Origin of the sequence: Hydrogenophaga sp. NH-16 (assembly GCF_004006415.1) — a bacterium.
GTDB classification, from domain to species: domain Bacteria; phylum Pseudomonadota; class Gammaproteobacteria; order Burkholderiales; family Burkholderiaceae_C; genus Hydrogenophaga; species Hydrogenophaga pseudoflava.
In genome coordinates this window covers 165,419-613,894 of sequence record NZ_CP029344.1, presented here as the reverse complement: position 1 = coordinate 613,894, position 448,476 = coordinate 165,419, and the positions used below count along the sequence as shown (strand labels likewise).

The window sequence follows — 448,476 nt, the reverse complement described above, 5'->3', positions numbered from 1 at the left end:
CCAGCGCGATCTGGCCGCCCTTCTCTCGCGGTGCCACGCCGTCCCAGACGAAACGCCCGGCGCTGTCGTGGCGGCTGTTGTAGACCGTGACCGGAAACACGCCGCGCCAGCGCACCTCGGTGGTGAGGCGGCTGCGTGTGTCCATGGTTTGAGGAAACACCGTCGCCACGCGGTGTTCCTTGACCGTCTCTTCGCGCTCGATGTTGCGCGCCACGTCGACCACCACCTTGCGGGAGAATGTCTCGGTGTAGGGCACGTGCAGCACGGGGCCGGTGAGGGTCTGTGTGCCGGCGTGGGCTCGGGCCACCTCGCGCGTGGCCTGTTCGCGGTTCTGGGTGCGCTCGGTGACCAGGTCGCTGACCATGGCCAGGGGAATCAGCAGCAGGACCATCAGAAAGCCGATCACGGCGGTCTTGCTCAGCAGGGGAAACCGGTTCACTTCTCGCTCCTTGTGTTGGGACGGAGCGATTCTTCAAAGCCGCTGTGCGGCGCCCACGCAGCCTGTGTGAAGCGAATGTGAAACGGATCAGGCCTTCTCGACGCCCCAAGGAGTGAGGCGAACGAAGACCACGGAGCTGAGGCCGTACACCGCCATGCCCGCCGACAGCAGCGCGAAGATGGTCCAGGTGGGCATCTGCCACAGCGCCAGCAGCAGGCCGCCGCCGGCCACCATCACCAGCCGCAGCGTGCCTGCCAGCACCGGACCAATCGCCTTGCCCGCGCCCAGCGACGAGAAGTACAGCGACAGGCCCAGGCCGAACAGGCCGTAGACCGGGCCGGCCCAGCGGAAGTAGCCCGCGGCGGCGTCCAGCACCGCCGGGTCCTGCGAGAACAGGCCGGTCCAGAGGTCGGGCGCCAGCGTCACGATCAGGCCCAGCCCGCCGAGGATGGCGGTGGCCAGCCCCGCCGCCGTCCAGGCCGCGCGCCGCGCCCGGGCCACCTGGCCGGCGCCGATCGCCATGCCCACCAGCGGCACCGATGCCACGCCCACTGCGAACGCGACCGGCACCAGCAGGAATTCGAGCCGCGTGCCGATGCCGTAGCCGGCCAGCGCGTCGGTGCCGAACTGCGCCACCAGCCGCGTGAGGATGAGGATGGTCAGCACGGTCTGCAGCGGCGAGATGCAGGCCACCGCGCCGACGCGCAGGATGTCGGCGAACAGCGCGCGCTCGAAACGAGTTCCGCGCATGTTCAGCGATATGCGCGCCCGGCCCGAAGCGAGAGTCCACCACAACCAGGCCGCGCCCGCCCCGTAGGCGACCACACCACCCGCCGCGACGCCCGCCATGCCCAGCGGCGGGAACGGCCCCCAGCCCAGCCCGAGCACTCCACCCAGCACCACCTGCAACAGCGCCACGGCAAACAGCGTCACCGAGGGCGCGGCCATGTTTCCGGCGCCGCGGATCACCGACGCCAGGGTGTTCACCAGCCAGACGAACACCGAGCCCAGAAAGGCCACGTTGCCATAGGCCATGGCCTGCGCCAGCGCCTCGCCCTGCCCGCCCAGCGCCGCCAGCAGGGCTTCGCCCAGCGTGAGCATGGCCACCGTGTACACGACACCGGCCGCCAGCGCGATCCACACCGCGTGCACCGCCAGCGCGTTGGCCCGCGCGGCATCGCCTGCGCCCAGCGCCCGGCTCACCGCCGACGAGACGCCGCCGCCCATGGCACCGGCCGACAGCATCATCTGGAACATCACGAAGGGGAACACCAGCGCCATGCCGGCCAGCGCGGGCGAGCCGAAGCGGCCGACGTAGGCGGTCTCGGCGATCGCCGCCAGCGCGGTTGCCAGCATGGCCACCATGTTGGGCAGCGCGAACTTCAGCAGCAGCGGCAGGATGGGCGCGGTCAGCAGGGGGTTGGGCGCGCTGGCCCCGGGCTCACTCATCGCCCTCGCCCCCGGCCGCCACGGGAGCGAGCTTGTCCATCGACGCGTCGATCAGCGCGTGCAGCGCCACCACCTGGTCCTCGCCGAGCAGGCGGTTGATGCCCAGTTGCGCCACCTTCCAGCGCCGCTTGGCCTCGGCGCGCTTCTCGCGGCCGGCGGGCGTGAGGCTCACCAGGCGGCTGCGCGCGTCCTCGCCCGCCGCGACCACGACCCAGCCGGCATCGACCAGCGGCCGCAGGTTGCGCGTGAGCGTGGACGCGTCCATCTTCAGTCCCTCGGCCAGCTCGCCGGGACGCACCGGCCCCAGTTTGTCGACATAGGACAGCAGCGAGTACTGCGTGGTCTTGAGCCCCACCTGCGCCATCTCGGCGTCGTAGAACTGGCTCACGCGGCGCATGAACTGGCGCAGCTTGAGGTTGGTGCAACCTTGCGGCAGGGATTTGGGGGTGGTGCTTGCGGCCATGAGTTGATTGTATCTACAATCATTGCATATGCAACTGTTTTGAGGACACACCATGGATACTGAGAACATCCGCCTGCGCTGGGAACAGGAAGAAGCCGCCGTGCGGCAGCGCATTGAGGCCGGCGGCGGCCGGGCCGGCGTTTCAACGCCGGAACAGATCGCCGGCAAGACAGGGCTGGAGATCATGCAAGCGATGCTGCGCGGCGAGCTGCCCTACCCGCCCATCAGCGAGACCCTGGGCTTCTACCTGATCGAAGTGGGCGACGGTCACGCGGTGTTCCAGGGTGAACCGCAGTTCAAACACTACAACCCGCTGGGCACGGTGCACGGCGGCTGGTACGCCACCCTGCTGGACTCGGCGCTGGGCTGCGCAGTGCAGACCAGGCTGCCCGCCGGCACCGGCTACACCACCGCCGAGCTCGGCCTGAACATCGTGCGCGCCGCGAGCGACAGGACGGGGCCGCTGCGCGCCATCGGCAAGGTGATCCACAGCGGCCGGCAGATGGCCACCGCCGAGGCGCGCATCGTCGGCCCCGACGGCAAGCTCTACGCCCACGCCACCACCACCTGCTTCATCTTCGACGCGACCGCGCGGGCCGGCCGCTGAGGCACGGGGGCGCGGCGCGTCAGGCTGGCAGCGTCCAGCTCGCGCGGCAGCCGCGCGGGTCGGTCACGTTGTCAATGTGCAGCGTGCCGCCGTGCAGCTCGCTGACCTCCTTCACGAGGCACAGCCCCAGGCCCGAACTTTTCTCCTGCGTGTCGGCGCGCGGCAGCGAATAGAAGCGGTCGAAGATCCTGTCGGCCGCGTAGTCGGGCACGCCCGGCCCCTCGTCGCGCACCGACCACTCCACCAGCCCGTCCAGGCGCCTGGCGGCCACCGTCAGTGCGCCGCCCTGCGGTGAAAAGTCGATGGCGTTGTCCAGCAGGTTCTGCAGCGCCTGCGCGATCAGGAAGCGGTCACCCCGCACCGTGGCGCCCTCGTCCAGCGTGGTCTGAACCCGCAGACCCTTGCGCCGCAGCCTCGGCTCGGCCGTGTGCAGCAGTTCGCGCGTGAGCGCCGCCAGGTCCACCGGCTCCACCGTGCGCAGCTGGCGCAGCTGCTCCACATCGGCCAGCGCCAGCAGCCGGTCGATCAGCTGCTGCAGGCGCTCGGTCTGGCGCTGGATGTTGCCGGCAAAGCGCTCGCGGTCGGCCTCGGGCATGGGCTCCTGCAGCAGCTCGGCCGCGCCGCGGATCGCTGCCAGCGGGCTCTTGAGCTCGTGCGTCAGCGTGTGCACATAGTTCTCGACATAGGCCTTGTCTTCGAGCCTGAGGCGCATGCGCTCGACCGCCTGCGCGAGGTCGGCGAACTCGGTGTTGCCCGAGAGCCGGCCCATGCGCGGCAGCTCGGCCCGCTCGCCGCGCGCCACCGCGTTCGCATAGCCGCGCAGGCGCGAGAGCGAGCTGGCGATCCACCAGGTGAACAGCAGGCCGATTGCCAGCGACAGCCCCAGCAGCACCCACGACCAGTTGAGGATGCGGTCGCGGCTGCGCTGGATGTAGGGCTCCAGCGTCTGGTTCGGGCGCGAGACGGTGAGCACGCCGATGATGCGCTGGCCGTCCTTCACAGGCGCCGCCACATGCATCACGGTGCGGTCGGCGTCGTATTCGCTCTCGCCGCTGGAGCGCGCGCCGTACTCGCCGCGCAGCGTGCGCAGCACGTCGTTCCACTGCGAATGGTCCTTGCCCACGTCCTGTCCGCGGCTGTCGAACACGACGATGCCGCGCGCATCGGTCACGGTGACGCGGTAGTCGATGCGCGACTTGCGAAAGCCCCAGATCGTCGCGCCCGGGTCGACCGTCGGCAGCTTCGACAGGGCCTGCGCGAAAGGGCCACTGGCGATGCTGCCGGCCTTCAGGTCCGGCGCCGCCACCAGCGCCAGCGCGTTCGCCGCGTCCACCAGGCTGTCCTCCATCGCCAGCCGCGTGCCGGGCTTGACCTCTTCCACGAACACGCGCAGCACGACGAACAGCGACAGGCCGAGCACCAGGAAGAAGGCGAGCAGCAGACGCAGGCCGATGCGCATGGATTCAGGCCGACAGCGTGAGGGAGTAGCCCATGTTCCGGTGCGTCTGGATCAGGTCGGGCGAGAGGCCGCGCTCGCGCAGCTTGGCGCGCAGCAGCTTGATGTGGGCGTCGACCGTGCGGTCCAGCGTGTCGGGCGCGTCGGCCCAGACCAGGTCCATCAGTTCGGCGCGCGAGAAGATGCGTCCGGGCCGGCGCAGCAGCGTCGCCAGCAGCAGGTACTCGTAGCGCGTGAGCGCGAGGTAGCCGCCACCGCAGGCGATGCGCTGCGCGGCTTCATCCAGCCGCAGCGAGGCAGAGCCGGCCATCGACAGCGCGGCGCCCTGCTCAGCCGCCTTGCCGTTGGCCGTGCGCCGCAGGATCGCCTTGACCCGCGCGCAGACCTCGCGCGGCGAAAACGGCTTGCTCACGTAGTCGTCCGCGCCCAGCTCCAGCCCGAGCACGCGGTCGATCTCCTCGCTGCGCGCGGTGAGGAAGACGATGGGCAGCTCGCTGGTCTTGCGGATGGCGCGGCAGACGTCGAAGCCATTGCCGTCGGGCACGCCGACATCGAGGATCGCGAGGTCGGGAGGCTGCTGCGAAAACGCCGCGAGCGCGTCGCGCGCGAGGGTGACGTGGGTGACCTCGAAGCCTTCGCTGCGCAGTGCGTAGAGCAGCGTGTCGGCGATGGCGGGTTCGTCTTCGAGGAGAAGGATCTGGGGCATTGCATGCAGGGGCGTTGAAGCAGGCGGCTACTCTGCCACACCCAGCGCCCGCTCCAGCTCCCGCCGCATCACCCCCCGGTCCACATCCACCCCGCTCCAGAGCCGGATCGCCACCGAGCCCTGGTTCACCAGCATGCCCAGGCCGTCGAGCACGGTGCAGCCGGCGGCTTCGGCGGTGCGGATGAGGTGGGTGCGCGGCGGGTTGGGGATGGCGTCGGCCACCACCATGCCGGGGCGCAGGGTGCTCCAGTCGATGTCGAGCTGGTCGTCCACATTCGGGAACAAGCCGATGGAGGTGGCGTTGACCACGATGCCGGTGCCCGTGGGAATCTGCATGGTCGGCTGCCAGTGCAGGTATTCGGCGGTGGCGCCGGTCCTGGCCGCGATCAGGTCGGCCAGCTCCTGGCCGCGCAGCCGGCCCCGGTTGACCACGGTGATGTGGGCCGCGCCGGCCAGCGCCAGTTCCACCGCCACCGCGCGCGCCGCGCCACCGGCGCCGAACAGCAGCACGCGTTGGCCTTCGATGGTGCAGACCGGGCGCAGCGCCTCGACGAAGCCCTGGCCGTCGGTGTTCTCGCCCACCAGCAAGCCGTCCCGCAGCACCACGGTGTTGACCGCGCCAATGATCTGCGCCGAGGGCGCCAGGCCGTCGAGGTGCTCGATCACGGTCACCTTGTGCGGCAGCGAGCAGTTGAAACCCACCCAGCCCATGGCGCGAGCACCGCGCACCGCGTCGGCCAGCTTCTCGGGCGGCACTTCGCAGTTGACATAGCGCCATTCCATGCCGTGGTGGCGGTAGGCGGCCTCGATCATGGCGACCGTCGGGTTCTCGGCGGCGGGCTGGGCGAAGGAGCCGGTGAGCGTGTGGAGGAAGTTCATGGCGTGTCCCTGCGGAGCCTGGGCTCGTGAAAAGAGGCCCATGAAAACAAAAAAGCCGGTCTGGGGCAAGACCGGCTTCCGGGTGCGGGCCTGCAGCAGGCCGCGGATTCAGATCACTTGCGCGCCGCCGCGACGGCGGCCTGGGTGTCCTTCCACAGCGCTTCGCCCACGTTGGCGGCGATGCTGGCGTTGACGGCGCCCAGCTTCTCGCGCATGCGGTTCGCTTCGGCCGGGCTGAGTTCGTTGACCTGCATGCCCTTGGCCTTGAGGTCGCCCAGGGCCTTGGCGGCTTCGGCGCGGGTGTCCTGGCGCTCGAAGTCGCGGCTCTTCTTCGCGGCGTCGGCCAGCACCTTCTGCTCGTCCTTGGAGAGGCCGTCCCACCACTTCTTGCTCACGGTGACGATCCAGGGGCTGTAGACGTGGTTGGTCACGGTCAGGTACTTCTGCACCTCGTAGAACTTGCTCGACAGGATGGTGTTGTAGGGGTTCTCCTGGCCGTCGACGGTCTTGGTCTCCAGCGCGGTAAACAGCTCGGAGAACGGCAGCGGGATGGCGTTGGCGCCCAGGGTCTTGAAGCTGTTGAGGAACACGTCGTTCTGCATCACGCGCAGCTTGATGCCGTTCAGGTCTTCCAGCTTGGCCACCGGCTGCTTGTTGTTGGTGAGGTTGCGGAAGCCGTTCTCCCAGTACACCAGCCCGACCAGGCCTTTCTCCTGCAGCTTGTCCATCACCTTCTGGCCCACCGGGCCGTCGAGCACGGTGTCGGCTTCCTTGGCGTTGTTGAACAGGAAGGGCGTGTCCCAGATCGCCATTTCCTTGGTGATGCCGACCAGGGTGGCGGTGGAGCCGACCATCATTTCCTGCGCGCCGCCGATCAGGGCCTGCTGCATCTGCACGTCGGAGCCGAGCGCGGCGGCGCCGATGGCGCGCACCTTCATCTTGCCGCCCGAGGCCTTCTCGACTTCCTGAGCGAACAGCTTGACGGCGCGGCCCTGGTTGGAGTCTTCGTTGAGGCCGTAGCCGAAGCGGATCAGGCGCGGCTTGATGTCCTGCGCGAAGCTGGCGAACGGGGCGGTGAAGGCGGCCACGGCGGTGGCGGCGATCAGGGTGCGGCGGAAGATGGACATGACAGTCTCCTTGGGTGAAAAAGCAAACGAACGGAAATCAGCGCATCCACGCCACGGGGGCGGTGACGATCTGCGGGAACAACACGAACAGGGCCAGCACCAGCGTGTAGCTGAGCAGGAAGGGGTTCACGCCCTTGATGACCTGGTGCATGGGCAGGCGGCCCACGCCGGCCACCACGTTGAGCACGGTGCCCACGGGCGGCGTGATGAGGCCGATGGCGCCGTTGAGCACGAACATCAGGCCGAAGTACACCGGGTCGATGCCGGCCTTGACGGCGATCGGCAGCATCACCGGCGCAAAGATCAGGATGGTGGGCGTGAGGTCCAGTGCGGTGCCGATCAGCACCAGCACGATCATCATCACGGCCATCAGCAGGCGCGGGTTCTCCACCAGCGGGCCCAACCAGCCGCCCAGCACACCGGGCAGGTCGGCCAGGGTGATCATGTAGCTGGCCACCTGGGCACCGGCGCAGAGGAACATCACCACCGCGGTGGTGCGCGCAGCGCGCACCAGCACCCCGTGCAGCTGGCCGATCTTCATCTCGCGGTGGATGAACAGCGACACCACCAGCGCGTAGAACGCGGCCACCACGGCGGCCTCGGTGGGCGTGAACACACCGGTCTTCATGCCGCCGATGATGATCAGCGGCATCAGCAGCGCCCAGAACGCGCGGGCTGTGGCGCGCAGCCGGCCGGCCATCGGCACCGGCGGGTTGTCCTGCAGATTCATGCCCTTGAGCACGATCTTCCAGGTGACGATGAGCGCGGCGCCCATCATCAGACCCGGCACGATGCCCGAGAGGAACAGCGCCGAGATGGAGGTGTTGGTGGTGACGCCGTAGATGATGAACGGCATGGACGGCGGGATGATGGGCGCGATGATGCCGCCCGAGGCGATCAGCCCGGCCGAGCGGTGCATGGGGTAGCCGTGCTCGCGCATCATGGGCAGCAGGATGGTGGCCAGCGCCGCGGTGTCGGCCAGGGCCGAGCCGCTCATGGACGCCATCAGCACCGCCGCGCCGATGGCCACGAAACCCAGACCGCCGCGGATGTGGCCGACCCAGGTCTGCGCCATTTCGATGATGCGCCGGCTGATGCCGCCACTGTTCATCAGCTCGCCGGCCAGGATGAAGAAGGGCACGGCCAGCAGCGGGAAGCTGTCCACACCGGCCACCATGTTCTGCGCCAGCAGCTGGGTGTCGAAGAAGTCCATCACCCAGGCCATGGCGGCGCCGGTGAGCAGCAGGGCGAACGCCATGTTCATGCCGATGCCCATGAGCACCAGCATGCCGAGGACGAAGACGATGAAGGCTTGTGCTTCGAGGCTCATCGCGTCACTCCACGTCCACGCCGTGGCCGAGGTCCAGCGGCTTGGCCTTGATGATTTCCCACACCACCATCGCGCCGATGGCAATGGCGCACAGCAACGCCGGCAGCGGCAGCAGCGCGGCCGGCGCCTTGAGCACCACCGAGTGGCTGTCCATGCCCACCACCACCTGCTGCCAGGCGCCCCGACCCAGCAGCACGCAGGCCAGCAGCACCAGCAGGCGGATCAGCAGCGTGGCGGCCTTGAAAGCCAGCGGACGGCGGCGCAGCAGACCCACCAGGCTGGTGAAGGCCATGTGCTCGCCGGCCGGGTAGGCCGCGGCGGCGCCGAGGAACACCATCCAGACGAACAGCAGGCGCGAGAGTTCCTCGCTGGCGGCCACGCCGCTGCCGAAGCCGTAGCGCAGCACCACGTTGAGGAAGACGGAACAGGCCATGACGGCCAGGCACACGGCCATCAGGGTCTGGGCCGCGCGCTGCAGGGGATGCGCCTTGGGTTGGTCGGGCGTGTTCATGCGGCCTCCTGGCTGGGGGACGGGGCGGCGGCCCAGGCGGCGGCCTGGTCCAGCAGTTGCGGCAGGGGCTCGGCCGCGTCGACGCGCAGCACGCCGGGCTCACCCACGGGGGATTCCAGCGTGGCGAACTGGCTGTCCACCAGCGCGGTGTTGAAGAAGTGCGCCGAGCGCGCGGCCACGCGTTCGCTGGCCAGTGCCGGGGTGATGTCGATGAAGACGAAGCGCAGGCCCGGGGCCGCGGCGCGCAGCTGGTCGCGGTAGGCACGCCGCAGGGCCGAGCAGGTCAGCACCACGCCGCCGGGCGAGCGGGCCAGCAGGCCGGCCAGCGTCGCCAGCCAGCCGGCGCGGTCGGCGTCGGTCAGGGCGATGCCTTCGCGCATCTTCTGCCGGCTGGCGGGGCTGTGGTGGTCGTCGCCTTCGATCAGCGGCAGCCCGAGGCGTTGTGCCAGACCGGCGCCCAGGCTGGACTTGCCGCAACCGGCCACGCCCATCACCACCAGCGACGCATTTTGAACCATGTTCATGCTTGAGATAGCGCTATCTTTTGTCGGTAGAAAAAACGGCCTGTGGGCAGGCCGGGCGTGGGGCAGATCGGGTTTTCGAGGGGGTCTGCCGTCTTGAGATAGCGCTATCTTAAGGCTATGATTCCTAGCCGACACCCGTAAAAACCCTGATGCCCCCCCCACCCCCTTCCCGCCCCCGCGCCACCGGCCGGGTGACCCTGGCCGACGTCGCGGCGCTGGCGGGCGTGAGCCCGATCACCGTCTCGCGCGCCCTGCGCGGCGAGCGCACCGTGGACCCGGTGCTGGCGGCGCGGGTCAAGGAAGCGGCGCAGCAGCTGCGCTACGTGCCCGACCCGGCGGCGCGCGCCCTCGCCTCGCGCCACGGCTCGCACGTGGCGGTGCTGATTCCGATGCTGTCCAACGCCCTGTTCGTGGACCTGCTGGAGGCGGTGCAGCGCACCCTGCGCCCGGCCGGCTACCAGACGCTCATCGGCATCACCCACTACAGCCCGGACGAAGAAGAACAGCTGCTGCGCGAGCAGCTGCAGCACCGGCCCGCCGGCCTGCTGGTGACCGGCATCGACCAGAACGCCGCCACGCGCGAGCTGATGGCGCACAGCGGCGTGCCCTGCGTGCACCTGATGGAGCTGTCCACCGACCCGGCGCTGTACTGCGTGGGCTTCTCGCAGCGCGACGCGGGCGAGGCCATCACCCGCCACCTGCTGGCGCGTGGCCGCCGGCGCATCGCGTTCGCCGCCGCCCAGCTCGACCCGCGCACCCTGCAGCGCGCCGAGGGCTACCGCCGCGCGCTGCAGAGTGCGGGCCTGTACGACCCGGCGCTGGAATGGCTGGACCCGCGGCCCTCGTCGATGGCCTTGGGCGGCGAGCTGCTGGAGCGGCTGCTGCGCGAGCAGCCCGGCTGCGACGCCGTCTTCTTCTGCAACGACGACCTGGCCCAGGGCGGGTTGCTGGCCGCACTGCGCCTGGGCGTGGCCGTGCCGCAGCGGCTGGCGGTGGCGGGCTTCAACGACCTCTCGGGCAGCGACCAGATGCTGCCGCCGCTGACCACCGTGGCCACGCCGCGCGGCGCCATCGGCGAGGCCAGCGCCCAGATGCTGCTGAGCCTGATGCGCGGCGACACGCCCGCCCGGCACTCGGTGGACCTGGGTTTCGAGTTGCGGCTGCGCGCCTCCACCTGAGCAGAACCGATACCTTGCTGCACCCGCGAAGTACCGCTTTGCAGGTCGCACATACTTTTTGCCGGCACCTAGGGTTAATCCCAGCCTGATAACGCAAGTAAGTACATATCTGGCCGATTTGCGTACAAACCGCGGGTCAGAAGGTGCCCAGAATCCGGTCCACGGTTTCAGACACCGTTGAACCTGGACGAACGCCACCACCCACCTCAGGAGACACCCTGTGAAATTCCGCCTTGCCACCGTGTTCGCCGCCGGCCTGCTGGCCGCCGCGGGCGCCAACGCCGCCACCGAACTCGTGATCGCGACCGTGAACAACGGCCACATGATCGAGATGCAGAAGCTCTCGAAGAACTTCGAGGCCGCCAACCCCGACATCAAGCTCAAGTGGGTCACGCTGGAAGAAGGCGTGCTGCGCCAGCGCGTGACGACCGACATCGCCACCAAGGGCGGCCAGTTCGACATCATGACCATCGGCATGTACGAAGCGCCGATCTGGGGCAAGAAGGGCTGGCTCACCGAGCTCAAGACCGACGCCGCCTACGACGTGAACGACCTGCTGCCCGCGGTGCGCGGCGGCCTGACGGTGGACGGCAAGCTGTTCGCCGCCCCGTTCTACGGCGAATCGTCCATGCTGATGTACCGCAAGGACCTGGCCGACAAGGCCGGCATCAAGGTCGCCGACAACCCGACCTGGACCGACATCAAGGCCCTGGCCGCCAAGATCCACAACCCGCCCAACACCTACGGCATCTGCCTGCGCGGCAAGCCGGGCTGGGGCGACAACATGGCCTTCCTGTCCACCCTGGTCAACACCCACGGCGGCCAGTGGTTCGACATGAGCTGGAAGCCCCAGCTGGAGAGCAAGCCCTGGAAGGACGCCATCACCTTCTACGTCGACCTGCTAAAGAACTACGGCCCGCCCGGCTCGTCGAACAACAGCTTCAACGAGATCCTGGCGCTGACCAACTCGGGCAAGTGCGGCATGTGGATCGACGCCACCATCGCCGCCTCCTTCGTGAGCGACCCCAAGCAGTCGAAGGTGGCCGACCAGATGGCCTTCGCCCAGGCCCCCACCGCCGTGACGCCCAAGGGCGCGAACTGGCTGTGGTCCTGGAACCTGGCCATCCCCGCCGGTTCGAAGAAGGTCGACGCCGCCCAGAAGTTCGTGACCTGGGCCACCAGCAAGGAATACATCCAGCTGGTCGCAAAGACCAACGGCTGGGCCAACGTGCCCACCGGCACCCGCAAGAGCACCTACGCCTCGCCGGAGTTCCAGAAGGCTGCCCGCTTCGCCGCGGCCGAGCTCAAGGCCATCGAATCGGCCAACCCGACCGACTCGACCCTGCCCAAGAGCCCGTATGTCGGCGTGCAGTTCGCCGCCATTCCGGAGTTCCAGTCCATCGGCATCGCCGTGGGCCAGCAGATGAGCGCCGCGCTCGCCGGCAAGACCAGCGTGGACGACGCGCTCAAGGCCTCGCAGGTCGCCGCCGAACGCGAGATGAAGAAGGCCGGCTACTACAAGTAAGCCACCGCAGGCCCCACCCGGTCTGACCGCCCCCTCCCCCGCCCGCGGGGGAGGGGTTTTCCCCTCTCACGTCCATGGCCATGAACCGCCCCACATCGCGCACCCTGCCGCGTCTGCTGCTGACGCCCGCGGTGGCCACGCTCTTCCTGTGGATGATCGTGCCGCTGGTGATGACGATCTATTTCTCCGTCATCCGCTACAACCTGATGCAGCCCGACCAGAGCGGCTTCGTCGGGCTGGAGAACTTCGAATACTTCGTGACCGATCCGTCGTTCACGACCTCGGTGATCAACACCATCCTGCTGCTGGGCAGCGTGATCCTGATCACCGTGATCCTGGGCGTGGCCATCGCCCTGCTGATCAACGAGCCCTTCGCCGGCCGCGGCATCGTGCGCGTGCTGCTGATCTCGCCCTTCTTCGTCATGCCCACGGTCAACGCGCTGATGTGGAAGAACATGATGATGAACCCGATCTACGGCGTGCTGGCCCAGGTCTGGGCCTTCTTCGGCGCCGCGCCGGTGGACTGGCTCACCGACCACCCGCTGTCCTCGGTGATCGTGATGGTGAGCTGGCAGTGGCTGCCGTTTGCCACGCTGATCTTCATGACCGCGCTGCAGAGCATGGACCGCGAGCAGCTGGAAGCCGCGCGCATGGACGGCGCCACCTACGGCCAGCAGCTGCGCTACCTCTACATCCCGCACCTGGGCCGCTCGGTGGCCGTGGTCGTGATGATCGAGCTGATCTTCCTGCTCAGCGTCTTCGCCGAGATCTACACCACCACCGGTGGCGGCCCGGGCGACGCCAGCACCAACGTGGCCTTCCTGATCTTCAAGCAGGCGCTGCTGAACTTCGACGCCGGTGTGGCCTCGGCCGGTGCCCTGTTCGCCGTCGTGCTGGCCAACATCGCCGCGATCTTCCTGATCCGCATGGTCGGCAAGAACCTCGACAAATAAGGCCCATCCCATGGCACGTCAATCCACCTTCACCCCCGCCTACGCGGTGCGCACCGTGGCCGCCTGGGCCGTGGCCCTGCTGCTGTTCTTCCCGCTGGGCTGGCTGCTGCTGACAGCGTTCAAGACCGAGCTGCAGGCCATCGCGGTGCCGCCCGAGCTGTTCTTCTCGCCCACACTGGAAAACTTCCACGAGGTGCAGGAACGCAGCGACTACCTGCACTACGCCTGGAACTCGGTGGTCACCAGCGTGGTATCCACCCTGCTGGGCCTGGCCATCGCCGCCCCCGCGGCCTACGCCATGGCCTTCCACAAGGGCCAGCGCGACAAGGACATCCTGATGTGGATGCTCTCCACCAAGATGATGCCGGCGGTGGGCGCCCTGGTGCCCATCTACGTGATGGCGCAGAAGAGCCAGCTGCTGGACACGCAGCTGGGCCTGATCATCGTGTTCACGTTGTCCAACCTACCCATCATGGTCTGGATGCTGTACTCCTCGTTCAAGGAGATCCCGCACGAGATCCTGGAGGCCGCGCGCATGGACGGCGCCACCCTCTGGCAGGAGGCCACCAAGGTGCTGCTGCCGCTGGGCATGGGCGGCCTGGCCTCCACCGGCCTGCTGTGCCTGGTGCTGAGCTGGAACGAGGCCTTCTGGTCGCTCAACCTCAGCTCGGCCAAGGCCGGCACGCTGGCCACGCTGATCGCCAGCTACTCCAGCCCCGAAGGCCTGTTCTGGGCCAAGCTGTCCGCCGCCTCGCTCATGGCCATTGCCCCCATCGTGGTCTTTGGCTGGTTCAGCCAGAAGCAGCTCGTCCAGGGCCTCACGTTCGGCGCTGTGAAGTAACCCCATTCAAGAGAGACAAGAGACCACCATGGCCTACCTGCAACTCCAAGGCATTGAAAAGTTCTTCGGCGAGAACCGCGCCATCAAGGGCATCGACCTGTCCATCGAAAAGGGCGAGTTCATCGTTTTCGTCGGGCCGTCCGGCTGCGGCAAGTCCACGCTGCTGCGCCTGATCGCCGGGCTCGAACACATCGACGGCGGCAGTCTGGTGCTCGACGGCAAGGACATCACGCACGCCCCCTCCTCCAAGCGCGACCTGGCGATGGTGTTCCAGAGCTACGCGCTGTACCCGCACATGAGCGTCTACGAGAACATGTGCTTCGCGCTCAAGCTGGCCAAGGTCGACCCCAAGGTGATCGACGAGAAGGTGCAGAACGCCGCGCGCATCCTCAACCTCACGCAGTACCTGCAGCGCACGCCCAAGGAACTCTCGGGCGGCCAGCGCCAGCGCGTGGCCATCGGCCGCGCCATCGTGCGCTCGCCCAAGGTCTTCCTGTTCGACGAGCCGCTGTCCAACCTGGACGCCGCGCTGCGCGGCCAGACCCGGGTGGAGATCGCCAAGCTGCACCGCGACCTGGGCGCCACCACCATCTACGTGACGCACGACCAGGTGGAGGCCATGACGCTGGCCGACAAGGTGGTCGTGCTGCGCGACGGCGTCATCGAACAGGTGGGCACGCCGCTGGAGTTGTACGACCGGCCCGCCAACCAGTTCGTGGCCCAGTTCATCGGCACGCCGCAGATGAACGTGGTGCCGCTGCAGCAGGTGCCCGCCGTGGTGGCCCAGCAGGCCCCCGCCGGCGCCGTGGGTGGCGCCATCGGCCTGCGGCCGGAGAACGTGAGCGTGCGCAGCAACGGCAGCACGCCGGTGAGCGGCCAGGTGGACCTGATCGAGGCGCTGGGCGCCGAGACCCTGATCTACGTGAGCACGCCCAACGGCGCGCAGTTCGTGGCGCGCCAGAACGAGCGCACCGGCCTGCACGCGGGTGATGCCGTCAGCCTGGACATCGACGCCTCGCAGGCCCACTGGTTCGACACCGCCGGCCGCGTGGTCGCCGCCCGCGCCGCCTGACGCCATGAGCCCATCGTTTCCCTTGCAAGGCAAGACCGCCGCCGTCACCGGCGCGGCCTCGGGCATCGGTTTCGCCAGCGCGAAGGCCATGGCCGACGCCGGCGCTCGCGTGCTGCTGATCGACCGCGACGCCGTCGCGCTGGCCAAGGCCTGCGCCGCCATCGGCGACCACGCCCTGCCGCTGGTGCTGGACCTGCTGGACCCGGCGCAGTGCAACAGCCTGCTGGACCGCACGCTGACACTGACCGGTCAGCTGGACATCTTCCACGCCAACGCGGGCCTCTACGTCGGTGGCGACCTGCTGGACACCACGCCCGAAGCCATCGACCGCATGTTGAACCTCAACGTGAACGTGGTGATGAAGAACGTGCACAACGTGCTGCCGCACATGGTCGGCCGCGGCACGGGCGACATCCTCGTCACCAGCTCGCTGGCCGCGCACTTCCCCACACCCTGGGAGCCGGTCTACGCCTCGTCCAAGTGGGCCATCGACTGCTTCGTGCAGACCGTGCGGCGGCAGATGTTCAAACACGGCATCCGCGTCGGCTCGGTCTCGCCGGGACCGGTCATCACCTCGCTGCTGTCCGACTGGCCGGCAGAAAAACTCGCCGAGGCCAAGGCCAGCGGCAGCCTGATCGAAGCGGCCGAGGTGGCCGAGGTGCTGCTGTTCATGCTGACCCGCCCGCGCGGCATGACCATCCGCGACGTCGTGCTGATGCCCACGAATTTCGACCTCTGACCCGCTCCCTTTTCACCGACGCACCATGAACTTCATCCTGCACCTGGGCCTGGGCTCGTTCCACCGCGCCCACCAGGCCGTCTACATCCACCAGCTGCGCCAGCAAGGCGACCTGCGCTGGGCCATCGCCGGCGGCAACCTGCGCCCCGACATGGCCGAGACCATCGCCGCCCTGCAGGCCCAGGGCGGCCGCTACACGCTGGAGACCGTCACGCCCCAGGGCGAGCGCAGCTACACGCGCATCGAATCGATCCAGCGCGTGATCCCCTACCAGGACGACCTGGCGCCGCTGATCGCCACCGGCACCGACCCGGCCACGCGCATCATCAGCTTCACCGTCACCGAAGCCGGTTACTACCTCGACGCGAAGAACCGGCTCGACTGGGCCACCTTCCCCGACCTGCGCGCCGACCTGGAGGCCGTGAAGGCGGGCCAGGCCGGCCACACCATCTACGGCGGCCTGGTCAGCATCCTGCGCGCGCGCATGAAGGCGGGCGGTGGCGCCGTCACGCTGATGAACTGCGACAACCTGCGCCACAACGGCGAACGCTCGCGCGGCGGCCTGCTGCAGTTCATCGACGCGCTGGGCGACACCGCCCTCAAGGCCTGGGTGCAGGAACACACCCGCAGCCCCAACGCCATGGTCGACCGCATCACGCCGCGCCCCACGCCCGACGTGGCCGAACGCGTCAAGGCCGCCACCGGCTGGGACGACAAGGCCGCCCTCATGGGCGAGAGCTTCATCCAGTGGGTGATCGAGGACAACTTCATCGCCGGCCGCCCCGAGTGGGAAAAGGTCGGGGTCGAGATGGTGAACTCGGTGCAGGCCCATGAAGAAGCCAAGATCCGCCTGCTCAACGCCACGCACAGCTGCATCGCCTGGGGCGGCACGCTGGCGGGCTACCTCTACATCCACGAAGGCACGCACGACGCCGCCATCCGGAAGATGGCCTACGACTACGTGACCGACGACGCCATCCCGGTTCTGCTGCCCTGCCCGATCAACCTGGAGCAGTACCGCGACGTGGTGCTCGACCGATTCGGCAACCCCGCCATCGCCGACACCAACCAGCGCGTGGCCATGGACGCCTTCTCCAAGATCCCCGGCATGATCGCGCCCACCATCCGCGACAAGCTGACCCGCGGCGGCAGCTTCGACAGCGTGGCCCTGCTGCCCGCACTGTTCCTGGCCTACCTGCAGCGCTGGCACACCGGGCAGATTCCCTACACCTACCAGGACCAGGCCATGGACCCGGCCGTGGCCCACGCCATCTGCGAGGCCGCCGACCCGGTGGCGGCCTACGCCGCCGACACCACGCTCTGGGGCGAAATGGCCGGCCACCCGCAGCTGGTCGAGACCCTGCGCAAGGCCTTTGCCCGCGTGCAGGCCTTCGTGGCGGAACGCGCCAAGGCCTGAACCGGTGTAACTTAGGTGCCACCGCCGCCGGAGCCCGCCATGACCGTGAAAGTGCCCACCGCCCCGCGCCAGCTCAAGCCCGAGCTGGAACACGAGTTCGTGCGCTCGCCCGACCTGGGCTACGAGCTGTCGTCGGATGTCGGCTTCGTGCGCTGTCTCTCCCACGGCTTCCCGACGCCGCTGGCGCGCTGGCACTACCACGACGAGTACGAGCTGCACCTGATCACCAGCACCAGCGGCAAGGTGTTCGTGGGCGACTGGATCGGCCCCTTCCAGGCCGGCCAGCTGGTGCTCACCGGCCCGCGCCTGCCGCACAACTGGGTCACCATGGACATGCCCGAAGGCGGCGTGGCGCAGCGCGACCTGGTGATCCAGTTCACCCACGAGCCCCTGACCCGCGCCGCAGAAACCATCCCCGAGCTGCGCGAGGTGCTGCCCCTGCTGGAGCGCGCCAAACACGGCATCGAGTTCTTCGGCCTGTCCGAGGCGGCCGAGCGGCACTGGCACCGCGTCAAGAACGCGCGCGGCCTGCGCCGGCTCACCGCCTTCTGCGACTACTTGGCCGACCTCACGGCCTGCACCGACTACCGGCTGCTCTCCAGCGTGCAGCTGCAGAGCGACGACGACGATGCCTCCATCGACCAGATCCACGCCGTGGTCAGCCGCATCACCGACCACCTGGCCGACGACCACTCGGCCGGCGCGCTGGCGGCCGAGCTGGGCATGAGCGAGAGCCGCTTCAGCCGCTTCTTCCGCAAGGCCACCGGCAACACCTTCACCGACTTCGTCAACCGCGTGCGCATCAGCCGCGCCTGCCAGCTGCTGATGGACACCGACCAGCAGGTCACCCACATCTGCTACGAGGTCGGCTTCAACAACGTGGCCAACTTCAACCGGCGCTTTCTAGAAATCAAGGGCATGACGCCCACCGAGTTCCGGCGCCAGAGCCTCACGCGCTTCAAGGGCGCGGCGTGACCGGGCAGGCCCGGCCCTGGGTGCCATCCAGATAGGGCATGAGGCCCGGCCCCATCGACGTCAGGATCTGCACCGGCAGCCCCGAGGTGAAGCGGTACTTCGCGGCATCCGGCCCCACCACATAGGCGGTGAGGCTGCCGAAGTAGCGCGGTCCGAGGTGGAAGACGAAGGTGGCGGTGCGGTTGAGCGCCAGCGTGGCGCGCCCGCGCACCACCACGCGGTTGTCGCCCGTGCCGGTCTTGCCGCCCGGCGACAGGTCCTCGCCACCCTCGGTTCTGAAGCTGCCGGACAGGCGGCGCGCGGTGCCCCGCTCCACCACCTCGGACAGGGCCTTGCGCAGCGCCCGCGCCACCTCCGGTGCCATCACGCGCTCGCCCTGCGTCGCCGTGCGGCCCAGCGACGTCTCCCAGGGCGTGTCAGCGGCCAGGTGCAGGCCGGTGATGTGGCGGGTGGGCAGGCGCACCCCGTCGTTGACGATGATGCCCATCAGCTCGGCCAGGGCCGCCGGCCGGTCGCCCGAGCTGCCCAGCGCGGTCGCCAGCGAGGGCACCAGGTGGCCGAAGGGGTAGCCCAGCCGCGCCCAGCGGCTGTGGATGTCGAGGAAGGCTTCCACTTCCAGCAGCGTGTAGATGCGGGTGTCCTGCGCACTCTTGACCCGGGTGCGGAACAGCCAGCCGTAGACCGCCTGCCGCTCGTCGGCGCTCGCCTCCAGCGCCTGCGCCAGTCTGGCGCCGGGGTGCTGCAGCCGGTAGGCCACCAGCCAGAGTTCGAGCGGGTGCACGCCGGCCACGTAGCCACGGTCGGGCAGGTCCAGCGCGCCGGGCGCGAAGCGCTCGTGCAGGCGCGCCACGCGCGCCGCGTCGGGCGCCTTCTCGCCCAGGCGCTCGCGCAGGAAGGTCCCGAGCGCCTCCGCCGGTGCCTCTGGCTCCAGATAGCGGAACACCGCGGCCAGCCGCTCGGGCGTGGGGCGCAGGCCGTCCAGCAGCAGGGCGCGCAACTCGGCCGGGTTGCGCTGGTCGGTCTTGCGCCAGAAGCGGCGCAGGAAAGTCTGGCCCTCGCGGTCGGCAAAGCGCGCCAGGTAGGCGCTGCGCCGCGGGTCCTGGTCGTCTTCGAGCAGGCGTGCGGTGCTGCCCGGCACCTGGTACATGGTGTGGCGCACCACCTCGCGCATCACCCGCACGAACGGCAGGTTGATCGAGGCCTGCATGGCCTCGCGCACCGTCGGCGAGCGGGTGTTGTCGTCGGCGCTGAAGTTGCTGAAGCTGTGCAGGCCGCCACCGGTGAAGAAGCGCTCGCCCGGATCGGCCGAGAACCGGCGCTCCAGCGCCGCCTCCAGCATGGCGTCCAGACTGCGGTCGGGGCTGTTGGTGAGGTGCTGCACGGCCCAGCGGGTGAGCGTGTCCTGCCGGTCGAAGGCGATGCTGCCCAGGGTCCTGGGCTCCTGCGGCGCCAGGCGGGCGTGCAGTTCGGCAACAAGTTCCAGGTAGATCGCCAGCACCCGCAGCTTGGCGGTGGAGCCCAGTTCGAGCTTGCTGCCTTCGTTGATGTCCAGCGGCTGGTTGGTGGTGTCGGTCTGCACGCGCACCTGGTTGCCCTCGGGTGTGCGTTCGAGCAGGGTGAAGCTGTAGCGCACCGCGCCCAGCGTGCCGGGCTGCAGCAGGCGCTCGCCGATCAGGCCCTGGCTGCGCGCGAACGCGGGGTCGCCCAGGCGCCCGAGGTAGCCGCTCACCGCGTCCTGCAGGGGGGCGTTGATCGTGGTGTCGAGGCGGACGTCGAGCCGGTCGAGGTTGTAGAGCGAGGTGCCCAGCCAGCCGGCCAGGCGGCTGCGCGCGGCGGTCGTGCCCTTGCCCGGGCTGGCGGGCAGCTTCGGCGGCTGGCGGGTCATGTCGCGGAACACCAGCCGCTGCCGCAGGGCGGCGTCGCGCCAGCCGGTGTCGATGAGGCCTTCGGCGGCCAGCAGCCGCAGGTAGGCGTCGGTGGTCCGGTCGAGCTCCTCGCGGCCCTCTGCCAGGTACCAGGACGGCCGCCGGTGCGCCACCATGAGTGCCACCACCTGCCGCAGCACCTGGGCCCGCTCGGCCGGGTCGGCCGCGAGCCCCTGGGCGGGCGTCAGCAGCGTCCGCGCGCGCTCGAAGTCGGTCCCGAACCACACCCACAGGCCGTCGCCCAGCCCGTGCACCTCGCCATGGCGAGGCGCCGCCGACAGCGGCACGGAGTTCAGGTAGTCCAGCAGGATCTGGCGCCGCACCGGCAGCGTGTCGGCACCCTGCCGGTAGGCGCGCACCGAGGCCGACGCCATCTGGCGCAGCTTTTCGCGGGCATCCTGCGTGAAGCCATCGGGCGAGTGGCGGTACTTTTCGATCTGGGTGGCCAGGGTGCTGCCGCCGGGGCTGTCCATGTCAGCGTCGATGCGGCTGGCCAGCTGGCCCAGCACCGCGCGGGTGAAGCGCACCCAGTCGACCGCCGGGTTCATCTGCGGCCGGTCGGGGTCGAGCAGGTCGCGGTTCTCGATGAACATCAGGGCCTGGGTCACCAGCGGCGGCACCTGCTCGAAGCGCTCGAATGTCCGGTACGGGTAGCGGAAGCTGTAGACCGGCTCGCGGTGGCAGTCCAGCACGGTCAGGCCGGTCCTGATCTTTTCGGTAAATGGGGCGTACAGACCGCGGTCCAGATAGGCCTGCAGCTCCGGGCTCTGACGCGCCTGTTCGGTGACCACGAAACCGCGCGGCGCCAGCCGGGACACCACATCCGGGATGGCGGTGTAGCCCAGCCGCTGGTCGAACGGGCCGTGGGTCGGAAAACGCATCTGGGCACTTGCGCCCGGGGCGGTCTGGTGCGCCAGACCGGCGGCGTAACGGCTGAGGAACCGGGCCTGCAGGCGGGACGTCTGGGCCTCGTACACCGCCAGCCCGCCCACCGCCGCGCCCGCCAGCAGCAGCGCCGCACCGATCCACACCAGGCGCCGGGACGGGCGCCATCCGCGCCGCGGCAGGGTGGCCACGAGGCCGGTTTCTTCGGGCAAGGGGGGCTCCATCTGCTGTATCGCAACAATTGTGGGCCATCAGGTGCGGGACCGGGATGAACCGTGGGTCGAAGGCACATTCAGTTACGTGCCATTCACCTGTGCCGCACACGCCGACCGGATAATTCGCGCCCATGTCTTTGCGTCTCTCGCGCCGCCTCCTTCTGGGACTGGCCCTCGCCGCCCCTGCCCCGCTGCTGCTGACCGCGCCACCAGCCCATGCGTCCACGTTCGACCTGCCGCCCATCGACAGGATCGTCCACTACCAGCCCAAGCTGCCGCTGCAGGTGTTCACCGCCGACGGCGTGGAGCTGGCGCAGTTCGGCGCCGAGCGGCGCGAATACGTGCCGCTGTCCAAGACCCCCAAGCTGCTGCAGGACGCGGTGCTGGCGGTCGAGGACGCGCGCTTCCGCGAGCACTCCGGCGTCGACCCCAAGGGCATGGCACGCGCGGCCCTGGCCCTGATCACCGGTGGCCGCAAGCAGGGGGCCAGCACCATCACCCAGCAGCTCGTGCGCACCATGCTGCTCACGCGCGAACTGACGGTGGAGCGCAAGGCCAAGGAAATCCTGCTGGCCTTCAAGGTCGAGGAGGCGCTGTCCAAGGACCGCATCCTGGAGATCTACCTCAACGAGATCTTCCTGGGCCAGCGGGCCTACGGCTTCGCCGCCGCCGCGCAGACCTACTTCGGCAAGGCCATGGACCAGCTGACGATCGCCGAAACTGCGATGCTCGCCGGCCTGCCGCAGAACCCGTACTACGCCAACCCGGTGGCCAACATGGGCCGTGCCACAGCGCGCCAGCGCGTGGTGCTGCAGCGCATGCACACGGTCGGCGTGATCAACGACGCCCAGCTCGCCGCCGCCCGCGCCGAGAAGATCACCCTGCGCTCCCCCGGTGTGCGCGATGTGGACGCCGCCCACGTGGCCGAGATGGCCCGGCGGGTGGTGTTCGAGCGTTTCGGCGAATCCGCCTACTCGCGCGGCATCCGCGTCACCACCTCCCTGCGCGCGGCCGACCAGCGCGCCGCCTACGCCGCGGTGCAGCGCGGCGTGCTGGCGCAGGACCGCCGCAACCCCTGGCGCGGCCCCGAGGCACGGGAAGACCTGCCCGCGGCCAACGACCCCGAGCTCGAACGCGCCGCCGCCGAGGCACTGAAGGACCACCGCGACGACGACACGCTGCGCGCCGCCATCGTGCTCGCTGTCACGCCCAAGGAAGTACGGGTGCAGCTGGCCAGCGGCGAACAGGTGCGCATCAAGGGCGAAGGCCTGCGCTGGGCCCAGCCGGGCCTGTCGGCCAAGGCCAAGGACGCGCTGCGCATCCAGCGGGGCTCGGTGCTGCGCGTGGTCAAAAATGGCAAGGACTGGTCGATCACGCAATGGCCCGAGGCCGAGGCCGCGCTGGTCGCGCTGGACACGCGCACCGGCCGCGTGCGGGCCCTGGTCGGCGGCTTCGACTTCGCGCGCCAGCCGTTCAACCACGTGACCCAGGGCTGGCGCCAGCCCGGCTCCACCATCAAGCCGCTGCTATATTCGGCCGCGCTCGAAGAGCGCGTCATGCCCTCGACCCTGGTCGACGACGGTCCGTTCACCGCACCCAACGGCTGGTCACCCGGCAACAGCGGCAACGCCACCGGCGAACCGCTGACCGTGCGCACCGCGCTGACCAAGTCCAGCAACCTGGTGAGCGTGCGTGTGCTGCAGCACACCGGCACGCAGCGCGCGCGCGACTGGCTGGGGCGCTTCGGCCTCGATGTCGCCAAGCAGCCCGACAACCTCACGCTGGCGCTGGGCACCGGGCAGGTGACGCCGCTGCAGATGGCCCGCGCCTACGCCACGCTGGCCAACGGCGGCTGGTCGGTCGAGCCGGTGGTGATCGAGAAGATCACCGATGCCCAGGGCAAGGTGCTGTTCGAGGCGCCCACCGCGCCCGTGCTGACCGAGGAGAACCGCGCGATCCCTGCCCGAAACGCCTATGTGATGGGCAGCATGCTCAACGACGTGACCAGCGTCGGCACCGCCGCCCGCGCCCAGGCCCGGCTCAAGCGCAGCGACATCTACGGCAAGACCGGCACCACCAACGACGTGCTCGACGCCTGGTTCGCCGGCTACCAGCCCGGGCTGGCGGCGGTGGTCTGGATGGGCTACGACAAACCCCGCAGCCTGGGCGACCACGAGTCGGGCGGCCGGCTGGCGCTGCCCATCTGGACCGACTACATGGCCGCCGCACTCAAGGGTGTGCCGGTCGCCGCACCGGGCGATGCACCGGCGGGGCTGACCCGCATGAACGACGACTGGATTTACGCCGAATGGGCCAACGGCGGCGCCGTCGCCACCATCGAGGATGCGGCGGGTGCGCAGTACGCCGGACCGCCGACGATCCTCGACGCGATCCGGGAACTGTTCAAGAACTGAGCGGGGCGGGCGCGCTCAGCCCGCGCAGATGCGCGCCTTGGCCTCGGCGTATTCGCGCCGGAAGCGCGCCACCAGATCGGCCGCCGGCACCACCTCGCGGATGGCGCCGATGCCCTGGCCGCAACCCCAGATGTCCTTCCAGGCCTTGGCGGCGTTGGCGCCTTCGCCGGTGCTGAAGTTCATCTTGCTCGGGTCGCTCTCCGGCAGGTGGTCCGGGTCCATGCCGGCGTTGCGGATGCTGCCCTTGAGGTAGTTGCCGTGCACACCGGTGTAGAAGTTGCTGTAGACGATGTCGTCCGAGTTGCTCTCGGTGATCATCTGCTTGTAGCCCTCGACCGCACGGGCTTCGTCGGTGGCGATGAAGGCCGAGCCGATGTAGGCGAAGTCGGCGCCCATGGCCTGCGCCGCCAGGATGGCGCCACCCGAGGCAATGGAGCCCGACAGCGCCACCGGGCCGTCGAACCACTCGCGGATCTCCTGCACCATGGCGAAGGGGCTCTTGACGCTGGCGTGGCCGCCGGCACCGGCCGCCACCGGGATAAGGCCGTCCGCGCCCTTCTCGATCGCCTTGTGCGCGAACACGTTGTTGATGACGTCGTGCAGCACCACGCCGCCCCAGCTGTGCACGGCCTGGTTCACGTCTTCGCGGGCACCCAGGCTGGTGATGATCACCGGCACCTTGTACTTGGCGCAGAGCTCCAAGTCGTGCTCCAGCCGGTCGTTGCTCTTGTGCACGATCTGGTTGATCGCGAACGGCGCGGCCTTGTTGTCGGGGTTCGCCTTGTCGTGGGCGGCCAGCGCCTCGGTGATCTCGGCCAGCCACTCGTCCAGCTGCGAGGCCGGGCGCGCATTGAGCGCAGGCATGGAGCCCACCACCCCCGCCTTGCACTGGGCGATGACCAGCTTGGGGTTGCTGATGATGAACAGCGGCGAGCCGATCACCGGGAACGGCAGGTTCTGCAGCACCGGGGGCAGGTAGCGTTGGCGTTGGGTCATGGGGTCTCCAGTCTTGTCGGTGTCGGTTGTCAGAAGGCCTCGGCCGGCAGTGCGGTCACGGCCTCGGCACCTTCCACGATCGCATCGCGCACGCCCGGGGCGCGGCTGAGGATGTGGTCGGCGTAGAAGCGGGCGGTGGTGATCTTGGCCTGCATGAAAGGCACGTCCTGTCCCTTGGCGGACAGGTCTTCGGCCACCAGCAGCGCGCGCGCCAGCTGCCAGCCCGCCATCAGGTTGCCGGCCAGCATGAGGTAGGGCACGCTGCCCGCGAAGGCCGCGTTAGGATTGCTCTTGGTGTTGGCGGCGATGAACTCGACCACATCCACGAACGCCTGGCGCGCGGCACCCAGGCGCTTGGCCACCGCCAGCGCGTTGGCACTGCCACGGGCCTTCAGTTCGGCCTCGGTCTTCTCGATCTGGGCCGCGATGGCTTTGGCCGAGGTGCCGCCGTCGCGCGCGGTCTTGCGGCCCACCAGGTCGTTGGCCTGAATGGCCGTCGTGCCTTCGTAGATGGTCAGGATCTTGGCGTCGCGGTAGTACTGGGCCGCGCCGGTCTCTTCGATGAAGCCCATGCCGCCATGCACCTGCACGCCGAGGCTGGTGACCTCCAGGCTCATCTCGGTGCTGTAGCCCTTGACCAGCGGCACCAGGAATTCGTAGAAGGTCGCGTTCTGCTTGCGCACCTCGGCGTCCGGGTGGTGGTGGGCCGCGTCGTAGGCGGCGGCGGCCACGCTGGCCATGGCGCGGCAGCCCTCGGTGGCGGCGCGCATGGTCATGAGCATGCGCTTGACGTCGGCGTGGTGGATGATGGGCGCGGCGGTGGTGAAGCTGCCGTCCACCGGGCGGCTCTGCACGCGGTCCTTGGCGTACTGCACGGCCTTCTGGTAGGCGCGCTCGGAGACGCTGATGCCCTGCACGCCCACCGCATAGCGGGCGGCGTTCATCATGATGAACATGTATTCGAGGCCGCGGTTCTCTTCGCCGACCAGGTAGCCGATGGCGCCGCCGTGGTCACCGTACTGGAGCACGGCGGTAGGCGAGGCCTTGATGCCCATCTTGTGCTCGATGGACACGCAGTGCACATCGTTGCGTGCGCCCAGCGTTCCATCGGCGTTGACCAGGAACTTGGGCACGACGAACAGGCTGATGCCCTTCACGCCCTCGGGCGCGCCGGTCACACGGGCCAGCACCAGATGGACGATGTTCTCGGCCATGTCGTGCTCACCGTAGGTGATGAAGATCTTGGTGCCGAAGACCTTGTAGGTGCCATCGGGCTGCGGCTCGGCGCGGCTGCGCACGGCGGCCAGGTCGGAACCGGCCTGCGGCTCGGTCAGGTTCATGGTGCCCGTCCACTGGCCGCTGACCAGCTTCTCCAGGTAGGTGGCCTTGAGCTGGTCGGAGCCGGCGGTCAGCAGGGCCTCGATGGCGCCGTCGGTCAGCAGCGGGCACAGCGCGAAGCTCATGTTGGCGCTGTTGAGGATTTCGCCACAGGCCGCGCCGATGGTCTTGGGCAGGCCCTGACCGCCGAAGTCCACCGGGTGCTGCAGGCCCTGCCAGCCGCCTTCGGCGTACTGCCTGAAGGCCTCCTTGAAACCGGGCGTGGTGGTGACCTGGCCGTCCTTGAAGAAGGACGGGTTCTTGTCACCCTCGAAGTTCAGCGGCGCGATCACGCCTTCGTTGAGCTTGGCGCACTCCTCCAGCACGGCCTGTGCGGTCTCCAGACCAGCGTCTTCGAAGCCGGGCAGCTGCGCCACCTGGTCGATGCTCGCCAGGTGCTCGATGTTGAACAGCATGTCCTTGAGGGGGGCGGTGTAGCTCATGAAAGTCTCCGTGGATCGAATGCGGGTGCAAAAAAAGGGCATCGCACGCGATGCCCTTGTGGGTGCCGTCGGCTTACAGCTTCGACACCAGTTCCGGCACAGCCGTGAACAGGTCGGCTTCCAGACCGTAGTCGGCCACGCTGAAGATCGGGGCCTCGGGGTCCTTGTTGATCGCCACGATCACCTTCGAATCCTTCATGCCGGCCAGATGCTGGATCGCACCCGAGATGCCGGCCGCGATGTACAGCTGCGGCGCGACGATCTTGCCGGTCTGTCCCACCTGCAGGTCGTTCGGTGCATAGCCTGCATCGACGGCGGCACGCGAGGCACCGATGGCAGCGCCCAGTTTGTCGGCCAGCGGGGTCATCACTTCGCTGAACTTCTCGCTGCTGCCCAGCGCCCGGCCACCGGAGACGATGATCTTGGCGGCCGTCAGTTCCGGGCGGTCGTTCTTGGCAATTTCGCTGCCCAGGTAGGCGCTCTTGCCGTTGCCCGAGGCAGCGGCGACGGTTTCCACCGCCGCCGAGCCGCCCTGGCCCGCGGCGTCGAAGCCGGTGGTGCGCACGGTGATGACCTTGGTGGCGTCCGCGCTCTGCACAGTGGCAATCGCATTGCCGGCGTAGATCGGGCGCTCGAAGGTGTCGGCACTCACCACCTTGGTGATGTCGCTGATCTGGGCCACGTCCAGCTTGGCGGCCACGCGCGGGGCCACGTTCTTGCCGCTGGCGGTGGCGGGGAACAGGATGTGGCTGTAGTTGCTGGCGATGGCCAGCACCTGGGCGGCGATGTTCTCGGCCAGGCCGTGGGCGAAGCCTTCGCCGTCGGCGTGGATCACCTTGCTGACGCCGGCGATCTGCGCGGCAGCCGCGGCGGCGGCACCGGCGTTGTGGCCGGCGACGAGGACGTGGACATCACCACCGCAGGCAGCGGCGGCGGTGACGGTGTTGAGGGTGGCGCCCTTGATGGAAGCGTTGTCGTGTTCGGCAATGACGAGTGCGGTCATGTTCGGTATTCCTCTGGATCGTTGGGTTCAGCGGTCTTCAGATGACCTTGGCTTCGTTTTTCAGCTTGTCGACCAGCGTGGCCACATCCGGCACCTTGACGCCAGCGCCGCGCTTGGCCGGCTCGGCCACCTTCAGCGTCTTCAGGCGCGGGCTCACATCCACGCCCAGATCCGCGGGCTTGACGGTCTCCAGCGGCTTCTTCTTGGCCTTCATGATGTTGGGCAGCGTCACGTAGCGCGGCTCGTTCAGGCGCAGGTCGGTGGTCACAACCGCGGGCAGGCTCACTTCCAGGGTCTCCAGACCACCATCGATTTCGCGGGTGACCTTGGCCTTGTCACCGGCCACTTCCACTTTGGAAGCGAAGGTGGCTTGCGGCAGATCGGCCAGCGCGGCGAGCATCTGGCCGGTCTGGTTGGCGTCGTCGTCGATCGCCTGCTTGCCCAGGATCACCAGGCCGGGCTGTTCCTTGTCCACCAAGGCCTTGAGCAGCTTGGCCACGGCCAGCGGCTGCAGTTCCACGTCGGTCTCGACCAGGATGGCGCGGTCGGCGCCGATGGCCATGGCCGTGCGCAGCGTTTCCTGGCACTGGGCCACGCCGCAGGAGACGGCGATCACTTCGGTGGCCGCGCCCTTTTCTTTCAGGCGCACGGCTTCTTCCACAGCGATCTCGTCAAACGGGTTCATGCTCATCTTGACGTTGGCGATGTCCACGCCGGTGCCGTCGCTCTTGACGCGCACCTTGACGTTGTAGTCCACCACGCGTTTGACGGGGACGATGACCTTCATGTTCGGTTGCTCCTGATGAATGGAAAAGGCGGGTTGAAACGGGTGCTCGAATTGACGTGCACGTCAATTCGGATTGTAGGCGTCTGACGAGCAACGCGACATTTCTGGCCAGACTTTTGCTGCACGGCCACAAAATAGAACGATCGTGCTTTTTTTGGATTATAGAAGAAGAATCGCGATGATCGCGAATGCCCCCAGGCGCGTCTGCCGCCACAACGACAAAGCAAGGGAAATCCCTATTAACCGACCAGTCGGTCGGCCAATTCGGGTAATTCACTAGGGGGCCGGCAAGGGGATTCGCCTATAGTGAATCAGGGTATTTTGTTTATCTTTCGTAACGATCCAACCCACTCCCAGGAGACAACACATGAAGTTCCGCCTTGCCGCCACCGCGGCGCTCACCGCCACCTTGTTCGCGGGCGCCGGCGCCCAGGCCCAGACCGTGTTCACAGCCTCGACCTGGGTACCGCCCACGCACACGCTGAGCGTGGCGCAAAAGGAATGGTGCGATGCGCTGGAGAAGGAAAGCGCTGGACGCATGAAGTGCAACATCCTGCCCAAGTCCGTGTCGGCCCCTCCCGGCACTTTTGATGCCGTGCGCGACGGCCTGGCGGACATCTCCTTCACCGTGGACGGATACACCCCGGGCCGCTTCGTGAACACCCAGATGGCCGAGTTCCCCTTCCTGGGCGACAACTCCATGGCCACCTCGGTCGCCTACCAGCGCATCTACAGCAAGTACTTCGCCCCGCTGGGCGAGCACAAGGGCGTGAAGGTGCTGGGAGTGTTCACCCACGGGCCCGGCACCATCTTCAACAGCAAGAAACCGGTCAACAGCCTTGCCGACGGTGCCACGCTCAAGTGGCGCATCGGTGGCGGCAACATCAACGAGCTGACCAAGCTGATGGGCTGGAACACCACCCTCAAGCCTGCCACCGAAGCGTTTGAACTCCTGTCCACAGGCGTCATGGACGGCACACTGTTCCCCGACGAGTCGATCGCCTCTTTCAAGCTGAGCATGATCAAGCACGCCACCACCCTGCCGGGCGGCCTGTACAACACGAGCTTCGTGTTCATGATGAACCCGGCCAAGTACGACGCCCTCTCCGCGCAGGACAAGGCAGTGGTCGACAAGCTTTCGGGCGAATACGCGGCCCGCCTGTTCGGCGCCGGTTGGGACAAGGTGGACGACGCCTCGGTCAACGGCGCGCAGAAAGCACAGGGTGTTCAGCGCATCAAGGCCTCCGATGCGTTCGTGAACGAGATCAAGGCCAAGCAGGCCCCGCTGGAAGACAAGTGGGCTGCGGCGGCCGAAGCCAAGGGCCTGAAGAACGCCAAGGCGGTGCTGGCCGAGTTCCGCGCCGAAATCGCGAAGGTCAAGTAAGCCTGGTGCCAGCCAGGCACCGTCTGATAACCGGCGGGGTGGCCGCATTGGCTGCCCCGCCGGTTTGTCTTGTCTGACACCCATCATGCTCCAGACCCCCGAGAAGTTTCTGCGCTGGTCCAGCGGCCTGATCGCATCCATGGCGCTGTTCGCCATCATGTGGCTCACCCTCATCGACGTGACGGGCCGCAAGTTCTTCAACCATTCCGTGCCCGGCGGGCTGGAGCTGACGGAGATCCTCATGGTCATCGTCATCTTCGGCGCGCTGCCGCTGGTTTCATGGCGCAGCGAACATGTGGTGTTCGACTCGCTGGACGCCGTCGTCCCGGCCTGGCTCAAGGGCATTCAGGCGCGGCTGGTGCACCTGGTCTGTGCCGGCACCTTCGGCCTGCTGGCCTGGCTCATGACCACGCGCGCCCAGCGCTTTGCCGAATACGGCGACACCACGGTTCACCTGCAGCTGGCCATATCCCCTGTCGCCTGGCTGATGGCGGCGCTGCTGCTGCTGACCGCGCTGGTGCATGCCCTCTTCGTGTTCTCGCCACCCATTCCGGTGGCCCACGGGGAGACCACGCCATGACCGCCGCACTGCTGGGTTTCCTGGTGGTGTTCGCGCTGGCCTTCCTGCGTGTGCCCCTGGCTGTGGCCATGACCATTGCCGGCCTGGGGGGACTGGGCCTGATGCGCGGCTGGCAGCCGGCCTTTGCCAGCACCAGCCAGGTGATCTTCGAGACCGGCTTTCACTACGTGCTATCGGTGATTCCGCTGTTCGTGCTGATGGGGAATCTGGTGGCGCGCGCGGGCATGGCCAAGGAACTGTTCACCGCCGCCAACGCCTTCGTGGGGCACCGCCGCGGCGGGCTGGCCATGGCCAGCATCATCGCCTCGGGCGGCTTCGGCTCCATCTGCGGCTCCTCCATCGCCACCGCCGCCACCATGTCGCGCGTGGCCTATCCCGAGATGAAGGCCCACGGTTACAAGGACACGCTGGCCACCGGATCGATCGCCTCGGGCGGTACGCTGGGCATCCTCATCCCGCCGTCAACCATCCTGGTCATCTACGGGATCATCACCGAGACCGACATCGGCAAGCTGTTCATTGCCGGCATCCTGCCCGGCATCGTGGCCATCGTCTGCCTGTGCATGGCGGTGGTGTTCGTCACCTGGCGCGACCCCGCAGCGGGCCCGCCGGCCGAACGCTTCACATGGCCGCAGCGTCTGGCCGCCATCCGCGGCATCTGGAGCGTTGCCCTGCTGTTCGCACTGGTCATTGGTGGCATCTACGGTGGCGTGTTCACCGCCACCGAGGGTGCTGGGGTGGGCGCGGCGGGCGCCTTCCTGTTTGCACTGGCCCGCCGCACGCTCACGCCGCGCGTGGTCATGGACATCCTGCAGGAGAGCGCGCGCACCACGGCCATGCTGTTCACCATCCTCATCGGAGCCATGGTGTTCACCAGCTTCATCAACTTCACCAGCATGCCCGGCGACCTGCGCGACTTCGTGCTGCAGTTCAGCCCCAACCCCATCATGGTGGTCATCGTGATGATGGGTATCTACCTCGCTCTGGGCATGGTGATGGAGGAACTGGCCATCGTGTTGCTGACCATTCCCGTGTTCTTCCCGGTCATCACCGGCCTGGGCTTCGATCCCGTGTGGTTCGGCATCCTGATTGTCACCATCGTGGAAATCGGCATGATCTCGCCCCCGGTGGGTCTGAACCTCTTCGTGCTCAACTCGCTGCTGCCCGCAGTCAAGCTCACCACGCTCTACCGCGGTGTCTGGCCCTTTGTGATGGCCGACATCGTGCGCCTGGGCATCCTGATCGCTTTCCCCATCATCTCGCTCTGGTTGCCCGGTTTCATGGCCCGCTGAGGGCCTGCACCGCTCAGCTGGTGGGGCGCATGTGCACCACGCGCTGCGGATAAGGAATCTCGATGCCGTGCATGCGCAGCGCGGCCAGCACCGCCAGGTTGATGTCGGAGCGCAGGTTCAGCTGACCATTCTCCGGATCGGCGATCCAGTACCCCAGCGTGAACTCCAGCCCGTCCGCCCCAAAGGCCGACAGCGCAGCACTCGGCGCCGGCTCGCGCAGCACGCGCGGCTGCGCCAGCGCGGCCTCCACCAGCAGGCGCCGCACCGCGTCCACATCGCTGTCGTAGCCCACCGACACCACTGTGGACTGCCACACCTTCGGATCGGCCAGCGACAGGTTCTCCACCCGGTTGGTGATGAGCATCTCGTTGGGCACGATGGACTCGCGCCCCGCCGCCGAGCGGATCAGGGTGTAGCGGGTGGTGATGTCGGTGATGCGCCCTTCGAAGTTGTCGACGCGCACGTTGTCGCCGATGCGCATGCTGCGCTCGGCCAGGATCACGAAGCCGCTGACGTAGTTGGCCGCCAGCTTCTGCAGGCCGAAGCCGATGCCCACACCCACCGCGCCGCCGAGCACGGACAGCGCCGTCAGGTCGATGCCCACCGCGGACAACGCGACGATCAGGCCCAGGAACATCAGGATGGCGCGGGTCGCATTGCTCAGCGCCTTGCGCAGCGACAGGTCGCCGCCGATCGCCGACTTGAGCAGGCGCGCTTCGAGCGCCGCAGAAATCCAGAGTGTCACGATGAGCATGGCGCCCGCAGTCAGCGCCCCTTCGATCAGGGTGCGCAGACTCACCGTGCTGGCGCCCATCTTCCAGGTGATCTGCTCCATCTCTTCCAGCACGATGGGCAGCAGGCCGCTGACCCACAGCACCATGAATCCCCAGGCCAACCAGGAGATGGTGCGCTCCATCACCCGTACCCAGGGCGCCGACGAGAACGCCGCCTGCAGCACTTTCACTCCGAACCGGATCACCACCAGGGACACCAGCACCGGAATGGCGACCTTGAACACCGCCAGTGGCACCTGCTGGGCCAACGCACTGCGCGCCACATAGGCCAGGGTCAGCAGAAGCACGGGAAACAGCACGCCGTCGATCACCTGCCGGCCGAACAGGATCGACGACCCTTCCTGCTGCATGTTGAGCGCGCGCCGCAGCAGGGCACCCAGCCCCCAGGCCATGCCGACGCACAGCGTCAGCACGCCGAGTTCGATCCACACGGTGGTCTGCTGGAATCCGGAAAGCCAGGCGTCGAAGTCCTGAATGGGCGGTGGTGCAGCTGTGTTCTTGCTCACCATCGGGGAGCCCTCTTCTCGATGAAGGCCTGCACACCCTCCTGCGCCACCTCGTGCACCATGTTGCAGGCCATGGTCTGGCCGGCCAGCTGGTACGCCGATTCCATGCCGGTTTCCAGCTGCCGGTAGAACAGCGCCTTGCCCATCGCGAGCGCCTCGCGCGGCTTGCCCAGAATGCGGTCGACCAACGCGGCCACTTCGGCGTCCAGGGCGTCGGCCGCCACCACACGGTTGACCAGCCCGCGGGCCTTCGCCTCGTCGGCCGAGATGAAGTCACCGGTCAGCAGCATCTCCATGGCCTGCTTGGGCAGCATGTTGCGCGACAACGCCACGCTGGGCGTCGCGCAGAACAGGCCAACGTTGATGCCGTTGACGCCGAAGCTCGCCTCTTCCACGGCCACCGCCAGGTCGCACTGGGCGACGAGCTGGCAGCCGGCGGCGGTGGCCAGGCCATGGACGCGTGCGATCACCGGCACTTCCAGTTTGCGGATCGACAGCATCAGCTTCGAGCAGGTCGCAAACAGGGACTGGTAGTAGGCCAGCTCGGGACGTGCCTTCATCTCCTTGAGATCGTGTCCCGCGCAGAAGGCGCGGCCCTCGGCGGCGATCACCACAGCGCGCGCCGAGGGGTCGGCGGCCACGTCGTCCAGCGCCCGCTGGAACGCGGCCATCATGGCCTCGGACAGGACGTTGAAAGCCCTGGGGTTGTTCAGTGTGAGGGTGTGCACGCCGCGGTCGTCGCGGGTGTGCTTCAGGACAAGGTCATTCATTGCGTATCAGGGACAGATGCCAGGGGCGGCGGATAAGAACTGGTGGCGGCAAGATCCTGCGCCACATCGCGCCAGGAGAAGGCCGGGTCCGCGGGACCGACCTTCTCCACCACGATCTCCGAGTGGCCGTACAGGTTGTTCACCGGCTGATCCAGCAGGTAGCCCTGGCTTCCTTTGGCGAAGCGGCCGACGATGGGGCTTGAGAGACCGCTGTCGATCACCCGGAAACCCAGCCTCGGGTGAAACAGCTGCTCCAGCGCGCGGCTGTTGAACTGGAAGAAGTGCCACGGCGCTTCGTGTTCCGAGAAGGAAAAATGGGTTTCGATGAACGCCTTGCCCCCCGGGCGCAGCACCTTCGAAATCTCTTCCACTACCAGCCACGGGCACACAAGATGCTCGAAGACCGCACAGGAGAAGACGAAGTCGAACTGTCGGCCGGTGAGGTACTGAGAGAGGCGGTGGGCGTCGCCCACCACGTCCACATTGGGGCCCGGCAGGTAGTCGAACCCGGTGTACTGCACATCGGGCAGGTACTCCTTCCAGAGGGCGCGTGCCACCACCAGACGCGATCCGATTTCCAGCACCTCCAGCCCTGGCCGGTTGATGTGCTCCTGCAACCAGGGCCAGACGACGCTGTGCCCGCAGAAGGCCGGCGCTCGCGAACCAGCTTCCGGCACCAGGATGTCGTCCAGATCAGAGCTGGCCCCGCACAACTGCAGTCGACCGATCATGTCACGGGCCTGCTGCAGCTCCCCTTGCAACCGCAAGCGCTCTTCATGTGCCCTTTGCTCGCGTTCCTGACCCGCCTGCACCTGCAGGCGCAGATCCGTCAGCTCCTGGGCCAGGCCTCTCAGACCTGGCATCCTTTTCAGTACTTTCTTCAGCATCTCAGTTCAAAACCCGTTCGGCCTCACAGGGCGTCTCTCGTTCCAGTCAAAGCCCTGCCAGCACACGCAGATGCGCCTCGACACTCCGCGCCAGGGCGCTGAGGTCGTAGCCGCCTTCGAGGCAGCTCACGATGCGGCCCTGGGCGTGGCGCTTCGCGACTTCCTTGATGCGTTCGGTGATCCAGGCGTAGTCGTTCTCCACCAGCCCCATCTGGCCCATGTCGTCTTCGCGGTGGGCGTCGAAGCCGGCGCTGATGAAGATCATCTGCGGCCGGTGGGCATCGAGCCGGGGCAGCCACATCATGTCGATCAGTTCCCTCACATCCATGCCCTTGGTGTACGCCGGCACCGGAAGGTTCACCAGGTTGGGTGCGGTCGAGTGGTTCCAGGGTGGGTAGAAAGGGTGCTGGTAGAAGCTGCACATGAGGATGCGCTCGTCGCCCGCGACGATGTCCTCGGTGCCGTTGCCGTGGTGCACGTCGAAGTCGATGATGGCCACGCGCTGCAGGCCGTGGCGTTCCAGGGCGTACTTGGCCGCCACCGCCACGTTGTTGACGAAGCAGAAGCCCATGGCCTGGTTGCGCGTGGCGTGGTGACCCGGCGGACGCACCGCACAGAAGGCGTTGGCCAGCTCGCCGGCCATGACCGCGTCGGTGGCGTCGATGGCGGCGCCCGCGGCCATCAGGATCGCATCCCAGCTGTGCACGTTGATCGAGGTGTCGGGGTCGATCTGCGCATGGTCCGGGCCGCCGGCAGCGATGTCGTCGCGCAGCTGGTCCGACAGGCCCCGCAGCGCCGCCAGGTGCATGCGCCCATGGGCCAGTTCAAGGTCGGCCAGGGCGGCCGCCGTGGCCTCGCGTTTGTCCAAGGCAATGTCCAGACCGGAAGCGAGCAATCGGTCCTGGATGGCGTCCAGGCGGGCGGGGCATTCGGGGTGCCCCGGCCCCATTTCGTGCCGCCAGCAGTCCCTGTGGGTGAAAAAACCGGTGGACTGGCTCATCACTTTTTTACGGTAAGGTTCGCGGCATGCATGCCGACACAACAATCAGACAGCTTCTGGACCAGCTTAACACGGTCATCGTAGGCAAATCGGCCCAGGTTTCAGACTGTGTCGGCTGTCTTCTGGCCGGTGGACACCTGCTGATCGAGGACGTTCCCGGGGTCGGCAAAACCACCCTCGCCCATGCGCTGTCGCGGTCTTTCGGACTGCAGTTTGCGCGCGTGCAGTTCACCGCCGACCTGATGCCCAGCGACCTGGTCGGCATCTCCATCTACGAACGCGGCCGCGAGGGTTTCGTGTTCCACCCCGGTCCGGTGTTCGCGCAGGTGCTGCTGGCCGACGAAATCAACCGCGCCAGCCCCAAGACCCAGAGCGCGCTGCTCGAAGCGATGGAGGAAAAGCAGGTCACTGTCGAGGGTCAGACCCGGGCCCTGCCGGTGCCCTTCTTCGTGATCGCCACCCAGAACCCGTTCGACCAGCTCGGCACCTACGCACTGCCCGAATCGCAGCTGGACCGTTTCCACATGCGCATCTCGCTGGGCTATCCGGACCGCGCCGCCGAGCGCGAGCTGCTGCGCGGCGCCGACCGGCGCGAGCTGATCGAACAGCTGCCGGCCGTGCTCTCGCCGGCCGACCTCGCACGGCTGCAGGCCGAGGTGCTGGCGGTGCACGCGGCCGAGCCGGTGCTGGAGTACCTGCAGGACCTGGTGGCCGCCACACGCTCGGGCCGCTGGTTCGCACAGGGGCTCTCGCCCCGGGCCGCACTGGCGGTGGTGCGGGCCGCCAAGGCGCAGGCCTTTCTGCAAGGGCGCAATTACGTGGCGCCGGACGACATCGCCGCCATCCTGCCGCAGACCGCCGCACACCGCCTGGTGCCAGTCAGCGACGCCGGCCGCGGTGCGATGGAGCAGGTGCGGGCCATGATCGACGCCACGCCCATCCCGTGAACCTGCTGGCCCCGCTGCACGCCCTGCGCCAACGGCTGCGACAGTGGTTCCATGCGCGGCTGCCGCGCAGCGACACCCTGCTGCTGACCCAGCGCAACGTCTACATCCTGCCCACCCGCGCCGGCTGGATGCTGGCGCTGACCCTGCTCCTGCTGCTGGTGGGCAGCATCAACTACCAGCTGAACCTGGGCTATCTGCTGACCTTCCTGCTGGCCGGCAGTGCACTGACCGGCATGCATAGCTGCCACGCCAACCTGCGCGGCCTCACTCTGCACCTGAGCCCACCCGCACCAGTGCATGCCGGTCATGCGGCGGCGCTGGACATCCGGCTGGCCAACGAACAGGGCAAGGCGCGCCACGGCATCGGCATTGGCGTGATCGGTGATGCATCCGCTGGCGACACACACCTGGCCTGGACCGATGTGCCGGCCCAGGGCAGCACGCGCCTGCAGGTCGCAGCGGTGTTTACCCGGCGCGGCCTGCACGCGCTGGCGCCGCTGACTGCGGTCACGCTGTTTCCCATGGGCACCTTCCGCGTCTGGACCGTGTGGCGCCCCGCGGCCCAGGTGCTGGTCTACCCCGCACCCGAGACCCACCCGCCGCCCCTGCCGCCCGGTGAGCCGCAGCCCGGGTTCGCCGGCAGCGCGAGCGTGCAGACCACCGGCGAGTTCGACGGCGTGCGCGCCTACCGGCGGGGCGACCCGCAGAAATCCATCGTCTGGAAGAAGGCGGCTCAGACCTTTGCCGCCGGTCGCGACGACCTGGTCAGCCGGGATGCCCTGTCCACGCAGCGCCAGCAGCTCTGGCTGGACCACACCCGCTGCGGCGCCCCCGACCTGGAATCCCGCCTGTCGCGTCTCACCGCCTGGGTGCTGATGGCCGAGCGCATGGGGCTGGACTACGGCCTGCGCATTCCTGGCCGCGAACTGGCCCCCGACCAGGGGCCGACCCATCGCGCCCGCTGCCTGGAGGCGATGGCTCTGTGCTGACCAAGACACGCCGCAACAGCGAAAAGGGTTTCGCCGACGGGCCGCCCCAAGGCGAAACGCGCCCCCCCGGGGGGCAGCGACCCGCGCAGCGGTGGAGCGTGGGGGCCACGACATTGCCCAGGGACACGCGCGACACCCTGTTCCTGCTGGCCGTCATCGCCTGGGTGGTGATGATGCAGGTCCCGCACATCCCGTGGTGGTGCTCGGCGCTCACCGCTTGCGTGCTGGTCTGGCGCGCCTCGCTCACCCTGCGGGGCCGGCCGCTGCCCGGATGGCGCTGGCGCATCGGCCTGCTGCTGGTCACACTCGCCGCCACCTGGTGGACCCACAAGACCCTGCTCGGCCGCGACGCAGGGGTCACGCTGATCGTCGTGCTGCTGGCGCTCAAGACCCTCGAACTGCGGGCCCGCCGCGATGCCTTCGTGGTGTTTTTCCTCGGCTTCTTCACGCTGCTGACCCATTTCTTCTATTCCCAGTCGCTGCTGACGGCCGCCGGCATCCTGGTCGCGCTGCTGGGGCTGCTGACCGCCGTCGTGAATGCCCACATGCCGGTGGGGCATCCGCCGCTGCGGCAGACCGCTGGCATTGCGGCGCGGCTGGCCCTGCTGGGCGCGCCGATCATGGTGGTGGCCTTCATGCTGTTCCCCCGCCTCTCGCCGCTGTGGGGCGTGCCGGGCGACGGCATGGACGGCCGCTCGGGTCTGTCCGGAAAAATGCGGGTCGGCCAGATCGCCGAGCTGGTGCTGGACGACCGCATTGCGCTGCGTGTGCGCTTTGACGGTCCGGTGCCGCCGCAGCGCGAGCTGTATTTCCGCGGACCGGTGCTCACCGATTTCGACGGCGTCGAATGGAAGCCGCTGCGCTCGGCCTTTCCGCCCCACATGGAACTGCAGGCCAACCTGGCCTTTGCGGGTGAGCCGATCCGTTACGAAGTCACCATGGAGCCGAACCACCGCCCCTGGGTGTTCGTGCTCGAAGCGGCCACCCAGGCGCCCGAGCTGCAGGGCCTCAAGGCATTCATGACGCCGGAGCTGCAGTGGTTCGTGCGGCGGCCGGTGACGGAGCTGGTGCGCTACCGCGCCGAGAGCCACACCCGCTTCCGCCACGGTCCGCTGGAGCCGGTGCTGGCGCTGCAGGACCAGATCGCGCTGCCCCCCGGCTTCAACCCGCGCACCCTGGCCTTCGCCCAGGAACTGCGGCGCGAGCATGGGTCGGGGCCGCAGTCCGCGCCGGCGCTGGTCGAGGCGGCGCTCAACCGCCTGCGCACTGGCGGCTACACCTACACGCTCGACCCCGGGGTCTATGGCCAGCATACGGCCGACGAGTTCTGGTTCGACCGCAAGGAAGGCTTTTGCGAACACATCGCGTCCAGCTTCGTGATCCTGATGCGCGCGCTCGACATCCCGGCCCGCATCGTCACCGGCTACCAGGGCGGCGAGCTCAACGCCGTCGACGGCTACTGGACCGTGCGCCAGCGCGATGCCCACGCCTGGGCCGAGGTCTGGCTGCAGGGCCAGGGCTGGGTGCGCGTGGACCCCACGAGCGCGGTGTCGCCGTCCCGCATCGGTTCGTTCGAGCGATTGGTGGCGCCCCAGGGTGCCATTGGTGCCGCCCTGGGCACGCTGAATCCCACCCTTGCGCAGCAACTGCGCGACGCCTGGGAAGCGGTGAACAACGGCTGGAACCAGTGGGTGCTGAACTACACGCAGGGCAGCCAGCTGGACCTGCTGAAGAATCTGGGCTTCGAGTCGCCGAGCTGGACCGATCTGGCCTATGTGCTGATCGGCGTGGTCGTGCTGGTCAGCCTCGCGGGCGCCGCCTGGGCCCTGTGGGAACGCCAGCAGCACGACCCCTGGCTGCGCACGCTGGCGCGCGTGCGGCGCCGCCTGGCCGCACTTGGCATTGAAGCCGGCGAACACGCCACGCCGCGCGAGCTGGCGCGCGTCGCATCGGCGCAGCTCGGTGACGAGCTTTTCACGCAGCAGCTGAGTGCCTGGCTGCTGCGCCTCGAAGCGCTGCGCTACGCGCCCCACAGCCCGGATACGCTGGCCGCGCTGCAGAAACAGTTTCAACAGATGTCCTGGCCCGAACGGCGGGCAACCCCATGAGCACACGATCCCGCTCCGCCCTGGTGTCCGCACTGCTGCCCCTGTCTCTCGCCTGGGCGGCCGCGCAGGCCCAGACACAGACGCCGGTGGAAACCACACCTGTCGCACCCACCCTGGTACCGGCCACCCCGCTGCCCGCGGCTGAGCCGGCTGGCGAGCCTCTGGCGGCCGAGCCCCGGCCTGCTGCACCACCGCCTGTTGCGCCCGCGCCCACAGCACCTGCAGCGGAGATCACGGTGTACGCCGAGTCGCCGGCGGCCATGGCGTTTGCCGACGACCTGGCCCAGCGCCGCGGTCTCGACCCCCAATGGGTGCGTGAGCAGATCGGCGCCGCCCGCCGCCAGCCCACCGCGATCCGGCTGTCGCTGCCGGCGCCCCGCGCCGCCTACAAGAACTGGGCCGCCTACCGCGCGCGCTTCATCGAACCGGTGCGGCTGCGCGCCGGGCAGCGCTTCTGGGACACCCACCGCGCAGCCCTGGAACGCGCCGAGCGCGAGTACGGCGTGCCCGCCAGCCTGATCGTCGGCGTGATCGGGGTCGAAACCCTGTACGGCCAGCACACCGGCAACTTCCGCGTGATCGACGCGCTGGCCACGCTGGCCTTCGACTTCCCGGCCAGCCACCCGCGCGCCGAAGCCCGGGCCGAGTTCTTCCGCAGCGAGCTGGAACAGTTCCTGAGCCTGACCCACCGCACCGGCATGGACCCGCAGGCCCTGCGCGGCAGCTACGCCGGCGCCATGGGCTGGCCGCAGTTCATGCCCAGCAGCTGGGCGCGCTTCGCGATCGACTTCGATGGCGACAGCAAGATCGACCTGTTCAACAGCCCGGTCGACGCCATCGGATCGGTGGCCAACTACTTCAAGGCCTACGGCTGGCAGCCTGGCCAGCCCACGCACTACCCGGTGAGCTTCGACCTGAACACGCTGGACAAGGACGCCCTGCTCGCCCCCGACATCCTGCCCAGCTTCAGCGCAGAGAGCTTTGCCGCCAAGGGCGCCGTGCTGGAAGCCGAAGCGAAGAAACACATCGGCAAGCTGGCGCTGATCGAACTGCAGAACGGCGACCCGGCCAACGGCGGGTCGGCCCCCACCTACCTCGCCGGCACGGACAACTTCTACGTGGTCACGCGCTACAACTGGAGCAGCTACTACGCACTGGCAGTGATCGAACTGGGCCAGACCGTCGAGGCCCTGGTCAAGCGGCCCTGACCAGCGCGCTCACGCAAGTGAGATCCGCACGTCCACCGACATGTCCTCCTCGCCCCCACCTCGCCGCAGCCCCTTGACCGGCGTGCAGGCGCTGTAGTCGGTGGCAGCCGCGAGGCGGATGTGGCGTTCGTCGGTCGGGCAGCGGTGGGTCACGTCCAGGCTGAGCCAGCGGCGGTTCGCCGGGTCCACGCACACGTCCACCCAGGCGTGGCTGGCCAGATCGGGTTCGTTGGCGGCGTAGAAATACCCGCTGACGTAGCGCGCCGGCAGGCCGATGCTGCGGCACACCGCCACCATCACATGCGCCTGGTCCTGGCACACGCCCAGCCCCCAGTCGAAGGCCTCGAGCGCGGTGGTTTCCACCCCCGTGCTGCCCTTGCGGTACTGCACCTTGTCGGCCACGGCGCCGGCCAGGGCCACCAGGTCGGCGGCGCTCGGCCGTTCACCCCGCGCACGCGCGACCATGAGACCGGGCACCGCCTGCAAGGCCCACATGGCCATGCGCGGGTGCGGCTCTGCCAGCGGGGTCGAGCGCAGGTAGAAGCCGGGCGGCGGCAGGCCAGGCGAGTCGGTGAAATCGGAGACGCCATGGGTCACGACCGTGCCCCGGGCGGTGACGCTGTTCTCGCGCAGGTTCTTCTCGGGCCGCGCGGAGAGCGAGAAGCTGTGCACGCGGTTGCCCTCAATGTCGGGCTGGCTGCACAGGGTGCCGGGCACGCGCAATTCCCAGTGCTCGACGCTCTGGCAGGCACTGCTGACCGGCCACAGGTGCAGCGACTGCACCGTGTAGAGCAGCGGCTGGCTGTAGCGGAAGCGGGTGTGGTGGTGGATGACGAGTTTCATGCGGGCTCCGGTTCGCGCCGGGGACCCGCATGGTACCCGTCCGGATCAGTGACTCGGCACCAGGAAGTCCTGGCTGATGCGACCGCCGAGTTCGTTTACCCGGTCCAGGAACTGGGTCAGGAAAGCGTGCAGGCCGGTCGAGAGGATCTCGTCGATGCGCGCGTACTGCAGGTCGGCCTTGAGCTTGCCGGCGCGGCGCTGGGTTTCGGCCGATATCTCGTTGGCCACCACGCTCAGGTTGGCCACCACCTCGTTCATGCTGGCTGCCAGGCTGCGCGGCATGTCCGGGCGCAGGATCAGCAGCTCGGCCACGCGCTCGGGCGTGATCACGTCTCGGTAGACCTTGCGGTACACCTCGAAGCCGGAGACGGAGCGCAGGATCGCGCTCCAGTGATAGAAGTCGTACTCTTGGTCCTGCTCGCTGGCGGCACCGAAGAAGTCGCTGTGCACCGCGTGGAACTTCACATCCAGCAGCCGCGCCGTGTTATCGGCGCGTTCCAGGAAGGAACCCATGCGGTAGAAGTGGAAGGCCTCGTCCTGCAGCATGGTGCCCACCGCCACACCACGCGACAGGTGCGAGCGGTGCTTGACCCATTCGAAGAAGGCGCCCGGGTCGCGCTCGAAGTCCCTGGACTTGAGGTATCCCGCCAGCTTGAGCCAGGTGGCGTTCTGCGTCTCCCACAGCTCGGTGGTCAGCGCGCCGCGCACCGCCCGCGCGTTCTCGCGCGCCGCGCGCAGGCAGGACACGATGGACGACGGGTTGGACTCGTCGCGCACCATGAAGTCCATGACGTTGCGCGGCGTGATGTCATGGCCGTACTTGGCGGTGTAGCTGGGCATGAGCTCGCTGATCGACAGCAGGCCCTGCCAGCCCACCTGCGCCACCGCGGCGGACTGCGGCAGCAGCGAGGTCTGGTAGTTCACATCGAGCATGCGCGCGGTGTTCTCGGCCCGCTCGGTGTAGCGGGACATCCAGAAAAGGTGGTCGGCGGTACGCGAAAGCATGTCGTGTCTTTCTCAGTTTTCCAGAATCCAGGTGTCCTTGGTGCCGCCGCCCTGCGACGAATTCACCACCAGCGAACCTTCTTTAAGCGCCACGCGCGTCAGGCCACCGGGCACCATCTGCACCTCCTTGCCACTGAGCACGAAGGGCCGCAAGTCGATGTGGCGCGGGGCGATGCCGCTGTCCACATAGGTCGGGCAGGTCGAGAGGCTGAGCGTGGGCTGCGCGATGTAGCCGTCGGGCTTGGCCCTGACCACGGCGCGGAACTCGTCCACCTCGGCTTTGGTCGCAGCGGGGCCGACCAGCATGCCGTAGCCGCCCGCGCCGTGCACTTCCTTGACCACCAGTTCGTGCATGTGGTCGAGCATGTACTTCAGGTCGTCGGGGTTGCGGCCCATGAAGGTCGGCACGTTGTTCAGGATTGGTTTTTCGCCCAGATAGAACTCGATCATCTTGGGCACGTAGGGGTAGATCGACTTGTCGTCGGCAATGCCGGTGCCCACCGCGTTGCAGATGGTCACGTTGCCGCTGCGGTAGACGCCGAGAAGACCGGCGCAACCCAGTGTCGAGGTCGGGCGGAACACCAGCGGGTCGAGGAAGTCGTCGTCCACGCGGCGGTAGATCACGTCCACGCGCCTGGGGCCCTTGGTGGTGCGCATGTAGACGAAGTTGTCCTTGACGAACAGGTCCTGGCCTTCGACCAGCTCCACGCCCATCTGCTGCGCCAGGAACGCATGCTCGAAGTAGGCGCTGTTGTACATGCCGGGCGTGAGCACCACCACCGTGGGCTCGGCGGTGGTGGCGGGGCTGACCGCGCGCAGGGTCTCCAGCAGCAGGTCGGGGTAGTGCGCGACCGGCGCCACGCGGTTCTGGCCGAACAGGTCGGGGAACAGCCGCATCATCATCTTGCGGTCTTCCAGCATGTAGCTCACGCCGCTGGGCACGCGCAGGTTGTCTTCGAGCACGTAGTACTCGCCCTCGCCTTGCGCATTCGGTGCCCGCACGATGTCGACGCCCGCGATGTGCGAGTAGATCTGGCTGGGCACCTGCACGCCCATCATCTCGGGGCGGAACTGCGCGTTCTGGAAGATCTGGTCGGCCGGGATGTGGCCCGCCTTGATGATCTCCTGGTCGTGGTAGACGTCGTGGATGAAGCGGTTGAGCGCGGTCACGCGCTGCACCAGCCCGGCCTGCATGCTCTTCCACTCGTGGGCGGGAATGATGCGCGGGATGAGGTCGAAGGGGATCAGGCGCTCGGTGCCGGCGCCGTCTTCGTCCTTGGCGCCATACACCGCGAAGGTGATGCCGACGCGGCGGAAGATCATTTCCGCCTCCTCGCGGCGCGATGCCATGACTTCCTCGGGTTGTTGTGCCAGCCACCGTGCGTAGTTCAGGTAGTGGGCCCGCACCTCGGTGGGCGAGGCGTTCATTTCGTCAAACATCGGTCGGCTCATGGGCTTTTTCTCCTGCACCCAGCATAGCAAGGAGCGGGCCAGTGGTCACCCGCCGGGGTCCGCCTCATCGCCCTCGTCCGCCACAGGCGCACCCGGATGGTGCCAGTAGCGGCGCACTGCATCCCGGTGGCAATGCACGCTCAAGGGCCCATCGCTGCGCCACAGAGCCGCACCACATTGGGGCAATGCCACCCACCGCATGCCCCGCGCGTCGTAGCGGTCCCGGACCACCGGTGCCGGGTGCCCGAACCGGTTGCGGTAGCCCGACTGGACCAGCGCCACCGAAGGCCGCAGGGTGTTGAGCAGCACCGGGCTGCTGGACGAGGCACTGCCGTGGTGCGGTGCCAGCAGCAGGTCGGCCCGCAACTGTGGCTGCGCCAGCGCCAGCCGGGTTTCGCGCTCGGCATCCAGATCGCCGCTGAGCCAGGCCCAGCGCCGGCCATTGCCCACGCGCAGCACGCAGGACATGGCGTTGCTCGGCAGCCGTCCCTGGCCGGTGTCGTCAAAGTGTTCCGGCGACGGATGCAGCACTTCGAAGTCCACCCCGTCCCAGTGCCAGCGCTGACCGGCCAGGCAGCGCTCACCCTCGCCGAACGAGGACAGCCAGCGCGCCCTTGGCCAGGCCGCGTGCACCGCGCCCGAACCACCCGAGTGGTCGCTGTCGCGGTGGCTCACCACCACCATGTCGGGCGCCTCGCCCAGCGCGCGCAGCAGCGGCACCACCACCCGGTCGCCAGCGTCGCTGCCGGGGCCGTAGCGCGGACCGGTGTCGTAGAGCAGGCTGTGGCCGGCGGTGCGCACCAGCACCGCACTGCCCTGGCCGACGTCCACCGCCAGCACCTCGAACTCGCCGGTCTCAGGCCGCTGGGGTGTCCAGGCCAGCATCGGCGCCAGCAGCACCAGGCCGGCCGAACGCAGCGACCACGGCAGGCGCAGCACCAGCAGCAGCCCGCCGGCCACTCCACACAGCGCCAGCGGCAGGGGCGGGATGGGCTGAAACAGCGTGGCCCAGCGCCAGCCGCCCAGCCACTCCAGACACACCACCAGCCCCTGAACGGCCCACGCCGCCAGATCCCACAGCGGCGGCACGATCACGCCCAGCATGGCCAGCGGCGTGACCACACCCGTCACCCAGGGAATGGCCAGCAGGTTGGCCACCAGCCCCGCCAGCGACAGCTGCCCGAACAGCAGCACCCCCAGCGGCGCCAGCGCCACCGTGACGACCGCCTGCTCGCGCAGCAGGCGGCGCACCGGCCCCGCCTTCTGCCGCGATCCCGAGGCGAACAGGATGCCCACCGCCACAAAGCTGAGCCAGAACCCCGGCTGCACCAGCGCCCAGGGGTCCAGCGCCAGCACCGCCACCATCGCCAGCAGCCAGACCAGGGGCCAGGGCCACTGGCGCACGCCCTGCCGCAGCCCCACCACCAGCGCCAGCATCAGCACCGTTCGTTGCGCCGGCACGCCCCAGCCCGAAAACAGCGCGTAGGCCGCCGCGGCCGCCACACCACCCCAGGCCGCCGCCCGCGGTGCCGGCACCGCCAGCAGCACCCCCGGCCACGCATGGGCCCAGCGCCGCCAGCCCCAGCCGATGCACGCCGTGGCCAGCCACGCAAACACGGTGACATGAAGACCGGAGATGCTCATCAGATGAGCCACACCCGTGTCGCGGAAAAGGGTCCAGTCGCTGCGCTCGATCGCCGCCTGGTCACCCACCACCAGCGCCGCCAGCACACCGGCGCTGCGCGGTTCCTGCACACGCGCAGCGATGCGGTCCGCCACCCACTGGCGCGCCGCTTCGACCGGGTGGCCGCCGCTGGCGCCGAGGAACACCGGCGCGGGGTCGCGCGGGCCATCGCGCAGGTAGCCGGTGGCGCCGATGCCCTGCTCCCAGAGCCAGCGCTCGCGGTCGAAGCCATGGGGGTTGGAGGCACCGTGCGGACGCTTGAGACGCACCGTCAGCCGCCAGGCGTCGCCCGCGCGCCAGGTGCGCCCCGTTCCCTGACCCCGGAAGTCGCTGATCAGCAGCCGCGGCGGCAGATCCACCGCCAAGCCGTCCCTCGTCGCCGATGCCACGGCGAACTCGAAGCGGTCGCTGTCGGCGCCGCGCTGGGGCATGGTGGCCACCTGCCCGGTGACCACCAGGTTCACGCCCTCCAGCGGGGCGCTCAGCGCCTGCGCCTGGTGGCGCGCAGCGCGCAGGCCCGTTGCCCCGGCCGCCGCGAGCGCACCCGCCAGCAGGGCGGCGCCCAGCGCAAGCCCGGCACGTCGCCTGGCCCCGACCCGTGCAGCAACGCCGGCCAGCAAGAGCGCCGCCGCCAGCAGCCCCGCGTACCCCGCCACCGGCCACAGCCGGGCCTGCAGAAGCTGCAGCGCCACCCCCAGCACCGCGCCAGGCAGCACCGCCCACAGCGGGTGCATCAGACGGTCCGCCGGACAGCCGTGCGCCGTGGCGCGGGACTTGCTAGTTTTTGTCGAACGCGCGCGGCAGCCCGCCCTGGCAGCGTTTTCATTGTTTGTGACTCCCTGTTGAAAGTGACCCCAGCATGGCCATCCATGTCGCCCTGAGCCACATCACCCATTATCGGTACGACCGCCTGGTCAAACTCGGCCCGCAGGTGGTCCGCCTGCGGCCGGCACCGCACAGCCGCACCAAGGTGCTGTCGTACTCGCAGAAGATCGAACCGGGGGGTCACTTCATCAACTGGCAGCAGGACCCCTTCGCCAACTACCAGGCGCGCCTGGTCTTCCCCGAACCCACCACCGAATTCAAGGTCACGATCGACCTGGTGGTCGAGATGGCGGTCTACAACCCGTTCGACTTCTTCCTCGAACCACGCGCCGAGAAGTTCCCCTTCACCTACGACGAATCCCAGAAGCGGGAACTGGCCCCCTACCTGGCCACCGCACCGATGACGCCCCTGCTCAAGGGCTATCTGGAGCAGGTCGACCGCAGCGAGCAGCGCACCATCGATTTCCTGGTCGGCATCAACCAGAAGCTCTGGAAGGACATCGCCTACACCATCCGCATGGAGCCGGGTGTGCAGACGCCAGAGGACACTCTCACGCTCAAGAGCGGCTCCTGCCGCGACTCGGGCTGGCTGCTGGTGCAGTTGCTGCGCCACCTGGGCCTGGCCGCGCGCTTCGTCTCGGGTTACCTGATCCAGCTGACACCCGACGTGAAAGCCATCGACGGCCCCAGCGGCCCCGAGAAGGACTTCACCGACCTGCATGCCTGGTGCGAAGTGTTCCTGCCCGGCGCCGGCTGGATCGGTCTGGACCCGACCTCGGGCCTGCTCGCCGGTGAGGGCCACATTCCGCTGGCCTGCACGCCGCAGCCCTCCAGCGCCGCGCCGGTGGAAGGCGGCGTGGACAAGTGCGAGGTCGAGTTCAGCCACGAGATGAAGGTCATGCGCATCCACGAATCGCCGCGCGTGACCAAGCCCTACACCGAAGACCAGTGGAACGAGGTGCTGAAGCTCGGTGAACAGGTGGACGCCGATCTGGTGAAGGGCGACGTGCGCCTGACCCAGGGCGGCGAGCCCACCTACGTGGCCATCAGCGACCGCGACGCCGCCGAGTGGAACACCGACGCCCTGGGCCCGACCAAGCGCGGCTACGCCACCGAACTGCTGGGCCGCCTGCGCGAGCGCTACGGCGACGGCGGCTTCGTGCACATGGGCCAGGGCAAGTGGTACCCGGGCGAGCAGTTGCCGCGCTGGGCGCTGTCGGTGTTCTGGCGTGCTGACGGCGAACCCTGCTGGGGCAACCCGGCCCTGCTGGCCGACGAGCGCGACGAAGCCCGCTACACCGCCGACGACGCGCAGCGCTTCACGCAGGCACTGGCGCGCCGCCTGGGCCTGTCGACCCAGTACATCACCCCCGGCTACGAAGACACCTGGTACTACCTGTGGCGCGAACGGCGCCTGCCGGTCAACGTCGACCCCTTCGACAGCAAGCTCGACGACGAGCTGGAACGCCAGCGCCTGCGCCGCGTGTTCGGCCAGGGCCTGGACGCCACCGTGGGCTACGTGCTGCCGCTGCAGGCCTCGGGCCACGGTCCGCTCTCGAACAACGGCAAGAGCGCCTACCACCGCGTCAGCGGCACGGTCTGGTCCACCGGTCCCTGGTTCTTCCGCGACGAGCGCATGTACCTGATTCCGGGTGATTCGCCCATGGGCTACCGCCTGCCGCTGGACTCCCTGCCCTGGGTGTCGATGGGCGACTACCCCTACCACATCGAGCAGGACCCGCACAGCGCACGCGACCCGCTGCCCACCGGCTCGGCGCTGCGCCACCAGGTGCACCCGCACACCGTGGGCGGCGGTTTTGCCGAAGGCGGCACCGTGTCGCTGCAGGGCACCGACTGGTTCGACGAACAGGGACCCGGCGGCGAGGTCGAGGCGCTTGGCCTGCGCCGTGGCCAGCCGCACCCGGCCTCTTCGCCGGCGCAGCAGCTCTCGTCCCGCTTGCCGCGGCGCGGCGAATCGGCCGCCTGGCTGACCCGCACCGCGCTGGTGGTGGAGGCGCGCGACCCGCAGCGCGCCAACGGCCCCAAGGCCGAGAAGGCCAGTGGCGGCAAGGTCCAGCACCTCTACGTGTTCATGCCACCGATGCAGCGGCTGGAGGACTACCTCGACCTGCTCTCGGCGGTGGAGGACACGGCCGAGCGCCTGGGCATGAAGATCGTGCTCGAAGGCTATCCACCGCCGCGCGACCCGCGCCTGAAGATGCTGCAGGTCACGCCCGACCCCGGTGTGATCGAGGTCAACATCCACCCCAGCAGCAGCTTCGAAGAGCTGGTCGAGCGCACCGAGTTCCTCTACGAGGCCGCGCACCAGACCCGCCTGTGCGCCGAGAAGTTCATGACCGACGGCCGCCACACCGGCACCGGCGGGGGTAACCACTTCGTTCTCGGCGGCGCCACGCCGTCGGACTCACCCTTCCTGCGCAAGCCCGAGCTGCTGGGCAGCCTGGTGGCCTACTGGCACAACCACCCCTCGCTGTCCTACCTGTTCAGCGGCCTGTTCATCGGCCCGACCAGCCAGGCCCCGCGCGTGGACGAGGCGCGCAACGACCAGCTCTACGAGCTGGAGATCGCGCTCAACCAGATCGAACAGAACCGACAGCGCTTCGGCCAGGACATGCCGCCCTGGCTGGTGGACCGCACGCTGCGCAACATCCTGATCGACGTCACCGGCAACACCCACCGCAGCGAGTTCTGCATCGACAAGCTCTACTCGCCCGACTCGTCCACCGGCCGCCTGGGCCTGCTGGAACTGCGGGCCTTCGAGATGCCGCCGCACGCCCGCATGAGCATCGCCCAGCAGCTGCTGCTGCGCGCCCTCATCGCGCGCTTCTGGCAGCAGCCCTGGCGCGGCCAGCTCACCCGCTGGGGCACCGAGCTGCACGACCGCTTCCTGCTGCCGACCTTCATCCGCATGGACTTCGAGGACGTGCTGGCCGATCTGGCCGGGGTGGGCTACCGCTTCGACATGGCCTGGTTCGAGCCGCACTTCGAGTTCCGTTTCCCGCTGGTGGGCCAGGTGGCCGCGCGCGGCATCGAACTCACCCTGCGCAACGCGCTGGAGCCCTGGCATGTGATGGGCGAGGAAGGCGCGCCCGGCGGCACGGTGCGCTATGTGGACTCGTCGCTGGAGCGCATCGAGGTGCGCGTGAGCGGCTACAACGACAGCCGCTACGTGATCACCTGCAACGGCCGCGCCCTGCCCCTGCAGCCCACCGGCACCGCGGGCGAACACGTGGCCGGTGTGCGCTACAAGGCCTGGAACCCGCCCTCGGCGCTGCACCCGTCGATCGGCGTGCACGCACCGCTGACCTTCGACATCGTCGACACCTGGATGCACAAGTCGCTTGGCGGCTGCCAGTACCACGTCGCCCACCCGGGCGGCCGCAACTACGACAGCTTCCCGATCAACGCCTACGAGGCCGAAAGCCGGCGCCTCTCGCGCTTCTTCCAGATGGGCCACACCGCGGGCAAGCTGGTGGTGAACGCCGCGACACCCAGCCGGGAGTTCCCGTTCACGCTGGATTTGCGCCAGTGATCGCAGCCACGGGTCTTTGAAGGATGCAACGGCCCGAACCGCCCCGGGGTCCCCCAAAGAAGGAGCCACGGGCATACTCCAGAGCCGTGACCCCGGAAGAATCCAGAGACAACCTGTTCGACGAACTCAGCCCCGAATCCCCCGGGGACTGGGCCCTGTCGTGGTCGGTGCCCGCCGACGCCGGGCACCGCGACGAGCTGCGCGACAGCGGCGACCCGCGGGCCCTGGCCCCGCGCTGGGGCCGCTTCTTCGACCACGTAGGCACCGACGGTCTGGCCGACCTGAACCGCCGCGCCGAGAACCTGCAGCGCCAAATCCGCGACAACGGCGTCACCTACAACGTCTACGCCGACGCCGCCAGCGGCCTGCAGCGCCCCTGGGCGCTCGACCTGTTCCCCATGATCGTGGACCCGCTGGAATGGGCACAGATCGAGGCCGGCGTGCTGCAGCGCGCGCGCCTGCTCAACGGCATGATGGCCGACCTCTATGGCCCGCAGGAGCTGCTGCGCCGCGCCCTGCTGCCCACGGCGCTGGCCCAGGGCCACCCCGGCTACCTGCGCGCCATGAAGGGTGTGACGCCGCCGGGCAACACCTGGCTGCACATCGCCGCCTTCGACCTCGCGCACGGTCCCGATGGTCGCTGGTGGGTGGTCGGCCAGCGCACCCAGGCGCCCTCGGGTCTGGGCTACCTGCTGGAAAACCGCATCGCCATCGCACGGCAGTTCCCCAAGGCCTTTGCCGGCATGAAGGTGCAGCGCCTGGCTGCCAGCTACCGGGCGCTGATGGACGGCATCAAGGCGCTGTCGCCCGAGGGTGAGGACGCGCGCATCGCCCTGCTCACGCCCGGCCCCTACAACGAAACCTACTTCGAGCAAGCCTACCTGGCGCGCTACCTGGGCCTGACCCTGGTCGAGGGCAACGACCTGACGGTGCGCGACCAGCGCCTCTACCTCAAGACACTCAAGGGCCTGGAGCCGGTGCACGCGCTGATCAAACGCGTGGACGACCAGTGGCTGGACCCGCTGGAGCTGCGCCCGGACTCCGGCCTGGGCGTGCCCGGCCTGCTGCAGGTGCTGCGCGCGGGCAACCTGCTGCTGGCCAACGCACCGGGCTCGGCGCCGCTGGAATCGAGCGCGCTGCTGGGCTTCCTGCCCGCCATCAGCCGCCACCTGCTGGGCGAGGAACTGGAACTGCCCTCGCTGGCCACCTGGTGGTGCGGCGAAGACGCTGCGCTGCGCGAGGTGCTGCCCCTGCTCAAGGGCGGCGTGATCAAACCCACCTACCCTGGCTCGGGTCTGGAGACGGCCATCGGCCAGAGCCTGAACGCCCGCGAGCTGGACGAATGGTCGGGCCGCATGGTGCGCCACCCCGACGACTACACCGTGCAGTCCTGGTTGCCGCTCTCGCAAACGCCCACCTGGACCGGCGAGCGCCTGTTGCCGCGCTCGGCCATGCTGCGCGTGTTCGCGCTGGCCGACGGGCCGCAGAGCTGGCGCGTGCTGCCCGGCGGGCTGGTGCGGCTGGCGCCCCGCGGTCAGCTGATGGCGTCCATGCAGCGCGGCGGATCCAGCGCCGACTGCTGGGTGATGACCGACGGCGAGGTCGACACCACCAGCCTGCTGCAGTCGCAGCCCAGCACCCTGGCCCTGGCGCACCAGAAACGCCCGGTCACCAGCCGCGCGGCCGAAAACTTGTTCTGGCTGGGCCGCTACACCGAGCGCGCCGAAAACGCGGTGCGGCTCGCGCGCATCGTGCTCGACCACCTTGGTGGCGAAGAGCCCAGCTCGCGCGCCCTGCTGGCCTGGCTCTCGGCCACCGCCCGCGAAAACGCCCTGGTGCTGGACGACGTGCCCGGCGCCGAGCAGGCCGCGCGCGTGTTCGCGCGCTCGCTCATGGCCAGCCTGTCGCCCGCGCCGGGCTCGCCACTGGCGGGCCAGAGCTGCAGCGTGGGCCACAACCTGCGCGCGCTCAAGGGCGCGGCCGCCCAGGTGCGCGACCGGCTCTCGCCCGAGCACTGGAACCTGATCGAACACGCCGAGGCCAGCTTCGCGCAGGACTGCGCCGCCATGGCGGCCGACGCCGAGTACGGCACCGCCGAGGCGCTGGCCGCGCTCGCGGCGCTGAGCGAGCGGCTGGCTGCCATCACCGGCGCGCAAACCGACCGCATGGTGCGAGACAACGGCTGGCGCCTGCTGTCCGTGGGCCGCCACATCGAGCGGCTGATCACGCTCTCGCGCGCGCTCTCGCTCGGGCTGGAGCACCGCTGCATGGACGACCCGACGGGCTTCGAGGCGGTGGTCGCGCTGTTCGACAGCACCATCACCTTCCACGCCCAGTACCAGCAGCGGCGCGACATGGTGGCGCTGATCGATCTCCTGGTGATGGACCGGGACAACCCGCGCTCCATCGCCTGGGTGGTGCAGACCCTGCGCTCGCGGCTGGCCAAGCTCTCGCAGAGCGCCACGCCACAGGACGCGGTGCTGGCCCAGGGCCTGCCCGACCCCGACGTGTGGGTGCTGACCGAGCTGAGCAGCTGGCAGCGCGAGGGGCAGACCATGCGCTACAGCACCCTCGCCGAGCTGCTGGACGGCTGCGAGACCGCGGCGGCCGAGCTGTCCGACGAAATCACGCGGCTGCACTTCAGCCACGCCGACCGCAAGACGCGAAGCGTCGGCGTCTGAGCCATGGACCTGCGCATCCTGCATACCACCACCTACCGCTACCAGGGCAGCGTGGACCTGGCGCAGCACATGGTCCACCTCTCGCCGGTGGACACGCCCACCCAGACCGTGCGGTCGCACACGCTGACGATCTCGCCCGAACCGGCGGCCCGCAGCCAGACCACCGACGCCTTCGGCAACCTGCGCACCTTCTTCTCGCTGCAGGCGCCGCACGAGGTGCTCACCGTCACGGCCGACAGCCGGGTGGACACCCGCGCGCCCGCGCCGCTGCCCGACGACCCGGCCTGGCAGACGCAGACCTGGGAAGCCGTGCGCGATCATTTCCGCTACCGCGCCCGCGCCCCCTACGACCCCGCCAGCGAATTCCTGTTTGCGTCCCCCCATGTCCCGCGCGACGACGCCTTCACCGCCTTTGCCCGGCCCGCTTTTGCGGGCGGCCTGCCCATGCTGTCCGCCGTGCGTGCGCTCATGGAGCGCATCCACAGCGGGCTGACCTACGAAACCGCCAGCACCGAAGTCAACACCCCGGCCCTGGTTGCGCTGGCGCAGGGCAAGGGCGTGTGCCAGGACTTCGCCCACATCATGACCGGCTGCCTGCGCAGCCTGGGCCTGCCTGCGCGCTATGTCAGCGGCTACCTGCTCACCCAGCCTCCACCGGGCCAGCCGCGCCTGATCGGCGCCGACGCCTCGCACGCCTGGGTCTCGGTCTACGTGCCCCTGCCACCGGGAACCGGCGCGCAGGCCGGCGACGAACCGGCGCTGGGCGCCTGGTTCGACTTCGACCCCACCAACAACCGCTGCGGCTGGGGCAGCCCCGGCGAGGACTATGTGACGCTGGCCACCGGCCGCGACTTCGCCGACGTCTCGCCCATGCGCGGCGTCATCCAGGGCGGCGCCCGCCACACGCTCGACGTGGCCGTCACGGTGGCACCACCCTACGAGCTGGAGGCGCTGCAGAACCCGCCCGCGGGCCGGTAACATCGCGCGATCGGCCGCAGTGCGTGGCCATTTCCAACGGAGCACACCATGGGCAAGGAACAGCGCAACGAAAAGATGAGCAAGAAACCGAAAAAGGACACGTCGGTGCCCAAGGGCCCGGTCAGTTCCGACCGTCCGGTCCCGCCGGTCACCGCGGTGATCCCGCGCGGCAAGGACAAAGACAAATTCAAGTGAGCCGGGGACGGTCCTCATGAAAGCCACCTGGAACGGCGCCGTGGTCGCCGAGAGCGACGACACGGTGCTGGTCGAAGGCAACCACTACTTCCCCGAGGGCGCGCTCAACCGCGCTTTCGTCACGTTCAGCAACCACCGGACCACCTGCCCCTGGAAGGGCGAGGCCAAGTACCTCTCCCTGCTGGTCAACGGCGAGCTCAATGCCGACGCCGCCTGGTACTACCCGGACCCCAAGCCCGAAGCCGAGAACATCCGCGGACGGGTCGCGTTCTGGAAAGGCGTCAAGGTCGAGGGCTGAGCCACCGCGCGGCAGGCGCTCAGGCCGCCTGCGCGCCCAGCTTGCGCAGCTTGGCGCACCACTGCGCCACGCCCTTCTCGCCCAGCCGGTCCACCAGCCCGACCAGGGTTTCGTGCACCGGGGCGATGCCCACAAAGCCCAGGATGTTGCGCTCCAGCGACTTGACGCTGTGGGCGCGGAAGTACCAGCGGTATAGCAGCGCCGGCATGCCCATGGTCACCACGATGCGGGCCGAGCGCCCGCCCAGCGCCTTCTTGCCAAACGGGTTCTGCTCGTCGCGGTGAAAGGCGAAACCGGGCCGCGCCACCTGTTCCAGAAAACCCTTGAGTACGGCCGGCATGTCGCCCAGCCAGAGCGGAAAACACAGCACCAGGTGCTGGCACCAGGCGATGTCGTCCTGGGCGGTCTTCAGCCCTTCGGGCAGCGCACCGCGCTCCCAGTCGGCCGCGCTTCGCAGCATCGGAAAGTCCAGCGCCCCCACATCCACCCGCCGGATCTGATGGCCCGCCGCCTGCGTGCCCTCGGCATAGGCATCGATCAATTGGTGCAGCAGATGGCGCGCCCCGATGTCGGGATGGCCGTTGACGATCAGGATGCGGCGTGTTTCGGTGCTCATGGCGTGGCTCCCAAAAAACCCATGCTGCACCCGTGCCGCAGCGCCGTCCTTGACCCGGCTCAAGCCTTCTGGAACTCCGGGTCCACAGGCACCTGCAGGCCGGTAGCGAGCTGGTTGGTCTTGGCCGCCAGCGCGATGATGGACAGCAGCTCGGCGTGCTGCTCGCGCGTCATGCCCTTGGCCGTGGCGGCCGCCGTGTGCGAGTGCACGCAGTAGCTGCAGCCGTTGATGATGGACGCGGTGATGTAGACCATCTCCTTGGTCAGCGGGTCCAGCGTGGACGGCGTGGCCATCACCCGCTTGACCTCGGCCCAGGTCTGCTCCAGCAGCGCCGGATCGAAGGCCAGGTAGCGCCACATGTTGTTGATGAAGTCGGTCTTTCGCGTGGCACGGATGTCGTCGAAGATGGCCTTGATGCGCGGGTCGGCCTCGGGGTTCTGGGGCGGGGTGATGGTGGACATGGGCGTCTCGGGTGGGTCAACGGGGCTTGCGCGCCGCTGAACGTTTGTCAGGCTTGGGTTTGCGCTCCGGGCTGATGTGCCCCTCGTCGCGCAGTTTCTTCTTTCGCGCTGCACGTTCGGCGTCGGCCTGTTTTCCAGCCTTGAGCCAGCGCGCGAACTGCTCGGGCGTCTCCAGCGTGATGCGGCCGATGTGCAGGGCGCGGAAATCGGCGATCACCAGCTCGGCGGCCTTCTGCATGTTCACCCGGCCGCCTCCGGCCAGCGCGCCGCGCTTGCGGCCGATGGCTTCGACCAGCTCGTCGTCGTGGGTCTGGGCCCAGGCCTCGGGCGACAGGCCCAGCTGGTAACGCGCCTCCATGAGCGCCGGATAGTCGGTCTTGAGCTTGGCGATCAGCTCGTAGGCCACCTCTTCCTCGTCGTAGGCGTTTTTGCCCACCGCGCCGCTGGCGGCCAGGTTGTATCCGCTCTCGGGCACGAAGATGCGCGGCCAAAGCATGCCCGGCGTGTCGTACAGATAGAAGTCGTCGGCCAGCGCGATGCGCGCCTCGGTGCGCGTCACGCCGGCCTCGTCGCCGGTCTTGGCGGCGCGCTTGCCCTTGAGCGTGTTGATCAGCGTGGACTTGCCGACGTTGGGGATGCCGCAGATCAGCACCCGCATGGGTTTGACCATGCCGCCGCGCCTGGGCGCCAGCTCGAAGCAGGCGTCGATGAGCGCCCGCGCCGGTGCGGTGACGCTGGCGTCCAGCGCGATGGCGCGCGTGTCGGGCTGGGCGTTGTAGTGCGCCAGCCAGAGCGCGGTGCGCGCCGGGTCGGCCATGTCCTGCTTGTTGAGCACCTTCAGCGTCGGCCGGCCGCTGGTGAGCTGCTGCATCAGCGGGTTGGCGCTGCTGCCGGGCAGGCGCGCGTCGAGCATTTCGATCACGACGTCGATTTCCTTGACGCGCTCGGCGATCGCCTGCCGCGTGAGGTGCATGTGACCGGGGAACCACTGGATGCTCATGTAATGCCGTTCTGTGTGCGTGGCCGCTGCGTGCCACAATAATTTTTCTTACCAACCACAAGAGGAGACCCCATGGCCATCACCGTGAAGATCGATCTGGGCTACGAATTCAACGTCAAGGCCAAAGCCGCCGAGGTGTTCGAGCTGCTGTCGGACGTGCCGACATCGGTCAGCCATTTTCCCAAAGTCGACCAGCTGGTCGATCTGGGTGGCAACAGCTACCGCTGGGAGATGGAAAAGGTGGGTACGGCCCAGGTCAACATCCAGACGGTCTACGCCTGCAAGTACGTCAGCAAGTGGGACGCGGCCAAGGGCCAGGGCACGGTGAAGTGGACCCCGGTCAAGGGCGTGGGCAACGCCCTGGTCTCAGGCAGCTGGGACATCAGCGACCAGAAAAAGCACACGGCGATTGCGCTCGCCATCCAGGGCGACATCGAGGTGCCGCTGCCCGGGCTGATGAAGATGGTGGTGGTGCCGGTGGTCGAAGGCGAGTTCGAGAAGCTGGTCGAAAAATACATCGCCAACCTGATCAAGCGCTTTGGCGGCGAGGCCTGATCAAGAAGCGCTGCGGACCTGCAGCTCCGCCAGCGGGCAGGCGTTGATGATCGCGGTGGTGAGCACCAGGCCGGCCGAGGCGTAGGCCAGCACCTGCAGCAGGCCGGTGAGCGAAAACACCGCCACCAGAAGAATGGCGGCGCCGGAGAGCAAGCGGTAGGCCCGGTCTGCGCCGGTGAGGCTGTACATGATGGGAAATGCAGGTTCAGGGAAAGCCCTGGACTCTAGCCAGACCCCGGCCCCACGGCTTTGATACTTCTCAACTTGTCCCAAGATTTCCGGGACAAGCTTGTGGATAAGCTTGGAGAAGTCCTGTACGGGGCTCCCAAGTCCTTGATGTACAAGGGCATTCTTCAATCTGCCTGTTGAACAGGCAGGCACTGGCAACCCGCCCAATGGTTAGATTCGGACCATGCCGACAGAAGATATCCCCCGCCGCTGGGTTCTGGACCTTCCCGAACAGGGCCTTGCGCTGCAGGCCCCCGAGCAGCGCACCCTGCTGCAGACCCTGCAGGCCGCTGGCGTGCCCTGGCCGGCCTCCTGTCGCAACGGCACCTGCCGGACCTGCATCGGCCGGCTCACCGAGGGACAGGTGCGCTACGGCGTGGACTGGCCCGGGCTGCTGCCCGAAGAAAAGACCGCGGGCGCGGTGCTTCCCTGTGTGGCTTACCCACTCAGCGATGTGAGGCTGGAGGGTCCGGGCGACTGAGCCCGCTCAGGCCTTCAGGTGCTGGGCGAAGAACGCCAGGGTGCGCTCCCAGGCCAGCTTCGCGGCGGCGGCGTCAAAGCGCGGCGTGGTGTCGTTGTTGAAGCCGTGCTGGGTGCCCGGGTACTGGTGCGCGGTGTAGCGCACCCCGGCGGCCTTGAGCGCGGCCTCGTAGGCCGGCCAGGCGGCGTTGATGCGCTCGTCCACCGCGGCGAAGTGGATCAGCAGCGGCGCCTTGACCTTGGCGGCGTCCTCCACCGGCGGGTGGTTGCCGTAGAAGGGCACGGCAGCCGCCAGGTCGGACAGCTGCGTGGCCAGGAAATGCGCCATGCCACCGCCGTAGCAGAAGCCCACCACCCCCAGCTTGCCAGTGCCGTCGGCGCGCGCCTTGAGCACGGCCGCCGCGGCCAGGAAGTCCTGCCGGGTCTTGGACTGGTCGAGCTGGGCGAACAGCGCGCGGGCCTTGTCCTCGTCGCCGGGGTAGCCACCCAGCGGCGTGAGCGCATCGGGAGCCAGCGCCAGGTAGCCGTCCACCGCCAGCCGGCGGGCGATGTCCTCGATGTGCGGGTTCAGGCCACGGTTCTCATGCACCACCAGCACCGTCGGCAGCTTGCCCGAGGCCTTGGCCGGTTTGGCCAGGTAGGCCTTGACCTTGCCAGAACCATTGGGCGAGTCCACGTCGATGCGCTCGGTGGTGATGCGCGGATCGCCCTGGGGCACCACCTGGGCGATTGCGAAGTCCGGGCTGAGCGCCGCGAGCAGACCGGCGGCCGTGATGCCCCCGACCGCGAACTTCGCCGCCTTGTCCAGAAACCCCCGGCGGTCGATGTCGCCGTGCACGTAGGCGTCGAAAAGGATGAGCAGTTCCTGGTCGAAATCGGCGGCGGTCAGGCGCGGGGTGGGTGCCATGGCGGTCTCCTGGATGAAAAGGAGGGCACAGGATAGGACCGGAGACCGCAGGAATTCACCGCCGCGGACATACACCCTGCACCAGCAGGGTTTCGCAACAGACTCAGGCCGCCTGGGCCACCACCGAGCGCGGCATCAGGCGGGCCGGGGACACGTACTCCTGCCGGTAGACCTCGAACGGCATGGAATCGGCCGCTTCGATGGCCTGCTGAGCCGCCAGTGAGCTCACCGCCATGTCCACGTAGCGAGACTGTTGCTGCGCATTCCAGGGCAGGTCCAGCAGCTGTTGGCGGATGGCACGCGAGCGGGTGCGGACAAAGTCGATGAACGAGGAACCGTGCTGCTGCCGGGTGGCGGCCAGCACACGCGCCGACGGCAGCGTGTCCGGGGACAGCAGCGCGGCACGCGCTGCGGCGACCGCCTCGCGATGCGAGGCGCCACCATGCAGCGCGTCCAGGTGGTCGGCAATCGGCGCAAGCTGGTCGAGGATCTCCAGCCCCCAGTCCTGCAGCGCCACTTCGCTCCCGCCGCGCAGCAGGTGCAGGCCGGGTTCGCGGCCGCGCGCAGCGGTCAGGTGCTGGTTGTGGGCCAGTTCGCGGATTTCCTCCGGTGTGTCCGGCGGGCTGTCCGACAGCAGACAGTGCAGCAGGAACACGTCCAGGAAGCGCAGCGTGGCCGCATCGATGCCGATGGCCTCGAAGGGGTTGAGGTCCATCAGGCGCACCTCGATGTACTCGACCCCGCGCTCGCGCAGGGCGTGCAGCGGGCGCTCGCCCTGGTGGATCACGCGCTTGGGCCGGATGGTGCCGTAGAACTCGTTCTCGATCTGCAGCAGCGTGGTGGCCAACTGGTTGTAGTCGCCACCGGGATTGCGGATGCCCACCGTTTCGTAGGCCGGCCACGGCCGTGTGAGCGCGTCGTGCAGCGAGGCCGCATAGCCTTCGAGGCTGTTGTAGCTCACGGCCAGCGAGGACTGTGCATCGCTCTGGTAGCCCAGGCGCCCCATGCGCAGGCTGGTGCCGTGTGGCATGTGCAGGGTGCCGCTGCTGCCGAGAGGCTGCAGCTCGTGCTGGCGCCCTTCGACGAAGGTCGAGCACAGGGCCGGCGATGCCCCGAAGAGCGTGAGCAGCAGGAAGGCGTGGCGACGGAAGTTGCGGATGAGCGCGAAGTAGCCCTGGTTGTCCACCCCGGGCAACGACCAGTTGTAGTGGATGCCGCTGATGGTCTGCATGCGGCGGCCGTAGCGGTGCCCCAGGCCCATGCGGTAGACGCTCTTGGCCCGCCCGACATTGGAGGAGCCGTAGCGCCCGAGCGGAATGGTTTCATCGGTCGGCAGGCCACACGGCATGCTGGACGCCCAGAGCATCTCTTCACCCGCCGCACCGCCCTGTGCCTGCAGGCTGCGCAGGGTGAACTGGTGGATCTCGGTGAGTTCGGCCAGGCAGCTCTCCACGCTGGCGTGCACACCGGTGATCAGCTCCAACTGCGATTCGGAATAGTCGGTGGTGATGTGCGGGTGCGTGAGCGCGCTGCCGAGCGCCGCGGGGTGCGGCGTCAGCGCGAGCTTGCCGTCGGGTTGCGACCTCAGGCTCTCCTTCTCCAGGCCACGCCGCATACCTCGCAGTCGTTCGGCTCCCAGGCTCTCCAGCCGCTGTTCCAGGGTCTTCATGGTGGTTTCTAGTCTTGACCGGGGCCGGACCTTAGCACGCCACCGGAATTTCCGCTGCAGGCACGGGCATGGGCTCCTGTGGCAGCGTTTGCGCCCGCAGCCAGGCCTCCACACGGGCCGGGTCGTTGGACTCGCGCAGCTCGTCGAACGCACGCTGACCTTCGGGATAGCGCTTGCGCAGGTAGTTCAGCCACTGCTTGAGCCGGCCGGCGCGGTGCCGCCGCTCGACCCGGCCACACACCTGGGCCCAGAACACCGACAGCAGCGGCAGGATCTGCGACCACGCCACGCCACCCTGCCCCCTGATCGCCAGCGCCAGCCCGGGATCGGTCACCATGCCGCGGCCGATCATGAGCCTTTCGCAGCCCGTCACCTCGCGGCAGCGCTGCGCCTCGGCCACCGTCCAGATCTCGCCGTTGGCGATCACCGCCAGATCGGCCGGCAACACCGCCCGCACCTCGGCAATGCGCTCCCAGTAGGCCGGCGGCCGGTAGCCCTGGGCCTTGGTGCGCGCATGGATCACCAGTTCGTCGGCACCGGCCCCGGCGATGGCCAGCGCGCAGTCCTCCGCCACGCGGTCGTCGCCGTAGCCCAGCCGCATCTTGGCCGACACCGGCAGGTGCGCCGGCACCGCGCGCCGCACCGCCGACACGATGCGGCCGATCAGCTCGGGCTCGTCCAGCAGCACCGCACCGCCCCGGCTGCGGTTGACGGTCTTGGCGGGGCAGCCGAAGTTGAGGTCGACGCCGAACGGGCTGAGCGCCGCCAGCCGCGCAGCGTTCTCGGCCAGGCAGACAGGGTCCGAGCCGAGCAGTTGCGGCCGCACCGGCACCCCCGCCCGGGTTCGCCCGCCGTTGAGCAGCTCGGGCACCACACGCACGAAGGCCCGCTCGGGCAGCAGGGTGTCTGTGACCCGGATGAACTCGCTCACGCAGCGGTCGACGCCGCCGGTGCGCGTGAGCACATCACGCAGCGTGGCGTCGAGCAGGCCTTCCATCGGCGCCAGCAGCAGGGTCGGAGTCATCACGGCAAAGGGGGTTGGGGCCGACAGAAACGTGACGCATGTCACTGGAAGTCCGGTCGGGTCGCGGATTGTAGGTGCATGCCTTGTGCCACGCGAAATGCAGCGACTAGGATGCCGAGTTAAACCATTTGGAGTAAAGATGCCCGCCCTGTCCGCCCGCCGCCTGTTCCGCACCTCGCCCGCCGTTGTGCTTGCGCTGGCGGCTTCCGTGGCAGCGGCACAGTCCCCAGACATCGCGTCCGACACCCGTGCCGGCACCTTCAAGCAGGTGCAGGGCGAGGTGCGGCTGGGTCGCGGCGATGGCCGCGCCGTTCAGCCGGGCGAGGCCGTTCGCGCAGGCGAACGCATCCGCACCGGCCAGGACGGCGCCGCCAGCATGGTGCTCAAGGACGGCACGGTGATGGTGCTTGGACCTGACAGCACCGCCGACCTGAGCCAGTACCGGTTTGATTCCACCACCCAGGAGGGCAACCTGCTGGTGGAACTGCTCCAGGGATCGATGCGTGTGGTCACCGGCCTGCTGGCCCGGGTCAACCCCGAACGCTTCAAGGTCAAGACCCCGACTGCGGTGGTCGGCGTGCGCGGCACCGACTTCATCGTCGAGGCCAACCCCAGGCCCGAGCCGCTCTATTACTACCTGCGTCACCACTGGAGTGACGATAGTAGACTGCGCCGATGACGCTTCCCCTCATCAGGTGCATCACCGCCGCCTCCGCAGTCGCCCTGTGCGCCGCCTGCGCACCGGCCGGCCGGGTGATCCTCCTGCCCCAGCCCGACCGCCCCACCGCCGTGGTGGTGTCCACCGCCCAGGGCTCGGCCGACCTGGCCTCCCCCTACGCCGCCGCCGAACTGGGCCACAAGGGTGAGCTCCAGCCGGCCCAGTCCAGCGAGGCCGAGGTGCGCGAGCGCTACCCCGCGCTGCTGAAGCTGGTGCCTCCGACACCGCAGCGCTTCACGCTCAACTTCCAGCCGGGCACGTCCGACCTCACCCCCGAATCGGCGGCCGAACTCGACCAGGTGGTGGTCGCCACCCGCGCGCGCAGCGGTGGCGAAATCGTGATCATCGGCCACACCGACCGCCAAGGCGCGGCCGACGCCAACGACGTTCTCTCGCTGGAGCGCGCCAACGCCATCCGCGACCTGCTGGTCGGCAAGGGCGTCCGACCCGAACTGATTGAACCGGTGGGGCGCGGCGAGCGTGAACCGGTGGTGCCCACGGACGACGACGTGCCGGAGCCGCGCAACCGCCGGGCCGAGATCGTTGTCCGCTGAGGGGGCACCCTTGGGAGAACACAGCCTGACCCGGGCCCTGCGCGAGTTGCTGCTGGCGCGCCGCACCGCCGCGCTGGGCACGCTCGACGAACACGGTGGCGTGTTCGTTTCCATGGTGCCCTTCGCCATCGACAGTACCGCCAGCGAACTGGTGCTGCACGTCAGCAGTCTGGCGGCCCACAGCGGCAACATGCAGCGCACGCCCCGCGTCTCGCTGCTGGTGTGTGCGGCCGAGCCTGAGGGCGAGCCGGTGCACGCCCTGCCGCGCGTGACGCTGGATGCGCTGGCGCGGTTTGCCGAACCCGGCAGCCCCGAGGCCGAGGCCTCGCGCTCGGTCTACCTGCAGCGCTTTCCCGAGGCCGAGATGATGACCACGCTGGGCGACTTCCGCTTCGTCCGGCTGGCGCCGCTGGGCGCGCGCCAGATCGCGGGCTTCGGCGCTGCGCGCAGCCTGCCGGCCGACGAAGTGCGCCGCGCGCTCGAGGCACCATGAGCCCCCACGCTCCACCGCTGCGCGGGTCGCTGCCCCAGGACGGGGAAGGGGCCCAGTCTGTGCCGGGCCCGGGGGCTGACCCGGCTTGGGGCGGCCCTGCGCCGGATCGTGTGAGCCCCCACGCCCTGCCGCTGATCCACGCCGACGAGCACCTGCTGGTGTTCGACAAGCCGGCCGGGCTGCTGGCCGTGCCCGGCCGCGGGCCGGAGAACCAGGACTGCCTGAGCGCCCGCGCCCAGACGCAGTACCCCGACGCCCTGATCGTGCACCGGCTGGACATGGCGACCTCGGGCCTGATCGTGATGGCGCGCGGCATCGACGCCCAGCGCCGCCTGAGCCTGGCCTTCGAGAAGCGCCGGGTGCACAAGCGCTACATCGCCGCCGTCGCGGGCGAGCTGCACAACCCGCAGCCGGACAACGGCTGGAACAGCATCGACCTGCCGCTGATCGTCGACTGGCTGGCGCGGCCGCGCAGCAAGGTCGACCACGACATCGGCAAGCCGAGCCTGACGCGCTGGCGCCTCGCGCCCGATCCGGCACCGGTCCCGGGCTCGACCCGGCTGGAGCTGGAGCCGGTCACCGGCCGTTCGCACCAGCTGCGCGTGCACCTGATGGCCATCGGCTTTCCCATCGTGGGCGACCCGCTCTACGCCAGCGAGGCGCAGCAGGCCATGGCCCCGCGCCTGCTGCTGCACGCGCAGGCGATCGAGATCCCGCACCCGGCGACCGACCAGCCCATGCGCTTCGAGGCACCCTGCCCGTTCTGAGGTTGGTCGGGTCCTGTCACACTGGTGGCATGCAAGACCTTGTCATCCTCACAGGTGCCTCTCGCGGACTGGGGCTGGCGATGGCGCGACAGCTGGTCGCGCCGGGCCGGCGTCTGCTCTGCCTCTCGCGCCACACCAACCCCGAACTCGATGCCCTGGCCCAGTCCCAAGGCGCCACGGTCCTGCAATGGTCTGTGGACCTTGCCGACCCGGCGCCGGTTGCAGCACGCCTGCAGCAGTGGCTGGCGCAGCTGGACGCGCCCAGCCTGGCCAGCGCCACCCTGATCAACAACGCCGGCGTGATCCCGGAGATCGCGCCGCTGGAGCATTGCCCGCCGGACGGCATCGCCCGGGCCCTGCGGGTCGGGCTGGAGGCGCCCATGCTGCTGACCGCCGCGTTCCTGAACGCCAGCGGCGCCTGGGTCGACGCCGGCTGGCGCTGCCCGCGCAAGGTGCTCAACATCTCATCCGGACTGGGGCGCCGGGCGATGGCGGCCCAGGCGCCCTACTGCGCGGCCAAGGCCGGCATGGACCACTTCTCGCGCTGTGTGGCGCTGGACGAGGGGCGGCGCGCGCATGGCGCCCGCATCGTTTCGCTGGCCCCGGGCGTGATCGACACCGACATGCAGACCCAGCTGCGCGCGGGCGACCCCGCCAGCTTCCCCGACCTCCAGCGCTTCGTGGAACTCCAGTGCCAGCAGCAGCTCACAAGTCCCGAGGACGCCGCGGCCCAGGTGCTGGCCTGGCTGCGGCGTCCGGACTTTGGCGGCGAGCCCGTGGCCGACGTGCGGGGCTGATCGCTGGTCCGCGAACCCGCTCCAACCCCATGCCACCGCCCACCACCACCCTCCACCCGAACCGTCGCCAGACGCTGCTGCTGGCGGCCGGTGCGGCCTGCGGTCTGGTCCAGGCCCAGTCCGGGCCAGGCGGCTTCTGGCCCCTGTTGCGCCAGGGCGGCTGCGTGGTGCTGATGCGCCACGCCCAGACCGAGCCCGGCGGCGGCGACCCGCCGGGTTTCGCGCTCGGCCGCTGCGAGACCCAGCGCAACCTCAGCGCCGCCGGTCGCGCACAGGCAGGCCGTGTGGGCGAGGCCTTCCGGCGCGAGGACATCGCCATCGCCGCGGTGCGCAGCAGCGCCTGGTGCCGCTGCACCGACACCGCGCGGCTGGCTTTCGGTCGCTACACCGTGTGGCCCGCCATCAACTCCTTCTTCCAGGGTCAGGGCGACTCGGTGCAGCAGACCCGCGAGGTGCTGGAGACCGTCGGCGCCCTGCGCGCGCCGGTCAACTGGGTGCTGGTCACGCACCAGGTGAACATCACGGCGCTGACCGGTGAACACCCTGCCATGGGCGAGCTGTTCCTGACCCGCGCCGACCCCGCCGCGCCGGGGCGCTTGAAGCTGCTGGCGCGGCACACGGTCTGAGCCTGTCTTCTGCTTGACGTGGCACAAGGCCGGCGTAAGGGTGCTGGCCTTACCATGTGCCGTTGACCCCATACCCTATCCACAGAGGAGCATTCCATGAGCCGTGAAGTCGTCGTCGTCAGTGCTGTCCGTACCGCCATCGGTACCTTTGGCGGCAGCCTCAAGGACAGCCCGCCCACCGAACTGGGCGCCCTGGTCGTGCGCGAAGCCCTGGCCCGCGCCGGCACCGACGGCAAGGACGTCGGCCACGTCGTCTTCGGCCACGTCGTCAACACCGAGCCGAAGGACATGTACCTCTCGCGCGTGGCGGCCATCAACGGCGGCTGCGCCGAAGGCACGCCGGCCTTCAACGTCAACCGCCTCTGTGGCTCGGGCCTGCAGGCCATCGTGAGCGCCTCGCAATCCATCCTGCTGGGCGACACCGACATTGCCATCGGCGGCGGCGCCGAGTGCATGAGCCGCGCGCCTTTTGCCAGCCTGAACATGCGCTGGGGCGCCCGCATGGGCGACACCAAGATGGTGGACATGATGATCGGTGCGTTGCACGACCCCTTCCACAACATCCACATGGGCGTGACGGCCGAGAACGTGGCCGCCAAGTACGGCATCACCCGCGAGATGCAGGACGCGCTGGCCGTTGAGAGCCACAACCGCGCCGAGCGCGCCACCGCCGAAGGCCGCTTCAAGGACCAGATCGTGCCCGTCATGCTCAAGAGCAAGAAGGGCGAGGTGGCCTACGCCACCGATGAACACTTCCGCGCGGGCTGCAAGCTCGAAGACATGACCAAGCTCAAGCCGGTGTTCCTGAAGGAAAACGGCACCGTCACCGCCGGCAACGCCTCGGGCATCAACGACGCGGCCGCCGCCGTGCTGCTGATGGACGCCAAGGCCGCGCAGGCCCGTGGCGCCAAGCCACTGGCCCGTCTGGTCGGCTACGCCCACACCGGCCTCGACCCCAAGATCATGGGCGTGGGCCCGATCTCCGCCACGCAGGCCGTGCTCAAGAAGACCGGCCTGTCGGTCAACGACCTGGACGTGATCGAGGCCAACGAAGCCTTCGCCGCCCAGGCCTGCGCCGTGACCAAGGAACTCGGTCTGGACCCGGCCAAGGTCAACCCCAACGGCTCGGGCATTTCGCTGGGCCACCCGATCGGTGCCACTGGCGCGCTGATCACCGTGAAGGCGCTGTACGAGCTGCAGCGCGTCAACGGCCGCTACGCCCTCGTCACGATGTGCATCGGCGGCGGACAGGGCATCGCGGCCATTTTTGAACGCATGTAAGGCCATGCGCTGGACAGCCGCCATTGACGAACTGGAGCGCGGCCTGCTCCAGCGCGACGTGGCCGCGCGGGCGCTGCTGCTGGCGGCGCTGGCGGGTGAACACGTGCTGCTGCTCGGCCCGCCGGGCACGGCTAAGAGCGAACTCGCGCGCCGGCTGCAGCGCCTGCTGCCCGGCGCGCACTATTTCGAACGCCTGCTGACCCGCTTCTCGGTGCCCGAGGAGCTGTTCGGTCCGTTGTCGCTCAAGGCCCTGGAAGACGACCGCTACGAACGCCTGACCGCCGGCTACCTGCCTTCCGCCGAGGTGGCGTTTCTCGACGAAGTGTTCAAGGCCAACTCGGCCATCCTCAACACCCTGCTCGGCCTGCTGCACGAACGCTGCTTCGACAACGGACAACACCGGGTCAACGTGCCGCTGGTCTGCCTGGTCGGCGCCAGCAACGAGGTGCCGCAGGACGAGAGCCTGCACGCCTTCTACGACCGCTTTCTGCTGCGCGTGCCGGTGATGCCGGTGGACGACGCGCACTTTGCCGCGCTGCTGCAGACCGCCCTGCCCGACGGCGAGGCGCACCCGGATGCGCAGCTCTCGTCGGCTTCGCTGCAGGCGCTGCGCGCGCAAGCCCAGGCCGTGCGGCTGGGCGACGAGGTGATTGCCCTGCTGTCCTCGGCCCGCGAACGCGCGAAGGACACGCAGCAGACCGTTTCCGACCGCCGCTGGCGCCAGACCGCCGCGCTGCTGCAGGTGCAAGCCGCCAGCCGCGACGCGAGCGAGGTCTCGACATGGGACACCTGGCTGCTGCCCTTCACCCTGGCCGCCGACCCGGACCAGGTGCCCGGCTGGACCGACTGGTTCCTGCAGACCGTGGCGAAGGCCACGCCGCTGTCCATCGACGGGCTGGAGCGCGCCGCCACCGCATTCGAGCAGCAGCTGGGCGTGGAACGCCGCGCCCCGGCCGACGCACAGGACGACAGCGCCGGCAAGCTGGCACTGGCCCGCGCCATCGCCGGGCCGAGCAGCGAGAGCGAACTCGTGCGCATTACCAGCGAACGGGCGCACCGCCGCTACGGCGCGCTGCACATCCGCGCCCGGGTGGCGCAGGTGGCCGAGGTGCAGCAACGGCTGGGCGCAGTGCAGGCCGAGGTGCACGCAACCGCCACCGCGGTGCTCGAACAGGCGCAGGCCCACGGCTGGCTGCCGCCGTCGTGGCGGGCCCGCATCGAGGCTGTGCACGCCCAGCGCCGCACGCAGGTCGATGCCCTGGCCGCGCGGCTCGCCGAACTGCACGGGGGCTTCGCCGCCCTGCCCCGCCTGGCCGAAGACACGTCCGAGTTCGTGCCCACGCCGGTCAGCTGGCAAGACTGAGCTCCAAACGGCCATGACGGCCCCCGCCGACCGCCCCTACCACCACCTCGACGGCATGGCGCGCGAGCTGTGGCGCTGGTCGGTGGTGTGCAGCGGCGGCACGGCCGAGGCCCGGCTGGCCCAGGCCACGCCCTGGCACGACGCGCTGCTCGCCGGCCGCCTGCCCGACGCCGCGCTGGACCTGGGCGACCCCGAGGCGGTCGCGCCGCTGCGCCGCCTGCTGACCGAACTCGACCTGCTCGCGCTCACCCAGGGCAACACCTCGCTCACCCGCCAGATGCTGCAAAGCCTGCTCTGGCACCTGGACAGCCTGATCGAACGCCCCGCCAACGAGACCCGCGCCGAGGCCATCGCACGCATGGCCGACGAGTTCCGCGAGAACTGGACCCTGCAGCGCCAGGGCTGGGAAGAAGCCATGTCGCTGCTCAAGTCGCTGGGCGACCCCTCGCACCTGAACTGGGACGACCTCCAGGGCCAGCTCAATCGCCGCGAATGGGCCGACGCACGCCGCATCGGCGGCCTGCTCGAACGCCTGCCGGCGCTGGCCCAGTTCATCGACGGTGTGGGCCGGCGCGAGCTGGCCGCGCACCAGCCGCTGGCGCGCACCGCCACACCCCAGGCGCAGGCCGCCGACCAAGCGGCGCCGCGGCCCACGGACGACGACGAGCGGCGGCCCGAACCCACCGCGGTGGACGGCGTGCACCGCTCGCGGGCGCTGGCCCGCATGACCGGCAGCGAAAGCCTGAACCTGACCCACCCGGTGCTGCGCCGCCTGTGGCGCGCCCGCTTCGCCGAAGCGCAGCTGCTGACCTACGACGACCGGGCGCGTGAACCGCGGCCCAACCCCCGCCCCCAGCCAGAAGGCGCCACGGCCCGCCCGCAGGAGGCGCCGCTGGGCCACGGACCGCTGATCGTCTGCCTGGACACCTCGGGCTCGATGCAGGGTGCGCCGGAAAACGTGGCCAAGGCCTGCGTGCTGCAGGCCCTGCGCAGCGCCCACGCGGGCGACCGCGCCTGCCGGCTGCTGGCCTTTGGCGGCCCGGGCGAGCTGCTGGAGCGGCCGCTGACGCGCGACGCCGCCGGGCTGGACGCCCTGCTGGACCTGATGGGCCAGGCCTTCGACGGCGGCACCGATGTGCAGACACCGATCGAGCGCGCCATCGAACAGGTTCAGCAGCAGGGCTGGCAGGACGCCGACGTGCTGATCGTCAGCGACGGCGAGTTCGGCCTCACCTCCGCCACGCTGGCCGCGCTGCGCCAGGCCAAGGAGCGGCTGGGATTGCGGGTGCACGGCATCCTGATCGGCGACCGAGAGACGATTGGTCTGGTCGAGATCTGCGACGCCCTGCACTGGGTGCGGGACTGGCGGCGTTACGGCGCAGCCAGCGGCGCGGCGGCCGAAGGCTTTTCTCCCGTGCACAGCCGCAGCCTGACGGCGATGTACTTTCCCAACGCCATACGAAGATGACCCCCCTGCGCCGCTGCGCGGCTTCCCCCCAGGGGGACCACGCCTGCGGCCCGGCGAAGCCGGTTCCGCGGCGTGTGCTGGAGGGTGCGTTGGCGCTGGCAAGGGGAACCTTGCTCTTGCAATCAGGGTCCACCGCCCCACACTGTGCGCTGTCCGGGTGTTCCGGATGTCCCCATACTTGGAGGTGAAGCGATGTGGAAACGTCTGTCGGTGCTCTGGCTGGCCGTGCGCGGTGACGCGAAGCGGCTCTGGTACGCGCTGGGCCATCCGGACGCGCCGGTCTGGCTCAAGGCCGGCACGGCGGCCATCGTGCTCTACCTGCTCTCGCCCATCGACCTGATCCCCGAGATGATCCCGGTGCTGGGTGTGGTCGACGATCTGGTCATCGTGCCGATGGCGATGCGCTGGCTGCTGTCGCGGCTGCCCGCCAACATCCGGGACCATGCAGAAGCACGCGCCAGCGGCGCGAAACCTCAGTCTCCCTGGAATCCGTTGCGGCGGTAGGTCAGCACCAGTGTGTCCCGCCAGCCCAGCTCGCCCGCCACCAGCGGCTGGATCGGCGTGGTCTCGTGGATCACGCGCGCATCGTCCAGCAACAGCAGCGACCACGGATCGGTCAGCGTGAAGCGCTGACCGGCCGGTCCCTCGGCTTCGAAGACCCGGCTCTCACCGCCCTTGATGCGGTGGCGTTCGAGCATGAACACGGCCACCAGGTCCACACCGTCGCGGTGTGCGCCTTCGGGCGTGGGCCGGCCGATGCCATCGGTGGTGTCGATGCGGAACGGGTGCGCCTCCACATACCAGGGGCGCTCGCCGTGCAGCGCCGATACCGCCTCGCCGACCCGGACCAGGAGGCGCCGCCACAGCGGATCGGCGCGCGTCTGTTCTGCCATGGGCTCGAACCAGCGCTGCATGCCGCCGTGCAGTGCGTTGTATTCCAAGGGCTGCCAGTGCGCCCGGTGCGGTGATTCGATGACCTGCGCACCGTCCACCACGAAGCAACTGTGGCGCCGGCGGCGGTAGCGCCCACCGTCCTTCAGATAGCCATCCGCGGGCAGATCGTTCCAGGCGCCGTGCAGCCGCTCCAGATCCGCCATGGAGGCACCCAGCCATGCCGCCACATCGTTGGCGCCGAGCAGGCTGAAACCCTGTCGGGCCAGATGGGCGTCGGACTGGGCAAGGGGGGAATAGGGAGGGTCGAAGGCGCGTGTCATGCAGGCAGTGTAGCGGTCTGAGCTAGGGCAAACCCGGTCAAAAAAGCAGCCGGATCCTGCCTGGTCTGCGCGCGATTTCTGCGCTGGATCAAGGATCGGCCGCGCGCACGCTGTCAAGCTGCCTTCAACAGACGGAGGTACCGCAATGAACACTGTTGAATGGTCCGAATCACTGCTGCTGGACTTCCCGCCCATGGACGAGGTGCACCACACATTTGTGGACCTGCTGGCGCTGGCGCAAACCGCGCCCGACGAGACACTGCCGCAAGCCTGGTCGGCGGTCATCGACCACACCGTCCGGCACTTCGGCAGCGAGGACGACTGGATGAAGCGCACACGCTTCGCCGCCGCAGACAACCACATCATGCAGCACAAGGTGGTGCTGAACGTCATGCGCGAGGGGCTGGCGCTGGCGCGCGCCGGCAACATGGCGGCGGTGCGGGAGATGGCGGGTGAGCTGGCGGTCTGGTTCGCCAAACACACCCAGACCCTGGACGCCGCACTGGCCCTGCACATGCGCTCGGTGCAGAGCGACCTGCCCGTCCGCCGAACACACCGCACCAGCGCACATCCGGCCTCGGCGCCCTGACCCGGCGGGCACCGGGGTCTCCGGGAAAACCATGTAAACCCTGTATGCGCACATGGTTATATTGATTTTTATCAACAGGAGACCCCATGGCCGAGGCCTTGCAAGCGCACGCTGTTCCCGCTTCCGCTCCGGAAGCCGAAACCGCGGAGACCACCGATGAACGACCGGATGCAGAGGCGGAAGCCCGCGCTCCCTCGGTGTTCTCGCTGCCACTGGCGACGCTGTCCGCCGGTGACCCGCTGCGCTGGCTGAAGCTGGGCTGGGACGACTTCCGTCGCTGCCCGCGCATCGGCCTGTTCTACGGCCTGTGCTTCTTCCTGATGGGCCATGCGCTGCTGGCCGTGTTCCAGAACGCACCGGCCTACGTGCTCGCGCTCAGTGCCGGCTTCCTGCTGATGGGCCCGTTCCTGTGCCTGGGCCTGTACGACGCCAGCAAGGCCCTGCAGACGCAGGACCACCGGCCGTCGCTGCGCGCCTCGCTGCAGGCCTGGCGGCCCACCAAGGGCACGATGGCGATCTTCGCGGGTGTGCTGCTGATCCTGGAGATGCTCTGGGGCCGCGCCTCGCTGGTGGTGTTTGCGGTGAGCTTCAACACCATGCCGGAGAAGGCCAACATCCTGGCGATGCTGATCGACCCCGAGAACATCGGTTTCCTGGTCACCTACACGGTGGTCGGCGCGGTGTTCGCCGGCCTGATCTTCACCACCAGCGTGATCTCGATCCCGATGATCATGGACCGCCAGGTCGACGCGATCTCCGCGGGCCTGACCAGCATCCGCGCCTGCCTGCAGAACCCGGGCGTGATGCTGCTGTGGGGCGCGCTGATCACCGGCATCATCCTGCTGGCGATGCTGCCGGTGTTCCTGGGCCTGTTCGTTGCCGGGCCGGTGATCGGTCACGCCACCTGGCACGCGTACAGGCACATCGTGCCGAAGGAGTGAGCGGCGCTCACTCCTTTTCCTGCAGCAGGCGCCACATCACCTTGCCCGAGCCGCTCTTGGGCAGCGCGTCGACGAACTGCACCACGCGCGGCGCCTTGTAAACCGCCATGTTCTCGCGGCACCAGTCGATGATGTCCTGCTCGGTGGTCTGGCCCTTGGCGGCCTCGCGCAGCACCACCACGGCCTTCACGCTTTCGCCGCGGTAGTCGTCCTTTGTGCTGATCACGCAGGCCTCGGCAATGGCCGGGTGTTTGAACATCAGCGCCTCCACTTCGGCCGGCCAGACCTTGAAGCCACTGGCGTTGATCATGCGCTTGAGGCGGTCGGTGATGAAGAAGTAGCCATCTTCATCCACACGCCCGAGGTCGCCCGAGCGGAAGTACTTCTTGCCGTTGAAGTCGATGAAGGCGGCCTCGGTCGCGTCGGGCCGCTTCCAGTAGCCGCTGAACACCTGCGGGCCGCGGATGATGATTTCGCCGGCTTCGCCGGTCGGCATCTCCTGCAATGTGTCGGGGTCGACCACGCGGGCGTCCACGCTCAGGAAGGGAATGCCCAGGCACTGCTGTTTGGGGTTGTCGGCGGGGTTGTTGTGCGAGGGCGCCGCGGTCTCGGTCAAGCCGTAGCCCTCGGCGTAGCGCAGGCCGAACTGCTCGAACAGGCGCTGCGCCACCGCCTGCGGCATGGCCGCGCCACCGCCGCCGATGAAGACCAGGCTGGAGAGGTCGTACTGGTCGAAGCGCGGGCTGGCCAGCAGATCGATCACCATGGTGGGGATGTTGGTCCAGTGCGTGACCTTCCACTGCGAAATCAGGCGGCCGGCCAGCTCGCGGTCCCAGCGCGGCATCAGCACCAGGGTGGTGCCGGTGTAGATCCCGCAGTGCATGCCCACCACCATGCCGGTGATGTGGAACATCGGCACCACCAGCAGCGCCACGTTCTCGTGCGTGCCACCGGTCCACAACTGCCCGGCCACGGCGTTGTGCATGATCGACGCGTGGGTGTGCATGCAGCCCTTGGGCAGGCCCGTGGTGCCGCTGGTGTAGGGCAGCACGCTCAGATCCTCGGGCCTGCGGTCGTGCACCGGCGGCACGGCGTTGCAGGCCAGTGCGTCCGCCCAGTCGGCCACGGTGCCGCCCGGGAGTGCCGGCAGCGGGTGCCGGGTGGCCAGCCAGTCCGCCCAGGCCGGGGGGATGTCGGCATCCAGTCCGATGGCGTCGTGGTAGTGGGCCACCACCAGATGCGACAGCCGTTGCGCCTCGGGCAGCTCGGCACTGGCCTTGAGCAGATCGCCCGCCAGATCGGCGGCCGCAATGGCCACCTTCACGTCCGGGTCGGTGATGTAGTGCTTGAGCTCCTCGGCCCGGTTCATCGGATTGACCGGCACCACCACCGCGTTGGCGCGCAGGATGGCGTAGTGCGCCACCACCCACTGCGGACAGTTCTGCATGAACAGGATGACCCGGTCGCCGGCCTTCACACCCTGCGCATGCAGGTGGGCCGCCAGACGCTCGGCCTGTTCGAGCAGTTCGCGGTACGAGGTGCTGCGGTCGAAAAACACCAGGGCCGGCTTGTCCGGGTAGCGCCTGGCACTGACCTCCAGGTTGAACCAGAGCGAGGTGGCCGGCGGCGTGATCGCGTGTGGCAGCCGGCGCGGCCAGAAGCGGTGGTGAGGGCGCAGGCCGGCGGGTGCGGCGCTGGTGGCGGCAGGGTTCGTCATGGCTTGTCTCCTAGTGTGTTTTTTCGGTCGCAGCATACGGGCCGACGCTGCAAAAAGGAAAGCACGCATGTCGCTGGGGAGACGGCGCGTGGACAGGTCTTTGGCATGGAACCTGCTGATGCGATGCAGCCAGGCACGGAGCGGGCCCGCGGGCCATGCGTTCATACATTCTTCGCATAGTTTTCCCACGTAAACCCCGATGTGCCGGCCAGCCGGGCGGGAATACATTCGTTCGGCGGGTGCGGGGTGCCCCGACCTGGTGCGCCTCGCCACTGGCTGTTCACAACTTCCCTACAAAACGGAGTGACCGATGAAACTGAATTCCCTCAAACTGACTGCCCTGGGACTGGGCGCCGCGGCGGCCCTGATGAGCCTGCCTGCCCATGCTGGCAAAACGATAGACGCCATCAAGGCGCGCGGTCAGCTGATCTGCGGTGTGAACGTGGGCCTGGCGGGCTTCTCCGCTGCCGACAGCAACGGCAACTGGACCGGTCTGGATGTGGACTACTGCAAGGCCGTGGCGGCCTCGCTGCTGGGTGATGCCACCAAGGTCAAGTGGGTGCCGCTGACGGCGCAGCAGCGCTTCACCGCCCTGCAGTCCGGTGAAGTCGACATCCTCTCGCGCAACACCACCAACACCCTATCGCGCGACGCCTCGCTGGGCCTGCACTTCGTGGGCGTGAACTACTACGACGGCCAGGGCTTCCTGGTCAACAAGGGCAAGATCAGCAGTGCCAAGCAGCTCAAGGGCGCCACGGTCTGCGTGCAGTCGGGCACCACGACCGAGAAGAACCTGACCGACTTCTCGCGCGCCAACAACCTGGGCATCAAGGCCGTGGTGTTCGAGAAGCTCGAAGCCTCCACCGGCGCCTACTTCTCCGGCCGCTGCCAGGCCTACACCACCGACGCCTCGGGTCTGGCCTCGATCCGCGCCAAGGAAGCCAAGGACCCGGCCGCCCACGTGATCCTGCCCGACCTGATTTCCAAGGAGCCCCTGGGCCCGATGATCCGCCGCGGTGACGACGAGTTCTTCGCCATCACCAAGTGGGTGCTCAACGGCCTGATCGAAGCCGAGGAGTACGGCATCACCCAGGCCAACGTCGACCAGATGAAGACCAGCACCGACCCGCAGGTCGGCCGCATGCTGGGCAACACTGAAGACCTGGGCAAGCACCTGGGCCTGGACAAGGAATGGCTGGCACGTGCCATCAAGGCCGTGGGCAATTACGGCGAGAGCTTCGAACGCAATGTCGGACCGAAGACGCCGATCAACCTGCCGCGCGGCAAGAACAACCTCTGGAGCAAGGGCGGCTTCATGTACGCCGCTCCGCTGCGCTGACCCGTCGCACACGGCACTTGGCCGTTGCAGGCACAAGGGCTCTATGAACTAGTTTCGTAGGGCACTTGTGCCATTTTTTTAGCCTCTCCCGCCCGGAGCTTCCACCATGTCCCAAACGACCATGATCGAGGCACGCCCCATTCCCTCAAAAAAACGGCGCTCGATATCCTGGAACAGCCGCAAAGGCCGCAGCGTCATCTACCAGGTGGTCGCCATCGCCTCGGTGGCCACCCTGATCTGGCTGCTGGTCCGCAACACGCTGCGCAACATGCGCGAGCGCGGCATCCAGAGCGGCTACGACTTCATGGGCCAGCCCTTCGGTTTCGATGTCAGCGAAACCATGATCCCGTACGATGTCATGAGCACGTACTGGACGGCCTTCTCCATCGGCCTGCTCAACACCCTGAAGGTGGCTGTGATCGGCATCGTGCTGGCCACGATCCTCGGCACCCTGATCGGCGTGGGCCGCTTCTCCAGCAACTTCCTGGCGCGCAAGATCTGCTACGGCTACGTGGAGTTCTTCCGCAACGTGCCCATCTACCTCCAGCTGCTGATCTGGTACATCGTCTTCACCGAAGTCCTGCCCCCCTTCGAAGAGGCCTGGCAGGCGGGCCACTTCTACCTCAGCAAGGGTGGGTTTTCCTTCCCCTGGCCGGTCTGGAAGCTGGGCCAGACGCTGGCGCTCATCGGTCTGCTGGCGGGTGTGGTCGGGTCCTGGCTGTATGCCCGCAAGGCCAGCAAGCACTTCGACCTCACCGGCCAGCAGAAGCCGGTGCTGCTGGTGTCGCTGGCACTCATCGTCGGCCTGGCCCTGCTGGGCTGGCTGGCCGGCGGCGCGCCGACCGGCTGGAACCTGCCGGTCAAGGGCACCTTCCAGATCGAGGAAGGCGCGGCCTTCAGTCCCGAGTTCCTGGCGCTGCTGCTGGGTCTGGTGACGTACACCGCCTCGTTCATCGCCGAGATCGTGCGCTCGGGCATCTCGTCGGTGTCGCTGGGCCAGCACGAGGCCGCCGCCTCGCTGGGCCTGAGCAAGCGCCAGTCCATGCGCCTGGTGGTGCTGCCGCAGGCGCTGCGCGTGATCATCCCGCCGCTGACCAGCCAGTACCTGAACCTGACCAAGAACTCCTCGCTGGCGGTGGCCATCGGCTACCCGGATCTGGTCTCGATTGCCAACACCACGCTCAACCAGACCGGCCGCGCCATCGAGGCGCTGTCGATCGTGATGCTGGTCTACCTGACGCTCTCCCTCCTCACCTCGGCGCTGATGAACTGGTTCAACGCCAGTGCCGCCATCCAGGAGCGCTGACATGCAGAGAACCTACCAACCGATCGAAGCCCGCCCGATGCCGGGCCAGCAGACCGGCGCCATTGCCTGGCTCAAGGCCAACCTGTTCTCCAGCGTGGGCAACAGCCTGATGACCGTGGCGCTGGTGGCAGTGGCATTCTGGGCGCTGTCCCACGCGCTGGACTGGAGCGTGTTCAACGCCGTGTTCGGTGCCAACCTCGAAGCCTGCAACAACCTGCGTGGCATCGGCGCCTGCTGGGGTGTGGTGGCCGAAAAGGGCCGCCTCATCGTGATGGGCCGCTACCCCGACACCGAACACTGGCGCCCGGTGATCGCCACCGCGCTGATGCTGGGCGTGGTGATCCTCAGCTGCATGCCGCGCTTCTGGAACAAGGCGCTGCCGCTGGTCTGGGTGGTGATGCTGGCCGTCTACTTCACGCTCATGAAGGGCGGCGTGCTCGGCCTGACCGAGGTGCCCACGGACCAGTGGGGCGGTCTGCCGCTGACCGTGATGCTCACCGTGGTGTCGATGACGATGGCCTTCCCGCTCTCGATCTTCGTGGCGCTGGGGCGGCGCTCCAACATGCCGGCCATCAAGACCCTGTGCACGCTCTATGTGGAGCTGATCCGCGGCGTACCGCTGATCACGGTGCTGTTCATGGCCTCGTTCATGCTGCCGCTGTTCATGCCGCATGGCGTGAGCATCGACGTGCTGATCCGGGTGGTGGTGGGCATCACGCTGTTCTCGGCGGCCTACATGGCCGAGGTGGTGCGCGGCGGCCTGCAGGCCCTGCCCAAGGGGCAGACCGAAGCGGCGGCCACGCTGGGCCTGACCTACTGGCAGACCCAGCTCAAGATCGTGCTGCCGCAGGCGCTGACCACCGTCGTGCCCTCGCTCATGAACACCTTCATCGGCATGTTCAAGGACACCTCGCTGGTGACCATCGTTTCGCTGTACGAGCTGACCGGCGCACTGGCGCTGGCGCTCAACGCCGACGCCGACTGGCGCCCGTTCAAGCTCGAAGCCTATTTCTTCATCACGCTGATCTATTTCGTGTTCTGTTTCGCCATGTCGCGCTACAGCCTGTGGGTGGAAAAACGCACAGCTGTCAGCAAAGTCCGCTGAACGCCCGCTACATTGCTACGAAAGCCTCTCATGACCCAACAAGAAGCTCCCATCATCCAGTTCGAAGGCGTCAACAAGTGGTACGCCAGCAATGGCTACCACGTGCTGCGCGACGTGAACCTCAGTTTCGCCAAGGGCGAGAAGGTCGTGATCTGCGGCCCGTCCGGTTCGGGCAAGTCCACACTGATCCGCTGCGTCAACGCCCTGGAGGAGTACCAGCAGGGCAAGCTCACGGTGGACGGCACCGTGGTCGGCGACGACGTCAAGGGCATCGACAAGGTGCGCCGCGAGGTCGGCATGGTGTTCCAGCAGTTCAACCTGTTTCCGCACCTGACCGTGCTGGAGAACCTGATCCTCTCGCCCACATGGGTGGCCAAGATGCCGCGCAACGTGGCCATCGAGAAGGCCATGGTGCAACTGGAGCGGGTGCGCATCGCCGAACACGCCAACAAGTACCCGCTGCAGCTCTCCGGCGGCCAGCAGCAGCGCGTGGCCATCGCGCGCGCGCTGTGCCTGACGCCCAAGATCATGCTGTTCGACGAGCCCACCTCGGCGCTCGACCCGGAGATGATCAAGGAAGTGCTGGACGTGATGATCGGCCTGGCCGACCAGGGCATGACCATGCTGTGCGTGACGCACGAGATGGGCTTTGCCAAGGCCGTGGCCGACCGCGTGATCTTCATGGACCAGGGCCAGGTGGTGGAGCAGAACACCCCCGAGGAGTTCTTCAACCACCCGCAGACCGACCGCAGCAAGGACTTCCTGTCCAAGATCCTGGGGCACTGAAGGAGAACTGCCATGGGCACCGATCCCTCCGCTCGGCTGGCGGCGCTCACGCAGTCGCTGGACGCACTGCGCCGCGGTGAACTGTCCTTGCAGGACTTTTCGGCCGCGGCCCGCGGCGACGCGGTGCTGCTGGCCGCGCTGCCGCCGCGCTACGCCGAGGTGCTGAACAACCTGCTGGACCGTCTGGAGAGCAGCGCGCTGTTCAGCGAGGAGAGCTGCTCCTTCAGCCAGAACGACCTGACCGGCGCGGTGCAGCACTGGATCGACAAGGCCAGCGCCACTCTGGCCGGCCGCTGAGGCCGCGGCCCGCGCGCTCAGACGTGGCGCCGCGGGCCGGCGGTGGCCACTTCCGCCAGGGGCGCATCGGCCCGCTCGTGCAGGGCCTCGATGATGTGGCAGTGGTCGTCGGAGCCGTCGCAGCGGTCGCGCAGGCCGCGCAGGTCTTTCTCCAGCGCGCGCAGCTCGGCCAGCCGCTCGCGCACATGCGCCAGGTGCGCGTCCAGCACCTCGCGCGCACGCACGCAGTCGGCCTTGCGGCCCAGGTCCAGCGACAGCAGCGACCGCACCTCCTCCAGCGACATGTCCATCGCGCGGCACAGCCGGATGAAGCGCAGGCGGTGCACGTCGTCCTCGCTGTAGAGGCGGTAGTCGTTGTCGGCGCGGGCCTGCGGCGCCAGCAGCCCTTCGCGTTCGTAGTAGCGGATGTTGGCCGCACCCACGCCGCTGCGGCGCGAGGCTTCGCCGATCTTCCACCGGGGTTCGTTTGAAGCGTGCGACATCATGGGCTTGACCTTGAAGTGACTTGAAGGTTTCCAATCGTGGCACGAACTCACCTCCAGCGAAAGGTTTCCTGTGTCCTGCGAATGTCACGATCACTGCACCATCGAATCCCAAGGCCGGGACAGCGTCACCAACCCGGCCTGGCGCCGCGCGCTCTGGATCGCCCTGGTGCTCAACCTCGCAATGTTCGTGGTCGAGCTGGCCGCCGGCCTGCAGGCCGACTCGGTGTCGCTGCTGGCCGACGCGGTGGACTTCGCCGGCGACGCGGCCAACTACGGACTGTCGCTGGCCGTGCTGGGCATGGCGGTGGTCTGGCGCAGCCGCGCGGCCCTGGTCAAAGGCCTGTCCATGACCGCCTACGGCCTGTTCGTGATCGGCAAGGCGGCCTGGGTGCTGCACAGCGGCACCGTGCCCGAGCCGCTCACCATGGGCGTGGTGGGGGCCATCGCGCTGGTGGTGAACACGGGCGTGGCGGTGCTGCTCTACACCTTCCGCACCGGCGACGCCAACATGCGCAGCGTCTGGCTCTGCTCGCGAAACGACGCGCTGTCCAACCTGGCGGTGATGCTGGCGGCGCTGGGCGTGTTCGGCACCGGATCGGCCTGGCCCGACCTGGTTGTCGCCGGGGTGATGGCGGCGCTGGCGCTCAGCGCCGGGGTCACGGTGGTCCGGGAAGCCCGGCGCGAGCTGGCCGCCGTGCCCGCCTGAACTTTCCGCACCGGGACGTATCATTTCCCCCATGCGCCGCTGGTTCGTCCTCCTCCTCATCGTGCTCCTGCCCTGGCGGGCCTGGGCGGGCGACGCCATGGTGCTTTCGATGGCGGCGTCCCCGGAGCAGGCTCAGGTCGCCGCAGTTGCCGATGCCGCCACCGCGCCCCACTGTGCCGACCACGCGGTGGCCGATCCCGCCAGCCCTGGCGAAACGGCCCTGCACGCCGCCTGCGACATCTGCAACGGCCCTCTGCTGGTGACCACGCCATGGGCGGCCGCCGGGCCGGCACAGCTGCCCCCCTCGCGCCTGACCGCCGGCGCCGTGCGCTTCGCCAGCGCCCTGCCCCACCCGGGGCACAAGCCGCCCATTTCCTGACCTCACCCACCCGTGGTGCGTCCGCTCGCTGGCCGGGCGGTGCACCGGTTCGTGACCTCAGGAGATTTCCATGAATGCAATGAAGCGGGCCTGGCCCGCCGTTGTTGCGCTCGCCGTGCCGTGGTGGCCGGCGTGGGCGCAGACACAGACACCGACCCCGCCGGACAACCCGGCCCTGAGCGAGGCCCGGCAACAGTGGCGCGAGGCCAACGAGCGCGTGGGCGAGTTCCCGCGCGGGCACATCGACCTGCTGAAGTGGGAGCAGCGCCATCTGCCGCCGGTGGCCAAGGCGGCCCGAACCGGACCGGCGCTGACCGCCGACGAGGCGGTGCGCCGCGCCCTGCGGCTGCGGCCCGAGCTGTTCGGTGCCGCGCCCGCCAACCCGGTGCAGGCCCGCGAACGCCACCTGGCCCTGCTGGCCCACATCACCCGGGTGCGCCAGGCCTGGCAGGACGCGGTGCTGGCCGCGCAAGCGCTGGCGCTGCAGCAGGCGCGCAGCGAGGTGGCCGACAGCGGCGCCGAGCTGGGCCGGCGCATGGTGCAGGCGGGCAACTGGAGCCAGGCCCGGCTGCTGCGCGAACAGGTGACGCAGGCGCGCGAGGGCCTGGCCCTGGTGCAGGCCCGGCAGGCCGAACGCGGTGCGCGCGAGCGCCTGGCGCGCGAGCTGGGGCTGACCAGTGCCAGCGAGGTCGCGGCGCTGGCGCAGCAGTTGCCCGCCGAACTGCCAGAACCGCCCACGACCCTGGACACACCGGACATCGACACCATCGCCTCGAGTGTCGTCGCGGCCGACGCGACGCTGGCCCAGCAGCGGCTCGACACCGGACGACAGGTCGGCGCCCTGCCGGGCGGCCTGCTGGAGCAACTGGCCCGCGCCCGCGAAGGTGCCGCGGCCAGCCTGCCGTCCGACGGCCTGCCCGCCAGCGCCCCGGTGATCACCGACACCCGCCTCACGCGCGAGCACGCGTTGGGCGAAGCCGCCGAGGCCCAGGCCGCCCTGGTCCGCGCCGAGACGGAACGCCGCTCGCAGGCGCGCGAGGCCTGGGGCCGGCTGCAGGACCAGCACGCCCTGGCCCGGCAGACGGGAACGCTGATGCTGCCGCTGGTGACTGCGCAGGAGCAGGAAACCCTGCTGCGCTACAACGGCATGCTGCAAAGCACCTGGGAGCTGCTCGACGCCACGCGCGAGCGGCTCGCCGCCGCCACCGCCGCCGCCCAGGCACGCCACGCCTACTGGACCGCCTGGCTCGACTGGCAGCTGCTGCTGGCCGGCGGCCCCTACCGCGCCACCGCCACCGATGCCCCGTCGGCCTCCGCCGGCACTGCTTCCGAGGACCACTGAGATGCAACGACGCCACTTCTTCACCGGCGCCGCCACCGCGCTCGCCGCCGCCGGCGTGGGCCGCGCCGCGCTCGCCGCCATTCCCGAGGCTGTGCAGCAGACCTCGGCCGACACCGCTCCGCCCTGGACGCCGCCCGGCGTCACCGGCGCGGGCCGCCCCTACAGCCCCGTGCTCACGCTCAACGGCTGGACCCTGCCCTGGCGCATGAACAACGGCGTCAAGGAGTTCCACCTGGTGGCCGAACCCGTGGTGCGCGAGATGGCGCCCGGCTTCCTGGTCAACATGTGGGGCTACAACGGCCAGAGCCCGGGCCCGACCATCGAGGTGGTCGAGGGCGACCGCGTGCGCATCTACGTGACCAACCGCCTGCCCGAGCACACCACCATCCACTGGCACGGGCAGCGCCTGCCCAATGGCATGGACGGCGTCGGCGGCCTGAACCAGCCGCAGATCCCGCCGGGCAAGACCTTCGTCTACGAGTTCGAAGCGCGCCGGCCCGGTACCTTCATGTACCACCCGCACGCCGACGAGATGGTGCAGATGGCCATGGGCATGATGGGCTTCTGGGTCACGCACCCGAAAGGCAAACACCCGCTCATCAACGAGGTGCAGCGCGACGTCTGCTTCCTGCTCAATGCCTTCGACATCGAGCCCGGCAGCCGCACGCCGCAGGTCAACACCATGCTGGAGCAGAACATCTGGGCCTGGAACAGCCGCGTCTTCCCGGGCATCAGCCCGCTGGTGGCGCGCTTGGGCGACCGGGTGCGGGTGCGCATCGGCAACCTGACCATGACCAACCACCCGATCCACATCCACGGCATCGAGTTCGATGTGACCGGCACCGACGGCGGCCCGGTGCCCAAGACTGCGCGCTGGCCCGAGGTGACCACCGACATCGCCGTGGGCCAGATGCGGCAGATCGAGTTCATCGCCGACGAGCCCGGCGACTGGGCCATGCACTGCCACAAGAGCCACCACACCATGGGCGCCATGGGCCACAGCGTGCCGACCATGATCGGCGCCGACCACCGCGGCCTGGTGCAGAAGATCCAGCGCCACACGCCGGATTACATGCTCATGGGCGAGCGCGGCATGGCCGACATGGGCGAGATGCAGATGGAGCTGCCCGAGAACACCTTCCCCATGATGACCGGCACCGGCCCCTACGGTCCGATCGAGATGGGCGGCATGTTCACCACCCTCAAGGTGCGCGCCGACCAGAAGCCCGGCGACCACACCGACCCGGGCTGGTACACCATGCCGCCTGGTACGCAGGCGCGCGAGGTGCCGACGCCGGGCGCTGCTTCCCGCGCGCCTGGCAACACCACCGACCCGAACACCCCGACCGACGCGTCCGCCCGCAAACCGGCGGGCCACCACAACCACTGAACCGCAACGACACCATGACCGCTCTTCCTCTCCACCGGCGCCAGCTGCTGCGCACGCTGGCCCTGCTGGCCACTCCGGTCCTGCTGCCCGCCACCGTGCGCGCCCACGGCGACAGCCATGCCGGCGGCCCGCGCGAGGTCGTGCGCGAACAGAAGCCCTGGGGCATCGCCGCCGCGCCGGCCGAGGCCACGCGCACCATCGAGATCCGCATGGACGACAAGATGCGCTTCACGCCCGCGCACCTGGACCTGCGCGAAGGCGAGACGGTGCGCCTGCGCATCGCCAACCGCGGCAAACTGCTGCACGAGCTGGTGATCGGCACGCGCGAAGAACTGCAGGCCCACGCCGAGCTGATGAAGAAGCACCCTGGCATGGAGCACGACGAGCCCTACATGGCCCACGTGAACGCCGGCAAGCGCGGCGAGATCACCTGGACCTTCAACCGCCCGGGCGACTTCGAATTCGCCTGCCTCATCGCCGGCCACTTCGAGGCCGGCATGCGCGGCACCATCCGCGTCAATCCAAAATCCTGATCCTTTCCTGAATGGAGCACACCATGCAACGACGTTCCCTCCTCCTCGGTGCCACCGCCCTGCTGGGCGCCACCACCCTCGCGGCCCGTGCCGCGGCACCCGCCACCAAGACCGACGCCCTGCCCGTGATGCAGGTCTGGAAAGACCCAAACTGCGGCTGCTGCAAGGACTGGATCGCCTACCTGCAGCGCGACGGCTTCCAGGTGCAGGTCTTCGAGACCGGCAACAACGCCATGCGCCAGCGCCTGGGCATGCCGCAGAAGTACGCCTCCTGCCATACCGCACTGATCGGCGGCTATGTGATCGAGGGGCATGTGAACGCCCCGGAGATCCGCCGCCTGCTGGCTGAGAAGCCCCAGGCCCTGGGCCTGTCCGTGCCGGGCATGCCCATTGGCAGCCCCGGCATGGACGGCCCGGAGTACGGCGGCCGCAAGGACCCCTACGACGTGGTCCTGGTCCAGCGCGACGGCAGCAGCCGCGTCTACAAGTCCTATTTCCGCACCTGAACCCCGGAGCCACCCATGACCCACTTCCTGCGCACGCTCATCGCCTCCACCAGCCTGATCACCACACTGGCGGTGGCGGCCGACCCCCTGCCCCTGGTCGACGCCGAAGTCCGCAAGGTCGACACCGCGGCCGGCAAGATCACGCTCAAGCACGGCGACATCCCGAACCTGGACATGCCGGCCATGACCATGGTGTTCCAGGTCAGGAACCCGGCCACCCTGCCCCCGCTCAAGGTGGGTGACCAGGTGCGCTTCCGGGCGGAGAAGGTCAACGGCGCCTACGTGGCTTCGGACATCGAACCCAGGCGCTGAGCCCCTCGAACAGCGGGCATTTGCTGGCGCTGCTCGGCCCTTTGCGCATCGGGGAAATTCCTAAACTTGATCCGCCCAAAGGTCTCAATTTGAGACAGGCGGCCTCAAGTCGGATGAGCCTTTGACGAAAGTCATTCAGCGAACTCCAAAGGATTTCTCTTATGCGCACCAATCTGCCCGTCACCCAGCAGGAGTTCGTCATCCCGGATGGCGTCACCCTGGTCTCCACCACCGACCTGACCAGCCACATCACCTACTGCAACCCGAACTTCGTCTCGGTCAGCGGATACAGCCGGGAAGAGCTGATCGGCCAGCCGCACAACCTGGTGCGGCACCCCGACATGCCGTCCGAGGCCTTCCGCGACATGTGGGCCACCCTGCAGAGCGGCTCGCCATGGAGCGCGCTGGTCAAGAACCGACGCAAGAACGGCGACCATTACTGGGTGATGGCCAACGCCACGCCCATGCTGGAAAACGGCCAGGTCACCGGCTACATGTCGGTGCGCACCAAGCCCACGCGGGAGCAGGTCGAGGCGGCAGAGTCGCTGTACGCCCGCATGCGCGCCGAAGCCGAATCGGGGCAACGCACCCTGGCGCTGCGCCGGGGCCACCTGGTCCGCACCGGATGGCGCGGCAAGCTGCGCGATTGGACACGACCCACCTTGGGACGCAAGCTCTCGCTGCTGACCCTGGGCCTGGCGTTCGGCGTCCAGTTCCTGGAAAGCGCCACCGAAGGCATGCCAGAGTGGGTGCATCTCGCCGCGTTCGCCGTGACCGCCGTGGTCTCGCTGGTGGCCGCCGCGTTCATCAAGCGCATGCTGGTGGCCCCGGTCGAACAGGTGCTGGCGTTTGCCAACCGGATGGCGGCGGGCGACCTGTCGGCCCGGCTGGAATCGGACAGGTCCGACGAAATCGGCGAGCTGATCCGGGCGCTCAACCAGCTCAATGTGAACCTGATGGCCGTGGTCACCGACGTGCGCCACGAGGTCGAGGGTGTGCAGGTGGCCTCGGGCGAAATCGCCGGTGGCAACCAGGACCTGTCCTCGCGCACCGAGGCGCAGGCCAGCAGCCTGGAAGAGACGGCCGCGTCGATGGAAGAACTCACCAGCACGGTCGAGAACAGCGCCAACTCGGCCCGGGAGGCCGCGTCGCTGGCCGGCAGGGCCTCCAACGTGGCCCGCCAGGGCAACGAGGCCATGGGGGCGGTGGTCCAGACCATGGGCGACATCAGCCGCTCCTCCAGCCGCATCGGCGAGATCATCCAGGTCATCGAAGGCATCTCCTTCCAGACCAACATCCTGGCCCTGAACGCCGCCGTGGAAGCGGCCCGGGCAGGTGAGCAGGGGCGCGGCTTTGCCGTCGTGGCCGGCGAGGTGCGCAGCCTGGCCCAGCGCACCTCCGAAGCCGCCAAGGAAATCAAGCATCTGATCGACGACTCCACCAACCAGGTGCGGCGGGGCAGCGAACTCGTCAACAACGCCGGCAGCACCATGGGCCATGTGGTTGATGCGGTCCAGCAGGTCAACACCCTGATCGGCGAGATCACCAGCGCCGCGCAGGAGCAGACCATGGGCCTGGCGCAGATCAACCAGGCCATCGGCCAGCTCGACTCGGTCACGCAGCAGAACGCGGCCATGGTCGAGGAGCTGGCCGCCGCGGCGTCCTCGCTCAAGGGTCAGGCCACCGTGATGCAGGAGTCGGTCAAGGTGTTCCGCCTGAACGGCGCGTAGCCACGGCGCGGTCACGGGGGCACAGGACTCCCGTGCTAAGGTAGCGCGATGCCCCACAACATCCGCTACACCCTGCTGTCGCTGCGCGATCTGCTGGCGTCGATCGGGCCCTTCGTGCTGCTGACGCTGCTGCTGCTGGCACTGACCTACTGGTGGCTCGACCCGAACCCGCCCAAGCGCGTGGTGCTGGCCACCGGCCCGGCTCAAAGCGCCTACGACGAGTTCGGCAAGCGCTACGCCCAGGCCCTGGCGCGCTACGGCATCACCGTCGAACTGTTGCCCTCCCAGGGCTCCTCGGCCAACCTCGAACTGCTGCGCACCGGCCAGGCCGACCTGGGCTTCGTGCAGGGCGGCAGTGCCGACATCGGCTACGACGACGAAGAAGCCATCACCTCGCTGGGCAGCCTGTTCGTGGAACCGCTGTGGCTGTTCTACCGCGAGGACTCGGCGCAGCGGCTCAGGCAGAGCCCGACCATCCAGTCGCTGGGCGATCTGGTCGGCTGGCGCGTCAACGTCGGCACACCCGGCAGCGGCGTGCCGCGCCTGTTCTCGACCCTGCTGGACGTCAACCGCATCGACCGCCAGCAGCTGCAGCTCAGCGAGCTGGAGCAGACCCCCGCCACGGTGGCCTTCCTGGACGGCCAGATCGACGCCATCGTGTTCGCCTCCGCCCCCGAGTCGCTGATGGTGCAGATGCTGCTGCAGTCGCCCGGCGTGCGCCTGCTCAACTTCTCGCAGAGCGAGGCCTACTCGCGCCGCTTCGGCTACCTCACGCCGGTGGTCATGCCCCAGGGCGTGGTGGACCTGTCGAAGAACATCCCCGAAACCGACATGCACCTGGTCGCCTCGACCACCAGCCTGCTGGCCGGCGCCAAGACCCACCCGGCCATCCTGCAGCTGTTCGCGCAGACGGCCACCGGCCTTCACAGCGGTGGCAGCTGGTTCAACCGGGCGCGCGAATACCCGAGCCTGGAGCACAGCGAGGTGCCCATCTCGCCCGAAGCGGTGCGCGCGATCAAGAACGGCCCGCCCTTCCTGCAGCGCTACCTGCCGTTCTGGCTGGCCAACCTGGTCGAGCGCATGTGGCTGGCCATGGGCCTGATCCTGGCGCTGGCGCTGCCGCTCTCGCGCGTGGTGCCGCCGCTCTACACCTTCCGCATCCGCTCGCGCGTGTTCCGCTGGTACGCCGAGTTGCGCAGCATCGAGCAGCGGTTCACCGAACCGGGTGGTGCGCCGGTGCCGGTGGACGAGCTGGTCGAGCAGCTGGACCGGCTGGAGGCCCGGGTGGAGCAGGTGGTGGTGCCGCTGTCGTACACCGACGAGCTCTACGCCCTGCGCAGCAACATCGGGCTGGTGCGCAAGAAGCTGCTGCGCCAGGGCTGAAGGCCCCGGCGGACGGACCCTCTCAGGCCAGCCGGCCCGAGTTGACCCAGGCCAGGCGGGCCACTGCCGCGAGGGCTTCGTCCACCACACCGTGTTCGGCCACCACCCGCAGCTGGCCGCTGGCCTCCAGGCGGTCCATGCCCTGCCGGGTGAGCGACACCGACTGCCCTTCGGCGGTGGCGAACAGGAACAGCGTGCGGTGCGGACTCGCCCAGCGCAGCTGGCAGCGCTGCACCCGGTCGGGGTACTGCAGCTCGATCCAGGCACCCACCTCCAGCGAGTCCCCGCTGCTCAGGGGCTGCCGGCAGGTCAACAGCTCGGTGTCCACGAACTCCGGAACGATCAGCTGGGTATCGATGAAACCCGACTCCCGCGCCTCGTGGCCCTGCAACCAGGGTTCCACCGCGGCCACCGGCTCCTCCGGGCGGCGCAGGCTGGTTTTCAGCATCTCGCCGCTGCGGTGCGACTTGTAGGCTGCCTCGTGCAGCCCCATCAGGGCCTGGAAGAAGGACTCGGCCTGCGGACGGGGAAAGTCGATGGCGTCCAGCCCTTCCCGCAGCGTGCGCAGCACCACCGGCACCACGCGCACCAGGCGCGGCCGGTTCTGGCTCGCCTGCGCGAGCTGGCAGGACCAGAGCAGGTCGGTGAGGATGTCCATGTAGCGATCCGATGGCACATCGCGCACCTCCAGCAGGTCGTGTTGTGTCGCCAGCTCCCCCAGGATGTCGGCCGACAGGCGGGCATGGGCCACCGCCTGTGCCCAGGGTCCGCACAGAAAGCGCTTGACCAGGGCAGGTGCGCGGGCGAAATCGTCACGCGCCCGGATCTCCCGCGCCACGCGCTCGGCCAGCAGGTGCCGCTGCTCGACGCGCACCAGGGTCTGCATGGCCGGCCCCTGGTCGGTCAGCCCCAGGGACTCCATGCGCTGCATGCAGGCCACCACGCGCTCGGGCAGGTCGGCCGACAAGGTCTGCAGCGACTGCACCGTGTGCAGCACCTGCCCGGCGAACTCGCCGAACCCGGTGTCCTGCTCGTGGACGTAGGCCAGGCTGCGCGCGGTGATCGCGTCCAGCAGACGGCGGGCCGGGTTGTCGCGGTCGGCGAAGAAGCGCGGATCGGTCTTGGCCAGGTGCAGCAGCGCAGGCTTGAGCTGCATCACCAGGTCCCGCACGGGCGTCAGCAGCCGCCGGTCTTCAGCGATCGTGCGCAGCATCAGCGTTACCACCTCGGCCGCCAGCGTCCGCACCAGGGCATTGCCCGAACCCGATGCGCCATGGTCGGACACCTCAGCGCCGCCGTGGGCCAGGTTGCCCACCAGCAGCCGGTGCAGGTGGTCCAGCGTCAGCACCAGCGGGGCGTCCGCAGCGCGTGCTTCGGATGCGGGTTCTTCAACCTGATCATCGGCAGGCGCGCGCGCAGGGCGCACCGGCAGCACCGTGGGCACCACCACATAGCCGGCCGGCTGCACGCCGTCCGCTTCCAGATGTCTCACCAGCGCGCCATAGAACCAGCCGAGTTCCTGCCCCAGTGACACAGCGCCCGCGTGCAGCCAGTGCAGCCGGGCCGTCTCGTCGATGCGCAGTTTGGCCAGCGCCGCCATCAGGGTGTCGATGACGACATCGGGGCGCAGGGGGTTGGCCTCGGCACGCACGGTGCGCAGGCCGCGCGCGGCGCTGAGCAGCGCGTCCAGTGTGAGCAGTTCGTCGTCCACCGCCATCCTGACCACCTGCTGCAGCCGGGCCAGCTCCACCGAGGCCTGCACCTGGCCGTGATCCATCAGTGTCAGGTCGTCCATGCTCAGCGCGGCCCTCGGCTTGCGTGGGGCGGCCGTTGGCGAGCCGCGGTCGCGCGCCACGTCGGCGTGAACCGCACTGGCAAACGCCGTCACCAGGCGGGCTTCGAGCCGGTCCCGGCATGCCATCAGCACCGAGCGCGCATGGCCGAAGCCGCGCTTCTCGTGTGTGGCACCAGTCGCCTCACGGTGCACCAGAGCAGCCTGCAGCAGGTCCAGCCAGCGCGGAATCCAGTCGGCGGACAGGACCAGCGCGGCCTTCAGGCAACTGTCAAAGGGGGTGTAGGTGCGGGCGTTCATGGGGTGGGGAGCACAGATCGTTCGGTCGGAACCTCTTGACCGAGGATTGTGTGCACCCCCTCCGGGCGACAAAGCCCGGATCAGCCCTGGAATTTCGCGCAGTTCAGGGCTTAGACAACAGGGCTTTCCAGCCCTCGGCGCCCAGCGTGCGCAGCGTGGCGATGTTGCGTTCCACGATCTTCTCGGCGTCCCCGCCCTCGCTGGCCACCGCGCGTTCCACACTGTCCTCACGCAGCAGGTGCAGCGTGGGGTACGGCGCGCGGTTGGTGAAGTGGCTGGGATCGTCCGCCGCCTCGCCCTCGAAGAGGAACTGGGGGTGGAAGTTGGCCACCTGGACCACACCTTCGAGCTCGTGCTCGGCCACCACGTCGTCCACCACGTTCATGAAGTCGTTGAAGACCTCGAAATCGGGGAACAGCGTGGGGTGCACCAGCAGCGTGGTGTCGATCTCGTCGGCCGGCGTGTTCACCAGCAGGTCCAGCTCGCGGTCGAGTTCGTCCAGGAAGGCGTCCAGGTGCCGTGCCCGGCTGACCACGATGCGCACCTGGTTCTTCACGTACACCGAACGCGCAAACGGGCACAGATTCAGCCCGATCACCGCCTTCTCGATCCAGCGGCGGGTGTCGGCCAGAACCTGTTCGTCGGTCAGTTCCATGGCGGGCGTCAAATGGATTTGAAACGGGTGCGTTTCGGCCGCGCGCCCTCTTCGCCCAGGCGTTTCTTCTTGTCGGCCTCGTACTCGGTGAAGTTGCCGTCGAAGAAATACCACTGCGAATTGCCTTCGCAGGCCAGGATGTGGGTGCAGATGCGGTCGAGGAACCAGCGGTCGTGCGAGATCACCATGGCCGATCCGGCGAATTCCAGCAGTGCCTCTTCCAGAGCGCGCAGGGTTTCGACGTCCAGGTCGTTCGAGGGTTCGTCGAGCATAAGCACGTTGCCGCCCTGGGCCAGGGTCTTGGCCAGGTGCAGGCGGCCGCGCTCACCACCGGAGAGGTTGCCCACCAGCTTCTGCTGGTCGTTGCCCTTGAAGTTGAAGCGGCCGATGTAGGCGCGCGAGGGCATGACGAACTTGCCCACGGTGATGTTGTCCAGCCCGCAGGACACGTCTTCCCACACGGTCTTGCTGCCGTCCAGGCTCTCGCGGCTCTGGTCCACGAAGGCCAGCTTGGCGGTCTGGCCGATGGTCACCGTGCCCGAATCGGGTTGCTCCACGCCCTGGATCATGCGGAACAGCGTCGACTTGCCGGCACCGTTGGGACCGATGATGCCGACGATGGCGCCCGGGGGCACCGAGAAGCTCAGGTTGTCGATCAGCAGGCGGTCGCCGAAGGACTTGCTGACGTTCTTGAACTCGATCACCTGGTTGCCCAGGCGCTCGGCCACCGGGATGAAGATCTCGTTGGTCTCGTTGCGCTTCTGGTATTCGACGTCGCTCAGCTCCTCGAAGCGGGCCAGACGCGCCTTGCTCTTGGCCTGGCGGCCCTTGGCGTTGGAGCGCACCCACTTCAGTTCTTCCTTCATCGCCTTGGTGCGGGCGTCTTCGGACTTCTGTTCGGTCTCCAGGCGGCGTTCCTTCTGGTCCAGCCAGTCGGTGTAGTTGCCCTTGTAAGGAATGCCGTGGCCACGGTCGAGTTCGAGAATCCACTCGGCGGCGTTGTCCAGGAAGTAGCGGTCGTGGGTGATGGCCACCACGGTGCCGGGGAAGCGCTGCAGGAAGTGCTCCAGCCACTCCACCGACTCGGCGTCCAGGTGGTTGGTCGGTTCGTCGAGCAGCAGCATGTCGGGTTTGGACAGCAGCAGACGGCACAGGGCCACGCGGCGCTTCTCGCCACCGGAGAGGTTCTTGATGGTGGCGTCCCAGGGCGGCAGGTTCAGCGCGTCGGCGGCCAGCTCCAGTTGCAGGTCGGAGTTTTCGGAACCGCTGGCGGCGATGATGGCTTCGAGCTCGGCCTGCTCGGCGGCCAGGGCGTCGAAGTCGGCGTCGGGTTCGGCGTAGGCGGCGTACACCTCTTCCAGGCGGGCCTTGGCCTTGAGCGCACCGCCAATGCCCTCTTCCACGGCCTGGCGCACGGTCTGGTCGGGGTTGAGCTGCGGCTCCTGCGGCAGGTAGCCGATCTGGATGCCCGGCATGGCGATGGCTTCGCCCTCGATCTCCTTGTCGATGCCGGCCATGATCTTGAGCAGGGTCGACTTGCCCGAGCCGTTCAGACCGAGCACGCCGATCTTGGCGCCGGGGAAGAAGCTGATGGAAACGTCCTTCAAGATCTGCCGCTTGGGCGGCACGGTCTTGGTGACACGGTTCATGGAAAAGACGTACTGGGCCATGGCTGATGAGCTCGCTGGTGAAGGCGCGTTGTTCCGGCGAAAGGCACCGGATGGGGCAAAGGGGAAAACCGGGGATTATCGCCCGGAGGCCGGTTTGTCGAGGTCGGGCGGCAGCGGGCGGTCCAGCAAGTCCCGCACCGCTGCGGGTGTCATGGGCTCCTGCAGCCACTCCGGCAGCGGCTCGGGCAGGTTCCAGTGGGTCTGCGGGAGCACCAGCGCGAGCCCCCGGTACCACAGGTGCATGCCCTTGCGGCTGAGCCGCAGCACCAGCGGGCCGGCGCCGGTTTCGAAGTTCAGGGTGACGCCCTGCGGCGCGGCCTGGGTCGTGATCCGGGTGCACAGGCGCCGCTGCGGGTCGCTTTCCTGGCCGGGCTGTTCGCGGCCGGCCCGGATCTGCGCCGGTCGCTGGCCCGGTGCGGCCTCGTGCAGCGACAGCTGGTGCTCGATCGACGCCCGCGCCCGGGGTGCGGCGCCGCCCTGCTGCCCGGGGGTGGACTCCTCGAACACCTTCAGCATAGGCCCCAGGATGCTGCGCACCATGCGCCGGGTCAGCCAGAGCGTGACGTCCTGGTCGTGCACCCGCATCCAGATGCGGTCCTGAGCCGGGTCGTAGCCGAAGGTGGTCGTGGTCAAGAGAACAACCTGCGCGGGTTCGCCGTGTCAGAGACCGGTGTCCGGATCGGCCTCCTGCGCGTTGCGCAGGGCCTGCTGGGCCACCGCGTCCAGCGCCCCCTCGACCACCCCGCCGCGGGAGATGATGCGCAGGGCGTCCTTGCCCAGCAGCTTCTCAAGCGTGCGCCGGGTCATGGAATGGGCCAGGCCATTGGCGGAGATGAACATGAACAGGCCGCCCCGCGGACTGGTCCAGGTCAGCTGGGCCCGCAGCCACTCGCCCTGCACCTTGAGGTCGACCCAGGCGCCCGGCGCCAGGTCCATTTCGACGACGTTCAGGCCTTCGAGGGGCATGGGGCCGGTCTCGGCCTCCACAAAACCGGCGTCTTCGGCCTCCTTGCCCGCGATCCAGAACGAGTCGTCGATGGGCAGCTCCTCGACCGACATGCCCAGGGTGAACGGATCATCAAGTGTGTCGGTCGCTGGCTCGGCCCCGGACGCATCGGTCAGGGTGGGCACGTCGAAGGCCTTCTCGTGCACCGTCACCAGCGCGTCGAAGAACTGGCCGGTGAGTTCGGCCGGGTAGGCAATGCGCTGCAGGCCCTGGCGCATCTGGCCCAGCAGGCGGGGCACCAGCCGCGCCAGTCGGTCGGTGTCGCGCCGGATCAGGGCCGGCTGCACGCTCCAGATCAGGTCGTCGGCGACCACGTCCAGCGAATCGTCCTCGTTGCCCGGCAGGCTGCCTTCGAGCTGCGCTTCGGCCAGCACCTGGGCCCAGGGACCGGTGAGAAAGCGCTGCACGAACTCCGGCACGTCCTTGTCCTGCATGCGCTGCTGGAAATCGGCGGCCAGCCGCTCGGCCAGCACCTGCCGCTGCTCGGCGTGCAGCAGCGCACGCGCCGCCTCGGCCCGCCGCTGGTTCTTGCGGGCGTCGTCCTCTTCCCAGCGGCGCCGCAGGCGTTTGAGCAGACGGGCAAACACCTCTTCGCTGGCGTCGACGCGCTGCAGCGAACGCACCGCGCCGGTCACCGAGCGCAGCAGGTCGCTGAAACCGTCTTCGCTCTGGCTCTGGTAGCCAAGGCTGCGCTGGGTGATGCTTTCCAGCAGCTGGCGCGCGGGGTGCTGCCGGTCGCTGAAGAAACGGGGGTCGGCCTGCGAGAGCCGGGTCAGCGAGGGTTCGAGCAGTCCGATCTGCTGGCGGATGGCCGGCAGCAGGCGCTCGTCCTGCGTCAGGTTGTCCAGCATGAGGCGGACCACCTCCTGGCCCAGCAGCCGGCCCAGCTGATGGCCCGAGACCACCGGCAGTTCGGCCACCGGGCCCTGACCAGCGGCCCGTTCCGGCCGCTGGCGCAGGCGCTGCATCAGGGGCTCGATGAGCCCCAGGTCCTCCAGCGCCGACATGGAGGCCGGCACCGTGTGCAGAAAGATCGGCCCGCCTTCCTGCTCGCCATTGAGATCCCCCGCCAGCAACTGGCGCAGCCGGCTCAGCGTCAGCAGGGTGCGGCCCACCGCGTTGCGCGGTGCCTTGTCGGCCTGCAGCGACTGCGTGGTGTTCTCGAGTGGCTCGACGCCGTGCGCCATCAGCCACTGGATCAGTTCGCGGTACACCTGCCGCAGGCTCTCGCCCATGATGCCGGCCACCGGCACGAACAGCGCGGTGCGCTGGTGCGGATCGGACACGTGCTGGACCATCACCGCGCGCAGCGCCCGGGCGTAGGCCGAGGGTCGCAGCGGGTTCAGGTCGGGCTGCACCGTGAGCCAGCCCATGAGGTTGCTCACCAGGGCGTTCAGGCGCGGCAGCAGTTCCTGCGTGGACTTGGTCAGCGCCTGCTCGGCGATGGCGAACTCGATGCTGGCGTCCAGCTGCCGGTCGTCCAGCAGCCGCAGGTCGTCAAAACGCACCGTGGCGTGCAGCTCGGGGTCCTGGACCTCGCCGTGGTAGAAGACTTGGCGCAGCTGCTGCGCCCAGGTGCGCTTGATGGCATCGGCTTCGTGGATCCAGCGGTCGATCTGCCCCACGTCCACATGCTCCAGCTCTATCGGCAGGTTGCCCAGGCGGTCCGGGTCGGCCACCGCCTCCAGCTGCGCCAGCAGCTCGTCGATCATGGAGTCGGCGATCGACAGCGCGGCCTCCAGGCAGTGCTGGAGTGTCGGGCGCAGCTTTCCCGCGTCATTGGCCACACCGGACCGGATCAACTTGTGCGAATCCATGGCTTCTCGTGGAGGGTGGGATCGTCCCAGCCGGGGCCGGCGTGAGGGCGGACCAACATTATGGAGACAGGCATTGACAGGCGGCTCCCGCAATTCTCCAGACGGTCGCTGGGCAAGACGTGCGACAATATGCCCCGTTGCGTCGCATCAGTGGCCCGCAACACCGGCAACCCCGCCGGAGGGTCGGCCCCCAGTTCCTGGTCCTGCCACCCGCTTTGTAGACCCCGTCTGCCTTCAACTGAACAGTTGCTTCGGCAACCGCACAGGCAGATGCCCCCAGCGCCCTGGACGGGTGCCTCTCATTGATGAAATTCGAAGATCTGAACCTGGCTCCGGCCATCGTGCAAGCTGTGCGCGAGCACGGTTACGAGACCCCCACCCCCATCCAGGTTGAGGCCATTCCGGCCGTCCTGGCCGGTCGCGACCTGCTCGGTGGCGCCCAGACCGGCACCGGCAAGACCGCTGCCTTCACCCTGCCGATGCTGCAGCGCCTCTCGCAGAGCGAGCGGGGCCAGAACCGCTTTGGCGGCAACGCCATCCGCGCCCTGGTGCTCACCCCCACCCGCGAACTCGCGGCCCAGGTGGAAGAATCCGTGCGCGTCTACGGCAAGCACCTCTCGCTGACCTCCACCGTCGTTTTCGGCGGCGTCGGCATGAACCCGCAGATCAACGCCATGAAAAAGGGCGTGGACATCCTGGTCGCCACCCCCGGTCGCCTGCTGGACCTGCAGCAGCAGGGCTTCCTGGACCTCTCGCAGGTGCAGATCCTGGTGCTCGACGAAGCCGACCGCATGCTGGACATGGGCTTCATCCACGATGTCAAGAAGGTGCTGGCCCTGCTGCCCCAGAGCAAGCAGAGCCTGCTGTTCTCGGCCACCTTCAGCGACGAGATCCGCGACCTGGCCAACAACCTGCTCAAGGACCCGCAGAGCATCCAGGTGACCCCGCGCAACACCACGGTGCAGCGCATCACCCAGGTGATACACCCCGTGGGCCGCGGCAAGAAGAAGGCCCTGCTGGTGCACATCATCAACCAGCACAACTGGAGCCAGGTGCTGGTCTTCACCCGCACCAAGTTCGGCGCCAACAACGTGGCCGACTACCTGACCAAGAACGGCATCAAGGCCATGGCGCTGCACGGCAACAAGAGCCAGGGCGCCCGCACCCAGGCACTGGCCGACTTCAAGAGCGGCGAGATCCGCGCCCTGGTGGCCACCGACATCGCGGCCCGCGGCATCGACATCGACGAGCTACCGCACGTCGTCAACTACGAGATCCCCAACGTCTGCGAAGACTACGTGCACCGCATCGGCCGCACCGGCCGTGCCGGCCGCGAAGGCCAGGCGGTCAACCTCGTGAGCCTGGACGAAGAAGGCTTCATGATGGACATCGAGCGCTTCACCAAGCAGCAGATTCCGGTGGAGATCTTCCAGGAGTTCATGCCCGAGCCGGGTGAGAAGGCCGAACCCATCGCCATGGGCCGCCAGACCATCTGGGGCGGCGCGGGCAAGCCGCCCAGCCGCGACGTGATGGCCGCCGCCGCCAAGGCCGCACGCCAGGAAATGATGACCCGCATCCGCGAGAAGAAGGCCGAGGGCGGCAACAGCGGACGCAGCAACAACAACGGCGGTGGCCAGCCGCGCCAGCGCGCCGAATCCGGTGAGGGCCAGCCCCCCGCCGAGGGCCAGGGCGAAGGCCGGCGCCGCAACCGCAACCGCCGTGGCGGTGGGGGCGGCAACGGACAACCGCGCCAGGCCAACGCAAACGGCAACCCCAATCACAACGGTCAGCCGCGCCAGCACCAGGAGCGCCCGCCGCGCGCACCGCGCGAGGACCGCTACGAAGGCGAAGACCGTCCCGAACGCCAGCCCGGCCCCAATGCCCACCTGGGCAGCCTGCGCATCCGCGAACCGCGCGCCCGCACCGCCTCGCCGGGCGGCCAGCCCGATCCGCTGCGCACCAGCATCGATTCGATGCGCACCGGCAACCGCAACAAGAACAAAGGCGGTGGTGGACAGCGTGGTGGCAACGGCGGCGGTGGCGCCGATCCCCTGCGCACCAGCTACGGCCGCATCCGCTGAGTTCGGTTTTCGGCCCGATCGGCAGCAAGGCGGGCACATGCCCGCCTTTTTTTCGTCGGTACCATTGCGCAATCAGAGGTCCACACCATGAAACTGCTGCTTGCCGAAGACGATGTGATGCTGGGTGCCAGCATGGAAAAAGGACTGGATCTGGCCGGGTTCCAGGTGGACTGGGCCAAGACCGGTGACCAGGTCATCGACGCCTTGGGCCGCCGCAGCTACGACGTGGTGCTGCTGGACATCGGCCTGCCCCAGCCCGATGGGCTGCAGATCCTGCGCTGGATGCGCAACGAGGGCCAGACGACCCCGGTGATGCTGGTGACCGCCCGCGATGCCGTGCCCGACCGCGTGGCCGGGCTCAACCAGGGCGCCGACGACTACCTGACCAAACCCTTCGACCTGGACGAACTGTGCGCGCGCATCCATGCGCTGGCGCGCCGCCAGGGCGGGCGCGCCAGCGCCCACATCCAGCTGGGGCGCCTGGAGGTGCGGCCGGCCGAGCGCGAGGCCCTGCTGGGGGGCAAGCAGCTGGCGCTGTCGCAACGCGAGTTCGACCTGCTGACCACCTTCGCCCGGCAGCCTGGGGTGGTGCTCTCGGTCGAGCAGCTGGAGAAGCAGCTGTATGGCTGGAGCGAAGACATTTCCAGCAACGCCGTGGAGGTGCACCTGCACCACCTGCGCCGCAAGCTCGGTGAGCCCTGGATCGTCAATGTGCGCGGGGTGGGCTACAAGCTGGTGCAGCGGCCTTGAAACTGCGCTCGATCCGCTCCCAGTTGCTGATCTGGCTGATCTCCTCGGTGCTGATCACCACCCTGGTGGTCGGTTTCCTGACCGCGCGGCTGACCTGGAGCGGCTTCAACAATGTACGCGACATGGGTCTGGAGCAGATCGCCCAGACGGTGGTGCGCCACGACGAGGCCGCGCCCGCTCAACCCCCGGCGCCGCTGCCCTCGACCGCACTGGCCGATGACGACCTCGACCAGTTCGTCAGCCAGATCTGGGACCACTCGGGCCAGCTGGTCTATTCCTCGCTGGCCGATGTCGGCCCGCCCCTGCAGCGTCCGGGACACAACATCGTCACCTGGGAGGGCGAAAGCTGGCGTGTGTACACACAGGCGCACGACCGGCGCATCGTTCAGGTGGCGGTCACCACCAAGATCCGGCGCCAGCACTTCTACTCACTCACCCCATGGCTGCTGATTCCGCTGGTGCTGCTGGTGCTGGTGCTGGCGGTGCTCACCAGCACGGGCGTCGACCGCGTGCTGCTGCCGCTGGAACAGCTGCGCAGCGACATCGCCCGCAGCGACCCGGAAGGCCTGCAGCCCATCGACACCTCCGGCCTGCCCGCCGAGGTGGCGCCACTGGCCGACACGCTCAACCAGCTGCTGGCCCGCATCGAGCACATGCTCAACCACCAGCGCCGCTTCCTGGCCGACGCCGCGCACGAGCTCAATACACCACTGGCCGTGGTCAAGCTGCAGGCACAGCTGGTCCGGCGCTCCAGGCCGGGCGAATGGGAGGGTGCGCTGGACCAGCTGGATGCGGGCATCGAACGGGCCTCCCGGCTGGCCTTCCAGCTGCTCCAGCTCGCACGCCTGGAGCCCGATGCGCAGACGGCCCAGCAGCAGACCCTGCGGCTGGACGATCTGCTGCGCGAGGCCGTCGCCGGCTTTTCGGCACGCGCCGAACAGCAGGGCTGCGACCTGGGACTGGTGAGCGCCGAGCCGGTGTCCCTGGTCGGCGACCCGCATGCGCTGCGCACCCTGGTCGACAACCTGATCGGCAATGCGCTGACCCACAACCCGGGGCCGGTGCGCATCGACGTGGGCTTGCACGTCGATGGCGGGGCCGCGGTACTGGAGATCAGCGACAACGGCACCGGCATCGCACCGGAGGACCGCGCGCGGGTGCTGGAGCGCTTTGTCAGGCTCTCGCCCGGCGACGGCAAAGGCAGTGGCCTGGGCCTGTCCATCGTCGGCGAGATTGCGGCCCTGCACGGCGGCAGGGTGGAACTGGCCGACACACCCGGCGGGGGGCTGACGGTGCGCGTGCACCTGCCGCTGTTCACTGCCCGCACCGAACCGCTGAGCCCCTGACGCAGACGGAAACCCGCCGCACCACTCTGTATATACAGTGCAGCCATGGCCAACACCTCTCCGCCGCCACCCTCCCGCTGGGCCACGCTGACCGTCGCGAGCGCCAACGTGCTGAACCTGGCGCAGCCGGGTCGCCACTTCTACGACGGACAGGACCCGTACAGCCAGAACGAGTTCGAGCGCAAGGTCGAGTGGCTCGGCGAGCGCTTTCGCGTGCTCAACGCCGACGTGCTGGCGGTGCAGGAGGTCTGGGACGAGGTGGCCCTGCGCGCCGCCATCGCCCGCAGCGGCCTGCAGTACGGCACCGTGGCCGTGCCCGGCGCCGAGAACGGCCCCGGACAACACGGCGCCCAGGGCACGCCGCGCGTGGGCCTGGTGACGCGGCTGAAGGTCGAGTCGCTGCAGTCGATCGCCGACTTTCCCGCCGCCGCCGTGGTGCAGGTGCCCGGCCTGGGGCCGCACACCCGCTTCGAGCGCCCGCCCCTGCTGGCCACACTGCGCATGAAACACGGGCAGGAAATCGGCGTGATCACCGCGCACCTCAAGTCCAAGCGCCCCAAGTTCCTGCAGGACGCCAGCGGCAAGACCCTGGAAGACACCGAAGACCCGACCGTGCAGGCGCTGGGCTCGCTGCGGTCGCTGCTCATGCGCGCAGGCGAGGCGCTGGCGCTGCGGCTGAAGGTGGTGGAGCTGCTGCACCGCACGCGGCTGCCCCTGATCGTGATGGGCGATTTCAACGACGGGCCGCACAGCGTGACCACCCAGCTGATCGCCGCCACCTCGCAGGTGGCCTACGACAAGGGCGCGCGCGACAACGCCCTGTTCAGCGCCTGGGACGTGCAGGGCGAAGCCGCACTGCGGCGCGACGTGGCGTATTCGCACATCCACCAGGGCTACCCCGAGGTGCTGGACCAGGTGCTGGTGAGCGAGGAATTCGTCGCCACCAGCCGCGCGGCCATCGGCGACGTGCGCCGGGTGGAGGTGTTCAACGACCATCTGCACGAAGGCCGCGACCGCAGCCGCAGCGACCACGGCTTCGTGCGCGCGCTGCTGCGACTGAAGCTGCCGGATGTGCCGGTCTAGGCAAATCGAACGGTCGACAGCGGGGGCAGGTCGCGCGAGAGTTCCTGCCAGTGCTCGCCGGCGTCGGCGCTGACCCAGAGCCCGCCCGTGGTCGAGCCCATGGCCAGCACCCGGCCTGTGGCGTCCACGTCCAGCGCGTGCCGGTACACCAGGTGGTAGGCGTGGGTCTGAGGCAAGCCGTCGCCGAAGGCCTGGAAGCTCCGGCCGCCGTCGTCGGTGCGCAGCACCACCATGCGCCCGTCCACCGGGATGCGGCAGACATCGGCCTGCGCCGGCACGAACCAGGCGCGTTGCGGGTTGCCCGGGTCACAGGCCACGGCAAAGCCGAAACCCGACGGCGCCGGCGCGGTGATGGGCTGCCACAGGGCACCGCCGTCGGTGGAGCGGTAGATGCCGCAGTGGTGCTGCACCCACAGCGCGTCGGGCTGGGCGCGGCACTGCACCAGGGCGTGCGGGTCCTGGGTGTTGCCGTCGTCGGCGCTCTCGGCCGGCAGGTAGTCGGCCTTCATGCCTTGGGCCGTGAGGGACCAGCTGGTGCCAGCGTCGCGCGTCTGCCAGACGCCTCCACAGGAGATGCCCAGCGTCACATGGCGGGCATCGCGCGGGTCGACCACGATGGAGTGGATGCCGGCGTGGTCGTAGCCGCCACCGAACCATTCGCGGCGGTCGGGCTCTTCCCACAGCGGCCGGTTCAGCGACCAGCTCGCGCCGCGATCCTCCGAACGGAACAGGCCCGCCGGCAGGCAGCCCGCCCAGAGCACCCCGGGCTCGTCCGCGCCGCCGGCCGCCATCGACCACACCAGGTCCACACTCCACGGCGTGGTGTCGTCGGCCATCGGGCCTTCGGCCGGTTTGGGCGGAAACGCGGGCGCGGCCACCTCGGCCCATGAGCGCCCGCGGTCCGCACTGCGGTGCAGCTTGACGCCGAAGTGGCCCAGGCGCAGCGCGGCGTACCAGTGGCCGTCGCGCGGATCGGCCAGCACGCTGGTGACCGGCTCGCCAGCAAAGTGCAGCGCCGCGATGCGCCAGCCGGTGCCCGCGCCCTCCCACACGAACAGGCCCTTGCGGCTTGCCACCAGCATCGTCGCCATTGCAGTCTCCTCGGGTTGTGTGGGTGGCGGTTCAGCCGCCGCTCAGCGCCTGCACCACCAGCACCCGGTCGCCGGCCAGCAGTGCCCGGTCCAGCCGGACGCGGTCGGCCACCAGTTCGCGGTTGACGAACACGGCCACGTGCTTGCGCACCGCGCGCTGGTCGTCGAACACATAGGCCGCCAGCGCCGGCGCAGCTCGCAATGCCTCCTCCAGCGCATCGCGCAGCAACCCCGGTGGCACCTGCTGGGGTTCGCAGTCCACGTGGCGGCGCAAGGCGGGGGCGAATTCGACGGTGACCATGGTGAAGGTTCCGCACGCAGTGTCGATTCGCTCGCCCGCGCGCGCAAGCCCCGAACCCCTCTGGAGGCAGGGTCAGGCGCGCACGAACAGCGTTACCAGCGGCTGGTCGCCGACCTGGCGGCTCCAGTGGCCGTGCACCGCCGGGTCGAAGGTCGCGCCCTCGGGCAGGGTGTCGGCGGAATAGAAGTGATCGCCCGGGCCGAAGACGCGCGAGCTGCCGTCCTGTAGCCCGATCTCCATCTGCCCCTGCAGCACGAACAGCCACTGGGGGGTACCGGTGCAGTGGAACTGGCTGCGAAAACCGACCGGGCTCTGGCGCAGCTGGTAACCGCCCGAGGGCATCAACGGCGAAAGGCACGCCGCTGGCGTGCCTTCGCTGAGTTCGACCGATTCCTCGCGGAACGCGGCCCGTCCGTCGGTGCCGGTGTAGAGCACCACCTTGGTGAAGGTCGTCATGGTCATCTCCTGAGGAGGAGCGTTGTACCAGACGACCAGACGGCGCCGGCCGGGGGGAATCAGTTTGCCTTCGGGTAACGGCTGGGGTAGAGCTCGTTCAGCTTCTTGCCGCTTTCGCCGTCGGCAATGATGTCGCCGGTGCGCTGGGCTTCGGCCAACTCGGCCTTGACCTGCTCACGCGTCTTGGCCTGGGCCACGTTGTCCTTGGGGTAGCGGTTCGGGTAAACCTCGCGCAGCGTGCGGCCCGACTCGTTGTCGGCGATCACGTTGCCGCTTTCCTGGGCAGCACGCAGCTCGGCGCGCACTTCCTCGCGGGTCAGGCCCTGGGTCTTGGGTGCGGCGGCGTAGGCCGAGGGATTGATCTCGCGGGCGGTGCGGCCAGACTCGTTGTCGGCGATCACGTTGCCATCGCGCTGGGCTGCGGCCAGCTCGGCTTTGACCTCGGCACGGGTCTTGGCATGGGCGGTGGCGGCGGCCGGATAGCGGCCGGGATACATCTCGCGCAGCGTCAGACCGGACTCGTTGTCGCCGATCACGTCACCGGCCTGCTGGGCCTGGATCAGTTCGGCGCGGACCTGCTCACGGGTCAGGGGCGCATCGGCGTCTGCGGCGAAGGCCTGACCGGCCGACAGGGCGGCCACGGCAAGGGCGATGCTGGAGAGGTAAGAGGCTTTCATGGTGCTTCCTTTCAAGAAGTGGTGAAACGGTGAAGTGATGGTGCCGGCCCGGGGGTCGGGTGTCTTTTCGCGGCGGTTTCGCTTCTTTGCGTTGTGTTTCGGAAGAGATTCGTTCGCGATGGGTGAACTTTAAAATTTCATTGCAAGAAGAAAAATCACCGGATCGTCGTCAATCTATTTCCAAATCAGCAACAATCTCTCGATTGAAACCCTCCACCATCGACCCATGGACCGACTGACCTCAATGCGTGTGTTTCTTCGTGTGGCGGACGAAGGCGGTTTTGCCGCCGCTGCGCGGGCGCTGGACATGTCGCCCGCGGTGGTGACGCGGCTGGTGGCCGACCTGGAGGAGCACCTGGGCACCCGGCTGCTGCAACGCACCACACGCCGGCAGTCGCTCACCGATGCCGGCGAGGCCTACCTGGAGCGGGTGCGCCACATCCTGCAGGATCTGGACGACGCGCACTCGCTGGTGAGTTCGCACACACAGGAGCTTTCGGGCACGCTGCGGGTGCTGGCGCCACCGGTGCTGGCCACACACGTGCTCGCGCCCATGGTCGCCAGCTTCCACCAGCGCTATCCGCAGATCCAGCTGGACATCGAGGTGGCCAGCCACCGCGAGCCCCCCATCGAAGCCTTCGACATCACACTGATGGGCACCGACGAGGGTTACGACGCCAACATCATTGCCCGCAAGGTGAACACGACCGAGGCCTTTCTGGTCGCGTCGCCGGCGTACCTGGCGCGCCGGGGCACCCCCGCCACCCCGCAGGATCTGCTGCAGCACGACTGCCTGCGCATCAAGCCGGACATGGGCCCTCGCAGCCGCATGCTGCGCCTGTTCCGCAGCGACTGCGACGACGAGGTGCTGCTGGACGTGCGCCCGGTGCTCTGGGCCAACCACACCGACACGCTGATGCGGGCCGCGCTCGACGGCGCCGGCATCACCGGCACCACGGTCGAGCTGGCTGCGCCCCACCTGGCCAGCGGTGCGCTGGTGCGCGTGCTCGCGCCCTGGATCACCGGCCGGTTCACGCTCTATGCGGCCCTGCCCAGCCGCAAGTTCCTGCCCCAGCGCACCCAGGTGTTTCTGGACCACCTGACCGAACGGACGCGCGAGCGCGTGGCAGAGGCGCTGGCCGGCTGCAGCGTCTGCTGAATCTGGGGGCGGCCCGGCGCTGAAATCTTCCACCAGGGTTCAACCCCTTTTCGCCGTTCCGTTCGTTTCAGTGGACTCCACACCCTTTCTGGAGTCCTCATGAACACCTCCCTGCGCCGCCTCGCCCTGTCCGCCTTCGCGGCGGGTGCCTTGTTGTCCGCCCTGCCCGCCCAGGCCATCGGCCGGCTCGCCAATGTCCACCTGATCGACCGCGACAGCGGCGAGACCCTGCCGGTCTACCGGCACCGGGGCGAACACTGGGTCGCCGGCCGGCCGGGCGCCCGCTACGCCATCTCGGTGCGCAATGCCCAGCCGAACCGCCTCATGGGCGTGGTCTCGGTGGACGGCGTCAATGTGGTCTCGGGTGAAACCGCGGCCTGGCACCAGACCGGCTACGTGCTCGGCCCCTGGCAGCAGTACGACATCACCGGCTGGCGCAAGTCCGACCACGAGGTCGCGGCCTTCCACTTCACCGCCCTGCCGTCGTCCTACGCCGCACGCACCGGTCGCCCGGCGCATGTGGGGGTGATCGGGGTGGCGCTCTTCCGTGAGAAGGCCCCGGCCCTGGAGCCGCTGCCGGAGCCGGTCTACCCGTCCTGGCGCGAGCGGCGGGAACTCAATGAAGCCGAAAGCGGCTCACTGGGCAGGGGCCCGCTCGAACGCGGCGCACCCTCGGCCTCGGCCGCCGACTCGGTCGCCGAAGCCAGCCGCCCGGCACCGGCGGCGCCGAAGCTGGGCACCGGCCACGGCGAGCGCGAACACGACACCATCGGCCACACCACGTTCGAGCGCCGCAGCGACCGGCCCGACGAGCTGATCCGCATCCGCTACGACAGCCGCGAGAACCTGGTGGCGATGGGCATCCTGCCGCCCGATGTGTCACCGCACCGCCCGCAGCCGTTCCCGGGGTCGCGCTCGCCGCGCTACGCACCCGATCCGGACTGAAGGCGTGACCACCGCCGCCCATAATCGCCCGCATGACCGCGGCCGACACGCCCTCCGACGAAGAACTCATGCAGGCCTACGCCCGCGGGGACATGCGCGCCTTTGAAGCCCTGTACGACCGCCACGCCCTGCCGGTGTGGCGCTTCGTGCAGCGCAGCGTGCAGAACGCCGCGCTGGCCGACGACCTGGTGCAGGACGTCTGGTTCAGTGTGGTGCGCCACGCGCCGCAGTACGAGCCGCGTGCCAAGTTCCGCACCTGGCTGTTCACCCTGGCGCACCACCGCATGGTCGACCACTGGCGCACGCAGAAGAACCATGCCAGCCTGGACGCCGAGAGCGAGGACGGCAGCGCGCTGGCCGAGATGCTGGCGGCCGAGTCCGGCTTCGGCCCGGAGCGGCGGCTCGATTCGCGCGAGCTGGCGCAGGCGCTGCTGGATGCGCTGGCGGCACTGCCCGAGGTGCAGCGCGAGGCCTTCCTGCTGCAGGCCGAAGCGGGCATGAGCCTGGCCGAAATCGCGCAGACCACGGGCGTCAGCATGGAAACCGCCAAGAGCCGCCTGCGCTATGCCCGCGCCCGCCTGCGCGAGACCCTGGAGGCCCACGCATGAACCGCGACCACCTGCCGCCGACGCCCGACGACGCGCTGCTGAAGCGCTACCGCGAGGCCAATGAGCTCGACGCCGCGCGGCCCGGCCCCGCGCTGAGAGAGAACGTGCTGGCGCATGCGCGCGCGGTCGCCGCCTCGCGCCTCGAAACGCCGCCCCCCAACGCGCGGCCGGCCGCCAACGACAGCGCCTGGACCTGGCGGGCCCTGGGCAGCCTCGCGGTGATCGGACTGGTCGGTCTGCTGGTGCTGCAGTTCGACCGCGGCACGCCGGAGGAACAGGAACTGGCCCTGGGCACCGGCAGCGCGCGCCCGGCCGCAGAAACGGCGGCGGCTCCGTCTGCACCGGCGGCTCCCGCCCAACCCGCGGAGTCCGCGGCGCCCCAGGCACAGCCGCCCCTACCGGCGTCACCGCAGCAGAAGCAGGCGTCGGAGGCGCAGGCCCAGTTCATGAAGCGGCCGCCAGCGCCAACAGCCACCGCTCCGGAAGCGGCGGACCGCATGGCCGGTGCCGAGCCGGCGCAAGAGGCCGAGCGCGCAGCCCCCGCCGATTCGGCCGAAGTCGCTCCGCCACCGCAGGCGCCAGCGGCAGCGGTCGCACCGGCCCCCGCGTCCAAGGCCATGGCGCCCCAGGCCCCGGCCCCCATGCCCCGCGCCGCCACGGCGCCCGCGCCGGCCAGCGCCGACAGTGCAACACCCGCAGGGGCCTCGCGCAACGCCGCCGAAGGGGTGCTGCGCGAGCGGCGGGAGATCACCACCGCCCGCCCCGCAGCACCGCCTTCGCCCCTCTTCGCCGCCATCGCGTCCGGCAACGCGGAAGCCGTGCGGCAACGGCTGGCCGAAGGGGCCGATCCGAACGCGCCCGACGCCACCGGCCGCACGCCGCTGATCGCGGCGGTGCGGACCGGCAACGAAGCGGTGGTGCGGCGGCTGCTGGCCGCAGGGGCAGACCGCACGCTGCGCGACCACAACGGCCTCAGCGCCGCGGACCACGCCGAACAAAGCGGCCACCCGGGCCTGCTGCCGCTGCTGCGCTGAGAAGACGGGCCGCGGCCTGCACCGTCGCCGCGCCGGAGGCGTTCAGCCCGATGACCGGGCTGGGTCGGCCACGAGGCGCTGCCGCCGGACCTGGCGCGGCGTGGCCTCGGTCAGCCGCTGCAACAACCGCCGCAAGGCCGTGGCGTCCTGGTAGCCCACGGCGGCCGCCACCTGTTCCACCGGCAGGCGCGTGTGTTCCAGCAGGGCCCGCGCGCGCCGCAGACGCACGCTCTGGATCAGCGCCATGGGCGACTTGCCGGTGGCGCGCTGCACATGGCGGGCCAGCGTGCGGGTCGACATCGCGGCCTGCTGCGCCAGCATCGACACAGACACCGGTTCGGGCCAGCGCGCCTCGATCTGCGCCACGAGGCCGCTGACGAAATCGTCGCCCGCCACCAGGGCCTGGGGCACCACATAGGGCGACTGCGCCGCGCGGGCGTCGATCAGCAGCACCCGGCCGACCCAGTCGGCCAGCGCGTGCCCGCCGTGCTCGCGCAGCAGGTGCAGCATCAGGTCGGTCTGCGCCAGGGCCGCCCCGCCGGTGGCGACAGGGCCGTCCACGCACACCATGCGGTCGGCGTCCACGCGGCAGGCGGGAAACCGCTGCTGCAGCAGGTGGGCCAGCCACCAGGTGGTGGTGGCGCGGCGCCCGTCCAGCACGCCCGCCAGACCCAGCACGAACACCGAGAAACACGACGCCGCCACGCGCCCGCCCGCGGCCACATGGCGGCGCACCGCAGCGGCCGTCGCCTGCACGTACGGGTCGTCCAGCTGCTGCGCCAGTTGCGCGGTGTCGGCCAGGCGAAGGCCCGGCAGCACCCACACCGAGGAGTCGGCGCCCGCGCGCCGCGGCAGGGGGCGGGTGTCCACGGTCAGGCCCATCGACAGCGCCACCGGGCCACCCGCAGGCGAAAGCACCCGCCAGGTCGGTGCGGATACGCCGCAGCGCGGTGCCATCACCTGGGCGGCCGACAGCATGTCCAGCGTCACGGCCACACCGCTGGTCAGGCTGCCGGGCAGGACGATCAGGCTGAAATCGGGCATGTCTGAAATCGCTCCAAAGATGTCATTCCGGACACTTTAAGACCCGGCGCCCCCCGGGTCCAATGCGATCCATCGATTCAAGGAGCCGCCGAATGACAACACCGCCCCCAAAACCCATCACCCGCTGGTACCTGGCGCTGGCACTGGCCGGACTGGTGGGCACCTGGTTCTTCAACCTGCAGTACTTCCTGTCGGGGGGCAGCGTGGCGCCCGACCGCTTCTGGGCCGATGCCATGGTCAACCCGCTGACCAGTGCGATCACGGTCGACGTGTACCTGTCGGCGCTGGTATTTGCGGTCTGGGTGTGGCGCGAAACGGCGCCGCTCAGCCGCTGGCGGGCCCTGGCCTGGATCGCGCTGTGTTTCGGGGTGGGGCTGGCGGTCGCTCTGCCGCTGTACCTCGCGCACCGGGGCGCCGCCATCGCCCCTCGGCGCTGACTGGGCCGCAAGGCCTCAGCGGGGTGCGACGCGGTTGAGCGGTGTCTTCGCCTGCCCGGTGGTCAGGTAGGCGATCAGGTTGTCGGCCGCGAGCATGGCCATGGCCATGCGCGTGGGCAGCGTGGCGCTGGCGATGTGCGGCGTGAGCACCACGTTGGGCACGGTCAGCAGCGCGGGGTTGACCTGGGGCTCGCCCTCGAACACGTCCAGCCCCGCCGCCGCGATGCGTTTCTCGCGCAGCGCCGCGACCAGCGCGTTCTCGTCCACGATGCCGCCGCGCGCGATGTTGACCAGGGTCGCGGTCGGCTTCATCAGCGCCAGTTCGGCCGCGCCCACCGTGTGGTGCGCCGCGGGTGTGTAGGGCAGCACCAACACCACATGGTCGGCCTGTGAAAACAGGTCTTCGCGCGAGACATAACTCGCGCCACACGCGGCCTCTTTCCCGGTGTCGAGGCGCGAACGGTTGTGGTAGACCACCCGCATGCCGAAGCCGTGCGCACCGCGGCGCGCGATGGCCTGGCCGATGCGGCCCATGCCCAGGATGCCCAGCGTCGTGCCGTGGATGTCGGCGCCCGCGAACAGGTCGAGCGACCACTGCTTCCACTGGCCGGCGCGCAGGAAGTGTTCGCTCTCGGTGATGCGCCGCGCGGTCGCCATCAGCAGCGCAAAGCCGAAGTCGGCCGTGGTCTCGGTGAGCACGTCGGGCGCGTTGGTGGCCTGCACGCCGGCCGCCGTCATCGCGTCCAGATCGAAGTTGTTGTGGCCCACCGCGAGGTTGGCCACGATTTTCAGCCGCGGGCAGGCCGCCAGCAGCGCCGCGTCGATGTACTCGCTGCCAGTGGTCAGCACCCCGTCCTTGCCCTGCAGGCGCTCGATGAGTTCGACCGGGGACCAGACCACGCCGGGCGGCGTGGTCTCGACCTCGAAGTGCTCGCGCAGGCGCTCCACCACCTCGGGGAACACGGCACGCGCGATCAGGATGGCGGGGCGCTGGCTCATGTGCGTGCTCAGACGGCCAGCAGGTCGACTTCGAACAGCAGCGTGGCGTTGGGCGGGATCACGCCGCCGGCGCCGCGCGCGCCGTAGCCCAGCGCGGCCGGGATCACCAGGCGGCGCGTGCCGCCGACGGCCATGCCCTGCACGCCCTCGTCCCAGCCCTTGATCACGTGGCCGGCGCCGAGCGGGAATTCGAAAGGCTGGCCGCGGTCCTTGCTGGAGTCGAACTTGGCGCCCTGCACGCCGTCGTTGTAGAGCCAGCCGGTGTAGTGCACCTGCACGCGGCGGCCGGCCTGGGCGACCTCGCCGTTGCCGACGGTGGTGTCTTCATACTGCAGGCCGCTGGGGGTGGTGATCATGGTGTGTCCTCGGGTTGAAAAAACGGAAGACCGATTATTCCAGCCCGACACCGGCCCGGCGTCGGCACCACTTCAAACACCTGTTTACACAGGCTTTGCACGCCATGGGGCAAACGTTGACGCAGCCGCGATGTACTGCAGTCCTCGCAACCACCGGTCCCAGGAGACCCACGATGACCACCTCCACCCCCCTCTTCTCCCGCCGCCTGGCGCTGGGCGCCATCGCCGGCTCGGCCCTGCTCACCGCGTTGCCGGCCATGGCCGAGGGACGCCTGACCGACGTGCGCGTGATCGACCGCGACCGCGGCGCGGTGCTGCCGCTCTACCGCTTCCGCGGCGAGTACTGGGTGGCGGGCGAACCGGGCGCACGCTACGCCATCGAGCTGCGCAACGACAGCCGCGAGCGCCTGCTCAACGTGGTGTCGGTAGACGGCGTGAACGTGATCACCGGCGAGACCGCCGACTTTGACCAGGCCGGCTACGTGCTGGAGCCGATGCAGCGCTACGACGTGGCTGGCTGGCGCAAGAGCAAGCGCGAGATCGCGGCCTTCGAGTTCACCCGCCACTCGCGCTCTTACGCCGCGCGCACCGGGCGTCCGGACGACGTGGGCGTGATCGGCGTGGCGGTGTTCCGCGAGCGCGAGGCCTTCCACCTGCCGCGCCCGCCCCTGCCGCCCTTCCCGCCGTTCGACCGCAGCGCACCGGGCACCAAGTCCAGCCCGCAGCTGCAGGAGCGTTCCCACAACGGCGCGCAGGCAGGGCCCCAGCTGGGCACCGGCCATGGCGACCGAGAACGCGACCGCGTCGGCGAGACCGACTTCGAGCGCCGCAGCAACCGGCCCGACGAGATCATCCGCATCCGCTACGACAGCCGCGAGAACCTGATCGCGCTGGGTGTGATCCCGCCGGAGCGCCGCCGCTGGCGCGACCGGCCCAGCGCCTTCCCGGGTGCGAACCGGGGCTACGTGCCCGATCCGAACTGAGTTTGGCCCCCCCGCTCACTCCAGCCAGTGCGTGAAGCTGGCCACCGGCTCGCGGGGGGTGATGAACCCATTCACCTTGTCAGCCGGGTCGGCGTAGCCCAGCGCCATGCCGCAGACCAGCATCTCGTTCTCGCCCGCGCCGATGTGCGGCAGGATGATCTTGGCGAAGCCGTTCCAGGCCGCCTGCGGGCAGGTGTGCAGGCCGTGCCCGCGCGCGGCGACCATGAGGTTCTGCAGGAACATGCCGTAGTCCACCAGCGAGCCGCGGCCCATGACCCTGTCCAGCGTGAACATCAGGCCCACCGGCGCGTCGAAGAAGCGGAAGTTGCGCTGGTGCTGCGCATGCATCTTGTCCTTGTCACCCTTGGTGATGCCCAGCAGGCCGTAGAGGCTCCAGCCGTTCTCGCGCCGGCGGTCGATGTAGGGGCTGACCCACTGCGTGGGGTAGTAGTCGTACTCCTCGCGGTACTGATCGGCCAGCGAGGGGTCGGCGCGCAGCGCATCGTGCGCGGCGCAGCACTTCTCCACCAGGCTGTCGCGGCTGGCGCCCTGCAGCACATACACCTTCCAGGGCTGGGTGTTGGTGCCCGAGGGCGCGCGCGAGGCCACCTCCAGCAGGTGCTCCAGCGTGGCGCGCGGCACCGGCTGCGGCAGGAAGGCGCGGGCCGACATGCGGCTGGTGATGGCGGCGTCGACGCTGGCGGCGTCGATCACGGGCGTGGTCGCGGGCGGGTTCTGGCTCATGGTGTCTCCTGGATATGACGTTTACGTCAACGTCAATTATGGCAAGCGGTGCCGCCCAGCGCTGGCCGGCGGTCAGGTGATGGTCTGCAGGGTGGCCTGGAGCTTGTCGGGCAAGGTGACGGGCCGGCGGGTTTCACGGTCCACATACACATGGATGAAGTGACCACAGGCGGCGGCCAGTGGCTCGCCCTGGGCGAAGAGGCCGACCTCGTAGCGCACGCTGGAGCGGCCCAGGTGCGCGACGCGCAGGCCGGCTTCGATGGTCTGCGGAAAGGCCAGCGGAGCGAAATAGTTGCACTGGGTCTCGATCACCAGGCCGATCACGCCGCCGGCGTGGATGTCCAGCGCGCCCTGCTCGATCAGCCAGGCGTTGACCGCGGTGTCGAACCAGCTGTAGTAGACGACGTTGTTGACGTGGCCGTAGACGTCGTTGTCCATCCAGCGGGTGCCGATGGAGCGGAACACGCGGTAGTGGTCGCGCGGCAGGGCCTGTGGTCGTGAAGCGGGGGCGGCAGGGACGTTCATGACGGCGGATTCTGCCTGCGCGGTCTTCAGGCCGCTGTCACCGCCGCGCGTTCCCCGGCCCGCGCAGCCGCGGCCCAGCGGGCGTGGTACTCCAGCGCCACCCGGTAGGTGTTCATCTGCACCTGCACCGTGGATTCCATGTCGGTGCCATAGCCTCCGGCCATGGCGAAGGCCAGCGGCAGGCGGCGCTGCCAGGCCCAGTCCATCACCCGCCGGTCGCGCGCCTCCAGCCCGTCGAACGTGAGCTTCAGGCGCCCCAGCCGGTCGCCCTCGTGCGGGTCGGCGCCCGCCAGGTAGATCACCAGCCCGGGTTCGAACCGGCGCTCCAGCTCGTCCAGCGCGCGTTCCAGCGCTTCCAGGTACGGAACATCGCCGGTGCCGTCGGGCAGTTCCACGTCCAGGTCGCTCGGCTCCTTGCGGAACGGGAAGTTCTTCTCGCCATGCAGCGAGAGCGTGAACACCGAGTCGTCGTCCGCGAAGATGCGCGCCGTGCCGTTGCCCTGGTGCACGTCCAGGTCGACGATGGCCACCTTCAGCGGGCCGCGCGCGCGGTGCTGCCTTGCGTGTTCGGCCTGCATCAGGCGCGCGGCCACGGCCGCGTCGTTGAACACGCAGAAGCCGCTGCCCTTGTCGGCGTAGGAATGGTGGGTGCCGCCCGCGATGTTGGCCGCCAGACCTTCTCCGGACATCGCGGCGCGGCAGGCCTGGATGGTGGCGCCGACCGAGCGCCGCGCCCGCTCGGCCATGGCCGGGCTCCACGGGAAGCCGATTTCCCGCTGGGCGGCTGCGCTCAGCGCGCCGGTCTGGATCGCCTGGATGTACGCCGGGGCATGCACCAGCGCCAGCTCACCGTCGCTGGCCGGCAGGGCCTGGCCGAGCCGGATCTGCGGGCACTCGGCCGCCAGCCGCTCGCGCAGGCGCCCGTACTTGGCCATGGGAAACCGGTGCCCGGCGGGCAGCGGCAGGATGAAGTGGTCGGCATAGAAAACGTGCACGGCCCATTTTGGCCGGCGCATCAAATCCAGCCGGCGCCACCCGGTTTTAGAAAACAGCACCTAAATTGCTGCAGCGCAACAAAAAAGCCTTGCATCCGTTCGTTCAGTCCCTATAATTCGAGTCATGTTGCAGCGCAGCAAAGCGAACGAAAACAACAGCGTCCAGACAGCGCGGTGTTCTCGAAGCAGCCTTCAACTGCCCTTTAAAACCTTCTACAGGAGCTAAATACATGTTGACCGCTGAACAAATCGTTGCCGCCCAGAAAGCCAACATCGAAACTCTCTTCGGCCTGACCCAGAAAGCCTTCGAAGGCGTGGAAAAGCTGGTCGAGCTGAACGTGCAAGCCACCAAGGCCGCTCTGAGCGAATCCGCCAACAGCGCCCAGGCCCTGCTGTCCGTCAAGGACGCCCAGGAACTGCTGACGCTGCAAGCCAGCCTGATGCAGCCCCTGGCCGAGAAGACTGTGGCCTACAGCCGCCACCTGTACGACATCGCCTCCGGCACTGGCGCCGAGTTCGGCAAGGCCGCTGAAGCGCAAGCCGCCGACGCCCAGAAGAAGTTCATGGCCGTCGTCGACAACGCCGCCAAGAACGCACCCGCCGGTTCGGAAACCGCCGTCGCCGTGATGAAGAGCGCCGTGTCCGCCGCCAACAACGCCATGGAGTCGGTGCAGAAGGCTGTCAAGCAAGCCACCGAAATGGCCGAAACCAACTTCAACACCGTCACCGCCCAGGCCGTGACCGCCACCAAGGCCGCCGCCAAGAAGCGTTGAACAACACAGGGTTCCTGCGGATGTTCTGACCTTTGACTTCGATCAAGGTCAATACCATTGAACTCAAGCAGACTGGCGCCAGACCTGTGAAGGCGGCGCTGAACCCTCAGACCGTTTTTCTGGTTGTCTCCTCGGGTCCTTTTCGAAATTCCGATTTCATCGGACCCCTTCAAGCCCTCGCCGCAACGCGAGGGCTTTTTTTATGTCCGCGGCTGGCAGTGGCTGGTCAGTGGGGTTCTGCCGGGCGCAACCGCGCCAGCAGTTGCTTGAGCTTCGGCAGGGCCGCCTGCATCGCGGCCCGGCCCGCCTCGATGGACCGCTGGCGTGAGGCGAAATCGGCGCTGCCCACCCCCGCCAGCGAAGGCCGCACGACCACGTCGGCACGGGCCAGTTCCAGCCGGTTGATGCTCTGCCCCATGATGGCCGTGGTCTTGGGCAGCAGGCTGAACAGGCCGTTGGCCGGGATGTCCTGCGGATCGGCCGAAATGTCGATCGCCAGCACCACCTCGGCCCCCATCTCGCGTGCCTGGCGCACCGGCACGGGCGCCACGAGGCCGCCATCGACGTATTCCCGGCCGGCGATCGACACCGGATTGAAGACGCCGGGCACCGCGCTGGACGCGCGCACGGCCTGCGCGGTGTCGCCCCGGCGGAACAGCACGCCGCTGCCATTGGCGAGATCGGTCGCCAGGATGCCCAGCGGCAGCGCCATCTGCTCGATCAGCTTGCCATCCACCGCCTGCCGCACATAGCGCGCCAGCGCCTCGCCCCGCAGCAGGCCCCGGCTCGCCAGCGGCATGGTCCAGTCGGTCAGCAGCGCTTCGTCCATGCCCATCGCCACGCGCTCCAGTTCGGCGGAGCGCTTGCCGCTGGCATACAGCGCCGCCACCAGACTGCCGGCGGAGGTGCCCGCCACCACATCGGGGCGGATGCCGTTCGCCTCCAGCACCTGGATCACCCCCACATGGGCAAAACCCCGCGCCGCGCCCCCGCCCAGAGCCAGCCCGAGCCGCGGCGGGCGCTGGGGCACCTCCACCACGGGCGGGGTCACCACCGGGGGTTCTGCGGGCGGTGCCACGGTGGAGCAACCAGCCAGCACGACCAGCAACAGGGCATTGACCCAGATCAAGAATTTCTTATCAAGAACCATTCGCATTTGTGTTAGCATCCGCCGCAACTCATTCCCCACATTGAAAGACAACCCATGCGCTCATTCGCCTTGCTCCCGATTGTCCTGGCTGCCGCCACGTCCCTGAACGCCCTGGCCCAGGACAAGGTCCTGAACATCTACTCCGCCCGCCACTACCAGACGGACGAGGCGATGTACGAGAATTTCACCAAGACCACGGGCATCAAGATCAACCGCGTGGACGCCGACGACGCCGGCATCGTGGCCCGCCTGAAGGCCGAAGGCTCGGCATCTCCGGCCGACGTGATCCTGCTGGTGGACGCTGCCCGCATGGCCAGCGCCGACAAGGACGGCCTGTTCCTGCCGATCAAGTCCGCCAAGCTGGACGCCGCGATCCCCGCCAACCTGCGCGCCGACGCCACCAAGGACGGGGTAACCTGGACCGGCTTCTCCACCCGCGCCCGCGTGATCGTGTACGACCCGCTGCGCGTCAAGGCCGCCGACGTCGCCACCTACGAACAACTGGCCGACCCCAAGCTCAAGGGCCTGCTGTGCACCCGCTCGGGCTCGCATCCCTACAACCTCTCGCTGTTCTCGACCGTGGTCGAGCGTCTGGGCGATGCCAAGGGCGAGGCCTGGCTCAAGGGCCTGGTCGACAACATGGCGCGCGCACCCAAGGGCGGCGACACCGACCAGATCAAGGCCGTTGCCTCGGGCGAGTGCGGCGTGGCCATCTCCAACACCTACTACATTGCGCGGCTGGTCAAGTCGAGCAAGGCCGACGAAAAGGAAGTGATGGAGAAGGTGAAGGTGGTGTTCCCCAACCAGGGCACGACCGGCACGCACGTCAACATCGCCGGCGCCGCCGTGGCCAAGCACGCCAAGAACAAGGACAACGCCATCGCGTTCATGGAGTACCTGGCCAGCCCGTATGCCCAGGACTATTTCGCCAACGGCAACAACGAGTTCGCAGCCGCCAAGGGCGTGAAGATCGAGAACGCGGCCCTCAAGGCCATCGGTGGCGACAACTTCAAGGCCGAGCAGATTCCGCTGGGCGTGGTGGCCAAGAACATGGTGAAGGTGCAGCAGATGCTGGACCGCGTCGGGTTCAAGTGATCGACCGAAAGCCCGCTTCTCGCGGGCTTTTTTGTGGGCGATAATTGACGTTTACGTTAACGTCAATTCCATCCAAGAGGAGCATTCCATGGAAATCGCAGGCAAGGTCTTCATCGTCACCGGCGGCGCATCGGGCCTGGGCGAAGGCACAGCGCGCATGCTGGCGGCCAACGGCGGCAAGGTGGTGATCGCCGACATGCAGGCGGAAAAAGGCGAAGCGGTCGCCCGGGAGATCGGCGGTGCCTTCGTCAAATGCGACGTGAGCAACGAGGCCGACGGCCAGGCCGTGGTCGCCAAGGCCGTGTCCATGGGCAAGCTCATGGGCCTGGTGAACTGCGCCGGCATCGCCCCGGCCGAGAAGACCGTGGGCAAGAATGGCGCCCACTCGCTGGCCGTCTACACCAAGACCATCATGGTCAACCTGGTCGGCAGCTTCAACATGATCCGCCTGGCTGCGGACGCCATGTGCAAGAACGAACCCGAGGCCACCGGCGAGCGCGGCGTGATGATCTCGACCGCCTCGGTGGCTGCCTACGACGGCCAGATCGGCCAGGCGGCCTACGCCGCGTCCAAGGGCGGCGTGGTGGGCATGACCCTGCCGATCGCGCGCGACCTCGCTCGCAACGGCATCCGCAACATGACCATCGCCCCCGGCATCTTCGGCACGCCCATGCTGTTCGGCATGCCGCAGGAGGTGCAGGATGCGCTGGCCGCCAGCGTGCCCTTCCCCAGCCGCCTGGGCACGCCGAACGACTACGCCAAGCTGGCCAAGCACATCATCGAGAACGACATGCTCAATGGCGAGGTGATCCGCCTGGACGGCGCCATCCGCCTGGCGCCTCGCTGACAGGGCCCACCCCTGCCGCGCTGCACGCGCCCCCTCCAGGGGGCGATGCGAGTGGCCCGGCAAAGCCGGTTCCACCGCATCCTGGGTGGGATGTCTCGCGCCGGAGGGTTCTTCCCTGACCGTGCCAAGCTTCTGGCGAGCTCAGCGGTAAGCCGTGCGGGCCTGCTTGAGATCGATGCGGCCCCGCACCACCTTCTCCAGCGCGTCGTGGCGCAGGCTGCGCATGCCCTCGCGCACGGCAACATCGAAAATCTCGGTCGGTCGGGCACGGTCCTGGATCAGCTGCTTGACGCTGCGGCTGTTCTGCAGGATCTCGTAGATGCCCAGCCGGCCTTTGTATCCTTTGCCGCCGCAGTGGTCGCAGCCCACCGCGTGGCGCATCCGAACCTCGGCAGGTGTCGACACCCCGGCCGCCGTCAGCAAGCGGTCCTGCGCCTGTGCCAGACCCAAGTCGCTGCCCTCGCGGTATTCCTCCAGCAACGCCGTCCAGGCCGTTGCATCCAGCGGCCCAGGCTCGGAACAGTGCGTGCACAGGGCCCGCACCAGGCGCTGCGCCACCAGGCCCAGCAGAGAATCGGCGAAGTTCATCGGGTCCATGCCCAGGTCCAGCAGGCGCACCACACTCTCGCTGGCGTTGTTGGTGTGCAGGGTCGAGAGCACCAGGTGACCGGTGAGCGAGGCTTCGATGGCGATCTTCGCGGTCTCGGCGTCGCGAATCTCGCCGATCATGATGATGTCGGGATCGGCGCGCAGAAAGCTGCGCATCGCGCTTGCAAACGTCAGACCGATCTTGGCATTCATCTGCACCTGGCGCAGTCCGGCCTGCGTGATCTCGATCGGGTCCTCGGCGGTCCAGATCTTCTTGTCGGCGGTGTTGACCTCGGCCAGCATCGAGTGCAGCGTGGTGGTCTTGCCCGAGCCGGTCGGCCCCACGGCCAGCACCATGCCGAAGCTGCGCTGCGAGAAACCGGCGATGGTGTCCAGGTCGCGCGGCTGCAGGCCCAGTTGCGACAGCGGGATCGGCTTGGCCGATTCCAGCAGGCGCAGCACCACGTCCTCCAGGCCATCGTGGGTGGGCATCACGGCCACGCGCAGCTCCAGCGCCGTGCCACCGAACTCGGCGAAGTCGATCTTGCCGTCCTGCGGACGCCGCCGCTCGGCGATGTCCAGCCGCGCCATGATCTTGATGCGCGAAACCAGGGGCGCGCGCAGCTTGGCGGGCAGCCACAGGTAGGGTTCGAGATCGCCATCGCGGCGGAACCGGATCGCTGTCAGCGCCTCCCCGGGGTTGGACTCGATGTGGATGTCGGAGGCGTGCAACCGCTGCGCCTCCGCGATCATCTGGTTGACCAGGCGCACCATGCCGGCCGATTCGCTGGCAGAGGCCATCTGCTCGGACTCGGCCGCCGACCCGACCTCGACCATGGCCTGCATCACCAGGTCGTCCACCAGTGCATGACCGGCCACACTGGCCCCCCCTTGTGGAGAAAGGCGTCGGCGTGCCTCTTCAACGATGGCGGGTGCGCTGTGTGCATGGGCTGCCCGCTCCACCCGGTCCTGCACTTCGAGCCGCCGTTCAATGGCTTCACGACTGGCCCAGACCAGTTCCACCGTATGCCCTGTACAAGAACAGAGGGCGCGGTGCAGATCACCACTGGTGGGCGTCCAGGAGGCCACAAGGAACCGGTCGGCAGCCATGCCCAGCGGCAGCACGGTGTGGGCGTGGGCCACCCGCAAGGGGAGGATGTCGAACGCACCACGCTCCACCTCGAAACCCAGGGCCTCGACCTCGACCACCCCGGCCACCCGGGCCAACGCCCGCTGCAGCTCGTCGTCCGTCAGCACCATGCGTGTGACCAGTTCGTGCGAGCGCGACCGGAACAGATCGGGGTCCTCTGCCAGCAAGCCGTCCACGGTGCCCTGATCAAGGATGCGCAACCGCAGCAATGCCTCGCTCAGACTCACAATGGGCCACCGATGTTGCAACTCGAAAGCCTGCACCAGTTGCGTCAGGTTGTGCACTGGCCCCTGCACGGGCGGACGATGGTTGGGGGTTGGAGGGGCGGCGGTGCTTGTCAGCGTCATCAGGGTTTTCTCGTATCAGCGGCTGGTTGCCGATGAAGCCAAGATAGCCCAGCGGGCCACCAGCCGGATTGACCTCGGGCAAGTATCTGCAACATCAAGTTACAAAATGGACCACTTCATGAAAGAGTGCACGAAACGGACGGGGCATCGCGTGCTGGTCCTTGCCATCGGCGCGATCATGGCGGCCTGTGCCGGATCGGCGGACACGCACCGGTCGACCGGCGTGGCATCGTCACCGGCACAGCCCGAATTGGCTTCCGGCCTGCAGGCCAAATCCGGCTGGGTGTTCAGCCAGCAGGCGGTGGCTGCGGCCAACCCGTTGGCCGCCGAGGCCGGTCTGCAGATGCTGCGCGCCGGTGGCAGCGCGGTCGACGCCGCGGTGGCGGTGCAGATGGTGCTGACCCTGGTCGAGCCGCAATCGAGCGGCATCGGCGGCGGCGCCTTCCTGCTGCACCACGACGGCCGCCGCGTGCAGGCCTTCGACGGCCGCGAGACCGCGCCCACCGGCGCCACACCACAACTCTTCCTGGCCGGCGATGGCAAGCCCCTGCCCTTCATGGACGCGGTCGCCTCCGGCCTTTCCGTGGGGACACCCGGCGCGGTCGCCATGCTCGCCCTCGCCCACCACCAGCACGGCCGCCTGCCCTGGGCGGCGCTGTTCGAACCCGCCATCGTGCTGGCCGAGCAGGGCTTTGCCGTCAGTCCGCGCCTGCACACGCTGCTGGCGGCCGAGAGTGCGCTCAAGGCCGACCCGGTGGCCGCGGCCTACTTCTACCAGCCAGACGGCACGCCGCACCCGGTCGGCCATGTGCTGAAGAATCCCGAGCTGGCGGCGGTGCTGCGCGGCATCGCGGCGCAGGGCCCCCGGGCGCTGCACGAAGGCCCGGTGGCGCAAGCCATCGTGGACAAGGTGCGCCGGCATCCAAAAGCGCCGGGCACGCTGTCGGCAGACGACCTGGCGCGCTACCAGCCCCGCGAGCGCGAAGCGCTGTGCATGGACCACACCGCGGCGGCGAAGGTGCTGCGCATCTGCGGCTTCCCGCCCCCGAGTTCGGGCGCCATCGCGGTCGGACAGATCCTCGGGCTGCTGGCCCGCACGCCGCTGGGCGCCGCACCGCTGACCGGGACACCAGGTGCCGACTGGCTGCACGCCTACATGGAGGCCTCGCGCCTGGCATTCGCGGACCGCGCACAGTACCTGGCCGACCCGGACTTCGTGGCCGCCCCGGCCGGCCGCTGGGACAGCTTGCTGGATGCACGCTACCTGGATGACCGCGTGCGCCTGATCACGCCGGCCCGCGCACCGCAGGTCGGCCCTGGCAGGCCCGGCGGCGCCCCCCTGGCCCATGCGCCCATGCCCGACCAGCCCGAATACGGCACCAGCCACATCAGCATCACCGACCGCTTCGGCAACGCGCTGGCCATGACCACCACCATCGAGGCCGGCTTTGGCTCGCGGCTGATGGTGAACACCGGGCAAGGTCGCAGCGGCGGCTTCCTGCTGAACAACCAGCTGACCGATTTCAGTTTTGCCCCCTCGGACGCGCAGGGCCAGCCCATCGCCAACCGGGTGGAACCCGGCAAGCGGCCGCGTTCGTCGATGTCGCCGACGCTGGTGTTCGACCAGGCCACGGGCCAGTTGCTGATGAGCGCGGGCAGCCCGGGCGGTGCACTGATCATTCACTTCACGGCCAAGACGCTGCTGGGCACGCTGGGCGGCGGTCTGTCGCCGCAGGCCTCGATCGATCTGCCGAACTTCGGCACGCTGGGCGGTCCGGTGATGCTGGAGGCGGGCCGTTTTCCGGCGACGACAGTGCAGGCCCTGCAGGCCAGGGGCCACACGGTCAGCGAGGCGCCGATGCCCAGCGGTCTGCAGGCGCTCCAGCGCGGCACGAAGGACGGACAGACGGTGTGGCTCGGCGGCGCCGACCCGCGCCGCGAAGGAGTGGTCGCCGGGGACTAAACGTCGATCGCGCTGGCCGATCCCGCCTGCTTGCGCAGCTCGAACTTCTGGATCTTGCCGGTGCTGGTCTTGGGCAGTTCGCCGAACACCACGTAACGCGGCACCTTGAACCCGGCCAGGTGCTGCTTGCAGTGCTTCACGATGTCCTCGGGCGTGGTGTGCGCACCGAACTTCAGCTCGACAAAGGCACACGGCGTTTCACCCCACTTGGGGTCGGGCCGCGCCACCACGGCAGCAGCGAGCACGTCGGGGTGGCGGTAAAGCACGTCCTCGACCTCGATGGACGAGATGTTCTCGCCGCCCGAAATGATGATGTCCTTGCTGCGGTCCTTGATCTTGAAATAGCCATCGGCGTACTGCACCGCCAGGTCGCCGCTGTGGAACCAGCCGCCGGCAAAGGCCTCCTGCGTCGCCTTCGGGTTCTTCAGATAGCCCTTCATGGCGATGTTGCCCTTGAACATGATTTCGCCCATGGTCTCGCCGTCCAGTGGCACCGGCTGCATGGTCTCGGGGTTCAGCACGCGCACATCGCGTTCCAGGTGGTAGCGCACGCCCTGGCGCGCATTCAGCCGGGCGCGTTCACCGATGTCGAGCTGATTCCAGCTGTCGTGTTTGGCGCAGACCGTCGCAGGGCCGTAGACCTCGGTCAGACCGTAGACGTGGGTCAGGTCAAAGCCCATCTGCTCCATGCCCTCGATCATCGAAGCCGGCGGCGCGGCGCCCGCGACCATGGCCTTGATGCCCGCCGGGATGCCCGCCTTCATCGCGGCCGGCGCATTGACCAGCAGGCCCTGCACGATGGGTGCACCGCAGTAGTGCGTCACACCATGCTCGCGCATCAGGTCGAAGATGGTCTGCGCCTCCACGCGGCGCAGGCAGACGTTGACACCCGCGCGCGCCGCCACCGTCCAGGGAAAGCACCAGCCGTTGCAGTGGAACATCGGCAGGGTCCAGAGGTAGACCGCGTGCTTGGGCATGTCCCACTCCAGCACGTTGCTGATCGCGTTCATGGCCGCGCCGCGGTGGTGATAAACCACACCCTTGGGGTTGCCGGTGGTGCCGCTGGTGTAGTTCAGCGCGATCGCGTCCCACTCGTCACCCGGCAGCTGCCAGGCAAAGGCCGGGTCACCGCCGGCGATGAAGGCTTCGTAGGTGGTGCTGCCGATGGGCTGGCTCTCGCCGGTGAACAGCGTGTCCTGCACGTCGATCACCAGCAGCGGCTCGGTTCGCGTGCGCAGCTTCAGCGCCTTGGCCATGGTGCCGGCGAACTCGGGGTCGACGATCACCGCCTTGGCCTCGCCGTGGTCCAGCATGAAGGCAATCGCCTCCGGGTCCAGCCGGGTGTTGAGCGCGTTGAGCACCGCGCCGGCCATGGGCACACCGAAGTGCGCCTCCACCATCGGCGGCGTGTTGGGCAGCATCACCGCCACGGTGTCGTTCTTGCCGATGCCGGCTTTCTGCAGCGCACTGGCCAGCTGGCGGGTGCGGGCGTAGGTCTGGGCCCAGGTCTGGCGCAAGCCGCCATGCACGATGGCCAGCCGGTCCGGGTAGACCTCGGCGGTGCGCTCAATGAAAGACAGCGGCGAGATCGGCGCGAAATTGGCTTCGTTGCGGGGCAGGTCCTGGTCGTAGATGCTGGTCATGCGGTTCTCCGTGTTCAGAAAGGGCTTGCGAGAGAATAGCCCTGTGGCCATACCGCAATCTTTCATCCAGGAACTGCTCAACCGCGTCGACGTGGTCGATGTGGTGGGCCGGTACGTCCAGCTGAAGAAAGGCGGCGCCAACTTCATGGGGCTGTGCCCGTTCCACGGCGAAAAGTCGCCGTCGTTCAGCGTCAGCCCGACCAAGCAGTTCTACCACTGCTTCGGTTGCGGGGCCAACGGCAACGCCATCGGCTTCCTGATGGAACACGCGGGCATGAACTTCGTCGAGGCGGTGAAGGACCTGGCACAGCAGGTTGGCCTGCAGGTGCCCGAGGACGATGTATCGCCGCAGGACCGCGAACGCGCCGCCCAGCAGCGCCAGAAGCAGGCCACCCTGACCGATGTGCTGGAGAAAGCCGCCAAGGCTTACCAGAAAGACCTCAAGGCCTCGCCGCGCGCGGTGAACTACCTCAAGGGTCGGGGCCTGTCGGGCCAGATCGCCAAGACCTTCGGCCTGGGCTACGCACCCGAAGGCTGGCGCCACCTGGCGGGCGTGTTTCCGGATTACAGCGAGCCCCTGCTGGTCGAGTCGGGCCTGGTGATCGAGCATGAAGATGAAAAAGGCCAGGACGGCGAGGCCAAGCGCTACGACCGTTTCCGCGACCGCATCATGTTCCCGATCCGCAACGTCAAGGGCGAGTGCATCGGCTTCGGCGGCCGCGTGCTCGACAAGGGCGAACCCAAGTACCTGAACTCGCCCGAGACGCCGGTGTTCAGCAAGGGCCGGGAGCTGTATGGCCTGTTCGAGGCCCGCACCGCCATCCGCCAGCACGGCTACGCCCTGGTGACCGAGGGCTACATGGACGTGGTCGCGCTCGCCCAGCTGGGCTTTGCCAATGCCGTGGCCACGCTGGGCACGGCCTGCACGTCCGACCACGTGCACAAGCTGTTCCGCTTCACCGACGCCGTGGTGTTCAGCTTCGACGGCGACGCCGCCGGCCGCCGCGCCGCCCGCAAGGCACTGGATGCCGCCCTGCCGCTGGCCACCGACACGCGCAGCGTGAAGTTCCTCTTTCTGCCGCCCGAGCACGACCCGGACAGCTACATCCGCGAACATGGCGCCGACGCCTTCGCGAATTTCGTCAAGCAGGCGGTGCCGCTGTCGAAATTCCTGGTCGACGCCGCCAGCACCGATTGCGATCTGGGCAGCGCCGAAGGCCGCGCCCGCCTCTCCAGCCAGGCGCGGCCACTGTGGAGCGCCCTGCCCGAGGGCGCGCTCAAGCGGCAGCTGCTGGCCGAGCTGGCCCAGCAGATCGGCATCGGCACGCCCGACCTGCAGCAGCTCTGGCAACGGGACGACCGTGCGCCGCGCCGCCCGCGGGAAGAGCGCCAGCCGCCCACCGCGCACGGCCCGCAACCGCCCGCCGACGGCGGGGTGGCACACCATGCGGCCTTCTCCCCGGCCCCACCACCCCAGAATCCGTCCGGGACATGGAGCGCCCCGGCCGAATCCCGCGGCCGAGGTTCCTGGACCGGCGGCAGCGGCCGCAGCAACTGGCGCAAAGGCCCACCACCGCCGCCGCGCATGCTGGGCCGTCAGACCGCGAGCAAAAGCCGCACGGACCGGGCCGTGGGCCTGTTGCTGGCCAACGCCGCCGCCTGGGACAGCCTCTCGGCCGACGACCATGCCATGCTGGCCCACCTGCCAGCGCCCCACGGCCCCGTATTCGCCTGGCTGGAGGCACAGCTGCACGAGCACGGCCCGCAGCCCTGGGCGGCGCTGCGCGAGGGCTTGCGCGGGGAAGCGTTCGAGGCCTATGTCTGCGCGGAGGTGGAGCAGGCCACCATCGCCGCCGACTCGGCGTCCGAACTGGAGGAGCTGGCCGGTGTGATGGACCTGCTGCGCCGGGACGACCTGATGCGCCAGAGCCAGGCGCTGTCCCTCCAGGCCGCCACCGACCCGGAAGCCCGCGAGCGCCTGCGGGAGGTCAATGAGCGCATCAAGGCACTGAAGTCGAGCCCAGCGTTATAATCGCGCGTTTTGCACCGCAAGCGCGACAGCAGCACCTCCGGCACCGGCCACCCCCCAGCACAGGGGTTTCGGATACAGACATCCCGGCCACCTCGGCGCCCCTGGCCCGACGGAACCCCGCAAGGACTGCATACCAAATGTTCGCCCACACAGCTTGCAGGCCCGCCCTTCCCCGGCGAAGTGCGGGCTCCAGTGTTTGATTCGCCCGACAAAAACCACCGGATTTGCGCCTTGAACAGCGGAATTCTGGCGATTTTTGTGTGTCTCAGCCGGTATCTTTCCTGACGTTTTTTGAGGTTCCCATGCCCGCGAAGAAAGCCAGTACGCCTGCCCCCAGCACCAAAGCCGCCCAGAAGCCTGCCCCCAGCACCAAAGCCGCCCAGAAGCCCGCCGCCAAGGCCGCCGCCCCGGAGCCCAAAAAGAAAGCCCCCGTCCCCGTGACCGACAAAGCCCCTGCCAAGACCGCCGCCAAGCCGGCCGCCAAAACGACCAAGGCCGGCAAGACCAAAGCCGAAGAACTCGACACTGTCGACGCCGACGAACCAGCCAAGAAAAAGCCCGGCCGCCCCGCCAAGGCCGCGGCCGACAAGCCGGCCGCCAAGCGCGGCCGCAAGCCCAAAGCCGCCGCCAAGGAAGAAAGCGACCTGGACGATGCCGACCTGAGCGACATCGAAGAGGATCTGGTCGAAGAAGTCGTTGAGGAAGTCGCCGACCCGGCGGCACCGGCCGAGAAGGTCAAGCCGCTGCGCATGAAGATCAGCAAGGCCAAGGAGCGCGCGCTGATGAAGGAATTCGGCCTGGACGAAACCGTCCTGTCCGAAGAAGAAGCCAAGCTGCGCCGCGAACGCCTGAAGACCCTGATCAAGCTGGGCAAGACGCGCGGCTACCTGACGCACGGCGAAATCAACGACCACCTGCCCGACAAGCTGGTCGAGGCCGAGACGCTGGAAGTGGTGGTCTCGCTGCTCAACGACATGGGCGTGGCGGTCTACGAACAGACGCCGGATGCCGAAACGCTGCTGCTGTCCAACGCCGGCCCCACCGCAGCGACCGAAGAGGAAGCGGAAGAGGAAGCCGAAGCCGCCCTGTCCACCGTGGACAGCGAATTCGGTCGCACCACCGACCCGGTGCGCATGTACATGCGCGAAATGGGCACGGTGGAACTGCTGACCCGCGAAGGCGAAATCGAGATCGCCAAGCGCATCGAAGGCGGCCTCAACGACATGATGGCCGCGATCAGCGAGAGCCCGGCCACCATTGCCGAGCTGCTGGCCATGTCGGAAGAGATCCGTGAAGGCAAGGTCGTCATCTCCACCGTGGTGGACGGCTTCGCCGACGCCGATGCGGCCGACGACTACGTGGCCGAAGAAGACTTCGACGACTACGACGAGGCCGACGACGACGATGGCAAGGGCGGCTCCAAGGCCCTGACCCGCAAGCTCGAAGAACTCAAGCGCGAGGCGCTGGAGCGCTTCGACACCATGCGCAACCTGTTCGAGAAGCTGCACAAGATCTACGACAAGGAAGGCTACGGCACGCCCTCGTACATCAAGACGCAGCAGGCCATCACCGAAACGCTGATGACCATCCGCTTCACCGCCAAGGCGATCGAGAAGCTGTGCAGCACGCTGCGCGGCCAGGTCGACGAGGTGCGCAAGAAGGAGCGCGAGCTGCGCCGCATCATCGTGGACAAGTGCGGCATGCCGCAGGAAAAGTTCATCGCCGACTTCCCGGCCAACCTGCTGAACCTCAAGTGGGTCGAGAAGCAGGCCGCCGCCGGCAAGCCCTGGAGCGTGGTGATGGAACGCAACATCCCGCCGATCCAGGAACTGCAGCAGGGCCTGATCACGATCCAGAACAGCGTGGTGGTGCCGCTGTCCCACCTCAAGGACATCCACAAGCGGATGAACGAGGGTGAGGCCAATTCGCGCGACGCCAAGAAGGAGATGATCGAGGCCAACCTGCGCCTGGTGATCTCCATCGCCAAGAAGTACACCAACCGTGGTCTGCAGTTCCTGGACCTGATCCAGGAAGGCAACATCGGCCTGATGAAGGCGGTGGACAAGTTTGAATACCGCCGCGGCTACAAGTTCTCGACCTACGCCACGTGGTGGATCCGCCAGGCCATCACCCGCTCGATCGCCGACCAGGCGCGCACCATCCGCATCCCGGTGCACATGATCGAGACGATCAACAAGATGAACCGCATCAGCCGCCAGCACCTGCAGGAGCACGGCTTCGAACCCGACGCGTCCATCCTGGCCGAGAAGATGGAGATGCCCGAGGACAAGATCCGCAAGATCATGAAGATTGCGAAGGAGCCGATCTCGATGGAAACCCCCATCGGCGACGACGACGATTCGCACCTGGGCGATTTCATCGAGGACCAGGCCAACACCGCGCCGATCGAAGCCGCGATGCAGGCTGGTCTGCGCGAGGTGGTCAAGGAGATCCTGGACAGCCTGACGCCGCGCGAGGCCAAGGTGCTGCGCATGCGTTTCGGTATCGAGATGTCGACCGACCACACGCTGGAAGAAGTGGGCAAGCAGTTCGACGTGACGCGTGAGCGGATTCGTCAGATCGAGTCGAAGGCGGTGCGCAAACTCAAGCACCCGAGCCGTTCGGACAAGCTCCGCAGCTTCATCGATTCGCTGTAATTCCTTTCAGCGATTCACTCTTCAGAACGGGGGCCTTCGGGCTCCCGTTTTGTTTTTGTCACGTCACCTTGGCTGGCCAGCGCCTGAATCGCCGGGTATCCGACTCCGCTCATGTCCCCCGAACCGGCTGCGCCGGTTCTCCGTATGCGTCCGGTAAACCCATCTTGAAGCGAAGGCGGTAATCGAGGATCGTCCCCACGAAGGAGATCGTGGAGACGATGGAACGATTGAAGTAGCCAGAACATCCATCAACCCAGTGGCTCAGTATTCGACGTGATCACTGGCTCAGTTGTGATGATGAATCAACAGACGGCGTGGGTGAGTGGACCACTACCTCGCTGGCGATCGGTCGGGGCAACAGCCTGGACATCCACCGGGAGATCCACTTTCCTCATTCCCTGGGTCTGCTGTACTCGGCCTTCACCCACTACACGGGCTTCAAGGTCAACTCCGGCGAATACAAGGTCATGGGCCTGGCGCCCTATGGCGAGCCGCGCTTCGCCGACAAGATCAAGGAGCACCTGATCGACCTGCGCGAAGACGGCTCGTTCCGGCTGAACATGGCCTACTTCGACTACTGCACCGGCCTGACCATGACCAACAGCCGCTTCGACGAGCTGTTCGGCGGACCCGCACGCAAGGCCGAAGCCCAGCTCACGCAGCGCGAGATGGACCTGGCGGCCTCGATCCAGGCGGTCACCGAGGAGGTGGTGATCCAGCTCGCGAAGGGCATCCGCAAGAGCACCGGGCAGCGCAACCTGTGCCTGGCCGGCGGCGTCGCGCTCAACTGCGTGGCCAACGGCAAGCTGCTGCGTGAAAACGTGTTCGACCGCATCTGGGTTCAGCCCGCATCGGGCGACGCCGGGGGCGCGATCGGTGCGGCGCTGGGTGCCTACCACCTCATGCTGGGTCGTCCCCGGACGGTGGGGCAGGGCGATGCCATGGGTGGGTCGTATCTGGGGCCCGCCTACGGACAGAGCGACATCGAGGCGCGCCTGCGCCGGGCCGGTGCGGTGTTCACCACGCTGGGCGACGATGCCCTGATCGACGCCACCGCCGACGCGCTGGCCCGCGGCTGCGCGGTGGGATGGCACCAGGGCCGCATGGAGTTTGGTCCCCGGGCACTGGGCGGCCGGTCGATTCTGGCCGACCCCCGCTCCCCCTCGGTGCAGAAACAGCTCAACCTGAAGGTCAAGTACCGGGAGTCCTTCCGGCCATTCGCACCCAGCGTGCTGCGCGAAGATGTGCAGGACTGGTTCGACATCGACGTGGACAGCCCCTACATGCTGATGGTGGCCGACGTGGCCCAGAGCCGGCAGTCACCCATGACGGCAGAGCAGCAGAAGCTGTTCGGCATCGACAAGCTCAATGTCCCGCGCTCGTCGATTCCCGCCATCACGCACGTTGACTACTCGGCGCGCATCCAGACGGTCCACGCCGACACGAATCCGCGCTACCACCGGCTGATCTCTCGGTTCAAGGAGCTGACAGGCTGCCCGGTGCTGGTCAACACCTCGTTCAACGTCCGGGGCGAGCCGATCGTCTGCACGCCCGAAGACGCTTTTCACTGCCTGATGGGCACGGGCATCGAGTTTCTGGCCGTGGGCAACTGTGTGATGCGCAAGGAAGACCAGGACCCTGCGCTGCTGAGGGACTACCGCAATGCCTACGAACTCGACTGAAACCTTGTCCGCTGGCAAGCGGCTGGTGTTCTACCTCGTGCTGCTGAGCCCCTTGCTGGCCCTTGTGGGCGGTGGTCTGTATCTCGTGCTGGGCACGTCCCTGGTCCAGGATGTGTACCTGGCGTCGTGGCGCAACCTGGAAACGCCCTGCATGCGGTGGACCGACGAAGGGTACGGCTACAAGGCCAAGCCCGGGCCCTGCGTTCTGAACAATCTGGAATACCAGACGGTGATGACGTTCGACGAAGAAGGCTTTCGCAACGCCGACACCCGGGCGCCTTCCGATGTGGTGCTGATCGGGGACTCGCACACCCAGGGCTTCGGCGTCAAGGACGCCGAGTCGTTCCCGGAGGTCCTCCGAAGCCGCTACCACCTCCGGACCAAGAATCTCGGCATTTCCTCTTACGCCACCCTGCGCGAGCTGGAGTCGCTCAGGGCCTATTCGGGTGGAGCGAAGGTGGTGGTCCTCCAGTACTGCAACAACGACGCCGACGAGAACAAGCGGGCGGTGGAGAGCACGCGGGAGGAGTTCCTGCGGCAGGTCCACTCGCGCTGGCTGCACATGCAGGCCCGCTACCACGACAACAAAGCGCGCGGCCCCATCGCTCCGGTGCTGGACTTGGCGCATGCGATCTACAAGGGTGACTACAAGAGCCGGGCCCGGTTCGAGGCGCGCAGCCTGGCGCGCAACATGCCCTGGGAGGCGGACAACTTCGCCAAGATCGTCGCGCGCTACCGCCCAGTGCTCGAAGGCAAGAAGCTCATCGTGTTCGAGTCCAGTGGCTACGGCTTCAACCACCCCGGCTTCAAGAGCACATTCGAAGCGGCCCTGTCACAGCATGCGCCCGGTCTGGACGTGGTGGTGCTGGACAGCCAGGCCCTGCTGAAGCGCTCGGACTACTACCGCATCGACGACCACCTCAACCCCCAGGGGCACGAGCACCTGGCGCAGATCCTCTCGCCCCTGATCACCGACGGCCTCAAGTCCCCCGCACCCTGAAGCAGCCGCGGGGGAACAGCGAGACCATTTACCGGAGTGAGGCGAACACTTCGCGCGCCGCCGCGACTGTGGCCGCGATGTCGTCCGCGGTGTGCGCCGCGCTCACAAAGCCTGCTTCGTACAGGGCGGGCGCGATGTACACACCCCGGTCCAGCAGACCGTGGAACAGGGCGTTGAACTTCGCGCCCTCGGTCTTCATCACGGTGGCGTAGTTCTGCGGCAATTCGGGCATCAGGAAGAAGCCGAACATGCCGCCCTGGCAGTCCACGCTGAACGGAACACCTTCGGCATCAGCCGCGGCCTTCAGACCATCCACCAGCGAGCGGGTGGTGGCCGACAGGGCTTCGAAGAAACCGGGCTTCTGGATTTCTTTCAGCGTGGCCAGACCGCAGGCCGTGGCCACGGGGTTGCCCGACAGCGTGCCGGCCTGGTAGACACCACCCAGCGGAGCGAGGTGTTCCATCACCGCGCGTTTGCCACCGAAGGCCGCCAGCGGCATGCCGCCACCGATCACCTTGCCCATCACCGTCATGTCGGGTTCAAAGCCGGGAATCAGCGACGCGTAGTGGCCTTGCGCGCTGCCCAGACCGACGCGGAAGCCCGTCATCACCTCGTCGAACACGAACAGTGCGCTGTGCTGGGTGCACAGCTCGCGAATGCGCTTGACGAACGGCACGCTGGCGCGCACAAAGTTCATGTTGCCCGCGATCGGCTCGATGATCACGCAGGCGATGTCGGCGCCGTGCTCGGCAAACGCAGCCTCGATCTGTGCCACGTTGTTGTATTCGAGCACCAGGGTGTGCTGCACCACCTCGGGCGGCACGCCGGCGCTGGTGGGGTTGCCGAAAGTGGCCAGGCCCGAGCCGGCCTTGACCAGCAGGGCGTCGGCGTGGCCGTGGTAGCAGCCTTCGAACTTGATGATGGTCTTGCGCCCGGTGGCGCCGCGGGCCAGCCGGATGGTGCTCATGCCGGCCTCGGTGCCGGAGCTCACCAGGCGCACCATCTCAAGGCTGGGCACCAGCTTGACGATCTCTTCGGCCAGTTCGACTTCGCGCTCGGTGGGTGCGCCGAAGGAGAAACCTTCTGTGGCCGCCTTCTGCACCGCTTCGAGCACGGCAGGGTGGCCATGGCCCAGGATCATCGGGCCCCAGGAGCCGATGTAGTCGATGTACCGCTGGCCGTTGGCGTCCCAGAAATAGGCGCCCTGTGCGCGCTGCACGAAGCGCGGCGTGCCGCCGACCGCGCGGAAGGCGCGCACCGGGGAGTTCACGCCGCCGGGGATCAGCTGCTTGGCGCGTTCGAAGAGATCAAGGTTGCGGTCGCTCATGGATGGTTCAGTGCTTGGTGGTGTCCAGGGGAAAGTCGTCGGCGTCCAGCTGGCTGTCCGGCGAAGGCGTTTCGCCGGCGGCGCCTTCGGGGGCCTCGTCGCCCTCGTCTTCGTGCGCCCAGAACAGCCGGTCGGGAACGGCATGACCCATGCCGGGCTGGAACCCGGCGTCCAGACACTGGTCCAGATAGGTCAGTGCCTCTGCGCAGGCCGATTGCAGGTCGGCGCCGGCGGCGATCAGGGCGCACAGCGCGGCGGACAGCGTGTCGCCCGCGCCGCCGAAGGTCGCCTCAAAGCGCTCGTAGCGAGCGGTGGCCAGCACGGCCTCCGGGCTGGCCAGGTGGCTCTCAAGGTACTGGTCGGCGGCGTTGAAGCCTGTCACCAGGGTGTAGGGCACGCCATGCACCGCCGCCGCCCGGGCCACCTCGCGGGCGTTGGGAGGACGGTCGCCCTCCCACTCGGGCAGAAGCCAGCGGCAAAGGGTGCTGTGGTTGCCGACCAGCACGGTGGTCTGTGGCAGCAGCAGCTCGACACAGGCGTCGAGATAGGTCTCGATGGCGAGTTCGTCCCACCACGAGAGGTCGGGCATGTAGGTGACCACCGGGACATCGGCGTAGTCGGTGGTGATGCCGGCGATCGCGCTGAGGTTTTCCGGGTTGCCGACGAAACCGACCTTGAAGGCCTTGACCGGCATGTCTTCGAGCGCACAGCGGGCCTGGTCGGCGACGGCTTCTTCGTCAAAAGCGATGTGGTCGTGGATTTCGGAGGTGTCCCGGATGTAGGAGCCCGTCACCACCGCCAGCACATGGGCAGAGGCGCTGGACATGGCTGTGAGGTCCGCCGCCAGTCCACCGGCTCCGCTGGGGTCGTTGGCGTTGAAAACCATGACGCATGGCAGCGAAGTTTCACCAGGCTCCACTGCGTTGGCGGGCAGGGGAGGGGCGGAGTTTTGGGGCATTGTGAACGCAGCGTGTTACGCGTAAATCGGTATCTGGCGCCTTGGGGATTTCCACCAGCGCGAGCTCAGCGGCGGCCCTCCGTGGCTCGATACAATGACCGGATTCTATGACAATGCCTTCGCTGACATGACCGAAACCAAGACTTGGATGTGCCTGATATGCGGGTGGATTTACGACGAGGCCGCAGGCTCACCCGAGCACGGTATCGCACCGGGAACCGCGTGGGCGGATGTTCCGATGAACTGGACATGCCCCGAGTGTGGCGCCCGCAAGGAAGACTTCGAGATGGTCCAGATCTGACGAGCCTGCGCCTCGGCGTATGCTGCAGGCTGGCATCCCGTCACCCTCCCTCCACACCATACAGGAGCGACCAGCAGTGAATCCGACGCCCACATTCAAAGTTCTGGTGGTCGACGACAGCAACACCATCCGTCGCAGTGCAGAAATCTTTCTCAAGCAGGGCGGGCACGAGGTGCTGCTGGCAGAGGATGGTTTTGATGCGCTGGCCAAAATCAACGACTACCTGCCCGACATCGTGTTCTGCGACATCCTGATGCCGCGGCTGGACGGGTATCAGACCTGCGCGATCATCAAGCGCAACGCCCGATTCGCCAACATTCCGGTCGTGATGCTGTCGTCCAAAGATGGCGTGTTCGACAAGGCGCGGGGCCGCATGGTCGGCTCGCAGGAATACCTCACCAAACCGTTTACCAAAGACCAGCTGCTGCAGGCCGTGCAGCAGTTTGGCGCCCACCTCACCGGAGCCGCATGATGCCGATTCAGAAGATTCTCGTTGTGGACGATTCCAAGACCGAGCTCATGGTTCTGTCCGATCTGTTGGTGAAAAATGGCTACAAGGTGCGAACCGCTGAGAATGCGGAAGAGGCCTTTCGTCGGCTCGGGGAGGAAAAGCCGGAACTGATTCTGATGGACGTGGTGATGCCCGGTCAGAATGGATTTCAGCTGACGCGGGCCATCACCCGCGACCCCCAATACTCTGATATTCCCATCATCATGTGCACCAGCAAGAACCAAGAGACGGACCGCGTCTGGGGAATGCGTCAGGGTGCGCGCGACTACGTGACCAAGCCAGTCAACGCAGAAGAACTGATCTCCAAGATCCGGGCTCTCGGTTGACGCGGCAACCGGGCGAACGACTGAACGCATGGCCAACCGTCAATCCCTCAAAGACCTTCAGGTGCGCCTCGCGGAGCGCCTGACCGCAGCCAGAACCGAGGGGGCCTCGGCATCCTGGCTTGCTTTGGAGGCCGGCGGCGGGCGTTTCCTGGTACCGCTGGTTCAGTCGGGCGAAATCTTTCCGTGGACCAGCCTGCAGACAGTGCCGTATACCAAGCGGTGGTACGCCGGGGTGGCCAGTCTCCGGGGTGGTCTGCACGGCGTGGTCGATCTGGCTCTGCTGTCCGGGCGGCTCGCAGCGGCTTCCGCCGCCAGGGTGTCTGACCGTGTGACATCAGAGTCGCGACTGGTGAGTCTGCACTCCGCGCTGGGTGTGAACGCCGTTCTGTGGATCGACCGCCTGCTGGGGCTGCGCAACCCCTCCATGTTTGCGTCTGTGATGGAACGGGATGCACAGGCGCCCGCTTGGTACGCCCGCCGTTTCACCGACAAGGATGGTCAGGAGTGGCAGGAGCTGAACCTTCAGGCGCTGTCCCATGACCCGGAGTTTCTCGCCATCGCGGCCTGATGTGCATCGCCATGCGGTGCACGGGTGGCAGGTCGTCATCAATAACGTGTGAGCGGATCCCGATGGATCCCGTCTTTTCTGTTGGAAGGTTGTTTCATGGCCATGCTTGATCGAATCCAGGGGATGTTCCGCAAGAACGGGGCCGACGATCCCGATCTGAGCGACCTCGCCGAACAGGACGTGGCCCGCATCGCTGCCGAGCGGCTAGATGAGTCGCGCAACGATGCAGATTTTACGGAGAGTCGCCTGAGCTCCGATGGTCCGGAGCCAGCCGACCTGGAGCTTGGGGTGCTCAGCCTGCCGGTGCTTGGTCGGCGGAGCGCGGAGCAGCATCGTCGTACCCTGGGCACCTTGCTGTTGTTTGCGGTGGTGCTGTTGACGGCGGTGGTGTTCTTCGTGCTGAACAAGACCGAGAAAGTGGGTCAGCAAGTGGCTGCCAGCGGTCAGGCACTGATGCAGTCGCAGCGGCTGGCCAAGAGTGTGTCCCAGGCCCTGATTGGCAACCCGGCTGCCTTCGCTGAAGTGAAGGACAGTGCCGACGTGCTGTCTCGCAACGTGCGTGGCTTCAAGCAGGGTGATGATGCACTGGGACTGAGCCCTCTGGGCCCCGAGTTTGAGGGGTTGCTGGGCGAGTTGCTGCCCAAGGTGGATTCCGCCGAGCGCAATGCCGGCGTGGTGCTGTCTCAGCAAAAGATCCTGACCCAGGTGGGTGACGCGCTTCGCTCCATCAACCGCCAGTCGTCCGACCTCCTGGAAATCGCTGAAACAGTCTCTTCTCTGAAGCTGCAACTTGGCGCTCCCCCGACCGAGATCTCGGCGGCAGGCCAGTTGGTGATGCTGACGCAGCGCATCGGCAAATCGGCGAACGAGTTCCTGACCATGGAAGGCGTGAGCCCCGAGGCCGTGTTCCTGCTGGGCAAGGACCTGAACACCTTCAAGGAAATCGCTGAAGGCCTGCTCAACGGCAGCGCCGAGCTGCGCCTGAAGTCCACCACCGATCCTCAGATCCGCGAGCGGCTGGAAGCCCTGCTGAAGCTGTACGAGCAAACCCGCACCGACGCTGGTGCCATTCTGGGCAACCTGCAAGGTCTGGTGGCGGCCCGCGAGGCGCAGGCCGGCGTGATCGGCGACAGCGAGCCGTTGCGGACGGGTCTCGAGAGCCTTCAGAGCCAGCTGTCTGCCGCCTCCGGTCTGGGCGGGGGTGAGCTGTTCGCCATGGTGGCGTCGGCGCTGTTTGCGCTGGCCTGTGGCGCGGCGCTGGCGTATGTCCAGCTGCTCGAAAGCCGCCAGCGTCAGCTGATCGCAGAAAGCCAGCGTGTGGCGGCCGAAGCGCAACAGCAGGACGCCAAGCGCGTCAATGATGCCAACCAGGCCGCCATTCTGCGGCTGATGAACGAACTGCAGACGGTGGCCGAAGGCGATCTAACGCAGGAAGCCACGGTGACGGAAGACATCACCGGTGCCATTGCCGACTCGGTGAACTACACGGTGGAAGAACTGCGATCGCTGGTGGGCAACGTGCAAGCCACGGCAACACGGGTGGCCCAGACGACGTCGGCGGTGGAGAGCACCTCGACCGAACTGCTGGCCGCGTCCACGGAACAGCTGCGCGAAATCCGCGAAACCGGCCAGTCGGTGCTGGACATGGCGCAGCGCATCAACGACGTCTCCGGACAAGCGCAGGAATCGGCTCGTGTGGCCCGCTCGTCTCTGCAAGCCGCAGAGTCCGGTCTGCAGGCTGTGCAGGACGCCATCGGTGGTATGAACGCCATCCGCGACCAGATCCAGGAAACCTCCAAGCGCATCAAGCGGCTGGGCGAGTCGTCGCAGGAGATTGGTGAAATCACCGAGCTGATTTCCGACATTACCGAACAGACCAACGTGCTGGCCCTGAACGCCGCCATCCAGGCCGCGTCCGCCGGTGAAGCCGGTCGCGGCTTCTCGGTGGTGGCGGAAGAAGTGCAGCGCCTGGCCGAACGCTCCGCAGATGCCACACGCCAGATTGCTGCGCTGGTGAAGGCGATTCAGACCGACACGCAGGACGCGGTGGCCGCCATGGAGCGCTCCACGCAGGGTGTGGTGGAAGGGGCCAAGCTGTCCGACAACGCCGGTACCGCCCTGTCCGAGATCGACCGCGTGTCGCGCCGTCTGGCCGAGCTGATCGAGCAGATCTCCAGCGCCACGCTACGCGAAGCCGAGTCTGCCAACGAAGTGGCCGGCAACATCCAGCACATTTTCGCGGTGACCGAGCAGACCGGTGAAGGTACGCGTTCGACCGCCGCGCAGGTGCGTGAGCTGTCCTCCATGGCCGAGGAACTGAGGCAGTCGGTGGCCCGATTCAAGATCGCCTGATCGGCCGTCAGGCCTGACCCAACATGCTCGATACCCAAGACCACGCCCCGACCGATACGCCTCTCAACGACCTGGGGCCGCTGGCCTGGGTGTTTGAGGAGTTGCGCAAGTCGCTGGAGGGTGCCAACAAGGCCATCCGGCGGTTCATCCGGGAGTCCGAGCAGGCGCGCCACAGCGACCTGGAAGCGGTCGACCCCGGGGCCTTGCGTGTGGCCCGGCAGCAGCTTCACCAGGCGGTGGGTGCGCTCGAGGTGGTCGGTCTCGCGGCCCCGGCGCAGGTGCTGCGGGGCATGGAGGCGGCAGTCCAGCGGTTCGTGCAGCGCCCGCTCAGTTGCACCGATGAGGCGGCGGGCAAGGTCGAGCGCGCGAGCTTCGCCCTGATCGAGTACCTCGAGGCGGTGCTGAACGGCAAGCCGGTGCCGCCGGTGGCGCTGTTCAGCCAGTACCGCGAGGTGCAGGAGCTGGCGGGTGCCGAGCGCGTCCATCCGGCCGACCTGTGGTCGTTTGACCGGCGGGGGGTGGAGGCGCCAGCGCCTGCCGGGGTGCCGCCGATGAAGGTGGATCCACAGGTGCGCTCGCTGTTCGATCGGCTCGTGCTGCTGGTGGTCAAGACCAACAGCCGTGCTGCCTCGACGCAACTCTCGCGCATGTGTGCCAGCCTGGCCGCTGGTGCGCAGCAACCCCGTGCGGTCACGTTCTGGCGAACAGCCGCGGCCTATTTCGAGGGTTTGTCGCAGAACCTTCTCGTGCCAGATGTCTATGCAAAGAGGGCGGCCTCCCGCATCCTGCTGCAGCTGGCCGGTCTGGTGCAAGGTGGTGCGCGCGCCGATGTGTCCGAGACGCTGTTGCACGACCTCCTGTTCTTCTGTGCCCAGGCGCGTCCTGTGCCGGGCACACCGGCGCCTCATCTCGAAGCGGTGCGCGCGGCGTTCGGTCTCAGCGATGCCGCGCCGGTGGACTACAGCCAGGCCACGTTGGGGCGTTTCGACCCCGCGTTGCTGGTGCAGGCCCGCAAGCGGATCAATGCGGGCAAGGAGTCGTGGTCGCTGCTGGCGGGCGGCGACCTGAGTCGTGCGCGGTCGGTGCTCGACCAGTACACCCTGATCGGCGAGTCGCTGCTCAAGCTGCATCCGGCCAGCACCGGACTGGCCCGCTCGCTCGTCAAGGCGGCCGAGCACGTGGCGCGCTCACCCGGGAACGTCAAGCCCGAGTTGTCAATGGAGGTCGCGACCACCACCCTGTACCTGGAAGCGGCGTTCGACGATTTTGATCCCAACGATGCAACACTGACCGACCGCACCCAGTTGCTGGCCGAGCGTCTGGAGAGGGTGCTGGCGGGCGAGTCTGCCCAGCCCCTCGAACCGTGGATGGAGCAGCTCTACCGCCGCGTTAGCGATCGCCAGACGCTGGGCAGCGTGGTCGGCGAACTGAAGGTGGCGCTGGGCGAGGCGGAGAAGTCGCTGGACCAGTTCTTCCGGGCGCCGAAGGAAAAGGCGGGGCTGCACGTGGCAGTGTCCCAGCTGGTGCAGATGCGCGGCGTGCTCTCTGTGCTGGGCCTTGAACAGGCGGTGCAGACCGTCTCCCGCATGCGCGCGACGGTCGAGCAAATCCTGGACACCGAAATCGACGAGGACATGGCCCGAGAGGCCGGAACCTTCCAGCAGCTGGGCAACAACCTCAGCGCCCTGAGTTTCCTCGTGGACATGCTCAACTACCAGCCAGCGCTGGCGAAGAAGCTGTTCGTGTTCGACGACCAGGCGGGCGAGCTCCGGCCGCTCATGGGGCGGATGGCTCCAGAAGTGCCGGTGTCCCTTCCTTCGCAGCACGCAGCTGAAACGCTGAGCCAGGACGTCCAGCGCGTGGTCGAAGGCGCCCAGAACAATGTGGACTTGGCCGAACTGAGCGAACAGCTCGATTCTCTCGCCGACCAGGCATCGCTGGCCGAACAGGAAGGTGTGGCACGCGCCGCGCGCGAGGCAGCCCAGGCCGTGGTCGGCAGCGACGCCGTGGCCGGTGCCCAGGCACTGGTGGGATTGGCCCAGTCGGGCGTCCCGGCGGTGCCTGTGGCGCAGGTGGCCCCGGTCAGCACGCCGCCCGATGACGATGGCGAAGACGATCTGCGCGACATCTTCCTGGAGGAAGGTCGTGAAGTGGTGGGCAACGGACTGGCCGCGCTCAAGGCGCTGCGCCACGAACCCGGTCAGCTGGAGCAGCTCACGATTCTGCGCCGTGCGTTCCACACCCTCAAGGGCAGCTCCCGGATGGTGGGGCTGGGTGAGTTTGGCGAAGCCGCCTGGGCGATGGAACAGGTTCTCAACTCGGTGTTGGCCGAGCAGCGGCCCGCCGAGCCGGCGCTGCTGTCGCTGGCGCAGGAAGCCATGACCGAGCTGGGCCGCTGGGTGGAGGACATCGACCAGAACCAGGACGCGCACTGGAAGGCCCAGCCCTTCCGCAACAGCGCCCAGGCTTGGCGCGATCGGCGGGAACACCTGCCGCTGGAGGGTACCCTGCCAGAGTCGGCGGTGGAAGCTGTCGAGGTTGTTGAACTGACCGAGCCGGCGGCCGAAGAACCGGTGGTGTCGATCGAGGTCGAAACGGATGACGCGCCTGCGGTGGACCTGGGCGTGGGCGCACAGGAGTCTGGCGACGCCCTGGTGATGGAGCTTGATCTTCCCGAGCCTGTGCCGTCGGAGCATGCATCGCTCGTTGATCCGGTCGAGTCCGGAGCGGGTGGTGAGGATGCGGAATCTCCCGCGCAGGTGGACCCCGCAGACGAGAATCCATCCATCTTCGACGAGATCTCTCTCGATCTGGAGGCGGAGCTTCCACAGGCGCAGGACTTGCAGGATTCCATGCCTGCTGCGCTGTTCAATCCGGCCGAGCCCGACAGCGTGCAGGTGATTGAGCTCGACGCAGTGGCGATGCCGACGCCAGAGCCGGTGCTGGTGGAAGAGCCCATGAGCGCCTCGGGACCTGCTGAGGACGATGAGGCACCGGACGTCGACGTGGGTGAGGAAGCCGCAGACATCGCCGTGCCTTCCGGTGCCGTGACGGACGAGATGCTCGACGAGCAGACCCGCGCCATCGGACCGCTGCGCATCGGCATCCGTCTCTACAACGTCTATCTCAACGAGGCGGATGAATGGTCGCGTCGGCTGGGTGTGGCGCTGTCCGAGTGGTCGCTGGAGCAGCACGAACGTCTGCCCGAGCAGGCCGAGGCGCTGGCACATTCGCTGGCAGGAAGCTCAGCGACGGTGGGCTTCCAGCCCCTGTCGGATATTGCACGGGCGTTGGAGCACGCATTGGCGCTGGTCGGTTCGCACCAGCGCGCGGGCCAGCCGGCGACCGATGCGCAGGCACAGCTTTTCGTGGCCGCCGCCGAGGACATCCGCCGCCTGCTGCACCAGTTTGCGGCGGGTTTCTACAAGGAACCCAATCCCGAACTGCTGGCGGGTCTGGAGGCGTTGCTGCACCTGCCCACGCCAACCGAGTCGGACGCAGTCAGCGAGCCCACGACCGATGAGCCATCGCTGGACAACGAACTGAACACGCAATGGGATGCGTCGTCCATCGACACCGGGACGCCGGTCGACAGCATGGAGCCTGTCGTGGTGGTGGACGAAGAGCCGCTGCACGTGGCACCCGAGGTCCTCGACGCCGAGTCGCTTGTACTGGCGGACGACGACACGACGCTGTCGCCCTTGTTAGAAATGGACGAACCCAGGGGGCCTGTCCAGGACATCGACGACGACATCGATGCGATGGACACGATCGATGTGGACCTGTTCCCGATCTTCTCCGACGAAGCACAGGAGTTGCTGCCCCTGCTGGGTGGTGCCCTGCGCCAGTGGATCGCGCGACCGGACAACGGCAGTGCACGCGCCGAGGTGCTTCGCAACCTGCACACGCTCAAAGGCAGCGCCCGGCTCGCAGGCGCGTTGCGTCTGGGCGAAATGGCGCACCGGATGGAAACCTCGGTTGAACGCCTGGGCACCGACACCCCGCAGACCGGGGAGCTGGAGCCCCTGCAGTCCGCCTACGACGCCCTGTGCGCCCGCTTCGACCTGCTCCGCAGCACCGATCCCGCCTCTCATGGCGTGGTGCAGACCGCGCCGGAGCAAGCCGCCGAGCCACCACTGTCGATCACGGTCGAGGACGAGGTTGTGGTGGGTTCCGGGGAGGCTGTGGTCTCGTCGGAAGCCGCTGCTTCGGTGGCGGTGCCTCAGGGTGCCGGACTGAGTGGCCTGTCTCTTCAGCAGGCGCCGGTGCCGGTGCCACAACGTGCAGGAGCCGCCGTCCGGGTCCGTCCGGAGTTGCTGGACCGCCTGATGAACCAGACCGGTGAGGTCATGATCACCCGCTCGCGCATGGAGTCCCAGCTGGTGACCCTGCGCGGCTCGCTCAAGGACCTGACGGGCAACCTCGACCGTTTGCGCCATCAGCTGCGCGACATCGAACTGCAGGCCGAAACGCAGATGCAGTCGCGCCTGGCGCAGGCGCGCGATGCCGAACTCGCGTTCGACCCGCTGGAATTCGACCGTTTCACGCGCGTACAGGAACTGACCCGCATGATGGCCGAGTCGGTCAACGACGTGGCCACGGTGCAGCGCAATCTGCAGCGTGCGGTCGAAGCGACCGAGGACGGGCTGGTCGCGCAGGGGCGCCAGACCCGCGAGTTGCAACGCGACCTGCTGCGCACCCGCATGGTGGAGTTCGAAGGCATTTCCGAGCGCCTGTACCGCGTGGTGCGCCAGGCCTCGAAGGAGACGGGCAAGCAGGTGCGGCTGGACATCACGGCCGGTCACATTGAAATGGACCGCGGCGTGCTAGACCGGATGACGGCGGCGTTCGAACACCTGCTGCGCAACAGCGTCGTGCATGGCATCGAATCGCCCGAGCGCCGGCTTGAAAAGGGCAAGCCCGCCGAGGGTCACATCGAGATCCGGCTGGCGCAGGAGCTCAACGACGTCTCGGTGACGTTCGAGGACGACGGCGCGGGCATCGATCTGGCGCGTCTGCGCGAAAAAGCCCTGGCCCAGGGGCTGGTGCCCGCCGGCGCGGTGCTGTCCGACGACGAAGCCGCGCAGCTGATCTACACCCCTGGCCTGAGCACGGCTGCCGAGGTGTCCTCGCTGGCGGGGCGCGGTGTTGGCATGGACGTGGTCCGCAACGACGTGGTGGCGCTCGGTGGCCGCATCGAGACCCACACCCACGCGGGGCAGGGCAGCAGCTTCAAGCTGGTGCTGCCGCTGACCACCGCCGTCACGCAGGTGGTGATGCTGCGTGCGGGTGAACTGACGGTCGGTGTGCCGTCGACTCAGGTCGAACTGGTTCGCCGTGTCAGCGCCGACGAGCTGGCGCAGGCGTACGCCAGAAAGACGCTCATGGTCGGCGGCGAGGAGGTGCCGTTCTACTGGGCAGGGGCTCTGCTCCAGTCGACACCGCAATCGCAGGAAACACAGACCCGCACGCTGCCGGTGGTGATCTTCCGAAGTGCGGCGCAGCGCGTGGCGATGCACGTGGACGAGGTGCTGGGCAACCAGGAAGTCGTGGTGAAGAACCTCGGTCCGCAGCTCTCGCGCCTGCCCGGTCTGGCCGGCATGTCGGTTCTGGCGTCTGGCGCTGTGGCGCTGATCTACAACCCGGTGGCGCTGGCCACGGTGTACGGTGACCAGGTGCAACCCTGGATCGAGGGCCGGCTGCACCGCGACGCGGCGTCGTCCGAAGGCGCTCCCGAGCTGCCGGTCGAGGCGGCGGTCAGTGCCGTGCCGCTGGTGCTGGTGGTCGACGACTCGATCACGGTGCGCCGCGTGACGCAGCGCCTGCTGCAGCGCGAAGGCTACCGCGTGACGCTGGCGGCCGATGGCCTGCAGGCACTGGAGCGCCTGCAGCAGGAGCGCCCGACCGTGGTGCTGTCGGACATCGAGATGCCGCGCATGGACGGTTTCGACCTGGTGCGCAACATCCGCAACGATCCGCGCCTGTCCGACCTGCCGGTGATCATGATCACGTCGCGCATCGCGGAGAAGCACCGCGAGCACGCCCGCGAGCTGGGCGTGGACCACTACCTGGGCAAGCCCTACTCGGAAGACGAGCTGCTGGCCCTGGTGGCGAACTACGCGCAGGCCGCAGCCAACGCCTGACCACTGGTCGCCCGGCGGCCTGGTGATCAGGGTCAGCGCTTGACCACTGCGTAACGCTCCAGCGTGCGCTCGCGGGCGATGGCGTGGTCGACGATCGGGTTCGGGTAAGTCTGGCCCAGCCGCACATCCGCCGCCACCAGCTCCAGTTCAGGTGCCTTCCAGGGGGCGTGGATCGCCGCGTCGGACAACCCCGCCAGCTGCGGCAGGTAGCGGCGGATGAACTTGCCCTGGGGGTCGAACTTCTCGCTCTGCGTTACCGGGTTGAAGATGCGGAACCAGGGCTGGGCGTCGCAGCCGGTCGAGGCCGCCCACTGCCAGCCGCCGTTGTTGGCGGCCAGGTCGAAGTCGATCAGCTTCTCGGCGAAGTAGCGCTCGCCCCACCGCCAGTCGATGCCCAGGTCCTTCACCAGGAAGCTGGCCACCACCATGCGCAGCCGGTTGTGCATGTAGCCGGTCTGATTGATCTGGGCCATGGCCGCGTCCACCAGCGGGTAGCCGGTGCGGCCCTCGCACCAGGCCGCGAACAGGGTCTGGGCGTGCTTGCCATGTTCGAAGCGCACCTTGTCGTACTCGGGTCGGAATGCGTTGCCGACCACGTGTGGAAAGTTGGCCAGGACCTGGTGGTAGAAGTCGCGCCAGATCAGCTCCGACAGCCAGGTGCTGGCCCCCTTCATGCCCTGCAGGTGCATCTGCCAGGCCAGCGACGCCAGCTGGCGCACCGACACCGTGCCGAAGCGAAGGTGCACGCTCAGATAGCTCGGGCCCTTGACCGCCGGAAAGTCGCGCGCCGTGTCGTAGCGTTCGATGCGGTCCATAAAATCCGCCACCAGGGTCTGTGCACCGCTGGCGCCGGTGGGCATGGGCAGCTTCGACAGGTTGGTGGTCTCGAAGTCCAGATCGGACAGCCGGGGCAGCGGCCCATCCATCGCATCGGGCAGTGGTGCGAGGGCCGGTGCGTATTTGTCGACGGGATAGGCCTTGAGAAAGAACGGCTCGATCTTGCGCAGCCAGGCGTTCTTGTAGGGCGTGAACACGCCGAACGGCTGGCCGGCCTGGGTCAGCACCTCGCGGCGTTCGAAGATCACATGGTCCTTGTGGCTGTGCAGCATGACGCCGGCGTGTGCCAGCGCGCCCAGCACCTGGGCATCGCGGGCCAGGGCTGCGGGCTCGTCGTCGTGGTTGGTGAACACCGCTTGCACATGCAGCTGCCGGGCCAGCCGCGGGATGTCTTCGCGCGCGGCCGCGTGCCGCACGATGAGGCCGGTGCGCTCGCGGCCGTGCCGGGCGCCCAGGGCGCGCAGCCCGGCATCGAGTTCGAGCACGCTGGCGTGGATGAACTCCACCCGCCGGTCGGCGCGCGGCAGCGGGTCGAGGATCTCCGTGTCGAACACGAACACGCACCAGACCTGGCGGCAGTGTTTGAGCGCGTGGTGCAGGGCGGCGTTGTCCTGCACCCGCAGGTCGCGCCGGAACCACATCAGTCCTCTGTCGTAGCGTGTCATCGGGGGCTGCTCGGTGACGGCGGGGCGGGCACGGGCCGCCGCTTAAAATTGCGCCATGACTGCGGATTCTGCCCCGATCAATCTCACCAATCACTTCCTGATTGCAATGCCCGGGCTGAACGACGAGCTGTTCGGCCGCAGCGTGGTGTTCATGTGCGAACACAGCGAGCGCGGCGCGCTCGGACTCGTGATCAACAAGCCTTCCGACATCCTGCTGCCCGGACTGTTCGCCAAGGTCGACCTGGTGCTGGGGCGCGACGATCTGCGCGATCAGCCCGTGTTCCAGGGCGGTCCCGTGCAGACCGAGCGCGGTTTCGTGCTTCACGAAGCCATCGACGCGGGTGAAGGCGAGTCGGTCTACGCCTCCACGCTGTCCATTCCCGGCGGGCTGGAGATGACGACCTCGCGCGATGTGCTCGAAGCCATCGCCTCGGGCGCGGGTCCACGCAAGGTGTTTGTCTCGCTGGGCTACGCGTCCTGGGGAGAGGGACAGCTCGAATCCGAGATCACCGAAAACAGCTGGCTCACGGTGGCCGCCGACCCAGCGCTGATTTTCGACACGCCGGTGTCGCAACGCTATGAGAAGGCGATGGGCCTGCTGGGTCTGGCGCCCTGGATGCTGTCCCCCGATGCCGGACACGCCTGACGCCATGGACGTGCCGGCCGCCTGCCAGACCTTTCTGGCCTTTGACTTCGGACTCAAGCGCACCGGTGTGGCCAGCGGCAACCGCCTGACCCGCACCGCCACTCCGCAGGTCACCATCGCCGCCGAAGGCGATGCGCGCTTCGTGAAAGTCGCCGAACGCATCAAGGAGTGGCAGCCCGACGCCCTCGTCGTCGGCGTGCCGTTCCATCCCGACGGGGCGTCCCACGAGAACACCTTGAGGGCGCAGAAGTTCGCGCGCCGGCTGCGCGGCCGCCACGGCCTGCCGGTGTACGAGGTCGACGAACGCTACTCGACCACCGAGGCCCACGCACTGGGGGCCAAGGACGCCGATGCGGCCAGCGCCTGCATCATCCTGGAACAGTTTCTGAGGAGCCTGCCGTGATCCAAAACATCCAGCTCGACGCCGAGCTGCTCTATGCCGAACTTCGCGAAGGCGTCCAGGCGCTGATTGCCGCCACCCCGCAACCGGTGGTGCTGGCCGGCATCACCTCGGGCGGTGCCTGGCTGGCCGAGCGCCTGCAGCGCGACTTGGGCCTGCCCGGCGACGCAGGTGTGATCTCCTCGTCCATGCACCGCGACGACTTCGCGCAGCGCGGCCTGTCGATCTCGGCTCAGACCGTGCTGCCCTATGAAGTGGACGGTGCGAACGTGGTGCTGATCGACGACGTGCTCTACACCGGCCGCACCCTGCGCGCGGTGATCAACGAGCTGTTCGACTACGGCCGCCCCGCGAGCGTGCAACTGGCGGTGCTGGTCGACCGCGGCGGTCGCGAGCTGCCCATCCAGGCCAATCTCTGCGCCGCCACCCTGACCCTGCCCGCCAACCAGTTGCTGGAGCTGGCGCGCGACAGCGAGGGGCGCTTCCGATTCGTGCTGGAAACCAAGGAAAACTGACGTGCCACGCAACCCCCAGCTGAACAAGAACGGCGAGCTGATCCACCTGCTCTCCACCGAAGGCCTCCCGCGCGACATCCTCACGCACATCCTCGACACTGCGTCGAGCTTCGTGAGCGTGAGCGACCGCGAGGTCAAGAAGGTGCCGCTGCTGCGCGGCAAGAGCGTGTTCAACCTGTTCTTCGAGAACAGCACCCGCACCCGTACCACCTTCGACATCGCGGCCACGCGCCTGTCGGCCGACGTCTACACGCTGGACATCGCGCGCAGCTCCACCGCCAAGGGCGAGTCGCTGCTGGACACCATCGCCAACCTGTCGGCCATGGCGGCCGACATCTTCGTGGTGCGCCACAGCGAATCGGGAGCGCCCTATCTCATCGCCCAGCATGTGGCCCCGCACGTGCACGTGGTCAATGCCGGCGACGGCCGCCACGCGCACCCCACGCAGGGCCTGCTGGACATGTACACCATCCGGCACTACAAGAAGGACTTCAGCAAGCTCTCGGTGGCCATCGTCGGCGACGTGCTGCACTCGCGCGTGGCGCGCTCCGACATCCACGCGCTCACCACGCTGGGCTGCCCCGACGTGCGCGTGGTCGGCCCGCGCACCCTGGTGCCCAGCGACCTCTCGCATCTGGGTGTGCGGGTTTGCCACACGCTGGAAGAAGGCATCAAGGACTGCGACGTGGTGATCACCCTGCGGTTGCAGAACGAGCGCATGAGCGGCGCCCTGCTGCCATCGAGCCAGGAGTACTTCAAGAGCTTCGGTCTGACCACCGAGCGCCTGCGCTGGGCCAAGCCGGACGCCATCGTCATGCACCCGGGGCCGATCAACCGCGGCGTCGAGATCGAGTCCGCCGTGGTCGACGGACCGCAGAGCGTGATCCTGCCGCAGGTGACCTTCGGCATCGCCGTCCGCATGGCCGTGCTGGGTATCGTGGCCGGGAACGAGGCATGAGCTCTAGGAAAGAGGCTGCTGCGCGTGCGCTCTGGAGCCCCGCGGTGCGCGGGCTGCACGCCTACGTGCCCGGCGAACAGCCGCAGGGCGCGGGCTGGATCAAGCTCAACACCAACGAGTGCCCGTACCCGCCGTCGCCGCGCGTGCTCGACGCGGTGCGTGATGCAGCTGACGAACGCCTGCGCCTCTACCCCGACCCGACCGCGTTGTCGCTGCGTCAGACCATCGCGAAGCGTTTCGGGCTGACGCCCGAGCAGGTGTTCGTCGGCAACGGCTCCGACGAGGTGCTGGCCCACGCGTTCTGCGCCCTGCTGCGCCACGGCCGGCCTGTGCTGTTCCCGGACGTCAGCTACTCGTTCTACCCGGTGTACTGCGCGCTCTACGGCATCGAGCCGCAGCCGATCCCTCTGGACGATGCCTTCCGCGTGCGCGTGGCCGACTACCGGCGCGGCAACGGCGGCATCGTGCTGCCCAACCCGAACGCCCCGACGGGCATCGCTCTCTCTCTGTCCGAACTGACCCAGCTGCTCGAAAGCAACCCGGGCTCGGTGGTGGTCATCGACGAAGCCTATGTGGACTTCGGCGCGGAGAGCGCCGTGGCGCTGATCAATCGTTTCCCGCAGCTGCTGGTGGTGCGCACGCTGTCGAAGTCGGCCGCTCTGGCCGGGCTGCGCGTCGGTTTTGCCATGGGCCACACCTCGCTGATCGAGGCGCTGCACGTGGTCAAGGACAGCTTCAACTCCTACCCGCTGGACCGGCTGGCGCTGGCCGGTGCACAAGCCGCCATCGAGGACGACGGGCACCTGCAGGCGCTGTCGGCGCGCATTGCCGCCAGCCGCCAGTGGCTGGAACAGCAGTTCGACGGCCTGGGTTTCGACTGCCTGCCGTCCAGCGCCAACTTCCTGTTCGTGCGCCATGCCAGCGCGCGCGCGGCCGACCTGTTCAGCGCCCTGCGCGAGCGCCGCATCCTCGTGCGCCACTTCAAACAGCCCCGCATCGACAACCACCTGCGCATCACCATCGGCACCCAGGTCGAGTGCGAAGCCCTGGTCGATGCGCTGCGCCACATCCTGTCCACGTCCTCTTCCGCCGGGGCACCGATCTCCGCACCGATAGGCACACCATGAAGATCCTGATCCAGAACGGCCGCGTCATGGACCCGGCCAGCGGCCGCGACGAGCTGGCCGACATCGCGATTGCGGCGGGCCGCATCATCGCCATCGGCAAAATCGCGCCCGACTTCCATGCCAACCGCACCATCGACGCCTCGGGTCTGGTGGTCGCGCCTGGCCTGGTTGATCTGGCTGTGCGCCTGCGCGAGCCCGGCCAGGAGCATGCCGGCATGCTGGAGAGCGAAATGGCCGCGGCCGTGGCCGGCGGTGTCACGTCGCTGGTCTGCCCGCCCGACACCGACCCGGTGCTCGACGAACCGGGCCTGGTGGATATGCTCAAGTTCCGCGCCGAGAAGCTGCACCAGTCGCGCGTGTTCCCGCTGGGCGCGCTCACGCGCGGCCTCAAGGGCGAGGTGCTGACCGAAATGGCCGAGCTCACCGAGTCCGGCTGCATCGGCTTCGGCCAGGCCGAGGTGCCCATCGTCAACGCGCAGGTGCTGCAGCGAGCGCTGCAGTACGCCGCCACCTTCGGCTACACCGTGTGGCTGCGGCCGCAGGACTTCTGGCTCGGCAAGGGTGTCGCTGCCAGCGGTCCGCTGGCCACGCGCATGGGCCTGGCCGGCGTGCCGGCCGCGGCCGAAACCATCGCGCTGCACACCCTGTTCGAGCTGCTGCGCGGTGTGCACGGCGCGGCCAAGGCGGCGGGCGAGAAGGGCGTGCACGTGCACCTGTGCCGCATCAGCAGCGCCGCTGGCCTGGCCCTGGTGCGCCAGGCCAAGGCCGAGGGCCTGCCGGTCAGCTGCGACGTGAGTGTGCACAACCTGCACCTGACCGACGTGGACATCGGCTTCTACGACAGCCGCGCCCGCCTGCAGCCGCCGCTGCGCCAGCAGCGCGACCGCGAAGCGCTGCGCGCCGGCCTGGCCGACGGCACCATCGACGCCCTGGTGTCCGACCACAACCCGGTGGACGCCGACGCCAAGGTGCTGCCCTTCGCCGAGGCCGAGCCCGGTGCCACCGCGGTGGAGCTGCTGCTGGGCCTGGCGGCCAAATGGGCGCAGCAGGATGGCCTGGGCCTGATGCAGGCGCTGGCCGTGCTCACCAGCGGCCCGCAGGCGGTGCTGGGGGGCGCACTGGGCACGCTGCAGCACAGCGTGGGGCAGATCAGCGTGGGCGGCGCGGCCGACCTCTGCCTGTTCGACCCCAACGCCAGCTGGGCGGTGGAGCCGGCCGCCCTGCGCAGCCAGGGCAAGCACACGCCGTTCGAGGGCCACGAGATGCCGGTGCGTGTGCGCGCCACGCTGGTGGCCGGCCAGGTGGCCTACGAGGCGGCGCGGGCCGCGGCGTGAGCGGCCGGCGGCGCTCGGCCCTGGCTGCGGGGTGGCGCATCCTGCGCGCCCTGGGCCATGTGCTGCGCGGCCTGTGGACCATCCGCAGCGAATTCGGAAAGCTGACGCCCGAGGCCACCGACCTGCTGGTGCGCGAGTGGACCCGCCAGATGCTGGGCATCCTGGGCGTCACGCTGCAGGTGCGCGGCACGCCGCCGGTGCACGGCCCCCTGCTGGTGGTGGCCAACCACATTTCTTGGCTCGACATTCTGGTGATGAACGCGGCGCGGCCGTCGCACTTCGTGTCCAAGGCCGACGTCAAGGCCTGGCCGGTGATCGGTGCGCTGGTGACCGGCGCGGGCACGCTCTACATCGAACGCGAGAGCCGGCGCGACGCCATGCGCGTGGTGCACAAGATGGCCGAACATCTGCGCGGCGGTGACATCCTGGCGGTGTTTCCCGAGGGCACGACCGGCGACGGCCAGACCCTGCTGCCCTTCCACGCCAACCTGATCCAGGCCGCGATCGCGGCCGAAGCGCCGGTGCTGCCGGTGGGGCTGAGCTATGTCGATCCGGTGCACGGTCGGCGTCACGACGCGCCGCTGTTCATCGGCGATACCACGCTGCTGCAGTCGCTGTGGAACACACTGCGCGCCACCGACGTGGTGGCGGTGGTGCACTACGGCGAACCACAGCGCGCCCAGGGCCGCGACCGACGCACCTGGGCGCAGAACCTGCGCGATGCGGTGACCGCACTGCGCGAGGGCTGATTTTTCTGACTACGCTTTCGCGCGCGCCAGCATCAGTTCGGTGTTGGCCTTGCGGTCGGCGTTGACCTTCTGCACCGCAGGGCGTTCACCGATGCGCCTGAGGTAGTCGCGCACCGGCAGGTCCGCCAGCACGTCCTTGCCATAGATGATCTTGCTGGCGCTGCTGACCAGCGGCAGGTGCACCGCGGCGCCCACATCGGCCAGCGTGAATTCGGCGCCGCCGATGAAGGACGGGAAGCCCGCCAGCGTGGCGAACGCGGCCACGTTCTTCTCCAGCTGCTGGGCCGTCTTCTCCTTGGCCGCGTCGCTGATCTTGCCGCCGAAGAAGGCCTCGGGGTAGAGGTTGCGCGCCACCAGCTCCAGGTGCAGCTCGATGAAGCGCAGCAGTTCGCGCGCCTTGGCCGCGGCGAACGGGTCTGCCGGCAGCAGCGGGTGCTGCGGGTACTTCGCTTCCAGGTATTCGAGGATCACGGTCGACTCGCACAGCGGGCCTTCGTCGGTCTTCAGGTAGGGCACCTTGCCCAGCGGGCTGGCCGCCCGGTCGGTCTGGCCGACCCAGACCAGTTCTTCCTGGAATGGGACGCCTTTTTCAAGCAGGGCGAGCTTGACCTTGTTGTAGTAGTTGCTGGCCGAAAAGCCGCAGAGGGTGAGCATGACGTGTGTCTCCTGGAGGTTGGGCGAACAGCGGCATCGTAGGGGCCGCGGGTTCCGGGATGCGTCGCCCACAGGACCGCGCTGTTAACATCGCGCGATGTCTTTCCTGCGCCTGCGTCGCCGTTTTGCCGCCTGGCTGGCCCTTGTGGCCATGCTGCTGGGTGCGCTCGCGCCGACCATCGCACAGGCCCGGATGGGCGGCAGCGACCGCGCCGACTGGCTGGAAATCTGCACCACCACCGGCATGGTCTGGGTCCAGCCCGACACCGGCGAGCTGGCGCAGAAGATCGATGGCCAGCCCGCTGGCTCTGATGCCAGCCCGCACTGCCCCTGGTGCACCCTGCACGGTGGCGCCAGCGGCCTGCCCCCGGTGGAGGCCGTGGCCATGCTGCCCGCCCCGCTGGCCGAACAGCCTTCGGCGTTCTACCGCGCCCCCCTGACCGACACGGTCTGGGCGACCGCCCGTTCCCGGGCGCCTCCGCTGAGCCTCTGAAAACCCGCGCCGTGGCGCGCTCCTGCGGGAGTGCGCCTGTGTTGTCCGTTTTTCGGGGGTGCCATGCCTCTCGCGTCCGTTTCCTCTTCGCTGTTTTCACGCGCCATGAGCCGTCGACAGAGCCTGCTGTGGCTCGCAGCCGGTGCCGCCGGTCTGCTGTCGGGCTGTGACCGGCTGTCCCCTGGTGGCCAACCGGCGACGCCCTCGTTCAAGGGCATCGACATCACCGGGGCCGACTACGCCCGCGGTTTTTCGCTGACCGACTTCAACGGGCAGACCCGCACCCTGGCCGACTTCCAGGGCCGGGTCGTGATGCTGTACTTCGGCTTCGTGCAGTGCCCCGATGTCTGTCCGACGGCGCTCACGCGCGCCGCGGCGGTGATGGAGCGGCTGGGCCCCCGGGCCGGCGATCTGCAGGTGGTCTTCGTGACCGTGGACCCGGAGCGCGACACGCCTGAGCTGCTGCGCGAGTACATGGCCGCCTTCCACCCCAGCTTCCTGGCCCTGACCGGCAATGCCGAGCAGATCGCGCAGACCGCGAAGGACTTCCGCGCTTTCTACAAGAAGGTGCCCACCGGCAGCAGCTACACCATGGACCACACGGCGCTGAGCTACCTGTTCGACCGCCAGGGCCGCATCCGCGTGGCGCTGCGGCACGAACAGACCGCCGACGACTACACCGCCGACGTCCTGGCGCTGCTGGATGCGCCAGTGCCCTGATCCCTTTTCCCCAACCCCGTTTTTTCAACCCCAAGGAGTCCCCATGAAACACCTCATCAGCATTGCCCTCATCGCCGCGTCGGCCAGCGCCTTTGCACAGTCCTCGGTCGAGATCAAGGACCCCTGGGTCCGCGCGACCGTGGCCCAGCAGAAGGCCACCGGCGCCTTCATGCAGCTCACCGCCAAGGCCGACAGCAAGCTGGTCGAGGTCAAGTCGCCGGTGGCCGGCGTGGTCGAGATCCACGAGATGGCGATGGACAACAACGTGATGAAGATGCGCCAGATCCCCGGCCTGGCGCTGCCGGCCGGCAAGGCGGTCGAGCTCAAGCCTGGCGGCTACCACGTGATGCTGCTGGACCTGAAGGCCCAGGTGAAGGAGGGCGACGTGGTGCCGGTGACGCTGGTGTTCGAAGGCAAGGACGGCAAGCGCGAAACCGTCGAGGTCAAGGCCCCGGCCAAGCCGCTGGCGACTCCGGCCGCCATGGGCAGCAAGCCCGCACCGGCCACCGAGCACAAGCACTGAGGCCCTGAGCCGCGCGCCCGATGACCCTGCTGTCCTGGCACCGCCTGTCCCGACGCCTGTCGGGCGGGCTGCTCGCCGCCCTGCTGCTGGCCACGCTGGCGCCCGCGGTCTCGCGCGCGCTCGCGGCCGGGCCGCCGCAGGACGGGCAGGACTGGGTCGAGCTCTGCACCGCGCAGGGCATGCAGTGGGTGCTGGCGGACGACCCAGGGGCAGACCGCGCCGCCAGCCCGGACGGCGGGCGCTCCGACGCGTTCGATCTGTGTGGCCACTGCACGCTGGCCGCCGAACGCTTTGCGCCCCTGCTGCCCGGTTGGCCCGCGCTGCCCGCGGTGGTGGCGAGCTGGCCCACACCGTTCTTCTTCTCCACCGATCTCCGGTCCGCCGAGGCGCCCCGCGCCGCCGCGCGCGGCCCGCCGCTCCAGGGCTGATTCACCGGCGGGCCTGTCCCGCCTCGTCGGCCGCGGTGCACCGATGCACTCGGCCTCGTGAAGTCCGTTTCTGGAGTTGCCATGTCGAACCCTGTGAAAGAACCGGTGCGCCTGTGCGCCGGTCAAGACCCCCTTTTCAAGGCCGGTGCCACCGGTGGCCTGTGGCGCGTGCTCGACGGCACGGTGCGCCTGGACCGCGAGAGCGGCCCGTCCCGTCTGCCGGTGCTGATCGCCCTGCCGGGCGATCTGGTGGGCATCGAGTCGCTGTGTGATCAGCCCTACCAGTTCACCGCCATTGCCTTCACCGACTGCCGGCTGGCCCTGGTGCCGGTGACCACCGAGACCGAGCGCGAGGCCCTGCTGCGCGAGGCCCTGTTCCAGCAGCAGATGCGCACCCAGGACATGGCCACGCTGCGCACCGGCAACGTGCTGTCCCGGCTGGCCTGCCTGCTCCAGCTGCTCGGCCTGCCCTGGCAGGGCGCACAGGCGGCCGACGAGGCGCGTGCGGACGCGCTGCGCTCGGCCCTGCCTGCCCTGCGCGAGCTGGCCCAGATGGTGGACGCCAAGGCCGAAACCGTCTGCCGCGGCCTGGCCCAGCTGCTACCCCCGCGCCGGCGCAAGAGCGGACCGGCCCGCGTCCACCCGCTGCCCCCGGTCAAGCCGACCGGGTTCGCGCCCTGGGTGTCGCCGTCCATGGCCATCGGCGTCCTGTCATGAACCGCCAGGAACCCGCCATGCCACCCACCACCCCGGCGCTGGGCAAGTTCCACATGCTGGCCTGGCGCTGGCACTTCTACGCCGGCCTCTGCGTCGTGCCCTTCCTCACCATGCTGGCCATCACCGGCCTGGTCATGGTGTTCTTCACCGGCTTCCAGCACCGCCTGGGCATGAACATCGACGTGCAGCCGAAGGCGAGCACCGTCCCGGTCGGCGCCTTGGCGCAGGCGGTGCTGGCCCAGCGGCCCGGCGCGAAGCTCAAGGAGTACGTGGCGCCGAAGTCCGACACGCGGCCGGCCTGGTTCGTGGTGACGGCGGACGGGCGCGAGGAGGCCGTGGCCGTCAACCCCTACACCGGCGAGCTGCTGCGCAACGTGGACAAGGAGCGCACCGTGTTCGCCTGGGCCGAGAAGATCCACGGAACGCTGCTGCTCGGTGACCTGGGCGACCGGCTGATCGAGATCGCCGCCGGCCTGGGCATCGTGCTCATCGTCACCGGCGCCTACATGGCCTGGCCGCGCGGCGGGCAGGGCTGGGCCCGGGTGCTGATGCCCGACCTCTCGGCCAGGGGGCGCAGCGCCTGGAAGTCGCTGCACGTGAGCGTGGCTTTCTGGGTCGGCCTGGTGCTGGCCTTCTTCCTTCTGACGGGGCTGGCCTGGGCGGGCATCTGGGGTGGCCATTTCGTGCAGCCCTGGGGCAGCTTCCCCGCCGCCAAGTGGGACGACGTGCCGAGGTCCGACGCGACGCACGCGGCGCTCGCCACCCCGGGCCTGAAGGAAGTGCCCTGGGGGCTGGAGCAGACGCCGATGCCGGCCTCCGGCTCCAGCGCCGGCCGGCCGGGCATCCCCACTGGCCAGCCGGTCAACCTCGACACGGTCGACGCCTACGCGCGCTCCATCGGCTTTGGCGGCCAGTTCCACATCGCCGTGCCGCAGGACGACACCGGCGTCTACAGCATCAGCGCCGACAGCATGAGCGGCGACCTGAGCGACCCGGCCGGCGACCGCTTCGTGCACCTGGACCAGTACACCGGCCGCGTGCTGGCCGAAGCCGCATTCGCCGACTACTCGCCCATGGCCAAGCTCATGGCCGTGGGCATCGCGCTGCACCAGGGCGACATGGGCCTGTGGAGCGCCTGGGCCAACGTGCTGTTCTGCCTGGCGGTGCTCTTCCTGTGCGTCAGCGGCATCGTGATGTGGTGGAAGCGCCGGCCCGCGAACGCCGGTCGTCTGGTGGCGCCGCGCGCACCCGCCGACGCCGCGCTCTGGAAAACCGGTGCGGTGGTGATGCTGGCGGTGGCGCTGGCGTTCCCGCTCTCGGGCGCGGTGCTGGTGGCGGTGCTGCTGCTGGACGGCTTGCTGATTTCGCGCATCCCGGCGCTCAAGCAGCGCCTGAACTGAAGCGGAGCGGGATCAGTCCAGCGCGCCGCCCACGCGCTGCAGATCGCCCCGGCCTCGCCACTGCAGCGCCGTGGCCAGCAGGTGCTGCACGGCGCGCACCTGGGTGTCCAGCGGGAGCGCGAAGGCCCCGGGGCGCTCCGCGACCTGCTCGGGCAGCCAGGGCAGGTGCACGAAGCCGGCCTGCACGCTGCGGCGGCGCCGCAGGGCGTGCATCAGGCCATAGAACAGGTGGTTGCAGACGAAGCTGCCGGCGCTCAGTGACTCGGCCGCCGGCACGTCCTTGGCCTGCAGCGCCGCCACCAGGGCCTTGACCGGCAGGCGGCTGAAGTAGGCCGCCGGTGCGCCTGGCAGCACCGCACGGTCCAGCGGCTGCGCGCCCGCGTTGTCCGGGATGCGCGCGTCGTCCCGGTTGACGGCGATGCGCTCCACCGTCACGCCTTCGCGTCCGCCGGCCTGTCCGAGGCAGAGCACCAGGGCGGGGCGCTGAGCCGCCAGCTCCTGCTCCAGTGCGGCGATGGCGTCACCGAACACACAGGGCAGCACCAGAGAGGTCACCGGCCGGCCGCCGATGTGCTGGCCGTGCAGGGCCTGCGCGACGAGCGCGCTGGGGTTGAGGCGTTCGCCACCGAACGGCTCGAAGCCGGTGAGCAGGATGGACGGCGTGGTCCGGGCACCCGCCACCGGGGCCTCAGCGCAGGTGCACGCCCGGCGCGGGCGGCGTGGTCGCCGTGGCGCCGCGCTCGAAGGTGACCACGTGGTCGACCTCGGCCCGGATGCCGATCCACTCGCCCACCGCGTGGTTGTGGTGCGAGGGCACGTGCGTCATCAGCGTCTCACCGCTGGACAGGCGCAGCGTGTAGAGGAACTCAGAGCCGCGGAAGGCCTTGCGCACGATCTGCGCCTTCACCGGCGCCTCGTCGTCGTGCACGATGTCGTCGGCGCGCAGCAGCACGTCGCACAGCCCGGCCTCGTAGGCCGAGGGCAGCGGACATTCCTCGACATCCAGCAGCGCGCCCATGGGCGTCTGCACGATCACCTCGCCGGCCACCTGCTGGATCTGGGCCGGCGCGAACACGCCGTGGCCGATGAACTCGGCCACGAAGCGCGTGGCGGGCCGGTGGTAGAGCGCGTAGGCGTCGTCCCACTGGTGCAGGTGGCCCTGGTGCATGACGCCGATCAGGTCGCCGATGGCGAAGGCTTCGAGCTGGTCGTGGGTGACGAAGAGGGCGGTGGCGCCGGCGGCCTTGAGGATGCCGCGCACCTCGTGCGCCAGCCGCTCGCGCAGGTCGACGTCGAGGTTGGAGAAGGGTTCGTCGAGCAGCAGCAGCCGGGGGTGCGGCGCCAGGGCGCGGGCCAGGGCCACGCGCTGCTGCTGGCCGCCGGAGAGTTCGTGCGGGTAGCGCGCCTGCATGCCGTCCAGCCCGACCAGCGCCAGCACCTCGGCCACGCGCTGCTCGCGTTCGGCGCGCGGCAGTTTGGCGATGCCGAAGGCCACGTTGCGGCCGACATCAAGGTGGGGGAACAGCGCGTAGTCCTGGAACACCATGCCGATGCGCCGCCGCTCGGCCGGCACATGCAGCGAGCCGTCGCTGACGGTTTCGCGCTCCAGCGTGATGCTGCCGGCGTACGCACGTTCCAGTCCGGCGACCGCACGCAGCAGCGTGGTCTTGCCGCAGCCCGAGGGCCCGATCAGCACGCCGATGTCGCCCGCACGAAGGCCGAGCGACACGCCGTCCACCGCGGGGAGGGACGAGCCGGAGTACTTGACGCTGAGCTGGCTGACCTGGAGGAACATGGTGGTCCATTGTAGATAACTACAATTCTCATTTGTGTTGTCCCGCATTTCCTCCACCGTTGGTCTGCTGCTGCTGGCCCTGGCGCTGACCCTGCCGGTGCTGGCGCTGCTGGCGTCCTGGTCCCAGTTCGACGCCGCGGCGCGCGAGGTGCTCGCGGAAATGTCGCGCACCGTGCTGCCGGACTACACCTTCACTTCGGTGGTGCTGTGCCTGAGCGTGGCGCTGGGTGTCGCGGTGGTGGGCATGGCCACCGCCAGCGCGGTCACCCTGTTCGACTTCCCCGGGCGGCGCGTGTTCGAGTGGGCGCTGCTGCTGCCGCTGGCCATGCCGGCCTATGTGGTGGCCTACGCCTACACCGACTTCCTGCAGTTCAGCGGCCCGCTCCAGGTCTGGATGCGCGAGAGCTTCGGCCTGCGCGGGCGGGTGTTTCCCGAAATCCGCAACACGCCGGGCGCGGTCTGGGTCTTCACCTTCTCGCTTTACCCCTATGTCTACCTGCTGGCGCGCACGGCACTGACCGAGCGCGCGGCGCAGCTGATGGAAGCTGCCCGCCTGCTGGGCGCGCCGCTGTCGCGCCGCATCCGCGAGGTGGCGCTGCCGCTGGCGCGCCCGGCGGTGGCGGCGGGGGTGGCGCTGGCACTGATGGAGACGCTGGCCGACTTCGGCGTGGCCAGCTACTTCGGCATCCAGACCTTTACCGCCGGCATCTACAAGGCCTGGCTGTCCATGGACATGCCGCTGGCGGCGGCGCAGCTGGCCACCGTGCTGCTGGCACTGGTGGCGCTGTTGCTGTGGCTGGAGCGCCGTGCGCAGCAGCGCATGCGCTTTGCCTCGCTGCGCGGCCAGCGCGCCGGCAGCGCCGACGCGCAGCCGGTGCCGCTGTCGGGCGGGCGGTCCGCGCTGGCCTGGCTGGCCTGCGCGCTGCCCATTCTGTTTGGTTTCGTGCTGCCGGTGCTGTTCATGCTGCGCCCGCTGATCGGCGGCTGGGAAGAACTGCCCTGGACCTCGTTCGTGCAGTGGGCCGGCAACAGCGTGCGCCTGGCCGCCATCAGTTCGGCGGCGGCCACGGTGCTGGCCCTGGTGCTGGCGTTTGCCGTGCGCACCCGGCCCGGTCCGCTGACGCGGGGCGTGGTGCAGCTGGCAGGGCTGGGCTACGCGGTGCCGGGTGCGGTGATAGTGGTCGGCCTGCTGCTGCCGGTGGGCTGGGCGCAGAAGGCCTTTCCCGATGGCAGCATCGGCTACTGGGTGACCGCCACCGTGATGGGCATCGTCTGGGCCTACCTGGTCCGCTTCACGGCGGTGGCCCTGCAATCGGCGCAGAGCGGCTATGCGCGCATCCCGGCCAGCCTGGACGACTCGGCCCGCATGCTCGGCACCACCGGCGCTGCGCTGGCCGCCCGCGTGCACTGGCCGCTGCTGCGGCGCACGACGGCGGCGGCGGCGCTGCTGGTGTTTGTGGACGTGATGAAGGAACTGCCGGCAACCCTGGTGCTGCGGCCCTTCAACAGCGACACCCTGGCGGTGGTGGCCTACCAGCTGGCGCGCGACGAGCGCCTGGGGGAGGCGGCCTTGCCAGCCCTGACGCTGGTGCTGGTGGGCCTGGTGCCGGTGATCATGCTCTCGCGTACGTTGCGCCAGCGGTGACTGGTACCACCAACAGGAATCGAACCTGTATCTAGCGCTTAGGAGGCGCTCGTTCTATCCATTGAACTATGGCGGCTTGAGAGAGCCCGCATTGTATGTGCGGCGCCCGGGGGGTTTTCAGTCGTAGCGGTGGGTGAAGATCAGGTCGATCGCGTTCTCGGTGCCGGCGCGTGCGCGCAGGGTCAGGCGGCGCGAGAGGTCGTACAGGATCGAGACCGTGCTCATGGCGCCGGCCAGGCTCTGTTCGTAGCTCAGGTAGAGGTCGCTGGAGAGGCGCTTGCCCAGCGTGAGCGCCGCCCCGGTGGTGGTGCCGTCGGCGCTGGTGCCCGAGCCGGAGAAGCCGATCTCGTCGATGCCCAGCGTGCGCGCCAGCGCACCGTCCAGCGGCTCGCCACCGCTGGAGAGCAGGCGCCGCGCCGCCTGCTGCAGCACGAAGGCCTGCGCCCCGGCGGCCGAGGCCGGGCGACCGAGCACCAGCCAGGCCAGCTTGTCGCCGTCGGGCAGGTCCGGGTCGGCGAACAGGGCCACGCGCGGGGCCTGGGCGTTGCCGCTGAGCTGCACCCCCACGCGCTGGTTGGTGTTTTCGGGCAGCACGCGCACGGCGCGGATGTCCAGCGCCGGGTCGTCGTAGGGGCCGGTGAAGCGCAGCACGCCCGACTCGATGCGCAGATTCTGGTCGTAGGCGCGGAAGGTGCCGTTGACGGTGCGCACCTCGCCCAGCACGCGCGGCGTCGGCAGGGCGGGCGTGGCGCGCAGGCTGAGCTGCCCTTCCAGCCGCGCCTCCAGGCCCTGGCCGCGCACCTCGAACTGCGGCCCCAGGTCCAGCGTGACCGACACGTCCGGCAACACGCGCTGGCCGGTGCCTTCGGGCACGGGCAGGTCGCGCGTGCTGCGCACCACCACGTCGTCGCCCAGGCTGGGCGTGCTCTCGTCGGGCAGGATGAACAGGGCCGAGTCGGCCTTGAGCTGGCCGCGCAGCTGCAGCAGGCGGCCGTCCAGCGTGGCATTGGCCTCGCCCGAGAGCGTGAGGCGGCGGTCGGGTCGGCTGGAGATGCGCAGGCGCTGCGCCTGCGCCTTCAGCTCGATGTAGGGTTGGCGCAGCAGGCTGCCGGGCACGCTGCGCCACTCTGCCTGGCCGCTGGCTTCCAGCGTGCCGCCGCTGGCCGCGCCGCCCGGGCCCTGCAGGCTGAAGCGGTCGACCCGGATGCGCTCGCCCGCAAGGGTGGCGCGGAGCTGCCCGTTGGTGAAGGCGATGCCATCGACGACGGAGCGCAGGGCCAGCTCGTCGGCCTGCAGGCTGCCGCTCCATGCGGGTGATCCGCGCGTGCCGCCCAGGCGGGCGTCGGCGCTGAGCGTGCCCTGCATGCGCCAGCCGGGCGGCGCCAGCAGCGACCACACCCCCACCTGCGGCAGCCGCACCTGGGCCGAGCCGCTGAGCGGCGCGCTGGCGGGCCACCAGCGTTCGAGCGGGTCGGCGCTGTCGCCAGCGCCACTGCCGAGCGTGCTGGCGAGGTCGGCGCTGGCCTGGCCCAGGCGTTCGGTGTCCCAGCGCAGCAGCGCCTGCAGCCGCCGGTCCCGCACGTTCAGGCTCAGGCGCGCGTCCCGCACACCGGCCGACAGGGGCGCGTCCGGGCTGCCGTTGCCGCCGTTCCATCGCAGGTCGCCGCTGCGCCGCTGCAGGCTGGCCGCCAGGGTGAACGGGGCGGACGGGTTCGTGGGCAGGCGCAGGTCCCAGTCGCCGTCGAGCACCAGGTCGCCGGCCAGGCCGTTCGAGGCCAGCGGGGACGGCGCGGGCCCCAGGGCCGCGAACGACTCCAGCCAGGGCAGCGACAGGCCTTGCAGCCGGCCCCGGGTCTCCAGCGTGTCCGATTGCCAGACCAGCCGTTGCCAGTCCAGGGTGAGCGGGGTCTGGGGGGCGGCTGTGGTGCCGGGCAGGGGGCTGAGCGCCAGCGCGCCGGTGCCTGCGTCCAGCGCCAGGCCGGTGGCCGGGTCGATGGTCCACCCCAGCCGCAGCGGCGTGGTGTTGTCCAGCCGCCAGCCGGGCGTGCGGGCCGATGCCGTCTCGGGGTTCAGGCGCAGCTGCAGGCGGGACAGGTCGAGCCGGCCGCCCGTGGAGGCCACGCCCAGCTGCCCTCCCGCGTCCAGGCCCAGCCGCCAGCCGGCGGTGGTGGCGCTGCCGGCCGCGTTGAGCGCGAGGGCGTCCAGCGGGCCGGCGGCGCTCAGCGCCAGGCCTTCGATGCGCAGCGGTGCGGCGCCGTCGCCGCCCTGCCAGCCGAGGCCGGGCAGGTTGATCGTGGCCTGCAGCCGGGGCGGTGCGACCGGGGTCACCGGCGCTGATGGGGAACCGGGTGCCGCTGTCGGCGCCGGCCAGCCCAGCGCGGCCAGCCCGCCCGACCACTGCACCCGGGCGCTGCCGCCGTTGTCGGCGCGCAGCCGGTCGAGCGAGGCCAGTGCGTCGCGCGCCGATGCGCTCCACACCGGCAGGCTGCGCAGGCCACGCACCCAGTCGAGCAGGCGGGACGGGTTGTCCAGCCGCGCGCGCAGGTCGCCTTGTCCGCTGGCGTGGCCGGCCTGGCCGTCCCAGTCCAGCCGCGCCCCGGGCAGCTCCAGACCCCAGCGGCCCTGCAGGCTGCGCTGAGCCGGCTCCAGCCGGCCCTGGCCCTGCAGCCGCGCGCCCGCCGCGCCCAGCTGCGCCTGCAGGTCGATGGCGCCGACCGGTGCGGGTGAGGGCGCGGCGCGCGCGCTGGCCTTGCCGTCGAGCACGCCGGGCGGCAGCGTGCTCCAGAGCCGCGTGGACTGCACGCCCTGGACCTGGAGCTCGCCCTGCCAGTCGGTGATGGCCGGTGCGCCCGGGCCGCCGGCGCCCTGTGCGAACGAGGCCTGGCCCTGCAGGGTGCCGCCGCCCAGCCGCGCCTGCAGCCCGCGGACGGTCCAGCGCCCGCCGCCCTGCAGCACCTCGGCCTGCAGCTGCTGCAGCGGCAGGCCCTGCTGGTCGGCGGGTTGCTCGCGGGCGTTGTCCAGCTGCACCCGTGCGCGCCAGCCGTCGCCTTCGGGCTGCGCCCGCAGCTGCCCGCTCAGCGCTGTCACCGGCGCGGTTGGCCAGAGCATGGCGAGGTTGAGGGCGCGCGCGTTCACGTCGGCGCTGTGCAGGGGCTGGTCGGCCCAGGGCAGCACGCGGGCGGTGAGCGACAGGGTGGTGGCGTCCGGGCCGGTGGCGCCGTCGGCGGGTTGGGCCTGGGCGCTGATGTCGAGCGCGGCGCCCACACCGGCCAGCGTGCCGTTGGCGCGCGCCTGGGCCTGCAGCGGCAGCGCAGGCCCGTCGGGCACGCGGCCCTGCACCTCGCCCTGCAGCGCCAGCGCCAGGGGCAGCGGGGCCTGCGCGCCCAGGTTGAGCTGCCCGCGGTAGCGCCCGTCGGCCCACTGCAGCGAATCGAGGCGCAGGCGGTGCGCGGCGGTCACGCCCGGTGCGTCGGGCAGGGCGGGTTCGTCCATGGGCGTGGACAGCGCGGCGTAGCGGTAGTGCCCGGCGATGTCCGTGGCGCTCAGCGCCTGCCGGCCGGTGAGTTCGAAGCGCTCCAGGGAAAAGCCCAGGCTCAGCGGCAGGGGCAGGCTCAGGTCCGCCAGCGGCTCGCTCGGTGTGGGAAGGCGCTGGTCGTCCACCCGCAGGCTGCGGATGGTCAGCGACGGGATGTGCAGGCCCCGGCCTTGCAGCGCGTCGGTCCAGAGCGCGTCGTCCAACTGCAGTGCCACGCCGTTCGCCTGCACCGAGAGGCCGTCCTGCAACCACTGCAGGGTGCCGATGCGCCCGCCGCCGCGCAGGCTGCCTTCGACGTTCTCGGTGTGCAGGCGGCCCGGTGAAGCGCCCGGCTCCTGCGTCCAGCGCTCGGCCCAGGCCAGGGCCTGGGCGAGCGAGCCGGGCGTGCCGGCCCAGAGCCAGAGCGCGACGGCCGCCGCGAGCAGCAGGCCCAGCGCGCCGCCCGCCAGCCACAGCCCGGTCCGAAGCGCGCGCATCAGAAACTGAACCCCACGTTGAGGTGGACGCGCAGGCGCTTGGGCCCCAGGCCATAGGCCAGGTCCAGCTGCAGCGGGCCCACCGGGCTGTTGTAGCGCAGCCCGGCACCCACGCCCACCTTGGGGCTGGTGTGCGAGGGCTGGTTGGTCACGATGCCCGCGTCGGCAAACAGCACGCTTTCCCAGTCGGTGCGCACGCCGCCGCGCCAGATCGGGCGCTGCCATTCGAAGCTGGCCACCGCCATGTAGCGCCCGGGCGCGACGCTGCCGTCGGCCTGGGGCACGCCGATGTCGCGCAGGCCGTAGCCGCGCACCGTGTTGTCGCCGCCGGTGAGGAACAGCTGCGTGTCGGGAATGCGGGCGGTGGTGTCGGCCAGCAGTGCGCCACCTTGAAGGCGCAGGGCCAGCCGACCGAGGCGGCTGGGCGGCGGGGCGGTGGTGGGCTCGCGCGTTTCAGCGGTGGCGGTCCAGGCGCCGAGCCCGCGGTCCAGCGGCCAGTAGCCCAGCCAGCGCGCCTGCGTGCTCAGGAACGGTTTGCGCTCACTGCCAAGCGTGGTGCCGGCGCCCAGCGTCAGGCCCAGGCCGTAGCCGCTCTGGGGAAAGGGCAGCTGGTCGAAGCGGCGCCAGGTCCAGCCGTAGTTGACCGAGACGGCGGCCTCGTTGCCGTCGGACGAGAGGCTGGCGAGCGCGGTGTTCACGGTTCGCGCGCGGTCGTATTGTACGAAGTAGCGCCGGTCCATGCGCGGGCTGTTTTGCGCCTTGCCCAGGCTCAGCCGCAGGCTGGAGACGGTGTTGTCGCCGTCGGTCTGCCGCGCCAGGCGTCCGCCCGTCAGCCAGTGCCAGCCATCGTCCTCCACCGGCGCGCTCCAGTCGGTGGACAGCAGCTGGTCGTGGCGCTCCAGCTGCAGCTTGCTGCGCGCCTGCCAGCCCAGGAAGGGCATGCGCAGGTGCTGGTGTTCGGCCGAGAGGCGCGGGCCGTTGTTGGTGCTGCCGCCGATGCCCAGCACCACCTTCTTGAGCGGCGCCTCGCGCACCTGCACCACCACCGGCGCCGGGGTGTCGGCCTCACCGGCAGCGTCCAGGTCCACGTAGGCGAACACCGAGCTGTAGTAGCCGGTGTCGGCGATGTGCTGCTGCGCGTCCTGCAGCCGCGACAGGCTGTAGTCGGCGCCCGGCCGCAGACCGGCCAGCCGCACCAGGCGCTCGACCGTGCGCGGGTCGTAGCGCTCGGCGCCGTCCACCCGCACCTCGCCGATCCGCACCGGCGCGCCCGAGTCGAGCTCGATGTGCCAGTGTGCCGCGTGGCCGGTGGCGTCGATGTCGCTCAGGCTGTTGGCGATGCGCGCGCGCGGGTAGCGCTCGGCGGTGAGCAGGCGCAGGGTGTCGGACTTGGTGCGGTCCCAGGCCGCCTGCGAGAAGGGCTGGCCCACCGCCTGCTGGCTGCGCCGGCGCACGGCCTCGCGCTGTTCCTCGGCCGCGGCGTGGCGGGCGATGTCGCCGCTGAAATAGACCGCCGAGGACGCCACCTGGGTGGCCGGGCCGGGCTCGATGCGGATCAGCACCTCGCCCAGCGCCGGGCCGCCCGGTTGGCGGGTGACGGTCACCTCTGGCGAAAAGAAGCCCTGCGTGCCCAGCAGCTGCCGCAGGTTGTCAGGCGCAGCGATCAGCAGCCGGTCGAGTTCACCGCTGTCCAGGTCCGGCAGGTGGCGGTAGCGCTGCAGCTCGATGTGGCGCAGGAGGAAGGCCTGCAGATCGCCAGGCGCCTGCAGCGTGATCACAAAACGTTCGGGCGCGGCGCTTGTGTCGCTGGCTTCGGGGACGCTGCCCGGTCCGGGCTCCGCCGCCTGCAGCGGCATGCCCAGGAACAGCAGCGGCAACAGACAAAAAAGCCGTGTGGAAGCCACACGGCGCCGGGAGGTGAGGGTCATGCAGGCTTATTTCGAGAGCATTCTCATCGTGTCCTCCAGCCCCTTGAGGGTCAGCGGGAACATGCGCTGCCCCACAAGTTGCTGGACGATGCTGATGCTCTGTCGATACTGCCACACGCCCTGAGGTTCCGGGTTGATCCAGGCAAATTTCGGGAACGCGTGTGTGAGCCGTTGTAACCACTCCGCACCCGCTTCCTCGTTGTTGTATTCCACGCTGCCGCCGGGCTGCAGGATCTCGTAGGGGCTCATGGTGGCGTCGCCCACGAAGATCAGTTTGTAGTCCTTGTTGTACTTGCGGATGATGTCCCAGGTCGGGAACTTCTCGGCATAGCGGCGCTTGTTGTTCTTCCACATGAAGTCGTAGACGCAGTTGTGGAAGTAATAGAACTCCAGGTGCTTGAACTCGGCCTTGACGGCGGAAAACAGCTCCTCGACGCGCTGGATGTGCTCGTCCATGGTGCCGCCCACGTCCATCAGCAGCAGCACCTTCACGTTGTTGTGCCGCTCCGGAATCATCTTGATGTCCAGCCAGCCGGCGTTGGCGGCGGTGGCGCGGATGGTGTCGGGCAGGTCCAGTTCGAGCTCGTGGCCTTCGCGCGCGAACTTGCGCAGGCGGCGCAGGGCGACCTTGATGTTGCGCGTGCCCAGCTCCTGCGTGTCGTCGTAGTCGCGGTAGGCGCGCTGGTCCCACACCTTCACCGCCGACTTGTTGCCGCCCTTGCCGCCGATGCGGATGCCCTGCGGGTTCTTGCCGCCATGGCCGAAGGGCGAGGTGCCGCCCGTGCCAATCCACTTGTTGCCGCCCTCGTGCCGCTCCTTCTGCTCTTCGAGGCGCTTCTTCAGCGTCTCCATCAGCTCGTCCCAGTCCATTTTGGGCGCGTTAGCGATCTGCTCGTCGGAGAGGAGGCGTTCCATCTCCTGGCGCAGCCAGTCGGCGGGAATCGGCTTGCTGAAGTCCGCGATCATCTCCACGCCCTTGAAATAGGCGGCGAAGGCGCGGTCGAACTTGTCGAAGTGCTTCTCGTCCTTGACCAGCGCGGTGCGGGCCAGGAAGTAGAAGTCGTCCATGGTGCAGGCGTCCGGGTTGGTCGGCCCGACCACGTTGGCCTTGAGCGCTTCGAGCAGCGTCAGGTACTCCTTGACCGAGACCGGCAGCTTGGCCGAGCGCAGGGTGTAGAAGAAGTCGATCAGCATGACGGACTCCCGTTGACGAGCAGGGGGCTCACCGGTTCCGCTGGTTCATGAACACCAGCTTTTCAAACAAGGTCGTGTCCTGCTCGTTCTTGAGCAGGGCACCCACCAGCGGCGGGATCGACACCTTGTTGTCGGCGCTCTGCAGCGCTTCGAGCGGAATGTCCTCGGCCATCAGCAGCTTGAGCCAGTCCAGCAGCTCGCTGGTGGATGGCTTCTTCTTCAGGCCCGGCAGGTTGCGCACGTCGTAGAACGTCTTCATCGCCGCGGTCAGCAGCTCGTCCTTGAGCGTGGGGAAGTGCACGTCCACGATCTTCTTCATCGTGTCGGCATCGGGGAACTTGATGTAGTGGAAGAAGCAGCGGCGCAGGAAGGCGTCGGGCAGTTCCTTCTCGTTGTTCGAGGTGATGAACACCAGCGGCCGGTGTTTGGCCTTGATGAGTTCGCGCGTCTCGTAGCAGTAGAACTCCATGCGGTCGAGTTCGCGCAGCAGGTCGTTGGGGAACTCGATGTCGGCCTTGTCGATTTCATCGATCAGCAGGGCGACCGGCTGGTCGGCGGTGAAGGCCTGCCACAGCACGCCCTGCACGATGTAGTTGCGGATGTCCTTGACGCGCTCGGCGCTGTCGGCGGTGTTGAGCTGACTGTCGCGCAGGCGGTTCACCGCGTCGTACTCGTAGAGGCCCTGCTGTGCCTTGGTGGTGGACTTGATGTGCCACTGCAGCAGCGGCATGTCCAGCGCCTGCGCCACCTCCTCGGCCAGCATGGTCTTGCCGGTGCCCGGTTCGCCCTTGACGAGCAGCGGGCGTTTGAGCGTGATGGCGGCGTTCACGGCCAGCATCAGGTCCTGGGTGGCGACGTAGTTTTCAGAGCCTTGGAACTTCATGGAGGGGGCGGGGAAGGGCGGTGGATGGGCCTGTGGGTCAGGGTTATCAATAAGCCGTTATTGATGGTCAAGTCTATATAATCGTCTGTTGATTTTTATCAATCGTTCACTTCATTGTGCTTGCAAAATGACCCATCCGCTGCCTACGTTCGCCCGTACTGTTGTCGCCGCTGCGACCCTTCTTGCAGCGGTTTCGGCTGCCCAGGCGCAAGGTGTGACCGGCTCGGCCGAGGCCGGCCAGAAGAAAGCTGAAATGTGCATTGGTTGCCACGGCATCAAGGGCTACCAGAACAGCTTCCCCGAGATCCACAAGGTTCCCAAGATCTCGGGTCAGTCCGACAAGTACATCGTCTCCGCGCTGACCGCCTACAAGAAGGGCGACCGCAAGCACCCTTCCATGCGCGGCATCGCCGGTTCGCTGAGCGAGCAGGACATGGCCGATCTGGCCGCGTTCTATTCGGCACAAGCTGGCGCCGCGCCCGCGGAGACACCCAAGACCGCGAGTGCAGCCGCCGCCGCACTGATCCAGAAGGGTGCCTGCGCCTCCTGCCACGGCGCCAACTTCGCCAAGCCCATCGATCCGAGCTACCCCAAGATCGCCGGCCAGCATTCGGACTACCTCTACGTCGCGCTCAAGTCCTACACGGTCGAGGGCAACAACGTGGTCGGTCGCTCCAACGGCGTGATGGCCGGCATTGCCAAGCAGTTCAAGCCCGCCGAGATGCGCGAGATCGCCAAGTACCTGGGTTCGCTGGACGGCGACCTGCAGACGGTGCCGCAGTCGCGCTTCCGCTGACCTCTGACCTCCCATGAAAAAGCCGCTCATCGAGCGGCTTTTTTTGTTTCAGTCCTGGGTGGCGCGTCGGCGCACCTGGTCGATGTAGGCCTGCCCGTCCGGCGGGCGGCCCGAGCGCTGGCTCTCCCAGATCATGCGGCCCAGGCACTCCATCACCTCGTGGTGGGCGGCGTGCAGGTCGCCGCGGCGCGCGGTCAGCAGCTCCACCGCTTGGCGGATGCCCGGGGGCTGGTCGATGCTGCACTGCTCGCTGATCGACAGGTGCATGGACAGGTGCAGGAACGGGTTCTCCTGCCCACCGTCGCCGGGGGTGCCCATCTGCGCCAGCGCCGCGTCGACATCCGAGAGCGCGGCGTGGTACTCCGGGTGCTCGGCGATCCACTGGCCGGCCAGCATCTCGATGGCCTCCATGGCCTCGCCGGACTGTTGTTTGGCGTGCACGGCACAGAAGAAGCGCCGGACATCGGCTTGGGACGGACTGAACATGGATGCATTATCCTGCATGTTTTTCGAGGAGACACACCATGCCACAGGCATTCATCTGCGACGCCATCCGCACCCCCTTCGGCCGCTACGGCGGCGCCCTGTCCTCCGTGCGCACCGACGACCTCGGTGCGATTCCCCTCAGAGCGCTGATGGCGCGCAATCCTTCGGTGGACTGGGAAGCCGTCACCGATGTGCTGTTCGGCTGCGCCAACCAGGCCGGTGAAGACAACCGCAACGTCGCCCACATGAGCAGCCTGCTGGCGGGGCTGCCGCTGGAGGTGCCGGGTGCCACCATCAACCGCCTGTGCGGCTCGGGGCTGGACGCGGTGGGCACGGCGGCACGCGCCATCAAGGCCGGCGAAGCGGGGCTGATGATCGCCGGCGGCGTGGAGAGCATGAGCCGCGCGCCGTTCGTGATGCCCAAGGCCGAGAGCGCCTTCAGCCGCGCCAACGCGGTCTACGACACCACCATCGGCTGGCGCTTCGTCAACAAGCTGATGAAGGCCCAGTACGGCGTCGACTCGATGCCTGAGACGGCCGAGAACGTGGCCACGGACTTCAAGATCGAGCGCGAAGCGCAGGACCGCATGGCGCTGGCCAGCCAGATGCGCGCCGTGGCGGCGATCAAGGCCGGTCACCTGGCGCGCGAGATCTGCCCGGTGAGCATCCCGCAGAAGAAGGGTGATGCGGTGGTGGTCGATACCGACGAGCATCCGCGCGAGACCAGCCTGGAAGCGCTGGCCAAACTCAAGGGCGTGGTGCGGCCCGACGGCACGGTGACGGCCGGCAACGCCAGCGGTGTCAACGACGGCGCCTGTGCGCTGCTGCTGGCCGACGAGGCCACGGCCGCGAAGAACGGCCTGACGCCCAAGGCCCGCATCGTCGGCATGGCCACGGCCGGGGTGGCGCCGCGCATCATGGGCATCGGCCCTGCGCCGGCCACGCAGAAGGTGCTGGCCCAGACCGGGCTGACGCTGGAGCAGATCGACGTGATCGAACTCAACGAAGCCTTTGCGGCCCAGGGCCTGGCTGTCCTGCGCCTGCTGGGGCTCAAGGACGACGACGAGCGCGTGAACGCCTGGGGCGGCGCCATCGCGCTGGGCCACCCGCTGGGCGCCAGCGGCGCGCGCCTGGCCACCACGGCGGTGAACCGCCTGCACGCCACCGGCGGACGCTACGCGCTGTGCACCATGTGCATCGGCGTGGGCCAGGGCATTGCGCTGATCGTCGAGCGCGTGTGAGCGCGCTGCCGCTGATCACCGATCCGTTCTTCTACGCGGTCTCGATCCCGGCGGTGCTGCTGCTGGGCGTGAGCAAGAGCGGCTTCGGTGCGGGCTTCGGTTCGCTGGCCGTGCCCATGATGGCGCTGGCGGTCACGGTGCCGCAGGCGGCGGCGATCCTGATGCCGGTGCTGCTGGTGATGGACCTGCTGGGCATGGCGGCCTTCCGCAAGGATGTGGACCGGGCACTGCTGAAATTCCTGCTGCCGTTCGGCCTGGCCGGCATCGTCCTGGGCACCGTGTTGTTCCGCGTCCTGGACGCCCGGGTGGTGGCCGGGGTGGTGGGGCTGGTGACGCTGCTGTTCCTGGCGCAGCGCCTGCTGTTTCGGCCCCGCGCCGACAGCCCGCCACCGCCGAAATGGCTGGGCGCGATCCTGACAGCCACGTCCGGCTTCACCAGTTTCATCGCCCACGCGGGCGGGCCCCCGATCAATGCCTATGTGATTCCGCTGAAGCTCCGGCCGGTGCTGTTCACAGGCACCATGGCCTTTTTCTTCTTCTTCATCAACCTGTCCAAGTGGATTCCGTACGCCTGGCTGGGCCTGCTGGACTGGCGCAACATGGCCACCTCGCTGGCATTGCTGCCATTCGCGCCGATCGGGGTGTGGGTGGGTGTGCGCATCGCGCACCGCATCAACCAGGCGCTGTTCTACCGCATGGTCTATACCGGCATGTTCCTGACCGCGGTCAAGCTGCTCTGGGATGCACGCCCGTTAACATAGCCGGCGTTCCATGCACCCGAGGAGGTCCGTATGCCGGTGGTGGTGATCGCAAATCCGAAGGGAGGGGTGGGCAAGTCCACTCTGTCGACCAACGTGGCCGGCTATCTGGCCAGCCGCGGCCACGCCGTGATGCTGGGCGACGCCGACCGCCAGCAGTCGTCTGCGCTCTGGCTGAGCCTGCGCCCTGCGGCCGCCCGCCCGATCCGCTCGTGGGAAGTGTCGGGCGACCATGTGGGCAAGCCGCCCAAAGGGACGACCCATGTGGTGCTGGACACGCCCGCCGGCTTGCACGGATCGCTGTGCAAGGAAGCGCTCAAACATGCCGACAAGGTGCTGGTGCCGCTGCAGCCGAGCATCTTCGACATCTACGCCACGCGCGCGTTTCTTGACGAGCTCGCTCAGTCCAAGCACGCGGGGCATCTGCAGGTGGGCATCGTTGGCATGCGGGTCGATGCCCGCACGATTGCGGCCGACAAGCTGCACGAGTTTGTCGATGGGCTGGGGCTGCCGGTTCTGGGCTACCTGCGCGACACGCAGAACTACATCCACCTCGCCGCGCGCGGGCTCACGCTGTTCGATGTGGCGCCCAGCCGTGTGGAAAAAGACCTGGAGCAGTGGCGCGGCATCTGCGACTGGCTGGACCGCTGAACCCGGTCCGGCGCTGTCGCGGTGCCGACAGTGCCTTTCAGGGTCCTGGACCTAGAGTCGGCCTCCATGAGAAGCTTTGACACCCTCGACGAACTTGCGGCCTGTGTGGGTCAGGAAGTGGCCACCAGCGACTGGGTCACCGTGACCCAGGAGCAGGTCAACCGCTTCGCCGACGCGACCGGTGACCACCAGTGGATCCATGTGGACGTGGAGCGCGCGCGTGCGGGCCCCTTCGGTGCACCGATCGCGCACGGCTTCCTTACCCTGTCGCTGCTGCCCGTGTTTTTCGACTCGGCGTTCGAAATCCGGCAGGGCGGCATGGGGGTGAACTACGGACTGAACAAGGTGCGCTTCACCTCACCCGTCCCGGTGGGCAGTCGCCTGCGGGCGCGCATGACGCTGTTGACGGCCACCCCGATCGAAGGCAATGGCCTGCAGATGGCCTGGTCGGTGGCCGTTGAGCGCGAAGGGGCCGAGAAGCCGGTGTGTGTGGCCGAAGCCTTGGTGCGGCGCTATCCCTGAGCGTCGCTCAGCGGATGCGTCCCAGCTGACGGGCGTCGACCCAGCCTTCGAACACCGCCAGGAGGGCGTTGATCCGCTCGGCCGCCACCGTCTGGCTGGTGGCTTGGGAAATGAGCTGGTAGGCGTCGTTGCGCAGCAACCAGAGATCCTGCACGGTCTGCGTTTGCTCGATCTTGTGCCGCAACCGGTGCACGGAGATGCCGTCGCAGTCCGCCACGGTCTGCAGCAGGGCAGACCGGATGACCTGAAGATCTTTTAGGCTCGGCACGGCCTTGGCCCCCTTGCCGGGCGCAGCCTTGCCTTTGAAGAGCTTGGTCAGCGTCGCAATCAAAAAAACCTCCGGGCTGCCCGCAGGGGCAGGACGTCTACACAATACAGCAAGGGAGTATGTGCCGCATGATGCGGCGGACAAACGAACCCGCGTATTGTGGTTGACCGCAACCCCCAAATGTGGGGTGCGTCCCTCAGCAAAGAAGTGATAAGCATCACGGTTTTGTTGCTCCGAATCCCTGTTGGCGCCACGCTTCGTAAACAAGCACCGCCACGGCGTTGGAAAGATTGAGGCTGCGTTGGCCTTCCCGCATCGGAAGCCGCAACTGCCGTTCCGCAGCGAAATGCTCGCGCACACTGGCCGGCAGTCCCTCGGTCTCGCAGCCGAAGACCAGCCAGTCGCCAGGCATGAAGCGCTGGGCATAGGCCTGCCCCTGTCCCCGGGTGGTGAGGGCGAACATGCGCTCGCGAACCGGTTGGGCGGTGTCGAGGAACTGTGTCCATGAGGGGTGGCGCTGGACACTGGCGTATTCGTGATAGTCCAGTCCGGCCCGGCGCATCTGCTTGTCGTCCATCGAGAAACCCAGGGGCTCGATCAGATGCAGATGGCATCCCGTGTTGGCGCACAGGCGGATCACATTGCCCGTGTTGGGCGGGATCTGCGGTGTGACCAGGACAACGTGGAACATGGGGCGAGGCGCTGCCTTCAACGCGGTGACCGGTGGGCCGGCCTTGTCTTCTACCCCCTTGGTGGGCGCGATCATAAGCGCATATGGAGCGGTGTCATCGACCGGTCTCCCCGTCTTGTGCCGCCTGTGGCGTTCGCGCCAAAACCAGGGCCCGAACCTCGGTGGCGCCGGCATGGCGAAGCGCCATTCCTGCATGATGCAAGGTGGCGCCCGTGGTGCGCACGTCGTCAACAAGGACCACCCGCTTTTCTGCCAGCCTTGATACCACGAGGGGGTGGACCACGAATGCGCCTCGCAGATTGACCAGTCGCTGCGCGCGCGTGAGGCGGTGCTGGTCCGACGTGTCACCCAGGCGCACCAAGGCCTCCGCCATGGTCTGGAGGCCGGTGCGCCGACCGATCACTCGGCACAGCTCCCAAGCCTGGTTGTAGCCCCGCTCGGCCAGCCGCGCTGGTGTCACGGGCACCGGCACCAGCAACATGTCGGGCGCAAGGAAGTCCTGCCTGGAGGCGGATTGCACCATCAGGTCCCCGAGCGGGCCGGCCCAGCCCGGTTCGTTGCGAAACTTGAACCGGCCAATCAACCCGTCCCACGGGAACCGGTAGTCCACGGCGGTCAGGCACCTCTGCACGGGGGATGACCCTGTGGCCGTCAGGCATTCGCCACACAGCGCAGCATCGTCAGGCAGCGGCCTGGCGCAGCGCTGGCAGCGACCGAGGGGCGGCGCATGGCGCTGGCAACACGCCGGGCAGATCGGCGCTGCCGGCCAGCTGCCGCAGACCTGGCAGATGGAGGGCAGCCCGGGTATCCGGTGCAGCAAAGCGGTCAGAACTCCCATGCGGGCCAATATACTGGCGCGCCTTCGCCAGCCGGCCGCCACCCCTGTCAACAGACCTCTGTGACCCACCCCACCGAAGAATCGCCCGTACCCGGGCTTGATCCCGTCGCAGCGCGGCGCTGGCTGCTTCGCTCGCATGCGGCCAGCCCCTGGCTGCACGAGGAGGTGGCCCGGCGCATGATTGACCGCCTTCAGTGGTTCCGGGAGCAGCCGGCCAGCTGGTTGCACTGGGAGCCGTTGATGGGCGGACTGGAGGCGCATCGCAGCCTGGCTGCGCGATTGCCGAATGCCCGCTGCCTGGTGTTTGCGGAGGACCTGCGCGTGACCGAGCGCTTGCAGGGCGGGGCCGGCCGGTCGCTCCGGTCGCTCCTGGGCTGGGGCAAGTCCAGCGCACCCGCTGTGGCCACCGCAGACACCCGGGTGGCGATGCTGTGGGCCAATATGGTGCTGCACCAGGAGCCCCGCCCCCAGGCCCTGCTGCATCGCTGGCACGGGCACATCGATGTCGGCGGATTTCTGATGTTCTCCTGCCTGGGACCCGACAGCCTGAGCGAGCTGCGGGGCATTTACCAGGGCCAGGGCTGGCCATCACCCGCCCACAGCTTCACCGACATGCACGACTGGGGTGACATGCTGGTGCAGGCGGGCTTCGCCGAGCCCGTGATGGACATGGAGCGCATCACGCTGACCTACAGCAGTGCGGCGGCCATGCTGGACGAGTTGCGCAGCTTTGGCCGCAACCTGGGAGCGGCTCGGTTTCCTGGGCTGCGGGGGCGCGGGTGGCGCGCGCGCATCGAGTCCGCCATCGAGCAGCACGGGCCGCGCGACGGTCATGGGCGCCTGACCCTGGGGTTCGAGATCAACTATGGGCACGCGTTCAAGTCGGCGCCCCGACCCCAGGCCGGGGACAGCCAGTCGGTCTCGGTGGACGAGATGCGGGCCATGCTGCGAAAACGGCGCGGCTGATCTGCTGCCAAGGCGCGCCCAAGATGCCGTACAGCGGGCGGTGGGCGGTTTCTGGTCGCTACAATTGACATAAATCAAACTCCGCACGCCGAATCTTCGGCAGGCGTAACCCCATGTCGGACGCTCCCGGCGCATCCGGTTGTGTCGGAGACACAACATGTATCGCCTCGCAAGCGTCACCGCGGACGGGACTCACTGGGTACTGAGGCGCAACTGTTCGGTTACGCCACGGCAACTGGGGTCCATATACGCGCTGTTGAGTGCGCTGTCCCTGGTGGTGGCTGGGTTCTTCTGGACCCACGGCGCCTGGATGGTTTTGCCATTCTCCTTGGTGGAGCTGGTGGCGGTTGGCGTGGCGTTTCTGGTCTACGCCCGGCATGCGACCGACGGTGAGCACATCTGTGTGAGCTGTGGTCGGCTGGTGGTGGAGCGGGAGGACGCCGGCCGGTTGTCGCGTATTGAGTTTGCGGGCCATGCCATTCGCGTGGAGGGTCCGTCCGGCCACTGTTCGCTGGTGTCGGTGCGGGGCGGAGGGCGTTCGGCGGAAGTCGGGCGGTATGTGAGGGCCGATTTGCGGCCGGTGCTGGCCCAGGAAATCAGGCGGGCACTGCAGGGGGCATGAAGCTGGTGTGGGTATTCCCTGAGAGGGCGTTCAGGGTGTTTTTGGTCTAATTGGATTGATATAAATCAATACTTATATTTGAGGCGTTCAACGTGAGTACGACAAGACAGATGGGTGATTTCCTGCGCCAGCGTTCCGGTGGCCTGCGTGCGACGACTTCTGCCTGGATTCTGGGCTCCTCGGTCTGGCTGGCCGAGGCGGCCCATGCGGTGAACGACCTGCCCGGTGGTCCGGCGGTCAACCAGCTCAACTTTGCACCGCCTGCCACCAAGATCGCAGAAGAGCAGCACTGGCTGCACTGGTTCATGATGGCCATCTGCTCGGTCATCTTCGTGGTGGTGTTCGGGGTGATGTTCTATTCCATCCTCAAGCACCGGAAGTCGGTGGGGCACAAGTCGCAGGAGCTGCCCGAGCCGATCTGGGTCGAGCTGGGCTGGACCATCGTGCCGCTGCTGATCGTGATCGGCATGGCCCTGCCGGCCACCAAGGTGCTGGTGGCCCAGAAGGACACCACCAACAGCGACCTGACCATCAAAGTCACGGGCATGCAGTGGAAGTGGGGCTACGACTACATCAAGGGTGAAGGCGAGGGCATCGGCTTCCTCTCCACCCTGGACAACAGCCACCGTGAAATGTCCAACAGCGGCAAGCCGCCCGCCACGGACGACTACCTGCTGAAGGTGGACAACCCGCTCGTGGTGCCCGTGGGCAAGAAGGTCCGCATCATCACCACCGCCAACGACGTGATCCACGCCTTCATGGTGCCGGCTTTCGGCATCAAGCAGGACGCCATTCCGGGCTTCGTGCGCGACACCTGGTTCCGTGCCGAGAAGACCGGCGACTTCTATGGCCAGTGCGCCGAGCTGTGCGGCAAGGAGCACGCCTACATGCCGATCCACGTCAAGGTGGTGTCCGCCGAGGAGTACACCCAGTGGGTCGAGGGCGAGAAGAAAAAGATGGCTGCTGCTGCAGACGATCCCTCCAAGGTCTGGAACCTGGCCGACCTGGTCAAGCGCGGCGAGTCGGTCTATGCCGCCAACTGCGCAGCCTGCCACCAGGCCAATGGCAAGGGCGCCGGTCCGATCAAGGCGCTCGATGCATCCCCCATCGTGCTGGACGCTGACAAATCCAAGCAGATCGCTGTTCTGCTCAATGGTGTCAACAACGGTGCCATGCCTGCCTGGAAGCAGCTGTCCGACACCGAGATAGCCGCGGTGATCACTTACACCAAGAACAGCTGGTCCAACAAGACCGAGCAGATCGTGCAGCCCGCCGACATCGTCGCGGCCCGCAAGTGACGCGGACCCAGAACAGATTGAAATTCTCAAGGACTAGAACATGAGTGCAGTACTGGATCCCCACGACGCTCACGCGCACGACCACGATCATCACGCCCCCGCCGGCTGGCGCCGTTGGGTCTACGCGACCAACCACAAGGACATTGGCACGCTGTACCTGCTGTTCGCCTTCACCATGCTCATGGTAGGTGGTGTGCTGGCCCTGCTGATCCGCGCCGAACTGTTCCAGCCCGGCCTGCAGCTGGTCAATCCCGAGCTGTTCAACCAGCTCACCACCATGCACGGCCTCATCATGGTGTTCGGCGCCATCATGCCGGCCTTCGTGGGCTTCGCGAACTGGATGATCCCGCTGCAGATCGGCGCGTCCGACATGGCGTTCGCGCGCATGAACAACTTCAGCTTCTGGCTGATGATCCCGGCAGCGATCATGCTGGTGGCCTCGTTCTTCATGCCCGGCGGCGCCCCGGCCGCCGGCTGGACGCTCTACGCGCCGCTGACCCTGCAGATGGGTCCCTCGATGGATGCCGGCATCTTCGCCATGCACATCCTGGGTGCCTCGTCCATCATGGGCTCGATCAACATCATCGTGACCATCCTGAACATGCGCGCGCCCGGCATGACGCTGATGAAGATGCCGATGTTCTGCTGGACCTGGCTGATCACCGCCTACCTGCTGATCGCCGTGATGCCCGTGCTGGCCGGCGCCATCACCATGACGCTGACCGACCGCCACTTTGGCACCAGTTTCTTCAACCCCGCCGGCGGCGGCGACCCGGTGATGTACCAGCACATCTTCTGGTTCTTCGGCCACCCGGAGGTCTACATCATGATCCTGCCGGCCTTCGGCATCGTGAGCCAGGTCGTGCCCGCCTTCGCGCGCAAGAAGCTGTTCGGCTACGCCTCCATGGTGTACGCCACCGGCTCCATCGCCATCCTGTCCTTCGTCGTGTGGGCCCACCACATGTTCACCACCGGCATGCCGGTGACGGGTCAGCTGTTCTTCATGTACAGCACCATGCTGATCGCCGTGCCCACGGGCGTGAAGATCTTCAACTGGATTGCGACCATGTGGAAGGGCTCGATGACCTTCGAGACGCCCATGCTGTGGGCTGTCGGCTTCATCTTCGTGTTCACCATCGGCGGTTTCACCGGCCTGATCCTGTCGATGGCGCCGATCGACATCAACTTCCAGGACACCTACTACGTGGTGGCCCACTTCCACTATGTGCTGGTGGCCGGTTCGCTGTTCGCCATGTTCGCTGGCATCTACTACTGGTTGCCCAAGTGGACCGGTGTGATGTACAGCGAAGGCCGTGGCAAGCTGCACTTCTGGTGGTCGATGATCTCCTTCAATATCACCTTCTTCCCGATGCACTTCCTGGGTCTGGCCGGCATGCCGCGTCGCTACGCCGACTACCCGATGCAGTTCGCTGATTTCAACGCCATCGCGTCTGTGGGTGCCTTTGCGTTTGGTCTGGCCCAGGTGTACTTCTTCCTGTTCGTGATCGTCCCCGCGATGCGCGGCGTTGGCCCCAAGGCGGTTCAGAAGCCCTGGGATGGCGCCGAAGGCCTGGAGTGGGAAGTGCCGTCCCCGGCGCCTTTCCACACCTTTGAAAACCCGCCAAAGCTGGACGCCACCGCCACCAAGGTGATCGGCTGAGCACGTCCATGACCTCGACCGAACAGAAAAAACAGAACCAGCGCCTGGGCCTCATCCTGGCCTCGGTGGCGCTGGTGTTCTTCCTGGGCTTCGTCGGCAAGATCGTGCTGCTGGGCGGCTGAGCCGTTCCGGGAGAGCATTCGATGGGTCTGAAACGAGAGAACCTGAAGATGGTGGGCAAGCTCGGCGTGATCACGCTGGGCATGTTCGCCTTCGGGTATGCGCTGGTGCCGCTGTACAAGGCCATCTGTGAAGCCACGGGCATCAATGTCCTCGCGCTGACCGAGCGCACGGTGCCCGGTGCCCAGCCCAAGGTGCTCAACACCCAGGTCGACAGGTCGCGCACCATCACGGTGGAGTTCGATGTCAACGCACGCGGGCCCTGGCACTTCAAGCCGGCCGTCCGGACACTGCAGGTGCATCCGGGCGAGTTGACCACCGTGCTCTACGAGTTCCAGAACATCCAGAACCGCACGATGGCGGCGCAGGCGATTCCCAGCTACGCACCGACGCAGGCGGCCTCCCATTTCAACAAGCTCGAGTGTTTCTGCTTCACGCAGTACACCCTCGCGCCTGGTGAGAAGAAAGAGTGGCCGGTGGCCTTCGTGATCGATCCGAAGCTGCCCAAGGACGTGACGACCATCACGTTGTCCTACACCTTCTTCGAGGTGGGCGGCAAGGTGCCCGCGGCGCCGCAAGGCATGGTCGGTCGCGCGCCGGCGCCTGTGGCAGTGACCAGTCAGGGGGCCGTGTGAGCACTCCCCCGGTCCACAAACGCAAGGGCTCGGTCATGGACACCGTCAAGGCGGTGCTCTGGGGCTTTCTGGGAATCCGTCGCCAGGCCGACTATCAGCGCGACATCGCCCGCCTCAACCCGATCCACCTAATGGTGGTGGGAGTGTTGATGGCCCTGGCGTTTGTCGGCATCCTGATCCTGATCGTGAACTGGGTGGCTGGCTGAACCAGTCATCCGAATCAAACAGTTTTATTCATTCATACCAGCGAAAGCACTGAGGAGCGAGCATGTCAGCAGCAACCCACGGCACGACGCCTTATTACTTCGTCCCCGGACCCTCCCGTCACCCGGTGATGGCGGCCGTCGGCCTGTTCTTCGTGATTCTTGGTGCAGGTCAGTGGATCAACGGTGCCGCCTGGGGCATGTATTCGCTGGCTTTTGGCCTGGCCTTCTGGCTGGTGGTGCTGTTCCAGTGGTTCCGTGATGCGGTGACCGAGAGCGAGGGTGGTCTGTACGGCCGGAAGATCGACCTCTCCTACCGCTGGAGCATGAGCTGGTTCATCTTCTCGGAAGTGATGTTCTTCGGTGCGTTCTTCACCGCGCTGTGGTGGGCCCGAACCCACTCGGTGCCGGCGCTGGGCAACATCGAGAACGCCCTGCTGTGGCCCGACTTCACGTCCGTCTGGCCGAGCCGCCAGGTCGGTGCCACCGCCTCGCCGGCCGGCATCGTCGAGCCGTTCCAGACCATGGGCCCGTTCTGGCTGCCCACGATCAACACCGCGCTGCTGCTGACCTCTGGCGTGACGCTGACCATCGCCCACCACGCCCTGCAGGCGGGCAACCGCGGCAAGACCATCGCCTTCATGTGGATGACGGTGATCCTGGGTCTGGTGTTCCTGTTCGTGCAGGGCTACGAGTACGCCCACGCCTATGGCGACCTGAACCTCAAGCTGTCGTCGGGCATCTTCGGTTCGACCTTCTTCATGCTGACCGGCTTCCACGGCTTCCACGTGTTCGTCGGCATGCTGATGCTGCTGTTCATCACCCTGCGCCTGCAGAAGGGCCATTTCACCGCCCAGAAGCATTTCGGCTTCGAAGGTGCGGCCTGGTACTGGCACTTCGTAGACGTGGTCTGGCTGGGCCTCTACATCCTCGTGTACTGGATGTGACGCACTGGGCGGCCTCGCCGCCCGTCCCAGAGAAAACGGCGCCGGAAGGCGCCGTTTTTTTGGACCCGGTGTGCCGGCCCTTCAACCCCGAAGCGGCAGGCCGGTGGGCTGGATCCAGCCCATCCAGTAGCTGAGCAGCACCACGACGAACAGCAGGATGGAAAAGCCGACGCGGAAGGCCAGAGCCTTGGCCATGGGGTTTTTGCGGAGGGATCCGGTGTCGTCGCCCTGGCCGCCGCCGCGCATCATGAACACCAGCGCCGCCGCCAGGCTGCCGAGGATGGCCACAAACGCCACAATCACAAGATAGGTCATGCGGGGATTATCCGCCGCTCCCAGTTCTTCATTGCCTTCCATGACACCTCGCACCCGCTTCTGGACCGTGACCATTGCCGCAGCCGGCACGGTTGGGCTCACGGCATCGCTGGGTGTCTGGCAACTCTCGCGTGCAGCCCAGAAGCAGGCTCTGGAAACGGGCATCGCCGAGCGGGGCGCGATGGCGGCGCTCGACGGTGCCGCGGTCCTATCGGCCAACGGTGTTGTCGAGCCGCTGCTGCACCGCATGGTCCGGCTCAAGGGGCAGTGGGTGCCGGAGGCCAGTGTCTTTCTGGACAATCGGCCCATGGCCGGGCGCAGCGGCTTCATCCTGGTCACGCCGCTCAGACTCTCGGGTGACGGGCGCGCGCTGCTGGTGCAGCGCGGCTGGGTGCCCCGCAACTTCCAGGACCGGTCGCAGGTGCCCGAAGTCCCCACCCCTTCGGACGAGGTGGAGGTCACCGGACGCCTGGCCCCACCGCCCAGCCGGCTGTTCGAGCTGGGCGCAGCGGAGCAGGGGCGCATCCGGCAAAATCTCGACATCGAGTCGCTGGCCAGGGACACCGGGCTGGCGCTGCTGCCGATGTCGGTGTTGCAGACCGGCGCCTCGCCCGAAGGCCTGCTCCGCGAGTGGCCGCGCTTCGAATCCGCTGCTCACAAGCACCACGCATACGCCGCCCAGTGGTTCGCCATGAGTGCGGTCGCCGCCGGGCTGTACGCCTGGTTCCAACTGATTTCTCCCCGTCGCCGACGCACGCTTCATGGCCAAGACCCCCGATGAACCCCTGACCCTGACGGTGCACAGCCTGCCCAAGGCCGATGCGCCGGACACCAGCGCCGCCACCCGGGCCGGGCGCTGGAAGATGCTGCTGCTTCTGCTGGTGTGCGCCTCGCCGGTGATCGCGTCGTACTTCACCTACTACGTGATCCGGCCCGAAGGCCGCCGCAACTACGGCGAACTGATCGACCCGCAGCGCCCTCTGCCCGATCTGGTGGGTACCGACGCCAGCGGCCGGCTGGTGCCGCTGACCCAGCTGAAGAACCAGTGGCTGTTCATCAGCGTCGCCGACTCCGCCTGCGACGATGCCTGCCAGAAGCACCTGTTCCTGCAGCGGCAGCTGCGCGAAACCCTTGGCAAGGACAAGGACCGGCTGGACTGGGTGTGGCTGCGCACCGGCTCGCCCGCACTGTCCGAACCCTTGAAGCAGGCGACGGCGGCGGCGACCGTGCTGCACGTCGACGCGGCCGCACTGGCGACCTGGCTGCAGCCCGCGGCGGGCCAGCGCCTGGAGGACCACCTGTATGTGGTCGATCCCATCGGCAACTGGATGATGCGCTTCCCGGCGCAGGCCGATCCGAAGCAGGTCAAGCGCGATCTCGACCGCCTGCTGCGCGCGTCGGCGTTCTGGGACAAGGCCGGGCGCTGACATGGGCGAGCTGTACGACCTGTCGCCCGCACTGCGGCTGATGCTCTTGGGGGCCGTGATCGCCCTGGGGCCGCTGGCCTGGGTGTGGCTGCGCCACCGCCGCGCGAGCGGCGCGCAGCGCCTGCGCGCGCTGACCCTGCTGACCCTGTTCCTGACCTTTGACCTGGTGCTGTTCGGCGCCTTCACTCGGCTGACCGACTCCGGCCTGGGCTGCCCAGACTGGCCGGGCTGTTACGGCAGCGCCAGTCCGGTGGGCGCGCACGCCTCCATCTCGGCGGCGCAGCAGGCCATGCCCACCGGACCGGTCACGCACAGCAAGGCCTGGGTGGAGATGATCCACCGCTATCTCGCGACGGCGGTCGGGGTGCTGATCCTGGTGCTTGCTGTGACCAGCTGGATCGAGCGCCGGCGCCTGAGCATTTCCCCGGCCTGGGCCTGGCTGACCCTGTTCTGGGTCTGTCTGCAAGGCGCCTTCGGCGCGCTGACCGTGACCATGAAGCTGTTCCCGGCCATCGTCACCCTGCACCTGCTCGGGGGCATGGTGTTGCTGGCCCTGCTGAGGGCCCAGTCGGTGGCCTACGACCTGGGCGTGCAGGGGCATGCGCCGCTGATGCTGGGCCGACCGGCCCGCCGGGCCCTGCTGCTGGTGTACGCGCTGCTGTGGCTGCAGATCGCGCTGGGCGGCTGGGTCAGCACCAACTACGCGGTGCTGGCTTGTGACACCTTCCCCACCTGTCAGGGTGGCTGGTGGCCGTCGATGAACCTGCGCGAAGGCTTCACGGTCTGGCGCGAGTTGGGCATGAACGCCGATGGCCAGCCCATCACTTTTGCCGCGCTGACCGGCATCCATTACGTGCACCGCCTGTTTGCCTACCTCGTGCTCGCCGCGCTCGTGGCACTGGCCGGACACCTGTGGTCCCAGCCGGGCGCGCGCCCATCGGCGCGTTGGCTGCTGGCCCTGGCGGGTCTGCAGCTGGCGACCGGCCTGAGCAATGTGGTGCTGGACTGGCCGCTGCTGTCCGCCGTCGGTCACACGGGTGGCGCGGCCGCTCTGGTGGTCGTGATGACCGGGCTGCTGGCCGGCACCCGTACCGCACCTTCTTCCGTGGGCGCACCCGCGCTCACCGTTCCCCGCACCTCCCCATGAGCACCGCGCCCACTTCCCTGGCCCCGACCATGCCCTCGGTCTGGCGCCAATACCACGCGCTGACCAAGCCGCGCGTCATCCAGCTGATCGTCTTCTGCGCCCTCATCGGCATGGTGCTGGCCGTGCCCGGGCTGCCCAGCTGGGCCCAGTTGCAGACGGCCGCGCTGGCCTGCCTGGGCATCTGGCTGGTGGCCGGCGCCGCCGCGGCCTTCAACTGCGTGGTCGAGCAGCAGATCGACGCCAAGATGCGCCGCACCGCCTGGCGGCCCACCGCCAAGGGCGAGCTGGGCAATGTGCAGACGCTGACGTTCTCGGCCGTGCTGTGTGCGCTCGGCTCGGCCATCCTGTACCTGTGGGTCAACCCGCTGACCATGTGGCTGACCTTCGCCACCTTCGTGGGCTACGCGGTGATCTACACCGTCATCCTCAAGCCGCTGACGCCGCAGAACATCGTGATCGGCGGGGCGTCCGGCGCCATGCCGCCGGTGCTGGGCTGGGCGGCGATGACCGGTGTGGTCGCGCCCGAGGCGCTGATCCTGTTCCTGATCATCTTCCTCTGGACGCCTCCGCACTTCTGGGCGCTGGCGCTCTACCGCGTCGAGGACTACCGCAAGTCCGGTCTGCCCATGCTGCCGGTCACCCATGGTTCGGAGTTCACGCGGCTGCAGATCCTGCTTTACACCTTCGTGCTGTTCGCCGCCTGCCTGATGCCCTTCATCATGCGCATGAGCGGCTGGGTTTACCTGGTGGCCGCACTGGCGCTGAGCGTCGGGTTCTGCGGCTACGCCTGGGCCCTGTGGCGCAACTATTCGGACGCGCTCGCCCGCAAGACCTTCCGCTTTTCGCTCTGGCACCTGTCGCTGCTGTTCGCCGCGATGCTGATCGACCACTACATCTGAAACACCCTCCCGCCATGAAACGTCGGCATCTGATTTCCCTGGCCCTGTGCAGCACCCTGCTGGCCGCCTGCTCCGACAAACCCGCGGACGCCACCGCCACCGGCTTCTCGGGCATCGACATCACGGGCGCGGACTACGCCACCGGCTTCTCGCTGACCGACCACAACGGCCAGGCGCGCACGCTGGCGGACTTCAAGGGCAAGGTGGTGGTGATCTTCTTCGGCTACACCCAGTGCCCGGACGTGTGCCCGACCTCCATGAGCGAGATGGCGCAGGCCAAACAGCTGCTGGGGGCGGACGGGGACAAGCTGCAGGGCCTGTTCGTCAGCGTCGACCCGGAGCGGGACACGCCGGAGATCATGAAGGAGTACATGGGCAGCTTCGACCCCACGTTTCTCGCACTCTACGCGCAGCCGGACAAGCTGCCCGAGGTCGCCAAGAGCTTCCGCATCTACTACAAGAAGGTCGACGGCAAGACCCCCACCAGCTACACCATGGACCACTCGGCGGGCAGCTATGTCTACGACACCCAGGGACGCCTGCGGCTGTACCACCGCTATGGCAGCGGCGCGCCGGCGCTTGCCGGCGACCTGAAGAAGCTGCTGGCCGAGGCCGGGGTCTGATCAGTCGACCTGGGCGCCGCTGAGTTTGACCATGCGCTCGTACTTGCCGCGCTCTTTCTGCAGGAAGGCTTCGAACGCCTGAGGCGTGCTGGGCGCCGGTTCGGCCAGCAGGCGTGCGAACTGGGCCTTGACCTCGGGCGTGCCGAGCGCGGCAGTGAATGCGCTGTTGAGCTTGCGCACGGTCTCGGCCGGAGTGCCCGCCGGCGCGATCAGCCCCCACCAGGTGTCCACTTCAAAGCCGGGCAGGGTCTCGGCCATCGGCGGCACTTCCGGCAGCATGGCGCTGCGCTGTGCCGTGGTCACGGCCAGGGCGTGCAGCTTGCCGGCGCGGATGTTGGCGGCGGCGGTGGCCAGGTTGTCGATGTTGAAATCCACCTGCCCCGACAGCAGGGCCAGCTGCGCCGGGTTGCCACCGTTGTAAGGGATATGAACCGCGAAGATGCCGGCCTGGTGTTTCAGCAGCTCGCCCGCCAGGTGACCGGCGCTGCCGTTGCCGCCCGACCCGTAATTGAGCTTGCCGGGGTTGGCCTTGGCGTAGCGGATGAGGTCGGCCAGGCTGCGGATGTTCAGCCGCTGCGCCGTGTCGGCGTTCATCACCAGCACATTGGGCACGCGCAGCATCTGCGTGACCGGGGCGAAGTCCTTGGCCGGGTCGTAGGGCAGCTTGCTGAACAGCCAGGGGTTGATGCCGTGCGAGGCGGTGGTGGCGATGCCCAGTGTGTGGCCGTCCGGCGTGGCCCGGGCCACGGCGGCGACGCCGATGTTGCCGCCGGCACCGGGCCGGTTTTCCACGATCACCGTGCCCAGCGAGTCCTTGACCGCCTCCGCCAGGATGCGTGCGGTCACGTCGATCGGGCCGCCGGCGCCGAACGGCACGATGATGCGGGTGGGCTTGTCGGCCTGCGCCATCGACAGCGCAGGGAGCGCGAGGGCCGCGGTGGCGGCGAGTGCAATGATGTGGCGGCGGGTGCTCACAGCTTGTCCTTGGCGCTGGTGAACGAGTCGGCGTAGAACGCTTCTTCGGGCAGGCCGGCGGCCAGGTAGTCGCGCTTGGCCGACTCCACCACGATCGGCGCGCCACAGGCGTACACCTCGTGACCCGAGAGGTCGGGCGTGTCTTCCAGCACCGCGCGGTGCACGAAGCCCGTGCGGCCGGTCCAGGCGTCCTCTGGCAGCGCATCGGAGATCACCGGCACGTAGCGCAGGTGGGGCATGGTGGCCAGCTGCTCCTCGATCCAGGCCGACTGGTACAGGTCGGCCGGACGGCGGCCGCCCCAGTAGAGCGTGGCCGGCCGCGTGATGCCCTTGTGGCGCATGTGTTCGATGATGGCCTTGATGGGCGCGAAGCCGGTGCCCGAGGCCAGCAGCACCATGGGTTTGTCGCTGTCCTCGCGCAGGAAGAAGCCGCCGTAGGGCCCTTCGACGCGCAGGATGTCCTTTTCCTTCATGGCTCCGAACACATGGTCGGTGAACTTGCCGCCGGGCATGTGGCGGATGTGCAGTTCGACCTGCGGGCCCGCGGCCTGGGTGTGCGGTGCGTTGGCCATCGAGTAGCTGCGGCGGTCGCCGTCGCGCAGCAGGAACTCGACGTACTGGCCGGCGTGGTACTGGAAGGTGTCGGCCGCAGGCAGCTGCAGCTTCATCACGATCACGTCGTGCGAGGCGCGTTCCAGGCTGATCACGCGCACCGGCATTTTCTTGATCGGGAACGCGCCCGCTTCGGTGACCTGGCGCGACTCGAGCACCACGTCGCTCTGCGCGACGCCGCAGCAGGTGAGGATGTAGCCGGAGGCTTCCTCTTCTGCGCTCAGGGCCTTGGCCTGGTGCGGGCCGTGGGCGACGCTGCCGCTGACGAGCTTGCACTTGCAGGAGCCGCAGGCGCCGTCCTTGCAGCCGTAGGGCAGGCCGATGCCCTGGCGGATGCCGGCCGCGAGAATGGCTTCGCCGGATTCGGCGCTGAACTGTCGGCCGCTGGGCTGGACGGTGATGCTGAAGGTCATGGTGAATCAGGCTACAGTGGTTTGGATGAACGGGCGCTGAACCGCGGGCGCCCCCGCAGGCAACCCGCCATTTTCCCAAATTCGAATCCATGACATTTCTTGGTGCCCTTCCAGCCCGTTTCCGCCGCGAACGGGTGCTCATCATCGGCTGCGGTGACGTGGGCCAGCGCGCCGCGCGCGAGCTCGGTGGCGGGCGGCGCGTCCGTCTGCTGGCGCTGACCTCCAACCCCGACAATGCCGGCGCCTTGCGTGGCCAAGGCATCACGCCCCTGATCGGCAACCTGGACCGGCCGGCCGACCTGCAGCGGCTGGCCGGCCTGGCCACACGCGTGCTCCACCTGGCGCCACCGCCGTCCGAAGGACAGGCCGACTGGCAGGCCGACGCGAGGACCCGGTCCCTGGTGCGGACACTGGCGCGGCGGTCGCCTCCGAGCGCCCTGGTCTATGGTTCCACGACCGGGGTGTATGGCAACTGCGAGGGCCGCTGGGTGGACGAGTCGGCGCCCACCCGGCCGCTGACCCCGCGCGCCTGGCGACGGGTCGACGCCGAGGCCTCGGTGCACTGGCTGGCGCGCGCGCTGGGCGTGCGCAGCAGCGTGCTGCGCATCCCGGGCATCTACGCGCCCGACCGGGCGGGCGGCACGCCGCAGGAGCGCTTGCGCCGCGGCACACCGGTGCTCCGGCCCGAGGACGACGTCTACACCAACCACATCCACGCCGACGACCTGGCGCGCGCCTGCGTGCTGGCGCTCTGGCGCGGCAAGCCCCGGCGCACCATCAACGTGGTGGACGACACCGAGCTGAAGATGGGCGACTACTTCGACTTCGCGGCCGATCTGTACGGCCTGCCCCGGCCGCCGCGCGTTGCGCGCGACGCCGCGGGCGACCAGCTGCCGATGGTGCTGCTGAGCTTCATGAGCGAGTCGCGCCGCCTGCACAACCGGCGCATGAAGACCGAGCTGGGCCTGCGGCTGCGCTACCCCACGGTGGCGCAGGGCCTGCGCGGCTGAAATTTCACAGCGCCGTCAGCGTGGCCCCATGGTCCAGAGCAGCCAGAGCGTGTAGGCCCCGTAGACACCGAGCAGACCGCCCGCCTCCCAGCGGTTGATGCGCCCAGGCCTACGCCAGCCGCGGCCCATCTTCCAAAGGAGCACCGTCAGGCCCGCCATCACCGGCAGGTCGCGCGTGAGCGCGGCCGATTCCACGTCCATGGGCGCGATGGTGCCCGCCAAGCCCACCACCGCCAGCGTGTTGAACAGACCCGAGCCCAGCACGTTGCCCAGGGCGATGTCGTCTTCGCCCTTGCGCGCGGCCGCCACGCAGGACGCCAGTTCGGGCAGCGAGGTGCCGATGGCCACCACGGTCAGGCCGATCACGAGGTCGCTGATGCCCAGGTTCTGGGCGATCTCCACCGCGCCCCAGACCAGCAGGCGCGAGCTGGCCACCAGCACCACCAGCCCCAGAACCAGCCACAGCAGGGCGCGCGGCAGCGGCAGGGCGCCCGCTTTCAGCTCGCTGGCGGTCTCCTGCGCCAGCGCGTCGTCGCCATGGGTGCGGGCTTCGCGGATGGACCAGACCATCAGCGCCGCAAACGCCGCCAGCAGCACCAGCGCGTTGGCGCGCGAGAGGGTCAGATCCCAGGCCAGCAGGGCCGAGAGCGCGGTCACCGCCATGAGCAGGGGCAGTTCCTTGCGCAGCACCACCGACCGCACCTGGATCGGCGCGATCAGTGCGGTCACGCCCAGGATCAGGCCCATGTTGACGATGTTCGATCCCCAGGCGTTGCCCAGCGCCAGCGCCGGGTTGCCCTGTGTGGCCGCAATGACGGACACCACCAGTTCCGGTGCCGAGGTTCCAAAGCCCACGATGACCATGCCCACCAGCAGGGGCGGCACCGCGAAGTGCTGGGCGGTCGCGGAGGCACCCTCGACGAAGCGGTCGGCGCTCCAGATCAGCAATAGCAGTCCGGCGATCACGGCGGCAACGGGCAGCAGCATGGGCTTGGTGTGGGTGTTGGACAATGCCCATTGTCTCAGCGCCACCCTGCACCCACCGACCCCATGTCGCACGACCTGAACCAACGGCCTTCGCACCAGCGCGACTTCTGGGGTTCACCCTGGCGCGCCCGCCTGGGGCTGACGGCGCTGGCGGTTGCGTTCATGCTGCTGATGCTCTGGCTGTGGCGACCCTGGCTGCTGCTGCCGGGCACCCAGCCACTGGTGATGGCCGGGGGCGACCCCTACCTGCGGGCGCTGATGCGCACCATCTCGGCCAGCGAGTCCAATGTCATGCGCCCCTACCACGTGCTGTACGGAGGCGACTACGTGGGCACCCTGGAGCGGCATCCCAACCGCTGCGAGTCGATCGGTCAGGGGCCGAACCGGGGCAACTGCTCCACCGCGGCGGGCCGCTACCAGCTGCTCTACAGCACCTGGCTGGAGCTGGCTGCGCGTTACCACCCGGAGCGCACCGACGATGCACTGGACGCCACTGGCCTGAGCTTTGCACCCGTGTACCAGGACGTGGTTGTGCACGCCTGGCTGCAGGAAGGGCGCTGGGGCAACCTCTCGGCCCAGCTGCGCCAGGGCCGCATCCAGCCGGTGCTGCGCCGGCTTTCGGGCACCTGGACCAGCCTGGGCTATGGCATCGAGAACAACAGCATGTCCCGCGAGCTGCCGCGGGTGTACCGGCAGATGCTGGAGGATGAGCTGGCCAACGCGGATGCCCCCGCGGAAAGCACCAAAACAAAAGGCCGCGCAACCAATGCTGCGCGGCCCTGAAAGCTGGTGCCCGGGGTCGGACTCGAACCGACACACCATCTCTGGCGGGGGATTTTGAATCCCCTGCGTCTACCGATTTCGCCACCCGGGCGGGTGTCATGGACAGCCCGAAATTATGGCACAGTGGGGTGCATGAACTACCCGACCATTGAAGACGCCATCGGCCGCACGCCGCTGGTTGCGTTGCAGCGCATCGGCTCTGAGATGCTCCGTGCGCGGGGCAACGTGATCCTGGGCAAGCTCGAAGGCAACAACCCGGCCGGTTCGGTGAAGGACCGGCCCGCGCTGTCGATGATCAAGCGCGCCGAGGAGCGCGGCGACATAAAGCCCGGCGACACGCTGATCGAGGCGACCTCGGGCAACACCGGCATCGCACTGGCCATGGCCGCGGCCATCAAGGGCTACCGCATGGTGCTGATCATGCCGGAGGACCTGTCCATCGAGCGCGCCCAGACCATGAAGGCCTTTGGTGCGGAACTCGTCCTCACGCCCAAGAGCGGCGGCATGGAATACGCGCGCGATCTGGCCGACAAGATGGAGAAGGAGGGCAAGGGGCGCGTGCTGGACCAGTTCGCCAACGCCGACAACCCGCGCATCCACTACGAGACCACCGGACCCGAACTGTGGGAGCAGACCGGCGGGCGCATCACGCACTTCGTCAGCGCCATGGGCACCACCGGCACCATCACCGGCGTCTCGCGCTTCCTGAAGGAGAAGAACCCGGCCGTCCGCATCATCGGCGCCCAGCCCAGCGAGGGCTCGCGCATCCCGGGCATCCGCAAGTGGCCGCAGGAGTACCTGCCCAAGATCTACGACCCGTCGGGTGTGGACGAACTGGTCCTGGTGGGGCAGTCGGACGCCGAGGAGATGTGCCGCCGCCTGGCGCGAGAAGAGGGCATCTTTGCGGGCATTTCGGCCGCGGGCGCCTGCTGGGTGGCGCAGCAGATCTCGGCGCAGGTCGAGAACGCCACCATCGCCTTCATCGTCTGCGACCGCGGCGACCGCTACCTCTCGACCGGCGTGTTCCCGGCCTGAGACCGTTGCCTGCCATGGCCGCCGAGTACCGGTTCTGTCCCTGCTGTGCCGCGCCTCTGGCGCTGACCGCTGCGCAGGAAGATGGCGGTCTGAAGCACCGCCTGCGCTGCACGGCCTGCGACTTCACCCACTGGAACAACCCGACGCCCGTGCTGGCCGCCATCGTGCAGGTGGGCGACAAGGTGCTGCTGGCCCGCAACGCCGCCTGGCAGCACCGCATGTTCGCGCTGATCACCGGCTTCATGGAAGCGGGGGAAGCGCCGGAAGAGGGCATCCGGCGCGAGATCGCCGAAGAAACCGGGCTGACCGTGACGGCCTTGAAGCTGATCGGCGTGCACGATTTCCAGCGCATGAACCAGGTCATCATCACCTACCACGCACTCGCCGAAGGGCAGATCGTGCTGTCCCCGGAGCTGGCCGAATACAAGCTGCTCACGCCGGAACAGGTCCGGTGCTGGCCGGCCGGAACGGGCTTTGCCCTGGCTGACTGGCTGCGCTCGATCGGCATCGAGCCCCAGTTCATGGAGGTCCCGGCGGCGTGACTTTTCTTCGTACAAATTGATACAGTTTTTGATCTCTGTCACCCTTCCTGTTTAAAATTCGATCTCCGAGGATTCCTTCATGAACGCCACCAAAGAACTTGACGCCCGCGGCCTGAACTGCCCGCTGCCCATCCTGAAGGCCAAGAAGGCCCTGGCGGACATGACCAGTGGCCAGACGCTCAAGGTGATCGCCACCGATGCCGGATCGGTTCGCGACTTCCAGGCCTTTGCCAAGCAGACGGGCAACGAACTGGTGGAGCAGCAGACCGTAGGGAGCGACTTCATCACGGTGCTCAAGCGCCGCTGAACTGGGTCCACCATGGTTGCGGCATGCCGCAATCGCCGGCCCGACGACCATGGAAATCCTGCTCCTCGACCCCTTAGTTCCTGAAGCCCTGTCCTGGCTGCAGGAGCGCCACGCCGTGACGCTGGCCCCGGAGCTGGCAGACGACCCCATGGCACTGCGCAAGCAGGTCTACAAGACGAAGGCACTGGTGTTGCCCTCGCATGTGGTCGTCTCGCGGGAGTTTCTCGATTTCGCGCCCCTGTTGAAGGTGGTGGCGCGCATGCAGATCTCCAGCGAAAACACCGACCTGGAGGCCTGCGCGCAGCGCAACATCCGGGTGATCCAGGCACGCAGCGCCAAGGTGCGTTCGAATGCAGAGTACCTGCTCTATGGTCTGCTGATGCTCTACCGGCGCGGCATGGTCAGCGCCCTCCTGGGACGCAAGCTGGCGCAGGTGCGCATGGGCCGGGAGCTCTATGGCAGCACCGTGGGCCTGCTGGGCCTGGCCCCGGTGGCCCACACCCTGGCGCCCATGCTCAGGGGGCTCGGGGTGCGGCTGCTGGGCTACGACCCGGCGGTGCACCAGGGCGCACCGATCTGGAAGAAGCTGGGCATCGAATACATCCCGGCCAACGAACTGCTGGCGCGCAGCGACGCCGTGTCGCTGCAGATGGTCTATGCCTCCCGCTTCAAGGGCTGGATCAACGAACGCCTGCTCAACAACTGCAAGCCCGGTCAGCTGTGGGTGGGGCTGAGCCGCAGCGCGCTGTTCGAACCCGAGGCACTGGCACTGGCGCTGACGGATGGCCGGATCGACGCCTGCCTGCTCGACGGGGCGCACCCCCAGTTCGCCGGGCCCGGCACCCCGCTGCACAACATTCCCAACCTGCACCTCACACCCCGGCTGGGGTCGCACACCCGCGAGGCCAAGCTGCGCGCCAGCTGGTACGTGGCGCACCGCATCCACGAAACCCTGTCACCAGTGGTGGAGCGGGGGCAGGCACAGGCCAGCGACTTCTCCGTGCTCGACAGCCTCGACAGCTCGCGCGACCCGGAATGGCCGCCGGTCGACTCGGGGTCCCAGTGGGCCGAGATCTCGCGGGGCGAGGAGCGACCGGGCTGAGATCCAGTCGCTGGGGCTTCAGAGCCGCGCCAGCTGCTCGCGCACCTTGGTCAGCGTGGCGCCGAAGTCGGCCACGCGTTTCTTCTCCTGCTCGATGACCGCCGGCGGCGCCTTGGCCACGAAGGCTTCGTTGGACAGCTTGGCGTTCGCCTTGGCGATTTCGCCCTCCAGCCGTGCGGCTTCCTTGGTCAGGCGGGCCTTCTCGGCGGCGACGTCGATTTCCATGAACAGGCACAGGCGGGCTTCGCCCACCACGGCCACTGGTGCGGCCTGTGCGGCGGCGGCCCAGCCGGCCTCGTCGTCGAACACCTTGACCTCGGCCAGTTTGGCCAGACCCTGCAGCACGGCGGCGTTGGCGCGCATGAAGTCCGCATCGCCGACCACGAACATCGGCAGACGGGTGGCGGGCGAGACGTTGAGCTCGCCGCGCAGCGTGCGGCAGGCGTCCACCAGGCTCTTGAGCTTGGCGACCTGGGCCTCGGCGGCTTCGTCGATGCGCTCGGGCTGGCTCACCGGGTAGGCCGCCACGCTCACCGAGGCACCCTCACGACCGGCGACCGGCGCGACCTTCTGCCACAGCTCTTCGGTGATGAACGGAATGACGGGGTGTGCCAGGCGCAGGATGGTCTCCAGCGTGCGGATCAGGGTGCGGCGGGTGGCGCGCTGCTGCGCCTCGTTGCCGGTGTTGATCTGCACCTTGGCGATTTCCAGGTACCAGTCGCAGAACTCGTTCCAGACGAAGTCGTAGATCGCGTTGGCCACGTTGTCCAGGCGGTACTCGGCAAAGCCCTGGGCCACCTCGGCCTCGACGCGCTGCAGGCGCGAGACGATCCAGCGGTCGGCGTGGCTGAAGCTCATGTAGCCGTGCGCCTTGCCGCCGACTTCGCAGTCGGCCTTGGTGTGCTCCATCAGGCCGCAGTCGTGGCCTTCGCAGTTCATCAGCACGAAGCGGGTGGCGTTCCAGAGCTTGTTGCAGAAGTTGCGGTAGCCCTCGCAGCGCTTGCTGTCGAAGTTGATGCTGCGGCCCAGCGAGGCCAGTGCGGCGAAGGTGAAGCGCAGCGCGTCGGCGCCGTAGGCCGGGATGCCGTCGGGGAACTCCTTCTCGGTCTGCTTGCGCACCTTGGGCGCCGTCTCGGGCTTGCGCAGGCCGGTGGTGCGCTTGTCCAGCAGCGGGGCGAGCGAGATGCCGTCGATCAGGTCCACCGGGTCGAGCACGTTGCCTTCGGACTTGCTCATCTTCTGGCCCTGCGCGTCGCGCACCAGACCGTGGATGTACACGTCCTTGAACGGCACGCGGCCGGTGAAGTGGGTGGTCATCATGATCATCCGGGCGACCCAGAAGAAGATGATGTCGTAGCCGGTGACCAGCACGCTGCTGGGCAGGTAGAGGTTGTAGTCGTCCGTGGCGGCGTCGCCCTGGTTGGGCCAGCCCATGGTGGAGAAGGGCACCAGCGCCGAGGAATACCAGGTGTCGAGCACGTCCGGGTCGCGGGTGAGTGTCTTGCCCGCGCCGGCCAGAGCCTGCGCTTCAGCCTCGTTGCGCGCCACGTAGACCTGGCCCTGCTCGTCGTACCAGGCCGGGATCTGGTGGCCCCACCAGAGCTGGCGCGAGATGCACCAGTCCTGGATGTTGTTCATCCACTGGTTGTAGGTGTTGACCCAGTTCTCGGGCACGAACCTGACCTGGCCGCTGGCCACGGCGTCGATGGCTTTCTGGGCGATGCTCTTGCCGGTCGGGTCCTGGTCGCTGACCTTGCTCATGGCCACGAACCACTGATCGGTCAGCATGGGCTCGACCACCTGGCCGGTGCGGGCGCAGCGCGGCACCATCAGCTTGTGTTTCTTGACCTCGACCAGCAGGCCGGCGGCTTCGAGGTCGGCCACGACCTGCTTGCGCGCCACGAAACGGTCCAGGCCGCGGTACTTCTCGGGCGCGTTGTCGTTGATGGTGGCGTTGAGGTGCAGCACGCCGATGATGGGCAACTGGTGGCGCTGGCCGACGGCGTAGTCGTTGGCGTCGTGCGCGGGCGTGACCTTGACCACGCCGGTGCCGAAGGCTCGGTCCACGTACTCGTCGGCGATCACCGGAATCTCGCGGTCGCACAGCGGCAGCTTCACGTACTGGCCGATCAGGGCGCTGTAGCGCTCGTCCTCGGGGTGGACCATCACGGCCACGTCACCCAGCAGGGTTTCGGGTCGGGTGGTCGCCACGGTCAGGTGACCGCTGCCGTTGACCAGCGGGTAGGCAATGTGCCAGAGCGAACCGTCTTCCTCTTCGCTCTCCACCTCCAGGTCGGACACGGCCGACATCAGCACCGGGTCCCAGTTGACCAGGCGCTTGCCGCGGTAGATCAGGCCCTGCTGGTAGAGCTTGACGAAGGTCTCGGTCACCACGGTCGAGAGCTTCTCGTCCATGGTGAAGTACTCGCGGCTCCAGTCGACGCTGTCGCCCATGCGGCGCATCTGCGTGGTGATGGTGTTGCCCGACTGCTCCTTCCACTCCCAGACCTTGGCGACGAAGTTCTTGCGGCCCAGGTCGTGGCGGCTGATCTTCTGTTCCTGCAGCTGTCGTTCCACCACGATCTGCGTGGCGATGCCGGCGTGGTCGGTGCCCGGAATCCAGGCGGTGTTGAAGCCGCTCATGCGGTGGTAGCGCGTCAGCGAGTCCATGATGGTCTGGTTGAACGCGTGGCCCATGTGCAGCGTGCCCGTCACGTTGGGCGGCGGCAGCTGGATGGCGAAGTTCTTGCCTGCGGTGGCCGCTTCTGCGCTGGGGGCCGAGGTGCCGCGGAAGCCCGCCACGCCGTAGCCGCGCTGCTCCCACTCGGGGCCCCAGTGGGCTTCGAGCGCGGCGGGCTCGAAGGACTTGGACAGGCTGTTCAGACCGGGTTGCTGCAGGGTGTCGGGAGCGTCGGACATGGGGGTGGGGCGCAGAAAGTGCGACGGCGCCCCGCAGGGCGCCGTCGGGTGGGTGTTCGGGAAGCCCCCGATTTTATTCGAGGGTGTCCCGGGCGGCGGCGACGCAGTCGGCCAGCACCTGGGCGTTGCCGATCTGGTTGGCCAGCAGCAGGATCAGGCGCGCGTTGAGCAGTTCGGACTGATCGCGCGAGAGGCCCTGGTGGGCGTCCAGCAGGCGTTCGTAGAAGCCGTCGGCGTCCTGGAAGTTCGGGGCGGTGTTCATGCGGTTCTCCAAGGGGTTTCAGCGCAGGCCGAGCGAGCGTTCGACAGCGGCGATCAGGCGGCCGTCGATGGCGGCACCGGTGGCCGCCAGGTAGCCGTCGGGGCGAGCCAGCGCCCAGCCCGGGCCGCGCAACTGGCAGGCGGCGCGCAGGTGGCCGTCGGGGTCGCGCACGTGCTCGGTGGCCTGCGCGCGGTCGCGGCCGGTGGGCACCTGCACCGCGCGCAGCGGCGCGCCGCCGGTCAGGGTTTTCAGGCGCTGCAGGTCGGCGCGGGCCAGCGGGCCGAAGGCCAGCAGCAACAGGTCGCCCGATGCCCAGCTCAGCAGGTCGTTGACGCAACCCATCGACCCGTTGGGCCAGCGCAGCGCCACGTTCTGCAACGACTGCCCCGCGGCGCTGCCTGCGGCGTAGCTGCAGGCGCGTGAACGCGAGTAGGGGTTGGCGACCGCCATGCGGCCGGTGTTCATCAGCGTGCGGGCGAAGGGGTGCTGCTTCGCCAGGCCGATGGCGGCGTTGCGGAACAGCCGTTCCACGCCATCGGCCGGGCGCAGGAAGCGCGCGGTGCGGTTGGTCACCAGCACGTTCTGCTGCGCCGCCTCCAGCCGCTCGTCGCCGTAGCTCTCCAGCAGCGCGGGGTGGGCCCGGCCGCGCAGAACGGCGGCGAGCTTCCAGGCCAGGTTGTCGGCATCGGCCACGCCGGTGTTGCCGCCGCGCGCGCCAAAGGGGCTGACCACCTTGGCCGAATCGCCCATGAAAAACACGCGGCCCTCGCGCATGCGGTGCACGCATTCGCTGCGGTAGGCGTAGGGCCCGACCCAGACGATTTCGACCTCGGTGTCCGGACCGAACTGGCGCGCCAGTCGCTCGCGCACCACGTCCTTGCGGCTCACGTGGGCCGGGTCGCTGTCGGGCGCCATCTGGTAGTCGATGCGCCACACGTCGTCGGCCATCAGGTGCTGCCAGACGGCGCGGTTCTCGTTGAATGGCGCCTCGACCCAGGTGTGGCGCTCGACGGGCGGGCGCTTGGTGAAACGCACGTCGGCGATGCACCAGCGGTCGTCGCCGCGCTTGCTGGTGAACGGCACCTGCAGCCACTCGCGCAGCGGGCTGTGCGAGCCGGTGGCGTCGATCACGTGGTCGGCTTCGATGACGTAGGAGCCTGCCGGCGTTTCGACGGTGAGTGTGGCGACGTCGGCGTTCTGTTCGAAGGCGGTCAGGCGGTTCTGCCAGCGCAGGTCGACGTGGCCGAGCTCGGCGATGCGCTCGACCAGAAAGCCTTCGATGTAGAACTGCTGGATGTTGATGAAGGGCGGCTGCTGGGAGAGGTTGTAGCCGCCCTGCTGTTTGAGGTCGAAGCTGTAGACCTCGTCGTGGCCGGCGAAGGTGCGGCCCACGCTCCACTGGATGCCTTTGGCGGCGATGCGCTCGTAGATGCCGAGACGCTGAAAGATTTCGAGCGATTTCTGGGTGTAGCAGATGCCGCGGGAAGAGGCGCCCTTGACGCCGACGGTGTTGTCTTCGTCGAGCAGGATGGCGGGGGTGCCGAGTTTGGCGAGCGAGCAGGCGAGGGTGAGGCCGGTGATGCCTCCTCCGACGATGACGATGGGGTGTCGTCTTGTTCGCGCTTCGCCGAGTTCGGGTGGGGGGACGAAGGGGTATTCGGGCAGTTGGTAACCACTGCCTTGGGTGAACTCGTAGCTGTTGGTGTGGGCGGCTTGCTTGTATGCCGTTGGTGTCACGGGTGTCTCCTGTCTGTGTTCTGTTTTTCGTTCATCGACCTCGCGGGCTCATGGGTGCGGTGTGCCCTGTTCCGCTCATGTCCCCCGGATCGGGCTTCGCCCGATCCTCCTCCTTTACTTCGCTGCACAGGGCACACCACCCCCATGAACCACCAGATACGTGCGTGCGAACTGTTGGCGCGCCAACGAGTGTGGTGAATGGCTGGGTGACCAGCGCAGCGAGGTAAAGGAGGAGCCAGCGGCGCAGCCGCTGGCGGGGGACACGAGCGGAGCCGGTCACCCAGCCATTCACCGCACGGACCCACCGCCAAGAGAAATCAAGACGAAGAGGGCACAAACTCCGGCCGGTCATTCGACTGCGGCTTCAACGGCGCCGAAGTCTGACCCGAAGCCCTCTCCTTGCGCCACTGCTCCTTGCGCGCGTTCCACTCCGCCAGCCGCGCATGCGCCGTCTTGCTCTCCTGCAGCATCTGGAACTCGTCCGCCAGCTGCGCCGTCAGCTCCAGCCGGATCCCGTTCGGGTCGAAGAAATAGATGCTCTTGAAGATGTGGTGGTCCGTCACCCCCAGCACCTCGATCCCGTGCGCCTGCAGGCGCGCCTTCGTGTTCTCCAGCTCCTGCACCGTGTTCACCCGGAAGCTGATGTGGTTCACCCACTTCGGCGTGTTCGGCGACGGCTCGGCCGCCACGTCGTCGCCCAGGTCGAAGAAGGCGATGAACGAACCGTCCTGCAGGCGGAAGAAGAAGTGCGTGTACGGGCAGTACTCGCCCGTGCTGGGCACGTAGTCGCTCTGGATGATGTGGTAGAGCGGCAGACCCAGGATGTCCTCGTAGAAATGCCGCGTCTCCTCGGCGTCGCGCGCCCGGTAGGCGTAGTGGTGCAGCTGCTGGACCGGGGCGGGTGGGGGCAGGGCGGTGTTCATGGAGTTTCCTGTTCTATTGCGGGGTTTCGCAATGTTGAATGCATTTAACAAAACGAAATCTTATCGGGCATCCGACACCGGGTCAGTGTGAGGGTTTTCCAGAGGGGTGTCGACCCAGTTGAGAGTGGTTATCAATGACTCCCTCTGAATAGCTTTGAACAATTCGTCACATAGCCTGCGGCAATTTGACGGACGCAGGAGGGCGGCGTACGGTCTGTCTGTCACAGACCTTCCCGCCGCCTGGCGGGCAGGCTGGGCGCTTCCTCAACCCACGAGACAAGGAGATATCCATGGCCGCATTGAAAGGCTCGAAAACCGAGCAGTGCCTGAAGGACGCCTTCGCCGGCGAATCCCAGGCCAACCGCCGCTACCTGTACTTCGCAAACAAGGCCGACGTGGAAGGCCAGAACGATGTGGCGGCCCTGTTCCGCTCCACCGCCGAAGGCGAAACCGGTCACGCGCACGGTCACCTGGAGTTCCTGGAGCAGTCCGGCGACCCGGCCACCGGCCTGCCCATCGGCAGCACCCGCCAGAACCTGGCCTCCGCCGTGGCGGGCGAAACCCACGAGTACACCGACATGTACCCGGGCATGGCCAAGACCGCGCGCGAAGAAGGTTTTGACGAGATCGCCGACTGGTTCGAAACCCTGGCCAAGGCCGAGCGTTCGCACGCGAACCGCTACCAGAAGGCTTTGAACGAGCTGGTGGACTGATTGACCCACCCCTGGCGCGCCGCACCCGCGGCGCGTTTTTGAAAGCGCTTGCGCGAGCGCTTTCAAAAACCCACGAGCCAACCCGCACAGACGAGGACAAAAGACATGGCCACAGAAGGCAACCTGCAGGCGCCGACGCGCCATCCGCTGGACTGGAAGAACCCCGACTTCTACGACGAAGAGAAGTGCTTCCACGAGCTGGAGCGCATCTTCGACATCTGCCACGGATGCCGCCGCTGCGTGAGCCTGTGCGGCTCGTTCCCGACCCTGTTCGATCTGGTGGACGAGAGCGCGACCATGGAGGTCGATGGCGTCGCCAAGCAGGACTACTGGAAGGTGGTGGACCAGTGCTACATGTGCGACCTCTGCTACATGACCAAGTGTCCATACACGCCGCCGCACGAGTGGAACCTGGACTTCCCGCACACCATGCTGCGGGCCAAGGCGATCAAGTTCAAGAAGGGTGAGGTCAAGACCAGCGAGAAGCTGCTGGCCTCCACCGACGTGCACGGCCAGTTCGCCGGCATTCCCATCGTGGTGCAGGTGGTCAACGCGGTGAACCGGACCAAGGCCGCTCGCGGCGTGATGGAAAACGTGATGGGCGTGGACAAGGACGCCTGGCTGCCTGATCTGGCGACCCAACGCTTCCGCTGGGCCGCGCCCGAGGCCAAGGCCACCAAGGTCGTCGACGGCGAAAAGTCGCCCGGCAAGGTGGCCATCTTCTCCACCTGCTACATCAACTACAACGAACCCGGCATCGGCCTGGACCTGCTCAAGATCCTCGACCACAACGACATCCCGTACACCATCGTCGAGAAGGAAAAGTGCTGCGGCATGCCCAAGCTGGAGCTGGGCGACCTGGACTCGGTGCAGGCCAGCCAGGAGGCCAACATCCCGGTGCTGGCGAAGTACGCGCGCGATGGCTTTGCCATCCTCGCGGCTGTGCCCAGCTGCGCGCTGATGTTCAAGCAGGAGATCCCGCTCATGTTCCCCGACGACGCCGACACCCAGCTGGTGAAGGAGCACATGTGGGACCCGTTCGAGTACCTGATGGCGCGCAAGCGCGACGGCCTGCTCAAGACCGAGTTCCCCCAGAAGCTGGGCAACATCAGCTACCAGATCCCCTGCCATGGCCGGGTGCAGAACATCGGCAAGAAGACCGAAGAGATGCTCAAGATGATCCCGGAGACCACGGTGAACACCATCGAGCGCTGCTCGGGCCACGCCGGCACCTTCGGTGTCAAGAAGGGCACGCACCAGCAGGCGATGAAGATTGGCAAGCCGGTGTTCAAGGCCATGGCCACCATGAAGGACGGCTCCAAGCCCGACTACATCAGCTCCGACTGCCCGCTGGGCGGCCACCACATCGCGCAGGGTTTTGAAGTGAACGGCCACGGGGCGCCCGAGCTGCAGCATCCGCTGTCGCTCGTGGCCCGCGCCTATGGTCTGAAGTGAGGACGACACCATGCAACTGACCGGACACATCAACCCCGACAGCCTCATGAGCCTGGAGGCCTACAGCAAGTGGCGCAAGGTCCACAAGCCCGAGGTCATCGCGCACCGCAAGCTGCGCAGCGTGCAGCTGGGCGAGCACCTGAACCTGCAGTTCGAGAGCGAGACCACCATCCGCTACCAGATCCAGGAGATGCTGCGCATCGAGAAGATCTTCGAGGAAGAGGGCATCCAGCAGGAGATCGAGGCCTACGCACCCCTGGTGCCGGACGGCAGCAACTGGAAGGCGACGATGATGATCGAGTACATCGACGTCAACGAGCGCAAACGCGAGCTGGCGCGGCTGATCGGCGTGGAAGACCGCATGTTCGTCGAGGTCGAAGGCTACGACCGCGTCTACGCCATCGCCGACGAGGACCTGGACCGCGAGAACGAACAGAAGACCAGCGCGGTGCACTTCGTGCGCTTCGAGTTCACGCCTGCGATGCGGGCCGCCATCAAAGCCGGTGCGGCCGTCAAGATCGGCTGCGACCACACGCACTACCCTGCGCATGTACAGATTGCGGCGGAGACGCTGGCGAGTCTGGCCGGAGATCTGAAGTAGGCCTCAGGCCTGGCACCAGCGCGACCAGTCCGGATCGCGGGGTGCCTCCAGCGCCAGCTCGTCGCCGCTGACCGGGTGCCGCAGCGCCAGGCGGCTTGCATGCAGCCACAGCCGCTGCATCCCCAGGTACCCGGCCACCCCCCGGTTCAGCGGCCCCTTGCCGTGCGTCGCGTCGCCGATGATCGGATGGGCGATGTGCTTCATGTGGCGCCTCAGCTGGTGGCGCCGGCCGGTCAGGGGTTGCAGTTCGACCAGGGCGCAGCGGGTGGTCGGGAAGCCGCCCTGGGGGATGGGCAGTTCGCAGCGCTCCAGCGTCGCAAACCGGGTCTGCGCCTCCTGCACTTCCTCACGCTCGGTGCGCATGTCATCTGGCAGGCGCCGCAGCGGGTGGTCGATCAGGCCGGCGTCGGCGGGCCAGCCGCGCACGATGGCGTGGTAGGTCTTGCGCATGCCCTGGCCGGATTCGAAGGCGCTGCCCATCTGGCGGGCCGTGGCCGCGTCCAGCGCGAACAGCAGCACACCGCTGGTGCCCTTGTCGAGCCGGTGCACCGGCCAGACCGGCTGGCCGATCTGGTCGCGCAGCAGCTGCACCGCAAAGCGCGTCTCGCCCGCGTCCAGCCCGGTGCGGTGCACCAGCAGGCCGGGTGGTTTGTCGATGGCGATCAGGTGGTCGTCGCGGTGCAGGATGCGCAGCATGGGCCGATTGTCCGGCGACTGAATGCTTCGGATGCCACAGGTACACTCGCTTTTTCCTCTTTTTCCCCCCTCAAACACCATGTTCCGACGCGTCTCGACCCTCGCCGCGCTGGCCTTGTCGCTGCTGCTGGCCGCCTGTGGCAAGCAGGGTGTGGAACTGGGCGAAGGCGGCTCCGTCGTCAAGGGTTCGGCCGGGCCGGACGGCGCGCACAACGCGGCCACCGAGCTCAAGACCTGTGCGGCGCCGGTGGCGGTGGTGGCGCTGATGGAGAACCCGCGCGGCTACGTCGGCATCGGCCGTGGCGGGCTCCCCGATTCGCCCCTGCCGCTGGTGCGCGTGATGATGCAGCAGAGCGGGTGCTTCCGCATCGTCGACCGCCACTCGGGCCTGAACGCCACCGTCAAGGAACAGGAGCTCAAGGAAGAGGGCGTCCTGCGCCAGGACGACACCACGGTCAAGAAGGGCCGCGGCATCGTGGCGCAGTACACCCTGGTGCCCAGCCTGACCTTTTCCGAGCAGGACGCGGGCCGCCAGATCGGCGGCATCCTGGCGCAGATTCCGGGGCTGAACGTGATCGCCGGCGCGGCCGAAAACGTCAAGCTCAAGGAGGCGCAGGTGGTGCTGCTGCTGACCGACAACGAAACCACCGAGCAGCTCTCGGCCGCCACCGGCGCCGCGCGCAGCACCGATCTGGGCATCGGCGGCCTGGCCATCGGCAAGGCCGGCGGCGCGGGCGGCCTGGGCTGGAGCAACACCAACGAAGCCAAGGTGATCGCAGCGGCCTTCCTGGACGCGCACAACCACCTGGTCGACGAGGTGCAGCGACTGGTCGAGAAGCCGCTGCCCGAACCCGTGCCCACCAAGAAAAAGTCCGGCTGAGCCACCATGCTGTTTGTCATTTCCCCCGCCAAGGCGCTCGACTACGAGACGCCGGCCCACATCAAGACCTTCACACAACCGCTGTTCGTGGAGCAGGCGAGCGAGCTGATTGCGGTGCTGCGCGAGAAGTCGCCGCAGCAGGTCGCCGAGCTGATGGACCTGTCGGATCAGCTGGCCGGCCTGAACGCCGCGCGCTACCAGGCCTGGTCGCCGAAGTTCACCGCGAAGAACTCCAAGCAGGCCGTGCTGGCCTTTGACGGCGACGTCTACGGCGGACTGGATGCCAGAACGCTCAACGAAGACGAGCTGGACTGGCTGCAGCAGCACCTGTGCATCCTGAGCGGGCTGTACGGCGTGCTGCGCCCGCTGGACCGCATGCAACCCTACCGGCTGGAGATGGGCACGCGGCTCAAGACCGACAAGGGCACGAACCTCTACCGCTTCTGGGGCAGCCAGATCGCCGAGTACCTCAATAGCCGCGCCCGCGCCGACAAGAGCCCGGTGCTGGTCAACCTGGCCAGCGAGGAGTACTTCAAGGCGGTGGACCTCAAGGCGCTGCAGCCGCGTGTGGTGAACTGCGTGTTCGAAGAGAAGAAGGGCGCGAACTACAAGATCGTGAGCTTCTTCGCCAAGCGCGCGCGCGGCCTGATGGTGCGCTACGCGCTGCAGCACCGGGCGTCCACGCCCGAGCAGCTCAAGGGCTTCGATCTGGAGGGCTACCGTTTTGCGCCCGCCGCCAGCGAGCCCGACCGTTTCGTGTTCCGGCGCGACCAGGGCGCCTGACCGCCGACCGAGGAGACGACCATGACCCAGACCGTCACCCCCGAACTGCGCCAGTGGATCATCGAGCAGTCCACCGCCGGCTGCATGCCCGAGGCGGTGCTCGACGCCATGGTCAAGGCCGGCTGGCAACCGGACGTGGCCGAAGCCGCGCTGGAGCAGACCCTGCGCGACCACCTGCAGAAGCTCGGTGCCGGCCGCGCCGCCGCGCCCGCCCCGGTCCAGGCTCCAGCCCAGGCCACGGCGCGCGAGATGGCCACGGTGCGCGTGCCCGACATCGCACTCAGCGGTTCGCCACGCCGGCTGGACGCGGGCGACCGCATGGTCGACGTGATCATCTCCGTGACGCAGCCTCGGGTGGTGGTGCTCGGCGGCCTGCTCAGCCACGAAGAGTGCGACGGCCTGATCGAAGCGTCCCGGCCGCGCCTGGCGCGCTCGCTCACCGTGCAGACCGCCACCGGCGGCGAGGAACTCAATCCCGACCGCACCAGCAACGGCATGTTCTTCAACCGCGGCGAGAGCGAGCTGGTCAAACGCATCGAGGCGCGCATCGCGCGGCTGGTGAACTGGCCGGTGGAAAACGGCGAGGGCATCCAGGTGCTCAACTACAAGGTGGGTGCGGAATACAAGCCGCACTACGACTACTTCGACCCGGCCGAGCCGGGCACGCCGACCATCCTCAAGCGCGGTGGCCAGCGCGTGGGCACGGTGGTCATGTACCTCAACGAACCGCCGCGCGGCGGCGGCACCACCTTTCCGGACATCGGTCTGGAAGTGGCGCCGGTGCGCGGCAATGCGGTGTTTTTTTCCTACAACCGGCCGCACCCCGGCACCCTGACCCTGCACGGCGGCGCGCCGGTGCTCGAAGGTGAAAAATGGGTGGCGACCAAATGGATGCGCGAACGGGTATTTGAATGACGCCAGACCAATCTCCCCTGGGCAAGACCACCGACTACGTCGACCAGTACGACCCGTCCCTGCTGTTCCCGCTGCCGCGCGAGGCCAAGCGCGTCGAAATCGGCATCACCGGCAGCGTGCCCTTCCTGGGCGCCGACCTCTGGACCGCCTTCGAGCTGAGCTGGCTGAACATGAAGGGCAAGCCGCAGGTGGCGATCGCCCACATCACCATTCCCTGCGAGAGCACGCACATCGTCGAGAGCAAGTCGTTCAAGCTCTATCTCAACAGCTTCAACAACACCCGCCTGGACAGTGCGGACGCGGTGCGCGACCGCATTCGCGACGACATCAGCCGCGCCATCTGGGGCGGTGAGGCGGTGAAGTCCTCGGCCGGCGTGCGGCTGCTGCTGCCCGAGCTGTTCGAATGCGAACCGGTGAAGGAGCTGGAAGGCGTGTCGATCGACCGCCTCGATGTCGAGTGCGACACCTACCAGCCGACGCCGGCCTTTCTGAGCGCCGCGCTGGACGAGAAGCCGGTGGACGAGGTGCTGGTGAGCGACCTGCTGCGCAGCAACTGCCCGGTGACCGGCCAGCCCGACTGGGGCAGCGTGCAGATCCGCTACAGCGGGCCGCAGATCGACCAGGCCGGGCTGCTGCAGTACATCGTGAGCTTCCGCAACCACAACGAATTCCACGAGCAGTGCGTCGAGCGCATCTACATGGACATCATGGCGCGCTGCAAGCCGGCCAAGCTGATGGTCTACGCGCGCTACACCCGCCGCGGCGGACTGGACATCAACCCTTGGCGCAGCAGCCACCCTCAGCTGCCGCCCGCAAATACGCGGACTGCCAGACAGTAGGCCGTCTCCGGCGCGCCGGTACGCCATCGAGGATGCGGTGGAACCGGCTCTGCCGGGCCACTCGCATCGCCCCCTTGAGGGGGTCGCGCGCAGCGCGGCAGGGGTGGGCCTGGTTCAGAGCATCTTCTGGATCAGTGCGCCCTTGAACAGCACCGGTCCGGTGGGGCCGGTCTCGCTGGGCACGCCGCCCTTGGGCTCCAGACTCACCGCCAGCGCCGGCACCTCGCGCACATCCGATTCACCGGCCGCCAGCTGCAGCAGCTTCTCCTGGCTCAGCACGCCCAGCGAACGCGGCTTGCTGCCCGGCGGCAGGGCCCAGAGCTGCAGCGACTTGTCGGCCGCCTCCTGGTAGCCGCCCACGCGCTGCAGCGTCAGCTTGCGGTTCTTGGGGTCGAAGGTCACCAGCATCGAGGCGCTGGCCTGGTCGTCGTTGAGCACGGCCACGTACTCGATCTGCGGCTGGCTGCCCAGCTGCGCCTGCAGCTCGTCAATCTGCGCCCCCAGGCGGTCGCGCAGGCCCGCCGTGGTGATCACGGCCAGCACGGTGGCCAGCGCGCCGGCACCAGCCGCACCGCGCCACAGCGCCAGGCTGCGCCACCAGCCGGCAGGCACGGGTGGTGCCGGCTCGGCCCGGGCCGCGGCCATGGCCGCTTGCTCGCGCTCGGCTTCGATCAGGTTGTGGATGCGCGTCCAGACCACGGGCGAGGGCGTCACCGCGGGCTCCAGCTCGGTCATGCTGGCCACGCGGCTCTGCCAGACAAGGGCGGCGGCGCGCACCGGTGCCCGCTCGCGCGCCAGCGTTTCGAAGCGGCGCCGCGCGCCTCCGCGCAGGGTGCCGATGGCGTAGGCCGCGGCCAGGCGGTCCAGCAGGTCGGGGTGTCGGTGGATGTCCATGGCGTTCCTCAGGCAAAGCGCGCCATGCAGATGCGCAGCTGGTCCAGCCCGCGGCGGATCCAGGTCTTGACGGTGCCCAGCGGCAGCTTGAGCTGTTCGGCCAGCTCGCCGTGGCTGAGGTCGCGCAGGTAGGCCAGGCTGACCACCTCGCGCTGCTTGTTCTCCAGCCGCGTCAGGCACTGGTGCAGTGCCCAGGCCTGCTGGCTGGCCAGGCTGGTGTGCAGCGGGTCGGGGGTGTCGCCTTCGAGCCGGTCGGCCATGCCGTCGTCGTCGATATCGTCGCTCAGGTGCTCGCGCTCGGCCTTGCGCCGGCGCAGCAGGTCGAGCGCGCGGCTGCGCACGATCAGGCCCATCCAGGCCATGGGCGGGCTCAGCGAGGCGCGGTAGTCGGGCGCGCTGCGCCAGATCTGCAGAAAGGTTTCCTGCAGCGCGTCCTCGGCCCACTCGTGGCGCTCCAGCACCCGCAGCGCTAGGCCGTAGAGCTTGCCGCTGGTGAGGTCGTAGAGCGACTTGAGCGCGGTCTCGTCGCGCAGCGCCACGCGGTCGAGCAGTGCCATCAGGGTCGGGTCGGTGTCCATGCGGTGCTCAGGCCTCAGTAGGTGCTGCCGGAATCGGACTGCACCCGGCGCGCCTTGCGCGGCTGCACCAGGGTCGGCACGTTCACCGTGGTGACCGGCTGCACCTGCACGGCGACGCTGGCCTGGTCGACCAGCTGGTCCGGGTGCCAGACCCGCAGCTGCATCGCGCCCTCGGGCACCTGGGGCAGGGTGGCGGTGCCGTCGGCGGATGTCTTGGCGGCCCAGGGCGTGGACGCCACGTAGACGAAGCCGCGCATCGAGCCGTGCAGGTGGCAGCCAAGCTGGATCGGCCCGGCCTTCTCCAGCGTGACTTCGCTGCTGGGAGGCGTCTGCCCCTGCACACGTCCCGCCAGCCGGAACTCGAAGGCGGTGGTGCCTGCGGCCAGCAGGCTGGGCGTGCCGCCCTTGACGTGGTGGTCCCAGCGGTCGAGGTTGGAGAAGCGGATCTTCGAGCCGACCGGTACCAGGCTGAGCATGGGGTCGAACTGCATCTTCTCCTGCGTCACCGTCTGGCTGACCGGCTGCACCGCCGGCACCGGCTGGCCGGCGGCCGGTTCCAGCACCACCACCGCGTCGGGCAGCGGCTTGCCGTCGCGGGCGAGCACGGTGACTTGCACGGTGGCGGCCTGCGCCGCAGAAAGGCCGGCGAGCAGGCAGGCGGCCAGAAGGGGGGCGTGGCGCATGGGGTCTCCTGGTTTATCGGACGTTGATCACGTCGCGGTGCATCGGGGCCAGCAGCGCGAGCAGCTGATTCTGCCGGGCAAACGGAATCCCGCGGGCGTCCATGCTCATTTGCAGCACCTCGACCAGCGCGTTGAAGTCGGCGCGGGTCACGTCCATGTTGCTGTGGGCTTCTTTCATGTCGGGGCCGTTGTAGACGCAGGGACCGCCGGCGAGCTGGCAGATCTGGTCGGTCAGCTGCTTGGCGAGGTTGGCACCGTTCGCGTCCTTGAAGGCTTCGGCCAGGCGCGCGTCGGCCTTGAGGCGGTTGACGAAGTCGTTCATCAGGGTGCGCAGGCCGGTCTGGCCGCCGAGGGCGTCGTACAGGCCGGGGGCCGGCGCCACCGGGTAGGCCGATGCGGCCGAGGGCGCCATGGGCTTGTCCATGGACTGGGCGCCCGCCGGTGAGCCAATGAGGGCCAGCAGAGAGAGGGCGGAGAGGGTGATGAGCTGTTTCATGGTGGTGGTGGGGTGTGTGGGGTGGGCGTTCAGAACGCGAACTGGGCCGAGAGGTAGGTGCCGGTCTGCTTCTTGCCTTTGGTGGTGGCCGGCACGACGGTGCCCAGGTCCACATAGGCCAGGGTGAGCGAGACGTTCTTGCTCGGCGCCCAGGCGATGAAGAGGTCCTTCCAGTCGCCGGCGCGCAGGCCGTCGCCCAGACCGGCCGCGGCACCGGCCTTGTTCAGCTTGTCGGGCATGGCCCGGTACTCGAAGCCGACCGCCAGGTTCTTGCGCAGCAGCCAGGCCACCGAGAGTTCGGGCATCAGCTCATAGCCGTTGTCGGCTCCACCGAGCGTGGCGCCGTGACCGAGCAGGCCGCCCTGGTTGGCCTTGGTGGCGCGCAGCGTGCCGTTGACCAGCAGGCCCTGGGCCAGGAACAGCTTGGTGGCGCTGACGTAGAGGTCGGTGCCCGAGCGCTTGGCGCCCAGCGCGGACAGCGTGGTGTCCAGCCCGGTGGAGCCCAGGCGCTTGGCCATCACACCGACGGCGATCTGCGGCATCAGCGTGTCGCTGTCGAGGATGGCGTCGCCCGCCACGCGGAACTTGGCGCCGACGATGTCCTGTTTCAGGTTCAGGCCCGGCAGGCCCAGCAGGGTGCCGGTGATGCCGGTGTCGAAGTCCTGCCGGGCCACGGACAGCTCCACCCGGTCGTTGATGCCGACCGCGGCGCCGAAGGCGTTGAGCTTGTAGTCCTGCGTGCGGGCGTGGCTGAGGTGGGTGGAAAAGCCGGTCTGGCCAGCGCTCGCCTGGCTGCCGATCACGGCCCAGGGCGAGAGGCCGCCGCCGGCGGCGCCGTCGATGGTGCTGACGCCGCCGGTCAGCAGCAGCTTGCCGGTGTCGGCGTGGGCGGGCGCGTGGGCCAGCAGGGCGGCGGTGGCGCCCAGGGCGAGCAGGTGGCGGGCGGGACGCCGGCGCAGTGAGGAGTGGATGGTGTGGGGCATGGTGGTGGGTGTGGGGTTGGGAACGGTGCCGGTCGCTGAACTGACCCGACCTTCCCTGTACGCGGCCACCGGGCCAGTGGATTCAGGCGCGTCATGCCCACAAAAAATTTGTGGGTTTCTGAATCCGTTGCGGGACCGGCCTGCGTATCCGGTCCGTCGGTGCTGATTTCCTCGACCGGCGCTGTTTCTCTTACCCACCACCCAAGGACCCCACCATGTCGAACATCATCCTTCCCGCTTCCGAACTCGTCGGCCCACCCGCCTCGCGCCGCAGCTTCATGCGCCGCGGCGGCGCGCTCTCGGCCGTGGCCGTGGCCCTGCTGGCCGGCAAGGACACCCTGGCCCAGGGCATGTCCGCCGATGTCTCCAAGGACGTGTCCATCCTCAACGTTGCGCTCGGCCTGGAGCACGAGGCCATCAACGCCTACCAGCTGGGCGCCGGCAGCGGCCTGCTGCAGAAGGGCGTGCTCGATGTGGCGGTGAGCTTCCAGGGCCACCACAAGGCGCACCGCGACGCGCTGATCGCCACCATCCAGAAGCTGGGCGGCACGCCGGTGGCCGAGAAGAAGCTGGACGACTACGCCAAGGCGCTCAAGGCCGACACGCTGCGCAACCAGGCCGACGTGCTGGACCTGGCGGCGCGGCTGGAGCTGGGCGCCACCAACGCCTACCTGGGCGTGATCCCGTCGCTCGGCAGCAAGGACCTGGCCAAGGTGGCCGCGCGCCTGGCGGCCGACGAGACCATGCACTTCACCGTGCTGACCAACGCCCTGGGCCGTCCGCTGCCCGGTGGCGCCCTGAGCTTCGGCGCCTGATGGCCATGTCGTTGCGCCGCGCCGCGCTCGCGCTGGGACTGCTCGCCGTGGCGCTGCCGGCGGCCCAGGCCCAGTCGGGGGACGTGGCCCGCGGCCGCGGGCTGTTCGAGTCGCGCTGTGGCGGCTGCCACAGCCTGGACGACGACCGCGTCGGGCCCGCGCTGGGCGGCGTGGTCGGCCGCACGGCGGGCAAGAAGGCGGACTTCGCCTACTCCGCCGCGCTGGCCGCGGCCGGTCACGTCTGGACGCCCGACAAGCTGCAGGCCTGGCTGACCGACCCCGAGGCCCTGGTGCCCGGCCAGGCCATGGGCTACCGGCTGTCCGAGGCGGCCGACCGGCGCGACGTCGTCGCTTTCCTGCAATCCCTCGCCACGGGCCAGCCGGCCCGCTGAGTTCCGTTCACCCACCTATATAGATACACAGGAGCCGTTCCATGTTCTCCCGCTTCACCACCACCGCACTGGGCGGCGCCGCCGTCCTCGCTCTCTCCGCCTGCGCCAGCGGCCCCACCATGGCCCCGTTCTCGCAGGCCGATCTGCCGGCCGCGGTGCAGGTGCCCGCCGGCCACCGCGTGGCCTTCGAGACCGCTGCCGCCGGCGACATCACCTACCTGTGCCAGGCCAAAAAGGACATGGCCGGCCAGTACGAGTGGGTGTTCATGAGCCCCGACGCCGGCCTCAAGGGCCGCAAGGGCGAGCGCCTGGGCAAGTACTACGGCCCGCCCGCCACCTGGGACTTCAACGACGGCTCCAAGGTGAGCGGTGCGCAGCTGGCGGTGGCGCCCAACGGCAGCGGCAACATCCCGCTGCAGCTGGTCAGGGCCAACCCGGCCATGGGCAGCGGCATGGCCCAGGGCGTGAGCCACATCCAGCGCGTGGCGACCAAGGGCGGCGTGGCGCCGGCCGCACCCTGCGATGCGTCGACCATGGGCAGCAAGCGCGTGGTCACTTACACGGCCGACTACATCTTCTGGAAGCCGGCGTGAGCCGGCGTCAGATCGAGCGGCAGTAGGCTTCGAGCAGGTTGACCGCGTTGACGCCGACCTCGTCCACCGCATAGCCGCCTTCGAAGGTGAACACGGTGGGCAGGCTGGCGGCGGCGAGCAGGCGGCCAACGGTGTCGTAGTCGCTGCTTTCCAGCGTGAAGCCGGAGATCGGGTCGCCCTTGAAGGTGTCCATGCCCATGGGCACCACCAGGGCGTCGGCGCCGAAGTCTTCTACCGCCTCGATGGCGGTGTCCAGCGCGGCGCACCAGGCGGCGAAGCCGGTGCCGCGCGGCAGCGGGATGTTGAGGTTGAAGCCTTCGCCCGCACCCGCGCCGCGTTCGTTGGCGTGGCCCAGGAAGAAGGGGTATTCGGTCGCCGGGTCACCGTGGATGGAGACCGTCATCACGTCGGCGCGCTCGTAGAAGATGGTCTGCGTGCCGTTGCCGTGGTGGTAGTCGATGTCCAGCACGGCCACCCTGGCGTGGCCCAGGTCGCGCAGCGCCTGCGCGGCGATGGCTCCGTTGTTCAGGAAGCAGTAGCCGCCGAAGAAGTCCGGCCCGGCGTGGTGACCCGGCGGGCGGGTCAGCGCAAACGCCGCGCGGGCGCCGCCGTGCACCTCGCGTGCGGCGGCCACGGCACAGGCGGCGCCGGCCCGCGCGGCGGTCCAGGTTCCGGCCATCAGCGGCGAGCCCGAATCGAACGAGAACAGGCCCAGCCGCGCAGCAAAGTTCTGCGGCAGCACATCGGTGCGGAACGCGTGTTTGTTGCCCAGTGGCCAGACCGAGGGCAGGGCGTCGCGCTGCGCGTTCGCCGGGTCCATCGCCACCCACTCGTCCCAGGCGCCGGCCAGGAACTGCGTGTAGCGCGCGTCGTGCACGCGGGCGATGGCGGCGTCCAGATCGGTGTCGCCCACCTCCGGCAGGAACAGCCCGCCCTGCGAACGACGCTGCAGCTCGGCCAGCACGTAGTCCAGCCGCGCGGGCACCTCGTGACAGGGCACCATGCGGCCACGGAACATCTCTTCGCGCCCCTGGTGCAGGGCGTGGTGGGGGTTGTGGAAGGTCTTCATGCGCGACAGTGTCCCACTCTGCGGCGCCGAAGGCTATATTGCGCGAGCACACTTTTGCCGTCACCCAGAGGTTCACCATGTCGTCCGGAAAAATCCTCGTCGCTCAGGGCGGCGGCCCCACCGCCGTGATCAACCAATCGCTCGTGGGCGTGGCGCTGGAGGCGCGGCGATTCCAGAACGTGCAGCGCATCTACGGCGCGCGCCACGGCGTGCGCGGCATCGTGGACGAGAACTTCGTCGACCTCACGCAGGAGACCAGCCACAACCTCGAAGCCGTGGCGCGCACGCCGGCCTCGGCGCTCGGCTCCACGCGCGACAAGCCCGACCTGGCCTACTGCCAGGAGATCTTCAAGGTGCTCAAGGCGCACGAGATTGAGCACTTCTTCTACATCGGCGGCAACGACTCGTCGGACACGGTGCGCATCGTCAGCGAGGAGGCGCGCAAGGCCGGCTACCCGCTGCGCAGCATCCACATCCCCAAGACCATCGACAACGACCTGGTGGGCAACGACCACACGCCGGGTTTTCCGTCGGCGGCGCGCTTCGTGGCGCAGGCGTTTGCGGGGGCGAACCTGGACAACGCGGCCCTGCCAGGGGTGTACGTGGGCGTGGTGATGGGGCGGCACGCCGGCTTCCTCACGGCCGCGTCGGCCCTGGGCAAGAAGTTTCCCGACGACGGCCCGCACCTGATCTACGTGCCCGAGCGGGTGTTCGATATCCCGAAGTTCCTGGCCGACGTGAAGACCATGTACGAGCGCCACGGCCGCTGCGTGATCGCGGTGAGCGAAGGCATCCACGACGCCTCGGGCCAGCCCATCATCACCCAGCTGGCCAAGGACGTGGAGAAAGACGCACACGGCAACGTGCAGCTGTCCGGCACCGGCGCGCTGGCCGACCTGCTGTGCGAGGAGATCAAGGCGAAGCTGGGCATCAAGCGGGTGCGCGGCGACACCTTCGGCTACCTGCAGCGCAGCTTCATCGGCTGCGTGAGCGACGTGGACCAGCGCGAAGCGCGCGAGGTGGGCGAGAAGGCGGTGCAGTTCGCCATGTGGGGCCGCGTGGACGGCTCGGTGGCGATCAAACGCACCGGCTTCTATTCGGCCGACTACGAGCTGCTGCCGCTCGAAGCCGTGGCGGGCAAGACGCGCACCATGGAGGACGAGTTCATCGCGCCCAGCGGCACCGACGTGACCGACGCCTTCCGGCTGTACCTGCGTCCGCTGCTGGGCTCGGACATGCCCGACGCCTTCCGGCTGCGCTACAACCCGGTGGCCAAGGTGCTCAGACCCTGAGCCCAGCCGCTGACCTGCGTCAAGCCGGGGGCGGCGCATTCCTGCGACACTGGCGCCCCGTTTTCTCCAGCCTTCGAGCGCCGACCGCCATGTCGTCCCCGTCCCACGCTCTTTCGACCGCTCCCAAGGCGGCACCGATCTCCCGCCACCGCCCGCACGAAGACCTGCAGGCCCTGCTCACCGGCACGCTGTTCGTCGGCCTGGGCGTGGTGCTGTTCGGCCACGTCGGCCTGCTCAGCGGCGGCACCGCCGGTCTGGCCTTCCTGCTGCACTACGCGACCGGCGTGAGCTTCAGTGTCTGGTTCTTCCTCATCAACCTGCCGTTCTACTGGCTGGCCTGGCGCCGCATGGGCGCGCCGTTCGCCCTCAAGACCTTCGCCGCGGTGGGCCTGCTTTCGCTCTGGGCTTTCCTGATCCCGCGCTGGATTTCCATCGGCGCGCTGGCCCCGGGCTTCGCCGCGGTGGCGGGTGGCCTGCTGGTGGGCGCGGGCATGCTGATGCTGTTCCGCCATCGGGCCAGCCTGGGTGGTTTCAACGTGCTGGTGCTGTACCTGCAGGAGCGTTTCGGCTGGCGCGCGGGGCACATCCAGATGGGGCTGGACTGCGCCATCGTGCTGACCGCGTTCGCGCTGCGCGAGCCGGTGCAGATCGCCTGGTCGGTGCTGGGGGCGGTGGTGCTGAACATGACGCTGGCGATCAACCACCGGCCGGGCCGGTACATGGCTGTTTGATGCAGCCCCCCCTGCGCCGCTTCGCGGCTTCCCCCCTGGAAGGGGGGACCACGCTTGCGGCCCGGCGAAGCCGGTTCCGCGGCGTGTGCTGGTCTTTGTTCGCGCCGCTGTTTCTGGTGTTGTGCGCCTCGGCTTCGCTCGCGGAGTCTCCTGCTTCCACGTCGTCTTCTGTTTCAGGGTTCCGTCCCAGGTTCAACGAAGCCTACGAGGCGCGGGTGACGCGGGTGCCGGATGGGGACACCTTGTGGGTCAAGCCGCTGGCAGGCGGGACATACCGCAAGCTGCGGCTGGACGGGGTGGATGCGCCGGAGATCTGCCAGGACGGGGGCGTGGCGGCGCGGGAGGCGCTGACTGCCCGTTTGCTGGAGCAGACGGTGACGGTGACCGAGCGGCGGCGCGACGACTACGGGCGGGCGCTGGTGCGGCTGAAGCACCGGGGTGACGATGTGGCGGGCTGGCTGGTGCGCGAGGGCTGGGCCTGGTCGTACCGCTGGCGGCACAGCGACGGGCCGTTCGCCATCGAAGAGGTGTTGGCACGCAAGGACCGCAAAGGCATCTTCGCGTCGGCGGGTGCCGAGAACCCGCGGGATTTCCGCAAGCGCCACGGGCCGTGCCCGATGCCGCCGCGCAGCAGCGCGAAGGATCAGCCGTCGCGCTGAGCGCAGACCGCGCAGTGCGGCTGGCGCGGCAGGGCGATGGTGTTGAAGGCCAGATCGCGGCCATCGATCATCAGCAACTGACCGGTCAGGCGCGAGCCCAGGCCGCTGAGGATCTTGAGCGCCTCGGCCGCCTGCATGGTGCCCACGATGCCCACCAGCGGCGCGAACACGCCCATGGTGGCGCAGCGCACCTCTTCCACCCCGGCGTCCTCGGGGAACACGCAGGCGTAGCAGGGTGAGTCGGCGTCGCGCGGGTCGTACACCGCCAGCTGCCCGTCCATGCGGATCGCGGCGCCCGAGACCAGCGGCACGCCGTGGCGCACGCAGGCGCGGTTGACCATGTGGCGGGTGGCGAAGTTGTCGCAGCAGTCGATCACCACATCGACACCGGGCAGCAACTGGTCCAGCAGTGCGTCGTCGGCGCGCTGTACCAGGGCCGCGACCTGCGGGTCGGGGTTGATGGCAGCGATCGCGTGGCGCACCGACTCGGCCTTGGGCGTGCCCAGGCGTTCGAGGTTGTGCGCGATCTGGCGCTGCAGGTTGGTGGCGTCCACCTCGTCGTCGTCGATCACGGTGATGCGCCCGACGCCGGCGCTGCCCAGGTAGAGCGCCACCGGCGACCCCAGGCCGCCGGCACCGATCACCAGGGCGTGCGACGCCAGCAGCTTCTCCTGGCCTTCGATGCCCAGCTCTTCGAGCAGGATGTGGCGCGAGTAGCGCAGGAGCTGCTGGTCGTCCAAGATCGCGTCGCCGACCCGTTCACCGGGGCGGTGATCAGTTCTCTTTCTTCTCTTCGGGGCGCTCGGTCAGGGTCTTGCTGACCAGCACCGGTCGGCCCTTGAGCTTGTTGAGCGCCTGCTGCAGCTGGAAGTCCTTGTCGCTGCCAAACTCCGGCACCAGGCGCTGGCCCGGGTTCTTCTTGGACTCTTCTTCCAGCCGCTTGCGGGCCTGTTCGCGCTCCTGGTCGCGCTGCTGTTCGGCTGCGCGCTGGGCGTCCGTCATCGGCTCGCCGGCCTTGGCCTCATCGCCGTTGGTCAGGTGCTTGGTCAGATCGGCCTCGCGGGTGCGCAGCGCCGCAAACAGGTTGCCCTCGGGCGTCTCGTCGACCATCACGTCGGGCACGATGCCCTTGGCCTGGATCGACTTGCCGCCCGGCGTGTAGTAGCGGGCGGTGGTGAGCTTCAGTCCGGTGTCGGGGCCGAGCGGGCGCACGGTCTGCACCGAGCCCTTGCCGAAGGTCTGGCTGCCCAGGATGGTGCCGCGCTTGTGGTCCTGCAGCGCGCCGGCGACGATCTCGCTGGCCGAGGCCGAGCCTTCGTTGACCAGCACCACCAGCGGCACGGTCTTGAGTGCGCCGTTGGTCGCCTTGGTGAGGCGTGCGATCGGGTCCGGGCCGCCCCGGCGCAGGTAGTGCTGCGGGTTGGCGGTGTAGGTGAACTTGCTGTCGGCGAGCTGGCCGTTGGTCGAGACCACCGTGACGTTCTCGGGCAGGAAGGCCGCCGACAGGGCCACGGCGGCGTCCAGCAGGCCGCCCGGGTCGTTGCGCAGGTCCAGCACCAGCCCCTTGAGCGGACCGGCCTTGTACAGTTCCTCGACCTTGCGCGCGAAGTCCTCCACCGTGCGGTCCTGGAACTGCGAGACCCGCACCCAGGCGTAGCCGGGTTCGACCAGCTTGCTCTTGACGCTCTGGGTCTTGATCTCTTCACGGGTGATCGTGACCGGGAAGCTGCGGTTCTCGTCCTTGCGGAAGATCGTCAGCAGCACCTTGGTGCGCGGCTCACCACGCATCAGCTTGACGGCGTCGTTGATCGACAGGCCCTTGACGGCGGTGTCGTCGATCTTGGTGATCAGGTCGCCGGACTTGAGGCCGGCGCGGAAGGCGGGCGAATCCTCGATCGGCGAAACCACCTTGACCACGCCGTCTTCCATGGTGATTTCGATGCCCACGCCGACAAACCGGCCGCTGGTGCCTTCGCGAAATTCCTTGAAGGACTTCTTGTCAAAGTACTGGGAGTGCGGGTCCAGGCTGGACACCATGCCCGAAATCGCCTCGGAGATCAGCTTTTTCTCGTCGACCGGTTCGACGTAGTCGGTCTTGACCATGCCGAACACGGCGGCGAGCTGCTGCAGCTCTTCCAGCGGCAGGGGCGCGAGCGAGCCGCGCGCCACCGCCTGAAGCTGCACCGTGGTCAGCGCACCGGCCACGGCGCCTGCGGCCACCCAGCCGACGATCTTCAGCTTCTGATTCACTTGCTTGCCCATCCATTCACCCCGAAAAAAGCGCCGGCCCGGGCGGTTGCGCCGCGGGCCTGCAAACCAATATACACCTAGGAGTCAAGCCTTGTGATTCGGTTCCGTCCGGGCGGTTCAGCGTTTGCCCTGAGCGGCCACGGCTGCGGCGGCCTTGGCGGCTGCTTCGGCGTCGCCCAGGTAGTAGCTCTTGATGGGCTTGAGGTCGGCGTCCAGTTCGTAGACCAGCGGAATGCCATTGGGGATGTTCACGCCCACGATGTCGGCGTCGCCGATGTTGTCCAGGTACTTGACCAAGGCGCGGATCGAGTTGCCGTGCGCGGCGATCACGATGCGCTGGCCTGCCTTGATGGCCGGGGCCAGGGAGTCGTTCCAGCAGGGCAGCACGCGGGCGACGGTGTCCTTGAGGCATTCCGTCAGCGGCACGGCGTCCGCCGGCAGCTTGGCGTAGCGCAGGTCCTGGCGCTGGCCGCGCGGGTCGTTGGCCTCCAGGGCGGGCGGCGGGGTGTCGTAGCTGCGGCGCCAGATCAGCACCTGCTCGTCGCCGTACTGCTTGGCCATGTCGGCCTTGTTCAGGCCCTGCAGGCCACCGTAGTGGCGCTCGTTCAGGCGCCAGTCCTTGACCACCGGCAGCCAGCTGCGGTCCATCTCGTCCAGGCAGTAGTTCAGCGTGTGGATGGCGCGCTTGAGCACCGAGGTGTAGGCGATGTCGAACTCGTAGCCCTCGGCCTTGAGCAGCTTGCCGGCGGACATGGCCTGGGAGACGCCGGTGGGGGTCAGCTCCACGTCGGTCCAGCCGGTGAAGCGGTTTTCGAGGTTCCAGGTGGATTCGCCGTGGCGGATCAGGACGAGCTTGTGCATGGGCGTGAGGGCGTTGGGAGCAGGAAAAAGGGGCATGGAGGCTGGCCGGACCGCGCCGGACAGCCCCACATTCTAAAATCCCGGGCTTGTCTGACCTGAAAGGTGCTTCGTGAGTTTTTTTCTCGACAACTGGATGCTGTTTGCCATCGCCCTGGCCTCGGGCGGGATGTTGATGTTTCCCGCCCTGACCTCGGGCGGCGGCGCGGCGGGCCTGACCCCCGCCGAAGTGGTGCAGCTGATCAACCGTGAGAAAGCCGCGGTGGTGGACGTGTGCGGGCCCGATGAGTTCGCGGCCGGGCACGTGACCGGTGCGAAGAACGTGCCGCTGCCCGAGCTGGAGGCCAAGCTGGCTGGTGTGGTGAAGAACAAGAACCTGCCGCTGGTGCTGGTCTGTGCGTCCGGCATGCGCTCCAAGCGCGCGGTGTCGATCGCCAAGAAGCTGGGCTACGAGAACGCCCATTCGCTGACCGGTGGCATGGGCGCCTGGCGCACCGCCAACCTGCCGGTCGAAAAGGCCTGAAACGGAGCGCACCATGGCCCACGTGAAGATCTATTCCAGCGACTATTGCCCGTACTGCAGCCGTGCCAAGGCCCTGCTGGCGCAGCGCGGCGTCACCGACTACGAGGAGATCGTGGTGGACGGCCGGCCCGAGGTGCGCGCCCAGATGACGCAGATCACCGGACGCACCAGCGTGCCGCAGATCTTCATCGGGCAGACGCACGTGGGCGGTTGCGACGACCTCCACGCACTGGACCGCCAGGGCGGTCTGGAGCCGCTGCTGCGGGGCTGAGAGCGTTGCCGCACTGCTGAGATAATCCGCCCTCGGGCCCGCTGCGGGAGACTTCCCGGGCGGGCCCTGTTCATTCCTGAATCATCCGAAAGCTCTTATGGCCGACCAAGATCCCGTTTTCCAGATCCAGCGCGTCTACCTCAAGGAGGCGTCCCTGGAGCAGCCCAATTCCCCGGCCATCCTGCTGGAACAGGAGCAGCCCTCGGTCGACATCCAGCTGGGCGTGGAAGCCACCCCTGCCGCCGAAGGCGTGTACGAAGTGGCTGTGACCGCCACGGTTCAGACCAAGATCAAGGACAAGACCGTGTTCCTGGTTGAGGTCAAGCAGGCCGGCATCTTCGAGATCCGCAACCTGCCGGAAGACCAGATGGGCCCGATCATGGGCATCGCCTGCCCGCAGATCGTGTACCCCTACCTGCGCGGCAACGTGGCCGACCTGATCCAGCGCGCCGGCTTCCCGCCGGTGCACCTGGCCGAAATCAACTTCCAGGCCATGTACGAACAGCAGCAGGCGCAGGCTGCCGGCGCTGTCACGCAGTAAGCCAGGCTTGAACCGCAGGCGATGAACATCGTCGTTCTCGGTGCCGGTGCCTGGGGCACGGCGCTGGCCATTGCGGCCGCCCGTCTGCCGGGCACTCCCCACCAGGTGACCCTGTGGGCGCGCGACGCGGCGCAGGTGGCTGCCATGCGGGCCGAGGGTGAAAACGCCCGATATCTCCAGGGCGTGACCCTGCCGCCGGCCCTGCGGCTGGCGGGCGATGCCGAGCCCTGGCCGACCGCTGCGCTGGCCGGGGCCGATCTGGTGGTGGTGGCCACCCCGATGGCAGGTCTGCGCGGCATGCTGGAGCGGCTGGCGGACCAGGGTTCGCCGGTGGCCTGGCTCTGCAAGGGCTTCGAGGCGCCTCGTGAGGGTGGTGGGTCACCGGGCCTGCTTGGTCACGAGATCCAGGCCGCCGTGGCGCCCAGGCTGAAGGCGGGGGTGCTCAGCGGTCCCAGTTTTGCGCAGGAAGTGGCGCGCGGCCAGCCGACCGCCCTGGTGGCGGCCAGCGCCCACGCCGAGGTTCGCGACGCCCTGGTGAGCGCGTTCCACGGCCCGTCGCTGCGCATCTATGCCAACGACGACGCGGTCGGGGTCGAGGTGGGTGGTGCGGTCAAAAACGTGCTGGCGATTGCCACCGGGCTGTGCGACGGCCTGGCGCTCGGGCTCAACGCGCGGGCCGCGCTGATCACGCGCGGGCTGGCGGAAATGACCCGCCTGGGCCTGGCGCTGGGGGCGCGCGCCGACACCTTCATGGGGCTCTCGGGTCTCGGGGATCTGGTGCTGACCGCGACCGGTGATCTCTCACGCAACCGCAAGGTCGGCCAGCTGCTCGCGCAGGGGTTGAGCCTGCAGCAGGCGGTGGACTCTCTGGGGCACGTGGCGGAGGGTGTCTACAGCGCCCGGACCGTGGTGCAGCGCGCCCGCCTGCTGGGTGTCGACATGCCGATCAGCGAGGGCGTGGTGGCCCTGCTCGACGGGCGCTTGCAGCCCGCCCAGGCGGTCGCGGCCCTGATGGGGCGCGACCCCAAGGAAGAAACCTTCTAGATTTCGAAGTTGTCGATGAGGCGGGTGCGACCCAGTCGGGCGGCGCCCAGCACCACCATCGACAGCGGCGTCAGCGCATCTTCCGCGCGCGGCGGCTGCAGGTCGGCGCGGCGCCGCACGGTCAGGTAGTCGGGCTGCCAGCCGCGCAGTGCCAGCGCGCGCATCGCCTGCGCTTCCAGCGCCTCGCGCTTCTCGGGCAGCGAGCCGGCGGCGGCCAGAGCGTCGCGCGCCAGCGCGCGCAGCGACATCGACAGCTGCACCGCTTCAGCGCGCTCGGACTCGCTCAGGTAGCCGTTGCGAGAGCTGAGCGCCAGCCCGTCGGCGGCCCGCTGCGTTTCACCGGCCAGGACCTGAATCGGCATGCAGAATTGTTGCACCATGCGGCGGATCACCATCTGCTGCTGGTAGTCCTTCTTGCCGAACAGCGCGTAGCGCGGGCCTTTGGCTTCGGAGAAGACGCACTGAAACAGCTTCATCACCACGGTGCAGACGCCGATGAAGAAGCCGGGCCGGAAGTGGCCTTCCAGAATGTCCGCCAGATCCGCGGGCGGCTGAATCTTGTAGCCCTGTGGCTCCGGGTACAGCTCCTTCTCGGGCGGCGCAAAGACGATGTCGCAGCCGGCCTGTTCCAGCCGGGCACAGTCGGCCTGCAGGGTGCGCGGGTAGGTGTCGAAGTCCTCATGCGGGGCGAACTGCAGCCGGTTGACGAAGATGCTGGACACCGTCACGTCGCCCAGCGGTTGTGCCTGGCGGACCAGGTCGAGGTGACCATCGTGGAGGTTGCCCATCGTGGGAACGAAGGCAGGGGACTGGAAGGGGGCCAGCGCGTCGCGCAGGTCGGCAATGGTGTGGACGAGTTGCATGTGAGGGGGCAGGGTGGGTCGGGTGGTGCCGCGGGAAGGATTTACCAGGCGTGTAGCTTGTCGTCCGGGAAGCTGCCGTCCTTCACGGCGACGACATAGGCGGCCATGGCATCGCGCACGCTGGCGGCGCCATCCATGAAGTTGCGAACGAATTTGGGGTTCTTGCCCAGGTTGATGCCCAGCATGTCGTGCATCACCAGCACCTGGCCAGCCGTGCCTTTGCCGGCGCCGATGCCGATGGTGTGGCAGGTGGGCAGCGCCGCCGTGATCTCGGCGGACAGGGCTGCTGGCACCATCTCCAGCACCAGCATGGTGGCGCCAGCGTCCTGCAGCTCCAGCGCTTGCGTACGCAGGGTGCGCGCCGCGGCTTCGTCGCGGCCTTGCACGCGGTAGCCGCCGAGCGAGTGAACGGTCTGGGGCGTCAGGCCCAGGTGGGCGCAGACCGGGACGCCGCGTTCGACCAGAAAACGGACGGTGTCGGCGGTCCAGCCACCACCTTCGAGCTTGATCATGTGGGCACCCGCGTGCAGCAGCTGCGCTGCGCTGCGCATGGCCTGTTCCTTCGACTCGTGGTAGCTGCCAAACGGGAGGTCGCCGATGACCCAAGCGGTGCCCTGCACCCGGCGCAGGCCACGCACCACGCTTTCGGTGTGGTAGACCATGGTCTCCAGCGTGACGCCGGCGGTGCTCGACAGCCCCTGGCAGACCATGCCCAGCGAATCGCCGATCAGGATGCACTCCACACCGGCGGCGTCCGCCACCGCCGCGAAGGTGGCGTCGTAGGCGGTGAGCATGGTGATCTTTTCGCCGCGGTCGCGCATTTCCTGCAGCCGGGGCAGGCTGACCGGCTTGCGCTGCGGCAGCGGAGACGCCGAGGGCAGGGTGCCGTAGGGTGTGCCGGTGGCGGGTGCTAGGGAGGCGGTCTGGCTCATGGTGATGTCCCCTCGGCGGGTGGTCGATTTGGGGCGCACTATAGTCCATCCCGCCCATTCGTTCCCGTTATGCTCCGCCCCATGAAACACCTCTCTGAATTCGATGCCTCGGACGTGGCCGAACTGGCGCGAGCCGACGTCACGCGCGCGCTGGCCGAGGACGTCGGCGCGGGTGACCTGACCGCCGCGCTGGTCGATGCCCGCCGTCCGGCCCGGGCCCGCATCCTGGCCCGCGAAACCGCGGTGATCTGCGGTCGCCCCTGGGTAGAGGCGGCGGTGCGGGCCTGCGATCCGTCGGCGCGCCTGAACTGGCAGGTGGAGGAAGGTGGGCGCTGTGCCGCCGACCAGGTGGTCCTGCACATCGAGGGCAACGCCCAGGCCCTGCTGACTGCCGAACGCACCGCGCTCAACTTCCTGCAACTGCTGTCCGGGGTGGCGACCAAGACGTCGGTGTTCGTGGACGCTGTGAGGGGCACGCGCGCGGCCATCGTCGACACGCGCAAGACCATCCCCGGCCTGCGCCTGGCGCAGAAGTACGCCGTCAAGACGGGCGGCGGCGTGAACCACCGCATCGGCTTGTACGACGCGGTGCTGATCAAGGAAAACCACATCGCTGCGGCGGGCGGCGTGGCCGCGGTGCTCAAGCGGGTGCAGGAAACAGCCCCTCAGGCGCGTTTCGTCGAGATCGAGGTCGAGACGCTGGCGCAACTGGACGAGGCCCTGGCCTGCGGCGCGACCATGGTCCTGCTGGACAACATGGACATACCGACGCTGCAGGAGGCGGTGCGCCGCAACGCCGGCCGTGCCATCCTTGAAATTTCGGGGGGCGTCAACCTCGACACCGTGCGCGCTCTTGCGGAAACCGGGGTCGACCGCATCTCCATCGGAGCCCTGACCAAGGACGTGAAGGCCACCGATTTTTCCATGCGTTTCGAAACCCTCTGAGGGCCGACATGACCGCCAACGCCATCATCGACGTCGAATACGAACAGCCGGCCTGCCCGACCAGACACGCCTGGGCGCGGGTGCCGGTCGAGCCCGCTCCCAGCCAGCGCGCCGAACTCAAGGAGCGCATCCGCCGCCTGCTCAAGGAGCGCAACGCGGTCATGGTCTCGCACTACTACGTGCACCCGGACCTGCAGGACCTGGCCATCGAGACTGGTGGGATCGTCAGCGACTCGCTGGAGATGGCGCGTTTCGGCCGTGATCATGCGGCGCAAACGCTGGTGGTGTCGGGGGTGCGCTTCATGGGCGAGACGGCCAAGATCCTCTCGCCCGAGAAGACGGTGCTGATGCCCGACCTGGACGCCAACTGCTCGCTGGATCTGGGCTGCCCGATCGACGAGTTCAGCGCTTTCTGCGACCAGCACCCGGACCGCACGGTGGTGGTCTACGCCAACACCAGCGCGGCCGTGAAGGCGCGTTCGGACTGGCTGGTCACCTCCAGCTGCGCGCTGGACATCGTTCGCGCACTCAAGGACAAGGGCCACAAGATCCTGTGGGCGCCCGACAAACACCTGGGCGGCTACATCCAGCGCGAAACCGGCGCTGACATGCTGATGTGGACAGGTTCCTGCATCGTGCACGATGAGTTCAAGGCCTTCGAGCTGGAGGCGCTCAAGATGGAACATCCCAAGGCCAAGGTGCTGGTGCACCCGGAAAGCCCGGCCGAGGTGGTGAAGCTGGCCGATGCGGTGGGCTCGACCTCCGGCATCCTGAAGGCGGCGCACGAGATGGACGCACCGGAATTCATCGTGGCCACCGACAACGGCATGATGCACATGCTGCGCCAGCAAAACCCGGGCAAGGTTTTCATCGAGGCGCCCACGGCCGGCAACAGCGCCACCTGCAAGAGCTGCGCACACTGCCCCTGGATGGCCATGAACGGCCTGGCGGGCGTGGCCCGCGTGCTGGAGACGGGTGAGAACCAGATTCACGTCGACCCGGCGCTGATCCCGCGCGCGCGCCTGCCCATCGACCGCATGCTGGCCTTCACGGCTGCGCACAAGGCCGGTCAGGACGCGGGTGCGCTGGTTCCCAACATTGGAGCGGCCTGATCGGGCGACCCTCCAGGCCAAAGAAAAAGCCCGCTGATCAGCGGGCTTTTTCTGTGGGGCAGATCCGATCTTGATTGATCAGGTCGGCACTTTCTTGAGCATCTCCAGGCCAACCTTGCCTTCGGCGATCTCGCGCAGGGCGGTCACGCCAGGCTTGTTCTTGCTTTCGATTTTCGGTGCATGACCCTGGCTGAGCATGCGGGCACGGTAGGTGGCCGCCAGCACCAGCTGAAAGCGGTTGGGGATCTTTTCCAGACAGTCTTCGACGGTGATGCGTGCCATGAGCGGGCCTCGGTAGGAAAGCGGGGTATCAGGAGATGTTGAGCGCCTGGAAGGTGTCGCTGCGGGCGATGCGCTGGGCGGTGAACCGCAGGCGCTGCGCGTGGACGATGGCCTTGAGGTCGAACAAGGCGCGCTCGAACGACTCGTTGATTATAACGAAATCGAATTCCTTGGCGTGCGCCATCTCCTGGGCGGCATTCTTGAGGCGGACCTCGATCACGTCGGCGCTGTCCTCGGCGCGCCGCTCCAGCCTGGAACGCAGTTCCTCCCAGCTGGGCGGCAGGATGAAGATCAGCACGGCGTTCGGAAAGATGCGCTTGACCTGGATGGCACCCTGGAAGTCGATCTCCAGGACCACGTCGGCTCCCTGGGCCATGCGCTGCTCGATCGCGTGCTTGGAGGTGCCGTAGCGGTTGCCGTGCACGTGCGCCCATTCCAGGAACGCATCCTGTGCCACCATCTGGTCGAAGGTTTCGCGGCTGACGAAGTAGTACTCGCGACCATGCACCTCCTGGCCACGCGGCGCCCGGGTGGTGTGCGAGATGGAGGGCGAGACGCGCTGGTCGAGCTCCATGAGGGCCTTGACCAGGCTGGATTTTCCGGCCCCGCTGGGGGCCGCAACAACAAACAGGTTTCCCGGGTATTGCATCAGTTCATTCCAGGTTCTGGACCTGTTCACGCATCTGCTCGATCAGCACCTTCATGTCCACCGAAATGCGGGTGAGTTCGAGGCTGGAGGACTTGGAGCCCAGGGTGTTGGCTTCGCGGTGCAGTTCCTGGATCAGAAAGTCCAGCCGTTTGCCCACATCGCCGCCCTTTTTGATGAGCCGCTCGATCTCCACCAGGTGGGAGTCCAGCCGGGTCAGTTCTTCGGCCACGTCGATGCGGATGGCGAAGGCGGTGGCCTCGGCCAGGGCGCGTTCCTGCACCGCGTCGGTGGACAGGGTCGGTGTGCCGCTGGCGTTGCCGGCGCCCAGCGCCTCGTTCCAGCGGTCGATGAAGCGCTGACGCTGCTGGGCCACCAGTTCGGGGATCAGCGGTTGGGCTTCGCGGGCGAGCAGGCGCAACTGCTTCAGGCGGTCCAGCAGCATGTCGGCCAGCCGTTTGCCTTCGCGTTCACGCGCACCCAAAAAGCTGTCCAGAACGGTCTGGGCGAGGGCGATCAGGTGGTCGTGCAGCCCGCTGGGCAGGGCCTGCTGGCGGGAGGTCAGCTGGATGAGTTCGGCGACCGACAGCGGTGCGGCCTTGGGGTGCCAGGCGACGATGCTGTCCTGCAGACCGACCAGACGCTGCAGCTCGGCGGGTGAGGGGGTGCGCAGCCCGCTTTCCGTGCGACCTTCGATCCAGGCGCGGACCTCGACCTTGCCGCGTTTGAGGCGCGCGCCGAGCAGCTCCCGCAGTGCCGGCTCGGTGCCGCGCAGCTCGTCGGACATCTTGAAGGCCAGGTCCAGGAAGCGGCTGTTGACCGATCGAATCTCCATGCCCAGCACGGGCAGGGGATCGCGGCCGGCCTCGTCCGCAGGCCCGGTGTACTGGGCCGTGGCATAGCCGGTCATGCTGTAAACTGCCATGAGACTGGGTCCGATCCGGTTGAATGGTCCACAACGAGGCGTTCCGGACTCCTCCCGAATTATGTCAAAGGTCAAACCAGCTTCCTTGCCACCGGACACGGTGATCGGTGGTTACCGGATCGTTCGCAAGCTGGCGGCGGGCGGTTTTGGCGTCGTTTACCTGGCTGTCGACACCGAAGGTCAGCAGGTGGCCGTCAAGGAATACCTGCCGTCGTCGCTGGCCACCCGCGCTCCGGGCGAACTGCTGCCGCAGGTCCAGCCCGAAAAGCTGTCGCTCTACCGCCTGGGCCTCAAGAGCTTCTTCGAGGAAGGCCGCGCCCTGGCCCAGATCTCCCACCAGTCGGTGGTGAGCGTGCTGAATTTCTTCCGCGAGAACGAGACCGTGTACATGGTCATGAACTACCTGGAGGGCTCGTCCCTGCAGGAGTTCATCATCACCGCGCGCGAGCTGAAAAAGCAGAAGGTGTTTCGCGAGTCGACCATCCGTTCGCTCTATGACGAGGTGCTGCGCGGTCTGCGGATCGTGCACCAGCACAAGATGCTGCACCTGGACATCAAGCCGGCCAACATCTTCATCACCGACGACAACCGGGCGGTGCTGATCGATTTCGGCGCCGCGCGCGAGGTGCTGAGCAAGGAAGGCAACTTCATCCGCCCGATGTACACGCCCGGCTTTGCCGCGCCCGAGATGTACCGCCGCGATTCGAGCATGGGGCCGTGGACCGACATCTACGCCATCGGCGCCTGCATCTATGCCAGCATGCAGGGCTATCCGCCCAACGACGCGCCGCAGCGGCTGGAGAAAGACCGCCTGTCGCTGGCGCTGTCCCGTCTGCGCGGTGTGTACTCCGACAACCTGATCGAGGTGGTCGAATGGTGCATGTCGCTCGATCCGCTGTCCCGCCCGCAATCGGTGTTCGCCCTGCAGAAGGAGCTCAGCCGCGAGACCGAACGCAGCTACACCAAGCTGACGGTGGCCGAGAAGATGCGCCTGCAGTTCGACAACATTGTCTCGGACAACAAGAAGTCGACCCGCAAGACCACCGCTGGCGGAACCAAGTTCAAATGAAGTTCTCGGTCTACCAGATCAGCCGTCAGGGCGGTCGGGAGCGCAACGAAGACCGGATGGGCTATGCCTACACCCGCGAATCCGGTCTGTTCGTGCTGGCCGACGGCATGGGTGGACACCCCGAGGGGGCGATGGCAGCGCAACTGGCGCTGCAGACGTTGTCGGCCTACTTCCAGAAGGCCGCCAACCCGACGGTCAAGGAAGTGCCGGAGTTCCTCTCCAGTGCGCTGATGGCGGCCCACCACCAGATCATCCGCTACGCCGCCGAGAAGGGCATGCTGGACACGCCCCGCACGACGCTGGTGGCAGCGGTGATGGAGCGTGGTTCCATGCACTGGGTGCACTGCGGCGACTCGCGTCTCTACCTGATCCGCAACGGCGAGTTGCTCACACGTACGCGCGACCACTCCTATATGGAGCAGCAGGCGCACCTGGGGCGTGCCACTTCGCACATCAACCGCAACATCCTGTTCACCTGTCTGGGGTCGCCGGCCAAGCCGGTGTTCGATCTCTCCGGGCCGGTGCAACTGCAGCAGGGCGACCGCGTGCTGCTGTGCTCCGACGGGCTCTGGGGCACGGTCAAGGACTTCGAGATCGCCTCCGAAATGGCGTCGCAGCCGCTGGAGCAGGCGGTGCCCGAGCTGGTCGAGATGGCGCTCAAGCGCGGCGGCCCGCGCTGCGACAACGTGACGGTGCTGGCGATGGAGTGGGAAACCCCGGACGAGTACCAGACCACGCGCATTTCCACCGAAGAGATCGAAGAGGGTGTCTTTGCATCCACCATCCAGTCCGGTGTGCCCGATCCCACGATCGAGGACATGGACGACGAGGCGATCGAGCGTTCGATCGCCGAGATCAATGAAGCGATCCGGCGCACCGCCGAACGCAATTCCTGAGGTTTTCCCATGAGCATTTCCAGCCGGCCCGGTCAGCGGGCCAACGATTCGTTGCGCCCGGTGCGCATCACCCGCGGTTACACCATGCACGCCGAAGGGTCGGTGCTGATCGAGTTCGGCCACACCAAGGTGCTGTGCACTGCTTCGGTGGAGGAAAAGGTGCCGCCGCACAAGAAGGGCAGTGGCGAAGGCTGGGTGACGGCCGAATACGGCATGCTGCCGCGCGCCACCCACACCCGCAGCAGCCGTGAGGCCGCCAAGGGCAAGCAGAGCGGGCGCACGCAGGAGATCCAGCGCCTGATCGGTCGCTCGCTGCGCGCGGTGTTTGACCTCAAGGCCCTGGGCGAGCGCACGATCTCGCTGGACTGCGACGTGCTGCAGGCCGACGGCGGCACGCGCACCGCGAGCATCACCGGTGCGTTCGTCGCGGCCCAGGATGCGGTCAACAAGCTGATTGCCGAAGGCAAGCTGGGTGCTTCCCCGATCAAGGACCACGTGGCTGCGATTTCGGTCGGCATCCTGGACGGCCAGCCGCTGCTGGACCTGGAGTACGTCGAAGACTCGGCCTGCGACACCGACATGAACGTGGTGATGACCGGTGCCGGCCACTACGTGGAGGTGCAGGGCACGGCCGAGGGCGCAGCCTTCACCCGCAGGGAAATGGACGCGCTGCTGGCGCTGGCCGACAAGGGCATCGGCGAGCTGATCGTGGCGCAGAAGAAGTCGCTCGGCGAATGAAACTGGTCCTCGCCTCCAACAACCAGGGCAAGTTGGCCGAGCTGCAGGCCCTGTTCGCGCCGCTGGGCGTGGAACTGGTGCGCCAGGCCGATCTGGGCATTCCCGAGGCGCCCGAGCCGCACAAGACCTTCATCGAGAACGCGCTGGCCAAGGCGCGCCACGCGTCGCAGGTGAGCGGCCTGCCCGCACTGGCCGACGACGCGGGCCTGTGCGTCGAGGCCTTTGGCGGTCTGCCGGGCGTGGACACGGCCTTCTACGCCACGCAGTTCGGTTACGAGAAAGGCGACGACAACAACGTGCGGGCGCTGCTGGAGCAGATGCGGGGCATCACCGACCGCCGCGCGGCGCTGGTGAGCACGCTGGTGGCGCTGCGCAGCGCCGACGATCCGGAGCCGCTGGTGGCCACGGGCCGTGCAGCGGGACTGATCACGCAGGAGCCCATCGGCGACCAGGGCTTTGGTTTCGATCCCGTGCTGCTGCTGCCCCCGTTCGGCAAGACCTTTGCCCAGCTGCCCGCCGAAGTGAAGAACGCCAACAGCCACCGCGGCAAGGCAGCGCAGCAGATGCTCTCCCTCATGCGCGAGCGCTGGTTCGCCCAGCCATGAACGAGACCCCGCACTGGAGCGACATCCGCCACTGGATGCGCCCCGGCACCCTGCAGCTGCAGGGATTGCCGCCGCTGTCGCTCTACATCCACCTGCCCTGGTGCCTGAAAAAGTGTCCGTACTGCGATTTCAACTCGCACGAGTGGAGCGCGACCTCGGCACCGGGCCAGCCGTTGCCCGAGCAACCGTACCTGGATGCGCTGCGGGCCGACCTGCAGGCCGCGCTGCCGCTGATCTGGGGGCGTCCCATCCACAGCGTGTTCATCGGCGGCGGCACGCCCAGCCTGTTCTCGCCCGAGGCGATCGACCGCCTGCTGGGCGACGTGCGGGCGCTGACGCGCCTGGACGCCGATGCCGAGATCACGCTCGAAGCCAACCCCGGCACCTTTGAGAAGGAGCGCTTCCGGGCCTTCCGGCAGGCGGGCGTGACGCGCCTGTCGATCGGCGTGCAGAGCTTCCACGACGCGCACCTGAAGGTCCTGGGCCGGGTGCACGATCGCGCGCAGGCCATGGCGGCGGTGGAAGAGGCGGCGGGCGCGTTCGACACCTTCAACCTGGACGTCATGTACGCGCTGCCGGGCCAGACGCTGGCGCAGTGCGAGGACGACATCCGCACCGCGCTCGGCTTCAACCCGCCACACATCTCGATCTACCACCTGACCATCGAGCCCAACACGGTGTTCGCCAAGTTCCCGCCGGTGGTGCCCGAGGACGACGATGCCTACGCGATGCTCGACCGCATCACCGAGCTGACGACCGCGGAGGGACTGGAGCGCTACGAGGTGTCGGCCTATGCGCGGCGCGGCCACCGCTGCCGGCACAACCAGAACTACTGGCAGTTCGGCGACTACCTGGGCATCGGCGCAGGCGCCCACAGCAAGCTGAGTTTCGCGCACCGGGTGGTGCGACAGGTGCGGGCGCGCGAGCCGCGGCTGTACATGGACAAGGCCATGGCGGGCGACGCGGTGGTGGGCGTGGAGGAGGTCGCGCGGCGCGACCTGCCGTTCGAGTACATGCTCAACGCGCTGCGGCTGCGCGAGGGCTTCAGCCTGACGGACTTCAGCGCCCGAACCGGTCTGCCGCTCTCCGCCATCGATGGCGCGCTGCGCGAAGGTCTGGCCAAGGGCTGGCTGGCGCAGGACGGTGTGTGGGTGGCGCCCACCACACGCGGTTTCGATTTCCTGAGCGACCTTCAGTCGCTGTTCCTGCCCGGCTGACTCAGGTTCAGCGGTAGCGCTGGCAGTACCCGGTGGGCCGGAAGTCGTGCAGGAACAGGGCCCCACCCTCCAGCAGGTAGGTTTGCAGGGGCGGGGACACACTGCGGAGCGCGTCCAGGAACGCCAGGTTGTTGGCCACGATCTGGTTGGTGGCCAGCACCCAGGTCCGGCCCGAGGCTGGGTCCTGGCAGATGCGCCGTACCGTGGAGCGGATGTTGTGGATCTCGTTGATGGTGGGCTGGTAGACGAACCGGGGCAGGTCGGCCAGCCCCGTGCGGGGGGCGTAGAAGCTGTAGGCGGGGTAGGTCCAGCTGCTGAGCATGGCGTGGTCACCGGGCTGGCGGTGGTCGGCGATGAACTGCAAGGCGCCCCGGATGTCCTGGTAGTTGTGGGGGTGCCGGACGAAGTGCAGGCTCAGACGCAGGGGCATCCACAAGACGCCAGCGGCCAGGCCCGCCGCCAGCCAGGGGGCTGCCCGCCGAAGGGGCAGCTCGTGCAGCTGCTGCACCAGGGCCGCCAGAGCGAGGAACACGAACGGCACCAGAAACAGGATCAGGCGGGCGCGGAACGGGTACTGGTGGAGCGCGGAGGCTCCCAGCACCGCCATCAGCGTGACAGCGCCCATGGCGGCGGCCCGCACCCGCTGGAACGCCAGCGCCACGCTGCCCAGCACGGTCAGGGCCAGCAGCGCGTGCACCGAACCGCTGAACCAGCCGGGTAGCACCTCGCGGAACGCCGTGCCCATCTGCAGGAAGCACAGGTACACCAGGCCCAGGGCCGCTTCCCGGAACCAGTGGAGGTCGGCCAGCGTGGAGGGGGGAATGGGGGCGAAGCTGGCAGCCCAGAAGCCGGCGAGGTAGGCGTTGTGCGGCACCGACCGGAGGGCCACGAGGTAGTCGGCCACGAAGCTGGTCAGCCAGACCAGGCCAACGGCATTCACCGCGAGCCAGGCCCTGAGATCCCGTCGCCGCGCCATCTCCAGCCAGAGCGCGAGCCCGCTGCCGGCGAGCACGAAAAGTATTGCGTGGGAGCACCAGATGCCGACGGCGCCCGCCAGCGCGAGCCAGAACGCATCCTCGCGCCAGTGGTCGGGCCTGAACCGCAGCGTCAGCCACAGAATGAGCAGGGTGCCGAGCACGTCGCCCTGGTACTGCTTGAACTCGGCGCTGTAGTACACCAGCACCGGCGAGATCGACACCAACCCCACCAGGGTGGCGCGGGCTACCGACGAAGCAAAAGCCAGCCGGGCGAGGGCCACCGTCAGCGGCAGCGTGGCCAGGCCGCTGAGCAGGGACACCAGGCGCAGCGTCCATTCGTGGGTGCCCAGCAGGACAGTCACCAGCTTCACCAGCACCAGGTAGCCGACCGGGGCCGCCTGGTTGTTGGCCAGTGGTTCAAAGACCAGCTGCGCAAAACCCCGGTCAGCGAACGCCGTCGCCAGCAGGGTTTCGTCGTGCCAGAAGGAGCGGTTGAAGATGAATTGCTGCAGGCGCAGGGTGCTGCCCGCGGCAACGATCAGCCAGAGCCACAGGCCGTTCGAGCGCAGCAGGTCTCGCACGGCGGGCAAACGGTGTGTGGTCGCTGGTGCGGTGGTGGCCATGATCTCCCCCGATTCGTCTGGTGTCGGGGCCGATGCCCGCCGCACCGGTGGCGGCGACGGCATGCTCCGCAGAGGCGGCACTATACGCACGCGAACTTAAGAGATCCTTGATTTTCTTAAGGAAAACCTGAGCCTGGGGCAGCGGGCCATTTCGCTGTCGTCGGTGGTGACAAGGTGCCACCGCCGACGATGGGTCGGGTGATGGGTGGAAAACAGAAACGGGCCGCGATGAACTGACTGACTGGCTTCGAAATACGAGGGGACTTCACGTGTTCTCGGCACGCGGCGCCGGAGCGTACTATTCAGTTACGGAGAGACAGTAATACGGTACGATTTCAAAGACACCAGCAAAGTTTATTGATGGCAACAAGGATGCGTATGACCAATGTAGAGTGGCACGGCAGCAGTGGCACGAAGTCGCTCCGGCAGACTGTCGAAGAAGTCCTTGACGCGACAATGCAGGAGGAGTTTCGCCATTTCGACCTTCATGTTGATGGTAGGGCCGCCGTTCGGGATGAGAATCCAGAGTGGCCCAGTTATCTGGCGTCTCACCGCCATGAGTACGTGCGAACGATTTGCGACGTGCTTGACTTCTCTCGAAAGACGGGAGCCAAGCGCGTACTCGAGATCGGTGCCTTTTTCGGGTTGGTGTGCCTCACCCTTAAGAAGTTTGGCCTTGATGTGGTAGCTGCTGACATCCCTGAGTATATGGAGATGCCGGAACAGATCGAGCGATTCGGCCGAAACGGCGTTACGAGAGCATCGGTACGTCTGCAGGAATACCTTATGCCGTTCGACGACGAGCGCTTCGATATCATCATCATGACCGAGGTTCTTGAACACTTAAACTTTAATCCGGTACCGCTGATTAAAGAGATAAATCGTATTGGTGCAAAGGATTCGCTATTTTATCTGTCTCTGCCGAATCTGGCCTATTACAGAAATAGAGTTGGATTCCTGTTCGGCAAATCCATGCTTCAGCCTATTGCGACCTACATCGAGCAGGTAACACCGGGGAGCCTCGAAATCGTGAACGGGCACTGGAGGGAGTACACGAAAGCAGAAATTGCAGAGTTGCTGATGTGCCTCGGCTACCGCATCGAAAGGCACTACTTTTTCAGCATTGTTGACGTCCTTCCCAATCCAACACTGAAAAACAGGTTGACGCGACTAGTGTTTTCTCTGCTGCCTTCATTCAAGGAGAATCAGACGGCTCTTGCGATTCGCTCGAATAGAAGCGAACTTCCAATTTACATTCCTCGAACTGTTCACGCTACACTGCGGTCAGTTTGATTGACCCATGAGCGGACGAGGGTGCCACTATGGAGAAGCATTCAAGGATGCCGAGTCAGCAGTCGATCTTGTCTATTGCCGTCCACTGTCGACCATCACAATCGAAAAATTGATGGTAGAAACAATGGTGTTTAGAAACAAAAATGCGGCCCGGAGGCCGCATTCTTCCTGATGTCCTGGCGGAGACGGTGAGATTCGAACTCACGGACCCTTGCGGGTCGGCGGTTTTCAAGACCGCTGGATTAAACCACTCTCCCACGTCTCCGGAGTGGGCGGCATTGTAGCCGCCTGCGTGCTCAGTTCGAGGCTGAGGCGGTCAGCATGCCGCGCTGTTCGATGAAGCGCACCACGTCCTGCACGCCGTCCAGGGTCTTGAGGTTGGTCATCACCCAGGGCTTGCGCGCGGTGTCTGGCCGCATGCGCGCGGTGTCCTGTTTCATCACCTCCAGGTCGGCGCCCACGTGCGGGGCCAGGTCGGTCTTGTTGATGACAAACAGGTCGCTCTTGGTGATGCCGGGGCCGCCCTTGCGCGGGATCTTCTCGCCGGCCGCCACGTCGATCACGTAGATGGTGAGGTCGCTCAGCTCGGGGCTGAAGGTGGCGGCCAGGTTGTCGCCGCCGGATTCGACGAACACGATGTCGGCGTCCGGGAAGTCGCCGAGCATGCGGTCGATGGCTTCGAGGTTGATGGAGCAGTCCTCGCGGATGGCGGTGTGGGGACAGCCGCCGGTTTCGACGCCCATGATGCGTTCGGCCGGCAGCGCGCCGCTGACGGTGAGCAGGCGCTGGTCTTCCTTGGTGTAGATGTCGTTGGTGATGGCGACCAGGTCGTAGCGCTCGCGCATGGTCTTGCACAGCATTTCGAGCAGCGTGGTCTTGCCGGAGCCGACGGGGCCGCCGATGCCCACGCGCAGCGGGGGCAGGGTCTTGGTGCGGTGGGGGATGTGGTGCAGGGCGGTCATCGTGTGCGTCTTCAGGAACGGAAAAGCCGTGAGTACTGGGTTTCGTGGCGGGCGCTCAGGATGGCGAGCAGGGGCGTGAAGGCCTGCCGGTCGTCGTCTCCCATCGACATCGCGTGGGCCACGGCGGCGGGTATGTCCGCCACCAGTCGCGCCAGCATGCGCTGGCCCGCACTCTGGCCCAGCGGCACCGACTTGATCGCGGCCTGCACCATGTTCTCGGCCCAGCCGAAGGCGAAGCCGGCCAGGCTGTCGGCCAGGGCGGCGCCCGAGGCCGCGGCGGCGCAGGCCATGGCGACCGGGTAGGTGGGTGGTTGCAGGTCGGCGGCCTGCAGGCGCTGCAGCACATCGCCGCCGAGCGCACCGAGCGACTGCGCCCAGGCCTGCAGCGAGCGCCCCATCTGTTCGGTCTGCAGGCGGAACTCCTGGGTCTCGCGGGTGCTGAGCACCCATTCATTGAGAGCACGGATGCGGGCCAGGTCATCGGCCTGCCAGGCGGGAATGGCCTGCGCCACCACCGCCAGGTCGCTGCGCGCGAGCGAGAGCTGCAGCTGGTCGGTGAGCCAGCCGGCGGCGCTGGCCTCGTCGTGCACGAGCCCGGCGTCCACCGCCGCCTCCAGCCCTTCTGAATACGAGAAGCCGCCGACCGGCAGGGCCGGCGAGGCGAGCCAGAGCGTGTGCAGCAGGCCCGCCGCCACGCTGGCCGGGGCGTCAGCCGTGGTCGTGGGCATGCGCGGGGTGGTGACCGTGACCATGGTCGTGCCCATGGTGATCGTGGTCATGGCTGTGGCCGTGGTCACCACCGTGGTGATGGCCGTGTCCATGGCCCGCGGCGTAAGCACCGCCCTCGGGTTCGAAGGGCTCGCGCACCTCGGCCACGTTCAGATGCATGGCGCGCAGCATGTCGGCCAGCACGTGGTCGGGCTCGATCTTCAGGTGGTCGGGCTGCAGCTCGATCGGCACGTGGCGGTTGCCCAGGTGGTAGGCCGCGCGCATGAGGTCGAAGGCGGGGTCGTGGTCGTGACCGTGGTGGTGGTCGGTGCAGGCGGTGATCCTGAGCACCGGCTGCGGCGCGGCGATCACGCGCAGCAGCGAACCGTCCTGCGTGATCAGCACGTCACCGCCGCGCACCACGGTGCCGCGCGGCAGGAACACGCCGACGCGGCGGCCGTCCGAGGACTCGGCGTCGAAGCGGCTTTTCTGGCGCACATCCCAGTCGAGCGTGACGGTGGCGGCGCGGCGCACCAGCACCGGCGCCAGGCCCTTGCCCTGTGGGACGAGTTTGGAGACTTGGAGCATGGAACTTCCCTGTTTTGCTATCAAAACAGGAAGTATCGCTGGGCCATGGGAAGTTTGCTGGCGGGCTCGCAGGTCAGCAGCACGCCGTCGGCGCGCACGGTGTAGCGCTGCGGGTCGATCTCCATCTTCGGCAGGTAGCTGTTGTGCACCATGCTGGCCTTGGTGACGCCGCGGCAGTGCTGCACCGCCACCGTGGTCTTGGCCAGGCCGTATCGCTGCGCCACGCCTGCGGCCTGCGCCGCTTGAGACACGAAGCTGAAGCTGCCTCTGGCCAGCGCACTGCCGAAAGCGCCGAACTGCGGCCGGTAGTGCACCGGTTGCGGCGTCGGGATGGAGGCGTTGGGGTCGCCCATGGAGGCCAGCGCAATGCTGCCACCCTTGAGGACCAGGGCCGGCTTGACGCCGAAGAAGGCCGGTTTCCAGATCACCAGGTCGGCCCATTTGCCGACTTCGAGCGAACCCACGATGTGCGACATGCCGTGTGCGATGGCCGGGTTGATCGTGTACTTGGCGATGTAGCGTTTGACGCGGAAGTTGTCGTTGCGCGAGCTGTCCTCGGGCAGCGCGCCGCGCTGCGACTTCATCTTGTCCGCGGTCTGCCAGGTGCGGATCACCACCTCGCCGACGCGTCCCATGGCCTGGCTGTCGCTGCTCATGATGCTGATCGCGCCCATGTCGTGCAGGATGTCCTCGGCGGCGATGGTTTCGCGGCGGATGCGGCTCTCTGCGAAGGCCAGGTCTTCGGGAATTGACGCGTCCAGGTGGTGGCAGACCATCAGCATGTCGACGTGTTCGTCGAGCGTGTTGACGGTATAGGGCATGGTCGGGTTGGTGGACGAGGGCAGGAAGTTCACCTCACCGACCACGCGGATGATGTCGGGCGCGTGGCCGCCACCCGCGCCTTCGGTGTGGAAGGCGCACAGCGTGCGGCCCTTGGTCGCCGCGATGGTGTCTTCGACAAAGCCCGATTCGTTGAGCGTGTCGGAGTGGATGGCGACCTGGGTGTCGGTCTCCTCGGCCACGTCCAGGCAGTTGCTGATGGCACTCGGCGTGGTGCCCCAGTCTTCGTGCAGCTTCAGGCCGATCACGCCGGCCTCGATCTGCTCGCGCAGCGGCGCCGGCTGGCTGGCGTTGCCCTTGCCCAGGAAGCCGATGTTCATGGGCAGGCCATCGGCGGCCTGCAGCATGCGCTCGATGTGCCAGGGGCCGGGTGTGCAGGTGGTGGCAAAGGTGCCGGTGGCGGGGCCGGTGCCGCCGCCGAGCATGGTGGTCACGCCCGAGGCCAGGGCCTCGTCCACCTGCTGCGGGCAGATGAAGTGGATGTGGCTGTCGATGCCGCCGGCGGTGACGATGTTGCCCTCGCAGCTGATGATCTCGGTGCCCGCGCCGATGACGATGTCCACGCCCGGTTGGGTGTCCGGGTTGCCGGCCTTGCCGATGGCCACGATGCGACCGTCCTTGAGGCCGATGTCGGCCTTGACGATGCCCCAGTGGTCGACGATGAGGGCGTTGGTGAGCACGGTGTCGACGGCGCCTTCGGCGCGCGTGCGCTGGCTTTGCGCCATGCCGTCGCGGATGGTCTTGCCGCCGCCGAATTTCACTTCCTCACCGTAGCCGCCGGCGGCCAGGGTGAAGTCTTTCTCGACCTCGATCAGCAGGCCGGTGTCGGCCAGACGCACGCGGTCGCCGACGGTGGGGCCGAACATGTCGGCGTAAGCGCGTTTGGGAATGCTGGCCATGATCTTTTGGGCTTGGTTCGCTGGAGTGGGAGCGGGGGTGTGGCGGTAGCGCGGCCGAGTAACGACCGCACACAGTCTTTTCGTTTGTCTGCTTGTCTCTGAAGGCTTCTGGTGCTTACAGTCGTCTGTGCACCGGTCGGTGCATGAACCGTGCCAGGGCGTCCGTCAGCGGGGCGGCTCCCACCTCTCCCCTCTTTCTTCCGTATCGGGTTGCCGATGAGAACTTCTGCTCCAGCTTCCTTTGTGGCCGCAGCCCTGGCGCTGCCTGTATTGCTTGCCGCATGCGGTGGTGGTGGCGGGGGTGGCGTTGACGGGGAAGGAGATGGCGGTGGAGATGCGACCACTGGCGCGCCTGTGCAGGCCGGAACACCGGGCGGCCGGGTGGCGGTGCCTGCGGCGGGACAGCCGGTCAACACCAGCCAGCCCGATCACGTGATCGGCAGTGGCACCCCCGCCAGCTGCACCGGGCAGGCGGTGGTGGATGCGGTGGCCCTGGGCGGCAAGATCCGGTTCAACTGCGGGCCGAACCCGGTCACCATCACCCTGCCGAGCACGGCCAAGGTCTTCAACAACCGGCCCGACGTCACGCTCGACGGCGGCGGTCTGGTGACGCTCAGCGGCGGTGACCGCGTGCGCATCCTCTACCAGAACACCTGCGACCCGGCCCAGGTCTGGACCACCTCGCACTGCAACAACCAGGAGACGCCCCGCCTGACGGTGCAGAACATCGGCTTCACGCAGGGCAACTCCACCGGCCAGCTCACCGATGGGGGCGGCGGTGGCGCGATCTTCGTGCGCGGCGGGCAGTTCAAGATCGTCAACAGTGTCTTCACCCGCAACCGCTGCGAGACCACCGGCCCCGACATGGGCGGCGGCGCCGTGCGGGTGCTCAGCATCTACCAGAACCGGCCGGTGTATGTGGTGGGCAGCACCTTCGGCGGTGGGCTGGGTCTGGGCAACAGCTGCTCCAACGGCGGGGCGCTCAGCAGCATCGGCGTGTCCTACAGCGTCTACAACAGCCTGCTCACGCACAACTCGGCGGTGGGCAACGGCGCCAACCCGGCCCGGGCAGGCACCCCCGGCGGCGGCAGCGGCGGTGCCATCTACAACGACGGCAACAGCTTCACGCTGTCGGTCTACGGCAGCATGGTCAGCGACAACTATGGTGTCGAGGGCGGCAGCGCGGTGTTCTATGTGAGCAACGACCGCAGCGGCCTCATGACGCTGTCCAACTCGGTGTTCGTGCGCAACCCGGCCACACGCTTCGGCACCGCCGGGCTGCCGGGCTTCTTTGTGCTGGCCGCGCCCGGCCAGCCGGTGGTGACGAACACCACCATTTCGCACTGAGGCTCAGGCCAGGGGGCCCTGGGTCAGACCGCGGAAGCCGTACACGACTCGGTCGCCGGAGAAATCCACCAGCTCCACCGTGCGCTGCTGGCCGGGCTCGAAGCGCACCGCGGTGCCGCTGGCGATGTTCAGGCGCTTGCCTTGCGCGGCGGCGCGGTCGAAGGACAGGGCCGCGTTGGTCTCGGCAAAGTGGTAGTGCGAACCGACCTGCACCGGGCGGTTGGCGGTGTTCTGCACCACCAGGGTCAGCGTGGCGCGGCCGGGGTTGAGGGTGTGTTCGCCCTCGCCGATCAGTAGTTCACCGGGGATCATGCGCGTGGCCCTACTTGCGGGACATCCAGATGGCGAAGCCGACCAGCGCGGCCACGCCGACAAAACCGAGCGCATCGGTGGCGTGCCAGTGGCTGCCGAAGAGGCCGTGGCCTTCGTGGGCGAACGCGGGGAGGGTGGCAAGGACAAGCGTGGGCCCGATGAGGTGTTTCATGTGTTGCTCCGGAAATCAGTCGATGGGTGTGTGGACCGTCACGAGCTTCGTGCCGTCCGGAAAGGTGGCTTCGACCTGTATGTCGGGAATCATCTCGGGCACACCCTCCATCACGTCGTCGCGGGTGAGCACCGTGCGGCCTTCGCTCATGAGCTGGGCGACGGTCTTGCCGTCGCGGGCGCCTTCCATCACGGCGGCGCTGATCAGGGCCACGGCTTCGGGGTAGTTGAGCCTGAGGCCACGGGCCTTGCGCCGCTCGGCCAGCAGGGCGGCGGTGAAGATCAGCAGCTTGTCTTTTTCTCTCGGTGTCAGTTCCATGGTCGGTCCTTGTTCTTTGGGGTCTGACAGCAAATCCCGTGCCCTCCCGGGGCCGGCACGAAAGCTGCACAAACCACCGCGTGAACCCAAGGCCTGATCCAGCTCCACCCCAGCGCATCATCAAGGTGCGCCGCGATTACAACAGCTGGGTCGGCCGCGAGACCATGGAGGACTATGCGCTGCGTTTCACGCCGCAGCGCTTCCGCCAGTGGAGCGAGTGGCGGGTGGCCAACACAGCGTTCGGCGCGGCCTCGTTCCTGATCCTCGAAGCCGTAGGCGCCACGCTGCTGGTGCAGGTCGGCTTTGTCAACGCCTTCTGGGCCATTCTTGCCACCGGGCTGATCATCTTCCTGGCCGGCCTGCCGATCAGCGTCTACGCCGCGCGCTATGGCGTGGACATGGACCTGCTCACGCGCGGCGCGGGCTTCGGCTACATCGGCTCGACCATCACCTCGCTGATCTACGCCAGCTTCACCTTCATCTTCTTCGCGCTCGAAGCGGCGGTGATGGCCTACGCGCTGGACCTGGCGCTGGACATCCCGCCGGCCTGGGGCTACCTGATCTGCGCGCTGGTGGTGATCCCGCTGGTGACCTACGGCGTGTCCATCATCAGCCGCTTCCAGGTCTGGACCCAGCCGCTGTGGCTGGTGATGATGGTCGTGCCCTTCGTGGCGGTCTGGGCGCTCGATCCGGGTGCGTTTTCCAATGTGGTGCATTACGGTGGCGAAAGTGGTGCGGGCAGGGTCTTCGAATGGCACCTGTTTGGTGCGGCGCTGACCGTGGGCATCGCGCTCATCACGCAGATGGGCGAACAGGCCGACTACCTGCGTTTCATGCCCGCGCGGCAGCCCGGCGGGGCCGTGCGCTGGTGGGCGGGCGTGCTGGCCGGCGGGCCGGGCTGGGTGGTGCTGGGCGTGCTCAAGATGCTGGGCGGCGCGCTGCTGGCCTACCTGGCCATCAGTCACATGGTGCCCACCGAGCGCGCGGTCGACCCCAACCAGATGTACCTGGCGGCCTACGAATACGTGTTCCCCAACTACGGCTGGGCGGTGGCGGCGACGGCGCTGTTCGTCGTGGTCTCGCAGCTCAAGATCAACGTCACCAACGCCTACGCCGGCTCGCTGGCCTGGAGCAACTTCTTCTCGCGCCTGACGCACAGCCACCCCGGCCGCGTGGTCTGGGTGGTGTTCAACACCCTGATCGCCTTCATGCTGATGGAGATGGAGGTGTTCCGCGCGCTGGGCGAGGTGCTCGGTCTCTACAGCAACATCGCCATAGCCTGGATCATGGCCGTGGTGGCCGACCTGGTGATCAACAAGCCACTGGGCTGGAGCCCCCAGGGCATCGAGTTCAAGCGCGCGCACCTGTACGACATCAACCCGGTCGGCGTGGGCGCGATGGGCCTGGCCTCGGTGCTGTCGATCACGGCGCACATGGGCCTGATGGGCGCAGGCGCCCAGGCCTTCTCGGCCGTGATCGCGATGGTGACGGCGCTGGTGACGGCGCCGCTGATCGCGTGGGCGACCCGAGGACGCTATTACCTGGCGCGCCAAGCAGACACCGGAACCTACCAGCGCTTGTCCGTTCAGCGGTGCTCGATTTGCGAACGTGAATATGAAGGCCCCGACATGGCCCACTGCCCCGCCTACCAGGGGCCGATCTGCTCCCTGTGCTGCACGCTGGACGCGCGCTGCGGCGACCTCTGCAAACCGCACGCGCGGCTGTCGGTGCAGTGGCAGTCGGCGCTGCGCACGGTGCTGCCGCAGCGGGTCTGGCCGTATCTGGAGGCGGGCCTGGCGCACTACCTGCTGCTGATGCTGGTGGTGGCGCCGGTGCTGGCGGCGGTGCTCGGGCTGCTGTACCGCCAGCAGGTCGAGGGACTGGACCAGGGCATCGCCGCGGTCGGTGATGTGGGCCTGCTCGACGCCGCGCTGCGCTCGGGCTTCCTGCGCGTCTACGCGGTGCTGCTGCTGATCGCGGCCACGGTGGCCTGGTGGCTGGTGCTGGCACACAAGAGCCGCGAGGTGGCGCAGGAAGAGTCCAACCGCCAGACCCGGCTGCTGATGCAGGAGATCGAATCGCACCGCCGCACCGACGAGCAGCTGCAACGCGCGCGCGAAATCGCCGATCAGGCCAACCAGGCCAAGAGCCGCTACATCAGCACCATCAGCCACGAGCTGCGCACGCCGCTCAACAGCATCCTCGGCTACGCGCAGCTGCTGCAGGAAGACCGCGAACTGGCGCCGCACCGCGCGCAGGCGATCCGCGTGATCTACCGCGGTGGCGAGCACCTGCTCTCGCTGATCGAGGGCACGCTGGACATCGCGCGTATCGAGTCGGGCAAGCTGCAGCTGGACGTGAAGCCGATGGCCTTCGCCGACACGGTGCGCGAGGTCGCCAGCATGTTCGAGCTGCAGGCGGCGGCCAAGGGCCTGCGCTTCGTGTTCGAACCCGGGCCGCGCCTGCCCGAGGCGGTGCGCGCGGACGAGAAGCGGCTGCGTCAGATCCTCATCAACCTGCTGGGCAACGCGGTGAAGTTCACGCGCGCCGGCGAGGTGCGGCTGACGGTGGGCCATGCGCGCGAGATGGCGGTGTTCGAGGTCAGCGACACCGGGCCGGGCATGACCACCGCCGAACTGGACCGCGTGTTCGAGCCCTTCGCGCGCGGGCAGCAGGCCGAGGGCGGCTCGGCGGCGGCGGGCGGCGGCACCGGTCTGGGCCTGACGATTGCCAAGATGCTGACCGACCTGATGGGCGGCGAGATGACGGTGCGCAGTGCGCCGGGCCAGGGCACGGTGTTCAGCGTGCGCCTGTTTCTGCCGGCGCTGCACGGCGCGGCCACGCGCCCGGCCGCGGTGGCGGCGCCGGTGACCGGTTACGAGGGCCCGCGCCGGCGCGTGCTGGTGGTGGACAACGAAGAGAGCGACCGCGAGCTGATCGCGCGCTGGCTGCAGCCGCTGGGCTTCGAGGTGCTGATGGCCACCAGCGGCCACGACGCGCTGGCCCTGCTCGACGGTGTGGCGCCGGGCAGCGAGCGCGCGCCGCACGCGGTCTTCATGGACCTGGCCATGCCCGGCATCGACGGCTGGGAGACGCTGCGCCGGCTGCGCGCCGCGGGCTGGTCGTCGGTACCGATGGCGGTGGTGTCGGCCAACGCCTTCGACAAGGGCCTGCAGGCCGACGCCGCCGACGGTCGCCCGGCCGACCAGGCCTTCTTCGTCAAGCCGGTGCGGCGCGACGACCTCACGGGCTGGCTGCAGCAGCAGCTCGGTCTGCGCTGGGTGCACGCGCCGGTGGCCGCCGAGGCCGCCACCGCAGCGACCACGCCGGCCGCTGTGGTGCCGCCGCCCGCCGAACACGACTTCTCGCCCCTGCTGGAGCTGGTGCGCCTGGGCTACGCCAAGGGTGTGATGCGCTGGCTCGACGACTGGGTGGCCAACCACCCCGACCAACTGGCGTTTGCCGACGCGCTGCGCGCCCTGGCGCGCGAGTTCCGCTTCGAGGCCATCGAACAGCGCCTGCTGCCGCTGGGCGCGGGCCAGGCTTCCTCCGACCGCACCGCATGATCCGCTCGCCCGACCACCCCTCCCCCGACGCCCCGCTGGCCGCCGAACCCGGCGCGGTGGTGCTGATCGTCGACGACGTGCCCGACAACGTGGCGCCGCTGCACGACGCGCTGGACGACGCCGGCTACACCGTGCTGGTGGCGCTGGACGGCGAGGCCGCGATCCGCCGTGCGCGCCAGGCCCTGCCCGACGTGGTGCTGCTGGACGCGGTGATGCCTGGCCTGGACGGCTTCGAGGTGGCGCGCTGCCTCAAGGCCGACCCGGCGACGGCGCACATCCCCATCCTGTTCATGACCGGCCTGACCGAGACCGAGCATCTGGTGGCGGCGCTGGAGGCCGGCGGCGTGGACTACGTCACCAAGCCGATCAAGCCGCGCGAGGTGATGGCGCGCATGGGCGTGCACCTGCGGCAGTCGCGCCAGAGCCGCCAGGGCGCGGTGGAGCGCAGCCAGGCGCGCAACGCGCTCGACGCCTTCGGCTACGCCACCATCACCGTGCGCGCGCGCGACGGCCGCCTGATGTGGCAGACGCCGCTGGCGCGCGACCTGCTGCAGCGCTACTTCGGCACCGAGGCGCCGGTGACACCTGCGCCGGTGCTGCAGTGGCTGGAGCGACTGCTGCCGGAGTTCGCGGCGCCGCCCGCGGCGGGCCAGCCGCTGCGCGAACCGCCGCGCCTGACCATCGACCAGGGGCCGCGCCGCCTGAGCTTCCGCCTGCACCAGCAGATCGGCGACGAGGACGAGGCCCAGGGGGAGCCGGGCGACTGGCTGATCGTGATGCAGGAGACCTCGGACGCCGCCGTGCTCGAAGCGCTGGCCCAGGCCTTCGGCCTGACCGCGCGCGAGGCCGAGGTGCTGTACTGGGTGGTCAAGGGCAAGATCAACCGCGACATCGGCGACATCCTCGGGTCGAGCCCCGCGACGGTGAAGAAGCACCTGGAACGCATCCACGCCAAGCTGGGGGTGGAGACGCGCACCGCGGCCGCAGCCATGGCCATCAACCGCGTGCCGTTGCTCCAGCCACGCGGCGGCTGAGCCGTTCAGTCGCGGGTGCCGAAGCGGTATTCGGTGCGGGCCCGGTAGGGCTGGCCCACCGCCACACGCATGAGCGGGAACGACGGGCAGTTCACCGCGTTGGGGTACTGCTGCGGCTCCAGGCACAGGCCCGCGCGGGGGCGGTGCAGCACGCCGTCTTTGCCGATGTCCGGCGTGGCGCCCGTGCCCAGTGCGCCTGCGGTGTAGACCTGCATCACGGGCTCGGTGGTCCACACATCGAGCGTGCGGCCCGAGGCCGGGCTGTGGGCCTGGGCCACGCGTCGCAGACCGCCGTCCGGTGGGCCGGCGAGTTCGTAGGCGTGGTCGATGTCGGGCAGGTCGCACAGCCGTCGCGGCTGGCGCAGGTCCAGCGCGTGGCCGTCCAGCAGCATGCGTTCGCCCGTGGCGACGTTGTCCGCATCGGCGGCCAGCAGCCGGTCGGCGAACACCTGCAGGCGGTGCTCGTCGATGAGGCGCTCGCCCGGTCCGTCGAGGTTGAAGAAGATGTGCGGCGCGAAGCTCGCGGGCGAGGCCGGGCTGGCGGGGCAGACCGCCACCGCCTCGTGCTCCACCACCAGGGTGGGGCCGTCGGTGAGGCGGTAGCTCAGCGTGAGGTCGACGATGCCGGGGTGCCGGTCCACCGAGGGCTCGAAGCGCAGGCGCAGCGTGAGCGCATCGGGCGCGTCCTGGTGGGCCGAGAACACGCGGTGGCGCGAGCCATTCGGGCCGCCGTGGATGCTGTGCGGGCCGGCGTTGGCGCCGAGGGTGTAGGCCGTGCCGTCGAGCGTGTAGCGCGCCTGCGCGATGCGGCCGGCGACGCGGCCAATGAAGGCGCCCATGGAGGGTGCGCCGGCCTGCAGCGCGGCCAGGCTGTCGTAGCCCAGGGCCACGTCGCCCCGCACGCCGTCGCGGTCGGGCACCAGGATCTGCAGCACCTTGGCGCCGAGGTTGCAGACGGCCACCTCCATGCCACTGGCGTGGCGCAGGCGGAACAGGGCGACCGGCTCGCCGCCGACTTCGCCAAAGAACCGGGCGGGGTCGAGTCGCGGGTGCTTCATGCGGTCGGCAGCGCTCGTCTGGCTCAGGTCACCGGTGCCGGGTTGAACAGCACCAGGTCGTTGTGCAGGCCCCACTTTTCGGCCCAGGTCTTCTCGCCGCTGGCCACCGCCAGCATGCGGTGGAACAGTTCCCAGCCCAGCTCGTCGATGCTGGCTTCGCCGCTGGCGATGCGGCCCGCGTTGATGTCCATCAGGTCGTGCCAGCGGCGCGCCAGGTCGTTGCGCGTGGCCACCTTGATCACCGGGCACTCGGCCAGGCCGTAGGGCGTGCCGCGGCCGGTGGTGAAGACGTGCAGATTCATGCCGGCAGCCAGCTGCAGCGTGCCGCAGATGAAGTCGCTGGCCGGCGTGGCGGCGAAGATCAGGCCCTTCTTCCTGACCTTCTCGCCGGGTGCGATCACGCCGTGGATCGGGCCGTTGCCGCTCTTGACGATGGAGCCCATGGCCTTCTCGACGATGTTGGACAGCCCGCCCTTTTTGTTGCCGGGCGTGGTGTTGGCGCTGCGGTCGGCCTGGCCGCGCGCCAGGTAGGCGTCGTACCAGCCGAGTTCGCGCACGATGGCATCGGCGACCTCTTGCGTCGCGGCGCGGCGCGTGAGCTGGTCCACCGCGTCGCGCACTTCGGTGTTCTCGCTGAACATCACCGTGGCGCCGGCGCGCACCAGCAGGTCGGTGGCAAAGCCCACCGCCGGGTTGGCGGTGACGCCGGAGAAGGCGTCGCTGCCGCCGCACTGCACGCCCACCACCAGCTCGCTCACCGGGCAGGTGGTGCGCTGGCGTGCGTTCAGGCGTTCGAGGTGGCCTTTGGCCTGCGTGAGGATGCTGTCGATCATCGACATGAAGCCGATGTGCTTCTCGTCCTGGAGCACGACCACGTCCGGCCCCTCGCGCTCGTCGCTGATCGGGATCGAGCCCGGCGGCAGCAGCCGCTCGGGCTGCAGCTTCTCGCAGCCCAGGCTGAGCACCATCACCTCGCCGCCGAAGTTGGGGTTCATCGCCAGGTTGCGCACCGTGCGGATGGGGATGATGGCGTCGGGCGCGTCGATGGCCACGCCGCAGCCGTAGCTGTGCGTCAGGCCCACCACGCCGTCGACGTTCGGGTATTGGGGCAGCAGGTCCCGTTTGATGCGTTCGACGGCGAATTCGAGCACCCCGGCCACGCACTGCACCGTGGTCGTCACGGCCAGCAGGTTGCGCGTGCCCACGCTGCCGTCGGCGTTGCGGTAGCCCTGGAAGCTGTGGCCTTCCAGTGGTGGCAGCTCGGCCGGCGGCTGCGGCGCGGGCAGGTCGTCGAAGCTGCGCGCGCCAGGCATCACCAGCCGCTGCTCGTTGACCCAGCCGCCCGCGGGAATGTCGACCGCGGTGTGGCCGATGACCACGTTGTAGCGGCGCACGGCGGTGCCGGCGGGCAGGTCGGCCAGCGCGACCTTGTGGCCCTGCGGCACGGCCTGCACGAGCGTCGGGCCATCGGGCAGGGCGGTGCCGGCGGGCAGGCCGCCGTCGTTGACGACCACCGCCACGTTGTCGTCGGGGTGGATGCGGATGGTGCGCGGGGTCACGGGGGCGTTCATGGTCGGCAGGCGGGGCGAAAGCGGGAAAGGGTCAGGCCGCGCGGGCGGGCAGGGGTTCACCGGCCAGGCCGGCATGCAGGTTGGCCAGCACCAGGTCGGCCATGGCCTGGCGGGTGTCGTGGGTGCCGCTGGCCATGTGCGGGGCCAGCACCACCTGGTCCATTGTCAGCAGGGCGGCGGGCACGCGGGGTTCGTCGTCGAACACGTCCAGCGCCGCGCCACCGAGTTCGCCGCTCTGCAGGCAGGCGACCAGTGCCGCCTCATCGACCACGCTGCCGCGCGCCACGTTCACCAGCAGGCCCTGGGGTCCCAGCGCGCGCAGCACCTCGGCGTTGACCAGGTGGCGGGTGCCGTCGCCCCCGGACACGGTGAGCACCAGGAAGTCGGCCCACTCGGCCAGCGCGGTCAGCGACGTTTCGTGGCGCCAGGCCACGCCTTCGGCCGGGCGGCGCTTGGTGTAGGCAACGTCCATGTCGAAACCCGCTGCGCGCCGCGCCACCGCCTGGCCGATGCGGCCCAGACCCACGATGCCCATGCGCTTGCCGCTGACGCGCGTGGTCAGCGGGTAGCGGCCATTGAGCCAGTCGCCGCGCCGCACGAAGCGGTCGGCCGCGGCGATGCGGCGCGCGCCGTCGATCAGCAGGCCCATGGCCAGGTCGGCCACGCAATCGTTCAGCACATCGGGCGTGTAGCCCACCGGCAGGCCCGCCGCGCGCGCCGCGTCCAGCGGCAGCCGGTCCAGGCCCACGCCGAAAGACGACACCACCTTCAGCGCCGGCAGCTGCGGCAGCCAGGCGGCCGGCACACCGACCGGTGCCGAGGTCACGACCGCCGTCACGCGCGCCGCATCGGTGCGGTCGGCCAGCGGCGCGTCGGCGGTGAGGGCCTGTGCGCTCAACACTTCGTGCTGTTCGCGCAGTGCCGCTTCCAGCGCCGGCATCAGCGGGCCGATCTGCAGGACGGTGGTGTTCATGGGATCAGCGGACAAGGCAGGGCTTCTTGTTGTCGAACTTCCAGCCCGGGATCAGGTACTGCATCGCGATGGCGTCGTCGCGCGCGCCCAGGCCGTGCTGCAGGTAGAGCTGGTGGGCCTTCTCGACCTCGGCCATATCGATCTCGATGCCCAGGCCCGGCTTCTTGGGCACCTGCACGTAGCCACCTTCGATCTTCATCGGCTCCTTGGTCAGGCGCTGGCCGTCCTGCCAGATCCAGTGCGTGTCGATGGCCGTGACCTTGCCCGGTGCGGCCGCGCCGACGTGGGTGAACATGGCCAGCGAGATGTCGAAGTGGTTGTTGGAGTGCGAACCCCAGGTCAGGCCCCAGTCGCGGCAGGTCTGCGCCACACGCACCGAGCCGGCCATGGTCCAGAAGTGCGGGTCGGCCAGCGGGATGTCCACGCTCTGCAGCGCCAGCGAATGCGCCATCTGCCGCCAGTCGGTGGCGACCATGTTGGTGGCGGTGGGCAGGCCGGTGGCGCGGCGGAACTCGGCCATCACCTCGCGGCCGCTGAAGCCTTCTTCGGCGCCGCAGGGGTCTTCGGCATAGGCCACCACGCCACGCATCTTCTCGCCCAGGCGGATCGCGTCCTTGAGCAGCCAGCCGCCGTTCGGGTCCAGCGTCACGCGGGCCTCGGGGAAGCGTTCGTGCAGCGCGGTCACGGCCTCGACCTCGGCGTCGCCCGCGAGCACGCCGCCCTTGAGCTTGAAGTCCTGGAAGCCGTAGCGCTTCTGCGCGGCTTCGGCCAGGCGCACCACGGCCTCGGGCGTCATGGCGGCCTCGTGGCGCAGGCGGCACCAGTCGTCGGCGTTGTCAGGCTCGCTCGCATAGGGCAGGTCGGTCTTCAGCCGGTCGCCGACGAAGAACAGATAGCCCAGCATCTGCACCGCGTCGCGCTGCTGGCCTTCGCCGAGCAGGGCGGCGACTGGCACGCCCAGGTGCTGGCCCATCAGGTCGAGCAGGGCCGATTCCACGGCGGTGACGGCGTGGATGGTGGTGCGCAGGTCGAAGGTCTGCAGGCCGCGGCCGCCGCTGTCGCGGTCGGCGAACTGGCTGCGCATGGCGTTCAGGATGGCCTGCAGGTTGCCGATGGACTGGCCTTCGACCAGCGCCCGCGCGTCCTCCAGCGTCTGGCGGATCTTCTCGCCGCCCGGCACCTCGCCCAGGCCGGTGTGGCCCGCGTTGTCGGTGACGATGACGATGTTGCGGGTGAAGAAGGGCGCGTGCGCACCCGAGAGGTTGAGCAGCATGCCGTCCCGGCCGGCGACCGGGACGACACGCATCGACTGGACGATCGGTGCGGTCATGGGAAGGTCAATCCGCCTTGATGCCACGCGAGGTGATGAGCTTCTGCCAGCGCGAGAACTCGCTGGCCTGGAAGGCCGCGAACTGCTCGGGCGTGTTCAGCACGATCTCGAACCCCAGCTCCAGCAGCTTGGGCTTGATGGCGGGGTCGTTGATCGAGGCCACCACGGCCTCGTGCACGCGTTTCTTCACATCGGCGGGCAGACCCTTGGGCGCGGCCACGGCCTGCCAGGACTGCACGTTGGCGTCCTTCACGCCGCTCTCTTCCAGCGTGGGCACATCGGGCAGCAGCGGCGAGCGCCTGGCGCTGGTGATCGCCAGGGCGCGCAGCTTGCCGGCCTTGATCTGCGGCATGGCGGTGTTGATGTTCATGAAGGACGAATCCACCTGGTTGCCCAGCAGGTCGCTCATCACCGGGCCGCCGCCCTTGTAGGGCACGTGCACGCCGCTGGTGCCGGTCTGCTGCCAGAACAGTTCGGCCGTCAGGTGGTCGCTGGAGCCGTTGCCCGACGAGGCGAAGGTCATCTTGCCGGGGTTGGCCTTCTCGTAGGCGATCACGTCGGCCAGCGACTTGTGGGCCGAGGCGGCGGGCACCACCAGCACGTTGGGCGCCTGCACGACCACGGTGACCGGGTCCAGGTCCTTGAGCGCGTCGTACTGCACCTTGATCAGGTGCGGCGCGATTACGAAGGGGCCGAGCGACGCCACCAGGAAGGTGTGGCCATCGGCCGGGGCGCGGGCCACGAAGGTGGCGCCGATGGTGCCGGTGGCGCCGGCCTTGTTCTCGACGATCACGCTGGCGTTGCCGCCGAGCTTTTCACCCATCTTGCCGGACAGCTGGCGGGCGATCAGGTCGGTGGAGCCGCCGGGCGGGAAGGGCACGACCAGGGTGACGGGCTTGTCGGGCCAGGCGAAGGCGGGCAGGCTGGTGGCGGCGGCCACCAGCAGGGTGATGAGGGACTTCTTCATGACGGGGTGCTCCTGGAATTACTGTTCGAGGGTGATCTTTTCTTCGCGCACAACCTGGGCCATCTCGGGCAGTTCGGCCTTGATCCAGGCGGCGAACTCGGCGCTGCTCATTGCAGAGGGCTCCAGGCCCAGCGACTGCAGCTTTTCTTTCACGTCGGGCAGGGCGGTGATGCGCTGCACCTCGGCGTGCACCAGGTCCACCACGGCCTTGGGCGTGCCGGCCGGGGCCAGCAGGCCCTGCCAGCTGCCGGTCAGGAAGTTGGGCGTGGTCTCGGCCACGGCCGGGGTGTCGGGCAGTTCGCTCCAGCGCTTGGCCGACGACACCGCCAGCAGCTTGAGCTTGCCGGCCTTGACGTGCGGGTAGGTCGCGACCATGCCGTTGAAGGTGACGTCCATGTGGCCGCCGACCAGGTCGGTCATGGCCTGGGCGCCGCCCTTGTAGGGCACGTAGTTCCACTGGATGCCGTTGCGGCGCGCGAACTGCACGCCGGCCAGGTGGGTGGCGCTGCCGATGCCGGCGGCGGCGGCGAAGTTCAGTTTGCCGGGGTTGGCCTTGGCGTACTTCACCAGCTCGGCGATGTTGTTGGCCGGCACCTTGGTGCTGACCACCAGCAGGTGGGGCGAGTAGCCGACCATGGCCACCGGCACGAAGTCCTTCTGCACGTCGAACGGAAGCTTGTACAGCGCCGGGCTGATGGTCAGGTTGCCCACATCCATCAGCACGAAGGTGTAGCCGTCGGCCGGCGACTTGGCGACCAGGTCGGCGCCGATGTTGCCGGCGTTGCCTGCCTTGTTCTCGACCACCACGGGCTGGCCCAGCTTCTCGCTCATCTTCTGGCCGACCAGGCGGGCCAGCACGTCGGAGGTGCCGCTGGCCGGGAAGGGCACGACGATGCGGATGGGCTTGCTCGGGTAGGCCTGGGCCAGGGCGGCGGTGCTGCCCAGGGCCAGGGTGGCGGCCGCCGCAGCGGTCAGCAGGAAATGGCGTTTGTTCATGATGTCTCTACTGGTGGTTGTGAAGGGGAGTCAGGCCAGGGCGGGGGAGTCAGACCAGGGCGCCGTGGAACCGGCTTTGCCGGGCCACAAGCGCCGCCCCCTGGGGGGTGACGCCGCAGGCGGCGCGGGGGGGTTACTGCTCTCCCAAAGCGTCGATCAGCGCCTTGAGTTCGTCCATCTCGCCGGGCTTCAGGTCGGACAGCGGCGCGCGCACCGGGCCGGCGTCGTGGCCGACCAGCTTGGCGCCCGCCTTGATGATGCTCACGCCATAGCCTTCGACGCGGTTGCGGATCTTCAGGTAGGGCATGAAGAACTGCCTGAGCAGCTTGTGCTGCGTGGCCATGTCGTCGGTGCGCACGGCCTCGTAGAACTGCACCGCGGTCTTGGGGATGAAGTTGAAGACGGCGGACGAGTACACCGGGGTGCCCAGCGCCTTGTAGGCGGCGGCGTACACCTCGGCGGTGGGCAGGCCACCCAGGTAGGCGAAGCGGTCGCCCATCTTCATGAAGATGGAGGACATCACTTCGATGTTGCCCATGCCGTCCTTGAAGCCGATCAGGTTGGGGCAGCGCTCGGCCAGGACGGCCAGCGACTCGGGGGTGAACCGGGTGCGGTCGCGGTTGTAGACGATGACGCCGAACTGCACGCTCTTGCAGACCTGCTCCACGTGGGCGATCAGGCCCTCCTGGCCGGCTTCGGTCAGGTAGTGCGGCAGCAGCAGGATGCCGTGGGCACCCAGGCGCTCGGCTTCCTGCGCGTGGGCGATGGCCGTACGGGTGGGGCCACCGGCGCCGGCAATGATGGGCACCTTGCCGCGGCAGGTGTCCACCGCGGTCTTGATGATCTGGCCGTATTCCTCGCCATAGAGCGAGAAGTACTCGCCCGTCCCGCCGGCGGCGAACAGCGCGCTGGCGCCGTACGGGGTCAGCCACTCCAGGCGGGCGGCGTAGGAGGCGGCATTGAAGTTGCCCTGGGCGTCGAAGTCCGTCACGGGGAAGGACAGCAGGCCGCTGGACATGACTTGTTTGAGGTCTTGGGGGGTGTATTGCATGGTGGTTCAGCCTGGGTGGGTGGAGAAGGTGGTGTCGGCGATTGAGTTATAGGATGTCAGACAACTGACGTGATTGTGCGAAAGTGGAGAGGAGGGCGTCAAGGGTTTCGGTGCACGTATGTGGAAACCCCTTATCCCCTGTCAGAAGCGCGGCTGGTGACCGGTGAAGCCGGGGTCGTACTTGCGCATCTGCCCCAGGTCGTCCCGGTTGCGGATGCCCGTGTTCAGGTAGTTGTCGTACAGGCGGGCCAGGGCCTCGCGGTCGATCTGCACGCCCAGACCAGGTGTGCTCGTCACCCGCAGGCTGCCGTCTTCAAACTGCAGGCGCCCGCCCTGCACCACCTCGTCGTCCTGCCAGGGGTAGTGCGTATCGCAGGCATAGGACAGCAGGGGCACCGAGGCGGCCAGGTGGGTCATGGCCATCAGGCTGATGCCCAGGTGCGAATTCGAGTGCATCGACAGGCCCAGGCCGAAGGTCTCGCACATCAGCGCCAGGCGCTGGGTGGCGCGCAGGCCGCCCCAGTAGTGGTGGTCGCTCAGCACGATCTTGACCGGGCAGCCCATCTCGGCGTTGCGGCGGAATTCCTTCAGGTCGGTGACCACCATGTTGGTGGCCAGAGGCACATCGCAGGCCTGTGCCACGGCGGCCATGCCCTCCAGGCCCGGGGCCGGGTCCTCGTAGTACTCCAGCACGCCGCGCAGCTGCTCCACCACCTGCAGGCTGGTGGCCACGGTCCAGTTGGCGTTGGGGTCGATGCGCAGCGGCGCGCCGGGGAAGGCCTGGGCCAGCGCCCGCATCGCGGCCACTTCCTGCTCGGGCGGCAGGGCACCGGCCTTGAGCTTGATGCTCTTGAAGCCGTACTGGTCGATCATGCGGCGCGCCTGCGCCACCATCTGCCCGGGCGTGATGCCTTCGCCGAACGGGTCGGGTGCGTAGGGCTTGTCGATGTGCTCGGCGTACTTGAAGAACAGGTAGGCGCTGAACGGCACGGCCGGGCGTGCGGCACCGCCCAGCAGGTCCACCACCGGCGCGTTCGCCAGCTGGCCCTGCAGGTCCATCATCGCCACCTCGAAGGCGCTGATGACCTTGGCCACCGTCTTGGACACGTGCGTGCCCGGAGCCAGCGAGACCTGCTGGCCCAGGAACTCCGAGGCGGACATCTGCCTGGGGGCCACCAGCGCGGCCACGCGGGTGTCCATCTCGTTGAGCGCCCAGGGCGAGAGCCCGGTCAGCGCGGGCGCGGCCTTGGCCAGCGCCTCCAGCATGGGCAGGTCGCCGTAGCTTTCGTTGATGCCGACCAGGCCCGAGTCGGTCTCGATCTCGATGATCGAGCGCAGGGCCCAGGGCTCGTGGATGCCCGCCGCGTTGAGCAGCGGCGGGTCGCGGAACGCGATGGGCGTCACGCGCACATGGCGGATGGCGTGCGAGGTCATGCCGAGGTCCTCACAGCAGCAGGCCAGGCAGCCACAGCGACAGCGCGGGGATGTAGGTCACCGCGATCAGCACCAGCAGCAGGGCACCGAAGAAGGGCAGCAGGGCCTTGACCACCTGCTCCATCGGCAGCTTGGCCACGGCCGCACCGACGAAGAGCACGCCGCCCACCGGCGGGGTGATCAGGCCGATGCCCAGGTTCACCATCATGATCATTCCGAAGTGCACCGGGTCCACGCCGATGCTCTTGATGACGGGCAGCAGGATGGGCGTGAGGATCAGGATCAGCGGCGCCATGTCCATCAGCGTGCCCAGCGCCAGCAGCAGCAGGTTGATCAGCGCCAGGATCACGTAGCGGTTGTCCGACAGCGTGGTCAGCGCGGTGGTGATCTGCAGCGGGATCTGCATCAGGGTCATGATGTAGCCGAAGCTCGCGGCAAACGCGATCAGGATCATCACGATCGACAGCGTCTTCACCGTCCGGTGCACCAGCTTCGGCGTCTCGGACCACTTGTAGTCGCGGTAGACGAACATCGTGACGAAGAAGGCCCAGAGCACCGCGATGGAGGCCGACTCGGTGGGCGTGAACACGCCGCTGAGGATGCCGCCGAGGATGATCACCATGGTCATCAGGCCCCAGAGCGCGTCGGCGCAGATCTTCAGCGCCTGCTTCATCGGAATGACCTCGCCCTTGGGGTAGTTCTTCTTCTTCGCGGTCCACAGGCACAGCACGGCCAGCGTGGCGCCCAGCAGCAGGCCCGGCAGCACACCGGCGATGAACAGCGCGGCGATGGACACCGTGCCGCCCGCGGCCAGCGAGTAGATGACCGCGTTGTGGCTGGGCGGGATCAGGATGGCCTGCACCGAACCCGAGACCGTGACGGCGGTGGCGAAGTCGCGCGGGTAGCCCTTCTTCTCCATCTCGGGAATCAGGACGGTGCCGACCGAGGCCGTGTCGGCCATGGACGAACCCGAGATGGCGCCGAAGAAGGTGGAGGCCAGGATGTTCACCAGCGACAGGCCGCCGCGGATGAAACCCACCAGCACGTTGGCGAACGCCACCAGGCGCCGCGCCATGCCGCCCTCGGCCATGATGGCGCCGGCCAGCACGAAGAAGGGAATGGCGAGCAGCGAGAACTTGTTGACGCCGTTGGCGATCGCGATCATCACCGCGTCCAGCGGGATCTCGATCCACCAGGCGCCGATCAGCGCCGCGATGCCCATGGCATAGGCCACGGGGGTGCCGATCAGGATCAGCACGAAGAAACTGCCGAGCAGGACCCAGGCTTCCATCACGCCACCCCTTCTGCGTTCGCTTCGGCCTGGGCCGGTTCGTGGTCAAAGGTGACGACGGCGCGGTGGCGCTGGTCGCCCAGGACGATGTGTTCGAGCACGAACAGCGCGGTCACGGCGCCGCCGACGGGCACCGGCAGGTAGGTGAAGCCCACGGGCATCCAGGGCAGCTCGGGAATCGACTGGCCCCAGGTGCCGATGCACAGCTGGATGCCGTACCAGAGCATGAACAGCGAGACGGCCAGCATCAGCAGGTGCACCACGCCGCGCAGCGGACGCTGCACCGACGACGGCAGGCGCTGCGTGACCATTTCGACGGCGATGTGGCCGCCCGCGCGGTAGCTGCAGGCCGCGCCGAGAAAGGTGAACACCACCATCAGCAGGATGGAGATCGGCTCGGGCCACTGCGCGCCCGTGCCCAGCACGTAACGCGAGAAGATGCCCCATGGGATGAAAAGGGACATGAAGAAGATGCACGCCCCGGCGATCCAGATGCAGGCCAGGTAGACCAGGTCCAGGAAGCGCGAGACGGGATGTCCGCTGGAAGGGTGGTGACTCATGAGAGCCTCGGAGAGAGGGAGGGGAAAGAGAAGTGGCAGGGCGAGCGCGTCCAGCACACACCGAGGAACCGGCTTCGCCGGGCCTCAGGTGTGGTCCCCCTGGGGGGAAGCCGCGAAGCGGCGCAGGGGGGGACTTACTTCACAGCGGCGATGCGCTGCATCAGGTCCTGGAACTTCGCTCCGTACTTGGCGCGCACCGGTTCGGTGGCGTCGTAGAAGGGCTTGTTGTCGATGTTGATGAACTCGACGCCCGCGGCCTTGAGCTTGGCCGAGTACTCCTCCACGCTCTTGTCCCAGAGCTGGCGCTGCTCCAGCTGGGCCTCGCGGGCCAGCTTCTTCACCAGGGCCTGGTCGGCCGGGCTGAGCTTGTCCCAGGCCACCTTGGACATCACCAGGATCTCGGGAATGATCAGGTGGTTGGTCTGGCTGTAGTACTTGGCCGGCGTGTTGTAGTGGTTGGCGGTGAAGTAGCTCGGCGGGTTGTTCTCGGCGCCGTCGATCACGCCGGTCTGCAGCGAGGTGAAGACCTCGCCGTAGGCCATGGCGATGCCGTTGCCGCCCATGGCGTTCATGGTGTCCACGAACAGCGGGTTGCCCATCATGCGGACCTTCTGGCCCTTGAGGTCGGCGGGGGTGCGCACCGGCTTCTTGGTGTAGAGGCTGCGCGCGCCGCCGTCCATCCAGCCCAGGCCGACCAGGCGCGCCGGGCTGGCGGTCACCTTGGCCAGCAGCTCGTCGCCCACGGCGCCGTCGATCACGGCGCGCATGTGCTTGATGTCGCGGAACACGAAGGGCATGTTGAACACGTCCACCTCGGGCACCACCGGGCCGATCACGCCCAGCGAGATGCGGGCCATCTGGATCGCGCCCAGCTGCACCTGCTCCACGGCCTCTTTTTCCTGGCCCAGCACGGCGCCGGGGAACATCTGCACCTTGATGCGGCCTTGCGTGGCGGCTTCGAGCTTCTTGCCCATGTTCTCGACGGCGACCACGGTGGGATAGCCGGCGGGGTGGGTGTCGTGCGACTTCAGCACGGTCTGGGCCTGTGCGGTCAGGGGCAGCAGGGCGGCCAGCACCATGCTGGCGATCAGTCGGCGTTGCAGTTTCATCAAAGTCTCCGTTGTGGTGGTTGGGTTGAGGTGAAGAAAACCGTGCCGGCGCGTTGGTGGGTTCAGGGGACGCAGCGCGGCTCGTCCAGGCCCCTCACGCCCGGACGCAGTGCAAAAACGCCGCCGGCCAGGGGCTGATCGGTCAGATCACCGCCGGGCCGGATGGACGTGACGAACAGGGTGTCGAGCCCGGCGCCGCCGAAGGCGCACATGGCCGGCTTCTTCACCGGCACCGGCAGCGAGCGGTCGAGCCGGCCGTCGGGTGTGAAGCGGTGCACCAGGCCGGCGTCGTTGCCGCAGATCCAGTAGCAGCCGCCTTCGTCCACCGCGGCGCCGTCGGGGCGGCCGGGCAGGGGCTTGAAGTCGATGAACACGCGGCGGTCGCGCGGCGTGCCGGTGTCGGTGTCGTAGTCGAAGGCCCAGACGGTCTGCACGTCGGGGTGCGAGTCCGAGAGGTACATGGTCCGGCCGTCGGGGCTGAAGGCCATGCCGTTGGGGGTGATGAAGCCGTCCAGCAGTGCGTGCAGCCGCGTCCCGTCGAGGCCGTAGAGGCTGCCCGAGGCGCGCGCGAGCGACATGTCCATCACCATGGTGCCGGCGCGCAGACGGCCCTGGCGATCGCAGCGGCCGTCGTTGAAGCGCATGCCGGCCTCGGGCTGGTCGATGCGGACGACCCAGTCGCAGTCCACCGTGCCGTCGGTCTGCGGCGTCAGGCGCGCGACGCCGGTCTCCATGGCCGCGATCCACTGGCCGTGGGGCAGGGCCTCGCTGCCGGCGGCCAACGCGATGCAGCCGGTCTGCTCGGGCGTGGGCCACTGCAGCGGGCGGCCGCTGGCGACGCTCCAGCACCAGAGCTGCTTGCCAGGAATGTCCACCCACCACAGGCACTGGCGCGCAGCGTCCCAGACGGGGCTCTCGCCCACGCCGTTGCGGGCGTCCAGCAGCAGCTCGGCTTGATCGCTCATGGCGCGCTCTCAGGCTTTCTTGAAGGGGTCTGCCTTGACGAAACCACCGCCCTGGTAAATGGCGGCCGGGTCGTTCAGGTCCGGGGCGGATGTGCGCGCGAACACCGCGTCGTGGAACACGTCCGAGCTGTCCTGCGGTACATAGCCGATGTGTTTCGCGCGGCTGTTGTCCCACCAGGTCACGGCGTTGTCCGACATGCCGAACACGATGCTGTGGCCCAGCACCGGGGTGGACAGGCAGGCGCTGATCAGGCGGTGCAGGTCGTCGAAGCTCAGCCACGTGGCCAGCATGCGGCGGTCCTTCGGCTCGGGGAAGGAGGAGCCGATGCGCACGCAGGCGGTCTCGATACCGTAGCGGTCGAAATAGAAGCGCGAGAAGTCCTCGCCGAAGGCCTTGCTCACGCCGTAGTAGCTGTCGGGGCGGGCCGGGTGGTCGGCGGTGATGGTCTCGCTCTGCTTGTAGAAGCCGGTGACGTGGTTGGAACTGGCGAACACCACGCGCTTGACGCCGTGCCGGCGCGCCGATTCATAGAGGTGGTAGACGCCCAGGATGTTGGCCTGCAGGATGGCCTCGAACGGCGCCTCCACCGAAATGCCGCCCAGGTGCACGATGGCGTCGCAGCCGGCCACGGCGGCGTCCACCGCCGCCGCATCGGCCAGGTCGGCCAGGGCGATCTCTTCGCCGGCTTGCGCCTCGCCCAGTCCCGTCTTGTCAGACAACCTGAGGACCTCGCAGTTCGCGAGCAGCCGGGAACGCAGGGCGGTGCCCAGGCCGCCGGCGGCGCCGGTCAGCAGGATGCGGTGGTGTGTTTTCCTAGGGTTAACCATGATATTGGGTGCTTTTCCCGATTCGGTTGCACAGAACAGCGGGCCTTTGCTACAGTTCAACCGTGTCTGGAATGTCAGTTGTGTGTTGTCAGACAAGTGGGCGCCATTTTGAAAATCCGCGTCCCGGCTGTCAAGGAAAAAACCATGGACCCCGTGAAAACCCTAGGTGAGGAGATCCCCGCCGGAGCCGCAGCTCCCGCGCGCATGCGCCGGCCCCGCGGCCTGGTGCCCGAAATCGTGGCCTCGCTGGAGGCCGACATCCGCGAGGGGCGGCTGGTCCCGGGCCAGAAGCTGCCGAGCGAGTCGGAGCTGGTGGGTCGCTTCGACGTCAGCCGCACCGTCGTGCGCGAGGCCATCTCGCGCCTGCAGGCCTCTGGCATGGTCGAGACGCGCCACGGCATCGGCACCTTCGTGAACGAGCCGCGCGCGGTCGAACCGAACTTCCGCATCGCGCCCGAAGACGTGGCGACCGCCGCCGACGTGATCGAGCTGCTGGAGCTGCGGATCAGCCTGGAGAGCGAGGCGGCCGCGCTGGCGGCGCAGCGGCGCTCGCCCGAGAGCCTCTCTGCCATGGCGGCGGCGCTGGCCTCGTTCAACGTCGCCATCCACGCCGACTCCGACGCCGTGCCGTCCGACTTCCATTTCCATGTGGAGGTGGCGCGCGCCACCGGCAACCGGCACTTCGCCGAGCTGATGACCTACCTGGGCACCATGATCATCCCGCGCACCCGGCTCAAGACCGCGGCCAGCGCCCCCGAGGGCCGGCTGCCGTATCTGGAACGCGTGCACCACGAACACGAAAACATCCTCGACGCCATCCGGCGCCAGGACCCCGAGGCCGCGCGCGCCGCCATGCGCACCCACCTCTCCAACAGCCGCGAGCGCCTGCGCCGCGCACAACCCGAAGCCTGAACGAACCCATGAGCACCCTGCAATCCTTCAACGCCCGCACCGGCGAAGCCCACGGCGCCGCCCTGGCCCCGTCCACCGAACAGGACATCGACCGCGCCGCCACCGAAGCGCACGCGGCCTTCGGCGACTGGGCCCGCAGCAGCGGCGAACAGCGCGCGGCCCTGCTGCGCGCACTGGCCGACGGCCTGGAGGCCGAGCGCGAGCAGCTGGTCGCCTGTGCCGACCTGGAAACCGCGCTGGGCCCGGTGCGCCTGAACGGCGAGCTCGACCGCACCACCTTCCAGCTGCGCCGCTTCGCCGACATCGCGCAGCGCGGCGTGCCCTTCGAATCGCTGGACGACCCCGCCGTGGCCGGTGCCCCGCCCGCCGGCCATCCGGCCATGGTGCGCCAGCGCATGCCGCTGGGCCCGGTGGCCATGTTCGCGGCCAGCAACTTCCCGTTCGCCTTCTCGGTGCTGGGCGGTGACACCGCCTCGGCGCTGGCCGCCGGCTGCCCGGTGGCCGTCAAGGCACACCCCGGTCACCCGGTCCTGTCGCAGCAGGTGTTCGCCATCATCCAGCGCGTGCTCAAAGCGCAGGGGCTGCCCGCCGGCCTGATCGGCCTGGTGCAGGGCGCAGGCGTCGAGGTCGGTGTCGGCCTGATCCGCCACCCGCTGATCGCCGCCGGCGCCTTCACCGGCTCCACCCGCGGCGGCGCCGCGCTGCAGGCCGAGGCCAACGCGCGCCCGCGCCCCATCCCGTTCTACGGCGAACTCGGCTCCATCAACCCGCTGATCGCGCTGCCCGCCGCCCTGGCCGCCAAGGGCGCCGAGCTGGCGACCACACTGGCCGGCTCCATCACCCTGGGCTGCGGCCAGTTCTGCACCAACCCCGGCCTGCTGGTGCTGGTGGACGGGCCTGAGACCGACGCCTTCATCCCGCAACTGGTCGAGGCGCTGGCCAAGCAGCAGCCGCACCCTATGCTGACCGCCGGCATGCGCAAGGCCTTCGACGCCGGCATCAAAGGCTTCATGGACGCGGGCGCGCGGTCGCTGCTGCAGGGCCAGGGCGTGGCACCCGCGCCCGGCCCGCAGCTGCTGCAGGTGAGCGCGCAGCGCTTCATCGAGCGCCACGAACTGCGCGAAGAGGTGTTCGGCCCCAGCAGCCTGATCGTGCGCTGCGCCAGCCTGGCCGAGGTGAACGCCGTGCTCGCCGCCGTCGGCGGCAGCCTGACCGTGACGGTCTGGGGGGCCGATGAAGACACGGCCGACAACCGCGCCATCGTGCGCAGCGCCACGCAGATCGCTGGCCGTGTGCTGTTCGCGGGCGTGCCCACGGGTGTCGCCGTGACGGCCGCGCAGCAGCACGGCGGCCCCTGGCCATCGAGCACCGCGCCCATGACCACCTCGGTCGGTGACGCCGCGCTGGAGCGCTTCCTGCGCCCGGTGTGTCTGCAGGATGCTCCGGCCTGGCTGCTGGCGCGCGGCGGCGTGCCGTGCTGAGCGGTACCGGCCTCCCCACCAGCGTCTTCAGCCGCCCGCGTTACCTCATCCTGCTGGCCACCCTGTGCTGCCTGCTCTGGGGCAGCGCCTACCCGGCCATCAAGGGCGGTTACGCGCTGCTGGGCATCGCGCGCAGTGACACGGCGGCGCAGCTGGTGTTCGCGGGCTGGCGCTTCCTGCTCGCGGGCGCCCTGCTGCTGGTCATGGCGCAGCTGACGGGCCGGCGCGTCTGGGCCCTGGCGCCGGTGCAGTGGGCCCAGCTGGGCCTGCTGGGGCTGGCGCAGACGGCGCTGCAGTACGTGTTCTTCTATGTCGGGCTGGCGAACACCACCGGCGTGAAGGGCTCCATCCTGAACGCCACCGGCACCTTCTTTTCCGTGCTGCTGGCGCACTTCCTCTACGCCAACGACCGGCTGAGCCGGCGCAAGGCCCTGGGCTGCGCGGTGGGCTTCGCGGGCGTGATGGTGGTCAACCTGCGCGGCACGCAGGGGCTGGACGCGGAATTCACCCTGCTGGGCGAAGGCTTCATCGTCATCGCCGCCTTCGTGCTCTCGGCCGCCAGCATCTACGGCAAGCGCCTGTCGCAGCGCATCGACCCGATGGTGATGACCGGCTGGCAGCTGGGCATCGGCGGGCTGGTGCTGCTGCTCGGTGGTCTGGCCGGTGGCGGCGACATCCGCGGCTGGAGCGCCGGCTCGCTGGCCCTGCTGGGCTACATGGCCGTGCTGTCGGCTGTGGCGTTCACGCTCTGGGCCGCGCTGCTCAAGCACAACCGCGTCGGCCAGGTGACGGTGTTCAACTTCCTGATCCCGGTGTTCGGCGCGCTGCTCTCGGCCCTGTTCCTCGGTGAGGCGGTGCTGGAGTGGCGCAACCTGGCCGCGCTGGTGATGGTGTGCGGGGGGATCTGGCTGGTGACGACGGAGGGGCAGCGGGTGCGGTGATGCTCAGGCGTCCGGCCGCTTCTTTTTCAGAGCGTCATACACCCGCTTCATCAGGTGCAGCACTGCGATCTTGCGGAACTCGCCATCGGCCATCAGCTTGCCGAAGATCTCTTCGTTGCCCTCCATGCGATCGATGACCAGGCCCTCGAAGGCCTTCTCGAACACGTAGCGGAAGTCGTCTTCCGAGTTGCTTTCGGCCGCCTTCTGCAGCGCCTCGCTCTCCACCGCCTCTTCCTGGATCTGGTCGAAGAACAGCTGGTCGGCCTGGGTGAAGTCCGTGCCAAAGCGTTCGTTGAGGATGTCGATCAGCTCCGATAGCCTGACCACATCGTCTTCCTGTCCTGTGCCCACATCCTTGGGGCCTTTGAGCGGTTTGGCCTCGCCCGTCTTCAGGTCGATCTGCCCTTCGCTGATCTTCTGCAGCCGGTAGTACTGCAGCTCCACTTCCCCTTCCAGGTGCAGCGGGCCGCCACCCTCGCGCCGGGGCAGCTTGGTCAGCAAAAAGCGCAGGTAGGTGTAGAGCTGTTCCAGGTCGCTGTCCTGGTACGGAATCACCTGTGAGAGAAAGCCGTACAGGTTGCGGAAGTTCACCAGCAGCGCCTTGGTCTCGTCCTGCTCGGTCTCGTCCAGCGCCTTGAATCGCTCCACCGCCAGGTCCAGCACGCCGTTCATGGCCGCGTGGTCGTGCACCGTCTCCTTGCGCCGTGGCTTGAAGTACACCGCGCAGAAGCGCTCCACCTCGTCGGTGTGGATCAGGCCGCTCTCTTCAATCTGGTGGTGCAGCCGGTACAGCACCTGTGCATCGGTCAGCGGCTGGGTGGGCGTGTCTTCGTAGTAGGGCTTGAAGGCCTTGTAGATCTCTTCGGGCTTGTTGCGGAAGTCCAGCACGAAGGTGTCTTCCTTGCCCGCGCAGCTGCGGTTCAGGCGCGACAGCGTCTGCACCGCCTGCAGCCCGGTCAGCGTGCGGTCCACATACATGGTGTGCAGCAGCGGCTGGTCAAAACCCGTCTGGTACCTCTCGGCCACCAGCAGCACCTGGTATTCGTGCGTGTCGAAGTGCTCGGGCAACTCGCTTTCCTTGATGCCGCCGTTCATGCCCACCTCCGTCCAGCTTTTGCCGGGGGCTTCCGGGTCTTCCACCGAGCCGGAAAACGCCACCAGCGTCTTGATGTCGGTGTAGCCCTTTTCCTGGATGTAGCGGTCAAACGCCTGCTTGTAGCGCACCGCGTGCAAGCGCCCGTCCGTCACCACCATGGCCTTGGCCCGGCCGCCGATCTTGTGGCGCACGTGGGTTCGGAAGTGCTCCACCATCACCTCGGTCTTGGTGCGCAGGTTCACTTCGTGAAAGCTCAGCGTGCGCGCCAGCGCGCGGGCGGCTTTCTTGCGCTCTACATGCGGGTCGTCTTCGCCCACCTGCACCAGCCGGTAATACGCCTCGTAGGTGATGTAGTTCTTGAGCACGTCGAGGATGAACTTCTCCTCGATCGCCTGGCGCATGGTGTACAGGTGAAAAGGCGCCTGTCGTCGTGCAAGGTGCCGTCGTCTCGAATGTCTGTGATTCGGATGTAGCGTGGGCAGACTGGATCAACCATGTCTGCCGGTTCGTTCGCGCCGTACTTCAGCGGCTCTAAAGCGGTGAATTTCAATCGATGCCATGACCAGTGGCTCGGAATACCAAATTGACCGTGTTGATGCGTGCCGCGACTGTTTCGCCCACCTTGTGTTTCAAGGGTTTGCGTGGTCACCAGCGCAAGCCTGCGCTCGCTAAGGCGTTCCAGCAGTGCCTGCTTCTTGGCGATCAGCGCGTCGATCTGGGCGGTTCGCCAGTCGAGGAAGTCGGTGATGGCGGCCTGTTCATCTGTGGAGGGCAAGGGGATGGACAGGTTCTTGATCGTGTCCTGGCCGATGTTTTGCATGGAGCCGCTGGCGCCGGTGGCGTCGCGTTCGTACTGGTAGCGCGCGGCGGGGGTGCGCAGCACGTAGGTGAGAAAGCGCGCATGCACCTCGGCCTGGGGGCGGATGCGGAACAGCTTGTCGCACAGCAGCAGCCGGGGGCGCACGCCATCGGGCACCACGGCGGCGCTGCCCACCAGCTCTTTGGTGTTGGCGCGGCTGACCAGCACATCGCCCGGCTGCAGCTCGTAGGCCGGCATCGGGTCCAGGTCGGCGGGCAGGGCCTTGTTCTCCAACGGGTCGAACCGGTCGCCGTTCACGCAGCCCACCTTCATGACGCCCCAGCGGTCGTCGTCGGCCACTTCGTTGTCGCACTGGGGTGACCAGCCTTGCTCAATGCCCGTGGTGGCAAAGCGCAGGCGCTTGAGTTGCCAATGGGCGGGCAGTTGCTTCAGGGCAGGGCTGTGAACGGGCCGGTAATCAGGATACGCCGGGTACTTCACGCGCCAGTCCCCTTGCCCTTCTTGGCCACCGCTTCCAGCGCCTTCAGGTCTTCCGCATCGGCAGCCAGGGCCTCGACCTGGCGGCGCTGGGCATCGAAGTGGTCGTAGCGCTCGTGGGCGATCTGTTTGGCGCGTTCGGTGCTGAGCTTGCCGGTGCCCTGCAGGATGGGCTTGTCGTTGAAGGCCAGCAGCCGGTCCACGTTCTGGCGCCAGTAGTCCAATGTGAGGGGCTGGCGGTCTTTGGCGCGCAGCTCGGCCTGCTCCAGGAAGATGACCACCAGCCGGTTGAGGGTGTCCACCTCGTCGGCGCTCAGGTAGTTCTTGGCCACGATCACGTCGGCCTTGCGCACGCGGCTGCCTTCTCGGTAGACCAGATCGTCGTGCGTGAAGAGCAGCTTGACCATGAGCTTGATGACTTCACGGGGGGTGAAGTGGTCTCCGGCTTCTTCGTTGGCCTGTTCGTTGAAGCGCCGCACCAGGTCTTCAAACAGGTAGCCCATCTCGATGTTGGAGATGCGGTCGGGGTGCAGGTCCACCGCCGCCACTTCCTTGACTACGTCGAACAGCCGGTTGGCTTCGTCGAGTTTTTCGATCTCTTCGTCGAACTTGAACTTTTCGAGGATCTTGCGGGCATTGGCCGAGAAGCCTGCGATGAAATGGTTCAGGTTGGCGGCCAGCTTGTCCGGGTCACCTTTGAGTTTCTGGAAGGTGAACTCGCTGGTGTTGTGAAAGTTCAGGTCGAACTTCCGGTTGACCATCTTTTCGATGGTCTCTTCGTTGTACTTGCCCACCTGCAGCAGGTGCTTGTAGTAACTCAGCACCTCGTCTTTGGTGGCTTCGAGCACACAGTCGAGCCGGCGCAGGACGGTCAGGGGAATCATGACCCGTCGGTATTGGGGCGGACGGTAAGGACCGCGCAGCAAGTTGGCGATGTTCCAGATGACATCGCCCTGTTGTTTGAGGGCTTCTTGGTTTTTCATGGGCTGGGCACTCCCCGGGGAACTGAGACGGTCTGAACGGTATTTCAGGATGATTCTAGGTGGGGCGTCAGCCTCAATATCGGGTCTCAATATCCTTGCAAATCGGGAATCAGATTCCAGATTTGCAAGGATTCATCGCCGCATACGCCACCCGGCGTACAGACGCTTTTCAGGGTCTTCCCTAGCATCCGTCCGACACCACCGCAAAGCCCTTCGAGGCCTGGTCGGTGGCGAAAGTCAGACCCACCAACGGATGTTTTAGAACCCTGGAGAAGCGCCATGCAACAACGTCAGAACTCGCGTCGATTCACCCTCAAAGCCCTGACGGTCGCCACCGCTCTGGGCGCCTTCGGCCTCACCGCCCACGCCGCCGACACCATCAAGGTCGGCATCCTGCACAGCCTTTCGGGCACGATGGCGATCTCCGAGACCGTCCTCAAGGACGTGGCCCTGATGACCATCGACGAGATCAACGCCAAGGGCGGCGTGCTGGGCAAGAAGCTCGAGCCCGTGGTGGTGGACCCGGCGTCCAACTGGCCGCTGTTCGCCGAAAAGGCCAAGCAGCTGATCGACCAGGACAAGGTGGCCGCCGTGTTCGGCTGCTGGACCTCGGTCTCGCGCAAGTCGGTGCTGCCGGTGTTCGAAGAGAAGAACAGCCTGCTGTTCTACCCGGTGCAGTACGAAGGCGAGGAGCTGTCCAAGAACGTGTTCTACACCGGCGCCGCGCCCAACCAGCAGGCCATCCCCGCGGTGGAGTACCTGATGAGCAAGGACGGTGGCTCGGCCAAGCGCTGGGTGCTGCTGGGCACCGACTACGTGTACCCCCGCACCACCAACAAGATCCTGCGCGCCTTCCTGAAGTCCAAGGGCGTGAAGGACGAGGACATCATGGAGGAGTACACCCCCTTCGGTCACTCCGACTACCAGACCATCATTGCCAACATCAAGAAGTTCGCTTCCGCCGGCAAGAAGACGGCCGTGGTCTCCACCATCAACGGCGACTCCAACGTGCCGTTCTACAAGGAACTGGGCAACGCCGGTCTGTCGGCCAAGGACGTGCCGGTGGTGGCCTTCTCGGTGGGTGAGGAAGAGCTGCGCGGTGTCGACACCAAGCCGCTGGTGGGCCACCTGGCCGCCTGGAACTACTTCATGAGCATCAAGAACCCGGCCAACGCCGAGTTCGTCAAGAAGTGGAGCGCGTACGCCAAGGCCAAGAACATCGCCGGCCACAAGGACAAGCCGCTGACAAACGACCCGATGGAAGCCACCTACATCGGCATCAACATGTGGGCCCAGGCCGTCGAGAAGGCCAAGTCCACCGACACCGACAAGGTCATCGCCGCCATGGCCGGCCAGACCTTCAAGGCACCGGGCGGCTTCACCAGCACGATGGACAAGGAAAACCACCACCTGCACAAGCCGGTGTTCATCGGCGAAGTGAAGGCCGACGGCCAGTTCAACGTGGTGTGGAAGACCCCGGGTCCGGTCGTGGCCGATCCGTGGAGCGACTACATCGCCGAGAACAAGGGCAAGAAGAACGTTCCCGAGAAGAAGTAAGCGGGGGTCCTGATGCGCTGGCTGCGTTCCTTTCTTGCGTTGTTGTGCCTGATCGGCGCAGCCAGTGCCCATGCCCTCACCCCGGCCGACGCCCTGGCGCTGGCCGTGGGCGACAGCGACGACCGCATCGCCGCCATCAACCGGCTGGCGGCCGAACCCGACGAGCGCACGCTCGCGCTGCTGCAGGCGCTGGGCAACGGCGCGGTCAAGGTGCAGGGTGAGCAGGTGCTGCTGATCGCCGACGACGGCAGCGCGACCGACGCCGTGACCGGCGCCGCAGTCACCCTAGCCGACGAGGCCGAAGATTCCATGGTCAACAACCGGCTGCGCGGTGCGCTGGAAGCCGCGCTGTCGGTGCGCGACCTGTTCGGCAGCGACGTGCAGGCCCAGCAGGCCGCCGCCGCCATGCTGCAGAAGGCTGCCTTCGACGAACCCGACGCCGCGCAGCTGCCCCTGGTGGACAAGGCCCTGGCGAACACCGCCCTCGATGCGAAGGCGCGCACCAGCCTGGAGCGGGCGCGCGCCGCCATGCAGCTGGCCAGCGACGACGAGGCGCAGCGCCTGGCCGCCGCGCAGGCGCTGGGCGGCATGGGCGACCCCGCGCTCAAGCCCCTGCTGGCCGCCCGGCTGGAGGCCGAGGAGAGCGCCACCGTCAAGACTGCGCTGGGCGCCGCGATGTCGGCACTCGACCGCTCGCTCGCGATCAGCAGCGGTCTCTCGCAGGCCTTCACCGGCATCAGCCTGGGCAGCATCCTGCTGCTGGCCGCGCTGGGCCTGGCCATCACCTACGGCCTGATGGGCGTGATCAACATGGCCCACGGCGAGCTGATCATGATCGGCGCCTACGCCACCTGGCTGGTGCAGGCTTTCTTCAAGACCTATCTGCCGGACTGGTTCGACGGGTACCTGCTGGCCGCCATGCCGGTGGCCTTCACCGCCTCGGCGCTGGTGGGCGCGGCGATGGAACGCAGCGTGATCCGCTGGCTCTACGGCCGGCCGCTGGAAACGCTGCTGGCCACCTGGGGCATTTCGCTGGTGCTGATGCAGGGCGTTCGCAGCCTGTTCGGCGCGCAGAACGTGGGGGTGGAGAACCCGAGCTGGATGAGCGGCAGCGTCACGCTGCTGGGCAACCTCACGCTGCCCTGGAACCGCATCCTCATCATCGCCTTCGCGGCCGCCGTGCTGATCGGCGTGACGCTGCTGATCTCGAAGACCCGCCTGGGCCTGTTCGTGCGCGGCGTGACGCAGAACCGCCCGATCGCATCCTGCATGGGCGTGAACACCGCGCGCATCGACACCTATGCGTTTGCCCTGGGTTCAGGCATCGCGGGCCTGGCCGGCTGCACGCTGAGCCAGATCGGCAACGTCGGCCCCGACCTGGGCCAGAGCTACATCGTCGACAGCTTCATGGTGGTGGTGCTGGGTGGCGTGGGGCAGTTGGCCGGCACGGTCTACGCCGCGCTGGGCCTGGGCCTGCTGAACAAGTTCCTCGAAGGCTGGGCCGGCGCCGTGCTGGCCAAGATCGCGGTGCTGGTCTTCATCATCGTCTTCATCCAGAAACGTCCGCAGGGCATCTTTGCATTCAAGGGTCGCGAGGCATGAAGAACATGGCCCACCCCCATCGCTTCGCTCCGCCCCTCAAGGGGCAGCGCCTGCGGCCCGGCAAAGCCGGTTCCACGGCGCTCTCGACCATTCACTTCGTTCGCGAGGCTAGCCCTCTATGACCGCTGCTTCTGTCTATCTTCCTGCCCCCGGCCCGCTGCTCACGCGCGGGGCCTTCAGCGGCGTGATGGTCGCGCTGCTGGTGGTCTGCGCCCTGGCGCCCGCGCTCAACCTGCTGGTGCCGGCGGACAGCGTGTTCCACCTGTCGGACTACATGGTCGGCCTGCTGGGCAAGATCATGTGTTACGCCATCTGCGCGCTGGCCATGGACCTGATCTGGGGCTACACCGGCATCCTCTCGCTGGGCCACGGCCTGTTCTTCGCGCTCGGCGGCTACGTGATGGGCATGTACCTGATGCGACAGATCGGCCGCGACGGCAACTACGGCAGCGACCTGCCGGACTTCATGGTGTTCCTGGACTGGAAGGAACTGCCCTGGCACTGGGCGCTGTCCGACAGCTTCATCGCCACGCTGCTGCTGATCGTGCTGGTGCCGGGCCTGGTGGCCTTCGTGTTCGGCTACTTCGCCTTCCGCTCGCGCATCAAGGGCGTGTACTTCTCCATCATCACGCAGGCCCTGACCTTCGCCGCGCTGCTGCTGTTCTTCCGCAACGAGACCGGCATGGGCGGCAACAACGGCTTCACCGATTTCAAGCGCATCCTCGGCATGCCGATTGCCACGCAGGAGATGCGCATGACGCTGTTCGTCATCACTGGCCTGACGCTGCTGGGCTTTTATGTGTTCGCGCGCTGGCTGGTGGCCAGCAAGTTCGGCCGCGTGCTGCAGGCCATCCGCGACGCCGAGAGCCGCGTCATGTTCTGTGGCTACAACCCGCTGCCCTACAAGCTCACCATCTGGACCATCTCGGCCGTGATGTGCGGCATTGCCGGGGCGCTCTATGTGCCGCAGGTGGGCATCATCAACCCGGGCGAGATGAGCACCGCGGCCAGCATCGAGATCGCGGTGTGGACGGCGGTCGGTGGCCGCGCCACCCTGGTCGGCCCCATCGTCGGTGCCTTCCTGGTCAACGGCGCCAAGAGCTGGCTGACCGTGGCCTTCCCCGAGTTCTGGCTCTACTTCCTGGGCGTGCTGTTCATCGCGGTGACGCTGTGGATGCCGCAGGGCGTGGTGGGGCTGGTGAAGAAGCTGCGGGGAGGCAAGGCATGACGCCGGATCTGATGGAAGCGGGCGCGCAGCGCTACGAGAAACTGCACACCGCGGCCTTGCAAGGACAGACCGAATCGGGCGGCCGCAGCGCGGGGTATGGCCGCGTTGCGAAGGCGGGCGAGGTGGACACCACGCACGGACGCATCCTCTACCTCGAAGACGTGCACGTGTCCTTCGACGGCTTCAAGGCCATAAACGGCCTGAACCTGGACATCGCGCCCGGCGAGCTGCGCTGCATCATCGGCCCCAACGGCGCCGGCAAGACCACGATGATGGACATCATCACCGGCAAGACCCGGCCCGACAGCGGGACGGTGTTCTTCGGCAGCACCATCGACCTGCTGCGCTACCGTGAACCCGAGATCGCCGCACTGGGCATCGGCCGCAAGTTCCAGAAGCCCACGGTGTTCGAGCAGCTCTCCGTGTTTGAAAACCTCGAACTGGCGCTGGCCACCGACAAGCGCGTGGGCCACAGCATGGTGTTCTCGCTCACAGGCGAAGAGAAGGACCGTCTGGCCGAGGTGCTGAGCACCATCCACCTGGCCGACAGCGCGCGCCGACAGGCCGGCCTGCTCAGCCACGGCCAGAAGCAGTGGCTGGAGATCGGCATGCTGCTGATGCAGGACCCCAAGCTGCTGCTGCTGGACGAGCCGGTGGCCGGCATGACGGACGAGGAGACGGCGCGCACGGCCGAGCTGTTCCTGTCCCTGAAGGGCAAACATTCGCTGATGGTGGTGGAGCACGACATGAGCTTCATCCGCGCGATCTCGGAGAAGGTCACGGTGCTGTGCGACGGCTCGGTGCTGGCCGAAGGCACGCTCGACGAGGTGCAGGCCGACGAGCGCGTGATCGAAGTCTATTTGGGCCGCTGAGGAACCCGCCATGAGCCTTCTGGAAGTCAAGGACGTCAACCAGTACTACGGTGGCAGCCACATCCTGCGCAACGTCAGCCTCACGGCCGAGCTGGGCCAGGTGACGGTGGTGCTGGGCCGCAACGGCGTGGGCAAGACCACGCTGCTCAAATCGCTCATGGGCCTGGTGCCGATCAAGAGCGGCGCCATCACCTTCGACGGCAAAGCCATCGACAAGGCCACGCCCTACGAGCGGGCGCGTGCCGGCATCGGCTTCGTGCCCCAGGGCCGCGAGATCTTCGGCCGCCTGACGGTGCAGGAGAACCTGCAGATGGGCCTGGCCTACAAATCCGGCGGCACGCCCATCCCGGCCGAGCTGTTCGAGTTGTTCCCGGTGCTCAAGCAGATGCTGGGACGGCGCGGCGGCGACCTCTCGGGCGGGCAGCAGCAACAGCTGGCGATTGCAAGGGCGCTGGCGGCTGGCCCCAAGCTGCTGGTTCTCGATGAACCTACCGAGGGCATCCAGCCGAACATCATCAAGGACATCGGCAAGGTCATCCGCATGCTGGCCGACCGCGGCAACATGGCCATCGTGCTGGTGGAGCAGTACTACGACTTCGCGGAAGAACTGGCCGACCAGTACGTGGTGATGGAGCGCGGCGAGGTGATCGCCAGTGGGCCGGGCTCTGAAATGCAGGCGAAGAACATCCGCCAGCTGGTGGCGATCTAGGCCCCCACGCTCCGCCGCTGCGCCGGATCGTCAGGCCCCCACAGCGTTCACGTTGGCCAGCAGGCCTTCGTTCTTCTGGGGCGGCTTGTAGCCCGACGACAGGGACATGCCGCCCGCCGCACGGCCGGTGTGCGCCTGTTCGCCCAGGCCGGCGTGGATGTCGGTGGTGCGGTAGCGCTCGCGCATGGCCTGCGCCTTCTTTTGCAGTTCTTCGTGGTCGGGGATGCGCGCCTCGTAGCGCTGCAGCACCAGGTGGGCCGACTCGATGATCTTGGCGTTGAGCGTCTGCTCCCCGTCGTTCAGCAGCTTGACCACCGCGGCCTGCGGATCGCCCTTGAGGCTCAGGGACATGGCCTCTTCGGTCTGCTTGAGGATGTGGGCGTGGCCGCTGCGCACGCGGTTGATGAAGTCCTGGCGGCCCGTGGCGGCGCAGACCAGCAGCTCGGTAAGCGCCCGGCTGGTGCAGAAGCGCAGTGCCATGGTGTCCACCGCGGCGTCGACTTCGTAGAGCTGGATCGAGCGCATCGCCAGCCGCGTCATCAGCGCCAGCAGGTTGCAGGCCGACTCGACATCGAACGCCGGCTGGTGGATGGTCTTGGCCATACGCCGCACGTCGTCCAGCGCCTGCGCGGTCTGGTAGTCCTGGATCGCGACCAGCGCCTCGATCACCTCCAGCAGCCGCAGCGGGCGCGGGTTGTCGGGGTACCGGTCGCGGATGCGTTCCATCTGCTCGCGGCAGCGCTGCAGGCCCTTGTGTTCGGCGTTGTCCAGGCGGGCGAACGCGAGCAGCACCAGGGCCTGGGGGTCGTAGAGCTTGGAGTCCAGGCCGAGGCGGGTGGCGCGGTCGAGCATCTCGATCCCTTCCTCGCGCTCGCCGGCGTACCAGGCCATCATGCCGTGCTTGAGCAGCCGGTTGACCGACGAGGGCGTGAGCATGGTGGAGCGCTTGAAGGTGGCGAGCGCGGCCTGGAAGTTGCCCAGCTCGAACTGGGCGCGGCCCATGATGTCGTAGGCGTCGGTGTAGCCCGGGTCGGTCTCGATCAGGCTCTCCAGCGTGGTGACAGCGCGCTGCTGGAAGCCGCCCTCGACCTGCGCACGGGCCACGCCCAGCCTGGCCCAGGGCAGCGTCTTGGCCGCGATGACGGCCTCGTAGAACATCTCGGCCTCGTGCAGGTGGCCGCCGCGCAGCATCAGCTCGGCCCCGATGCGGGCCGCGTAGAGGTAGTAGGGCTTGCGCTGCTCGAAGTGCGCCTTGCACATCTGCGCGGCCTCGTCGAACCGCTGTTCGTCGATGGCGGTGAAGATGTGCCGGAGCGCGTCCTTGCGGTCGCGCGCCTGCACGATGCGCTCCACCAGGCCCGCGGCCGTGTGGGGTTTGAGCAGGTAGGCGTCCAGGGCCGATTCGGCGGCCTCCGCCACCTTGCTGTACGAGGCTTCGGACGTCACCATCACGAACACCGTGTAGAACGGCAGCAGCTGGTTGCGGCGCAGGTCGTCCAGCAGTTCCTGCCCGGTGGTGGCCTCGCGGTCGAAATACTGCTCGCAGATCACGACGTCGAAGGGCCAGGTCTCCAGTTTGGTGCGGGCGTCCGCGACGCGGGGGCACTGCACGATGGTTCCCACGCCGGCGTCCCGCAGCTGCCCGACGATGATCGACCGCGACAGCGGGTTGCCGTCGATGACGAGCGCTTTGGCGTCATGGAGCGGGGCAGACATGGTGGGCGGGGCGGGAAGGCGCGGACGGCGTGGCGATGGTCGTGGTGGATCCTGCCCCGATTCTGTGCAGGCAGGCCCAGGCCCGATCGGCCGAACAACGCCGCAAAACCCGGGCAGTTCGACGGAGGATCAGACCCGCCAGATGCGGGGGGCGTCGCCCGGCAGGCCCCAGGCCGCCGGGCGCAGCGCCGCCCAGACGGCCTGCAGGCCGGCCATCAGCGGCTCGACCAGCGGCGCCACGGCGCGCACCGCCAGCACCCGGTCGTTGGGGCAGGTGGCGCCCGCCATCACCCCGGCCGGGGCTTGCTGCAGCGCTTCGCGCGCCACCTCCAGCAGGTGCTCGCGCCGCTCGCGCGCCAGCGGGCCGCCGGTGGCGAACACCAGCGTGCCCAGGCAGCGGTGGCCGCCCAGACCGAGGTGTGAGTCCAGCAGACGCCGGTCGTGCGCGGCGATGCGCGCCTGCTCCAGCCAGCAGCCGGGAATCTCCAGCCGCTGCCGGAACTCGCCCTGCTCGTAGGGCTGGGCCGCACCGGGCAGGCCCAGCGCGGTGACGTCCCAGGCCATCAGCTCGGCGCCCTCGGCCAGGGTGGCGCTCCAGCGGTTGTCGGCCCGGCAGCCGGGGTAGGCGATGGTCTCCAGCGGCAGCCACTCCAGCCGCGCGCCCGCGTCCAGCTGCAGCCGCACCTGTTGTGTGGCGAAGGCCTCATCGCTGGCGTAGAAGCGGGTGGCGCCCGGGGTGCTGACCAGGGCATGGGCGCCGGCGCCGACCTGCACGCCGATGTCCAGCACGTCCCCGCCGACCAGACCGCCCGGCGGGTGCACGATCACGTTGTGGCAGACCGCGTCGCCCTCGGGGTAGAGGCTCTTGAAGATGCGCAGCGGGCCGTCGTGCGAGTGCTGCAGGACGGTGCGTTCACCTTGTCGCTGGTAGTCGAGGGAAAGACGGGCGTGCCAGGGCATAAGACTCAGGATAGCCCCCCGCGCCGCTTCGCGTCACCCCCCAGGGGGCAATGCCTGTGGCCCGGCAGAGCCGGTTCCACGGCATTCTGGAGCGGGATATGTCGCACCTGAGCCGCTCTATCGTTTCCAAAAATCCTGGTGCGGCGCCACCATCTCGGCCTCCAGCGCCGGGATCGGGCCGATGACCTCGATGGCCTTCTGCCCGCGCGCGATCAGCTCGCGGCAGGGCAGGGACAGCGTGGGGTTCTCGGCGTGGTTGCCGGTGAGGGCCAGCAGGGCCTCTTCGCTGGCGCCGTAGACGATGCGGCCGATGTTGGCCCAGTAGACGGTGCCGGCGCACATCGCGCAGGGCTCGAAGGTGGTCACCAGGGTGCAGCCCGAGAGGAAGCCCGCCGGGTAGTTGAGCGAGGCCGTGCGCGCCAGAGTGGCCTCGGCGTGGTGCACGGTGTCGATGTTGCCCTGCTCGGCCAGCACCGTCTCGCCGTCGGGCGCCACCAGCAGCGCACCGAAGGGGTGGCGGCCCATCTGCATCGCGCGCAGGGCCACGTCGTTGGCGCGGCGCAGGTGCCGCGCGATCTGGTCGTCGTTCATCAGCCTTGCGATCCTCTGTGGGCCCAGCCGGTGGTGTGCTTCTCGATGAAGCTGAACAGCTCGTACATCACCATGGCCATGATGCCGACCACCAGCAGGCCGCTGAACGCCAGGCCCATCTGCATCGAGCTGCCGGCCGAGATCAGCAGGTAGCCGATGCCTTCGTTGGCGGCGGTCATCTCCGACACCGTGGTGCCCACGAAGGCGAGCGTGATGGCGACCTTGAGCGAGCCGTAGAAGTAGGGCATGGAGCGTGGCAGGCCCACCTTGACCAGCACGTCCCAGCGCCGGGCACCGAGCACCCGCAGCACGTCTTCCAGCTCGGGCTCCAGCGTGGCCAGGCCGGTGGCGATGTTGACCATGATGGGGAAGAAGCTGATGAGGAAGGCCGTGAGGATGGCCGGCCCCGCGCCGATGCCGAACCACACCACCAGGATGGGCACGAAGGCCGCCTTGGGCAGGGCGTTGAAGGCCGTCATCAGCGGGTAGACCGCCGCATAGGCGATGCGCGACGAACCGATCAGGAAGCCGAGCAGCACGCCCACCACGATGGCGATGGCGAACCCGGCCATGGTGACCCAGAAGGTGCGCCAGGCGTGGCCCAGGATCACCTTCTTGAACTCCACCGTCTGTTCCCAGATGCGCGAGGGGCTGGGGAAGATGAACTCCGAGACCTGGAAGCCGCTACAGATCACTTCCCAGATCACGATGATCGCGACCAGCAGCAGAAAAGGCGACCAGCGCTCCATCTGTTTCTTGTTCATGTGATGGCTTTCACTGGTTGATCATGGCGCCTGCTTTTCGCATGGCTCCAATGTGCCCTCTGAGTTCATGGACGATGTCGGTGAACTCGGGCGTGTAGGTCACTTCCAGGTCGCGGGTGCGCGGAATCGGGATCTCGCGCTGCACCACGAACCGGCCCGGGCTCTTGCTCATGCAGTACACCGTGTCGGCCAGGAACACGCTCTCGCGCAGGTCGTGCGTGACCAGGATGACGTTGAACTGCTGCGCTTCCCACAGGTCGCGCAGCGTGCACCACAGCTCCTCGCGGGTGAAGGCATCGAGCGCGCCGAAGGGCTCGTCCAGCAGCAGCATCTTGGGCTCGTGAATGAGCGCACGGCAGATGCTGGCGCGCTGCTGCATGCCGCCCGAGAGTTCCCACGGAAACTTCTTTTCCATGCCGCCCAGGCCCACGCTGGCCAGCAGCTTCTTCGCCCGCTCCTCGAACTCCTTGCGCCGGTCCTTGAACTGGTGCCGAAAGGGTTCGACGATCTCCAGCGGCAGCAGCACGTTGTCCAGCGTCGTGCGCCAGGGCAGCAGGCTCGGCGCCTGGAAGGCCATGCCCGAAATTTTCAGCGGGCCGTTGACGGGCTGGCCGTCGATGGTGATCTTGCCCATGCTGGGCATCTTCAGCCCGGTGGTGAGCTTCATGAAGGTGGACTTGCCACAGCCCGAAGGCCCGACGATGGCGATGAACTCGCCTTGCCGCACCTTCAGGTTGATGTCCTCGACGGCGAAGATGTTCTTCGCCAGCAGGTCGTCGTTGTAGGCCAGCCAGACCCCGTCGAAGTGGACGAAGGCATGGTCGGCCCCGGAGGGCGCGCCGGGCATCACTTCTTGGCCGGGGGCAGCACGTTGAGTTCGGCCGCCGACGGCAGCATGGAACCGTTCCACACCTGCGCCACGTCGACGCGGTTCTTGGTGCCGTAGGCGTCGGACACCTGCGAGGCCATCAGCGCCATGCGGCCGGGCACGATCTGGCCGAAGCCTTCCTTGCGCGCATCGGGACTGGCGATCACCGAGTCCACCGCCAGCTGCAGGCGGCGGGTTTCCAGGGCCACGTTGATGATGCCGTCGCGTGCCTTGACGGTCCCGATGGTGGCGGCCGGGTTGGCCATGACTTCCTTGGCGCCCTTGGCGAAGGCCGCGAGGAATGCCTTGACCGCGGCCGGGTTCTCCTTGATCAGCTTGGGGCTGGCGATCACCACGTTGCCGTACAGCTTCACGCCATGGTCGGCATAGGGCAGGATGACCACGTCCTCGGTCTTCACACCGCGCGCTTCCAGGTTGAGCAGCGAGGTGAAGGAGAAGCCGGTGATGGCGTCGATGTCGCCGCGCACCAGCATGGTCTCGCGCAGCGGCGGGTCCATCGAGGTCCAGGCCACATTGCCGACGCCGTTGGCCTTCTGGAAGATCGGGAAGGCCTTGCGACCGGCGTCGAACACCGGGGCGCCGAGCTTCTTGCCATTCAGGTCGGCGGGCTTGGTGATGCCGCTCTTCTTGAGGGCCAGCACGGCGGCGGGCGTGTTGTTGTAGACCATCATCACGGCCACCGGCTTGTTGGGCGCGTCCGGGTTGTTGGCGTGGAATTCCATCAGCGCGGCCATGTCGGCAAAACCCATGTCGTAGGTGCCGGAGGCCACACGGGTGACGGTGCCGCCGGAGCCGTTGCCGGCGTCGATGGTGACGTTCAGGCCGGCGGCCTTGTAGTAGCCCTTGGCTTCCGACTGCAGGAACAGCGCGGCAGGGCCTTCGAAGCGCCAGTCGAGCTGGAACTTGATGGGCGTCTGGGCGGAGGCGCTGCCGAAGGCGGCTGCGGCGGCCAGGGCGGCGGTGAGCTTGAGAAGGTGGCGTTTGTTCATGGCGAGGGTCTCCGTCGGGGTGGGGCGCTCAGGGATGCGGAAGGGTGCTGAAAGCGGGTCAGCAATTTCGATGCCAGGCGCGGGCGCAGCCTGTGCATTGAACACAGAAGGTGTATACAGATTCTTGGGGCTCCCGCTGGAGGCGTCATCCTGACTAACCCTGTGTTGGTGCGGCGTGCACAAAAAAGGGGCCCCGTGTGGGGCCCCTGCGGAGCTTGGGGGACGTGAATCCAGCGCTGGAGCGTGGGGCCCGGTTCAGTGCGCCTCGGCCTGTTTTGCCGCGTGGATGGCGGCGGCTTCATCGGCCTTGCCGCCGTTGAAGAACAGGTTCAGTAGCACGGCGCTGATCGACGCCAGCAGGATGCCCGACTCGATCAGCGGGTGGATGGCGTGCGGCATCCACTGCGAGTACTTGGGCGCGATCAGCGGGATCATGCCCACGCCGATGGAAATCGCCACGATCAGGGCGTTGTTGCGCTGGGTCTTGAAGTCCACGCCACCCAGGATGCGGATGCCGGTGGCCGCCACCATGCCGAACATCACCAGACCCGCACCGCCCAGCACCACGGTGGGCAGCGACTCCACCAGCGCCGCCATCTTGGGCAGCAGGCCCAGCACCAGCAGGATGACGCCGGCGGCCACGCAGACGAAGCGGCTCTTGACGCCGGTGACCGCGACCAGGCCCACGTTCTGCGAGAAGCTGGTGTAGGGGAAGGTGTTGAAGATGCCGCCGATGAGGGTGCCCAGACCGTCGGTGCGCAGACCGCGGGCCAGCGCCGGCTGGTCGATCTTGCGGTCCGTCATCTCGCCCAGGGCCAGGAACATGCCGGTGGATTCGATCATCACCACGATCATCACCAGCGTCATGGTCAGCACCATGACCGGGTCGAAGATGGGGATGCCGAAGTGGAAGGGCAGCACCACGTCCACCCACTTGGCCTGGCCGACCTTGTCGAAATGCATCATGCCCATCATCGTCGCCATGACCCCGCCGACCACGATGCCGATCAGCACCGAGATGTTGGCCAGGAAGCCTTTGGCAAACCGGGCCACCAGCAGGATGGTGGCCAGCACCACGGCCGACACCGCGATGCCCGGCAGGGCGGCGTAGCGCGGGTTGGGCTCGGTGGGTGCCAGGGTCAGGCCCTGCGGCACAGGCGGGTAGCCGGGGGTGCCGGCGGCCGCGGCGCTGCGCAGCGTGCTCAGCCACTCGCTGTGCTCCGGCGGCACCACCGACGGCGCGGTGGGGCCCACCGGGTTGCCGAAGATCCAGTTGATGCCTACGCGCATCAGGTTGATGCCGATGACGGCGATGATGGTGCCGGTGACCACCGGCGGAAAGAAGCGCAGCAGGCGGCTGACCATCGGCGCGATCACGATGGAGATGACCCCCGCGCCGATGATGGCGCCGAACAGCATGCGCGCGCCGTCGGTGCCGGGGGTGGTGTTGGCGATGGCCACCATGGGGCCGACGGCGGCGAAGGTCACGCCCATCATCACGGGCAGCTTGATGCCGAACCACTGCGTGACGCCCAGCGCCTGGATCAGCGTGGCGATGCCGCAGCAGAACAGGTCGGCCGAGATCAGCATGGCCACCTCCTGCGGGCTGAGCTTGAGGGCCCGGCCGACGATCAGCGGAACCGCGACCGCGCCCGCGTACATCACCAGCACATGTTGCAGGCCCAGCGCGGTCAGCTTGCTGCCGGGCAGTTGTTCGTCCACGGGGTGCACCGTTGTTGACATGGCATCTCCTTTTGCATGCAAAACTGTATACACATTATGTGTACCCGTATCTGGCGAAGACATCGGGGAAACCCTCGTGAGCGGCGCTGGCCGACGGGTGGCGTCCGGGCCGCGGGCACAAAAAAAGGGACGCCGGAGCGTCCCTGTGTGCCGGGCGGGTGGCCGCTCAGCCGCGCGGGCTGGCCGCTGCGGCCAGGGCCGTCATGTTGAGCACGCGGCGCACGGTGGCGGCCGGCGTCAGGATGTAGGCTGGGCGGGCCACGCCGGTCAGCACCGGGCCCACGGTCACGCCGCCGCTGGCGGTGGTCTTGAGCACGTTGTAGAGGATGTTGGCGGCGTCCACGTTGGGGCAGACCAGCAGGTTGGCCGAGCCGCTGAGCGTGGAGTCGCCCAGGTAGGCCTGGCGGATCTCGGGTTGCAGCGCGGCGTCGCCGTGCAGCTCGCCGTCGCACTCGATGCCCGGGTGCTGGGCCACGAACAGGTCGCGCGCGGCGCGCATCTTTTTCGCGGAGGCGCGCTTGCTGGAGCCGAAGCTCGAGTGCGAGAGGAAGGCCACCTTGGGCGGCAGGCCGAAGCGCTGCACCTGCTGCGCCGCCATCCAGGCGATCTCGGCCAGCTGCTCGGCCGTCGGGTCTTCGTTGACGTAGGTGTCGGCGATGAACAGTGGGCCGCTGGCCGTCATCAGCGCGTTGACCGCGGCGTAGTTGTTCACGCCGGGCGCCTTGCCCAGGATGGCGTCGATGCGCTCCAGGTGGGTGGCGTAGGTGCCGACCAGGCCGCAGATCAGCGCATCCGCATCGCCCAGCGAGAGCATCAGCGAACCGATGATGGTGTTGGAGCGGCGCACCGCGGCCTTGGCCACCTCGGGCGTGGCGCCATTGCGCTTCATCAGGCCGTGGTAGTGCTCCCAGTACTGGCGGAAACGCGGGTCGCCTTCGGGGTTGACGTTCTCCACGTCCACACCCAGACGGATGCGCAGGCCCGCCTTCTGGATGCGCGCCTCGATCACGGCCGGGCGGCCGATCAGGATCGGCGTGGCCAGGCCGTCGTCGATCGCCATCTGCGCGGCGCGCAGCGCGCGCTCGTCCTCGCCGTCGGCGTAGGCCACGCGCTTCTTGTTCGCGGGCAGGGCCTTGGCGGCGTTGAAGATCGGGCGCATCAGGATGCCGGTCTGCGTCACGAAGCGCGAGAGCGACTGGCGGTAGGCGTCCATGTCGGTGATCGGGCGGGTCGCAACGCCCGAGTCGGCGGCAGCCTGGGCCACGGCCGGCGCGATCTTGAGGATCAGGCGCGTGTCGAAGGCCTTGGGGATGATGTAGTCGGGGCCGAACGCCAGGTCCTGCCCGGCGTAGGCGGCGGCCACTTCGTCGCTGGTCTCGGCCTTGGTCAGGTCGGCGATCTGGCGCACGCAGGCCATCTTCATCTCTTCCGTGATCTTGGTGGCGCCGCAGTCCAGCGCGCCACGGAAGATGTAAGGGAAGCACAGCACGTTGTTGACCTGGTTCGGGTAGTCCGAACGGCCGGTGGCGATGATGCAGTCCGGCCGCGCGGCCTTGGCCACCTCGGGGCGGATCTCGGGCTCGGGGTTGGCCAGCGCCAGGATGATGGGCTGGCGGCCCATGCTCTTGACCATGTCGGCGTCCACCACGCCCGCCGCCGAGCAGCCCAGGAACACGTCGGCGCCGTTCATGGCGTCGGCCAGGGTGCGCGCCGACGAGGTGCGGCAGTAACGCTGCTTGGACTCGTCCAGCTTGCCGGCCTTGGCGTCGTCGCGTTCGGTCTGGATCACGCCCTTGGAGTCACAGACCAGGATGTTCTCGATGTTCACGCCCAGGTTGACCATCAGGTCCAGGCAGGCGATGGCCGCCGCACCCGCGCCGCTGACAGCGACCTTGACAGCGCCGATGTCCTTCTTGACCAGTTCCAGGCCGTTGATCAGCGCCGCGCTGGAGATGATGGCCGTGCCGTGCTGGTCGTCGTGGAAGACCGGGATCTTCATGCGGTCGCGCAGCTTGCGCTCGATGTAGAAGCACTCGGGCGCCTTGATGTCTTCCAGGTTCACACCCCCCAGCGTGGGCTCCAGCGCCGCGATGATGTCGACCAGCTTGTCCGGGTCGCGCTCGGCCAGCTCGATGTCGAACACGTCGATGCCGGCGAACTTCTTGAACAGGCAGCCCTTGCCCTCCATCACCGGTTTGGAGGCCAGCGGGCCGATGTCGCCCAGGCCCAGCACGGCGGTGCCGTTGGTGATCACGCCCACCAGGTTGCCGCGGCTGGTGTACTCCGAGGCCAGGGCCGGCTCGGCCTCGATGGCCAGGCAGGGAAAGGCCACGCCCGGCGAATAGGCCAGCGACAGGTCGCGCTGGTTGGACAGCGGTTTGGTCGGGACGACGGCGATCTTGCCCTTGTTGGGCGAGCGGTGGTATTCGAGCGCGGCGTCGCGCAGGGCTTGTTCGGCGGGGGTCATGAGGTCTCCAGAGTGCGAACCGCCCGGCGGGGCGGGCGGTCATTGTGTCACGGGGTGCGGGGCGCGTTCATGCGGACTTCAACAGGTCCAGCAAGGTGCGAGCCACCACCTTGGTGGCGCGGCGCAGGTCTTCCAGCACCAGGTTCTCGTCGGCCCGTTTGGCGTTCGACTCGCGCACCGTGCGGGGGCCGGCGCCGTAGATCACGCCCGGGATGCCGTGTTCGCCGTAGATGCGCACGTCGGTATAGAGCGGCGTGCCGACGGCGGGGATGGGTTCGCCGAACAGCTCGCTGCCGTGTTTCTGGAGGGCCTCGACCAGAGGTTTGTTGCCCGGCAGGGGCTTGAGCGCGCGCGCCAGCAGGATGCGCTTGACATCCACGCTGATGGCGCGCCCGCCGCGCGGGGGCTGGTAGCGGGCGGCGGCCTCGGCGATGGTGCGGCGCAGCGCAGCCTCGACCTCGGCTGGGTCTTCCTCGGGAATCATGCGGCGGTCCAGCTTGATCACCACCTTGCCGGGGATCACGTTGGTGTTGGTGCCGCCCTGGATCAGGCCGACGTTGAGGTAGGGGTGGGTGATGCCTTCAACGTCCGAGCGCACCTTCAGGTAGTCGGCGTTCAGGGCGTACAGCGCGTTCAGGATGTGCACCGCGCCCTGCAGCGCGTCGGTGCCGCTGTCGGGGATGGCCGCGTGCGCCATGTCGCCGTGCACGGTGACCTCCAGCTGCAGGCAGCCGTTGTGCGCCACCACCACCTGGTAGCTGAAGCCGGCGGCGATCATCAGGTCGGGCTTGGTCAGGCCCTTCTCCAGCAGCCAGCCCGGGCCGACCTCGCCGCCGTATTCCTCGTCGTAGGTCACGTGCAGTTCCACGCCACCCTTCAGGGGCGCACCCAGCGCTTCCAGCGCACGGATCGCGAAGGTGAAGTTGGCGATGTCGCACTTGCTCACCGCGGCGGCGCGGCCGTAGATCTTGCCGTCCGCGATCTCGCCGCCATAGGGGTCGTGCGTCCAGCCCTCACCGGGCGGCACCACGTCGCCGTGGGCGTTGAGCGCGATGGTCTGACCGCCGTCGCCGAAGCGGCGGCGCACGATCAGGTTGGTGATGGTTTCCAGCCCGGCGGCCTTGACCTCGGCCTCGGGCACGGCGTGCTTCTCGGCGGTCAGGCCCATCGCGGCGAGCAGCTCGGCGGTGCGCTCGGCGTGCGGCGCGTTGTTGCCGGGCGGCGTGTCGGTGGGCACGCGGATGAGTTCCTGCAGGAACTTCACCTCTTCGTCGAAGTGGGCGTCGATCCAGGCGTCGAGTTGCTGTTGGGCGGTGGTCATGGCGGCTTTCAGTGGGCTTCGGTGGTCAGTTGGTGCAGCACGTGGTCGAAGGCCTTGACGGCCAGGTCCATGTCGTCGGCGGTGCTGGATTCGAGCGGGTTGTGGCTGATGCCGCTGTTCTCGCCACGCACGAATAGCATGGCCTGCGGCATCACCTCGTGCAGCTTCATGGCGTCGTGGCCGGCACCGCTGGGCATTCGGTGCAGCGGCACCCCCAGCGCGGTGGCGGCGGCTTCCCAGCGCGCCTGCCATTTGGGGGCACTCGGCGCGGCGGCGGCGCGCATGGTTTCTTCCAGGCTGTGGCGCAGGCCGCGGCGCTCGCAGATCTCGCCCAGCTTCGCCAGCACGTCCTGCGCCAGCGCATCGCGCTGCGCATTGGTCGGTGCACGCATGTCCAGGCTGAACCGGCAGGCGCCGGGCACCACGTTGATGGAACCATTGGGCACCTGCAGCATGCCCACGGTGGCGACCGAGTCACCGTCCTGCGCGGCGCGCTGCTCGGCGTACAGGATCAGTTCGGCCACCGCCGCGGCGGCGTCGCGGCGGCGGTCCATGGGCGTGGTGCCGGCGTGGCTGGCCATGCCCAGCACCTCGCCCAGGTAGCGCACGCTGCCGTTGATGCTGGTGACGATGCCCAGCGGCAGGTTCAGTTCGTTGAGGACCGGCCCCTGCTCGATGTGCACCTCGATGAAGCCCAGGTACTGCGCCGGGTCGCGCTGCAGCTTGGGGATGTCGTCGATGCACAGGCCGGCGTGCTGCATGGCCTCGCGCATGGTGATGCCATCGGCGTCCTTCTGGTCCAGCCAGGCGGGGTCGAAGTGGCCGGTGAGCGCGCCCGAGCCGAGGAAGGTGGCCTTGTAGCGCTGGCCTTCTTCTTCCGCGAAGCCCACGACCTCGATGCCGAAGGGCAGGCGCTGGCCGGCCGCGTGCAGCTTCTGCACGCAGGCCATGGGCACGAAGATCCCCAGGCGCCCGTCGTACTTGCCGCCGTTGCGCACGGTGTCGTAGTGGGAACCCGTCAACAGGTATTTCGCACCGGGCGTGGCCGGGTGGTAGCGGCCGACCACGTTGCCCACGGCGTCGATCTCGATCTCGTCGAAACCGCAGTCCTTCATCCAGTGGCTGATGCGCTGGGCGCAGGCGCGGTGCGCGTCGGTGAGGTAGGTGACGGTCAGCTGGCCCTTCTCGGCGTAGCCCGGGTCGCTGTGCTGGGCCAGCTTCTCCTGCCAGTCCCACACCAACTGACCGTCCACCGGCTCGAAGCCGAACTTGTCGTTCAGCCGGATCTCGGCGATGCGGTGGATGTTGCGCAGGCACTCCTGCCGTTCGAAGTCCGGGTGGCCGTGCACGCGGCGCTCGAAGGCCTCGATGATCTGTGCCTTGGTGAGGCCGGTGCCCCGCGGGCCGCGCACCGCCAGGATGAAGGGGAAACCGAAGCGCGCGTTGTAGTCGGCGTTGAGCTGCTGGATGTGCGCGAACTCTTCCGGCGTGCAGTTCGTCAGGCCGGCCTTGGTCTGTTCGTTGGTCGACTCGGCCGTGAGCGTCTTGCTCACCATGGCCTTGCCGGCCAGTTCCGGGTGGGCGCGGATCAGGGCCAGCTGCGGTTCGACACCGGCCTCGTCGAGCACGCGCGTCATCGCGTGCTTGAGCTGCGCCAGCGAAGCGAAGGGTCGTTGCGCCAGGGCGCGCTCGGCGATCCAGGGGGAGTGCTCGTACAGGCCGTCGAGCATCTGCCGCGCCTCGGGCAGGGGCGCTGCATTGAGTTGGTCCAGGGTCAGGGGCATGGGGGCGACCTCAGGCAGGGTTCAGCGGGTGCGTGGCCTTCCAGTGGCGCGCGATGTCCAGCCGGCGCGCCACCCACACCTTGTCGTGCGACTGGATGTGGTCCAGGAAGCGCTGCAGCGCGGTGATGCGGCCGGGGCGGCCGAGCAGGCGGCAGTGCATGCCGATGCTCATCATCTTGGGACGGTCCAGGCCGTCGGGGTCGCCTTCGGCGTAGAGCGCGTCGAAGGTGTCCTTCATGTACTGGAAGAACGGGTCGGCGTGCGAATAACCCTGCGGCAGGGCGAAGCGCATGTCGTTGCAGTCCAGGGTGTAGGGCACGATGAGCTGGTGCGCGTCGCTGCCGTCGGTCTTGCGCACCTTCATCCAGAACGGCAGGTCTTCGCCGTAGTAGTCGCTGTCGTATTCGAAGCCGCCAAAGTCGGCCACCAGGCGGCGCGTGTTGGGGCTGTCGCGGCCGGTGTACCAGCCCAGCGGACGCTCGCCCGTCAGGCCTTCGATGATCTGCATGGCTTCGGCCATGTGGGCGCGCTCGGTGGCTTCGTCGATGTTCTGGTAGTGGATCCACTTGAGGCCGTGGCAGGCGATGTCGTAGCCCAACTCTTTGAACGCAGCGGTCAGCTCCGGGTGCTTCTGCAGCGCAGTGGACACGCCGAACACGGTCAGCGGCAGGCCGCGCTTCTCAAACTCGCGCAGGATGCGCCAGACGCCTGCGCGTGAGCCGTACTCGTAGATGCCTTCCATGCTGATGTGGCGGGCCTCGAAGGCGGCCGGGTTGAACATTTCCGAGAGGAACTGTTCGCTGGCCTTGTCGCCATGCAGCACGCAGTTTTCGCCGCCCTCTTCGTAGTTGAGGACGAACTGCACCGCAATGCGCGCACCGCCCGGCCAGCGGGCGTGGGGCACGTCGCGGCCGTAGCCGATCAGGTCGCGCGGGTAGGGGGCGGTGCTGTCGTAGATCATGCGGGTGCTCAGGAAGAAAGGGCCAGGGACAGGTCGTTGGTGGGCAGTTTGCGGTCGAAGGTCAGGCCCTCCTCCACATGCAGCAAGTGTTCGTTCATCAGGCGCACGGCCAGTTCTTCGTCCCTGGCGGCGAGCGCCTTGACGATGTCGGCGTGCTCTTCGTTGGAGTGCTCGGCGGCGGCGGTGCTCTGGTACATCAGCGTGATCAGGGCGCAGCGCGAGATCAGGTCGCGCAGCAGCTCGGCCAGCACCTCGTTTCCCATGAGTTCGGCCATGCGCACGTGGAAGTCGCCCAGCAGCTCGGTGCGGCCGGGCACGTCCTGGTTGTTCACGGCCTGTTTCTCCTGGGCCACGTGCTCGCGCAGGGCTTTGAGCTTGGCGGGGCTGACCTGGCGAACGAACGCGCGTGTCATCTCGACTTCCAGCATGCGCCGCACCGCGAACACCTGCTTGGCCTCCTCCACCGAGGGGGCGGCCACAAAGGCGCCGCGCGCGGGTTCGAGCCGGATCAGGCGGTTCTGGGACAGCTGGAACAGGGCCTGGCGGACCAGGGTGCGCGACACCCCGAAGTGGTCGGCCAGTTTCTGCTCGGCGAGCTTGGTACCCGGGTGCAGGCGGTGCTCGACGATGGCCCGGGTCAGCGATTCGACGATCTGGCTGGTGCTGGACGTTTCCATGAAGTCATCATATCCAGAAAAACAAAAAGTGTATACACTTTTGGTCGACCGAACTTCACGAGGACTTCACCATGGGCCTGAGCACCCACGTTCTGGACACGATGCACGGCTGCCCCGCGGCGGGCATGGCTGTCGAGCTCTACACCACCGACGGCGAGCAGGCCACGCTGGTCAGGCGCTTCACGCTGAACCACGACGGCCGCAACCCGGACGGGCCGCTGTACGACAACGCCAGCTTGAAGGTCGGCACCTACCGGCTGGTGTTCGATGTGAAGGGTTATTTCGCGGCCAGGGGGGTGGCGCTGCCCGAGCCCAATTTCCTGAACCGCGTGGCGCTGGACTTCGGCGTCGCCCATACCGACCAGCACTACCACGTGCCGCTGCTGGTCAGCCCCTGGAGCTACAGCACGTACAGAGGCAGCTGAAGCTGCCGGGGGTCACCGGTTCCTCTGGCCTTCGGTCAGCGTGTCGAGCTGGAACTGCCCGCTCTTGTCCCAGAGCCAGGTGTCGACGTAGTAGACACGGCCCATGAGCACTGGCGCGGGGTAGGGCGCGGCTTCCTGGATGGCGCGCTCGATCTCGGCCTTGGCGCCCGGATGGCTGGGCGGTCGCATCCAGTTCATGGTGACGATCCGGCCGCGGTGGTCCAGCTCCAGCTGCATGGTGCCCACGCCCTGCAGCAGCGGCGGCATCTTGCCCTTGAAGATGCGGTGGGCGTTCTTGCCGTAGATGTGTTGTGCACCATCGCGGCGGTAGTCGCGCGGAGTGGCCGCGTGCGACACGTAGGTGGGTGGCGGTTCGACGGCCACCGGCGCTTCGGACGCCGGGGCCGTGGTTTCCAGCACGGGCTCGGCCGGCGGCGTGGGCACCGGTGCGGCGCAGGCGGCGAGCAGGGTCACCAGGGCCAGGGAGGCCAGTCGGTGGGAGGCAATGAAACGGGCAGTTGGAGCGTGCATGGTTGTCTCTCGGTGTCTTCGTGATCGGCGAAGTCGCCGCCAGGCAGGGCGCCATAGGGCTGGGAGGATGCAGTTTATGGCTCTTTGCCCACTTGCCCAAGCAAGAACCCGGTGGATACTGCCAGGCGGTCGCCGCGTCGGCGCATATGGACGGATTTTTGGCATGCACGCCACACAGCACCCCGATCTTGCCCCCCTGTTTGAACGCCTGGCGCGGGCACCGGCGGTGCTGGTGTCCGTTTTCCGCACCCAGGGCTCGGTGCCGCGGGAGGCCGGCACCTGGATGGCCGTCTGGCCCGGTGAGCAGATCGGCACCATCGGTGGCGGCCACCTGGAATGGGACGCGCTGAAGCAGGCCCGGGACGCGCTGGCAGCCGGCGCGTCGGCGCCCTGGACTCACCGGGTGGCGCTCGGTCCCAGCCTCGGGCAGTGCTGCGGCGGGGTGGTGGAGCTGCGCTTCGAGCCGGTCACGCTGGCCGAGGCGGGCGCCCTGCAGCAGCGGCTGGTGCCGGTGCTCACGCCGGTCGCCCTGTTCGGCGGCGGCCACGTCGGACAGGCCATCGTGCGGGCGCTGGCGCCGCTGCCGTTCGCGGTGCAGTGGATCGACAGCCGCGATGGCGTGTTCCCGGCCGAGGTGCCGCCGACCGTGTGCACCGAACACTCCGAGCCGGTGCAGGACGCGGTCCGCGACCTGCCGCCGGGTGCACTGGTGCTGGTCATGAGCTTCTCCCATGCGGAGGACCTGGACATCGTGGCGGCCTGCCTGCAGCGGCGCCGGGCGTCGGGCGACCTGCCGTTTGTGGGACTGATCGGCAGCAGGACCAAATGGGCCACCTTCCGGCGCCGGCTTCTGGAGCGGGGTTTCACGGACGGTGAGCTCGGGGGCATCACCTGCCCGATCGGACTGCCCGGCATCGGCGGCAAGGAGCCGGCGGTGATCGCGGCTTCGGTGGTGGCTCAGTTGTTGCTTGTCCGCTCAGGGTAAATACGCAAGCAACTGTCTTCAGAAAGTGTATACACTTTGTTCATACGGTCGCAGCGGAGCGGGTGCCTGGGCCACAGCCCGGGCGCTCATTTACGCGGCCCTCAGTCGGCTCAGAGCGCCCGCGGTGGTGAGTCGCAAACCCTGACGGTGTCACCGTCCACGTGTTGAGGTGCCATGGAAACCTATCTGCTCGACTGGGCCAATCTGCTGCTGCGCTGGCTGCATGTCATCGTCGCCATCGCCTGGATCGGTTCCTCCTTCTACTTCGTCTTTCTCGACAGCAGCCTCACACCGCCCGAGGACGAACAGCTCAAGAAGGACGGCGTCGGCGGCGAGCTCTGGGCGCTGCACGGCGGCGGGTTCTACCACCCGGTCAAGTTCAAGGCCGCGCCGCCCAAACTGCCCGACCACCTGCACTGGTTCTACTGGGAAAGCTATTCCACCTGGCTCTCGGGCTTTGCGCTGTTCCTCATCTCCTACCTCTGGAGCCCCAGCGTCTACCTGATCGACCCTCGGGTCATGGAATGGTCGCCTGCGGGCGCGATTGCCGCGGCACTGGCCTTTCTGGTGGTGTTCTGGTTCGCGTACGACATCATCTGCCGCACCCTGGGCCAGACGAAGAACGGCGACGCCAAGGTGGGCGCGCTGGTGCTGGTGCTGGTCTGCATCGCGGCTTATGCGGCCACGCAGATGTTCGCCGGCCGCGCCGCCTTCCTGCTCATGGGCGCGATGCTGGCCACGGCCATGAGCGCCAACGTGTTCTTCTGGATCATTCCCGGCCAGCGCACCATGGTGGCCGACATGAAGGCCGGCCGGCCGGTGGACCCGATCCACGGCATCCGCGGCAAGCAGCGCAGCGTGCACAACACCTACTTCACGCTGCCGGTGCTGTTCGCCATGCTCAGCAACCACTACAGCTTCACCTACGCCCACCCGCAGAACTGGCTGATCCTGATCGCCATCATGTTCGCGGGCGCGGCCATCCGCCAGTTCTTCGTCATGCGCCACGGCCACAAGCTCGGCCGCAACCCGCACCCCTGGAAATACGCGGCCGTGGGCGTGGTGGTGCTGCTGGGCCTGATCGTCTGGCTGCGGCCCGCGCCCGCCGCGCCGGCGGCAGCGGCGCCGGCCACTGTGGGCTATGCCCAGCTGCAGCCGGTGGTGGCGCAGCGCTGCGTGATGTGCCACGGCGAAGCCTTGCAGAGCAAGGGCGTGCGCCTGGACTCGGCGGACGAGCTCAAGAAGAACGCCCAGATGGTCTACCAGCAGGTGGTGGTGCAGAAGCTCATGCCGATGAACAACGCCACCGGCCTGACCGAGGACGAACGGGCCTTGTTCGCGCAGTGGTTCAAGGCCGGCGCACCGGTGAACTGAAGCGTCCTGCGCTACCCTCAGGGTTTTCCAACCAACGGGAGACCCCATGAAAACACGCGCTGCGGTGGCCTGGAAAGCCGGCGAACCCCTGACCATCGAAACCGTCGATCTGCAGGGGCCGAAGTTCGGCGAGGTGCTGGTCGAGATCAAGGCCACCGGCATCTGCCACACCGACTACTACACGCTCTCGGGCGCCGACCCCGAGGGTCTGTTCCCCGCCATCCTGGGCCACGAAGGCGCGGGCATCGTGGTGGACGTTGGCCCCGGCGTGACCTCGCTCAAGAAGGGCGACCACGTCATCCCGCTCTACACGCCCGAATGCCGCCAGTGCAAGTTCTGCCTGAGCCGCAAGACCAACCTCTGCCAGCTCATCCGTGGCACGCAGGGCAAGGGCCTGATGCCCGATGCCACCAGCCGCTTCTCCATCGACGGAAAGCCCATCCTGCACTACATGGGCACCAGCACCTTCGCCAACCACACCGTGGTGCCCGAGATCGCGCTGGCCAAGATCCGCGAGGACGCGCCGTTTGACAAGGTCTGCTACATCGGCTGCGGCGTCACCACCGGCATCGGCGCGGTGCTGTTCACCGCCAAGGTGGAGGCGGGCGCCAACGTGGTGGTGTTCGGCCTGGGTGGCATCGGCCTGAACGTGATCCAGGGCGCAAGGATGGTGGGTGCCGACAAGATCATCGGCATCGACCTCAACCCCGAGCGCGAGGCCATGGCCCGCCAGTTCGGCATGACGCACTTCCTCAACCCCAAGGACCACGAGAACATCGTCGATGCCATCGTGCAGCTGACCGACGGCGGCGCCGACTACTCGTTCGAGTGCATCGGCAACACCAGGGTGATGCGCCAGGCACTGGAGTGCACGCACAAGGGCTGGGGCCGCAGCATCATCATCGGCGTGGCCGAGGCTGGCGCCGAGATCAGCACCCGCCCGTTCCAGCTGGTCACCGGCCGCAAGTGGGAGGGCTCAGCCTTCGGCGGCGCACGCGGCCGCACCGACGTGCCCAGGATCGTCGACTGGTACATGGACGGCAAGATCGACATCGACAGCCTGATCACCCACAAGCTCAAGCTTGAGGACATCAACGAAGGCTTTGCGCTGATGAAGCGCGGTGAATCGATCCGCAGCGTGGTGGAGTTCTGATCGTGCTCCTCGAACGACTCGAACTGCTCAGCGAACACGGCTGCTTCGGCGGCGTGCAGCGCTTTTACAAACACTTCTCGGTCAACCAGATCGGCTTGCCCATGCGCTTTGCGCTCTTCCTGCCACCGCAGGCGCAGGCTGGGCAAAAGGTGCCGCTGCTGACCTACCTGGCCGGCCTGACCTGCACCGAAGAAACCGCCACCATGAAGGCCGGCGCGCAGCGCCTGGCCGCGCAGCTGGGCCTGGCCCTGCTGTTTCCCGACACCAGCCCGCGCAGCAGCGGCATCGACGGCGAAGACCACCACTGGGACTTCGGCGTCGGCGCGGGCTTCTACCTCGACGCCACCGAACACCCCTGGGCCGGCCACTGGCAGATGGAGAGCTACCTGCTGCAGGACCTCATCCCTGGCGTGGTGGCCGAATTCGGCCTCGACGGCGACCGCCTCGGCATCACGGGCCACTCCATGGGTGGCCACGGCGCGCTCACGCTCGCGCTGCGCCATCCCGGCGTGTTCCGCAGCCTCTCGGCCTTTGCGCCCATCTGTGCGCCGACGAAGTGCCCCTGGGGCCACAAGGCCTTTCTGGGTTACCTCGGCCAGGACGAAGCGACCTGGGCGGCGCACGACGCCAGCCTGCTCATGGCCGCTCAGACCACGGCACCGTTCCCTGGCGGCATCCTCATCGACCAGGGCCTGGCCGACAAATTCCTGGCCGAGCAGCTCTACCCTGAAGCTTTCGAGGCCGCCTGCGCCCAGACGGGCCAGCCGCTCACGCTGCGCCGCCACGCCGGATACGACCACGGCTACTACTTCATCAGCAGCTTCATCGACGACCACCTGCGCCACCACGCGCAGGCGCTGGCCTGAGCGATCACCCAGCGCACCGGACCCCTGGTCAGCGCGGCAACTGCCGGTAGGCCGCATCAGCCAGCACCGCCAGCCGTTCGCGCGCCAGGTTGCCGCTGAGGGCATAGCCCATGCGGCGGTCGACCCAGTAGAAGGTCTCGGTCTCGCCCACCCGTGTGAACTGGAACGCGGTGTCCTGGCCGGCCTGGTCGCCCAGCACCGAAACGTGCAGGGTCACGCGTTCGCCGGCCGCCGATTCGTACATGAACAGGGCACGCGCCTCGCTGTTCTGCCCGGGCAGCAGGCGCCCGCCGATCAGTGCAAAGCCCTGCTCCTGCAACTGCGGGGCGGTGAGCGGCGTGCCCAGCCGTCTGGACAGCCACTGGACCAGGTGGGCCTGCTCGGCCACGCCGACCTCGACCGGATGGCGCTTCTCGGGCGTGTAGACCGCGTGGGCCACGCGCGCCTCCTGCACGAAGCCCGGAGTCGCGCCGGCCAGGCGGGCGGCCGGATCGCCGGCACTGCGGCCCCACCAGCCACCAGCGAAGCCCAGCGCCAGCAGCACGCTGGCGGCGAGCGCCTGCGGCCAGACGGCGCGGCGCGCCGGGCGGGTGGCCCGGGCCAGCGCGAGCGGCACCGGCTCGTCGAGCACGCTGCGCTGCAGGCCTTGCAGCGCGGTGCGCTGGGCCTGCCAGTCCTGGACGCGCCGCGCGTCCTCGGGGTGGTCCTGCAGCCAGGCCGACACCGCGTCGGAGCGGTCGGCCGGCAGCTGGCCGTCGACCCAGGCATGCAGCTCGGCGTCGGTCACGGGCGGGATGGGGTCGGCGTTCATGATTCAGGCAACGATTTTCAGCCGGGGCGTGACCGCGGTCGGAGGCTCTCCGCTGGTGAGCCGGCGCAGCTGTTCGCGGCCCCGGGAGAGGCGCGACATCACCGTGCCCACGGGCACACCCAGGACCTGGGCGGCCTCGGTGTAGGACAGCTCTTCCACACAGACCAGCAACACGGTTTCGCGCAACACCGGGCTCAACTCGGCCAGCGCGTGCTCCAGGTCCAGCCGCTCGGGCACCCGTGCCAAGGGGTCGTGGCTGGGTTCGTGGCGCTCCTCCAGTTCGACCGTGTCGCGCTCGTGCACCTGGTCGCGGACCTGGTTGAGGTGCAGGTTGTGCATCAGCGACAGCAGCCAGGCGCGCAGGCCGCTGCCGTCGGGCCGCGGCTTCCAGAGCGGCCACTTGTGGCAGGCGCGTTCCAGCGTGTCCTGCACCAGATCGTCGGCGCGGCTGGCGTCCCCCGTGAGCAGCCGCGCGTATCGGCGCAGGCGGGGGATGTGGGGCAGGGTGTCTTCGGGGCCCAAGGGGGATCAGGGGGTGGCCACGCGCCAGACCTTGTTGAAGCCGTCGCCGGTCTTCTCGCCCGGCTTGGTGTCCTTGATCCAGTAGTAGAGTGGCTTGCCCTTGTAGGCGATCTGCCGGCCGCCGTCGTCGCGGGTGATGACGCTGTAGTCGCCCGAAGCGTTGGCAGCGCCGGCCATCAGCGGGGGCCAGTTGGTGGCGCAGGGGCCGTTGCAGGTGCTCTTGCCGCTGCCGGCCACATCCTTGTCGAAGGTGTAGAGCGTCATGCCGTTGGGGCCGGTGAGCATGCCGTCGCGGGCCATGACGCCGCCGGGCGCGCTGGTGCTGCTGGTGGTGCTGGCACAGCCGATCAGTGCGGCGGTGCCGAGCGTCAGGGCGGCGGCCGTGCGAAGGATGGGGAATCGGGACATGGTGAGCTCCTGGAAGGGAATGAAAAAAACCGGTTGGCAAACGGTAAACACCGTGGCCCACCGGTTTATTCCCTGCCGATCCCGCTTTTTTTACCTCAGGACTGCCAGAGCACGGTCTTGCCGGAGTTTTCCCATGCCTCGTAGTGTTTTGCGTACAGGTCTTCGATGCGGTTGCGCTTGACCTTGAAGGTCGGCGTGATCACGTCGTTGTCCACCGTCCAGGCGGTGGTGGTCACCACCAGGCACTGCAGGCGCTCGTGCGGGTCCAGCGTGGCGTTGATGGCCTTGATGTGGGCGGCCAGCGAGCTTTCCAGGGCGGCGCGACCCTCGGCGCTGGCCGCCTGGGCCACGGCATCGGCGTTGAGCATGGCGATTCCCAGCGGCTGGCCGAGGTTGGCGCCGGTGACCACGCAGGCCTCGATGGCCTCGTGCATCACCAGCTTGTCCTCGATCGGTGCCGGCGCCACGTACTTGCCCTTGCCGGTCTTGAACAGGTCCTTCACGCGGCCGGTGATGCGCAGCAGGCCCTGCGCATCGATGCTGCCCTTGTCGCCGGTCTTGAGCCAGCCGTCGGCGGTGAACACCTCGGCGGTCTTCTCGGGCTCCTTGTAATAGCCCTGCATCAGCGCCTGGCTCTTCATCTGGATCTCGCCGGTCTCGGGGTCGATGCGCTGCAGCACGTCGGGGTAGGTCGGGCCGACGGTGCCGCGCTGGTTCTTGCCGGCTTCGGTGATGTGCGAGAGCGCCAGGTTCTCGGTCATGCCGTAGCCCTCGTTGATGGCAATGCCGAGCTGGCCGTACCACTCCAGCAGGGCCAGCGGCATGGGCGCCGCGCCGCCCGCGGCGAAGCGGCATTGGTCCAGGCCCAGGGCCTTGCGGATCTTCTTGCGCACCAGACCACCGATGAGGGGAATGCCCAGCAGCCGGTTCAGCTTGGCCGGCGGCATCTTGTGGTGGATGCCCTGCTGGAACTTGACCCACAGCCGCGGCACCGAGAAGAACACCGTGGGGCGCGAGCGCTGCAGGTCGGCGGTGAAAGTGTCCAGCGACTCGGCGAAATACACGTGCATGGCGGTGCGCAGCCAGCCGTGCTCGACCAGCATGCGCTCGACCACGTGCGCCAGCGGCAGGTAGGACAGCATGCGGTCGTCCTGGGTCAGTGGAATCCGCTGCAGGCCGCGGTCCAGCGCCCAGGCGAAATTGCCGAAGGAGTGCATCACGCCCTTGGGCAGGCCGGTGGTGCCCGAGGTGTAGATCAGCGTGGCCAGCTCGTCCTCTCCGCGGACGGGCGACTCCTTCATCGGCGCGGTGCGCGCCACGATGGCATCCCAGCCTTCGTAGGCCTGCTTCGCGTCGTCGGGCGAGAGCGGGTAGCTCATGCAGGGCAGGCCGGCGGGCACGCCGGGCTTCATGTGTTCCCAGCCGTCGAGCTTGCCGACGAACAGCGCCTTGGACTCGCTGTGGGTCAGGATCTGGGTGATGGTGTCGGGCGCCAGCGTGGGGTACAGCGGCACCGAGACATAGCCAGCCATCCAGATCGCCAGGTCGCTCATCATCCACCAGGCGCAGTTCTTGGACAGGATGGCGACCTTGCTGCCGGGCGCCCAGCCCTGGGCCTTCAGGTGCGCGGCCATGCGCCGGCTGTGGTCGGCCACCTGGGCCCAGGTGAAGTCCTGCACCGCACCGGCGCCCATGGGCTGGGTCAGGGCCACCCGCGTCGGGGCGGTCTTCTCCCAGTGGTACAGGCGTTGAAGGGCGAGGTAGTCGGGCGATATCTTGCTCATGCGTGTCTCCAGGTGAATGCCGGACTCTACCGGGGCCAGGCCGGCCGCCGGCAGCGGGCTTTCCCGCGTGTTTTCTAGAGCCTGTGCTCCAGTTTGCACGCAGCGCTGACCAGGATGGGTCGCATCTCAATGCCACAGACCAGCGCTATGCTGACCGGATGACCTCTTCCATCGAACTCATTGAATTCACCACCGGCGGTGACCCGGCCGCCCAGCCGGTGGCCAGCATTGTGGTGCTGCACGGCCTCGGGGCCGACGGCCGCGACTTCGTGCCGGTGGCCCAGGCCATGGACCTCTCGACCATCGGACCGGTGCGCTTCGTGTTCCCCAGCGCACCGGCGCGGCCGGTGACGATCAACGGGGGCTACGAGATGCGCGCCTGGTACGACATCTTTTCCCTCAGCACAGACCCGGCCGCGCCGCGCAAGGAGGACGAGGCGGGCCTGCGCGAGAGCCAGGCCATCGTGCTGCAGCTGGTCGAACGGGAGGTGCAGCGCGGTGTGCCGGCGCACCGCGTGGTGCTGATGGGCTTTTCGCAGGGCTGCGCCATGACCTTGCTGGCCGGCCTGCGCGCACCGCAGCGGCTGGCGGGCCTGGTGGCGCTGTCGGGCTACCTGCCGCTGGCGGCGACCACCGCGGCGCAGGCCAGCGAGGCCAACCGGGGGGTGCCAGTCTTCATGGCGCATGGCGATGCCGACGACATCGTGGTGCTGGCGCGCGGCGAGGCGGCGCGCGACGCGCTGGCGGCTCTGGGCTACCCGGTGCACTGGCATTCCTATCCCATGGGGCACGAGGTGTGTATGGACGAGATCGCCGACCTCAACGCCTGGCTGGAGGGTCGGTTGTCGAACCCGGCGTGACAAATATTTGTTACTGATCAATTCAACTGCAACCAGCCGGCGTAGGAGCGCCGGCGACCTGTAACAACGCCATGGCTGGCGCTATGCTGACGCCATGAGCACCCGTCGGAAGATCCAGCTGCGCGAAACCGTGACCGGCGGCGACCCGTCGGCGGTGCCTTCCGCCACCCTGATCGTCCTGCACGGACTGGGGGCCGACGGGCAGGACTTTGCGCCGCTGGTGACCGAGCTGGACCTGTCGTCCGCCGGGCCGGTGCGGTTCGTGTTTCCCAACGCCCCGCTGCGCACCGTAAGCCTCGGCGACGGTGAACCCGGTCAGCCCATGCGCGCCTGGTACGACCCGCGCCCGGTGGCGGCCGAAACCGGTGCGGTGTCGACGCAGGACGAGGAGGGCCTGCGCGCCTCCTGCGAGGTGGTGCAGGCGCTGATCGACCGCGAGGCGGCGCGCGGCGTGCCACCCGGCCGCGTGGTGCTGCTGGGCTTTTCTCAGGGCGCGGTGATGACGCTGATGGCGGGCCTGCGGGCGCCCCAGCGGCTGGCCGGCCTGGTGGTGCTCTCGGGTTACCTGCCGCTGTCGATTGCGACCGAGGCCGAGGCCAGCCCCGCCAACCGCGACGTGCCGATCTTCATGGCGCACGGCCGGCAGGACCCGGTGGTGCTGCCGCAGCGCGCCGAGTCCTCGCGCGACAAGCTGCTGCGCCTGGGCTACGACATCGCCTGGCACGACTACCCGATGGGGCACGAGGTCTGCCCGCGGGAGATCCGCGACCTCAACGGCTGGCTATCGGTGCTGCTCGCGCCCTGGCACTGAGCGCGGCGGCGCTCAGCGTGCCGCGTTCGCCAGTTCGATGGCCAGGCGGTTGTGCCGTTCCACGAGTGGGCCAAGGTCCTCGGTGACGAGCCGGCCTTCCCGCACCACCACCCGACCGTTGACCACCGTGTAGGCCGCCTGCGGGCTGGCACACAGCAGCAGGCTCGCCAGCGGGTCGTGCACCGCACCGCCGGCAAAGCCCAGGCTGCGCAGATCGAACAGCGCCAGGTCGGCGCACATGCCCGGTGCCAGGTGGCCGATGTCTTGGCGGCCCAGCACCTGCGCGCCACCGCGGGTGGCGATGTGCAGCACGTCGCGCGCGGTCATCTCGGCCGGGCCGAGGTCGCAGCCGAAGAAGGTCTTGCCGCCGCGGGTCTCGGGGGCTGAGAGCGCGCGGCCCACGCGCGCCAGCAGCAGCGCCTGCCGCGCCTCGTTCACCATGTGCGCGCCGTCGTTGCTGGCGCTGCCGTCCACGCCCAGGCCCACCGGCACCCCGGCGTCCAGCATGCGGCGGACGGGCGCGATGCCGCTGGCCAGGCGCATGTTGCTGCAGGGGCAGTGCGCCACGCCGGTGCGGCTGGCGGCGAACAGCGAGATGCCCTCGTCGTCGAGCTTGACGCAGTGCGCGTGCCAGACGTCCTCGCCCAGCCAGCCCAGTTCCTGCGCGTACTGCGCGGGCGTCATGTGGAACTTCTCGCGGCTGTAGGCGATGTCGTGGTCGTTCTCGGCCAGGTGGGCGTGCAGGCGCACGCCCTGGCCTTTGAAGCTTCGCGCGAGTTCGGCGCTCTGCTGCATCAGTGCGGGGCTGACCGAGAACGGTGAGCACGGCGCGAGGGCCACCTGCACCATGGCGCCGTGGTCGGCGCGGTGCCAGGTCTCGATCAGGCGCTGGCTGTCTTTCAGGATCGCGTCTTCCTGTTCCACCACCCGGTCCGGTGGCAGGCCGCCCTGCGACTGGCCCACGCTCATGCTGCCGCGCGTGGCGACGAAGCGCATGCCGATGGTCTGCGCGGCTTCGATGCTGTCTTCCAGCCGCACCCCGTTGGGGTAGATGTAGAGGTGGTCGCTGCTGGTGGTGCAGCCGCTCATCAGCAGCTCGGCCATCGCGACCTGGGTCGAGACCTGCACCATCTCCGGCGTGAGGCCGGCCCAGATCGGGTAGAGCCCGCGCAGCCAGGAGAACAGCTCCGCGTCCTGCACGCCGGGGATGGCGCGCGTGAGCGACTGGTACATGTGGTGGTGTGTGTTCACCAGCCCGGGCGTGACCAGGTGGCCATGCGCGTCGATCACCTCGCCGGCCGATTCGCGCAGCGCGCGCGGCAGCTCGGCGGTGGGGCCGATCCACTCGATGACGTTGTCGCGCACGAACAGCGAAGCGTCCTTGAGTTCGCGCCCTTTCGACGGGTCGGCGTGGTCGAAGGTGGCGATGCAGGCGGCGTTGTGGATCAGCAGGGAGTTCATGTCACTTCAACCAGTAGTGGGGTTTGGCGTAGGTCTTCTTGAGGTGCTCGATGAAAAAGCGCACCTTGGCCGGCAGGTGGCGCTGCTGCGGGTACACGGCCAGGATGTCGTAGGCGGGCAGGGCGTAGTCGTCGAGCACGGTCACCAGCTCGCCGCGCTGCAGCTGCGCCTGGATCTCCCAGGTGCTGCGCCAGCCCAGGCCCAGGCCCTCGCTGACCCAGCGGTGCAGCAGCTCGCCGTCGTTGCAGTCGAGGTTGCCCTCGGCGCGCACGGTCACGGTCTTGCCGTCCTGCTGGAAGTACCAGCCGCGCTGCTGGCCGCCCTGCAGGTTGAAGGCCAGGCAGTTGTGCTGCGCCAGGTCGTCCAGCGTCTGCGGCTTGCCGTGTTTGCGGAAATAGGCCGGCGTGCCACAGACCACGCGCTGGTTGGTGGCCAGCTTGATGGCGACGAAATTCGGGTCGATGGCGCCGCCGATGCGGATGCCCATGTCGTAGCCCTCGCGCACCAGGTCCACCACCCGGTCGGTCAGGTTGAACGAGAGCTTGACCTCGGGGTTGGCCTTGAGGAAGGCGCTGGCGTGCGGCGCCACGTGCAGGCGCCCGAAGGCCGCAGGGGCCGAGACGATCAGGTGGCCGCTGGCCTGGTGCTTCTGTGCCGCCACGCTGGCCTCGGCCTGTGCCCACTGCGCCAGCAGCGGCCGGCATTCGTCCAGAAAGCGCGCGCCCGCGTCGGTCAGCACCAGGCGCCGGGTGGAGCGGTGCATCAGCTGCGTGCCCAGGCGCTTCTCCAGCGCGTCGATGCGCCGGCCCATCATCACCGGGGTGATGCCGGCGTGCAGCGCAGCGGCGGCCAGGCTGCCGTGCTCCATCACCTGCACGAAGGCTTCGATTTCCTTGTAACGGTCCATGGGGGCATGTTATCGGCGCGATTGCATACCGCGAGTATCGAATCAACTGACCGCCAGTGGCATTCACAAGACCGTATGGCCTCCATAGCATCGGTCCCAGTCCACAAACCACTGGAGACAGACATGGCGAAGATGAAGGCCGCGATGGCGGCGGTGCTGGTGATGGAGAAGGAGGGCATTGCCCAGGCCTTCGGCGTACCCGGCGCGGCCATCAATCCGCTGTATGCGGCCCTGCGCGAGCGCGGCAGCATCGCCCACGTGCTGGCCCGCCACGTGGAGGCGGCCTCGCACATGGCCGAGGGTTACACCCGCGCCAGGGCCGGCAACATCGGCATCTGCATCGGCACCAGCGGGCCGGCTGGCACGGACATGATCACCGGTCTGTACTCGGCCAGCGCCGATTCCATACCGATCCTCTGCATCACCGGCCAGGCGCCGCGTGCCCGCCTCTACAAGGAAGACTTCCAGGCGGTGGACATCGAGAGCATCGCCAAGCCCGTGACCAAGTGGGCGGTGACGGTGCGCGAGCCGGCCCTGGTACCGCGTGTGTTCCAGCAGGCCTTCCACCTCATGCGCTCGGGTCGCCCGGGCCCGGTGCTGATCGACCTGCCGTTCGACGTGCAGATGGCCGAGATCGAGTTCGACATCGACACCTACGAGCCGCTGCCGGTCTACAAGCCCGCCGCCACGCGCAAGCAGATTCAGAAGGCGCTGGACATGCTGGCCGCTTCGAGCAAGCCCCTGATCGTGGCCGGTGGCGGCATCCTCAATGCGGATGCGGCGGACCTGCTGGTGGAGTTCGCCGAACTCACCGGCGTGCCGGTGGTCCCCACGCTCATGGGCTGGGGCGCCATCCCCGACGACCACCCGCTGATGGCGGGCATGGTGGGCCTGCAGACCAGCCACCGCTACGGCAACGCGACCATGCTCGCCAGCGACTTCGTGCTGGGCATCGGCAACCGCTGGGCCAACCGCCACACCGGCAGCGTCGAGACCTACACCAAGGGTCGCAAGTTCGTGCACGTGGACATCGAGCCGACGCAGATCGGCCGCGTGTTCGAGCCCGACTTCGGCATCGTGAGCGACGCGAAGGCCGCGCTGGAGCTGTTCGTGCAGGTGGCGCGCGAGCGCGTCGCTGCAAACGCCTGGCCGAGCTACACCGACTGGGCCGAGCGCTGCGCCGAACGCAAACGCGTGATGCTGCGCAAGACGCATTTCGAGCAGATCCCGATGAAGCCGCACCGCGTGTACGAGGAGATGAACCAGGTCTTCGGCCGCGACACGGTGTACGTCAGCACCATCGGCCTGTCCCAGATTGCGGCGGCGCAGTTCCTGCACGTCTACGGTCCGCGCCAGTGGATCAATTGCGGCCAGGCCGGCCCGCTGGGCTGGACGCTGCCGGCCGCGCTGGGCGTGGTGGCGGCCGACCCGACGAAGCAGGTGGTGGCCCTCTCGGGCGACTACGACTTTCAGTTCCTGATCGAGGAGCTGGCCGTGGGCGCGCAGTTCCGCCTGCCCTATGTGCACGTGCTGGTCAACAACAGCTACCTGGGTCTGATCCGCCAGAGCCAGCGCGGCTTCGACATGGACTACTGCGTGCAGCTGGCCTTCGAGAACCAGAACGTGCCCGATGCCGCGGGCGATCTGCGGGGCTATGGCGTGGACCACGTGGCCGTGGTCGAAGGCCTGGGCTGCAAGGCCCTGCGCGTGACCGACCCGGAGCAACTGCAAGGCGCGCTGAGCCAGGCGCAGCAACTGGCCGCCGAGCACCGCGTGCCTGTCGTCGTGGAATGCATACTGGAACGGATCACCAACATCGCCATGGGCACCGAGATCGACAAGGTGGTCGAGTTCGAGGACATCGACTGCCGCGCCGCGCAGGGTCTCGAAACTGCGGGCCTGCTGGACTGAACACAACAACAAAGGAAAACGACATGCCGCAATTCGCCGCCAACCTTTCCATGCTCTGGAACGAGCTGCCCTTCCTCGACCGCTTCGACGCGGCGGCGAAGGCCGGTTTCAAGGCCGTGGAGTTCCTGTTCCCTTATGACTTCAAGGCCGAAGACATCGCCGAGCGCCTGCAGCGCAACGGCCTGCAGCTGGTGTTGCACAACCTGCCGCCGGGCGACTGGGCGGCGGGCGAGCGCGGCCTGGCCTGCATTCCGGGCCGTGAAGACGAGTTCCGCGCCGGGGTGGCCAAAGCCGCCGCCTACGCGCCGGTGATCGGCGTGCAGCGCTGGCACTGCATGGCCGGTCTGGTGCCCGCGGGCGTGAGCGAGGCGCAGGCGCGCGCCACCTGGGTGGCCAACGTGCGCCATGCCGCCGCCGAGGCGAAGAAGCTGGGCCTGCCGCTGCTGATCGAACCCATCAACAGCTTCGACATGCCGGGCTACTTCGTCAACCGCCCGCGCCAGGCCATCGCGCTGATGGACGAAGTGGGTGCGGACAACGTCTTCCTGCAGTACGACATCTACCACGCGCAGCGCATGGAAGGGGAGCTCTGCAACACCATCCGTGAGCTGCTGCCGCGCATCGCCCACATGCAGCTGGCTGACACGCCCGGCCGCCACGAACCGGGCACCGGCGAGATCCACCACCGCAACGTCTTCGCCCACATCGACGCGCTGGGCTACACCGGCTGGATCGGCTGCGAATACAAGCCCAAGGATGCCACGCCCGGTGGCACCGACCGCGGCCTGGGCTGGATCGCGGCGCACGGACAGACGCTTTGAACAACACCCCAACGGAGACAAGACAGATGACCAAGAGCGGCACCAAGGTCGGCTTCATCGGCCTGGGCATCATGGGCACGCCCATGGCGCTGAACCTCATCAAGGCCGGCCACACCCTGTTCGTGGCCAGCCGCAGCAAGATCCCGGCCGAACTGGCCGAGGCCGGCGCCACCGTCTGCACCAACGCCACCGAAGTCGCCAGGCGTGCCGACGTGGTCATCACCATGGTGCCGGACACGCCGAACGTGCACGACGTGCTGTTCGGCGAGACTGGCGTGGCCAAAGGACTGTCGGCTGGAAAGGTGGTGGTGGACATGAGCTCCATCAGCCCCATGGCCACCAAGCAGTTCGCGCAGCAGATCAATGCCCTGGGCTGCGACTACCTGGACGCGCCGGTCAGCGGTGGCGAGGTGGGCGCCAAGGCGGGCAGCCTGACCATCATGGTCGGCGGGCCGGAGGCAGCGTTCGAGCGCGTGAAGCCGCTGTTCGAGGCCATGGGCAAGAACATCACCCTGGTGGGCGGCAACGGCGACGGCCAGACCACCAAGGTGGCCAACCAGATCATCGTGGCGCTCAACATCGAGGCGGTGGCCGAGGCCCTGCTGTTCGCCAGCAAGGCTGGCGCCGACCCGGCCAAGGTGCGCCAGGCGCTGATGGGCGGTTTCGCCGCCAGCCGCATCCTGGAAGTGCATGGCGAGCGCATGGTCAAGCGGACCTTCAACCCGGGCTTTCGCATCGAGCTGCACCAGAAGGACCTGAACCTCGCGCTGCAGGGCGCGAAGGAGCTGGGTGTGAGTCTGCCGAACACGGCCAGCGCGGCGCAGCTGATGCAGAGCTGTGCGGCGCACGGCCTCGCTGGTCTCGACCACTCCGCCTTGTGCCGTTCGCTCGAACTCATGGCAAACCACGAGATCGCCCCAGAACCCGCCGCCTGATGCACCGCTAGACTGCGGCGACCATGACCCAGCCCACCCTTGAAAACCCGCGCGCCCTGCTGCGCCACCTGTACGACGTGGCGGTGCAGCGCGCGCTGCCGTTGCACAACACCGCGGCGCACCTGCCGGCGCCGCCCAAGGGCCGCACGCTGGTGCTGGGCGCCGGCAAGGCCGGTGGGGCAATGGCGCACGCGGTCGAAGCCCTGTGGCCTGCGGACGCACCGCTGTCGGGTCTGGTGGTCACGCGTTACGGCCACACGCCGCCGCGACCGGAAGAGCTCGCACAGCGCATCGAGGTCGTCGAGGCGGCGCACCCGGTGCCCGACGCCGCCGGTCTCGACGCGGCGCAGCGCATCCTGGCGCTGACGCAAGGGCTGACCGAAAACGATCTGGTGCTGTGCCTCATCTCGGGCGGGGGCTCTTCTTTGCTCACGCTACCGTGCGACGGCTTGACGCTGGCAGACAAGCAGCGCATCAACCGCCAGCTGCTGGAGAGCGGCGCGCACATCGGCGAAATGAACACCGTGCGCAAGCACCTCTCGCGCATCAAGGGCGGTCGCCTCGCCGCTGCCTGCGCGCCCGCAAGGGTTGTGACGCTGACCATCAGCGACGTGCCGGGCGACGACGTGAGCGTGATCGCCAGCGGACCTACCGTGGCGGACGCAACCACCTGCACCGACGCGCTGGACATCGTGCGCCGCTACGGCATCGAAGTCCCTGCGGTGGTGCAGCAGCAACTGGAAGCTGGCGCGCTCGAAACCCCCAAGCCCGGCGACCCGCGTCTGGCGCGCTGCACCACGCACCTGATTGCCACGCCGCAGCAGAGCCTGGAGGCCGCAGCCGAGGCCGCACGGGCGCTGGGTGTGCGCGCTTACGTGCTCAGCGACGAGATCGAGGGCGAGTCGCGCGAGGTCGGCAAGGTGCATGCGGCGCTGGCGCGCTCCGCCACGCTCGGCCGCAGCAGCTTCGAGGCGCCTTGTGTCATCCTCAGCGGCGGCGAGACCACGGTGACGGTGCGCCCGCGCGCCGAAGGCCAGCCCAAAGGGCGGGGCGGGCGGGCAGGGGAGTTCTGCATGGGCCTGGCGCAGGCGCTGAACGGGCATGCGAACGTGTGGGCGCTGGCGGCCGACACCGACGGCATCGACGGCGTGGAGGATAACGCGGGCGCCCTGGTCGCGCCCGACACGCTGGCGCGCGCCTCGGCCCGGGGCCTGAAGCTGGCCGACCACCTGGCGCGCAACGACGCGGTCGGCTTCTTCGAACCCCTGGGCGACCTGGTGTTCACCGGCCCCACGCACACCAATGTCAACGACTTCCGCGCGCTGCTCATAACCCGGTCGTAGGTTGATCGTGCACGTTTGTGCATGTTGTGATTCTTGTTTGTGCACGATATGATGCGCGCATGAACACGGACATCCCCCTGGCCCGCCGCGACCAGATTGCCGCACGGCTGGCCCAGGGCCAGTCCGTGGTGGCCGCCACGCTGGCGGACGAATTCCAGGTCTCGGAAGACGCGATCCGCCGCGACCTGCGCGCCCTCGCTGGCGAAGGTCTGTGTCGCCGCGTCTATGGCGGCGCGCTGCCGCCGCTGCCTGGCGCCACCCCGATGGCGGTGCGCATGGACGAGCGGCGCGAGCGCAAGGCCGCGCTGGCCCGGGCGGCGGTGGCCATCATCGAACCTGGCGAATTCCTGTTCCTGGACAGCAGCAGCACCAATCTCGCGCTGGCGCAGTGCCTGCCGTCCGAGTACGCGCTCACCGTGGCCACCAATTCGGTGGATATCGCCGCCGCGCTGCTGCGCCGCCAGGACGTGCACCTGATCATGGTGGGCGGCGCGGTCGACCCGCTGGTGGGCGGCTGCATCGACGCCACCGCCGTGCTGGCCGTGGGGCAGATGAACATCCAGCGCTGCTTTCTGGGCACCTGCGGCGTGCTGGTGGACACGGGCATCTGCACGGTGGATGCTGCCGACGCCGCCTTCAAGCGCGCGCTGCGCGCCGCCAGCCAGCGCTGCGTGGCGATGGCCACCAACGACAAGCTCGGCCTGCTGCTGCCGCACCGCGTCACCCCCACCCGCGAGATCGATCATTTCGTGGTCGAACACGACGCCGACTTCGCCTTCCTGAAGGCGTTGGCGAAGCAGGGCACGCAGGTCCTCAAGGCCGGGCGGCCGGAGTGATGCACCCATGACCACTGCTGTGTTGACGGCGGGTGCCGACCGGCCCGCCACCCGCCTGGCCACGCGCCTGGCCTTTCTCGTCGCCGGCTTCGGGCTGGCCTGCTGGGCGCCGCTGGTGCCGTTTGCCAAGCAGCGCCTGGGGGTGGGCGATGGCGTCCTGGGTGCCTTGCTGCTGTGCCTGGGCATCGGATCGGTGGTGGCGATGCTCTGGGCCGGCTGGTTCAGTGCGCGCCACGGCAGCCGGCCGGTGGTGATCGCGGGCGGCCTGGGCGTGGCCCTGCTGCTGCCGCTGCTCGCCCTGGCGGACGCGCCGCTGACGCTCGGCCTGGCCCTGATGGTGTTCGGCGCCGCGCTCGGCTCGCTGGACGTGGCGATGAACGTGCACGCGCTGGCGGTCGAACGCGGCGCGGGCCGGCCGCTGATGTCCGGTTTCCATGCGCTGTTCAGCGTCGGCGGTCTGCTGGGCGCAGCCTTCATGACCGCGCTGCTGTCGGCGGGCTGGTCGCCCCTGGCGGGCACGCTGCTGGGCGCCGGGCTCATGCTGGCCGCGATGGGCCTGGTGGCGCCGCGCCTGCTGGGCACCACGCCGGCCGCCGAAGCGCCAGCACTGGCCTGGCCGCGCGGCCCGGTGCTGCTGCTGGCGCTGCTGGCGGGCGTGTGCTTTCTCGTTGAAGGCGCGGTGCTCGACTGGAGCGCGCTGCTGCTGACCGAAGGCGGCCTGCTGGCCGCGGCGCAAGGGGGCCTGGGCTTCATGGTGTTTTCGGTGGCCATGACCGCAGGGCGCTTCGGCGGCGACGCGCTGTGCGCCCGCCTGGGCGACCGGGTGGTGCTGACGGTTGGCGGTCTGCTGGCGGTGGGTGGCTTTGTGCTGGTGCTGCTGGCAGGGTCGGCGGGTCTGGCGATGGCGGGCTTCTTCTGCATCGGCCTGGGCGCTTCCAACCTGGTGCCGGTGCTCTTCCGGCGCGCCGGTGCGCAGACCGTGATGGCCCCGGGGCTGGCGATCGCGGCCATCTCGACCACCGGCTATGCCGGCGTGCTGCTCGGCCCCGCCGCCATCGGCTTCGTGTCGCATCTGGTGGGCCTGCCCATCGCCTTCGCCCTGCTGGCGGCCCTGCTCGCCCTGCTGCCCCTGTTGGCCCACCGCGTGGTGGCGCGCCCCGCCTGAAGGACTCTCCATGAAACTGGCCCACATCGCCCTCTGGACGCGCGACCTCGACGCCGCCGCCGCGTTCTGGCAGACCTATTTCGGCGCCACCGTCGACGAGTCCTACCGCAGCCAGCGCCGGCCCGGCTTTGTCTCCCGCTTCGCCGCGCTGCCCGGCGGCGTGCAGATCGAGCTCATGACCGGCCCCTGGATCGAGGCCGTGCCCGACGCCGAGCGCCCGGGCTGGGACCACCTGGCCCTTTCGCTGGGCAGCGCCGAGGCGGTGAATGCCCTGGCGGCGCGCTGCCGCCACGCGGGCTGTCTCGTCTCCGGCCCACGCACCACGGGCGACGGCTTCTATGAAGCGGTGCTGGCCATGCCCGACGGCACGCGGATCGAAATCACGGCCTGAGGGAGGGGCCGGGCGGCGGTTACAAACCCGGCCGCCGGATCGTTTCTAATTACGCCCTGCCGCTGGCGACCCGCCGGCGCCGCACCCGGCCCCTCGCGGGCCGGGAACACCCCCTTCAGAATCGATTCACCACCGGCGCCCTCCGGGGCGCTGCGGACCCGTTTTGCGCAGTTCCTTCCACCACGTTGCTCCTTCTGCCCTGGCGCGCCAGCTCGCGCGTGCGCTGCCTGCGGGCGCGTCGCCCGACGCGCCGCGGCAGGACGTGGCCGAGCGCCTGGGTGGCTGGCTTCATGTGGCCGAAACCATCCAGCTGCACGCCGCACAGTCGGCAATCGAGGCGGCCGGCACGGCCGCCGCCCGTCGCCCGCCGCGCACCGGGCCGGCGGCCCTGCACGCCGCACTGAGCGCCGAGCTCGACCGGGTGCGCGCCGTGCTGGCCCGCTCCATCACCACCGCGCCGGCCCACAAGCCCGATCCGAACGACCTCGACACCGAGTTCGCGCTGTACCACCAGCGGCTGGGCGATCAGCAGCGCCGCATGGAGATGAGCATCGACGCGCTGCGCGAACACGTGCGCCAGCAGCTGGCCCAGTCCACGCCGCCCATGGCGCAGCTGGCCGCCATCGACGCGGTGATGGACGGCTTCTTCGGCGGGCGCGAGCAGCGCCTGCTGTCCACCCTGCCGGCCTTCCTGAAAGCGCGCTTTGTGGCGCTGCGCCGCGAAGCGGCCCAGGCCCGTGAACTCGAAGCGCCCGACACCCCCGACGACCTGCGCTGGCTGCAGACCTTCGCGGCCGAGTTCGAGCAGACCCTGCTCGCCGAACTCGACCTGCGCCTGCAGCCCGTGACCGGCCTGATCGAAGCCCTTGTCCATGAGCACTGAAACCTCCACCTCCCGTCCGTACCGCGCCCTGTCCTTCGCGGCGTTTGTCACAGGTCTGGCCGCCGTCGCCTGGGTGGCCAGCGGCTTTGTCGGCAGCAGCGCCTTCGCGCTGGGCATGACGCTGCTGATCGGCACCGTCTACCTGGGCGGCGCCTGGGAGCTGCGCCGTTTCGGTCAGACCACCGCCGCACTGAACACGGCCCTGGCCAGCGTGCCGCAGCCCCTGGCCCAGCTGGCCGACTGGCTGCCCACCGTGCCCGCGCCGCTGCGCCATGCCGTGCGCCAGCGCATCGAAGGCGAGCGCAGCGCCTTCCCCGGCCTGGCGCTCACGCCCTACCTGATCGGCCTGCTGGTCATGCTCGGCATGCTGGGCACCTTCCTGGGCATGGTGGTCACCTTCAAGGGCGCCGTGTTCGCGCTCGAAGGCTCGGCCGACCTGAACGCCATCCGCGCCGCGCTGGCCGCGCCCATCAAGGGCCTGGGCCTGTCCTTCGGCACCTCGGTAGCGGGGGTTGCCACCTCGGCCATGCTCGGCCTCATGGCCACGCTGGCACGGCGCGAACGCACCCAGGCCCTGCGCACGCTGGACGCTCTGGCGGCCACCACGTTGCGCCCCTTCTCGGCCGCGCACCAGCGCCAGCAGAGCTTCGAGGCCCTGCAGCGCCAGGCCGAGGCCCTGCCCGCCGCCGCGCAGCACCTGCAGACGCTCATCGAACAGGTCGAACGCCGCAGCCAGCAGCTGGACGAGGCCCTGCTGGTCCGCCAGGCCGAGTTCCAGCGCGAAGCCGCCGCCGCCTACACCGGGCTGGCGAAGTCGGTGGAACAGTCGCTGCGCGAGAGCCTGGCCGCCAGCGCCCGAGCCGCCACCGAGAGCCTGCAGCCCGTGGTGCAGCAGGCCATGGCCGGCATTGCCGCCGAATCCAGCCGCCTGCACGAGGGCGTGAACGCCGCGGTGCAGGCCCAGCTCGAAGGCCTGTCGGTCCGCTTCAGCGCCACCACCGCCACCGTGGCCGAGACCTGGACGCGTGCGCTGACCCGCCACGAGCAGGGCAGCGAGCAACTGCTGCAAGGCCTGGGCGAGTCGCTGGTCGCCTTCAACAGCGGCTTCGACCAGCGCGCCGGCCAGTTGCTGGCCAGCGTGCAGGCCGCGCAGACCGAGGCCCAGACCCTGCGCGCCCAGGCCGAGCAGCAGCAGCAGGCCGCGCTCACCGCCGCGCTGGAGCGCATGGCGCAGGACCTGCGCAGCCAGTGGCAGCAGGCCGGCGAACAGACGCTTGCTCAGCAGCGCACCGTGCTGCAGGCGCTGCAGGACACCGCCACCCGCCTCACGCAACACAGCAGCGAACAGACCGACCGCAGCCTGGACGGCGTGGCCCGCCTCATCGCGCAGACCGAGGCCCTGGTGGACGCGCGCACCGCCAGCGAAGCCGCGTGGACCCAGCAGCACGCGCAGCGCATGGACGAGCTGGCCGCGCTGTGGCGCAACGAACTGGCCGCCCTGCACGAGGCCGAGCTGCAGCGCCAGCAGGCCCGGTCCGAACAGCAGGGCCAGGCTTTCAGCGCCCTCGCGCGGCAGCTGCAGACCTTGCGCGACGAAGAGGCCGCGCGCGGCGATGCCGCCGTGCAGCGCCTGGCCGATCTGCAGGCCGCGCTGGCCACCCAGCTCGCCACCCTGGGCACGGCGCTGGAAGCGCCCATGGCCCGCCTGATGCAGACCGCGTCCGAAGCGCCGAAGGCCGCGGCCGAGGTGATCGGCCAGCTGCGCGAGCAGATGAGCCGCCTGGCCGAGCGCGACAACGCCACGCTGGGCGAGCGCGCCGAACTGGTCGGCCAGATCGGCACCCTGCTGCAGCAGGTGCAGCAGACCACGGGCGAGCAGCGCGCCGCCATCGAACACCTGGTCGGATCGGCCACCGGCGTGCTCGACCGCGTGGGCCAGCAGTTCGCCGACACCGTGGGCGCGCAGGCCGGCCGCGCCGAGGCCATGGCCGAACAGGCCGCCACCAGCGCGGCCCAGCTGGCCAGCCTGGGCGAGGCCTTCCAGCTGGGCACGCAGCAGCTGGCCGCCAGCCACGAGCAGCTGGTGCAGAACCTGCAGAAGGTCGAGAGCGCCATCGGCCAGTCGCTGGCGCGCAGCGACGAGCAGCTCGCCTACTACGTGGCGCAGGCGCGCGAGGTGATCGACCTGTCGATCAGTGCGCAGCAGGGCATCGTGGAAGACCTGCGCAAGCTGCGCGGGCCGGTGGCCAAGGCCAATGTCGGCGCGGCAGCAGGGGTGGCCGCGTGAGCGCCTTCCACGACACCGCCGAAGAGCACCTGGCCGACGGCGACGACAGCGCCGAAGTGACGGCGCCGGTCTGGGCGGTGTTCGGCGACCTCATGGCCGGTCTGGTCGGAGCCTTCGTGCTGGTCTTTATCGGCGTGCTGCTCACCCAGGTCGATCTGGTCAACAGCCTGCAGAGCGAGATCGCCAAGCGCCAGCAGGAAGAGGCCCGCCGCATGGCGCTGGAAAAGGCATTGGCCGTGCCGCTGGCCAGCGGCCGTGTCACGCTCAACAACGGCCGCATCGGCATCAGCGGCAGCGTGCTGTTCGACTTCAATTCCGACCAGCTGCGCCCCGAAGGCGAACAGCTGCTCAAGGCTCTGGTGCCGCCGCTGCAGGTCTACCTGGGCGAGCGCGACGAAATGCTCATGGTCAGCGGCTTCACCGACAACAAGACCGTGGTCAAGGGCCCCAGCCGGCGCTACGAGGACAACCTCGAACTCTCGGCCCAGCGTGCGCTCACGGTCACGCGGGCGCTGATCACCAGCGGCATGCCGCGCTCGCGCGTGTTCGCCGCCGCCTTCGGCGCCGAACAGCCCGTGGCCAGCAACGCCGACGAACAGGGCCGGGCGCTCAACCGCCGGGTGGAAATGGCGCCCGTGCCGCGCGCCAGCGCCGCCGCGGGCGACGCGGGCACACAGGCCACCCGACCCTGACCATGAAGCCCGCCACCGCGCGCCCATCGCCCCTGGCCGAGCTCAATGCCCACATCGAGCGCGTTTCAGCGGCCGCGCGCGAAGGGGCGGCGGCGGGCGGCAACGGCCCCTGGCCCGAACTGCGCAGCGCGCAGCGCTTTCGCGAAACCTGGGAGCGCATCGGCGCCGAGGTGCAGGTGCAGCGTGCGCTGGACCGCGCCCCGCCCAACGCCGGCCCGCTCAACCCCCAGCGCCTGATGCTGGAGACCCTGGCCCGCATGGGCGAGCTGTCTCCGCACTATCTGCGCCGTTTCCTGACCCACACCGAGACCCTGCTCTGGCTGGAGCAGGCGCATGGGGCGCTTCGGTCGCCGGTGGCGGGCAAGGGCGGGGTGGGCAAGGCCGTGAAGGCAAGGCGGCAGAAGATGTGACGCGGGGATGTGCTGTGCGGATGCGCTCATGCCGGAAAGGCCACCGCCCGGTTCGCCTCCAGCTTGCACATGGCGCGGGTGAACAGTCCGTCAGACAACCACCCACCCAGCCAGCCCTGCAGCGCAGGCATGGCCAGCGCCTCAAACCAGACCGGTTGCACCGCCGCGAACTGCCGTACGAACGGAAAGATCGCGATGTCGGTGGCACACGGAGTCGCCCCTCCCAGCTGCCCGGCGCGTTGGAGTTGCCTGTCCAGCGGCCTGAGCAGCACCTCCGCCGCCTGCGCATGGTGCAGTGCCTTGGCCTCAGCGCTCTCGCCGAAACGCTCGGGGTATTTGGTGCGGTCCAGGTGCTGTTTGAAAGGGCCATCGCAGGCGGCCAGCAGCGCGAGGTTCTCGTCGCTCTGCGCGCGTGCCCACCAACCGTCGTCATCGCCGTTGGTGGCGAAGGCCCAGCGCATGATGTCCAGGCTCTGTTCCAGCACGCTGCCATCGTGCAGCCGCAGAACCGGCACCGTGCCTTTGGGCGAGAGGGTCATCAGCTCGGCCGGTTTGTCGCGCAGCACGATCTCGAACGCGTCGAACGCCACGCCGGCCTGCAGCAGGGCCATGCGCGCGCGCATCGCGTAGGGACAGCGGCGGTAGGTGTAGAGCAGCGGGAGCGTGTCCATGGCCCGGCATTACAGCGCAAACCGGGCGAACCCACGCGGCCATTACCATCGCCCCCCATGACCGAAGACACCCAGGACCCCATCCACGAAGACCGCGTGTGGAGCGACGAGCGCTGGACGGCGCGTGTGATCAAGAACGAAGACGACGATGGATGGGCCGTGGCCATGTTCCTCGAAGGGCAGGCCGAGCCCGCGCTGGTCGGCCCCTGGACCATGGGGCGCGACAAGAAGAACCCCAAGCCGCTGGACGTGAACGCGTTCAACACGCTGGTGAAGACGGCCAGCGAGTTCATACGACGATCCGAGCAGCAGCGCCACGCGGAGCTGAACAAGAGCGTGAATGTGACGGTGGACGGGCGACGCCTGCGCGTGGCGCTGGCCATCGTGCCCGACGAAGAGGGGGCGACCGCCACGCTGCGCGCGACCGACGAATATGGTGAGGAACTGGCCTGCGTCCCGGTGCCGCCGACCTTCCGGCTGAACATTGCCAGCGCCGAGGCCTGGGTGGTGTCGGGCTTCGAGAAGCCGCGCCGATGAACGTGGCCAGGATCCGCTCTGCGTCAGAATGCGCGCCTCGTTCCAATTTCTGAATCTCTTGAGCCGTCCCGACCCCACCGCCGTCTGGCCCGAACCGCCGTCCATCGTGGCTGCGCGCGCGGAGATTGCCATGCGCCTGTCATGGATGACGTCGGTGCTGGGCATGGTGCTGTTTGCGGTGGACCGGTTCATCGGGATGCCGGTCACGGCCGACAGCATGATGACGCTGGTGCTGGCGGTCATGGGGGCTCTGGCCTGGGTGCTGCTGAAGGTCCGCCGCTACAACAGCGTGGCCTGGCTGCTGGTGGTCTTCCTGTTCGGGATGGCGGCGGCGTCGACCTGGTTCTTCGGTTCGGTGCGCACGATCAACATCGTGCTGATCCTGATGGGGCTGGTCGCAGCGGGCATCTTCCTGAGCCGGCGTGGGCTGCTCTGGACCACGGCTGCGGCGGTGGCGCTGCTCGGTCTGCTGACCTGGGCCGACGCCGCCGGTCTGCTGGCCGGGCAGCCGCGCTTCGCCGTGAGCTGGCGCAACTGGCTATCGCAGAGCGCGAGCCTGGTGGGCGTGGCCGCGATGATGTTCCTTAACCGCACGCAGGTGCGTCTGGCGCAGGAGCTGCATCTTCAGGAGGCCACGCAGCGCCTGCGGGCCCAGCTGGACCGCGACCTGGGGCAGGGCCGCTTCTCGCGCCTGTTCCGGACGAGCCCCACGCCGATCTTCGTGCAGTCCATGCGCAACGGCGCCATCCTGGATGTGAACCTCGCGTTCGAGCGCGCGCTGGGCTACACGCGCCAGGAGGTGCTGAGCCGGCGCGACGGGTTCCTCTGGCTGCACGACGAAGCCTATGCAGCCTTCTCGCAGGACCGCCGGGCCCACCGGCGCACGGGTTGGCACAGCATCACCGGCGTCGGGCGCAACGGGCAGCAGGTTTCTCTGCAGATCTGCAGCGAGCGGGACGACGATGCGGACGACGGCCTTCGCATCACGGTGTTGCGTGTGCCCGGTCACACGACCAGCGCGATGCCGACGGTCTATGCACCGCTGGAAGGAGGCCAGGGTGCTTGACTCCCTGCCGCTCGAAGATCCTTCCGAGATCGAACGCAGCCAGCATCGGCACCACAACCGCAGCCTGCGCTGGGTGCAGTTGTGCGTGGCGCTGCTGCTGGCGGGCATGGCTTTGGCGGACCACCTGCTGGCGCCACCCGATGAGTCCCTGGCGCACATATCCTGGTCGATGGCAGGGGTGGCACTGCTGTCCTACCTGCTGCTGAGATCGCATCGGCGCCGCTGGGAGAGTCCGCTGGTGGTGACGGGCATTCTGATGGTGGCGGCCTGGTCGGTGTACAGCTTCGGCTCGGTGCGGGCGGCGTCGGGGTTCGCATTCCAGGGTGCGGTGGTCATGGCTGGCACCTACCTGAGCCTGCGTGCGCTGCTGGCCACCACGGTGGCCAGCATGGCCATTCTGGGGGGGCTGACCTGGGCCGAGACGAGCGGGCACCTGCCGCCGGCGAGCATGGGGGCCGACCTGCGCTACTGGCTCACGGGCAGCGCCATCCTGCTGCTGATCGGGTTGCAGCTGTCTCAGACACGCCAGGCGACCGACGAGGTCTACCGGCGACGGCGGAGCCAGATGGAGGACCGCTTGCGGCTGGAGCACGAGCGCGACCGTTCGCTGCGCCGCTTCCGACGCATCTTCCAGCTCAACCCCACGGCCCTGGTGGTACAGGCGGCCAATACACAGGCGGTGGTGGAGGTCAACCCCGCGTTCGAGCGCTGTTTCGGATACCCGGGCGCCCAGGTGGAGGGGCTGCGCGCGGAGACCTTCTGGGCGGACGCGCAGCAGTGGCAAGAGCACCGCCGGGTGCTGTTCGAGAAAGGCCACACCGGGTGGCAGCAGGCCTGGTGGCGCCATGCCGACGGTCATTCTGTCGATGTGATGGTGTGCAGCGAGCTGAACGAAGACCCCGGCGGCCTGCTGATTCTCACCACGGTTGTCGACGAAAAAAGCGCCCAGGACATTCCGGGCGCATAATCCCGCCTGCGCGGGCATTCGGCCCGTGCAATCCAAGTGATCGGTCAGTTTCGCGTGCCACGGTGCACTTTCGGGTTTGTTGTGCTTTCGGGACCCCATCGCTTTTTGTGTATCTGCTTTCTTAGGAGTCCTCCATGGGCAACAAACTTTACGTCGGCAACCTGCCGTATTCCGTGCGCGACGACGACCTGCAACAGGCTTTCAGCGAATTCGGCTCTGTCAGCAGCGCCAAGGTCATGATGGAGCGCGACACCGGCCGCTCCAAGGGTTTCGGCTTTGTCGAAATGGGCAGCGATGCCGAGGCGCAAGCCGCCATCAACGGCATGAACGGCCAGTCCCTGGGTGGCCGCAGTGTCACCGTGAACGAAGCACGGCCGATGGAAGCGCGTCCCCCGCGCACCGGTGGTTTCGGTGGTGACCGCTCGGGTGGCGGTGGCTACGGCGGTGGCAACCGCTCCGGTGGCGGCGGCTACGGCCGCGGCGGCTACTGAGCCCTGCAGATTGGTTGATCCGGCCCCGCGCCGGGTCCTGCAAAAAAGCCCCGAGGCCGAAGCCCCGGGGCTTTTTTCTTTGGGGTGCCCAAGGTTCAGGCCAGATCGGCTCCCCGCGCTGCCAGCAGCTCGCGCAGCACCGAGCGGTGGCAGTGCGACTCGTGCTCGCAGTAGCAGCCGACCGACAGGTTCGATGTGTGCGAGAGGCTGGCCAGCAGGTTCAGGCTGTGTTCGGCCTCGGCGGCTGCCATTTCCTTGCGGTACTGGCGCACGAAGACGGCCCACTGCGCCGGGGTTTCGGCGGCCTGGCCCAGCTTCATGGTCTCGGCGCTGGGGGCGAGCACCGGGAACCACACGTCGTACCAGTTGCCGCTGGCGAAGTCCGCCTTGGGCACGCCGCGCGGCGGGCGGCGCACCGTGCCGATGCGGGTGCCTTCGTCGGGGTGCCGCTCGGTGCCGAGCCGGACGATGCGCAGAGTCATGGGCGTGCTCCTGTGGCGTGGCTCAGCGCCGGATGCGCCGGCCGGTCTTGAACACCCACCAGACCACGGTCAGGCAGGCGGCCATGAAGACCAGTGTCATGCCGGTGCTGACGGCGATGTGCACGTCGGCCTGGCCGTAGAAGGCCCAGCGCAGGCCGCTGATGAGGTAGACCACCGGGTTGAACAGCGAGACGGTCTGCCAGGGTTCGGGCAGCATGTTGATGCTGTAGAACGCGCCACCCAGGAACGTGAGCGGCGTGATCACCAGCAGCGGGATCACCTGCAGCTTCTGGAAGCTGTCGGCCCACAGGCCGATGATGAAGCCGAACAGGCAGAACGACACCACCGTCAGCAGCAGGAAGCCGACCATCCACACCGGGTGGGCGATGTGATAGGGCACGAAGAAGCGCGCGGTGAGCAGGATCAGCGTGCCCAGCAGCAGGCTCTTGCTGGCCGCCGCGCCCACGTACCCCAGCAGCACCTCGACCCAGTTCACCGGCGCGCTCAGCAGTTCGTAGATGGTGCCCGACCACTTGGGCATGTAGATGCCGAAGGACGCATTGGAAATGCTCTCGGACAGCAGCGAGAGCATGAGCAGGCCGGGGATGATGTAGGCGCCGTAGTCCACGCCGCCGATGTCGCCCATGCGCGAGCCGATGGCCGTGCCGAACACGATGAAGTACAGCGAGGTGGTGAGCACCGGCGCGATGATGCTCTGCGCCCAGGTGCGGAAGGCGCGGTTCATCTCGAACATGTAGATGGCGCGCACGGCATGGATGTTCAAGGTCATGGAGCCCCCACGCTGGTCACTTCGTGTACGGCGCTGCCCCCCGAGGGGGCGCGAGCTTGCTTGGGGCGGCCCTGCGCTGCGCTCTGGTTCATGTTCAGGCCTCCGCTTTCTGTTCGTGGACGAGGCTGACGAAGATGTCTTCGAGCGAGCTTTCGCTGGTGCGCAGGTCCTTGTAGGCGATGCCCTGCGTGGCCAGCGCGGCCAGCAGCTCGGCGATGCCGGTGTCGTCCTTCTGGGTGTCGAAGCCGTAGGTCAGCGTCAGGCCGTCGGCCGAGAGCTGCAGCGGCCAGTGCGCCAGCGCCTCGGGCACGGCGGCCAGCGGGTGCGGCAGCGACAGCGCCAGTTCCTTGCGGCCGAGCTGGTGCATCAGCACGTTCTTGTCTTCCACCACGATCAGCTCGCCCTTGCGGATCACGCCGATGCGGTCGGCCATGTCCTCGGCTTCCTCGATGTAGTGGGTGGTCAGGATGATGGTGGTGCCGGCTTCGCGCAGCTGTCGAACCAGGCGCCACATGTCGTGCCGCAGTTCCACGTCCACGCCCGCACTCGGTTCGTCCAGGAACAGGATCTTGGGTTCGTGCGACAGCGCCTTGGCGATCAGCACGCGCCGCTTCATGCCGCCCGAGAGCGTCATGATCTTGTTGTCCTTCTTGTCCCAGAGCGAGAGGTCTCTGAGGATCTGCTCGATCAGCGCCGGGTTGGGCGCCTTGCCGAACAGGCCGCGGCTGAAGCTGACCGTGGCCCAGACGGTTTCGAAGGCGTCGGTGTGCAGCTCCTGCGGCACCAGGCCGATGGTGGCGCGCGCCTGGCGGTAGTCGCGCACGGTGTCGAAGCCGTCGGCCGTGATGGTCCCTTCGGTGGCATTGCTCATGCCGCAGATGGTGCTGATGAGGGTGGTCTTGCCGGCGCCGTTGGGGCCGAGCAGGGCGAAGATCTCGCCGCGGCGGATGTCGAGCGTGACGTTCTTCAGCGCCTGGAAGCCGCCGTCGTAGGTCTTGCTCACGCCACGCACGCTGACGATGGCGTCGGTGGGCAGGGAAACGGGGTTGAGGGTCATCCCGCCATTGTGGCCGGGGTGGCGTTTGCCTGCTCAGCGGCGGGCGTTGTCCACAATGCCCTGGGCGAATCGCGGCAGCAGTTCCTCGGGCAGGTCGTGGCCCATGCCGGGGATGAAATCGGCCCGGGCGTCGGCGATGCGCTGCGCCAGGTCCTCGCCGCAGGCCAGCGGCACGAGTGGGTCGTCCACGCCGTGGATCACCAGAGTGGGTGCCTGGATGTGGGGCAGCAGGGCCGAGCGGTCGCCGTCGGCCACCACCGCCAGCAGCTGCCGGGCCGAGCCCGACGGGTGCCAGGCGCGCTGCACCGATTCCAGCGCCCGCGCCCGCAGGGCCTGGGGATCGCTCGGATAGGCGGGGCTGCCGATGAGGTGCAGCACCTGGATGATCCAGTCCACGGCGGCGTCGGCGCCCGGCTTCATGGGCCGCGACATCAGCGCGCGCCGCACCCGCCACGAGGGCTGGGGCAGGCGGCGCGAACCGCTGGTGGTCATCATCAGCGTGAGGCTGGCGACGCGCTCGGGTGCCATGGCCGCCAGGTGCTGGGCGATCATGCCGCCCATCGACGCGCCGCAGACGTGGGCCTGTTCGATGTCGAGGGCGTCGAGCACGCCCAGCGCGTCGCGCGCCATGTCGGCCAGCGAGTAGGGGCTGTGCACCGGCAGATGCATCGCGTGGCGCAGCCCGGCCAGCGCCATGTTGGGCACCCCGGCGGCGTCGAAGCCCTGGCTCAGGCCGATGTCGCGGTTGTCGAAGCGGACCACGCGAAAGCCTTGCCGCACCAGCATCTGCACCATGGTCTGCGGCCACGCGATCAGCTGCATGCCCAGGCCCATGATGAGCAGCACCACCGGGCCATCGGCGGGGCCCTGGTCGTCGACCTCGATCCGGACGCCGTTGGCTTCGACCTTCATGCTCAGTACCAACGGGTCAGCGCTTCAGGCTGGTGCGCCACCTTGAAGAACCAGCGCCGCGCGCCCTGCACGTCGAAGCGCCGCCAGTGGTCAGGGTCCTGGCGCAGGCGGTCGGCGATGGCGTACATCGCCATCGGGTTCATGCCCATGCCGATGTGGCTGGCGTGCACCTCGATGTTTTCGGTGTGGGCGTGGCGCATGGGGTTGATGCTGCACTGCCAGGCCACCACGCCGTCGGTCTTGCTGTAGATGGAGGTGGTGGGCACCGGCGGTGGCCTGCGCACCTGGGCCAGCAGTTCCTCGTCGTGCGGGTGCTGGCCGCTGACCAGCTGGTAGAAGCGCCAGGCGTTGGTGGCCTTCGGGTGGCCGGTGAAGGGCGTGCCCAGCGTGATCACGCAGCGCACAAGATCGGGCAGCTCCTTGGCCATCTCGCGCGCGTAGATGCCGCCCAGGCTCCAGCCGATCAGGCTGATCTTGCCCCGGTGTTTCTTGTGCAGCGCCTCGATGCGCGCACGGCAGCGTTCGAGCACGCCGTCGCGTGGGCCGAGGTTGAAGCCCTGCTCCCAGCCGTAGGCGGTGTAGCGGTGCTGCCTGAGGAAACGGCGCAGCGCCAGCGTGCTCATGTCGTTGGCGCCCAGGCCGGGGAACACCAGCACGGCGTGGCCGTCGCCCGAGGGCATGCGGGAGAGCCAGGGCGAGACGGCGGCCAGCGCCATCGCCTCCCAGGGGGCGCGGGCCTCCAGCATCATCAGCCAGAGGCCGGGCGGCACGGTGTGCAGCTCGGCGTCCGGGTCCGTCGGGTCGGGAGGCGCGGGCTGGCGGCGGTGGCGGGTGGAACTCATGCGTGCGCAGACGCCGGGCGGCGTCGAAATGGGCATCGGGCCATGTTAGCCAGCGCGCGGCTTTTTCTTTGGTGCGGCGGCCCTAGAGGCGGGTCGCTTGCGGGACACGGGGCCGGGCTTCACCGCGGCGGGCGCTGCGGGCACCGGCAGCGTCCGCAGCTCGTCCAGGGCCGCGTCCACCGCCTGCGCCAGCGCCCGCACATCCGGCAGCGCTGCGGCGTCGGCCATCAGCCCGAAGTCCATCGCGGCATCGAAGCTCTGCACCGTGATGTTGAGCGCCAGACCGTGCACCACGATGCTGGTCGGGTGGTTCGACCGCACGCGGGCGCCCGCCAGGTACAGCGGCACCTGCGGCCCGGGCACGTTGGAGATGACCACGTTCGCCACCTGCGGCAGGCGCTCGGCGGCTTTGGCCTTGCCGTAGAGCGAGGCCGCGGCCTCGATCAGCCAGGGCACGCCGATGGACGGAAAGTCGGTGGGCAGGATGCTCTTCATGCGGCCCATGGTCGACTTCATCGCCCCGGTGGCGGCGCGGATGTGCGCCAGCCGCTTGGCCGGGTCGGCCAGGTGCGTGCCCAGGCTGACCAGGCTCATCGAGGCCTGGTTGTCGGCGCGGGTGTCGCCGGCCTCGCGCAGCGAGATCGGCACCGCGGCCACCAGGCTCTTGCGTGGCAGTGCGCCGCGCTGCTGCAGGTAGGTCCGCAGCGCGGACGAGCAGAGCATGAGCACCCCGTCGTTGAGCGTGGCCCCGTGCGCGCGCACCAGGGTCTTGAGTTCGGCCAGCGGCACGCTGGCGGCGGCGAAGGCGCGCGCGGGTGTCACGGTGGCGTTCATCGGCGTGGCGGGCGCCAGCGTGACATTGCCCGAACCCTGGCCCAGCAGGTTCTTGGCGCTGAGCACGCTCCTGGCCGTGCCGGCGACGGTGCCCAGCGTGGCCGGCAGATCGCGCACGATGCGCGCCACCTGCACCGCCTCGTGGCTCAGCGCGCCGCGCAGCATCTCGACCATGTCGAGCCGGAAGGTCCTGGTGCGCCGGGAGGGGCGGATCTCGATGTCGCGCGGCTCGGGCGTCAGGTCGAACAGCACATTGGCCAGCGCCACCGCGGCCTGGCCGTCGACCGCCGCGTGGTGCAACTGGGTGACGAGGCCCACCTGCTTGCGCCCTGCGGCGCTGCGCGGAAGGCCTTCGATCACGTGCATCTTCCACAGCGGCCGGTGGCGGTCCAGCAGGACCGGGTGCAGCAACGAGACCTGTTCCTCCATCAGCGTACGCGCGTCGGCGCGGCGGGCGCTGCCGCTGGGCAGCCGGATCTCGACGATGTGTTCGTTGAGGTCGGGTTCCGCATCCACCCAGGCCGGGTTGGCCATGTTCAGCGGCATCCACCACAGCCGGCGGCGCAGCACCGGCGTGGCGGGCAGGCGGGCCGCGATGTGTCGCCGCAGGTCGTTCACATACCGCCCGCGGTGGCCGGCCGGCAGCTCCAGCAGGTGCATGGCGCCGACGTGCATCGGCATCTCCGGCGTTTCCAGGTAGAGGAAGGTGGCGTCCAGGCCGGAGAGTTGTCGCATGCCCATGGCGTGTCCCGGTGTGTGTTGGCGGTTGCCGGCCATTGTGGGCCACCGCCGCAGCGCGGGAAACCGTCGCCTGTCTCTTGCGAAATGACTGTATTTATGTACAGTATCCATCCCGACCCTGCACCGCCATGAACGACGTCCACATTCCCCTGCACGCCCTCAAAGGCCGCGGCGTGTCCCACCGCCAGCCGCACCGCTTCGAGCGCGATCAGCGCGCCGCCTTCGACGACGGCTGGGGCACGCTGGACGAGCAGCGGGCCGAGGGCGAGGAGGCTGTGGCACCGGCCACCCAGGTGACGTTCGAAGAGGCGCGCAGCGCGATCACCACCAACGACTCGCCCGACATCGGCTTCCGGCTCGGCCTCAACCCCTACCGGGGTTGTGAACACGGCTGCGTCTACTGCTACGCCCGGCCCACGCACAGCTACCTCAACCTCTCGCCGGGGCTCGATTTCGAAACGAAGATCGTCGCCAAGCGCAACATCGCCGAGCTGCTGCGGCGCGAGCTGCTGGCCCCGCGCTACCAGTCCGACCTGCTGGTGGTGGGCACGGTGACCGACGCCTACCAGCCGGTGGAGCGCGAGCTGCGGCTCACGCGCGCGGTGCTGGAGGTGCTGAGCGCAGCGCAGCACCCGGTGGGCATGGTGACCAAGGGCAGCGGGGTGGAGCGCGATCTGGACCTGCTGGCGCCCATGGGGCAGGCCGGTCTGGCGGCCGTGTACGTGACGGTCACCACGCTGGATGCGAAGCTGGCCCGCGTGCTGGAGCCGCGCGCCGCCGCGCCGCACCGGCGGCTGCGCACCATCCGCACCCTGGCCGAGGCGGGCGTGCCCACCGGCGTGAGCGTCTCGCCGCAGATCCCGTTCCTCAACGACGACATGGAGCGCGTGCTCGAAGCGGCCTGGGAGGCCGGCGCGAGGCGCGCGTTCTACCAGGTGCTTCGCCTGCCCTGGGAGCTCTCGCCCATGTTCCGCCAGTGGCTGGACCTGCACTACCCCGACCGGGCCGAGCGTGTGATGGCGCGGGTGCAGGACCTGCGCGGCGGCAAGGACTACGACGCCGACTTCGCCACGCGCATGAAGGGCCAGGGCATCTGGGCCGACCTGATCCGCCAGCGCTTCGTGAAGACCTGCGACCGCCTCGGTTTCAACCGCGAGCGCGAGCCGCTGGAACTGAGCCTATTCCGGCCGGCGGCGCTGCGCGGGCAGGGGGATCTGTTCTAGGCCTTGAGCAGATCGAGTGAATCCACCCGCCAGTGGTGCATCGCCTCGTAGAAGCCTTCCCACACACAGCCGTTGCAGCCACGGCCGCAGCAGCTGTCGGGCTCGGGGGGCGGCGGGCGCAGGGCGGTGTCCAGGTCGGTGCCGCGCTCCCGCTGCGCGCGACCGCGCAGGTGGGCGATCAGGGCGCGGGCGGTGGCCAGGTCGCCCAGCGGCACCCGCGCCGGGTCGTGCGGGGTGAAGCGCGGCTGTTCCTTGCCCTCGAACACGCCGCGCTCGGCGAACATGGCTGCCGGCCGCACCCACAGGCCGAAGCCGCCGTAGAGCGCGCGGTACAGCGTCATGCCCTGCAGGGTTTCGCTGCAGCGTACGGTGTCGATCACGTCGTACCAGCCGCCCTTGTAGTGGCGGTACAGGCCGGGCGGGGTGGCGTTCAGCGGGGGCAGGTCGTGGTCGGTCGGCGCGGTCATGCAGGAACAGAAAACGGAAGACGCTCAGTCGTCGGCGATCAGCCGGCCCATGCGGTGGGCCAGTTCCACCGCCGACGCCACGCCGAGTTTGTCGAAGATGTTGGCGCGGTGGAACTCCACTGTGCGCTGGGCGATGCCCAGGTGGTCGGCGATGTTCTTGTTGTAGTGGCCGGCCAGCAGCTCGTCGAGCACCTCGCGCTCGCGCGCGCTCAGCGCGGCCAGGGCCTGCTGGAAGCGCAGCTTCTCCCGCGCCTCGGTGTGCAGGCGCACGGCGGCCTGGCAGGCGGCCTCCACCTTGTCCACCAGCTGGTTGTTCTGGAACGGCTTTTCCAGGAAGTCCCAGGCGCCGTTCTTGACCGCGGCCACCGCCATGCCCACGTCGCCGTGGCCGGTGAGGAAGAGCACCGGCCAGGGCCAGCGGGCGGCCTTGAGCTGCTCGAAGGTGGCCAGGCCCGAGAGCGGTTCCATGCGGATGTCCAGCAGCACCACGCTGCAGGCCCGGGCCAGTTCACCCAGCTCGCCGCGCTGCAGCGCCTGCACGAAGGCGTCGCCCCCGGTCCACACGCGGGTGGGCAGGCCGCGCGAATCGAGCAGCCAGGCCAGGCCGTCGCGGAAGTCCGCGTCGTCGTCCACGATGTGGACCGGCGGGTTCGGGGGGGTCAGGGGTTCAGGGGCAGCCACAGCGTGAATTGTGCGCCGAGCAGGTCGGGGCAGTCGCTCAGGTCGATGTGGCCGTGGTGCGCTTCGGCGATGGAGCGGCAGATGGCCAGGCCCATGCCCATGCCGCCGGGTTTGTGGCTGGCGAAGGCGTCGAACACCGTGGCGCGCTGCTCGGGCGGCACGCCGGGGCCGCTGTCGCACACGCGCAGGCCGATCTGGCCGTCGCCGGTCACCAGGCCTACGCGCACGGTGGGCGGGGTACGGCCGCTGCGCGCGGCCCACTCGCCGGCGTTGAGCACCAGGTTGTGCAGGGCGTTTTCCAGCAGCAGCGCGTCAGCCGGCACGGTGGGGCCGTCGCTCCCAGGCAGGGCCAGTTCCAGCCGCACGCCCTCGGGCAGCGGCACGGCCTGCGCCACGCGCGCAGCCCACGGGGCCAGCGCCAGCGGCAGGCGCACGGTTTCCTGGCGCCGGGCGAGGGCGTTCACGCGCTGGATCACGCGGCCGGCCTTGTCGGCCATGCGCTCCATGCGCTCGACCACCGGCACGATCTCTTCGAGTGTGATGCGCTGCTCGCGCACCCGGTTGAGCAGGCCGGTGGCGAAGCTGCTGAGCGCGCCCAGCGGCTGGTTGAGCTCGTGCGCCAGGGTGGACGCCACCTCGCCCATGGCCACCAGACGGCCCGAGGCTTCGAGCTGTTCCTGCTGGCGCGCGGCCAGGCGCTCGATGCGGCGGCGCTCGGTCACGTCCAGCACCGAGCCGACCCAGCCCACCACCTCGCCGCTGGCCGGGCGCAGCGGCGCGCTGTGCGCCAGCACGTCCAGCCGCTGGCCGTCGCGGTGCTGCAGCTGCAGGGCCAGGGCCTCGGGGGCTTGCGCGGCGCGCTGCACCTGCTCGAACTCGTCGCCCTGGTCGGCGGGCCAGTAGGGGAGTGGTCCTGTGTGTGCCATCAGCTCGGCCGGTGTCCAGCCCACCAGGCGGGCGAAGGCCGGGTTCACGTGCAGCAGGCGGCCCTGGGTGTCCCAGGCGCGCAGGCCCAGCGTCACCGAGCGTTCCATGGCGGTGCGCAGCGCCAGCTGGGTCTGCAGCCGCGCCTCGGCGCGCTGGCGGCGGGCGCTGTCGCGCCACAGGGCCAGCAGCGCCAGCAGCATGCCCAGCAGGCACAGCAGCGCCGCGGCGAAGAAGGCGCGCGGCGCCAGCGGGGGTGTGCTGTCGGTCAGTGCGACCCGCAGGCGCAGCTGGGCGCCCGGCAGCTGGATGGGGGCGGTGAAGTGCAGGCCGTCGTCGGGTGCGGCCGTGCTGTTCTCGTCGGCCAGCGCGACGTTGTGGTCCTGCAGGAACCAGGCGGGCAGCACGTCGGCCAGCAGGCGCTGGACCGGAACCGCGGCCACGGCGTCGCCGGTGAAACGGCCCTGTTCAAAGTGCGGCACGGCCAGCCAGAGCCAGGCGTCGCCACCGTCGGCCGTGGCGAACGGGCCGGCGTAGGCCGGGCGCTGCAGGCCGCGCGTGGTGTCCAGCATGGTGGCCAGGGCGGCGGCGTGTCCGGGGTCCTGCGCCGCGGCCTGCAGTTCGGCCGGCCAGCCGCTGCGCCCACCCGGCGCCGCGGCCGGCACCCAGCCGTGAAAGGCGATGCGGCCGGGGTTCTGCCACCAGGGGCCGTGGCGCGCGGCCACCGCCTGGTCGTCGCCGCCGTTCTGGTGGGCCTGTGCCAGCGCGGCCAGGTCGGTTTCGAGGCGGCGGAAGTGGAAGCGCAGGGTCTGGTCCAGCCACTCGGCGTCGGCGGTGCGTCGGCGGTCGGCCTCGCGCGTTTCCTCGCTGCGCAGGAACAGCCACAGCGCCAGCGCCGACGCGGCCACCAGCAGCAGCAGCGCCACCAGCCAGCCCATCGCGCGGCGCGTCAGGGCCGCGGTCTGGCGCGTGTCCAGATCGAGCGCGTCGAGGTCGGGGGCGGGCCGCGTGGGCGTGTCGGAAGCCATGGGCCCGCTAGCATAGCCAGCATGTCTGTCGAACGCCCGTCGTCCCTGTTGTGCGCTCGCCGCCGCCTGCTGGTGGCGGCCTGTGCGGCGGTGGGGGCGCCGGCGCTGGCGGGTGCGCCGCCGGTGCTGCTGCGCTTCTCGCACGTGGTGGCGCCCGACACGCCCAAGGGCCAGATGGCGCTGCGCTTCCAGGCGCTGGTGCACCAGCGCGGGGGTGGGCGCATCCGCGTCGAGCTGTACCCGGATTCGTCGCTCTGGGGCGACGACGACGAGATGGAGGCGCTGCGCCTGGGCGCGGTGGAGATGCTGGCGCCTTCGCTGTCCAAGTTCGGCATGGCCGGGGTGCCCGAGTTCGAGGTGTTCGACCTGCCCTACCTGTTCGCCGACCTGGCCCAGGTGCGGCGCGTGACGCAGGGGGCGGTGGGGCGCGGGCTGCTGGAGCGGCTGGCGCGCCAGCAGATTCGGGGGCTGGGCTTTCTGGACAACGGCTTCAAGCAGATGAGCGCCCGGCACGCGCTGCGCACGCCGGACGATTACCGCGGTCTGCGCGTGCGGGTGCAGGCCTCGCAGGTGCTGGGCGAGCAGATGCGCGCCCTGGGGGCGCATCCGGTGGTGCTGCCGTTTGGCGAAACCCAGCGGGCGCTGGCCAGCGGCGTGGTGGACGCGGCAGAGAATCCGCCGAGCAACTTCCTGACCCAGGGCCTGGCCGCGCTGCAGCCGCACCTGACGCTGACGCAGCACGGCTACCTGGGCTACGCGGTGGTCACGCACCCGCGCTTCTGGGAGAGCCTGTCGCGGGTCGACCGGGCGCTGGTGGACGACGCGCTGGCCGAGGCGCTGGCGCACGGCAACCGGCTGGCCGAGGCGCTGGACCGCCAGGCCCTGGCGACCCTGCGCCAGACCCCCGGCCTGCGGTTGCACGCGCTGGGCGCGGCCGAGCGCGAGGCACTGCGCCGCCACCTGCGGCCGGTGGTGGACGGCTTCGGGCGCAGCGTGGGGGCGGGGCTGCTGCGCGACGTCCAGCGGGCCATCGGCAGCGGCTGAACCGCCCGGTACGTAGTTCTACGACTGTTGAACGCCACAGTTGGCGCGCGGCGGGGGGCTGCGTATCGTCCCGCATCCCCCAAAACAGCCCCACGGAGACACGCCATGGCTGCAACCGCCGAGCGCAAGCCGCTCTACAAATCCCTCTATGTCCAGGTCCTGGCCGCCGTCACCATCGGCGTGCTGCTGGGCCACTTCCACCCCGAACTGGGGGAGCAGATGAAGCCGCTGGGCGACGCCTTCATCAAGCTGATCAAGATGATCATCGCGCCCATCATCTTCTGCACCGTGGTGGTGGGCATCGCCGGCATGGAGGACATGAAGAAGGTCGGCAAGACCGGCGGCCTGGCCCTGCTGTACTTTGAAATCGTGTCCACGCTGGCGCTGGTCATCGGTCTGCTGGTGGTCAACTTCGTGCAGCCCGGCAACGGCATGCACGTGGACGCGTCCGCGCTGGACACCAAGGCGATCGCCGCCTACACCGAGCCCGGCAAGATGAAGGGCACGGTCGACTTCCTGATGGGCGTGATCCCGACCTCGGTGGTGGACGCCTTCGCCAAGGGCGACATCCTGCAGGTGCTGCTGTTCTCGGTGCTGTTCGGCTTCGCGCTGCACAAGTTCGGCGGCCGCGGCACCCTGGTGTTCGACTTCATCGAGAAATCCTCGCATGTGCTGTTCGACATCGTCGGCATCATCATGAAGGTGGCCCCCATCGGTGCCTTCGGCGCCATGGCCTTCACCATCGGCAAGTACGGCATCGACTCGCTGTTCTCGCTGGGCAAGCTCATGGGCACCTTCTACCTGACCTGCCTGATCTTCGTGTTCGGCGTGCTGGGCCTGATCGCGCGCCTGCACGGCTTCTCCATCGTCCGGTTCATCAAGTACATCAAGGAAGAACTGCTCATCGTGCTGGGCACCTCGTCCAGCGAATCGGTGCTGCCGCGCATGATGGAGAAGATGGAAAATCTGGGCGCCCGCAAGTCGGTGGTCGGCCTGGTGATCCCCACCGGCTATTCGTTCAACCTCGACGGCACCTCGATCTACCTGACCATGGCCGCGGTGTTCATTGCCCAGGCGACCGACACCCCCATGACGCTCACGCAGCAGCTGACCCTGCTGGCCGTTCTGCTGCTCACCTCCAAGGGCGCGGCCGGCATCACCGGCAGCGGCTTCATCGTGCTGGCGGCCACGCTGTCGGCGGTGGGGGGCGTGCCGGTGGCCGGCCTGGCGCTGATCCTGGGCATCGACCGCTTCATGAGCGAGGCCCGCGCCCTGACCAACCTGGTGGGCAACGGCGTGGCGACCCTGGTGGTGGCCAAGTGGACCGGCGACCTGGACATGCAGCGCCTGAACGACGGCCTGGCCCACCCCACGGCCCAGGAAGCCGACGACCCCGAAGCCATCCTCGACCAGCAGGTGGCGCACATGGCAGTGGCCGCCGACGCGCCACGCTGAGCGGGGGCATGCCGGTCGACCACCCGGCCCCATGAGCTTTGCGTCACACTAGCGCGGCAGTCGACGACTGTTCCGTTCCAATCTGACGAGGAGGCGTGCCATGCACATGGCGATGGTGGGGGTCGTTGTGGCATCTCTTGCGGGCAGGACTCATGGCGGCTGAAGCAAGTTCGGGCAGCCTGATCCAGGTGGTGAGCCTGCTGGGTGCGGCGGTGGTGGCCGTGCCCTTGTTCAAGCGACTGGGCCTGGGCTCGGTGCTGGGTTACCTGGCCGCGGGTCTGGCCATCGGTCCGTTCGGGGCCGGTTTGTTCACAGATCCGCAAAGCATCCTGCACACCGCCGAGCTCGGCGTGGTGATGTTCCTGTTCGTGATCGGGCTGGAAATGCGGCCCTCGCACCTGTGGAACCTGCGCCGCGCGATCTTCGGACTGGGCAGCCTGCAGGTGGTGGTGTGCGGTGCGCTGCTCACGCTGGTGGGGGTGGCGTCCGGTTTTTCGTGGCCGGTGTCCTTCATCAGCGCCATGGGCTTTGTGCTGACCTCCACCGCCATCGTGATGCAGCTGCTGGGCGAACGCGGCGATCTGGCGGCGCCGCGCGGTCAGAAGATCGTGGCCATCCTGCTGTTCGAAGACCTGCTGATCGTGCCGCTGCTGGCGCTGGTGGCCTTCATGGCACCCCCTGTCGCCGGTGAGGTGGCGGCCTCGGCGGGCGCGCGCTGGACGGCGGTGGGCATGGCCCTGGCCGCCATCGGCGTGCTGGTGGCGGCCGGCCTGTGGCTGCTCAATCCGCTGTTCCGCGTGCTCGCCAACGCCAAGGCACGCGAGGTCATGACCGCCGCCGCGCTGCTGGTGGTGCTGGGCTCGGCGCTGCTGATGCAACTGGGTGGCCTGTCGATGGCCATGGGCGCATTCCTGGCCGGTGTGCTGCTGTCGGAATCGACCTTCCGTCACCAGCTGGAGGCCGACATCGAGCCTTTCCGTGGTCTGCTGCTGGGGCTGTTTTTCCTGGGCGTGGGCATGTCGCTCGACCTGGCGGTGGTGGCTCAGAACTGGCCGCTCATCGTCTCGGGCGTGCTGGCGCTGATGGTGGTCAAGGCGCTGTGCATCTACGGCGTGGCGCGTCTGGCCAGAAGCTCGCACATCGACGCGCTGGACCGCGCGGTGCTGATGGCCCAGGGCGGTGAATTCGCCTTCGTGCTGTTCGCAGCGGCGCTGGCCGCCAAGGTGATCGACCCGGTGGTCAATGCCAACATGACCGCCATCGTGGTGCTGTCCATGGCGCTCACGCCGCTGACGGTGCTGCTGCACAAGCGTTTCGCCCGCCAGGCCGTGGTGTCGATGGACGGTGTGGAGGCGGTGGGCGAGCGCACCGCCAGCGTGCTCATCGTCGGGTTTGGCCGTGTCGGCCAGATCGCCAGCCAGGGCGTGCTGGCGCGCGGGGCCTCGCTGACCATCATCGACAACGACACCCAGGTGATCCGCGACGCCGAATCCTACGGCTTCAAGGTCTATTACGGCGACGGCAGCCGCCCCGACGTGCTGCATGCGGCCGGTGCGCACTCTGCCAGCGCGGTGCTGGTGTGCATCGACGACCGCGCGGCGGCCACGCACATTGCCGAGATTGCCAGGGGCGCCTGTCCGCAGGCGCGCGTGCTGGTGCGGGCCTTCGACCGCGAGCACGCGATCGAGCTGTCCAGGGCTGGTGCCGACTTCTTCGTGCGCGAGACGTTCGAGTCGGCCATGCTGCTGGGCCGCGAGGCGGTGATCGCCACCGGTGCGAGCGCGGAAGAGGCCGACGAGGTCATGGCCGAGGTGCGCCGCCGCGACGCCGGCCGCTTCGACCTGGAGCTGGCCGGCGGCCTGTTCGCCGGCCGGGCCCTGGTGTTGCGCAACATGGCGAACAAGGACGCCGCCCATGGCGGCGTCACTGGCTGAGCCGTCAGGCCGGGTTCAGAGCTTCAGGCCGGCGATGTAGCTGTCGTAGCGCCACTCGGAGAACTTGCTCCACAGCACCTGGTCGCGCTGGAAGGCGCGCATGTCCTGGTGGATCTTCTTGAACTCGGGCGACTTGGCCTCGTGCTCGGCGAACACCTCCATCGACGCCTTGTAGCCGGCGTCCATGATGGACTTGTCGAAGGCGCGCAGCTTGGTACCGGCGGCCACCAGGCGGCGCAGGGCGGCCGGGTTCTGGGCGTCGTACTTGGCGGTCATGTCGCGCGCGGCCACGGCGCCGGCGGCACGAACGATGGCCTTGTTCTCGGCCGACAGCGCGTCAAACGCCTTCTTGTTGATGAAGAACTCCAGTTCGGCGCCGCCTTCCCACCAGCCGGGGTAGTAGTAGTTCTTGGCGACTTTGTGGAAGCCGAGCTTTTCATCGTCGAACGGACCGACGAATTCGGTGGCGTCCAGCGTGCCCTTTTCCAGCGCCTGATAGACCTCGCCGGCAGGCATGTTCTGCGCCACCACGCCCAGCTTGGTCATGGCCTCGCCGAACAGGCCGCCGCCCATGCGCATCTTCAGACCCTTGAGGTCGGCCGCCGACTTGATTTCCTTGCGGTACCAGCCACCCATCTGGGTGCCGGTGTTGCCCGCGCTCATGGAGGTGATGTTGTACTCGGCGTAGAACTCGTCCATCAGCTTGCGGCCGTTGCCGTGTTCCATCCAGGCGTCCATGTGGCGGGCGGTCAGACCGAAGGGCACCGCGCATCCGAAGGCGAAGATCGAGTTCTTGCCGGTGAAGTAGTAGGACGCGGTCTGCGCCATCTCGATGGTGCTGTTCTGCAGCGCATCGACCACGCCGAACGGCGGCACCAGCTCGCCCGCGGCGTGCACCGACACCTCGAACTTGCCACCCGAGAGGGCCTTGACGGTTTCCGAGAACTTCTCGGCCGAACCGAAGATGGTGGGCAGCGACTTGGGGAAGCTCGACGCCAGGCGCCAGCGCACGGCGGCCTGGGCGTGCACGGCGGGGGCCGCGCCAGCGGCGAGCACGCCCGCGATGCCGGCGTGTTTGATCAGGGAACGACGATCCATGGTTTTCTCCGGGATGAAAAATGCCGGTGCCCCGGGGCGTCTGGCGCCCCGGTCGCCCGGCGGTTGGCAAACCCGTGAACCTTACCAGAGAGATGGGCTAACCCTTATCACCTACCGGACGCTGGCAGGGGCCGGACAGCGAGGGGTGTGGCAGGGCCGGCACCGGGTGTCGTTGTGCGGCGGCCCGCCCCTCGGCCCAGGCACTGCGCCAGGCCGGCAGGGTCTGCGATGGCTCGTCGCCCAGGCCCCGCACCACGCAGCCGCCGGCCGCGCCTGCGGCGGCCACCGCGCGCAGTTGCGCCGGATCGAGGACGCCGCCGATGCCCACCACCGGCGTCGGCGCCATGTGGGCCCACCAGGCCAGGTTGTCCAGGCCCTGGGGCCGCCAGGGCATGTCCTTGGTGGTGGTGGGCCAGACCGGGCCGCAGGCGATCAGGTCGGGCTGCAGCGCGGCGGCGCGGCACAGCTCCCATAGGCTGTGCGAACTCAAGCCCAGCTGCACGCCCGCCTCGCGCGCCGCCTGCAGCGCGGCGCGGTCGTCGGGGCCGAGTGCCAGCAGGTCTTCCTGCCCCAGGTGCAGGGCGCGGGCACCGGCGTGCAGCGCGATCTGCCAGTGGTCGTTGATCACCAGCGGGACACCCGCCGCGTCGGCCGCGCGCTGGGCGCGGGCGATGGCGGCGTGCAGCTGCGTGGCCCAGGCGCGGTCGTCCAGGCCCGACGGGCGTTTCATGCGCAACTGGATCGTGTCCACCGTGGGCGTGGCGCTCAGCACCGACTCCACACGCTCGGCGCTGTCGACGATGGCGTAGACCCCGGGGTCGCGGCTGCGCGCTTTCGAGGGCCAGGCGGTCGGCGCCTGCGTGCCAAGCGACAGGCGGGGCAGCAGGCAGGGGTCGGTGCCGAAGCCTTCGCGGGCCACCACCGGCCCGGCGCCGCGCCCCACGGCGCGCGCGTGGCGCAGCGCGTGGGTGGTCGCCATCTTGGCCAGCACCGCGGCGTCGGCCGCCACGAAACCCAGCGCCAGAGCCGCAGCCAATGAGGTGGCGTACGTGCAGCCGGTGCCGTGGTGGTGGGGCGTGTCCACGCGCGGCAGCGTCAGCCAGCCACGGGCGTGCGGCGTGTCGATCCAGTCGTGCGCGAGCCCGGGTGTGGCGGCGTCGCCGCCGGTGACCAGCACCGCCTGCACGCCCTGCGAACGCAGCACAGAGGCCATGGCGGGCACGCCGTTGTCGCCGTCCGGGCCGAGCAGCAGCACCGCCTCGTGCTGGTTGGGCGTGATCGCGGTGGCCCGGGGCAGCAGCTCGTCGCGGTAGGCCTGCATCAGCGCCTCGTCCACGAAACCGGCGCCCGTGCTCGCGCGCAGCACCGGGTCGATCACGAAGGCCAGCGGTGCGCGCGTGCGCAGCCGGTCCACCCAGCGCGCGACCACCCGCGCGTTGGCCGCGCTGCCCAGCAGGCCGGTCTTGATGACGGCGGGTGGCATGTCCTCGGCCAGCGCGGCCAGCTGGGCGTCCAGCAGATCGGGCGGCACCGCGTCGATGCGGGTCACCGCGGTGGTGCTCTGCGCCGTGACGGCGGCGACCACCGGGCACAGGTGCACTCCGAAGGCGTCGGCCGCGCGCTGGTCGGCCGCCAGGCCCGCGCCACCACCGCTGTCGGTGCCGGCGATGCTCCAGAGGATGGGGGGCGTGTTCATGCGATGAGGAAGGGATGTCCGGTGACGGGGGTCGAGGCCACGGCCATGTCCTGCGGCGCCATCACGCCTGCTTCGTAGGCGGTGCGTCCCGCCTCGATGGCCAGGCCGAAGGCGCGCGCCATGCGCACCGGGTCCACCGCCTGGCTCACCGCCGAGTTCAGCAGCACGGCGTCGAAGCCCAGTTCCATGGCCTGCGCGGCATGCGAGGGGGCGCCGATGCCGGCGTCCACCACCAGCGGCACGCCGGGCAGGCGCGCGCGCAGGGTGCGCAGCGCGAACGGGTTGATCAGGCCCTGGCCCGAGCCGATCGGCGCGCCCCAGGGCATCAGCACTTCGCAGCCGGCGTCCAGCAGGCGCTGGCAGGTGACCAGGTCGTCGGTGCAGTAGGGGAAGACCGCGAAGCCGTCCCTGATGAGCTGCGCCGCGGCCTCCACCGTGCCCCAGGGGTCGGGCTGCAGGGTGTGTTCGTCGCCCACCACTTCGAGCTTGATCCAGGTGGTGCCGTACAGCTCGCGCGCCATGTGGGCCAGGGTGATGGCCTCGCGCGCCGTGCGGCAGCCGGCGGTGTTGGGCAGCAGGCGCACGCCGCTGTCCACGATGCCCTGCACGAAGCCGTTGTCGCCGGCCGCGGCCAGGGTGCGCCGCAGGCCCACGGTGACGACCTGCGTGCCGCTGGCCGCGATGGCTTCGCGCAGCACCTGGGGCGAGGGGTAGCCCGCGCTGCCCAGCAGGAAGCGGCTGGCGAGTGCGGTGCCGTAGACGGTGAGGGTGCTCATGTTCAGGCTCCTGGCAAGGACGCTGCGGGCATGGGTGCGGGCTTGGATGCCGATGCGGGGGCGAGCCGGTCCAGCGCCTGGACCAGCCGGTGGATGTGCTCGTCGGTGTGGGCGGCCGAGAGCGCGATGCGCAGCCGCGCCGTGCCCTCGGGCACGGTGGGCGGGCGGATGGCCGGCACCCAGATGCCTTGTTCGCGCAGGCCTTCCATCACGGCCAGCGCCTCGGCGTTGCCGCCGATCAGCAGCGGCTGGATGGGTGTGTCCGAGTGGCCGAGCTGCCAGCCGCTGCGCGCCAGCACCGGTTGCAGGCCCTGGCGCAGGCGCGCGATCAGGCGCTGCAGCTGCGCCCGGCGTTCGTCGCTGCGTTCGATCAGGCGCAGGCTGCTGCGCAGCGCGCAGGCCAGCAGGGCGGGTGCGGCGGTGGCGAAGATGTAGCTGCGCGTCTTCTGCAGCAACCACTCCACCAGGTCGTCGGGCCCGGCCACGAAGGCGCCGGCCACGCCCGCGGCCTTGCCCAGCGTGGCCATGTAGAGCACACGGCGCGAGGCACTGGGGCCAGTGAGGCCCACGGCGGCCAGGCTGCCGCGCCCCTGCGGGCCGCAGACGCCGAAGCCGTGCGCGTCGTCCAGCAGCAGCAGCGCGTCGTGCCGTTCGCACAGTGCCAGCAGCGCGGGAATGTCGGCCATGTCACCGTCCATGCTGAACACCGCGTCGCTGATGACCAGCTTGCGCCGGGCCGTGCTGGCGGCGAGCTGGGTCGCGAGGTCGGCCAGGTCGGCGTGGGCGAACCGGTGGATGCGCGCGCGAGAGAGCCGCGCGCCGTCGATCAGGCAGGCGTGGTTGAGCGCGTCGGAAAAGATCGCGTCGCCGTCGCCCACCAGCGCCGGCACGATGCCGATGTTGGTGGCGTAGCCGGCGTAGAAGTAGAGCGCGCGCGGCAGGCCCACGAAGGCGGCCAGCTCGCGCTCCAGCGCCTCGTTGGCGGTGCTGTGGCCGCTGACCAGGGGCGAGGCCCCGGCGCCCACACCGAAGCGGCGCGCGCCCTCGCAGGCGGCCTCGGCCAGGTCGGGATGGCCGGCCAGGGCCAGGTAGTCGTTGCTGCAGAAGGCCAGCATCTCGCGTCCGTCCACGTTCAGCAGCGCACCGCCCGCGGGCTTGACCGCGCGGCGGCGGCGGCGCAAGTGGGCCTGGTCCAGCGCTTGCAGGCGCTGCGGGATCTCGTCGAGCCAGGAGTCGGTGGTCGGCATGGGGTTCATGGCAGCTCGATGTGCACCGCTCGGAAGTCGGGCGTGGCGCTGTGGGGAATGTCGGCCAGCAGCGGGGCGCCCAGGCGCTGACGCAGGAAGGCGATGTTCTCGTCGGCCGCGGCCATGCCGGGGTCGATGCGGTTGGCCACCCAGCCGGCCAGCGTGAGGCCGCGCGCGCGGATCGCCTCGGCGCTCAGCAGCGCGTGGTTCAAGCAGCCCAGGCGCAGCCCGACCACCAGCAGCACCGGCAGGCCCAGGGCCTGCGCCAGGTCGGCGCCGGTGTGCTCGGGCGTGAGCGGCACCAGGAAGCCGCCCGCGCCTTCCACCACCATGGCGTCGGCGCGCTTCGCGAGTTCGCGCTGGCAGGCCACCAGGTGGTGGATGTCGATGCGGGTGCCCGCGCGCTCGGCCGCCAGGTGCGGTGAGAGCGGGTCGGGCAGGCGGACCGGGTTGTCCAGCGCGGGCGGCACTCGCACGGTGGAGGCCGAGCGCAGGGCGATGGCGTCCTCGCTGTCCCAGCCATCCGGCGTGGGCACCAGGCCCGCGGCCACGGGTTTCATGCCCACCACGCGCGGGTGGCGGCGCGCCAGGGCCTGCAGCAGCGCGCAGCTCACGAAGGTCTTGCCGACGCCGGTGTCGGTGCCGGTGATGAAGAAGGCGTTCATGCCGTCTCCTCGGCGAGGGTGGCCTCCAGCGCCGTCAGCGCGCCGTGGGCCAGGTGCTGCATCGCCTCGTCGTCCAGCACATAGGGCGGCATGAAGTACAGCGTCTTCCCGATGGGCCGCAGCACCAGGCCGCGCGCCAGCGCGTGGCCCTGGTAGCGGCGCGCGAAGTCGGGCCGGCTGGTCGTGATGTCCCAGGCCCAGATCATTCCCTGGCGCCGCGCGTGCCGCACGCGCGGGTGCGCGGTCAGCGGCGCCAGCAGCATGTCCAGCGCCTGCGCGGTGGCGCGGTTGCGGGCCAGCGTGTCCTCCTGTTCGAACAGGTCCAGCGTGGTCAGCGCGGCGCGGCAGGCCAGCGGGTTGCCGGTGTAGGAGTGCGAGTGCAGGAAGCCGCGCGCCACGTCGTCGTCGTAGAAGGCCGCGTACACCGCGTCGGTGGTGAGCACCGCCGACAGCGGCAGCGTGCCGCCGGTCAGTCCCTTGGACAGGCACAGGAAGTCGGGCCGGATGCCGGCCTGCTCGTGCGCGAACAGGGTGCCGGTGCGGCCGAAGCCGGTGGCGATCTCGTCCACCACCAGGTGCACGCCGTATTGGTCGCACAGCGATCGCGCCTGGCGCAGGTAGGCCGGGTCGTGCATGGCCATGCCGGCGGCGCACTGCACCAGCGGCTCGACGATCAGCGCGGCCGTGGTCTCGTGGTGCTGCGCCAGCCAGTCGGCCAGCGCGGCCGCGGCGGCCTCGGCCCCGATGCCGCGCCGGTCGGGGCTGGGCACGGTGGCGGCCAGCCGCACCAGCGGCGCGTAGGCCTCGCGGAACAGGGCGATGTCGGTGACGGCCAGCGCGCCCACGGTCTCGCCGTGGTAACCCCCGGCCAGGCCGACGAAGCGGCTCTTGCCCGGGCGGCCGCTGTTGCGCCAGAAGTGCGCGCTCATCTTGAGCGCGATCTCGGTGGCCGAGGCGCCGTCGCTGGCGTAGAAGGCGTGGCCCAGGCCGGTCAGCGCCGACAGCCGTTCCGACAGTTCCACCACCGGCGCGTGGGTGAAGCCGGCGAGCATCACATGGTCCAGCGTGGCCATCTGCTCGGCCAGCGCGACGCGCATGGCGGGGTGGCTGTGGCCGAACAGGTTGACCCACCAGGAACTGACAGCGTCCAGGTAGCGCGTGCCGTCGGTGCCATACAGCCATGGCCCTTCGGCGCGGGCGATGGCCACGGGCGGCAGGGCCTCGTGGCGCATCATCTGCGTGCAGGGGTGCCACACGCTGCGCAGGCTGCGCTGCGCGAGGTCGGCGGTGTTCACTTCACCTGTTCCTGTGTCTGCACCGGCACGTGGTCGCGCGAGCCGTTGGCGCGGTTGTGCTCGTCGACAAACACCAGCTTGGGCTTGTGCGTGGCGACCTGGTCCTCGTGCACCTGTGCGAAGGCCGCGATGATGAGCAGGTCGCCCGCCGAGGCGCGGCGCGCCGCCGAGCCGTTGACCGAAATCATGCCGCTGCCGCGCTCGCCCTTGATGGCGTAGGTGATGAAGCGTTCGCCGTTGTTGATGTTCCAGATGTGGATCTGTTCGTTCTCGGCGATGTTCGAGGCGTCCAGCAGGTCTTCGTCGATGGCGCAGGAGCCTTCGTAGTGCAGCTCGCACTGGGTCACGGCGACGCGGTGGATCTTGGACTTGAGCAGGGTGCGGAACATGGTGGGTGTCTCCGGGTTCGGTGAATGAGGTCAGCCGCCGACGATGGCCTGGAAGGTCAGCACGGTGTCGTTGGGCTGCAGGACGGTGGTGGCGCGTTGATCGCGCGGGACGAAGGCGCCGTTCACGGCGGTCGCGATGGTATCGGGGTCCATGCTCCGTTCGTCCAGCAGCTGGGCCAGCGTCAGGCCCTCGGGGCAGGGCAGGGTGAGGTCGTTGAAGGTCAGCATGTTGTGACGGAGGAGAAGCATTGCCGCAAGGCGTCTTCGACCAGCGCGGGCGCCAGCAGCCAGCCGTGGCGGTACAGGCCGTTGATGCGCAGCAGGCCGTCCTGGTGGTCGATGCGCGGCTCGTTGTCGGGCAGGGCTGGGCGCAGGTTGGTCTCCAGGTGCACGATGCGCGCCTCGGCCAGCTCGGGCAGCACGCTCTGGGCGGCCGCCATCAGCTCCACCGCGCTGCGCAGGCTCACCGACGAGCGGTCCTCGCTCTCGATCTCGCTGGCACCAATGACGATGTGGTCGCAGGGCCTGGGCACGATGTAGACGCGGTGGCGCGGGTGCAGCAGGCGCACCGGCCGGTGCAGCGGCACGCCGGGCGCCTGCAGCCAGACCACCTCGCCGCGCACGCCGCGCACCGGCAGTTCGGGCCGGGCGCCGGTCCCGCGCACGTCGATGGCGAGGTCGAAGCGCTCTTCGCCGCCGTCATCCAGCACGATGCGGCCCGGCTGCACCGACGCCACCGTGTGCCGCCAGCGCCAGCGCACGCGGGACGAGGCCGCGCACAGCGCGGGCAGCACCTGCAGCGGCAGGATCTGGCCCTCGCCCGGCAGCAGCCAGGCGTGCAGGCGCGGGTCGATGGCGGGCTCCAGTGCGGCCAGGGCGCCGCGGTTCAGCCGCTGCGGGGTCTGCGCGTGGCCGACCAGGTCGGGCGCCTGTGCCAGCCGCGCCAGCACGCGCTGGGCCGCGCCCAGGTCGCTGCCGTGCGCCACCAGCAGGCTGCCCAGGGTGCGCAGCTGCAGCGCCGGTTCCTCGCCGGTGCCGGGGCTGGTCGAGCAGCCGGTGCAGCTGCCGCAGGCGGCGGGCAGGGCGCCCGCACGCGGCGATCCTGCGCGGGCCAGGGCATCGGTGATCTCGCGCCACAGCGCCATGGAGCGCCAGCCCAGCGCGGCGATGGCGGGGCCGCAGTTGTCCAGCTCGGCCAGCGGGCTGAGCATGCCGGCCGCGGTGAAGGCCGCCGGCCCCTGGCCGTCGCTGCGGGCCTGCGGGCCATCGGCCGGGTCGAACACCGTCACCTCGTGGTGGGGCGACAGCCGCCAGGCGAGCAGCCGGCCCAGCAGGCCGGCGCCCGCGATACCGATGCGCGCCATGGCTCAGGCCTTGTTTTTCAATGAGTCGACGGGCACGTAGAACTCGCCGCCCACCGCCTTGAACTCTTCGCTCTTGCGCGCCATGCCATCGGCCAGGGCCTGCTCCTCGCTCAGGCCTTTGGCGGCCGCGTAGTCGCGCACGTCCTGCGTGATCTTCATGCTGCAGAACTTGGGCCCGCACATCGAGCAGAAATGGGCTTCCTTGGACGAGTCCTTGGGCAGCGTCTCGTCGTGGTAGGCCTCGGCGGTCTGCGGGTCCAGGCCGAGCGCGAACTGGTCGCGCCAGCGGAACTCGAAGCGCGCCTTGCTCATCGCGTCGTCGCGCGCGCGCTGGCCGGGGTGGCCCTTGGCCACGTCGGCGGCGTGGGCCGCGATCTTGTAGGCAATGATCCCCTGCTTGACGTCGTCGCGGTCCGGCAGGCCCAGGTGCTCCTTGGGCGTCACGTAGCAGAGCATGGCCGTGCCCATCCAGCCGATCATGGCGGCGCCGATGGCCGAGGCGATGTGGTCGTAGCCCGGCGCGATGTCGATGGTCAGCGGGCCCAGTGTGTAGAACGGCGCCTCGTGGCAGTGCTTGATCTGCTCGTCCATGTTGGCCTGGATCATGTGCATGGGCACGTGGCCGGGGCCTTCGATCATGGTTTGCACGTCGTGCTTCCAGGCGATCTGCGTCAGCTCGCCCAGGGTCTTGAGTTCGGCGAACTGCGCTTCGTCGTTGGCGTCCGCGCCCGAGCCGGGGCGCAGGCCGTCGCCCAGCGAGAAGGTCACGTCATACGCCTTCATGATTTCGCAGATCTCGTCGAAGTGCGTGTACAGGAAGTTTTCCTTGTGGTGCGTGATGCACCACTTGGCCAGGATGGAGCCACCACGGCTGACGATGCCGGTGCGACGCTTGGTGGTCAGGTGGATGAAGGGCAGGCGCACGCCGGCGTGGATGGTGAAGTAGTCGATGCCCTGTTCGGCCTGCTCGATCAGCGTGTCGCGGAAGATTTCCCAGGAGAGGTCCTCGGCCACGCCTCCCACTTTCTCCAGCGCCTGATAGATGGGCACCGTGCCGATGGGCACCGGCGAGTTGCGCACGATCCAGTCGCGCGTGGTGTGGATGTTCTTGCCGGTGGACAGGTCCATCACCGTGTCGCCGCCCCAGCGGATGGACCACACGAGTTTTTCGACTTCTTCCTCGATGGACGAGGTGACGGCCGAGTTGCCTATGTTGGCGTTGATCTTCACCAGGAAGTTGCGGCCGATGATCATCGGCTCGACCTCGGGGTGGTTGATGTTGGCCGGGATCACCGCGCGGCCGCGCGCCACCTCCTCGCGCACGAACTCGGGCGTGATCACGTCGGGGATGCGCGCGCCCATGCCGTTGCCCTTCAGACGCGCCTCGCGCTCGGCGTCGCCGAGGTATTCCTTCATCCACTCGCGCTGGCCGTTCTCGCGGATGGCGATGTACTCCATCTCGGGCGTGACGATGCCCTTTCGTGCGTAGTGCATCTGAGTGACGTTCCGGCCTGCCTTCGCGCGCAGCGGCTGGCGCTGCAGGCCGGCCGCTTCGGCGCGCAGGGCTTCGATGCGCGCGTCCGCTGTTTCACCATGCTTGCCGCCGTCGTCCAGCGCCACCCGCGCGCGGCCTTCGTAGGCTTCGGTGTCGCCGCGCGCGGCCACCCATTCGCTGCGCACCGGTTTCAGACCCTGGCGGATGTTGATGTCGGCGGCGGGGTCGGTGTAAGGGCCGGAGGTGTCGTAGACCGTGACGGTTTCGCCGTTGGTCAGCGCGATTTCGCGCATGGGCACTTGCACACCGGGCAGCGCGCCGGGCACATGGACCTTGCGGGATTGGGGGAAAGGCTCGCGCGTGAGCGTGAGCAGCTGCTGGAGCTTGTCGGGGGCGTTCATCGGGCGGTCTCCTGATTGAAAAAGCTGTTGAAAAACGAACAGCTCCGGAGGACCGCCCGGAGGGACCATGGGTGTGGGCGGATGCGCCCCGTCCACGGGTCCTTCAAGGCAACGCTCTTCTTTCGCCGGTACTAGCCGGATCAAGTTCACGGGTTCGGTGTGTCACACCATCTCAGCGCCGGGCCTTGGCAGGCCCGTGCACCCCGGAGCAGGCGCGCAGTGTAGCGTGCTTCCTCGCAGGTCGCCAAATGCCGGTCAGCGCCGCGCCCGCCGCCCGCGCCGGACCCGTTTGATGGCCTCGAACCAGAGCACGCTCAGCAGGCCGAGCCCGCCAGCCGCGGCGAGCTCGTGCCAGGGCAGCGGCGCGAAACGCAACACCGTCACGGCCCAGGGCACATACAGGGCGGCCAGCAGCAGCGACAGGGCCAGCCCCACCACGACCCAGAGCGCACGGTTGGGCGTGCGCAGCGTGACCCAGAACGGTTCGGTGGCCGAACGGTTGGAGAGGATCAGCGCCAGGTTGCCCACCACCAGCGTCGCGAAGGCAAATGCACGGGCCTCTTCCTCGGGCAGGCGCGGCGCCGCCCAGGCAAAGGCCCCCAGCACCGCTGCCAGCACACCCAGGCCCTGCAGCAGCGCCAGCCACAAGGTGGCTCCTCCGAACAGCGGCGCGCTGGCGTCGCGCGGCGGGCGCTGCATCAAGTCGCTTTCGGCCGGTTCGTTTTCAAACGCGACCGAACAGGCCGGGTCGATGATGAGTTCGAGCAGCGCGATGTGCATCGGGAACAGCAGGGCCGGCCAGCCGAACAGCACCGGCAGCAGCGCCATGCCGGCGATCGGCACGTGCACCGCCAGGATGTAGGACATGGCCTTGCGCAGGTTGTCGAAGATGCGCCGCCCCAGCCGCACCGCGCGCACGATGGCCGCGAAGTCGTCGTCCACCAGCACCAGCGAAGCCGCCTCGCGCGCCACGTCGGTGCCGCGCAGGCCCATGGCCACACCCACGTGCGCGGCGCGCAGGGCGGGCGCGTCGTTCACGCCGTCGCCCGTCATGGCCACGATGTCGCCGCGCGCCTTGAGCGCCTGCACGATGCGCAGTTTCTGTTCCGGCGCGATGCGCGCGCACACGCTGACGTGCGCCATGCGCGCCTGCAGCGCGGCATCGCTGAGCGAGGCCATCTCGTCGCCCGAGAGCACGTCGTCCGCGGTGAGCGATGTGGCCAGGCCGGCCTGCTGCGCGATGGTCAGCGCGGTGGTGGGGTAGTCGCCGGTGATCATGACCACGCGGATGCCCGCCGCACGGCACTCGGCAATCGCCGCCGGCACCTGCGGGCGCACCGGGTCGGCCAGGCCCAGCAGGCCGACGAAGCCGAAATCGAAGTCGTGTTCGTTCGCGGGCCAGTCCTCGCCCTCGAACCGGCCGCTGGCCACGGCCAGCACACGCAGGCCCTGTGCGGCCAGCCCGTCCACCACCGTGGCGATGTGCGCCCGCTGCGCCGCATCGAGGTGGCACAGGTCCATCACCGCTTCGGGGGCGCCCTTGGCGGCCACCGTCTGCGCGCCGCCGTCCGACGCCATCCACACATGCGACATGGCGCGCAGCGCCGGGCTCAGCGCATAGGTCTGCACCAGCCGCCAGTCGTGGTGCAGGTGCTCGGTGTCGGCGAGGAAGCGCGCGCCCAGCTGGTGGAAGGCCTTCTCCATCGGGTCGAAGGGCTCCACCACGCTCGCCAGGATCGAGTACTCCACCAGCGTGTGGAAGGCTTCTGGCAGGGGTGCGCTGCCCAGCGTGTCCAGCGCCAGCCGGTCCGGCAGCGCGGCACCGCCCGCGGCCAGGTGGGTGACCGTCATGCGGTTGGCGGTCAGCGTGCCGGTCTTGTCGCTGCACAGCACCGTGGTGGCGCCCAGGGTTTCGATGGCGTTGATGCGCCGCGTGAGCACGCCTTCCCGCGACAGGCGGCGCGCGCCCAGCGCGGGGAACACGGTCATCACCACCGGGTATTCCTCGGGCAGCATCGCCATGGCCAGCGCGATGCCGGCCAGCGCGGCCTGCAGCCAGTCGCCGCGCAGCAGGCCATGCACCAGCACCAGGGTGAGGCTCAGCAGCAGCGCCAGCACAGCCAGCTTGCGCACCAGCGCCGTGGTCTGGCGCTGCAGCGGGGAGCGTTCGTTGTCCAGCGTGCCCAGCGCCAGGCCGATGCGCCCGATCTCGCTGCGCGCGCCCGTGGCCGTGACCTGGGCCAGCGCCTGCCCGCGCACGATCAGCGTGCCGGCGTAGACCGTGGGCAGGTCGTCGCCGCCAGGGCGGTGGCCCTGGGTGCCACCGTCGCCCGCGGGCGCAGCGCTTTCGTGGGGCAGGGCGGCCCGTTTGGCCACGGGCACCGGCTCGCCCGTCAGCAGCGACTCGTCGGCCTGCACGCCATCGGCCGACAGCAGCAAGGCGTCGGCCGGCACGCGGTCGCCTTCGCTCAGCTGCAGCAGGTCGCCGCGCACCACCTCGCTCCCGGCGATGCGCTGCGCCACGCCGTTGCGCACCACCAGCGCGCGCGGGCTGGTCAGGTCGCGCAGGGCCTCGATGGCGCGTTCGGTCTTGCCCTCCTGGTACAGCGTCAGGCCCAGGGTGACGAGCACGAAGCCGAACAGGGTCAGCCCTTCCTGCAGGTCGCCAAAGACCAGGTAGAGCGTGCCCGCCGCCAGCAGCAGCAGGAACATGGGCTCCTTCGCCGTGTCCCGCGCGATGGACAGCAGGCTGCGGCGCTGGCCGCCGGGCAGGGCATTGGGGCCGTCTTCGGCCAGACGCTGTGCGGCCGTGGCCGAGGAGAGGCCCTGGCTGGCACCGGCCAGGTTGTCCGGATCGGCGGGGTGGGTGGTCGGTGAGGGCATGCCCGAGCGTAGCGCAGCGGGTCGGGGGTGCCCATTCACCGCCAGCGCCTGCCTGCGAGGGGCGTCGCCACCGCGACTGCCGCGACAATCGATGGCCTTGCCCGACCGCGACCGACCCGAACGCCATGCCCACGCTTGCCCAAGTCCTGCCTTTCCTGATCACTGCCGTGCTGCTCACCGCCACACCGGGGCCGGACAACCTGATGGTGCTCAGCGTCGGCGCCTCCAGAGGCCGGCGCCTGGGCATGGCCTTCGGCCTGGGCTGCGCCACCGGCTGCCTGAGCCACACGGTGCTGGCCGCGCTGGGCGTGTCGGCGGTGCTGGCCGCTTCGCCAGTGGCCTTCACCGCGCTGCGCTGGGCCGGCGGGGCTTATCTGGTGTGGCTGGGCATCAACGCCCTGCGCAGCCGGGGCGGGCTGGGCCTGCCGGCCGAGAGCGGCGCGCCCGCCGCCGCCGACTCCGCGGCGCGGCAGTTCTTCAAGGGCATGCTGGCAAACGCCATCAACCCCAAGGTGGTGCTGTTCTTTCTGTCCTTCCTGCCGCAGTTCGTGGTGCTGGCCAATGGCAACGTGCCGCTGCAGATGGCCATGCTGGGCGTGGTGTTCACGCTGCAGGCGGCGGTGCTGTTCGGTGCACTGGGCTGGTTCGCCGGCGGCATCGGCCAGTGGCTGCAGCGCCGCCCGCGCGCCGGCCTGTGGCTGGACCGGGTGAGCGGCGTGGTGTTCGTGGGCCTGGGCCTGCGGATGGTGCTGTCGCGCTGAGAGGCTCAGTGACCCCGTGAGGGCAGCACCGCTTCGCCTCGCACGGCGCGGGCCATCAGCGGCCACACACTGCGATGCGACTGGCGGAACCAGTCGAGATGGCCGAGGTCGCGCAGGCCGTGGTCGCGCGGACGCACGCAATGGGCCTGGCGCGGCGCGGCGGGCAGGGTGCGCAGCAGGTCGGCCACGGTGGCGGGGTTGGCGATGTCGTCGTCCTCTGCGTGCAGCACGGTCACAGGCGTGCGCACCTGGGCGTGGAAGTCGCGCTCGGGGTGGTGGCGCACGGCGTTGGTGGCGTAGCCGCCGCGCGCGCACCAGCGCGACCACTGCAGCGCCACGCCGGCCGGCAGGTTCTCGCCCAGGCCCAGCACGGCGGTGGTGCCGTAGCCGGTGAGGCGGGTGCCCAGGGGCAGCACCAGCCGCATGCCGAAGTTGGCCTTCAGGCGGAAGCCGGGCCGCATGGCCTTGAACCAGCCGGTGGAGGCCGAGATGCCCACCAGCCGCGCGACGCGGTGGTGGTTGGGCAGCAGGCCGATCATCTGCCCGCCCGCGCTGTGGCCGACGATGACCGCCTGCGCCGCGCCGGTGCGCGCGAGCAGCCAGTCCAGCGCCGCGACCTGGTCCTGCTGGCCCCAGTCGGCCAGGGTGGCACGGCAGTCTTTCAGCCGGCCGTGCAGCGACAGTCCGATGCCCCGGTAGTCGAACACCAGCACGTCGTGACCCTGCGCCGCCAGCCAGCGCGCAAAGCGCAGGTAGAAGTGCTGCCGCACGCCGGTGGCCGGCGAGATGAGCACCGGCAGGCCGCCCGCCGGGCCGCCGCTGCGGGCCATGAAGTGGCCGTGCAGACGCTGGCCGTCGGCGCAGGTGATGTGCACGGTTTCGTCGGTGGTGGGGTGCGGGGTGTTCATGGTGGGTCGGACTCCTGGGTGGTCTGCTGCACGTGTTGCAGCCAGCGGGCCACGGTGGCCAGCTCGTCGGGGGTGAAGCCGGTGGTCAGCCGGCGGTTGATGCGTTGAATGGCCGAGCGCAACAGCGGCAGCTGATCGCGCCCGGCCGGCAGCAGCCACACGCGCTGCGTGCGTGCGTCCTGCGGGCAGGCGGCGCGCTGCACCCAGCCCAGCACCTCGGTGCGCTGCACCAGGCCGGTGGCGGCCGAGGGCGCGAGGTCCAGCGCCTGCGCGATCTCGCCCATGGTGCGGCCATCGCTGTCCTGCAACACGAACAGCAGACCGCCCTGCGCGGGCGACGGGGCGTGGTCCTGTTCATGGGCCAGGCGCAGCTGTTCGGCGGCCACGAGCTGCTGCAGGCGGCGCTGCGCGGCGTTGAGCAAAAAGATGAGGCGGGGCGGTCGGGCGGGTGGCATGCGGTGGATGATTTGTTTCGCATGCGAAATATATAGCGATGACGAAACCGCCGCCAGACCGCCCTGTCGCGGGGGCGTCGTTCAGTCTTTCGGGCGGGGCGCCAGCAGCGCCTGTTTCTCCCGCCAGACCTTGCGCACGAAGGGGTCGGCGATGGTGTAGACGCCGTGGCTGGGCCGGATGATGAGCTGGGCGCCGACCATCTTGTCGACGACCTTCTGCACCTGGGAGGCGTCCACCGCGCTGCCGATGCGCTCGCCGTAGAAGGTCAGCGACTCGGCACCGAACAGGCCCGAGACGCCCTGTTCGCCACCCGCGGCGATGCGCTCGAACACCGCCTTGCCGAGTTCGCCCAGGTCGTCGAAGGCCTTGAGGTCGGCGTCGGCCGCGGCGCCGGCCAGGGTGGCGCAGACGATGTGCCAGGCGGTGTCGGGGTCGGTGCCGCCCACCTGCTGCAGCTGGCGCAGGGCCTTGAGCAGCTCCTCCGGCCGGTGCCCCAGGGTCTGGAAGCCGTCCCAGGCGGCGTCCAGGCTGGGCAGGGTCAGGCCGGGCGCCGACGCGAGGCGGTCCAGCTGCCACTGCACGAAGTCCCTGCCGAGCACCTGGTAGGACGCCGAGAGCGCCCCCGCGAAGGGCTGCGCGCGCCGGCTCGTCATCTCGGCCAGCAGCGACTTGTGCGAGCCGGTGCCGATGAACAGGAAGCGACCGGGCGTGCCGGGCTTGGCGTTGACGGCGTCGCGCGCGGCCTTGAGCGCGTGCAGCAGCGCCTGGCCTTCGTCGGTGCCCAGGGTCTGCTGCACCTCGTCGATGATCAGCACGACGTTGGTTTTGGTCTTCGCGACCAGGGCCTCGAAGGCCTGGGCCAGCGTGCTGCCGCCGGGCTCGCCGATGCGGTCCAGCTCGATGTCCAGGCTGAGCCCCGCCGCGCCCAGGCGCAGGCCCCGCAGCCGCTTGAGCAGGGCCGAGCCCGGCGTCTGCAGCTGCAGCAGGGTCTGGCGCACCGCCTCGTGCACCAGGGCCGAAGGGCTCTTGGCCGGGTCGGCCCAGAGGTCCACGTAGATCACCAGCGCGCCGCGGGACTCCAGCGCGGGGATCAGGTCCTGGCGCAGGAAGGTGGTCTTGCCCACCCGGCGGATGCCCGAGAGGAACACGCCCGAGCGGGTGCTTTCGTCCAGCGGGCCGGGGTTGAGCAGCTGCTCGGCCATCTGGCCGGCGTAGAGGTCGCGGTGGAAGAGGCTGTCGGTGCTCATTGCCGGATATTAGTGGATTCGGATAATTATCTGAACCAGATAAAACAGGATGAACCACTCAGAGCGGCATCGGCGCCGGTCCCGCGCCGAAGGGACCGAGCCAGGCCCGCAGGTAGGGCAGCAGCCGGTCCTTCATGGGCTTGTGCTGGTGCAGGGCGCAGAAGTGCAGCGCCAGGGTCTGCACCACCAGGGCTTGCAGCCCCTCGACCAGCAGCTCGACCGGCACGTCCCGGCGGAAATCGCCGGTCGCCAGCCAGGGGCCCCAGACCTGGCCCATGCGCTCGAAGGTGGTGGCGATGGGGCCGATCTCTTCCATCGCCGCGGCGCCCGAGCGGCGCAGGATCACGTCGAACACATAACGCTCCGACGCCATCAGCTCCAGCAGCGGCATCAGGCGCCGGGCCAGCTGTTCGGCGTTGCGGGGCGGGGCGGCGGCTGCCATGCGGTCGAGCTGGGCGTTGATGCGCTCGCTGATGAGCAGGTCCATCAGTTCGTCCTTGTCGTTGAAGTGGGCGAAGAAGGTGCCCTTGGCCACCCCGGCGCGCTGCACGACCTCGTCGATCCGCAAGGCCTCGAAGCCTTTTTCGGTCACCAGGGCCTGGGCAACCTCGGTGAGGCGGGCCCGCGTTTCAAGGGTTCTCTGCTGGACGGCTTTGCGCATGGCGGCACTGTGCCGCAGGTGTTGACCACAGTCAAATTTAAATTGACCACGGTCAATAGTTGTGCTTGAATTTGACCATGGTCATTTTCAAAGGAGATCACCCATGACCCGCATCCTGGTTCTCGACGGCCATCCGGCGCCGGCCTCCCTCTGCCGCTCGCTCGCGCAGCGCTACGCCGACGCGGCGCGCGAGGCCGGGCACGAGCTGCGGGTCGTCCACCTGCACGACCTGGACTTCGACGCCGACTTCGGTCTGGCGGGCTACGGGATCACCAAGCCGCTGGAGCCATCGCTGCAGAAGTTCCAGGACGACCTGGCGTGGTGCGGCCACTTCGTGCTGTTCACGCCGATGTGGTGGGGCGGCCTGCCGGCCCGACTCAAGGGCCTGTTCGACCGCTCGCTGCTGCCGGGCCAGGCCTTCGACACGCGCAACCCGAGCTGGACCGGCATGCCCCGGCCGCTGCTGACGGGGCGCAGCGCGCGGGTGGTGGTGACGTCCGACACGCCGTCGCTGTTCCTGCGCCTGCTCTACCGCAACGCGCTGGTCTGGCAGCTGCGCGGGCAGATCCTGCACTTCGTCGGTTTGCGGCCCGCGCGCTTCACGCTGTTCGCGCCGGCCAGCCACCCCAAGCCGGGCCGGGTGCAGCGCTGGCTGGACGCAGTGGGGCGGCTGGGCGCGAGCGGAGGCTGAGGCTCTGCGGCTTCAGCCCGCTTCCTGCTGCAGCCGGTCGATCATGAAATCGGCGGCGTCCAGAATGTGCCGGCGCGCCAGACGTTCGGCGGTGTCGCCGTCACCGGCCGCCACCGCGGCCAGCAGGGCTTCGTGCTGGTCCCAGATGTCGCGCGGCTTGTCGTCGCGCATCAGCACCTCGCCCATCACGCGCTGGGTCTGCGTCCAGTGCGTTTCCATCGAGGGGGCCACCAGCGGGTTGCCCGAGAGCGCGTAGATGACACCGTGGAAGGCCATGTCGGCGGCAATCATCTCGGTGTAGGACCCGCTGGCCACCGCCTGTCGGCCGGCGCGGATCAGCGCCGGCCCCTGCTGGGCCGCCGCCCCGGCGTTGCGCTCGGCGGCGTTCCGGAAGGCCAGGCCTTCGATGACGGCGCGCACCTCGTACATGTGGCGCACGTGGTCCAGGTCCAGCGGTGCCACCTGCAGGCCGCGGCCGGGCGCGTCGATCAGAACGCCCTCCTTGCGCAGCAGGGTCAGCGCCTGCTGCACCGGCTGGCGCGAAATGCCGAGCTGGTGCGCCAGCTGCTCCTGGATGATGCGTTCGCCGTGGCGCAGCTGGCCCGAGGCGATGCTGGAGAGAATCGAACGGTGGACCTGTTCGACCAGGCTGGGCGCAGACTGCAACGGCTTCATGGGCCCAATGGTAGTGGTCGCCGGACGCCCGGCTTTCAGGCTCCTGCGCGCCAGCGCCGTTCGGCCTCGTCCCAGGCGGCCAGGGCCTGCAGGTCGGGCACCCAGGCCAGGCCGCTCTTGGCGTCCGACGACGCAGCTTCGGGCGTGACCACCACGTCCAGCAGGGCCGGGCGGCCGGCGCGCAGCTCGGCCAGCGCGCGGGCGATCGCGCCATCCAGGTCCTCGTCCTTCTGCACCCGCTCGCCGTGCATGTGGAAGGCGCGCGCCATGGCCGCGTGGTCGGCGAACTGCAGCTGCGTGCCGACCACCTTGCCGTGGGTTTCCTGCTGGTCGCGCACCTCGATGGCCCAGGAGCCGTTGTTGGCCACCACGATCAGCACCGGCGCCTTCTGACGCACCGCGGTGTCGATCTCCATGGCGTTGAAGCCGAAGGCGCCGTCGCCCGTGGCGACCACCACGGTGCGGTCCGGGCAGGCCAGGCTGGCCGCGATGCCAAAGGGCGTGCCAACGCCGATGCAGCCCAGCGAGCCGGGGTCGAGGTAGGTGCTGGCGGGCAGGCCGACGCGCGCGAACGAGAGGAAGTCGCCGCCGTCGGCGACCACGATGGCATCGGGCGGCAGCGCCTCGCGCAGCGCGGCCAGCACGCGGTTGGGGTGCAGGCGGCCGTCGCTGCCGCCGAGGGCGTCCTTCATGGACTGCTCCAGCTTGGCCGAGCGCTGGCGGTGCTGCTCGCGCAGGCCGGCCAGCCAGGCGCCGTCGCTGGCGGGCACGGTGGCGGGGGCAGCGTCCACGATGGCCTGCAGCGCCAGCCCGCAGTCGGCCAGCACCTCGACCGTGCCCCGGCGGTTGTCGCGCAGTTCGGCGGCGCAGTCGGCGATGCGCAGGAACTGGGCGTCGCCAAAGACGGAGGGGGAACCGAAGGCCAGCTGGAAGTCGAGCCGGCGGCCGACGGTGATCACCAGGTCCGCCTGGCCCATGACCGCGCCGCGCATGGCCGCGACCACGCTGGGGTGGTCGTCGGGCACCAGGCCCTTGCTCTCGCCGGTGTCGAGGTAGGCCGCGCCGAGCTTCTCCAGCAGTGCGCACAGGGCGGGGCCGGCGCCGCGCGCGCCGCGGCCCGAGATGAACAGCGGGCGTTTTGCAGCCCACAGCAGGTCCACCGCCGCCTGCACCGCCTGCGGGTGCGGCGGTGCGGGCAGGGCGGCGGGCGGTGCGAACACCTCGGGCAGCTGCATGCGCACCGCCACGTCGGCGCGCAGCGTGTCGATGGGGAAGTCGAGGTAGACCGGGCCGGGTTCGCCGCCTTCGCCCAGCGCGCGCGCCGTGGCCTCGGCCAGTTCCTGCGGCACCAGGTCGGGGTGGCGCACGGTGCGGGCGTAGCGGGTGAGGCTGCGCACCAGTTCGGTGTGCACGATGTCCTGCAGCGCGCCGCGGTTTTCCTGCGGCGTCGGCGGCAGGCCCGAGAGCACCAGCAGCGAGGCCTTGGCGATGTGGGCGTTGGCGATGCCGGTCATGGCGTTGGTGACGCCCGGACCTGCGGTGACCAGGGCTACGCCGAGCCCGCCGGTGAGCTGCGCCTCGGCGTGCGCCATGTAGACGGCGGCGCGCTCGTCGCGCACGTCCACGATGCGGATGCCCTCGGCGTCCAGCCGCATCCAGATCGGCATGATGTGCCCGCCGCAGAGGGCGTAGACGCGGCGCACGCCGCGCGCCTTGAGGAACCGTGCGATGACGGCGGCGGCGGACTGTTCGCTGATCGGGGGTGGGGCCATGTTTGTCTCCGGGGGGATTGACGAAATTGAATTCTGAATTCAGAGTTCAAATAAATCAAGCCAGGATTCAGCCGGAATCGCCCCCAGCCATCACCCAGGAGACAGCCCATGGGCCCTTTGCTCACCATCGCCGACGCCGTGGCCACGCACGCGCGACTCACTCCCCACAAGCTCGCGGTGCGCGACTCGTTGCGCCGGCTGACCTATGCCGAATGGGACGCGCGCGCCTCGCGGCTGGCGGCCGGTCTGCTGGGGCTGGGCCTGGCCCAGGGTGACCGCGTGGGCGTGATCGCGCACAACCGACTGGAGTGGATGGAGATCTACGCCGCCATGGCGCGCGCCGGGCTGGTGGTGGTGCCGCTGAACTTCCGCCTGACCGGGCCGGAGATGGCCTACATCCTGGACCACGCCGAGGTGGGCGCGGTGATCGCGGGCCCCAACTTCTGCGCCACGCTGGACGGCATCCGCGGCGAACTAGCGGTGCCGGCCGACCGCTACGTGGTGCTGGGCGACGAGTCCCCCGCGGGCTGGACGGCCTACGAGGCGCTGCTGGCCGGCGCGCGCACGGACACCGTGTTTCCTTTGGTGGCGCCGGAGGACATGTGTGCGCTCATGTACACCTCGGGTACCACCGGCCGGCCCAAGGGCGCGATCCGTGCACACGCGGGCAGCACGCTGATCGCGCTGGCCACCGCGCTGGAAATGGGCTTCACCCGCAACGACACGGCGCTGCTGGTGATGCCGCTGTGCCACGCCAACTCGCTGTACTTCGGCACCACCTTTGTCCACCTGGGCGCCACCATCGTGATCGATGACCGGCCCAGCTTCGACCCGGCAGCGGTGCTGAAGACCCTGGCCGAAGACCGCGTGACCTTCACCTCCCTGGTGCCCACGCACTACATCCTGATGATGGCGCTGCCCGAAGCGGTGAAACAGGCCTGCGACCTGAGCGCGGTGGGCAAGCTGATGATCTCCTCGGCCCCGGCGCGGCCCGAGACCAAGCGCGGGATCATGAAGCTGTTTCCCAACGGCAAGCTCTACGAGCTGTACGGCTCGACCGAGGCCGGCTGGGTCACGCTGCTGCGGCCCGACGAGCAACTGAGCAAGCTCGGTTCGGTGGGGCGCGAATGGGCGGGCAGCGGGGCTATCCGGCTGCTCGACCACGAGCGCAACGAGGTGCCGGACGGCGAGGTGGGCGAGCTGTTCTCGCGCACCGCCTATGTGTTCGACGGCTACTGGCGCAACCCCGAGAAGACCGCCGAGGCGATGGACGGCCACTGGTGTTCGGTGGGCGACATGGCGCGGCGCGACGAGCAGGGCTACATCTGGCTGGTGGACCGCAAGAGCAACATGATCATCAGCGGCGGCGAGAACGTGTACCCGTCGGAGGTGGAGGCCGTGATCGGTCAGCACCCGGCGGTGCGCGACGTGGCGGTGGTGGGCGTGCCGCACGACAAATGGGGCGAGACGCCGCTGGCGGTGGTGGTGCTGCACCAGGGGGCGGAGGCGACCGAGGCGGTGCTGCGCGACTGGTGCCGCGAAAGACTGGCGGGTTTCAAGTGCCCGTCGCGCATCGTCTTCGTTCAGGAGGACGAGATGCCGCGCACCGCCACCGGCAAGGTGCTGCACCGCATCCTGCGTCAGCGCTTCCTGCCCGCCTGAGGCTTCTCCGATCCGACCGCCCACTGCGCCGCGCTCCCCAGCAGGTGCTCACGGAACACCTGCGCGATGGGCGACAGCTGCTTGGCGCGCGGGTGCACCAAGTGCCACTGTGAGCGGATCGGAAACCCGCTGACCGGCAGCAGCACCAGGTCGCGGCCGATCTCCTCGGCCTTGAGCGCGTGGCGCGAGACGATGCCCACGCCCAGGTGGCCGGCCACGGCTTCCTTCAGCGCCTCGTTGCTGCCCAGCTCCAGCGTGAGCGCGGGTGCGAAGCCGGCCGCGGCGAAGTGCCGCTCGGTCGCCAGCCGGGTGCCCGAGCCGCGTTCGCGCAGGATGAAACGTTCACCCGCCAGCGACGGCAGCGCCACGCGCTGGCGCTGCGCGAGCGGGTGGCTGGCGGGCGCGATCAGGTGCAGCGGGTTGTCCAGGAACACCTGGTCCTGCAGGTCGATGTCGGCCGGTGGCTGGGACATGACGTAGAGGTCGTCGCGGTTCTCGCGCAGGCGCTGCACCACACCGTCGCGGTTGAGCACCTCCAGCGCGATGTCGATGCTCGGGTGCTGTTCGCAGAAGCCACCAAGCAGGCGCGGCACGAAGTACTTGGCGGTGCTGACCACGGCCACGCTCAGGCGCCCGCGGGTCAGGCCCTTCATGGCGCTGACCTGCTGGCCGAAACGTTCCCATTCGCCGGCGATGGCGCGCGCGCTCTGGGCCAGCTCGCGGCCCGCTTCGGTGAGAAAGACCTTGCGGCCGATCACCTCGTACAGCGGCAGGCCGATGGACTCGGTGACTTCGCGCAGCTGCATGGACGCGGTCGGCTGCGTCACGTGCAGGGCGCGCGCGGCGGCGCTGACGCTGCCGGAGTCGGCCAGCGCCAGGAACAGGCGCATCTGGCGGAAGGTGATGTTCATAGATTTTTATCTATGTTGTGGCGCACAAAAATCGATTTTACTTTATGCATGCCGGTCGCCACAATCCGCGCCCAACCAAGGAACATCCCATGAACCTGCACAACCTGGTCGATCCGGCCACCCTGTTTTTTGTGGTCGGCGTGCTGGCCGGCCTGGTCCGCTCGAACCTCGAAATCCCGCCGGCCATTTCCCGCTTTCTCTCGATGTACCTGCTCATGGCGCTCGGCCTCAAGGGCGGGTTCGCGCTTGCGGCCTCGGGCCTGAATGCGCAGGTGGTGGCGGGGCTGGGCATCGCCGTGGTGCTGGCGGTGGTGGTGCCGCTGATCGGCTACACGCTGCTGCGGCGCTGGGTCTCGGGCTTTGACGCGGCGGCGCTGGCCGCCACCTACGGCTCGGTCAGCGCGGTGACCTTCATCACCGCCACCGGCCACCTGGACAAGATCGGTCTGCCCTACGGCGGACACATGGCCGCGGCCATGGCGCTGATGGAGTCGCCCGCCATCGTGCTCGCGGTGCTGATGGCCAACCGCCTGCGCCAGCAGCAGACGGCGCCGGCCGGAGTCGTGCTGGGCGGCGGTGCGGCGGTGCTGGGCGGGCCCCCTGGGGGAGGCGTGTCCACCGACTGGCGCAAGCTGCTGCACGAATCTTTCACCGACGGCTCGCAGCTGCTGCTGATCGGCGCCATGGTGGTGGGCCTGATGACCGGCGAGGCCGGGCGCGAGGCCATGCAGCCCTTCTCGGGCGACCTGTTCAAGGGCATGCTGGCCTTCTTCCTGCTCGACATGGGCCTGATGGCCGCGCGCAACCTGCCGGGCCTGCGCGGGCGTTCGCCGGTGCTGCTGGCCTACGGCGTGCTGGCGCCGCTGCTGCACGCCTCGCTGGCCTGGGCCCTGGCGCGCACCGCCGGCCTGCCCGCGGGCGACACCGCGCTGCTGATGACGCTGGCGGCCAGCGCGTCCTACATCGCGGTGCCGGCGGTGGTGCGCTACGCGATACCGGAGGCCAACCCGTCGCTGTACTTCGGCCTGTCGCTGGGGCTGACCTTCCCGCTCAACCTGCTGCTGGGCATTCCGCTGTACACGCACCTGGCGACGACGCTGCCCTGAGCAAAGGTGGTGAATGTGCGGGGGGCCGTGGGAGCGGCCATGGCGTGTTGTCCTACACGCGCATGCGGCGCTTTCCGATGCGGGCGGAGGGGGACGAAAACCAGAATGGGTTCACTCGGCAGGGAAGAGGACCGACCCGCCAGAGTCCTTCCAACCACGCTCTCCTGGAGCTTCGAGAAAAGGAACCACCCATGAACAAGCGCAACCTTCCCCGCATGCTGCTGCTGGCCGCCACGGTCAGCCTGGCCTCTGCCGCCGGTGCCCAGACGGTCGACAACTGGACCAATGGCGACGGCTCGCTCGCCTGGCGCAACGGCACGAACGAACTGTGCTGGCGCAACAGCAACTGGACGCCGGCCACCGCCCACCCGGAGTGCGACGGCGCCATCAAGCCGCCGCCTCCGCCCGCCCCCGTGGCCCAGGCGCCTGCGCCGGCACCGGAGCCTGTGCCAGCACCCGCACCAGCCCCCGCGCCTGCGCCAGCCCCGGTGCAGGCGATGACCTTGCAGGCCGAGACCCTGTTCGATTTCGACAAGGCGGTGCTCAAGCCGGCCGGCAAGGCCGCGCTCGACGGCCTCGTGGCCGAGCTCTCGAAGGTGAACGTCGAAACCATCATCGCCGTGGGCCACACCGACGCCACCGGCACCGAGGCCTACAACCAGTCGCTGTCCGTGCGCCGCGTCGGCGCGGTCAAGGCCTATCTGGTGAGCAAGGGCGTGCCGAGCGAGCAGATCAAGACCGAAGGCCGCGGCGAGTCGCAGCCGGTGGCGTCCAACCAGACCCGCGAGGGCCGCGCCCAGAACCGCCGCGTGGAGATCGAGGTGGTGGGCACGCAGAAGCCCTGAGGACGGGAGCCGGGGCTGACCGTGTGGTCAGGCCTCGGCGCGCAGCGTGAAGCAGAAGCGCGCGCCCTGGCCGGGCGCCGCCTGCACCGTGATGCGGCCGCCGTGCCGGTCCACGATGCGGCGCACCGTGGCCAGGCCCACCCCGGTGCCCTGGAATTCGCTGGGGTGGTGCAGGCGCTGGAAGGGTTCGAACAGGTGGCCGGCCTTGGCCATGTCGAAGCCAGCGCCGTTGTCGCACACACAGAAGCCGCTCAGGCCATCGACCGTGTCCCTGCAGAAGCGGATGTGCGCCTGGGGTGTCCGGGCGCTGTACTTCCAGGCGTTGTCCAGCAGGTTGACCAGCAGGGCCTCGGCCAGGGCCGCGTCGCAGTCGGCCACGAGGCCGGGTTCCACCTCCACCACCACCTGGCGCGCCGGTTCGGCCGCGGCCAGCTCGGCCAGGCGCCGCGTGGCGATGGTCGACAGGTCGACGCGGGTGCGGTCCAGCGGCTTGTTGGTGTGGTGCGAGAGGGCCAGCAGGCCCTCGATGAGTTCGCCCATGCGGCGCGTGCCGTTCTGGATGCGCTGCAGGTGCTGGCGCCCCTCGTCCCCCAGCAGGCCCGCAAACTCGTCCATCAGGATCTGCACGAAGCCGTTGACCGTTCGCAGCGGCGCGCGCAGGTCGTGGGTGACGGCGGCGGCGAAGGCGTTGAGCTCCCGGTTGGCCGCGCTGAGCTCGGCCGTGCGCTCGATGACGCGCTGCTCCAGTTCGGTGTTGAGGCGGCGGATCTCCTGCGCGGCACGCTCGCGCTCGGTCAGGTCCTGCACATAGGACACGCGGCGCACGGGGCGGCCGTCGGCGTCGCGCAGCACCGTGAGGTCGATCAGCACCGGGAAGATGCGGCCATCGCGTGTGATGTGCTCGGTTTCGAAGACGATGTGGTCGTCCACATACGCCTGCTCCAGTGCGTCCCTCAGGCCGGGCAGGGCGCGCTCGGGGTACAGGCTGGCGACCGGCAGGCCGTTCAGCTCCCGGGCGGTGTAGCCCCGCTGCTGCGCGAAGGTGGGGTTGGCGGCGATGAGGGTTTCGGTTCGCACATCGGAGATCAGCAGTCCGACCTCGCTGTGCTCAAAGGCCTCGGCCCACAGGCGCAGGCCGGCCTCGGCCCTGCGGCGTTCGGTCAGGTCCTGGAACGACACGAGCATGCCGTCGGGCAGGGCAATGCCGCCGGATTCGGCGATGCAGGTGCTGCCGTCATAGCAGCGCAGCTCGTATTCGGCGGTGGGCAGCGCCATGGGCGTCTTGCCAACGTGTGGCAACGCGTTCCGCCAGCGTTCGCGGGCCGCTTCCCGGGCCGGCCCCTCCGGGAAGGCCTGCACGAACCACTGGTCAACATGGGGCACGTGGCGGATGTCGTAGCCGAGCAGCTGTGTGAAGCGGGCATTGAGCAGCAGCACCTGGCCGTCCGCAGCCACAAAGGCCATCGCCACCGGCGCATGGTCGAACAGCATCTGGAAGCGCTCGCGGCTTTCGCCCAGTGCGTTCACCAGGCGGGCCATGGAGCGGGCAAACACGGCGACCTCACCGCTGCCCGCCACCTCCGGCAGGCTCACCAGCGGGCGGTTCACGTCGAGGTCGGCCACGGCCTGGCTCAGGCGCTCCATGGGGCGCAGCTTGCGGCCCATGGCCCACCAGGTGATCCAGGAGAACATCAGCGCCGACACCAGGCCCACGGCCAGCGCGCGCCAGCCCATGCGCCGGGCGTCGGCGAAGGCGGTCGCTTCGTCCAGCCGCACCAGCACCGTCCAGCCCAGGCCGGGGTAGGGGTGCGTGCCCAGGGCCGGCGCGGCGGCCGTGAGGTAGCGCCGGCCGTCGGGCCAGGTTTCGATCGCGGTGCCCACACGGCCCGCCTTCGAACCGGTGAACACCGTGAGCGACGACAGGTTGGTCGCGTCGCGGGCGGGCAGCGTGGGGCTGCCCACGATGACTTCGCCGTCCCGGTTGACCAGCAGCATCTCCAGCCCTGGCACGTCCAGCTGGTCCAGCAGCTGGTGGCGCACCTGGTAGGCCCAGTCCAGGCTGAGGTGGGTGGCGAGCACGCCGATGAAGTGTCCCTGGCGGTCGAGCAGGGGCAGCGAAATGTCCATCAGCCGCAGCGGCAGCTCGTCCAGCTCGGGCGGGGGCAGCAGCTTGCCCAGCAGCACGGCGTCGTGGATGTCTTCCTGGTGCAGGCGCTGCCGGCCGCCGATGAACCACGAGCGCTGCGACACATCCGCGCCGTTGATGCGCGGTTCTGTGCTGGCCAGAATGCGGCCCTGCGTGTCGGTGATGCCGATCCAGGCGTAGAAGGGATAGATGGCTTTCTTGGTCAGGAGCAGGGCCTGCTTGTCCTGCGCGGCCCGTTGCGGGTCGCGCAGGCGCTCAAGGCTGGCAATGAAGCGCAGCTCGGTGGTGCGCGCGTGCATGTCCTGGTCGAGCTGCGAGGCCATGCGGGTGACCAGGATGCGCTGCAGCCGGAACTGGTCGGCTTCGATCTGCTGCCGCACCAGGTGCGTGGTGAGCAGCACATAGCCCACCGCGCCGGCCACGGCCAGGCCACCGATGAGCAGCACCAGCTGCAGCCGAAGACTGTTGCGCAGACCAGAAGACACGTTGATGCGGTGAGGGCGGAGGCTCCGCCGCGGTGATCGGAGAAGGGCTTGTAACCCGGGAGGGGCCGTTGTACAAGATCCTGCCCGGCGCTCCCCGAATGCCCTTGTCAGAATTGACGGTGCGCGATGGATGTCGTCAGCGGAGCGTGGCGGCTTCCACCAGTTTCACCACCGCCCACAGCACGCGGTTGGCGGGGGTGGGCACGCCCAGGGCCTCGCCGCGGCGCACGACGTGGCCGTTGAGGTGGTCGATCTCGCTGGGCTTGCCGCGCATCAGGTCCTGCGCGGTGGACGAATACTGGCTGGGCATGGTCTCGGCGATGCGGCGCACGGCGGCGTCCACGTCGCCGGGCAAGGTCACGCCGTCGGCCGCGGCCACCGCGCGGCACTCGGCCACCACGTCGCGCATGGTGTCCTTCACCCCGGGCTGCTGCACCAGTTCGCCATAGGCGATGCGCCCCACGGCCGAGAGGGCGTTGTAGGCGCAGTTGAGGATGAGCTTGGCCCAGAGCGCGCCGCGCACGTTGTCGCTGATCTCGGTGGGCACGCCTGCGGCGGCCAGCGCCTGTGCCACCCGTTCGCTGGCGGTTGAGGGTTCGATGACGAGTTCGCCGCGGCCGTGGTGGCGCAGGTGGCCGGGGCCGGCCATCTCGGTGGCCACGTAGACCACGGCGGCGGCCACTTGCACGCCCGGCAGCACGGCGCGCAGGCGTTCGGCGTTGTCCACGCCGTTCTGCAGGCACAGCACCAGGGCACCGGGTTTGAGGTGTTCGCGCATCTGCGCGCCCGCCGCCTCGGTGTCGGGCGACTTGACCGCGAACAGCACCAGATCGGCGCCGGCCACGGCCGATGCCTCGGTGTTGGCATGCACCTTCACCGTCTCGTCGAAGGTCTGGGTCTGCATGCGCAGGCCCTGCGTCTCGAACACCTGCACGTGTTGCGGCCGGCCGATGAGCGTGACGCGGTGGCCGGCGCGCGCGAGCATGCCGCCGTAGAAGCAGCCGACGGCACCGGCACCGAGCACGGCGACCTGGAGCGGTGCGGTCGGCGTGCTCATGGTCAGATCGCGAGCAGTTTGCAGATGGCCGCGATGTGGGCCGGCGTCGGCTTCTCGGGCGGCATCTCGTCCTCGGCCGCGCTGGCGTCTTCGTGCGCCTGGATGGCCGCGACCAGCGCGTACTGGTTGTCCCAGGTCAGGGTCTTGCCCTCGGGGCACATGTCGCGCAGGGTGCCGAACCAGTAGTAGCCGTCCTTGCCGCCGAAGAGCTGGTCGATGCCGGCCGCGTCGCCGGACTTGAGGCCGGCGCCGCTGAGGATGAGCTTGAGCTTGTGGTGGGAGACGGCGTAGTGCATGAAAGTGGCCAGAAAGAGGGGGAGGGCCGGGATTGTACGGAGGGCCGCCGGGTGGACGGCTGGCATCGGCCTTGCTACAACGGAAACGGGTGTCGGCAGCGGCCACCCGCCGCTGCCGCCGGTTCGCCCGCCACGGGCTTTCACCACAGGACCTGTCCATGTCCGCAGACGCTTCCCAGCCTTCCGGCGAGGCCCCGGCCTCGGCCCAGACGCCGCACCCGCGCCACATCCGGCTCACCTCGCACTCGGGCGGTTTCGGTGCCCTGCCGATCGTCTGGGGCGCGGCCACGGCGCGCGAGCGCGGCCCGGTGGTGGGCACCACCACCAACCGCGCGCACCGCAACGTCATCGGCACGCACAGCGGCAGCTACAGCGTCTACCGTGCGCTGGCGGTGGCGGCCGGCGCGCTCAAGCGCGAGCACAAGGCCGACCTGACCAACACCGCGCCCACCGACGTGATCGGCCCCTACCCGCAGTGGGCCGATCCGACCAAGATCGTCAGCCTGGACCCCTGGGGCGCCGAGGTGGCCGACGTGTACGCGCAGGAGCTGGCCGCGGGCTACGACATCCGCCCGACCATTGCCGTGACCAAGGCCCATGTGCTGCTGCCCGAAGTGATCGACGCCGTGCAGAAGGGGCGTCTGAAGCCGGATGGCCAGCTGCTGACCGCGGGCGGAGCGGCAGTGGTGACCAAGGTGGCGGTCGAGCCGGTGTGGTACCTGCCGGGTGTGGCGAAGCGCTTCGGCTGCAGCGAGGCGGATTTGCGCCGCGTGCTGTTCGAAGAAACCGGCGGCATGTACCCGGAGCTGGTCACGCGCTCCGACCTTGAAGTTTTCCTGCCGCCGATTGGCGGGCAGACGCTCTACATCTTCGGCCACCCGCGCGACCTGGCCAACCCGGCCGTCACGCTGACCGCGCGCGTGCACGACGAATGCAACGGCTCGGACGTGTTCGGCTCCGATATCTGCACCTGCCGGCCCTACCTGACACACGCCATCGAGGAATGCATCCAGGGTGCGCAGCGCGGCGGCGTGGGCCTGGTGGCCTATTCGCGCAAGGAAGGCCGGGCGCTGGGCGAGGTGACCAAGTTCCTGGTCTACAACGCGCGCAAGCGCCAGGTGGGCGGCGACACCGCCGACCAGTACTTCGCCCGCACCGAGTGCGTAGCCGGCGTGCAGGACATGCGCTTCCAGGAGCTCATGCCCGACGTGCTGCACTGGCTGGGCATCACCAAGATCCACCGGCTGGTGTCGATGAGCAACATGAAGTACGACGCCATCACCGGCTCGGGCATCGAGGTGGGCGAGCGCGTCAACATCCCGGACGAGCTGATCCCCGCCGACGCGCGCGTGGAGATGGACGCCAAGATGGCGGCCGGCTACTTCACGCCGGGTGTGGTGCCCGACGCCGAGGAGCTGAAGAAGGCCAAGGGCCGGGGACTGGGGGCATGAGCGCCGCCCGCCTGCTGCGGTCGACGACGGCCGTCCGCACCCGCGCGCGCCAGCTGCTGGCCCGCGCGCGCGAAGGCGCCTCCGAGTACTTTGTGGTGAGCGGCACCGCGCTGGCCGGCGCTGCGCGCACCGTGGCCCAACTCACGCGCGAGCGCTACCCCGACGGCCGCATCCCGTACCACAGCCGCTGGCGGCATTTCGAGGCCGGTGGCGTGGACCGGCGTGCCCTGCTGGACGCCGCGCTGGGCGACGTGGACGCGGCCACACGGGCGCGTGCGCAGATCGATCTGGTGGTGGTGAGCGTGCTGCTGGACGCGGGCGCGGGCGCCGACTGGTCGTACCGGGAAGCCGCCAGCGGCCAGCGCTTCGCGCGCTCCGAAGGCCTGGGCGTGGCGAGCTTCCATGCCTTCCTGGCCGGCCTGTTCTCCAGCGACCCGCAGCGGCCGCTGCGGGTGGACGCGGCCGGTCTGAGCGCCGTGACGGCCGAACGGCTGGCCACCGCCTTCCAGGTGGGCGGTGGCAACCCGCTGGTGGGACTGGAGGGGCGCGCCGCGCTGTTGCGCCGGCTGGGCGAGGCGCTGGCCGCGCAGCCGGCGGTGTTCGGTGCCCAGGGCCGGCCCGGTGGCCTGTTCGATGCACTGACCGCGCAGGGCGGTGGCGCGGTGGCGGCGCACGACATCCTGGTGCTGCTGCTGGACACGCTGTCCGGCATCTGGCCAGCGCAGAACACCATCGATGGCGAACCGCTGGGCGACTGCTGGCGCCACCCGGCCGTGGTGGGCGAAGGGCTGACCGCGGGCTGGATGCCCTTCCACAAACTGTCTCAGTGGCTGACCTACTCGCTGCTCGAACCCTTTGAATGGGCGGGCGTGCGCGTGACCGGCCTGGACGCCCTGACGGGGCTGCCCGAATACCGCAACGGCGGCCTGCTGATCGACGCTGGCGTGCTGCGCCCGCTGCCGCCCGACTGGGCCACGCGCGACTGGCAGGCGGGCGATGCCTTCATCGTCGAATGGCGCGCGCTCACCGTGGCGCTGCTGGACGAACTGGCGCCGCTGGTGCGCGCCGAGCTGGATCTGAGCGAGCAGCAGATGCCCCTGGCCTGCGTGCTCGAAGGCGGCACCTGGGCCGCCGGCCGCCTGCTGGCGCAGCGCCAGCGCGGTGGGCTGCCGCCGCTGAACATCGTCAGCGACGGCACGGTTTTCTGACCCTTTCTTTCCATCACCACAACAAAGGCCTCCACCATGAGCAACGTCCACGTCGTGAACCACCCGCTGGTGCAGCACAAGCTCACGCTCATGCGCAGCAAGACCGCCAGCACCAACAGCTTCCGCCGCCTGCTCAACGAGCTGTCCATGCTCATGACCTACGAGGTCACGCGCGACATGCCCATGCAGGACCTGGTGGTGGAAACGCCGCTGGAGACCATGACGGGTCAGGTCATCGACGGCAAGAAGCTGGTCTTCGTGTCCATCCTGCGCGCGGGCAACGGCATCCTGGACGGCATGCTCAGCGTGGTGCCGGGTGCGCGCGTGGGCCACATCGGCCTCTACCGCGACCCCAAGACCCTGACCGCGGTGGAGTATTACTTCAAGATGCCGCCCGAGATGCACGAGCGCGACGCCATCGTGGTGGACCCGATGCTGGCCACCGGCCACTCCGCCATCGCCGCCATCGACCGCCTCAAGGAATGCAACCCGAAGTCCATCAAGTTCGTCTGCCTGCTGACCTGCCCCGAAGGCCTGGCCGCGATGGAGAAAGCCCACCCGGACGTGCCCATCTACACCGCGGCCATCGACCGCCAGCTCGACGAGCACGGCTACATCCTGCCGGGCCTGGGCGACGCCGGCGACCGCATCTTCGGCACGCAGTGAGCACGGCGCCGAGGGTCCGGCTGCTACCATGACTGCGACCCTTGAGGAGCCTGTACATGCCCATGTTCATCGACACCTCGCCGCCCGGCCAGTGCATTTTTTGCCGGCTGGTCAGTGGCGACATTCCTTCGGCCAAGGTGTACGAAGACGCGCTGACCATCGCCTTCATGGACCTGGGCCAGGTCAATCCCGGCCATGTGCTGGTGGCGACCCGTCGCCACGCCGCGACGCTGCTGGACATCACCGCCGAAGAAGCGGCCGCCGTGATGCAGACGGCGCAGCGCGTGGCGCGGGCCGTTCAGGCGGTGTTCGATCCGCCGGGCCTCACCCTGCTGCAGGCCAATGGCCGCGAAGGCGACCAGACCGTGTTCCATTTCCACCTGCACGTGGTGCCGCGCCATGGTGGCGATGGCATCGCCCTGAGCTGGCCGCGCAAGGATCCGGGTGCCGAGGTGCTGCGCGGGTATGCCGAGCGGCTTCGGGCCGTGCTCGTGACGCCATGAACGCCTGGTCGCCAACGGGCGGACGGACATCGCCATGCTCGACCTGCTGATCACCCACGCCACCCTGCCCGACGGACGCACCGACATGTCGGTCGCCGTGCAGAACGGCCGCATCGTCGACGTGGCCGAAGGCCTGCAGGCCCCCGCGCAAACGACCGTGGACGCGGCGGGGCAACTGCTGAGCCCGCCGTTCTGCGACCCCCACTTCCACATGGACGCGACGCTGAGCCATGGCCAGCCGCGCGTGAACCAGAGCGGCACCCTGCTCGAAGGTATTGCGCTCTGGGGCGAACTCAAGCCGCTGCTGACCGAAGAGGCGCTGGTCGAGCGCGCGCTCGCTTACTGCGACTGGGCGGTGGCCAAAGGCCTGCTGGCCATCCGCAGCCATGTGGACACCAGCGACCCCAGCCTGCTGCCGGTGCGCGCGATGCTCGAAGTGAAATCGCGCGTCGCGCCCTACCTGGACCTGCAGCTGGTCGCCTTCCCGCAGGACGGCGTGCTGCGAACGAAGGGCGGTCTGGACAACCTGACGCGCGCCCTGAATCTGGGTGTGGACGTGGTCGGTGGCATCCCGCACTTCGAGCGCACTTCTGAACAGGGGGCGCAAAGCGTGAAGCTGCTGTGCGAACTCGCCGCCGAACGCGGCCTGCCTGTGGACATGCACTGCGACGAGAGCGACGACCCGCTCTCGCGCCACATCGAGACGCTGGCGTACGAAACACAGCGTCTGGGCCTGCAGGGGCGCGTCAACGGTTCCCACCTGACGTCCATGCACAGCATGGACAACTACTACGTGAGCAAGCTGATCCCGCTCATCGCCGAGGCCGGTGTGAGCGCGGTGGCCAACCCGCTGATCAACATCACGCTGCAGGGCCGCCACGACACGTACCCCAAGCGGCGCGGCATGACCCGCGTGCCCGAGCTGATGGCGGCCGGCGTGACGGTGGCCTTCGGTCACGACTGCGTGATGGACCCCTGGTACTCGCTGGGCAGCGGCGACATGCTGGAGGTGGCGCACATGGGCCTGCACGTGGCACAGATGACCAGCCAGGCCGGCATGCGCCAGTGCTTCGATGCGGTGACGGTGAACGCGGCGCAGGTGATGGGGCTGGCGGGTTATGGCATCGAGAAGAGCCGGGACGCGAGCTTCGTGCTGCTGCAGGCGCGCGACCCGGTGGAGGCGATCCGCCTGCGCGCGACGCGTCTGAAGGTGTGGCGCCAAGGGAAGCTGCTGGCGCAGACCGCGCCCACCGAAGCGCAGCTATCGCTGCCCGGCCGGCCGGGCAGCACCGCGTTCATGCCGCCGCGAGCAGCCGGCGGCTGAGTTCCGCGTCGTCCACGCCGGCCACCTCGACCCGCTTGGTGCGGCCCGACGCGCCGAGCTCGATGCTGATGGCCGACTTGGGCACGCCGAACACGTCGGAGAGAAAGCCGATCAGCGCCTTGTTGGCCGCGCCATCGACCGGCGGCGCCTTGAGCTGGATCTTGGGTTTGCCGTCGTGCAGGCCGACGCACTGCGTCTGCCTGGCGCCTGGCTGGCAGTAGACGACGATCTTGCCCATGGGTTTGGCGCGGGGCTCAGCTCTTCTTGACGAACTCGGACTTGAGCTGCATCGCGCCGAAGCCCTCGATCTTGCAGTCGATGTCGTGGTCGCCCTCGACCAGGCGGATGTTCTTGACCTTGGTGCCGACCTTGATGACCGCCGACGAGCCCTTGAGCTTGAGGTCTTTGACCAGTGTCACGCTGTCGCCATCGGCCAGCAGGTTGCCGAACGCGTCCTTCCAGACTTTGGCCGCTTCGGCCGGTTCGTCACCGCCGGACTTGCCCCACTCGTGGGCGCATTCGGGGCAGATGTAGAGATCGCCGTCCTCGTAGGTGAACTCGGACTGGCATTTCGGGCAGCGGGGCAGGGTCATGGTGTGGGGCGGCGGTGGCAAAGGCCGACACTGTACCCCTACCGGTGTTCGTGTCTGTTCGGTGGATCAGGCTTCCTGGATGCGCCATGCGGTCTGCCGGTCCGACGCGTCCTGCTCGCGGAACTGGCGCGGCGACTGGCCGGTGGTGCGTTTGAACACCTTGGAGAAACCGAAGGCGTCCTGGTAGCCCACGGCCTGCGCCACCTGCTCCAGCGTCTGCCGCGTCTCGGCCAGCAGCTGCATGGCCTTCTGCATGCGCAGCGTGCGCAGGTGGTTCAGCGGCGTGTCGCCCATGGCGCTGCGAAAGCGCTCGGCCAGCGCCGAACGCGACAGGCCCACCTGCTGGCCCAGCTCGTCCAGCGTCCAGCCGTGGCCCAGGTTGCCGTGCATGAGGGTGAGCACCTGGCGGATCGGCCGGTCGGCGATGGCGTGGTGCCAGCCCGGCACGCCGGGGTTCTCGCGGGCGGCGATCTCGCGCAGCGCGAAGGCGAACAGCGCGTCCAGCAGTCCGTGGGTGGCCGAGGTCGCGCCCAGCGCCTGGTCGCCCAGCTCGCGGTCCAGCAGGCCCAGCGCCAGCGGCACCGCCGACAGCTGGGGCAGGCTGTGGCCGCGCACCACAAACCAGGGCGGCAGGCTGCGCAGGAAGGGGTGCAGCGGGTCGTGCCAGAGCTGGTAGGCGGCGCTGATGACCTGGGTGGGTGCGGCCGGGTCGCGGGCGGGCGGGCTGTCGTGCAAGCGGTCATGGTCGCTCTCGGCCAAGTCGCTGCCCACGAAGCGCGCGATCGGCACCGTGGTGCTGCGGGCGGGCGGCTCGCGGTCCAGCGAGAGCAGGTGCACGCAGCCGCGCGCCATCAGCACCAGGTCGCCGGCCTGCAGTTCCAGCGGCCCGTCCAGGTTGGGTGCGTGCACGAAGGCGCGGCCGCGCGTGACCGCGTGCAGGCCGAAGCTGCGTTCGCAGGGAAAACGCAGCGCCGCCTCGGGCGTGAGCCCGTGCAGGTCGAGCAGGCGCCGCCGCAACCCGGCGACATGGAGGATGTCTGAGAGTATGTCCATGGAGCGGTATTTTATGGACGATTAGACATGAATGTTGGAATTTCATGCATTCCAGTTCTGGCTCATCGGAAACACACTGGAGGCCTTCGCAACACACCACAGGAGATTTCCCATGACCACCACCCTCGTGACCGGCGCCAGCGGCCAGATCGGTTCCACCCTTGTTGACCTGCTGTCGGCCCAGGGCCAGACCGTGCGCCGCGCCACCAGCCGCGCGCCCTCCCAACCCGGCGAGGTGCAGGTCAACCTCGCCACCGGCGAAGGCCTGGCGGCCGCGCTGGCCGGCGTGGACCAGCTGTTCCTGATGGCGCCGCCCGGCTACGCCAACCAGCACGAGCTGCTGATCCCCGCCATCGACGCGGCCAAGGCGGCCGGCGTGCGCAAGGTGCTGCTGCTGTCCGCCATGGGCGCCAACGCCGACGACAGCATTCCGCTGCGCCGTGCCGAGCTGCACCTGGAGCGTTCGGGCCTGGCCTGGAACGTGATCCGCCCCAACTGGTTCATGCAGAACTTCCACACCTTCTGGCTGCACGGCATCCAGACCCAGGGCCAGATCTTCCTGCCGGTGGGCGCCGCCAAGGGCAGCTTCATCGACACCCGCGACATCGCCGCCGTGGCCGCGAAGCTGCTGTCGTCGGACGAGTTCGTCAACGCCGCGCACGACCTCACCGGCAGCGAAGCGCTGGACCATAACCAGGTGGCGGCCATCCTGTCCAAGGCCGCGGGCCGGACCATCGGCTACACCGACATCCCCGAAGACGCGATGCGCCAGGGCCTGCTGGGTGCGGGCCTGCCGGCCGACTACGCCGAGTTCCTGCTGGTGATCCTGGGTGCCTTCAAGGCCGGCTTTGCCGAGCGCACCACCGACGGCGTGCAGCGCATCACCGGGCGCGCGCCGATCCGCTTCGAGCAGTACGCGCAGGACTTCAAGGCGCACTGGGCCTGAAGGACCTGCGTCTGAAGGCCGGGGGTCGGAAATCCGTTTGCCGCCCGCAGAGGGTGGTCGGATTTCCGTTCGCGCCCGGGCCCTGAAGGCCGGTTTCAGGGCCACAAACCCGGTCTGGAGGGGCGGAACCGAGGGTTTACACCGACTGGCACGTCCCTTGCGCCATGGGCGGCACACTGCGCCCATGAAACCCCTTCGCCACCTCCCCCTTCTGCTGCTCCTGCCACTGGCCCTGACCGCGCGGGCCGAGCCCTCAGGCCTGCCGACGCTGGAGAAGATTTCGCGCACGGCCACCATCAGCCTGGGCCACCGCGAGTCCTCGGTGCCCTTCTCCTACTACGACAGCAAGCGCCAGGTGGTGGGCTATTCGCACGACCTGATGCTGGCGGCGGTCGAGCGCATCCGCCGTGAACTCAAGCTGCCCGCGCTGGCGGTCAAGCTGGTGCCGGTGACCTCGCAGAACCGGATTCCGCTGGTGCAGAACGGCTCGGTCGATCTGGAGTGCGGCTCCACCACCCACAACCGCGAACGCGCGCGCCAGGTGGCGTTCTCGGTGTCCATCTTCGTGACCAGCTCGCGCCTGCTCACGCGCCATGGCTCGGGCATCGAGGAGCTGGCCGACCTCAAGGGCCGCCGCGTGGCGGTGACCGCTGGCACCACCAGCGAGCGCTCGCTGCTGCTGCACGCCGAGGCCACCGGCACCCGCTTCGACATCCTCAAGGTCAAGGACCACGGCGACGGTTTCAACAGCGTGCAGGATGGCCGTGCCGCGGCCTTCCTGATGGACGAGGCCATGCTCTACGGCCTGCGCGCCAAGGCCGACCGGCCCGGCGACTGGCGCGTGGTCGGCCAGCCGATGGCGGCCGAGGTCTATGCCTGCATGCTGCGCAAGGACGACCCGCGCTTCAAGGCGCTGGTGGACCGCAGCCTGACCGAGCTGATGCAGTCGGGCGAGGCGCTGAAGATCTACCGCCGCTGGTTCCAGTCGCCGATTCCGCCCAAGGGGCTCAACCTCAACTGGCCCGCGCCCGAGGCGCTGCTGGAGCTGTACCGGTCGCCCAACGACCGGCCGCTGGGCTGAGCCGTCCATTCCTCCACCCTTCCACCAACAACACCGCCATGCCCCACACCCGGTCCCTCGCCCGTTGTGCGCTCGCCTTGCTGGCCGCCGCGCTGGTCCAGCCGTCGATGGCCGGCCCGGTGCTGGACCGCATCAAATCCAGCGGCACTGTGGTGATCGCCCACCGCGAATCGTCGGTGCCGTTCTCCTTTGTCGACCCGGACGGCAAGCCGGTGGGTTACGCGGTGGACCTGTGCCTGAAGCTGGTGGACGCGCTGCGCCGCCAGATGGCCGCGCCCGATCTGAAACCCCGCTTCGTGATGGTGACGCCGGCCAACCGCATCGCCATGATCGAAGAGGGCAAGGCCGACCTGGAATGCGGCTCGACCACCAACAACGCCGAGCGCCGGCAGAAGGTGGCTTTCACCGTGCCGCACTACATCGCCGGGGCGCGCTACCTCGTGCGGGCCGACAGCCCGGTCGCGGTGATCCGCGACTTCAAGGGCCGCACCGTGGTCTCGACCAAGGGCACCACGCCGCTGAAGGCCGTGGCGCAGGCCAACAACGAGTACCAGCTCGGCATCCGCGTGGTGGAAGCGCCGGACCATGCGCGCGCGGTCGACATGGTGGCCGCCGCCGAGGCCGACGGCTTCGCGATGGACGACGTGCTGCTCTACGGCCTGGTGGCCGGGCGGCCCGATCCCGGCAAGTTCAAGGTGGTGGGCAAGTTCCTGACCATCGAGCCGCTGGCCATCATGTTCTCGCGCAGCGACGCCGAGTTCAAGAAGCTGGTCGACGACGAGATGAAGCGCCTGATCCAGACGCGCGAGGCCCATGTGGTCTACGAGCGCTGGTTCCAGAAGCCCATCCCGCCGGCCAACCGCAGCCTCAACCTGCCCATGAACTACCTGCTCAAGGACTTCTGGAAGTACCCCACCGACCAGGTGCCGGGCTGACCTCCAGCGGTGATTCCCGTTTCCCCAACCCACTCGAAGGAGTAACCATGAAGAAGACCCTGTTGGCCGTGGCCGCCGTGCTCGCCGCCTCGACCGCAATGGCCCAGACCACCGACACGCTCAAGAAGATCAAGGACAGCGGCAGCATCACCCTGGGGGTGCGCGAGTCCTCCGGCCTGTCCTACACCATCGGCAACGGCAAGTTCGTGGGCTTCCACACCGAGATGGCCGAGCGCGTGATCGCCGACCTGCAGAAGCAGCTGGGCCTGGCCAAGCTGGAAGTGAAGTACCAGCCGGTGACCTCGCAGAACCGCATCCCCCTGGTGCAGAACGGCACCGTCGACCTGGAGTGCGGCTCGACCACCAACAACGCGGCCCGCCAGAAGGACGTGTCCTTCGCCGTGACCACCTACGTGGAAGAAGTGCGCATCGCCGTCAAGGCCAACTCGGGCATCAACTCCATCGCCCAGCTCAGCGGCAAGAAGGTCGCCACCACCACCGGCACCACCTCGGTCCAGACCCTGCGCAAGCACGAGCGTGCGACCAACGTGAACTTCGAAGAGGTGTTCGGCAAGGACCACGCCGACAGCTTCCTGCTGCTCGAATCCGGCCGCGCCGACGCCTTCGTGATGGACGGCTCCATTCTGGCCGCCAACATCGCCAAGTCCAAGAACCCGGCCGACTACAAGATCGTCGGCGAGGTGCTGTCGGTCGAGCCCATCGCCTGCATGCTGCGCAAGGACGACGCCGCCTTCAAGAAGGCCGTGGACGACTCCATCAAGAACCAGATCAAGGACGGCTCGCTGGCCAAGCTGTACGACAAGTGGTTCATGCAGCCGATCCCGCCGGCCAACGCCAAGATCGGCCTGCCGCTGTCGGAAGCCACCAAGGCGGCCTGGGCCACCCCCAATGACAAGCCGATGGAAGACTACGCTGTCAAGAAGTAAGGCCCCCACGCTCCGCCGCTGCGCGGGTCGCTGCCCCCCGAGGGGGCTGACCCGGCTTGGGGCGGCCCGGCGCCGGGTCGGTCACTCTCCGGCGTCGGGTTTGTTTTTTCTTCTGTTGAACCTGGGGATTCACCATGGCTACATGGGATTGGCAGGTGTTCTGCAAGGACACCATCGACGGTGAGGTCCGTCCGCGCTGCTTCGGCGAGGGTGGCGACATCACCTACCTGGACTGGCTGCTGTCGGCCTGGGGCTGGACGCTCTCCGTCGCTCTGTTGGCGCTGGTGGTCGCGCTGGTGGTCGGTTCGGTCATGGGCATCTTCCGCACCACGCCCAGCAAGGCGCTGGTGGCCATCGGCAACGCCTGGACCGAGCTGTTCCGCAACATCCCGCTGCTGGTGCAGGTCTTCCTCTGGTACCACGTGCTGCCGGCGCTGGTGCCCGCGCTCAAGAACTTTCCCAGCTTCATCCTGGTGGTGTTCGCGCTGGGCTTCTTCACCTCGGCGCGCATCGCCGAGCAGGTGCGCGCCGGCATCCAGAGCCTGCCCAAGGGCCAGCGCTACGCCGGCCTGGCCATGGGCCTGACACTGACCCAGACCTACCGCTACGTGCTGCTGCCGATGGCGTTCCGCATCGTCATTCCGCCGCTGACCAGCGAGAGCATGAACATCATCAAGAACTCGTCGGTGGCCTTCGCGGTGTCGATTGCCGAGCTGACCATGTTCGCCATGCAGGCGCAGGAAGAAACCTCGCGCGGCATCGAGGTCTACCTCGCCGTCACCGGCCTGTACTTCATCTCCGCCTTCGTCATCAACCGCATCGCCCTGTTCATCGAACACCGGGTGCAGGTGCCCGGCATGATCGGAGGCCACTGACATGAACCTCGACTTCTCCTTCCTGAACTGGGACGTGCTCACGGGCTTCGTGCTCAAGGGCCTGATCTTCTCGGTGCAGCTGACCCTGGTGGCCATGATCGGCGGCATCGCGCTGGGCACGGTGCTCGCGCTGATGCGCCTGTCGGGCAAGAAGTGGCTGGTGATGCCGGCCGCGTTCTACGTCAACACCCTGCGCTCCATCCCGCTGGTGATGGTGATCCTGTGGTTCTTCCTGCTGATCCCGCTGATGATCGGCCAGCCCATGGGCGCCGAGCTCTCGGCCATCATCACCTTCACGGTGTTCGAGGCGGCCTACTACTCGGAGATCATGCGCGCGGGCATCCAGAGCGTGCCCAAGGGCCAGGTCAACGCCGGCTACGCCGTGGGCATGACCTATGGGCAGACCATGCAGCTGATCGTGCTGCCGCAGGCCTTCCGCAACATGCTGCCGGTGCTGATGACGCAGACCATCATCCTGTTCCAGGACACCTCGCTGGTCTACGCCATCGGCGCCTACGACCTGCTCAAGGGCTTCGAGGTGGCGGGCAAGAACTTCAACCGCCCGGTCGAGACCTATCTGGTCGCCGCCGTCGTCTATTTCGTCATTTGTTTCTCGCTGTCGATGCTGGTGCGTCGCCTGCAGAAGAAGATCGCCATCATTCGCTGAGCGGCTGGAGAAGAACCATGATCGACATCAAGAACGTTTCCAAGTGGTACGGCAGCTTCCAGGTGCTGACCGACTGCACCACCTCCATCCAGAAGGGGGAGGTGGTGGTGGTCTGCGGTCCCTCGGGCTCGGGCAAGTCCACGCTGATCAAGACCGTCAACGCGCTGGAGCCCTTCCAGAAGGGCGACATCGTGGTCGACGGCATCAGCCTGGCCGACCCCAGGACCAACCTGCCCAAGCTGCGCAGCCGCGTGGGCATGGTGTTCCAGCACTTCGAGCTGTTCCCGCACCTGTCGGTGACCGAAAACCTGACGATCGCGCAGATCAAGGTGCTGGGCCGCAACGCCGACGAGGCCAAGACGCGCGGGCTGAAGATGCTCGACCGCGTGGGCCTGATGGCGCACAAGGACAAGTTCCCGGGCCAGCTCTCGGGCGGCCAGCAGCAGCGCGTGGCGATCGCGCGCGCGCTGTCGATGGACCCCATCGTCATGCTGTTCGACGAGCCGACCTCGGCGCTCGACCCCGAGATGGTGGGTGAGGTGCTGGACGTGATGGTGCAGCTGGCCAACGAGGGCATGACCATGATGTGCGTGACGCACGAGATGGGCTTTGCCAAGAAGGTCAGCCACCGCGTGATCTTCATGGACGCGGGCAAAATCGTCGAAGACTGCCGCCGCGACGAGTTCTTCGGCAACCCCGATGCCCGTTCGCCCCGCGCCAAGGACTTCCTCTCCAAGATCCTCCAGCATTGAACCCCGCCCAGGCCGCGCCATCCCCGCCCGCGAACGCGCCCGCTGACGCAGGCGCGGCTGTGCGTCCGGCCTCCGAGCGGGTGGGCTGGCTGGCGCGGCGGCTGCTGCTCTTGCTGGTCGGCGTGGCCCTGGTGTCGCTCACCGGCGCCGGCGTCTACCAGCACAGTTACGCCCAGGGTGAGCACAGCCTCAAGGCGGCCACCAACAGCCGGCTGGACCTGTTCGCCACGGTTGTCGAGGCGCGGGTGCGGCGCCTGGAGCCGGTGCCGGCCACCATCCAGCTCAACCCGGCGGTGCTGGCGGTGCTGCGCGCCCCCGATCCGGCCCGCGAGCGCGCCGCCAACGACTACCTGGCCCGGCTGAATGCCCACCTGGGCAGTGTGGCGGTCTACGTGCTCGATGTGCGCGGCGTCGTGCTGGCATCGAGCAACGTGGCCGAGCGCGACGACAGCCTGCTGGGCGAGGACGTGTCCTACCGGCCCTACTACCTGGAGGCGCTGGCCGGCCGTTCGACGCGCCACTTCGCCATCGGCAGCGGAGGCCAGGCGGGCTACTTCGCCTCGCACCCGATCTACGACGGCCCGCGCGTGCTGGGCGTGGCCGCCATCAAGATCGGCCTGGACGCGCTGGAGCAGACCTGGCCCATGCTGGCGGCGCCCGCCCTGGTGGCCGACGCCAACCAGGTGGTGATCCTGTCGTCGCAGCCGGCCTGGCGCTACACCTCGATGGCGCCGCTGCCGGCCGAGCGGCGGGTCGACCTGCAGCTGACGCAGACCTACGGCTCGCTGCGGCTGCCGCAGTTCCCCATCGACGTGCGGCTCTCCGTCGACGAGGACACGCAGGAGGTGCAGGGCTTCGTCTCGGGCGACGAGGCGCGCCACCGCGAAGCGCTGGGGGCCGGCAGCAACCGGGCCGGGCACCTGGTGCTGGGCCGCTCGCTCGACGGCATGGACTGGCGCGTGCTGATCTTCACCAGCCTCTCGGAGGTGCGCGACCAGGCCCTGGCCGACGGCGTGGGCGGCGCGATGACCGCGGCCTTCCTGATCCTGCTGGTGCTGTACTGGAGCCAGCGCCGCCGCATCGAACGCCAGAAGCTTGCGGCCAAGCGGCTGCTGGAGCAGGTCAACGCCGACCTGGAGCGCCAGGTCGGTCTGCGCACCCAGGAGCTCACCGACACCAACGAGCAGCTGCGCCGCGAGGTGGCCGAGCGCCAGCAGACCGAACAGACCCTGCGGTCGGCGCAGGACGAGCTGGTGCACGCCGGCAAGATGGCCGTGCTGGGCCAGCTGGCCGCCAGCATCACGCACGAACTGACCCAGCCGCTGGGCGGCATCCGCACGCTGGCGGGCAACGCGGCCGAGTTCATGCGCCGCGGCAACCACGCCGCCGCGCAGGACAACCTGTCCATCGTGGCGCGCCTGGTCGAGCAGATGGCGCGCATCATCGACCCGCTCAAGAGCTTCTCGCGCAAGTCCAGCGCCTCGCCCGGGGCCACCGACGTGGGCCGGGTGGTCGAGCAGGCGCTGTTCCTCTACCAGCTGCGCGTGCGCCACGACCAGGTGCGGGTGGACAACCGCTGCGCACCGGGCCAGTGGACCGCCTGGTGCGACGCCAACCGGCTGGAGCAGGTGCTGGTGAACCTGGTCGGCAACGCGCTGGACGCCATGCGCGACGCCGACCCGCGCGTGCTCACGCTGAGCGCCGAGCGCTGCGAGGTGGCCGGTGTGCCGATGGTGGCGCTGACGGTGCGCGACAGTGGCAAGGGCCTGAGCGAGACCGACCAGCGGCGCCTGTTCGAACCCTTCTACACCACCAAACCCAGCGGCGCGGGCCTGGGCCTGGGCCTGGCGATCTGCCGCGACCTTGCCGCAGAATTCGGGGGCGACCTGCAGGCCCACAACCATGCCGATGGCGGCGCCTGCTTCGTGCTCACGGTCCCCGTGGGTCCCGCCCCCGACACCGCGAAAGACACCCCATCCCGATGAACCGCAACCTCACCGTGTTCCTGGTCGAGGACGACACGGACCTGCAGCTGGGCTGCGTGCAGGCCCTGCAGCTGGCCGACATCGCCGTGCGCGCCTTCGACTCGGTCGAGGCCGTGCTGTCGCACCTGAGCCCCGGCATGGCCGGCGTGGTCGTGACCGACATGCGCCTGCCCGGCGCCGACGGCCTCTCGCTGATCGCCGAGGCGCACGACCTCGACCCCGACCTGCCCGTCATCATGATCACCGGCCACGGCGACGTGAACCTGGCGGTGCAGGCCATGCGCAGCGGCGCCTACGACTTCATTCCCAAACCGTTTTCGCCCGAGCAGCTGGTCGAGGTGGTGCAGCGCGCGCTGGACAAGCGCCGCCTGACGCTGGAGGTGGCGAACCTGCGCCGCGCGCTCACGCTCAGCGAGGGCCTGGAAGGCAAGCTGGTCGGCCACGCGCCCGCCATCGCCCGCGTGCGCCAGCTGATCACCGAGATCGCCGATTCGCCGGTGGACGTGCTGATCCGCGGCGAGACCGGCACCGGCAAGGAGGTGGTGGCGCGCGCCCTGCACGACCACTCGCGCCGCCGCGATGCACCGTATGTCGCGCTCAACTGCGGCGGCCTGCCCGACAGCCTGCTCGACAGCGAACTGTTCGGCCACGAGCCGGGCGCCTTCACCGGCGCGCAGAAACGCCGCATCGGCCGCATCGAACACGCCAACGGCGGCACCCTGTTCCTGGACGAGCTGGAGAGCATGCCGCTGGGCGTGCAGGTCAAGCTGCTGCGCGTGCTGCAGGAGCGCTGCATCGAGCGCCTGGGTTCGAACCAGAGCATCCCGGTGGACGTGCGCGTGGTCGCCGCCACCAAGGACGACCTCCTGGCGCGCGCGCAGCAGGGCAGCTTCCGCGCCGACCTGGTCTACCGGCTGAACGTGGTCAACATCGAGCTGCCGGCGCTGCGCGAGCGGCGCGAGGACATCCCCATGCTGCTGGAGCACTTCATGCTGCTGGCGGCCAGCCGCTACGGCCGGCCCGAACCGCGCCTGCCCGCGGCGCAGCTGCGCCAGCTGATGGCGCGCGACTGGCCGGGCAATGTGCGCGAACTGCGCAACGTGGCCGACGCGCTGGTGCTGGGCGTGGGGCCCCAGTGGGTGTCGCCGCACGCGGCGCCGTCGGGCGAGCCGGGGACGGACGGGGAGCCCGGTCTGGCCGAGACGGTCGACCAGTTTGAGCGCAGCCTGATCGCCGACGCGCTGGAGCGCCACAGCGGCAACGTGGGCCAGACCGCCAAGGCCCTGCGGCTGCCCAAGACCACGCTGGTGGACAAGATCCGCAAGCACGGACTGGGCAAGGGCGGCCCCGGCGCGGGCTGAACCGGCGCGGGCGTTGGGCGCTCGGTCACTCCATCCGGACCCAGCCCGCGTCCTGCCGGTGGCTGCGGAGCACCGCCTCGATGAAGGCCATGCCCTCCAGCCCGTCCGCCAGCCCCGGAAAATCTGCACTGCTGTCGCCGCGCCAGGCCCGGGCGAAGTTGCGGTACAGCTGGGCGAAGGCCTCGAGATAGCCTTCCGGGTGCCCGGCGGGCACGCGCTGGTCTCCCGGCTGGGTCTGCGTCTGTGGTGGCAGGCCCCGGCGCAGCAGCCGGGCGGGTTCACCCCGGGGCGCCAGCCAGAGCTGCTCGGGCTGTTCCTGATCGAAGTGCAGCGAGGCGCGGGTGCCGTACACCCGCAGGCGCAGCGCGTTGCTGGCGCCGCTGGCCACCTGGCTGGCCCACAGCATGCCCCGCGCGCCGCCGTCGAAGCGCAGCATGGCTTGCACGTGGTCGTCGAGCACGCGGCCCGGAACGAAGCGGGTGAGTTCGGCCGACAGCTCCTGCACGCGCAGCCCGCTGACATGGCGCGCCAGGTGGTAGGCGTGGGTGCCGATGTCGCCCAGCGCACCGGCGGGGCCGGCCCGCAGCGGGTCGGCGCGCCACTCGGCCTGCTTGTTGCCCTGCTGCTCGGCCGGCTCGCCCAGCCAGTCCTGGGCGTATTCGACCTGCACGATGCGCAGCTCGCCGAGCTCGCCCGCGGCCACCAGGTCGCGCGCCTGCCGCACCATGGGGTAGCCGGCGTAGGTGTGCGTCAGCAGGAACAGCAGGCCGCGCTCGCGCACCGCCTCGGCCAGCGTCCGGGCTTCCGCCAGGGATGTGGCCAGCGGCTTGTCGCAGATGATGTGGATGCCCTGTTCGGCGAAGGCCAGCGCCACCGGCACGTGCAGGTGGTTGGGCGTGACGATGGCCACGGCGTCGATCCCGTCGGGGCGCTGCGCCTCGGCGCGCGCCATCTCGGCGTAGTTGGCGTAGCTGCGTTCGCGCGGGATGTGCAGCGCCGCCGCGCTGGCGTGCGCGCGCTCCGCCGTGGACGACAGGGCGCCGGCCACGAGCTCGAACTGGTCGTCCAGCCGCGCGGCGATGCGGTGTGCGGCGCCGATGAAGCTGCCTTCGCCGCCCCCCACCATGCCCAGGCGGATGCGGCGCCGGGACCGGTCGCCGGTGTCGTGGTCGTTCATGGTTGCAGGCCCAGCAGGGTCGCGAGCGTGCCGGGGTCTCCCGCGCTCGCGGCGAAGTCGTCGAAGGCCCGGTCGGCCACGCGGATGATGTGGTCGCGGATGAAGGCGGCGCCTTCGCGCGCGCCGTCTTCCGGGTGCTTGAGGCAGCACTCCCATTCCAGCACCGCCCAGCCCGCGTAGTCGTGCTGCGCCATCTTCGAGAAGATGGCCTTGAAGTCGATCTGCCCGTCGCCCAGCGAGCGGAAGCGGCCGGCGCGGTCCACCCAGTCGCTGAAGCCGCCGTATACGCCCTGCCGGCCGCTCGGCCGGAACTCGGCGTCCTTGACGTGGAAGGCGCGGATGCGCTCGTGGTAGTGGTCGATGAAGGCCAGGTAGTCGAGCTGCTGCAGCACGAAGTGGCTGGGGTCGTAGAGGATGTTGGCGCGCGGGTGCTGGCCCACGGCGTCGAGGAAGCGCTCGAAAGTCACGCCGTCGTGCAGGTCCTCGCCGGGGTGCAGTTCGTAGCAGACGTCCACGCCCGCGTCGTCGAAGGCGTCGAGCACCGGGCGCCAGCGCTTCGCGAGTTCTTCGAACGCGGCCTCCACCAGGCCGGGCGGGCGCTGCGGCCAGGGGTAGAGGTAGGGCCAGGCCAGCGCGCCCGAGAACGAGGCATGGGCCTTCAGGCCGAGCCGCTTCGAGGCCTTGGCGGCAAGCAGCAGCTGCTCGTGCGCCCACGCCGTGCGGGCGGACGGGTTGCCGCGCACCTGCGGCGCGGCGAAGGCGTCGAACTGCAGGTCGTAGGCCGGGTGCACGCAGAGCAGCTGGCCTTGCAGGTGGGTCGAGAGCTCGGTCACCTGCAGGCCGTGCGCGGCGAGCAGGCCCGTCACCTCGTCGCAGTACGCGTTGCTTTCCGCGGCGCGCTCCAGATCGAAGATGGCCGGGTCGCTGGTCGGGATCTGCAGCCCTTGGTAGCCCAGCGAGGCGGCCCAGCCGGCCAGGCCCTCCAGCGTGTTGAAGGGCGCGGCCGGGCCGATGAACTGGGCCAGGAAGATCCCGGGTCCCTGGATGGTTTTCATGTGGGGTCCTCCTGGCGAGCGCGGCCTCAGAACGGGCTGTCGGGGAAGTAGAAGTCCTTGGCGTTCTGCTTGGTGATCAACACCGAAGGAACGATGGTCGTGGCCGGCAGCTTCTCGCCCTTCTGGCGCGCCAGCGCGGTCATCTTGATGGCGTCGTAGAGGAACTTGGGCGAGTACGACACGTTGGCCTGGATCAGCGGGTTGCTGCCGTCCATGAGCGTCTTGACCATGGCTTTGGCGCCGGCGCCGCCGAACACGATCTTGATGTCCTTGCGCTTGGCCTGCTCGATGGCGCGCAGCACGCCGAAGGCCATGTCGTCGTCGGCCGCCCACACCGCGTCGATCTCCTTGAAGCGGGTCAGGAAGTCCTGCATCACCTTGAAGGCGTCGTCGCGGTTCCAGTTGCCGTGCTTGGCGTCCAGCACCTTGATGCCCGGGTGGTTCTTCATCACCGCGTTGAAGGCGTCCATGCGCTCGTTGTCGATGGTGGTCGGGATGCCGCGCAGCGCGACGATGTTGCCCTTGCCGTTGAGGGCCTTGGCCAGGTACTCGGCCGGCACCTTGCCGAAGGCGGTGTTGTCGCCGGACACATAGGCGTCCTGTGCGCTGGTGTCGGTCAGGCCGCGGTCGACCACGGTGACGTACACCCCCTTGGACTTCACCTGCTGCACCGGGCGCGTGAGCGCGGCCGATTCGAAGGGCAGGACCACCAGGGAATCGATCTTGGTCGCGGTGACCAGGTCCTGCAGCTGGTTGGCCTGCTCGGGCGCGCCGCTGGCGGTCTTGATCGTGACCTTGATGTTCGGGTCCTTTTCCAGCTCCTTCTTGGCCTCGTTGGCCCAGTACACCAGGCCGGCGGCGAAGCTGTGGGTGGCGGCCGGGATGGCCACGCCCAGGTTCACCTTGTTCTGGGCCTGTGCCAGCAGCGGGCTGGCCAGGCCGACGGCGGCCACGGCGGCCAGTGCGTGCAGGCGGATGCGGTTCTTCATGCTTGTCTCCTTGAGGGTGGTGCTGACAGAAAAGCGAAGGCTTGGCGTGCCTTCACGGACGCCGCCGCTGCATGAATGCGACGGCGATGATCACGAAGCCCTGCACCGCCGCGTTGAGGTACACGCTGATGATGCTGGTGAGGTTGAGGATGTTGCTGATGACCGAGAGCAGGATGGCGCCGACCACGGTGCCGCCGATGCTGCCGGCGCCGCCGCGCAGCGCGGTGCCGCCCACGATGACGGCGGCGATGGCTTCGAGCTCCCACAGCAGGCCGGTGGTGGGCGAGGCCGAACCCAGGCGCGGCACGTAGAGCAGGGTGGCGATGCCCACGCACACGCCCAGCAGGGTGTAGGTCAGCACCTTGGTGCGGTCCACGTCCACCGCGGCGTAGCGCGCCACCTGTTCGTTGGAACCGATGGCCTGCACGTAGCGGCCGTAGGCCGTGCGGTTGAGCAGCAGCGCGGCGCCGATGGCCACCAGTGCGAACACCCACACCGGGATCGGCACGCCCAGCAGGCTGCCGTAGTAGACCGGGCCGTAGGTGTCGGCGAGTGTGTCGTCCAGCGCCAGCGCGCCGCCTTCGGCGAAGTAGGTGAGGTAGGCGCGGAAGATGCCCAGCGTGCCCAGCGTGACGATGAAGGGCTCGATGCGACCGCGCGTGATGAGCAGGCCGTGCGCCAGGCCGAACAGCGCGCCGAGCAGCACCGCGGTGGCCATGCCCACCATCACCACCGCCACCGGCGACCAGCCCAGCGGCGCGATCTTGTTCATGAGCAGGATGGTCACGCCAGCGATCAGCGCGGCCATGGAGCCCACCGAGAGGTCGATGCCGCCCGAGATGATCACGAAGCACATGCCCACCGCGATGATGCCGATGAAGGCGGTGCGGGTGAGCACGTTCATGGCGTTGTCCAGCGTGGCGAACTCGCCGTTGAGCAGGGTGCCCGCGATGCACAGCAGCGCCAGGCCCAGCAGCGGGCCGAACGCGGGCAGGCGCAGCGCGCGGCCGGACCCGCTGGGCGGGGTGCTCGTCCGGGGGAGGTCAGTGCGTTCCGGTGGCATGGGCGATCAGCTCCTGTTCGTTCAGTTGTGCGGCCGTCAGCGTGGCCTGCAGGCGGCCCGCGCGCATCACCGCGACGCGGTGGCACAGGCCGATGAGTTCCATGAGTTCGGACGAGATCACCACCACGGCCCGGCCCTCGTCGGCGAGGCGGCGGATGAGCGCATAGATCTCGCGCTTGGCGCCGATGTCCACGCCGCGCGTGGGCTCGTCGAGCACCACCACGCGCGGCCCGGGGTGCAGCACCTTGGCCAGCGCGAGCTTCTGCTGGTTGCCGCCCGAGAGCGAGCCGGCGGTCACGTCGGGCGAGCCGCAGCGGATGCCGAACTCGCGCACCGCCTGTTCCAGCGCCTGTCGCTCGCTGGCCGGGTCCAGCCAGGGTTTCGCGTGGCGTTCGAGCGCCATCAGCGTGAGGTTCTGGCGCAGCCCGAAGTGCACATGCAGCCCGCGCCCCTTGCGGTCCTCGCTGAGGTAGGTCAGGCCGGCCTCGGCCGCGGCGCGCGGCGAGCGCGGCAGCACCGTACTGCCAGCCACGGACGCCGCGCGCGCGTGGCGCTCGCGCAGGCCCAGCAGGCCCTCGAACAGCTCGGTGCGGCCCGCGCCCACCAGACCGGCGAAGCCGAACACCTCGCCCGCCCGCACCTCGAAGCTCACGTCCTGCGCCCAGCCGGGCACGCTCAGATCCTGCACCGACAGCAGCACCGGCGCGTCGGCCGGCACGGCCCGGCGCGGCGGGTAGAGGTCCTCCAGCTCGCGGCCCACCATCAGGCTGGCCATCTGTGCCCGCGTGAGCGAGGCCGTGGGCTGGCGGGCCACCAGGCGGCCGTCGCGCATCACCACGACCTCTTCGGTGATGCGTTCGACCTCGTCGAGCTTGTGTGAGATGAAGACGATGGTCACGCCGTCGGCCTGGAGCCGCGCCACCAGGTCGAACAGCCGCCCGGTCTCGCCGGGCGTCAGCGTAGCGGTGGGCTCGTCCATGATGAGCACGCGCGCCTTGCGCGAGAGCGCCTTGGCGATTTCGACCAGCTGCCGCTCGGCCACGATGAGGTCGCGCACGCGCGTGTCCGGGTCCACCTGGCCCAGGCCCACGTCGTCGAGCAGGCCGCGCGCGATGCCCCGCATCGCCGCGTCGTCGACGAACCAGCCGCGGCGCATCTCGTGGCCGAGGAACATGTTCTGCGCCACCGTGAGGTCTTCGGCGAGGTTGAACTCCTGGTGGATCAGCACGATGCCTTCGGCCTCGGCCGCGCGCGGGCCGTCGAACACCACGGCGCGGCCGTTGACCACGATCCTGCCTTCGCTGGGCGCCTCGTAGCCCGCGAGGATCTTCATGAGCGTGGACTTGCCCGCGCCGTTCTCGCCCAGCAGGCCGACGATGCGGCCGGGCTCGAACGCCAGGTCCACGCCGTGCAGCACCTGCACCGGTCCGAAGCGCTTGACGATGCCGCGCAGCTCGACGCGCACACCGGCGGTGTCGGGCGCGGCCATCAGGCCACCTCCATCCGGCGCAAGCTTTCCTGCATGGCGAGCACGCCCGCGCCGATCAGGCCGGCGCGTTCGCCCAGCGGCGTGTACTGGATCTCGAGGTGGCGCGTGGAGAGCGCCAGCGAGCGGTGGTAGACGCTCTGGCGCACGGCGGCCAGGAACAGCGGCCCCACGCGCGTGATGCCGCCGCCGATGAACACGTGCGACGGGTTGAAGAAGTTCACCACCGAGGCGAGCATCTGCCCCACATAGGCGCCCGAACGCTGGATCACCTGGTTGGCGGCCAGGTCGCCGCCGCGGCTGGCTTCGGCCACGTCCTGCAGGCGCAGGCCGCCGCGCTCGGCGATCAGGCGCGCCAGCAGCGGGCTCTGGCCGGCCTCGGCGGCTTCGGTCGCCATGCGCGCGATGGCCGGGCCGGCGGCCATCGCCTCGACGCAGCCCAAGTTGCCGCAGTGGCAGCGCGGTCCATCGGGCACCACGCAGATGTGCCCCACGTCGCCGGCCGAACCGTTGGCGCCGCGGTAGACCTGGCCGTGGCAGACCACGCCGCAGCCGATGCCGGTGCCCACCTTCACCACCAGGAAGTTCTGCAGCCCGCGCTGCATGCGCCAGAGCTCTCCGAGCGCCATCACGTTGACGTCGTTGTCGACGAACACGGGGGCGGTGAAGTCGCTGGCCAGGTCGTCCCGGATGGAATAGGTGTCCCACTGCGGCATCAGCGGCGGGTTCACGAGCTGGCCGCTGTCGAAATCCACCGGGCCGGGCAAGCCGATGCCGATGGCGATGACCTGGCGCGCCTGCAGGCCGCACTGCGTGAGCAGCTCGCGCATCAGCGCACGGATGCGCGAGAGGATGGGCACCGGGCCGTCGCGCACGTCGGCCGGCTCGCTGTGGTGGGCCATCACGGTCAGGTCGGGGCTGAGCACGCCCACCTCCAGCCCGGTGGCGCCCACGGCCACACCGATCAGTACGCCCAGGCTGCGGCTCAGGCGCAGGGTCTCGGCGCGCCGTCCGCCGGTGCCCACCTGTTCACCGGTGTGTTCCAGCAGGCCCTGTTCGAGCAGCTCGGCCACCGCGGCGTTGGCGCGGGTCTTGGAGAACGAGGACGCCGTCGCGAGCGCGTCGCGCGAGATCCCGCTGGACCAGAACACGTGGTCCAGCACGGTGCGTTCGCCGCTTTTCAGTTCTTTCCAGATCACTGGCTTGTCTCCTTCGACGCACCACCATCGCCGGGTGGCACTTGGGGAAGGATGCTAGGTGGTCAAATTAGACCCGACAAGATCAAAGTTAGACCCAAAACGGGTCAATTAAAACGGATCAATCAGGTCGTAGGCAGATCACCGGCATCAATTCACCAGATCCGGACAGCCCCCTGCCGGACCCGGACAGGCTTTCACCCACCCGCTTCCTAGACTGGGTCGCACCTGCCATCCGGTGAGCCGCGGCCCGGTGCGGGTGCTCCGAACAGCCGCGCGATGGAGACAGACACATGACGACGACCAGGATGAACACCGCGCTGGACGCGGTGCTGCAGCAGAACGTGGGCCGCCACGGCGGCTCCCCGGGGGTGGTGGCCATGGCCACCGGCCGCGAGCGCAACTTCTACGAAGGCGCGGCGGGCGTGCGCGAGCTGGGCAAGGACGGGGCCATGACCACCGACACGGTGCTCGCCCTCTTTTCCACCACCAAGGCGCTGGCCGGCGTGTGCCTGATGCAGCTGGTGGAGGAGGGCCTGGTGCGCCTGGACGACCCGGCGGGTCACTACGTGCCGGAGATCGACGAACTGCAGGTGCTGGACGGTTTCGACGCCGACGGCCAGCCCCGGACGCGCGCGCCCCGGCGGCGCATCACCCTCAACGACCTGATGCTGCACACCTCGGGCCTTGGCTACGAGTTCTTCAGCCACGACGACCTGCGGTTCCGCACGGCCCGGGGCATTCCCACCGTGGTGTCGAGCTCGCTGTCGTCGATCCGCACCGTGCTGTTGCACGACCCCGGCGCGGCATGGACCTACGGCGTGAACATGGACTGGGCGGGCCTGGTGATCGAGAACTTGCGCGGCCGGCGCCTGGGCGAGGTGATGCGCGAGCGCGTGTTCGAGCCGCTGGGCATGCAGGACATTGCCTTCACCATGAACGAATCGATGGCGCAGCGCCGCGCGACCATCCACGACCGTGCGGCGGACGGCCGGCTCACGCCGCTGCCCGATCTGGCCCTGCCCCAGCCGGCCGTGATGGACTGTGGCGGGCACGGTCTGTACGGGACGGTGGGCGAGTACATGAAGTTCATCCGCATGATGCTCAACGACGGGGCGGGGCCGCACGGCCGCGTGCTGCGGCCCGAGACGGTGGCCGCCATGTGCCAGGACGGCCTGGCCGCCATGGGCCTGTCGGCGGGTGGCTGGACCAGCTCCATTCCCTCGCTCAGCAACACGGGCGAGTTCTTCCCCGGCACCGACAAGGGCTGGGGCCACACCTTCATGCTCAACCGCGAAGCCACCCCCAGCGGCCGCCCCGCCGGGTCACCGATGTGGGCGGGGCTGGCCAACTGCTACTACTGGATTGACCGCCGCAACGGCATCGGCGGTTACTGGGGCACGCAGATCCTGCCGTTCCAGGACACGGCCTCCTACCCCGGGTTTGTGGAGTTCGAGACCGCGGTCTACCATCACCGCTGATCCGGGGCGAAGCCGCGGCAAAGGAGACACCCCCATGGACGCCATCCGCGATGTGCTGGTCCACGACGCCCACGGGCGCCCGAGCACGCGCCACCGCCTGGTGGCCTCCAGCGAGTGGGACGACATCCGCCAGTGGTCGGACCAGATCTACATGCCCTACACCGTCACCCCGCTGGGCAAGGCCCGGCGCCCGGACTCGGTGCTCGATGCGACCCGGATCGGCCACTTCACACTCAGCCGCTTCAAGTACGGCATCCCGGTGAACATCAAGGACTTCTCGCCCGAGGCCGGCACCGGCATGGTGCTGACCACGCTGCGAGGCGCGGCGCGCCACTGGAGTGCGCCGCGCGCGTTCAGCGACACGGGGGTGGGCGATGCCTTCGTGGTCGACAACTCGCGCACCCCCTACTGGGTGGACTTCGACCCCGGGCACCTGCAGGTGAACCTGACCTTCGAACACGACGCCCTGGACCGCCTGCACGAGCGCTGGTTTGGCGGCCCGGCCGACGACCGCCTGTGGCGGCGCGGCTTCCGCCTGGGCGGGGCGGGCTCGGCGTGGATCGAGTTGCTGAACTACGTCTGCCAGTGCGTCACCCACATGCCCGAGGCGGTGCAGGACGGTCCCCTGGGACGGCATCTGGAGGAGATGGTCGGTGTGCACCTGCTCACGCAGTGGCGCGCGCACCTGGACCGGCCGGTCGTGCAGAACGAGTACCGGCTGGCGCCGCGGCATGTGCTGGCCGCGGAGCGGCACATCCGAGAACACGCGCGGCATGCGCCCACGCTGGGTGAACTGGCGGCGGTGGCCGGCGTCAGCGTGCGGTCGCTGAGCCAGGCGTTCCGCGAATACCGGGGCTGCACGCCCATGGAGGCGCTGCGCGAACAGCGCCTGCAGGGCGTGCGGGCCGAGCTGCTGCTGGCCCAGCCCGGTGCCACCGTGCGGTCGGTCGCCGCCGACTGGGGATTCGCCCACTTCGGCCACTTCGCAAGGCTGTTCCGCCAGCGCTTCGGCGAACTGCCGGCCACCTCGCTGCGGCGGCACCGCATGCAGTGACCGGGCGTCGGGCCGGGCGCCAGACCCGGCAGCGGTGATCAGGCCAGGCTGTTCAGCACCTCTTCGGCCGTGGCCGGCGCGTTCATGGCCTCCGGCCGCCCGCCGGCCTGGGCCACGGCGTCGCGCAGCGCCTCGAACACGCTGATTGCCAGCATGAACGGCGGCTCGCCCACGGCCTTGCTGCCGTGCACGTTGTCCTCGCGGTTGGGTTCGGGCCAGAGGTCCACCTTGAAGTGCGCGGGGATGTCGCCCGTGGCCGGGATCTTGTAGGTGCTCGGTGCGTGGGTCTGCAGGTAGCCCTTGCCGTTCCACACCAGTTGCTCGGTGGTCAGCCAGCCCATGCCCTGCACGAAGCCGCCTTCGATCTGGCCGATGTCGATGGCCGGGTTGATGCTGCGGCCCACGTCGTGCAGGATGTCCACGGCCAGCACGCGGCTCTCGCCGGTCAGCGTGTCGATGGCGACCTCGGTCACCGCCGCGCCGTAGGCGAAGTAGTAGAAGGGCCGGCCCAGCATGGTGACCTTGTCGTAGTGGATCTTGGGCGTGCGGTAGAAGCCGTCGCTCCAGAGCTGGATGCGGTTGGCATAGGCCGCGCCCACCACCGATTCCCAGCTGCGCGTGGTCTTCTCGGTGATGACCTGTCCGTTTTCGAAGCGCACCGCGCCCGCGCCCACGCCGTCCAGCCCGGCCACGAAGGCCGCAAGGTTCTGGCGCACCTGGCGCGCGGCGAACTGGGCCGCACGGCCGTTCAGGTCGGTGCCGCTGCTGGCGGCGGTGGCGCTGGCGTTGGGCACCTTGCTGGTGTCGCTGGCGGTGCTGAGCACGCGCTCGAAGGGCACGCCCAGCTCGTCGGCCACGATGGCCGCGACCTTGGTGTTCAGGCCCTGGCCCATCTCGGTGCCGCCGTGGTTCACCTGCACGCTGCCGTCGGTGTAGACGTGCACCAGCGCGCCGGCCTGGTTGAACAGGGTGGCGGTGAAGCTGATGCCGAACTTGACCGGCGTGAGCGAGATGCCGCGTTTGATGACCGGGCTGCTCGCGTTCCACTGCGCGATCTGCTCGGCGCGCTCGCGGTAGCCGCTGGTGCGCGCCAGCTGCGTCATGAGCGGTTCGAGGATGTTGTCTTCCACCGTCATCTGGTAGTGGGTGACGTTGCGCTCGGTGATGCCGTAGAGGTTGGCCAGCCGCACGTCCAGCGCGTCGATGCCCAGGTGGCGCGCGATGTCACCCATGATGCGTTCGATGACGATCACGCCCTGCGGGCCGCCGAAGCCGCGGTAGGCGGTGTGGCTCTGGGTGTTGGTCTTGCAGCGGTAGGAGTGGATGGCGACGTCTTCGAGGAAGTAGGCGTTGTCGGCGTGGAAGATGGCGCGGTCGGCCACCGGGCCCGAGAGGTCGGCGCTGAAGCCGCAGTTGGCCAGCATGTCCAGCTCCAGCCCGCAGAGGCGGCCGCGGTCGTCGAAGCCGACGCGGTAGCTGTAGGCGAACGGGTGGCGCTTGCCGGTGACCATGAAGTCGTCGTCGCGGTCCAGGCGCAGCTTGACCGGCCGGCGCAGCTTGTTCGCGGCGATGGCGGCCCACACCGCCAGATGCCCGGCCTGCGTCTCCTTGCCGCCGAAACCACCGCCCATGCGCCGGCATTCCACCGTGACCGCGTGGTTGGACAGGCCCAGCGCGTGCGAGACCCAGTGCTGCACCTCGCCCGGGTGCTGGGTGCTGCTCCAGACCCACCACTGCTGCTGCTCCAGCGGCAGCACGTAGGCGATCTGGCCTTCGAGGTAGAAGTGTTCCTGACCGCCGACCTCGAACGCGCCGGCCAGCGTGTGCGGCGCCTTTTGCAGCGCGGCCGCCGCATCGCCGCGTGTCACGTGCACCGGCGGCAGCACATAACTTTGCCTGGCATGCGCCTGCTGCGGCGTGAGCACCGGCTCCAGCGCCTCGATGTCCCACTTCACCAGCCGGGCCGCGCGGCGCGCGGTCATCACGTCGTCGGCCACGATCAGGCCGCCGACCTGACCCAGGAACTGCACCGTGCCCTGAGCGAAGACGGGTTCGTCGTGGGCGAAGGCGGCGAGCATCTGGTCCCCCGGGATGTCGTCGGGACCGATGAAGGCATGCACGCCGGGCACGGCCAGGGCGGCGGAGGCGTCGATGCCTCGGAGCACCCCGTGCGCCACCGGCGAGCACACCGGCGCGGCGTGCAGGGTGCCGCGCACCTCGGGGATGTCGTCGATGTAGGTGGCGGCGCCGGCCACCTGGGCGCGGGCGCTTTCGTGAAAGCGCGAGACGCCGGCTGCGGTGGTGGCGGGCGTGTTGTCCACCACGAGCTTGAGATCCGGTGCGTTCATGACAGGGCCTCCAGGGTCTTGAGGCTTTCGAGGTTGATGGCCTGCTGCCCCTGGCTTTCCAGCCAGAAGCGGCGCAGCAGGTTGCCCAGCACCGTCTGGCGGTAGGCGGCGCTGGCGCGCATGTCGCTGATGGGCTGGAACTCGGCGCGCAGGGCGGCGGTGGCGGCCATCACGGTGTCCTCGTTCCAGGCCTGGCCGAGCAGGGCGGCTTCGGTCTTACGCGCGCGGGCGGGCGTGGCTGCCACGCCGCCGGCGCCGATGGAGACCTGTTGCACCACCCCGGCTTTCACCGTCATCTGGATGGCCAGACACACCGCCGAGATGTCGTCGTCGAAGCGCTTGCTGATCTTGTAGACCTTTTCCAGAGCGTGTCCGGTCGGCCGGGGTACCTTGATCCAGCACAGCAGCTCATCCGGGCGCATCACGTTCGTCCGGTAGCCGGTGTAGAGGTCTTCCAGGCGCAGTTCGCGGTGGGCGATCTCGCCGCCGGCTTTCGTCTTCTTCCAGCGCATCAGCACCACGCTGGCACCGAGCGCGATCAGCAGCGGCATGGAGTCGCCGATGGGCGAGCCATTGGCCACGTTGCCGCCCAGGGTGCCCGAGTTGCGCACCGGCAGGCCGGCGAAGCGCTGGCTGAATGTCAGCAGGTGCGGGCGCTCCTTGACCAGCGCGGCAAAGGCGTCGGTCAGGGTGACGGCCGCGCCGATGGCGATGTGGTGCGGGTAGGTTTCCACACGCTGCAGCTCGCGCGCGGCGGTCACGTCCAGCACCTGCGGGAAGCGCTTGTGCATCTTGGTGACCCACAGCCCCACGTCGGTGGTGCCGGCCACTACCTGGGCCTGCGGGTGCGCGGCGCGGGCCTGCAGCAGGCCGGACAGCGTGGCTGGGCGCAGGTAGGGCGTGTCCGCCGCCGGCTTCTTTTTCTTCAGTTCACGCAGAGCGGCCACCGTGGCCGCCTCGTCCACCGTGCAGCCGGCGGGCAGGGGCAGGGCGCCCATCTGCTGCGCCGCGTCCAGGATGGGCCGGTAGCCGGTGCAGCGGCAGAGGTTGCCCGATAGGTCGGCCTGCGCCTGCTCACGGTCAATGCCCTTTCCACCCCGTGTGTTCTGGTACATGCCGAACAGGCTCATCACGAAGCCCGGCGTGCAGAAGCCGCACTGGCTGCCGTGGCACTGCACCATCGCCTCCTGGGCGGGGTGCAGCTCGCCCGATGGCGATGCGATGTCTTCGGCCGTGTACACCGCCATGCCATCCACCGAGTGCGCCAGCCGGATGCAGCTGTTGATGGCCTTGTAGGTGAGCCGGCCGTCAACGGCCTCGCCCAGCACCACGGTGCAGGCGCCGCAGTCGCCCTCGCCACAGCCTTCTTTGGTGGCGCACAGGTGCAGGTCTTCGCGCAGCAGGTCCAGCAGGGTGCGGTCGGGCGCCACATCGTGGACCGTCACGGCTTCGCCGCGGCGCAGGAATCTCAGGGTTTGCCCGGGTTTTTTTGCATTCATGCGGCTCAGCATAGCGCCGGGGGCCGTGGCACAACATATGCTCAGGCGTATGGCGAGAATGCCGGAACCTCCATCCGCGCGCATGAGCTCCGGGTATGAAATACGTCTCCATGTTCGACAAGATTGACCTGCACCTGATCCGCGTGCTGCACACCGTCCTCACGGAACGCAGCGTGTCGCGGGCAGCCCTGCGGCTGGGCATGTACCAGCCGGCGGTCAGCGCCGCGCTCAAGCGCCTGCGCGAACTGGCGGGGGATCCTCTTCTGGTGCGTTCGGGCGCCAGCATGGTGCCCACGGTGGCTGGGTTGCGCATGATCGAACCGGCGGCCGAGATCCTGCGCAGCGCGGAAATGCTGTTCTCCGACGCCCGCGCCTTCGACCCGGCCACTGCGCGCCAGACCTTCAGCCTGGCCGCCAGCGACTACCTGGACCCGCTGTTCCTGCCGCAGCTGGTGACGCAGGTCAAGACCACGGCCCCGAACTGCGGCATCGACATCCACCCGCTGTCGGCCGACGCCGATTACCGCGCCCACCTGGCCCAGGGCCACTACGACGTGGTCATCGGCAACTGGCCCAAGCCGCCGCAGGAACTGCACCTGGGCCGGCTGTTCGGCGACGAGGTGGTCTGCCTGGTGGCCAACCACCACCCGGCCGTGCGCCGCGGCTGGGACATCGAGGCCTGGCTGGCGGCCGAACACATCGCGCCCACGCCCACCCACCCCGGTGCCCGGGGCTTCATCGACGAACACCTGGCCAGCCAGGGCCTGGTGCGCAACGTCACCGCGCGCTGCCCGCACTTTGGCCTGATCCCGGCCATGGTGGCGGGCACCCTGCTGGTGCTGACCACCGGTCGCCAGTACGCCGAGCGCTACGTTGGCGCGCTGCCGGTCCAGGTGCTGCCGTGCCCGGTGGAGTTCCCGCGAATGATGTATTACCAGCTCTGGCACGAGCGCACCCACGCCTCCAGCGCGGGCCGCTGGCTGCGCGAGCAGATCAAGACCGTGGCGGCCTCGCTGCGGCGCGCCGACCCCGAGGCCGCCGCGGCCTGACCCCACCCACAAACGAGAAGGAGATCGCCTTGACGACCCCCCGACTGCAGCTGACCGGCATCACCAAGCGCTACCCCGGCGTGGTGGCCAACAGCAATGTGTCGCTTTCTGTCGCCCCCGGCGAGGTGCACGCCGTGCTGGGCGAAAACGGTGCCGGCAAATCCACGCTGATGAAGATCATCTACGGCTCGGTCAAGCCCGACGAGGGCTCGGTGATGTTCAACGGCAAGCCGGTGCACATCCGCAACCCGCAGGAAGCGCGGGCGCTGGGCATCAGCATGGTGTTCCAGCACTTCAGCCTGTTCGACACCATCACCGTGGCCGAGAACGTCTGGCTGGGTCTGGACAAGTCGCTCACGCTCAACGAGGTGACGGCCAGCATCGACGCCACCGCGGCCGAATACGGGCTGGACATCGACCCCAAGCGCCCCGTGCACACGCTGTCAGTGGGCGAGATGCAGCGGGTCGAGATCATCCGTGCGCTGCTGACCAGCCCGCAGTTGCTGATCCTGGACGAGCCGACCTCGGTGCTGACGCCGCAAGCAGTGGAAAAGCTCTTCGTGGTGCTCAAGAAGCTGGCGTCCGAAGGCTGCTCCATCCTCTACATCAGCCACAAGCTGCACGAGATCCGCGAGCTCTGCACCGCCTGCACCGTGCTGCGCGGCGGCCAGGTCACCGGTGTGTGCAACCCGCAGAACGAAAGCAACGCCTCGCTCTCGCGCCTGATGATCGGCTCCGAGCCGCCGGCGCTGGAAGCCCGTGCGCTCAACGCCGGTGCCGATGTGCTGCAGGTGCGCGACCTGACGCTGGCCAGCGACGACCCGTTCGGCACCCACCTGCACCAGATCGCGCTGACGGTGCGGGCCGGTGAGGTGGTGGGCATCGCGGGCGTGTCGGGCAACGGCCAGGGCGAGCTGCTCCAAGCGCTCTCGGGCGAAGACAGGCGCGCACCGGCCGGCAGCATCCGCGTGCTGGGGCAGGACGCCTCGCGCCTCCCGCCGGGCCGTCGGCGGGCGCTGGGCCTGCACTTCGTGCCCGAAGAACGCCTGGGCCGTGGCGCGGTGCCCACGCTGTCGCTGGCGCAGAACCTGCTGCTCTCGCGCCGCGACGCCGTGGGCGCAGGCGGCTGGCTCAAGCTGGGCGCGCTCAAGGCGCAGGCCGAGGACATCATCGCCCGCTACAAGGTCAAGGCCAACGGGCCGGGCGCGGCGGCCAAGTCGCTCTCGGGCGGCAACCTGCAGAAGTTCATCGTCGGCCGCGAGATCGAGGCCAGGCCGAAACTGCTCATCGTCAGCCAGCCCACCTGGGGCGTGGACGTGGGCGCTTCGGCGCAGATCCGCGGCGAGATCCTCCGGCTGCGCGACGCCGGTTGCGCGGTGCTGGTGGTCAGCGAGGAGCTGGACGAACTGTTCGAGATCAGCGACCGCCTGCACGTGATCGCCAAGGGGCGCCTGTCGCCCAGCATCGACCGCGCCGACGCGACGGTCGAGCGCATCGGCGAATGGATGTCGGGCCTGTGGGACGACGCCGCACACCACTACAACAAGAACGAGGAGTCTGCCCATGCTGCGGCTTGAAGTCCGTCCCCAGCCCTCGGCGCGCTGGGGCTATGCCTCGCCGCTGCTGGCGCTGGCCATCACCGTGGTCATCGGTGTGATCCTGTTCGTCGCCCTGGGCAAGGACCCGGTGCGCGGGCTGCAGGTGTTCTTCTGGGAGCCGGTCAAGAGCACCTACGCGCTGTCCGAGCTGATGGTCAAGGCCACGCCGCTGCTGATCATCGCGCTCGGGCTGGCCGTGTGTTTCCGCTCCAATGTCTGGAACATCGGCGCCGAGGGCCAGTACCTGATCGGCGCCATCTTCGCGGCTGGCGTGGCGCTGACCGCCGACAAGACCACCGGCGGCTGGATCGTGCCGGCCATCATCGTGGCGGGCATCGTCGGCGGCATGTTGTGGGCCGGCATCACAGCGCTGCTGCGCGACCGCTTCAACGCGAACGAGATCCTGGTCAGCCTGATGCTGGTCTATGTGGCCATACAAGTGCTCAACTACCTGGTCTATGGCCCCTGGAAAGACCCCATGGGCTACAACTTCCCGCAGACCAAGACCTTCGAGTCGGTCACGCAGATCCCCAAGCTCATGCAGGGCTCGCGGGTGAACGTGGGCCTGCTGCTGGCGCTCGCCGGTGTGGCGGCGGTCTGGGTGTTCCTGTTCCGCACCTACTCGGGCTTTGCCCAGCAGGTGGGCGGTCTGGCGCCGGCGGCGGCGCGCTACGCGGGCTTCTCCTCGCGCAAGGCACTGTGGATCGCGCTGCTCACCTCCGGTGGCATGGCCGGGCTGGCGGGGGCGCTGGAGGTGGCCGGTCCCATCGGCCAGCTCACGCCCTATGTGCCGGCGGGATACGGTTTCGCGGCCATCATCGTGGCCTTCGTCGGCCGCCTGCACCCGGTGGGCATCGTGTTCTCGGCCATCCTGATGAGCATGTTCTACATCGGCGGGGAACTCGCGCAATCGCGCCTGGGCCTGCCCAAGTCCATCACCGGCGTGTTCCAGGGCCTGCTGCTGTTCGCGCTGCTGGCCTGCGACACGTTGATTGCCTACCGCGTCGTGTGGAAGAAATAAGGAGTCGCTGACATGGAATCCACCGCACTCCTCATCGCCGCCTCGCTCAATGCCGGCACCGTGCTGGCCATCGCCTCGCTGGGCCTGCTGATCAACGAGAAGGCCGGCATCGTCAACCTGGGGGCCGAAGGCATGATGCTCTGCGCCGCCCTGGCGGGCTTTGCCACCGTGGTGCACACCGGCAGCACGGTGGCCGGCTTCGCCGCCGGCATGGCGGCGGGCGCGTTGCTGGCGGCCATCTTTGGCGGGCTGGTGATCTGGCTCAACACCAACCAGTACGCCACCGGGCTCGCGCTGTCGCTGTTCGGGGCCGGCTTCTCGGCCTTCGCCGGCACGTCCTACGTGCAGGAAAAGCTGCCCGAGCAATCGACCTTCGCGATCCCGCTGCTGGCCGACATCCCCTTTGTCGGCAACGCGCTGTTCAGGCACCACCCCATGGTCTACGTCTGCGTGGGCCTGGTGTTCGGGCTGATCTGGTTCCTGTTCCGCACGCGCGCCGGTCTGGTGCTGCGCAGCGTGGGCGAGAGCCCGGAATCGGCGCACGCGCTGGGCTACCCGGTGCGGCGCATCCGCCTGCTGGCCGTGATGGCCGGCGGCGCGCTGTGCGGTCTGGCCGGCGCCTACGTGTCGACCGTCTACACCCCGCTGTGGGTGGAGGGCATGATCGCCGGCAAGGGCTGGATCGCGCTGGCCCTGACCACCTTTGCCACCTGGCGCCCGGCACGCGTGTTGCTTGGGGCCTACCTGTTCGGTGGCGTGACCATGCTGCAGTTCCACCTGCAGGGCATGGGCGTCAATGTGCCGAGCCAGTTCCTGACCATGATGCCCTACCTCGCCACCATCGTCGTGCTGGTCCTGATCTCGCGCAACCCGACCTGGATCCGCGTCAACATGCCGGCCTCGATCGGCAAGCCGTTCTACCCGGGCTCCTGAGCTGGTGCCGGTTCATAATCATTCACTGTTCGTTTCATTTCACTCCCAACCCACCAAGAGGTTTCCATGACCGACCTGAACAAGCGTTCCCTGATCAAGCTGGCGGCCCTGACGGCTGTGGCCAGCGCGGCCCTGATCGGCTGCGGCAAGAAGGAAGAGGCGGCCGCGCCGGCGGCTGCGCCCGCACCGGCCCCGGCCGCCGCGGAGGCACCCAAGGCCGAGCCGCTGAAGGTCGCCTTCGCCTACGTCGGTCCCGTCGGTGACGGCGGCTGGACCTTCGCCCACGACAACGGCCGCAAGGCCCTCGAAGCCGAGTTCGGCGACAAGATCGTGACCAGCTTCGTCGAGAACGTGCCCGAGAGCGCCGACGCCGAGCGCGTGATCCGCGACCTGGCCAGCCAGGGCAACAAGCTGATCTTCGGCACCACTTTCGGCTACATGGAGCCCATGCTCAAGGTCGCACCCGACTTCAAGGACGTGAAGTTCGAGCACGCCACCGGCTACAAGACGGCCGAGAACCTGCGCACCTACGACAGCCGCACCTACGAAGGCGCCTACATGGCGGGTGTGATCGCCGGTTCCATGACCAAGTCCAATACCCTGGGCGTCGTGGCCTCGATCCCAATTCCCGAGGTGATCCGCAACATCAACAGCTTCACCCTGGGCGCGCAGTCGGTGAACCCCAAGGTCAAGACCAAGGTGGTCTGGGTGAACGGCTGGTTCGATCCGCCGAAGGAAACCGAAGCAGCCACCTCGCTGATCAACGGTGGCGCCGACGTGCTGATGCAGAACACCGACTCGTCGGCCGTGCTGCAGACCGCCGAGAAGATGGGCAAGCGCGCCTTCGGCTGGGACTCCGACATGACCGCCTACGGTCCCAAGGCCCACCTGGGTTCGGCCGTCATCAACTGGGGGCCGTACTACATCAAGTCCGTCAAGGACGCGCTGGAAGGCACCTGGGCCACCGGTGGCGTGTGGTGGGGCCACAAGGAAGGCGCGATCGACATGGTCTCCATCGCCGAAGACGTGCCGGCCGAAACCAAGGCCAAGATCGACACCATCAAGGCGGGCCTGAAGGACGGCTCCTTCTCCATCTGGAAGGGCCCGATCCTGGGTCAGGACGGCAAGGAGGTGCTGGCCAAGGACGCTGTGGCCGACGATGCTTTCCTCGGTGGCATCAAGTTCTACGTCAAGGGCGTCGAGGGGAAGCTCCCGAACTGAGTTCGGAACTTTGCTGACAGCCCGAACAAAGGCCGCCTTCGGGCGGCCTTTTCTGTTTCAAGGAACCACATGATCGAAAGACAACTCTGGCACCCGGTCATCGCCGGTATCCATCTGCGCGATGCACCGCAGTCGGTCTCGCTGCTGGGGCAGGACGTCGTCCTGTGGCGCGAGCACGGCCACGAGGGACAGCACGGCGTGGTGCACGCCTGGGCCGACCGCTGCCCGCACCGGGGTGCGAAGCTGTCGCTGGGGCGGGTGCTCACCCACCTGCACGGCGCGCGGCTGGAGTGCCCCTACCACGGCTGGCAGTTCGCGGGCGACGGCGCCGCGTCGCAGGGCTACCACGGTGCGCCGGTGTCCGTTGGGCGCTGCGTGCATGTGCCGGCGGCCCCGGCCTTCGAGCCTCCCGCCGCGCACTGCGCCCAGGTGTTCGAGGCGCAGGAACGCCATGGTCTGGTGTGGGTGCGGCTGGAGCGGCCCGACCTGTCGCAGCTCCCAGCCCCCCTGTCGTTTCCGCCTGCGTTCGAGCCCTGGGACGATCCGCTGTGGCGGCAGGTGGTCTGCGGGCCCTACGCGGTGGAGACCAGCGCACCGCGGCTGGTGGAAAACTTCCTGGACCTGAGCCACTTCGGCTTTGTGCACGAAGGCTGGCTGGGCGCACGCAACCACGCGCAGGTGGACACCGGCCGGGTGGAAGAGGGCGCCGACGGTGTGCATGCGCGCGAATGCAAGGCCTGGCAGCCCAAGGGCTACGCGGGCGCGGAAGAGGGCGGCTGGGTGGCCTATCGCTACGAGGTGCCACACCCCTTCGCGGCCATCCTGCGCAAGGACGCGGCCGAGGGCGATCCGGTGAGCAATGCCATCGCCCTGTTCATCCGCCCCGACGGGCCGGAAGCCTGCACCGCCTGGTTCGCCATGACCACGCTGGGTGACCTGAGCGACGATGAAGAGCTGCGCGCCTTCCAGGACGCGGTGTTCGCTCAGGACAAGCCCATCGTCGAATCGCAGCAGCCCCGGCGCCTGCCCATCGGCAAGGACGGCGCCATCCCCGAAGTGCATGGCCCCGCCGACCGCATGTCCAGCGCCTACCGCCGTTATCTGGCCCGCACCGGCGTCTCGCTGGGTGTGTGCTGACCGAAAGGAGACCATGAACGCCATCGAACTCGCCCGCGCCATCCCCAAGGCCGAACTGCACATCCACATCGAGGGCTCGCTGGAGCCCGAACTGATCTTTGCCCTCGCGCAGCGCAACGGCGTGTCGCTCACCTACCCCAGCGTGGAGGCGCTGCGCTCGGCCTACGCCTTCACCGACCTGCAGAGCTTCCTGGACATCTACTACGCCGGCGCCAGCGTGCTGCTGCAGCCGCAGGATTTCCACTACATGGCCTGGGCCTACTTTCTGCGCGCCAAGGCCGACAACGTCATCCATACCGAGCTGTTCTTCGACCCCCAGACCCACACCGCGCGCGGCGTACCCATGGCGTCGGTGATCGAGGGTCTGTCTGGTGCCTGCAAACGTGCGGAATCCGAGCTGGGCATCAGCTCGGCGCTGATCCTGTGCTTCCTGCGCCACCTCAGCGAGGAAGACGCCTTCGCCACGCTGGAGGCGGCGCTGCCGTACCGCGGGCACTTCATCGGCGTCGGGCTGGATTCGAGCGAAGTCGGGCATCCGCCCGAGAAATTCGAGCGTGTGTTCGCGCGCTGCCGCGAACTGGGCCTGAAGCTCGTGGCCCACGCGGGCGAGGAGGGACCACCCGAGTACATGTGGCAGGCCATCGACCTGCTGAAAGTACAGCGCATCGACCACGGCGTGGCCGCGCTGCAGGACCCGCTGCTGATGGCCGAGCTGGCCCACACCCGGATGCCGCTGACCGTGTGCCCGCTCTCCAACCTCAAGCTCTGCGTGGTGGACGACCTGCGCGACCACCCGCTGAAGAAGATGCTGGACGCTGGCCTGTGCGCGACGGTCAATTCGGACGATCCAGCCTACTTCGGCGGCTACATGAACGCAAATTTCGAACAGACGGTGCAGGCCCTGGACCTCAGCCGCGAGGACGTGGTCCAGCTGGCGCGAAACAGCGTGGAGGCCAGCTTTGTCTCCGAGCAGCGCCGGCGCGAGATGTTCGACCGCATCGCCGCGTGCGCCGTGGGCTGAGGCCCCCTTAAGCGTTTCCAAAGTGTCGCAACCCACAATTTCGCCCATTCGTTTGGCGAAGGAGTGGGGCGGTGACGATGCGCAAGACGGGGCTGCCGTGGCAATGGTTGCCTGTGCTGGCCGTGCTGGCCTGGGCCCTGTTCCTCAGGCTGGACTACTTTGCGCCCGGGCGTTCCCTCTGGCTCGACGAGGCGATGCTGGGGGTGAACATCCAGCGCCAGAGCCTGTCCGGTCTGGTGCAGCCGCTGCTGTACGACCAGGCCGCACCACTCGGATTCCTCCTGCTCCAGTGGCTGATCCACCACCTGCTGGGTGGCTCCGACGACCTGTTGCGGGTGGTCCCTCTCCTGGCCGGTCTGGCCCTGCTGCCGATGGTGTTCCTGCTGGCGCGCCAGGACGGCAGCAGGCCCTTCGCCTGGTTGGCCCTGGCGCTGGTGGCGCTGGCGCCCGAGCATGTGCGCTACAGCAGCGAACTCAAGCAGTACTCGCTGGATGCGCTGGTGGCGGCGTATCTGATGTGGTGTTTCGGCGAGGCACTGAAGCAGCCAGCCGAGTCGCGGGCGCGCACACGGCTGGCCCTGTCCGGTGCGCTGGCGGTGTGGTTTTCCCATCCGTCGGTATTCGTGCTGGCCGGGCTGGGCGGCGCGGTGGTGTCGCTGCACTGGCGCGAGCTGCGCGCCCCGTCGTTTCTCCGCTCCTGGGGCGGCGTGGCCACCGCCTGGGCGATCAGCTTCGCGGTGCTGTACCTGCTGCACCTTCGTCATGTGGCGGCCAACCCGTCCCTCATCGACTTCTGGCGCCGCAGCTTCGCGCCGCTGCCGCCCTGGTCGCACTGGGGCTGGTACCGCGCCGGCCTGTCGGGCGTTCTGAACCATCTGTTCTCCATGCATGCGGGAGTGCTTCCGTCGGTGCTGCTGCTGCTTGGGACCGCGTCGCTCTGGGTGCGCCGACGGCCCCTGGCCCTGGCCATGGTGCTCACGCTGGTGGCCACGCTGGTCGCCTCGGCGCTGTCGCGCTACCCGTTCCACGGGCGGTTCCTGCTGTTCATGATGCCCGCCGCTGCCCTGGCGCTGGCCGAAGGGGTGGAGCGCTGCCGTCAATGGCTGCGCGACCGGCACCCGGGGCTGTCAGGCAGCGTGTACCTCGGACTGGCCAGCCTGCTGCTGTTCCATGCCGTTGACCTTGACAGGCAGCATCTGCGGGACCACCCGGTGATGGAGGAGATCAAGCCGCTGATGAAGGAGGTGGCTGACCACCGGCGCGTTGGGGACCAGATCTATGTGTACTACGGCGCGGTGCCCGCGTTCTCCTTCTACGCAGCGCGGTACGGGTTCGAAACCGGCGAGTTTGTTGAAGGGACTTTTCACCGCTGGGAGCCGGCGCTCTACCTGAGCGAGATCGATCGTGTGCTGGGCGCGGGCCGGACCTGGTTCGTTTTCAGCCACAACTGCAACCACTGCCGGCCGCGCGTCAGGGTCAACGAGCAGCGTTTCATCCTCGACCACGCGGACCGCCGGGGAGCGCTGATCGAACAACTGGACGGCCCCGGCACCACGGCCTACCTGTACGACCTCGGACCGCCACGGTCCGACCCGGGGCTGGCAGCACACCGGTAAAATCACGTTCCAGCGAGCCGGTGCTTCCCCGGCTCGCTTTTTTTGTCTTCCGGAAGCCATGTAGAGGACCACCATGTACAAAAACCTCGCTGCCGCGCTCGCGGCCGCCTGTTTTTTCTCCCCCGCTTTTCCCCAATCCACGGCGCCGGTCAAGGCCGCGTTCGTCTACGTCGCGCCACTCACCGACGCCGGCTGGGTGCGCCAGCACGACCAGGGCCGCCTGGCCGTGGAGGCCGCGCTGCCTGGCCAGGTCAAGACCAGCTACGTCGAGAACGTGGCCGAAGGCCCGGACGCCGAGCGCGTGATCCGCGACCTGGCGATGCAGGGGAATCAGATCATCTTCACGCCCAGTTTCGGCTACATGGAACCCACGCTGAAAGTGGCGCGCGAGTTCCCCAACGTGAAGTTCGAGTCAGTCACTGGCTACAAGACCGCGCCCAACGTGGCGGCGTCCAATGCGCGCTATTACGAAGGCCGCTACCTCGCCGGCATTGCCGCCGGCCGCATGGCCACGCAGGCCGGTTACGTGGCGGGGTTCCCGATTCCCGAGGTGTTGCAGGGCATCAACGCCTTCACCCTGGGCATGCGTTCGGTGAATCCCCAGGCCACCGTGCGCGTCGTGTTCCTCGGTGAGTGGTTCAACCCGCCGCGCGAGCGCGACGCGGCCATGAGCCTGATGAACCAGGGCACCGAGGTACTGGCCTTCCACACCGGCTCCAATGCGGTGATGGTGGCCGCGCAGGAGCGCGGCAAGCTGGCCGTGGCCTACCACTCCGACATGCGCAAGGTCGCGCCGGACGCGCAGGTCGCTGCCGTCACCCACCAGTGGGGCGACTACTACACCCGCCGCGTCAAGGCCGTGCTGGACGGCCGCTGGCAGAGCGGCAGCATCTGGGGCGGTGTGCGCGAGGGCATGATCCGCGTCGACAGCTTCGGCAGCAAGGTGCCGGCCGCCGTGCAGGCCGAGGTGCTGGCGCGTCAGAAAGACATGGCCAACGGCCGGCTGACGGTATTCGCTGGGGGCAAGACGGGTGTGAAGGACAACGAGGGCAAGACCATGATCGCCGCCGGCCAGTCGCTGGACGATGGCGCCATCCTGGGCATGAACTGGCTGGTCGAGGGCGTGGCCACGAAGCTGCCGCGATGACGCGCGCCTCCGAATGGCGACTATGTGGCAGGCGCTATGCGGCCGGTCCCCGGAGCCGCTAAGCTCCGGGTTCGATGAAAGCCTACCGTGCCGCCCTTCTGAGATTCGATGACCAAGGCCAGCCGCTCTACGACAGCGACGGCCTGCTGGTCGTCGGCCCCGATGCTTCCGGTCGCAAGGTGGTGCGCGCCGCGGGCAGCCACGACGCACTCATCGACCGCTTGGCCGGTGTCGCAGTTGAAGACCTGCGCGGCCACCTGATCGCACCCGGCTTCATCGACCTGCACGTGCACTACCCGCAGACCGACGTGATCGGTGCACCGGCCGCCGGCCTGCTGCCCTGGCTCGAAAACTACACTTTCCCGCACGAAAGCCGCTTCGCCGACAAGGCCTACGCCCGTGGCGTGGCGGAGTTTTTCTTCGACGAACTGGCGCGCCATGGTGTGACCACCGCGCTGACGTTTGCCACATCGCACCCGGTCTCGGTGGACGCCGCCTTCGAGGCCGCCCAGGCGCGGGGTCTGCGCTTCATCACCGGCAAGGTGCTGCAGGACCGCCACAGCCCCGACGGTGTGCGCGATGAGACCGAGCAGAGCCTGATCGACACTGAAGCACTGATCCGGCGCTGGCACGGAGTCGACCGCCTGGGCTACGCCATCACCCCGCGCTTTGCGCCCACCAGCACCGACGAGCAGCTGCGCGGCGCGGGCGAACTGGCCGCGAAATACGGCGACGTGTGGATCCAGTCGCACGTGGCCGAGAACCGGGACGAGGTGAAGTGGGTGGCCGAGCTCTACCCGCGGGCCCGCAGCTACCTGGGCGTGTACGGCGACTTCGGCCTGCTGCGCGACCGTGCGGTCTATGCCCACTGCATCCACCTGGACGCACACGACCGCATCCTCATGCGCGAGACCGGTGCGTCGGCGGCCGTCAGCCCCACCAGCAACCTGTTCCTGGGCAGCGGCTTCTTCGACTACGCCGCCGCCGACGCGGCCGGCATGCGCTACGGCCTTGCCAGCGATGTCGGTGGTGGCACCAGCTTCTCGCCCTTCCACACCATGCTCGCCGCCTACTACATCGGGCGGGAGGGGCACACCAAACCGGGCCTGAGCCTGACGCCCGGGCAGCTCTGGTGGCAGCACACCGCGGGCGCAGCGCGTGCGCTGGGGCTCGAACGCGTGGTGGGCAACCTCACTCCTGGGCACGAAGCCGACTTCGTCGTGCTGGACCCGAAGGCCACGCCGCTGCTGGAGCGCAAGACGGCACAGGCCGATTCACTGGATGAGCTGCTGTTTGCGCTGATCGTGCTGGGCGACGACCGCCTTGTCGCAAAGACCGTGACGGCGTGATCCTTACAATCTGCGGCTTACCTCCGGAGCACGCAGCATGAGCATCAAGAGCGACAAATGGATCCGCCGCATGGCCGAGCAGCACGGCATGATCGAGCCTTTCGAGCCGGGCCAGATCCGGCAGAACGCCGCGGGCCAGAAGATCGTCAGCTATGGCACCAGCAGCTACGGCTACGACATCCGCTGCGCACCCGAATTCAAGGTCTTCACCAACATCCACAGCACCGTGGTGGACCCGAAGAACTTCGACGAGAAGAGCTTCGTCGACATCAACTCCGATGTCTGCATCATCCCGCCCAACAGCTTCGCTCTGGCGCGCACCGTGGAGTACTTCCGCATTCCGCGCAGCGTGCTGACCATCTGTCTGGGCAAGAGCACCTATGCCCGGTGCGGGATCATCGTCAACGTCACGCCCTTCGAGCCCGAGTGGGAAGGCTATGTGACGCTGGAGTTCTCCAACACCACGCCCCTGCCCGCCAAGATCTACGCTGGTGAAGGCTGTGCCCAGGTGCTGTTCTTCGAGAGCGATGAGGTCTGCGAGACCAGCTACAAGGACCGGGGCGGCAAGTACCAGGGGCAAGTGGGCGTGACCTTGCCCAAAACCTGAGACGGCGTTCTCTAGACGGAAAAACCCATATTTTCGGCTTGACTTTTGTCAGGCAGGTTTCATCGCTGCCCGATAAAATCAAGAGGTTTGTCCGATTCCACCCCAATCCGGTGCGAAATTGCCCTTCCAAATGATGCCCGTCTGCCGGGCGCCCGCTTTTCTCGACCAGCATGTCCGAATCCACCTCCGCCGCTTCTTCGCCTGAACCGATTCCCCTCGGGCAGCCCCTGCCTCACCGCAAGGTGATCCGGGGCTGGCTGACGCCGATCGCCGAGCAGCGGACGGCCATGGGCATCGTTCTGCTGGCCGTCGACTGGGCGGTCTTCCTGGCGCTCATCGTCGGCACGGTGCTGCTGGACGCCTGGTGGGCCAAGCTGCTGTGCGGCCTGGCCGCGGGTTTCGTGATCGGTCGCCTGTTCATCATCGGCCACGACGCCTGTCACCAGAGCTACACGCCGCACCGGGGCCTGAACCGCATCCTGGGTCGCATTGCCATGGTGCCCTCGCTCACCCCCTACAGCCTGTGGGAAGTCGGCCACAACGTGGTGCACCACGGCTACACCAACCTCAAGGGCGTCGACTTTGTCTGGGCCCCGCTGACCAAGGAAGAGTTTGAAGGCCTGACGCCGGGCCGCCGCTTCATGGAGCGCATCTACCGCAGCGGCTGGGGTCCGGCGCTGTACTACCTGGTCGAGATGTGGTGGAACCGCATGTATTTCCCGCGCAAGACCTACATGGGCACCAGCCGCCCCGAATTCACGCGCGACGGCGTGTTCGTGACCGTCTACGCCGCGCTGTGGATCGCCGCACTGATCGGTGCCGCCTACGCCACCGAACAGTCCGCCTGGGCCCTGGTGGGCTACGGTTTTGTCATCCCGTTCCTGTTCTGGAACGCGATGATCGGCTTCGTGGTCTACGTGCACCACACCCACACGGCGGTGCAGTGGCACGACGACAAGCACGCCTGGGCCAAGGCCGCGCCCTTTGTGTCCACCACCGTGCATCTGACCTTCCCGATGAAGATCGGCGCGCTGATGCACCACATCATGGAACACACGGCGCACCATGTGGACATGAGCGTGCCGCTGTACAAGCTCAAGAACGCCCAGAAGCTGCTGGAGGACACGCTGCCCGGCCGCATCATCATCCAGCGCTTCTCCTGGCGCTGGTACTTCGAGACCGCGCGCAAGTGCAAGCTCTACGACTTCACGCGCCGCTGCTGGACCGATTTCCAGGGCCGCCCGACCAGCGATTTCAAGCCGGCTGTGGCCTGAAATCCTCAGCCCCGGTACTTTCTCAAGCGCTGCCTCGGCAGCGCTTTTTATTGCTGCTTTCGTTTGCATAATGTGGCGATGGCCCCGCCGCAGGCGGCCCGAGGAGCAGTGCATGAAATGGGAAAACAACCGCCAGTCGGACAACATCGAGGACCGCCGCAACCAGCCGGGAGGCGGCATGTTTGGCGGCGGTGCCCCGCGCCGTGTGGGCGGACGTGGCATCGGCTTCGGCACCATCGTGATCGCGCTGATCGCGGGCTGGATCTTCGGTATTAACCCGCTGACCATCCTGGGGGCGCTGGGCGACGGGGGTGAGCTGGTGTCCGGCCCTGCTCAGACGGTACCGGCGGGGAGCACCGACAGGCCGGACGATGAGATGGGGCGCTTCGTCTCCTCCGTGCTGGCTGGCACCGAGGATGTCTGGACCGCCATGTTCCAGCAGGGTGGTGCCCAGTACCAGCAGCCCCGGCTGGTGCTGTTCCGGGGCGCGACACCCACGGCCTGCGGGACGGGGCAGTCCGCCATGGGCCCGTTCTACTGCCCGGGCGACCAGAAGGTCTACATCGACCTGAGCTTCTACGACACTCTGCGACGCCAGCTCGGTGCGCCGGGCGACTTTGCCCAAGCCTATGTGATCGCGCACGAGGTGGGGCACCACGTGCAGAACCAGATGGGCCTGACGGAAAAGATGGAGCAGGCCCGGCGCCGTGTCAGCGAGCGCGAATACAACGCGCTGTCGGTGCGGCTGGAACTGCAGGCCGACTGTTTTGCCGGCATATGGGCGCATCACAACCACAAGAGCAAGGCGATCCTGGAACCCGGCGATGTCGAGGAAGCGCTGAATGCGGCGGCCGCCATCGGCGACGATGCCCTGCAGCGCAAGAGCCAGGGGCAGGTGGTCCCGGACAGCTTCACCCACGGCACCAGCGAACAGCGCCAGCGCTGGTTCCACAAGGGGCTGGAAACCGGCAGCGTGCAGGCCTGCGACACCTTCAACACGCGGGCCCTCTGAGTGCCGCTGCCCAACATTTGGGCAATCAAGGGTCAAAGTGAGACAATAGACGGCTAACCTGAAAGTCCATGACCCAATCCTTTTCCGAACTCCAGCTCTCGCCCAACCTCGCCCGTGCCATCGCGGAAATGGGCTACGAGAGCATGACACCCATCCAGGCGCAGGCCATTCCGGTCGTGCTGCAAGGGCGCGACGTGATGGGTGCCGCGCAGACCGGCACCGGCAAGACGGCGGCCTTCTCGCTGCCCCTGCTGCAGCGCATGCTCAAGCACGAGAACGCCTCCACCTCGCCCGCACGCCACCCGGTGCGCGCCCTGGTGCTGCTGCCGACGCGCGAACTGGCCGACCAGGTGGCCGACCAGATCAAGCAGTACGCCAAGCACACCCAGCTGCGCAGCACGGTGGTGTTCGGCGGCATGGACATGAAGCCGCAGACGCTGGAGCTCAAGAAGGGTGTCGAGGTGCTGGTGGCCACGCCGGGCCGTCTGCTGGACCACATCGAGGCCAAGAACTGCGTGCTCAACCAAGTCGAGTACGTGGTGCTCGACGAAGCCGACCGCATGCTGGACATCGGCTTCCTGCCCGACCTGCAGCGCATCCTGAGCTACCTGCCCAAGACCCGCACCACGCTGCTGTTCTCGGCCACCTTCTCGCCCGAGATCAAGCGCCTGGCCAGCAGCTATCTGCAGGACCCGATCACCATCGAGGTGGCGCGCTCCAACGCCACGGCCTCCACGGTGGAGCAGCATTTCTACCGCGTGGACGACGACGACAAGCGCCAGACGCTCAAGCAGATCGTGAGAGAGCGTGGTGTGACGCAGGCCTTCGTCTTCGTCAACAGCAAGCTCGGCTGCGCCCGCCTGGCCCGTTCGCTGGAGCGTGAAGGTCTCAAGACCACGGCCCTGCACGGCGACAAAAGCCAGGACGAGCGCCTGAAGGCGCTGGATGCCTTCAAGAAGGGTGAAGTCGACCTGCTGGTCTGCACCGATGTGGCTGCGCGTGGTCTGGACATCAAGGACGTGCCGGCGGTGTTCAACTTCGACATCCCGTTCAACGCCGAGGACTACGTGCACCGCATCGGCCGCACGGGCCGCGCCGGGGCGTCGGGTCTGGCCGTGTCCTTTGTCAGTGGCAAGGACACGCGCCTGATGGCCGACATCGAGAAGCTGATCGGCAAGAAGCTTGAGCTCGAAGCGCTGGAGTTGGAGGCCGACCGCAAGCCCGCTGGCCGTTTCAACGACGGCCAGCGCGCCTGGCGCGAAGGCGACGACGAAGGTCGCCGCGAGATCCGCCAGGCCCGCGAAGCGCGCGAGCCCCGTGAACCGCGCGAAGAACGCCGTGCATCGCGTCCGGCGCGTGCGCCTGCTGACCCGCTGTTCGACAAGCCCTATGAGCCCGCCCTGGCGGCAGACGCCAAGCCGTCCTGGGAGGCCGCGGCAAAACCGGCGGCCACCAGCCGCCTGTCCCCCAACATCAAGTCCCGCAAGAAGGTGCCGGCGCTGTTCAAGGCTTCGGCTCCGGCGGAAAACACCTGAGCCCGCGGGGCTCAGGCGCCCGGCTTCTGGGCCTGCGCGCAGCGCACGCTGATGCGTTCGGCATCGCCGTCGGACCCGATCCGGGCCGCGGTCAGGCAGCCGCCCCACACGCACCCGGTGTCCAGCGCCAGCAGATCGTGGCGCGGCACCTCGCCCAGGGTGGACCAGTGCCCAAAGGCGATGCGGGAGCCTTCGCTGCGCCGCTGCGGCACCTCGAACCACGGCATGAAGCCCGCAGGCGCTGACGCTGCGCTGTCCTTGGTCTCGAATTCCATCACACCGTCGGTGCTGCAGAAGCGCAGCCGCGTGAGCGCGTTCACGATCACGCGCAGCCGGTCGAGCCCGTGGAGCTGCTCGTTCCACCGGTCGGGCCGGTTGCCGTACATGTTGTGCAGGAACACGCCCCAGTCCGGGCCGCGCAGTTCGCTTTCGAGTTCGGCGGCCAGGGCCAGTGTCTGCGCCGCATCCCACTGTGGCAGCACGCCCGCGTGCACCATCAGCCAGCCCTGCATCTGCAGCGCCAGGGGGCGTGCGCGCAACCAGTCGAGCAGGGCAGCCCGGTCGGGGGCCTGCAGGATGTCGTCCAGCGTGTCGCTGCGATGCGGCTTGCGCACGCCGTGCGCGACCGCCAGCAGGTGCAGGTCGTGGTTGCCCAGCAGGCAGTGGGCGCTGGCCTCCAGCGCCACCATGCGCCGCAGCACTGCCAGCGACTGCGGTCCGCGGTTGACCAGGTCGCCCAGCAGCACCAGGGTGTCGCGGCTGGGAGAAAACGCGATCTCGTCGAGCAGGCGGGCCAGGGCGTCGTCGCAGCCCTGCACATCGCCGATCAGGTAAAGTGCCATCGCCCGATTATGGATACCCTGCTGATCATTTTTCTCACGCTGCTCAACGGCGCGTTCGCAATGTCCGAGATGTCCCTGGCGGCCAGCCGCAAGGCGCGCCTGGCGGCGATGGCAGAGGTGGGCGACAAGGGCGCACAGACAGCGCTGCATCTGCTGGAACACCCCACGCAGTTCCTGTCGTCGGTGCAGGTGGGCATCACTTCCATCGGCATGCTCAACGGCATCGTCGGTGAGGCAGCATTCAGCGACGACCTGTCGGCCTGGATCCGCACTTTCGGCGTGGCCGACGGCACCGCCCAGGGCGTGGCCACCGGCATCGTGGTGGCGGTCATCACCTTCGTGACCATCGTGTTCGGGGAACTGGTGCCCAAACGCATCGGCCAGCTGTACCCCGAAACCGTGGCCCGCTGGGTCTCGCGCCCGATGGCCTACGTCGCCAAGGGGGCCAAGCCCTTCGTCTGGCTGCTCACGCACACCACGCAGTGGGTGCTCAAGCTGCTGCGCATCGACACCAGCGCGCAGCAGATCGTGACCGAAGAGGAAATCAACGCCAGCCTGGAAGAGGGGGTGGACGCCGGCATCATCGAGGCGCACGAGCACCAGATGGTGCGCAACGTGTTCCTGCTGGACGACCGGCAGCTGATCTCCATCATGGTGCCGCGCGCCGATATCCACTGGCTGGACGCCGCCGACAGCATTGAGGGCGCCGCGGCGCAGGCCTGGTCGGTGGGGCACTCGTGGTACCCGGTATGCCGCGGCGGGCTGGACGATGTGGTGGGCGTGATCCACCTGCCCCGCCTGCTGGCCTTGCGCGAGGCGGGCACGGCCGGAACCATCGGCGAGCATGCCCAGCCCGCCACCTTCGTGCCCGAGACCCTGACCGGCATGGAGCTGCTGGAGCAGTTCCGCGAGCGCGCCACGCGCATGGCCTTCGTGGTGGACGAGTACGGTGTGGTGCAGGGGCTGATGACGCCCATGGACCTGCTGGAGGCGATCACCGGCGAGCTGTCGCCCGAGCGGCCGGTGGACGCCTGGGCCACGCCCCAGGCCGACGGCTCCTGGCGCGTGGACGGTGCCATGCCTGTGGCCGAGCTCAAGGCCCGCCTGGACATTGATGAGCTGCCGGATGAGGACAAGGGCCGCTACAACACCGTGGCCGGCCTGATGCAGGCCGAGGCCGGCCAGTTGCTCGCGCAGGGCGAGGGCGTCGACTGCGCGGGCTGGCACTTCGAGGTGATCAAGCTCGAAGGCCGGCGTATCGACCAGGTGCGCATCAGCCCCTTGGCCCAGCCCCTCACCGATGGGTGAACAGCCAGTCCTTGAAAGCCTGCGCCGCTGCTGACAGGCGCTTGCCGCGCGGCACCACCACGTGCCAGCGGCGAATGAGCGGGAAGCCCCTCACGTCCAGCTGAACCAGCTCGCCCAGCGCAAGCTCCGCCGTCACCGTGTGGGCCGACAGCACGGCCAGGCCCAGGCCGCCGGCCACGGTCTGCTTGATCGCCTCGTTGCTGCCCACCTCCAGCCGGTTCTTCATCGTGATGCCGTGGTCGGCAAAGAACTTCTCCGACGTCAGGCGCGTGCCCGAACCGGGCTCGCGCAGGATAAACGGCTCGCTTCTCAGCCGTTCGGGGGCGATGCGCTTCTTGCCCACCAGGGGGTGGTCGGGCGGCGCCACCAGCACCAGCGGGTTGTCGGCAAAGGCCTCGCTGACCACGTCCATCTGATCGGGCGGCTGGCCCATGATGTAGAGGTCGTCCTCGTTGCCCGCCAGGCGCTGCAGCAGCTTCTCGCGGTTGCCCACCACCATCGCCACGTCGATGCCCGGGTGCGCCGCGCAGAAGCCGCCGAGCAGCTTGGGCACGGTGTACTTCACCGTGGTCAGGATGGCCAGCTTGACGCTGCCGCGCTCGACCCCCTGAAGCGCGGCGAGGTCTTCGCCCAGCCGTTCCATGCGCGCCTCGATGTCCTCGCAGGCCGCAGCCAGCGTGCGGCCGGCAGCGGTCAGGTAGATCTTCTTGCCCAACTGCTCGAACAGCGGCTGGCCCACCGATTCCGACAGCTGCTTGACCTGCAGCGACAGCGTGGGTGGCGAGAGGTGCAGCGCCTCGGCGGCGCGCGCGAAGCTGCCGTTCTGCGCGACGGCGTGAAAGATGCGCAACTGGTGCAGGGTGGCGTGCCGCAGGCTCACGGGGGTGTCCAGTATGATTTGAAAATCAGAACATCATCGTCAGAACATTTTACTTTTATTTATTGTTCAGGAGGCCAAGAATCCGCTCCATTCCCACCCAACCAGGAGCAATGCAGATGGCGACGAAAACCTACAACGCGGGCGTCAAGGAGTACCGCAGCACGTACTGGGAGCCCCACTACACCCCCAAGGACACCGACATCCTCGCGTGTTTCAAGATCACGCCGCAGCCCGGCGTGGACCGCGAGGAAGTGGCCGCCGCCGTCGCCGCCGAGTCGTCCACCGGCACCTGGACCACGGTCTGGACCGACCTGCTGACCGACCTGGACTACTACAAGGGACGCGCCTACCGCATCGAGGACGTGCCCGGCGACGACACCTGCTTCTACGCCTTCGTGGCCTATCCGATCGACCTGTTCGAGGAGGGCTCGGTGGTCAACGTGCTGACCTCGCTGGTGGGCAACGTGTTCGGCTTCAAGGCCCTGCGCGCCCTGCGCCTGGAAGACGTGCGCTTCCCGATCGCCTACGTGAAGACCTGCGGCGGACCGCCCCACGGCATCCAGGTCGAGCGCGACATCATGAACAAGTACGGCCGCCCGCTGCTGGGCTGCACCATCAAGCCCAAGCTGGGTCTGTCGGGCAAGAACTATGGCCGCGCCGTGTACGAATGCCTGCGCGGTGGCCTGGACTTCACCAAGGACGACGAGAACGTCAACAGCCAGCCCTTCATGCGCTGGCGCCAGCGCTTCGACTTCGTGCAGGAGGCGATCGAGAAGGCGCAGCGCGAGACCGGCGAGCGCAAGGGCCACTACCTGAACGTGACCGCGCCCACGCCGGAAGAGATGTACAAGCGCGCCGAATACGCCAAGGAACTGGGCGCGCCGATCATCATGCACGACTACCTGACCGGCGGCCTGTGCGCCAACACCGGTCTGGCCAACTGGTGCCGCGACAACGGCATGCTGCTGCACATCCACCGCGCCATGCACGCCGTGCTCGACCGCAACCCGCACCACGGCATCCACTTCCGCGTGCTGACCAAGGTGCTGCGCCTCTCGGGCGGTGACCACCTGCACTCGGGCACCGTGGTGGGCAAGCTCGAAGGCGACCGCGCCTCGACCCTGGGCTGGATCGACATCATGCGCGACAGCTTCATCAAGGAAGACCGCAGCCGCGGCATCTTCTTCGACCAGGACTTCGGCTCCATGCCCGGCGTGATGCCGGTGGCCTCGGGCGGCATCCATGTCTGGCACATGCCGGCGCTGGTCAACATCTTCGGCGACGACTCGGTGCTGCAGTTCGGTGGCGGCACCCTGGGCCACCCCTGGGGCAACGCGGCCGGCGCTGCCGCCAACCGCGTGGCGCTCGAAGCCTGCGTCAAGGCGCGCAACGAAGGCGTGGCGGTTGAGAAGGAAGGCAAGGCCGTGCTGCTCGAGGCCGCCGAGCACTCGCCCGAACTGCGCATCGCCATGGAGACCTGGAAAGAAATCAAGTTCGAGTTCGACACCGTGGACAAGCTCGACATCGCCCACAAGTGAACCCGCACCCCATCAACGCAAAGGACAGCACCATGAGCATGCAGGACTACCACAGCCGCCTCTCCGACCCCGCCAGCCGCAAATTCGAGACCTTCTCCTACCTGCCGGCGATGAGCAACGACGAGATCCGCAAGCAGGTGGCGTACATCGTCGGCAAGGGCTGGAATCCGGCCATCGAACACACCGAGCCGCAGTACCTGATGGACTCGTACTGGTACATGTGGAAGCTGCCGATGTTCGGCGAGACCGACATCGACCGCATCCTGGCCGAGGCCGAGGCCTGCCACAAGGCCAACCCGGACAACCACGTGCGCCTGATCGGCTACGACAACTTTTCGCAGTCGCAGGGTGCGTCGATGGTGATCTACCGCGGAAAGACCGTCTGAACGGGGAGGGCCCATGAGCGAAACATTGGATGCCTACAGAGTCTCGCAGCAACCCTACTACCGACCCGTCGCCGACGAGGTCGAGCTGTTCGAAGCCGCGTACTCGGTGCGCATGCCCATGATGCTCAAGGGTCCCACCGGCTGCGGCAAGACGCGCTTCGTCGAGCACATGGCCTGGAAGCTGAACAAGCCCCTGATCACCGTGGCCTGCAACGAAGACATGACGGCCAGCGACCTGGTCGGCCGCTTCCTGCTCGACACCAACGGCACCCGCTGGCAGGACGGCCCGCTGGCCATGGCCGCTCGGCACGGCGCCATCTGCTACCTCGACGAAGTGGTCGAGGCGCGCCAGGACACCACGGTCGTCATCCACCCGCTGACCGACAACCGCCGCGTGCTGCCGCTGGAAAAGAAGGGCGAGCTGGTCAAGGCCCACCCGGATTTCCAGATCGTCATCTCCTACAACCCGGGCTACCAGAGCCTGATGAAGGACCTGAAACAGTCCACCAAGCAGCGCTTTGGCGCGCTGGACTTCAACTACCCCGAACACGCGGTCGAGGCCGAGATCGTGGCGCATGAGACTGGCGTGAGCGCCGACGTGGCCGGCAAGCTGGTCGGCATCGCCGAGCGCGCGCGCAACCTCAAGGGCCACGGCCTGGACGAAGGCATCTCCACCCGCATGCTGATCTACGCAGGCAGTCTGATCGCGCAGGGCGTGGCCGCGCAGGCCGCGTGCCGTGTGGCCTTGGTGCGTCCGATCACGGACGACCCGGACATGCGCGACGCCTTGGATGCGGCGGTCGCCACGTTCTTCTGATCCATAGAGGTCCGCCATGAGCGTCCACCTGCACGACCACGCCGAGTGGGCCGACCAGCTCGCCCCCGCCTCGCGCGAGCTGCTGGCGCACAGCTGGTCCGACGCGACCAAGGTGTTCTCCGCGCGGGGCCTGGACAACTACGTGAAAGGCGCCGCCGCGTTGCGCGGCCTCGGCCGTGGCCACGAACTGGTCAACGCCTGGATCGACGGTGCGCCGCAGGTGGCCAAAGAGATCGGCGAGGACGTGGTGGGCGAACTCGCGACCACCGCGCTGCTGCTCGCGTCCAAGACCTCGGGCGCGGTGATCGAGCTGGTGCTGGCCACCGCGCCCACCGCCGCACGCCGCCTGGCCGACGGTGCGCTGTTTCTGCAGTACCTGCAGTTCCTCAACACCCTGGTGGCGCAGGCGCCGCGCGGCCTGCGGCCCATGCTGGGGCAGCTCGACGCGCTGTTCGGCCAGCTCACGCTGGGTGGCCTGCGCCGCTGGGCCACCTGGGGCGCGCAGGCCCACCGCACCAACTACGAGGAGCAGATCGCCTACTTCGGCTTGCAGTCCAAAGAGTCGCTGGCCATGCTGCGGAAGGAGCGCAAAGGCACGCTGCTGGTGGACGTGCAGCGGCGCATCAACATGTACCTGCGCGCGCTCTGGGGCCGCGACTTCTTCATGCGCCCGACGGCGGGGGATTTTGAATCCCGTGACGGTTACCGCCCTTTCATCGAGGACTATTTCATCCACCTGCCCGACGCGTATGACGCGGTGGACGGCCACAGCGGCACGGTGGATGCGACCGAGCTCTACCGCGCCGCCGCCGCGCACGCCGCGGCCCACGTGGTGTTCACGCGCCGGCCGATCTCGGCCGAATCGCTCAGTCCCTGGCAGATGGCGCTGATCGGTGTGGTGGAGGACGCGCGCATCGAGACGCTGACGCTGGCGCGGTTCCCGGGCCTGCGCCCGCTGTGGGCCAGCCTGCACACTGGACAGGCCACCCAAGACAAGACCGCCGGCGACTGGCTGGGCCGCCTGGCGCGTGCGCTGCTCGATCCGGCGTATGAGGACGCCAACCCCTGGATCGCCCAGGGCCGAACATTGTTCGCCGAGGCGACGCAGCGCCTCCAGGCCGATCCGCACGACAACACCGTGTCGTGGGACATCGGCGTGCAGCTGGCGCACAGCTACCGTGAACTCACGCAGGGGCCGGCGTTCCAGCCGCGCACCGACGTGCAGACCGCGGCCTACCGCGACGACAACCGCTATTTCTGGGCCTTCGACGGCTTCGACTTCGAGCGCTCCATCGCCACCGGCTACGAGCCGCCGCAGCAGCTGCGCAAGCAGGTGAACCTGATGGAGTTCGTCAACGAGCTGGAAGTGGAGGGCGCGGGCGACGACGCGCAGGAGATCTGGGTGCTCGGCACCGAGCTGTTTCCCTACGAGGACCTGGGCGTGTCCTTCAACGAAAGCGAAGGTCGCGAGCCGGTGCTGCCGCCGGTGCACTATGGCGAGTGGGACCACCTGATCCAGCTCGAACGCCCGGCCTGGGCCACGGTGCAGGAGCGCCGCCCCAAGGTGGGCGACGCGGCGGTGATCGACGCCATCCTGGTGGAGCACCGGCGCCTGATCGGCCGCATGAAATACATCCTGGACGCCATGCAGCCGCAGGGCGTGCAGCGCATCCGCAAGCTCGAAGACGGCGACGAGATCGACCTGAACGCCGCGCTGGCTTCGCTCACCGAGCTGCGCATGGGCCGCCAGCCCGACCCGCGCATCATGATGCGCAGCGTGCGCAAGACACGCGACATCTCGGTGCTGGTGCTGCTGGATTTGTCCCAGTCAACGAATGACAAGGTGGCGGGCCAGGAGCACACGGTGCTGGAACTGACGCGCTCGGCCTGCGCGCTGCTGGCCGACGCGATCCAGAAGGTGGGCGACCCGTTCGCCATCCACGGCTTCTGCTCCGACGGCCGGCACGACGTGAACTACTGGCGCTTCAAGGACTTCGACCAGCCCTACGACGACCTGGCGAAAGCACAGCTGGCCGGCATGGAAGGGCAGCTGTCCACCCGCATGGGCGCCGCCATCCGCCACGCCACGGCCGCGCTCAAGGCGCAGCGCAGCAGCAAGAAGCTGCTGCTCGTCATCACCGACGGCGAACCGGCCGACGTGGACGTGCGCGACCCGCAGTACCTGCGGCACGACACGAAAAAGGCGGTGGAAGAGGCCGGTCGCCACGGTGTGACGACCTACTGCATGAGCCTGGACCCGCGCGCCGACCAGTACGTGCGCCGCATCTTCGGCGAGCGCCACTACCTGGTCGTGGACAAGGTGGAGCGGCTGCCCGAGAGGCTGCCGGTGCTGTATGCGGGGCTGACGCGCTGAGCGGCGGGACTCAGGCCGCTACAGCGGCCGTGGCCCGCAGCGAGCCGAACAGGTTCTTGGGATCGGCCAGCGGCGGCACCAGGGCGATGCGCTCGCCCAGGCCCAGATGCTCGGCGGTTTGCTGCATGAAGCGCAGGGCCGAGAAGTCTTCCAGCGCGAAGCCGACCGAGTCGAACACGGTGACCTGATCGGCGCTGTCGCGACCGCTGCGTTCGCCGCGCAGCACCTGCCAGAACTCGGTGACGGCAAAGTCCGCCGGCTGGTGCTGGATCTCGCCCTCGATGCGCGACTGCGGCTCGTACTCCACGAACACCTTGGACGCATGAAGGATGTCGCCGTGCAGTTCGGTCTTGCCCGGGCAGTCGCCGCCCACGGCGTTCAGGTGCATGCCGGGTTGAATCATCTCGGGCGTGAGGATGAGCGCGTTGCGCTTGTCGGCGGTGACGGTGGTGACGATGTCTGCGCCACGCACCGCCTCGGCCGTGCTGGCGCAGACGGTGACGCGCAGGCCGCTGCCCTGCAGGTTGCCCACCAGCTTGGCGCTGGCGGCCGGGTCCACGTCGTACACGCGCAGCTCGGTGATGCCCAGCAGGTGCTGGAAGGCCAGGGCCTGGAACTCGCTCTGCGCGCCGTTGCCGATCAGCGCCATCACGCGGCTGTCGGGGCGCGCCAGCACCTTCGCGGCCAGGGCCGACATGGCGGCTGTGCGCAGTGCGGTGGTCAGGGTCAGTTCGCTCAGGAACAGCGGTGCGCCGGTGGCCACGTCGGCCAGCACGCCGAACGCCATCACGGTCGACAGACCCAGGCGGGTGTTGCCGGGGTGGCCGTTGACGTACTTGAAGCTGTAGCGCTGCGCGTCGGCCACGGGCATCAACTCGATCACGCCGACGTCGGAATGCGCGGCCACGCGGGCCGTCTTGTCGAAATCGGCCCAGCGCAGGAAGTCGGCGCGGATGTTCGCGGCGATGGCCTCGATGCAGGCGGCCACGCCGTGGCGGCGCACCAGCTCGGCGGCTTCGGGGGCGCCCAGGTAGAGCGTGCCGGCTTCCACGAAGCGGGCGAGATCGGGGTTCTGGACGGTGGTTTTCATGGCTTGTCTTCGGGCAGCACAGGGGGAGCTGGCAGTGTGGCGGAGGGCAGAGGCAATGAAAACCGCCAAACTTGTACTGAAACGGCAGAAAATCGGTCACATCGACAGATTTCGCTGACGTTTTGATCATGGACGACCTCGACCAACGCCTCATCGCCCTGCTGCGCCAGGACGCGCGCCTCTCGGTCGCCGACCTGGCGCACAAGCTGCAGGTCTCGCGCGGCACGGTCACCAACCGGCTGCGCAAGCTGGAAGACACCCAGGTGATCGTGGGTTACACCGTGCGTCTCAAACCCGAGGCGCAGTCCGAACGCATCCGCGCCTGGATGGGGGTGCAGGTCGAAGGCAACCGCACGCGCGAGGTGATCGCCAGCCTGCTGGGCGAACCGTCTGTGGCGGCCCTGCACGACACCAACGGCCGCTGGGACCTGCTGGCCGAGCTGGCGGTGGGCTCGATGGCCGAGCTGTCGCAGGCGCTGGAGCGCATCCGCCTGCTGTCCGGCATCCGCGGCACGGAGACCAGCATCCTGCTGACCTCGTACCGCTGACCCGAAGCCGCCGTCGTCCAAGCCGCCGTCAGGGCCGGGGCGCCACCTCGATCCGCCACCAGGACGGCAGCAGGCGCCGCACCTCGGCGCGGGCGAAGCGGTCGTCCAGCAGCCAGACGCAGCCCCGGTCCTGTTCGGAGCGGATCACCCGCCCGGCCGCCTGCACCACCCGCATCAGGCCCGGGAACAGGTAGGTGTGGTCGTAGCCGTGGCCGGTGCGCTGCTGCAGCCGCTCGCGCATGCGCTCGTTCTCGGCGTTGACCTGGGGCAGGCCCAGGGTGGCGATGAAGGCGCCCACCAGCCGCTCGCCGGGCAGGTCGATGCCTTCGCCGAAGGCGCCGCCCAGCACCGCGAAGCCCACGCCCTGGCCGCGTTCGACAAAGCGGGCCACGAAGGCGTCGCGCTCGGGTTCCTCCATGCCGCGTGTCTGCGCCCAGTGCGGCAGGTCCGGGTGGCGCTGCGCCAGCCGCTGCCGGGCCAGATCCAGGTACTCGAAGCTGCTGAAGAATGCCAGGTAGTTGCCGGGGCGCTCGTGGAACTGCGCGCCGATGACGTCCACCAGTGCGTCCAGCGAGCGCAAGCGGTCGGCGTAGCGGGTCGAGATCCAGGGCGCGATCCGCACCCGCAGCTGCTCGGCCGCGAACGGCGAAGGCAGGTCGACGTGTGCGGCATCGGCGGGCAATCCTAGCATCTCCTCCACATGCTCCACCGGGGCCAGCGTGGCGGAGAACAGGGTGGCGCTGTGCGCCCCCGCCCAGCGCGCTTCGAGCCAGGGCGCCGGCACCACGTTGCGGATGCGCAGCGTCGGCAGCCGCCGGCCACGCCCGCCCGGTGGTGCCACCCACGGCCCCGCTTCGCACAGCGAGTGCTCGCCGAAGCCTTCGGCGATGCGCACGAAATGCAGCGTTTCGAACACCCAGTTCTGCAGCGCGGGGTCGGGTGCGGGACCGGGTTGCGGGGCCAGCAGATCGAGCAGGGTGTTGCAGGTGTTCTGCAGGGTGGTGGCCCAGTCGTCCGGCAGGCCGTCGGCCAGCGCCTGCGTGCCCTCGGCCGGCGGGAGTTCGCGGGCGAAGGCGCTCCAGCGCCGGTGCAGGGCGTCCATGGCTTTGCGGATGTCCGGGGTCGCCTCGTGCCGCTGGCGCAGGAACTCGTGCGCGTTCAGTGTGGCGCTGTACATGCTGCGCGCGCGGTCGATCAGGTTGTGCGCCTCGTCCACCAGCAGCGCGGTGCGCCAGCCCTGGTCTTCGGCCAGTGCGAACCAGTGCGCGCCCACGTCGAACCAGTGGTTGTAGTCGCCCACCAGCACGTCGCACCAGCGCTGCATCTCCTGGCCGAGGTAGTAGGGGCAGACGCCGTGTGCCAGCGCCAGTGCGCGCAGGCGGTCCCGGTCCAGCCAGGCGGCCTGCGCCGCCGCCTCGCGCGCGGCGGGCAGGCGGTCGTAGAAGCCGCGCGCCAGCGGGCAGGACTCGCCGTGGCAGGCCTTGTCCGGGTGCTCGCAGGCCTTGTCGCGCGCCAGGCGTTCGAGTACCCGCAGCGGCAGGCGCGTGGGAGCGCCCAGCCGCTCCAGCGCGTCCAGCGCCAGCTGCCGGCCGGTGGTGCGGGCGGTGAGGAAGAGCAGGCGGTCGGTGCCCTGGTCGGGCATGGCGCGCAGGCTGGCGAACACCGTGGCCATGGTCTTGCCGATGCCGGTGGGGGCCTGGGCCAGCAGGTGGCGCGCGCGGGTGTTGGCGCGGTACACATCGGCCGCCAGTTCGCGCTGCCCGGTGCGGAACGAGGGAAAGGGAAACGCAAGCGCCGTCAGGGCCTCGTCCCTTGCATGCCGGTGCAGCTGATCGGCCCAGGCCCAGGCGAAGTACCGCTCGCACAGGTCCTCGAAGAAGTCCCGCAGCGCATCGGCGGTGCAGGTCTCGGTCAGCACCGTTTCCTGCCCGCTGTCGATGTCGAAATAGACCAGGGCCACCTCGATCTGCGCCAGTGACAGCTGCTCGCACAGCATCCAGCCGTAGACGCGGGCCTGTGCCCAGTGCAGGGCCTGGTGGTTGGCCGGCACACGACCGGCGTCGCCGCGGCGGGTCTTGATCTCCTCGACGCGCCGGGCCACGGGGTCAAACCCATCGGCCCGGCCCTGCACCACCAGCGGGCCGAAGCGGGCGCTCAGCGCCAGTTCGCGCTGGTAGCCGGCGCCGCGCCGCGCGGTCACGGTCTGGTGCCCCGCGATGCCTTCGACGCCGGTCGGCGAGGGCGTGAAGCGCAGGTCGAGGTCGCCGCTGCGCGCGGTGAAGTGGCACAGCGTGCGCACCGACACGGCGATGTCGACGACCGGAAACATGGGCGGATGAACCAAGGGAAACACCAGAGGGAGCTGGTCATCGTACTGGATATATAGTCAGTCCATCATGGATGACGCATCCGATTCCCCACGCGATCCTGGCCCCGTGCTCACGCGCATCCACCACCGGCGGCTGCGCGAGATCCACCGCTCGGCCGGCTGGCCCTGCCAGGACATGGTCGAGGTGGAACTGCTGGCCGCAGGCCTGCTGGAGCGGCGGCTGGACGAGGGGCGGGAGTCGCTGCGCGTGACGGAAGCGGGCATCCAGGTGCTGGCGCGGGTGTTCGCCGGCAACAAGGCGGCGCGTTCGGCCCACGAGGCCCTGGTGGAGCAGGTGGCCACCGCGATGGCCCGGTCCGGGCGCCTGGCCTGGCGGGGGCTGGCGCTGCGGGTCGCGCTGCCCATGGAACTGCTGACCGGTGAGTCGTCCGAGCTGGTGGCCGCCGAGCCGGCGCCGCAGGGGCTCTGGACCGAGCTGGCCGCGCCCGAGCCACCCCCGGCGCACGGCTGGTGCATGGCCTGTCCCGACGTGTTTTCGATCCGCAACTCTTCGGTGGAGGCCTACCTGGAGCCGGTGGTGCACGAGATCAAGGTGCACCGCTCGGACCTGCTGGGCGACCTCAAGAAGCCGGCCAAGCGCGCGGCCTACCTGGGCATGGCCGGCGCCTGCTGGTACGTGCTGGGGGAAGACACCAAGGGGCGACCCATCGGCGCGCCCGACGAAGTTCCGGCCGAGTGCGGCGTGATGCTGGTCGAGCGCGGTGCGCTGCGGGTGGCGCGCGAGGCGCCCCGGCGTGCGGTGGAGCGGCTGCCCTTCCACGTGTGGATGGCGCTGGCCAAGGCCGGGCCGGCCTGGCGCGAGGACGACCCCTCGCAACAGGCGCTCTGAGCGGGTGCCCGGGCGGCGACGGCTACAATCGTGTGGTCATTGGGGAGTAGCCGCTCTTCATCTCGAAGAGGCCCGCGTCAACACACTTGTCCGTTCCCGGACATGGCGCTGGCAGTCCCGCACCTGGCAAGACCTTTGACCACGATGCTCCGCTGAGAGGCCGGGGTGCGTCGTGGTCAAACGCGTTCTGTGCCGGCCCGTGAAAGTTTCCCCACATGGAATCCCTGCTCGTCTCCACCGGAGTTGTCGCGCTCGCTGAAATCGGCGACAAGACGCAACTGCTGGCCTTCATCCTCGCCGCGCGCTTCAAGAAACCGCTGCCCATCATCGCCGGCATCCTGCTGGCGACCATCGTCAACCACGGCCTGGCCGGTGCGCTGGGCGCCTGGATCACGGCGCAGGTGAGTCCAGAAGTCCTGCGCTGGGTGCTGGGAGCCTCGTTCATCGGCATGGCGGTCTGGACCCTGATCCCCGACAAGATCGAGGAAGAGGAAACCCAGGTCGCACAGAAGCTGGGTGTGTTCGGCGCCACGCTGATCACCTTCTTCCTGGCCGAGATGGGCGACAAGACGCAGATCGCCACGGTGGCCATGGCCGCGCACTACGCGACACCGCTTATGGTGGTGATCGGCACCACCCTGGGCATGCTGATCGCCGACGTGCCGGCGGTGTTTGTCGGCGACCGCCTGGCCAACAGGATCCCGATGAAGCTGGTGCACTCGATCGCCGCCGGCATCTTCGCCGTGCTGGGGGTGGCGACCCTGCTGGGCGCGGGTTCCAGTCTCGGTTTCTGATGAGCGCCAGCCGGGTTGTGGGGCGCCCATGGTAGCCTCGCGCCCGGCATTTCAAGGCAGAGCGTGGGTATACCGCGCAGGAATCAGGACACCATGGGTTCAGTCGGGGACTGGCGCCAGGCGCCAGCGGTGCGGGATATTGCCGCGGGGCTCAAAAGCTGGCCCATCGTCAGCTTCATGGCGCTGAGCGACGTGCGCGCGCGCTACAAGCGCAGCGTGCTCGGGCCGCTCTGGCTGACGCTGGGAACCGCCATCGGCTCCATGGGGCTGGGCCTGCTCTGGAGCGAGCTGATGAAGGTGCCGGCGTCGCAGTTCGTGCCGACGCTCACCGCGGGCCTCATCCTGTGGCAGTTCATCGCCGGCGTGCTGAGCGAATCGAGCACGGTCTACGCGCGCCAGGCCTCGGTGATCCGCAACCTCAGCCTGCCGCTGTCGATCTACCCGCCGCAGCTGGTGCTGCGCCATCTGGTGAACCTGGTGCACAACCTGCCCATCTTCCTGATCGTGGCGCTGGTGTACGGCGTGCCCGTGAGCTGGCACACGCTGCTGGTCGTGCCGGCCATGCTGCTGCTGACCCTCAACCTCTACTGGGTGTGTGTGGTGGTCAGCATCCTGGGCGCCCGCTTCCGCGACCTGGAATACATCATCGGTGCAGTCCTGCCCCTGCTGATGTTCATCAGTCCGGTGTTCTACCGGCCCAACTACCTGCCGTTCAGCGAGGCGATCCTCTGGTTCAACCCGCTGTCGCACGCCATCGAGCTGGTGCGCTCGCCGCTGCTGGGGCACGCGCCGCCGGACTTCGTGATCTGGTCCAACCTGGGCGGCCTGGCCGTCGGACTGTGCCTGGCGTTCTGGCTGTTCAACAACAAGCGCGACCGCATCGCGTTCTGGATCTGAACCATGGCACGGCTGACCCTGAAGAACGTGACGGTCCAGTACCCGATCTACAACAGCCGCAGCTTCTCGCTGCGCAACCAGATCATGCGTGTGAGCACTGGCGGACGCATCGAGAGCGAGGCCGGGCAGGTGAGCGTGGTGACCGCGCTCAAGGACGTGTCTTTCGACCTGCGCGACGGCGATGCGGTGGCGCTGATGGGCCACAACGGTGCCGGCAAGAGCACCATGCTGCGCACCCTGGCGGGGGTCTACACCCCGATCTCGGGCCAGATCGTGCGCGAAGGCCGGGTCTCGACCATGCTGGAACTCGGCGCCGGCATCGACGGCGAACTCTCGGGCTACGAGAACATCACGCGCATGGGCGTGCTGCTGGGCATGAGCCTCAAGGAGATTGAGGCCCATGTGCCGGATATCGAGCAGTTCTGCCAGCTCGGTGACTTCCTGCGCCTGCCGGTGCGCACCTACTCGTCGGGCATGTCGACCCGCCTGATGTTCGCGGTGGCCACCACCGTGCAGCCCGACATCCTGCTGGTCGACGAGATTTTCGGCATGGGCGATGCGGAGTTCCAGGTCAACGCCAAGCGGCGCATGGAGAGCCTGATCGAGAAGGTCGGCATCTTCGTCTTTGCCACGCACAACGACGAACTGATCGAGCGCTACTGCAACCGCTTCTTCCGCCTGGAGCACGGCCACGTGCGCGAGATGACGCGCGACGAGGCCTTGGCCGCCCACTTCGCGGCCACCGGTCGCTGAGCGCTCAGACGATCCGGCGCCGGGCCGCCCCAAGCCGGATCCGCCCCCGCGGGGGGCAGCGACCCGCGCGGCGGCGGAGCGTGGGGGCCTCAGTATCCGGCGCCGGGCCGCCCCAAGCCGGATCCGCCCCCGCGGGGGGCAGCGACCCGCGCAGCGGCGGAGCGTGGGGGCCTCAGTAATGCGGCGGCAGCTCGTCGCGCAGGCTGCGGAAGGCCGGCGGCTGTGACTCGTCGTTGCGCTGTCGCAGCTGGGCCATCTCGTGGATCAGCATCGCGATCTGGTCGTGCTGCCGGGCCACCATGGTGTTGAGCGTCTCGACCAGATCGTCCAGGTAGCTGATCTTGATTTCCAGCTGCGTCAGCCGCTCGCTGTCGGCCGTGTTCATGCCGGCAGGAAACCGTCGACCGAGAGGTAGCGCTCGCCGGTGTCGTAGTTGAAGCCGAGCACCTTCGCACCGGCCGCCAACTCGGGCAACTTCTGCGCGATCGCCTGGAGCGTGGCGCCCGAGGAGATGCCGACCAGCATGCCTTCCTCGCGCGCGCAGCGGCGCGCCATCTCGCGCGCCGGTTCGGCGTCGACCTGGATCACGCCGTCGAGCAGTTCGGTCTTGAGGTTGCCGGGGATGAAGCCTGCGCCGATGCCCTGGATGGGGTGGGGCGCCGGGCTGCCGCCTGAGATCACCGGCGAGGCCACGGGCTCCACCGCGAACACCTTGAGCTGGGGCCAGGCCGCCTTGAGCACCTGGGCGCAGCCGCTGAGGTGGCCGCCGGTACCCACGCCGGTGATCAGCGCGTCCAGGCCTTCGGGGAAGTCGGCGAGGATCTCCTGCGCCGTGGTTCGGGCATGCACCTCGATGTTGGCCGGGTTGTCGAACTGCATCGGCATCCAGGCGCCGGGCGTGCTGGCCACGATCTCCTGCGCACGGGCGATCGAACCCTTCATGCCCTTTTCGCGCGGCGTCAGGTCGAAGCTGGCGCCGTAGGCCAGCATCAGGCGGCGGCGCTCGATGCTCATGCTGTCGGGCATGACGAGGATGAGCTTGTAGCCCTTGACCGCGGCCACCATGGCCAGGCCGATGCCGGTGTTGCCCGAGGTGGGCTCGACGATGGTGCCGCCCGGCTTGAGTGCGCCCGAAGCCTCGGCTTCTTCGACCATGGACAGGGCGATGCGGTCCTTGATCGAGCCGCCGGGGTTGCTGCGCTCGGACTTGATCCACACACTCTGGCTGGCGCCGGCGAACAGGCGGTTGATGCGGATGTGCGGCGTGCCGCCGATGGTCTGGAGAATGTTCTGGGCTTTCATGTCGGGTCCTTGGGTTGCAGGTCGATGGAGGCGGAGTTCATGCAGTAACGCAGGCCGGTGGGTGCGGGGCCGTCCTCGAACACGTGACCGAGGTGGGCACCGCACTGGCTGCAGACGGTTTCGGTGCGCACCATGCCGTGGCTGCGGTCGGTGATCTCGGTGATGGCGCCGGGAATGGCCTTCCAGAAGCTGGGCCAGCCGCAGCCGGCGTCGAACTTAGTGCCCGAGTCGAACAGGTGGTTGCCGCAACAGATGCAGTGGTAGCTGCCGTCGGCCCAGACCTGCTCGTACTTGCCCGTGAACGGGCGCTCGGTGTAGGCGTGCCGCGTGACCTGGAAGGCCGCGGGTTCGGCGCCTTTCTCGGCGAGCAGCTCGCGCCACTCGGCCTCGGTTTTCTGGATCGGGAAGTTGCTCATGGCGGTGCTCCGGAACCACTGGATGGGGTGGAGCGGGCATTGTGCCTGCAGGGCTGCGAGCGTGCAGGCTTCAGCCCTGATCCACCGTGGTTTCCATCAGGCTGCGGCGCACCAGCGGCGGCGCCTCGCCGATGTGGAAGGCCAGCTTGCGCAGCCGCAGCGCCTCGTCCGCGGCGGTGACGCGTTCGAAACGCCGCAGGTGGTCGGTCCAGGATTCGTCCACGATCATTTCGACAAAGCGCCCCGGGTCGTTGAGGTCGTGCAGCAGTTCCCAGGACAGGGCGCCATGGCGCAGCCGGCCGCTGCGGCCTTCGGTGAGCATGAGCTCCCGGAATTCGGCGATCCTGGCCGGATCGATCTGGTACTCGATGGTGATCAGCACCCGCCCGTCCGAGGGCGGCGCGTCGTTGGTCGGCAGCGAAAAAACCCTTCTGGGTGTGAGGTCCGCGGGCTGGCTGGTGTCCGGCCGGAAGCGGTTGACCCCCCACATGACCAGCAGGCCCGACACCGCGGCGATGGCCAGGCAGGTGCGCACGTCCGTGGCGGTGGCGATCTGGCCCCACAGCGCGGCGCCCGCGGCGCTGGCGCCCATGATGGCCATCTGGTAGATGGACATGCCCCGCGCGCGGACCCAGTCCGGCAGGTTCATCTGCATGGTCACGCTCAGGGTGTTGGCGGTGGTGATCCAGGCCGCGCCGCCCAGGAACATGGCCGGCACCGCGAGCCAGGGCGAGGTGACCACCGCCATCACCGCCATCGAGGCGGCCTGCAGCGCGGCGCCGCGGAAGACCAGGCCGTCGCGGCTGTAGCGCTTGCGCAGCCGCGGCAGAAACGCGGTGGAGGCGATGGCGCCGGCGCCCATGGAGGCCAGCAGCAGGGTGAACATGCCCGCGCCACCGCCGTCCATGCCCCTGGCCAGCAGGGGCAGAAGGGCCATCAGCGCGGTGGAATGGAAGAAGAAGATGGCGATGCGCAGCAGCGCGCCCTTGAGTGTTTCAGACTGCAGCACATGCTGCAGGCCCACCCGCATGGCGGACAGGAGGCGCTCGCGGCCAAGCGGGTTGGGCACATGCTCGCGCTGCCAGCGGCTGATGATCACCGCGGCCCCGAGGGACAGCACGGCGTTCAGCAGGAAAACCCAGGCGCTGCCGGCGCTGGCGATCAGGGCGCCGGCCAGCAGCGGTCCGAGGATGCGGGACGCGTTCATCGACACCCCGTTCAGGGCCAGGGCCGCCGGCAGCTGCTGGCGCGGTACAAGTTCGGGAACGATGGCGGCGAACACCGGCCAGCGCATGGCCAGACCGACGCCGTTGGCGAAGGTCAGGGCCAGCAGCACCACGGGCGTGACCATGTCCAGGAACACGAGCACGCTCAGCACCGAAGCGACGGTCGCGACCCAGAGCTGTGTGACGAGGAAGTAACGCTTGCGGTCCAGTCCGTCGGCCAGTGCGCCGCTGGGCAGACCCAGCAGGAAGACCGGCAGGGTCGACGCGGTCTGGACCAGGGCCACCCAGATGGGCTTTTCGGTCAGGGACGTCATCATCCAGGCCGCCGCCACATCGTTCATCCACATGCAGACGTTGGCAAACAGCCAGGCGAACCACAGCATGCGGAAGTCCAGATGCTTCAGCGGTGCCACCGGCGAGGTGTCGGGAGGGGAGTCGGGCATGCGCAGGAGGAAAGAGTGGCAGGCTTCGACTCTGTCACAGGACGCGGCGCGAGGCCTACGTGGAAGTACGCAGAAGCGCCCTCGCGGAGTCCCGCGGAAGACGCACAGACCGCCCGTCCATGCTGGGAAGCCCGCCCGGTTTCGGGCATGATGTGGGGTTTCAAAACGAACGACCGTTCTTTTTTGGGCGGCACACACAGGAGATACCCCATGCTGGGCCAGATGCAAAGCCAACCGCTGCTGATTTCCAACCTCATCGTCCATGCGGACCGCCACCACCACAGCACCGAAATCGTCTCGCGGCGGGTCGAGGGCGACATCCACCGCACCACCTGGGGCCAGGTCGCTGCCCGTGCGCGCCGCGTGGCCAACGCGCTGGACAGCCTGCACCTGTCGTTCGGCGACCGCGTGGGTACCCTGGCCTGGAACGGCTACCGGCACCTGGAGCTGTATTTCGGTGTCAGCGGTTCGGGCCGCGTGCTGCACACGCTCAACCCGCGCCTGCACCCCGAGCAGCTGGTCTGGATCGTCAACCACGCCGACGACCGGGCCTTGTGCTTCGACATGAGCTTCCTGCCGCTGGTGCAGGCCGTGCACGCCAAGTGCCCGGGCGTCAAGCACTGGATTGCACTGTGCGACGCCGACAAGCTGCCGGCCGACACCGGTATCCCCGGCCTGCTCAGCTACGAGGCCTGGATCGGCGGGGCAACCGACACCTACACCTGGCCCGAGTTCGACGAGAACTGCGCATCGAGCATGTGCTACACCAGCGGCACCACCGGCAACCCCAAGGGCGCCGTGTACTCGCACCGCTCCACGCTGCTGCACGCCTACGGCGCCGCGTTGCCCGACGCGCTGGGCTGCTCGGCGCGCGATGCCATCCTGCCCGTGGTGCCCATGTTCCACGTCAACGCCTGGGGCCTGCCGTATTCGGCCGCGGCCGTGGGCTGCAAGCTGGTCTTCCCCGGCCCCGCGCTGGACGGCAAGTCGGTCTACGAACTGATCGAAGGCGAGCAGGTCACCATGGCTGCGGGCGTGCCCACGGTGTGGCAGATGCTGCTGGGCCACATGCAGCAGAACGGCGTCAAGTTCAGCACGCTCAAGCGCACCGTCATCGGTGGATCGGCCTGCCCGCCGGCCATGATCGCGGCCTTCAACGACCAGTACGGTGTCGAGGTGCTGCACGCCTGGGGCATGACCGAGATGAGCCCGCTGGGCACGGTCTGCACGCTCAAGAACGCGCAGGTCGCGCTGCCGGCCGACGAGAAGATGAAGGTGCGCCTGAAGCAGGGCCGCAGCGTTTTCGGCGTGGACATGAAGATCGTCAACGAGCTGGGCGAAGAGCAGCCCTGGGACGGCAAGGCCTACGGCGACCTGCTGGTGCGCGGCCCCTGGATCATCGCCAGCTACTTCAAGGGCGAGGGCGGTGACCCGCTGCAGTACGACGCGGCCGGCCGGGGCTGGTTCCCCACCGGTGACGTGGCCACCATCGATGCCGACGGTTTCATGCAGATCACCGACCGCAGCAAGGACGTGATCAAGTCCGGCGGCGAGTGGATCAGCTCCATCGACGTCGAGAACATCGCCATGGCGCACCCCGCCGTGGCCATGGCCGCCTGCATCGGCATGAAGCACCCCAAGTGGGACGAGCGGCCCATCGTGGTGGTGGTGAAGAAGCCCGGCACCGAGGTCACGCGCGACGAGCTGCTGGCCTTCTACGAAGGCAAGATCGCCAAGTGGCAGGTGCCCGACGACGTGGTCTTTGTCGACGCGATCCCGCTGGGTGCGACCGGCAAGATGCAGAAGATGACGCTGCGCCAGCAGCTCGCCGGTTACAAGTTGCCGGGCCTCTGAAAACGTCGCGCAGGCGACCTGCTGCGCTACGGAAGTGCAAGCAGAGTCGCCTGTGCGATAGCGCATAGGGCATTCCCTGAGCGGCGTGCAGAGGTACGGCGCTACGCTGCGGTTTTCACCATCTCAAGGAGACCTCACGTGAAGTTCGCACAGCAGACCGTCGCCGCCGCCGTCCTCCTTCTGGCACTCGGAGCCGCCCACGCCCAGAAGGGCGAGACGGTCAAGATCGCGCTGATCGATCCTCAGACGGGCCTGATGGGCCCGCTGGGCCTGAACCAGATGCGCAGCTGGCAGTTCTTTGCCGAGAAGTTCAGCGCCAACAACCCGGCCGGCGTGAAGTACGAGATCGTGGCCTTCGACAACAAGCTCAGCCCGGCCGAGAGCCTGAACGCTCTCAAGGCCGCGCTGGACCAGGGCGTGCGCTACATCACCCAGGGCAACGGTTCCTCGGTGGCCGGCGCGCTGATCGATGCGATCAACAAGCACAACGAGCGCAACCCCGGCAAAGAGGTGATCCTCCTCAACTACGCCGCGGTCGATCCGGACTTCACCAACAGCAAGTGCAGCTACTGGCATTTCCGTTTCGACGCCGACACCTCCATGAAGATGGAGGCCATGACGACCTTCATGAAGGACCAGAAGGATGTCAAGAATGTCTACCTGCTCAACCAGAACTACTCGCACGGCCAGCAGGTCGCCAAGTTCGCCAAGGAAAACCTGGCACGCAAGCGCCCGGATGTGAAGGTCGTCGGCGAGGACCTTCACCCGCTGGCCCAGGTGCGCGATTTCGCGCCCTACATCGCCAAGATCAAGGCCTCGGGCGCGGACACGGTGATCACGGGCAACTGGGGTTCCGATCTCGCACTGCTGGTCAAGGCGGCCAACGAAGGCGGCTACACCGGCAAGTTCTACACCTACTACACCGGCGTGACCGGCACGCCCACCGCGCTCGGCCAGGGCGGCGAGGGCCGGGTGTTCCAGGTGGCCTACTCGCACTACAACATGGGCGGGCAGATGGGCCAGTGGATGGCCGACTTCAAGGCCAAGTACAACGACGACATGTTCACCGGCGCGATCCCGAGCGCGCTGAACGTGCTGAGCCAGGCGATCGCCAAGGCCAAGTCCACCGATCCGGTGAAGGTCGCGCCCGTGATGGAAGGCCTGAAGGTCGCCAACTACAACGGTGAAGTCGAGATGCGCAAGGTTGACCACCAGCTGCAGCAGCCGCTGTACCTGACGGTCTGGCAGAAGGCCGACAAAAAGTACCCCTACAGCCCGGAAAACACGGGCATGACGCTGGCCCCGGTCAAGGAGTTCCCGTCCTACGTGTCCAGCACGCCGACCAGCTGCCAGATGAAGCGGCCGGGTTGAGCTGACACCCCCGCGCCGCTTCGCGTCACCCCCTCCAGGGGGCAACGCGAGCGGCCCGGCGGAGCCGGTTCCGCCGCGTTCTGGAAGCAGGCACCTCGCTCCGCCGTCGAGTGTCGTGTGGACGGCGTGAAACCGGTGGCCTGAGCGGCCATACTCGGTCCGCTTCCGTTTCCCCTCTCCCAACCGCTTCGCCCTCGAAAGGCCTGTTTCATGGAGTTCTTCATCATCTCCATGCTCAACGGCGTGAGCTACGGCTTGCTGCTGTTCATGTTGAGCTCGGGGCTGACGCTCATCTTCAGCATGATGGGCGTGCTCAACTTTGCGCACGCCAGCTTCTACATGGTCGGTGCCTACATCGGCTACACGTTCTCGGGGCTGATCGGCTTCTGGCCGGCGCTGGTGGTCGCGCCGCTGGCGGTGGGCCTGCTGGGGGCGCTGTTCGAGCGCTTGTCGCTGCGCAAGGTGCACAAGTTCGGTCATGTGCCCGAACTGCTGGTCACCTTCGGCCTGTCCTACATCGTCCTGGAGCTGGTGCAGCTGGTCTGGGGCCGCACGGCGGTCGAGTTCGTGCCGCCCGATGTGCTGCGTGGGCCGGCGTTCACGCTGGTGCACCACGCCGATGACAGTCTGGGCATGATGCTCGGCGCCGCCGGTCAGGCGGTCTGCAGCGCAGAGGGCGTGATCTGCACGCCGTTCCCGGCCACACGGGCTCTCATGATGGGCATCGCGGTGCTGATGCTGGTGTCGCTGTGGCTGCTGCTCACGCGCACACGCATCGGCCTGGTGATCCAGGCGGCGCTGACGCACCCCGAAATGGTCGAGTCCCTGGGCCACAACGTGCCGCGGGTGTTCATGATGGTGTTCGGCGCCGGAACGGGGCTGGCCGGTCTCGCGGGCGTGATCGGTGGCAGCACCTTCGTGACCGAGCCGGCCATGGCCGCCTCGGTGGGCTCGGTGATCTTCGTGGTGGTGGTGGTGGGCGGCATGGGCTCGCTGTCGGGCGCGTTCCTGGCTTCGCTGCTGATCGGCGTCATCCAGACCTTCGCGGTGGGCATGGACCATTCCTTCGTGAGCGTGGCGCAGCAGCTGGGCATGCAGCTGTCCGACGCAGCGTTGAACAACGCGGTGCTCAAGCTCACGCTGTCGCAGGTGGCGCCGATCCTGCCCTACCTGTTCCTGGTGCTGATCCTGATCTTCCGGCCCAAGGGTCTTCTGGGCACCCGGGAGGGTTGAACGACCATGAGCAAGACGCACTACGAATTCAAACCCTGGAACGTCGGCCGCTGGATCGTCTGGTCGTTGTTCGCCATCGTGCTGGCCGTGGCACCGATGCTGTTCACCAGCAACCTGTCGGTCACCATGCTCACGCAGATGGGCATCGCCATCATCGCCTGCCTGTCCTACAACATCCTGCTCGGGCAGGGCGGCATGCTCAGCTTCGGCCATGCCGTCTACACCGGCCTGGGCAGCTATGTCGCGATCCATGCGCTCAACGCGGTCTCCGACGGGCAGTGGCCGATCCCGGTCAGCCTGATCCCGGTGGTGGGCGGTTTTGCCGGCCTGTTCTTTGCCGTCCTGTTCGGCTACGTGACGACCAAGAAGGCCGGCACGCCGTTCGCCATGATCACGCTGGGCATGGCCGAACTGGTGTTCGCGATGTCGCTGATGTTTTCCGACTTCTTCGGCGGCGAGGCCGGTGTCTCGGGCAACCGTGTGGTGGGTGAGCCCTTCATGGGCATCACGTTCGGCCCGCCGGTGCAGGTGTACTACCTGATCGCGGTCTACACCTTCGTCTGTGTGGCGCTCATGTTCGCGTTCACGCGCACGCCGCTGGGCCGCATCCTGAACGCAGTGCGCGACAACCCGGAACGGGTCGAGTTCATCGGCTACAACACGCAGAAGGTGCGCTACCTGGCCTTCATGATCGCGGGCTTCTTCGCCGGCATCGCAGGCGGCCTTGGCGCCATCAACTTCGAGATCGTCACGGCCGAGGTGGTGGGCGCGGCGCGCTCCGGCGGCTACCTGCTGTTCACCTTCCTGGGCGGCGCCACCTTCTTCTTCGGCCCCATCATCGGTGGCGTGCTGATGGTGCTGGCGGTGGTGCTGCTGTCCGAGCTGACCAAGGCCTGGCTGCTCTACCTGGGCCTGATTTTCCTGTTCATGGTGATGTACGCGCCGGGCGGCATCGCCAGCCTGATCATGATGAACCTGCGCGTGGCGTCCTTTGGCCGGCTGCGCGAGATCTGGGTGTCCTATGTGGTGCTGGGCGTGGCGGCGGTGCTGGTGCTGCTGGGGGCCGGCTCGATGGTCGAGATGATCTACCACCTGCAGCTGAACGCGGCCCTGGGCGACACGGTGAAGTACCTTGGCGTGGAGCTGGACACGCGCGCCGGCACGACCTGGTTCGGCGCGGTGTTCGTCACGCTGACCTGCCTGGGCGTGTTCGAGATCGCCCGGCGCCAGTTTGCCGCCCAGTGGTCGGCCATCCAGACCGACATCGAAAAAGAGATCAAGCGCCGGGAGACGGAATGAGCACCGCGACCAACACCCCCGTGCGGCCGCACGAGCAGGCCATGAGCCATGTGCATTCGGGTGGCTATGCGCTGGAGCTGCGCGATCTGCGCAAGAGCTTCGGCAAGACCGAGATCATCCGCGGCGCCAACCTGGCCGTGCGCGCCGGCGAGCGCGTGGCCATCATCGGCCCCAACGGCGCGGGCAAGTCCACGCTGTTCAACCTGATCTCGGGCCGCTTCGCGCCCAGCAGCGGCGAGGTGGTCCTCAACGGTACCCGCATCGACGGCAAGAAGCCCTTCGAGATCAACCGCCTGGGCCTCTCGCGCAGCTTCCAGATCACCAACATCTTCCCCAAGCTCAGCGTGTTCGAGAACCTGCGCTGCAGCGTGCTCTGGAGCCTGGGCTACCGCTATACGCTGTTCCGCTTCCTGGCCGACCTGACCGACGCCAACGACCGGGCCGAGGAGCTGATGAAGATGATCCGGCTCGACAAGAAGCGCGACACACTGGCGATGAACCTGACCTACGCCGAGCAGCGCGCGCTGGAAATCGGCATCACCATCGCCGGCGGCGCCAACGTGATCCTGCTGGACGAACCCACGGCCGGCATGAGCAAGAGCGAGACCAGCCGCTTCATCGAGCTGATCCGCGAGGTGACGGTGGGCAAGACCCTGCTGACGGTGGAGCACGACATGGGCGTGGTGTTCGGCCTTGCCGACAAGATCGCGGTGGTGGTCTATGGCGAGGTGATCGCCTTCGACACGCCCGAGGCGGTGCGCGCCAATCCGAAGGTTCAGGAGGCCTACCTGGGCTCGGTGCTGGCAGACGAGCAGGCCGCCTCGGCCGGTCACTGAAGGAGGGACGCCATGCTGAAGATCCAGAACCTGCACGCCTACTACGGCAAGAGCCATGTGCTGCATGGCGTGGGCTTTGACGTGGGGCAGGGCGAGATCGTCGCGCTGCTGGGCCGCAACGGCTCGGGCCGTTCCACCACCGCCAAGGCCATCATGGGCCTGGTCGACTGCGAGGGCACGATCGACTGGAAAGGCCAGGCCATCCGCGGCCACAAGCCCTTCGAGATCGCGCACCGCGGCATCGGCTACGTGCCCGAGAACCGCGACATCTTCCCCAAGCTCACGGTGCACCAGAACCTGCTGCTGGGCCAGAAGGGCAGCGGCAAGGGCTCGCGCTGGAGCTTCGACGACATGTACGCCATGTTCCCGCGCCTGAAGGAGCGGCAGCACACCGAGGCCGGCGTGCTCTCTGGCGGCGAGCAGCAGATGCTGACCCTGTGCCGCACGCTGATGGGCGACCCCGACCTGATCATCATCGACGAGCCCACCGAGGGCCTGGCGCCCAAGATCGTGGAACTGGTGGGTGAGTATCTGCAGAAGCTCAAGGCGCGCGGCATCTCGGTGCTGCTGATCGAACAGAAGCTGACCATCGCGATGGCGATCTCGGACCGGGCGCTGGTGATGGGCCACGGGAGCATCGTGTTCGAGGGCACGCCGGATTCGCTCCGTGCCGATCCCTACACCCGCAAGGAATGGCTTGAGGTCTGACCCGCAAGCGACAAGTGGCGCTTGTCGCGCTGCACAATTTTCCTAAAATCGCACGACCGTTCGTTTTTGAACTGTTTTCCCGTTTCACCCCAGAGGAGACCCCATGACCGCTGAGTACCAGGTCCACGGCGACGTCGCCGTCATCACGCTGAACAACCCGCCGGTCAACGGCCTGGGCCTGTCCACCCGCCAGGCCATCGTCGAAGGGCTGGAGAAGGCCGAGAACGACGCAGCGGTCAAGGCCATCGTGCTGACCGGTGCCGGCAAGGCTTTCTCGGGCGGTGCCGACATCCGCGAGTTCGGCTCGCCCAAGGCGATCCAGGAACCCAACCTGCTCTCCGTCATCCTGCGCGTGGAGAACACCACCAAGCCGGTGGTTGCGGCGGTGCACAGCGTGTGCATGGGCGGCGGCCTGGAACTCGCGCTCGGCGCGCACTACCGCATCGCCGCCCCCGGCTGCAACGTGGCCCTGCCCGAAGTGAAGCTGGGCCTGATCCCCGGCGCGGGTGGCACGCAGCGCCTGCCGCGCGTGCTGGGCGTGGAAGCCGCGCTGAACATGATCGTCAGCGGCGAGCCCGTCAAGAGCGAGATGCTGGCCCAGCTGCCCGGCCAGAAGCTGTTCGACAAGCTGGCCGCTTCGCCCGAGTCGCTGGCCGAGGAAGCACTGGCCTTCGCCCGCGAGATGGCCGCCAAACACGCCGATGGTTCCGCCTTCCCGCTGGTGCGCAACCTGCCCTGCAAGCACAAGGACGGCGACGCCTACTTCCAGTTCGCGCGCAACATGGTCAAGGGCATGGCCAAGAACTTCCCGGCGCCGGCCAAGTGCGTGGACGCGGTGGAGGCCGCGACCAAGAAGAAGTTCAACGACGGCATGGTGTTCGAGCGCGAGATCTTCATCAACCTGATGTGGACGCCCGAGTGCAAGTCGCTGCGCCACCTGTTCACCGCCGAGCGCGCCGCCAGCAAGATCCCCGACGTGCCGGAAGACACGCCCAAGCGCGAGATCCAGTCGGTGGCCGTCATCGGCGCCGGCACCATGGGCGGCGGCATTTCCATGAACTTCCTCAACGCGGGCATCCCGGTGAAGATCCTGGAGATGAAGCAGGAAGCGCTGGACCGCGGCATCGCGACCATCCGCAAGAACTACGAAGCCCAGGTCAAGAAGGGCAAGCTCAAGCAGGACAAGTACGAGCAGCGCATGAGCCTGCTGAGCACCACGCTGAGCTACGACGAGATCGGTTCGGCCGACCTGGTGATCGAGGCCGTGTTCGAGGAGATCGGTGTCAAGGAAGCCGTGTTCAAGGAACTCGACCGTGTGATGAAGCCCGGTGCCATCCTGGCCTCCAACACCTCGACGCTGGACGTCAACAAGATCGCCAACTTCACCAAGCGCCCGCAGGACGTGGTGGGCATGCACTTCTTCAGCCCGGCCAACGTGATGAAGCTGCTGGAAGTGGTGCGCGGTGACGCGACCGCCAAGGACGTGCTGGCCACCGTGATGGCCATCTCCAAGAAGATCAAGAAGACCGCCGTGGTGTCCGGCGTCTGCGACGGCTTCATCGGCAACCGCATGATCGAGCAGTACGGGCGCCAGGGCGGCTTCCTGCTGGACGAAGGCTGCACCCCCGAGCAGGTGGACAAGGCGATCGAGAAGTTCGGCTTCGCCATGGGTCCGTTCCGCATGGGCGATCTGGCCGGCAACGACATCGGCTGGGCGATCCGCAAGCGCCGCTACCTGGAAAAGCCGGACATGAAGTACAGCAAGACCGCCGACCTGCTGTGCGAGAAGGGCCGCTTCGGCCAGAAGGTGGGCAAGGGCTGGTACGACTACGTCGAAGGCAAGCGCGACGCCATCCCGAACGCCGAGGTGGTGCAGATGATCGAGGAGCACCGCAAGGCACTGGGCATCACGCCGCGCAAGATCTCTGACGAAGAGATCGTGCAGCGACTGGTGTTCTCGCTGGTCAATGAGGCCGCCCACATCCTGGAAGAGGGCATTGCCAACAAGGCCAGCGACATCGACGTGGTCTACATCTTCGGCTACGGTTTCCCGGTGCACCGCGGCGGCCCGCTGAACTACGCCAATGAGGTCGGCCTGTTCAACGTGGTGCAGGCCATGAAGCGCTTTGCGAAGAACCCGCTGGACGACGCGAAGTTCTGGACGCCCGCACCCCTGCTCGCCAAGCTGGCTGCAGAGGGCAAGACCTTCTGATGACCGCACGAATCAAGATTTGAGGAACCCATCATGACCAACGCCGTCATCGTTTCCACCGCCCGCACGCCCCTGACCAAGAGCTGGAAGGGCGCCTTCAACATGACCCACGGTGCCACGCTCGGTGGCCACGCGGTGCAGCACGCTGTTGCGCGCGCCGGCATCGACGCCGCCGAAGTCGAAGACGTGATCATGGGCTGCGCCAACCCCGAAGGCGCGACCGGCGCCAACATCGCGCGCCAGATCGCGCTGAAGGCCGGCCTGCCCATCACCGTCTCGGGCATGACCGTCAACCGCTTCTGTTCCTCCGGGCTGCAGACCATCGCCCTGGCCGCCCAGCGCATCATCGCCGGTGAAGGCTCGGTCTATGTCGCCGGTGGCGTGGAAAGCATCTCCTGCGTGCAGCAGGAAATGAACCAGCACATGCTCAAGGACCTGGCGCTGGAGAAGCAGAAGCCCGAGATCTACTGGAACATGCTGCAGACCGCCGAACAGGTGGCCAAGCGCTACAACATCGGCCGTGACGCCATGGACGAGTACGGCGCCGCCAGCCAGCAGAAGGCCGCGGCTGCGCTGGAGGCTGGGTTGTTCAAGGCCGAGATCGCGCCCATCACCGTGACCGCCGGCGTGGCCGACAAGGTCATGGGCCTGATGACCAAGCAGGTCACGGTCGAGAACGACGAGGGCATCCGCCCCGGCACCACCTTCGACAGCATCCACGGCCTGCGCTCGGCGCTGCCGGGTGGCCTCGTGTCGGCGGGCAACGCCAGCCAGTTCAGCGACGGCGCGGGCGCCTGCGTGGTGATGGACGAAACCCTGGCCGAGAAGAAAGGCCTGAAGCCGCTGGGCCGTTTCCTGGGCTTCGCGGTGGCTGGTTGCGAGCCCGACGAAATGGGCATCGGCCCGGTGTTCGCCATCCCCAAGGTGCTGTCGCGCCTGGGCTTGAAGATGAGCGACATCGACCTGTGGGAGCTCAACGAAGCCTTTGCCGTGCAGGTGATCTACTGCCGCGACAAGCTGGGCATCCCGGCCGACCGCCTGAACGTCAATGGCGGCGCCATCGCCGTGGGCCACCCCTATGGTGTGTCGGGCCAGCGCCTGACCGGCCATGCGCTGATCGAAGGCAAGCGCCGCGGCGCCAAGCGCGTCTGCGTGACCATGTGCATCGGCGGCGGCATGGGCGCGGCCGGCATCTTCGAAGTCCTGTAAACCCGCGCCGCTCGGTCCGAGCAGGAGACTCAGCACATGGGGCCCTACCGGATCGGCGCAGGCGCAGGCTACGCCGGGGACCGCATCGACCCGGCTGTCGATCTGGCCCGGCGAGGGCAGCTGGACGCCCTGGTGTTCGAATGCCTGGCCGAGCGCACGATTGCGCTGGCGCAGCTGCGCCGCCGCGCCGACCCGGCGCAGGGCTTCGACCCGCTGCTGGCGGCGCGCCTGCGGGCGGTGCTGCCCGCCTGCCTGCAGCAGGGCACCACCATCATCACCAACATGGGCGCGGCGAACCCGCTGGCTGCGGGGCATGCTGCGCTGGCGGTGGCGCGCGAACTGCAGCTGCAGCGCCTGCGCGTGGCTGTGGTGCTGGGCGACGACGTGCTGGACTGGGTCCAGAAAAACGACGCGCCGCTGCTCGACAGCGCCGACACGGTGCGCTCGCTGGACGGGCGGCTGATCTCGGCCAATGCCTACCTGGGCGCCGACGCGCTGCTGCCGGCGCTGGCAGCGAAGGCTGACTTGGTCGTCACCGGCCGTGTGGCCGACCCCTCGCTGTTTCTCGCGCCGCTGATGCAGCACTTCGGCTGGGCGGCCGACGACTGGCCGCTGCTCGGCAAAGGCCTGGCCGTGGGCCACCTGCTCGAATGCGCTGCCCAGGTCAGCGGCGGGTACCTGGCCGACCCGGGCCGGGTGGACGTGCCCGGGCTGCACCGCGTGGGCTTTCCGCTCGCCGAGGTGGAGGCCGACGGCGGCGTGGTCATCACCAAGCTGCCGGGCACCGGTGGCCGGGTGGACCGGCTCAGCTGCACCGCCCAGCTGCTGTACGAGGTGGAAGACCCGGCGGCCTACCTGCAGGCCGATGTGACGGGCGACTTCTCACAGGTGCGGTTGACCGACCTGGGCGGGGACCGCGTGCGGGTCGACGGCGCCAGCGGTCGAGCGAGGCCCGACCAGCTGAAGGTCAGCCTGGGCTACAGCGACGGCTTCATCGGCGAAGGCCAGATCTCCTATGCCGGGCCGGGCGCCCGCGCGCGGCGAGCTGGCGCTGGACATCCTGCGCCACCGCCTGGCCGACACGGGGCTGCTGCCCTCGCTCGCCGGGTGCGAACACCGCGCCGAACTGATCGGCGTCAACGCCATGCACGGCGCCGCGCTGGGCACCGACCGCGAGCCCTACGAGGTGCGGGTGCGACTGGCCGTGCGCTGCGCCACGCGCGCGCAGGCCGAGCGCGTGGGCCAGGAGGTGGAGGCGCTCTACCTCAACGGGCCGGCGGCCGGTGGCGGTGTCACACAGTCGGTGCGCGAGGTGGTGGCGGTGGCTTCCACGCTGATCCCGCGCGAGGCGGTGCAGACCCGGGTGGAGGTGCTGGAGTGGGCCGCATGAGCAACGCACCTCGCCGCATCCTGAGGGACATCGCCCTGGCCCGCTCCGGCGACAAGGGCAACCGCGCCACGCTCAGCGTGATCGCGCTGGACCCGGCAGACTTTCCGTTGCTCGAACGCCTGCTGACGGCGGAACGCGTGCAGGCGTTTTTCGCGGGCGTGGTGGGCGGCGAGGTGCAGCGCTTCGTGCTGCCACAGCTGCACGCCGTGCACTTCGTGATGCATGATGCCCTCGCCGGGGGCGTCACCCGTTCGCTGGCGCTGGACGCCCATGGCAAGACCCTGAGCGCGGCGATCCTGGATCTGCCGCTGGACGACTGAGTTCCGATTCACACCACAAGGAGACAAGACGATGCGAACCCTGACCCGAGTCATCGCCGCCGCCGCGGCCACACTGGCCTGCACTGCCGCCCTCGCGCAGACCTACCCGGACAAACCCATCAAGGCCGTGGTGCCGTTTGCCGCCGGCAGCGCCACCGACCAGATCGGCCGCGCCTTCGCGCAGAAGATGCAGGAGGCCCTGGGCCAGCCCATCGTGATCGACAACAAGCCCGGCGTGAACGGCATGCTGGGCGCCGACGCGGTGGCCAAGGCCGCGCCCGACGGCTACACCATCCTCATCGGCACCAACAGCACCAACGCGGCGCTCAAGAGCCTGATGAAGCAGCTGCCCTACGACCAGGACAAGGCCTTCGCGCCCGTGGCCTACATGGGCTCGGTGCCGCTGATCATTGCGGTGAACCCGGACGTGCCGGCCAAGACGCTCAAGGAACTGGTCGACATGGCCAAGGCCAAGCCCAAGAGCATCAACTTCGCCAGCGCCAGCACCTCGCAACTCGTCTCCACCGAGATGCTGGCCGGCATGGCGGGCATCGAGCTGACCAACGTGCCCTACAAGAGCGGCCCTGCCGCGATGACCGACCTGATCGGCGGCGTGGTGCAGATGTTCAGCGCCGACTTCGCGGTGATGCTGCCGCAGGTCAAGGCCGGCAAGGTGCGCGGCCTGGCGGTGACTTCCACCAAGCGTTCGCCCGCCGTGCCCGAGCTGCCCACGGTCAACGAGGCGCTGGGCCTCAAGGACTACGAGCTGATCGCCTACTTCGCCATGTATGTGCCCGCCGGCACGCCCGCCGACGTGATCGCCAAGCTCAACAAGGCGGCCAACGCCGCGGCCAACAGCAAGGAGGTGCAGGAGAAGTTCGCCGGCATCGGCTTCGCGGTCGAACCCGGCACGCCCGAGGACCTGGCCAAGCGCGGTGTGAACGAAACCGCCAAGTGGGCCAAGGCCATCAAGGACGCCAAGATCGAACCGCAATAAGCCGTCAACCTCACCGTTCTCGCCAACCATGAGCCTGCGCCCCACCATCGACTTCCTGCTCAACGACTGGCTGTCGGTCGAGCGCCTGAACCAGCGCGAGCGCTTCGCCGATCACAGCCGCGAGACCTTCGACGCCGTGCTCGACACCTGCGAGCGCATCGCGCGCGAGAAGTACGCGCCGTTCAACCGCCTGGTCGACACGCAGGAGCCGCACTTCGACGGCGAAAAGGTCATCCTGCCGCAGGCCACGCACGATGCGCAAAAGGCCTACGCCGAGAGCGGCATGCTCAGCGCAGCGCAGGACTACGAGATCGGCGGCATGCAGCTGCCGTACACGGTGGAGGCCGCGGCCAACGCGTTTTTCGCGATGGCCTCGGTCTCCATCGGCAGCGGCCTGCTCACCGTGGGCAACGCCAACCTGCTGATGGCGCACGGCAGCGAGGCGCAGAAGCGGGTGTTTGCGCTCAACGAGTTCTCGGGCCGCTGGTCGGGCACCATGTGCCTCTCCGAGCCGCAGGCCGGTTCGTCGCTGAGCGACGTGGCGACGCGTGCGGTGCCCGATGGCACCGGCTTCGAGAGCGACCCGCTCGGTCCGCGCTACCGGCTCAAGGGCAACAAGATGTGGATCTCGGCCGGCGAGCACGAGCTGACCGAGAACATCGTCCACCTGGTGCTGGCCAAGATCCCCGACGAACACGGCAAGCTGGTGCCGGGCGTCAAGGGCATTTCCCTCTTCATCGTGCCCAAGAAGCTGGTCGACACCGACGGCAACCTGACCGGTGAGCGCAACGACGTGGCGCTGGCCGGCCTGAACCACAAGTGCGGCTGGCGCGGCACCACCAACACGCTGCTGAACTTTGGCGAAGGCAAGTACCCGGTGCGCGGTGATGCGGGAGCAATTGGTTATCTGGTTGGTCAACCCGGCAAGGGCCTGCAGTGCATGTTCCACATGATGAACGAGGCCCGCATCGGCGTCGGCATGGCGGCGACCATGCTGGGCATGGCGGGTTACCACGCGAGCCTCGACTACGCGAAGAACCGGCCGCAAGGGCGGCCCATGGGCGCGGGCGGAAAGGATGCGGCTGCGCCTCAGGTCCGCATCATCGAGCACGCCGACGTCAAGCGCATGCTGCTGGCGCAGAAGAGCTACGCAGAAGGCGCGCTCGCGCTCGAACTCTATTGCGCCCGTCTGGTGGACGAACAGCACACCGGCGCGCCCGAAGCCGCCGACGACGCGCGCCTGCTGCTGGAGGTGCTGACGCCGATTGCCAAGAGCTGGCCCAGCGAGTGGTGCCTGGAAGCCAACTCGCTCGCGATCCAGGTGCACGGCGGCTACGGTTACACGCGCGACTTCCCGGTCGAGCAGTACTGGCGCGACAACCGGCTGAACATGATCCATGAGGGCACGCACGGCATCCAGGGCATGGACCTGCTGGGCCGCAAGGTGCTGATGGAAAACGGCAAGGGGCTGGCGCTGCTGGCCGGCCGCGTCAACGCCACCATCGAACGCGCGATCCAGGTGCCCGAACTGGCTGCGCACGCCAACGCGCTGGGCCAGGCCCTGCAGGATGTTGGCGCCACCACCAAGGCCGCCTGGGCCACCGCCAACCCGACCGAGGCCCTGGCCAACGCCGTGCCCTATCTGCAAGCCTTCGGCCACACGGTGCTGGCCTGGATCTGGCTCGACGTGGCCCTGGCCGCGCACGCCGCCGACGACAGCTCGGCGCGCACCGGCCGCCTGGCCGCCGCACGCTTTTTCTTCCACTACGAACTGCCCAAAATCGGCGCCTGGCTGCAGGTGGTGCGCACGCGCGACCTGACCTGCGCCGAGCTGGCCGAAGACGCTTTCTGAACCTTCCCATTCCAAGGAGACATTGATGACCCGCAACATCACCCAACTGTTCGACCTCAAGGGCCAGACGGCGCTCATCACCGGCGGCTCGCGCGGCCTGGGCCTGCAGATGGCCCACGCCCTGGGCGAGGCCGGCGCGCGCGTGGTGATCAGCTCGCGCAAGGCGACCGATCTCGAAGAGGCCACGGCCGAACTGCAGGCCGCCGGCATCGACGCGCGCTGGATCGCCGCCGACTGCCAGCACGAGGAAGACATCCGCCGCCTGACCAGCGAAACGCTGCAGCGCGTGGGCGACGTGGACATCCTGGTCAACAACGCCGGCGCGGCCTGGGGCGCACCGGCCGAAGACCACCCGCTGGAAGCCTGGGACAAGGTGATGAACCTCAACGTGCGCAGCTACTTCCTGCTGAGCCAGCTGATTGCCAAGGGCAGCATGATCCCGCGCAAGCGCGGCAGCATCATCAACACCGCGTCCATCGCCGGCCTGGGCGGCAATCCGCGTGGCATGAACACCATCGCCTACAACACCTCCAAGGGCGCGGTCATCAACTTCACCCGCGCGCTGGCCGCCGAGTGGGGTCCGCACGGCATCCGCGTCAACGCCATCTGCCCGGGCTTCTTCCCCAGCAAGATGACGCAGGGCACGCTCAAGGCCATGGGCGAGGAGCAGCTGGCCGCGCACGCGCCGCTGGGCCGCCTGGGCGACGACGAAGACCTCAAGGGCCTGACCGTGCTGTATGCCTCCGACGCTGGCAAGCACATCACCGGCCAGTGGCTGGCGGTCGACGGCGGCGTCTCGGTCATCACGGGAGGCTGAGTGAAGTTCTCGGTCCACATCCCCTTCGTCGAACTGCTCGGCTTCGAACTGCAGAAGTTCGAGGGCGGCGAGGCCACGATCTGCTTCGACCCCAAGCCCGAACACCAGAACTCGTTCAACGTGGTGCACGGCGGCGCCAGCATGACGCTGCTGGACGTGGTGATGGCGCACGCGGCGCGTTCGGTCGAGCCGGCCATGGGCTGCGTGACGGTGGAGATGAAGACCAGCTTCATGCGCCCCGCCAAGGGCGCGCTGACGGCACACGGCACCCTGCTGCACCGCACCCCGACCATGGCCTTCACCGAGGGGCGCATCGTGGACGCGGCGGGCAAGCTCTGCGCCCACGCCACCGGCACCTTCAAGTTCGTGCCGCGCCTGCCGGTGGGCAAGGGGACGAACGCGCTGAACACACTCAAGACCGACTGATGAGCCATCCCGTCACCCCCGTCGCCTTCGTCACCGGTGCCGCCCGCGGCATCGGCCTGGCCATCGCGCGCTGGTTCTTTCATCAGGGCTACCGGGTCGCGGTGATCGACAACGATGCGTCCACCCTCACGGCCACCGAAGCCACGCTGCGTGCCGATCTGGGCACGCGTTCCAGCGACCTGCTGGTGATCCACGGCGACGTGTCCGACCCGGCGCAGGTGGCGGCCGCGGTGCAGCGCATCGAACAGACCTTCGGCCGGCTCGACGCCCTGGTGAACAACGCGGGTGTCGCCACCTTCAAGCCTATTGGCGAGACCAGCTTCGACGAATGGCGCTGGGTGATGGCGACCAACCTCGACGGCCCCTTCCTCTGCGTGCAGGCCTGTGCGCCGCTGATGCTGAAGAACGGTGGTGGCGCGGTGGTCAACATCGCGTCCATCTCGGGCCTGCGCGCCAGCACGCTGCGCGTGGCCTACGGCACCTCCAAGGCCGCGCTGATCCACCTCACGCGCCAGCAGGCGGTGGAGTACGGCAACGCCGGCATCCGCGTCAACGCCATCGCGCCCGGCCCGGTGGAAACCGAGATGGCGAAGAAGGTGCACACGCCCGCCATCCGCGCGGACTACCACGACACCATCCCCCTGGCCCGTTACGGCTCGCTCGAAGAGATCGCCAACGCGGTCGGCTTCCTGTGCAGCCCGCAGGCCAGCTACGTAAACGGCCAGGTGCTGGCGGTCGACGGCGGCTTCGACGCCGCCGGCGTCGGCCTGCCCACACTGCGCCGCCCCGCCCCCTGAACAACCCAAGGAGACTTCCCATGGCCACCAACCGACAGATCCTGCTGGACAACCGCCCCGAGGGCGAAGCCACCGTCAACAACTTCAAGCTGGTCACCACCGAAACCCCGCCGCTCAAGGACGGGCAGGTGCTGGTGCGCCACCATTTCCTGAGCCTGGACCCCTACATGCGCGGGCGCATGAACGACAGCAAGAGCTACGCCGCCTCGCAGCCTCTGGGCGAAGTGATGATCGGCGGCACGGTCGGCGAGGTGGTCGAGTCGCGCCATCCGAAGTTCCTCACCGGCGACCGCGTGGTCGGCATGGGCGGCTGGCAGGAGTACAGCGTGGTCGACGCGCTGCAGCCCGGCGCGCTGCGCAAGGTCGACACCACGCATGTGCCGCTGTCCTACTACCTCGGCGCGGTCGGCATGCCGGGCGTGACGGCCTGGTACGGCCTGGTGAAGATCATCAACCCCAAGGCCGGCGAGACCATGGTCATCAGCGCCGCCACCGGCGCGGTGGGCAGCGCCTTCGGTGCGCTGGCCAAGGCGCGCGGCTGCCGCGTGGTCGGCATCGCCGGCGGGCCGGAGAAGTGCGCCTACGCCGTGAACGAACTGGGCTTCGACGCCTGCATCGACTACAAGCTGCACAAGGACATGTACAGCCTGGCCAAGGCGCTCAAGCAGGAGTGCCCCAACGGCATCGACGGCTACTTCGAGAACGTGGGCGGCATGGTGCTGGACGCCGTGCTGCTGCGCATGAACGCCTTCGGCCGCATCGCCGTCTGCGGAATGATCGCCGGCTACGACGGCCAGCCGCTGCCCCTGGCCAACCCGGCGCTGATCCTGATCAACCGCCTGAAGGTCGAAGGCTTCATCGTCAGCGAGCACATGGAGGTCTGGCCCGAGGCGCTGACCGAACTGGGCACGCTGGTGGCGCAGGGCAAGCTGCGCCCGCGCGAGACGATCGCCCAAGGCCTGGAGAACGCGCCCGAGGCGTTCATGGGCCTGCTCAAAGGCAAGAACTTCGGCAAGCAGCTTGTCAAGCTGATCTGACATCACCGCGCGGAGGCTGGCATGAACACGACCCACGAAGTCTTCAACCAGCCCGAGCCGCTGGTCGACGTCAACCTGTTCGACGGCAACCGGCCGATGCAGGACGCGCTGAAGTTCAACGCGCCGGCGCTGGTCACCACCCACCTGAGCGCCCTGGGCCAGCAGGTGGGCAGCGCCGAGATGCAGCAGCACGCGCGGCTGGCCAATGTGTTCACGCCGCAGCTCAAGAGCCACAGCCGCTTCGGCCACCGCATCGACCAGGTGGAGTTCCACCCGAGCTACCACGCGCTGATGACGGCGGCCACGGCCTCGGGCCTGCACGGCACACCGTTCTCCGACGCCGAGCAGGCCTCGGGCACGGCCCATGTGAACCGGGCGGCAGCCTTCATGCTCTTCACCGAGCTGGAGCCGTCCATCCTCTGCCCTATCTCCATGACCTACGCGGTCACGCCTGCGCTCAAGGACAACCCGGCCATCTACGCCGATTGGGCGCCGCAGCTCACCAGCCGCGCCTACGACCCGGCGCTCAGGCTGTGGAAGGACAAGCCCGGCGTGACCATGGGCATGGGCATGACCGAGAAGCAGGGCGGCTCGGACGTGCGCGCCAACACCACGCAGGCCGCGCCCGACGGGTCGGATGCCTGGGGCTCTCGCTTCAAGGTGACGGGCCACAAGTGGTTCTTCTCGGCGCCCATGTGCGACGCCTTTCTGATCCTGGCGCAGACGCCCAGCGGCCTCTCTTGCCTGTTCCTGCCGCGCGTGCTGCCGGACGGAACGCTGAACCAGCTGTTCATCCAGCGCCTGAAGGACAAGCTGGGCAACAAGGCCAACGCGAGTGCCGAGGTGGAGTTCGCGGGCGCCACCGCCTGGCTGGTGGGCGAGGAGGGCAGGGGTGTGCCGCAGATCCTGGCCATGGGCACGATGACGCGGCTGGACTGCGCCCTGGGCACCAGCGCGCTCATGCGCCACGCGCTGTCGCTCGCACTCAACCACACCACGCAGCGCAAGGCCTTCGGCAAGGCGCTGATCGAGCAGCCGCTGATGCAGAACGTGCTGGCCGACCTGGCGCTCGAATCCGAGGCTGCGACCGCGCTGGCCCTGCGCCTGGCGCGCAGCTTCGACCGCGCTGCCGTTGACGAACACGAGCGCGTGATGCAGCGCCTGCTCACGCCCGTGGCGAAGTTCTGGATCTGCAAGCGCGGGAGTTATTTCGCGCAGGAAGCCATGGAATGCCTGGGCGGCAACGGCTATGTGGAAGAGGGCGGCGAGGGCATCATGGCCCGCATCTACCGCGAGATGCCGGTCAACAGCATCTGGGAAGGCGCCGGCAACATCATGGCGCTGGATCTGCTGCGCGCCCTGCGCAAGGCCGACGCGGCTGCCGCACTGGCGCACGAACTCGCCCCCGCCAAAGGCATGCACCCCGCACTCGACCAGCTCGCCGCCAGCCTGCCCACGCGCGTGGAGCTGATGGCCACCGAGATCGAAGCCCGCCGGCTCGCGCAGGACGTGGCCCTGGCCGTGCAGGCCGCGCTGCTCGCGCAGACCGCGCCGCCCGCGGTGTTCGCCGCCTTCTGCGACTCGCGCCTGGACGGGCACTGGGGCCACAGCTTCGGCTCGCTGGGCGCCGGCACGGACTTCGCCACCATCATCGCCCGCGCGCAGCCGCGCTGAAACCCCATCACCGACGGAGCCCCGCATGACCACGCCCATCCTCCACCACTACCCGATGTCGCCCTTCGCCGAGAAGGCGCGGCTCATGCTCGGCTTCAAGGGCCTGGCCTGGCAGAGCGTGTACATCCCCAGCGTCATGCCCAAGCCCGACGTGGTGGCGCTGACCGGCGGCTACCGCCGCACGCCGCTGCTGCAGATCGGCGCCGACATCTGGTGCGACACGTCGCTGATCGCCACGGTGCTGGAGCATCTGAAGCCCGAGCCCGCGCTGTTTCCCGAGCACCTCAAGGGCATTGCCCGCATCGTGGCTCAGTGGGCCGACACGGACCTGTTCTGGCCAGCCATGGGCTACACGCTCAGTCCCAAGGGCGCGGCCGCCATGTTCGCCAACCAGCCGCCCGAAGCGGCCCAGGCCTTTGCGGCCGACCGCGGTGCGATGAGCGCGGGCATGACCCGCCTGCGCCCGGGCGACGCCACCAGCGCCTACCGCAGCCACCTGCGGCGCCTGGCGAACATGCTGCACGAGCAACCCTACCTGCTGGGTGAGAAGCCGTGCATCGCCGACTTTGCGGCCTACCACCCGCTGTGGTTCACGCGCGTGGTCAACCCAGCCATGGCCGGCATCCTGGACGCCACGCCCGGCGTGCTGGCCTGGATGGACCGCATGGCCGCCATCGGCCACGGCCAGCCGGCCAAGCTCACGTCCACCGAGGCGATTGCCATCGCCGCCGCGGCCGAGCCCGCGCCGCTGCCCCAGGAGGCCTTCCAGGACGACCACGGCATCGCCCTGGGCAGCCGCGTGACGGTGGCGGCGCAGAGTTTCGGCACCGAGACCACCGAAGGCACGCTGGTCGCCGCCACGCGCACCCACTACACGCTGGCCCGCACCGACGACCGCGCCGGCCGCCTGCACGTACATTTCCCACGCATCGGATATGTACTGAAGGAAGTGAAAGCTTGACCGGAACCACCCTTTATCCCCGCACCCCGGACCTCCAGTGGCGCTGCCTGCCGTTCCATGCGTTGAGCGCCGACACCCTCTACCGCCTGCTGCGCCTGCGCAGCGAGGTGTTTGTGGTGGAGCAGGCCTGCGTCTTCCTCGACATGGATGGTGTCGACGCGCAGTGTCTTCATGTTCTGGGCGAAGTCGTTGACGAGGACGGCACGGCCCACCTGCACGCCAGCACCCGCCTGGTGCCACCGGGCGTGGCCTTTGCCGAGGCCAGCATTGGCCGCGTGGTCACCGCGCCGGCCGCGCGCGGCGGCGGCATCGGCCACGCGCTGATGGCCGAGTCCGTGCGCCTGCTGGAACAGCTCTGGGGCCCGCAGCCCATCCGCATCGGCGCGCAGGCGCACCTGGAGCGTTTCTACAACCGCCACGGTTTCGTGTCGGACGACAAGCCCTACACCGAGGACGGCATCCCGCACATCGAGATGGTCCGTCGCTGAACCACACCACACAGGAGACCAACACGTGATTTCAGACTTCCAAGGCAAGACCGCCGTGCTCACCGGCGCCGGCTCCGGCTTCGGCCTCGAATGCGCCCGCATCGGCGCCAAGCTGGGCATGAACCTGGTATTGGTGGACGTGCAGCAGGACGCGCTCGACAAGGCCCAGGCCGAACTCGAAGCGGCCGGTGCGCAAGTGCTGGCGCGCAAGGTCGACGTGTCCAGCGCCGATCAGATGGAGGCCCTGGCCCAGGCCGTGCAGCAGCGCTTTGGCGCGCCGCACTTCGTCTTCAACAACGCGGGCGTGGGCTCGGGCGGCCTGGTGTGGGAGAACTCTGTCAAGGACTGGGAGTGGGTGCTGGGCGTCAACGTCTGGGGCGTGATCCACGGCGTGCGCCTGTTCACGCCCATGATGCTGGCCGCCGCCAAGGCCGACCCCGCTTACCGTGGCCACATCGTCAACACCGCCAGCATGGCCGGCCTGCTGACGCCGCCCAACATGGGCATCTACAACGTCAGCAAACACGCCGTCGTCAGCCTGAGCGAAACGCTGTACCAGGACCTGAAGCTGGTGACGGACCAGGTCGGCGCCAGCGTGCTCTGCCCGTACTTCGTGCCCACCGGCATCAGCCAGAGCCACCGCAACAAGCCCGCCGGGCTGGCCGACGAGAAGCCCACGCAAAGCCAGCTGATCGGCCAGGCCATGAGCGACAAGGCCGTCAGCTCCGGCAAGATCACCGCCGCCCAGGTGGCCGAGATGGTGTTCCACGCCATGCGGCACGACCAGTTCTACATCTACAGCCACCCCAAGGCGCTGGGCAACGCGCAGAGCCGCTTCGACGCCATCGTGGCAGGTACCAACCCGCCCGACCCGTTTGCCGAACGGCCCGAAATCGGCGAAGGGCTGCGCCAGGCGCTGCGCGCCGGCTAATACCTGCCATGGACAGCGCCACCGGCCACACCCTGTTCGACACCGCCATCGGCGTGTGCGGCATGGCGTGGGGGCCGGCGGGCATCACCGCGGTGCAGCTGCCCGAGCCCACGCCCGAGGGCACGCGCCAGCGCCTGCTGCGCAGCCTGCCGGAAGCGGTGCCCGAGGCCGATCCGCCGCCCCCGGTCCAGTCGGCCATCACCGAACTCAAGGCCGCCCTGCGCGGCGAGCGACCTGCCGACCTGCGCCACCTGCCGCTGGACATGTCGCGCCTCACGCCCTTTCTGCAGCGCGTGTACGAACGCACCCGAGCCATCCCGCCCGGCCAGGTGCTGACCTACGGCGAACTCGCCGCCGAGATGGGCGACAAGCACCTCGCCCGCGCCATCGGTCAGGCCATGGGGGCCAACCCCTTCGCGCCGGTCGTGCCCTGCCACCGCGTGCTGGCGGCGGGCGGCCAGCCCGGGGGCTTCTCGGCCAGCGGTGGCGCCATCACCAAATGGCGCCTGCTGGAGATCGAGGGCTACCGGCCCGGCGGTCAGTCCTCGCTGTTCGACTGACGCACGGTCGCCGAGGCACAAGGTTGTTCGGGTGGCGCCGGGCGGCATTTTTGCTGCACTGCGACAATTCACCGATGCTTTCGCGTTATCTCAAGATGGCCCTGGTGCTGGGCCTGCTCTCTGCCATCGGCCCCTTCGCCATCGACATGTACCTGCCCGCGCTGCCCGACATCGGGCGCAGCCTGGGCGCCGAGGTGGGGGCGGTGCAGCTCACCCTCACTGCGTTCTTCCTCTCCATCGGCCTGGGGCAGCTGCTCTACGGCCCGGTGTCCGACATGGTGGGCCGCAAGCCGCCGCTCTACGCCGGCCTGGCCCTGTTCACGCTGGCCAGCATCGGTTGCGCGCTGGCCACCGATATCCACACCCTGGTGGCGCTGCGCTTCCTGCAGGGCCTGGGCGCTGCCGCCGGCATGGCCATTCCGCGCGCCTCATGTCGCTGCTGATGCTGGTGTTCAGCGTCTCGCCCATCCTCGCGCCGCTGGCGGGCAGCGGCGTGATCGCGCTGACCGGCTGGCGCGGCGTGTTCTGGGTGGTGGCGCTGGCGGCGGTGGCCGGCATGCTGCTGGTGCGCGGCGCGCTGGCCGAAACGCGCAGCGAAGCCGAGCGCGTGGACAGCAGCCTGGGCAGCGCGCTGCGCGCCTACGGTGTGTTGCTGAGCGACCGGCACTACCTGGGCCTGGTGTTCATCGGCGCCTTCGCCATGGCGGGCTTCTTCGTCTACCTGGCCGGCTCGCCCTTTGTGCTCATCAACCACTACGGCCTGAGCCCCACGCAGTACAGCCTGGCGTTCGGCCTCAACGCCGCCGCCTTCATCGGTTCCGCGCAACTCACCGGCCCCCTGGGCCGGCGCTTCGGGCTGGTGCCGCTGGCCAAGGGTGCCGTCACCGCCTGCGGGCTGGTGATGGCGACGCTGCTGGCGTATTACCTGGCCGGTGGCGACCGGCTGCTGGTGCTGGTGTCGCTCTACTTCGTGGCCAGCGCCTTCATGGGGCTGGTGATTCCCACGGTGTCGGTGCTGGCGCTGGAAGCGCACGGCTCGATCGCGGGCACCGCATCGGCCCTCATGGGCACCCTGCAGATGCTCTGCGGCGCGGCGGCCATGGGCATCGTGGGCCTGTTCGCCAACGGCCGGCCGCTGCCCATGGTGGCGGGCATGGCGTCCGGCGCACTGACCGCGCTGGCGCTGACCTGGGTCACCCTGCGCCACCGCCCGCACGCCACCCCCGTGCGGCGCGTGAGGGTTTGATCCTCCTCAGCCGCCGGCGGGCGGGGCGACCGCCAATCCCTCCGCCAGCGCCCGCGCCGACAGCGGCGCACATCCCTCGGCCTTGTTGCTGATCGTCACGTAGGCGTTCTGCCCCGCGCCCGTCACGCCGCGCACCGTGCGCACGATCAGCGCGCGCGTCTCGGCGTCCACGTCGTGGATGCGGTCGTAGGGCTCGTAGGAGCGCTGCGCGTCCTCATAGCCATAGGCGCCGTGCAGCGGGTTCAGGTTCCAGCGGCAGACCATCGGCCCGGGCCAGAGCGCGCGCAGCAGGGGCAACTGCTCGGCCAGACGCGGCATCTTGGCGTGCAGACCCAGGCAGTAGGTGGCGCCGGTCTCCTTGAGCACGGCCGCCAGCTGCGGCGCGATGGCGGGCGAGAGCCACTCCGGGTCGCGCACCTCCACCGCCACCACGCCGTCGGGCGTGGCACCGCGCACATCGGGCAGCGCCCGCAGCAGGGCGCGCAGCCGCTCCAGCAACAGCGGCAGGCGCTGCAACTGCGCAAACGGCAGCGGGCTGAGCTGGAACACCAGCGCGCCCACCTTGTCGCCCAGCCCCGCCAGCGCGGGGGTGATGAACTCCTGCGTCGCCAACACCGGGTCCAGAAACGCCGTGTTGGGCTGGCGGCCCTGGCCCTGTTCGCCGCGCACCAGCGCGTCCGTCACCAGCGCCGGCGCCTTCACCACGAAGCGGAAGTCGTTCGGCACCTGGCCCGCGTAGCGCGCGTACTGCCCCTCGGTCAGCGGGCGGTAGAACGACCGGTCGATGCCCACGCAGCGCAGCAGCGGGTGCTGCGCGTAGGCGGTCAGGCCGTTCTTGGCGAGCACCGCCTCGGTGTACGGCCCCTCGTCCCACACGATGCCGGCCCAGCCCGGGTAGCTCCAGGTCGAGGCGCCCAGGCGGATGCGCGGGTTCAGGCGGGCGGCGAGGGTGCGGGTGGCGTCGTCGGGGGGCAGGGGGAGAACTTCGCTGGAACGGCGGCGCTTGGGCTGGGCCGGAGCAGCGTCATCGTCCACAGGGTCGGGCGCGGTTGCGGGCGGTCTTGATCGGGTGGGTGGCGGTGCGGGTGGTGCACCGAACAGGTCGTCCTGCATGTGAGTCAGCGCCTGCTCACCGCGAAGGCTTGAGCCCTGAGCCATCCTCAAACGCCGCACGCACCGCCGACACCAGCCGCTCGTGCACGCCATAGTGCGCGCCGCCTTCTTCAAAAATCGCCGGCAGCTCCTGCCGCAGCTTGCCGCTCACCGCCCACTGGCTCTGGTGGAGCGACCGGATGATGCGGTCCGCATCCGCGTCCGGCATCTCCACCCAGCGCTTGATGGCGGCGCGCGCTGCGTCGTGCTGGCGCAGCAGCAGGGCCTCTTGCGCCATCTCGTGCTCCACGGTCTGGCGCAGCAGTTCGCTCAGGTAGCGCGTGTGCGCGGTCAGGTCCAGATAGCGCCAGACGTGCTGCGCGTCGTCGGCCTGCAGGAACTCGAAGTTCGTCTCCACCCCGTCGGCGCACACCCGTTGCTGCCCGAAGCGGTAGCCGTCGGCATAGGCCTGCATGAACGGGCGGGACACGACCTCCAGCACCTGGTCGTACTGCGCCCGGCCTTTGGCCGAGCCGGCAATCGTGGCCGACACCGGTACCACGATGTTGGGCGGCACCACCTGGTCTGCCGCCAGCAGGTGGTTCACCAGAAAACGGTGCACCCGTCCGTTGCCATCGGCCAGCGGGTGCAGGTAAACAAACGCGAACGACACCGCCGCCGCCCGCGCCACGCTGTTCGCGCCCCGCGTGCGCCGCTCGGCCGACCGCAGCGCGTCCAGCATGCCCGGCACCATGTCTTCGCCCGGCGCGATGTAGTGCACCAGCTGCGCGCGAAAGCTGCTTTGCCCTACAAACACCGGCGACTGGCGCACGCCCACCCGCAGTGCGCGCGGCCCCAGCACCGCCTGCTGCAAGGTCAGCAGGTGCTCGGGCGACATGGGGTCGCCCAGCCGGCCGCTGAACTCGCCGATGGCCGCGGCAAAGCGGCGTACCTTGTCGTCCTGGTCCGCTTCGTGCTCCACGGCAAAGCTCGCACGCGACTCCTTGAAGGTCAGCCAGGCCGCGCTGCGCAGCAGCAGCTCCGGGCCGTAGGTGTCGTCCAGCCGCTGCACGCCGGCCCCCACGTCGTACAGCCAGCCACGCTCGGCCTCCGGCCCCAGGTAGACCAGCGGGCAGAACTCGGGCGAGCCGGGCAGGTTGTCATTGACGCGCCAGCGCCGCACCCGCTCGGTTCGAGGCGCGGCAAGGTACTGCTCGCCGTCGATGGCGTCCACATAGCCCATGTTGGCCGCCGTGTCGGGCACATCCAGCCGCCGCCCGGTGAACCATTCATATAAGAAAGCGGTGCGGCGCGCGTAGCGGCCCGTGGGCTCATCCCGCACCCAGGCCGCCACCTCGGCCGGGTCCAGCGCGGCAAACAGGCGCGAGAAGAACTCGAAGTGCAGCCGCTCGTACTTCAGCCCGAACTCGAAATGCCCCCGGAAGCTGTCGACCGGCTGGTACTGCGCGGGCCAGGTCAGCATCTCGTGGCCATCGACCACCTCGCGCTGGCGCACGGACCCCAGGCGGCTGCGGCTGAACAGCGGCTGCACGGGGCGGATGCCGTGGACTTGGGCCAGGCGCTGGAAACCGAGGAGGGTGTCGGTCATGGTGGCGTTTGGGTAGAGGGACTTCTATTTTGATAGAAAACAGCCGGATTCATAGAAAAACGCTAGAACCGCAGTCTCTTTGGGTTGAACGAGTGCCCAGATGCTCGCCGCGGGTCAAGACCTGTTCAGGGCGCGGGTGGCGGTTGCCAGTTTGTGACAAGACGTTGCAGAATGGTCGCTCGAACGGACAACAAGCAACAACGTTCCAGACCAGAGGAGGGAGGCCATGGTCCATCTACCCCCGACACCGCCATGCAGCCGGACAGAGTCATCTGGCTGCGTGGCTCTTCATTCAAGCTCTGCAATCGGTTGTCGGTCGATGGGTTTTGCATTGAGTCCCTAGACGTTGTGGATCCAAAATTCTTCAAGATTAAGGGGGAGGCTATGAATCAGTGTGTTATGTGATTTTCAATGCAGCCAGTTAATCGGTTAAAGATTAATTTGGCCAACTGATAGTTATTTATTGACCGATGCCTGTCGCGTATCGCTGCTTTGTACAAGACTGCATGCAGCGGCGCTTGATTGTGAATCGGTTATGTAGCAAGTTAACTGCTTACAGGGATGTTAGATGAAGCTCAGAATATATAATATCCAACTGCTTCCGTTGGATCATGCAAAGACTGGCGACGCTGGGGAGTTTAGGTATATTGAGCTTTTCAAGCACTTTAATGATTCAGTTACACAGTCAATAAAGCAGAAAAGACTTGTTGCTGATGCAAAGCCGTTGATAAATGATTCATTTTTTGCTGCTCTCAACTGCGAAAAGCATGTGTATAAGCAGTTAAAAGAGGATCACACTTTTGTTGTTGGGCGATTTATTAAGTTTCACCAGGCTGGCGAAGTCGAAGATTTGTATACAAAGGCGACTTTATTTAAGGCCCAAAAGGGGCAAGATGCAGTTGCCAATCGCAAAGAGTTTATCTATGTCTTTGATCCTGTTTCGCACTGGCTTGGTATTGAAGAGCAGAACGGGCGACTTCCCAGTCATGGGGCTGTAAAGGGCGCGCTTGAGCAATATCTCCAGCCTTTGGCTGAGCAATTCTTTCCAGACTACACCTTGACCGTAAACTTGGTGTCTCGCGAAGAAGAATTGAACTCTGTTTTGGAACGGGCTGTGGGCTTCACAAAAATTGAAGTCGATATTACGTTTAAGAACGGGCCAACTCAGGATGAGGTTCTTCGGGATATGGCGGCAAACAGTTTGCATCGATTAAAAGTGACCGCTTCTTCGGATCGCGGATCACACATGCCTCGAGTGCCAAAAATCATTGAAGGCGTGGTAAAAAACGCCCCTCAATATGGACAGGCCTCTATTACTTATCTCGAGCAAAATGAAAAGGGCGGAACGAGTATGGCTCGCTATGAGTCTGAATCAAATCCGCAGACCGTGGGGGCGAGGGCGAAAGGCAGTGAGGATCCAATATCGTTTTATGGTCGCCTGGTTGCAAAGATGAAAGAGTTGGCTCGTCGGATTGGTCATTTGGCTGAGGTGGGAAATGTGCAAACAAAATGATCGCTCAAAAAGGCGGCAGCTCTTGCTTAGACTGCCGGGGATTGGGTCATTTATAGAAATATCTTCCGATTATGCCAGCGAAGGGGCGGTAGAGTATTTTGAAAAAATAGCCCCAGCACGCTATTGGCTAAAGTCGTTGGGATGGCCGATTCTCATCTCGATACTTTTGGCGGCAATTCCCTATCCTTGCGGCTGCATGCCAATTTCCTTCAAAATTGAGGCAAAGGCGCATGATCTTGCGCTTTCGCTTATACCGTCGTTGCTTGGTTTTGGAATTGGTGTATATGCCTTGATTTTCGGGCTA

General features: G+C 68.5%; 424 protein-coding genes, 3 tRNA genes, 3 pseudogenes and 2 riboswitches (2 of these 432 only partly in view). Of the genes and pseudogenes, 243 read left to right on the top strand and 187 right to left on the bottom strand.

Features of this window, described 5'->3' with window-relative positions:
• The 3 genes from creD to DD542_RS02950 all read right to left on the bottom strand — a co-directional run.
• Positions 1 to 439, bottom strand: partial view of a cell envelope integrity protein CreD gene (gene creD / locus DD542_RS02960; RefSeq protein WP_164868325.1) — the start only. 905 nt of this gene lie to the left of the window's left edge; the window shows 439 of its 1,344 coding nt (coding positions 1-439); its start codon is at positions 437 to 439; its stop codon lies beyond the left edge, outside the window.
• An 87-nt stretch (positions 440 to 526) separates the two neighbouring features.
• Positions 527 to 1,888, bottom strand: coding sequence for an MATE family efflux transporter (locus DD542_RS02955; RefSeq protein ID WP_127803681.1), 1,362 nt, complete (start codon positions 1,886 to 1,888; stop codon positions 527 to 529).
• Complete coding sequence (locus tag DD542_RS02950) at positions 1,881 to 2,351, bottom strand: MarR family winged helix-turn-helix transcriptional regulator (RefSeq protein ID WP_127803679.1); 471 nt, start codon at positions 2,349 to 2,351, stop codon at positions 1,881 to 1,883. The genes DD542_RS02955 and DD542_RS02950 overlap by 8 nt, the downstream gene beginning before the upstream one ends.
• 52 nt (positions 2,352 to 2,403) lie before the next feature.
• Here DD542_RS02950 and DD542_RS02945 point away from each other — a divergent pair, with 52 nt between their 5' ends.
• Positions 2,404 to 2,958: a PaaI family thioesterase gene (locus tag DD542_RS02945; RefSeq protein ID WP_127803677.1), complete on the top strand. Its 555-nt coding sequence runs from the start codon at positions 2,404 to 2,406 to the stop codon at positions 2,956 to 2,958.
• Between the two features lie 19 nt (positions 2,959 to 2,977).
• On the opposite strand, the gene creC is transcribed toward DD542_RS02945, so the two are convergent.
• The 7 genes from creC to DD542_RS02910 form a co-directional block, all read right to left on the bottom strand.
• Positions 2,978 to 4,417 carry a two-component system sensor histidine kinase CreC gene (gene creC, locus DD542_RS02940; protein WP_127803675.1) on the bottom strand — a complete coding sequence of 480 codons (1,440 nt, stop codon included), beginning with the start codon at positions 4,415 to 4,417 and terminating at the stop codon, positions 2,978 to 2,980.
• A gap of 4 nt (positions 4,418 to 4,421) precedes the next feature.
• Positions 4,422 to 5,120: a two-component system response regulator CreB gene (gene creB / locus DD542_RS02935; RefSeq protein WP_127803673.1), complete on the bottom strand. Its 699-nt coding sequence runs from the start codon at positions 5,118 to 5,120 to the stop codon at positions 4,422 to 4,424.
• 27 nt (positions 5,121 to 5,147) lie between these two features.
• Positions 5,148 to 5,999, bottom strand: coding sequence for a shikimate dehydrogenase (gene aroE / locus DD542_RS02930; RefSeq protein ID WP_127803671.1), 852 nt, complete (start codon positions 5,997 to 5,999; stop codon positions 5,148 to 5,150).
• 113 nt (positions 6,000 to 6,112) lie between these two features.
• On the bottom strand, positions 6,113 to 7,126 hold the full coding sequence (locus DD542_RS02925) for a TRAP transporter substrate-binding protein (RefSeq protein ID WP_127803669.1): 1,014 nt from the start codon (positions 7,124 to 7,126) through the stop codon (positions 6,113 to 6,115).
• 37 nt (positions 7,127 to 7,163) lie between these two features.
• Positions 7,164 to 8,456, bottom strand: a complete 1,293-nt coding sequence (locus tag DD542_RS02920; RefSeq protein ID WP_127803666.1) for a TRAP transporter large permease subunit — start codon at positions 8,454 to 8,456, stop codon at positions 7,164 to 7,166.
• A gap of 4 nt (positions 8,457 to 8,460) precedes the next feature.
• Complete coding sequence (locus DD542_RS02915; RefSeq protein WP_066150648.1) at positions 8,461 to 8,967, bottom strand: TRAP transporter small permease subunit; 507 nt, start codon at positions 8,965 to 8,967, stop codon at positions 8,461 to 8,463.
• A complete protein-coding gene (locus DD542_RS02910; protein ID WP_241559667.1) occupies positions 8,964 to 9,491 on the bottom strand; it encodes a gluconokinase in 528 nt (175 codons plus the stop codon). Before DD542_RS02910 ends, DD542_RS02915 begins: the two co-directional genes overlap by 4 nt.
• A 149-nt stretch (positions 9,492 to 9,640) precedes the next feature.
• Between DD542_RS02910 and DD542_RS02905 the strand changes: the two genes are divergently transcribed.
• From DD542_RS02905 to DD542_RS02870, 8 genes are all read left to right on the top strand, one after another.
• A complete protein-coding gene (locus tag DD542_RS02905; RefSeq protein WP_127803664.1) occupies positions 9,641 to 10,669 on the top strand; it encodes a LacI family DNA-binding transcriptional regulator in 1,029 nt (342 codons plus the stop codon).
• A 322-nt stretch (positions 10,670 to 10,991) separates the two neighbouring features.
• Positions 10,992 to 12,194 carry a sugar ABC transporter substrate-binding protein gene (locus DD542_RS02900; RefSeq protein WP_241559763.1) on the top strand — a complete coding sequence of 401 codons (1,203 nt, stop codon included), beginning with the start codon at positions 10,992 to 10,994 and terminating at the stop codon, positions 12,192 to 12,194.
• Positions 12,195 to 12,274: 80 nt separating this feature from the next.
• Positions 12,275 to 13,147, top strand: coding sequence for a sugar ABC transporter permease (locus DD542_RS02895; protein ID WP_127803662.1), 873 nt, complete (start codon positions 12,275 to 12,277; stop codon positions 13,145 to 13,147).
• Between the two features lie 10 nt (positions 13,148 to 13,157).
• Positions 13,158 to 13,988: a carbohydrate ABC transporter permease gene (locus DD542_RS02890; RefSeq protein WP_127803660.1), complete on the top strand. Its 831-nt coding sequence runs from the start codon at positions 13,158 to 13,160 to the stop codon at positions 13,986 to 13,988.
• Between the two features lie 28 nt (positions 13,989 to 14,016).
• Positions 14,017 to 15,060 (top strand): ABC transporter ATP-binding protein, encoded by a 1,044-nt coding sequence (locus DD542_RS02885; RefSeq protein ID WP_127803658.1) that lies wholly within the window; start codon positions 14,017 to 14,019, stop codon positions 15,058 to 15,060.
• 4 nt (positions 15,061 to 15,064) lie between these two features.
• Complete coding sequence (locus DD542_RS02880) at positions 15,065 to 15,799, top strand: SDR family oxidoreductase (RefSeq protein WP_127803656.1); 735 nt, start codon at positions 15,065 to 15,067, stop codon at positions 15,797 to 15,799.
• A gap of 25 nt (positions 15,800 to 15,824) precedes the next feature.
• Positions 15,825 to 17,216 (top strand): D-arabinitol 4-dehydrogenase, encoded by a 1,392-nt coding sequence (dalD, locus tag DD542_RS02875; protein WP_127803654.1) that lies wholly within the window; start codon positions 15,825 to 15,827, stop codon positions 17,214 to 17,216.
• A gap of 39 nt (positions 17,217 to 17,255) precedes the next feature.
• Positions 17,256 to 18,191 carry an AraC family transcriptional regulator gene (locus DD542_RS02870; RefSeq protein WP_066150634.1) on the top strand — a complete coding sequence of 312 codons (936 nt, stop codon included), beginning with the start codon at positions 17,256 to 17,258 and terminating at the stop codon, positions 18,189 to 18,191.
• On the opposite strand, the gene DD542_RS02865 is transcribed toward DD542_RS02870, so the two are convergent.
• A complete protein-coding gene (locus DD542_RS02865; RefSeq protein ID WP_206610756.1) occupies positions 18,175 to 21,213 on the bottom strand; it encodes a transglycosylase domain-containing protein in 3,039 nt (1,012 codons plus the stop codon). The two genes, DD542_RS02870 and DD542_RS02865, sit on opposite strands and share 17 nt — an antisense overlap.
• Before the next feature lie 134 nt (positions 21,214 to 21,347).
• Between DD542_RS02865 and DD542_RS02860 the strand changes: the two genes are divergently transcribed.
• The gene (locus DD542_RS02860) at positions 21,348 to 23,630 is read left to right on the top strand and encodes a PBP1A family penicillin-binding protein (protein ID WP_127803650.1); all 2,283 of its coding nucleotides are present in this window, start codon (positions 21,348 to 21,350) and stop codon (positions 23,628 to 23,630) included.
• 15 nt (positions 23,631 to 23,645) lie between these two features.
• Here DD542_RS02860 and DD542_RS02855 read toward each other — a convergent pair whose 3' ends face one another.
• The 4 genes from DD542_RS02855 to DD542_RS02840 all read right to left on the bottom strand — a co-directional run bounded on the left by DD542_RS02855 (position 23,646) and on the right by DD542_RS02840 (position 28,236).
• The gene (locus DD542_RS02855) at positions 23,646 to 24,626 is read right to left on the bottom strand and encodes a nitronate monooxygenase family protein (protein WP_066150630.1); all 981 of its coding nucleotides are present in this window, start codon (positions 24,624 to 24,626) and stop codon (positions 23,646 to 23,648) included.
• 29 nt (positions 24,627 to 24,655) lie between these two features.
• Complete coding sequence (locus tag DD542_RS02850) at positions 24,656 to 26,446, bottom strand: acyl-CoA dehydrogenase (RefSeq protein WP_127803648.1); 1,791 nt, start codon at positions 26,444 to 26,446, stop codon at positions 24,656 to 24,658.
• Positions 26,447 to 26,519: 73 nt separating this feature from the next.
• On the bottom strand, positions 26,520 to 27,449 hold the full coding sequence (locus tag DD542_RS02845) for an FAD-binding protein (protein WP_127803646.1): 930 nt from the start codon (positions 27,447 to 27,449) through the stop codon (positions 26,520 to 26,522).
• Between the two features lie 37 nt (positions 27,450 to 27,486).
• On the bottom strand, positions 27,487 to 28,236 hold the full coding sequence (locus DD542_RS02840) for an electron transfer flavoprotein subunit beta/FixA family protein (protein WP_066150625.1): 750 nt from the start codon (positions 28,234 to 28,236) through the stop codon (positions 27,487 to 27,489).
• A 367-nt stretch (positions 28,237 to 28,603) separates the two neighbouring features.
• Here DD542_RS02840 and DD542_RS02835 point away from each other — a divergent pair, with 367 nt between their 5' ends.
• The 3 genes from DD542_RS02835 to DD542_RS02825 all read left to right on the top strand — a co-directional run bounded on the left by DD542_RS02835 (position 28,604) and on the right by DD542_RS02825 (position 31,492).
• Positions 28,604 to 29,620, top strand: coding sequence for a TRAP transporter substrate-binding protein (locus DD542_RS02835; RefSeq protein ID WP_066150622.1), 1,017 nt, complete (start codon positions 28,604 to 28,606; stop codon positions 29,618 to 29,620).
• 85 nt (positions 29,621 to 29,705) lie between these two features.
• The gene (locus DD542_RS02830; RefSeq protein ID WP_066150619.1) at positions 29,706 to 30,200 is read left to right on the top strand and encodes a TRAP transporter small permease; all 495 of its coding nucleotides are present in this window, start codon (positions 29,706 to 29,708) and stop codon (positions 30,198 to 30,200) included.
• Positions 30,197 to 31,492: a TRAP transporter large permease gene (locus DD542_RS02825; protein ID WP_066150616.1), complete on the top strand. Its 1,296-nt coding sequence runs from the start codon at positions 30,197 to 30,199 to the stop codon at positions 31,490 to 31,492. The genes DD542_RS02830 and DD542_RS02825 overlap by 4 nt, the downstream gene beginning before the upstream one ends.
• A 13-nt stretch (positions 31,493 to 31,505) precedes the next feature.
• Here the strand turns inward: DD542_RS02825 and DD542_RS02820 are convergent, their stop codons facing one another.
• From DD542_RS02820 to DD542_RS02805, 4 genes are all read right to left on the bottom strand, one after another.
• Positions 31,506 to 32,792 carry a mechanosensitive ion channel domain-containing protein gene (locus DD542_RS02820; protein ID WP_241559666.1) on the bottom strand — a complete coding sequence of 429 codons (1,287 nt, stop codon included), beginning with the start codon at positions 32,790 to 32,792 and terminating at the stop codon, positions 31,506 to 31,508.
• The gene (locus tag DD542_RS02815) at positions 32,789 to 33,562 is read right to left on the bottom strand and encodes an enoyl-CoA hydratase (RefSeq protein ID WP_127803642.1); all 774 of its coding nucleotides are present in this window, start codon (positions 33,560 to 33,562) and stop codon (positions 32,789 to 32,791) included. Before DD542_RS02815 ends, DD542_RS02820 begins: the two co-directional genes overlap by 4 nt.
• Positions 33,559 to 34,425 carry a class I SAM-dependent methyltransferase gene (locus DD542_RS02810; RefSeq protein ID WP_164868323.1) on the bottom strand — a complete coding sequence of 289 codons (867 nt, stop codon included), beginning with the start codon at positions 34,423 to 34,425 and terminating at the stop codon, positions 33,559 to 33,561. Before DD542_RS02810 ends, DD542_RS02815 begins: the two co-directional genes overlap by 4 nt.
• 70 nt (positions 34,426 to 34,495) lie before the next feature.
• Complete coding sequence (locus tag DD542_RS02805; RefSeq protein WP_127803638.1) at positions 34,496 to 35,449, bottom strand: histone deacetylase family protein; 954 nt, start codon at positions 35,447 to 35,449, stop codon at positions 34,496 to 34,498.
• Positions 35,450 to 35,475: 26 nt separating this feature from the next.
• Here DD542_RS02805 and DD542_RS02800 point away from each other — a divergent pair, with 26 nt between their 5' ends.
• The 4 genes from DD542_RS02800 (at position 35,476) to mltB (ending at position 40,701) form a co-directional block, all read left to right on the top strand.
• Positions 35,476 to 36,396: an AAA family ATPase gene (locus DD542_RS02800; RefSeq protein ID WP_127803636.1), complete on the top strand. Its 921-nt coding sequence runs from the start codon at positions 35,476 to 35,478 to the stop codon at positions 36,394 to 36,396.
• Positions 36,393 to 37,385 carry a DUF58 domain-containing protein gene (locus DD542_RS02795; protein ID WP_241559665.1) on the top strand — a complete coding sequence of 331 codons (993 nt, stop codon included), beginning with the start codon at positions 36,393 to 36,395 and terminating at the stop codon, positions 37,383 to 37,385. Before DD542_RS02800 ends, DD542_RS02795 begins: the two co-directional genes overlap by 4 nt.
• A gap of 98 nt (positions 37,386 to 37,483) precedes the next feature.
• Entirely contained in the window at positions 37,484 to 39,493 is a 2,010-nt protein-coding gene (locus DD542_RS02785) for a DUF3488 and transglutaminase-like domain-containing protein (protein ID WP_241559664.1), read from the top strand.
• A gap of 260 nt (positions 39,494 to 39,753) precedes the next feature.
• The gene (gene mltB, locus DD542_RS02780) at positions 39,754 to 40,701 is read left to right on the top strand and encodes a lytic murein transglycosylase B (protein WP_127807261.1); all 948 of its coding nucleotides are present in this window, start codon (positions 39,754 to 39,756) and stop codon (positions 40,699 to 40,701) included.
• Between the two features lie 9 nt (positions 40,702 to 40,710).
• Here the strand turns inward: mltB and DD542_RS02775 are convergent, their stop codons facing one another.
• The 4 genes from DD542_RS02775 to DD542_RS02760 are packed head-to-tail and all read right to left on the bottom strand — an operon-like array spanning position 40,711 to position 46,419.
• Complete coding sequence (locus DD542_RS02775) at positions 40,711 to 41,544, bottom strand: transglutaminase family protein (protein WP_079365926.1); 834 nt, start codon at positions 41,542 to 41,544, stop codon at positions 40,711 to 40,713.
• A 45-nt stretch (positions 41,545 to 41,589) separates the two neighbouring features.
• A complete protein-coding gene (locus DD542_RS02770) occupies positions 41,590 to 42,549 on the bottom strand; it encodes an alpha-E domain-containing protein (protein WP_079365925.1) in 960 nt (319 codons plus the stop codon).
• 12 nt (positions 42,550 to 42,561) lie between these two features.
• Complete coding sequence (locus DD542_RS02765; RefSeq protein ID WP_066150587.1) at positions 42,562 to 44,001, bottom strand: circularly permuted type 2 ATP-grasp protein; 1,440 nt, start codon at positions 43,999 to 44,001, stop codon at positions 42,562 to 42,564.
• 45 nt (positions 44,002 to 44,046) lie between these two features.
• Positions 44,047 to 46,419, bottom strand: coding sequence for a ComEC/Rec2 family competence protein (locus DD542_RS02760; RefSeq protein WP_127803630.1), 2,373 nt, complete (start codon positions 46,417 to 46,419; stop codon positions 44,047 to 44,049).
• A 125-nt stretch (positions 46,420 to 46,544) separates the two neighbouring features.
• On the opposite strand from DD542_RS02760, the gene DD542_RS02755 reads away from it, so the two are divergent.
• The 5 genes from DD542_RS02755 to DD542_RS02740 all read left to right on the top strand — a co-directional run bounded on the left by DD542_RS02755 (position 46,545) and on the right by DD542_RS02740 (position 54,215).
• A complete protein-coding gene (locus DD542_RS02755) occupies positions 46,545 to 50,063 on the top strand; it encodes a transglutaminase family protein (RefSeq protein ID WP_127803628.1) in 3,519 nt (1,172 codons plus the stop codon).
• An 86-nt stretch (positions 50,064 to 50,149) separates the two neighbouring features.
• On the top strand, positions 50,150 to 52,744 hold the full coding sequence (locus tag DD542_RS02750) for a circularly permuted type 2 ATP-grasp protein (RefSeq protein ID WP_241559663.1): 2,595 nt from the start codon (positions 50,150 to 50,152) through the stop codon (positions 52,742 to 52,744).
• A 3-nt stretch (positions 52,745 to 52,747) separates the two neighbouring features.
• Positions 52,748 to 53,722: a transglutaminase family protein gene (locus tag DD542_RS02745; protein WP_127803624.1), complete on the top strand. Its 975-nt coding sequence runs from the start codon at positions 52,748 to 52,750 to the stop codon at positions 53,720 to 53,722.
• A 48-nt stretch (positions 53,723 to 53,770) separates the two neighbouring features.
• On the top strand, positions 53,771 to 53,917 hold the full coding sequence (locus DD542_RS23515) for a hypothetical protein (protein ID WP_164868321.1): 147 nt from the start codon (positions 53,771 to 53,773) through the stop codon (positions 53,915 to 53,917).
• 16 nt (positions 53,918 to 53,933) lie between these two features.
• Positions 53,934 to 54,215: a DUF427 domain-containing protein gene (locus DD542_RS02740; RefSeq protein WP_079365920.1), complete on the top strand. Its 282-nt coding sequence runs from the start codon at positions 53,934 to 53,936 to the stop codon at positions 54,213 to 54,215.
• A 19-nt stretch (positions 54,216 to 54,234) separates the two neighbouring features.
• Here the strand turns inward: DD542_RS02740 and DD542_RS02735 are convergent, their stop codons facing one another.
• From DD542_RS02735 to ylqF, 3 genes are read right to left on the bottom strand one after another with little or no spacing between them, the layout of a single operon-like run.
• The gene (locus DD542_RS02735; RefSeq protein ID WP_127803621.1) at positions 54,235 to 54,831 is read right to left on the bottom strand and encodes an NAD(P)H-dependent oxidoreductase; all 597 of its coding nucleotides are present in this window, start codon (positions 54,829 to 54,831) and stop codon (positions 54,235 to 54,237) included.
• Positions 54,832 to 54,890: 59 nt separating this feature from the next.
• Positions 54,891 to 55,292: a carboxymuconolactone decarboxylase family protein gene (locus DD542_RS02730; protein ID WP_127803619.1), complete on the bottom strand. Its 402-nt coding sequence runs from the start codon at positions 55,290 to 55,292 to the stop codon at positions 54,891 to 54,893.
• Between the two features lie 16 nt (positions 55,293 to 55,308).
• On the bottom strand, positions 55,309 to 56,292 hold the full coding sequence (gene ylqF / locus DD542_RS02725) for a ribosome biogenesis GTPase YlqF (RefSeq protein WP_127803617.1): 984 nt from the start codon (positions 56,290 to 56,292) through the stop codon (positions 55,309 to 55,311).
• A gap of 72 nt (positions 56,293 to 56,364) precedes the next feature.
• On the opposite strand from ylqF, the gene DD542_RS02720 reads away from it, so the two are divergent.
• On the top strand, positions 56,365 to 56,847 hold the full coding sequence (locus DD542_RS02720) for an SRPBCC family protein (RefSeq protein ID WP_127803615.1): 483 nt from the start codon (positions 56,365 to 56,367) through the stop codon (positions 56,845 to 56,847).
• Here the strand turns inward: DD542_RS02720 and DD542_RS02715 are convergent, their stop codons facing one another.
• Entirely contained in the window at positions 56,848 to 57,036 is a 189-nt protein-coding gene (locus DD542_RS02715) for a YgaP-like transmembrane domain (protein WP_127803613.1), read from the bottom strand.
• Between the two features lie 223 nt (positions 57,037 to 57,259).
• Between DD542_RS02715 and DD542_RS02710 the strand changes: the two genes are divergently transcribed.
• The gene (locus DD542_RS02710; protein WP_127803611.1) at positions 57,260 to 57,556 is read left to right on the top strand and encodes a 2Fe-2S iron-sulfur cluster binding domain-containing protein; all 297 of its coding nucleotides are present in this window, start codon (positions 57,260 to 57,262) and stop codon (positions 57,554 to 57,556) included.
• Between the two features lie 6 nt (positions 57,557 to 57,562).
• Here the strand turns inward: DD542_RS02710 and DD542_RS02705 are convergent, their stop codons facing one another.
• The 3 genes from DD542_RS02705 to DD542_RS02695 all read right to left on the bottom strand — a co-directional run bounded on the left by DD542_RS02705 (position 57,563) and on the right by DD542_RS02695 (position 61,155).
• Positions 57,563 to 58,462, bottom strand: a complete 900-nt coding sequence (locus tag DD542_RS02705) for a dienelactone hydrolase family protein (protein WP_127803609.1) — start codon at positions 58,460 to 58,462, stop codon at positions 57,563 to 57,565.
• A gap of 103 nt (positions 58,463 to 58,565) precedes the next feature.
• Positions 58,566 to 60,131 carry a glutamate--cysteine ligase gene (gshA, locus tag DD542_RS02700; RefSeq protein WP_066150553.1) on the bottom strand — a complete coding sequence of 522 codons (1,566 nt, stop codon included), beginning with the start codon at positions 60,129 to 60,131 and terminating at the stop codon, positions 58,566 to 58,568.
• A gap of 31 nt (positions 60,132 to 60,162) precedes the next feature.
• Positions 60,163 to 61,155: a tRNA-dihydrouridine synthase gene (locus DD542_RS02695; RefSeq protein WP_241559662.1), complete on the bottom strand. Its 993-nt coding sequence runs from the start codon at positions 61,153 to 61,155 to the stop codon at positions 60,163 to 60,165.
• A gap of 139 nt (positions 61,156 to 61,294) precedes the next feature.
• Here DD542_RS02695 and DD542_RS02690 point away from each other — a divergent pair, with 139 nt between their 5' ends.
• The 10 genes from DD542_RS02690 (at position 61,295) to DD542_RS02645 (ending at position 69,726) form a co-directional block, all read left to right on the top strand.
• Complete coding sequence (locus tag DD542_RS02690; RefSeq protein WP_127803607.1) at positions 61,295 to 61,834, top strand: FecR family protein; 540 nt, start codon at positions 61,295 to 61,297, stop codon at positions 61,832 to 61,834.
• Positions 61,831 to 62,427 carry an OmpA family protein gene (locus DD542_RS02685; RefSeq protein ID WP_127803605.1) on the top strand — a complete coding sequence of 199 codons (597 nt, stop codon included), beginning with the start codon at positions 61,831 to 61,833 and terminating at the stop codon, positions 62,425 to 62,427. Before DD542_RS02690 ends, DD542_RS02685 begins: the two co-directional genes overlap by 4 nt.
• Positions 62,428 to 62,437: 10 nt before the next feature.
• The gene (locus tag DD542_RS02680) at positions 62,438 to 62,920 is read left to right on the top strand and encodes a pyridoxamine 5'-phosphate oxidase family protein (RefSeq protein WP_127803603.1); all 483 of its coding nucleotides are present in this window, start codon (positions 62,438 to 62,440) and stop codon (positions 62,918 to 62,920) included.
• A 110-nt stretch (positions 62,921 to 63,030) separates the two neighbouring features.
• Positions 63,031 to 63,687, top strand: coding sequence for an RluA family pseudouridine synthase (locus DD542_RS02675; RefSeq protein WP_241559661.1), 657 nt, complete (start codon positions 63,031 to 63,033; stop codon positions 63,685 to 63,687).
• Between the two features lie 29 nt (positions 63,688 to 63,716).
• Positions 63,717 to 64,484 (top strand): SDR family NAD(P)-dependent oxidoreductase, encoded by a 768-nt coding sequence (locus DD542_RS02670; protein WP_127803599.1) that lies wholly within the window; start codon positions 63,717 to 63,719, stop codon positions 64,482 to 64,484.
• Positions 64,485 to 64,513: 29 nt separating this feature from the next.
• On the top strand, positions 64,514 to 65,110 hold the full coding sequence (locus tag DD542_RS02665) for a histidine phosphatase family protein (protein WP_127803597.1): 597 nt from the start codon (positions 64,514 to 64,516) through the stop codon (positions 65,108 to 65,110).
• A gap of 96 nt (positions 65,111 to 65,206) precedes the next feature.
• Positions 65,207 to 66,391: a beta-ketothiolase BktB gene (gene bktB, locus DD542_RS02660; protein WP_127803595.1), complete on the top strand. Its 1,185-nt coding sequence runs from the start codon at positions 65,207 to 65,209 to the stop codon at positions 66,389 to 66,391.
• Between the two features lie 4 nt (positions 66,392 to 66,395).
• A complete protein-coding gene (locus DD542_RS02655; protein WP_127803593.1) occupies positions 66,396 to 67,754 on the top strand; it encodes an AAA family ATPase in 1,359 nt (452 codons plus the stop codon).
• Between the two features lie 13 nt (positions 67,755 to 67,767).
• The gene (locus tag DD542_RS02650) at positions 67,768 to 69,222 is read left to right on the top strand and encodes a VWA domain-containing protein (protein ID WP_127803591.1); all 1,455 of its coding nucleotides are present in this window, start codon (positions 67,768 to 67,770) and stop codon (positions 69,220 to 69,222) included.
• Positions 69,223 to 69,414: 192 nt separating this feature from the next.
• Positions 69,415 to 69,726, top strand: coding sequence for a YkvA family protein (locus DD542_RS02645; protein ID WP_066150531.1), 312 nt, complete (start codon positions 69,415 to 69,417; stop codon positions 69,724 to 69,726).
• On the opposite strand, the gene DD542_RS02640 is transcribed toward DD542_RS02645, so the two are convergent.
• On the bottom strand, positions 69,696 to 70,436 hold the full coding sequence (locus tag DD542_RS02640) for a 2OG-Fe dioxygenase family protein (RefSeq protein WP_127803589.1): 741 nt from the start codon (positions 70,434 to 70,436) through the stop codon (positions 69,696 to 69,698). The two genes, DD542_RS02645 and DD542_RS02640, sit on opposite strands and share 31 nt — an antisense overlap.
• A 145-nt stretch (positions 70,437 to 70,581) precedes the next feature.
• Between DD542_RS02640 and DD542_RS02635 the strand changes: the two genes are divergently transcribed.
• Both DD542_RS02635 and DD542_RS02630 read left to right on the top strand, forming a co-directional pair.
• Positions 70,582 to 71,025 carry a hemerythrin domain-containing protein gene (locus tag DD542_RS02635; RefSeq protein WP_127803586.1) on the top strand — a complete coding sequence of 148 codons (444 nt, stop codon included), beginning with the start codon at positions 70,582 to 70,584 and terminating at the stop codon, positions 71,023 to 71,025.
• An 86-nt stretch (positions 71,026 to 71,111) separates the two neighbouring features.
• Complete coding sequence (locus DD542_RS02630) at positions 71,112 to 71,966, top strand: DUF2189 domain-containing protein (protein ID WP_127803584.1); 855 nt, start codon at positions 71,112 to 71,114, stop codon at positions 71,964 to 71,966.
• A gap of 7 nt (positions 71,967 to 71,973) precedes the next feature.
• Here the strand turns inward: DD542_RS02630 and DD542_RS02625 are convergent, their stop codons facing one another.
• Positions 71,974 to 73,683 carry a long-chain fatty acid--CoA ligase gene (locus DD542_RS02625; RefSeq protein ID WP_206610755.1) on the bottom strand — a complete coding sequence of 570 codons (1,710 nt, stop codon included), beginning with the start codon at positions 73,681 to 73,683 and terminating at the stop codon, positions 71,974 to 71,976.
• A 367-nt stretch (positions 73,684 to 74,050) separates the two neighbouring features.
• On the opposite strand from DD542_RS02625, the gene DD542_RS02620 reads away from it, so the two are divergent.
• The 5 genes from DD542_RS02620 (at position 74,051) to DD542_RS02600 (ending at position 78,516) form a co-directional block, all read left to right on the top strand.
• Positions 74,051 to 75,022 carry an amino acid ABC transporter substrate-binding protein gene (locus DD542_RS02620; RefSeq protein ID WP_241559762.1) on the top strand — a complete coding sequence of 324 codons (972 nt, stop codon included), beginning with the start codon at positions 74,051 to 74,053 and terminating at the stop codon, positions 75,020 to 75,022.
• A 106-nt stretch (positions 75,023 to 75,128) separates the two neighbouring features.
• Positions 75,129 to 76,328: an ABC transporter permease subunit gene (locus tag DD542_RS02615; protein WP_241559660.1), complete on the top strand. Its 1,200-nt coding sequence runs from the start codon at positions 75,129 to 75,131 to the stop codon at positions 76,326 to 76,328.
• Position 76,329: 1 nt separating this feature from the next.
• Positions 76,330 to 77,433: an amino acid ABC transporter permease gene (locus DD542_RS02610; protein ID WP_127803580.1), complete on the top strand. Its 1,104-nt coding sequence runs from the start codon at positions 76,330 to 76,332 to the stop codon at positions 77,431 to 77,433.
• A gap of 30 nt (positions 77,434 to 77,463) precedes the next feature.
• Entirely contained in the window at positions 77,464 to 78,219 is a 756-nt protein-coding gene (locus DD542_RS02605; RefSeq protein ID WP_127803578.1) for an amino acid ABC transporter ATP-binding protein, read from the top strand.
• A 12-nt stretch (positions 78,220 to 78,231) separates the two neighbouring features.
• On the top strand, positions 78,232 to 78,516 hold the full coding sequence (locus DD542_RS02600) for a hypothetical protein (protein WP_066150517.1): 285 nt from the start codon (positions 78,232 to 78,234) through the stop codon (positions 78,514 to 78,516).
• 17 nt (positions 78,517 to 78,533) lie between these two features.
• Here the strand turns inward: DD542_RS02600 and DD542_RS02595 are convergent, their stop codons facing one another.
• On the bottom strand, positions 78,534 to 79,001 hold the full coding sequence (locus tag DD542_RS02595) for a Cd(II)/Pb(II)-responsive transcriptional regulator (protein WP_127803576.1): 468 nt from the start codon (positions 78,999 to 79,001) through the stop codon (positions 78,534 to 78,536).
• A 70-nt stretch (positions 79,002 to 79,071) separates the two neighbouring features.
• On the opposite strand from DD542_RS02595, the gene DD542_RS02590 reads away from it, so the two are divergent.
• From DD542_RS02590 to DD542_RS02550, 9 genes are all read left to right on the top strand, one after another.
• On the top strand, positions 79,072 to 79,707 hold the full coding sequence (locus tag DD542_RS02590; RefSeq protein ID WP_079365022.1) for a cation transporter: 636 nt from the start codon (positions 79,072 to 79,074) through the stop codon (positions 79,705 to 79,707).
• A 61-nt stretch (positions 79,708 to 79,768) separates the two neighbouring features.
• Positions 79,769 to 80,086: a hypothetical protein gene (locus DD542_RS02585; RefSeq protein ID WP_127803574.1), complete on the top strand. Its 318-nt coding sequence runs from the start codon at positions 79,769 to 79,771 to the stop codon at positions 80,084 to 80,086.
• Between the two features lie 70 nt (positions 80,087 to 80,156).
• Positions 80,157 to 81,428 carry a TolC family protein gene (locus tag DD542_RS24160; RefSeq protein WP_127803572.1) on the top strand — a complete coding sequence of 424 codons (1,272 nt, stop codon included), beginning with the start codon at positions 80,157 to 80,159 and terminating at the stop codon, positions 81,426 to 81,428.
• Between the two features lies 1 nt (position 81,429).
• Entirely contained in the window at positions 81,430 to 82,818 is a 1,389-nt protein-coding gene (locus DD542_RS02575; RefSeq protein ID WP_127803570.1) for a copper oxidase, read from the top strand.
• A gap of 14 nt (positions 82,819 to 82,832) precedes the next feature.
• The gene (locus tag DD542_RS02570) at positions 82,833 to 83,351 is read left to right on the top strand and encodes a cupredoxin family protein (RefSeq protein ID WP_127803568.1); all 519 of its coding nucleotides are present in this window, start codon (positions 82,833 to 82,835) and stop codon (positions 83,349 to 83,351) included.
• Positions 83,352 to 83,374: 23 nt separating this feature from the next.
• Positions 83,375 to 83,857, top strand: a complete 483-nt coding sequence (locus tag DD542_RS02565; RefSeq protein ID WP_127803566.1) for a DUF411 domain-containing protein — start codon at positions 83,375 to 83,377, stop codon at positions 83,855 to 83,857.
• 15 nt (positions 83,858 to 83,872) lie between these two features.
• The gene (locus tag DD542_RS02560; protein WP_127803564.1) at positions 83,873 to 84,169 is read left to right on the top strand and encodes a copper-binding protein; all 297 of its coding nucleotides are present in this window, start codon (positions 83,873 to 83,875) and stop codon (positions 84,167 to 84,169) included.
• 161 nt (positions 84,170 to 84,330) lie between these two features.
• Positions 84,331 to 85,899 carry a PAS domain-containing methyl-accepting chemotaxis protein gene (locus DD542_RS02555; protein ID WP_127803562.1) on the top strand — a complete coding sequence of 523 codons (1,569 nt, stop codon included), beginning with the start codon at positions 84,331 to 84,333 and terminating at the stop codon, positions 85,897 to 85,899.
• Between the two features lie 48 nt (positions 85,900 to 85,947).
• Positions 85,948 to 87,282, top strand: coding sequence for a TAXI family TRAP transporter solute-binding subunit (locus tag DD542_RS02550; protein WP_079365014.1), 1,335 nt, complete (start codon positions 85,948 to 85,950; stop codon positions 87,280 to 87,282).
• 22 nt (positions 87,283 to 87,304) lie between these two features.
• Here DD542_RS02550 and DD542_RS02545 read toward each other — a convergent pair whose 3' ends face one another.
• The 5 genes from DD542_RS02545 to DD542_RS02525 all read right to left on the bottom strand — a co-directional run bounded on the left by DD542_RS02545 (position 87,305) and on the right by DD542_RS02525 (position 94,522).
• On the bottom strand, positions 87,305 to 89,374 hold the full coding sequence (locus tag DD542_RS02545; RefSeq protein WP_127803560.1) for a DUF1631 family protein: 2,070 nt from the start codon (positions 89,372 to 89,374) through the stop codon (positions 87,305 to 87,307).
• Between the two features lie 103 nt (positions 89,375 to 89,477).
• Complete coding sequence (locus DD542_RS02540) at positions 89,478 to 90,029, bottom strand: DUF1415 domain-containing protein (protein WP_206610754.1); 552 nt, start codon at positions 90,027 to 90,029, stop codon at positions 89,478 to 89,480.
• Between the two features lie 8 nt (positions 90,030 to 90,037).
• Complete coding sequence (gene ettA / locus DD542_RS02535) at positions 90,038 to 91,699, bottom strand: energy-dependent translational throttle protein EttA (RefSeq protein ID WP_127803558.1); 1,662 nt, start codon at positions 91,697 to 91,699, stop codon at positions 90,038 to 90,040.
• Positions 91,700 to 91,774: 75 nt separating this feature from the next.
• The gene (locus DD542_RS02530) at positions 91,775 to 92,332 is read right to left on the bottom strand and encodes a hypothetical protein (RefSeq protein ID WP_066150486.1); all 558 of its coding nucleotides are present in this window, start codon (positions 92,330 to 92,332) and stop codon (positions 91,775 to 91,777) included.
• A 27-nt stretch (positions 92,333 to 92,359) separates the two neighbouring features.
• Complete coding sequence (locus DD542_RS02525; RefSeq protein WP_127803556.1) at positions 92,360 to 94,522, bottom strand: DUF1631 family protein; 2,163 nt, start codon at positions 94,520 to 94,522, stop codon at positions 92,360 to 92,362.
• Between the two features lie 305 nt (positions 94,523 to 94,827).
• Between DD542_RS02525 and DD542_RS02520 the strand changes: the two genes are divergently transcribed.
• The 4 genes from DD542_RS02520 to DD542_RS02505 all read left to right on the top strand — a co-directional run bounded on the left by DD542_RS02520 (position 94,828) and on the right by DD542_RS02505 (position 99,782).
• Positions 94,828 to 96,603, top strand: a complete 1,776-nt coding sequence (locus DD542_RS02520) for a DEAD/DEAH box helicase (RefSeq protein WP_127803554.1) — start codon at positions 94,828 to 94,830, stop codon at positions 96,601 to 96,603.
• An 87-nt stretch (positions 96,604 to 96,690) separates the two neighbouring features.
• Positions 96,691 to 97,353 (top strand): response regulator transcription factor, encoded by a 663-nt coding sequence (locus DD542_RS02515; RefSeq protein ID WP_127803551.1) that lies wholly within the window; start codon positions 96,691 to 96,693, stop codon positions 97,351 to 97,353.
• Positions 97,350 to 98,699: an ATP-binding protein gene (locus DD542_RS02510; RefSeq protein ID WP_127803549.1), complete on the top strand. Its 1,350-nt coding sequence runs from the start codon at positions 97,350 to 97,352 to the stop codon at positions 98,697 to 98,699. Before DD542_RS02515 ends, DD542_RS02510 begins: the two co-directional genes overlap by 4 nt.
• 45 nt (positions 98,700 to 98,744) lie before the next feature.
• Positions 98,745 to 99,782: an endonuclease/exonuclease/phosphatase family protein gene (locus DD542_RS02505; protein WP_127803547.1), complete on the top strand. Its 1,038-nt coding sequence runs from the start codon at positions 98,745 to 98,747 to the stop codon at positions 99,780 to 99,782.
• Here the strand turns inward: DD542_RS02505 and DD542_RS02500 are convergent.
• The 4 genes from DD542_RS02500 to DD542_RS02485 all read right to left on the bottom strand — a co-directional run bounded on the left by DD542_RS02500 (position 99,779) and on the right by DD542_RS02485 (position 102,307).
• Positions 99,779 to 100,873 carry a sialidase family protein gene (locus DD542_RS02500; protein ID WP_127803545.1) on the bottom strand — a complete coding sequence of 365 codons (1,095 nt, stop codon included), beginning with the start codon at positions 100,871 to 100,873 and terminating at the stop codon, positions 99,779 to 99,781. The two genes, DD542_RS02505 and DD542_RS02500, sit on opposite strands and share 4 nt — an antisense overlap.
• Positions 100,874 to 100,904: 31 nt before the next feature.
• Positions 100,905 to 101,174 carry a MoaD/ThiS family protein gene (locus DD542_RS02495; protein ID WP_066150466.1) on the bottom strand — a complete coding sequence of 90 codons (270 nt, stop codon included), beginning with the start codon at positions 101,172 to 101,174 and terminating at the stop codon, positions 100,905 to 100,907.
• Positions 101,175 to 101,246: 72 nt separating this feature from the next.
• The gene (locus DD542_RS02490; RefSeq protein WP_066150464.1) at positions 101,247 to 101,630 is read right to left on the bottom strand and encodes a hypothetical protein; all 384 of its coding nucleotides are present in this window, start codon (positions 101,628 to 101,630) and stop codon (positions 101,247 to 101,249) included.
• Between the two features lie 59 nt (positions 101,631 to 101,689).
• A complete protein-coding gene (locus tag DD542_RS02485; protein WP_127803543.1) occupies positions 101,690 to 102,307 on the bottom strand; it encodes a DUF4148 domain-containing protein in 618 nt (205 codons plus the stop codon).
• A 226-nt stretch (positions 102,308 to 102,533) separates the two neighbouring features.
• On the opposite strand from DD542_RS02485, the gene DD542_RS02480 reads away from it, so the two are divergent.
• The 4 genes from DD542_RS02480 to DD542_RS02465 all read left to right on the top strand — a co-directional run bounded on the left by DD542_RS02480 (position 102,534) and on the right by DD542_RS02465 (position 106,053).
• Complete coding sequence (locus DD542_RS02480) at positions 102,534 to 103,466, top strand: LysR family transcriptional regulator (protein ID WP_079365003.1); 933 nt, start codon at positions 102,534 to 102,536, stop codon at positions 103,464 to 103,466.
• Positions 103,467 to 103,565: 99 nt separating this feature from the next.
• Positions 103,566 to 104,411, top strand: a complete 846-nt coding sequence (locus DD542_RS02475) for a hypothetical protein (RefSeq protein ID WP_066150455.1) — start codon at positions 103,566 to 103,568, stop codon at positions 104,409 to 104,411.
• Positions 104,412 to 104,443: 32 nt separating this feature from the next.
• Complete coding sequence (locus DD542_RS02470) at positions 104,444 to 105,019, top strand: RNA polymerase sigma factor (RefSeq protein WP_127803541.1); 576 nt, start codon at positions 104,444 to 104,446, stop codon at positions 105,017 to 105,019.
• Positions 105,016 to 106,053 (top strand): ankyrin repeat domain-containing protein, encoded by a 1,038-nt coding sequence (locus tag DD542_RS02465; RefSeq protein ID WP_127803539.1) that lies wholly within the window; start codon positions 105,016 to 105,018, stop codon positions 106,051 to 106,053. Before DD542_RS02470 ends, DD542_RS02465 begins: the two co-directional genes overlap by 4 nt.
• 42 nt (positions 106,054 to 106,095) lie before the next feature.
• Here DD542_RS02465 and DD542_RS02460 read toward each other — a convergent pair whose 3' ends face one another.
• On the bottom strand, positions 106,096 to 107,097 hold the full coding sequence (locus DD542_RS02460) for a helix-turn-helix domain-containing protein (RefSeq protein WP_127803537.1): 1,002 nt from the start codon (positions 107,095 to 107,097) through the stop codon (positions 106,096 to 106,098).
• Positions 107,098 to 107,189: 92 nt separating this feature from the next.
• On the opposite strand from DD542_RS02460, the gene DD542_RS02455 reads away from it, so the two are divergent.
• Positions 107,190 to 107,534, top strand: a complete 345-nt coding sequence (locus DD542_RS02455; RefSeq protein WP_127803535.1) for a DUF2834 domain-containing protein — start codon at positions 107,190 to 107,192, stop codon at positions 107,532 to 107,534.
• Positions 107,535 to 107,549: 15 nt separating this feature from the next.
• Here the strand turns inward: DD542_RS02455 and DD542_RS02450 are convergent, their stop codons facing one another.
• Together DD542_RS02450 and DD542_RS02445 are read right to left on the bottom strand one after the other, a co-directional pair.
• Positions 107,550 to 108,533: a D-glycerate dehydrogenase gene (locus DD542_RS02450; RefSeq protein ID WP_127803534.1), complete on the bottom strand. Its 984-nt coding sequence runs from the start codon at positions 108,531 to 108,533 to the stop codon at positions 107,550 to 107,552.
• A gap of 8 nt (positions 108,534 to 108,541) precedes the next feature.
• Positions 108,542 to 108,889 (bottom strand): FKBP-type peptidyl-prolyl cis-trans isomerase, encoded by a 348-nt coding sequence (locus DD542_RS02445; RefSeq protein ID WP_066150438.1) that lies wholly within the window; start codon positions 108,887 to 108,889, stop codon positions 108,542 to 108,544.
• A gap of 173 nt (positions 108,890 to 109,062) precedes the next feature.
• On the opposite strand from DD542_RS02445, the gene DD542_RS02440 reads away from it, so the two are divergent.
• Positions 109,063 to 109,872, top strand: coding sequence for a hypothetical protein (locus tag DD542_RS02440; protein WP_079364997.1), 810 nt, complete (start codon positions 109,063 to 109,065; stop codon positions 109,870 to 109,872).
• Positions 109,873 to 109,887: 15 nt separating this feature from the next.
• Here the strand turns inward: DD542_RS02440 and DD542_RS02435 are convergent, their stop codons facing one another.
• From DD542_RS02435 to DD542_RS02425, 3 genes are all read right to left on the bottom strand, one after another.
• A complete protein-coding gene (locus DD542_RS02435; RefSeq protein WP_127803532.1) occupies positions 109,888 to 110,616 on the bottom strand; it encodes a nitroreductase in 729 nt (242 codons plus the stop codon).
• A gap of 72 nt (positions 110,617 to 110,688) precedes the next feature.
• A complete protein-coding gene (locus tag DD542_RS02430) occupies positions 110,689 to 111,141 on the bottom strand; it encodes a thioesterase family protein (RefSeq protein ID WP_079364995.1) in 453 nt (150 codons plus the stop codon).
• Positions 111,142 to 111,167: 26 nt separating this feature from the next.
• A complete protein-coding gene (locus tag DD542_RS02425; RefSeq protein WP_206610753.1) occupies positions 111,168 to 112,136 on the bottom strand; it encodes a histone deacetylase in 969 nt (322 codons plus the stop codon).
• 230 nt (positions 112,137 to 112,366) lie between these two features.
• Between DD542_RS02425 and DD542_RS02420 the strand changes: the two genes are divergently transcribed.
• Entirely contained in the window at positions 112,367 to 112,909 is a 543-nt protein-coding gene (locus DD542_RS02420; protein ID WP_066150422.1) for a phasin family protein, read from the top strand.
• 226 nt (positions 112,910 to 113,135) lie between these two features.
• Here the strand turns inward: DD542_RS02420 and DD542_RS02415 are convergent, their stop codons facing one another.
• Entirely contained in the window at positions 113,136 to 114,059 is a 924-nt protein-coding gene (locus DD542_RS02415) for a patatin-like phospholipase family protein (RefSeq protein WP_127803528.1), read from the bottom strand.
• 54 nt (positions 114,060 to 114,113) lie between these two features.
• Here DD542_RS02415 and DD542_RS02410 point away from each other — a divergent pair, with 54 nt between their 5' ends.
• Together DD542_RS02410 and DD542_RS02405 are read left to right on the top strand one after the other, a co-directional pair.
• A complete protein-coding gene (locus DD542_RS02410) occupies positions 114,114 to 115,154 on the top strand; it encodes an extracellular solute-binding protein (RefSeq protein ID WP_079364993.1) in 1,041 nt (346 codons plus the stop codon).
• 88 nt (positions 115,155 to 115,242) lie between these two features.
• Positions 115,243 to 116,001, top strand: a complete 759-nt coding sequence (locus DD542_RS02405; RefSeq protein ID WP_066150413.1) for a 3-hydroxyacyl-CoA dehydrogenase — start codon at positions 115,243 to 115,245, stop codon at positions 115,999 to 116,001.
• Between the two features lie 141 nt (positions 116,002 to 116,142).
• On the opposite strand, the gene DD542_RS02400 is transcribed toward DD542_RS02405, so the two are convergent.
• Positions 116,143 to 118,086, bottom strand: a complete 1,944-nt coding sequence (locus DD542_RS02400) for a GspE/PulE family protein (protein WP_127803526.1) — start codon at positions 118,084 to 118,086, stop codon at positions 116,143 to 116,145.
• Positions 118,087 to 118,264: 178 nt separating this feature from the next.
• Here DD542_RS02400 and DD542_RS02395 point away from each other — a divergent pair, with 178 nt between their 5' ends.
• Entirely contained in the window at positions 118,265 to 120,049 is a 1,785-nt protein-coding gene (locus DD542_RS02395) for a gamma-glutamyltransferase family protein (RefSeq protein WP_127807255.1), read from the top strand.
• On the opposite strand, the gene DD542_RS02390 is transcribed toward DD542_RS02395, so the two are convergent.
• Complete coding sequence (locus DD542_RS02390) at positions 120,046 to 121,692, bottom strand: acyl-CoA synthetase (protein ID WP_127803524.1); 1,647 nt, start codon at positions 121,690 to 121,692, stop codon at positions 120,046 to 120,048. The two genes, DD542_RS02395 and DD542_RS02390, sit on opposite strands and share 4 nt — an antisense overlap.
• A gap of 43 nt (positions 121,693 to 121,735) precedes the next feature.
• Between DD542_RS02390 and dnaG the strand changes: the two genes are divergently transcribed.
• The 4 genes from dnaG to DD542_RS02370 all read left to right on the top strand — a co-directional run bounded on the left by dnaG (position 121,736) and on the right by DD542_RS02370 (position 129,063).
• On the top strand, positions 121,736 to 123,724 hold the full coding sequence (gene dnaG, locus DD542_RS02385; protein ID WP_127803521.1) for a DNA primase: 1,989 nt from the start codon (positions 121,736 to 121,738) through the stop codon (positions 123,722 to 123,724).
• A gap of 302 nt (positions 123,725 to 124,026) precedes the next feature.
• A complete protein-coding gene (gene rpoD, locus DD542_RS02380; RefSeq protein WP_127803519.1) occupies positions 124,027 to 126,381 on the top strand; it encodes an RNA polymerase sigma factor RpoD in 2,355 nt (784 codons plus the stop codon).
• A 314-nt stretch (positions 126,382 to 126,695) separates the two neighbouring features.
• Positions 126,696 to 128,063, top strand: a complete 1,368-nt coding sequence (locus DD542_RS02375; protein ID WP_241559658.1) for a carbamoyltransferase C-terminal domain-containing protein — start codon at positions 126,696 to 126,698, stop codon at positions 128,061 to 128,063.
• Positions 128,064 to 128,067: 4 nt separating this feature from the next.
• Positions 128,068 to 129,063 (top strand): GDSL-type esterase/lipase family protein, encoded by a 996-nt coding sequence (locus DD542_RS02370; RefSeq protein ID WP_164868320.1) that lies wholly within the window; start codon positions 128,068 to 128,070, stop codon positions 129,061 to 129,063.
• A 28-nt stretch (positions 129,064 to 129,091) separates the two neighbouring features.
• Here the strand turns inward: DD542_RS02370 and hemL are convergent, their stop codons facing one another.
• Together hemL and DD542_RS02360 are read right to left on the bottom strand one after the other, a co-directional pair.
• A complete protein-coding gene (gene hemL, locus DD542_RS02365) occupies positions 129,092 to 130,390 on the bottom strand; it encodes a glutamate-1-semialdehyde 2,1-aminomutase (protein WP_066158738.1) in 1,299 nt (432 codons plus the stop codon).
• A gap of 7 nt (positions 130,391 to 130,397) precedes the next feature.
• Positions 130,398 to 131,348, bottom strand: coding sequence for a bifunctional hydroxymethylpyrimidine kinase/phosphomethylpyrimidine kinase (locus tag DD542_RS02360; protein ID WP_079364494.1), 951 nt, complete (start codon positions 131,346 to 131,348; stop codon positions 130,398 to 130,400).
• A gap of 127 nt (positions 131,349 to 131,475) precedes the next feature.
• On the opposite strand from DD542_RS02360, the gene DD542_RS02355 reads away from it, so the two are divergent.
• The 6 genes from DD542_RS02355 (at position 131,476) to DD542_RS02330 (ending at position 141,549) form a co-directional block, all read left to right on the top strand.
• Positions 131,476 to 131,649: a rubredoxin gene (locus DD542_RS02355; RefSeq protein WP_066158881.1), complete on the top strand. Its 174-nt coding sequence runs from the start codon at positions 131,476 to 131,478 to the stop codon at positions 131,647 to 131,649.
• A 76-nt stretch (positions 131,650 to 131,725) separates the two neighbouring features.
• Positions 131,726 to 132,121: a response regulator gene (locus tag DD542_RS02350; RefSeq protein WP_066158732.1), complete on the top strand. Its 396-nt coding sequence runs from the start codon at positions 131,726 to 131,728 to the stop codon at positions 132,119 to 132,121.
• On the top strand, positions 132,121 to 132,486 hold the full coding sequence (locus DD542_RS02345) for a response regulator (protein ID WP_066158730.1): 366 nt from the start codon (positions 132,121 to 132,123) through the stop codon (positions 132,484 to 132,486). Before DD542_RS02350 ends, DD542_RS02345 begins: the two co-directional genes overlap by 1 nt.
• Positions 132,487 to 132,514: 28 nt before the next feature.
• Positions 132,515 to 133,054, top strand: a complete 540-nt coding sequence (locus DD542_RS02340) for a chemotaxis protein CheW (RefSeq protein WP_066158728.1) — start codon at positions 132,515 to 132,517, stop codon at positions 133,052 to 133,054.
• 96 nt (positions 133,055 to 133,150) lie between these two features.
• Positions 133,151 to 135,406: a methyl-accepting chemotaxis protein gene (locus DD542_RS02335; protein WP_127803515.1), complete on the top strand. Its 2,256-nt coding sequence runs from the start codon at positions 133,151 to 133,153 to the stop codon at positions 135,404 to 135,406.
• Between the two features lie 23 nt (positions 135,407 to 135,429).
• Positions 135,430 to 141,549, top strand: coding sequence for an Hpt domain-containing protein (locus DD542_RS02330; RefSeq protein ID WP_127803513.1), 6,120 nt, complete (start codon positions 135,430 to 135,432; stop codon positions 141,547 to 141,549).
• A gap of 32 nt (positions 141,550 to 141,581) precedes the next feature.
• Here the strand turns inward: DD542_RS02330 and DD542_RS02325 are convergent, their stop codons facing one another.
• The gene (locus tag DD542_RS02325; protein ID WP_127803511.1) at positions 141,582 to 143,051 is read right to left on the bottom strand and encodes a deoxyribodipyrimidine photo-lyase; all 1,470 of its coding nucleotides are present in this window, start codon (positions 143,049 to 143,051) and stop codon (positions 141,582 to 141,584) included.
• Positions 143,052 to 143,106: 55 nt separating this feature from the next.
• Between DD542_RS02325 and DD542_RS02320 the strand changes: the two genes are divergently transcribed.
• Genes DD542_RS02320 through DD542_RS02290 form a run of 7 tightly spaced genes read left to right on the top strand, consistent with a single transcriptional unit; the run spans position 143,107 to position 148,780 of the window.
• The gene (locus tag DD542_RS02320) at positions 143,107 to 143,697 is read left to right on the top strand and encodes a YqgE/AlgH family protein (RefSeq protein WP_066158717.1); all 591 of its coding nucleotides are present in this window, start codon (positions 143,107 to 143,109) and stop codon (positions 143,695 to 143,697) included.
• On the top strand, positions 143,681 to 144,100 hold the full coding sequence (ruvX, locus tag DD542_RS02315; RefSeq protein ID WP_127803509.1) for a Holliday junction resolvase RuvX: 420 nt from the start codon (positions 143,681 to 143,683) through the stop codon (positions 144,098 to 144,100). The genes DD542_RS02320 and ruvX overlap by 17 nt, the downstream gene beginning before the upstream one ends.
• Complete coding sequence (gene pyrR / locus DD542_RS02310) at positions 144,100 to 144,612, top strand: bifunctional pyr operon transcriptional regulator/uracil phosphoribosyltransferase PyrR (RefSeq protein ID WP_127807254.1); 513 nt, start codon at positions 144,100 to 144,102, stop codon at positions 144,610 to 144,612. Before ruvX ends, pyrR begins: the two co-directional genes overlap by 1 nt.
• 1 nt (position 144,613) lies before the next feature.
• Positions 144,614 to 145,570: an aspartate carbamoyltransferase catalytic subunit gene (locus tag DD542_RS02305; protein ID WP_127803507.1), complete on the top strand. Its 957-nt coding sequence runs from the start codon at positions 144,614 to 144,616 to the stop codon at positions 145,568 to 145,570.
• Entirely contained in the window at positions 145,567 to 146,697 is a 1,131-nt protein-coding gene (hisC, locus tag DD542_RS02300; RefSeq protein ID WP_127803505.1) for a histidinol-phosphate transaminase, read from the top strand. The genes DD542_RS02305 and hisC overlap by 4 nt, the downstream gene beginning before the upstream one ends.
• Positions 146,694 to 148,031 (top strand): dihydroorotase, encoded by a 1,338-nt coding sequence (locus DD542_RS02295; RefSeq protein WP_127803503.1) that lies wholly within the window; start codon positions 146,694 to 146,696, stop codon positions 148,029 to 148,031. Before hisC ends, DD542_RS02295 begins: the two co-directional genes overlap by 4 nt.
• Positions 148,028 to 148,780, top strand: a complete 753-nt coding sequence (locus tag DD542_RS02290; protein WP_066158699.1) for a lysophospholipid acyltransferase family protein — start codon at positions 148,028 to 148,030, stop codon at positions 148,778 to 148,780. The genes DD542_RS02295 and DD542_RS02290 overlap by 4 nt, the downstream gene beginning before the upstream one ends.
• A 9-nt stretch (positions 148,781 to 148,789) precedes the next feature.
• Here the strand turns inward: DD542_RS02290 and DD542_RS02285 are convergent, their stop codons facing one another.
• Positions 148,790 to 149,434 carry a glutathione S-transferase gene (locus DD542_RS02285; protein ID WP_127803502.1) on the bottom strand — a complete coding sequence of 215 codons (645 nt, stop codon included), beginning with the start codon at positions 149,432 to 149,434 and terminating at the stop codon, positions 148,790 to 148,792.
• Positions 149,435 to 149,531: 97 nt separating this feature from the next.
• Here DD542_RS02285 and DD542_RS02280 point away from each other — a divergent pair, with 97 nt between their 5' ends.
• The 6 genes from DD542_RS02280 to DD542_RS02255 all read left to right on the top strand — a co-directional run bounded on the left by DD542_RS02280 (position 149,532) and on the right by DD542_RS02255 (position 153,715).
• Positions 149,532 to 149,927: a DUF2946 domain-containing protein gene (locus DD542_RS02280; protein ID WP_127803500.1), complete on the top strand. Its 396-nt coding sequence runs from the start codon at positions 149,532 to 149,534 to the stop codon at positions 149,925 to 149,927.
• A 105-nt stretch (positions 149,928 to 150,032) separates the two neighbouring features.
• Positions 150,033 to 150,647, top strand: a complete 615-nt coding sequence (locus DD542_RS02275) for an SCO family protein (RefSeq protein ID WP_127803498.1) — start codon at positions 150,033 to 150,035, stop codon at positions 150,645 to 150,647.
• Positions 150,648 to 150,690: 43 nt separating this feature from the next.
• Positions 150,691 to 151,170 carry a copper chaperone PCu(A)C gene (locus tag DD542_RS02270; protein ID WP_127803496.1) on the top strand — a complete coding sequence of 160 codons (480 nt, stop codon included), beginning with the start codon at positions 150,691 to 150,693 and terminating at the stop codon, positions 151,168 to 151,170.
• A gap of 20 nt (positions 151,171 to 151,190) precedes the next feature.
• Complete coding sequence (locus DD542_RS02265; RefSeq protein WP_127803494.1) at positions 151,191 to 151,598, top strand: DUF2946 family protein; 408 nt, start codon at positions 151,191 to 151,193, stop codon at positions 151,596 to 151,598.
• Positions 151,599 to 151,679: 81 nt separating this feature from the next.
• Positions 151,680 to 152,315 carry a cyclic nucleotide-binding domain-containing protein gene (locus tag DD542_RS02260; protein WP_127803492.1) on the top strand — a complete coding sequence of 212 codons (636 nt, stop codon included), beginning with the start codon at positions 151,680 to 151,682 and terminating at the stop codon, positions 152,313 to 152,315.
• Positions 152,316 to 152,332: 17 nt separating this feature from the next.
• Positions 152,333 to 153,715 (top strand): PepSY domain-containing protein, encoded by a 1,383-nt coding sequence (locus DD542_RS02255; protein WP_206610752.1) that lies wholly within the window; start codon positions 152,333 to 152,335, stop codon positions 153,713 to 153,715.
• Positions 153,716 to 153,727: 12 nt separating this feature from the next.
• On the opposite strand, the gene pcp is transcribed toward DD542_RS02255, so the two are convergent.
• Entirely contained in the window at positions 153,728 to 154,396 is a 669-nt protein-coding gene (gene pcp / locus DD542_RS02250) for a pyroglutamyl-peptidase I (protein WP_127803488.1), read from the bottom strand.
• 7 nt (positions 154,397 to 154,403) lie between these two features.
• Positions 154,404 to 155,510: an ABC transporter ATP-binding protein gene (locus tag DD542_RS02245; RefSeq protein ID WP_127803486.1), complete on the bottom strand. Its 1,107-nt coding sequence runs from the start codon at positions 155,508 to 155,510 to the stop codon at positions 154,404 to 154,406.
• 34 nt (positions 155,511 to 155,544) lie between these two features.
• Between DD542_RS02245 and DD542_RS02240 the strand changes: the two genes are divergently transcribed.
• Entirely contained in the window at positions 155,545 to 157,155 is a 1,611-nt protein-coding gene (locus tag DD542_RS02240) for an iron ABC transporter permease (RefSeq protein WP_241559657.1), read from the top strand.
• Position 157,156: 1 nt separating this feature from the next.
• On the opposite strand, the gene DD542_RS02235 is transcribed toward DD542_RS02240, so the two are convergent.
• The 5 genes from DD542_RS02235 to DD542_RS02215 form a co-directional block, all read right to left on the bottom strand.
• Positions 157,157 to 157,231 (bottom strand) — tRNA-Arg (locus tag DD542_RS02235).
• 41 nt (positions 157,232 to 157,272) lie between these two features.
• The gene (locus tag DD542_RS02230; protein ID WP_127803482.1) at positions 157,273 to 161,166 is read right to left on the bottom strand and encodes a translocation/assembly module TamB domain-containing protein; all 3,894 of its coding nucleotides are present in this window, start codon (positions 161,164 to 161,166) and stop codon (positions 157,273 to 157,275) included.
• Positions 161,166 to 163,094 carry a BamA/TamA family outer membrane protein gene (locus tag DD542_RS02225; protein WP_127803480.1) on the bottom strand — a complete coding sequence of 643 codons (1,929 nt, stop codon included), beginning with the start codon at positions 163,092 to 163,094 and terminating at the stop codon, positions 161,166 to 161,168. Before DD542_RS02225 ends, DD542_RS02230 begins: the two co-directional genes overlap by 1 nt.
• A 6-nt stretch (positions 163,095 to 163,100) precedes the next feature.
• The gene (locus tag DD542_RS02220; protein WP_127803478.1) at positions 163,101 to 164,288 is read right to left on the bottom strand and encodes a VWA domain-containing protein; all 1,188 of its coding nucleotides are present in this window, start codon (positions 164,286 to 164,288) and stop codon (positions 163,101 to 163,103) included.
• A 28-nt stretch (positions 164,289 to 164,316) separates the two neighbouring features.
• Positions 164,317 to 165,171: a MoxR family ATPase gene (locus tag DD542_RS02215; protein ID WP_066158648.1), complete on the bottom strand. Its 855-nt coding sequence runs from the start codon at positions 165,169 to 165,171 to the stop codon at positions 164,317 to 164,319.
• Positions 165,172 to 165,298: 127 nt separating this feature from the next.
• On the opposite strand from DD542_RS02215, the gene DD542_RS02210 reads away from it, so the two are divergent.
• The gene (locus DD542_RS02210) at positions 165,299 to 165,967 is read left to right on the top strand and encodes a c-type cytochrome (protein ID WP_066158645.1); all 669 of its coding nucleotides are present in this window, start codon (positions 165,299 to 165,301) and stop codon (positions 165,965 to 165,967) included.
• A 48-nt stretch (positions 165,968 to 166,015) separates the two neighbouring features.
• Here DD542_RS02210 and DD542_RS02205 read toward each other — a convergent pair whose 3' ends face one another.
• Positions 166,016 to 166,453, bottom strand: coding sequence for a DUF1841 family protein (locus DD542_RS02205; protein ID WP_066158643.1), 438 nt, complete (start codon positions 166,451 to 166,453; stop codon positions 166,016 to 166,018).
• A gap of 38 nt (positions 166,454 to 166,491) precedes the next feature.
• Between DD542_RS02205 and pcaF the strand changes: the two genes are divergently transcribed.
• The 4 genes from pcaF to DD542_RS02185 all read left to right on the top strand — a co-directional run bounded on the left by pcaF (position 166,492) and on the right by DD542_RS02185 (position 169,625).
• Complete coding sequence (gene pcaF / locus DD542_RS02200; protein ID WP_127803476.1) at positions 166,492 to 167,694, top strand: 3-oxoadipyl-CoA thiolase; 1,203 nt, start codon at positions 166,492 to 166,494, stop codon at positions 167,692 to 167,694.
• A complete protein-coding gene (locus DD542_RS02195; protein ID WP_127803474.1) occupies positions 167,691 to 168,455 on the top strand; it encodes a sulfite exporter TauE/SafE family protein in 765 nt (254 codons plus the stop codon). Before pcaF ends, DD542_RS02195 begins: the two co-directional genes overlap by 4 nt.
• Before the next feature lie 30 nt (positions 168,456 to 168,485).
• Complete coding sequence (locus DD542_RS02190; RefSeq protein WP_066158633.1) at positions 168,486 to 169,103, top strand: ParA family protein; 618 nt, start codon at positions 168,486 to 168,488, stop codon at positions 169,101 to 169,103.
• Between the two features lie 66 nt (positions 169,104 to 169,169).
• On the top strand, positions 169,170 to 169,625 hold the full coding sequence (locus DD542_RS02185; RefSeq protein WP_066158631.1) for a MaoC family dehydratase: 456 nt from the start codon (positions 169,170 to 169,172) through the stop codon (positions 169,623 to 169,625).
• Positions 169,626 to 169,632: 7 nt separating this feature from the next.
• Here the strand turns inward: DD542_RS02185 and DD542_RS02180 are convergent, their stop codons facing one another.
• The 3 genes from DD542_RS02180 to DD542_RS02170 form a co-directional block, all read right to left on the bottom strand.
• Positions 169,633 to 169,956 carry a hypothetical protein gene (locus DD542_RS02180; RefSeq protein WP_079364515.1) on the bottom strand — a complete coding sequence of 108 codons (324 nt, stop codon included), beginning with the start codon at positions 169,954 to 169,956 and terminating at the stop codon, positions 169,633 to 169,635.
• 154 nt (positions 169,957 to 170,110) lie between these two features.
• Entirely contained in the window at positions 170,111 to 170,584 is a 474-nt protein-coding gene (gene trmL, locus DD542_RS02175) for a tRNA (uridine(34)/cytosine(34)/5-carboxymethylaminomethyluridine(34)-2'-O)-methyltransferase TrmL (RefSeq protein ID WP_127807253.1), read from the bottom strand.
• A gap of 94 nt (positions 170,585 to 170,678) precedes the next feature.
• Positions 170,679 to 171,194 (bottom strand): ComF family protein, encoded by a 516-nt coding sequence (locus tag DD542_RS02170; protein ID WP_241559656.1) that lies wholly within the window; start codon positions 171,192 to 171,194, stop codon positions 170,679 to 170,681.
• Positions 171,195 to 171,482: 288 nt separating this feature from the next.
• Between DD542_RS02170 and DD542_RS02165 the strand changes: the two genes are divergently transcribed.
• The 8 genes from DD542_RS02165 (at position 171,483) to DD542_RS02135 (ending at position 177,873) form a co-directional block, all read left to right on the top strand.
• Positions 171,483 to 172,388: a biotin synthase gene (locus DD542_RS02165; protein ID WP_127803470.1), complete on the top strand. Its 906-nt coding sequence runs from the start codon at positions 171,483 to 171,485 to the stop codon at positions 172,386 to 172,388.
• A gap of 157 nt (positions 172,389 to 172,545) precedes the next feature.
• Complete coding sequence (locus tag DD542_RS02160) at positions 172,546 to 173,010, top strand: DUF2244 domain-containing protein (protein WP_127803468.1); 465 nt, start codon at positions 172,546 to 172,548, stop codon at positions 173,008 to 173,010.
• Between the two features lie 110 nt (positions 173,011 to 173,120).
• A complete protein-coding gene (gene coxB, locus DD542_RS02155) occupies positions 173,121 to 174,308 on the top strand; it encodes a cytochrome c oxidase subunit II (protein WP_066158622.1) in 1,188 nt (395 codons plus the stop codon).
• 40 nt (positions 174,309 to 174,348) lie between these two features.
• Positions 174,349 to 175,968 carry a cytochrome c oxidase subunit I gene (gene ctaD / locus DD542_RS02150; RefSeq protein ID WP_066158620.1) on the top strand — a complete coding sequence of 540 codons (1,620 nt, stop codon included), beginning with the start codon at positions 174,349 to 174,351 and terminating at the stop codon, positions 175,966 to 175,968.
• A gap of 8 nt (positions 175,969 to 175,976) precedes the next feature.
• Entirely contained in the window at positions 175,977 to 176,090 is a 114-nt protein-coding gene (locus tag DD542_RS23830) for a cytochrome oxidase small assembly protein (RefSeq protein WP_241559655.1), read from the top strand.
• 21 nt (positions 176,091 to 176,111) lie between these two features.
• Positions 176,112 to 176,723 carry a cytochrome c oxidase assembly protein gene (locus tag DD542_RS02145; RefSeq protein WP_079364519.1) on the top strand — a complete coding sequence of 204 codons (612 nt, stop codon included), beginning with the start codon at positions 176,112 to 176,114 and terminating at the stop codon, positions 176,721 to 176,723.
• 35 nt (positions 176,724 to 176,758) lie between these two features.
• Entirely contained in the window at positions 176,759 to 176,929 is a 171-nt protein-coding gene (locus tag DD542_RS02140) for a DUF2970 domain-containing protein (RefSeq protein WP_084397479.1), read from the top strand.
• A gap of 62 nt (positions 176,930 to 176,991) precedes the next feature.
• Positions 176,992 to 177,873: a cytochrome c oxidase subunit 3 gene (locus DD542_RS02135; RefSeq protein WP_066158614.1), complete on the top strand. Its 882-nt coding sequence runs from the start codon at positions 176,992 to 176,994 to the stop codon at positions 177,871 to 177,873.
• An 81-nt stretch (positions 177,874 to 177,954) separates the two neighbouring features.
• On the opposite strand, the gene DD542_RS02130 is transcribed toward DD542_RS02135, so the two are convergent.
• The gene (locus DD542_RS02130; RefSeq protein WP_127803466.1) at positions 177,955 to 178,188 is read right to left on the bottom strand and encodes a twin transmembrane helix small protein; all 234 of its coding nucleotides are present in this window, start codon (positions 178,186 to 178,188) and stop codon (positions 177,955 to 177,957) included.
• Between the two features lie 40 nt (positions 178,189 to 178,228).
• Here DD542_RS02130 and DD542_RS02125 point away from each other — a divergent pair, with 40 nt between their 5' ends.
• From DD542_RS02125 to DD542_RS02105, 5 genes are read left to right on the top strand one after another with little or no spacing between them, the layout of a single operon-like run.
• Positions 178,229 to 178,969: an SURF1 family protein gene (locus tag DD542_RS02125; RefSeq protein ID WP_127803464.1), complete on the top strand. Its 741-nt coding sequence runs from the start codon at positions 178,229 to 178,231 to the stop codon at positions 178,967 to 178,969.
• A complete protein-coding gene (locus DD542_RS02120; RefSeq protein WP_127803462.1) occupies positions 178,950 to 179,615 on the top strand; it encodes a hypothetical protein in 666 nt (221 codons plus the stop codon). The genes DD542_RS02125 and DD542_RS02120 overlap by 20 nt, the downstream gene beginning before the upstream one ends.
• Position 179,616: 1 nt before the next feature.
• Complete coding sequence (locus DD542_RS02115) at positions 179,617 to 180,762, top strand: COX15/CtaA family protein (protein ID WP_127803460.1); 1,146 nt, start codon at positions 179,617 to 179,619, stop codon at positions 180,760 to 180,762.
• The gene (cyoE, locus tag DD542_RS02110; RefSeq protein WP_127803458.1) at positions 180,759 to 181,661 is read left to right on the top strand and encodes a heme o synthase; all 903 of its coding nucleotides are present in this window, start codon (positions 180,759 to 180,761) and stop codon (positions 181,659 to 181,661) included. The genes DD542_RS02115 and cyoE overlap by 4 nt, the downstream gene beginning before the upstream one ends.
• A gap of 14 nt (positions 181,662 to 181,675) precedes the next feature.
• Complete coding sequence (locus tag DD542_RS02105; RefSeq protein WP_127803456.1) at positions 181,676 to 182,284, top strand: SCO family protein; 609 nt, start codon at positions 181,676 to 181,678, stop codon at positions 182,282 to 182,284.
• On the opposite strand, the gene DD542_RS02100 is transcribed toward DD542_RS02105, so the two are convergent.
• A complete protein-coding gene (locus DD542_RS02100; protein ID WP_127803454.1) occupies positions 182,285 to 183,259 on the bottom strand; it encodes a tripartite tricarboxylate transporter substrate binding protein in 975 nt (324 codons plus the stop codon).
• Positions 183,256 to 184,284, bottom strand: a complete 1,029-nt coding sequence (locus tag DD542_RS02095) for a CDP-6-deoxy-delta-3,4-glucoseen reductase (protein WP_079364525.1) — start codon at positions 184,282 to 184,284, stop codon at positions 183,256 to 183,258. Before DD542_RS02095 ends, DD542_RS02100 begins: the two co-directional genes overlap by 4 nt.
• An 89-nt stretch (positions 184,285 to 184,373) precedes the next feature.
• On the opposite strand from DD542_RS02095, the gene DD542_RS02090 reads away from it, so the two are divergent.
• Entirely contained in the window at positions 184,374 to 185,294 is a 921-nt protein-coding gene (locus DD542_RS02090; protein ID WP_066158594.1) for an SDR family oxidoreductase, read from the top strand.
• Positions 185,295 to 185,309: 15 nt separating this feature from the next.
• Here DD542_RS02090 and DD542_RS02085 read toward each other — a convergent pair whose 3' ends face one another.
• Complete coding sequence (locus DD542_RS02085) at positions 185,310 to 186,305, bottom strand: calcium/sodium antiporter (RefSeq protein WP_241559654.1); 996 nt, start codon at positions 186,303 to 186,305, stop codon at positions 185,310 to 185,312.
• A 39-nt stretch (positions 186,306 to 186,344) separates the two neighbouring features.
• On the opposite strand from DD542_RS02085, the gene DD542_RS02080 reads away from it, so the two are divergent.
• Complete coding sequence (locus tag DD542_RS02080) at positions 186,345 to 187,064, top strand: glycoside hydrolase family protein (RefSeq protein ID WP_079364527.1); 720 nt, start codon at positions 186,345 to 186,347, stop codon at positions 187,062 to 187,064.
• A 4-nt stretch (positions 187,065 to 187,068) separates the two neighbouring features.
• Here the strand turns inward: DD542_RS02080 and DD542_RS02075 are convergent.
• Positions 187,069 to 187,155 (bottom strand) — tRNA-Leu (locus DD542_RS02075).
• 41 nt (positions 187,156 to 187,196) lie between these two features.
• Between DD542_RS02075 and cysM the strand changes: the two genes are divergently transcribed.
• From cysM to DD542_RS02055, 4 genes are all read left to right on the top strand, one after another.
• Positions 187,197 to 188,099, top strand: coding sequence for a cysteine synthase CysM (gene cysM, locus DD542_RS02070; protein ID WP_127803452.1), 903 nt, complete (start codon positions 187,197 to 187,199; stop codon positions 188,097 to 188,099).
• A gap of 14 nt (positions 188,100 to 188,113) precedes the next feature.
• Complete coding sequence (locus DD542_RS02065) at positions 188,114 to 188,641, top strand: NUDIX hydrolase (protein ID WP_127803451.1); 528 nt, start codon at positions 188,114 to 188,116, stop codon at positions 188,639 to 188,641.
• Between the two features lie 79 nt (positions 188,642 to 188,720).
• On the top strand, positions 188,721 to 188,948 hold the full coding sequence (locus DD542_RS02060; protein WP_066158587.1) for a sulfurtransferase TusA family protein: 228 nt from the start codon (positions 188,721 to 188,723) through the stop codon (positions 188,946 to 188,948).
• 49 nt (positions 188,949 to 188,997) lie between these two features.
• Entirely contained in the window at positions 188,998 to 190,050 is a 1,053-nt protein-coding gene (locus tag DD542_RS02055; RefSeq protein WP_127803449.1) for an NAD(P)-dependent oxidoreductase, read from the top strand.
• A gap of 18 nt (positions 190,051 to 190,068) precedes the next feature.
• Here DD542_RS02055 and DD542_RS02050 read toward each other — a convergent pair whose 3' ends face one another.
• From DD542_RS02050 to DD542_RS02035, 4 genes are all read right to left on the bottom strand, one after another.
• On the bottom strand, positions 190,069 to 192,969 hold the full coding sequence (locus tag DD542_RS02050; protein ID WP_127803447.1) for a valine--tRNA ligase: 2,901 nt from the start codon (positions 192,967 to 192,969) through the stop codon (positions 190,069 to 190,071).
• Positions 192,970 to 193,042: 73 nt separating this feature from the next.
• A complete protein-coding gene (locus tag DD542_RS02045) occupies positions 193,043 to 193,231 on the bottom strand; it encodes a DUF2783 domain-containing protein (RefSeq protein ID WP_127803445.1) in 189 nt (62 codons plus the stop codon).
• Between the two features lie 18 nt (positions 193,232 to 193,249).
• The gene (locus tag DD542_RS02040) at positions 193,250 to 194,968 is read right to left on the bottom strand and encodes an FAD-dependent monooxygenase (protein WP_127803443.1); all 1,719 of its coding nucleotides are present in this window, start codon (positions 194,966 to 194,968) and stop codon (positions 193,250 to 193,252) included.
• A 317-nt stretch (positions 194,969 to 195,285) separates the two neighbouring features.
• Complete coding sequence (locus DD542_RS02035) at positions 195,286 to 195,891, bottom strand: VOC family protein (protein WP_127803441.1); 606 nt, start codon at positions 195,889 to 195,891, stop codon at positions 195,286 to 195,288.
• Positions 195,892 to 196,181: 290 nt separating this feature from the next.
• On the opposite strand from DD542_RS02035, the gene DD542_RS02030 reads away from it, so the two are divergent.
• The 3 genes from DD542_RS02030 to DD542_RS02020 all read left to right on the top strand — a co-directional run bounded on the left by DD542_RS02030 (position 196,182) and on the right by DD542_RS02020 (position 198,660).
• Positions 196,182 to 196,604, top strand: coding sequence for a rubrerythrin family protein (locus DD542_RS02030; protein WP_066158576.1), 423 nt, complete (start codon positions 196,182 to 196,184; stop codon positions 196,602 to 196,604).
• A 105-nt stretch (positions 196,605 to 196,709) separates the two neighbouring features.
• Complete coding sequence (locus tag DD542_RS02025) at positions 196,710 to 198,059, top strand: heterodisulfide reductase-related iron-sulfur binding cluster (protein WP_127803439.1); 1,350 nt, start codon at positions 196,710 to 196,712, stop codon at positions 198,057 to 198,059.
• 10 nt (positions 198,060 to 198,069) lie between these two features.
• On the top strand, positions 198,070 to 198,660 hold the full coding sequence (locus DD542_RS02020; protein WP_127803437.1) for a DUF3501 family protein: 591 nt from the start codon (positions 198,070 to 198,072) through the stop codon (positions 198,658 to 198,660).
• A 3-nt stretch (positions 198,661 to 198,663) separates the two neighbouring features.
• On the opposite strand, the gene DD542_RS02015 is transcribed toward DD542_RS02020, so the two are convergent.
• On the bottom strand, positions 198,664 to 199,356 hold the full coding sequence (locus tag DD542_RS02015) for a pseudouridine synthase (RefSeq protein ID WP_127803435.1): 693 nt from the start codon (positions 199,354 to 199,356) through the stop codon (positions 198,664 to 198,666).
• A 79-nt stretch (positions 199,357 to 199,435) separates the two neighbouring features.
• Here DD542_RS02015 and DD542_RS02010 point away from each other — a divergent pair, with 79 nt between their 5' ends.
• From DD542_RS02010 to queF, 4 genes are read left to right on the top strand one after another with little or no spacing between them, the layout of a single operon-like run.
• A complete protein-coding gene (locus DD542_RS02010; protein ID WP_127803433.1) occupies positions 199,436 to 200,236 on the top strand; it encodes a CsgG/HfaB family protein in 801 nt (266 codons plus the stop codon).
• 6 nt (positions 200,237 to 200,242) lie between these two features.
• Positions 200,243 to 201,019, top strand: a complete 777-nt coding sequence (gene yaaA, locus DD542_RS02005) for a peroxide stress protein YaaA (protein WP_127803431.1) — start codon at positions 200,243 to 200,245, stop codon at positions 201,017 to 201,019.
• Between the two features lie 21 nt (positions 201,020 to 201,040).
• Positions 201,041 to 201,934, top strand: a complete 894-nt coding sequence (locus DD542_RS02000) for a 2OG-Fe(II) oxygenase (protein WP_127803429.1) — start codon at positions 201,041 to 201,043, stop codon at positions 201,932 to 201,934.
• The gene (gene queF, locus DD542_RS01995; protein WP_066158563.1) at positions 201,931 to 202,773 is read left to right on the top strand and encodes an NADPH-dependent 7-cyano-7-deazaguanine reductase QueF; all 843 of its coding nucleotides are present in this window, start codon (positions 201,931 to 201,933) and stop codon (positions 202,771 to 202,773) included. Before DD542_RS02000 ends, queF begins: the two co-directional genes overlap by 4 nt.
• A gap of 114 nt (positions 202,774 to 202,887) precedes the next feature.
• Here queF and DD542_RS01990 read toward each other — a convergent pair whose 3' ends face one another.
• From DD542_RS01990 to DD542_RS01970, 5 genes are read right to left on the bottom strand one after another with little or no spacing between them, the layout of a single operon-like run.
• Positions 202,888 to 203,667 carry an anti-sigma factor gene (locus DD542_RS01990; RefSeq protein ID WP_127803427.1) on the bottom strand — a complete coding sequence of 260 codons (780 nt, stop codon included), beginning with the start codon at positions 203,665 to 203,667 and terminating at the stop codon, positions 202,888 to 202,890.
• Between the two features lie 8 nt (positions 203,668 to 203,675).
• A complete protein-coding gene (locus DD542_RS01985; protein ID WP_241559653.1) occupies positions 203,676 to 204,245 on the bottom strand; it encodes a sigma-70 family RNA polymerase sigma factor in 570 nt (189 codons plus the stop codon).
• Positions 204,246 to 204,259: 14 nt separating this feature from the next.
• Complete coding sequence (locus tag DD542_RS01980) at positions 204,260 to 204,928, bottom strand: plastocyanin (RefSeq protein WP_127803425.1); 669 nt, start codon at positions 204,926 to 204,928, stop codon at positions 204,260 to 204,262.
• Positions 204,929 to 204,941: 13 nt separating this feature from the next.
• The gene (locus DD542_RS01975) at positions 204,942 to 205,424 is read right to left on the bottom strand and encodes a group 1 truncated hemoglobin (RefSeq protein WP_127803423.1); all 483 of its coding nucleotides are present in this window, start codon (positions 205,422 to 205,424) and stop codon (positions 204,942 to 204,944) included.
• Positions 205,425 to 205,453: 29 nt separating this feature from the next.
• On the bottom strand, positions 205,454 to 206,407 hold the full coding sequence (locus DD542_RS01970; RefSeq protein ID WP_127803421.1) for a DUF3034 family protein: 954 nt from the start codon (positions 206,405 to 206,407) through the stop codon (positions 205,454 to 205,456).
• Positions 206,408 to 206,622: 215 nt separating this feature from the next.
• Between DD542_RS01970 and DD542_RS01965 the strand changes: the two genes are divergently transcribed.
• Genes DD542_RS01965 through DD542_RS01955 form a run of 3 tightly spaced genes read left to right on the top strand, consistent with a single transcriptional unit; the run spans position 206,623 to position 208,207 of the window.
• Positions 206,623 to 207,222, top strand: a complete 600-nt coding sequence (locus DD542_RS01965; protein ID WP_127803419.1) for a ferritin-like domain-containing protein — start codon at positions 206,623 to 206,625, stop codon at positions 207,220 to 207,222.
• A gap of 5 nt (positions 207,223 to 207,227) precedes the next feature.
• Complete coding sequence (locus tag DD542_RS01960; RefSeq protein WP_127803416.1) at positions 207,228 to 207,614, top strand: c-type cytochrome; 387 nt, start codon at positions 207,228 to 207,230, stop codon at positions 207,612 to 207,614.
• Positions 207,615 to 207,655: 41 nt separating this feature from the next.
• The gene (locus DD542_RS01955; protein ID WP_127803414.1) at positions 207,656 to 208,207 is read left to right on the top strand and encodes a DUF3455 domain-containing protein; all 552 of its coding nucleotides are present in this window, start codon (positions 207,656 to 207,658) and stop codon (positions 208,205 to 208,207) included.
• 7 nt (positions 208,208 to 208,214) lie between these two features.
• Here the strand turns inward: DD542_RS01955 and DD542_RS01950 are convergent, their stop codons facing one another.
• Entirely contained in the window at positions 208,215 to 209,276 is a 1,062-nt protein-coding gene (locus tag DD542_RS01950) for a histone deacetylase family protein (RefSeq protein WP_127803412.1), read from the bottom strand.
• Between the two features lie 77 nt (positions 209,277 to 209,353).
• Between DD542_RS01950 and DD542_RS01945 the strand changes: the two genes are divergently transcribed.
• The 3 genes from DD542_RS01945 to DD542_RS01935 all read left to right on the top strand — a co-directional run bounded on the left by DD542_RS01945 (position 209,354) and on the right by DD542_RS01935 (position 211,958).
• On the top strand, positions 209,354 to 210,568 hold the full coding sequence (locus DD542_RS01945) for a 6-phosphofructokinase (RefSeq protein WP_127803410.1): 1,215 nt from the start codon (positions 209,354 to 209,356) through the stop codon (positions 210,566 to 210,568).
• 89 nt (positions 210,569 to 210,657) lie between these two features.
• Positions 210,658 to 211,299, top strand: coding sequence for a YitT family protein (locus DD542_RS01940; RefSeq protein WP_127803408.1), 642 nt, complete (start codon positions 210,658 to 210,660; stop codon positions 211,297 to 211,299).
• Positions 211,299 to 211,958: a thermonuclease family protein gene (locus DD542_RS01935; protein WP_127803406.1), complete on the top strand. Its 660-nt coding sequence runs from the start codon at positions 211,299 to 211,301 to the stop codon at positions 211,956 to 211,958. Before DD542_RS01940 ends, DD542_RS01935 begins: the two co-directional genes overlap by 1 nt.
• Here the strand turns inward: DD542_RS01935 and moeB are convergent.
• From moeB to gpmA, 3 genes are all read right to left on the bottom strand, one after another.
• Positions 211,943 to 212,698 carry a molybdopterin-synthase adenylyltransferase MoeB gene (moeB, locus tag DD542_RS01930; protein ID WP_127803404.1) on the bottom strand — a complete coding sequence of 252 codons (756 nt, stop codon included), beginning with the start codon at positions 212,696 to 212,698 and terminating at the stop codon, positions 211,943 to 211,945. The two genes, DD542_RS01935 and moeB, sit on opposite strands and share 16 nt — an antisense overlap.
• Before the next feature lie 34 nt (positions 212,699 to 212,732).
• A complete protein-coding gene (locus tag DD542_RS01925) occupies positions 212,733 to 214,208 on the bottom strand; it encodes a S41 family peptidase (protein ID WP_127803402.1) in 1,476 nt (491 codons plus the stop codon).
• Between the two features lie 117 nt (positions 214,209 to 214,325).
• Positions 214,326 to 215,069, bottom strand: a complete 744-nt coding sequence (gene gpmA / locus DD542_RS01920) for a 2,3-diphosphoglycerate-dependent phosphoglycerate mutase (protein WP_066158861.1) — start codon at positions 215,067 to 215,069, stop codon at positions 214,326 to 214,328.
• A 109-nt stretch (positions 215,070 to 215,178) separates the two neighbouring features.
• On the opposite strand from gpmA, the gene DD542_RS01915 reads away from it, so the two are divergent.
• The 4 genes from DD542_RS01915 to DD542_RS01900 all read left to right on the top strand — a co-directional run bounded on the left by DD542_RS01915 (position 215,179) and on the right by DD542_RS01900 (position 217,445).
• Positions 215,179 to 215,589, top strand: coding sequence for a rhodanese-like domain-containing protein (locus DD542_RS01915; RefSeq protein ID WP_066158536.1), 411 nt, complete (start codon positions 215,179 to 215,181; stop codon positions 215,587 to 215,589).
• Positions 215,590 to 215,602: 13 nt separating this feature from the next.
• On the top strand, positions 215,603 to 215,860 hold the full coding sequence (grxC, locus tag DD542_RS01910; protein WP_066255680.1) for a glutaredoxin 3: 258 nt from the start codon (positions 215,603 to 215,605) through the stop codon (positions 215,858 to 215,860).
• A gap of 97 nt (positions 215,861 to 215,957) precedes the next feature.
• Positions 215,958 to 216,401, top strand: coding sequence for a protein-export chaperone SecB (gene secB, locus DD542_RS01905; RefSeq protein ID WP_066158533.1), 444 nt, complete (start codon positions 215,958 to 215,960; stop codon positions 216,399 to 216,401).
• Positions 216,402 to 216,422: 21 nt separating this feature from the next.
• Positions 216,423 to 217,445, top strand: coding sequence for an NAD(P)H-dependent glycerol-3-phosphate dehydrogenase (locus DD542_RS01900; RefSeq protein ID WP_127803400.1), 1,023 nt, complete (start codon positions 216,423 to 216,425; stop codon positions 217,443 to 217,445).
• Here the strand turns inward: DD542_RS01900 and panC are convergent.
• Positions 217,442 to 218,308: a pantoate--beta-alanine ligase gene (panC, locus tag DD542_RS01895; RefSeq protein ID WP_066158529.1), complete on the bottom strand. Its 867-nt coding sequence runs from the start codon at positions 218,306 to 218,308 to the stop codon at positions 217,442 to 217,444. The two genes, DD542_RS01900 and panC, sit on opposite strands and share 4 nt — an antisense overlap.
• Positions 218,309 to 218,349: 41 nt before the next feature.
• Positions 218,350 to 219,240: a 3-methyl-2-oxobutanoate hydroxymethyltransferase gene (gene panB / locus DD542_RS01890; RefSeq protein WP_127803398.1), complete on the bottom strand. Its 891-nt coding sequence runs from the start codon at positions 219,238 to 219,240 to the stop codon at positions 218,350 to 218,352.
• A gap of 81 nt (positions 219,241 to 219,321) precedes the next feature.
• Between panB and nadC the strand changes: the two genes are divergently transcribed.
• Together nadC and nadA are read left to right on the top strand one after the other, a co-directional pair.
• Positions 219,322 to 220,185: a carboxylating nicotinate-nucleotide diphosphorylase gene (gene nadC, locus DD542_RS01885; RefSeq protein WP_127803397.1), complete on the top strand. Its 864-nt coding sequence runs from the start codon at positions 219,322 to 219,324 to the stop codon at positions 220,183 to 220,185.
• A gap of 8 nt (positions 220,186 to 220,193) precedes the next feature.
• On the top strand, positions 220,194 to 221,297 hold the full coding sequence (gene nadA / locus DD542_RS01880) for a quinolinate synthase NadA (protein WP_127803394.1): 1,104 nt from the start codon (positions 220,194 to 220,196) through the stop codon (positions 221,295 to 221,297).
• Positions 221,298 to 221,375: 78 nt separating this feature from the next.
• Here the strand turns inward: nadA and rpoZ are convergent, their stop codons facing one another.
• Genes rpoZ through DD542_RS01865 form a run of 3 tightly spaced genes read right to left on the bottom strand, consistent with a single transcriptional unit; the run spans position 221,376 to position 223,150 of the window.
• Positions 221,376 to 221,579: a DNA-directed RNA polymerase subunit omega gene (gene rpoZ / locus DD542_RS01875; RefSeq protein ID WP_066158523.1), complete on the bottom strand. Its 204-nt coding sequence runs from the start codon at positions 221,577 to 221,579 to the stop codon at positions 221,376 to 221,378.
• A 28-nt stretch (positions 221,580 to 221,607) separates the two neighbouring features.
• Positions 221,608 to 222,228: a guanylate kinase gene (gmk, locus tag DD542_RS01870; protein WP_127803391.1), complete on the bottom strand. Its 621-nt coding sequence runs from the start codon at positions 222,226 to 222,228 to the stop codon at positions 221,608 to 221,610.
• 4 nt (positions 222,229 to 222,232) lie between these two features.
• Positions 222,233 to 223,150: a YicC/YloC family endoribonuclease gene (locus DD542_RS01865; protein WP_127803388.1), complete on the bottom strand. Its 918-nt coding sequence runs from the start codon at positions 223,148 to 223,150 to the stop codon at positions 222,233 to 222,235.
• A gap of 61 nt (positions 223,151 to 223,211) precedes the next feature.
• Between DD542_RS01865 and DD542_RS01860 the strand changes: the two genes are divergently transcribed.
• From DD542_RS01860 to hemW, 5 genes are read left to right on the top strand one after another with little or no spacing between them, the layout of a single operon-like run.
• Positions 223,212 to 224,219, top strand: coding sequence for a serine/threonine-protein kinase (locus DD542_RS01860; protein WP_066255659.1), 1,008 nt, complete (start codon positions 223,212 to 223,214; stop codon positions 224,217 to 224,219).
• Positions 224,216 to 225,115: a protein phosphatase 2C domain-containing protein gene (locus DD542_RS01855; protein WP_079364556.1), complete on the top strand. Its 900-nt coding sequence runs from the start codon at positions 224,216 to 224,218 to the stop codon at positions 225,113 to 225,115. Before DD542_RS01860 ends, DD542_RS01855 begins: the two co-directional genes overlap by 4 nt.
• Positions 225,116 to 225,124: 9 nt before the next feature.
• Positions 225,125 to 225,853, top strand: a complete 729-nt coding sequence (gene rph, locus DD542_RS01850; protein WP_066158515.1) for a ribonuclease PH — start codon at positions 225,125 to 225,127, stop codon at positions 225,851 to 225,853.
• The gene (gene rdgB / locus DD542_RS01845) at positions 225,850 to 226,458 is read left to right on the top strand and encodes an RdgB/HAM1 family non-canonical purine NTP pyrophosphatase (RefSeq protein WP_066158513.1); all 609 of its coding nucleotides are present in this window, start codon (positions 225,850 to 225,852) and stop codon (positions 226,456 to 226,458) included. Before rph ends, rdgB begins: the two co-directional genes overlap by 4 nt.
• Positions 226,455 to 227,675: a radical SAM family heme chaperone HemW gene (hemW, locus tag DD542_RS01840; protein WP_127803386.1), complete on the top strand. Its 1,221-nt coding sequence runs from the start codon at positions 226,455 to 226,457 to the stop codon at positions 227,673 to 227,675. The genes rdgB and hemW overlap by 4 nt, the downstream gene beginning before the upstream one ends.
• 7 nt (positions 227,676 to 227,682) lie before the next feature.
• Here hemW and DD542_RS01835 read toward each other — a convergent pair whose 3' ends face one another.
• Positions 227,683 to 229,275: a glycosyltransferase family 39 protein gene (locus DD542_RS01835; protein WP_164868319.1), complete on the bottom strand. Its 1,593-nt coding sequence runs from the start codon at positions 229,273 to 229,275 to the stop codon at positions 227,683 to 227,685.
• 378 nt (positions 229,276 to 229,653) lie between these two features.
• On the opposite strand from DD542_RS01835, the gene DD542_RS01830 reads away from it, so the two are divergent.
• Positions 229,654 to 230,568: a class I SAM-dependent methyltransferase gene (locus DD542_RS01830; RefSeq protein WP_164868318.1), complete on the top strand. Its 915-nt coding sequence runs from the start codon at positions 229,654 to 229,656 to the stop codon at positions 230,566 to 230,568.
• A 177-nt stretch (positions 230,569 to 230,745) separates the two neighbouring features.
• On the opposite strand, the gene DD542_RS01825 is transcribed toward DD542_RS01830, so the two are convergent.
• The 5 genes from DD542_RS01825 to ureC form a co-directional block, all read right to left on the bottom strand.
• Positions 230,746 to 230,833: transfer RNA gene (locus DD542_RS01825), tRNA-Ser, on the bottom strand.
• Positions 230,834 to 230,864: 31 nt separating this feature from the next.
• Positions 230,865 to 231,530: an urease accessory protein UreG gene (gene ureG, locus DD542_RS01820; RefSeq protein WP_127803380.1), complete on the bottom strand. Its 666-nt coding sequence runs from the start codon at positions 231,528 to 231,530 to the stop codon at positions 230,865 to 230,867.
• Positions 231,531 to 231,541: 11 nt separating this feature from the next.
• Positions 231,542 to 232,258 (bottom strand): urease accessory protein UreF, encoded by a 717-nt coding sequence (locus tag DD542_RS01815; protein ID WP_079364762.1) that lies wholly within the window; start codon positions 232,256 to 232,258, stop codon positions 231,542 to 231,544.
• Positions 232,239 to 232,826, bottom strand: a complete 588-nt coding sequence (ureE, locus tag DD542_RS01810) for an urease accessory protein UreE (RefSeq protein ID WP_127803378.1) — start codon at positions 232,824 to 232,826, stop codon at positions 232,239 to 232,241. The genes DD542_RS01815 and ureE overlap by 20 nt, the downstream gene beginning before the upstream one ends.
• A gap of 20 nt (positions 232,827 to 232,846) precedes the next feature.
• Positions 232,847 to 234,565 carry an urease subunit alpha gene (gene ureC / locus DD542_RS01805; RefSeq protein WP_127803376.1) on the bottom strand — a complete coding sequence of 573 codons (1,719 nt, stop codon included), beginning with the start codon at positions 234,563 to 234,565 and terminating at the stop codon, positions 232,847 to 232,849.
• A 354-nt stretch (positions 234,566 to 234,919) separates the two neighbouring features.
• Between ureC and DD542_RS01800 the strand changes: the two genes are divergently transcribed.
• The gene (locus DD542_RS01800) at positions 234,920 to 235,912 is read left to right on the top strand and encodes a hypothetical protein (protein WP_206610751.1); all 993 of its coding nucleotides are present in this window, start codon (positions 234,920 to 234,922) and stop codon (positions 235,910 to 235,912) included.
• A gap of 3 nt (positions 235,913 to 235,915) precedes the next feature.
• On the opposite strand, the gene DD542_RS01795 is transcribed toward DD542_RS01800, so the two are convergent.
• Genes DD542_RS01795 through DD542_RS01790 form a run of 3 tightly spaced genes read right to left on the bottom strand, consistent with a single transcriptional unit; the run spans position 235,916 to position 236,714 of the window.
• Complete coding sequence (locus tag DD542_RS01795) at positions 235,916 to 236,224, bottom strand: urease subunit beta (protein WP_127803372.1); 309 nt, start codon at positions 236,222 to 236,224, stop codon at positions 235,916 to 235,918.
• A gap of 10 nt (positions 236,225 to 236,234) precedes the next feature.
• Complete coding sequence (locus tag DD542_RS23510) at positions 236,235 to 236,396, bottom strand: hypothetical protein (RefSeq protein WP_164868317.1); 162 nt, start codon at positions 236,394 to 236,396, stop codon at positions 236,235 to 236,237.
• A 15-nt stretch (positions 236,397 to 236,411) separates the two neighbouring features.
• Positions 236,412 to 236,714: an urease subunit gamma gene (locus tag DD542_RS01790; protein ID WP_127803370.1), complete on the bottom strand. Its 303-nt coding sequence runs from the start codon at positions 236,712 to 236,714 to the stop codon at positions 236,412 to 236,414.
• 80 nt (positions 236,715 to 236,794) lie between these two features.
• Between DD542_RS01790 and DD542_RS01785 the strand changes: the two genes are divergently transcribed.
• Both DD542_RS01785 and DD542_RS01780 read left to right on the top strand, forming a co-directional pair.
• Positions 236,795 to 240,280 carry an ATP-binding protein gene (locus tag DD542_RS01785; protein WP_241559652.1) on the top strand — a complete coding sequence of 1,162 codons (3,486 nt, stop codon included), beginning with the start codon at positions 236,795 to 236,797 and terminating at the stop codon, positions 240,278 to 240,280.
• A complete protein-coding gene (locus DD542_RS01780; protein WP_079364566.1) occupies positions 240,277 to 241,314 on the top strand; it encodes a response regulator transcription factor in 1,038 nt (345 codons plus the stop codon). The genes DD542_RS01785 and DD542_RS01780 overlap by 4 nt, the downstream gene beginning before the upstream one ends.
• A 5-nt stretch (positions 241,315 to 241,319) precedes the next feature.
• Here the strand turns inward: DD542_RS01780 and DD542_RS01775 are convergent, their stop codons facing one another.
• From DD542_RS01775 to DD542_RS01715, 13 genes are all read right to left on the bottom strand, one after another.
• Complete coding sequence (locus DD542_RS01775) at positions 241,320 to 242,372, bottom strand: aldose epimerase family protein (protein WP_127803368.1); 1,053 nt, start codon at positions 242,370 to 242,372, stop codon at positions 241,320 to 241,322.
• A gap of 23 nt (positions 242,373 to 242,395) precedes the next feature.
• Positions 242,396 to 243,943 (bottom strand): galactarate dehydratase, encoded by a 1,548-nt coding sequence (gene garD, locus DD542_RS01770; protein ID WP_127803366.1) that lies wholly within the window; start codon positions 243,941 to 243,943, stop codon positions 242,396 to 242,398.
• Positions 243,944 to 243,974: 31 nt separating this feature from the next.
• Positions 243,975 to 244,916: a 2-hydroxyacid dehydrogenase gene (locus DD542_RS01765; protein WP_127803364.1), complete on the bottom strand. Its 942-nt coding sequence runs from the start codon at positions 244,914 to 244,916 to the stop codon at positions 243,975 to 243,977.
• A 4-nt stretch (positions 244,917 to 244,920) separates the two neighbouring features.
• The gene (gudD, locus tag DD542_RS01760) at positions 244,921 to 246,246 is read right to left on the bottom strand and encodes a glucarate dehydratase (protein ID WP_127803362.1); all 1,326 of its coding nucleotides are present in this window, start codon (positions 246,244 to 246,246) and stop codon (positions 244,921 to 244,923) included.
• A gap of 7 nt (positions 246,247 to 246,253) precedes the next feature.
• Positions 246,254 to 247,213 carry a tripartite tricarboxylate transporter substrate binding protein gene (locus DD542_RS01755; RefSeq protein ID WP_127803360.1) on the bottom strand — a complete coding sequence of 320 codons (960 nt, stop codon included), beginning with the start codon at positions 247,211 to 247,213 and terminating at the stop codon, positions 246,254 to 246,256.
• 18 nt (positions 247,214 to 247,231) lie between these two features.
• Positions 247,232 to 248,209 (bottom strand): tripartite tricarboxylate transporter substrate binding protein, encoded by a 978-nt coding sequence (locus DD542_RS01750; protein ID WP_127803358.1) that lies wholly within the window; start codon positions 248,207 to 248,209, stop codon positions 247,232 to 247,234.
• 133 nt (positions 248,210 to 248,342) lie between these two features.
• Entirely contained in the window at positions 248,343 to 249,260 is a 918-nt protein-coding gene (gene kdgD / locus DD542_RS01745) for a 5-dehydro-4-deoxyglucarate dehydratase (RefSeq protein ID WP_066160604.1), read from the bottom strand.
• Positions 249,261 to 249,401: 141 nt separating this feature from the next.
• The gene (locus DD542_RS01740; RefSeq protein ID WP_127803356.1) at positions 249,402 to 250,694 is read right to left on the bottom strand and encodes a glucarate dehydratase family protein; all 1,293 of its coding nucleotides are present in this window, start codon (positions 250,692 to 250,694) and stop codon (positions 249,402 to 249,404) included.
• A gap of 10 nt (positions 250,695 to 250,704) precedes the next feature.
• Positions 250,705 to 251,985 (bottom strand): TRAP transporter large permease, encoded by a 1,281-nt coding sequence (locus tag DD542_RS01735; RefSeq protein WP_127803354.1) that lies wholly within the window; start codon positions 251,983 to 251,985, stop codon positions 250,705 to 250,707.
• Positions 251,985 to 252,545: a TRAP transporter small permease gene (locus DD542_RS01730; RefSeq protein ID WP_127803352.1), complete on the bottom strand. Its 561-nt coding sequence runs from the start codon at positions 252,543 to 252,545 to the stop codon at positions 251,985 to 251,987. Before DD542_RS01730 ends, DD542_RS01735 begins: the two co-directional genes overlap by 1 nt.
• 134 nt (positions 252,546 to 252,679) lie before the next feature.
• Entirely contained in the window at positions 252,680 to 253,654 is a 975-nt protein-coding gene (locus tag DD542_RS01725; RefSeq protein WP_066160616.1) for a TRAP transporter substrate-binding protein, read from the bottom strand.
• Between the two features lie 62 nt (positions 253,655 to 253,716).
• A complete protein-coding gene (locus DD542_RS01720) occupies positions 253,717 to 254,619 on the bottom strand; it encodes an SMP-30/gluconolactonase/LRE family protein (RefSeq protein WP_127803350.1) in 903 nt (300 codons plus the stop codon).
• A gap of 9 nt (positions 254,620 to 254,628) precedes the next feature.
• Positions 254,629 to 255,447 (bottom strand): NAD(P)-dependent oxidoreductase, encoded by an 819-nt coding sequence (locus DD542_RS01715; protein ID WP_127803348.1) that lies wholly within the window; start codon positions 255,445 to 255,447, stop codon positions 254,629 to 254,631.
• Between the two features lie 144 nt (positions 255,448 to 255,591).
• Here DD542_RS01715 and DD542_RS01710 point away from each other — a divergent pair, with 144 nt between their 5' ends.
• The 3 genes from DD542_RS01710 to DD542_RS01700 are packed head-to-tail and all read left to right on the top strand — an operon-like array spanning position 255,592 to position 258,781.
• The gene (locus DD542_RS01710; RefSeq protein WP_241559651.1) at positions 255,592 to 256,359 is read left to right on the top strand and encodes a FadR/GntR family transcriptional regulator; all 768 of its coding nucleotides are present in this window, start codon (positions 255,592 to 255,594) and stop codon (positions 256,357 to 256,359) included.
• Positions 256,360 to 256,367: 8 nt separating this feature from the next.
• The gene (locus DD542_RS01705) at positions 256,368 to 257,840 is read left to right on the top strand and encodes an aldehyde dehydrogenase (NADP(+)) (protein WP_127803346.1); all 1,473 of its coding nucleotides are present in this window, start codon (positions 256,368 to 256,370) and stop codon (positions 257,838 to 257,840) included.
• Positions 257,834 to 258,781, top strand: a complete 948-nt coding sequence (locus DD542_RS01700) for a DMT family transporter (protein WP_127803344.1) — start codon at positions 257,834 to 257,836, stop codon at positions 258,779 to 258,781. The genes DD542_RS01705 and DD542_RS01700 overlap by 7 nt, the downstream gene beginning before the upstream one ends.
• A gap of 3 nt (positions 258,782 to 258,784) precedes the next feature.
• Here DD542_RS01700 and DD542_RS01695 read toward each other — a convergent pair whose 3' ends face one another.
• From DD542_RS01695 to rhuM, 3 genes are read right to left on the bottom strand one after another with little or no spacing between them, the layout of a single operon-like run.
• On the bottom strand, positions 258,785 to 260,278 hold the full coding sequence (locus DD542_RS01695; protein ID WP_206610750.1) for a type I restriction endonuclease subunit R: 1,494 nt from the start codon (positions 260,276 to 260,278) through the stop codon (positions 258,785 to 258,787).
• Entirely contained in the window at positions 260,170 to 261,177 is a 1,008-nt protein-coding gene (locus tag DD542_RS01690) for a restriction endonuclease subunit S (protein ID WP_127803342.1), read from the bottom strand. The genes DD542_RS01695 and DD542_RS01690 overlap by 109 nt, the downstream gene beginning before the upstream one ends.
• Positions 261,174 to 262,157, bottom strand: a complete 984-nt coding sequence (gene rhuM / locus DD542_RS01685; RefSeq protein WP_127803340.1) for a RhuM family protein — start codon at positions 262,155 to 262,157, stop codon at positions 261,174 to 261,176. The genes DD542_RS01690 and rhuM overlap by 4 nt, the downstream gene beginning before the upstream one ends.
• Before the next feature lie 279 nt (positions 262,158 to 262,436).
• Here rhuM and urtA point away from each other — a divergent pair, with 279 nt between their 5' ends.
• The 5 genes from urtA (at position 262,437) to urtE (ending at position 268,125) form a co-directional block, all read left to right on the top strand.
• A complete protein-coding gene (gene urtA / locus DD542_RS01680; RefSeq protein WP_066160641.1) occupies positions 262,437 to 263,714 on the top strand; it encodes an urea ABC transporter substrate-binding protein in 1,278 nt (425 codons plus the stop codon).
• Between the two features lie 12 nt (positions 263,715 to 263,726).
• Complete coding sequence (gene urtB / locus DD542_RS01675) at positions 263,727 to 265,316, top strand: urea ABC transporter permease subunit UrtB (RefSeq protein WP_127803338.1); 1,590 nt, start codon at positions 263,727 to 263,729, stop codon at positions 265,314 to 265,316.
• 118 nt (positions 265,317 to 265,434) lie between these two features.
• Positions 265,435 to 266,544 (top strand): urea ABC transporter permease subunit UrtC, encoded by a 1,110-nt coding sequence (gene urtC, locus DD542_RS01670; protein ID WP_127803336.1) that lies wholly within the window; start codon positions 265,435 to 265,437, stop codon positions 266,542 to 266,544.
• On the top strand, positions 266,541 to 267,416 hold the full coding sequence (urtD, locus tag DD542_RS01665; RefSeq protein WP_127803334.1) for an urea ABC transporter ATP-binding protein UrtD: 876 nt from the start codon (positions 266,541 to 266,543) through the stop codon (positions 267,414 to 267,416). The genes urtC and urtD overlap by 4 nt, the downstream gene beginning before the upstream one ends.
• A 10-nt stretch (positions 267,417 to 267,426) precedes the next feature.
• A complete protein-coding gene (gene urtE, locus DD542_RS01660; protein ID WP_079364584.1) occupies positions 267,427 to 268,125 on the top strand; it encodes an urea ABC transporter ATP-binding subunit UrtE in 699 nt (232 codons plus the stop codon).
• A 30-nt stretch (positions 268,126 to 268,155) separates the two neighbouring features.
• On the opposite strand, the gene DD542_RS01655 is transcribed toward urtE, so the two are convergent.
• The 12 genes from DD542_RS01655 to DD542_RS01600 form a co-directional block, all read right to left on the bottom strand.
• Positions 268,156 to 269,841: a response regulator gene (locus DD542_RS01655; RefSeq protein WP_079364585.1), complete on the bottom strand. Its 1,686-nt coding sequence runs from the start codon at positions 269,839 to 269,841 to the stop codon at positions 268,156 to 268,158.
• Between the two features lie 129 nt (positions 269,842 to 269,970).
• Positions 269,971 to 270,801, bottom strand: a complete 831-nt coding sequence (locus tag DD542_RS01650) for an urease accessory protein UreD (protein ID WP_127803332.1) — start codon at positions 270,799 to 270,801, stop codon at positions 269,971 to 269,973.
• Between the two features lie 117 nt (positions 270,802 to 270,918).
• Complete coding sequence (locus tag DD542_RS01645) at positions 270,919 to 271,392, bottom strand: nucleoside deaminase (RefSeq protein ID WP_127803330.1); 474 nt, start codon at positions 271,390 to 271,392, stop codon at positions 270,919 to 270,921.
• A complete protein-coding gene (locus DD542_RS01640) occupies positions 271,392 to 272,156 on the bottom strand; it encodes an ABC transporter permease (protein ID WP_127803328.1) in 765 nt (254 codons plus the stop codon). The genes DD542_RS01645 and DD542_RS01640 overlap by 1 nt, the downstream gene beginning before the upstream one ends.
• A gap of 10 nt (positions 272,157 to 272,166) precedes the next feature.
• Entirely contained in the window at positions 272,167 to 273,003 is an 837-nt protein-coding gene (locus DD542_RS01635; RefSeq protein WP_127803326.1) for an ABC transporter ATP-binding protein, read from the bottom strand.
• Positions 273,003 to 274,034: an ABC transporter substrate-binding protein gene (locus tag DD542_RS01630; protein ID WP_127803324.1), complete on the bottom strand. Its 1,032-nt coding sequence runs from the start codon at positions 274,032 to 274,034 to the stop codon at positions 273,003 to 273,005. Before DD542_RS01630 ends, DD542_RS01635 begins: the two co-directional genes overlap by 1 nt.
• 255 nt (positions 274,035 to 274,289) lie before the next feature.
• Positions 274,290 to 275,777 (bottom strand): nucleobase:cation symporter-2 family protein, encoded by a 1,488-nt coding sequence (locus DD542_RS01625; protein ID WP_066160676.1) that lies wholly within the window; start codon positions 275,775 to 275,777, stop codon positions 274,290 to 274,292.
• A 166-nt stretch (positions 275,778 to 275,943) separates the two neighbouring features.
• A complete protein-coding gene (locus DD542_RS01620; protein WP_066160679.1) occupies positions 275,944 to 278,244 on the bottom strand; it encodes an NADP-dependent malic enzyme in 2,301 nt (766 codons plus the stop codon).
• 67 nt (positions 278,245 to 278,311) lie between these two features.
• The gene (locus DD542_RS01615) at positions 278,312 to 279,565 is read right to left on the bottom strand and encodes an ArgE/DapE family deacylase (RefSeq protein WP_127803322.1); all 1,254 of its coding nucleotides are present in this window, start codon (positions 279,563 to 279,565) and stop codon (positions 278,312 to 278,314) included.
• A gap of 8 nt (positions 279,566 to 279,573) precedes the next feature.
• The gene (uraD, locus tag DD542_RS01610) at positions 279,574 to 281,349 is read right to left on the bottom strand and encodes a 2-oxo-4-hydroxy-4-carboxy-5-ureidoimidazoline decarboxylase (protein WP_127803320.1); all 1,776 of its coding nucleotides are present in this window, start codon (positions 281,347 to 281,349) and stop codon (positions 279,574 to 279,576) included.
• Positions 281,350 to 281,359: 10 nt separating this feature from the next.
• The gene (gene puuE, locus DD542_RS01605; RefSeq protein WP_127803318.1) at positions 281,360 to 282,310 is read right to left on the bottom strand and encodes an allantoinase PuuE; all 951 of its coding nucleotides are present in this window, start codon (positions 282,308 to 282,310) and stop codon (positions 281,360 to 281,362) included.
• 8 nt (positions 282,311 to 282,318) lie between these two features.
• Positions 282,319 to 282,987, bottom strand: a complete 669-nt coding sequence (locus DD542_RS01600; protein WP_079364595.1) for a GntR family transcriptional regulator — start codon at positions 282,985 to 282,987, stop codon at positions 282,319 to 282,321.
• Positions 282,988 to 283,058: 71 nt separating this feature from the next.
• On the opposite strand from DD542_RS01600, the gene uraH reads away from it, so the two are divergent.
• Positions 283,059 to 283,412 carry a hydroxyisourate hydrolase gene (gene uraH / locus DD542_RS01595; protein WP_079364596.1) on the top strand — a complete coding sequence of 118 codons (354 nt, stop codon included), beginning with the start codon at positions 283,059 to 283,061 and terminating at the stop codon, positions 283,410 to 283,412.
• Between the two features lie 12 nt (positions 283,413 to 283,424).
• On the opposite strand, the gene DD542_RS01590 is transcribed toward uraH, so the two are convergent.
• Positions 283,425 to 283,943, bottom strand: coding sequence for a hypothetical protein (locus DD542_RS01590; protein WP_127803316.1), 519 nt, complete (start codon positions 283,941 to 283,943; stop codon positions 283,425 to 283,427).
• Positions 283,944 to 284,106: 163 nt separating this feature from the next.
• Between DD542_RS01590 and xdhC the strand changes: the two genes are divergently transcribed.
• The 4 genes from xdhC (at position 284,107) to fghA (ending at position 288,321) form a co-directional block, all read left to right on the top strand.
• Complete coding sequence (gene xdhC / locus DD542_RS01585) at positions 284,107 to 284,928, top strand: xanthine dehydrogenase accessory protein XdhC (protein WP_127803314.1); 822 nt, start codon at positions 284,107 to 284,109, stop codon at positions 284,926 to 284,928.
• A 174-nt stretch (positions 284,929 to 285,102) separates the two neighbouring features.
• Positions 285,103 to 286,302, top strand: coding sequence for a urate hydroxylase PuuD (locus tag DD542_RS01580; RefSeq protein WP_127803312.1), 1,200 nt, complete (start codon positions 285,103 to 285,105; stop codon positions 286,300 to 286,302).
• A 46-nt stretch (positions 286,303 to 286,348) separates the two neighbouring features.
• Positions 286,349 to 287,455 carry an S-(hydroxymethyl)glutathione dehydrogenase/class III alcohol dehydrogenase gene (locus DD542_RS01575; RefSeq protein ID WP_127803310.1) on the top strand — a complete coding sequence of 369 codons (1,107 nt, stop codon included), beginning with the start codon at positions 286,349 to 286,351 and terminating at the stop codon, positions 287,453 to 287,455.
• A 2-nt stretch (positions 287,456 to 287,457) separates the two neighbouring features.
• Complete coding sequence (fghA, locus tag DD542_RS01570) at positions 287,458 to 288,321, top strand: S-formylglutathione hydrolase (RefSeq protein ID WP_127803309.1); 864 nt, start codon at positions 287,458 to 287,460, stop codon at positions 288,319 to 288,321.
• A 28-nt stretch (positions 288,322 to 288,349) separates the two neighbouring features.
• On the opposite strand, the gene DD542_RS01565 is transcribed toward fghA, so the two are convergent.
• From DD542_RS01565 to DD542_RS01550, 4 genes are all read right to left on the bottom strand, one after another.
• Positions 288,350 to 289,132: an anti-sigma factor gene (locus DD542_RS01565; protein ID WP_127803307.1), complete on the bottom strand. Its 783-nt coding sequence runs from the start codon at positions 289,130 to 289,132 to the stop codon at positions 288,350 to 288,352.
• Between the two features lie 3 nt (positions 289,133 to 289,135).
• Entirely contained in the window at positions 289,136 to 289,654 is a 519-nt protein-coding gene (locus tag DD542_RS01560) for a sigma-70 family RNA polymerase sigma factor (RefSeq protein ID WP_066156126.1), read from the bottom strand.
• Positions 289,655 to 289,660: 6 nt separating this feature from the next.
• On the bottom strand, positions 289,661 to 290,062 hold the full coding sequence (locus tag DD542_RS01555) for a hypothetical protein (RefSeq protein ID WP_079364602.1): 402 nt from the start codon (positions 290,060 to 290,062) through the stop codon (positions 289,661 to 289,663).
• 95 nt (positions 290,063 to 290,157) lie between these two features.
• Complete coding sequence (locus DD542_RS01550) at positions 290,158 to 291,846, bottom strand: AMP-binding protein (protein WP_127803305.1); 1,689 nt, start codon at positions 291,844 to 291,846, stop codon at positions 290,158 to 290,160.
• 158 nt (positions 291,847 to 292,004) lie between these two features.
• Between DD542_RS01550 and DD542_RS01545 the strand changes: the two genes are divergently transcribed.
• Positions 292,005 to 292,706 (top strand): alpha/beta hydrolase, encoded by a 702-nt coding sequence (locus tag DD542_RS01545; RefSeq protein WP_066156134.1) that lies wholly within the window; start codon positions 292,005 to 292,007, stop codon positions 292,704 to 292,706.
• Between the two features lie 94 nt (positions 292,707 to 292,800).
• The gene (locus DD542_RS01540; RefSeq protein ID WP_127803303.1) at positions 292,801 to 293,517 is read left to right on the top strand and encodes an alpha/beta fold hydrolase; all 717 of its coding nucleotides are present in this window, start codon (positions 292,801 to 292,803) and stop codon (positions 293,515 to 293,517) included.
• A gap of 12 nt (positions 293,518 to 293,529) precedes the next feature.
• Here DD542_RS01540 and DD542_RS01535 read toward each other — a convergent pair whose 3' ends face one another.
• Together DD542_RS01535 and DD542_RS01530 are read right to left on the bottom strand one after the other, a co-directional pair.
• Positions 293,530 to 294,978 carry an 8-oxoguanine deaminase gene (locus tag DD542_RS01535; RefSeq protein ID WP_127803301.1) on the bottom strand — a complete coding sequence of 483 codons (1,449 nt, stop codon included), beginning with the start codon at positions 294,976 to 294,978 and terminating at the stop codon, positions 293,530 to 293,532.
• Position 294,979: 1 nt separating this feature from the next.
• On the bottom strand, positions 294,980 to 295,885 hold the full coding sequence (locus DD542_RS01530; RefSeq protein WP_127803299.1) for a LysR family transcriptional regulator: 906 nt from the start codon (positions 295,883 to 295,885) through the stop codon (positions 294,980 to 294,982).
• 123 nt (positions 295,886 to 296,008) lie between these two features.
• Between DD542_RS01530 and gcl the strand changes: the two genes are divergently transcribed.
• The 11 genes from gcl (at position 296,009) to DD542_RS01475 (ending at position 307,559) form a co-directional block, all read left to right on the top strand.
• Complete coding sequence (gene gcl / locus DD542_RS01525) at positions 296,009 to 297,796, top strand: glyoxylate carboligase (protein ID WP_127803297.1); 1,788 nt, start codon at positions 296,009 to 296,011, stop codon at positions 297,794 to 297,796.
• Positions 297,797 to 297,819: 23 nt separating this feature from the next.
• Positions 297,820 to 298,617: a hydroxypyruvate isomerase gene (hyi, locus tag DD542_RS01520; RefSeq protein WP_127803295.1), complete on the top strand. Its 798-nt coding sequence runs from the start codon at positions 297,820 to 297,822 to the stop codon at positions 298,615 to 298,617.
• Positions 298,614 to 299,552: a 2-hydroxy-3-oxopropionate reductase gene (gene glxR / locus DD542_RS01515; protein WP_277750663.1), complete on the top strand. Its 939-nt coding sequence runs from the start codon at positions 298,614 to 298,616 to the stop codon at positions 299,550 to 299,552. The genes hyi and glxR overlap by 4 nt, the downstream gene beginning before the upstream one ends.
• 23 nt (positions 299,553 to 299,575) lie before the next feature.
• Positions 299,576 to 300,895, top strand: coding sequence for a glycerate kinase (locus DD542_RS01510; protein WP_127803290.1), 1,320 nt, complete (start codon positions 299,576 to 299,578; stop codon positions 300,893 to 300,895).
• Between the two features lie 59 nt (positions 300,896 to 300,954).
• Positions 300,955 to 301,731 (top strand): DeoR/GlpR family DNA-binding transcription regulator, encoded by a 777-nt coding sequence (locus tag DD542_RS01505; RefSeq protein WP_127803288.1) that lies wholly within the window; start codon positions 300,955 to 300,957, stop codon positions 301,729 to 301,731.
• Positions 301,732 to 301,738: 7 nt separating this feature from the next.
• Positions 301,739 to 302,896 (top strand): MFS transporter, encoded by a 1,158-nt coding sequence (locus tag DD542_RS01500; RefSeq protein WP_127803286.1) that lies wholly within the window; start codon positions 301,739 to 301,741, stop codon positions 302,894 to 302,896.
• Positions 302,897 to 302,906: 10 nt separating this feature from the next.
• On the top strand, positions 302,907 to 303,287 hold the full coding sequence (locus DD542_RS01495; RefSeq protein WP_066156168.1) for a glyoxalase/bleomycin resistance/extradiol dioxygenase family protein: 381 nt from the start codon (positions 302,907 to 302,909) through the stop codon (positions 303,285 to 303,287).
• 163 nt (positions 303,288 to 303,450) lie between these two features.
• Entirely contained in the window at positions 303,451 to 304,170 is a 720-nt protein-coding gene (locus tag DD542_RS01490; protein WP_164868316.1) for a DUF3348 family protein, read from the top strand.
• Entirely contained in the window at positions 304,160 to 306,457 is a 2,298-nt protein-coding gene (locus DD542_RS01485) for a DUF802 domain-containing protein (RefSeq protein WP_127803282.1), read from the top strand. The genes DD542_RS01490 and DD542_RS01485 overlap by 11 nt, the downstream gene beginning before the upstream one ends.
• Complete coding sequence (locus tag DD542_RS01480; protein WP_241559650.1) at positions 306,454 to 307,149, top strand: OmpA family protein; 696 nt, start codon at positions 306,454 to 306,456, stop codon at positions 307,147 to 307,149. Before DD542_RS01485 ends, DD542_RS01480 begins: the two co-directional genes overlap by 4 nt.
• A 2-nt stretch (positions 307,150 to 307,151) precedes the next feature.
• Positions 307,152 to 307,559, top strand: a complete 408-nt coding sequence (locus DD542_RS01475) for a DUF2894 domain-containing protein (RefSeq protein WP_347232063.1) — start codon at positions 307,152 to 307,154, stop codon at positions 307,557 to 307,559.
• A 26-nt stretch (positions 307,560 to 307,585) separates the two neighbouring features.
• On the opposite strand, the gene DD542_RS01470 is transcribed toward DD542_RS01475, so the two are convergent.
• Positions 307,586 to 308,230 (bottom strand): glutathione S-transferase, encoded by a 645-nt coding sequence (locus DD542_RS01470; RefSeq protein WP_127803280.1) that lies wholly within the window; start codon positions 308,228 to 308,230, stop codon positions 307,586 to 307,588.
• A 57-nt stretch (positions 308,231 to 308,287) separates the two neighbouring features.
• Here DD542_RS01470 and DD542_RS01465 point away from each other — a divergent pair, with 57 nt between their 5' ends.
• From DD542_RS01465 to DD542_RS01450, 4 genes are all read left to right on the top strand, one after another.
• Positions 308,288 to 308,767 (top strand): hypothetical protein, encoded by a 480-nt coding sequence (locus tag DD542_RS01465; protein WP_127803278.1) that lies wholly within the window; start codon positions 308,288 to 308,290, stop codon positions 308,765 to 308,767.
• Between the two features lie 58 nt (positions 308,768 to 308,825).
• Positions 308,826 to 309,833, top strand: a complete 1,008-nt coding sequence (locus tag DD542_RS01460) for a PAS domain-containing protein (RefSeq protein ID WP_164868315.1) — start codon at positions 308,826 to 308,828, stop codon at positions 309,831 to 309,833.
• A complete protein-coding gene (locus DD542_RS01455; protein ID WP_066156192.1) occupies positions 309,826 to 310,800 on the top strand; it encodes a PAS domain S-box protein in 975 nt (324 codons plus the stop codon). Before DD542_RS01460 ends, DD542_RS01455 begins: the two co-directional genes overlap by 8 nt.
• Before the next feature lie 134 nt (positions 310,801 to 310,934).
• Positions 310,935 to 311,291 (top strand): RNA-binding protein, encoded by a 357-nt coding sequence (locus DD542_RS01450; protein ID WP_066156195.1) that lies wholly within the window; start codon positions 310,935 to 310,937, stop codon positions 311,289 to 311,291.
• A 95-nt stretch (positions 311,292 to 311,386) separates the two neighbouring features.
• Here the strand turns inward: DD542_RS01450 and DD542_RS01445 are convergent, their stop codons facing one another.
• The 6 genes from DD542_RS01445 to DD542_RS01420 form a co-directional block, all read right to left on the bottom strand.
• Positions 311,387 to 311,773 carry a DUF488 family protein gene (locus DD542_RS01445; protein ID WP_066156198.1) on the bottom strand — a complete coding sequence of 129 codons (387 nt, stop codon included), beginning with the start codon at positions 311,771 to 311,773 and terminating at the stop codon, positions 311,387 to 311,389.
• 22 nt (positions 311,774 to 311,795) lie between these two features.
• The gene (locus tag DD542_RS01440) at positions 311,796 to 312,557 is read right to left on the bottom strand and encodes an ABC transporter permease (RefSeq protein WP_066156624.1); all 762 of its coding nucleotides are present in this window, start codon (positions 312,555 to 312,557) and stop codon (positions 311,796 to 311,798) included.
• 100 nt (positions 312,558 to 312,657) lie between these two features.
• Positions 312,658 to 313,620 carry an ABC transporter ATP-binding protein gene (locus DD542_RS01435; protein WP_127803274.1) on the bottom strand — a complete coding sequence of 321 codons (963 nt, stop codon included), beginning with the start codon at positions 313,618 to 313,620 and terminating at the stop codon, positions 312,658 to 312,660.
• Between the two features lie 33 nt (positions 313,621 to 313,653).
• The gene (locus DD542_RS01430; protein WP_127803272.1) at positions 313,654 to 314,532 is read right to left on the bottom strand and encodes an alpha/beta fold hydrolase; all 879 of its coding nucleotides are present in this window, start codon (positions 314,530 to 314,532) and stop codon (positions 313,654 to 313,656) included.
• 2 nt (positions 314,533 to 314,534) lie between these two features.
• Entirely contained in the window at positions 314,535 to 315,410 is an 876-nt protein-coding gene (locus DD542_RS01425; protein ID WP_241559649.1) for an alpha/beta hydrolase, read from the bottom strand.
• Positions 315,411 to 315,419: 9 nt separating this feature from the next.
• Positions 315,420 to 316,943, bottom strand: coding sequence for a wax ester/triacylglycerol synthase family O-acyltransferase (locus DD542_RS01420; protein WP_164868314.1), 1,524 nt, complete (start codon positions 316,941 to 316,943; stop codon positions 315,420 to 315,422).
• Between the two features lie 134 nt (positions 316,944 to 317,077).
• On the opposite strand from DD542_RS01420, the gene DD542_RS01415 reads away from it, so the two are divergent.
• Positions 317,078 to 318,172, top strand: coding sequence for a PA0069 family radical SAM protein (locus DD542_RS01415; RefSeq protein WP_127803268.1), 1,095 nt, complete (start codon positions 317,078 to 317,080; stop codon positions 318,170 to 318,172).
• On the opposite strand, the gene DD542_RS23825 is transcribed toward DD542_RS01415, so the two are convergent.
• The 4 genes and pseudogenes from DD542_RS23825 to DD542_RS01400 form a co-directional block, all read right to left on the bottom strand.
• On the bottom strand, positions 318,169 to 318,354 hold the full coding sequence (locus DD542_RS23825; protein WP_241559760.1) for an oxidoreductase-like domain-containing protein: 186 nt from the start codon (positions 318,352 to 318,354) through the stop codon (positions 318,169 to 318,171). The genes DD542_RS01415 and DD542_RS23825 overlap by 4 nt on opposite strands.
• Before the next feature lie 54 nt (positions 318,355 to 318,408).
• A pseudogene (locus tag DD542_RS23820) lies at positions 318,409 to 318,639 on the bottom strand (DUF1653 domain-containing protein); the annotation flags it as partial.
• Between the two features lie 24 nt (positions 318,640 to 318,663).
• Entirely contained in the window at positions 318,664 to 319,320 is a 657-nt protein-coding gene (locus tag DD542_RS01405; protein ID WP_241559648.1) for a response regulator, read from the bottom strand.
• A complete protein-coding gene (locus DD542_RS01400; RefSeq protein WP_127803266.1) occupies positions 319,299 to 321,272 on the bottom strand; it encodes an ATP-binding protein in 1,974 nt (657 codons plus the stop codon). The genes DD542_RS01405 and DD542_RS01400 overlap by 22 nt, the downstream gene beginning before the upstream one ends.
• Positions 321,273 to 321,293: 21 nt before the next feature.
• On the opposite strand from DD542_RS01400, the gene DD542_RS01395 reads away from it, so the two are divergent.
• From DD542_RS01395 to DD542_RS01385, 3 genes are all read left to right on the top strand, one after another.
• Positions 321,294 to 322,316, top strand: a complete 1,023-nt coding sequence (locus tag DD542_RS01395) for a DctP family TRAP transporter solute-binding subunit (protein WP_127803264.1) — start codon at positions 321,294 to 321,296, stop codon at positions 322,314 to 322,316.
• 105 nt (positions 322,317 to 322,421) lie between these two features.
• Positions 322,422 to 323,771, top strand: a complete 1,350-nt coding sequence (locus tag DD542_RS01390) for a dicarboxylate/amino acid:cation symporter (protein ID WP_127803262.1) — start codon at positions 322,422 to 322,424, stop codon at positions 323,769 to 323,771.
• A gap of 152 nt (positions 323,772 to 323,923) precedes the next feature.
• Complete coding sequence (locus tag DD542_RS01385; protein ID WP_127803260.1) at positions 323,924 to 325,705, top strand: monovalent cation:proton antiporter-2 (CPA2) family protein; 1,782 nt, start codon at positions 323,924 to 323,926, stop codon at positions 325,703 to 325,705.
• Positions 325,706 to 325,720: 15 nt separating this feature from the next.
• On the opposite strand, the gene dctP is transcribed toward DD542_RS01385, so the two are convergent.
• From dctP to DD542_RS01330, 11 genes are all read right to left on the bottom strand, one after another.
• Entirely contained in the window at positions 325,721 to 326,803 is a 1,083-nt protein-coding gene (gene dctP / locus DD542_RS01380) for a TRAP transporter substrate-binding protein DctP (RefSeq protein ID WP_066156230.1), read from the bottom strand.
• 97 nt (positions 326,804 to 326,900) lie between these two features.
• Positions 326,901 to 328,499, bottom strand: a complete 1,599-nt coding sequence (locus DD542_RS01375; protein ID WP_127803258.1) for a bifunctional hydroxymethylpyrimidine kinase/phosphomethylpyrimidine kinase — start codon at positions 328,497 to 328,499, stop codon at positions 326,901 to 326,903.
• Positions 328,496 to 329,275 (bottom strand): thiazole synthase, encoded by a 780-nt coding sequence (locus tag DD542_RS01370; RefSeq protein WP_127803256.1) that lies wholly within the window; start codon positions 329,273 to 329,275, stop codon positions 328,496 to 328,498. Before DD542_RS01370 ends, DD542_RS01375 begins: the two co-directional genes overlap by 4 nt.
• 2 nt (positions 329,276 to 329,277) lie before the next feature.
• Positions 329,278 to 330,522, bottom strand: coding sequence for an 8-amino-7-oxononanoate synthase (gene bioF / locus DD542_RS01365; protein WP_127807243.1), 1,245 nt, complete (start codon positions 330,520 to 330,522; stop codon positions 329,278 to 329,280).
• A 5-nt stretch (positions 330,523 to 330,527) separates the two neighbouring features.
• Complete coding sequence (gene bioD / locus DD542_RS01360) at positions 330,528 to 331,187, bottom strand: dethiobiotin synthase (protein WP_127803254.1); 660 nt, start codon at positions 331,185 to 331,187, stop codon at positions 330,528 to 330,530.
• A complete protein-coding gene (locus DD542_RS01355; RefSeq protein ID WP_127803252.1) occupies positions 331,184 to 332,482 on the bottom strand; it encodes an adenosylmethionine--8-amino-7-oxononanoate transaminase in 1,299 nt (432 codons plus the stop codon). The genes bioD and DD542_RS01355 overlap by 4 nt, the downstream gene beginning before the upstream one ends.
• Entirely contained in the window at positions 332,479 to 332,871 is a 393-nt protein-coding gene (gene panD / locus DD542_RS01350; protein WP_127803249.1) for an aspartate 1-decarboxylase, read from the bottom strand. Before panD ends, DD542_RS01355 begins: the two co-directional genes overlap by 4 nt.
• A gap of 30 nt (positions 332,872 to 332,901) precedes the next feature.
• Positions 332,902 to 333,099 carry a sulfur carrier protein ThiS gene (thiS, locus tag DD542_RS01345; protein WP_066156248.1) on the bottom strand — a complete coding sequence of 66 codons (198 nt, stop codon included), beginning with the start codon at positions 333,097 to 333,099 and terminating at the stop codon, positions 332,902 to 332,904.
• On the bottom strand, positions 333,093 to 334,235 hold the full coding sequence (locus tag DD542_RS01340) for an FAD-dependent oxidoreductase (RefSeq protein ID WP_127803247.1): 1,143 nt from the start codon (positions 334,233 to 334,235) through the stop codon (positions 333,093 to 333,095). The genes thiS and DD542_RS01340 overlap by 7 nt, the downstream gene beginning before the upstream one ends.
• Positions 334,236 to 334,238: 3 nt before the next feature.
• Positions 334,239 to 336,131, bottom strand: coding sequence for a phosphomethylpyrimidine synthase ThiC (gene thiC / locus DD542_RS01335; protein WP_127803245.1), 1,893 nt, complete (start codon positions 336,129 to 336,131; stop codon positions 334,239 to 334,241).
• Positions 336,132 to 336,231: 100 nt separating this feature from the next.
• A riboswitch (TPP riboswitch) is annotated at positions 336,232 to 336,347 on the bottom strand.
• A gap of 39 nt (positions 336,348 to 336,386) precedes the next feature.
• Positions 336,387 to 339,014 (bottom strand): cation-translocating P-type ATPase, encoded by a 2,628-nt coding sequence (locus tag DD542_RS01330; protein ID WP_127803243.1) that lies wholly within the window; start codon positions 339,012 to 339,014, stop codon positions 336,387 to 336,389.
• A 125-nt stretch (positions 339,015 to 339,139) separates the two neighbouring features.
• Between DD542_RS01330 and DD542_RS01325 the strand changes: the two genes are divergently transcribed.
• Positions 339,140 to 339,775 carry a LysE family translocator gene (locus tag DD542_RS01325; protein ID WP_127803240.1) on the top strand — a complete coding sequence of 212 codons (636 nt, stop codon included), beginning with the start codon at positions 339,140 to 339,142 and terminating at the stop codon, positions 339,773 to 339,775.
• 5 nt (positions 339,776 to 339,780) lie between these two features.
• On the opposite strand, the gene DD542_RS01320 is transcribed toward DD542_RS01325, so the two are convergent.
• The 4 genes from DD542_RS01320 to DD542_RS01305 all read right to left on the bottom strand — a co-directional run bounded on the left by DD542_RS01320 (position 339,781) and on the right by DD542_RS01305 (position 343,047).
• A complete protein-coding gene (locus DD542_RS01320) occupies positions 339,781 to 340,683 on the bottom strand; it encodes an alpha/beta fold hydrolase (RefSeq protein ID WP_127803238.1) in 903 nt (300 codons plus the stop codon).
• Positions 340,680 to 341,138, bottom strand: coding sequence for a MarR family winged helix-turn-helix transcriptional regulator (locus DD542_RS01315; RefSeq protein WP_127803236.1), 459 nt, complete (start codon positions 341,136 to 341,138; stop codon positions 340,680 to 340,682). Before DD542_RS01315 ends, DD542_RS01320 begins: the two co-directional genes overlap by 4 nt.
• An 81-nt stretch (positions 341,139 to 341,219) precedes the next feature.
• The gene (locus DD542_RS01310) at positions 341,220 to 342,386 is read right to left on the bottom strand and encodes an AAA family ATPase (RefSeq protein ID WP_127803234.1); all 1,167 of its coding nucleotides are present in this window, start codon (positions 342,384 to 342,386) and stop codon (positions 341,220 to 341,222) included.
• Between the two features lie 58 nt (positions 342,387 to 342,444).
• On the bottom strand, positions 342,445 to 343,047 hold the full coding sequence (locus DD542_RS01305; RefSeq protein ID WP_127803232.1) for a TetR/AcrR family transcriptional regulator: 603 nt from the start codon (positions 343,045 to 343,047) through the stop codon (positions 342,445 to 342,447).
• A 103-nt stretch (positions 343,048 to 343,150) separates the two neighbouring features.
• Here DD542_RS01305 and DD542_RS01300 point away from each other — a divergent pair, with 103 nt between their 5' ends.
• A complete protein-coding gene (locus DD542_RS01300; RefSeq protein WP_127803230.1) occupies positions 343,151 to 343,738 on the top strand; it encodes an NAD(P)H-dependent oxidoreductase in 588 nt (195 codons plus the stop codon).
• A 12-nt stretch (positions 343,739 to 343,750) separates the two neighbouring features.
• Here DD542_RS01300 and DD542_RS01295 read toward each other — a convergent pair whose 3' ends face one another.
• Both DD542_RS01295 and DD542_RS01290 read right to left on the bottom strand, forming a co-directional pair.
• Complete coding sequence (locus DD542_RS01295; RefSeq protein WP_127803228.1) at positions 343,751 to 344,413, bottom strand: GntR family transcriptional regulator; 663 nt, start codon at positions 344,411 to 344,413, stop codon at positions 343,751 to 343,753.
• 35 nt (positions 344,414 to 344,448) lie between these two features.
• The gene (locus tag DD542_RS01290) at positions 344,449 to 346,185 is read right to left on the bottom strand and encodes a thiamine pyrophosphate-binding protein (protein ID WP_127803226.1); all 1,737 of its coding nucleotides are present in this window, start codon (positions 346,183 to 346,185) and stop codon (positions 344,449 to 344,451) included.
• A gap of 108 nt (positions 346,186 to 346,293) precedes the next feature.
• Here DD542_RS01290 and DD542_RS01285 point away from each other — a divergent pair, with 108 nt between their 5' ends.
• Positions 346,294 to 347,847, top strand: a complete 1,554-nt coding sequence (locus tag DD542_RS01285; protein WP_127803223.1) for an AMP-binding protein — start codon at positions 346,294 to 346,296, stop codon at positions 347,845 to 347,847.
• On the opposite strand, the gene DD542_RS01280 is transcribed toward DD542_RS01285, so the two are convergent.
• Positions 347,826 to 348,758, bottom strand: a complete 933-nt coding sequence (locus DD542_RS01280) for a LysR family transcriptional regulator (RefSeq protein WP_127803221.1) — start codon at positions 348,756 to 348,758, stop codon at positions 347,826 to 347,828. The two genes, DD542_RS01285 and DD542_RS01280, sit on opposite strands and share 22 nt — an antisense overlap.
• Before the next feature lie 95 nt (positions 348,759 to 348,853).
• On the opposite strand from DD542_RS01280, the gene DD542_RS01275 reads away from it, so the two are divergent.
• Together DD542_RS01275 and ompA are read left to right on the top strand one after the other, a co-directional pair.
• Positions 348,854 to 349,864: a sodium-dependent bicarbonate transport family permease gene (locus tag DD542_RS01275; protein ID WP_127807242.1), complete on the top strand. Its 1,011-nt coding sequence runs from the start codon at positions 348,854 to 348,856 to the stop codon at positions 349,862 to 349,864.
• A 191-nt stretch (positions 349,865 to 350,055) separates the two neighbouring features.
• On the top strand, positions 350,056 to 350,709 hold the full coding sequence (ompA, locus tag DD542_RS01270) for an outer membrane protein OmpA (RefSeq protein ID WP_127803219.1): 654 nt from the start codon (positions 350,056 to 350,058) through the stop codon (positions 350,707 to 350,709).
• A 27-nt stretch (positions 350,710 to 350,736) separates the two neighbouring features.
• On the opposite strand, the gene DD542_RS01265 is transcribed toward ompA, so the two are convergent.
• From DD542_RS01265 to DD542_RS01255, 3 genes are all read right to left on the bottom strand, one after another.
• Positions 350,737 to 353,340 (bottom strand): PAS domain S-box protein, encoded by a 2,604-nt coding sequence (locus tag DD542_RS01265; protein ID WP_127803217.1) that lies wholly within the window; start codon positions 353,338 to 353,340, stop codon positions 350,737 to 350,739.
• Positions 353,341 to 353,476: 136 nt separating this feature from the next.
• Complete coding sequence (locus DD542_RS01260) at positions 353,477 to 354,397, bottom strand: ketopantoate reductase family protein (protein ID WP_127803215.1); 921 nt, start codon at positions 354,395 to 354,397, stop codon at positions 353,477 to 353,479.
• 2 nt (positions 354,398 to 354,399) lie between these two features.
• Positions 354,400 to 354,693 carry a hypothetical protein gene (locus DD542_RS01255; RefSeq protein WP_066156304.1) on the bottom strand — a complete coding sequence of 98 codons (294 nt, stop codon included), beginning with the start codon at positions 354,691 to 354,693 and terminating at the stop codon, positions 354,400 to 354,402.
• A gap of 158 nt (positions 354,694 to 354,851) precedes the next feature.
• On the opposite strand from DD542_RS01255, the gene DD542_RS01250 reads away from it, so the two are divergent.
• Genes DD542_RS01250 through DD542_RS01230 form a run of 5 tightly spaced genes read left to right on the top strand, consistent with a single transcriptional unit; the run spans position 354,852 to position 359,845 of the window.
• Positions 354,852 to 356,144 carry a GTP cyclohydrolase II gene (locus DD542_RS01250; RefSeq protein ID WP_066156307.1) on the top strand — a complete coding sequence of 431 codons (1,293 nt, stop codon included), beginning with the start codon at positions 354,852 to 354,854 and terminating at the stop codon, positions 356,142 to 356,144.
• On the top strand, positions 356,141 to 357,352 hold the full coding sequence (locus tag DD542_RS01245; protein WP_127803213.1) for a URC4/urg3 family protein: 1,212 nt from the start codon (positions 356,141 to 356,143) through the stop codon (positions 357,350 to 357,352). The genes DD542_RS01250 and DD542_RS01245 overlap by 4 nt, the downstream gene beginning before the upstream one ends.
• Before the next feature lie 36 nt (positions 357,353 to 357,388).
• The gene (gene upp, locus DD542_RS01240; RefSeq protein WP_127803211.1) at positions 357,389 to 358,018 is read left to right on the top strand and encodes a uracil phosphoribosyltransferase; all 630 of its coding nucleotides are present in this window, start codon (positions 357,389 to 357,391) and stop codon (positions 358,016 to 358,018) included.
• A 56-nt stretch (positions 358,019 to 358,074) separates the two neighbouring features.
• Positions 358,075 to 358,521, top strand: coding sequence for an HIT family protein (locus DD542_RS01235; protein ID WP_127803209.1), 447 nt, complete (start codon positions 358,075 to 358,077; stop codon positions 358,519 to 358,521).
• Between the two features lie 34 nt (positions 358,522 to 358,555).
• Entirely contained in the window at positions 358,556 to 359,845 is a 1,290-nt protein-coding gene (locus DD542_RS01230) for an amidohydrolase family protein (RefSeq protein ID WP_127803206.1), read from the top strand.
• Here DD542_RS01230 and DD542_RS01225 read toward each other — a convergent pair.
• The 3 genes from DD542_RS01225 to DD542_RS01215 all read right to left on the bottom strand — a co-directional run bounded on the left by DD542_RS01225 (position 359,817) and on the right by DD542_RS01215 (position 361,491).
• Positions 359,817 to 360,083, bottom strand: coding sequence for a DUF167 domain-containing protein (locus DD542_RS01225; RefSeq protein ID WP_127803204.1), 267 nt, complete (start codon positions 360,081 to 360,083; stop codon positions 359,817 to 359,819). The two genes, DD542_RS01230 and DD542_RS01225, sit on opposite strands and share 29 nt — an antisense overlap.
• Before the next feature lie 16 nt (positions 360,084 to 360,099).
• Entirely contained in the window at positions 360,100 to 360,438 is a 339-nt protein-coding gene (locus DD542_RS01220) for a zinc ribbon domain-containing protein YjdM (protein ID WP_127803202.1), read from the bottom strand.
• A gap of 66 nt (positions 360,439 to 360,504) precedes the next feature.
• A complete protein-coding gene (locus DD542_RS01215) occupies positions 360,505 to 361,491 on the bottom strand; it encodes an AraC family transcriptional regulator (protein ID WP_127803200.1) in 987 nt (328 codons plus the stop codon).
• 112 nt (positions 361,492 to 361,603) lie between these two features.
• Here DD542_RS01215 and DD542_RS01210 point away from each other — a divergent pair, with 112 nt between their 5' ends.
• The 9 genes from DD542_RS01210 to DD542_RS01170 all read left to right on the top strand — a co-directional run bounded on the left by DD542_RS01210 (position 361,604) and on the right by DD542_RS01170 (position 371,040).
• Positions 361,604 to 362,437 carry an SDR family oxidoreductase gene (locus DD542_RS01210; RefSeq protein WP_164868313.1) on the top strand — a complete coding sequence of 278 codons (834 nt, stop codon included), beginning with the start codon at positions 361,604 to 361,606 and terminating at the stop codon, positions 362,435 to 362,437.
• A gap of 184 nt (positions 362,438 to 362,621) precedes the next feature.
• Complete coding sequence (locus tag DD542_RS01205; protein ID WP_127803196.1) at positions 362,622 to 363,518, top strand: transporter substrate-binding domain-containing protein; 897 nt, start codon at positions 362,622 to 362,624, stop codon at positions 363,516 to 363,518.
• Positions 363,519 to 363,556: 38 nt separating this feature from the next.
• Positions 363,557 to 364,453, top strand: coding sequence for an amino acid ABC transporter substrate-binding protein (locus DD542_RS01200; RefSeq protein WP_127803194.1), 897 nt, complete (start codon positions 363,557 to 363,559; stop codon positions 364,451 to 364,453).
• 47 nt (positions 364,454 to 364,500) lie between these two features.
• Positions 364,501 to 365,400, top strand: coding sequence for an amino acid ABC transporter substrate-binding protein (locus tag DD542_RS01195; protein WP_127803192.1), 900 nt, complete (start codon positions 364,501 to 364,503; stop codon positions 365,398 to 365,400).
• Between the two features lie 134 nt (positions 365,401 to 365,534).
• The gene (locus DD542_RS01190) at positions 365,535 to 366,275 is read left to right on the top strand and encodes an amino acid ABC transporter permease (protein ID WP_079364666.1); all 741 of its coding nucleotides are present in this window, start codon (positions 365,535 to 365,537) and stop codon (positions 366,273 to 366,275) included.
• A gap of 1 nt (position 366,276) precedes the next feature.
• Positions 366,277 to 366,942, top strand: coding sequence for an amino acid ABC transporter permease (locus tag DD542_RS01185; protein ID WP_066156342.1), 666 nt, complete (start codon positions 366,277 to 366,279; stop codon positions 366,940 to 366,942).
• A 17-nt stretch (positions 366,943 to 366,959) separates the two neighbouring features.
• Positions 366,960 to 367,694 (top strand): amino acid ABC transporter ATP-binding protein, encoded by a 735-nt coding sequence (locus DD542_RS01180; RefSeq protein WP_066156343.1) that lies wholly within the window; start codon positions 366,960 to 366,962, stop codon positions 367,692 to 367,694.
• Positions 367,691 to 369,679, top strand: a complete 1,989-nt coding sequence (locus DD542_RS01175) for an ATP-binding protein (protein ID WP_127803190.1) — start codon at positions 367,691 to 367,693, stop codon at positions 369,677 to 369,679. The genes DD542_RS01180 and DD542_RS01175 overlap by 4 nt, the downstream gene beginning before the upstream one ends.
• Positions 369,676 to 371,040, top strand: a complete 1,365-nt coding sequence (locus DD542_RS01170; RefSeq protein WP_127803188.1) for a sigma-54 dependent transcriptional regulator — start codon at positions 369,676 to 369,678, stop codon at positions 371,038 to 371,040. Before DD542_RS01175 ends, DD542_RS01170 begins: the two co-directional genes overlap by 4 nt.
• A gap of 25 nt (positions 371,041 to 371,065) precedes the next feature.
• On the opposite strand, the gene DD542_RS01165 is transcribed toward DD542_RS01170, so the two are convergent.
• The 6 genes from DD542_RS01165 to DD542_RS01140 are packed head-to-tail and all read right to left on the bottom strand — an operon-like array spanning position 371,066 to position 378,009.
• Positions 371,066 to 372,217 (bottom strand): Gfo/Idh/MocA family oxidoreductase, encoded by a 1,152-nt coding sequence (locus tag DD542_RS01165; RefSeq protein ID WP_127803186.1) that lies wholly within the window; start codon positions 372,215 to 372,217, stop codon positions 371,066 to 371,068.
• Entirely contained in the window at positions 372,214 to 373,272 is a 1,059-nt protein-coding gene (locus tag DD542_RS01160; RefSeq protein ID WP_127803184.1) for a sugar phosphate isomerase/epimerase family protein, read from the bottom strand. Before DD542_RS01160 ends, DD542_RS01165 begins: the two co-directional genes overlap by 4 nt.
• 26 nt (positions 373,273 to 373,298) lie before the next feature.
• Positions 373,299 to 374,261: a substrate-binding domain-containing protein gene (locus tag DD542_RS01155; RefSeq protein WP_127803182.1), complete on the bottom strand. Its 963-nt coding sequence runs from the start codon at positions 374,259 to 374,261 to the stop codon at positions 373,299 to 373,301.
• 52 nt (positions 374,262 to 374,313) lie between these two features.
• Positions 374,314 to 375,324 (bottom strand): ABC transporter permease, encoded by a 1,011-nt coding sequence (locus tag DD542_RS01150; RefSeq protein WP_127803180.1) that lies wholly within the window; start codon positions 375,322 to 375,324, stop codon positions 374,314 to 374,316.
• Positions 375,305 to 376,813, bottom strand: coding sequence for a sugar ABC transporter ATP-binding protein (locus DD542_RS01145; protein ID WP_127803178.1), 1,509 nt, complete (start codon positions 376,811 to 376,813; stop codon positions 375,305 to 375,307). The genes DD542_RS01150 and DD542_RS01145 overlap by 20 nt, the downstream gene beginning before the upstream one ends.
• Positions 376,813 to 378,009 carry an ROK family protein gene (locus DD542_RS01140; protein ID WP_206610749.1) on the bottom strand — a complete coding sequence of 399 codons (1,197 nt, stop codon included), beginning with the start codon at positions 378,007 to 378,009 and terminating at the stop codon, positions 376,813 to 376,815. Before DD542_RS01140 ends, DD542_RS01145 begins: the two co-directional genes overlap by 1 nt.
• 290 nt (positions 378,010 to 378,299) lie before the next feature.
• Here DD542_RS01140 and DD542_RS01135 point away from each other — a divergent pair, with 290 nt between their 5' ends.
• On the top strand, positions 378,300 to 379,487 hold the full coding sequence (locus tag DD542_RS01135; RefSeq protein ID WP_127803176.1) for a serine hydrolase domain-containing protein: 1,188 nt from the start codon (positions 378,300 to 378,302) through the stop codon (positions 379,485 to 379,487).
• A 34-nt stretch (positions 379,488 to 379,521) separates the two neighbouring features.
• Positions 379,522 to 380,541 (top strand): helix-turn-helix transcriptional regulator, encoded by a 1,020-nt coding sequence (locus tag DD542_RS01130; protein ID WP_127803174.1) that lies wholly within the window; start codon positions 379,522 to 379,524, stop codon positions 380,539 to 380,541.
• Positions 380,542 to 380,579: 38 nt separating this feature from the next.
• Here DD542_RS01130 and xdhB read toward each other — a convergent pair whose 3' ends face one another.
• Both xdhB and xdhA read right to left on the bottom strand, forming a co-directional pair.
• Positions 380,580 to 382,889, bottom strand: coding sequence for a xanthine dehydrogenase molybdopterin binding subunit (gene xdhB, locus DD542_RS01125; RefSeq protein WP_127803172.1), 2,310 nt, complete (start codon positions 382,887 to 382,889; stop codon positions 380,580 to 380,582).
• Positions 382,886 to 384,388: a xanthine dehydrogenase small subunit gene (xdhA, locus tag DD542_RS01120; RefSeq protein ID WP_127803170.1), complete on the bottom strand. Its 1,503-nt coding sequence runs from the start codon at positions 384,386 to 384,388 to the stop codon at positions 382,886 to 382,888. Before xdhA ends, xdhB begins: the two co-directional genes overlap by 4 nt.
• Positions 384,389 to 384,483: 95 nt before the next feature.
• On the opposite strand from xdhA, the gene DD542_RS01115 reads away from it, so the two are divergent.
• The 14 genes from DD542_RS01115 (at position 384,484) to DD542_RS01050 (ending at position 400,908) form a co-directional block, all read left to right on the top strand.
• Entirely contained in the window at positions 384,484 to 385,437 is a 954-nt protein-coding gene (locus DD542_RS01115; protein WP_127803168.1) for a LysR family transcriptional regulator, read from the top strand.
• A 29-nt stretch (positions 385,438 to 385,466) separates the two neighbouring features.
• A complete protein-coding gene (locus tag DD542_RS01110; RefSeq protein WP_206610748.1) occupies positions 385,467 to 387,014 on the top strand; it encodes an ABC transporter ATP-binding protein in 1,548 nt (515 codons plus the stop codon).
• Positions 387,001 to 388,056 (top strand): ABC transporter permease, encoded by a 1,056-nt coding sequence (locus tag DD542_RS01105; RefSeq protein WP_066156378.1) that lies wholly within the window; start codon positions 387,001 to 387,003, stop codon positions 388,054 to 388,056. The genes DD542_RS01110 and DD542_RS01105 overlap by 14 nt, the downstream gene beginning before the upstream one ends.
• Before the next feature lie 12 nt (positions 388,057 to 388,068).
• Positions 388,069 to 388,989, top strand: coding sequence for an ABC transporter permease (locus tag DD542_RS01100; protein ID WP_127803166.1), 921 nt, complete (start codon positions 388,069 to 388,071; stop codon positions 388,987 to 388,989).
• Positions 388,990 to 389,055: 66 nt separating this feature from the next.
• Positions 389,056 to 390,210, top strand: coding sequence for a BMP family ABC transporter substrate-binding protein (locus DD542_RS01095; protein ID WP_127803164.1), 1,155 nt, complete (start codon positions 389,056 to 389,058; stop codon positions 390,208 to 390,210).
• Between the two features lie 69 nt (positions 390,211 to 390,279).
• A complete protein-coding gene (locus tag DD542_RS01090) occupies positions 390,280 to 391,347 on the top strand; it encodes an aromatic ring-hydroxylating dioxygenase subunit alpha (protein WP_127803162.1) in 1,068 nt (355 codons plus the stop codon).
• Between the two features lie 13 nt (positions 391,348 to 391,360).
• Complete coding sequence (locus tag DD542_RS01085; RefSeq protein ID WP_127803160.1) at positions 391,361 to 392,368, top strand: adenosine deaminase; 1,008 nt, start codon at positions 391,361 to 391,363, stop codon at positions 392,366 to 392,368.
• A 71-nt stretch (positions 392,369 to 392,439) separates the two neighbouring features.
• Entirely contained in the window at positions 392,440 to 393,984 is a 1,545-nt protein-coding gene (locus DD542_RS01080) for a glycosyltransferase family 39 protein (protein WP_127803158.1), read from the top strand.
• Between the two features lie 73 nt (positions 393,985 to 394,057).
• Positions 394,058 to 395,131 (top strand): BMP family ABC transporter substrate-binding protein, encoded by a 1,074-nt coding sequence (locus DD542_RS01075; RefSeq protein ID WP_127803156.1) that lies wholly within the window; start codon positions 394,058 to 394,060, stop codon positions 395,129 to 395,131.
• Between the two features lie 74 nt (positions 395,132 to 395,205).
• Positions 395,206 to 396,480 (top strand): guanine deaminase, encoded by a 1,275-nt coding sequence (gene guaD / locus DD542_RS01070; RefSeq protein ID WP_127803154.1) that lies wholly within the window; start codon positions 395,206 to 395,208, stop codon positions 396,478 to 396,480.
• Positions 396,481 to 396,517: 37 nt separating this feature from the next.
• Complete coding sequence (gene dcd / locus DD542_RS01065) at positions 396,518 to 397,087, top strand: dCTP deaminase (RefSeq protein ID WP_066156404.1); 570 nt, start codon at positions 396,518 to 396,520, stop codon at positions 397,085 to 397,087.
• Positions 397,088 to 397,257: 170 nt separating this feature from the next.
• The gene (locus DD542_RS01060; RefSeq protein WP_127803152.1) at positions 397,258 to 398,361 is read left to right on the top strand and encodes a fatty acid desaturase; all 1,104 of its coding nucleotides are present in this window, start codon (positions 397,258 to 397,260) and stop codon (positions 398,359 to 398,361) included.
• Between the two features lie 112 nt (positions 398,362 to 398,473).
• Positions 398,474 to 399,373, top strand: coding sequence for a neutral zinc metallopeptidase (locus tag DD542_RS01055; RefSeq protein WP_079364682.1), 900 nt, complete (start codon positions 398,474 to 398,476; stop codon positions 399,371 to 399,373).
• Positions 399,374 to 399,441: 68 nt separating this feature from the next.
• On the top strand, positions 399,442 to 400,908 hold the full coding sequence (locus DD542_RS01050; RefSeq protein ID WP_127803150.1) for a DEAD/DEAH box helicase: 1,467 nt from the start codon (positions 399,442 to 399,444) through the stop codon (positions 400,906 to 400,908).
• Between the two features lie 11 nt (positions 400,909 to 400,919).
• Here DD542_RS01050 and DD542_RS01045 read toward each other — a convergent pair whose 3' ends face one another.
• Positions 400,920 to 401,750, bottom strand: coding sequence for a symmetrical bis(5'-nucleosyl)-tetraphosphatase (locus DD542_RS01045; protein ID WP_127803148.1), 831 nt, complete (start codon positions 401,748 to 401,750; stop codon positions 400,920 to 400,922).
• Positions 401,751 to 401,759: 9 nt separating this feature from the next.
• Here DD542_RS01045 and DD542_RS01040 point away from each other — a divergent pair, with 9 nt between their 5' ends.
• Positions 401,760 to 403,058 (top strand): hemolysin family protein, encoded by a 1,299-nt coding sequence (locus tag DD542_RS01040; RefSeq protein ID WP_079364685.1) that lies wholly within the window; start codon positions 401,760 to 401,762, stop codon positions 403,056 to 403,058.
• Here DD542_RS01040 and DD542_RS01035 read toward each other — a convergent pair.
• Positions 403,045 to 403,938, bottom strand: a complete 894-nt coding sequence (locus DD542_RS01035) for a LysR family transcriptional regulator (protein ID WP_066156422.1) — start codon at positions 403,936 to 403,938, stop codon at positions 403,045 to 403,047. The genes DD542_RS01040 and DD542_RS01035 overlap by 14 nt on opposite strands.
• 116 nt (positions 403,939 to 404,054) lie before the next feature.
• On the opposite strand from DD542_RS01035, the gene DD542_RS01030 reads away from it, so the two are divergent.
• Genes DD542_RS01030 through DD542_RS01015 form a run of 4 tightly spaced genes read left to right on the top strand, consistent with a single transcriptional unit; the run spans position 404,055 to position 409,053 of the window.
• Positions 404,055 to 405,476 (top strand): form I ribulose bisphosphate carboxylase large subunit, encoded by a 1,422-nt coding sequence (locus DD542_RS01030; protein ID WP_066156645.1) that lies wholly within the window; start codon positions 404,055 to 404,057, stop codon positions 405,474 to 405,476.
• Positions 405,477 to 405,514: 38 nt separating this feature from the next.
• Positions 405,515 to 405,862, top strand: a complete 348-nt coding sequence (locus DD542_RS01025; RefSeq protein ID WP_347232073.1) for a ribulose bisphosphate carboxylase small subunit — start codon at positions 405,515 to 405,517, stop codon at positions 405,860 to 405,862.
• Between the two features lie 13 nt (positions 405,863 to 405,875).
• Complete coding sequence (locus tag DD542_RS01020) at positions 405,876 to 406,679, top strand: CbbQ/NirQ/NorQ/GpvN family protein (RefSeq protein ID WP_127803146.1); 804 nt, start codon at positions 405,876 to 405,878, stop codon at positions 406,677 to 406,679.
• Positions 406,680 to 406,695: 16 nt separating this feature from the next.
• Positions 406,696 to 409,053 carry a nitric oxide reductase activation protein NorD gene (locus tag DD542_RS01015; protein WP_127803144.1) on the top strand — a complete coding sequence of 786 codons (2,358 nt, stop codon included), beginning with the start codon at positions 406,696 to 406,698 and terminating at the stop codon, positions 409,051 to 409,053.
• 10 nt (positions 409,054 to 409,063) lie between these two features.
• Here DD542_RS01015 and DD542_RS01010 read toward each other — a convergent pair whose 3' ends face one another.
• A complete protein-coding gene (locus DD542_RS01010; RefSeq protein ID WP_127803142.1) occupies positions 409,064 to 410,143 on the bottom strand; it encodes an ornithine cyclodeaminase in 1,080 nt (359 codons plus the stop codon).
• A 128-nt stretch (positions 410,144 to 410,271) separates the two neighbouring features.
• Here DD542_RS01010 and DD542_RS01005 point away from each other — a divergent pair, with 128 nt between their 5' ends.
• Positions 410,272 to 410,691: an Lrp/AsnC family transcriptional regulator gene (locus DD542_RS01005; protein ID WP_127803140.1), complete on the top strand. Its 420-nt coding sequence runs from the start codon at positions 410,272 to 410,274 to the stop codon at positions 410,689 to 410,691.
• A gap of 28 nt (positions 410,692 to 410,719) precedes the next feature.
• Here the strand turns inward: DD542_RS01005 and DD542_RS01000 are convergent, their stop codons facing one another.
• Complete coding sequence (locus tag DD542_RS01000; protein ID WP_127803138.1) at positions 410,720 to 413,020, bottom strand: ATP-dependent DNA helicase; 2,301 nt, start codon at positions 413,018 to 413,020, stop codon at positions 410,720 to 410,722.
• A 67-nt stretch (positions 413,021 to 413,087) separates the two neighbouring features.
• Here DD542_RS01000 and DD542_RS00995 point away from each other — a divergent pair, with 67 nt between their 5' ends.
• From DD542_RS00995 to DD542_RS00980, 4 genes are all read left to right on the top strand, one after another.
• Positions 413,088 to 413,909, top strand: coding sequence for a hypothetical protein (locus tag DD542_RS00995; RefSeq protein WP_127803136.1), 822 nt, complete (start codon positions 413,088 to 413,090; stop codon positions 413,907 to 413,909).
• Positions 413,910 to 413,938: 29 nt separating this feature from the next.
• Positions 413,939 to 414,112: riboswitch (yybP-ykoY riboswitch) on the top strand.
• 12 nt (positions 414,113 to 414,124) lie between these two features.
• On the top strand, positions 414,125 to 414,703 hold the full coding sequence (locus DD542_RS00990) for a TMEM165/GDT1 family protein (protein WP_127803134.1): 579 nt from the start codon (positions 414,125 to 414,127) through the stop codon (positions 414,701 to 414,703).
• Between the two features lie 93 nt (positions 414,704 to 414,796).
• The gene (locus DD542_RS00985; RefSeq protein WP_079364693.1) at positions 414,797 to 415,600 is read left to right on the top strand and encodes an ABC transporter permease; all 804 of its coding nucleotides are present in this window, start codon (positions 414,797 to 414,799) and stop codon (positions 415,598 to 415,600) included.
• Between the two features lie 3 nt (positions 415,601 to 415,603).
• Entirely contained in the window at positions 415,604 to 416,353 is a 750-nt protein-coding gene (locus DD542_RS00980; RefSeq protein WP_127803132.1) for an ABC transporter ATP-binding protein, read from the top strand.
• A 172-nt stretch (positions 416,354 to 416,525) separates the two neighbouring features.
• Here the strand turns inward: DD542_RS00980 and DD542_RS00975 are convergent, their stop codons facing one another.
• The 4 genes from DD542_RS00975 to DD542_RS00960 all read right to left on the bottom strand — a co-directional run bounded on the left by DD542_RS00975 (position 416,526) and on the right by DD542_RS00960 (position 419,740).
• Entirely contained in the window at positions 416,526 to 416,738 is a 213-nt protein-coding gene (locus DD542_RS00975; protein ID WP_127803130.1) for a SlyX family protein, read from the bottom strand.
• Complete coding sequence (gene cysK / locus DD542_RS00970; protein ID WP_127803128.1) at positions 416,735 to 417,655, bottom strand: cysteine synthase A; 921 nt, start codon at positions 417,653 to 417,655, stop codon at positions 416,735 to 416,737. Before cysK ends, DD542_RS00975 begins: the two co-directional genes overlap by 4 nt.
• Complete coding sequence (gene msrB, locus DD542_RS00965; RefSeq protein WP_079364695.1) at positions 417,652 to 418,071, bottom strand: peptide-methionine (R)-S-oxide reductase MsrB; 420 nt, start codon at positions 418,069 to 418,071, stop codon at positions 417,652 to 417,654. The genes cysK and msrB overlap by 4 nt, the downstream gene beginning before the upstream one ends.
• Before the next feature lie 70 nt (positions 418,072 to 418,141).
• On the bottom strand, positions 418,142 to 419,740 hold the full coding sequence (locus DD542_RS00960) for an MFS transporter (RefSeq protein WP_066156459.1): 1,599 nt from the start codon (positions 419,738 to 419,740) through the stop codon (positions 418,142 to 418,144).
• A gap of 210 nt (positions 419,741 to 419,950) precedes the next feature.
• On the opposite strand from DD542_RS00960, the gene DD542_RS00955 reads away from it, so the two are divergent.
• The 22 genes and pseudogenes from DD542_RS00955 (at position 419,951) to DD542_RS00850 (ending at position 443,958) form a co-directional block, all read left to right on the top strand.
• Entirely contained in the window at positions 419,951 to 421,594 is a 1,644-nt protein-coding gene (locus DD542_RS00955; RefSeq protein ID WP_127803126.1) for a 3-(methylthio)propionyl-CoA ligase, read from the top strand.
• 138 nt (positions 421,595 to 421,732) lie between these two features.
• On the top strand, positions 421,733 to 422,965 hold the full coding sequence (locus tag DD542_RS00950; protein WP_066156464.1) for a branched-chain amino acid ABC transporter substrate-binding protein: 1,233 nt from the start codon (positions 421,733 to 421,735) through the stop codon (positions 422,963 to 422,965).
• A 210-nt stretch (positions 422,966 to 423,175) separates the two neighbouring features.
• Entirely contained in the window at positions 423,176 to 424,198 is a 1,023-nt protein-coding gene (locus DD542_RS00945; protein WP_127803124.1) for a branched-chain amino acid ABC transporter permease, read from the top strand.
• A 6-nt stretch (positions 424,199 to 424,204) separates the two neighbouring features.
• On the top strand, positions 424,205 to 425,497 hold the full coding sequence (locus DD542_RS00940) for a branched-chain amino acid ABC transporter permease (RefSeq protein WP_127803122.1): 1,293 nt from the start codon (positions 424,205 to 424,207) through the stop codon (positions 425,495 to 425,497).
• A gap of 41 nt (positions 425,498 to 425,538) precedes the next feature.
• Complete coding sequence (locus DD542_RS00935; RefSeq protein ID WP_127807239.1) at positions 425,539 to 426,333, top strand: ABC transporter ATP-binding protein; 795 nt, start codon at positions 425,539 to 425,541, stop codon at positions 426,331 to 426,333.
• A gap of 12 nt (positions 426,334 to 426,345) precedes the next feature.
• Positions 426,346 to 427,041: an ABC transporter ATP-binding protein gene (locus DD542_RS00930; RefSeq protein ID WP_127803120.1), complete on the top strand. Its 696-nt coding sequence runs from the start codon at positions 426,346 to 426,348 to the stop codon at positions 427,039 to 427,041.
• A gap of 103 nt (positions 427,042 to 427,144) precedes the next feature.
• Positions 427,145 to 429,253 carry a 3-hydroxyacyl-CoA dehydrogenase NAD-binding domain-containing protein gene (locus DD542_RS00925; RefSeq protein WP_127803118.1) on the top strand — a complete coding sequence of 703 codons (2,109 nt, stop codon included), beginning with the start codon at positions 427,145 to 427,147 and terminating at the stop codon, positions 429,251 to 429,253.
• 33 nt (positions 429,254 to 429,286) lie between these two features.
• On the top strand, positions 429,287 to 430,462 hold the full coding sequence (locus tag DD542_RS00920; protein WP_127803116.1) for an acetyl-CoA C-acyltransferase: 1,176 nt from the start codon (positions 429,287 to 429,289) through the stop codon (positions 430,460 to 430,462).
• A gap of 36 nt (positions 430,463 to 430,498) precedes the next feature.
• Positions 430,499 to 431,852, top strand: a pseudogene (locus DD542_RS00915) (acyclic terpene utilization AtuA family protein).
• The gene (locus DD542_RS00910; protein WP_127803114.1) at positions 431,849 to 432,172 is read left to right on the top strand and encodes a hypothetical protein; all 324 of its coding nucleotides are present in this window, start codon (positions 431,849 to 431,851) and stop codon (positions 432,170 to 432,172) included. The pseudogene DD542_RS00915 and the gene DD542_RS00910 overlap by 4 nt, the downstream one beginning before the upstream one ends.
• Positions 432,173 to 432,203: 31 nt before the next feature.
• On the top strand, positions 432,204 to 433,169 hold the full coding sequence (locus DD542_RS00905; RefSeq protein ID WP_127803112.1) for a tripartite tricarboxylate transporter substrate binding protein: 966 nt from the start codon (positions 432,204 to 432,206) through the stop codon (positions 433,167 to 433,169).
• Between the two features lie 28 nt (positions 433,170 to 433,197).
• Positions 433,198 to 435,021: an acyl-CoA dehydrogenase gene (locus DD542_RS00900; RefSeq protein ID WP_127803110.1), complete on the top strand. Its 1,824-nt coding sequence runs from the start codon at positions 433,198 to 433,200 to the stop codon at positions 435,019 to 435,021.
• 25 nt (positions 435,022 to 435,046) lie between these two features.
• Positions 435,047 to 435,838: an SDR family oxidoreductase gene (locus DD542_RS00895; protein WP_127803108.1), complete on the top strand. Its 792-nt coding sequence runs from the start codon at positions 435,047 to 435,049 to the stop codon at positions 435,836 to 435,838.
• The gene (locus DD542_RS00890; protein WP_127803106.1) at positions 435,839 to 436,264 is read left to right on the top strand and encodes a PaaI family thioesterase; all 426 of its coding nucleotides are present in this window, start codon (positions 435,839 to 435,841) and stop codon (positions 436,262 to 436,264) included.
• The gene (locus tag DD542_RS00885) at positions 436,264 to 437,061 is read left to right on the top strand and encodes an SDR family oxidoreductase (protein ID WP_127803104.1); all 798 of its coding nucleotides are present in this window, start codon (positions 436,264 to 436,266) and stop codon (positions 437,059 to 437,061) included. The genes DD542_RS00890 and DD542_RS00885 overlap by 1 nt, the downstream gene beginning before the upstream one ends.
• 20 nt (positions 437,062 to 437,081) lie before the next feature.
• Positions 437,082 to 438,098 (top strand): NADP-dependent oxidoreductase, encoded by a 1,017-nt coding sequence (locus tag DD542_RS00880; RefSeq protein ID WP_127803102.1) that lies wholly within the window; start codon positions 437,082 to 437,084, stop codon positions 438,096 to 438,098.
• Between the two features lie 21 nt (positions 438,099 to 438,119).
• Positions 438,120 to 439,772, top strand: coding sequence for an isovaleryl-CoA dehydrogenase (locus DD542_RS00875; protein ID WP_127803101.1), 1,653 nt, complete (start codon positions 438,120 to 438,122; stop codon positions 439,770 to 439,772).
• Between the two features lie 25 nt (positions 439,773 to 439,797).
• Complete coding sequence (locus DD542_RS00870) at positions 439,798 to 440,733, top strand: glutathione S-transferase family protein (protein ID WP_127803100.1); 936 nt, start codon at positions 439,798 to 439,800, stop codon at positions 440,731 to 440,733.
• Positions 440,730 to 441,221: a GNAT family N-acetyltransferase gene (locus tag DD542_RS00865; protein WP_127803098.1), complete on the top strand. Its 492-nt coding sequence runs from the start codon at positions 440,730 to 440,732 to the stop codon at positions 441,219 to 441,221. Before DD542_RS00870 ends, DD542_RS00865 begins: the two co-directional genes overlap by 4 nt.
• 25 nt (positions 441,222 to 441,246) lie before the next feature.
• Entirely contained in the window at positions 441,247 to 442,152 is a 906-nt protein-coding gene (locus DD542_RS00860) for an SDR family oxidoreductase (protein WP_127803096.1), read from the top strand.
• 8 nt (positions 442,153 to 442,160) lie between these two features.
• A complete protein-coding gene (locus tag DD542_RS00855; RefSeq protein ID WP_127803094.1) occupies positions 442,161 to 442,712 on the top strand; it encodes a methylated-DNA--[protein]-cysteine S-methyltransferase in 552 nt (183 codons plus the stop codon).
• A gap of 95 nt (positions 442,713 to 442,807) precedes the next feature.
• A pseudogene (locus DD542_RS00850) lies at positions 442,808 to 443,958 on the top strand (multidrug effflux MFS transporter).
• 6 nt (positions 443,959 to 443,964) lie between these two features.
• On the opposite strand, the gene DD542_RS00845 reads toward DD542_RS00850, so the two are convergent.
• Complete coding sequence (locus tag DD542_RS00845; RefSeq protein WP_127803092.1) at positions 443,965 to 445,071, bottom strand: DUF72 domain-containing protein; 1,107 nt, start codon at positions 445,069 to 445,071, stop codon at positions 443,965 to 443,967.
• Positions 445,072 to 445,087: 16 nt separating this feature from the next.
• Positions 445,088 to 446,659 carry a Fic family protein gene (locus DD542_RS00840; protein WP_127803090.1) on the bottom strand — a complete coding sequence of 524 codons (1,572 nt, stop codon included), beginning with the start codon at positions 446,657 to 446,659 and terminating at the stop codon, positions 445,088 to 445,090.
• Between the two features lie 568 nt (positions 446,660 to 447,227).
• Here DD542_RS00840 and DD542_RS00835 point away from each other — a divergent pair.
• Positions 447,228 to 448,172: a DUF4747 family protein gene (locus DD542_RS00835; RefSeq protein WP_127803088.1), complete on the top strand. Its 945-nt coding sequence runs from the start codon at positions 447,228 to 447,230 to the stop codon at positions 448,170 to 448,172.
• Positions 448,156 to 448,476, top strand: partial view of a hypothetical protein gene (locus tag DD542_RS00830; protein ID WP_127803086.1) — the 5' portion only. Its footprint extends 282 nt past the window's final position; 321 of the gene's 603 nt are visible here — the first part of the coding sequence; its start codon is at positions 448,156 to 448,158; its stop codon lies beyond the right edge, outside the window. Before DD542_RS00835 ends, DD542_RS00830 begins: the two co-directional genes overlap by 17 nt.

Bases quoted from the DNA above. Each gene is read 5' to 3' on its own strand.
- DD542_RS01710 (WP_241559651.1), top strand. From the start codon at position 255,592: ATGGACCCCGTGAAAACCCTAGGTGAGGAGATCCCCGCCGGAGCCGCA.
- DD542_RS02395 (WP_127807255.1), top strand. From the start codon at position 118,265: ATGGCGGCCTGTGCCGGATCGGCGGACACGCACCGGTCGACCGGCGTG.
- DD542_RS01655 (WP_079364585.1), bottom strand. From the start codon at position 269,841: ATGTCTGCCCCGCTCCATGACGCCAAAGCGCTCGTCATCGACGGCAAC.
- puuE (WP_127803318.1), bottom strand. From the start codon at position 282,310: ATGATCTACGACAGCACCGCCCCCTACCCGCGCGACCTGATCGGCTAC.
- DD542_RS01625 (WP_066160676.1), bottom strand. From the start codon at position 275,777: ATGTCAACAACGGTGCACCCCGTGGACGAACAACTGCCCGGCAGCAAG.
- DD542_RS02390 (WP_127803524.1), bottom strand. From the start codon at position 121,692: ATGACCAGCATCTACGACCAGGACCTGCCCCGCAACGAAGCCAATTTC.
- DD542_RS01735 (WP_127803354.1), bottom strand. From the start codon at position 251,985: ATGGAAGCCTGGGTCCTGCTCGGCAGTTTCTTCGTGCTGATCCTGATC.
- DD542_RS01475 (WP_347232063.1), top strand. From the start codon at position 307,152: ATGAAGCCCGCCACCGCGCGCCCATCGCCCCTGGCCGAGCTCAATGCC.
- DD542_RS01650 (WP_127803332.1), bottom strand. From the start codon at position 270,801: ATGCCCTGGCACGCCCGTCTTTCCCTCGACTACCAGCGACAAGGTGAA.
- DD542_RS01165 (WP_127803186.1), bottom strand. From the start codon at position 372,217: ATGAACGACCACGACACCGGCGACCGGTCCCGGCGCCGCATCCGCCTG.
- DD542_RS02565 (WP_127803566.1), top strand. From the start codon at position 83,375: ATGCAACGACGTTCCCTCCTCCTCGGTGCCACCGCCCTGCTGGGCGCC.
- DD542_RS01150 (WP_127803180.1), bottom strand. From the start codon at position 375,324: ATGCCACCGGAACGCACTGACCTCCCCCGGACGAGCACCCCGCCCAGC.
- DD542_RS01590 (WP_127803316.1), bottom strand. From the start codon at position 283,943: ATGCACGCTCCAACTGCCCGTTTCATTGCCTCCCACCGACTGGCCTCC.
- DD542_RS01210 (WP_164868313.1), top strand. From the start codon at position 361,604: ATGACCACCACCCTCGTGACCGGCGCCAGCGGCCAGATCGGTTCCACC.
- DD542_RS01505 (WP_127803288.1), top strand. From the start codon at position 300,955: ATGAACACGGACATCCCCCTGGCCCGCCGCGACCAGATTGCCGCACGG.
- gudD (WP_127803362.1), bottom strand. From the start codon at position 246,246: ATGACCGCACCGATCGTCCAGTCGATGCGTGTCGTCCCGGTCGCCGGC.
- DD542_RS01950 (WP_127803412.1), bottom strand. From the start codon at position 209,276: ATGAAGACCTTCCACAACCCCCACCACGCCCTGCACCAGGGGCGCGAA.
- DD542_RS02825 (WP_066150616.1), top strand. From the start codon at position 30,197: ATGACCGCCGCACTGCTGGGTTTCCTGGTGGTGTTCGCGCTGGCCTTC.
- DD542_RS02870 (WP_066150634.1), top strand. From the start codon at position 17,256: ATGACCGTGAAAGTGCCCACCGCCCCGCGCCAGCTCAAGCCCGAGCTG.
- DD542_RS01190 (WP_079364666.1), top strand. From the start codon at position 365,535: ATGGCTACATGGGATTGGCAGGTGTTCTGCAAGGACACCATCGACGGT.
- DD542_RS00835 (WP_127803088.1), top strand. From the start codon at position 447,228: ATGAAGCTCAGAATATATAATATCCAACTGCTTCCGTTGGATCATGCA.
- DD542_RS02925 (WP_127803669.1), bottom strand. From the start codon at position 7,126: ATGTCCATCTTCCGCCGCACCCTGATCGCCGCCACCGCCGTGGCCGCC.
- DD542_RS02500 (WP_127803545.1), bottom strand. From the start codon at position 100,873: ATGGCGACGATGCTGGTGGCAAGCCGCAAGGGCCTGTTCGTGTGGGAG.
- DD542_RS01255 (WP_066156304.1), bottom strand. From the start codon at position 354,693: ATGCACTACGCCGTCTCCCACCACAAGCTCAAGCTCATCCTCAGCGGC.
- gmk (WP_127803391.1), bottom strand. From the start codon at position 222,228: ATGCAATACCCGGGAAACCTGTTTGTTGTTGCGGCCCCCAGCGGGGCC.
- dalD (WP_127803654.1), top strand. From the start codon at position 15,825: ATGAACTTCATCCTGCACCTGGGCCTGGGCTCGTTCCACCGCGCCCAC.
- DD542_RS01780 (WP_079364566.1), top strand. From the start codon at position 240,277: ATGATCCGCTCGCCCGACCACCCCTCCCCCGACGCCCCGCTGGCCGCC.
- DD542_RS01945 (WP_127803410.1), top strand. From the start codon at position 209,354: ATGTCGTCCGGAAAAATCCTCGTCGCTCAGGGCGGCGGCCCCACCGCC.
- DD542_RS01510 (WP_127803290.1), top strand. From the start codon at position 299,576: ATGACCCAGCCCACCCTTGAAAACCCGCGCGCCCTGCTGCGCCACCTG.
- xdhA (WP_127803170.1), bottom strand. From the start codon at position 384,388: ATGAATGCAAAAAAACCCGGGCAAACCCTGAGATTCCTGCGCCGCGGC.
- DD542_RS01540 (WP_127803303.1), top strand. From the start codon at position 292,801: ATGAGCACCCGTCGGAAGATCCAGCTGCGCGAAACCGTGACCGGCGGC.
- DD542_RS01395 (WP_127803264.1), top strand. From the start codon at position 321,294: ATGTCTGTCGAACGCCCGTCGTCCCTGTTGTGCGCTCGCCGCCGCCTG.
- DD542_RS02690 (WP_127803607.1), top strand. From the start codon at position 61,295: ATGCCCGCCCTGTCCGCCCGCCGCCTGTTCCGCACCTCGCCCGCCGTT.
- DD542_RS01375 (WP_127803258.1), bottom strand. From the start codon at position 328,499: ATGAACACGCCCCCCATCCTCTGGAGCATCGCCGGCACCGACAGCGGT.
- DD542_RS02915 (WP_066150648.1), bottom strand. From the start codon at position 8,967: ATGAACACGCCCGACCAACCCAAGGCGCATCCCCTGCAGCGCGCGGCC.
- DD542_RS01340 (WP_127803247.1), bottom strand. From the start codon at position 334,235: ATGGCGCGCATCGGTATCGCGGGCGCCGGCCTGCTGGGCCGGCTGCTC.
- panC (WP_066158529.1), bottom strand. From the start codon at position 218,308: ATGCAACTCGTCCACACCATTGCCGACCTGCGCGACGCGCTGGCCCCC.
- DD542_RS02120 (WP_127803462.1), top strand. From the start codon at position 178,950: ATGGCCAAGACCCCCGATGAACCCCTGACCCTGACGGTGCACAGCCTG.
- DD542_RS01565 (WP_127803307.1), bottom strand. From the start codon at position 289,132: ATGAACGCCGACCCCATCCCGCCCGTGACCGACGCCGAGCTGCATGCC.
- DD542_RS02655 (WP_127803593.1), top strand. From the start codon at position 66,396: ATGCGCTGGACAGCCGCCATTGACGAACTGGAGCGCGGCCTGCTCCAG.
- DD542_RS02715 (WP_127803613.1), bottom strand. From the start codon at position 57,036: ATGTACAGCCTCACCGGCGCAGACCGGGCCTACCGCTTGCTCTCCGGC.
- DD542_RS01765 (WP_127803364.1), bottom strand. From the start codon at position 244,916: ATGAACACCACCGTCCTGCAGATCGGCCCGCTGATGCCGGCGCTGGAA.
- ureC (WP_127803376.1), bottom strand. From the start codon at position 234,565: ATGGCCAGCATTCCCAAACGCGCTTACGCCGACATGTTCGGCCCCACC.
- DD542_RS02000 (WP_127803429.1), top strand. From the start codon at position 201,041: ATGACCCAGACCGTCACCCCCGAACTGCGCCAGTGGATCATCGAGCAG.
- DD542_RS00840 (WP_127803090.1), bottom strand. From the start codon at position 446,659: ATGACCGACACCCTCCTCGGTTTCCAGCGCCTGGCCCAAGTCCACGGC.
- DD542_RS02855 (WP_066150630.1), bottom strand. From the start codon at position 24,626: ATGACCCAACGCCAACGCTACCTGCCCCCGGTGCTGCAGAACCTGCCG.
- rph (WP_066158515.1), top strand. From the start codon at position 225,125: ATGAGCATTTCCAGCCGGCCCGGTCAGCGGGCCAACGATTCGTTGCGC.
- DD542_RS01545 (WP_066156134.1), top strand. From the start codon at position 292,005: ATGACCTCTTCCATCGAACTCATTGAATTCACCACCGGCGGTGACCCG.
- xdhB (WP_127803172.1), bottom strand. From the start codon at position 382,889: ATGAACGCACCGGATCTCAAGCTCGTGGTGGACAACACGCCCGCCACC.
- DD542_RS01900 (WP_127803400.1), top strand. From the start codon at position 216,423: ATGAACATCGTCGTTCTCGGTGCCGGTGCCTGGGGCACGGCGCTGGCC.
- DD542_RS01755 (WP_127803360.1), bottom strand. From the start codon at position 247,213: ATGAAGAAGTCCCTCATCACCCTGCTGGTGGCCGCCGCCACCAGCCTG.
- DD542_RS00870 (WP_127803100.1), top strand. From the start codon at position 439,798: ATGACCACGCCCATCCTCCACCACTACCCGATGTCGCCCTTCGCCGAG.
- DD542_RS02410 (WP_079364993.1), top strand. From the start codon at position 114,114: ATGCGCTCATTCGCCTTGCTCCCGATTGTCCTGGCTGCCGCCACGTCC.
- dctP (WP_066156230.1), bottom strand. From the start codon at position 326,803: ATGGATCGTCGTTCCCTGATCAAACACGCCGGCATCGCGGGCGTGCTC.
- DD542_RS01290 (WP_127803226.1), bottom strand. From the start codon at position 346,185: ATGGCCCCACCCCCGATCAGCGAACAGTCCGCCGCCGCCGTCATCGCA.
- DD542_RS01430 (WP_127803272.1), bottom strand. From the start codon at position 314,532: ATGAAGGTCGAAGCCAACGGCGTCCGGATCGAGGTCGACGACCAGGGC.
- DD542_RS00875 (WP_127803101.1), top strand. From the start codon at position 438,120: ATGAACACGACCCACGAAGTCTTCAACCAGCCCGAGCCGCTGGTCGAC.
- DD542_RS01535 (WP_127803301.1), bottom strand. From the start codon at position 294,978: ATGAACTCCCTGCTGATCCACAACGCCGCCTGCATCGCCACCTTCGAC.
- DD542_RS01730 (WP_127803352.1), bottom strand. From the start codon at position 252,545: ATGAGTCACCACCCTTCCAGCGGACATCCCGTCTCGCGCTTCCTGGAC.
- ureG (WP_127803380.1), bottom strand. From the start codon at position 231,530: ATGACCGCCCTGCACCACATCCCCCACCGCACCAAGACCCTGCCCCCG.
- DD542_RS02285 (WP_127803502.1), bottom strand. From the start codon at position 149,434: ATGCTCACCCTCTGCGGCTTTTCGGCCAGCAACTACTACAACAAGGTC.
- DD542_RS02215 (WP_066158648.1), bottom strand. From the start codon at position 165,171: ATGAAGTTCCAAGGCTCTGAAAACTACGTCGCCACCCAGGACCTGATG.
- DD542_RS02465 (WP_127803539.1), top strand. From the start codon at position 105,016: ATGAACCGCGACCACCTGCCGCCGACGCCCGACGACGCGCTGCTGAAG.
- DD542_RS01285 (WP_127803223.1), top strand. From the start codon at position 346,294: ATGGGCCCTTTGCTCACCATCGCCGACGCCGTGGCCACGCACGCGCGA.
- dcd (WP_066156404.1), top strand. From the start codon at position 396,518: ATGAGCATCAAGAGCGACAAATGGATCCGCCGCATGGCCGAGCAGCAC.
- DD542_RS01030 (WP_066156645.1), top strand. From the start codon at position 404,055: ATGGCGACGAAAACCTACAACGCGGGCGTCAAGGAGTACCGCAGCACG.
- guaD (WP_127803154.1), top strand. From the start codon at position 395,206: ATGAAAGCCTACCGTGCCGCCCTTCTGAGATTCGATGACCAAGGCCAG.
- cysM (WP_127803452.1), top strand. From the start codon at position 187,197: ATGAACTACCCGACCATTGAAGACGCCATCGGCCGCACGCCGCTGGTT.
- DD542_RS02770 (WP_079365925.1), bottom strand. From the start codon at position 42,549: ATGCTTTCGCGTACCGCCGACCACCTTTTCTGGATGTCCCGCTACACC.
- pcaF (WP_127803476.1), top strand. From the start codon at position 166,492: ATGCCACAGGCATTCATCTGCGACGCCATCCGCACCCCCTTCGGCCGC.
- panB (WP_127803398.1), bottom strand. From the start codon at position 219,240: ATGAGCCAGACCGCCTCCCTAGCACCCGCCACCGGCACACCCTACGGC.
- DD542_RS00920 (WP_127803116.1), top strand. From the start codon at position 429,287: ATGACCAACGCCGTCATCGTTTCCACCGCCCGCACGCCCCTGACCAAG.
- DD542_RS02325 (WP_127803511.1), bottom strand. From the start codon at position 143,051: ATGACACGCTACGACAGAGGACTGATGTGGTTCCGGCGCGACCTGCGG.
- DD542_RS02275 (WP_127803498.1), top strand. From the start codon at position 150,033: ATGAGCCGTCGACAGAGCCTGCTGTGGCTCGCAGCCGGTGCCGCCGGT.
- trmL (WP_127807253.1), bottom strand. From the start codon at position 170,584: ATGTTCCACGTTGTCCTGGTCACACCGCAGATCCCGCCCAACACGGGC.
- DD542_RS02515 (WP_127803551.1), top strand. From the start codon at position 96,691: ATGAAACTGCTGCTTGCCGAAGACGATGTGATGCTGGGTGCCAGCATG.
- DD542_RS01740 (WP_127803356.1), bottom strand. From the start codon at position 250,694: ATGACCTCGCACGCCATCCGCCATGTGCGCGTGACGCCCATCGCGTTC.
- DD542_RS01975 (WP_127803423.1), bottom strand. From the start codon at position 205,424: ATGAAACAGCTCATCACCCTCTCCGCCCTCTCTCTGCTGGCCCTCATT.
- DD542_RS00910 (WP_127803114.1), top strand. From the start codon at position 431,849: ATGAGCAACGCACCTCGCCGCATCCTGAGGGACATCGCCCTGGCCCGC.
- DD542_RS02205 (WP_066158643.1), bottom strand. From the start codon at position 166,453: ATGTTCAGTCCGTCCCAAGCCGATGTCCGGCGCTTCTTCTGTGCCGTG.
- DD542_RS01830 (WP_164868318.1), top strand. From the start codon at position 229,654: ATGACCAATGTAGAGTGGCACGGCAGCAGTGGCACGAAGTCGCTCCGG.
- DD542_RS01550 (WP_127803305.1), bottom strand. From the start codon at position 291,846: ATGAGCAAGATATCGCCCGACTACCTCGCCCTTCAACGCCTGTACCAC.
- DD542_RS23830 (WP_241559655.1), top strand. From the start codon at position 175,977: ATGACCTCGACCGAACAGAAAAAACAGAACCAGCGCCTGGGCCTCATC.
- DD542_RS02025 (WP_127803439.1), top strand. From the start codon at position 196,710: ATGGCCACAGAAGGCAACCTGCAGGCGCCGACGCGCCATCCGCTGGAC.
- DD542_RS02525 (WP_127803556.1), bottom strand. From the start codon at position 94,522: ATGGATTCGCACAAGTTGATCCGGTCCGGTGTGGCCAATGACGCGGGA.
- DD542_RS01045 (WP_127803148.1), bottom strand. From the start codon at position 401,750: ATGGCACTTTACCTGATCGGCGATGTGCAGGGCTGCGACGACGCCCTG.
- rhuM (WP_127803340.1), bottom strand. From the start codon at position 262,157: ATGAAAAACCAAGAAGCCCTCAAACAACAGGGCGATGTCATCTGGAAC.
- ettA (WP_127803558.1), bottom strand. From the start codon at position 91,699: ATGGCCCAGTACGTCTTTTCCATGAACCGTGTCACCAAGACCGTGCCG.
- DD542_RS02570 (WP_127803568.1), top strand. From the start codon at position 82,833: ATGACCGCTCTTCCTCTCCACCGGCGCCAGCTGCTGCGCACGCTGGCC.
- DD542_RS01315 (WP_127803236.1), bottom strand. From the start codon at position 341,138: ATGCCACCCGCCCGACCGCCCCGCCTCATCTTTTTGCTCAACGCCGCG.
- DD542_RS02160 (WP_127803468.1), top strand. From the start codon at position 172,546: ATGTATCGCCTCGCAAGCGTCACCGCGGACGGGACTCACTGGGTACTG.
- DD542_RS02260 (WP_127803492.1), top strand. From the start codon at position 151,680: ATGTCGAACCCTGTGAAAGAACCGGTGCGCCTGTGCGCCGGTCAAGAC.
- DD542_RS01060 (WP_127803152.1), top strand. From the start codon at position 397,258: ATGTCCGAATCCACCTCCGCCGCTTCTTCGCCTGAACCGATTCCCCTC.
- urtE (WP_079364584.1), top strand. From the start codon at position 267,427: ATGAGCCTTCTGGAAGTCAAGGACGTCAACCAGTACTACGGTGGCAGC.
- DD542_RS01220 (WP_127803202.1), bottom strand. From the start codon at position 360,438: ATGACCCTGCCCCGCTGCCCGAAATGCCAGTCCGAGTTCACCTACGAG.
- DD542_RS02895 (WP_127803662.1), top strand. From the start codon at position 12,275: ATGAACCGCCCCACATCGCGCACCCTGCCGCGTCTGCTGCTGACGCCC.
- DD542_RS02340 (WP_066158728.1), top strand. From the start codon at position 132,515: ATGGCCAACCGTCAATCCCTCAAAGACCTTCAGGTGCGCCTCGCGGAG.
- DD542_RS02115 (WP_127803460.1), top strand. From the start codon at position 179,617: ATGGGCGAGCTGTACGACCTGTCGCCCGCACTGCGGCTGATGCTCTTG.
- DD542_RS02665 (WP_127803597.1), top strand. From the start codon at position 64,514: ATGCCACCGCCCACCACCACCCTCCACCCGAACCGTCGCCAGACGCTG.
- DD542_RS02890 (WP_127803660.1), top strand. From the start codon at position 13,158: ATGGCACGTCAATCCACCTTCACCCCCGCCTACGCGGTGCGCACCGTG.
- DD542_RS02625 (WP_206610755.1), bottom strand. From the start codon at position 73,683: ATGACGAACCCTGCCGCCACCAGCGCCGCACCCGCCGGCCTGCGCCCT.
- mltB (WP_127807261.1), top strand. From the start codon at position 39,754: ATGGCGTTTGCCGACGACCTGGCCCAGCGCCGCGGTCTCGACCCCCAA.
- DD542_RS02850 (WP_127803648.1), bottom strand. From the start codon at position 26,446: ATGAGCTACACCGCCCCCCTCAAGGACATGCTGTTCAACATCGAGCAC.
- DD542_RS02015 (WP_127803435.1), bottom strand. From the start codon at position 199,356: ATGCTGCGCATCCTGCACCGCGACGACCACCTGATCGCCATCGACAAA.
- DD542_RS02270 (WP_127803496.1), top strand. From the start codon at position 150,691: ATGAAACACCTCATCAGCATTGCCCTCATCGCCGCGTCGGCCAGCGCC.
- ctaD (WP_066158620.1), top strand. From the start codon at position 174,349: ATGAGTGCAGTACTGGATCCCCACGACGCTCACGCGCACGACCACGAT.
- creC (WP_127803675.1), bottom strand. From the start codon at position 4,417: ATGCGCATCGGCCTGCGTCTGCTGCTCGCCTTCTTCCTGGTGCTCGGC.
- DD542_RS02520 (WP_127803554.1), top strand. From the start codon at position 94,828: ATGAAATTCGAAGATCTGAACCTGGCTCCGGCCATCGTGCAAGCTGTG.
- DD542_RS00930 (WP_127803120.1), top strand. From the start codon at position 426,346: ATGCTGAAGATCCAGAACCTGCACGCCTACTACGGCAAGAGCCATGTG.
- upp (WP_127803211.1), top strand. From the start codon at position 357,389: ATGAGCAACGTCCACGTCGTGAACCACCCGCTGGTGCAGCACAAGCTC.
- uraD (WP_127803320.1), bottom strand. From the start codon at position 281,349: ATGCCCCTGACCCTGGACCAACTCAATGCAGCGCCCCTGCCCGAGGCG.
- DD542_RS02505 (WP_127803547.1), top strand. From the start codon at position 98,745: ATGGCCAACACCTCTCCGCCGCCACCCTCCCGCTGGGCCACGCTGACC.
- DD542_RS02630 (WP_127803584.1), top strand. From the start codon at position 71,112: ATGGCCGAGGCCTTGCAAGCGCACGCTGTTCCCGCTTCCGCTCCGGAA.
- DD542_RS02805 (WP_127803638.1), bottom strand. From the start codon at position 35,449: ATGAGCCAGTCCACCGGTTTTTTCACCCACAGGGACTGCTGGCGGCAC.
- DD542_RS02460 (WP_127803537.1), bottom strand. From the start codon at position 107,097: ATGCCCGATTTCAGCCTGATCGTCCTGCCCGGCAGCCTGACCAGCGGT.
- DD542_RS02415 (WP_127803528.1), bottom strand. From the start codon at position 114,059: ATGGTTCTTGATAAGAAATTCTTGATCTGGGTCAATGCCCTGTTGCTG.
- DD542_RS01245 (WP_127803213.1), top strand. From the start codon at position 356,141: ATGAGCGCCGCCCGCCTGCTGCGGTCGACGACGGCCGTCCGCACCCGC.
- DD542_RS00980 (WP_127803132.1), top strand. From the start codon at position 415,604: ATGGCACGGCTGACCCTGAAGAACGTGACGGTCCAGTACCCGATCTAC.
- DD542_RS02185 (WP_066158631.1), top strand. From the start codon at position 169,170: ATGAGAAGCTTTGACACCCTCGACGAACTTGCGGCCTGTGTGGGTCAG.
- hemW (WP_127803386.1), top strand. From the start codon at position 226,455: ATGAACGAGACCCCGCACTGGAGCGACATCCGCCACTGGATGCGCCCC.
- DD542_RS00985 (WP_079364693.1), top strand. From the start codon at position 414,797: ATGGGTTCAGTCGGGGACTGGCGCCAGGCGCCAGCGGTGCGGGATATT.
- DD542_RS01260 (WP_127803215.1), bottom strand. From the start codon at position 354,397: ATGAGCACGCCGACCGCACCGCTCCAGGTCGCCGTGCTCGGTGCCGGT.
- DD542_RS02255 (WP_206610752.1), top strand. From the start codon at position 152,333: ATGCCACCCACCACCCCGGCGCTGGGCAAGTTCCACATGCTGGCCTGG.
- grxC (WP_066255680.1), top strand. From the start codon at position 215,603: ATGGCCCACGTGAAGATCTATTCCAGCGACTATTGCCCGTACTGCAGC.
- DD542_RS01555 (WP_079364602.1), bottom strand. From the start codon at position 290,062: ATGTCCCGATTCCCCATCCTTCGCACGGCCGCCGCCCTGACGCTCGGC.
- DD542_RS01470 (WP_127803280.1), bottom strand. From the start codon at position 308,230: ATGGACACGCTCCCGCTGCTCTACACCTACCGCCGCTGTCCCTACGCG.
- DD542_RS01040 (WP_079364685.1), top strand. From the start codon at position 401,760: ATGGATACCCTGCTGATCATTTTTCTCACGCTGCTCAACGGCGCGTTC.
- DD542_RS02605 (WP_127803578.1), top strand. From the start codon at position 77,464: ATGACCCAACAAGAAGCTCCCATCATCCAGTTCGAAGGCGTCAACAAG.
- DD542_RS02455 (WP_127803535.1), top strand. From the start codon at position 107,190: ATGACAACACCGCCCCCAAAACCCATCACCCGCTGGTACCTGGCGCTG.
- DD542_RS02105 (WP_127803456.1), top strand. From the start codon at position 181,676: ATGAAACGTCGGCATCTGATTTCCCTGGCCCTGTGCAGCACCCTGCTG.
- DD542_RS01235 (WP_127803209.1), top strand. From the start codon at position 358,075: ATGCCCATGTTCATCGACACCTCGCCGCCCGGCCAGTGCATTTTTTGC.
- DD542_RS00845 (WP_127803092.1), bottom strand. From the start codon at position 445,071: ATGCAGGACGACCTGTTCGGTGCACCACCCGCACCGCCACCCACCCGA.
- DD542_RS01200 (WP_127803194.1), top strand. From the start codon at position 363,557: ATGCCCCACACCCGGTCCCTCGCCCGTTGTGCGCTCGCCTTGCTGGCC.
- ureE (WP_127803378.1), bottom strand. From the start codon at position 232,826: ATGCTCCAAGTCTCCAAACTCGTCCCACAGGGCAAGGGCCTGGCGCCG.
- bioF (WP_127807243.1), bottom strand. From the start codon at position 330,522: ATGCCGACCACCGACTCCTGGCTCGACGAGATCCCGCAGCGCCTGCAA.
- DD542_RS02295 (WP_127803503.1), top strand. From the start codon at position 146,694: ATGAAGATCCTGATCCAGAACGGCCGCGTCATGGACCCGGCCAGCGGC.
- DD542_RS02640 (WP_127803589.1), bottom strand. From the start codon at position 70,436: ATGACACGCGCCTTCGACCCTCCCTATTCCCCCCTTGCCCAGTCCGAC.
- ompA (WP_127803219.1), top strand. From the start codon at position 350,056: ATGAACAAGCGCAACCTTCCCCGCATGCTGCTGCTGGCCGCCACGGTC.
- DD542_RS02610 (WP_127803580.1), top strand. From the start codon at position 76,330: ATGCAGAGAACCTACCAACCGATCGAAGCCCGCCCGATGCCGGGCCAG.
- DD542_RS01180 (WP_066156343.1), top strand. From the start codon at position 366,960: ATGATCGACATCAAGAACGTTTCCAAGTGGTACGGCAGCTTCCAGGTG.
- DD542_RS01185 (WP_066156342.1), top strand. From the start codon at position 366,277: ATGAACCTCGACTTCTCCTTCCTGAACTGGGACGTGCTCACGGGCTTC.
- DD542_RS02405 (WP_066150413.1), top strand. From the start codon at position 115,243: ATGGAAATCGCAGGCAAGGTCTTCATCGTCACCGGCGGCGCATCGGGC.
- DD542_RS01145 (WP_127803178.1), bottom strand. From the start codon at position 376,813: ATGGCCGCGCCCGACACCGCCGGTGTGCGCGTCGAGCTGCGCGGCATC.
- DD542_RS01465 (WP_127803278.1), top strand. From the start codon at position 308,288: ATGACCGAAGACACCCAGGACCCCATCCACGAAGACCGCGTGTGGAGC.
- DD542_RS01010 (WP_127803142.1), bottom strand. From the start codon at position 410,143: ATGAAAACCACCGTCCAGAACCCCGATCTCGCCCGCTTCGTGGAAGCC.
- DD542_RS02010 (WP_127803433.1), top strand. From the start codon at position 199,436: ATGTTCCGACGCGTCTCGACCCTCGCCGCGCTGGCCTTGTCGCTGCTG.
- DD542_RS02760 (WP_127803630.1), bottom strand. From the start codon at position 46,419: ATGCACCCGCTGTGGGCGGTGCTGCCTGGCGCGGTGCTGGGGGTGGCG.
- ylqF (WP_127803617.1), bottom strand. From the start codon at position 56,292: ATGAGCATCCAGTGGTTCCCCGGTCACATGCACCTCACGCGGCAGGCG.
- DD542_RS01955 (WP_127803414.1), top strand. From the start codon at position 207,656: ATGTTCTCCCGCTTCACCACCACCGCACTGGGCGGCGCCGCCGTCCTC.
- DD542_RS01495 (WP_066156168.1), top strand. From the start codon at position 302,907: ATGAAACTGGCCCACATCGCCCTCTGGACGCGCGACCTCGACGCCGCC.
- nadA (WP_127803394.1), top strand. From the start codon at position 220,194: ATGACCGCCAACGCCATCATCGACGTCGAATACGAACAGCCGGCCTGC.
- DD542_RS01005 (WP_127803140.1), top strand. From the start codon at position 410,272: ATGGACGACCTCGACCAACGCCTCATCGCCCTGCTGCGCCAGGACGCG.
- DD542_RS00990 (WP_127803134.1), top strand. From the start codon at position 414,125: ATGGAATCCCTGCTCGTCTCCACCGGAGTTGTCGCGCTCGCTGAAATC.
- DD542_RS01020 (WP_127803146.1), top strand. From the start codon at position 405,876: ATGAGCGAAACATTGGATGCCTACAGAGTCTCGCAGCAACCCTACTAC.
- DD542_RS23515 (WP_164868321.1), top strand. From the start codon at position 53,771: ATGGGCAAGGAACAGCGCAACGAAAAGATGAGCAAGAAACCGAAAAAG.
- DD542_RS02360 (WP_079364494.1), bottom strand. From the start codon at position 131,348: ATGCCCCAAAACTCCGCCCCTCCCCTGCCCGCCAACGCAGTGGAGCCT.
- urtA (WP_066160641.1), top strand. From the start codon at position 262,437: ATGCAACAACGTCAGAACTCGCGTCGATTCACCCTCAAAGCCCTGACG.
- DD542_RS00960 (WP_066156459.1), bottom strand. From the start codon at position 419,740: ATGCCCGACTCCCCTCCCGACACCTCGCCGGTGGCACCGCTGAAGCAT.
- aroE (WP_127803671.1), bottom strand. From the start codon at position 5,999: ATGAACTTCCTCCACACGCTCACCGGCTCCTTCGCCCAGCCCGCCGCC.
- DD542_RS01015 (WP_127803144.1), top strand. From the start codon at position 406,696: ATGAGCGTCCACCTGCACGACCACGCCGAGTGGGCCGACCAGCTCGCC.
- DD542_RS02555 (WP_127803562.1), top strand. From the start codon at position 84,331: ATGCGCACCAATCTGCCCGTCACCCAGCAGGAGTTCGTCATCCCGGAT.
- DD542_RS02840 (WP_066150625.1), bottom strand. From the start codon at position 28,236: ATGAAGGTCATCGTCCCCGTCAAACGCGTGGTGGACTACAACGTCAAG.
- urtB (WP_127803338.1), top strand. From the start codon at position 263,727: ATGCGCTGGCTGCGTTCCTTTCTTGCGTTGTTGTGCCTGATCGGCGCA.
- DD542_RS02815 (WP_127803642.1), bottom strand. From the start codon at position 33,562: ATGAATGACCTTGTCCTGAAGCACACCCGCGACGACCGCGGCGTGCAC.
- DD542_RS01855 (WP_079364556.1), top strand. From the start codon at position 224,216: ATGAAGTTCTCGGTCTACCAGATCAGCCGTCAGGGCGGTCGGGAGCGC.
- nadC (WP_127803397.1), top strand. From the start codon at position 219,322: ATGAAACACCTCTCTGAATTCGATGCCTCGGACGTGGCCGAACTGGCG.
- DD542_RS01640 (WP_127803328.1), bottom strand. From the start codon at position 272,156: ATGAACAAGAAACAGATGGAGCGCTGGTCGCCTTTTCTGCTGCTGGTC.
- DD542_RS01445 (WP_066156198.1), bottom strand. From the start codon at position 311,773: ATGACTCTGCGCATCGTCCGGCTCGGCACCGAGCGGCACCCCGACGAA.
- DD542_RS01965 (WP_127803419.1), top strand. From the start codon at position 206,623: ATGTCGAACATCATCCTTCCCGCTTCCGAACTCGTCGGCCCACCCGCC.
- DD542_RS01775 (WP_127803368.1), bottom strand. From the start codon at position 242,372: ATGAAGCACCCGCGACTCGACCCCGCCCGGTTCTTTGGCGAAGTCGGC.
- DD542_RS02055 (WP_127803449.1), top strand. From the start codon at position 188,998: ATGGAAATCCTGCTCCTCGACCCCTTAGTTCCTGAAGCCCTGTCCTGG.
- DD542_RS01155 (WP_127803182.1), bottom strand. From the start codon at position 374,261: ATGAAGAACCGCATCCGCCTGCACGCACTGGCCGCCGTGGCCGCCGTC.
- DD542_RS01135 (WP_127803176.1), top strand. From the start codon at position 378,300: ATGACGACGACCAGGATGAACACCGCGCTGGACGCGGTGCTGCAGCAG.
- DD542_RS01750 (WP_127803358.1), bottom strand. From the start codon at position 248,209: ATGAACAAACGCCATTTCCTGCTGACCGCTGCGGCGGCCGCCACCCTG.
- DD542_RS02230 (WP_127803482.1), bottom strand. From the start codon at position 161,166: ATGCGCGCGCTTCGGACCGGGCTGTGGCTGGCGGGCGGCGCGCTGGGC.
- DD542_RS24160 (WP_127803572.1), top strand. From the start codon at position 80,157: ATGAATGCAATGAAGCGGGCCTGGCCCGCCGTTGTTGCGCTCGCCGTG.
- DD542_RS02050 (WP_127803447.1), bottom strand. From the start codon at position 192,969: ATGTCCGACGCTCCCGACACCCTGCAGCAACCCGGTCTGAACAGCCTG.
- DD542_RS02620 (WP_241559762.1), top strand. From the start codon at position 74,051: ATGAGCCTGCCTGCCCATGCTGGCAAAACGATAGACGCCATCAAGGCG.
- DD542_RS01325 (WP_127803240.1), top strand. From the start codon at position 339,140: ATGCCCACGCTTGCCCAAGTCCTGCCTTTCCTGATCACTGCCGTGCTG.
- DD542_RS02775 (WP_079365926.1), bottom strand. From the start codon at position 41,544: ATGAAACTCGTCATCCACCACCACACCCGCTTCCGCTACAGCCAGCCG.
- DD542_RS02945 (WP_127803677.1), top strand. From the start codon at position 2,404: ATGGATACTGAGAACATCCGCCTGCGCTGGGAACAGGAAGAAGCCGCC.
- DD542_RS01725 (WP_066160616.1), bottom strand. From the start codon at position 253,654: ATGAAACTGCAACGCCGACTGATCGCCAGCATGGTGCTGGCCGCCCTG.
- DD542_RS02745 (WP_127803624.1), top strand. From the start codon at position 52,748: ATGGACCTGCGCATCCTGCATACCACCACCTACCGCTACCAGGGCAGC.
- DD542_RS01000 (WP_127803138.1), bottom strand. From the start codon at position 413,020: ATGTTTCCGGTCGTCGACATCGCCGTGTCGGTGCGCACGCTGTGCCAC.
- DD542_RS02400 (WP_127803526.1), bottom strand. From the start codon at position 118,086: ATGACGCTGACAAGCACCGCCGCCCCTCCAACCCCCAACCATCGTCCG.
- DD542_RS01385 (WP_127803260.1), top strand. From the start codon at position 323,924: ATGGCGGCTGAAGCAAGTTCGGGCAGCCTGATCCAGGTGGTGAGCCTG.
- DD542_RS01115 (WP_127803168.1), top strand. From the start codon at position 384,484: ATGAAATACGTCTCCATGTTCGACAAGATTGACCTGCACCTGATCCGC.
- bioD (WP_127803254.1), bottom strand. From the start codon at position 331,187: ATGAACGCCTTCTTCATCACCGGCACCGACACCGGCGTCGGCAAGACC.
- DD542_RS01050 (WP_127803150.1), top strand. From the start codon at position 399,442: ATGACCCAATCCTTTTCCGAACTCCAGCTCTCGCCCAACCTCGCCCGT.
- DD542_RS02335 (WP_127803515.1), top strand. From the start codon at position 133,151: ATGGCCATGCTTGATCGAATCCAGGGGATGTTCCGCAAGAACGGGGCC.
- DD542_RS00975 (WP_127803130.1), bottom strand. From the start codon at position 416,738: ATGAACACGGCCGACAGCGAGCGGCTGACGCAGCTGGAAATCAAGATC.
- DD542_RS01835 (WP_164868319.1), bottom strand. From the start codon at position 229,275: ATGGCCACCACCGCACCAGCGACCACACACCGTTTGCCCGCCGTGCGA.
- DD542_RS02645 (WP_066150531.1), top strand. From the start codon at position 69,415: ATGTGGAAACGTCTGTCGGTGCTCTGGCTGGCCGTGCGCGGTGACGCG.
- urtC (WP_127803336.1), top strand. From the start codon at position 265,435: ATGACCGCTGCTTCTGTCTATCTTCCTGCCCCCGGCCCGCTGCTCACG.
- cyoE (WP_127803458.1), top strand. From the start codon at position 180,759: ATGAGCACCGCGCCCACTTCCCTGGCCCCGACCATGCCCTCGGTCTGG.
- DD542_RS02735 (WP_127803621.1), bottom strand. From the start codon at position 54,831: ATGAGCACCGAAACACGCCGCATCCTGATCGTCAACGGCCATCCCGAC.
- msrB (WP_079364695.1), bottom strand. From the start codon at position 418,071: ATGAGCAACTTCCCGATCCAGAAAACCGAGGCCGAGTGGCGCGAGCTG.
- DD542_RS02445 (WP_066150438.1), bottom strand. From the start codon at position 108,889: ATGATCACCACCCCCAGCGGCCTGCAGTATGAAGACACCACCGTCGGC.
- DD542_RS01435 (WP_127803274.1), bottom strand. From the start codon at position 313,620: ATGACCCTCAACCCCGTTTCCCTGCCCACCGACGCCATCGTCAGCGTG.
- DD542_RS02885 (WP_127803658.1), top strand. From the start codon at position 14,017: ATGGCCTACCTGCAACTCCAAGGCATTGAAAAGTTCTTCGGCGAGAAC.
- DD542_RS02545 (WP_127803560.1), bottom strand. From the start codon at position 89,374: ATGAACGCCCGCACCTACACCCCCTTTGACAGTTGCCTGAAGGCCGCG.
- DD542_RS01055 (WP_079364682.1), top strand. From the start codon at position 398,474: ATGAAATGGGAAAACAACCGCCAGTCGGACAACATCGAGGACCGCCGC.
- DD542_RS02265 (WP_127803494.1), top strand. From the start codon at position 151,191: ATGACCCTGCTGTCCTGGCACCGCCTGTCCCGACGCCTGTCGGGCGGG.
- DD542_RS02080 (WP_079364527.1), top strand. From the start codon at position 186,345: ATGTCGCACGACCTGAACCAACGGCCTTCGCACCAGCGCGACTTCTGG.
- DD542_RS01250 (WP_066156307.1), top strand. From the start codon at position 354,852: ATGTCCGCAGACGCTTCCCAGCCTTCCGGCGAGGCCCCGGCCTCGGCC.
- DD542_RS01960 (WP_127803416.1), top strand. From the start codon at position 207,228: ATGTCGTTGCGCCGCGCCGCGCTCGCGCTGGGACTGCTCGCCGTGGCG.
- DD542_RS00995 (WP_127803136.1), top strand. From the start codon at position 413,088: ATGGATGACGCATCCGATTCCCCACGCGATCCTGGCCCCGTGCTCACG.
- DD542_RS02845 (WP_127803646.1), bottom strand. From the start codon at position 27,449: ATGACCGCACTCGTCATTGCCGAACACGACAACGCTTCCATCAAGGGC.
- DD542_RS02065 (WP_127803451.1), top strand. From the start codon at position 188,114: ATGGCCGCCGAGTACCGGTTCTGTCCCTGCTGTGCCGCGCCTCTGGCG.
- yaaA (WP_127803431.1), top strand. From the start codon at position 200,243: ATGCTGTTTGTCATTTCCCCCGCCAAGGCGCTCGACTACGAGACGCCG.
- DD542_RS01415 (WP_127803268.1), top strand. From the start codon at position 317,078: ATGAACGACGTCCACATTCCCCTGCACGCCCTCAAAGGCCGCGGCGTG.
- DD542_RS02210 (WP_066158645.1), top strand. From the start codon at position 165,299: ATGACCCATCCGCTGCCTACGTTCGCCCGTACTGTTGTCGCCGCTGCG.
- DD542_RS02345 (WP_066158730.1), top strand. From the start codon at position 132,121: ATGCCGATTCAGAAGATTCTCGTTGTGGACGATTCCAAGACCGAGCTC.
- DD542_RS02910 (WP_241559667.1), bottom strand. From the start codon at position 9,491: ATGAACATGGTTCAAAATGCGTCGCTGGTGGTGATGGGCGTGGCCGGT.
- DD542_RS02450 (WP_127803534.1), bottom strand. From the start codon at position 108,533: ATGAGCCAGCGCCCCGCCATCCTGATCGCGCGTGCCGTGTTCCCCGAG.
- DD542_RS01295 (WP_127803228.1), bottom strand. From the start codon at position 344,413: ATGAAGCCGTTGCAGTCTGCGCCCAGCCTGGTCGAACAGGTCCACCGT.
- DD542_RS01310 (WP_127803234.1), bottom strand. From the start codon at position 342,386: ATGAGCACCGACAGCCTCTTCCACCGCGACCTCTACGCCGGCCAGATG.
- DD542_RS02575 (WP_127803570.1), top strand. From the start codon at position 81,430: ATGCAACGACGCCACTTCTTCACCGGCGCCGCCACCGCGCTCGCCGCC.
- DD542_RS01450 (WP_066156195.1), top strand. From the start codon at position 310,935: ATGGGCAACAAACTTTACGTCGGCAACCTGCCGTATTCCGTGCGCGAC.
- queF (WP_066158563.1), top strand. From the start codon at position 201,931: ATGACGCCAGACCAATCTCCCCTGGGCAAGACCACCGACTACGTCGAC.
- DD542_RS01500 (WP_127803286.1), top strand. From the start codon at position 301,739: ATGACCACTGCTGTGTTGACGGCGGGTGCCGACCGGCCCGCCACCCGC.
- DD542_RS02225 (WP_127803480.1), bottom strand. From the start codon at position 163,094: ATGACCCTCACCTCCCGGCGCCGTGTGGCTTCCACACGGCTTTTTTGT.
- DD542_RS00895 (WP_127803108.1), top strand. From the start codon at position 435,047: ATGACCCGCAACATCACCCAACTGTTCGACCTCAAGGGCCAGACGGCG.
- DD542_RS02955 (WP_127803681.1), bottom strand. From the start codon at position 1,888: ATGAGTGAGCCCGGGGCCAGCGCGCCCAACCCCCTGCTGACCGCGCCC.
- DD542_RS01795 (WP_127803372.1), bottom strand. From the start codon at position 236,224: ATGATCCCCGGTGAACTACTGATCGGCGAGGGCGAACACACCCTCAAC.
- DD542_RS01330 (WP_127803243.1), bottom strand. From the start codon at position 339,014: ATGCCCTCACCGACCACCCACCCCGCCGATCCGGACAACCTGGCCGGT.
- DD542_RS02330 (WP_127803513.1), top strand. From the start codon at position 135,430: ATGCTCGATACCCAAGACCACGCCCCGACCGATACGCCTCTCAACGAC.
- DD542_RS01645 (WP_127803330.1), bottom strand. From the start codon at position 271,392: ATGAACGACGACCAGATCGCGCGGCACCTGCGCCGCGCCAACGACGTG.
- rpoD (WP_127803519.1), top strand. From the start codon at position 124,027: ATGCCCGCGAAGAAAGCCAGTACGCCTGCCCCCAGCACCAAAGCCGCC.
- DD542_RS02710 (WP_127803611.1), top strand. From the start codon at position 57,260: ATGCCGACAGAAGATATCCCCCGCCGCTGGGTTCTGGACCTTCCCGAA.
- DD542_RS02695 (WP_241559662.1), bottom strand. From the start codon at position 61,155: ATGACTCCGACCCTGCTGCTGGCGCCGATGGAAGGCCTGCTCGACGCC.
- hemL (WP_066158738.1), bottom strand. From the start codon at position 130,390: ATGAGCGACCGCAACCTTGATCTCTTCGAACGCGCCAAGCAGCTGATC.
- DD542_RS02765 (WP_066150587.1), bottom strand. From the start codon at position 44,001: ATGAGCCGACCGATGTTTGACGAAATGAACGCCTCGCCCACCGAGGTG.
- gcl (WP_127803297.1), top strand. From the start codon at position 296,009: ATGGCGAAGATGAAGGCCGCGATGGCGGCGGTGCTGGTGATGGAGAAG.
- DD542_RS02720 (WP_127803615.1), top strand. From the start codon at position 56,365: ATGGCCATCACCGTGAAGATCGATCTGGGCTACGAATTCAACGTCAAG.
- DD542_RS01370 (WP_127803256.1), bottom strand. From the start codon at position 329,275: ATGAGCACCCTCACCGTCTACGGCACCGCACTCGCCAGCCGCTTCCTG.
- DD542_RS02540 (WP_206610754.1), bottom strand. From the start codon at position 90,029: ATGGAACTGACCGACGAACAGGTTCTGGCCGACACCCGCCGCTGGATC.
- DD542_RS02090 (WP_066158594.1), top strand. From the start codon at position 184,374: ATGACATTTCTTGGTGCCCTTCCAGCCCGTTTCCGCCGCGAACGGGTG.
- DD542_RS02905 (WP_127803664.1), top strand. From the start codon at position 9,641: ATGCCCCCCCCACCCCCTTCCCGCCCCCGCGCCACCGGCCGGGTGACC.
- DD542_RS01970 (WP_127803421.1), bottom strand. From the start codon at position 206,407: ATGCCCCACACCATCCACTCCTCACTGCGCCGGCGTCCCGCCCGCCAC.
- DD542_RS01865 (WP_127803388.1), bottom strand. From the start codon at position 223,150: ATGGCAGTTTACAGCATGACCGGCTATGCCACGGCCCAGTACACCGGG.
- DD542_RS01815 (WP_079364762.1), bottom strand. From the start codon at position 232,258: ATGCCCACGACCACGGCTGACGCCCCGGCCAGCGTGGCGGCGGGCCTG.
- DD542_RS02900 (WP_241559763.1), top strand. From the start codon at position 10,992: ATGATCGAGATGCAGAAGCTCTCGAAGAACTTCGAGGCCGCCAACCCC.
- gpmA (WP_066158861.1), bottom strand. From the start codon at position 215,069: ATGCACAAGCTCGTCCTGATCCGCCACGGCGAATCCACCTGGAACCTC.
- DD542_RS01695 (WP_206610750.1), bottom strand. From the start codon at position 260,278: ATGCGCCAGGCGATCGAGGAGAAGTTCATCCTCGACGTGCTCAAGAAC.
- DD542_RS02320 (WP_066158717.1), top strand. From the start codon at position 143,107: ATGACTGCGGATTCTGCCCCGATCAATCTCACCAATCACTTCCTGATT.
- DD542_RS02635 (WP_127803586.1), top strand. From the start codon at position 70,582: ATGAACACTGTTGAATGGTCCGAATCACTGCTGCTGGACTTCCCGCCC.
- DD542_RS02355 (WP_066158881.1), top strand. From the start codon at position 131,476: ATGACCGAAACCAAGACTTGGATGTGCCTGATATGCGGGTGGATTTAC.
- DD542_RS02095 (WP_079364525.1), bottom strand. From the start codon at position 184,284: ATGACCTTCAGCATCACCGTCCAGCCCAGCGGCCGACAGTTCAGCGCC.
- DD542_RS00905 (WP_127803112.1), top strand. From the start codon at position 432,204: ATGCGAACCCTGACCCGAGTCATCGCCGCCGCCGCGGCCACACTGGCC.
- DD542_RS00955 (WP_127803126.1), top strand. From the start codon at position 419,951: ATGCTGGGCCAGATGCAAAGCCAACCGCTGCTGATTTCCAACCTCATC.
- coxB (WP_066158622.1), top strand. From the start codon at position 173,121: ATGGGTGATTTCCTGCGCCAGCGTTCCGGTGGCCTGCGTGCGACGACT.
- DD542_RS01860 (WP_066255659.1), top strand. From the start codon at position 223,212: ATGTCAAAGGTCAAACCAGCTTCCTTGCCACCGGACACGGTGATCGGT.
- DD542_RS01400 (WP_127803266.1), bottom strand. From the start codon at position 321,272: ATGGCTTCCGACACGCCCACGCGGCCCGCCCCCGACCTCGACGCGCTC.
- DD542_RS00935 (WP_127807239.1), top strand. From the start codon at position 425,539: ATGAGCCATGTGCATTCGGGTGGCTATGCGCTGGAGCTGCGCGATCTG.
- DD542_RS01390 (WP_127803262.1), top strand. From the start codon at position 322,422: ATGGCTGCAACCGCCGAGCGCAAGCCGCTCTACAAATCCCTCTATGTC.
- DD542_RS02140 (WP_084397479.1), top strand. From the start codon at position 176,759: ATGGACACCGTCAAGGCGGTGCTCTGGGGCTTTCTGGGAATCCGTCGC.
- DD542_RS01215 (WP_127803200.1), bottom strand. From the start codon at position 361,491: ATGGACATACTCTCAGACATCCTCCATGTCGCCGGGTTGCGGCGGCGC.
- hyi (WP_127803295.1), top strand. From the start codon at position 297,820: ATGCCGCAATTCGCCGCCAACCTTTCCATGCTCTGGAACGAGCTGCCC.
- DD542_RS00885 (WP_127803104.1), top strand. From the start codon at position 436,264: ATGAGCCATCCCGTCACCCCCGTCGCCTTCGTCACCGGTGCCGCCCGC.
- DD542_RS01420 (WP_164868314.1), bottom strand. From the start codon at position 316,943: ATGCGACAACTCTCCGGCCTGGACGCCACCTTCCTCTACCTGGAAACG.
- DD542_RS02020 (WP_127803437.1), top strand. From the start codon at position 198,070: ATGCAACTGACCGGACACATCAACCCCGACAGCCTCATGAGCCTGGAG.
- DD542_RS01170 (WP_127803188.1), top strand. From the start codon at position 369,676: ATGAACCGCAACCTCACCGTGTTCCTGGTCGAGGACGACACGGACCTG.
- DD542_RS02835 (WP_066150622.1), top strand. From the start codon at position 28,604: ATGAAGTTCCGCCTTGCCGCCACCGCGGCGCTCACCGCCACCTTGTTC.
- DD542_RS02190 (WP_066158633.1), top strand. From the start codon at position 168,486: ATGCCGGTGGTGGTGATCGCAAATCCGAAGGGAGGGGTGGGCAAGTCC.
- rdgB (WP_066158513.1), top strand. From the start codon at position 225,850: ATGAAACTGGTCCTCGCCTCCAACAACCAGGGCAAGTTGGCCGAGCTG.
- DD542_RS02755 (WP_127803628.1), top strand. From the start codon at position 46,545: ATGGCCATCCATGTCGCCCTGAGCCACATCACCCATTATCGGTACGAC.
- DD542_RS01230 (WP_127803206.1), top strand. From the start codon at position 358,556: ATGCTCGACCTGCTGATCACCCACGCCACCCTGCCCGACGGACGCACC.
- DD542_RS02490 (WP_066150464.1), bottom strand. From the start codon at position 101,630: ATGACGACCTTCACCAAGGTGGTGCTCTACACCGGCACCGACGGACGG.
- DD542_RS01105 (WP_066156378.1), top strand. From the start codon at position 387,001: ATGCTGCGGCTTGAAGTCCGTCCCCAGCCCTCGGCGCGCTGGGGCTAT.
- urtD (WP_127803334.1), top strand. From the start codon at position 266,541: ATGACGCCGGATCTGATGGAAGCGGGCGCGCAGCGCTACGAGAAACTG.
- kdgD (WP_066160604.1), bottom strand. From the start codon at position 249,260: ATGCAATACACCCCCCAAGACCTCAAACAAGTCATGTCCAGCGGCCTG.
- thiC (WP_127803245.1), bottom strand. From the start codon at position 336,131: ATGAACGCCCCCGACAAGCTCCAGCAGCTGCTCACGCTCACGCGCGAG.
- DD542_RS01720 (WP_127803350.1), bottom strand. From the start codon at position 254,619: ATGAGCGATCAAGCCGAGCTGCTGCTGGACGCCCGCAACGGCGTGGGC.
- panD (WP_127803249.1), bottom strand. From the start codon at position 332,871: ATGTTCCGCACCCTGCTCAAGTCCAAGATCCACCGCGTCGCCGTGACC.
- DD542_RS01425 (WP_241559649.1), bottom strand. From the start codon at position 315,410: ATGCCCATTTCGACGCCGCCCGGCGTCTGCGCACGCATGAGTTCCACC.
- DD542_RS02135 (WP_066158614.1), top strand. From the start codon at position 176,992: ATGTCAGCAGCAACCCACGGCACGACGCCTTATTACTTCGTCCCCGGA.
- xdhC (WP_127803314.1), top strand. From the start codon at position 284,107: ATGCACGCCACACAGCACCCCGATCTTGCCCCCCTGTTTGAACGCCTG.
- DD542_RS01580 (WP_127803312.1), top strand. From the start codon at position 285,103: ATGGAAACCTATCTGCTCGACTGGGCCAATCTGCTGCTGCGCTGGCTG.
- DD542_RS01630 (WP_127803324.1), bottom strand. From the start codon at position 274,034: ATGAACAAACGCCACCTTCTCAAGCTCACCGCCGCCCTGGCCGCCGCA.
- hisC (WP_127803505.1), top strand. From the start codon at position 145,567: ATGAGCTCTAGGAAAGAGGCTGCTGCGCGTGCGCTCTGGAGCCCCGCG.
- DD542_RS01300 (WP_127803230.1), top strand. From the start codon at position 343,151: ATGACCCGCATCCTGGTTCTCGACGGCCATCCGGCGCCGGCCTCCCTC.
- DD542_RS01075 (WP_127803156.1), top strand. From the start codon at position 394,058: ATGTACAAAAACCTCGCTGCCGCGCTCGCGGCCGCCTGTTTTTTCTCC.
- DD542_RS02950 (WP_127803679.1), bottom strand. From the start codon at position 2,351: ATGGCCGCAAGCACCACCCCCAAATCCCTGCCGCAAGGTTGCACCAAC.
- DD542_RS02800 (WP_127803636.1), top strand. From the start codon at position 35,476: ATGCATGCCGACACAACAATCAGACAGCTTCTGGACCAGCTTAACACG.
- DD542_RS02670 (WP_127803599.1), top strand. From the start codon at position 63,717: ATGCAAGACCTTGTCATCCTCACAGGTGCCTCTCGCGGACTGGGGCTG.
- DD542_RS02130 (WP_127803466.1), bottom strand. From the start codon at position 178,188: ATGACCTATCTTGTGATTGTGGCGTTTGTGGCCATCCTCGGCAGCCTG.
- DD542_RS02430 (WP_079364995.1), bottom strand. From the start codon at position 111,141: ATGAACGTCCCTGCCGCCCCCGCTTCACGACCACAGGCCCTGCCGCGC.
- DD542_RS01990 (WP_127803427.1), bottom strand. From the start codon at position 203,667: ATGGACATCCACCGACACCCCGACCTGCTGGACCGCCTGGCCGCGGCC.
- DD542_RS02480 (WP_079365003.1), top strand. From the start codon at position 102,534: ATGGACCGACTGACCTCAATGCGTGTGTTTCTTCGTGTGGCGGACGAA.
- DD542_RS02705 (WP_127803609.1), bottom strand. From the start codon at position 58,462: ATGGCACCCACCCCGCGCCTGACCGCCGCCGATTTCGACCAGGAACTG.
- DD542_RS01280 (WP_127803221.1), bottom strand. From the start codon at position 348,758: ATGAACATCACCTTCCGCCAGATGCGCCTGTTCCTGGCGCTGGCCGAC.
- DD542_RS01620 (WP_066160679.1), bottom strand. From the start codon at position 278,244: ATGACCCCCGCCGAACAAGCCCTGCGCGACGCCGCGCTCGAATACCAC.
- DD542_RS02440 (WP_079364997.1), top strand. From the start codon at position 109,063: ATGACCACCTCCACCCCCCTCTTCTCCCGCCGCCTGGCGCTGGGCGCC.
- DD542_RS02035 (WP_127803441.1), bottom strand. From the start codon at position 195,891: ATGAACACCGCCCTGCCCCCACCCGCCCCGGTCCAGCAGCTGCACCAC.
- DD542_RS02420 (WP_066150422.1), top strand. From the start codon at position 112,367: ATGTTGACCGCTGAACAAATCGTTGCCGCCCAGAAAGCCAACATCGAA.
- DD542_RS00925 (WP_127803118.1), top strand. From the start codon at position 427,145: ATGACCGCTGAGTACCAGGTCCACGGCGACGTCGCCGTCATCACGCTG.
- DD542_RS01160 (WP_127803184.1), bottom strand. From the start codon at position 373,272: ATGAAAACCATCCAGGGACCCGGGATCTTCCTGGCCCAGTTCATCGGC.
- DD542_RS02860 (WP_127803650.1), top strand. From the start codon at position 21,348: ATGTCTTTGCGTCTCTCGCGCCGCCTCCTTCTGGGACTGGCCCTCGCC.
- DD542_RS01025 (WP_347232073.1), top strand. From the start codon at position 405,515: ATGCAGGACTACCACAGCCGCCTCTCCGACCCCGCCAGCCGCAAATTC.
- DD542_RS01980 (WP_127803425.1), bottom strand. From the start codon at position 204,928: ATGCGCCACGCCCCCCTTCTGGCCGCCTGCCTGCTCGCCGGCCTTTCT.
- DD542_RS02030 (WP_066158576.1), top strand. From the start codon at position 196,182: ATGGCCGCATTGAAAGGCTCGAAAACCGAGCAGTGCCTGAAGGACGCC.
- DD542_RS00900 (WP_127803110.1), top strand. From the start codon at position 433,198: ATGAGCCTGCGCCCCACCATCGACTTCCTGCTCAACGACTGGCTGTCG.
- DD542_RS02615 (WP_241559660.1), top strand. From the start codon at position 75,129: ATGTCCCAAACGACCATGATCGAGGCACGCCCCATTCCCTCAAAAAAA.
- DD542_RS02560 (WP_127803564.1), top strand. From the start codon at position 83,873: ATGACCCACTTCCTGCGCACGCTCATCGCCTCCACCAGCCTGATCACC.
- DD542_RS00855 (WP_127803094.1), top strand. From the start codon at position 442,161: ATGGACAGCGCCACCGGCCACACCCTGTTCGACACCGCCATCGGCGTG.
- DD542_RS01100 (WP_127803166.1), top strand. From the start codon at position 388,069: ATGGAATCCACCGCACTCCTCATCGCCGCCTCGCTCAATGCCGGCACC.
- DD542_RS01600 (WP_079364595.1), bottom strand. From the start codon at position 282,987: ATGGAAACGTCCAGCACCAGCCAGATCGTCGAATCGCTGACCCGGGCC.
- DD542_RS00940 (WP_127803122.1), top strand. From the start codon at position 424,205: ATGAGCAAGACGCACTACGAATTCAAACCCTGGAACGTCGGCCGCTGG.
- DD542_RS01225 (WP_127803204.1), bottom strand. From the start codon at position 360,083: ATGGGCAAGATCGTCGTCTACTGCCAGCCAGGCGCCAGGCAGACGCAG.
- DD542_RS02245 (WP_127803486.1), bottom strand. From the start codon at position 155,510: ATGTTCCTCCAGGTCAGCCAGCTCAGCGTCAAGTACTCCGGCTCGTCC.
- DD542_RS23510 (WP_164868317.1), bottom strand. From the start codon at position 236,396: ATGAAACACCTCATCGGGCCCACGCTTGTCCTTGCCACCCTCCCCGCG.
- cysK (WP_127803128.1), bottom strand. From the start codon at position 417,655: ATGAAAGCCCAGAACATTCTCCAGACCATCGGCGGCACGCCGCACATC.
- secB (WP_066158533.1), top strand. From the start codon at position 215,958: ATGGCCGACCAAGATCCCGTTTTCCAGATCCAGCGCGTCTACCTCAAG.
- garD (WP_127803366.1), bottom strand. From the start codon at position 243,943: ATGAACGCCCCCGTGACCCCGCGCACCATCCGCATCCACCCCGACGAC.
- DD542_RS01940 (WP_127803408.1), top strand. From the start codon at position 210,658: ATGTCGTCCCCGTCCCACGCTCTTTCGACCGCTCCCAAGGCGGCACCG.
- bktB (WP_127803595.1), top strand. From the start codon at position 65,207: ATGAGCCGTGAAGTCGTCGTCGTCAGTGCTGTCCGTACCGCCATCGGT.
- DD542_RS01615 (WP_127803322.1), bottom strand. From the start codon at position 279,565: ATGACCACCGCCCAACAGCAACTCGACGCCTGGATCGACGCCCACTTC.
- DD542_RS00880 (WP_127803102.1), top strand. From the start codon at position 437,082: ATGGCCACCAACCGACAGATCCTGCTGGACAACCGCCCCGAGGGCGAA.
- DD542_RS02650 (WP_127803591.1), top strand. From the start codon at position 67,768: ATGACGGCCCCCGCCGACCGCCCCTACCACCACCTCGACGGCATGGCG.
- DD542_RS01485 (WP_127803282.1), top strand. From the start codon at position 304,160: ATGAGCACTGAAACCTCCACCTCCCGTCCGTACCGCGCCCTGTCCTTC.
- DD542_RS02145 (WP_079364519.1), top strand. From the start codon at position 176,112: ATGGGTCTGAAACGAGAGAACCTGAAGATGGTGGGCAAGCTCGGCGTG.
- DD542_RS02060 (WP_066158587.1), top strand. From the start codon at position 188,721: ATGAACGCCACCAAAGAACTTGACGCCCGCGGCCTGAACTGCCCGCTG.
- DD542_RS01085 (WP_127803160.1), top strand. From the start codon at position 391,361: ATGAACGCCATCGAACTCGCCCGCGCCATCCCCAAGGCCGAACTGCAC.
- DD542_RS01635 (WP_127803326.1), bottom strand. From the start codon at position 273,003: ATGCCCGGCGCGCCCTCCGGGGCCGACCATGCCTTCGTCCACTTCGAC.
- DD542_RS02495 (WP_066150466.1), bottom strand. From the start codon at position 101,174: ATGGTCACCGTCGAATTCGCCCCCGCCTTGCGCCGCCACGTGGACTGC.
- DD542_RS01090 (WP_127803162.1), top strand. From the start codon at position 390,280: ATGATCGAAAGACAACTCTGGCACCCGGTCATCGCCGGTATCCATCTG.
- DD542_RS01705 (WP_127803346.1), top strand. From the start codon at position 256,368: ATGAGCACCCTGCAATCCTTCAACGCCCGCACCGGCGAAGCCCACGGC.
- DD542_RS02220 (WP_127803478.1), bottom strand. From the start codon at position 164,288: ATGCTGATCGACTTCTTCTACACCCTGCGCTCGGCCAAGCTGCCGGTC.
- DD542_RS02485 (WP_127803543.1), bottom strand. From the start codon at position 102,307: ATGAAAGCCTCTTACCTCTCCAGCATCGCCCTTGCCGTGGCCGCCCTG.
- DD542_RS02470 (WP_127803541.1), top strand. From the start codon at position 104,444: ATGACCGCGGCCGACACGCCCTCCGACGAAGAACTCATGCAGGCCTAC.
- ruvX (WP_127803509.1), top strand. From the start codon at position 143,681: ATGCCGGACACGCCTGACGCCATGGACGTGCCGGCCGCCTGCCAGACC.
- uraH (WP_079364596.1), top strand. From the start codon at position 283,059: ATGGGCCTGAGCACCCACGTTCTGGACACGATGCACGGCTGCCCCGCG.
- DD542_RS01205 (WP_127803196.1), top strand. From the start codon at position 362,622: ATGAAACCCCTTCGCCACCTCCCCCTTCTGCTGCTCCTGCCACTGGCC.
- DD542_RS01195 (WP_127803192.1), top strand. From the start codon at position 364,501: ATGAAGAAGACCCTGTTGGCCGTGGCCGCCGTGCTCGCCGCCTCGACC.
- DD542_RS01095 (WP_127803164.1), top strand. From the start codon at position 389,056: ATGACCGACCTGAACAAGCGTTCCCTGATCAAGCTGGCGGCCCTGACG.
- DD542_RS02740 (WP_079365920.1), top strand. From the start codon at position 53,934: ATGAAAGCCACCTGGAACGGCGCCGTGGTCGCCGAGAGCGACGACACG.
- DD542_RS01320 (WP_127803238.1), bottom strand. From the start codon at position 340,683: ATGAACACCCCGCACCCCACCACCGACGAAACCGTGCACATCACCTGC.
- creB (WP_127803673.1), bottom strand. From the start codon at position 5,120: ATGCCCCAGATCCTTCTCCTCGAAGACGAACCCGCCATCGCCGACACG.
- DD542_RS02830 (WP_066150619.1), top strand. From the start codon at position 29,706: ATGCTCCAGACCCCCGAGAAGTTTCTGCGCTGGTCCAGCGGCCTGATC.
- DD542_RS01715 (WP_127803348.1), bottom strand. From the start codon at position 255,447: ATGGTTAACCCTAGGAAAACACACCACCGCATCCTGCTGACCGGCGCC.
- DD542_RS02920 (WP_127803666.1), bottom strand. From the start codon at position 8,456: ATGAGCCTCGAAGCACAAGCCTTCATCGTCTTCGTCCTCGGCATGCTG.
- DD542_RS02475 (WP_066150455.1), top strand. From the start codon at position 103,566: ATGAACACCTCCCTGCGCCGCCTCGCCCTGTCCGCCTTCGCGGCGGGT.
- DD542_RS01530 (WP_127803299.1), bottom strand. From the start codon at position 295,885: ATGGACCGTTACAAGGAAATCGAAGCCTTCGTGCAGGTGATGGAGCAC.
- DD542_RS02730 (WP_127803619.1), bottom strand. From the start codon at position 55,292: ATGTCCACCATCACCCCGCCCCAGAACCCCGAGGCCGACCCGCGCATC.
- DD542_RS00945 (WP_127803124.1), top strand. From the start codon at position 423,176: ATGGAGTTCTTCATCATCTCCATGCTCAACGGCGTGAGCTACGGCTTG.
- DD542_RS01130 (WP_127803174.1), top strand. From the start codon at position 379,522: ATGGACGCCATCCGCGATGTGCTGGTCCACGACGCCCACGGGCGCCCG.
- DD542_RS01985 (WP_241559653.1), bottom strand. From the start codon at position 204,245: ATGGACACCGACCCGACCCTGATGGCACTGCTCGACCGCGTGGCGCTG.
- DD542_RS02125 (WP_127803464.1), top strand. From the start codon at position 178,229: ATGACACCTCGCACCCGCTTCTGGACCGTGACCATTGCCGCAGCCGGC.
- rpoZ (WP_066158523.1), bottom strand. From the start codon at position 221,579: ATGGCACGCATCACCGTCGAAGACTGTCTGGAAAAGATCCCCAACCGC.
- DD542_RS02810 (WP_164868323.1), bottom strand. From the start codon at position 34,425: ATGCCAGGTCTGAGAGGCCTGGCCCAGGAGCTGACGGATCTGCGCCTG.
- DD542_RS02600 (WP_066150517.1), top strand. From the start codon at position 78,232: ATGGGCACCGATCCCTCCGCTCGGCTGGCGGCGCTCACGCAGTCGCTG.
- DD542_RS02280 (WP_127803500.1), top strand. From the start codon at position 149,532: ATGTCTTTCCTGCGCCTGCGTCGCCGTTTTGCCGCCTGGCTGGCCCTT.
- DD542_RS02550 (WP_079365014.1), top strand. From the start codon at position 85,948: ATGCCCCACAACATCCGCTACACCCTGCTGTCGCTGCGCGATCTGCTG.
- DD542_RS02435 (WP_127803532.1), bottom strand. From the start codon at position 110,616: ATGAGCCAGAACCCGCCCGCGACCACGCCCGTGATCGACGCCGCCAGC.
- gshA (WP_066150553.1), bottom strand. From the start codon at position 60,131: ATGAAGACCCTGGAACAGCGGCTGGAGAGCCTGGGAGCCGAACGACTG.
- DD542_RS02880 (WP_127803656.1), top strand. From the start codon at position 15,065: ATGAGCCCATCGTTTCCCTTGCAAGGCAAGACCGCCGCCGTCACCGGC.
- DD542_RS01935 (WP_127803406.1), top strand. From the start codon at position 211,299: ATGCAGCCCCCCCTGCGCCGCTTCGCGGCTTCCCCCCTGGAAGGGGGG.
- DD542_RS02685 (WP_127803605.1), top strand. From the start codon at position 61,831: ATGACGCTTCCCCTCATCAGGTGCATCACCGCCGCCTCCGCAGTCGCC.
- DD542_RS02045 (WP_127803445.1), bottom strand. From the start codon at position 193,231: ATGAACACCGCCCCGAACTTCCAGGACGCCGACGGCTTCTACGAACGC.
- DD542_RS01575 (WP_127803310.1), top strand. From the start codon at position 286,349: ATGAAAACACGCGCTGCGGTGGCCTGGAAAGCCGGCGAACCCCTGACC.
- thiS (WP_066156248.1), bottom strand. From the start codon at position 333,099: ATGCTGACCTTCAACGACCTCACCCTGCCCTGCCCCGAGGGCCTGACG.
- DD542_RS01790 (WP_127803370.1), bottom strand. From the start codon at position 236,714: ATGGAACTGACACCGAGAGAAAAAGACAAGCTGCTGATCTTCACCGCC.
- DD542_RS02595 (WP_127803576.1), bottom strand. From the start codon at position 79,001: ATGATGTCGCACGCTTCAAACGAACCCCGGTGGAAGATCGGCGAAGCC.
- DD542_RS01305 (WP_127803232.1), bottom strand. From the start codon at position 343,047: ATGCGCAAAGCCGTCCAGCAGAGAACCCTTGAAACGCGGGCCCGCCTC.